Annotated in this window: 445 protein-coding genes, 11 tRNA genes and 1 pseudogene (2 of these 457 only partly in view); 219 read left to right on the forward strand and 238 right to left on the reverse strand. The window is 65.4% G+C overall.

Annotated features, from left to right (window positions below; genetic code table 11):
• Window positions 1-754: the 3' portion of a DUF58 domain-containing protein gene (locus Hhyl2_RS12340; protein ID WP_483551071.1), read on the forward strand. The gene continues 506 nt to the left of window position 1, outside the view; only the last 754 of its 1,260 coding nucleotides appear in the window; its start codon lies beyond the left edge, outside the window; its stop codon occupies window positions 752-754.
• Window positions 751-1,233, forward strand: coding sequence for a DUF7519 family protein (locus Hhyl2_RS12345; protein ID WP_483551072.1), 483 nt, complete (start codon window positions 751-753; stop codon window positions 1,231-1,233). Before Hhyl2_RS12340 ends, Hhyl2_RS12345 begins: the two co-directional genes overlap by 4 nt.
• Before the next feature lie 3 nt (window positions 1,234-1,236).
• On the opposite strand, the gene Hhyl2_RS12350 is transcribed toward Hhyl2_RS12345, so the two are convergent.
• Together Hhyl2_RS12350 and Hhyl2_RS12355 are read right to left on the reverse strand one after the other, a co-directional pair.
• The gene (locus tag Hhyl2_RS12350; RefSeq protein ID WP_483551073.1) at window positions 1,237-2,577 is read right to left on the reverse strand and encodes a PAS domain-containing sensor histidine kinase; all 1,341 of its coding nucleotides are present in this window, start codon (window positions 2,575-2,577) and stop codon (window positions 1,237-1,239) included.
• Window positions 2,577-2,705: a hypothetical protein gene (locus Hhyl2_RS12355; RefSeq protein ID WP_483551074.1), complete on the reverse strand. Its 129-nt coding sequence runs from the start codon at window positions 2,703-2,705 to the stop codon at window positions 2,577-2,579. The genes Hhyl2_RS12350 and Hhyl2_RS12355 overlap by 1 nt, the downstream gene beginning before the upstream one ends.
• 454 nt (window positions 2,706-3,159) lie before the next feature.
• Here Hhyl2_RS12355 and Hhyl2_RS12360 point away from each other — a divergent pair, with 454 nt between their 5' ends.
• From Hhyl2_RS12360 to Hhyl2_RS12380, 5 genes are all read left to right on the forward strand, one after another.
• Window positions 3,160-4,452: an ammonium transporter gene (locus Hhyl2_RS12360; RefSeq protein WP_483551075.1), complete on the forward strand. Its 1,293-nt coding sequence runs from the start codon at window positions 3,160-3,162 to the stop codon at window positions 4,450-4,452.
• Window positions 4,445-4,807 carry a nitrogen regulatory protein GlnK1 gene (gene glnK1, locus Hhyl2_RS12365; protein WP_483551076.1) on the forward strand — a complete coding sequence of 121 codons (363 nt, stop codon included), beginning with the start codon at window positions 4,445-4,447 and terminating at the stop codon, window positions 4,805-4,807. Before Hhyl2_RS12360 ends, glnK1 begins: the two co-directional genes overlap by 8 nt.
• Window positions 4,808-4,816: 9 nt before the next feature.
• Window positions 4,817-5,275: an HTH-type transcriptional regulator Lrp gene (lrp, locus tag Hhyl2_RS12370; RefSeq protein ID WP_483551077.1), complete on the forward strand. Its 459-nt coding sequence runs from the start codon at window positions 4,817-4,819 to the stop codon at window positions 5,273-5,275.
• Window positions 5,276-5,389: 114 nt separating this feature from the next.
• Complete coding sequence (locus Hhyl2_RS12375) at window positions 5,390-6,766, forward strand: ABC transporter substrate-binding protein (RefSeq protein ID WP_483551078.1); 1,377 nt, start codon at window positions 5,390-5,392, stop codon at window positions 6,764-6,766.
• A gap of 31 nt (window positions 6,767-6,797) precedes the next feature.
• Window positions 6,798-7,439: a chemotaxis protein CheC gene (locus Hhyl2_RS12380; protein WP_483551079.1), complete on the forward strand. Its 642-nt coding sequence runs from the start codon at window positions 6,798-6,800 to the stop codon at window positions 7,437-7,439.
• Between the two features lie 311 nt (window positions 7,440-7,750).
• Here Hhyl2_RS12380 and mobA read toward each other — a convergent pair whose 3' ends face one another.
• Entirely contained in the window at window positions 7,751-8,335 is a 585-nt protein-coding gene (gene mobA, locus Hhyl2_RS12385; protein ID WP_483551080.1) for a molybdenum cofactor guanylyltransferase, read from the reverse strand.
• Window positions 8,335-9,657 carry an MFS transporter gene (locus tag Hhyl2_RS12390; protein ID WP_483551081.1) on the reverse strand — a complete coding sequence of 441 codons (1,323 nt, stop codon included), beginning with the start codon at window positions 9,655-9,657 and terminating at the stop codon, window positions 8,335-8,337. The genes mobA and Hhyl2_RS12390 overlap by 1 nt, the downstream gene beginning before the upstream one ends.
• Before the next feature lie 545 nt (window positions 9,658-10,202).
• Here Hhyl2_RS12390 and nasA (Hhyl2_RS12395) point away from each other — a divergent pair.
• Window positions 10,203-12,308 carry an assimilatory nitrate reductase NasA gene (gene nasA, locus Hhyl2_RS12395; protein ID WP_483551082.1) on the forward strand — a complete coding sequence of 702 codons (2,106 nt, stop codon included), beginning with the start codon at window positions 10,203-10,205 and terminating at the stop codon, window positions 12,306-12,308.
• A 35-nt stretch (window positions 12,309-12,343) separates the two neighbouring features.
• Here nasA (Hhyl2_RS12395) and Hhyl2_RS12400 read toward each other — a convergent pair whose 3' ends face one another.
• The 3 genes from Hhyl2_RS12400 to nasA (Hhyl2_RS12410) form a co-directional block, all read right to left on the reverse strand.
• Complete coding sequence (locus Hhyl2_RS12400) at window positions 12,344-12,469, reverse strand: hypothetical protein (protein WP_483551083.1); 126 nt, start codon at window positions 12,467-12,469, stop codon at window positions 12,344-12,346.
• A gap of 2 nt (window positions 12,470-12,471) precedes the next feature.
• Window positions 12,472-14,238, reverse strand: coding sequence for a nitrite/sulfite reductase (locus tag Hhyl2_RS12405; protein WP_483551084.1), 1,767 nt, complete (start codon window positions 14,236-14,238; stop codon window positions 12,472-12,474).
• 316 nt (window positions 14,239-14,554) lie between these two features.
• Entirely contained in the window at window positions 14,555-16,588 is a 2,034-nt protein-coding gene (nasA, locus tag Hhyl2_RS12410) for an assimilatory nitrate reductase NasA (RefSeq protein ID WP_483552027.1), read from the reverse strand.
• A gap of 283 nt (window positions 16,589-16,871) precedes the next feature.
• On the opposite strand from nasA (Hhyl2_RS12410), the gene hemL reads away from it, so the two are divergent.
• The 4 genes from hemL (at window position 16,872) to Hhyl2_RS12430 (ending at window position 21,401) form a co-directional block, all read left to right on the forward strand.
• Complete coding sequence (hemL, locus tag Hhyl2_RS12415) at window positions 16,872-18,209, forward strand: glutamate-1-semialdehyde 2,1-aminomutase (protein ID WP_483551085.1); 1,338 nt, start codon at window positions 16,872-16,874, stop codon at window positions 18,207-18,209.
• A 1-nt stretch (window position 18,210) separates the two neighbouring features.
• The gene (locus Hhyl2_RS12420) at window positions 18,211-19,011 is read left to right on the forward strand and encodes an HVO_0234 family beta-propeller protein (RefSeq protein ID WP_483551086.1); all 801 of its coding nucleotides are present in this window, start codon (window positions 18,211-18,213) and stop codon (window positions 19,009-19,011) included.
• A 327-nt stretch (window positions 19,012-19,338) separates the two neighbouring features.
• Window positions 19,339-20,193: a ribose-phosphate diphosphokinase gene (prs, locus tag Hhyl2_RS12425; protein WP_483551087.1), complete on the forward strand. Its 855-nt coding sequence runs from the start codon at window positions 19,339-19,341 to the stop codon at window positions 20,191-20,193.
• A gap of 80 nt (window positions 20,194-20,273) precedes the next feature.
• The gene (locus tag Hhyl2_RS12430; RefSeq protein ID WP_483551088.1) at window positions 20,274-21,401 is read left to right on the forward strand and encodes an ORC1-type DNA replication protein; all 1,128 of its coding nucleotides are present in this window, start codon (window positions 20,274-20,276) and stop codon (window positions 21,399-21,401) included.
• A 43-nt stretch (window positions 21,402-21,444) separates the two neighbouring features.
• On the opposite strand, the gene Hhyl2_RS12435 is transcribed toward Hhyl2_RS12430, so the two are convergent.
• The 3 genes from Hhyl2_RS12435 to Hhyl2_RS12445 form a co-directional block, all read right to left on the reverse strand.
• Window positions 21,445-21,954 (reverse strand): hypothetical protein, encoded by a 510-nt coding sequence (locus Hhyl2_RS12435; protein ID WP_483551089.1) that lies wholly within the window; start codon window positions 21,952-21,954, stop codon window positions 21,445-21,447.
• Window positions 21,955-22,083: 129 nt separating this feature from the next.
• A complete protein-coding gene (locus tag Hhyl2_RS12440; protein WP_483551090.1) occupies window positions 22,084-22,866 on the reverse strand; it encodes a DUF7089 family protein in 783 nt (260 codons plus the stop codon).
• Window positions 22,867-22,962, reverse strand: a complete 96-nt coding sequence (locus tag Hhyl2_RS12445; RefSeq protein ID WP_419181153.1) for a hypothetical protein — start codon at window positions 22,960-22,962, stop codon at window positions 22,867-22,869.
• Window positions 22,963-23,033: 71 nt separating this feature from the next.
• Here Hhyl2_RS12445 and Hhyl2_RS12450 point away from each other — a divergent pair, with 71 nt between their 5' ends.
• Both Hhyl2_RS12450 and Hhyl2_RS12455 read left to right on the forward strand, forming a co-directional pair.
• Window positions 23,034-23,420, forward strand: a complete 387-nt coding sequence (locus tag Hhyl2_RS12450; RefSeq protein ID WP_483551091.1) for a RidA family protein — start codon at window positions 23,034-23,036, stop codon at window positions 23,418-23,420.
• Window positions 23,421-23,483: 63 nt separating this feature from the next.
• Entirely contained in the window at window positions 23,484-24,791 is a 1,308-nt protein-coding gene (locus Hhyl2_RS12455; protein ID WP_483551092.1) for a hypothetical protein, read from the forward strand.
• Between the two features lie 3 nt (window positions 24,792-24,794).
• On the opposite strand, the gene Hhyl2_RS12460 is transcribed toward Hhyl2_RS12455, so the two are convergent.
• The 3 genes from Hhyl2_RS12460 to Hhyl2_RS12470 form a co-directional block, all read right to left on the reverse strand.
• Window positions 24,795-26,273 carry an MATE family efflux transporter gene (locus tag Hhyl2_RS12460; protein WP_483551093.1) on the reverse strand — a complete coding sequence of 493 codons (1,479 nt, stop codon included), beginning with the start codon at window positions 26,271-26,273 and terminating at the stop codon, window positions 24,795-24,797.
• A 61-nt stretch (window positions 26,274-26,334) separates the two neighbouring features.
• Entirely contained in the window at window positions 26,335-26,577 is a 243-nt protein-coding gene (locus tag Hhyl2_RS12465) for a ferredoxin (protein ID WP_483551094.1), read from the reverse strand.
• A gap of 37 nt (window positions 26,578-26,614) precedes the next feature.
• Window positions 26,615-27,889, reverse strand: a complete 1,275-nt coding sequence (locus Hhyl2_RS12470; protein WP_483551095.1) for a response regulator — start codon at window positions 27,887-27,889, stop codon at window positions 26,615-26,617.
• Between the two features lie 89 nt (window positions 27,890-27,978).
• Between Hhyl2_RS12470 and Hhyl2_RS12475 the strand changes: the two genes are divergently transcribed.
• The 4 genes from Hhyl2_RS12475 (at window position 27,979) to Hhyl2_RS12490 (ending at window position 33,214) form a co-directional block, all read left to right on the forward strand.
• On the forward strand, window positions 27,979-30,387 hold the full coding sequence (locus tag Hhyl2_RS12475) for an ATP-dependent DNA helicase (RefSeq protein WP_483551096.1): 2,409 nt from the start codon (window positions 27,979-27,981) through the stop codon (window positions 30,385-30,387).
• Complete coding sequence (gene cgi121 / locus Hhyl2_RS12480) at window positions 30,387-30,875, forward strand: KEOPS complex subunit Cgi121 (RefSeq protein ID WP_483551097.1); 489 nt, start codon at window positions 30,387-30,389, stop codon at window positions 30,873-30,875. The genes Hhyl2_RS12475 and cgi121 overlap by 1 nt, the downstream gene beginning before the upstream one ends.
• Before the next feature lie 81 nt (window positions 30,876-30,956).
• Window positions 30,957-32,270 (forward strand): oxidoreductase, encoded by a 1,314-nt coding sequence (locus tag Hhyl2_RS12485; RefSeq protein ID WP_483551098.1) that lies wholly within the window; start codon window positions 30,957-30,959, stop codon window positions 32,268-32,270.
• Window positions 32,271-32,371: 101 nt separating this feature from the next.
• On the forward strand, window positions 32,372-33,214 hold the full coding sequence (locus tag Hhyl2_RS12490; RefSeq protein WP_483551099.1) for an alpha/beta fold hydrolase: 843 nt from the start codon (window positions 32,372-32,374) through the stop codon (window positions 33,212-33,214).
• Here the strand turns inward: Hhyl2_RS12490 and Hhyl2_RS12495 are convergent.
• Entirely contained in the window at window positions 33,211-33,756 is a 546-nt protein-coding gene (locus Hhyl2_RS12495; RefSeq protein ID WP_483552028.1) for a MaoC family dehydratase, read from the reverse strand. The genes Hhyl2_RS12490 and Hhyl2_RS12495 overlap by 4 nt on opposite strands.
• Before the next feature lie 298 nt (window positions 33,757-34,054).
• Between Hhyl2_RS12495 and Hhyl2_RS12500 the strand changes: the two genes are divergently transcribed.
• The 5 genes from Hhyl2_RS12500 to Hhyl2_RS12520 are packed head-to-tail and all read left to right on the forward strand — an operon-like array spanning window position 34,055 to window position 37,319.
• Window positions 34,055-34,351, forward strand: coding sequence for an AbrB/MazE/SpoVT family DNA-binding domain-containing protein (locus tag Hhyl2_RS12500; protein ID WP_483551100.1), 297 nt, complete (start codon window positions 34,055-34,057; stop codon window positions 34,349-34,351).
• A 5-nt stretch (window positions 34,352-34,356) separates the two neighbouring features.
• A complete protein-coding gene (locus Hhyl2_RS12505; RefSeq protein ID WP_483551101.1) occupies window positions 34,357-34,908 on the forward strand; it encodes a hypothetical protein in 552 nt (183 codons plus the stop codon).
• 42 nt (window positions 34,909-34,950) lie between these two features.
• Window positions 34,951-35,493: a poly(R)-hydroxyalkanoic acid synthase subunit PhaE gene (locus Hhyl2_RS12510; protein ID WP_483551102.1), complete on the forward strand. Its 543-nt coding sequence runs from the start codon at window positions 34,951-34,953 to the stop codon at window positions 35,491-35,493.
• 3 nt (window positions 35,494-35,496) lie between these two features.
• Window positions 35,497-36,837, forward strand: coding sequence for a poly(3-hydroxyalkanoate) polymerase subunit PhaC (gene phaC, locus Hhyl2_RS12515; RefSeq protein WP_483551104.1), 1,341 nt, complete (start codon window positions 35,497-35,499; stop codon window positions 36,835-36,837).
• Window positions 36,838-36,878: 41 nt separating this feature from the next.
• Window positions 36,879-37,319 carry a TIGR00725 family protein gene (locus tag Hhyl2_RS12520; RefSeq protein ID WP_483551105.1) on the forward strand — a complete coding sequence of 147 codons (441 nt, stop codon included), beginning with the start codon at window positions 36,879-36,881 and terminating at the stop codon, window positions 37,317-37,319.
• Here Hhyl2_RS12520 and Hhyl2_RS12525 read toward each other — a convergent pair.
• A complete protein-coding gene (locus Hhyl2_RS12525; protein ID WP_483551106.1) occupies window positions 37,308-37,532 on the reverse strand; it encodes a hypothetical protein in 225 nt (74 codons plus the stop codon). The genes Hhyl2_RS12520 and Hhyl2_RS12525 overlap by 12 nt on opposite strands.
• Before the next feature lie 53 nt (window positions 37,533-37,585).
• Window positions 37,586-38,494 carry a DUF7351 domain-containing protein gene (locus Hhyl2_RS12530; protein ID WP_483551107.1) on the reverse strand — a complete coding sequence of 303 codons (909 nt, stop codon included), beginning with the start codon at window positions 38,492-38,494 and terminating at the stop codon, window positions 37,586-37,588.
• Window positions 38,495-38,612: 118 nt separating this feature from the next.
• On the opposite strand from Hhyl2_RS12530, the gene Hhyl2_RS12535 reads away from it, so the two are divergent.
• Window positions 38,613-39,191 carry an NADPH-dependent FMN reductase gene (locus Hhyl2_RS12535; protein WP_483551108.1) on the forward strand — a complete coding sequence of 193 codons (579 nt, stop codon included), beginning with the start codon at window positions 38,613-38,615 and terminating at the stop codon, window positions 39,189-39,191.
• On the opposite strand, the gene Hhyl2_RS12540 is transcribed toward Hhyl2_RS12535, so the two are convergent.
• The 3 genes from Hhyl2_RS12540 to Hhyl2_RS12550 form a co-directional block, all read right to left on the reverse strand.
• Complete coding sequence (locus Hhyl2_RS12540; protein WP_483551109.1) at window positions 39,188-40,708, reverse strand: glutamate-cysteine ligase family protein; 1,521 nt, start codon at window positions 40,706-40,708, stop codon at window positions 39,188-39,190. The two genes, Hhyl2_RS12535 and Hhyl2_RS12540, sit on opposite strands and share 4 nt — an antisense overlap.
• 42 nt (window positions 40,709-40,750) lie before the next feature.
• Window positions 40,751-41,323, reverse strand: a complete 573-nt coding sequence (locus tag Hhyl2_RS12545) for a mechanosensitive ion channel family protein (RefSeq protein ID WP_483551110.1) — start codon at window positions 41,321-41,323, stop codon at window positions 40,751-40,753.
• A gap of 191 nt (window positions 41,324-41,514) precedes the next feature.
• A complete protein-coding gene (locus Hhyl2_RS12550; protein WP_483551111.1) occupies window positions 41,515-42,009 on the reverse strand; it encodes a DUF7858 family protein in 495 nt (164 codons plus the stop codon).
• A 174-nt stretch (window positions 42,010-42,183) separates the two neighbouring features.
• Between Hhyl2_RS12550 and Hhyl2_RS12555 the strand changes: the two genes are divergently transcribed.
• A complete protein-coding gene (locus Hhyl2_RS12555) occupies window positions 42,184-43,044 on the forward strand; it encodes a transcription initiation factor IIB (RefSeq protein ID WP_483551112.1) in 861 nt (286 codons plus the stop codon).
• Here Hhyl2_RS12555 and Hhyl2_RS12560 read toward each other — a convergent pair.
• From Hhyl2_RS12560 to Hhyl2_RS12595, 8 genes are all read right to left on the reverse strand, one after another.
• Entirely contained in the window at window positions 43,023-43,688 is a 666-nt protein-coding gene (locus Hhyl2_RS12560; protein ID WP_483551113.1) for a MinD/ParA family ATP-binding protein, read from the reverse strand. The two genes, Hhyl2_RS12555 and Hhyl2_RS12560, sit on opposite strands and share 22 nt — an antisense overlap.
• A complete protein-coding gene (locus tag Hhyl2_RS12565; RefSeq protein ID WP_483551114.1) occupies window positions 43,685-44,404 on the reverse strand; it encodes a DUF7857 domain-containing protein in 720 nt (239 codons plus the stop codon). The genes Hhyl2_RS12560 and Hhyl2_RS12565 overlap by 4 nt, the downstream gene beginning before the upstream one ends.
• A gap of 33 nt (window positions 44,405-44,437) precedes the next feature.
• On the reverse strand, window positions 44,438-45,247 hold the full coding sequence (locus Hhyl2_RS12570; protein WP_483551115.1) for a DUF7856 family protein: 810 nt from the start codon (window positions 45,245-45,247) through the stop codon (window positions 44,438-44,440).
• Complete coding sequence (locus Hhyl2_RS12575) at window positions 45,244-45,579, reverse strand: DUF7855 family protein (protein ID WP_483551116.1); 336 nt, start codon at window positions 45,577-45,579, stop codon at window positions 45,244-45,246. The genes Hhyl2_RS12570 and Hhyl2_RS12575 overlap by 4 nt, the downstream gene beginning before the upstream one ends.
• 42 nt (window positions 45,580-45,621) lie before the next feature.
• The gene (locus Hhyl2_RS12580; protein ID WP_483551117.1) at window positions 45,622-46,212 is read right to left on the reverse strand and encodes a DUF7504 family protein; all 591 of its coding nucleotides are present in this window, start codon (window positions 46,210-46,212) and stop codon (window positions 45,622-45,624) included.
• A 54-nt stretch (window positions 46,213-46,266) separates the two neighbouring features.
• A complete protein-coding gene (locus tag Hhyl2_RS12585) occupies window positions 46,267-46,539 on the reverse strand; it encodes a DUF7854 family protein (RefSeq protein WP_483551118.1) in 273 nt (90 codons plus the stop codon).
• The gene (locus tag Hhyl2_RS12590) at window positions 46,539-49,154 is read right to left on the reverse strand and encodes an ATP-binding protein (RefSeq protein ID WP_483551119.1); all 2,616 of its coding nucleotides are present in this window, start codon (window positions 49,152-49,154) and stop codon (window positions 46,539-46,541) included. The genes Hhyl2_RS12585 and Hhyl2_RS12590 overlap by 1 nt, the downstream gene beginning before the upstream one ends.
• A gap of 138 nt (window positions 49,155-49,292) precedes the next feature.
• A complete protein-coding gene (locus Hhyl2_RS12595) occupies window positions 49,293-50,471 on the reverse strand; it encodes an AGE family epimerase/isomerase (protein ID WP_483551120.1) in 1,179 nt (392 codons plus the stop codon).
• 102 nt (window positions 50,472-50,573) lie between these two features.
• Here Hhyl2_RS12595 and Hhyl2_RS12600 point away from each other — a divergent pair, with 102 nt between their 5' ends.
• Window positions 50,574-51,107 carry a P-loop nucleotide/nucleoside kinase family protein gene (locus tag Hhyl2_RS12600; protein ID WP_483551121.1) on the forward strand — a complete coding sequence of 178 codons (534 nt, stop codon included), beginning with the start codon at window positions 50,574-50,576 and terminating at the stop codon, window positions 51,105-51,107.
• 52 nt (window positions 51,108-51,159) lie between these two features.
• Here the strand turns inward: Hhyl2_RS12600 and Hhyl2_RS12605 are convergent.
• The 4 genes from Hhyl2_RS12605 to Hhyl2_RS12620 form a co-directional block, all read right to left on the reverse strand.
• Window positions 51,160-51,232 (reverse strand) — tRNA-Pro (locus tag Hhyl2_RS12605).
• A gap of 56 nt (window positions 51,233-51,288) precedes the next feature.
• On the reverse strand, window positions 51,289-53,148 hold the full coding sequence (locus Hhyl2_RS12610; protein ID WP_483552029.1) for an SLC13 family permease: 1,860 nt from the start codon (window positions 53,146-53,148) through the stop codon (window positions 51,289-51,291).
• Window positions 53,149-53,214: 66 nt separating this feature from the next.
• Window positions 53,215-54,777, reverse strand: coding sequence for a hypothetical protein (locus tag Hhyl2_RS12615; protein ID WP_483551122.1), 1,563 nt, complete (start codon window positions 54,775-54,777; stop codon window positions 53,215-53,217).
• Between the two features lie 50 nt (window positions 54,778-54,827).
• The gene (locus Hhyl2_RS12620) at window positions 54,828-56,873 is read right to left on the reverse strand and encodes a DEAD/DEAH box helicase (RefSeq protein WP_483551123.1); all 2,046 of its coding nucleotides are present in this window, start codon (window positions 56,871-56,873) and stop codon (window positions 54,828-54,830) included.
• A gap of 91 nt (window positions 56,874-56,964) precedes the next feature.
• On the opposite strand from Hhyl2_RS12620, the gene Hhyl2_RS12625 reads away from it, so the two are divergent.
• Window positions 56,965-58,155 (forward strand): CBS domain-containing protein, encoded by a 1,191-nt coding sequence (locus Hhyl2_RS12625; protein ID WP_483551124.1) that lies wholly within the window; start codon window positions 56,965-56,967, stop codon window positions 58,153-58,155.
• Between the two features lie 7 nt (window positions 58,156-58,162).
• On the opposite strand, the gene Hhyl2_RS12630 is transcribed toward Hhyl2_RS12625, so the two are convergent.
• Window positions 58,163-59,017, reverse strand: coding sequence for an HNH endonuclease (locus Hhyl2_RS12630; protein WP_483551125.1), 855 nt, complete (start codon window positions 59,015-59,017; stop codon window positions 58,163-58,165).
• 278 nt (window positions 59,018-59,295) lie between these two features.
• Here Hhyl2_RS12630 and Hhyl2_RS12635 point away from each other — a divergent pair, with 278 nt between their 5' ends.
• A complete protein-coding gene (locus Hhyl2_RS12635) occupies window positions 59,296-59,748 on the forward strand; it encodes a DUF5814 domain-containing protein (RefSeq protein WP_483551126.1) in 453 nt (150 codons plus the stop codon).
• On the opposite strand, the gene Hhyl2_RS12640 is transcribed toward Hhyl2_RS12635, so the two are convergent.
• Window positions 59,743-60,177: a DUF8146 domain-containing protein gene (locus Hhyl2_RS12640; protein ID WP_483551127.1), complete on the reverse strand. Its 435-nt coding sequence runs from the start codon at window positions 60,175-60,177 to the stop codon at window positions 59,743-59,745. The two genes, Hhyl2_RS12635 and Hhyl2_RS12640, sit on opposite strands and share 6 nt — an antisense overlap.
• Window positions 60,178-60,295: 118 nt before the next feature.
• Here Hhyl2_RS12640 and Hhyl2_RS12645 point away from each other — a divergent pair, with 118 nt between their 5' ends.
• Window positions 60,296-60,712, forward strand: coding sequence for a VOC family protein (locus Hhyl2_RS12645; protein ID WP_483551128.1), 417 nt, complete (start codon window positions 60,296-60,298; stop codon window positions 60,710-60,712).
• A gap of 9 nt (window positions 60,713-60,721) precedes the next feature.
• Here Hhyl2_RS12645 and Hhyl2_RS12650 read toward each other — a convergent pair whose 3' ends face one another.
• Together Hhyl2_RS12650 and Hhyl2_RS12655 are read right to left on the reverse strand one after the other, a co-directional pair.
• Complete coding sequence (locus tag Hhyl2_RS12650; protein ID WP_483551129.1) at window positions 60,722-61,333, reverse strand: RPA family protein; 612 nt, start codon at window positions 61,331-61,333, stop codon at window positions 60,722-60,724.
• Complete coding sequence (locus Hhyl2_RS12655) at window positions 61,334-62,272, reverse strand: replication factor A (protein ID WP_483551130.1); 939 nt, start codon at window positions 62,270-62,272, stop codon at window positions 61,334-61,336.
• 173 nt (window positions 62,273-62,445) lie between these two features.
• On the opposite strand from Hhyl2_RS12655, the gene Hhyl2_RS12660 reads away from it, so the two are divergent.
• From Hhyl2_RS12660 to Hhyl2_RS12670, 3 genes are read left to right on the forward strand one after another with little or no spacing between them, the layout of a single operon-like run.
• Complete coding sequence (locus Hhyl2_RS12660) at window positions 62,446-62,736, forward strand: DUF7091 family protein (protein ID WP_483551131.1); 291 nt, start codon at window positions 62,446-62,448, stop codon at window positions 62,734-62,736.
• A 38-nt stretch (window positions 62,737-62,774) separates the two neighbouring features.
• Window positions 62,775-63,767, forward strand: a complete 993-nt coding sequence (locus Hhyl2_RS12665; RefSeq protein ID WP_483551132.1) for a mannose-1-phosphate guanylyltransferase — start codon at window positions 62,775-62,777, stop codon at window positions 63,765-63,767.
• A 41-nt stretch (window positions 63,768-63,808) separates the two neighbouring features.
• Window positions 63,809-64,036 (forward strand): hypothetical protein, encoded by a 228-nt coding sequence (locus tag Hhyl2_RS12670; protein WP_483551133.1) that lies wholly within the window; start codon window positions 63,809-63,811, stop codon window positions 64,034-64,036.
• Window positions 64,037-64,061: 25 nt separating this feature from the next.
• Here the strand turns inward: Hhyl2_RS12670 and Hhyl2_RS12675 are convergent, their stop codons facing one another.
• The 8 genes from Hhyl2_RS12675 to Hhyl2_RS12710 form a co-directional block, all read right to left on the reverse strand.
• Window positions 64,062-64,844 (reverse strand): SDR family oxidoreductase, encoded by a 783-nt coding sequence (locus Hhyl2_RS12675; protein WP_483551134.1) that lies wholly within the window; start codon window positions 64,842-64,844, stop codon window positions 64,062-64,064.
• A 76-nt stretch (window positions 64,845-64,920) separates the two neighbouring features.
• On the reverse strand, window positions 64,921-65,367 hold the full coding sequence (locus Hhyl2_RS12680) for a TRAM domain-containing protein (protein WP_483551135.1): 447 nt from the start codon (window positions 65,365-65,367) through the stop codon (window positions 64,921-64,923).
• A gap of 73 nt (window positions 65,368-65,440) precedes the next feature.
• A complete protein-coding gene (locus Hhyl2_RS12685; RefSeq protein ID WP_483551136.1) occupies window positions 65,441-66,448 on the reverse strand; it encodes a threonine aldolase family protein in 1,008 nt (335 codons plus the stop codon).
• A gap of 145 nt (window positions 66,449-66,593) precedes the next feature.
• A tRNA-Arg gene (locus Hhyl2_RS12690) sits at window positions 66,594-66,697 on the reverse strand.
• 42 nt (window positions 66,698-66,739) lie between these two features.
• Window positions 66,740-67,036 carry a hypothetical protein gene (locus tag Hhyl2_RS12695; RefSeq protein ID WP_483551137.1) on the reverse strand — a complete coding sequence of 99 codons (297 nt, stop codon included), beginning with the start codon at window positions 67,034-67,036 and terminating at the stop codon, window positions 66,740-66,742.
• Window positions 67,036-68,136 carry a DUF373 family protein gene (locus Hhyl2_RS12700; protein WP_483551138.1) on the reverse strand — a complete coding sequence of 367 codons (1,101 nt, stop codon included), beginning with the start codon at window positions 68,134-68,136 and terminating at the stop codon, window positions 67,036-67,038. The genes Hhyl2_RS12695 and Hhyl2_RS12700 overlap by 1 nt, the downstream gene beginning before the upstream one ends.
• A gap of 23 nt (window positions 68,137-68,159) precedes the next feature.
• Window positions 68,160-68,414 carry a hypothetical protein gene (locus Hhyl2_RS12705; protein ID WP_483551139.1) on the reverse strand — a complete coding sequence of 85 codons (255 nt, stop codon included), beginning with the start codon at window positions 68,412-68,414 and terminating at the stop codon, window positions 68,160-68,162.
• A 37-nt stretch (window positions 68,415-68,451) separates the two neighbouring features.
• The gene (locus Hhyl2_RS12710) at window positions 68,452-69,777 is read right to left on the reverse strand and encodes an MFS transporter (protein ID WP_483551140.1); all 1,326 of its coding nucleotides are present in this window, start codon (window positions 69,775-69,777) and stop codon (window positions 68,452-68,454) included.
• A gap of 112 nt (window positions 69,778-69,889) precedes the next feature.
• On the opposite strand from Hhyl2_RS12710, the gene Hhyl2_RS12715 reads away from it, so the two are divergent.
• Window positions 69,890-70,918 carry a radical SAM protein gene (locus tag Hhyl2_RS12715; RefSeq protein WP_483551141.1) on the forward strand — a complete coding sequence of 343 codons (1,029 nt, stop codon included), beginning with the start codon at window positions 69,890-69,892 and terminating at the stop codon, window positions 70,916-70,918.
• Between the two features lie 255 nt (window positions 70,919-71,173).
• Here Hhyl2_RS12715 and Hhyl2_RS12720 read toward each other — a convergent pair whose 3' ends face one another.
• The 4 genes from Hhyl2_RS12720 to Hhyl2_RS12735 all read right to left on the reverse strand — a co-directional run bounded on the left by Hhyl2_RS12720 (window position 71,174) and on the right by Hhyl2_RS12735 (window position 74,051).
• On the reverse strand, window positions 71,174-72,058 hold the full coding sequence (locus Hhyl2_RS12720; protein ID WP_483551142.1) for an ArsR/SmtB family transcription factor: 885 nt from the start codon (window positions 72,056-72,058) through the stop codon (window positions 71,174-71,176).
• Between the two features lie 40 nt (window positions 72,059-72,098).
• The gene (locus Hhyl2_RS12725; protein ID WP_483551143.1) at window positions 72,099-73,064 is read right to left on the reverse strand and encodes a carbohydrate ABC transporter permease; all 966 of its coding nucleotides are present in this window, start codon (window positions 73,062-73,064) and stop codon (window positions 72,099-72,101) included.
• 143 nt (window positions 73,065-73,207) lie between these two features.
• A complete protein-coding gene (locus tag Hhyl2_RS12730; RefSeq protein WP_483551144.1) occupies window positions 73,208-73,531 on the reverse strand; it encodes a DUF7577 domain-containing protein in 324 nt (107 codons plus the stop codon).
• Between the two features lie 145 nt (window positions 73,532-73,676).
• On the reverse strand, window positions 73,677-74,051 hold the full coding sequence (locus Hhyl2_RS12735) for a YccF domain-containing protein (RefSeq protein ID WP_483551145.1): 375 nt from the start codon (window positions 74,049-74,051) through the stop codon (window positions 73,677-73,679).
• Between the two features lie 132 nt (window positions 74,052-74,183).
• Here Hhyl2_RS12735 and Hhyl2_RS12740 point away from each other — a divergent pair, with 132 nt between their 5' ends.
• Window positions 74,184-74,912 (forward strand): class I SAM-dependent methyltransferase, encoded by a 729-nt coding sequence (locus Hhyl2_RS12740; protein WP_483551146.1) that lies wholly within the window; start codon window positions 74,184-74,186, stop codon window positions 74,910-74,912.
• Between the two features lie 31 nt (window positions 74,913-74,943).
• Here Hhyl2_RS12740 and Hhyl2_RS12745 read toward each other — a convergent pair whose 3' ends face one another.
• Complete coding sequence (locus Hhyl2_RS12745; protein ID WP_483551147.1) at window positions 74,944-76,035, reverse strand: aminopeptidase; 1,092 nt, start codon at window positions 76,033-76,035, stop codon at window positions 74,944-74,946.
• Between the two features lie 108 nt (window positions 76,036-76,143).
• Window positions 76,144-76,269: a DUF7859 family protein gene (locus Hhyl2_RS12750; protein WP_483551148.1), complete on the reverse strand. Its 126-nt coding sequence runs from the start codon at window positions 76,267-76,269 to the stop codon at window positions 76,144-76,146.
• A gap of 160 nt (window positions 76,270-76,429) precedes the next feature.
• On the opposite strand from Hhyl2_RS12750, the gene Hhyl2_RS12755 reads away from it, so the two are divergent.
• On the forward strand, window positions 76,430-77,116 hold the full coding sequence (locus Hhyl2_RS12755; RefSeq protein ID WP_483551149.1) for an ArsR/SmtB family transcription factor: 687 nt from the start codon (window positions 76,430-76,432) through the stop codon (window positions 77,114-77,116).
• Between the two features lie 157 nt (window positions 77,117-77,273).
• Here Hhyl2_RS12755 and Hhyl2_RS12760 read toward each other — a convergent pair whose 3' ends face one another.
• Window positions 77,274-77,783: a metallophosphoesterase gene (locus tag Hhyl2_RS12760; RefSeq protein WP_483551150.1), complete on the reverse strand. Its 510-nt coding sequence runs from the start codon at window positions 77,781-77,783 to the stop codon at window positions 77,274-77,276.
• A 67-nt stretch (window positions 77,784-77,850) separates the two neighbouring features.
• On the opposite strand from Hhyl2_RS12760, the gene Hhyl2_RS12765 reads away from it, so the two are divergent.
• Window positions 77,851-78,837 carry a cation diffusion facilitator family transporter gene (locus Hhyl2_RS12765; protein WP_483551152.1) on the forward strand — a complete coding sequence of 329 codons (987 nt, stop codon included), beginning with the start codon at window positions 77,851-77,853 and terminating at the stop codon, window positions 78,835-78,837.
• A 6-nt stretch (window positions 78,838-78,843) separates the two neighbouring features.
• On the opposite strand, the gene Hhyl2_RS12770 is transcribed toward Hhyl2_RS12765, so the two are convergent.
• Complete coding sequence (locus Hhyl2_RS12770) at window positions 78,844-79,593, reverse strand: hypothetical protein (RefSeq protein ID WP_483551153.1); 750 nt, start codon at window positions 79,591-79,593, stop codon at window positions 78,844-78,846.
• 76 nt (window positions 79,594-79,669) lie between these two features.
• Between Hhyl2_RS12770 and Hhyl2_RS12775 the strand changes: the two genes are divergently transcribed.
• The gene (locus Hhyl2_RS12775; protein ID WP_483551154.1) at window positions 79,670-81,865 is read left to right on the forward strand and encodes an ATP-dependent DNA helicase; all 2,196 of its coding nucleotides are present in this window, start codon (window positions 79,670-79,672) and stop codon (window positions 81,863-81,865) included.
• Window positions 81,866-82,067: 202 nt separating this feature from the next.
• Window positions 82,068-82,700, forward strand: a complete 633-nt coding sequence (locus Hhyl2_RS12780) for an HD domain-containing protein (RefSeq protein ID WP_483551155.1) — start codon at window positions 82,068-82,070, stop codon at window positions 82,698-82,700.
• On the opposite strand, the gene Hhyl2_RS12785 is transcribed toward Hhyl2_RS12780, so the two are convergent.
• The gene (locus tag Hhyl2_RS12785) at window positions 82,697-83,176 is read right to left on the reverse strand and encodes a cupin domain-containing protein (protein ID WP_483551156.1); all 480 of its coding nucleotides are present in this window, start codon (window positions 83,174-83,176) and stop codon (window positions 82,697-82,699) included. The genes Hhyl2_RS12780 and Hhyl2_RS12785 overlap by 4 nt on opposite strands.
• A gap of 105 nt (window positions 83,177-83,281) precedes the next feature.
• On the opposite strand from Hhyl2_RS12785, the gene serB reads away from it, so the two are divergent.
• On the forward strand, window positions 83,282-83,914 hold the full coding sequence (gene serB / locus Hhyl2_RS12790; RefSeq protein WP_483551157.1) for a phosphoserine phosphatase SerB: 633 nt from the start codon (window positions 83,282-83,284) through the stop codon (window positions 83,912-83,914).
• 11 nt (window positions 83,915-83,925) lie between these two features.
• Here the strand turns inward: serB and Hhyl2_RS12795 are convergent, their stop codons facing one another.
• On the reverse strand, window positions 83,926-84,066 hold the full coding sequence (locus Hhyl2_RS12795) for a hypothetical protein (RefSeq protein WP_483551158.1): 141 nt from the start codon (window positions 84,064-84,066) through the stop codon (window positions 83,926-83,928).
• Between the two features lie 217 nt (window positions 84,067-84,283).
• Between Hhyl2_RS12795 and Hhyl2_RS12800 the strand changes: the two genes are divergently transcribed.
• A complete protein-coding gene (locus Hhyl2_RS12800) occupies window positions 84,284-84,754 on the forward strand; it encodes a hypothetical protein (protein WP_483551159.1) in 471 nt (156 codons plus the stop codon).
• Between the two features lie 6 nt (window positions 84,755-84,760).
• On the opposite strand, the gene Hhyl2_RS12805 is transcribed toward Hhyl2_RS12800, so the two are convergent.
• Window positions 84,761-86,059 (reverse strand): O-acetylhomoserine aminocarboxypropyltransferase/cysteine synthase family protein, encoded by a 1,299-nt coding sequence (locus Hhyl2_RS12805; RefSeq protein ID WP_483551160.1) that lies wholly within the window; start codon window positions 86,057-86,059, stop codon window positions 84,761-84,763.
• 148 nt (window positions 86,060-86,207) lie between these two features.
• On the opposite strand from Hhyl2_RS12805, the gene Hhyl2_RS12810 reads away from it, so the two are divergent.
• Window positions 86,208-88,019: a PAS domain-containing sensor histidine kinase gene (locus Hhyl2_RS12810; protein WP_483551161.1), complete on the forward strand. Its 1,812-nt coding sequence runs from the start codon at window positions 86,208-86,210 to the stop codon at window positions 88,017-88,019.
• Here Hhyl2_RS12810 and Hhyl2_RS12815 read toward each other — a convergent pair.
• Together Hhyl2_RS12815 and Hhyl2_RS12820 are read right to left on the reverse strand one after the other, a co-directional pair.
• Window positions 88,005-88,457: a pyridoxamine 5'-phosphate oxidase family protein gene (locus Hhyl2_RS12815; protein ID WP_483551162.1), complete on the reverse strand. Its 453-nt coding sequence runs from the start codon at window positions 88,455-88,457 to the stop codon at window positions 88,005-88,007. The two genes, Hhyl2_RS12810 and Hhyl2_RS12815, sit on opposite strands and share 15 nt — an antisense overlap.
• A 318-nt stretch (window positions 88,458-88,775) precedes the next feature.
• Window positions 88,776-90,344: a DNA-directed DNA polymerase II small subunit gene (locus Hhyl2_RS12820; RefSeq protein WP_483551163.1), complete on the reverse strand. Its 1,569-nt coding sequence runs from the start codon at window positions 90,342-90,344 to the stop codon at window positions 88,776-88,778.
• Window positions 90,345-90,425: 81 nt separating this feature from the next.
• Between Hhyl2_RS12820 and Hhyl2_RS12825 the strand changes: the two genes are divergently transcribed.
• Together Hhyl2_RS12825 and Hhyl2_RS12830 are read left to right on the forward strand one after the other, a co-directional pair.
• On the forward strand, window positions 90,426-91,064 hold the full coding sequence (locus Hhyl2_RS12825; RefSeq protein WP_483551164.1) for a S26 family signal peptidase: 639 nt from the start codon (window positions 90,426-90,428) through the stop codon (window positions 91,062-91,064).
• Between the two features lie 42 nt (window positions 91,065-91,106).
• A complete protein-coding gene (locus tag Hhyl2_RS12830; RefSeq protein WP_483551165.1) occupies window positions 91,107-91,838 on the forward strand; it encodes a S24/S26 family peptidase in 732 nt (243 codons plus the stop codon).
• Here Hhyl2_RS12830 and Hhyl2_RS12835 read toward each other — a convergent pair.
• Complete coding sequence (locus Hhyl2_RS12835) at window positions 91,835-93,391, reverse strand: Cdc6/Cdc18 family protein (protein WP_483551166.1); 1,557 nt, start codon at window positions 93,389-93,391, stop codon at window positions 91,835-91,837. The genes Hhyl2_RS12830 and Hhyl2_RS12835 overlap by 4 nt on opposite strands.
• Before the next feature lie 922 nt (window positions 93,392-94,313).
• Between Hhyl2_RS12835 and Hhyl2_RS12840 the strand changes: the two genes are divergently transcribed.
• From Hhyl2_RS12840 to Hhyl2_RS12855, 4 genes are all read left to right on the forward strand, one after another.
• Window positions 94,314-94,955 carry an Era-like GTP-binding protein gene (locus tag Hhyl2_RS12840; protein WP_284006638.1) on the forward strand — a complete coding sequence of 214 codons (642 nt, stop codon included), beginning with the start codon at window positions 94,314-94,316 and terminating at the stop codon, window positions 94,953-94,955.
• Between the two features lie 4 nt (window positions 94,956-94,959).
• Window positions 94,960-95,343: a DUF2073 domain-containing protein gene (locus Hhyl2_RS12845; protein ID WP_483551167.1), complete on the forward strand. Its 384-nt coding sequence runs from the start codon at window positions 94,960-94,962 to the stop codon at window positions 95,341-95,343.
• Window positions 95,343-96,065 (forward strand): OapC/ArvC family zinc-ribbon domain-containing protein, encoded by a 723-nt coding sequence (locus Hhyl2_RS12850; protein WP_483551168.1) that lies wholly within the window; start codon window positions 95,343-95,345, stop codon window positions 96,063-96,065. The genes Hhyl2_RS12845 and Hhyl2_RS12850 overlap by 1 nt, the downstream gene beginning before the upstream one ends.
• Window positions 96,066-96,193: 128 nt before the next feature.
• A complete protein-coding gene (locus Hhyl2_RS12855) occupies window positions 96,194-96,334 on the forward strand; it encodes a hypothetical protein (RefSeq protein WP_483551169.1) in 141 nt (46 codons plus the stop codon).
• Between the two features lie 85 nt (window positions 96,335-96,419).
• Here Hhyl2_RS12855 and mdh read toward each other — a convergent pair whose 3' ends face one another.
• A complete protein-coding gene (gene mdh / locus Hhyl2_RS12860; protein ID WP_483551170.1) occupies window positions 96,420-97,334 on the reverse strand; it encodes a malate dehydrogenase in 915 nt (304 codons plus the stop codon).
• Between the two features lie 118 nt (window positions 97,335-97,452).
• Here mdh and Hhyl2_RS12865 point away from each other — a divergent pair, with 118 nt between their 5' ends.
• On the forward strand, window positions 97,453-98,244 hold the full coding sequence (locus tag Hhyl2_RS12865; protein ID WP_483551171.1) for an Sjogren's syndrome/scleroderma autoantigen 1 family protein: 792 nt from the start codon (window positions 97,453-97,455) through the stop codon (window positions 98,242-98,244).
• 242 nt (window positions 98,245-98,486) lie between these two features.
• Here the strand turns inward: Hhyl2_RS12865 and Hhyl2_RS12870 are convergent, their stop codons facing one another.
• The 6 genes from Hhyl2_RS12870 to Hhyl2_RS12895 all read right to left on the reverse strand — a co-directional run bounded on the left by Hhyl2_RS12870 (window position 98,487) and on the right by Hhyl2_RS12895 (window position 105,598).
• The gene (locus tag Hhyl2_RS12870) at window positions 98,487-99,065 is read right to left on the reverse strand and encodes a redoxin domain-containing protein (RefSeq protein ID WP_483551172.1); all 579 of its coding nucleotides are present in this window, start codon (window positions 99,063-99,065) and stop codon (window positions 98,487-98,489) included.
• 148 nt (window positions 99,066-99,213) lie between these two features.
• Window positions 99,214-101,703, reverse strand: coding sequence for a DEAD/DEAH box helicase (locus Hhyl2_RS12875; protein ID WP_483551173.1), 2,490 nt, complete (start codon window positions 101,701-101,703; stop codon window positions 99,214-99,216).
• A gap of 94 nt (window positions 101,704-101,797) precedes the next feature.
• Complete coding sequence (locus Hhyl2_RS12880; RefSeq protein WP_483551174.1) at window positions 101,798-102,391, reverse strand: dolichol kinase; 594 nt, start codon at window positions 102,389-102,391, stop codon at window positions 101,798-101,800.
• Between the two features lies 1 nt (window position 102,392).
• Window positions 102,393-104,177: a glycine--tRNA ligase gene (glyS, locus tag Hhyl2_RS12885; RefSeq protein WP_483551175.1), complete on the reverse strand. Its 1,785-nt coding sequence runs from the start codon at window positions 104,175-104,177 to the stop codon at window positions 102,393-102,395.
• Entirely contained in the window at window positions 104,174-105,019 is an 846-nt protein-coding gene (locus tag Hhyl2_RS12890; RefSeq protein WP_483551176.1) for a CBS domain-containing protein, read from the reverse strand. Before Hhyl2_RS12890 ends, glyS begins: the two co-directional genes overlap by 4 nt.
• Before the next feature lie 129 nt (window positions 105,020-105,148).
• Entirely contained in the window at window positions 105,149-105,598 is a 450-nt protein-coding gene (locus tag Hhyl2_RS12895; protein ID WP_483551177.1) for a universal stress protein, read from the reverse strand.
• 334 nt (window positions 105,599-105,932) lie between these two features.
• Between Hhyl2_RS12895 and Hhyl2_RS12900 the strand changes: the two genes are divergently transcribed.
• On the forward strand, window positions 105,933-106,100 hold the full coding sequence (locus tag Hhyl2_RS12900; protein WP_483551178.1) for a DUF7556 family protein: 168 nt from the start codon (window positions 105,933-105,935) through the stop codon (window positions 106,098-106,100).
• A 72-nt stretch (window positions 106,101-106,172) separates the two neighbouring features.
• Here the strand turns inward: Hhyl2_RS12900 and Hhyl2_RS12905 are convergent, their stop codons facing one another.
• Window positions 106,173-107,033 (reverse strand): HFX_2341 family transcriptional regulator domain-containing protein, encoded by an 861-nt coding sequence (locus Hhyl2_RS12905; protein ID WP_483551179.1) that lies wholly within the window; start codon window positions 107,031-107,033, stop codon window positions 106,173-106,175.
• Between the two features lie 134 nt (window positions 107,034-107,167).
• Between Hhyl2_RS12905 and Hhyl2_RS12910 the strand changes: the two genes are divergently transcribed.
• Entirely contained in the window at window positions 107,168-107,746 is a 579-nt protein-coding gene (locus Hhyl2_RS12910; protein ID WP_483551180.1) for a hypothetical protein, read from the forward strand.
• A 1-nt stretch (window position 107,747) separates the two neighbouring features.
• Here Hhyl2_RS12910 and Hhyl2_RS12915 read toward each other — a convergent pair whose 3' ends face one another.
• On the reverse strand, window positions 107,748-111,068 hold the full coding sequence (locus tag Hhyl2_RS12915; RefSeq protein WP_483551181.1) for an alpha-amylase family glycosyl hydrolase: 3,321 nt from the start codon (window positions 111,066-111,068) through the stop codon (window positions 107,748-107,750).
• 142 nt (window positions 111,069-111,210) lie between these two features.
• On the opposite strand from Hhyl2_RS12915, the gene serA reads away from it, so the two are divergent.
• The 3 genes from serA to Hhyl2_RS12930 all read left to right on the forward strand — a co-directional run bounded on the left by serA (window position 111,211) and on the right by Hhyl2_RS12930 (window position 116,577).
• The gene (serA, locus tag Hhyl2_RS12920) at window positions 111,211-112,797 is read left to right on the forward strand and encodes a phosphoglycerate dehydrogenase (RefSeq protein WP_483551182.1); all 1,587 of its coding nucleotides are present in this window, start codon (window positions 111,211-111,213) and stop codon (window positions 112,795-112,797) included.
• A gap of 79 nt (window positions 112,798-112,876) precedes the next feature.
• Entirely contained in the window at window positions 112,877-114,730 is a 1,854-nt protein-coding gene (locus Hhyl2_RS12925; RefSeq protein ID WP_483551183.1) for a PAS domain S-box protein, read from the forward strand.
• On the forward strand, window positions 114,727-116,577 hold the full coding sequence (locus Hhyl2_RS12930) for a PAS domain-containing sensor histidine kinase (RefSeq protein WP_483551184.1): 1,851 nt from the start codon (window positions 114,727-114,729) through the stop codon (window positions 116,575-116,577). Before Hhyl2_RS12925 ends, Hhyl2_RS12930 begins: the two co-directional genes overlap by 4 nt.
• Here Hhyl2_RS12930 and Hhyl2_RS12935 read toward each other — a convergent pair.
• The 3 genes from Hhyl2_RS12935 to Hhyl2_RS12945 form a co-directional block, all read right to left on the reverse strand.
• Window positions 116,574-116,762, reverse strand: a complete 189-nt coding sequence (locus tag Hhyl2_RS12935; RefSeq protein WP_483551185.1) for a hypothetical protein — start codon at window positions 116,760-116,762, stop codon at window positions 116,574-116,576. The two genes, Hhyl2_RS12930 and Hhyl2_RS12935, sit on opposite strands and share 4 nt — an antisense overlap.
• A gap of 76 nt (window positions 116,763-116,838) precedes the next feature.
• Window positions 116,839-121,008 carry a DNA-directed DNA polymerase II large subunit gene (locus Hhyl2_RS12940; RefSeq protein ID WP_483551186.1) on the reverse strand — a complete coding sequence of 1,390 codons (4,170 nt, stop codon included), beginning with the start codon at window positions 121,006-121,008 and terminating at the stop codon, window positions 116,839-116,841.
• Window position 121,009: 1 nt separating this feature from the next.
• On the reverse strand, window positions 121,010-121,432 hold the full coding sequence (locus tag Hhyl2_RS12945; protein WP_483551187.1) for a PPC domain-containing DNA-binding protein: 423 nt from the start codon (window positions 121,430-121,432) through the stop codon (window positions 121,010-121,012).
• A gap of 127 nt (window positions 121,433-121,559) precedes the next feature.
• On the opposite strand from Hhyl2_RS12945, the gene Hhyl2_RS12950 reads away from it, so the two are divergent.
• Window positions 121,560-123,023 (forward strand): amidohydrolase family protein, encoded by a 1,464-nt coding sequence (locus tag Hhyl2_RS12950; RefSeq protein ID WP_483551188.1) that lies wholly within the window; start codon window positions 121,560-121,562, stop codon window positions 123,021-123,023.
• 15 nt (window positions 123,024-123,038) lie between these two features.
• Here Hhyl2_RS12950 and Hhyl2_RS12955 read toward each other — a convergent pair whose 3' ends face one another.
• Together Hhyl2_RS12955 and Hhyl2_RS12960 are read right to left on the reverse strand one after the other, a co-directional pair.
• Entirely contained in the window at window positions 123,039-123,548 is a 510-nt protein-coding gene (locus Hhyl2_RS12955) for a 2'-5' RNA ligase family protein (RefSeq protein WP_483551189.1), read from the reverse strand.
• A gap of 38 nt (window positions 123,549-123,586) precedes the next feature.
• Complete coding sequence (locus Hhyl2_RS12960; protein WP_483551190.1) at window positions 123,587-123,775, reverse strand: DUF7554 family protein; 189 nt, start codon at window positions 123,773-123,775, stop codon at window positions 123,587-123,589.
• A 325-nt stretch (window positions 123,776-124,100) separates the two neighbouring features.
• Here Hhyl2_RS12960 and Hhyl2_RS12965 point away from each other — a divergent pair, with 325 nt between their 5' ends.
• The 9 genes from Hhyl2_RS12965 (at window position 124,101) to argF (ending at window position 133,120) form a co-directional block, all read left to right on the forward strand.
• Entirely contained in the window at window positions 124,101-125,375 is a 1,275-nt protein-coding gene (locus Hhyl2_RS12965) for an argininosuccinate synthase (protein ID WP_483551191.1), read from the forward strand.
• Between the two features lie 4 nt (window positions 125,376-125,379).
• Complete coding sequence (argH, locus tag Hhyl2_RS12970) at window positions 125,380-126,870, forward strand: argininosuccinate lyase (protein ID WP_483551192.1); 1,491 nt, start codon at window positions 125,380-125,382, stop codon at window positions 126,868-126,870.
• A 160-nt stretch (window positions 126,871-127,030) separates the two neighbouring features.
• Window positions 127,031-127,195 (forward strand): lysine biosynthesis protein LysW, encoded by a 165-nt coding sequence (gene lysW, locus Hhyl2_RS12975; RefSeq protein ID WP_483551193.1) that lies wholly within the window; start codon window positions 127,031-127,033, stop codon window positions 127,193-127,195.
• A 73-nt stretch (window positions 127,196-127,268) separates the two neighbouring features.
• Window positions 127,269-128,156, forward strand: a complete 888-nt coding sequence (lysX, locus tag Hhyl2_RS12980) for a lysine biosynthesis protein LysX (RefSeq protein WP_483551194.1) — start codon at window positions 127,269-127,271, stop codon at window positions 128,154-128,156.
• Window positions 128,153-129,190: an N-acetyl-gamma-glutamyl-phosphate reductase gene (gene argC, locus Hhyl2_RS12985; RefSeq protein WP_483551195.1), complete on the forward strand. Its 1,038-nt coding sequence runs from the start codon at window positions 128,153-128,155 to the stop codon at window positions 129,188-129,190. Before lysX ends, argC begins: the two co-directional genes overlap by 4 nt.
• Before the next feature lie 18 nt (window positions 129,191-129,208).
• Window positions 129,209-130,054, forward strand: coding sequence for an acetylglutamate/acetylaminoadipate kinase (locus tag Hhyl2_RS12990; protein WP_483551196.1), 846 nt, complete (start codon window positions 129,209-129,211; stop codon window positions 130,052-130,054).
• Window positions 130,051-131,178, forward strand: a complete 1,128-nt coding sequence (locus Hhyl2_RS12995) for an aspartate aminotransferase family protein (RefSeq protein WP_483551197.1) — start codon at window positions 130,051-130,053, stop codon at window positions 131,176-131,178. Before Hhyl2_RS12990 ends, Hhyl2_RS12995 begins: the two co-directional genes overlap by 4 nt.
• Window positions 131,175-132,230, forward strand: coding sequence for a [LysW]-lysine hydrolase (locus tag Hhyl2_RS13000; protein ID WP_483551198.1), 1,056 nt, complete (start codon window positions 131,175-131,177; stop codon window positions 132,228-132,230). The genes Hhyl2_RS12995 and Hhyl2_RS13000 overlap by 4 nt, the downstream gene beginning before the upstream one ends.
• 2 nt (window positions 132,231-132,232) lie before the next feature.
• Window positions 132,233-133,120, forward strand: coding sequence for an ornithine carbamoyltransferase (gene argF / locus Hhyl2_RS13005; RefSeq protein ID WP_483551199.1), 888 nt, complete (start codon window positions 132,233-132,235; stop codon window positions 133,118-133,120).
• Window positions 133,121-133,341: 221 nt separating this feature from the next.
• On the opposite strand, the gene Hhyl2_RS13010 is transcribed toward argF, so the two are convergent.
• The gene (locus Hhyl2_RS13010) at window positions 133,342-134,520 is read right to left on the reverse strand and encodes an MFS transporter (protein ID WP_483551200.1); all 1,179 of its coding nucleotides are present in this window, start codon (window positions 134,518-134,520) and stop codon (window positions 133,342-133,344) included.
• A 133-nt stretch (window positions 134,521-134,653) separates the two neighbouring features.
• Here Hhyl2_RS13010 and Hhyl2_RS13015 point away from each other — a divergent pair, with 133 nt between their 5' ends.
• From Hhyl2_RS13015 to Hhyl2_RS13035, 5 genes are all read left to right on the forward strand, one after another.
• Window positions 134,654-135,637 carry an NAD-dependent epimerase/dehydratase family protein gene (locus Hhyl2_RS13015; RefSeq protein WP_483551202.1) on the forward strand — a complete coding sequence of 328 codons (984 nt, stop codon included), beginning with the start codon at window positions 134,654-134,656 and terminating at the stop codon, window positions 135,635-135,637.
• Window positions 135,638-135,819: 182 nt separating this feature from the next.
• Entirely contained in the window at window positions 135,820-136,050 is a 231-nt protein-coding gene (locus Hhyl2_RS13020; protein WP_483551203.1) for a DUF8001 family protein, read from the forward strand.
• Between the two features lie 78 nt (window positions 136,051-136,128).
• Window positions 136,129-136,515 carry a helix-turn-helix domain-containing protein gene (locus Hhyl2_RS13025; protein WP_483551204.1) on the forward strand — a complete coding sequence of 129 codons (387 nt, stop codon included), beginning with the start codon at window positions 136,129-136,131 and terminating at the stop codon, window positions 136,513-136,515.
• A 50-nt stretch (window positions 136,516-136,565) separates the two neighbouring features.
• Window positions 136,566-137,948, forward strand: coding sequence for a threonine synthase (gene thrC / locus Hhyl2_RS13030; protein WP_483551205.1), 1,383 nt, complete (start codon window positions 136,566-136,568; stop codon window positions 137,946-137,948).
• Between the two features lie 155 nt (window positions 137,949-138,103).
• The gene (locus tag Hhyl2_RS13035; protein ID WP_483551206.1) at window positions 138,104-138,544 is read left to right on the forward strand and encodes a hypothetical protein; all 441 of its coding nucleotides are present in this window, start codon (window positions 138,104-138,106) and stop codon (window positions 138,542-138,544) included.
• Window positions 138,545-138,577: 33 nt separating this feature from the next.
• Here the strand turns inward: Hhyl2_RS13035 and Hhyl2_RS13040 are convergent, their stop codons facing one another.
• Window positions 138,578-138,976: a hypothetical protein gene (locus Hhyl2_RS13040; RefSeq protein ID WP_483551207.1), complete on the reverse strand. Its 399-nt coding sequence runs from the start codon at window positions 138,974-138,976 to the stop codon at window positions 138,578-138,580.
• A gap of 132 nt (window positions 138,977-139,108) precedes the next feature.
• On the opposite strand from Hhyl2_RS13040, the gene Hhyl2_RS13045 reads away from it, so the two are divergent.
• Window positions 139,109-140,284, forward strand: a complete 1,176-nt coding sequence (locus Hhyl2_RS13045) for an aspartate kinase (RefSeq protein ID WP_483551208.1) — start codon at window positions 139,109-139,111, stop codon at window positions 140,282-140,284.
• Here the strand turns inward: Hhyl2_RS13045 and fer (Hhyl2_RS13050) are convergent.
• The 3 genes from fer (Hhyl2_RS13050) to Hhyl2_RS13060 form a co-directional block, all read right to left on the reverse strand.
• A complete protein-coding gene (gene fer / locus Hhyl2_RS13050; RefSeq protein ID WP_483551209.1) occupies window positions 140,281-140,922 on the reverse strand; it encodes a ferredoxin Fer in 642 nt (213 codons plus the stop codon). The genes Hhyl2_RS13045 and fer (Hhyl2_RS13050) overlap by 4 nt on opposite strands.
• Window positions 140,923-140,973: 51 nt before the next feature.
• Window positions 140,974-141,660, reverse strand: coding sequence for a metallophosphoesterase family protein (locus Hhyl2_RS13055; protein WP_483551210.1), 687 nt, complete (start codon window positions 141,658-141,660; stop codon window positions 140,974-140,976).
• Between the two features lie 65 nt (window positions 141,661-141,725).
• Window positions 141,726-142,334, reverse strand: a complete 609-nt coding sequence (locus tag Hhyl2_RS13060) for an IMP cyclohydrolase (protein WP_483551211.1) — start codon at window positions 142,332-142,334, stop codon at window positions 141,726-141,728.
• Between the two features lie 97 nt (window positions 142,335-142,431).
• Between Hhyl2_RS13060 and Hhyl2_RS13065 the strand changes: the two genes are divergently transcribed.
• Window positions 142,432-142,914 (forward strand): N-acetyltransferase family protein, encoded by a 483-nt coding sequence (locus Hhyl2_RS13065; protein ID WP_483551212.1) that lies wholly within the window; start codon window positions 142,432-142,434, stop codon window positions 142,912-142,914.
• 78 nt (window positions 142,915-142,992) lie between these two features.
• Window positions 142,993-143,065, forward strand: a tRNA-Gln gene (locus Hhyl2_RS13070).
• A gap of 69 nt (window positions 143,066-143,134) precedes the next feature.
• Here the strand turns inward: Hhyl2_RS13070 and Hhyl2_RS13075 are convergent.
• The 3 genes from Hhyl2_RS13075 to Hhyl2_RS13085 all read right to left on the reverse strand — a co-directional run bounded on the left by Hhyl2_RS13075 (window position 143,135) and on the right by Hhyl2_RS13085 (window position 145,903).
• The gene (locus Hhyl2_RS13075) at window positions 143,135-144,085 is read right to left on the reverse strand and encodes a DUF4352 domain-containing protein (protein WP_483551213.1); all 951 of its coding nucleotides are present in this window, start codon (window positions 144,083-144,085) and stop codon (window positions 143,135-143,137) included.
• Between the two features lie 192 nt (window positions 144,086-144,277).
• Window positions 144,278-145,198: a TIGR03571 family LLM class oxidoreductase gene (locus Hhyl2_RS13080; RefSeq protein WP_483551214.1), complete on the reverse strand. Its 921-nt coding sequence runs from the start codon at window positions 145,196-145,198 to the stop codon at window positions 144,278-144,280.
• A gap of 48 nt (window positions 145,199-145,246) precedes the next feature.
• Window positions 145,247-145,903, reverse strand: a complete 657-nt coding sequence (locus tag Hhyl2_RS13085) for a lactate utilization protein (protein ID WP_483551215.1) — start codon at window positions 145,901-145,903, stop codon at window positions 145,247-145,249.
• 132 nt (window positions 145,904-146,035) lie between these two features.
• On the opposite strand from Hhyl2_RS13085, the gene Hhyl2_RS13090 reads away from it, so the two are divergent.
• From Hhyl2_RS13090 to Hhyl2_RS13115, 6 genes are all read left to right on the forward strand, one after another.
• The gene (locus Hhyl2_RS13090) at window positions 146,036-146,821 is read left to right on the forward strand and encodes a GTP cyclohydrolase IIa (RefSeq protein ID WP_483551216.1); all 786 of its coding nucleotides are present in this window, start codon (window positions 146,036-146,038) and stop codon (window positions 146,819-146,821) included.
• A gap of 205 nt (window positions 146,822-147,026) precedes the next feature.
• Window positions 147,027-149,672 carry a leucine--tRNA ligase gene (gene leuS, locus Hhyl2_RS13095; RefSeq protein ID WP_483551217.1) on the forward strand — a complete coding sequence of 882 codons (2,646 nt, stop codon included), beginning with the start codon at window positions 147,027-147,029 and terminating at the stop codon, window positions 149,670-149,672.
• Window positions 149,673-149,758: 86 nt separating this feature from the next.
• Window positions 149,759-150,451 (forward strand): hypothetical protein, encoded by a 693-nt coding sequence (locus Hhyl2_RS13100; protein ID WP_483551218.1) that lies wholly within the window; start codon window positions 149,759-149,761, stop codon window positions 150,449-150,451.
• An 82-nt stretch (window positions 150,452-150,533) separates the two neighbouring features.
• The gene (locus tag Hhyl2_RS13105; protein ID WP_483551219.1) at window positions 150,534-151,736 is read left to right on the forward strand and encodes an anion permease; all 1,203 of its coding nucleotides are present in this window, start codon (window positions 150,534-150,536) and stop codon (window positions 151,734-151,736) included.
• A 71-nt stretch (window positions 151,737-151,807) separates the two neighbouring features.
• A complete protein-coding gene (fer, locus tag Hhyl2_RS13110; RefSeq protein WP_483551220.1) occupies window positions 151,808-152,197 on the forward strand; it encodes a ferredoxin Fer in 390 nt (129 codons plus the stop codon).
• A 95-nt stretch (window positions 152,198-152,292) separates the two neighbouring features.
• Entirely contained in the window at window positions 152,293-153,288 is a 996-nt protein-coding gene (locus tag Hhyl2_RS13115; protein ID WP_483551221.1) for an A24 family peptidase, read from the forward strand.
• Here the strand turns inward: Hhyl2_RS13115 and Hhyl2_RS13120 are convergent, their stop codons facing one another.
• Window positions 153,289-154,986, reverse strand: coding sequence for a glycoside hydrolase family 13 protein (locus Hhyl2_RS13120; protein WP_483551222.1), 1,698 nt, complete (start codon window positions 154,984-154,986; stop codon window positions 153,289-153,291).
• Window positions 154,987-155,054: 68 nt separating this feature from the next.
• Entirely contained in the window at window positions 155,055-155,579 is a 525-nt protein-coding gene (locus Hhyl2_RS13125) for a hypothetical protein (protein ID WP_483551223.1), read from the reverse strand.
• Between the two features lie 184 nt (window positions 155,580-155,763).
• On the opposite strand from Hhyl2_RS13125, the gene Hhyl2_RS13130 reads away from it, so the two are divergent.
• A complete protein-coding gene (locus tag Hhyl2_RS13130) occupies window positions 155,764-155,958 on the forward strand; it encodes a cold-shock protein (protein WP_276276288.1) in 195 nt (64 codons plus the stop codon).
• Between the two features lie 63 nt (window positions 155,959-156,021).
• Here Hhyl2_RS13130 and Hhyl2_RS13135 read toward each other — a convergent pair whose 3' ends face one another.
• From Hhyl2_RS13135 to Hhyl2_RS13150, 4 genes are all read right to left on the reverse strand, one after another.
• Window positions 156,022-156,774 carry a DUF429 domain-containing protein gene (locus Hhyl2_RS13135; protein ID WP_483551224.1) on the reverse strand — a complete coding sequence of 251 codons (753 nt, stop codon included), beginning with the start codon at window positions 156,772-156,774 and terminating at the stop codon, window positions 156,022-156,024.
• A gap of 111 nt (window positions 156,775-156,885) precedes the next feature.
• The gene (locus tag Hhyl2_RS13140; RefSeq protein ID WP_483551225.1) at window positions 156,886-157,749 is read right to left on the reverse strand and encodes a WD40 repeat domain-containing protein; all 864 of its coding nucleotides are present in this window, start codon (window positions 157,747-157,749) and stop codon (window positions 156,886-156,888) included.
• A 308-nt stretch (window positions 157,750-158,057) separates the two neighbouring features.
• A tRNA-Thr gene (locus Hhyl2_RS13145) sits at window positions 158,058-158,129 on the reverse strand.
• 67 nt (window positions 158,130-158,196) lie between these two features.
• On the reverse strand, window positions 158,197-158,853 hold the full coding sequence (locus tag Hhyl2_RS13150; RefSeq protein ID WP_483551226.1) for a DUF7114 family protein: 657 nt from the start codon (window positions 158,851-158,853) through the stop codon (window positions 158,197-158,199).
• A gap of 60 nt (window positions 158,854-158,913) precedes the next feature.
• Between Hhyl2_RS13150 and Hhyl2_RS13155 the strand changes: the two genes are divergently transcribed.
• Window positions 158,914-159,591: an enoyl-CoA hydratase/isomerase family protein gene (locus Hhyl2_RS13155; RefSeq protein ID WP_483551227.1), complete on the forward strand. Its 678-nt coding sequence runs from the start codon at window positions 158,914-158,916 to the stop codon at window positions 159,589-159,591.
• Here the strand turns inward: Hhyl2_RS13155 and Hhyl2_RS13160 are convergent, their stop codons facing one another.
• Window positions 159,592-160,425 (reverse strand): NAD+ synthase, encoded by an 834-nt coding sequence (locus Hhyl2_RS13160; protein ID WP_483551228.1) that lies wholly within the window; start codon window positions 160,423-160,425, stop codon window positions 159,592-159,594. It abuts the gene before it with no gap.
• A gap of 207 nt (window positions 160,426-160,632) precedes the next feature.
• On the opposite strand from Hhyl2_RS13160, the gene Hhyl2_RS13165 reads away from it, so the two are divergent.
• From Hhyl2_RS13165 to Hhyl2_RS13175, 3 genes are all read left to right on the forward strand, one after another.
• Window positions 160,633-160,703: transfer RNA gene (locus Hhyl2_RS13165), tRNA-Gly, on the forward strand.
• A 354-nt stretch (window positions 160,704-161,057) separates the two neighbouring features.
• Window positions 161,058-163,448 carry a bacterio-opsin activator domain-containing protein gene (locus Hhyl2_RS13170; RefSeq protein ID WP_483551229.1) on the forward strand — a complete coding sequence of 797 codons (2,391 nt, stop codon included), beginning with the start codon at window positions 161,058-161,060 and terminating at the stop codon, window positions 163,446-163,448.
• A gap of 453 nt (window positions 163,449-163,901) precedes the next feature.
• A complete protein-coding gene (locus Hhyl2_RS13175) occupies window positions 163,902-164,912 on the forward strand; it encodes an AAA family ATPase (protein WP_483551230.1) in 1,011 nt (336 codons plus the stop codon).
• On the opposite strand, the gene Hhyl2_RS13180 is transcribed toward Hhyl2_RS13175, so the two are convergent.
• Together Hhyl2_RS13180 and Hhyl2_RS13185 are read right to left on the reverse strand one after the other, a co-directional pair.
• The gene (locus Hhyl2_RS13180) at window positions 164,900-166,786 is read right to left on the reverse strand and encodes a PAS domain S-box protein (RefSeq protein WP_483551231.1); all 1,887 of its coding nucleotides are present in this window, start codon (window positions 166,784-166,786) and stop codon (window positions 164,900-164,902) included. The genes Hhyl2_RS13175 and Hhyl2_RS13180 overlap by 13 nt on opposite strands.
• Window positions 166,786-168,246 carry a DUF7125 family protein gene (locus Hhyl2_RS13185; RefSeq protein ID WP_483551232.1) on the reverse strand — a complete coding sequence of 487 codons (1,461 nt, stop codon included), beginning with the start codon at window positions 168,244-168,246 and terminating at the stop codon, window positions 166,786-166,788. Before Hhyl2_RS13185 ends, Hhyl2_RS13180 begins: the two co-directional genes overlap by 1 nt.
• Window positions 168,247-168,432: 186 nt before the next feature.
• Here Hhyl2_RS13185 and Hhyl2_RS13190 point away from each other — a divergent pair, with 186 nt between their 5' ends.
• From Hhyl2_RS13190 to Hhyl2_RS13215, 6 genes are all read left to right on the forward strand, one after another.
• Window positions 168,433-168,738 carry a 30S ribosomal protein S24e gene (locus Hhyl2_RS13190; RefSeq protein ID WP_483551233.1) on the forward strand — a complete coding sequence of 102 codons (306 nt, stop codon included), beginning with the start codon at window positions 168,433-168,435 and terminating at the stop codon, window positions 168,736-168,738.
• The gene (locus Hhyl2_RS13195; RefSeq protein ID WP_483551234.1) at window positions 168,738-168,869 is read left to right on the forward strand and encodes a 30S ribosomal protein S27ae; all 132 of its coding nucleotides are present in this window, start codon (window positions 168,738-168,740) and stop codon (window positions 168,867-168,869) included. Before Hhyl2_RS13190 ends, Hhyl2_RS13195 begins: the two co-directional genes overlap by 1 nt.
• A gap of 8 nt (window positions 168,870-168,877) precedes the next feature.
• A complete protein-coding gene (locus tag Hhyl2_RS13200) occupies window positions 168,878-170,536 on the forward strand; it encodes a bifunctional N(6)-L-threonylcarbamoyladenine synthase/serine/threonine protein kinase (RefSeq protein ID WP_483551235.1) in 1,659 nt (552 codons plus the stop codon).
• Window positions 170,537-170,618: 82 nt separating this feature from the next.
• The gene (locus Hhyl2_RS13205; protein WP_483551236.1) at window positions 170,619-170,894 is read left to right on the forward strand and encodes a DUF5808 domain-containing protein; all 276 of its coding nucleotides are present in this window, start codon (window positions 170,619-170,621) and stop codon (window positions 170,892-170,894) included.
• A gap of 87 nt (window positions 170,895-170,981) precedes the next feature.
• Window positions 170,982-171,557 (forward strand): RdgB/HAM1 family non-canonical purine NTP pyrophosphatase, encoded by a 576-nt coding sequence (gene rdgB, locus Hhyl2_RS13210; RefSeq protein WP_483551237.1) that lies wholly within the window; start codon window positions 170,982-170,984, stop codon window positions 171,555-171,557.
• Window positions 171,554-172,363 carry an SDR family NAD(P)-dependent oxidoreductase gene (locus Hhyl2_RS13215; RefSeq protein ID WP_483551238.1) on the forward strand — a complete coding sequence of 270 codons (810 nt, stop codon included), beginning with the start codon at window positions 171,554-171,556 and terminating at the stop codon, window positions 172,361-172,363. The genes rdgB and Hhyl2_RS13215 overlap by 4 nt, the downstream gene beginning before the upstream one ends.
• Here Hhyl2_RS13215 and Hhyl2_RS13220 read toward each other — a convergent pair.
• From Hhyl2_RS13220 to Hhyl2_RS13235, 4 genes are all read right to left on the reverse strand, one after another.
• Window positions 172,360-173,172, reverse strand: coding sequence for a DUF8054 domain-containing protein (locus tag Hhyl2_RS13220; protein ID WP_483551239.1), 813 nt, complete (start codon window positions 173,170-173,172; stop codon window positions 172,360-172,362). The genes Hhyl2_RS13215 and Hhyl2_RS13220 overlap by 4 nt on opposite strands.
• Before the next feature lie 61 nt (window positions 173,173-173,233).
• On the reverse strand, window positions 173,234-173,707 hold the full coding sequence (locus tag Hhyl2_RS13225; protein WP_483551240.1) for a DUF7384 family protein: 474 nt from the start codon (window positions 173,705-173,707) through the stop codon (window positions 173,234-173,236).
• A gap of 254 nt (window positions 173,708-173,961) precedes the next feature.
• Window positions 173,962-174,627, reverse strand: a complete 666-nt coding sequence (locus Hhyl2_RS13230) for a potassium channel family protein (protein ID WP_483551241.1) — start codon at window positions 174,625-174,627, stop codon at window positions 173,962-173,964.
• 50 nt (window positions 174,628-174,677) lie between these two features.
• A complete protein-coding gene (locus Hhyl2_RS13235) occupies window positions 174,678-176,255 on the reverse strand; it encodes a DUF7282 domain-containing protein (protein ID WP_483551242.1) in 1,578 nt (525 codons plus the stop codon).
• A 303-nt stretch (window positions 176,256-176,558) separates the two neighbouring features.
• Between Hhyl2_RS13235 and rnz the strand changes: the two genes are divergently transcribed.
• Together rnz and Hhyl2_RS13245 are read left to right on the forward strand one after the other, a co-directional pair.
• Entirely contained in the window at window positions 176,559-177,482 is a 924-nt protein-coding gene (gene rnz / locus Hhyl2_RS13240; protein ID WP_483551243.1) for a ribonuclease Z, read from the forward strand.
• A gap of 34 nt (window positions 177,483-177,516) precedes the next feature.
• Entirely contained in the window at window positions 177,517-178,584 is a 1,068-nt protein-coding gene (locus tag Hhyl2_RS13245; protein ID WP_483551244.1) for a Gfo/Idh/MocA family protein, read from the forward strand.
• Window positions 178,585-178,608: 24 nt separating this feature from the next.
• Here the strand turns inward: Hhyl2_RS13245 and Hhyl2_RS13250 are convergent, their stop codons facing one another.
• The 3 genes from Hhyl2_RS13250 to Hhyl2_RS13260 form a co-directional block, all read right to left on the reverse strand.
• Window positions 178,609-178,800 carry a helix-turn-helix transcriptional regulator gene (locus Hhyl2_RS13250; protein ID WP_483551245.1) on the reverse strand — a complete coding sequence of 64 codons (192 nt, stop codon included), beginning with the start codon at window positions 178,798-178,800 and terminating at the stop codon, window positions 178,609-178,611.
• Window positions 178,797-179,186 (reverse strand): DUF2178 domain-containing protein, encoded by a 390-nt coding sequence (locus tag Hhyl2_RS13255; RefSeq protein WP_483551246.1) that lies wholly within the window; start codon window positions 179,184-179,186, stop codon window positions 178,797-178,799. The genes Hhyl2_RS13250 and Hhyl2_RS13255 overlap by 4 nt, the downstream gene beginning before the upstream one ends.
• 74 nt (window positions 179,187-179,260) lie before the next feature.
• The gene (locus Hhyl2_RS13260) at window positions 179,261-179,881 is read right to left on the reverse strand and encodes a DJ-1/PfpI family protein (RefSeq protein WP_483551247.1); all 621 of its coding nucleotides are present in this window, start codon (window positions 179,879-179,881) and stop codon (window positions 179,261-179,263) included.
• Between the two features lie 84 nt (window positions 179,882-179,965).
• Between Hhyl2_RS13260 and Hhyl2_RS13265 the strand changes: the two genes are divergently transcribed.
• Both Hhyl2_RS13265 and Hhyl2_RS13270 read left to right on the forward strand, forming a co-directional pair.
• A complete protein-coding gene (locus Hhyl2_RS13265) occupies window positions 179,966-180,844 on the forward strand; it encodes a PhzF family phenazine biosynthesis protein (RefSeq protein ID WP_483551248.1) in 879 nt (292 codons plus the stop codon).
• A 67-nt stretch (window positions 180,845-180,911) separates the two neighbouring features.
• On the forward strand, window positions 180,912-181,112 hold the full coding sequence (locus Hhyl2_RS13270) for a hypothetical protein (RefSeq protein ID WP_483551249.1): 201 nt from the start codon (window positions 180,912-180,914) through the stop codon (window positions 181,110-181,112).
• A gap of 218 nt (window positions 181,113-181,330) precedes the next feature.
• On the opposite strand, the gene Hhyl2_RS13275 is transcribed toward Hhyl2_RS13270, so the two are convergent.
• Window positions 181,331-182,305 carry an aldo/keto reductase gene (locus tag Hhyl2_RS13275; protein WP_483551250.1) on the reverse strand — a complete coding sequence of 325 codons (975 nt, stop codon included), beginning with the start codon at window positions 182,303-182,305 and terminating at the stop codon, window positions 181,331-181,333.
• Between the two features lie 45 nt (window positions 182,306-182,350).
• Window positions 182,351-183,742, reverse strand: coding sequence for a PAS domain S-box protein (locus Hhyl2_RS13280; RefSeq protein WP_483551251.1), 1,392 nt, complete (start codon window positions 183,740-183,742; stop codon window positions 182,351-182,353).
• Window positions 183,743-183,838: 96 nt separating this feature from the next.
• Between Hhyl2_RS13280 and Hhyl2_RS13285 the strand changes: the two genes are divergently transcribed.
• Together Hhyl2_RS13285 and Hhyl2_RS13290 are read left to right on the forward strand one after the other, a co-directional pair.
• Complete coding sequence (locus tag Hhyl2_RS13285; RefSeq protein ID WP_483551252.1) at window positions 183,839-184,213, forward strand: VOC family protein; 375 nt, start codon at window positions 183,839-183,841, stop codon at window positions 184,211-184,213.
• Window positions 184,214-184,249: 36 nt separating this feature from the next.
• Entirely contained in the window at window positions 184,250-184,486 is a 237-nt protein-coding gene (locus Hhyl2_RS13290) for a DUF7577 domain-containing protein (protein ID WP_483551253.1), read from the forward strand.
• Between the two features lie 100 nt (window positions 184,487-184,586).
• Here the strand turns inward: Hhyl2_RS13290 and Hhyl2_RS13295 are convergent.
• From Hhyl2_RS13295 to ilvA, 4 genes are all read right to left on the reverse strand, one after another.
• Window positions 184,587-184,670 (reverse strand) — tRNA-Ser (locus Hhyl2_RS13295).
• Window positions 184,671-184,698: 28 nt separating this feature from the next.
• Window positions 184,699-184,902, reverse strand: coding sequence for a DUF7981 family protein (locus Hhyl2_RS13300; protein WP_483551254.1), 204 nt, complete (start codon window positions 184,900-184,902; stop codon window positions 184,699-184,701).
• Window positions 184,902-185,279, reverse strand: a complete 378-nt coding sequence (locus Hhyl2_RS13305) for a Rid family detoxifying hydrolase (protein ID WP_483551255.1) — start codon at window positions 185,277-185,279, stop codon at window positions 184,902-184,904. The genes Hhyl2_RS13300 and Hhyl2_RS13305 overlap by 1 nt, the downstream gene beginning before the upstream one ends.
• Before the next feature lie 38 nt (window positions 185,280-185,317).
• Entirely contained in the window at window positions 185,318-186,529 is a 1,212-nt protein-coding gene (gene ilvA, locus Hhyl2_RS13310; protein WP_483551256.1) for a threonine ammonia-lyase, read from the reverse strand.
• A gap of 272 nt (window positions 186,530-186,801) precedes the next feature.
• Between ilvA and Hhyl2_RS13315 the strand changes: the two genes are divergently transcribed.
• Together Hhyl2_RS13315 and Hhyl2_RS13320 are read left to right on the forward strand one after the other, a co-directional pair.
• Window positions 186,802-188,436: a potassium channel family protein gene (locus tag Hhyl2_RS13315; RefSeq protein WP_483551257.1), complete on the forward strand. Its 1,635-nt coding sequence runs from the start codon at window positions 186,802-186,804 to the stop codon at window positions 188,434-188,436.
• Between the two features lie 431 nt (window positions 188,437-188,867).
• Window positions 188,868-188,941: transfer RNA gene (locus tag Hhyl2_RS13320), tRNA-Phe, on the forward strand.
• Between the two features lie 578 nt (window positions 188,942-189,519).
• Here the strand turns inward: Hhyl2_RS13320 and Hhyl2_RS13325 are convergent.
• From Hhyl2_RS13325 to Hhyl2_RS13370, 10 genes are all read right to left on the reverse strand, one after another.
• Window positions 189,520-190,077 carry a hypothetical protein gene (locus Hhyl2_RS13325; protein WP_483551258.1) on the reverse strand — a complete coding sequence of 186 codons (558 nt, stop codon included), beginning with the start codon at window positions 190,075-190,077 and terminating at the stop codon, window positions 189,520-189,522.
• Window positions 190,078-190,279: 202 nt separating this feature from the next.
• Window positions 190,280-190,981, reverse strand: coding sequence for a GIY-YIG domain-containing protein (locus tag Hhyl2_RS13330; RefSeq protein WP_483551259.1), 702 nt, complete (start codon window positions 190,979-190,981; stop codon window positions 190,280-190,282).
• Complete coding sequence (locus tag Hhyl2_RS13335; protein WP_483551260.1) at window positions 190,978-191,403, reverse strand: DUF6884 domain-containing protein; 426 nt, start codon at window positions 191,401-191,403, stop codon at window positions 190,978-190,980. The genes Hhyl2_RS13330 and Hhyl2_RS13335 overlap by 4 nt, the downstream gene beginning before the upstream one ends.
• A complete protein-coding gene (locus tag Hhyl2_RS13340) occupies window positions 191,396-192,289 on the reverse strand; it encodes an HNH endonuclease (protein ID WP_483551261.1) in 894 nt (297 codons plus the stop codon). The genes Hhyl2_RS13335 and Hhyl2_RS13340 overlap by 8 nt, the downstream gene beginning before the upstream one ends.
• 29 nt (window positions 192,290-192,318) lie before the next feature.
• Entirely contained in the window at window positions 192,319-192,927 is a 609-nt protein-coding gene (locus Hhyl2_RS13345; protein WP_483551262.1) for a transcriptional regulator, read from the reverse strand.
• Window positions 192,928-193,034: 107 nt separating this feature from the next.
• Window positions 193,035-194,036, reverse strand: coding sequence for a hypothetical protein (locus Hhyl2_RS13350; protein ID WP_483551263.1), 1,002 nt, complete (start codon window positions 194,034-194,036; stop codon window positions 193,035-193,037).
• 91 nt (window positions 194,037-194,127) lie between these two features.
• Entirely contained in the window at window positions 194,128-195,357 is a 1,230-nt protein-coding gene (locus tag Hhyl2_RS13355) for a hypothetical protein (protein WP_483551264.1), read from the reverse strand.
• On the reverse strand, window positions 195,344-196,198 hold the full coding sequence (locus Hhyl2_RS13360) for a hypothetical protein (protein ID WP_483551265.1): 855 nt from the start codon (window positions 196,196-196,198) through the stop codon (window positions 195,344-195,346). The genes Hhyl2_RS13355 and Hhyl2_RS13360 overlap by 14 nt, the downstream gene beginning before the upstream one ends.
• A complete protein-coding gene (locus Hhyl2_RS13365) occupies window positions 196,191-196,901 on the reverse strand; it encodes a hypothetical protein (RefSeq protein WP_483551266.1) in 711 nt (236 codons plus the stop codon). Before Hhyl2_RS13365 ends, Hhyl2_RS13360 begins: the two co-directional genes overlap by 8 nt.
• The gene (locus tag Hhyl2_RS13370; RefSeq protein ID WP_483551267.1) at window positions 196,894-197,265 is read right to left on the reverse strand and encodes a hypothetical protein; all 372 of its coding nucleotides are present in this window, start codon (window positions 197,263-197,265) and stop codon (window positions 196,894-196,896) included. Before Hhyl2_RS13370 ends, Hhyl2_RS13365 begins: the two co-directional genes overlap by 8 nt.
• 391 nt (window positions 197,266-197,656) lie before the next feature.
• Here Hhyl2_RS13370 and Hhyl2_RS13375 point away from each other — a divergent pair, with 391 nt between their 5' ends.
• Together Hhyl2_RS13375 and Hhyl2_RS13380 are read left to right on the forward strand one after the other, a co-directional pair.
• Entirely contained in the window at window positions 197,657-197,791 is a 135-nt protein-coding gene (locus tag Hhyl2_RS13375; protein ID WP_483551268.1) for a hypothetical protein, read from the forward strand.
• Window positions 197,788-198,063: a hypothetical protein gene (locus Hhyl2_RS13380; RefSeq protein WP_483551269.1), complete on the forward strand. Its 276-nt coding sequence runs from the start codon at window positions 197,788-197,790 to the stop codon at window positions 198,061-198,063. The genes Hhyl2_RS13375 and Hhyl2_RS13380 overlap by 4 nt, the downstream gene beginning before the upstream one ends.
• On the opposite strand, the gene Hhyl2_RS13385 is transcribed toward Hhyl2_RS13380, so the two are convergent.
• Complete coding sequence (locus Hhyl2_RS13385) at window positions 198,060-198,341, reverse strand: DUF8081 domain-containing protein (protein WP_483551270.1); 282 nt, start codon at window positions 198,339-198,341, stop codon at window positions 198,060-198,062. The genes Hhyl2_RS13380 and Hhyl2_RS13385 overlap by 4 nt on opposite strands.
• 76 nt (window positions 198,342-198,417) lie before the next feature.
• Between Hhyl2_RS13385 and Hhyl2_RS13390 the strand changes: the two genes are divergently transcribed.
• The 3 genes from Hhyl2_RS13390 to Hhyl2_RS13400 all read left to right on the forward strand — a co-directional run bounded on the left by Hhyl2_RS13390 (window position 198,418) and on the right by Hhyl2_RS13400 (window position 199,860).
• Window positions 198,418-198,936, forward strand: coding sequence for a hypothetical protein (locus Hhyl2_RS13390; RefSeq protein WP_483551271.1), 519 nt, complete (start codon window positions 198,418-198,420; stop codon window positions 198,934-198,936).
• A 188-nt stretch (window positions 198,937-199,124) separates the two neighbouring features.
• The gene (locus Hhyl2_RS13395) at window positions 199,125-199,460 is read left to right on the forward strand and encodes a hypothetical protein (protein ID WP_483551272.1); all 336 of its coding nucleotides are present in this window, start codon (window positions 199,125-199,127) and stop codon (window positions 199,458-199,460) included.
• Window positions 199,453-199,860, forward strand: coding sequence for a hypothetical protein (locus tag Hhyl2_RS13400; protein ID WP_483551273.1), 408 nt, complete (start codon window positions 199,453-199,455; stop codon window positions 199,858-199,860). Before Hhyl2_RS13395 ends, Hhyl2_RS13400 begins: the two co-directional genes overlap by 8 nt.
• A gap of 606 nt (window positions 199,861-200,466) precedes the next feature.
• Here Hhyl2_RS13400 and Hhyl2_RS13405 read toward each other — a convergent pair.
• Complete coding sequence (locus tag Hhyl2_RS13405; RefSeq protein WP_483551274.1) at window positions 200,467-201,480, reverse strand: tyrosine-type recombinase/integrase; 1,014 nt, start codon at window positions 201,478-201,480, stop codon at window positions 200,467-200,469.
• A gap of 243 nt (window positions 201,481-201,723) precedes the next feature.
• On the reverse strand, window positions 201,724-202,263 hold the full coding sequence (locus Hhyl2_RS13410; protein ID WP_483551275.1) for a Rieske (2Fe-2S) protein: 540 nt from the start codon (window positions 202,261-202,263) through the stop codon (window positions 201,724-201,726).
• 98 nt (window positions 202,264-202,361) lie between these two features.
• Here Hhyl2_RS13410 and Hhyl2_RS13415 point away from each other — a divergent pair, with 98 nt between their 5' ends.
• The 3 genes from Hhyl2_RS13415 (at window position 202,362) to Hhyl2_RS13425 (ending at window position 204,097) form a co-directional block, all read left to right on the forward strand.
• Window positions 202,362-202,529 (forward strand): hypothetical protein, encoded by a 168-nt coding sequence (locus Hhyl2_RS13415; RefSeq protein WP_483551276.1) that lies wholly within the window; start codon window positions 202,362-202,364, stop codon window positions 202,527-202,529.
• Between the two features lie 81 nt (window positions 202,530-202,610).
• Window positions 202,611-202,973: a phosphoribosyl-AMP cyclohydrolase gene (gene hisI / locus Hhyl2_RS13420; protein WP_483551277.1), complete on the forward strand. Its 363-nt coding sequence runs from the start codon at window positions 202,611-202,613 to the stop codon at window positions 202,971-202,973.
• Window positions 202,973-204,097, forward strand: a complete 1,125-nt coding sequence (locus Hhyl2_RS13425) for a DUF7118 family protein (RefSeq protein ID WP_483551278.1) — start codon at window positions 202,973-202,975, stop codon at window positions 204,095-204,097. The genes hisI and Hhyl2_RS13425 overlap by 1 nt, the downstream gene beginning before the upstream one ends.
• Here the strand turns inward: Hhyl2_RS13425 and glmM are convergent, their stop codons facing one another.
• Window positions 204,098-205,456 carry a phosphoglucosamine mutase gene (gene glmM, locus Hhyl2_RS13430; RefSeq protein ID WP_483551279.1) on the reverse strand — a complete coding sequence of 453 codons (1,359 nt, stop codon included), beginning with the start codon at window positions 205,454-205,456 and terminating at the stop codon, window positions 204,098-204,100.
• Between the two features lie 93 nt (window positions 205,457-205,549).
• Between glmM and pyrE the strand changes: the two genes are divergently transcribed.
• The 3 genes from pyrE (at window position 205,550) to Hhyl2_RS13445 (ending at window position 207,935) form a co-directional block, all read left to right on the forward strand.
• The gene (gene pyrE, locus Hhyl2_RS13435) at window positions 205,550-206,095 is read left to right on the forward strand and encodes an orotate phosphoribosyltransferase (RefSeq protein ID WP_483551280.1); all 546 of its coding nucleotides are present in this window, start codon (window positions 205,550-205,552) and stop codon (window positions 206,093-206,095) included.
• An 81-nt stretch (window positions 206,096-206,176) separates the two neighbouring features.
• Entirely contained in the window at window positions 206,177-207,610 is a 1,434-nt protein-coding gene (locus Hhyl2_RS13440; RefSeq protein ID WP_483551281.1) for an NCS2 family permease, read from the forward strand.
• Between the two features lie 67 nt (window positions 207,611-207,677).
• A complete protein-coding gene (locus Hhyl2_RS13445) occupies window positions 207,678-207,935 on the forward strand; it encodes a glutathione S-transferase N-terminal domain-containing protein (RefSeq protein WP_483551282.1) in 258 nt (85 codons plus the stop codon).
• A gap of 270 nt (window positions 207,936-208,205) precedes the next feature.
• On the opposite strand, the gene Hhyl2_RS13450 is transcribed toward Hhyl2_RS13445, so the two are convergent.
• Complete coding sequence (locus tag Hhyl2_RS13450; protein ID WP_483551283.1) at window positions 208,206-209,174, reverse strand: transcriptional regulator; 969 nt, start codon at window positions 209,172-209,174, stop codon at window positions 208,206-208,208.
• Window positions 209,175-209,299: 125 nt separating this feature from the next.
• Between Hhyl2_RS13450 and Hhyl2_RS13455 the strand changes: the two genes are divergently transcribed.
• The 3 genes from Hhyl2_RS13455 (at window position 209,300) to Hhyl2_RS13465 (ending at window position 211,387) form a co-directional block, all read left to right on the forward strand.
• Window positions 209,300-210,565, forward strand: a complete 1,266-nt coding sequence (locus tag Hhyl2_RS13455) for an exodeoxyribonuclease VII large subunit (RefSeq protein ID WP_483552030.1) — start codon at window positions 209,300-209,302, stop codon at window positions 210,563-210,565.
• Between the two features lie 347 nt (window positions 210,566-210,912).
• A complete protein-coding gene (locus Hhyl2_RS13460; RefSeq protein WP_483551284.1) occupies window positions 210,913-211,128 on the forward strand; it encodes a hypothetical protein in 216 nt (71 codons plus the stop codon).
• A gap of 58 nt (window positions 211,129-211,186) precedes the next feature.
• A complete protein-coding gene (locus Hhyl2_RS13465) occupies window positions 211,187-211,387 on the forward strand; it encodes a hypothetical protein (protein ID WP_483551285.1) in 201 nt (66 codons plus the stop codon).
• Here the strand turns inward: Hhyl2_RS13465 and Hhyl2_RS13470 are convergent, their stop codons facing one another.
• Together Hhyl2_RS13470 and Hhyl2_RS13475 are read right to left on the reverse strand one after the other, a co-directional pair.
• Window positions 211,388-212,452 (reverse strand): threonine synthase, encoded by a 1,065-nt coding sequence (locus Hhyl2_RS13470; RefSeq protein WP_483551286.1) that lies wholly within the window; start codon window positions 212,450-212,452, stop codon window positions 211,388-211,390. It lies immediately after the preceding gene.
• Window positions 212,453-212,851: 399 nt separating this feature from the next.
• Window positions 212,852-213,808 carry a succinylglutamate desuccinylase/aspartoacylase family protein gene (locus tag Hhyl2_RS13475; protein WP_483551287.1) on the reverse strand — a complete coding sequence of 319 codons (957 nt, stop codon included), beginning with the start codon at window positions 213,806-213,808 and terminating at the stop codon, window positions 212,852-212,854.
• 93 nt (window positions 213,809-213,901) lie between these two features.
• Between Hhyl2_RS13475 and Hhyl2_RS13480 the strand changes: the two genes are divergently transcribed.
• Window positions 213,902-214,165 carry a DUF7536 family protein gene (locus Hhyl2_RS13480; protein WP_483551288.1) on the forward strand — a complete coding sequence of 88 codons (264 nt, stop codon included), beginning with the start codon at window positions 213,902-213,904 and terminating at the stop codon, window positions 214,163-214,165.
• 167 nt (window positions 214,166-214,332) lie between these two features.
• On the opposite strand, the gene Hhyl2_RS13485 is transcribed toward Hhyl2_RS13480, so the two are convergent.
• Window positions 214,333-215,553 (reverse strand): potassium channel family protein, encoded by a 1,221-nt coding sequence (locus Hhyl2_RS13485; RefSeq protein ID WP_483551289.1) that lies wholly within the window; start codon window positions 215,551-215,553, stop codon window positions 214,333-214,335.
• Between the two features lie 216 nt (window positions 215,554-215,769).
• Here Hhyl2_RS13485 and citZ point away from each other — a divergent pair, with 216 nt between their 5' ends.
• A complete protein-coding gene (gene citZ / locus Hhyl2_RS13490; RefSeq protein WP_483551290.1) occupies window positions 215,770-216,915 on the forward strand; it encodes a citrate synthase in 1,146 nt (381 codons plus the stop codon).
• A 367-nt stretch (window positions 216,916-217,282) separates the two neighbouring features.
• Here citZ and Hhyl2_RS13495 read toward each other — a convergent pair.
• Window positions 217,283-217,356 (reverse strand) — tRNA-Val (locus Hhyl2_RS13495).
• Between the two features lie 84 nt (window positions 217,357-217,440).
• Here Hhyl2_RS13495 and Hhyl2_RS13500 point away from each other — a divergent pair.
• The 4 genes from Hhyl2_RS13500 to Hhyl2_RS13515 all read left to right on the forward strand — a co-directional run bounded on the left by Hhyl2_RS13500 (window position 217,441) and on the right by Hhyl2_RS13515 (window position 221,110).
• The gene (locus Hhyl2_RS13500; protein ID WP_483551291.1) at window positions 217,441-218,019 is read left to right on the forward strand and encodes a DUF192 domain-containing protein; all 579 of its coding nucleotides are present in this window, start codon (window positions 217,441-217,443) and stop codon (window positions 218,017-218,019) included.
• A gap of 40 nt (window positions 218,020-218,059) precedes the next feature.
• On the forward strand, window positions 218,060-219,982 hold the full coding sequence (locus Hhyl2_RS13505) for an ABC transporter ATP-binding protein (RefSeq protein ID WP_483551292.1): 1,923 nt from the start codon (window positions 218,060-218,062) through the stop codon (window positions 219,980-219,982).
• A 48-nt stretch (window positions 219,983-220,030) separates the two neighbouring features.
• Complete coding sequence (locus Hhyl2_RS13510; RefSeq protein ID WP_483551293.1) at window positions 220,031-220,480, forward strand: hypothetical protein; 450 nt, start codon at window positions 220,031-220,033, stop codon at window positions 220,478-220,480.
• Between the two features lie 192 nt (window positions 220,481-220,672).
• The gene (locus Hhyl2_RS13515) at window positions 220,673-221,110 is read left to right on the forward strand and encodes a DUF302 domain-containing protein (RefSeq protein WP_483551294.1); all 438 of its coding nucleotides are present in this window, start codon (window positions 220,673-220,675) and stop codon (window positions 221,108-221,110) included.
• A gap of 13 nt (window positions 221,111-221,123) precedes the next feature.
• Here Hhyl2_RS13515 and Hhyl2_RS13520 read toward each other — a convergent pair whose 3' ends face one another.
• The 3 genes from Hhyl2_RS13520 to coxB are packed head-to-tail and all read right to left on the reverse strand — an operon-like array spanning window position 221,124 to window position 224,711.
• Entirely contained in the window at window positions 221,124-221,390 is a 267-nt protein-coding gene (locus Hhyl2_RS13520; protein ID WP_483551295.1) for a cytochrome C oxidase subunit IV family protein, read from the reverse strand.
• Between the two features lie 4 nt (window positions 221,391-221,394).
• A complete protein-coding gene (locus tag Hhyl2_RS13525; protein ID WP_483551296.1) occupies window positions 221,395-223,938 on the reverse strand; it encodes a cbb3-type cytochrome c oxidase subunit I in 2,544 nt (847 codons plus the stop codon).
• Entirely contained in the window at window positions 223,935-224,711 is a 777-nt protein-coding gene (gene coxB, locus Hhyl2_RS13530) for a cytochrome c oxidase subunit II (RefSeq protein ID WP_483551297.1), read from the reverse strand. Before coxB ends, Hhyl2_RS13525 begins: the two co-directional genes overlap by 4 nt.
• Window positions 224,712-224,829: 118 nt before the next feature.
• Between coxB and Hhyl2_RS13535 the strand changes: the two genes are divergently transcribed.
• Both Hhyl2_RS13535 and Hhyl2_RS13540 read left to right on the forward strand, forming a co-directional pair.
• Complete coding sequence (locus Hhyl2_RS13535) at window positions 224,830-225,354, forward strand: DUF6789 family protein (protein ID WP_483551298.1); 525 nt, start codon at window positions 224,830-224,832, stop codon at window positions 225,352-225,354.
• Between the two features lie 113 nt (window positions 225,355-225,467).
• The gene (locus Hhyl2_RS13540; RefSeq protein ID WP_483551299.1) at window positions 225,468-226,175 is read left to right on the forward strand and encodes a creatininase family protein; all 708 of its coding nucleotides are present in this window, start codon (window positions 225,468-225,470) and stop codon (window positions 226,173-226,175) included.
• Here Hhyl2_RS13540 and Hhyl2_RS13545 read toward each other — a convergent pair.
• The 3 genes from Hhyl2_RS13545 to Hhyl2_RS13555 form a co-directional block, all read right to left on the reverse strand.
• Window positions 226,172-226,618 (reverse strand): DUF5790 family protein, encoded by a 447-nt coding sequence (locus Hhyl2_RS13545; protein WP_483551300.1) that lies wholly within the window; start codon window positions 226,616-226,618, stop codon window positions 226,172-226,174. The two genes, Hhyl2_RS13540 and Hhyl2_RS13545, sit on opposite strands and share 4 nt — an antisense overlap.
• Before the next feature lie 106 nt (window positions 226,619-226,724).
• Window positions 226,725-227,831, reverse strand: a complete 1,107-nt coding sequence (locus tag Hhyl2_RS13550) for a DUF7544 domain-containing protein (RefSeq protein ID WP_483551301.1) — start codon at window positions 227,829-227,831, stop codon at window positions 226,725-226,727.
• A 48-nt stretch (window positions 227,832-227,879) separates the two neighbouring features.
• Window positions 227,880-228,227: a dihydroneopterin aldolase family protein gene (locus tag Hhyl2_RS13555; RefSeq protein WP_483551302.1), complete on the reverse strand. Its 348-nt coding sequence runs from the start codon at window positions 228,225-228,227 to the stop codon at window positions 227,880-227,882.
• A 75-nt stretch (window positions 228,228-228,302) separates the two neighbouring features.
• On the opposite strand from Hhyl2_RS13555, the gene azf reads away from it, so the two are divergent.
• A complete protein-coding gene (azf, locus tag Hhyl2_RS13560) occupies window positions 228,303-229,076 on the forward strand; it encodes an NAD-dependent glucose-6-phosphate dehydrogenase Azf (protein ID WP_483551303.1) in 774 nt (257 codons plus the stop codon).
• Here azf and Hhyl2_RS13565 read toward each other — a convergent pair.
• Together Hhyl2_RS13565 and Hhyl2_RS13570 are read right to left on the reverse strand one after the other, a co-directional pair.
• Window positions 229,073-229,684, reverse strand: a complete 612-nt coding sequence (locus tag Hhyl2_RS13565) for a DUF309 domain-containing protein (protein ID WP_483551304.1) — start codon at window positions 229,682-229,684, stop codon at window positions 229,073-229,075. The genes azf and Hhyl2_RS13565 overlap by 4 nt on opposite strands.
• Before the next feature lie 297 nt (window positions 229,685-229,981).
• Window positions 229,982-230,054 (reverse strand) — tRNA-Arg (locus Hhyl2_RS13570).
• Window positions 230,055-230,188: 134 nt separating this feature from the next.
• Between Hhyl2_RS13570 and Hhyl2_RS13575 the strand changes: the two genes are divergently transcribed.
• The 4 genes from Hhyl2_RS13575 to Hhyl2_RS13590 all read left to right on the forward strand — a co-directional run bounded on the left by Hhyl2_RS13575 (window position 230,189) and on the right by Hhyl2_RS13590 (window position 233,827).
• Complete coding sequence (locus Hhyl2_RS13575) at window positions 230,189-230,668, forward strand: hypothetical protein (RefSeq protein ID WP_483551305.1); 480 nt, start codon at window positions 230,189-230,191, stop codon at window positions 230,666-230,668.
• A 155-nt stretch (window positions 230,669-230,823) separates the two neighbouring features.
• Window positions 230,824-232,254, forward strand: coding sequence for a single-stranded DNA binding protein (locus Hhyl2_RS13580; protein WP_483551306.1), 1,431 nt, complete (start codon window positions 230,824-230,826; stop codon window positions 232,252-232,254).
• A gap of 121 nt (window positions 232,255-232,375) precedes the next feature.
• The gene (locus tag Hhyl2_RS13585; RefSeq protein WP_483551307.1) at window positions 232,376-232,813 is read left to right on the forward strand and encodes a histone; all 438 of its coding nucleotides are present in this window, start codon (window positions 232,376-232,378) and stop codon (window positions 232,811-232,813) included.
• Between the two features lie 6 nt (window positions 232,814-232,819).
• Window positions 232,820-233,827: a histone deacetylase family protein gene (locus Hhyl2_RS13590; RefSeq protein WP_483551308.1), complete on the forward strand. Its 1,008-nt coding sequence runs from the start codon at window positions 232,820-232,822 to the stop codon at window positions 233,825-233,827.
• Here Hhyl2_RS13590 and cca read toward each other — a convergent pair.
• Entirely contained in the window at window positions 233,806-235,158 is a 1,353-nt protein-coding gene (gene cca / locus Hhyl2_RS13595) for a CCA tRNA nucleotidyltransferase (RefSeq protein ID WP_483551309.1), read from the reverse strand. The two genes, Hhyl2_RS13590 and cca, sit on opposite strands and share 22 nt — an antisense overlap.
• A 95-nt stretch (window positions 235,159-235,253) precedes the next feature.
• Between cca and Hhyl2_RS13600 the strand changes: the two genes are divergently transcribed.
• A tRNA-Asn gene (locus tag Hhyl2_RS13600) sits at window positions 235,254-235,326 on the forward strand.
• 276 nt (window positions 235,327-235,602) lie between these two features.
• Complete coding sequence (locus Hhyl2_RS13605; RefSeq protein WP_483551310.1) at window positions 235,603-235,962, forward strand: hypothetical protein; 360 nt, start codon at window positions 235,603-235,605, stop codon at window positions 235,960-235,962.
• 2 nt (window positions 235,963-235,964) lie between these two features.
• Here the strand turns inward: Hhyl2_RS13605 and Hhyl2_RS13610 are convergent, their stop codons facing one another.
• Window positions 235,965-236,288 carry a DUF7521 family protein gene (locus Hhyl2_RS13610; RefSeq protein ID WP_483551311.1) on the reverse strand — a complete coding sequence of 108 codons (324 nt, stop codon included), beginning with the start codon at window positions 236,286-236,288 and terminating at the stop codon, window positions 235,965-235,967.
• A 2-nt stretch (window positions 236,289-236,290) separates the two neighbouring features.
• A complete protein-coding gene (locus Hhyl2_RS13615; protein ID WP_483551312.1) occupies window positions 236,291-236,638 on the reverse strand; it encodes a helix-turn-helix domain-containing protein in 348 nt (115 codons plus the stop codon).
• Window positions 236,639-236,740: 102 nt separating this feature from the next.
• On the opposite strand from Hhyl2_RS13615, the gene Hhyl2_RS13620 reads away from it, so the two are divergent.
• The 5 genes from Hhyl2_RS13620 to Hhyl2_RS13640 all read left to right on the forward strand — a co-directional run bounded on the left by Hhyl2_RS13620 (window position 236,741) and on the right by Hhyl2_RS13640 (window position 240,777).
• Window positions 236,741-237,607, forward strand: a complete 867-nt coding sequence (locus Hhyl2_RS13620; RefSeq protein ID WP_483551313.1) for a lysostaphin resistance A-like protein — start codon at window positions 236,741-236,743, stop codon at window positions 237,605-237,607.
• A 50-nt stretch (window positions 237,608-237,657) separates the two neighbouring features.
• Window positions 237,658-238,341 (forward strand): helix-turn-helix domain-containing protein, encoded by a 684-nt coding sequence (locus Hhyl2_RS13625; protein WP_483551314.1) that lies wholly within the window; start codon window positions 237,658-237,660, stop codon window positions 238,339-238,341.
• 68 nt (window positions 238,342-238,409) lie between these two features.
• On the forward strand, window positions 238,410-239,447 hold the full coding sequence (locus Hhyl2_RS13630; protein ID WP_483551315.1) for an ATP-binding cassette domain-containing protein: 1,038 nt from the start codon (window positions 238,410-238,412) through the stop codon (window positions 239,445-239,447).
• Window positions 239,444-240,355 carry an ABC transporter permease gene (locus Hhyl2_RS13635; RefSeq protein ID WP_483551316.1) on the forward strand — a complete coding sequence of 304 codons (912 nt, stop codon included), beginning with the start codon at window positions 239,444-239,446 and terminating at the stop codon, window positions 240,353-240,355. The genes Hhyl2_RS13630 and Hhyl2_RS13635 overlap by 4 nt, the downstream gene beginning before the upstream one ends.
• Before the next feature lie 230 nt (window positions 240,356-240,585).
• Complete coding sequence (locus Hhyl2_RS13640) at window positions 240,586-240,777, forward strand: hypothetical protein (protein ID WP_483551317.1); 192 nt, start codon at window positions 240,586-240,588, stop codon at window positions 240,775-240,777.
• Between the two features lie 244 nt (window positions 240,778-241,021).
• On the opposite strand, the gene Hhyl2_RS13645 is transcribed toward Hhyl2_RS13640, so the two are convergent.
• Both Hhyl2_RS13645 and Hhyl2_RS13650 read right to left on the reverse strand, forming a co-directional pair.
• A tRNA-Arg gene (locus Hhyl2_RS13645) sits at window positions 241,022-241,094 on the reverse strand.
• 52 nt (window positions 241,095-241,146) lie between these two features.
• A complete protein-coding gene (locus tag Hhyl2_RS13650; RefSeq protein ID WP_483551318.1) occupies window positions 241,147-241,725 on the reverse strand; it encodes a 2Fe-2S iron-sulfur cluster-binding protein in 579 nt (192 codons plus the stop codon).
• A 136-nt stretch (window positions 241,726-241,861) separates the two neighbouring features.
• Here Hhyl2_RS13650 and Hhyl2_RS13655 point away from each other — a divergent pair, with 136 nt between their 5' ends.
• Window positions 241,862-242,305 (forward strand): type IV pilin domain-containing protein, encoded by a 444-nt coding sequence (locus Hhyl2_RS13655; RefSeq protein WP_483551320.1) that lies wholly within the window; start codon window positions 241,862-241,864, stop codon window positions 242,303-242,305.
• 168 nt (window positions 242,306-242,473) lie between these two features.
• On the opposite strand, the gene gnd is transcribed toward Hhyl2_RS13655, so the two are convergent.
• Window positions 242,474-243,370: a phosphogluconate dehydrogenase (NAD(+)-dependent, decarboxylating) gene (gene gnd, locus Hhyl2_RS13660; protein WP_483551321.1), complete on the reverse strand. Its 897-nt coding sequence runs from the start codon at window positions 243,368-243,370 to the stop codon at window positions 242,474-242,476.
• Window positions 243,371-243,473: 103 nt separating this feature from the next.
• On the opposite strand from gnd, the gene Hhyl2_RS13665 reads away from it, so the two are divergent.
• Complete coding sequence (locus tag Hhyl2_RS13665; RefSeq protein ID WP_483551322.1) at window positions 243,474-243,791, forward strand: SHOCT domain-containing protein; 318 nt, start codon at window positions 243,474-243,476, stop codon at window positions 243,789-243,791.
• Window positions 243,792-243,837: 46 nt separating this feature from the next.
• Window positions 243,838-244,935, forward strand: coding sequence for an aminopeptidase (locus tag Hhyl2_RS13670; protein ID WP_483551323.1), 1,098 nt, complete (start codon window positions 243,838-243,840; stop codon window positions 244,933-244,935).
• A 12-nt stretch (window positions 244,936-244,947) separates the two neighbouring features.
• Here the strand turns inward: Hhyl2_RS13670 and flaJ are convergent, their stop codons facing one another.
• The 18 genes from flaJ to Hhyl2_RS13760 form a co-directional block, all read right to left on the reverse strand.
• Window positions 244,948-246,693, reverse strand: a complete 1,746-nt coding sequence (flaJ, locus tag Hhyl2_RS13675; RefSeq protein WP_483551324.1) for an archaellar assembly protein FlaJ — start codon at window positions 246,691-246,693, stop codon at window positions 244,948-244,950.
• A 1-nt stretch (window position 246,694) separates the two neighbouring features.
• On the reverse strand, window positions 246,695-248,368 hold the full coding sequence (locus Hhyl2_RS13680; RefSeq protein WP_483551325.1) for a type II/IV secretion system ATPase subunit: 1,674 nt from the start codon (window positions 248,366-248,368) through the stop codon (window positions 246,695-246,697).
• 2 nt (window positions 248,369-248,370) lie between these two features.
• The gene (gene arlH / locus Hhyl2_RS13685; RefSeq protein ID WP_483551326.1) at window positions 248,371-249,135 is read right to left on the reverse strand and encodes an archaellum protein ArlH; all 765 of its coding nucleotides are present in this window, start codon (window positions 249,133-249,135) and stop codon (window positions 248,371-248,373) included.
• The gene (gene arlG / locus Hhyl2_RS13690) at window positions 249,132-249,602 is read right to left on the reverse strand and encodes an archaellum stator protein ArlG (RefSeq protein WP_483551327.1); all 471 of its coding nucleotides are present in this window, start codon (window positions 249,600-249,602) and stop codon (window positions 249,132-249,134) included. Before arlG ends, arlH begins: the two co-directional genes overlap by 4 nt.
• Window position 249,603: 1 nt before the next feature.
• Window positions 249,604-250,047, reverse strand: a complete 444-nt coding sequence (gene arlF / locus Hhyl2_RS13695) for an archaellum stator protein ArlF (protein ID WP_483551328.1) — start codon at window positions 250,045-250,047, stop codon at window positions 249,604-249,606.
• Window positions 250,031-251,689 (reverse strand): FlaD/FlaE family flagellar protein, encoded by a 1,659-nt coding sequence (locus Hhyl2_RS13700; RefSeq protein WP_483551329.1) that lies wholly within the window; start codon window positions 251,687-251,689, stop codon window positions 250,031-250,033. The genes arlF and Hhyl2_RS13700 overlap by 17 nt, the downstream gene beginning before the upstream one ends.
• Before the next feature lie 266 nt (window positions 251,690-251,955).
• Complete coding sequence (locus tag Hhyl2_RS13705) at window positions 251,956-252,477, reverse strand: chemotaxis protein CheD (RefSeq protein ID WP_483551330.1); 522 nt, start codon at window positions 252,475-252,477, stop codon at window positions 251,956-251,958.
• Window positions 252,477-253,694, reverse strand: coding sequence for a chemotaxis protein CheC (locus Hhyl2_RS13710; protein ID WP_483551331.1), 1,218 nt, complete (start codon window positions 253,692-253,694; stop codon window positions 252,477-252,479). Before Hhyl2_RS13710 ends, Hhyl2_RS13705 begins: the two co-directional genes overlap by 1 nt.
• Window positions 253,695-254,054, reverse strand: a complete 360-nt coding sequence (cheY, locus tag Hhyl2_RS13715; RefSeq protein WP_012807767.1) for a chemotaxis protein CheY — start codon at window positions 254,052-254,054, stop codon at window positions 253,695-253,697.
• A gap of 95 nt (window positions 254,055-254,149) precedes the next feature.
• Window positions 254,150-256,156 carry a hypothetical protein gene (locus tag Hhyl2_RS13720; RefSeq protein ID WP_483551332.1) on the reverse strand — a complete coding sequence of 669 codons (2,007 nt, stop codon included), beginning with the start codon at window positions 256,154-256,156 and terminating at the stop codon, window positions 254,150-254,152.
• Window positions 256,153-256,632, reverse strand: coding sequence for a hypothetical protein (locus tag Hhyl2_RS13725; protein ID WP_483551333.1), 480 nt, complete (start codon window positions 256,630-256,632; stop codon window positions 256,153-256,155). Before Hhyl2_RS13725 ends, Hhyl2_RS13720 begins: the two co-directional genes overlap by 4 nt.
• A gap of 46 nt (window positions 256,633-256,678) precedes the next feature.
• Complete coding sequence (locus tag Hhyl2_RS13730; protein WP_483551334.1) at window positions 256,679-257,245, reverse strand: DUF7500 family protein; 567 nt, start codon at window positions 257,243-257,245, stop codon at window positions 256,679-256,681.
• Window positions 257,246-257,314: 69 nt separating this feature from the next.
• Entirely contained in the window at window positions 257,315-257,959 is a 645-nt protein-coding gene (locus Hhyl2_RS13735) for an archaellin/type IV pilin N-terminal domain-containing protein (protein ID WP_483551335.1), read from the reverse strand.
• A gap of 208 nt (window positions 257,960-258,167) precedes the next feature.
• On the reverse strand, window positions 258,168-258,794 hold the full coding sequence (locus tag Hhyl2_RS13740) for an archaellin/type IV pilin N-terminal domain-containing protein (RefSeq protein WP_483551336.1): 627 nt from the start codon (window positions 258,792-258,794) through the stop codon (window positions 258,168-258,170).
• 279 nt (window positions 258,795-259,073) lie between these two features.
• A complete protein-coding gene (locus Hhyl2_RS13745; protein WP_276223260.1) occupies window positions 259,074-259,349 on the reverse strand; it encodes a DUF7521 family protein in 276 nt (91 codons plus the stop codon).
• A 93-nt stretch (window positions 259,350-259,442) separates the two neighbouring features.
• Window positions 259,443-259,778 (reverse strand): helix-turn-helix domain-containing protein, encoded by a 336-nt coding sequence (locus Hhyl2_RS13750; RefSeq protein WP_483551337.1) that lies wholly within the window; start codon window positions 259,776-259,778, stop codon window positions 259,443-259,445.
• 155 nt (window positions 259,779-259,933) lie between these two features.
• Window positions 259,934-260,659 (reverse strand): RAD55 family ATPase, encoded by a 726-nt coding sequence (locus tag Hhyl2_RS13755; protein WP_483551338.1) that lies wholly within the window; start codon window positions 260,657-260,659, stop codon window positions 259,934-259,936.
• Window positions 260,660-260,747: 88 nt separating this feature from the next.
• Window positions 260,748-261,182, reverse strand: coding sequence for a chemotaxis protein CheW (locus Hhyl2_RS13760; RefSeq protein ID WP_483551339.1), 435 nt, complete (start codon window positions 261,180-261,182; stop codon window positions 260,748-260,750).
• A 171-nt stretch (window positions 261,183-261,353) separates the two neighbouring features.
• Between Hhyl2_RS13760 and Hhyl2_RS13765 the strand changes: the two genes are divergently transcribed.
• Genes Hhyl2_RS13765 through Hhyl2_RS13785 form a run of 5 tightly spaced genes read left to right on the forward strand, consistent with a single transcriptional unit; the run spans window position 261,354 to window position 267,342 of the window.
• Window positions 261,354-262,433, forward strand: coding sequence for a protein-glutamate methylesterase/protein-glutamine glutaminase (locus tag Hhyl2_RS13765; protein ID WP_483552031.1), 1,080 nt, complete (start codon window positions 261,354-261,356; stop codon window positions 262,431-262,433).
• Window positions 262,434-262,435: 2 nt separating this feature from the next.
• Complete coding sequence (gene cheA / locus Hhyl2_RS13770; protein ID WP_483551340.1) at window positions 262,436-264,388, forward strand: chemotaxis protein CheA; 1,953 nt, start codon at window positions 262,436-262,438, stop codon at window positions 264,386-264,388.
• Window positions 264,385-265,194, forward strand: a complete 810-nt coding sequence (locus Hhyl2_RS13775) for a CheR family methyltransferase (RefSeq protein ID WP_483551341.1) — start codon at window positions 264,385-264,387, stop codon at window positions 265,192-265,194. The genes cheA and Hhyl2_RS13775 overlap by 4 nt, the downstream gene beginning before the upstream one ends.
• Window positions 265,191-266,423 (forward strand): HEAT repeat domain-containing protein, encoded by a 1,233-nt coding sequence (locus Hhyl2_RS13780; RefSeq protein ID WP_483551342.1) that lies wholly within the window; start codon window positions 265,191-265,193, stop codon window positions 266,421-266,423. The genes Hhyl2_RS13775 and Hhyl2_RS13780 overlap by 4 nt, the downstream gene beginning before the upstream one ends.
• A 58-nt stretch (window positions 266,424-266,481) precedes the next feature.
• A complete protein-coding gene (locus Hhyl2_RS13785) occupies window positions 266,482-267,342 on the forward strand; it encodes a CheF family chemotaxis protein (RefSeq protein WP_483551343.1) in 861 nt (286 codons plus the stop codon).
• Here the strand turns inward: Hhyl2_RS13785 and Hhyl2_RS13790 are convergent, their stop codons facing one another.
• Together Hhyl2_RS13790 and Hhyl2_RS13795 are read right to left on the reverse strand one after the other, a co-directional pair.
• Window positions 267,343-269,319, reverse strand: coding sequence for a hypothetical protein (locus Hhyl2_RS13790; protein ID WP_483551344.1), 1,977 nt, complete (start codon window positions 269,317-269,319; stop codon window positions 267,343-267,345).
• Entirely contained in the window at window positions 269,316-269,798 is a 483-nt protein-coding gene (locus tag Hhyl2_RS13795) for a hypothetical protein (RefSeq protein WP_483551345.1), read from the reverse strand. Before Hhyl2_RS13795 ends, Hhyl2_RS13790 begins: the two co-directional genes overlap by 4 nt.
• A gap of 108 nt (window positions 269,799-269,906) precedes the next feature.
• Between Hhyl2_RS13795 and Hhyl2_RS13800 the strand changes: the two genes are divergently transcribed.
• The 4 genes from Hhyl2_RS13800 to Hhyl2_RS13815 all read left to right on the forward strand — a co-directional run bounded on the left by Hhyl2_RS13800 (window position 269,907) and on the right by Hhyl2_RS13815 (window position 272,613).
• Window positions 269,907-270,746 carry an aldo/keto reductase gene (locus Hhyl2_RS13800; protein ID WP_483551346.1) on the forward strand — a complete coding sequence of 280 codons (840 nt, stop codon included), beginning with the start codon at window positions 269,907-269,909 and terminating at the stop codon, window positions 270,744-270,746.
• A 91-nt stretch (window positions 270,747-270,837) separates the two neighbouring features.
• Window positions 270,838-271,653, forward strand: coding sequence for a prephenate dehydratase (gene pheA, locus Hhyl2_RS13805; RefSeq protein WP_483551347.1), 816 nt, complete (start codon window positions 270,838-270,840; stop codon window positions 271,651-271,653).
• Between the two features lie 97 nt (window positions 271,654-271,750).
• Window positions 271,751-272,155: an Hsp20/alpha crystallin family protein gene (locus tag Hhyl2_RS13810; RefSeq protein ID WP_483551348.1), complete on the forward strand. Its 405-nt coding sequence runs from the start codon at window positions 271,751-271,753 to the stop codon at window positions 272,153-272,155.
• Window positions 272,156-272,157: 2 nt separating this feature from the next.
• The gene (locus Hhyl2_RS13815) at window positions 272,158-272,613 is read left to right on the forward strand and encodes a peroxiredoxin (protein ID WP_483551349.1); all 456 of its coding nucleotides are present in this window, start codon (window positions 272,158-272,160) and stop codon (window positions 272,611-272,613) included.
• Here Hhyl2_RS13815 and Hhyl2_RS13820 read toward each other — a convergent pair.
• Window positions 272,610-273,506 (reverse strand): type IV pilin domain-containing protein, encoded by an 897-nt coding sequence (locus Hhyl2_RS13820; RefSeq protein ID WP_483551350.1) that lies wholly within the window; start codon window positions 273,504-273,506, stop codon window positions 272,610-272,612. The two genes, Hhyl2_RS13815 and Hhyl2_RS13820, sit on opposite strands and share 4 nt — an antisense overlap.
• Window positions 273,507-273,568: 62 nt before the next feature.
• Entirely contained in the window at window positions 273,569-276,241 is a 2,673-nt protein-coding gene (gene leuS, locus Hhyl2_RS13825; protein ID WP_483551351.1) for a leucine--tRNA ligase, read from the reverse strand.
• A gap of 125 nt (window positions 276,242-276,366) precedes the next feature.
• On the opposite strand from leuS (Hhyl2_RS13825), the gene Hhyl2_RS13830 reads away from it, so the two are divergent.
• Window positions 276,367-276,588, forward strand: a complete 222-nt coding sequence (locus Hhyl2_RS13830) for a DUF7535 family protein (protein WP_483551352.1) — start codon at window positions 276,367-276,369, stop codon at window positions 276,586-276,588.
• On the opposite strand, the gene Hhyl2_RS13835 is transcribed toward Hhyl2_RS13830, so the two are convergent.
• A complete protein-coding gene (locus tag Hhyl2_RS13835) occupies window positions 276,585-277,580 on the reverse strand; it encodes an ornithine cyclodeaminase family protein (RefSeq protein ID WP_483551353.1) in 996 nt (331 codons plus the stop codon). The two genes, Hhyl2_RS13830 and Hhyl2_RS13835, sit on opposite strands and share 4 nt — an antisense overlap.
• A 105-nt stretch (window positions 277,581-277,685) precedes the next feature.
• On the opposite strand from Hhyl2_RS13835, the gene Hhyl2_RS13840 reads away from it, so the two are divergent.
• Window positions 277,686-278,510: a hypothetical protein gene (locus Hhyl2_RS13840; protein ID WP_483551354.1), complete on the forward strand. Its 825-nt coding sequence runs from the start codon at window positions 277,686-277,688 to the stop codon at window positions 278,508-278,510.
• Between the two features lie 361 nt (window positions 278,511-278,871).
• Here Hhyl2_RS13840 and thsB read toward each other — a convergent pair whose 3' ends face one another.
• On the reverse strand, window positions 278,872-280,548 hold the full coding sequence (thsB, locus tag Hhyl2_RS13845) for a thermosome subunit beta (RefSeq protein WP_483551355.1): 1,677 nt from the start codon (window positions 280,546-280,548) through the stop codon (window positions 278,872-278,874).
• A 173-nt stretch (window positions 280,549-280,721) separates the two neighbouring features.
• Window positions 280,722-281,111, reverse strand: a complete 390-nt coding sequence (locus Hhyl2_RS13850; RefSeq protein ID WP_483551356.1) for a DUF7383 domain-containing protein — start codon at window positions 281,109-281,111, stop codon at window positions 280,722-280,724.
• Between the two features lie 86 nt (window positions 281,112-281,197).
• Between Hhyl2_RS13850 and Hhyl2_RS13855 the strand changes: the two genes are divergently transcribed.
• Both Hhyl2_RS13855 and Hhyl2_RS13860 read left to right on the forward strand, forming a co-directional pair.
• Entirely contained in the window at window positions 281,198-283,171 is a 1,974-nt protein-coding gene (locus tag Hhyl2_RS13855) for a DUF460 domain-containing protein (RefSeq protein WP_483551357.1), read from the forward strand.
• Window positions 283,172-283,264: 93 nt separating this feature from the next.
• Window positions 283,265-284,401, forward strand: coding sequence for an ATP-binding protein (locus Hhyl2_RS13860; protein ID WP_483551358.1), 1,137 nt, complete (start codon window positions 283,265-283,267; stop codon window positions 284,399-284,401).
• Here Hhyl2_RS13860 and Hhyl2_RS13865 read toward each other — a convergent pair.
• Together Hhyl2_RS13865 and Hhyl2_RS13870 are read right to left on the reverse strand one after the other, a co-directional pair.
• Entirely contained in the window at window positions 284,306-284,506 is a 201-nt protein-coding gene (locus tag Hhyl2_RS13865; RefSeq protein ID WP_483551359.1) for a DUF7470 family protein, read from the reverse strand. The two genes, Hhyl2_RS13860 and Hhyl2_RS13865, sit on opposite strands and share 96 nt — an antisense overlap.
• A gap of 38 nt (window positions 284,507-284,544) precedes the next feature.
• Window positions 284,545-284,955 carry an SCP2 sterol-binding domain-containing protein gene (locus Hhyl2_RS13870; RefSeq protein WP_483551360.1) on the reverse strand — a complete coding sequence of 137 codons (411 nt, stop codon included), beginning with the start codon at window positions 284,953-284,955 and terminating at the stop codon, window positions 284,545-284,547.
• A gap of 81 nt (window positions 284,956-285,036) precedes the next feature.
• Between Hhyl2_RS13870 and eif1A the strand changes: the two genes are divergently transcribed.
• The 4 genes from eif1A to Hhyl2_RS13890 all read left to right on the forward strand — a co-directional run bounded on the left by eif1A (window position 285,037) and on the right by Hhyl2_RS13890 (window position 288,521).
• Window positions 285,037-285,381: a translation initiation factor eIF-1A gene (gene eif1A, locus Hhyl2_RS13875; protein WP_483551361.1), complete on the forward strand. Its 345-nt coding sequence runs from the start codon at window positions 285,037-285,039 to the stop codon at window positions 285,379-285,381.
• Between the two features lie 33 nt (window positions 285,382-285,414).
• On the forward strand, window positions 285,415-286,341 hold the full coding sequence (rio1, locus tag Hhyl2_RS13880; RefSeq protein ID WP_483551362.1) for a serine/threonine-protein kinase Rio1: 927 nt from the start codon (window positions 285,415-285,417) through the stop codon (window positions 286,339-286,341).
• Between the two features lie 58 nt (window positions 286,342-286,399).
• Window positions 286,400-287,902, forward strand: a complete 1,503-nt coding sequence (locus Hhyl2_RS13885; protein ID WP_483551363.1) for an HTTM domain-containing protein — start codon at window positions 286,400-286,402, stop codon at window positions 287,900-287,902.
• 70 nt (window positions 287,903-287,972) lie between these two features.
• Complete coding sequence (locus Hhyl2_RS13890) at window positions 287,973-288,521, forward strand: KH domain-containing protein (protein ID WP_483551364.1); 549 nt, start codon at window positions 287,973-287,975, stop codon at window positions 288,519-288,521.
• A 1-nt stretch (window position 288,522) separates the two neighbouring features.
• Here Hhyl2_RS13890 and Hhyl2_RS13895 read toward each other — a convergent pair whose 3' ends face one another.
• Window positions 288,523-289,761 (reverse strand): outer membrane protein assembly factor BamB family protein, encoded by a 1,239-nt coding sequence (locus Hhyl2_RS13895; RefSeq protein ID WP_483551365.1) that lies wholly within the window; start codon window positions 289,759-289,761, stop codon window positions 288,523-288,525.
• Window positions 289,758-291,071, reverse strand: coding sequence for an outer membrane protein assembly factor BamB family protein (locus Hhyl2_RS13900; protein ID WP_483551366.1), 1,314 nt, complete (start codon window positions 291,069-291,071; stop codon window positions 289,758-289,760). The genes Hhyl2_RS13895 and Hhyl2_RS13900 overlap by 4 nt, the downstream gene beginning before the upstream one ends.
• Before the next feature lie 253 nt (window positions 291,072-291,324).
• Between Hhyl2_RS13900 and Hhyl2_RS13905 the strand changes: the two genes are divergently transcribed.
• From Hhyl2_RS13905 to Hhyl2_RS13920, 4 genes are all read left to right on the forward strand, one after another.
• On the forward strand, window positions 291,325-292,299 hold the full coding sequence (locus Hhyl2_RS13905; protein WP_483552032.1) for an AAA family ATPase: 975 nt from the start codon (window positions 291,325-291,327) through the stop codon (window positions 292,297-292,299).
• 45 nt (window positions 292,300-292,344) lie between these two features.
• A complete protein-coding gene (locus Hhyl2_RS13910; RefSeq protein WP_483551367.1) occupies window positions 292,345-293,271 on the forward strand; it encodes a DUF7351 domain-containing protein in 927 nt (308 codons plus the stop codon).
• A gap of 155 nt (window positions 293,272-293,426) precedes the next feature.
• Window positions 293,427-295,112 (forward strand): thermosome subunit alpha, encoded by a 1,686-nt coding sequence (gene thsA, locus Hhyl2_RS13915; RefSeq protein WP_483552033.1) that lies wholly within the window; start codon window positions 293,427-293,429, stop codon window positions 295,110-295,112.
• A gap of 455 nt (window positions 295,113-295,567) precedes the next feature.
• Window positions 295,568-296,503 carry a lysostaphin resistance A-like protein gene (locus Hhyl2_RS13920; protein WP_483551368.1) on the forward strand — a complete coding sequence of 312 codons (936 nt, stop codon included), beginning with the start codon at window positions 295,568-295,570 and terminating at the stop codon, window positions 296,501-296,503.
• 299 nt (window positions 296,504-296,802) lie between these two features.
• Here Hhyl2_RS13920 and Hhyl2_RS13925 read toward each other — a convergent pair whose 3' ends face one another.
• From Hhyl2_RS13925 to Hhyl2_RS13935, 3 genes are read right to left on the reverse strand one after another with little or no spacing between them, the layout of a single operon-like run.
• The gene (locus Hhyl2_RS13925) at window positions 296,803-298,053 is read right to left on the reverse strand and encodes an ABC transporter ATP-binding protein (protein WP_483551369.1); all 1,251 of its coding nucleotides are present in this window, start codon (window positions 298,051-298,053) and stop codon (window positions 296,803-296,805) included.
• Entirely contained in the window at window positions 298,046-299,089 is a 1,044-nt protein-coding gene (locus tag Hhyl2_RS13930) for an ABC transporter ATP-binding protein (protein ID WP_483551370.1), read from the reverse strand. Before Hhyl2_RS13930 ends, Hhyl2_RS13925 begins: the two co-directional genes overlap by 8 nt.
• A complete protein-coding gene (locus Hhyl2_RS13935) occupies window positions 299,086-300,270 on the reverse strand; it encodes an ABC transporter permease (protein WP_483551371.1) in 1,185 nt (394 codons plus the stop codon). The genes Hhyl2_RS13930 and Hhyl2_RS13935 overlap by 4 nt, the downstream gene beginning before the upstream one ends.
• Before the next feature lie 200 nt (window positions 300,271-300,470).
• On the opposite strand from Hhyl2_RS13935, the gene Hhyl2_RS13940 reads away from it, so the two are divergent.
• The 3 genes from Hhyl2_RS13940 (at window position 300,471) to Hhyl2_RS13950 (ending at window position 303,115) form a co-directional block, all read left to right on the forward strand.
• Window positions 300,471-301,415 (forward strand): ABC transporter permease, encoded by a 945-nt coding sequence (locus Hhyl2_RS13940; protein WP_483551372.1) that lies wholly within the window; start codon window positions 300,471-300,473, stop codon window positions 301,413-301,415.
• A 162-nt stretch (window positions 301,416-301,577) separates the two neighbouring features.
• Entirely contained in the window at window positions 301,578-302,102 is a 525-nt protein-coding gene (locus Hhyl2_RS13945) for an ester cyclase (RefSeq protein WP_483551373.1), read from the forward strand.
• Between the two features lie 50 nt (window positions 302,103-302,152).
• Complete coding sequence (locus Hhyl2_RS13950; RefSeq protein ID WP_483551374.1) at window positions 302,153-303,115, forward strand: AEC family transporter; 963 nt, start codon at window positions 302,153-302,155, stop codon at window positions 303,113-303,115.
• Here Hhyl2_RS13950 and Hhyl2_RS13955 read toward each other — a convergent pair.
• From Hhyl2_RS13955 to lrp (Hhyl2_RS13970), 4 genes are all read right to left on the reverse strand, one after another.
• Entirely contained in the window at window positions 303,107-304,498 is a 1,392-nt protein-coding gene (locus tag Hhyl2_RS13955; RefSeq protein ID WP_483551375.1) for a protein kinase domain-containing protein, read from the reverse strand. The two genes, Hhyl2_RS13950 and Hhyl2_RS13955, sit on opposite strands and share 9 nt — an antisense overlap.
• Window positions 304,499-304,581: 83 nt before the next feature.
• Window positions 304,582-306,069 carry an MATE family efflux transporter gene (locus tag Hhyl2_RS13960; protein ID WP_483551376.1) on the reverse strand — a complete coding sequence of 496 codons (1,488 nt, stop codon included), beginning with the start codon at window positions 306,067-306,069 and terminating at the stop codon, window positions 304,582-304,584.
• Window positions 306,066-306,662, reverse strand: coding sequence for a TetR/AcrR family transcriptional regulator (locus Hhyl2_RS13965; RefSeq protein WP_483551377.1), 597 nt, complete (start codon window positions 306,660-306,662; stop codon window positions 306,066-306,068). Before Hhyl2_RS13965 ends, Hhyl2_RS13960 begins: the two co-directional genes overlap by 4 nt.
• Before the next feature lie 113 nt (window positions 306,663-306,775).
• Window positions 306,776-307,237 (reverse strand): HTH-type transcriptional regulator Lrp, encoded by a 462-nt coding sequence (gene lrp / locus Hhyl2_RS13970; protein WP_483551378.1) that lies wholly within the window; start codon window positions 307,235-307,237, stop codon window positions 306,776-306,778.
• A 126-nt stretch (window positions 307,238-307,363) separates the two neighbouring features.
• Between lrp (Hhyl2_RS13970) and glnA the strand changes: the two genes are divergently transcribed.
• Window positions 307,364-308,722 (forward strand): type I glutamate--ammonia ligase, encoded by a 1,359-nt coding sequence (gene glnA, locus Hhyl2_RS13975; RefSeq protein ID WP_483551379.1) that lies wholly within the window; start codon window positions 307,364-307,366, stop codon window positions 308,720-308,722.
• Window positions 308,723-308,735: 13 nt separating this feature from the next.
• Here the strand turns inward: glnA and Hhyl2_RS13980 are convergent, their stop codons facing one another.
• The 4 genes from Hhyl2_RS13980 to Hhyl2_RS13995 all read right to left on the reverse strand — a co-directional run bounded on the left by Hhyl2_RS13980 (window position 308,736) and on the right by Hhyl2_RS13995 (window position 312,446).
• Window positions 308,736-309,626, reverse strand: a complete 891-nt coding sequence (locus Hhyl2_RS13980) for a phosphatase PAP2 family protein (RefSeq protein WP_483551381.1) — start codon at window positions 309,624-309,626, stop codon at window positions 308,736-308,738.
• Window positions 309,623-310,873, reverse strand: coding sequence for a YihY/virulence factor BrkB family protein (locus tag Hhyl2_RS13985; protein WP_483551382.1), 1,251 nt, complete (start codon window positions 310,871-310,873; stop codon window positions 309,623-309,625). The genes Hhyl2_RS13980 and Hhyl2_RS13985 overlap by 4 nt, the downstream gene beginning before the upstream one ends.
• A gap of 71 nt (window positions 310,874-310,944) precedes the next feature.
• Window positions 310,945-311,820 (reverse strand): SDR family oxidoreductase, encoded by an 876-nt coding sequence (locus Hhyl2_RS13990; RefSeq protein ID WP_483551383.1) that lies wholly within the window; start codon window positions 311,818-311,820, stop codon window positions 310,945-310,947.
• A complete protein-coding gene (locus tag Hhyl2_RS13995) occupies window positions 311,817-312,446 on the reverse strand; it encodes an NAD(P)-dependent oxidoreductase (protein ID WP_483551384.1) in 630 nt (209 codons plus the stop codon). Before Hhyl2_RS13995 ends, Hhyl2_RS13990 begins: the two co-directional genes overlap by 4 nt.
• A 122-nt stretch (window positions 312,447-312,568) precedes the next feature.
• On the opposite strand from Hhyl2_RS13995, the gene Hhyl2_RS14000 reads away from it, so the two are divergent.
• Together Hhyl2_RS14000 and Hhyl2_RS14005 are read left to right on the forward strand one after the other, a co-directional pair.
• Window positions 312,569-312,967 carry a winged helix-turn-helix transcriptional regulator gene (locus Hhyl2_RS14000; RefSeq protein ID WP_483551385.1) on the forward strand — a complete coding sequence of 133 codons (399 nt, stop codon included), beginning with the start codon at window positions 312,569-312,571 and terminating at the stop codon, window positions 312,965-312,967.
• Window positions 312,968-313,074: 107 nt separating this feature from the next.
• Complete coding sequence (locus Hhyl2_RS14005; protein ID WP_483551386.1) at window positions 313,075-313,476, forward strand: hypothetical protein; 402 nt, start codon at window positions 313,075-313,077, stop codon at window positions 313,474-313,476.
• 24 nt (window positions 313,477-313,500) lie between these two features.
• On the opposite strand, the gene Hhyl2_RS14010 is transcribed toward Hhyl2_RS14005, so the two are convergent.
• Window positions 313,501-314,976 carry an MATE family efflux transporter gene (locus Hhyl2_RS14010; protein ID WP_483551387.1) on the reverse strand — a complete coding sequence of 492 codons (1,476 nt, stop codon included), beginning with the start codon at window positions 314,974-314,976 and terminating at the stop codon, window positions 313,501-313,503.
• Window positions 314,977-315,029: 53 nt separating this feature from the next.
• On the opposite strand from Hhyl2_RS14010, the gene Hhyl2_RS14015 reads away from it, so the two are divergent.
• Window positions 315,030-315,440, forward strand: a complete 411-nt coding sequence (locus Hhyl2_RS14015) for a hypothetical protein (protein ID WP_483551388.1) — start codon at window positions 315,030-315,032, stop codon at window positions 315,438-315,440.
• A gap of 36 nt (window positions 315,441-315,476) precedes the next feature.
• On the opposite strand, the gene Hhyl2_RS14020 is transcribed toward Hhyl2_RS14015, so the two are convergent.
• Together Hhyl2_RS14020 and Hhyl2_RS14025 are read right to left on the reverse strand one after the other, a co-directional pair.
• Complete coding sequence (locus Hhyl2_RS14020) at window positions 315,477-316,580, reverse strand: tRNA (guanine(26)-N(2))-dimethyltransferase (RefSeq protein WP_483551389.1); 1,104 nt, start codon at window positions 316,578-316,580, stop codon at window positions 315,477-315,479.
• 52 nt (window positions 316,581-316,632) lie between these two features.
• Window positions 316,633-318,294: a histidine kinase N-terminal 7TM domain-containing protein gene (locus Hhyl2_RS14025; protein ID WP_483551390.1), complete on the reverse strand. Its 1,662-nt coding sequence runs from the start codon at window positions 318,292-318,294 to the stop codon at window positions 316,633-316,635.
• Between the two features lie 81 nt (window positions 318,295-318,375).
• Between Hhyl2_RS14025 and Hhyl2_RS14030 the strand changes: the two genes are divergently transcribed.
• Complete coding sequence (locus Hhyl2_RS14030; RefSeq protein WP_483551391.1) at window positions 318,376-318,723, forward strand: hypothetical protein; 348 nt, start codon at window positions 318,376-318,378, stop codon at window positions 318,721-318,723.
• Window positions 318,724-319,015: 292 nt separating this feature from the next.
• Here the strand turns inward: Hhyl2_RS14030 and hisH are convergent, their stop codons facing one another.
• Window positions 319,016-319,666, reverse strand: a complete 651-nt coding sequence (hisH, locus tag Hhyl2_RS14035; RefSeq protein ID WP_483551392.1) for an imidazole glycerol phosphate synthase subunit HisH — start codon at window positions 319,664-319,666, stop codon at window positions 319,016-319,018.
• Window positions 319,667-319,715: 49 nt separating this feature from the next.
• Window positions 319,716-320,519, reverse strand: a complete 804-nt coding sequence (locus tag Hhyl2_RS14040; protein WP_483551393.1) for an inositol monophosphatase family protein — start codon at window positions 320,517-320,519, stop codon at window positions 319,716-319,718.
• Between the two features lie 238 nt (window positions 320,520-320,757).
• Between Hhyl2_RS14040 and phnD the strand changes: the two genes are divergently transcribed.
• The 3 genes from phnD to Hhyl2_RS14055 are packed head-to-tail and all read left to right on the forward strand — an operon-like array spanning window position 320,758 to window position 323,663.
• On the forward strand, window positions 320,758-321,828 hold the full coding sequence (gene phnD, locus Hhyl2_RS14045; protein ID WP_483551394.1) for a phosphate/phosphite/phosphonate ABC transporter substrate-binding protein: 1,071 nt from the start codon (window positions 320,758-320,760) through the stop codon (window positions 321,826-321,828).
• Window positions 321,829-321,867: 39 nt separating this feature from the next.
• The gene (gene phnC / locus Hhyl2_RS14050) at window positions 321,868-322,674 is read left to right on the forward strand and encodes a phosphonate ABC transporter ATP-binding protein (RefSeq protein WP_483551395.1); all 807 of its coding nucleotides are present in this window, start codon (window positions 321,868-321,870) and stop codon (window positions 322,672-322,674) included.
• On the forward strand, window positions 322,671-323,663 hold the full coding sequence (locus Hhyl2_RS14055; protein ID WP_483551396.1) for a PhnE/PtxC family ABC transporter permease: 993 nt from the start codon (window positions 322,671-322,673) through the stop codon (window positions 323,661-323,663). The genes phnC and Hhyl2_RS14055 overlap by 4 nt, the downstream gene beginning before the upstream one ends.
• Here the strand turns inward: Hhyl2_RS14055 and Hhyl2_RS14060 are convergent.
• The 4 genes from Hhyl2_RS14060 to Hhyl2_RS14075 all read right to left on the reverse strand — a co-directional run bounded on the left by Hhyl2_RS14060 (window position 323,660) and on the right by Hhyl2_RS14075 (window position 325,898).
• Window positions 323,660-324,247: a uracil-DNA glycosylase gene (locus tag Hhyl2_RS14060; protein WP_483551397.1), complete on the reverse strand. Its 588-nt coding sequence runs from the start codon at window positions 324,245-324,247 to the stop codon at window positions 323,660-323,662. The genes Hhyl2_RS14055 and Hhyl2_RS14060 overlap by 4 nt on opposite strands.
• Window positions 324,248-324,291: 44 nt before the next feature.
• Complete coding sequence (locus Hhyl2_RS14065) at window positions 324,292-324,843, reverse strand: endonuclease dU (RefSeq protein ID WP_483551398.1); 552 nt, start codon at window positions 324,841-324,843, stop codon at window positions 324,292-324,294.
• Entirely contained in the window at window positions 324,840-325,028 is a 189-nt protein-coding gene (locus tag Hhyl2_RS14070) for a DUF5786 family protein (RefSeq protein ID WP_483551399.1), read from the reverse strand. Before Hhyl2_RS14070 ends, Hhyl2_RS14065 begins: the two co-directional genes overlap by 4 nt.
• Before the next feature lie 150 nt (window positions 325,029-325,178).
• The gene (locus Hhyl2_RS14075; RefSeq protein WP_483551400.1) at window positions 325,179-325,898 is read right to left on the reverse strand and encodes a ThuA domain-containing protein; all 720 of its coding nucleotides are present in this window, start codon (window positions 325,896-325,898) and stop codon (window positions 325,179-325,181) included.
• 87 nt (window positions 325,899-325,985) lie between these two features.
• On the opposite strand from Hhyl2_RS14075, the gene Hhyl2_RS14080 reads away from it, so the two are divergent.
• Window positions 325,986-327,503 carry an extracellular solute-binding protein gene (locus Hhyl2_RS14080; protein ID WP_483551401.1) on the forward strand — a complete coding sequence of 506 codons (1,518 nt, stop codon included), beginning with the start codon at window positions 325,986-325,988 and terminating at the stop codon, window positions 327,501-327,503.
• 38 nt (window positions 327,504-327,541) lie between these two features.
• Window positions 327,542-328,153 carry an MBL fold metallo-hydrolase gene (locus tag Hhyl2_RS14085; protein ID WP_483551402.1) on the forward strand — a complete coding sequence of 204 codons (612 nt, stop codon included), beginning with the start codon at window positions 327,542-327,544 and terminating at the stop codon, window positions 328,151-328,153.
• Window positions 328,154-328,201: 48 nt separating this feature from the next.
• Here the strand turns inward: Hhyl2_RS14085 and Hhyl2_RS14090 are convergent, their stop codons facing one another.
• Window positions 328,202-328,351: a 50S ribosomal protein L40e gene (locus Hhyl2_RS14090; RefSeq protein WP_276178089.1), complete on the reverse strand. Its 150-nt coding sequence runs from the start codon at window positions 328,349-328,351 to the stop codon at window positions 328,202-328,204.
• Window positions 328,352-328,435: 84 nt separating this feature from the next.
• Here Hhyl2_RS14090 and Hhyl2_RS14095 point away from each other — a divergent pair, with 84 nt between their 5' ends.
• A complete protein-coding gene (locus tag Hhyl2_RS14095; RefSeq protein WP_483551404.1) occupies window positions 328,436-328,870 on the forward strand; it encodes an acyl-CoA thioesterase in 435 nt (144 codons plus the stop codon).
• Between the two features lie 44 nt (window positions 328,871-328,914).
• On the opposite strand, the gene Hhyl2_RS14100 is transcribed toward Hhyl2_RS14095, so the two are convergent.
• A complete protein-coding gene (locus tag Hhyl2_RS14100) occupies window positions 328,915-329,376 on the reverse strand; it encodes a deoxyuridine 5'-triphosphate nucleotidohydrolase (protein WP_483551405.1) in 462 nt (153 codons plus the stop codon).
• A gap of 138 nt (window positions 329,377-329,514) precedes the next feature.
• On the opposite strand from Hhyl2_RS14100, the gene Hhyl2_RS14105 reads away from it, so the two are divergent.
• The 8 genes from Hhyl2_RS14105 (at window position 329,515) to Hhyl2_RS14140 (ending at window position 335,169) form a co-directional block, all read left to right on the forward strand.
• The gene (locus tag Hhyl2_RS14105; RefSeq protein ID WP_483551406.1) at window positions 329,515-331,488 is read left to right on the forward strand and encodes an aconitate hydratase; all 1,974 of its coding nucleotides are present in this window, start codon (window positions 329,515-329,517) and stop codon (window positions 331,486-331,488) included.
• A gap of 334 nt (window positions 331,489-331,822) precedes the next feature.
• A complete protein-coding gene (locus tag Hhyl2_RS14110) occupies window positions 331,823-332,320 on the forward strand; it encodes a GNAT family N-acetyltransferase (protein WP_483551407.1) in 498 nt (165 codons plus the stop codon).
• A gap of 63 nt (window positions 332,321-332,383) precedes the next feature.
• Complete coding sequence (locus tag Hhyl2_RS14115) at window positions 332,384-332,833, forward strand: DUF5810 domain-containing protein (RefSeq protein ID WP_483551408.1); 450 nt, start codon at window positions 332,384-332,386, stop codon at window positions 332,831-332,833.
• Between the two features lie 24 nt (window positions 332,834-332,857).
• Window positions 332,858-333,271 carry a DUF5809 family protein gene (locus Hhyl2_RS14120; protein WP_483551409.1) on the forward strand — a complete coding sequence of 138 codons (414 nt, stop codon included), beginning with the start codon at window positions 332,858-332,860 and terminating at the stop codon, window positions 333,269-333,271.
• A complete protein-coding gene (locus Hhyl2_RS14125) occupies window positions 333,271-333,684 on the forward strand; it encodes a hypothetical protein (RefSeq protein ID WP_483551410.1) in 414 nt (137 codons plus the stop codon). Before Hhyl2_RS14120 ends, Hhyl2_RS14125 begins: the two co-directional genes overlap by 1 nt.
• On the forward strand, window positions 333,681-334,223 hold the full coding sequence (locus tag Hhyl2_RS14130) for an NUDIX hydrolase (RefSeq protein ID WP_483551411.1): 543 nt from the start codon (window positions 333,681-333,683) through the stop codon (window positions 334,221-334,223). The genes Hhyl2_RS14125 and Hhyl2_RS14130 overlap by 4 nt, the downstream gene beginning before the upstream one ends.
• Window positions 334,220-334,780 (forward strand): NUDIX hydrolase, encoded by a 561-nt coding sequence (locus tag Hhyl2_RS14135; protein ID WP_483551412.1) that lies wholly within the window; start codon window positions 334,220-334,222, stop codon window positions 334,778-334,780. The genes Hhyl2_RS14130 and Hhyl2_RS14135 overlap by 4 nt, the downstream gene beginning before the upstream one ends.
• Before the next feature lie 38 nt (window positions 334,781-334,818).
• Window positions 334,819-335,169 (forward strand): rhodanese-like domain-containing protein, encoded by a 351-nt coding sequence (locus Hhyl2_RS14140; RefSeq protein ID WP_483551413.1) that lies wholly within the window; start codon window positions 334,819-334,821, stop codon window positions 335,167-335,169.
• Between the two features lie 208 nt (window positions 335,170-335,377).
• Here Hhyl2_RS14140 and Hhyl2_RS14145 read toward each other — a convergent pair whose 3' ends face one another.
• The 5 genes and pseudogenes from Hhyl2_RS14145 to Hhyl2_RS14165 all read right to left on the reverse strand — a co-directional run bounded on the left by Hhyl2_RS14145 (window position 335,378) and on the right by Hhyl2_RS14165 (window position 339,526).
• Window positions 335,378-335,803 (reverse strand): HVO_A0114 family putative DNA-binding protein, encoded by a 426-nt coding sequence (locus tag Hhyl2_RS14145; protein ID WP_483551414.1) that lies wholly within the window; start codon window positions 335,801-335,803, stop codon window positions 335,378-335,380.
• Window positions 335,800-336,080: pseudogene (locus tag Hhyl2_RS14150) on the reverse strand (toxin-antitoxin system TumE family protein). The gene Hhyl2_RS14145 and the pseudogene Hhyl2_RS14150 overlap by 4 nt, the downstream one beginning before the upstream one ends.
• Before the next feature lie 188 nt (window positions 336,081-336,268).
• Window positions 336,269-337,135: a carbohydrate ABC transporter permease gene (locus Hhyl2_RS14155; protein ID WP_483551415.1), complete on the reverse strand. Its 867-nt coding sequence runs from the start codon at window positions 337,133-337,135 to the stop codon at window positions 336,269-336,271.
• The gene (locus Hhyl2_RS14160; RefSeq protein WP_483551416.1) at window positions 337,135-338,151 is read right to left on the reverse strand and encodes a carbohydrate ABC transporter permease; all 1,017 of its coding nucleotides are present in this window, start codon (window positions 338,149-338,151) and stop codon (window positions 337,135-337,137) included. Before Hhyl2_RS14160 ends, Hhyl2_RS14155 begins: the two co-directional genes overlap by 1 nt.
• 7 nt (window positions 338,152-338,158) lie before the next feature.
• A complete protein-coding gene (locus Hhyl2_RS14165) occupies window positions 338,159-339,526 on the reverse strand; it encodes an ABC transporter substrate-binding protein (protein ID WP_483551417.1) in 1,368 nt (455 codons plus the stop codon).
• A 112-nt stretch (window positions 339,527-339,638) separates the two neighbouring features.
• Here Hhyl2_RS14165 and Hhyl2_RS14170 point away from each other — a divergent pair, with 112 nt between their 5' ends.
• From Hhyl2_RS14170 to rdfA (Hhyl2_RS14190), 5 genes are all read left to right on the forward strand, one after another.
• Window positions 339,639-341,570: an MGH1-like glycoside hydrolase domain-containing protein gene (locus Hhyl2_RS14170; RefSeq protein WP_483551418.1), complete on the forward strand. Its 1,932-nt coding sequence runs from the start codon at window positions 339,639-339,641 to the stop codon at window positions 341,568-341,570.
• An 18-nt stretch (window positions 341,571-341,588) separates the two neighbouring features.
• The gene (locus Hhyl2_RS14175) at window positions 341,589-342,281 is read left to right on the forward strand and encodes a YesL family protein (RefSeq protein WP_483551419.1); all 693 of its coding nucleotides are present in this window, start codon (window positions 341,589-341,591) and stop codon (window positions 342,279-342,281) included.
• A gap of 508 nt (window positions 342,282-342,789) precedes the next feature.
• A complete protein-coding gene (locus Hhyl2_RS14180) occupies window positions 342,790-343,950 on the forward strand; it encodes an ABC transporter ATP-binding protein (protein ID WP_483551420.1) in 1,161 nt (386 codons plus the stop codon).
• A 25-nt stretch (window positions 343,951-343,975) separates the two neighbouring features.
• Window positions 343,976-345,031, forward strand: coding sequence for a TrmB family transcriptional regulator (locus Hhyl2_RS14185; protein WP_483551421.1), 1,056 nt, complete (start codon window positions 343,976-343,978; stop codon window positions 345,029-345,031).
• Between the two features lie 350 nt (window positions 345,032-345,381).
• Window positions 345,382-346,020, forward strand: a complete 639-nt coding sequence (gene rdfA / locus Hhyl2_RS14190; protein ID WP_483551422.1) for a rod-determining factor RdfA — start codon at window positions 345,382-345,384, stop codon at window positions 346,018-346,020.
• Window positions 346,021-346,254: 234 nt separating this feature from the next.
• On the opposite strand, the gene ppsA is transcribed toward rdfA (Hhyl2_RS14190), so the two are convergent.
• Entirely contained in the window at window positions 346,255-348,522 is a 2,268-nt protein-coding gene (gene ppsA, locus Hhyl2_RS14195; protein WP_483551423.1) for a phosphoenolpyruvate synthase, read from the reverse strand.
• A 590-nt stretch (window positions 348,523-349,112) separates the two neighbouring features.
• Between ppsA and Hhyl2_RS14200 the strand changes: the two genes are divergently transcribed.
• Entirely contained in the window at window positions 349,113-350,330 is a 1,218-nt protein-coding gene (locus tag Hhyl2_RS14200; protein ID WP_483551424.1) for an MFS transporter, read from the forward strand.
• Window positions 350,331-350,509: 179 nt separating this feature from the next.
• Here Hhyl2_RS14200 and gdhB read toward each other — a convergent pair whose 3' ends face one another.
• From gdhB to solA, 5 genes are all read right to left on the reverse strand, one after another.
• Window positions 350,510-351,799 (reverse strand): glutamate dehydrogenase GdhB, encoded by a 1,290-nt coding sequence (gdhB, locus tag Hhyl2_RS14205; protein ID WP_483552034.1) that lies wholly within the window; start codon window positions 351,797-351,799, stop codon window positions 350,510-350,512.
• Window positions 351,800-351,925: 126 nt separating this feature from the next.
• Window positions 351,926-353,401, reverse strand: a complete 1,476-nt coding sequence (locus tag Hhyl2_RS14210) for an aldehyde dehydrogenase family protein (RefSeq protein ID WP_483551425.1) — start codon at window positions 353,399-353,401, stop codon at window positions 351,926-351,928.
• A gap of 110 nt (window positions 353,402-353,511) precedes the next feature.
• Window positions 353,512-354,033, reverse strand: coding sequence for a VOC family protein (locus Hhyl2_RS14215; protein WP_483551426.1), 522 nt, complete (start codon window positions 354,031-354,033; stop codon window positions 353,512-353,514).
• A gap of 307 nt (window positions 354,034-354,340) precedes the next feature.
• Window positions 354,341-355,111, reverse strand: a complete 771-nt coding sequence (locus tag Hhyl2_RS14220; protein WP_483551427.1) for an IclR family transcriptional regulator — start codon at window positions 355,109-355,111, stop codon at window positions 354,341-354,343.
• Between the two features lie 760 nt (window positions 355,112-355,871).
• Complete coding sequence (solA, locus tag Hhyl2_RS14225; RefSeq protein ID WP_483551428.1) at window positions 355,872-357,035, reverse strand: N-methyl-L-tryptophan oxidase; 1,164 nt, start codon at window positions 357,033-357,035, stop codon at window positions 355,872-355,874.
• 127 nt (window positions 357,036-357,162) lie between these two features.
• On the opposite strand from solA, the gene Hhyl2_RS14230 reads away from it, so the two are divergent.
• The 4 genes from Hhyl2_RS14230 to Hhyl2_RS14245 all read left to right on the forward strand — a co-directional run bounded on the left by Hhyl2_RS14230 (window position 357,163) and on the right by Hhyl2_RS14245 (window position 361,996).
• The gene (locus Hhyl2_RS14230; protein WP_483551429.1) at window positions 357,163-358,485 is read left to right on the forward strand and encodes an aminotransferase family protein; all 1,323 of its coding nucleotides are present in this window, start codon (window positions 357,163-357,165) and stop codon (window positions 358,483-358,485) included.
• Between the two features lie 657 nt (window positions 358,486-359,142).
• Entirely contained in the window at window positions 359,143-360,093 is a 951-nt protein-coding gene (locus tag Hhyl2_RS14235; protein WP_483551430.1) for a TRAP transporter substrate-binding protein, read from the forward strand.
• 62 nt (window positions 360,094-360,155) lie between these two features.
• Window positions 360,156-360,668 carry a TRAP transporter small permease gene (locus tag Hhyl2_RS14240; RefSeq protein ID WP_483551431.1) on the forward strand — a complete coding sequence of 171 codons (513 nt, stop codon included), beginning with the start codon at window positions 360,156-360,158 and terminating at the stop codon, window positions 360,666-360,668.
• A 2-nt stretch (window positions 360,669-360,670) separates the two neighbouring features.
• A complete protein-coding gene (locus Hhyl2_RS14245) occupies window positions 360,671-361,996 on the forward strand; it encodes a TRAP transporter large permease (protein ID WP_483551432.1) in 1,326 nt (441 codons plus the stop codon).
• Window positions 361,997-362,536: 540 nt separating this feature from the next.
• Here the strand turns inward: Hhyl2_RS14245 and Hhyl2_RS14250 are convergent.
• Window positions 362,537-363,709, reverse strand: coding sequence for a UxaA family hydrolase (locus Hhyl2_RS14250; RefSeq protein ID WP_483551433.1), 1,173 nt, complete (start codon window positions 363,707-363,709; stop codon window positions 362,537-362,539).
• 17 nt (window positions 363,710-363,726) lie between these two features.
• Entirely contained in the window at window positions 363,727-364,050 is a 324-nt protein-coding gene (locus Hhyl2_RS14255) for a UxaA family hydrolase (protein WP_483551434.1), read from the reverse strand.
• A gap of 267 nt (window positions 364,051-364,317) precedes the next feature.
• Between Hhyl2_RS14255 and Hhyl2_RS14260 the strand changes: the two genes are divergently transcribed.
• Window positions 364,318-365,316, forward strand: coding sequence for a YeiH family protein (locus Hhyl2_RS14260; protein WP_483551435.1), 999 nt, complete (start codon window positions 364,318-364,320; stop codon window positions 365,314-365,316).
• Between the two features lie 225 nt (window positions 365,317-365,541).
• Here Hhyl2_RS14260 and pdxS read toward each other — a convergent pair whose 3' ends face one another.
• Complete coding sequence (gene pdxS, locus Hhyl2_RS14265; RefSeq protein ID WP_483551436.1) at window positions 365,542-366,447, reverse strand: pyridoxal 5'-phosphate synthase lyase subunit PdxS; 906 nt, start codon at window positions 366,445-366,447, stop codon at window positions 365,542-365,544.
• Between the two features lie 197 nt (window positions 366,448-366,644).
• Here pdxS and Hhyl2_RS14270 point away from each other — a divergent pair, with 197 nt between their 5' ends.
• Both Hhyl2_RS14270 and hisD read left to right on the forward strand, forming a co-directional pair.
• Complete coding sequence (locus Hhyl2_RS14270) at window positions 366,645-367,070, forward strand: universal stress protein (protein ID WP_483551437.1); 426 nt, start codon at window positions 366,645-366,647, stop codon at window positions 367,068-367,070.
• 134 nt (window positions 367,071-367,204) lie between these two features.
• The gene (gene hisD, locus Hhyl2_RS14275) at window positions 367,205-368,485 is read left to right on the forward strand and encodes a histidinol dehydrogenase (protein WP_483551438.1); all 1,281 of its coding nucleotides are present in this window, start codon (window positions 367,205-367,207) and stop codon (window positions 368,483-368,485) included.
• Window positions 368,486-368,665: 180 nt separating this feature from the next.
• On the opposite strand, the gene Hhyl2_RS14280 is transcribed toward hisD, so the two are convergent.
• Complete coding sequence (locus Hhyl2_RS14280) at window positions 368,666-369,037, reverse strand: enolase C-terminal domain-like protein (RefSeq protein ID WP_483552035.1); 372 nt, start codon at window positions 369,035-369,037, stop codon at window positions 368,666-368,668.
• Window positions 369,038-369,691: 654 nt separating this feature from the next.
• On the opposite strand from Hhyl2_RS14280, the gene Hhyl2_RS14285 reads away from it, so the two are divergent.
• From Hhyl2_RS14285 to Hhyl2_RS14310, 6 genes are all read left to right on the forward strand, one after another.
• Complete coding sequence (locus Hhyl2_RS14285) at window positions 369,692-370,609, forward strand: winged helix-turn-helix domain-containing protein (protein ID WP_483551439.1); 918 nt, start codon at window positions 369,692-369,694, stop codon at window positions 370,607-370,609.
• Window positions 370,610-371,004: 395 nt separating this feature from the next.
• Window positions 371,005-372,936 carry a COG1361 S-layer family protein gene (locus Hhyl2_RS14290; protein ID WP_483551440.1) on the forward strand — a complete coding sequence of 644 codons (1,932 nt, stop codon included), beginning with the start codon at window positions 371,005-371,007 and terminating at the stop codon, window positions 372,934-372,936.
• 1 nt (window position 372,937) lies between these two features.
• Entirely contained in the window at window positions 372,938-375,448 is a 2,511-nt protein-coding gene (locus Hhyl2_RS14295) for an efflux RND transporter permease subunit (RefSeq protein ID WP_483551441.1), read from the forward strand.
• A 288-nt stretch (window positions 375,449-375,736) separates the two neighbouring features.
• Complete coding sequence (locus Hhyl2_RS14300) at window positions 375,737-377,488, forward strand: S9 family peptidase (RefSeq protein WP_483551442.1); 1,752 nt, start codon at window positions 375,737-375,739, stop codon at window positions 377,486-377,488.
• 12 nt (window positions 377,489-377,500) lie between these two features.
• The gene (locus Hhyl2_RS14305) at window positions 377,501-378,211 is read left to right on the forward strand and encodes a class I SAM-dependent methyltransferase (RefSeq protein WP_483551443.1); all 711 of its coding nucleotides are present in this window, start codon (window positions 377,501-377,503) and stop codon (window positions 378,209-378,211) included.
• Complete coding sequence (locus Hhyl2_RS14310) at window positions 378,205-378,525, forward strand: DUF3784 domain-containing protein (RefSeq protein ID WP_284010890.1); 321 nt, start codon at window positions 378,205-378,207, stop codon at window positions 378,523-378,525. Before Hhyl2_RS14305 ends, Hhyl2_RS14310 begins: the two co-directional genes overlap by 7 nt.
• A 10-nt stretch (window positions 378,526-378,535) precedes the next feature.
• Here Hhyl2_RS14310 and Hhyl2_RS14315 read toward each other — a convergent pair whose 3' ends face one another.
• Both Hhyl2_RS14315 and Hhyl2_RS14320 read right to left on the reverse strand, forming a co-directional pair.
• Window positions 378,536-379,429, reverse strand: coding sequence for an alpha/beta fold hydrolase (locus Hhyl2_RS14315; RefSeq protein ID WP_483551444.1), 894 nt, complete (start codon window positions 379,427-379,429; stop codon window positions 378,536-378,538).
• Window positions 379,430-379,687: 258 nt separating this feature from the next.
• Window positions 379,688-380,344 carry a helix-turn-helix domain-containing protein gene (locus tag Hhyl2_RS14320; RefSeq protein WP_483551445.1) on the reverse strand — a complete coding sequence of 219 codons (657 nt, stop codon included), beginning with the start codon at window positions 380,342-380,344 and terminating at the stop codon, window positions 379,688-379,690.
• 115 nt (window positions 380,345-380,459) lie between these two features.
• Here Hhyl2_RS14320 and Hhyl2_RS14325 point away from each other — a divergent pair, with 115 nt between their 5' ends.
• Together Hhyl2_RS14325 and Hhyl2_RS14330 are read left to right on the forward strand one after the other, a co-directional pair.
• On the forward strand, window positions 380,460-382,103 hold the full coding sequence (locus Hhyl2_RS14325; protein ID WP_483551446.1) for an NADH-quinone oxidoreductase subunit D: 1,644 nt from the start codon (window positions 380,460-380,462) through the stop codon (window positions 382,101-382,103).
• 143 nt (window positions 382,104-382,246) lie between these two features.
• Window positions 382,247-382,654 (forward strand): ArsR/SmtB family transcription factor, encoded by a 408-nt coding sequence (locus Hhyl2_RS14330; protein WP_483551447.1) that lies wholly within the window; start codon window positions 382,247-382,249, stop codon window positions 382,652-382,654.
• An 82-nt stretch (window positions 382,655-382,736) separates the two neighbouring features.
• On the opposite strand, the gene Hhyl2_RS14335 is transcribed toward Hhyl2_RS14330, so the two are convergent.
• A complete protein-coding gene (locus Hhyl2_RS14335; protein ID WP_483551448.1) occupies window positions 382,737-383,120 on the reverse strand; it encodes an ArsR/SmtB family transcription factor in 384 nt (127 codons plus the stop codon).
• Window positions 383,121-383,454: 334 nt separating this feature from the next.
• Here Hhyl2_RS14335 and Hhyl2_RS14340 point away from each other — a divergent pair, with 334 nt between their 5' ends.
• The gene (locus Hhyl2_RS14340) at window positions 383,455-384,771 is read left to right on the forward strand and encodes an FAD-dependent oxidoreductase (RefSeq protein WP_483551449.1); all 1,317 of its coding nucleotides are present in this window, start codon (window positions 383,455-383,457) and stop codon (window positions 384,769-384,771) included.
• On the opposite strand, the gene Hhyl2_RS14345 is transcribed toward Hhyl2_RS14340, so the two are convergent.
• From Hhyl2_RS14345 to Hhyl2_RS14365, 5 genes are all read right to left on the reverse strand, one after another.
• Entirely contained in the window at window positions 384,772-389,970 is a 5,199-nt protein-coding gene (locus tag Hhyl2_RS14345; RefSeq protein WP_483551450.1) for a PAS domain S-box protein, read from the reverse strand. It abuts the gene before it with no gap.
• A 103-nt stretch (window positions 389,971-390,073) separates the two neighbouring features.
• Window positions 390,074-390,871, reverse strand: a complete 798-nt coding sequence (locus Hhyl2_RS14350; RefSeq protein WP_483551451.1) for an ABC transporter permease subunit — start codon at window positions 390,869-390,871, stop codon at window positions 390,074-390,076.
• Window positions 390,868-391,845: an ABC transporter ATP-binding protein gene (locus Hhyl2_RS14355; protein ID WP_483551452.1), complete on the reverse strand. Its 978-nt coding sequence runs from the start codon at window positions 391,843-391,845 to the stop codon at window positions 390,868-390,870. The genes Hhyl2_RS14350 and Hhyl2_RS14355 overlap by 4 nt, the downstream gene beginning before the upstream one ends.
• 161 nt (window positions 391,846-392,006) lie before the next feature.
• Window positions 392,007-392,222 (reverse strand): DUF7511 domain-containing protein, encoded by a 216-nt coding sequence (locus tag Hhyl2_RS14360; protein ID WP_483551453.1) that lies wholly within the window; start codon window positions 392,220-392,222, stop codon window positions 392,007-392,009.
• 642 nt (window positions 392,223-392,864) lie between these two features.
• The gene (locus Hhyl2_RS14365) at window positions 392,865-393,890 is read right to left on the reverse strand and encodes an amidohydrolase family protein (protein WP_483551454.1); all 1,026 of its coding nucleotides are present in this window, start codon (window positions 393,888-393,890) and stop codon (window positions 392,865-392,867) included.
• A 1,030-nt stretch (window positions 393,891-394,920) separates the two neighbouring features.
• Between Hhyl2_RS14365 and Hhyl2_RS14370 the strand changes: the two genes are divergently transcribed.
• The gene (locus tag Hhyl2_RS14370; RefSeq protein WP_483551455.1) at window positions 394,921-395,787 is read left to right on the forward strand and encodes a HEAT repeat domain-containing protein; all 867 of its coding nucleotides are present in this window, start codon (window positions 394,921-394,923) and stop codon (window positions 395,785-395,787) included.
• 5 nt (window positions 395,788-395,792) lie between these two features.
• Here the strand turns inward: Hhyl2_RS14370 and Hhyl2_RS14375 are convergent, their stop codons facing one another.
• On the reverse strand, window positions 395,793-396,026 hold the full coding sequence (locus Hhyl2_RS14375; protein WP_483551456.1) for a hypothetical protein: 234 nt from the start codon (window positions 396,024-396,026) through the stop codon (window positions 395,793-395,795).
• A gap of 122 nt (window positions 396,027-396,148) precedes the next feature.
• Here Hhyl2_RS14375 and Hhyl2_RS14380 point away from each other — a divergent pair, with 122 nt between their 5' ends.
• Window positions 396,149-396,607: a universal stress protein gene (locus Hhyl2_RS14380; RefSeq protein WP_483551457.1), complete on the forward strand. Its 459-nt coding sequence runs from the start codon at window positions 396,149-396,151 to the stop codon at window positions 396,605-396,607.
• 57 nt (window positions 396,608-396,664) lie between these two features.
• On the opposite strand, the gene Hhyl2_RS14385 is transcribed toward Hhyl2_RS14380, so the two are convergent.
• Window positions 396,665-397,669 (reverse strand): NAD-dependent epimerase/dehydratase family protein, encoded by a 1,005-nt coding sequence (locus Hhyl2_RS14385; protein ID WP_483551458.1) that lies wholly within the window; start codon window positions 397,667-397,669, stop codon window positions 396,665-396,667.
• A gap of 82 nt (window positions 397,670-397,751) precedes the next feature.
• Here Hhyl2_RS14385 and Hhyl2_RS14390 point away from each other — a divergent pair, with 82 nt between their 5' ends.
• Window positions 397,752-398,216, forward strand: a complete 465-nt coding sequence (locus Hhyl2_RS14390) for a DUF5518 domain-containing protein (RefSeq protein WP_483551459.1) — start codon at window positions 397,752-397,754, stop codon at window positions 398,214-398,216.
• A 39-nt stretch (window positions 398,217-398,255) separates the two neighbouring features.
• Here Hhyl2_RS14390 and Hhyl2_RS14395 read toward each other — a convergent pair whose 3' ends face one another.
• The 5 genes from Hhyl2_RS14395 to Hhyl2_RS14415 are packed head-to-tail and all read right to left on the reverse strand — an operon-like array spanning window position 398,256 to window position 404,292.
• The gene (locus Hhyl2_RS14395) at window positions 398,256-399,359 is read right to left on the reverse strand and encodes an oligopeptide/dipeptide ABC transporter ATP-binding protein (protein WP_483551460.1); all 1,104 of its coding nucleotides are present in this window, start codon (window positions 399,357-399,359) and stop codon (window positions 398,256-398,258) included.
• Window positions 399,356-400,447: an ABC transporter ATP-binding protein gene (locus tag Hhyl2_RS14400; protein ID WP_483551461.1), complete on the reverse strand. Its 1,092-nt coding sequence runs from the start codon at window positions 400,445-400,447 to the stop codon at window positions 399,356-399,358. The genes Hhyl2_RS14395 and Hhyl2_RS14400 overlap by 4 nt, the downstream gene beginning before the upstream one ends.
• 1 nt (window position 400,448) lies before the next feature.
• The gene (locus Hhyl2_RS14405; protein WP_483551462.1) at window positions 400,449-401,462 is read right to left on the reverse strand and encodes an ABC transporter permease; all 1,014 of its coding nucleotides are present in this window, start codon (window positions 401,460-401,462) and stop codon (window positions 400,449-400,451) included.
• Window positions 401,449-402,453, reverse strand: coding sequence for an ABC transporter permease (locus Hhyl2_RS14410; protein ID WP_483551463.1), 1,005 nt, complete (start codon window positions 402,451-402,453; stop codon window positions 401,449-401,451). The genes Hhyl2_RS14405 and Hhyl2_RS14410 overlap by 14 nt, the downstream gene beginning before the upstream one ends.
• Before the next feature lie 21 nt (window positions 402,454-402,474).
• Complete coding sequence (locus Hhyl2_RS14415) at window positions 402,475-404,292, reverse strand: ABC transporter substrate-binding protein (RefSeq protein ID WP_483551464.1); 1,818 nt, start codon at window positions 404,290-404,292, stop codon at window positions 402,475-402,477.
• Window positions 404,293-404,466: 174 nt separating this feature from the next.
• Between Hhyl2_RS14415 and Hhyl2_RS14420 the strand changes: the two genes are divergently transcribed.
• From Hhyl2_RS14420 to Hhyl2_RS14430, 3 genes are all read left to right on the forward strand, one after another.
• On the forward strand, window positions 404,467-405,780 hold the full coding sequence (locus Hhyl2_RS14420; protein ID WP_483551465.1) for a DUF7405 family protein: 1,314 nt from the start codon (window positions 404,467-404,469) through the stop codon (window positions 405,778-405,780).
• A gap of 2 nt (window positions 405,781-405,782) precedes the next feature.
• Window positions 405,783-407,438, forward strand: coding sequence for a CRTAC1 family protein (locus Hhyl2_RS14425; RefSeq protein ID WP_483551466.1), 1,656 nt, complete (start codon window positions 405,783-405,785; stop codon window positions 407,436-407,438).
• Between the two features lie 63 nt (window positions 407,439-407,501).
• Window positions 407,502-409,733, forward strand: coding sequence for a glycoside hydrolase family 3 N-terminal domain-containing protein (locus Hhyl2_RS14430; RefSeq protein WP_483551467.1), 2,232 nt, complete (start codon window positions 407,502-407,504; stop codon window positions 409,731-409,733).
• On the opposite strand, the gene Hhyl2_RS14435 is transcribed toward Hhyl2_RS14430, so the two are convergent.
• The 4 genes from Hhyl2_RS14435 to Hhyl2_RS14450 all read right to left on the reverse strand — a co-directional run bounded on the left by Hhyl2_RS14435 (window position 409,724) and on the right by Hhyl2_RS14450 (window position 414,871).
• Window positions 409,724-410,806: a TrmB family transcriptional regulator gene (locus Hhyl2_RS14435; RefSeq protein ID WP_483551468.1), complete on the reverse strand. Its 1,083-nt coding sequence runs from the start codon at window positions 410,804-410,806 to the stop codon at window positions 409,724-409,726. The genes Hhyl2_RS14430 and Hhyl2_RS14435 overlap by 10 nt on opposite strands.
• Before the next feature lie 709 nt (window positions 410,807-411,515).
• Window positions 411,516-413,696 carry an amino acid permease gene (locus Hhyl2_RS14440; protein ID WP_483551469.1) on the reverse strand — a complete coding sequence of 727 codons (2,181 nt, stop codon included), beginning with the start codon at window positions 413,694-413,696 and terminating at the stop codon, window positions 411,516-411,518.
• Window positions 413,697-413,727: 31 nt separating this feature from the next.
• Window positions 413,728-414,435, reverse strand: coding sequence for a hypothetical protein (locus tag Hhyl2_RS14445; RefSeq protein WP_483551470.1), 708 nt, complete (start codon window positions 414,433-414,435; stop codon window positions 413,728-413,730).
• 232 nt (window positions 414,436-414,667) lie between these two features.
• The gene (locus tag Hhyl2_RS14450) at window positions 414,668-414,871 is read right to left on the reverse strand and encodes a hypothetical protein (RefSeq protein WP_483551471.1); all 204 of its coding nucleotides are present in this window, start codon (window positions 414,869-414,871) and stop codon (window positions 414,668-414,670) included.
• 142 nt (window positions 414,872-415,013) lie between these two features.
• Between Hhyl2_RS14450 and Hhyl2_RS14455 the strand changes: the two genes are divergently transcribed.
• From Hhyl2_RS14455 to Hhyl2_RS14490, 8 genes are all read left to right on the forward strand, one after another.
• Window positions 415,014-416,198 (forward strand): PstS family phosphate ABC transporter substrate-binding protein, encoded by a 1,185-nt coding sequence (locus Hhyl2_RS14455; RefSeq protein WP_483551472.1) that lies wholly within the window; start codon window positions 415,014-415,016, stop codon window positions 416,196-416,198.
• An 81-nt stretch (window positions 416,199-416,279) separates the two neighbouring features.
• The gene (gene pstC, locus Hhyl2_RS14460; RefSeq protein WP_483551473.1) at window positions 416,280-417,401 is read left to right on the forward strand and encodes a phosphate ABC transporter permease subunit PstC; all 1,122 of its coding nucleotides are present in this window, start codon (window positions 416,280-416,282) and stop codon (window positions 417,399-417,401) included.
• Window positions 417,398-420,049, forward strand: a complete 2,652-nt coding sequence (gene pstA, locus Hhyl2_RS14465) for a phosphate ABC transporter permease PstA (RefSeq protein ID WP_483551474.1) — start codon at window positions 417,398-417,400, stop codon at window positions 420,047-420,049. The genes pstC and pstA overlap by 4 nt, the downstream gene beginning before the upstream one ends.
• Complete coding sequence (gene pstB / locus Hhyl2_RS14470; protein ID WP_483551475.1) at window positions 420,042-420,950, forward strand: phosphate ABC transporter ATP-binding protein PstB; 909 nt, start codon at window positions 420,042-420,044, stop codon at window positions 420,948-420,950. The genes pstA and pstB overlap by 8 nt, the downstream gene beginning before the upstream one ends.
• 2 nt (window positions 420,951-420,952) lie before the next feature.
• On the forward strand, window positions 420,953-421,630 hold the full coding sequence (phoU, locus tag Hhyl2_RS14475; protein WP_483551476.1) for a phosphate signaling complex protein PhoU: 678 nt from the start codon (window positions 420,953-420,955) through the stop codon (window positions 421,628-421,630).
• A 1-nt stretch (window position 421,631) separates the two neighbouring features.
• Window positions 421,632-422,663, forward strand: a complete 1,032-nt coding sequence (locus tag Hhyl2_RS14480) for a PhoU domain-containing protein (protein WP_483551477.1) — start codon at window positions 421,632-421,634, stop codon at window positions 422,661-422,663.
• A gap of 54 nt (window positions 422,664-422,717) precedes the next feature.
• Complete coding sequence (locus Hhyl2_RS14485; RefSeq protein ID WP_483551478.1) at window positions 422,718-423,464, forward strand: MBL fold metallo-hydrolase; 747 nt, start codon at window positions 422,718-422,720, stop codon at window positions 423,462-423,464.
• A gap of 37 nt (window positions 423,465-423,501) precedes the next feature.
• A complete protein-coding gene (locus Hhyl2_RS14490) occupies window positions 423,502-424,140 on the forward strand; it encodes a cyclase family protein (RefSeq protein WP_483551479.1) in 639 nt (212 codons plus the stop codon).
• 31 nt (window positions 424,141-424,171) lie between these two features.
• Here the strand turns inward: Hhyl2_RS14490 and Hhyl2_RS14495 are convergent, their stop codons facing one another.
• The 5 genes from Hhyl2_RS14495 to Hhyl2_RS14515 all read right to left on the reverse strand — a co-directional run bounded on the left by Hhyl2_RS14495 (window position 424,172) and on the right by Hhyl2_RS14515 (window position 428,562).
• The gene (locus tag Hhyl2_RS14495; protein ID WP_483551480.1) at window positions 424,172-425,479 is read right to left on the reverse strand and encodes an eIF2B alpha/beta/delta subunit family protein; all 1,308 of its coding nucleotides are present in this window, start codon (window positions 425,477-425,479) and stop codon (window positions 424,172-424,174) included.
• Window positions 425,480-425,517: 38 nt separating this feature from the next.
• On the reverse strand, window positions 425,518-426,624 hold the full coding sequence (locus tag Hhyl2_RS14500; protein WP_483551481.1) for an aminotransferase class V-fold PLP-dependent enzyme: 1,107 nt from the start codon (window positions 426,622-426,624) through the stop codon (window positions 425,518-425,520).
• A 119-nt stretch (window positions 426,625-426,743) separates the two neighbouring features.
• Window positions 426,744-427,088, reverse strand: a complete 345-nt coding sequence (locus Hhyl2_RS14505) for a fluoride efflux transporter FluC (RefSeq protein WP_483551482.1) — start codon at window positions 427,086-427,088, stop codon at window positions 426,744-426,746.
• Window positions 427,085-427,477 carry a fluoride efflux transporter FluC gene (locus Hhyl2_RS14510; protein ID WP_483551483.1) on the reverse strand — a complete coding sequence of 131 codons (393 nt, stop codon included), beginning with the start codon at window positions 427,475-427,477 and terminating at the stop codon, window positions 427,085-427,087. The genes Hhyl2_RS14505 and Hhyl2_RS14510 overlap by 4 nt, the downstream gene beginning before the upstream one ends.
• 17 nt (window positions 427,478-427,494) lie before the next feature.
• Window positions 427,495-428,562 carry an ATP-binding protein gene (locus tag Hhyl2_RS14515; RefSeq protein WP_483551484.1) on the reverse strand — a complete coding sequence of 356 codons (1,068 nt, stop codon included), beginning with the start codon at window positions 428,560-428,562 and terminating at the stop codon, window positions 427,495-427,497.
• Window positions 428,563-428,637: 75 nt separating this feature from the next.
• Between Hhyl2_RS14515 and Hhyl2_RS14520 the strand changes: the two genes are divergently transcribed.
• Window positions 428,638-429,081: an Ig-like domain-containing protein gene (locus Hhyl2_RS14520; protein ID WP_483551485.1), complete on the forward strand. Its 444-nt coding sequence runs from the start codon at window positions 428,638-428,640 to the stop codon at window positions 429,079-429,081.
• Here Hhyl2_RS14520 and Hhyl2_RS14525 read toward each other — a convergent pair.
• Complete coding sequence (locus Hhyl2_RS14525) at window positions 429,078-429,806, reverse strand: protein-L-isoaspartate O-methyltransferase family protein (protein WP_483551486.1); 729 nt, start codon at window positions 429,804-429,806, stop codon at window positions 429,078-429,080. The two genes, Hhyl2_RS14520 and Hhyl2_RS14525, sit on opposite strands and share 4 nt — an antisense overlap.
• 87 nt (window positions 429,807-429,893) lie before the next feature.
• Here Hhyl2_RS14525 and Hhyl2_RS14530 point away from each other — a divergent pair, with 87 nt between their 5' ends.
• Window positions 429,894-430,391: a hypothetical protein gene (locus tag Hhyl2_RS14530; RefSeq protein ID WP_483551487.1), complete on the forward strand. Its 498-nt coding sequence runs from the start codon at window positions 429,894-429,896 to the stop codon at window positions 430,389-430,391.
• Here the strand turns inward: Hhyl2_RS14530 and Hhyl2_RS14535 are convergent, their stop codons facing one another.
• Both Hhyl2_RS14535 and Hhyl2_RS14540 read right to left on the reverse strand, forming a co-directional pair.
• Window positions 430,392-431,021 (reverse strand): protein-L-isoaspartate(D-aspartate) O-methyltransferase, encoded by a 630-nt coding sequence (locus Hhyl2_RS14535; RefSeq protein ID WP_483551488.1) that lies wholly within the window; start codon window positions 431,019-431,021, stop codon window positions 430,392-430,394.
• A gap of 1 nt (window position 431,022) precedes the next feature.
• Window positions 431,023-431,676, reverse strand: coding sequence for an HVO_0476 family zinc finger protein (locus Hhyl2_RS14540; protein ID WP_483551489.1), 654 nt, complete (start codon window positions 431,674-431,676; stop codon window positions 431,023-431,025).
• 178 nt (window positions 431,677-431,854) lie between these two features.
• Here Hhyl2_RS14540 and Hhyl2_RS14545 point away from each other — a divergent pair, with 178 nt between their 5' ends.
• Entirely contained in the window at window positions 431,855-432,274 is a 420-nt protein-coding gene (locus tag Hhyl2_RS14545) for a DUF1648 domain-containing protein (RefSeq protein ID WP_483551490.1), read from the forward strand.
• A 4-nt stretch (window positions 432,275-432,278) separates the two neighbouring features.
• Here the strand turns inward: Hhyl2_RS14545 and Hhyl2_RS14550 are convergent, their stop codons facing one another.
• Window positions 432,279-433,232, reverse strand: coding sequence for an aminopeptidase (locus tag Hhyl2_RS14550; protein WP_483551491.1), 954 nt, complete (start codon window positions 433,230-433,232; stop codon window positions 432,279-432,281).
• A gap of 171 nt (window positions 433,233-433,403) precedes the next feature.
• Here Hhyl2_RS14550 and Hhyl2_RS14555 point away from each other — a divergent pair, with 171 nt between their 5' ends.
• Window positions 433,404-434,468: a type II glyceraldehyde-3-phosphate dehydrogenase gene (locus tag Hhyl2_RS14555; RefSeq protein ID WP_483551492.1), complete on the forward strand. Its 1,065-nt coding sequence runs from the start codon at window positions 433,404-433,406 to the stop codon at window positions 434,466-434,468.
• 29 nt (window positions 434,469-434,497) lie between these two features.
• Here the strand turns inward: Hhyl2_RS14555 and Hhyl2_RS14560 are convergent, their stop codons facing one another.
• Complete coding sequence (locus Hhyl2_RS14560) at window positions 434,498-436,762, reverse strand: alpha-amylase family glycosyl hydrolase (protein ID WP_483551493.1); 2,265 nt, start codon at window positions 436,760-436,762, stop codon at window positions 434,498-434,500.
• 123 nt (window positions 436,763-436,885) lie between these two features.
• Entirely contained in the window at window positions 436,886-437,377 is a 492-nt protein-coding gene (locus Hhyl2_RS14565) for a metallophosphoesterase (protein WP_483551494.1), read from the reverse strand.
• A 96-nt stretch (window positions 437,378-437,473) separates the two neighbouring features.
• Here Hhyl2_RS14565 and Hhyl2_RS14570 point away from each other — a divergent pair, with 96 nt between their 5' ends.
• The gene (locus Hhyl2_RS14570; RefSeq protein WP_483551495.1) at window positions 437,474-437,722 is read left to right on the forward strand and encodes a DUF7533 family protein; all 249 of its coding nucleotides are present in this window, start codon (window positions 437,474-437,476) and stop codon (window positions 437,720-437,722) included.
• A 3-nt stretch (window positions 437,723-437,725) separates the two neighbouring features.
• Here Hhyl2_RS14570 and Hhyl2_RS14575 read toward each other — a convergent pair whose 3' ends face one another.
• From Hhyl2_RS14575 to Hhyl2_RS14595, 5 genes are all read right to left on the reverse strand, one after another.
• Complete coding sequence (locus Hhyl2_RS14575) at window positions 437,726-438,400, reverse strand: RNA ligase partner protein (RefSeq protein ID WP_483551496.1); 675 nt, start codon at window positions 438,398-438,400, stop codon at window positions 437,726-437,728.
• 177 nt (window positions 438,401-438,577) lie between these two features.
• Entirely contained in the window at window positions 438,578-439,558 is a 981-nt protein-coding gene (locus Hhyl2_RS14580; RefSeq protein WP_483551497.1) for a hypothetical protein, read from the reverse strand.
• A 169-nt stretch (window positions 439,559-439,727) separates the two neighbouring features.
• Window positions 439,728-441,569, reverse strand: coding sequence for a UvrD-helicase domain-containing protein (locus Hhyl2_RS14585; RefSeq protein ID WP_483551498.1), 1,842 nt, complete (start codon window positions 441,567-441,569; stop codon window positions 439,728-439,730).
• Between the two features lie 88 nt (window positions 441,570-441,657).
• A complete protein-coding gene (locus Hhyl2_RS14590; RefSeq protein WP_483551499.1) occupies window positions 441,658-441,957 on the reverse strand; it encodes a DUF7521 family protein in 300 nt (99 codons plus the stop codon).
• A 48-nt stretch (window positions 441,958-442,005) separates the two neighbouring features.
• Window positions 442,006-442,356: an ArsR/SmtB family transcription factor gene (locus Hhyl2_RS14595; RefSeq protein WP_483551500.1), complete on the reverse strand. Its 351-nt coding sequence runs from the start codon at window positions 442,354-442,356 to the stop codon at window positions 442,006-442,008.
• Between the two features lie 156 nt (window positions 442,357-442,512).
• On the opposite strand from Hhyl2_RS14595, the gene Hhyl2_RS14600 reads away from it, so the two are divergent.
• Window positions 442,513-442,986, forward strand: a complete 474-nt coding sequence (locus Hhyl2_RS14600) for a PadR family transcriptional regulator (protein ID WP_483551501.1) — start codon at window positions 442,513-442,515, stop codon at window positions 442,984-442,986.
• A gap of 202 nt (window positions 442,987-443,188) precedes the next feature.
• On the opposite strand, the gene Hhyl2_RS14605 is transcribed toward Hhyl2_RS14600, so the two are convergent.
• Window positions 443,189-443,368, reverse strand: coding sequence for an HVO_0416 family zinc finger protein (locus Hhyl2_RS14605; protein ID WP_483551502.1), 180 nt, complete (start codon window positions 443,366-443,368; stop codon window positions 443,189-443,191).
• A 130-nt stretch (window positions 443,369-443,498) separates the two neighbouring features.
• On the opposite strand from Hhyl2_RS14605, the gene Hhyl2_RS14610 reads away from it, so the two are divergent.
• A complete protein-coding gene (locus tag Hhyl2_RS14610; RefSeq protein ID WP_483551503.1) occupies window positions 443,499-444,746 on the forward strand; it encodes an outer membrane protein assembly factor BamB family protein in 1,248 nt (415 codons plus the stop codon).
• A gap of 3 nt (window positions 444,747-444,749) precedes the next feature.
• Here the strand turns inward: Hhyl2_RS14610 and Hhyl2_RS14615 are convergent, their stop codons facing one another.
• Window positions 444,750-445,079, reverse strand: a complete 330-nt coding sequence (locus Hhyl2_RS14615; protein WP_483551504.1) for a hypothetical protein — start codon at window positions 445,077-445,079, stop codon at window positions 444,750-444,752.
• 149 nt (window positions 445,080-445,228) lie between these two features.
• Window positions 445,229-445,531 carry the 3' portion of a rod-determining factor RdfA gene (gene rdfA / locus Hhyl2_RS14620; protein WP_483551505.1) on the reverse strand. The gene runs 315 nt beyond the window's last position, so the window shows 303 of its 618 coding nt (coding positions 316-618); its start codon lies off the right edge, out of view; the stop codon is at window positions 445,229-445,231.

The following is a 445,531-nucleotide window of genomic DNA, read 5'->3' on the forward strand; positions in this document are numbered from 1 at the left end:
GAAAGCCATGCTGGCGCTGATCCCCGCAGTCTATCGCCGGCCGGGACAGGTCCCGGTCGACGACGGCGGGTCGGGCCAGTCCTTCTACGCGGTCCGCGAGCGGCGCCCGAACGATCCGCTCTCGCGGGTGGACTGGAACCGCTACGCCCGGACCGGTGAGCTGACGACCGTCGAGTTCCAGCGCGAGCAGGCGGCGACGGTCGTCGTCCTGGTCGACACCCGGCAGGCCGCGGCCGTCGCGCCGGACGAGACGGCCCAGACCGCCGTCGAGCGCTCGACGACCGCCGCGCTCGCGCTCGTGGAGGGGCTGCCCGAGGACGGCCACGCGGTCGGGCTGGCCGCCCTCTCACCGCAGGAGAGCTGGCTCCCGCCGGGCCAGAGCGCCGCCCACCGCCAGCAGGCACGGGACCGCATCCGCGAAGACCGCGCGTTCGCGGCGACGCCGGTGACCGAGTCGCCGGACGTCGAGCGCCTGTTCGCACAGCTCCCGAAAGCAGCCAACGTCATCTTCCTGAGCCCGCTGTGTGACGACGAGAGCGCCAGCGTCGCCCGTCGACTCGCCGCACGCGGCCACCCGGTGACCGTCGTCAGTCCCGACGCGACGGCGACGAACACGGCCGGTCACCGACTGGCCCACCTCGAACGGGCCGACCGCCTGCGAGCGCTTCGTGCGGCCGGCGTCGAGGTGTACGACTGGGGGGCCGACGAATCACTCCAGGGCCTGCTCGGGCGGGCCGGGAGGGACGGCGGATGACGCCAACGACCGGCCAGGGCTGTGCGCTGGCTGCGGGGCTGGCGACCGTCGGGACGCTGTTCGTCGCCGGTATCGGCCCGCTGGCGACGGCCGCCGGCGTCGCGGCGCTCCTCGCGCTGGTTGGGAGCCAGCTGACCGACAGCGGACTGCTGGCGAACGTCGTCGGCGTGGCGCTGTTCGGCCAACTGCTGGTCGCCGGCGTCCAGGGCGCCGGGACGACGACGATACTCGCGGCCGGCGTCGGAACGGTGCTGGCCTGGACGTTCGCCCACTCGGCGGTCGAACTCCGGGACGACCTTGGCGAGGCACGGAGTCTGGGGCTGGAACTGAGCCACACCGCCGGGACGACGGGGCTCGTGACGGGGGCGGCGCTGGTCGCGGCGGTGCTGTTCCGGACGAGTTCCTTCCGGTTACCGCCCCTGGCCCTGGCAGCGCTCGTCCTGGGCGGCGTGGCGCTGACCGCGGCGCTCCGGCGGTGAGCGTCAGTCCGACGGCGTCCCCGATTCGGCCGCGTCCAGGTCCAGAACATCACTCCCGTCGGCTGCCACGGTCGGAAGCCGGAGCGTCACGACCGTCCAGCCTGCCGCCCGGTCGTATCTGACGTCGCCGCCGGCCGACTCGGCGACCCACCGGGCGAGCCAGATACCGAGTCCACTGCCGTGCTGGAGCGTCGTGATGGTTTCACCCTCGAAGACCGCCGCACGTTCGATATCGGGGATTCCAGGCCCGTCGTCGGCGACCCGCAGGAGCGCCTCGTCGCCGTCCTCCTCGACGACGATCCGCACCGTCGTCCCGTCGGGGGTGTGCTCGACGGCGTTCTCGACGAGGTTGTCCAGCGCGTCGTACAGCCCCGGTCCACCGGGGACCGCCACCGAGGACCGTATCGACGGGTCGACGCTGACCGACTCCTCGTAGGTCCGTGCAACGCCCCGGGCCAGCGTGACGGGATCGACCGGTCGGTCGGTGGTGTTGGCCAGCGCCGACTCGACCTCCTTTGCCTGCTGGCTGACCGCATCGAGTCGCCCGGCCGCATCGAGGATTCGGTCCGTGATCGCGACCGTCTCCCCGTCGGTCGTGTCATCCCGGAGGTGCTGTGCGGCCCCGATGACCACGGAGAGATCGTTCCGAAGGTTGTGGCGCAATACGCGGTGGAGGACACGGAGTCGCTGTCGGCGCCGGCGGTCCTCGGTGACGTCGGAGTAGATGGCGAAGCCGTACCGTCGGCCGTCCTCTGCCTCGTAGGGGACGCTGTGGTAGTCGAACTCCCGGCGCCCGTCGACCGTCTGCCGGGCGACGATAGCGTGGTTCGGCTTCCCCTCGGCCGTGCGCTGGTCGTAGTCGGTCGCCTCGTCGCCTTTCCCCTCGGGGACGATGAAGTCGTTGAGCGACTCGCCGACGATGTCGGCGGGGTCGTAGCCGAAGGTGTCCACGAACGTCGAATTGACCGCCCGTACGACCGGCGTCCCCGCGACCATCTCGAACGCCACTGCGGCGTCGTCGATGAGATCGAACAGGTGGTCGAACCGGTCGTGGACGCTCGTCGACCGGTGGACCGAACAGACGACGCTCCCGTCGACGGCCGTCACCTCGACGGTCGCCGGGACGTGGCGGTCGCCGAGATCGAACGTGACCTGGCACCGGCGGGTCCGCCGGTCGTCGCCGGAACGGACCGCCCGCACGGCACGGCGGACCGCGTCGGCGTCGTCGCCAGCGAGGAGCGACGAGAGCGAACGCCCCCGAAGTGTCGCCGCATCCGCCGAGAGCAGCGTCGCGAACTCCGCAGTCACGAACGAGAGCCGGCCGTTCCCGTCGACACCGAACATCAATCGGCGCTCCCCTCGCTGTCAGTAGCTGCTGTAGCGACAGTCTCGCTGGCGGAAAGCATGTCCCGTGCGGTCACGATGGGGTAGCCGTTCGGTTCCTCCCAGACTCGTGGTCGAGTAGTGGTCATGTGTATGCTTCTGTGTCGATAGAATGTCGAAATGATCTCAGAGATATCGTAGACTGCTACATAAATACAGTTCTTACAGATCAGTCCGTACGTTTGTTTTGAATCATATAACGCTGACGCCGCTGGCAACACCCGCCACAGCGGGGCGCGCGCAAGCAAATCAGGCCCATCTCGGCCCGAACGGCCGCTCTAGCGGTCGACGTTCGTCCAAAACACCCGCAGACAAACGCTGTATTTCTTGACGGAGAACAACCTTATATCCATAATACTGTACTATAATCTGGACAGTCGTCTACCGTAGAGTGCCTCATTCCCACTTTCATAAAGCAAACCCTTATGTATACCTCTGACAAGAGACTTCTCCGTGAACGAACTGCCGAAAGTTGGAGCAGATGGCGATAGAGTTGGACGTTCAAACTAAACTACGAAGCAAACTGAAACAGGTGAACACAAAATGGTACTTGCACCACTCCAGGTAACCGCGGACGCACTCAACTACACGTGGGTGCTGATGGTATCGTTCCTGATCTTCTTCATGCACGCCGGCTTCGCCATGCTCGAGGCGGGGCAGGTGCGCTCGAAGAACGTCGCGAACCAGCTGACGAAGAACCTCCTGACCTGGTCGGTCGGGGTGACGGTGTTCTTCCTCATCGGCGCGGGCATCTCGTCACTGGTCGGCGGTGGCGGGTTCGCCTCCGCCGCGATGACCAGCGGCACGGGCTGGATCGACTGGCTCTACGGCGCCGTCTTCGCGATGACGGCAGCGACCATCGTCTCCGGGGCGGTGGCCGGTCGCGCGAAACTCCGCGCGTACATCACGTACACGTTCCTGCTGGCGGCGGTCATCTACCCGGTCGTCACCGGCATCACGTGGGCAGGCGCCTACATCAGCTTCGGTGGCGCCGGCTTCACTGACTTCGCGGGCGGCATGATCGTCCACGGCATGGGCGGTATCGCCGGCCTCACCGCAGCCTACGTCCTGGGCCCACGTATGGGTCGGTACAACGAGGACGGTTCCGCGAACGTCATCCCCGGTCACTCGCTGACCTTCGCCGTCCTGGGGACGCTGATCCTGGCCTTTGGCTGGTACGGCTTCAACGTCGGGACCTCCGCCATCATCGGCGAGGGCTTCCTCGGTGACCAGCTCGGCCGCGTCGCCATGACGACCACGATCGCGATGGCCTGCGGTGCGATGGGTGCCGGGCTCGTCGCCTGGATGCGCACCGGCAAGGTCGACACGCTGTACGTCGCCAACGGCCTGCTGGCCGGTCTGGTCGGCATCACGGCGATCCCGCACACCACCTCGTGGTGGGGTGCCTTCGTCGTCGGCGGCCTCGCTGGTGTCCAGCTCCCGCTGGTCTTCGAGTTCGTCGAGAAGAAGCTGAAGATCGACGACGTCTGTGCGGTCTTCCCCGTCCACGGCAGCGCTGGTGTGCTGGGGACGCTCATGTACCCGTTCGTCGCGGCCTCGGCCCCTGCGGGCGGCATCGTGAACGCGTTCATCGCACAGCTCATCGGCGTCGTCGCCATCGGCGGCTGGACGATCGTCGCGACGGGTGTGATCTGGTACGCGCTGAAGGCCGTCGGGCAGGCACGCGTCACGCCCGAACACGAGCAGGAAGGCCTGGACGTCAGCGAACACGGCGTCGAGACCTACCCCGAATTCGGAACCGGTGACAGCGTCGTCGCCGACGGTGGTATGACCACGGAGAACGTCCGCACTGACGGAGGTGTCAACGATGAGTGAAACTGACGACCGCGAAATCAAGATGATCATCGCGATGGTACGGCCCGACAAACTCGGTGACGTCAAGAAGGCGCTGGCGGAGGTCGGGGCGCCTTCCCTGACAGTCACGAACGTCTCCGGCCGCGGCTCACAGCCCGCCAAGAAAGGGCAGTGGCGCGGCGAGGAGTACGTCGTCGATCTCCACCAGAAGGTCAAGATCGAGTGTGTCGTCGCAGACACGCCGGTCGAGGACGTCGTCGGCGCCATCAAGGACGGCGCCCACACCGGCGAGAAGGGCGACGGAAAGATCTTCGTCCTCCCGGTCGAGGACGCCTACCAGGTCCGGACAGGAGAGAGCGGCCCGGACGCCGTCTGAGCGTCGGGGATGGTCGACGAGATCGACAGGGCGGTCGTGAACGCGCTGTTGCGGGACGGCCGAGCCAGCGCGCGCGACGTCGCGACCGAGACGGGTGTCGCGGCGACGACCGTCTCACGGCGGATGGACGAACTGGAGTCGGCCGGCATCATCGAGGAGTACACCGCCCGCGTCGACTACGGTGCGCTGGGCTACGACGTCACGGCGGTGTTCCAGCTCTCGGTCGACGGCGACGGTCTCGTCGACGTCACCGAGTCGCTGCGCGAACAGCACAACCTGCTGGCCGTCTACGAGGTCACCGGCAGCCACGACATCATCGCGATCGGGAAGTTCCAGGACACGGACGAGATGAACGCCTACATCAAACGGCTCGTGACCGACGAGTACGTCCGCTCGGTGTCGACTGCCATCGTCCTGAACGCGGTCCGCGAACACGAGCAGTTCCCGGTCGACGAAGGCGACCGATAACTGCCCCCTCGACGACCGGTTTTTGACTCGCTGTATCGACGGACGGAGCCGGTCCGGTGACGTGATTGATAGCAGCGGGAGTAGTATTATATAAGACGAAACGAATTCTCGTGCATGACCGATGATGGACAACAGACGCGGCGGTCGGTCCTGCGGGCCGTCGGGGCTGGGACGGCGACTGTGGGGATCGCCGGCTGTATGGGTGGTGGCGGTGGCGGGGGAGGCACACCGACAGCGAGCAAGTACGCGAACCAACCCGTCGGTGAGGACACCGTCACCTTCGGGTTCCCGGTCGCGCTATCGGGCCCGTTCGGGTCCGACGGCGAACGACAGGAACGGGGCTTCGAACTAGCCGTCAAACACCTCAACGAGGGTGGCGGCTGGGTCGATAGTGGGAAGTTCCCGGCACTGAGTGGGGACGGAGTACTCGGACGGACCGTCGAGATGGCGACGGCCAATACGGAGTCGTCCCCCGACACCGCTGTCAGCGTCGTCAGGGATCTCATCGAGCGGGAGGGGGCGGTGATGATCGCCGGCGGCTCTTCGGCGAACACCGCCGTCAAGCTGTTCGACGTCTGTCACCCGCGAGGCGTCGTCCACATGATCGGCTTCGCACCCGGGACGAACGTCACCGGCGCGGACTGTTCGCGCTACGCGTTCCAGGAGATGTTCAACCCGAAGATGGCTGCCCAGGCGCTCGTGCCGGTGTTGCTGGATCGGTTCGGCGACCGGGCCAGCGTCTTCGGCCTGCACGCCAACTCCGACTTCGGGTTCACCCAGGCCAACGAGTTACGGCGACTGCTGCTCGACAACAACTGGGACTACCAGGGGGACGTCCAGACGACCGTCGGGACCTCCGAGTACGGCCCGCAACTAGAGGAGGCCAAGGCCGCGAACCCGGACGTACTCGCGCTGTCCTATCGTGGTATCGACGGGGCGAACGCGATTCGCCAGGCCAGGGAGGTATTCGAGGACGACATCGACATCGTCGCACCGCTGCTGAGTCGGACCACGGCGACGCTGGCCGGCGAGGCCATCGAGGGGGTCATCGGAACTATCTCGTGGGACCCGAGTATCAAGACGCCGCTGTCGAAGACGTTCCGGGACGCGTTCCAGCAGGAGTTCGGGAACCCCTCCGAACGGCCGAACTGGCGCCTCCCCTCGGATCAGGCCCACCTCGCCTACGCCCAGACGCTCCAGTACGCGTCGGCCGTCGAGCGGGCCGAGACCTTCGAGCCGCCGACGGTCATCAAGGAACTGGAGGGCCACAGTTACGCGTTCGGGATGGGGCAAGAGACGCTCCGGGCCTGCGATCACCAGGCCATCCGGCCGGTCCCGGTCGTCGAGGGACTGCCAGCGGCCGACCAGGCCGAGAGCCTCTTCTACGACTTCGTCACGATCACCCGGGACGTCGGCTACGGCTGTGACGAGGACCCGGCCGACGACTGCCGGGAGATGGGGCCGTACGAACCGACGACGGAGACCGGATAATGCGGGAACCGAGTCAGCCGACCGCGCTACCATGAGTCTGCAAGTCGACGTCAGGAAGCTGGATCTGTTCAACCAGATGGCAAAGGAGGGGTCGAGTACCGTCGCGGATCACCTCGGACAGTTGACCGGGCTCGACGCCGGCGTCCAGACCTCACAGATCAACTTCCTCGACATCGAGGACGTCAAGACACACATCGGGAACGAGCAGCGCGTCGGTATCTACGTGACCCTGAACGAGGCACCCCACGGCTACGTCCTGTTCATGCTGGAACCGGCCGACAGCAAGCGCCTGGCCGGCGCGATGATGGGTGGGATGGGCGAGCCCAGCGACGACGACGGGTTCAGCGAGATGGAGCGGTCGGCGATGCAGGAGATCGGCAACATCATGACCTCCGGCTTCATCGACGGCTGGGCCAACGTCCTCCGGACGACCATCGACATGGGGACGCCGAACTTCGTCTTCGGCCCGGCCGCCGGGATCGTCGACGAGATGGGCGGGTGGCCCGACTCCGAACTCGTCTTCGTCATCAACTCCCGGATCACGGTCGAGGGCGGCGACCTCGGGATGACCGTCTACACCTTCCCGGAACTGGCGGCGCTGGTCGACCTCATCCAGAACATCGACCTCGACACCGACGTCGCCGCGGACACCGACGCCGGCGACGTGATCTGAGCCACGACGGACACTTCTCACAGCGTCTTCGGTGGCTTCGTAGTGACGGCGAGCAGCCGGACCGGTCCCGCGCTCGTCGGGAAAAGGCGTGTCCGACGGGGCTCTGGACACGAAACCGTCCCCGTCGGGGCGCGGTTGGATATCGGGGGCCGCGGACCCCCGTCGTCGACGGCGGTAGACCGCCGTCCGCTGTGATTATCGACCCGCGCCGAACACCCCCCGGACGTCGTCGGGCGCGTCGGTCGTGCCGACTCCCGGCCTGGCCGGGCCCCTCGTGTCCGAAACGGGGTGCGCGACAGTGTCGAGCATCGTCAGGTCGACCGCGAGCACAGCGACTTGAGCGTCGCCTGCGTGTCGATATCCGCGACGGTCTCGGGTGGCGCGGGGTCGACGACCTCGGCCGGCGAGAGCCGGTCGAGGAAGTCGGTGGCCGCCCGCGACCCCATCCCGAGTGTGGTCTCGCAGGCGTCGACGGCCGCGTCGGTGTCGTAGACGGCCGCGAGCGGGCGGAGCCGACCGGCGATCCGCGGGACCGCGCCGTCGCCGGCACACCGGTCGAACAGCGTCTCGACCAGCGACGACTTCAGGAAGGGCGTATCACAAGCCGTCACGAACGTCCACTCGCTGCGGGCGACCCGACAGCCGGTCCGGATACCGGCGACCGGGCCGCCGTCTGGCACGGGGTCGACCGCGTAGCGGACGTCGCGCCCGCCGATAGCTTCGGCGATGGCGGGGCGTTGCTCGTCCCGGCAGTTGATCACGACCTCGTCGACCGCGGACTCGACGCCGTCGACCACTCGGCGGATCAGCGGCTCGCCGTCGAGTTCGGCGACCGCCTTGTCCTGCCGTCCGAACCGGGTCGAGTAGCCGCCGGCCAGGACCACTGCCGACTGCATCAGTCGTCCCCGGAGACCGCCGCCTCCGTCTGTCCGTTGCTCCCGACGAACCCGGCCGTGTTGGCGACTTTCGCGACCTCCGGACGGAACACCCACGCCGACAGCAACACGATGGGGATCATGGATGCGGCCACGATGGAGTAGCCCAGATGGAGGTTCGCCAGCCACGGTGCGGAGTAGATCAGCGGGTAGATGATGCCGCCGACGGTGCCGATGCCGCCGACGACGCCCGCGACCGCGCCGGAGCTGTTGGGGAACATCGAGGGGACCATCGCGAAGATGGAGCCCTCGGCGAACGCACAGGCCGTCCCGACGAGGAAGCCCACGACGACGGCGCCCATCAGGACACCGGAGAGGCCCGCCAGCGTCATCGCGAACATGGTCACGACGACGAAACACAGCGTGACGAACGTCCACTGTTCGCGGTACCGCCCGGTGAAGAACGGCAGGATGTCCTGTTCCTTGCGCGCGAGGACGTCACTGACGTAGCCGCCGATGGGCCGGAGCAGGCCCGCGGCGACGGAGAACGTCGCGGCGAAGGTGCTGGCGACGACGAGGTTGTCCTGGTTGAACGCCTCGCGGTAGTAGGTCGCGAGCCAGCCGTTCATCGACAGTTCGAGGCCGAAAGTCATCACGTACGCGAGTGCGAGGACGACCGTTCCGTAGCGGGTGGCGGTGTGGAGCCAGTCTTTGAAGCTCGCGTTGTCCTTGGTCGCCTGGCGCTTCTCCTCGCTCTTTGCAGCCTCGCCCAGCGTATAGTACGCGACCGCGAGGAATATCGAGACGATGCCGGTGTAGAAGAAGGCGGCCCGCCAGTTCGTCGAGAACAGCGGTCCGCTCCATCCGCTGCCAAAGACACGCGGGAGGACGAGCGCCCCACCGGCCGCACCGGCGTTGCCGACGCCGGCGTAGATGCCCTCTGCCAGCCCGAGGTTCTCCTCCTCGAACCACTCGGCGACGTGCTGGATGCCGATGACGAACGTGATGCCGGCCGTCGCGACGATGAGCCGGGTCACGAAGAACAGCGAGTAGTCCTGAACGAACGCGCTCGCCATCGAGAACACGCCGACGTAGGCCAGTACGATGGCGAAGATGGTCGGCGCGCCGAACTTATCGGAGAGCCAGCCGGTCAGCATCCGGCCGAACGGAGCCATCCAGATAGCGGAACTCGCGAGGATCCCGATCTCGGCCGTCGAGAGGCCGAACTCCTCGGCCATCGGTCCCGTGAACGGGGCGAAGGAGAACCAGATCAGGAACGAGAAGTTGAACCCGATCGTCGCGAGCAGCAGCGTCCGGTACTTCGTCATCCTGATCAGACCCATGCTACCACCGCCACGGGCGTGGACGGGCGTGCAGCCCCGGACGAATTGAATTGTACTTCACGAAACTTATTCGGTTTTTCTACTACGTTCGAACACATTATAGCTGATTCAGGCAATGATTCAGTACCTCATAACGGTATCCGTTTACAAACACGGAATTAATCTTCCATTGTCGAACGACCCACAAACCTCGGGGGCCGCTGGTCCGGTTCTGCCGGCGGGATTTCCCAACGTCAAATAGTCGGTGGGGTATCTCCGGAATCGTCAATCGGTCGTGACCGGCCGTCGGGAGACAGCCATATCGGCGACGACGGGTTCGGTGTGACTCCAGGCGGAATATCTGTGTTAATCATTTGTGTCTTATTGGGAGATATTTTCGCTCATCGAAAGTATTATTCGCGAGTTTAGCCAACAATACCCCGAGTATAAACCGTACAAATGTACGATCATCAGCCGAATCTCGTTCGGTGCTGCTCGGTCCTGTGCCGTGACCGGACGGGGTTCGAGAGCGAGCGCGGAGCGCGGCGGACGCCGGGGGGCCATCGATGACCCAGTGGAAACCGACGACGTGTATGCGGTGTGCGGTCGGCTGCGGGCAACTCCAGCGCGGTGTCGACGAGGGGTACGGCGTCGACGAGGTCCAGGGCGACCACAGACATCCCACTTCGAACGGGCTCGCCTGCGAGCGGGGTATCCGGGAGACGAAGAACCCAGACGGGGAGTGGCTGACAGAACCACTGATCCGCCGGGGCGATACGCTCCGACCCACGACCTGGGACACGGCCCTGGGGACCGTCGCCGCGGAGTTCCTCCAGACGATCGGCGAGGACCGCGACAGGATCGCCGTCCTGGGCAGCGGGCAACAGACCAACGAGGCCGCCTACGCGCTGGGGAAACTGGCGCGAGGCGGGATCGGGACCCGGTACTTCGACGCGAACACGACGCTGTGTATGGCTAGCGCGGTCACCGCCTACTACGACGCCTTCGGCAGCGACGCGCCGCCCTGTACGTACGACGATATCCCGGCGGCCGATACCCACGTCGTCTGGGGCGCGAATCCGGCGGTCGCCCACCCAGTACTGTACCGCTGGCTCCTCGACAGCGCGAGCGAGTCGGAGAGTCGGCTGATCGTCGTCGACCCGGTCGCGAGCGAGACCGCCGCCGACGCCGACCGGCACGTCGCTCCCGAACCGGGCACTGACCTCGTGCTCGCACGCGCGATCCTAGCTCGCCTGATCGACACCGACAGCATCGACCGTGAGTTCGTCGACGCTAACACCGAAGGGTTCGACCAGGTCGTCGCCGCCCTTCCGGACGTCGAGGCGGCTGCCGAGACCGCTGGCGTCTCGACGGAGACGGTCGCGAAACTGGCCGAATCCTTCGCAGACCCGACTCTCCTGTACTGGGGGATGGGCGTCAATCAGAGCACCCACGGGACCGCCGCCGCCCGGATGCTCATCAACCTCTGTCTGGCCACCGGGAACATGGGACCGGGCAGCGGCCCGTTCTCGCTGACGGGACAGGCGAACTCCATGGGCACCCGGGTCTGCTCCTCGAAGGGGACCTGGCCGGGCCACCAGGCATTCGACGACCCCGATCACAGGCAGACGGTCGCCGAGACGTGGGACGTGCCCGTCGACCGACTCCCCGACGACCCTGGCCCGGGTCCGGTCGGCATCGTCGACAGGATCAACCGAGGTCACATCGACACGTGCTGGGTGGTCGCGACGAACCCGGCGGCCGGGATGCCCCACGCGACCAACGTCAAGCGCGCGCTCGACGACGTCTTCCTGGTCGTCCAGGACGCCTTCCGCTCGGAGACGGTCGAACACGCCGACGTAGTGCTGCCGGCGGCGACCTGGGGCGAGAGCGAGGGCACCGTGATGAACATGGAGCGGCGCGTCGCCAGAGTCACCGCCGTGAGCGACGTGATCGACACGGTCCGGCACGACCTCGACATCATCGCCGCCATCGGGAACCGGCTCGACGCGGCCCTGTTCGAGACGGCCTCGCCGGATCCCGAGTCGGTCTTCGGCGAGATCCGTGACCTCACTGCCGGCACGCCCGCCGATTGCTCGGGAATCAGCTACGACCGCCTGGAGAGTGAACTGGCCGTCCGCTGGCCGGCACCCGACACGGAGAGCGAGGGGAGCTACCGGTATCACGACGACGGCGACTGGCAGTTCCCGACGGAGAGCGGGCTGGCGCGGTTCTCGGCGACGACCGAGTACCGCGGGGTCCCCGAACCGACCGGCCCCGAGTACCCGCTCGTGCTGACGACCGGTCGCCGCGCCGGCGCGTACAACACCGGTGTCCGAAACCGGGAGACGGCCGACGACGTGCCGCGCGCCCGCATCCACCCCGAGACGGCCGGCCAGTACGTCGAACTGCTCGACCGTGGTCGCACAGTCGTCGAGTCCCGCCGGGCCAGCGTCGACGTGACGCTCGTCCCCGACGACAGCATCCCGACGGGCGCTATCTGGATGGACGTCCACCACCCGTCGGTCAACGACCTGACGCTCCCGGAGATCGACCCAGAGTCGAACGAGCCCAACTACAAGCAGTGTGCGGTCCGGTTGGCGGCGCCCGACAGGTCCCCGCCGGTCAGGCGTGACGGTGTCGTCCACACGAGCCCCGGCGTCACGCGCTGAGAGCGTACCCAGCGTTCGATAGAAGCAGTCGTCTCCTACTCCAGCAGTTCAGGTGCGACGTCGTAGGCGACGACCTGGCTGTCGGCCGTCGACAGCGGTCCCGCGCCGGACCCAGGCTCGTCGGGGCCGCAGCCGTCGGAGACCGCCTGGTTCTCGTGCATAGTCAATCGTCCGCGGAGAGTGGCTGGCCGCTGGCGTCGGTCGGTGCGGGGCTGTCGCCGTCGTCGAAGGGATACCACGACTGCTTGCCGTCGGCCAGGCAGGGGTCCGTGTACCCCTCGACCTCCTCGGGTTCGGCGAGTTCGACGATGGTCTCGTGGCCCGTCGCGTCGACCCACTCGCGGAACGTCTGTCCCTCCTCACGGAGCGCGGCGTAGGCCTCGATTATGTTGGCGATCATCCCCGGCACCTCGTCGGCGGGGACGCGCTGGCGGACCCACTCGATGAAGGTCGGGTCCTCGCCCATACCGCCGCCGACGCCGACGTCCATGGCCTCGACCATCTGGCCGTCCTTGCGGGCACGCATCCCCTGGAGGCCGATGTCGGCGGTCATCGCCTGGCCGCAGTCGGCCGTACAGCCCGAGAAGTGCAGCTTGATGCGGTCGACGTCGTCCGGGACGTCGACGTTGTCCCCGAGCCACCGGAGCAGGCGGGCCATCCGGGCTTTCGTCTCCGTGAGCGCGAGCGAGCAGAACTCGGTGCCGGTACAGGCCATCGCGCCCTGGACGAACGGGTTCGGCTCCGGCGAGTGCTTGGACAGGAGCGGTTCGCCCAGCAGTTCGTCGACCTTCCCGTCGGGGACGTCCATGAGCAGCGGGTTCTGCCGGCGGGTCAGCCTGACCTCGCCGGAGCCGTACTCTTCGGCCAGATCGGCCAGTTCGATTGCCTCGGCGGCCGGTAAGCGGCCCACGGGGACCGAGAGCCCGACGTAGTTCTGCCCGTCTGCCTGATCGTAGACGCCGACGTGGTCGTGGGCGCCGCGCTCGCCGGGCTTGCCGGCGTTGTAGGTGTAGCCACCGCGGAAGTCCGTCCCGGCCGACTCGAACTCGAAGTCGAGGCGCTCGTCCAGTTCCTCGCGGATGGCGTCGGTGCCGTGCTCGTCGACGAAGAAGCGGGCCCGGTTCTTCGAGCGGTTCTGGCGGTTGCCGTCCTCGTGGTAGTACTCGACGAACGCACGCACCGTCTCGACGGCGTGTTCGGGCCGGACGAACAGATCCAGCGGGCGGGCCTCACGTGGCTGGCGGCCACCGAGACCGCCGCCGACGCGGACGTTGAACCCCTCGACCTCCTCTCCTGCGATGAACTTGTGGGCCGGCTCCAGCCCGATGTCGTTGATCGCGTCCTGGGCACACCCCTGTTTGCACCCCGACACCGAGATGTTGAACTTCCGGGGCATGTTCGAGAGGTCGTCGTCCTCGCGGATCGTCTCCTGGATCTCGTCTAAGATCGGGCGGGAGTCGACGTACTCCTCGGCCTTGCCGGCGACCGGACAGCCCGAGATGTTGCGCATCGTGTCACCGCCGGCCGAACGCGAGGAGACGCCGACTGCTTCGAGTTTCTCCCAGATCTCTGGGATATCCTCCAGTTTGAGCCAGTGCAGTTGGATGGACTGGCGGGTCGTGAAGTCGATCCAGCCGTTGCCGAACTCGGGGTTCTCGGCGGGCCCCTGGGCGTACTCGCGGGCAACCTCGCCGATCGCACGCAGTTGCCCGGGTTCGAGGATGCCCCCGCAGTTGGTCAGCCGCATCATGAAGTACGACTCCTGGCCGCCCCGGTGGTGGAATACGCCCCAGAACTTGAACCGGGAGAACCACTCCTCGCGTTCGTCCTCGGGGATCGAGTCCCAGCCGCGCTCTGCGAACGCCTCGATTTTCTCTCTGACCGCGTCGCCGTACAGCTCGTCCTTGATGTCCTCTTTCTTATGCGCCATGGCTGTCGAGTTTAGAATGTACTTTTTGTTTGGTTTTCAGTCTATTATCTGAATTCATGTTTGGTATTTCTCGTATCTACGCACTATTCCATTCCCCAATAAGCCTATTCGTTAAAAAACACCCATACAAAACACACCAGACTAGCATTCGGTCGGTACGGTCTCTGACAGGGAGGCGATCCGACCGCGACTTCGGGTTCGTCCAACAATCGGTCGGCTGGGAAACGTTCGTCCACCGGGGTGGTTCGCTCGCGAGCAGCAGGCTCACGGGCAGGAGAGAGCAGACACACGGCGGTGAGAACGAAGGGTCCGGGTCTCAGTCGGCGGTCGCCGGCGGCAGGTCTGCCTCGGGACTGGCCAGTTTGACCGCACACTGTTTGAAGTGCGGTTCCTTGGACTGGGGGTCCCGGTCCGAGAGGGTCAGTCGGTTGGTCGCTGGGTGGTGGATGGGGAGCCAGACCATCCCCTGGGGGACGCCCTCATCACGGTCGATGCGTGCGGTGACGGCCCCCCGGCGGGAGGTGATCTCGATGCGGTCGTCGACGACACGATCGCTATGCGCGTCGACGGTGTCGGGATGAATACGGGCGACGAGATCGCCGGCAGCGCCACCACGTGAGCGGACCCCCGTGTTGTAGCCGTCGGCTTCGCGAGCGGTCGTCAGCGTCAGCGGGTACTCCTCGCCGGTGGGTTCGGGGAGCGACTGCTGGCGACCGGTCGAGAACTGGGCGCGGCCCGACGCCGTCGGGAACTGCCAGGACTCGTCGTCGTGGTACCGGTAGCCGCCCGAGCTGTCTGCATCTGGTGCCGGCCAGCGGACGGCGTGTTCGGCTTCCAGGCGGTCGTAGGTGATCCCCGAGCAGTCGGCGACGGTCCCCTCGGTGAGTCCGGTGAACTCCGCGAAGACAGTCTCGGGGTCGGGCGACGTCGAGTCGAACAGGCCGGGGAACAGCCGGGAGCCGATGGTGGCGATGATGCCCAGGTCCGGCCGGACGCCGCTCGGGATCTCCGTCGCGGCTCGAACGCGAGAGATGGTCCGTTCCATGTTGGTCGTCGTCCCCTCGCTCTCGCCCCAGGTCGCCGCCGGCAGGACCACGTCGGCGACGGCGGTCGTCTCGGTGTGGAAGGCGTCCTGGGCGACGACGAAGGCGTCTTCCAGCGCCTCGCGGGCGCTGTCGGCCTCGGGCATTCCGGCGACGGGGTTGGTCGCGACCGTCCAGACGGCCTCGGGGCCGGCTTCGAGCATCCCGACAGGGCCGGGACCGGGGTCGTCGGGCAGGCGGTCGACCGGCACGTCCCACTCCTCGGCGACGAGACGGCGATGGTCAGGGTCCTCGAAGGCCCGCTGGCCGGGCCAGGACCCCTTCGAGGAGCAGATTCGGGTGCCCATCGAGTTGGCCTGCCCCGTCAGCGAGAACGGGCCGCCGCCGGGCCGGAGGTTGCCCGTCGCCAGCGTCAGGTCGATCAGTGCACGCGCGGTCTCGGTCCCCTGGACGTGCTGATTGACGCCCATCCCCCAGTAGAGCAACGCCCGCTGGTCGAGGGCGTCGGCGACCATGTCGACCGCGTCCATCTCGACGCCGGCGGCGGCGGCCGCTCTCTCGGCATCGGGAAGCGACGACCGCAGATCGTCGAACCCCTCGGTCGCGGTCTCGACGAAGACGGTGTCGACGCGGTCGGTCTCGACGATGCGGGCCAGGACCGCGCGTGCGAACGCCAGGTCCTTGCCGGGGTCGGGCGCGACGTGGCGCTCGGCGTTCTCGGCGGTCTCCGAGCGGATCGGGTCGACGACGACGATCTCGACGCCGTCCTCGTCCGCCGCCTGGCGGATCCAGCGGAACATCACGGGGTGGGCGACCGCCGGATTGGCCCCCCAGATCACGTGCCGGTCCGCGTCCTCGATGTCGGCGTAGGTGCAGGGCGGCGCGTCGCTCCCGAAGGCCTGGTAGTAGGCCGTGACGGCGCTGGCCATACACAGCGTCGTGTTCGCGTCGTAGTTGCGCGTGGCGAAGCCACCGCGGGCGACCTTCCCCAGCGCGTAGGCGGCCTCGTTGGTCTGTTGCCCGCTGCCCAGGACCGCCACGGAATCGGGGTCGATCTCGTGAGCCTCGCGGAGTCCCTCGATGGCCCGCGCGATAGCCACGTCCCAGGTCGTCTGGCGGAGTTCGCCGTCGCTGCGGACCAAGGGCCGGGAGAGCCAGTCGCCGTCGGGGTCCTTGCTCTCGCGGATGCCCCGCGCACACGCCAGCCCCTGGTTGACCGGGTGTGCCGCGTCGCCGCGGGCGACGTCGATACCGTAGCCCACGTCCGCACCGCGGTGCATATGGCCACAGCCGACCGCACACCGCATACACGTCGTCGGGATCCAGTCGCTCACACCGCACCACGCGCCGAGCGGGCGCCCGTCCGTCCACTCGAACTGACAGTAATGAGGGGTTCCAGTTGCATTCCAGTGTATAACCACAGGAACAGGCACTGTAAAACAGTATCTCTTTACGAAACTTCCCCAGAACCCATTCTAAAGATACATTCGTACAGCCGAGCGGCGCGGCGGAGCGCCAGCGGCGGCCGGTGACCGTTCGTCCACCGCCGGGAGCAACAGCTTCTTTCTGCGAGCAGTCGAACCCGGGGGTATGAACCACGAGCAGTCGCGAGCGCTGTACGACCGTGCGCTGTCGGTCATGCCAGGCGGTGTCAACTCCTCCGTGCGGGCGATCCGCCCCTACCCGTTCTTCGTCCAGAAGGGCGACGGCGGCCACGTCGTCGACGCCGACGGGAACCGCTACATCGATTTCGTGATGGGCTACGGGCCGCTCCTGCTGGGCCACGACCTGCCCGACCAGGTCCAGTCGGCCGTCCAGCAGGCTGCCGCAGAGGGGCCGATGTACGGCGCCCCGACGGAGGTCGAGGTCGAACTGGCCGAGTTCGTCACCCGGCACGTCCCTAGCGTCGAGATGGTCCGGTTCGTCAACAGCGGGACCGAGGCGACGGTGTCGGCGGTCCGTCTGGCCCGCGGCTACACCGGCCGCGATAAGATCCTCGTGATGCAGGGCGGCTACCACGGCGCCCAGGAGTCGACGCTGGTCGAGGGTGAAGGCGACCACACCGCTCCCTCCAGTCCCGGCATCCCCGAGAGCTTCGCCGAACACACGCTGACCGTGCCGTTCAACGACGCCGAAGCCGCCCGCGAGGTGTTCGCCGAGCACGGCGAGGAGATCGCCGCCGTCCTCACGGAACCGATCCTGGGCAACTACGGCATCGTCCAGCCTGTCGAGGGGTACCACGAGACGCTGCGGGAGCTGTGTGACGACCACGGCTCGCTGCTGATCTTCGACGAGGTTATCACGGGCTTCCGCGTCGGCGGGCTCCAGTGCGCACAGGGGAAGTTCGGTATCGACCCGGACATAACCACGTTCGGGAAGATCGTCGGCGGCGGCTTCCCGGTGGGCGCTATCGGCGGGAAGAGCGAGATCATCGAGCAGTTCACCCCCGCCGGCGACGTCTTCCAGTCGGGTACCTTCTCGGGCCACCCGGTGACGATGGCCGCCGGGCTGGAGACGCTGCGCTACGCCGCCGAGCACGACGTCTACGACCACGTCAACGGCCTCGGCGAGCGGCTGCGCTCGGGCCTCCAGGACATCCTCGAAGACCGCGCCCCCGAGTACACCGTCGTCGGCACCGACTCGATGTTCAAGGTCGTGTTCACGCGCGATGCACCCGATTCCTTCGAAGGTCACTGCGAGGCGGGCTGCCAGCAGCGCGAGGACTGCCCCCGCTTCGAGCACTGTCCGAAGAACGGCCACGACATCACACAGGCCGAGACCGAGCGCTGGGAGCGGCTGTTCTGGCCCGCGATGAAAGAGCAGGGTGTGTTCCTGACGGCGAACCAGTTCGAGTCACAGTTCATCTGTGATGCGCACACAGACGAAGACATAGACGATGCCCTCGAAGCGTACAAAGAGGCGATATGACGTGTCCGACGACGATATCGCCCTCTCGGAGAAGCGGATGTACGGCGAGAAGCGCCCGGAGACCCACGCCTACGTCGCCTCCGGGCTGGGCGTGACGCGTGTCGAGACCGCCGGTGGCCAGATCGGCCGGTTCAGCCTGGCCGAGCGCTGTACCGCCCGAGATGTAGCCGGGTCGGACGGCGAGATAGCCGTCGCGACCGAGGAGTCGGTCCTCGTGCTGACCGACGACGGCTTCGCGGCCACCGGCTTCGGTCCGGCGACGGCCGTCGGCTACGACAGCGACGGCCTGCTCGCGGCCGGCGACGGCCGCGTCGCGCGGTACGTCGACGGCGCCTGGGAGTCCCTGGGGGAGGTCGCCGACGTCCGAGCCATCGAAGATGGCCTGCTGGCGGCCGCCGACGGGGTCTACGCGCTCCCGGATCTGCAGCGGCTCGGTCTCGCGGACGTCACCGACGTCGCGCCCGGCTACGCGGCGACCGCCGACGGCCTCTACGAACGGGGAGAAGCGGACTGGAGCGAGGTGCGTTCGGGCGGTCACCAGGCCGTCGCCAGCGACGGCGAGCGCGTGCACGCGGCGGCCGCCGATGGGCTCTTCGAACGCGACGGCGACCGCTGGGAACGCTGCGGGCTCCCGGTCGACGAACGCGTCGTCGACGTGACCTACGGCGACGAAACCTACGCCATCACCGACGCCGGGACCTTCCTCGTCGACACCGCCGACGAAGCTACCGCCGACGGCCAGGGGGGGTGGCGCCAGCGCTCGCTGGGCGTGCCCGAGGTTGTCGGTGTGGCCGTGGCCTGACCGCGGCCACGATGTGTTCGCCCGGTGATACAGCCGCCAGGGTACTGCTGGTGAGACGACCGCCGAGAGCCTGCCGGTGAGACAACCGGCATCCAGCACCCGGTGACACGACCGAGGGGGTGGGACTGAAAGGGGCGACACGCTCGCCGAACCCCGACCCGACAAGCACCGAGCGGAGCGAGGCGCGCAGTCGCGGTCGCGGGAGGCGAGCGTGTCGGGGCTTTCGGACGGTACAGCGGTACGACTGGCCCTTCGGCCGGAGGAAACCCAACGACACAGAGCGCTAGAATCGAAACAGGGTTTAGCCCGGCCAGCCACGCCCCACACATGATTATCCCCGGGGAAGCCACACAGTCGTTCGCCGCGGCGCTGGCCGACGCCACCGGCGACCGACTGGGGCGTGTCGAGTACGAACAGTTCGCCGACGGGGAACACGTCGTCCGCGTTCCCGAGGCTGTCGCCGGCGAGCGGGCGGTCGTCGTCGCCTCGACGGTCGACAGCGACGCCCACGTCCAGGTGCTCCAGCTACAGGACGCCGCTCGCGAGGCCGGCGCCAGTGAGGTCGTCACCGTCCTGCCGTACATGGGCTACGCCCGCCAGGACGAGGCGTTCAAGCCCGGCGAGCCGGTCTCCTCGCGGGCGATGGCGCGGGCTATCTCCAGTGGGACCGACCGCGTGGTGACTGTCAACCCCCACGAACCGAGCGTCTGTGCGTTCTTCGACGTCCCGGCCATCGACGTCGACGCCGCGGGCGTGCTGGCCGACCCGCTCCCAGACGACCTCGCGGACCCACTGTTCCTCTCGCCCGACGAGGGCGCCATCGACCTCGCCGTGACCGCGCGCGACGCCTACGGTGCCGGCGACACCGACTACTTCGAGAAGGATCGGGACTACGACAGCGGCGAGATCACGATCACACCCAGCGACGCCGCCGTCGAGGGACGGGACGTCGTGCTGGTCGACGACATCATCGCTACGGGGTCGACGATGAGCGAATCGGTGGCAGTGCTGGACGAACGGGCTGCCAGCCGCGTCTTCGTCACCTGCGTCCACCCGATGCTCGCGGGCAACGCGCTGACGAAACTGTCGACGGCCGGCGTCGAAGCCGTCTACGGTACCGACACGCTCGAACGGGCCGTCAGCGAGGTCAGCGCGGCACCGGTCGTGGCCGAAGAACTCTGAGCCGGCGGTAGCAGCTGTCTCCGTCCGATCTCCACCTGCGTGGCAAATGGTTAAGTGGTCCGGGAAGCTCGGTGAAAGTGATGGACGACGACCCCGACGAGGGGATGCTCGGCTGGGACGAATCCGTGTTCCACGACGAGCACGTCTTCGAGATCGACTGGCTCCCCGAGACGTTCAAACACCGCGAGAGCCAGATGGAGAGTCTGAAGTACTCGCTGCGGCCCGCGGTGCGTGGCTCCCGGCCGCTGAACGTCATCGCTCGTGGCCCGCCGGGGACCGGGAAGACCACCGCAGTCCAGATCCTCTTCGACGAACTCACCGCCCAGACGGACGTCCAGGCGGTCCGGGTCAACTGCCAGGTCGACTCGACGCGCTATGCGGTCTTCTCCCGGCTGTTCGCCGAGACGTTCGACTACGAACCGCCCTCTTCGGGCATCTCGTTCAAGAAGTTGTTCTCCCAGATCACCGACCGCCTCGTCGAGAACGACCAGGTGCTCGTGGTCGCACTGGACGACGTGAACTACCTCTTCTACGAGAACGAGGCCAGCGACACGCTGTACTCGCTGTTGCGCGCCCACGAGGCCCACTCGGGCGCCAAGATCGGCGTCACCTGCATCTCCTCGGACCTCGATCTGGACGTCATCGAGGCGCTGGACACCCGCGTCCAGTCGGTGTTCCGCCCCGAGGAGGTCTACTTCAACAAGTACGGGCAAAGCGAGATCGTCGATATCCTCGACGAGCGTGTCGAACGGGGCTTCCACGACGACGCCGTCGGCCCCGGCGTACTCGACCGCGTGGCCGAACTCACCGAGGAGCAGGGCGGTGACCTCCGGGTCGGCATCGACCTGCTGCGGCGGGCCGGCCTCAACGCCGAGATGCGCGCCTCCCGCGTCGTCGAACGCCAGGACGTCGAGGAGGCCTACGACAAATCGAAGTACGTCCACCTCTCGCGGCGACTGCGGGGCCTCTCGGATTCGGAGGCCGCCCTCGTGGAGGTCATCGCCGAGGGGGCCAGCGGGACCGCCGGCGACGTCTACGAGGCGTTCCACGAGAAGACCGACCTGGGCTATACGCGCTACTCGGAGATCATCAACAAACTCGACCAACTGGGGCTCATCGACGCCGAGTACACGAACGTCGACGGCCGCGGGCGCTCGCGGGACCTGACGCTGAACTACGAGGCCGACGCCGTGCTGGAGCGGCTGTGAGCCGGGGGCGAGCCCGGCAGCCGCCGACCGGGTGACTGGCGGGTCAGGCTCGGCCGTTCAGCGGGCAGATGAAGAACGCCGGCGGTGCGCCCGCGATGGCCGGCGGACCCTTCGTGATCGTGAGTTTGCCGGCCGCCTCGGCGGCTAGCACCTGCGCTTCGGAGGTCAGCGGGTCGTCCAGGGTGACGCCGGGGGCCAGTCGGGCACTGTAGTGAACCCACTTGCCGCCGTTCCAGTCCTGGTCGCCCGGTGCCGACTCGGAGACGAACGGCGAGCCGCCGCCGTTGACGCCGCCGTTTCCGGGGAGGGAGGCCGTCGTCCCGTCGTTGATGAAGTAGATGTCGTCGCTGCGGTTGGGCTCGTCGTCGAGTACTTTCACGACGTTCGTTCGGTAGAGGACCTCGTTGGCCCAGACACGGCCGAACTGCTTGCCCCTGTCGTTGCCGGCACCGGCCGCGGCGGTCCCGGCGAACCCGAGGCCGGCAGCGGTCGCGCCGACCGCCGCGCCGGCCCGGAGTACGTCTCGTCTGGTTGGTGTGGTGTGGTCGTCCATCGGTATCCGGAGGCAGTTGCCTCCAGTCGCGGCGACGACCGGACTATTGAAAGCCGTTCTTCGAACTCCGGGTCGAGTCCGACCGGATTTCGTGTGAAACCTCTAACAATTCTGTTCCAATTTCGGCGGTCAGCCGTCCTCGCCAACGACCTTGCGGGCCCACTTGATTGCGTACGCGGCGCCGTGGTCGCGGTAGGCGTCGGTGGCGAGTGCGTCGAACGGCGCCGGGAGGTCGAGATCGTGTTTGACGGCGCTACAGGCCAGTTCCGCGGCCGCGGGGAACGCCGTCTGGCCACGGGCGACCTCGGCCGGCAGATCGGCCAGCCGGGGTTCGAGCCGCTCGCCAGCGTCGACCCAGGCGGCGTAGAGGTCGGGGTAATCGTCTGCCCAGTCGGCGAACACCGGGCCGGTCTGCAGGCCCAGGTAGGCGTCGTACAGCGCCGCTGCCAGCTGGTAGGTGTCGGCCCCGCCCAGGTCGTCGACCGCCGCGGCGAACGCGGGGTACTCCTCGCCGAAGAAGCCCAGGAACTGCTCGGGTTCGTCCAAGCTCACTTCGACGAGCGCCTCGGCGATCAGGAAGTCGACGAACGCCTCGGGCGAGCCAGCCAGACGCGGCTTGACGAAGACGCAGGGCGGGTCGGTCTGGCGCGTCCAGGCGACCCCACCGTCGCCGGGCATCCCGACGGTCAGTTCGTCGCCGGCGAACCGGGCCAGCAGTTCGGGCGCGTCCGGTGGGAGCCACGCCGCGGGAAAGGAGAGCGGGTCGACGCTGTCGGTCACCAGCAGGAGTTCCTCGGCGACCGCCGGGTCAAGCAGCTCGAAGTCCTCCTCGCAGTCCAGCACGAGCGTGCCCGGTGCGAGGTCGTCCCGCAGCGTCGCCAGTTCGCCCGCTAGCTCGCGCTCGGTGAACATCTACGCCGAGAAGAGGATGAGGTTCGCGATGATGAGCAACGACAGCAGTGTCGATGCACCGATAGTCCCCAGGACGACCTTCGTTTCCGTGCTCATACGTCACCGTATCGCAGGGGCCGCATTAAACCTTGAGAAACGACTATCCCTTCGCCGGCACCCGGGTCGGTATGGACCGACAGCGCGTCTCGACGGGCACCGACTGGGAATCCGACGTGGGCTACTCGCGGGCCATCCGCGCCGGCGACACCGTCCACGTCTCGGGGACCATCGCTACCGACGACGATGGCGAGGTGGTCGCGCCGGGCGACCCCGAGGAACAGACCCGCCACGCACTCTCGATCGTCGCCGACGCGCTCGCAGAGGTGGGTGCAGGCGTCGACGACGTCGTCCGGACCCGCATGTACGTCACCGACATTGACGACATGGACGCCGTCGGCCGCGCTCACGGCGAAGTGTTCGGCGAGGTGCGGCCGGCGGCGACGATGGTCGAGGTGTCGGGGCTGGCCCCCGAGGGGGCGGTCGTCGAGATCGAGGTCGAGGCCGTCGTCGGGTAGAATCCACCGACGGCGCACAGGTCATCCAGAAGACATTTGTCGGGGGACAGTGTGGCGTTCGCCGTGTCGACTGCTCGCCCTGTCGCCCTCCTCGTCCTCGCGGTACTGGCTCTGACAGCGGTCGGAACGGCGAGTCCGCAACCGGATGCCACCTGTGGCTCCTGTGGCATCGTGTTCGAACGCGTCGCCGAGAATCGGGGACTGGACGTGAACGTGACCCGGAGCGAAGCGACGATCCGGGTCCACGAGAACGAGTCGGCGACGTGGACGGTGACGAATACGCTCGCCGCGAACGGGTCCCAGCCTACAGAGAGCGAACTGGCCGCGACGGCCCGGGCGACGGTGACCGACGGCTGGGGCGTCCCGAACAGTGGCGACGTCACAGTGACCGACGTTCGTGTCGATAACCGGACGGTCGTCCTCCGATTTCGTGACACCGACGGTGCCCAGCGTCGGGCCGGCCTGCTCGTCGTCGACTACTTCCAGACCGCCCACCGGGGCGGATGGCGAATGACCGCAGACACCATCCGGGTGGTCGGTGCCGAAGGGACGACAGCGGTGAACGACCCCGACGCACCGTCCAGCACCGGGGTCACCCTCGAAACCGGTCGGGCACTCACACTCGAAGGTGATGCCGCCCATCCGGGCTGGTTCTCCGAAGACTTCTACGTCGTGTTCGGCGACGACCCAGCACAGTGGCGTGTCGGTGCGGCAGTCGCGCTCGCGACAGCACCGATCTGGGTCGACAACGTGACGAGCTACGTCCTCCCCGGGCTGGTCGGCTACGCGATGCTGTTGGCCTTCGCCACGGCGCTCACGAAGACTCTCGGTACGACCGCTCGGTCCCCTGATCGGCTCGCACTCGGCGTCGGGCTCCTCGGATGGCTCGGGACGGCCAGCAGCCTGCTATCGCCTCGCCCACAGTGGTACCTGAGCTTCGCGGTGGTCTTCGCTATCGTCGGGTCGGTGGCCGCGGTCCGTCCGTCCGCGTTCCGTTCCCGGGGCCGAGCCGTCGCGCTCGGTGTCGCCACAACGCTGGTGGCGGCCGCTGCCGGCCTGTCGAGCGGAATCGGGACCCACTGGGCCACGGTCGCGGCGACGCTCCCCGTCGCACTCGGTCCCGCGTACGGCCTCGCCGTCGCACGGGCGTCGACGACAGATCGTGGGCTCGCTATCCCGTTCACCGGGATGGTGGTCACTGCAGGTGTGACTGGCAGCGTCCTGGTCCCGCCGAGTTCGCGCCCGTCGACGTTCTTCCTGGGGTTCGTCGTGTTCGGTGTACTCTGGGTCACGCTGTGTACCCTGCCGCTTGCCGCAGTCGGATTCCGAGCGTACGCCCAGCTCCGTGGAAGTCCCGGGCAGCCGGGGTAGGTTTCAGTCCCCCGCCGCACCCACGCCCGCGTTCCGAGCGACCTCGCGCCACTTGCCCGTCCAGAAGCGGCCGGTGTTGACGGCGGCTTTCACGTAGAAGTCCCCGACGAGCGCGACGAAGATGGCCGGGAGCCCCAGCCCGAGGCCGGGCGAGACGGTGAGGCCGACCAGTGGCACTGTCAGCGCGTAGGTCGTCGGGAGCGCCAGGAACGCGACCGGGAGCCGGAAGCCGTACGACCCCAGTATCGTCCCGTAGAGCGGCCAGCGCGTGTCGCCGGCGCCCCGCAGGCTCCCGCGCATCGTCCGCGAGACGGAGAAGCCGGCCACGAGCAGGCCGAACACGCGGACGAACTGCGCGGCCAGTTCGGGGTGAGCGGTACCGAACAGACCGACGATGGGACGAGCGAACAGGACCAGCACCGCGCCGACGGCCAACTGGACCGCGAGCGCGACCCGCAGCGTCTGCCAGCCGTAGGCGGTGGCGGCGGCCTCGTCGCCCGACCCGAGGTGCTGGCCGACCAGCGTCGAGGCGGCCGTCGCGTACCCCCAGGCGGGCATCAGCGCCAGCAGCATGACCCGTCGACCGATCGCGTAGGCCGCGACGACCGGCAGCCCCAGCGTCGTCGAGAGCACGCCCAGGACGAACAGGAACGGGAACCGCGCGAACGTCTGGAGCAGGCGCATCCCCGTCAGGGGCAGCGCGACCCGGATTATCTCGGTCAGCAGGCCGAGGTCGAACTGCGGGCCACGTACCGGGAGCCGGACGGCGTACCGGCCCGAGAGCAACAGGCCGAGGAAGATCGTCGCGGCGAGCGTGTTGGCGGCGGCGGTCCCCCAGGCGGCGCCGGCGATGCCGAGTTCGGGGAACGGCCCCAGCCCGAAGATGAGGAGGGCGTTGAGCACGACGTTGATCGGCAGGGAGAACAGGCGGACGTACATCGGCGTCTTCGTGTCGGCACTGCCAGCGAGCGACCGGGAGGCGACCATGCTCCAGAACCGCGGCGCCATCGAGAGCATCACGATCGAGAGGTACGTCGCACCGTACTGGACGGTGAGCGGGTCGTCGATGAGCACGCCGACCAGCACGTCCGGATAGCGCCAGGAGACGACCGTCAACGGCGCCGACAGGAGCAGCGCCAGCCACAACGACTGTTTGACCGCCAGATTCGCGCGGTCTGGCTGGTCGCTACCCTGGAGCCGGGAGACGACACTGATCGTCCCGGAGGAGACCGCAAGCGAGAGCCCGAAACCGACGAAGTAGTACTGGAAGCCCAGTTCCAGGCCCGCGATGGCGGCGTCACCCAGCGCGATGCCGACCATCAGGAAGTCCGCCAGCCGAAGGAGGATCCGCAGGCCGCCGGTGACCATCACCGGCGCGGCCAGATCGGTCGCTTCGGTGGCCTTCTCGCGGTCGACGAGGCCGGCACGTGCCAGGAGGGCGGGGACGGCTTCGACGAGGCGACGGAGGACGTCACGGACCATCTACTGGCACTGGGGACGGCACACCCCTGTCGTTTTCGCTCCGACTGGAACGCGGTCCGGCTCAGACGAGCTGTTCGCCGTCGTCGTCGTAGACCGCGATGGCGTCGACCGGACAGGCCCGCGCGGCGAACTTCGCGTCGAACTCGGCGTCCTCGGGTATCTCCCGGACGAAGATGTCGTCCTCGCGCTCCTCGCTGTCGGCCAGGACGGCCTTCCCGGCGTCCTCGTCTCGCTCGAAGGCGTCCCACTCTGCGACACACTGGAACATCCCGATACAGGTGTCCCGGTCGTACTCGATGCGCATACCCGGCCTTGGCCGGTGACGGGCAAAGGCGTTCCCCTCACGCCCCGACGCGGTCGAACGCGACCACGACCGAGCGAGCGAGGATCCCCAGCAGGTCGCGTTCGGCGTCGTCGAAGGTGCGTGGCTCGACGGAGGCGATACTCAGCAGGCCGTGGTTGTCGAGTGGCACCATGAACACCGTCTCGAAGGTCCCGGTCATCGCGTCCTCGTGGTCGGCGTAGTCCTCGACGACGCGTGGCTCGCCGGCCTCGAACACCTGCATCTCCAGATCGGTCCCCGAGGGACGGACCCTGCCGCTCTCGTCGGCTGCGTCACGTGCCTGCTGGGCTGCGGCTTCGGTCACAGCCAGTGTCGCCAGTTCTCCGGTGTCGGGCCGGTAGGCCCAGATGGCGGCGAAGGGTTCGTCGAACACCTCTTCGACGACACCGAGCGCGATCCGGGCGATCGACTCGTGGTCGTCGGCGGTCAGCAGTTCGCGTGTCGCGTCGTTGAGTGCCTCCAGACGGCGTTCGCGCTCCCGTCGGTCGGTCATATCCCGCATGACGACCTGGACGGCCGGCTGGCCGTCGTAGGAGACGGGCGCGCCGCGGCTCTCGACGTGCCTGACCTCGCCGTCCGTACGGAGGACCGTCCAGGACGCCCAGTCGGCCTTCTCGCCGTCCTCGAACGTGCGCCGCATCCGTTCCCGGATGAAGTCGCGGTCGTCGGGGTGGACGTACGAGAGCGGGTCGGTCCCGTATATCTCGGTCCGCTCCTCGATGTCGAGGAGGTCGACGACGCTATCGTTCGCGTAGAGGATGTTCGGCCCGCGGTGGACGAAGATGGCGTGTGGCGAGGCCTCGACCAGGTTCCGGTACCGGAGTTCGGTCTCCTGACGGGCCCGTTCCGAGCGGTGGCGGGCGACGGCGTTCTCGATGCGGTTGGCCAGTACGTCGTACTGGTCGCTGGTCGCCCGCTTCTGGAGGTAGTCCGTGACGCCCGCCGAGATGGCCTCGCTGGCGATCTCCTCGCTCCCGCGACCGGTATAGAGGATGAACGGGACCGACTCGTCGCGCTGCTGGATCTCCCGCAACAGGTCCAGCCCGTCCATCCCCGGCATCTCGTAGTCGCTGACGACACAGTCGATGGCGGCCTCCTCGAACGTCGAGAGGGCCGCCTTGCCGCCAAGTTCCGTGGTCACGGTGAACGACGCCCGGCGCTGTTCGAGATGTAACGAAACGACGTCGGCGAGATCGGGTTCGTCGTCGACCAGCAACACGTGTACCTCGTCGACAGTCTCCCTGTTCCCGTCGGGTTCGCCAGCGCCTCGCATGTAGCGCCACGTTTACCCGCCGGGAGTATAGCGGTTTGGTCCGTATCAGTGCGACACTTTAAATCGGAGCAGGGCCGAACCGGAGGGTAATGGACGTCGCGGATCTGCCGGGCGTGCCCGACTGGCTGCCCGACCACCTGCGTGCCGACGGTATCGAGGAGCTGTATCCACCCCAGGCCGAGGCCGTCGAGGCCGGCGTCACGCGGGGCCGGAACCTCGTGGCCGCGATCCCGACCGCGAGCGGGAAGACCCTCGTGGCGGAACTGGCGATGCTGTCGTCGGTCGCCCGTGGTGGGACGGCACTCTACATCGTCCCGCTACGAGCGCTCGCCAGCGAGAAACGCGCCGAGTTCGAGCAGTTCGAGCAGTACGGCCTCGACGTGGGCGTTTCGACCGGGAACTACGAGTCCGACGGCGGCTGGCTGGCCGACAAGGACATCGTCGTCGCGACGAGCGAGAAGGTCGATTCCCTCGTGCGCAACGACGCGCCCTGGATCTCGGACCTGACCTGTGTCGTCAGCGACGAGGTCCACCTCGTCGACGACGGGAATCGGGGGCCGACCCTGGAGGTGACGCTGGCGAAGCTCCGCCGGCTGAATCCCGACCTGCAGACGGTGGCGCTGTCGGCGACCATCGGGAACGCCGACGAACTGGCCGGCTGGCTGGACGCCGAACTCGTGGATTCTGACTGGCGACCGATCGAGCTCCAGAAGGGGGTCCACTACGGGCAGGCGCTCCACCTCGAGGACGGGAGCCAGCAGCGCCTGGCGGTCCGGAACAACGAGAAGCCGACCGCGGCCATCGTCAGAGATACGCTGACGGACGATACCGACGACGACGGCGAGGTGGTCGAGGAGGGCGGGTCGACGCTCGTGTTCGTCAACTCCCGGCGTAACGCCGAGGCCGCGGCCGGTCGGCTCGGGAGTACGGTCCGGCCCCACCTCACGGACGACGAACGCGACCAGTTGACCGACGTGGCCGCCGAGATCCGGGACGTGAGCGACACCGAAACCAGCGACGACCTGGCCGACGCCGTCGCCGACGGGGCCGCCTTCCACCACGCTGGCCTGGCACGGGGCCACCGCGAACTCGTCGAAGAGGCGTTCCGGGACCGGCTCGTGAAAGTCGTCTGTGCGACGCCGACGCTGGCGGCCGGCGTGAACACGCCCTCCCGGCGCGTCGTCGTCCGGGACTGGCGCCGCTACGACGGCGAGGCCGGCGGGATGCAACCACTCTCCGTGCTGGAGGTCCACCAGATGATGGGCCGTGCCGGCCGTCCCGGCCTGGACCCCTACGGCGAGGCGGCGTTGATCGCCAACAGCCACGACGAACTCGACGAACTGTTCGAGCGGTACGTCTGGGCGGACCCCGAGCCGGTCCGGTCGAAACTCGCCGCGGAGCCGGCACTGCGGACCCACATCCTCGCGACGGTCGCCTCCGGGTTCGCCCGCTCGCGTGGCGGTCTGCTGGAGTTCCTCGAACAGACGCTGTACGCCAGCCAGACCGACGAGGGCGGGCGCCTCGAACGGGTCGTCGACGACGTGCTCACCTACCTGGAACGGAACGGCTTCGTCGAACGGGACGGGGACGAACTCGACGCGACCTCGCTCGGCCACACGGTCTCGCGGCTCTATCTGGACCCGATGAGCGCCGCCGAGATCGTCGACGGGCTGGAACACTGGGAACGCCACGCGGCCGACGCGACGACCGCCGAACCCGACGGTGCCGGGCCGTCGGCCGAGGACGGCTTCACGACGGCGGGCGAACTCGCCGAGCGCGAGCAGTCGGCCGGCGGCGACGCCGACCCCGGCGACATCTCGGCGCTGGGCCTCTTCCACCTCGTCTCGCGCACACCGGACATGTACGAACTGTACCTCCGGTCGGGCGACCGCGAGGAGTACGAGATGGAACTGTACGAGCGGGAGGGGGAACTGCTGGGCCCCACCCCCTCGGAGTTCGAGGACGAGCGCTTCGAGGACTGGCTGGCCGCGCTCAAGACCGGCCGACTGCTCGAAGACTGGGCCTCCGAGATCGACGAGGAGACGATCACCGAACGCTACGGCGTCGGCCCCGGCGACATCCGCGGGAAGGTCGAGACCGCCCAGTGGCTGCTGGGGGCCGCCGAGTCCCTGGCCAGCGAGGTCGGCCTCGACGCCGCGCCGGCTATCAGCGAGGCCCGCCGCCGGGTCGAACACGGCGTCGGCGAGGAACTCATCGACCTCGCGGGCGTCCGTGGCGTCGGCCGCAAGCGCGCCCGACGGCTCTACGACGCCGGCATCACCGACCGGGCCGAGTTGCGGGACGCGGCCAAACCGGTCGTCCTGGCGGCGCTCAAGGGCCGTCGCAAGACCGCCGAGAACGTCCTGGCGAACGCCGGGCACCGCGATCCGTCGATGGAGGGCATCGACCCCGACCCGGACGTGGAGGTCGCGGCCGACGACGAGGACGCGACGGCCGACGAGACCGCCGAAGACCAGTCCAGCCTGGGTGATTTCTGATGGAGGTGATCGAAGGCACCACGACAGTCGACGACGTCGGGGCGTTCGTCGCCCGATTGGACGACATCGGGGATCGACACGACGCGACGATCCAGGCGTTCGACGCCCGCTACGTGGTCGACCGCGCGCACCTGCAGCGGGCCGTCGACCTGGCCACGCGCGCACACGAACGCGGGGAGGGTATCGCGGAGGATTTCGGCGTCGAGATACTGCTGTACGCGGCGGGCCGGCGCCAGATCAATCAGGCGCTGACGATGGGCGTCAGCGAGGGCGACTGTCCCGTGGTCGTGGTCGTGGTCGGCGGCGACGAAACCGCAGCCGCGACCGATCTGACCGACCTGCTCGACCCTGCCGAGACACTCGGCGAGTACGACCCCGACCGCGTCCGCTCGTTCTTCGACGTGACCGAGGCGGAACTGGCTGCGACCGAAGGGACGCTCGCCGACGCTGTCCGCGAGCGGGTCGCACTCCTGCCGGTCGAGAAGTAGCGACAGGGTTTTTCGGCGGTGTGTGTTAGCTCAGGACATGGACGTACAGCGAACCGCGCGGCAGCGACCTGACGGACGGCCGTGAGCGCGCTGACCGAGCCCATCGACATCGGTGGGATCACAGTTCCGAACCGGCTCTACCGGGCGCCAGTCCTGGAGTGTGCCGGCAACGGTCCGGACGCGGTCGAGACGCTGATCGGCGAACTCGAACCGACGGCACAGTCCGGCGTGGGGCTGCTGTTCCAGGGTGCGAGTATCGTCACCGACAGGGGTGGGTGTGCCGCCCCGAACATGACCCGCGTCCACGACCCGTCGTTCGTCGCGGGGCTGGAACGCTTGACCGACGCCGTCCACGCGCACGGTGGCCGGATCTTCCTCCAACTGGCCCACGGCGGTCTCCGGAGTATGTCGACCTGGCACGCCGGCTACCGGGAGCGCCACCCCGACCAGCGACAGCTCGCCGTCTCCGACCCACCCTGGCAGCTACGGGTGCTGGACCGCGCCGGACTGGTCTCGCTCGAACCGGACGTCCTCACGACCGACGATGTGTGGGAGCTGGCCGAACAGTTCGGCCGCTGTGCCGGCTACGCCGCCGACGCCGGCTACGACGGTATCCACCTCTCGGCAGCGAACATGAGCCTCGTCCAGCAGTTCCTCTCACCGTTCTACAACCGCCGGGACGACGCGTTCGCCGACGGTGCCCGCTTCCTGGAAGCCATCCACGACGCCGTCCGCGAGCACGCGGGCGACATCCCGCTGGTGACGAAGGTACCGGCGGAGACTGTCGCGCCAAAATTCGTTCGAAGGTATCTTTCGAGAGCCGACGGCGTGGCCCTCGCCGAACGGCTCGCCGAGTACGGCTACGACGGCCTCGTTCCGGTCGAGGTCTCGACCTTCTGGGACATGAGTATCGTCCGCGGCGCGTTCCCGGACCGGGCGTGGGCGGCCAGCGACCTGCAGGACGACTACGCATCCGTGTTCGGGAGCCGCTGGCGCGCACGGGGTGTCGAACTGCTCAACCGACTCCAGGCGCGGCGGTTCGATCACGAACCGGGCTGGAACGCCGACTTCTGTCGTGCCGTCCGCGAACGCGTCGACGTTCCGGTACTGCTGGAGGGAGGACTGCGGACGCGGAGGGACTGCGATCGGTATCTGGGCGTCGACGGTTCGTCGCCCGCCGCCGACATGGTCGGGATGGCCCGCCCCTTCTACGCGGAACCGCGTCTGGGCGCCCGCCTGCTGGCCGGCGAGGACGCGCTGTGTGCCAGTTGCAACAACTGTACGATCCCGCAGGTGACCGGCGAGCCCGGCCGCTGTCGAACGCCGTCGGTGGTCCGCGAACAGGGTCGGCTGGCGAAAGAGGGTGCCTACGAGCGAAATAGCCGCCGCGAGTGATCGGCAGGCACCGTCATAAACGTAGCCTATCTTACACTTATATTTTGTCGTGACGGGCGCTGAGAGAAAGCCTCATGCACTTCCAACACTGATGACCGCCGATGACCCCCGAGATCACGTCGGAATCCGTCGAGCTATCGGTCGACGGGGACGACGTCGACGTACACTACCGGACCGGTGGCAGCGGCCCGCCGATGCTCTTTCTCCACGGGATCGGACTCGACGCCGCCACGGTCTCCTGGCGGCACGCCCTGCCGGAACTGGCCGACAAACGGACCGTCTACGCCCCGGACCTGCCGGGGCACGGACGAAGCGACAAACCCGACCGCGCGTACACGACGGAGTACTATCTGGCGACCGTCGCGGCGTTCCTCGACGCCGTCGACGTCGACGAACCGGCCGTCGCCGGCCTCTCGATGGGTGGGGCGCTGGCGCTGGGCCACGCACTCGACGGGGGCAACGTCGAGCGGCTCGTCCTCGTCGACAGCTACGGGCTGGGGGCGGACGCGTACTGGCGGGTCGCGGCCAGCAGCGTCCTGCAGACGCCAGTCGTCGGGAACATGCTCTGGCAGGGCGTCAGCACCTCCAAACCGGCGATCAGGGCCGGCCTGCGGAGTGTGGGCGCGACCGAACCGCCACAGGAACTGGTCGAGCAGGTGGCCGACGTCGTCGATCACCGGACCGTCCGGGCGATGCGGCGCTGGCAACGCAGCGAGTTCAGAGCCTGCGGCTTCAAGACCGACTACTCCGGGCGACTCTCGGAACTGGACGTGCCGACGCTACTGGTCCACGGCGCTGCGGACCCACTCCTGCCGAAATCGTGGGCGGAACGGGCGGCGGCGTCGCTCGTGGACAGCGAACTAGAGATACTACAGGAGTGCGGCCACTGTCCGCCGTGGGAACGGCCAGAGCGGTTCAACCGGGCAGTGCGGGCGTTCTGTTAGTTCGGGAGGTCGTCGATCAGGACGACGGCCTCGCCGTCGATGACGACCTCGCCCTCGTCGATGACACGGGTGGTCAGCCGGAACTGGTCGTCGCCCAGGTCCTCGACGATCTCGCATTCGGCGGTGAGTCGGTCGCCGATCCGGACGGGATTGTGGAACTCCAGGTCCTGCGAGAGGTAGATCGTCAGCCCGGGCAGCCGTGCCAGCGCGGCGCTGATGAGACTGCCGACCAGTGTCCCGTGGGCGATGCGCCCGCGGAAGCGTGTCTTCTCCGCGAACTCGTCGTCGAGGTGGAGCGGGTTCGTGTCGCCGCTCGCGGCGGCGAACTGTCGGACGTCGTCGTCGGAGATAGTCTTCGTGAACTCCGCGCGGTCGCCGACACCCAGATAGTCGGGATGGTCCTCGGAGAGAGAGACGTGCCACTCCGGGAGGTCCTCGTTCGGTTCGATACGTTCTACGGGTTCAGCTGTCTCCTCCTCGTCCTGCTGGACGCCGAAGGCGGCGAAAGCTGCCCGGTTGGCCGCGACAACGCTGTTGAACATGTGTGAAGAGGTCTCGGTCCACGTGTCCAACAGCGGGTTCCGGTGCGATTCAGAACTCATCGATGCTGATATTTAGCCGTCCGGCTATTAAACCTTGGCGTTGTTTCGGCTTCTACGGCCCCGAGAAACCGTCTACTGCCCGTCAACGCCGTTTCACCGTCCACCTGAACGACATGAATCGCCAGACAGGAGCGGTGTGGTCGGCCGAACGCCCCGCTACCACTCGCTACCATTCAATGGTATCAGATGGTATTCAGCGGAAGTTTTATGTCATTGAAGGGTGTAGATGGAGGTACCGATGGCCGACGAGGACGATGGCCTGCTGTGGCCCCCGATGTTCAAAGGGATGCAACAGGCGAGCGAGAACGCGATGCAACAACAGCAGGAGATGATGAAACAGCTGTTCGCCGCTGGCGGCATGCCGAGCATGGATATGAACCAGCTCGGTGCGATGAGCCAGATGGCGACGTTCAAGACCCGCGTGCAAAGCGGGGGTCGCATCAGCATCCCCGATGCCGAGCGCGAAGCGCTCGACATCGAAGAAGGGGACATCGTCCAGGCAGTCGTCCTCCCGGTCAGTAAAAATTCAGAGTGATCACAATGGTAGACTACACAACCCCCGTCACGACCGCTTTCGAGATGCAGCGCGCGTCGATCGAACAGAGCCAGAAGGCCCTCGAACAGAGCTTCGAGTTCCAGAAGAACGTCAACGAAGCCGTCATCGACAGCCTCGACACCCAGGAGTCGGCCCAGCGCCGCGGTGTCGAGCTCTCGAAGACCGCCTTCCACAGCTACCTCGACGCGATCGAGTCGACCGTCCCCGGCGTCGCCGGTAGCGTCGACGAGGTCCGCCAGGCAGTCGACGATCAGTACGACTTCCTGCTCGAGAACCACGCCGAGCTCTTCGACAACGTCGAGAGCGAGATGGTCGAAGGCGCCGAGTCCTACGACGAGATGACCCAGGAGTACCTGGACGCCGTCACCGAGCAGGTCGAGATGCTCGTCGAGGCCCACGAGGAACTGGAATCCCAGTCCGTCGAGGCCGCCGAGCAGTTCGGCGACCAGCTCGACGAGGTCCAGGAGCAGGTCGAGGAGATGCAGGCCCAGGTCGAGGAAGTCCAGGCGAAGGCCGCCGACGCCGTCGAGGCGTAACGAACCAGCCGTTTTTTGTGCGCGAACGCGCGAGCTACTACTATGAGCAACAACGAGATGCAACAGGAATGGGCGGAGATGGTCGAAGAGATGAACACAGCGATGGCTGACTCCATGGAACAGAACATGAAGGCCCAGGCGGCCTTCGTCGAATCGTGGGCCGACGCCGTCGAGGACTCGTTCCCCAGCCAGGACGAGATGAGCGAGGGAATGGACGGCTACAGCCAGGCCTACGAGGAGTGGATCGACGCCGCAGAGCGGATGATGGAACGGTCGGCCGACGCCGCCCAGGGCGAGGACGTCGATCCCGCGGAGTTCCGCGACATCTGGCTCCAGTCGGCCAACGAGGCATTCAAGCACGTGATGAGCACGTCCGCGTTCGCCGCCGCGAACGGACAGCTCGTCGAGTCGATGATGGAGATGCAACAGGAAGCCGACGAGATGAGCCAGGACGCCATCGCCCAGATGGGCTTCCCGACGCGTGACGACATGGACGAGGTCGGCGAGCGCCTGCTCGAAGTCGAACGGCGCCAGCACGCCGTCGAACAGAAGCTCGACCGGGTCCTCGAACACCTCGAGGAGTAAGCCATGTCCAGTAACCCCTTCAACCCCTTCGCGGCGGCGCTGAACTTCCAGACCGAGACCCTGGAGTCGCTGAGCGAGGCCGCCGAGACGAGCCAGATCGCCGACGAGCGACTGGAGCTGATGGAGTCGGTCGAGGTCGGCCAGACGCCCTCGGAGGTCGTCTACGAGGAGAACAAGCTGGAACTGCTCCACTACGACGCCGAGGCGGCCGGCATCGAGGTTGCCGAGGAGGACAAAGAGTCCGTTCCGATCCTCATCACGTACGCGCTGATCAACCGGCCGTACATCCTGGACCTCCAGGAGGAGCGCTCCGTCGTCCGACGCCTACTCGAAGCGGGCCACGACGTCTACCTCATCGACTGGAACGAGCCCTCGCGGCTCGACCAGCACCTGACGCTGGACGATTACGTCAACCGCTACATGGACAACTGCGTCGACGTCGTCCGCGAGCGCTCGGGCCAGGACGCCATCAACATCCTCGGCTACTGCATGGGCGGCACCATGTCGGTGATGTACGCCGCGCTACACCCCGAGAAGGTCAACGCGCTCGGCCTGATGGCCGCGGGCCTGTGTTTCGACCACACCGGCGGCGTCCTCGAAGAGTGGGGCTCGGAGGAGTACTACTCCCCCGAGGACGTCACCGAGACCTTCGGCAACGTCCCGGCGGACATGCTCGACGTCGGCTTCGCGCTGATGGACCCCGTCGAGAACTACGTCTCGAAGTACATCCGCCTGGCCGAGAACCTGGAGAGCGAGGGCTTCGTCGAGAACTTCGGCCGGATGGAGAAGTGGCTCGGCGACGGCATCGACGTCGCCGGCGAGGCGTACGTCCAGTTCCTCGAAGACGTCTACCAGGACAACAAGCTCTACAGGAACGAACTGGAGCTGAACGGCAAGCACGTCGACCTGGACAACATCGACATGCCGGTCCTCCAGCTGATGGGCGAGTACGACCACCTCATCCCGCCGGAGGCCTCCAAGCCGTTCAACGACGTCATCGCGAGCGAGGACACGCGGACCATCGAGTTCTCGACCGGCCACATCGGCCTGTCGGTCTCGTCCTCGACCCACGCGGACCTCTGGCCCGAGGTCGCCGAGTGGTACAGCGAGCGCAACCGCGGCGACGAGGTCGACATCGAGGTCGAGTCGCCGAGCGAGAGCGACGAAGACGCCGGCGACGAGGACGTCGAGACCGTCTCCGGCATCGGGCCGACCTACGCCGACCGCCTCCGCGCCGCCGGCGTCGAGACTGTCGCTGACCTCGGCGACTACGACGCCGCCGAGTTGGCCGAGCTCGCCGAGACCACCGAGTCCCGCGCCCAGGACTGGCTCGACCAGCTATAACCGACTGCGCCCTTTTTGTCTCTGCCAGCCGACCGACAGCCATGCGCATCTCCGTCATCGGCGGCTCGACGGTCACCGAGGAACAGTACGAGCAGGCCCACGAGGTCGGGCGGCTGCTGGGCAACCGCGGTCACGAGGTCGTCTGTGGCGGGCTCACGGGCGTCATGGAAGCCGTCTGCAAGGGCGCCAGCGAGGCCGGCGGCCACACAATCGGTATCGTCCCGGGCGAGCGCCGGGCAGCGGCCAACGACTACGTCGACACCGTCATCGCGACTGGGATGGGAAGTGCTCGGAACGTCCTCGTGGTCATGAACGGCGTCGGGACCATCGCTATCGACGGCAACACCGGGACGCTCTCGGAACTGGGCCACGCGCTGGACATGGACCGGCCGGTGGCGGGACTGGAGACCCACGAGGTCGACGGCGTCGAACATGTCGCGGACCCACTCGCGGCCGTCGAGTACGTCGAGTCAGCGGTGTAGCCGTCTGAGCACTGCCGACACCGCCAGCAACGCCATCCCGACGACTCGGACCCGGCGTCTGGCACCGTCGCGTGGTCGGAACTCCACGGCGAGCACTCGGTGATACCCCCAGCTGGCGGTCCGTAACAGCAGTCCGGGGACCAGAAGGTGGACGAGGCCGGCCAGTGCCGTCCCGAGCGAGAGGAGTCGACGCTCGGTCCGCGAGAGACGCATACCCGAGCCAAGGGACTGGAACAGCAAAAACGGTCGACCGGGTGAAATCGAGTTCACAGACGGTCGTCTGGACCGCCGGGCCGGCGTTCGATGCCAGTGACCCGTGCGTGCTCGTCCAGGTCGACTGCCAGGCGTTCACCACCCGCGTCGAGCGTGACCGTGACGGCTATCGGGTCCGTCTCCCGGACCGCGGTCCGCTCGGGGTCGGCGACGCAGTCGAACGCCCAGGCCGGGGTCGCCCGCGGGTCGACGCCGTGGTCGAAGAGCCAGCCGGCGACGGCGGGGTGATAGAGCACGGCGACCCCGGCCGGCGGGTAGTTGTAGAAGCTACACTGCCGACAGTCGATCCCCAGGACAGCGTGGTGATCGTCGGCGTAGTGGCTGTCCAGTTCCGGACCTGCGCCGGGAGCCAATCCGACGTCGATCACGCCCGCACAGACCGGACAGACGCCAGCGAGGGCGAACCGCCAGAACAGTCGCGTCCGGCGGTCGAACGCGGTTGCGATCTCGGGCGCAGATCGGCCCCGGATCCCCCCGGGGTCGAAGGGGAACGAGAGGACGAGCGAGCGACAGTCCAGACAGCCGACACGGCCCAGGAACTCGTCGTAGGTGAACACCATCGGTTCACCACAGTCCGGGCAGGTGGCGTCCAGCGTCACCGGGTCGACGTCCTCGGCCTGCTGGAGGAACCCACTCCGGATGGCGTCGATGACCCGATGACCGGGATAGCGGAGTTCGTACTCCTCGCCCGCTTTCCCGACGAACTGATCGGTGACCTGCGAGAGGTGGTAGTTGAACTTCCCGCTATCGCGCTCGCCGACACGATCCTGCAGTTCCGAGTACGTGAGCGAGTGGCCGTCGGCGTCCCACAGCGCGAACAGGATTTCGACGCGGAGTTCGTGGCTGAACAGCGCGAACGCCTCGTCGGGCGTCCGCCGCTGCTCGCCGTCGTCGTCGGCCATACCGAGCGGTTCGACCGGTTCCTACTAAACGGCTGTGTCGCCGACGACGTATCAACACGGCTACTGAAACGGAGTTCTCAGAGTTTTTACAGTATCGGCGGACCCACACTGTACTACGATGACAGCAACAGACCACGTCGTCGGACTCTGCGGGAGTCTGGGCGACGACAGCGGGACGAGAATCGCCGTCGAACGAGCGCTGGCCGCCGCCGAAACGAACGGTGCGACGACCGAACTGATCGACCTCCGGGAGTGGGACCTCCCGCTGTTCGATCCGGACGCCGACGACGCGGGCGACGGGGCCGAACTGGCAGCGCGAGTCCGCGAGGCCGACGGCCTCGTCGTCGGGACGCCGATGTACCACGGCTCGTACGCCTCCCCGCTGAAGACGGCGCTGGACTACTGTAGCATCGACGACGTCGAGGGGACGACCGTCGGTCTCCTCGCGGTGGCCGGCGGCGGGTTCCCGACCCCGGCACTGGAACACCTGCGCGCCACCTGCCGGGAACTGAAGGCCTGGCCACTGCCGACACAGGTCGCCATCCCGGACTCCTGGCAGGCCTTCGAAGACGGCTCGCTCGTCGACGAAGACATCGCAGAGCGCGTCGACGACCTCGGCGCGGAGGTGGCGGCCTACGCCGGCGTCGAAAACTACCCCGACGCCGTCGACCGGCCGGAACTGACCGCCTGCAACTAGTCGTAGGAGTCGACGAAACTGCCGTCCAGTAGTGCCTCACGCTGTGTGCGGATGTACTGGGCCTGCATCCCCCAGATTGCCTCCGCGAGCGGGACGTTCTCCTCGACGCGCCGGCGGACGAAGTCGTGTTTCCAGCGGGCGGGCGTCAGCCGACGGTCGACGCGCTCGCGGAGCGGCCGGATGTAACTGTGGGCCTCCTCCGTCGAGAGGCCTCGCTGTTCGAGCCCCTCTCTGGCGAGTTCGAACAGTTCGCCGTACAGTTCGTCGGTCACCGTCGTCGTCGTGCCGTCGGCCGTGATCCACTCGATATCTGCCCGGAGGCCGTCCTCGACGGCGGCGTAGAAGTTCTCCTTCGCCGTCTCCCACGCCAGGGACTGGATGGGATGTTCGAGTCGCGGCAGACTCTCCATCAGGCCGGCGAAGACCGCCTCGAACCCGATGGCATCCGTGAGCGTCGGTTGTGCGGGCAGCGGTCGGAACTCGATACGGGCGTTGGCCGCCGAGCGGGTCGGTCCCTCGAAGACCGGGCGGACCCACCGCCAGTACGACCCGTGCTTGTGGCGGACGTGGACGAACTGGTCGTCGAATCGACCGCCCGGCTGGAGGTCCATCGGGACGATGGTGTCGTCTTCGACGATGTCGTCGATAGCTTCCTCGACGGTCTCGAAGTCCGGTGGGAAACACACCTTCGGCGGCGTCGGATCGCCCGCTGGCGGGTTGAGGACCGACTCGAAGACGCCGATCCGGTTCTCCATGTGTGCGTCCTCGACGATCTCGGCGTCCGGCGCGTCGTCGTAGAGATCCGGCGGGAAGAATGGCGAGTTGACGCCCAGCGCCAACAGCGGCGCCGCTACACGGAGCGCGTAGCTGAAGTACTCCGGGAGGTCCGGCGCGTGGGGAATCTGGTAGTGGGGCTGGATAGAGGTGATGAGCGCCTCGGGCATCACGGTCGGCGCTGTCAGCGAGACGTGGGGCGCGTCGAGTTCGAATGCCGAGGGATAGTCGGTGTTGGCCATCGTGTGGTACCGGACCGAATCGGACATGTTGGTCCCGATACGCACGCCGTCGTGCTCGACGGCGTCACAGAGATAGCCGCCGGCGGTCTCGCCGTTGGGCGGGACGGTCCACATCCCGTCCGAGACCAGTCTGATCCCCTCGTTGCCCAGTCGCTGCTGGGCCGGCATCAGCGACGCCTTCAGTTCGTTGCGCTGGGCCGCCAGCCCGTGGGAGTTCAGCGGCTGGGGACTGGTCTGCATCTCCGCGTTGTGCAGCCCCAGTTCCTTCTCGAACCCGATGAGCTCCAGCAACTGGCGCGGGACCCGACGGAGCGCGTCCGTTCGGTCGTCGACGGCGTACAGTTCCAGTTCCATCCCCACGATAGCCTCCGTGTTGTCGAAGGTCCCCGAGCGAACCGCCTCCTTGAGCTGTTCGGCTTCCTCGCGGGCCCGCTGGTTGAACTCGTCGCCGTCGACATCCAGCGCCTCTCTGACCATCGCCGCCAGTTCCGAAGCCGACATACAACGGGGTTGTCCGGGCGCCCTCTTAAGGATGGTCCAGTGTCAGCCCGACGGCTCACCACCGCGGCTCGACTCCTCCAGCCGCCAGCGCTTCTCGACCTCCCGGTTCGCCAGTACCACCAGCGACCCGTCGTCGACCCGGAGCCTCGTCTTCCGGAGCCCGATCGAGGTGATAGTGCCGGTCACCGAGGCCGTATCGACGCGGTACCCCTCGTTGAAATCCGGGTCCCGGAGCAGGTAGACCCCGGCGACAGTGTCCGCGATCATGTCCTGCAGTGCGAAGGCGACGCCGAGCCCGATGAACCCGCTGGCGGTCCCCAGGCTGGCCGCGACGTCGCCGAGTCCGACGATATTCAGCAAGACGAGTGCCGCCCCGAACCACAGGAAGATGCCGATCACCGTCACTGCCAGGTCGACGACGAGTCGCTGACTCTCGGGATAGACCCGCTCGAACACCGAGCGAGCGATCGCGAGGACGATCTTGATTCCGACGTAGGCAATAGCGAGGAACAGCGTCCCGAGTATTATCTTCGGGATCGCCGCGACGATGCCGTCGATCAGTTCGGTCCCGACGGACGACAGTTGCTCACGAAACGACGTCGTCTGAATCAGCATATCCGGCTCCTTGACAGCCGAATCAGTTAGTAGCACATGTCGAGCGACCTCGCCGAGAGCGTCTCCCACAGGACTACAACAGCTCGCCGACGTCGCTCACTCCCGACCTCGCCGAGAATGTCTCCCACAGGACTACAACAGCTCGCCGACGTCGCTCACTCCCGACCTCGCCGAGAATGTCTCCCACAGGACTACAACAGCTCGCCGACGTCGCTCATCGTCTCCCCCAACGGATCGTCACACCGTGTCGAGAGTGCGCCCTCGACGGCGTCGCGGGCCGCCGGCAGCGGGTCGTGGGTCTCACAGTAGACCGCCAGCGAGAACTCCCGGTCACCCACGCCCGCGAGCGCCACCGCGTCCTCGCGAGCAAGCTCGCCAGCCAGCCAGTCCCGGACGATCTCCCGGCCGCGGGGACCGATCGGGGAAACCTGTTCGCCGAGGAGATGGAGCGTCTTGGCCGCGGTGACCGGTGGAACGCCGGCAGCGTGACCGCTGGCCCCGACGCTCTTCCCGGTAGCGTACGCGTCGACGACCGTCGCCGCCTCGTCCGGGGTACACGGGAGCAAATCCGCGACGGGTTCGAGGCGCTCGGCCAGCGGCGTGTCGGTGTCGTCGACGGCGGCGACACCCTGGTCACGCTGGCGCTCGGTGACCTCGATACCCGCAGCGATGTCCGACAACCCCATTTGTCTCACCTTCACTTCCCGGTAATTTAGGTCTGGCGACTCTCCCGAGGACCGGGGGTCACCAACGGGGGAACTACCTACCGGTTACCGGTCGGTAGTTTCTCCCAAGCGGGTCGGAAATCCGGGGATCGGATCGGTTTTTTAACCCCTGTCTCGGCCGTAGGAAACGATACGATGAGTACGACAGCATCGAGTTGTCCGGAGTGTGAGGGGACAGTCGAGCGAAACGGTGCCGAGACGGTGTGTGCCCGCTGTGGGCTCGTGGTCGGCGAGGACGCGATCGACCGCGGCCCCGAGTGGCGGTCCTTCGACGACGACGAGACGGAACGTGCTCGGACCGGCGCGCCGCTGACCCGGTCGCGTCACGACCGCGGCCTCTCGACCGAGATCGGCCGGTCGACGCGGCTCAAAGGTCGGAAGCGGCGACAGCTGGCACGGCTCCGCCGTGAGCACACCCGCGCGCAGGTCAGTTCGAAACGCGAGCGCAACCAGGTGTACTCGTTCACCGAAATCAGACGGATCGTCGGCGCGCTCGGCCTCTCGGACGCGCTGCGGGACCGAGCGTGCGTGCTGTTCGAGTCGGCCCAGCAGGCCGACCTGCTACAGGGGCGGTCGCTGGAGGGGTTCGCCGCCGCGGCCGTCTACGCGACCTGCCGGACAGAGGGTGTCGCCCGGACCGTCGAAGAACTGTGTGCGGTCGCGAAAGCCGATCCGAACGAACTGCGGGCGGCCTACGACGCGCTGAACCGTGATCTGGGACTGCCGACCGGCCCCATCGATCCGCGAGAGTACGTCCCTCGGTTCGCGACGGAACTGGACCTGTCCAGTGGGGTTCGCCAGCGCGCGGAAGCACTGGTCGACGAGGCACACGAGCAGGGTATCGTCAGTGGGCGGAACCCGGCGGGAGTCGCAGCGGGCTGTCTGTACACCGCTGCACAGGAACAGGACGTCGAACTGACCCAGGCCGAGGCGGCCGAGGTGGCCGACGTGACGCCGGTGACGCTCCGTGGGACCTACAGCGAGTTACAGCCGTAGGCCGCGTCCGCCAACGTTTCAAACGAGTCGGCCGCACCGGACGCGGGCGCGACCTGGTGGACTGGCTGGCCGTGTCGCTGTGCGGTCGCGAGGTGGTCGCTCTCGGGAACGGTGACGACCGGCGCGCCGAACTGGTCGGCCAGTTCGTCGATCCGTGGGAGCTCTGTGACGCGATTGAGGACGACACGACAGAGCCCGGTGTCGAGTTCGCGAGCCAGTGCCCGGACCCTGAGGGCGTCGACCAGTGCCGCTCGCTCGGGCACGGTTACCAAGACGGCCGCGTCGGCGACCGAGAGCGGCAGGCCGACGTCGGCCTGGAGTCCGGCCGGCGAGTCGACCACCACCCAGCGGTAGGCCCGGTCGAGCGCGGTCAGTACGTCGGTGAGTGCGGCCGGGTCGGCCGCGCGCGCCCCGGCGAGCGTTCGCCCGCACGGGAGCAGCGTCACCGGGCCGCTCTCGTCGACGGCCGCGAGTGGGTCCGCCCGGCCGGCCAGGACATCGTGGAGGTCCGGGCCACGCCGGTCCGGGAGGTCGGCCATCGCGAGGTCGCCGTCGACGACGACGCCGTCGAGTGTCGCGGCGAGGTTGTACGCGACCGTCGACTTCCCGACGCCGCCCTTCCCGCCAGTGACGGTGAGTATCATACCAGTCGTGCCAGCGTCTCGGTCGGGACCGTCGCCGCCGCGCGCCGATCGGCAAGCCGTTCGGCACGGTCGGCGATCGCTCGCAACGCTCGCTCGTCGGCGGCCCCACTGTCGGCGATGGCTCTGACACCCGAGAGTCCGCCCGCGTCCCTGACGGCTGTCGTCGCCGCCGACAGCGATTCCGTGTCCGCGAGCCGTTCGGCGTGCTCGACGCGTCGCTCCACGTCGTCGAGCCAGGCTGTGACGGCTTCGGGAACGGCAACCGAGGTATCGGACGACCCGTCAGGAGTCGGCGACTCGGCGGCTGGATGCTCGTCGGTGTGATCGTCGTCGCTCTCGATTCCGGCGTCGATGTCGGGAACTGCGTCGGCGGGCGGCGACGGATCGCCGAGGTCCTGGAGGATCGCGGTCGGTGTCGTCGCCGCACCGACGGGTTCCGAACCGGCTGGCGGCACCGACGTTTCGAGGGTGGCCAGCGGGTCGGCCGGCGACGCCTCGACGGCGTAGCCCAGCGCGTGACGACCCGGTTCGAGGACGCCTTCGAATCCGGCCGTACTCCAGCCGGCCTCGGGGCGGCCCTCGCGACGGGGCGGCAAGACCGGGCCGTCGAGACGGTTCCGAACGGTGACGTAGAGCGGATCCTCGGGGACGACGACGCTGGCAGTGACCAGCGTCACCCCCTCGCGGTGCGTACACGAGCAATCGAGCGAGACCATGTCCGGTCCTGGTCCCGGCTTCGCTTCTAAACGTTAGCACCGGACGACGGGAGCTTCGAGCCAGGTCGCCGCCGCCCCGGGTGTCCGGAACCGGTCGACCGCGAGCACGACCGGCGCCGGTGTCCGGGCGACCCGGAGGACGGCGAGCGCGGCGGTGACCGGGTCGGCCTCGAACGGGTCGTCCGGTGTCGGGCCGGGCGCTTTGGCGACGGCCCGTTCGAACTCCCCGCTGAGTCGCTCGACCAGCGTGGCTCTGGCCGCCCGCTCGCGGTTGGCGAGACGGTCTTCGAGCCGTCGTCGCTCGGCCAGTCGGTCGCGATACTCGCGGAGTTCGTCCCGGCGGCGCTGCCGGCTCTGCTCGGCGGCGGTCCGGGCGGTCCGCCGCTCGGCGAGCGTCGTCGCCGCGTCTCTGAGATCGGCCTGCGCGTCGGCCGTGTCTGCATCGAGCGCCTCGCGGGCCTGCAAACGGCCACGGTGGACGCCGACGGCCTCCTGCAGGGAGGCGAGTTCCCGGTCGGGCGGCCCCTCGGCGAGCGTCGTCCGACTCGGGGTGGCCGGCTCCAGTTCAGCGAGTCGCTCCCGGATAGCTGCGATGTCGTCGTCCACCGACGTCTGCTCGCCACGCGAGCGGGCAGCAGCCGCGAGCGCGGTCCGGGTTCGAAGGCCGACCTCGAGGTGGACGTGGCCGACGTACTCGTAGACGGCGGTCGGTTCGGGTGCCTCGATCGCTGGTTGACACCGTTGCCCGCGGACTGCCGCCGCAACGGTGTCGCCGGCCACCGGCCACGCCCGGAGGTCGACGGCCCGTCCCGCGAACGTCGTCGGCCCGACGCGGAGTTTCACAGCGGTTCCTCCCGCATCGACTCGGGGGCCGGTAGGTCCCGGCCCGCCGCGAACCGCTCGTACGGCGTCGACGGTTCCGAGCGGTCCTCGTAGTCCCGCGCCGCCGTCCGGACGTGGTCCGGCACGTCCGGCGTCTCGAACGGGACGACCCGTTCGAGCTGGACGTCCAGGCTGTGTTTGTGCTGGAGACGGAGTGCCTGGAAGGCGCCGAACTCGGTGGCCGACAGCAGCGCCGCCCGACCGAAGTGTCGGACGACACAGTCCTCGTGGGCCCGGCAGACGTTGCGAAGGTCCCGACGGGCCGCGCGTGAGTGGGTGACGACCAGCAGCATCACCGACGGCTTGTGCCGGGTGGTACTAAAAATTCCGCGGTTCTACGCTCGTAACAATTCACGGGCCCGGACGTGCTGTTCGCCGTCGCGGACGCTGACGACGGCGTCGAACAGAGACGCCAGCGCGTCGACCGTCTGGCGTTCGTGTGCGGTCGGGTCCAGGTGGAAGTGTGCCCGCGCGTCGGCCGCGTGCAGCTGCCCGGTGACCGTATGGAGGAACTCGTAGCTCGTCTCGACCTCGACGTACTGGAGCATCGCCGTCAGGGAGTCGAAACAGACGGCGACGTCCTCGTGGTCCGACAGCGTCTGGCTGAGTGTGATCCCCAGCCCGGTCAGGTCACTCGGCGTCGAGATGCTATCGACGGTGACCGACGAGCGTGACGTGTCCTCGGCAGTGGGCGTCTCGCCGACTGCGATGACCGACAGCGCACCGACGTCGGCCGACGACGAGCGGACCGCCTCCACGCAGGCCGACGGCGACCGTGTGTAAGTGACCCACAGGACGTCGGGCGTAGTGTCGCCGGCGTGGAGCAACTCCGTACAGCCCTCCCCGCCACCGGCGTGGCCGCTCATCGACGGCGCACAGATCAGGGTATTTGTCGCCGCCGTGAGCGGGCCGGACAGGTCACGCATCGGTGTGGAGACGCATACACGCTCCTACTGTAAAACGACTTCCACTAGGTCGTCTCACTCGACAACGACGACGTCGAACGTGCCGGGATCGTCGACGAGCGCCCGAACGCGGTCGCGGGCCGCCGCCGAACTCGGTGCGAGCACGACCAGGCCGTCGACCGACGACTCACCCTCGGCCCGGTAGGCCTGCAGGTCGCCCTCGAAGTCCGTCGCGTAGGTCCGCAGGACCCCACGTACCTCCCGTTCGAGGTCCGCGAGCGAGCACTCGCCGTCCTCGAAGGTCGCCAGCGCCTCCTCGACGTTCCGGAGTGCGGAGATGCGGTCCATTATGTCGTCCGGAGGTGGTCGGTACGGGGTTCGTACACCTCGCCTTTCTGTTTGAGCTTCTCGATCTCGTGTTCGGCCTTGGACTCGTCGATACCGACCTCCTCGGCGCGCTCGACCACCACGTCGACCGGCGCCCCCTCGTCGTACTCGTCCTCGATGTCGGCGATGATCCCGCGGATGTTCTGGATGCGGTCCCGCTGGCTCTTGGAGGTGCCCGTCTCGACGACGTCGGCGTCGAACTCGCCGGTCTCTGGGTCGACACCGATCTCCTTGAGACAGTAGTGGGCGATCTCGACGGCCCGGTCGGCGTCCTCCTCCTCGACGGTATCAGAGAGCCGGATGCGGGCCGAGGCTTCGGCCAGTCGGACCAGCGCCTCCAGTTTCCGGGCGGTCACGGGAACGGGGGCGTCCTCGTCCTGCCCCTTCAGTCGTAGATCGACGTAGAACTCCTCGATGACGGTCTTTGCCTCCTCGGTCATCGTCGGGAAGCAGTTCCGTTTGGCGTAGGCGATGTACTTCCGCAGCAGGTCCGGTTCGATGGTCGGCGCGACCTCGTCGGTGACGGTCTCGACCTCCTCGGCGGAGTAGTTCGAGGTCGAAGTCTCGACCCGGTGGGTGTTCAACTCGCCGGCGTAGTTGGTCTGGATGATGTGCTGGGCGAGGTTGCGGTCCTCCTCCTCGTCGGGCTGGTCGGTGACCGTGAAGATCAGGTCGAACCGGGAGATCAGCGCCGGCTCCAGGTCGATCTGCTCGCCGATCGGCTCGTACTGGTCGAAGCGGCCGTACTTGGGGTTGGCCGCGCCCAGCAGCGAGCAGCGAGATTTCAGTGTGGCGTTGATGCCGGCTTTCGAGACGCTGATACGTTGCTGTTCCAATGCTTCGTGCATCGCGCTACGATCTTCCGAGCTCATCTTATCCAGTTCGTCGACAGCGGCGATGCCTTGGTCGGCCAGAACGAGCGCGCCAGCCTCTAACGTCCACTGTTGGCCGTCGCCGAAGTCGTCTCTCACAGCCGCCGCAGTAAGGCCGGCGCTGGAGCTCCCTTTCCCAGAAGTGTAGACAGACCGAGGGGCAATTTCTCGGATATATGATAACATCTGGGAGTTGTGCGAGACGATTCCGTTCGAGATGTAGCTATGCGTCCCCTCGACTTCGAGGTCGTAAACCCAGTCTTCGTCGGGTTCGACGGGAGTTATCGACGCTATCGTGTCGGTGTCGATACGGGCGCGTCCGCCGTCTGTTGTTGCGACAGGTGCGGTACTGCTGTCAGCGATACTGGAGTCACATGCAATCAGCATGCCCGACTCAAGTTCCTCTGCACGAACCGGACCAAGGGAATTCCCGGATTGGACGAACAACGGATGTGACGGGGTTACTTCGATTTCGCGCCCGGTCGCCGTTCGAATCCGGTACAGATGCTCCGGCATCTCTCGCTTCCAGACCTTCGTTACCTGCTGTGCCGCTATCGTCCCGTCGTCCTGGAGCGAAGGGACTTCGAAATCTGCTGTGTCCCACACACCGTCGTCGACTGGCTTGGGATCGTCGAGGTTCGATTCTACGATTTTTCGTATGGGGACCTCTTGTCCATCCTCAAGCGTGATTTTCGTGTCTCCTCGAACACACTTCCCCGTCCCGGGGTCACCGATCAGGAGCATGTGCAGGTCACCCCGGATGCGCGAGCCGTCGGGGAGTTCCTTGGTGACCCCCGAGAAGAGCTGGAGCATCATCGCGAGCTTCTCCTTCTCGTAGCCGTAGATGGAGGGAGCGATGGCGCCGACCATCTGGTCGTAGATGTCGGGCTCGTTCGAGAGCTCGACGATGTCTTTCTTGTCGGCGTCGGTGATGTCCATGTCCTCGAACTGCTCGTCCTCGATGACGACGCTGACGCCGTCCATGTAGATGTCGAACATCGGGGACTTGTCCTGGTCCGACCCCTGCTGGTCGAGTTTGAGGACGCCGGTCACGCGGACGTGGTCACCGGCGGTGACGGTGCCGGTGATGTCGTCCTCGACGTTGATATCGATGGACTGGGGTGTCTCGCCGCCGCGCAGGCCCTCGGGGGACTCCTGGACGCGGATCTTCTGGGCGTCGATGAACTGGGACTGTTCGGTGTTGAGCCGGAACGGACCCTGCCGTTCACAGCCCTGGCATTCGTGGGGTTCCTGGAAGTCGCCGGTGTTCTGGGGGATGCGGGTGAGGGTGCCACAGCGCTGGCACTCGAAGGCGGCCTCGATCACCTTCGGGCGGACGTCGGTCGCCTTGCGGACGATGCCCTGGACGGCGATGAGGTTGCCGTGGTGTTCGTGGCGGATCTCGCGGATGTCCTCGGACTCGGGGAGGTTCTGGAGGCGGACGTGGGCCTGGCCGAGCGAGACGTCCACGGGGAGGTCGTACAGCCGGAGTGCCTCCTCGGCGTACTCCTGGATCTGTTCGGGCTTGGTGCGATAGTCGTCGGCCAGGTCGGGGTCGAAGCGGTAGAGGTCCTGCCAGTCGATGTACAGCGACTTCTGGTCGTTGGGGTACTTCTGGGCGAGCTCACCGATCTCGTTGCGGTAGTAGTTGCGGTAGAACTCCTCGAACCGGTCGATGAGCTCGGTGTTGTCGGCGGTCGCCATCTGGTTAGGCAACGATTGCGCCCGACGGGCTAAGAACCTTCGCCAACCGCGGTGGAAGTGGGTCGGGGTCGGCCGCGACCGGGAGACAGCGACACGACCGATTCGAAGTGAAGGGGTGGGTCCCGGAGTCAGGACGGGCTACTCGGCGACGCTGCGCAGGCTCTCGTAGCAGGCGCCGATGGGGTGATAGCCCGGTTCGACCGCCGGCCCTTCGCCGGTGGGATACGGTTCGTTAGCCGGGGAGACACGTTCGTACCAGTTGCCGCTGGGCGCGACCATCGTGTCCAGCGCGTAGTCCCAGCAGCGCTCGTACCACTCCCGATAGCGGTCGTCGTCGGTTCGTTCGAGGAGTGCGGCGGCGGCGCCGATGGCCTCGGCGACCTCCCAGCCGTACTTGTCGTCGACCACGGGGTCGCCGTCCCGGTCCAGCGAGTAGTAGAAGCCCCCGCGCTCGTCGTCCCAGCCATCGGTCGCAGCGTCGAACAGTTCCCTGGCACGCGCCAGCAGCCAGTCAGCGTCGGCGTGCCGATCCAGGATACAGAGGAGTTTCGCCCATTCGGCGTGGTGGCCGGGCTGGAACCCCCAGGGCCGGAACTGGTGGGCGGGGTCCTCGCGGTTGTACGCGAAGTCGTGCTCCCAGTCGGCGGTGTAGTGCTCCCAGATGCGCCCGTCGGTCTCGGCGGCGAGGTCGACACAGAGCCGTTCGGCGACGGTCAGCGCGCGGTCGAGATAGCGCTGCTCGCCGGTGACTTCGTAGGCGACGATGTTCGCCTCGCAGGCGTGCATGTTGGCGTTCTGCCCGCGGTAGGGCTCGGGTGACCGCCACTCGGCGTCGAAGACGCTCCGATAGAGCCCCTGGTCGGGATCGTAAAACCGGTCGTCGAGGAGGTCCCACGTCTCGCGGAGGTACGCGTCGGCGTCGGGGACGCCGGCGGCCGTCGCCCGGGCGTACGCGAGGACGACGAACGCGTGGCCGTAACAGACCCGCCGGGAGTCGGTCGGCGTCGTCCCCGAGAGCAGCCAGTGGTAGCCGCCGTACTCGGCGTCACGGAACTGGTCGTGGAGGAACTCGGCACCACGATGGGTGGCCCGTTCCCAGGGATCGGGCCCGAACAGGTCGGTCGCCAGCCCGAAGTTCCGGGTGAACCGCGCTGCAGCGACGAGATGCTTGCTGTCGGGATCGTAGATCTCGCCGGTCTCGGTGTCCAACTGGGCGACGAACCCACCGTGTCGCTCGTCGACACAGGCCGGGTAGTAGAACTGGAGTACGTCCGCGATATGTGCCCGGAGCCAGTCCGGGTCGGTGTACTCGCCCATAGCGGACCGAGGACCGGTCTGTGCATCAAGGTTCTGTCGTCAGCGAACCGTCACGAACGACGGAATCGTGTGAATTAAACCGCGACTCTGTGAACGGCCGGCGTGGACAGCCCAGCACTCATCGTCTTCTGTGGTCTTCCAGGGGTGGGCAAGTCGACGGCCTCGGCGTACGCCGCCGAACAGTGCGGGGCCACCCGCTACCGGAGCGACGAGGTCCGCAAGTCGCTGTTCGACGATCCGTCCTACACCGACGCGGAGATCCGTCGGACCTACGAGGAACTCCTCTCGCGGGCGCAGGCCGACCTGGAACACGGCGAAAGCGTCGTGGCCGACGCGACGTTCAACCGCAGGGCCTACCGCGATCTGGCCGACGAGACGGCGGCCGAGGTCGGCGCCGACGTGGTGTTCGTCCGGGTGACCTGTTCGCCTGATACCGTTCGCGAGCGGATCGCCGCTCGCGAGGACGCGGTCAGCGACGCCGACTTCGAGGTCTACCGGGAACTGCGCGCCGAGTTCGAACCGTTCGAGCGCGACCACGCCGTCGTCGACAACTCCGGGTCGGTCGAAGCGACCAACGAACAGGTCGACGCGGTGCTGGCGGAGCAGGTGTGTGACTCCGGGCCGGTGAAACAGTAAGCCGCTGGATGGCAGCGTCGCTCGGCAGTGTGTACGCCCGGAGAGAGTGAAGTGGGATCGCCCAGATTTGAACTAGGGGCACGGGCACCCAAGGCCCGAAGGTTACCAAGCTACCCCACGATCCCGCACCAGAACGTGTGTCGGTCACCGAGTAAAGGGTTTCGTTGCCGGTGCGCCCGTGTCACGGTGGCGCGAGGCCCCAGAAGAACGCGATGCCCAGCGTGGTGACGACGGTAAAGAGCGCCTGAAGTGGCGCCCCGACCTTCAGGTAGTCGGTAAAGCGGTAGCCACCGGGTCCGTAGACGATGAGGTTCGTCTGGTACCCCACCGGCGTCATGAACGCCGTCGACGCCGCGAAGGTGACCGCGAGGACGAACGCGAACGGATAGGCGCCCAGCTGACGGGCGGCTTCGACTGCAACGGGGATCATCAGGACGACCGAGGCGTTGTTCGAGATGATGTTCGTCAGGACTGCCGTCACCAGATACATCAGGCCGAGGACGATGATTGCGGGCAGTCCGGGTGCGGCCATGACGAACAGATCTGCAAGGAGGTCCGCACCGCCGGTCTCCTGGAGCGCGATCCCCAGCGGGATGACGCCGGCCAGCAGGAAGATGACGTCCCACTGGACGGCGTCGTACAGCTCCTGGGGACGCAGACAGCCGGTCAGCACCATCGCCACCGCGCCGGCCAGTGACGAGGCGACGATGTGGATCGGCGTCAGTGCGGCGATCCCGACGACCGCGGCGACGATGCCGACGGCGACGGGGATCTTCGACCGGCGGAAGTCGGGCCGTTCGACCTCCTGGGCGACGATGAAGTCGTTGTTGACGTTGAGGCGGTCGATGCTCTCCGGGGTCGCCTGGACCAGCAGCGTGTCACCGACCTTGAGCCGGACCCGGTCCATCCGCTGGCGGAACAGCTCCTGGCCGCGCCGCAGTGCCAGCACCGTCGCGTCGTAGCGCTGGCGGAAGTTCGAGGAGGCCAGCGTCTCGCCGATCAACGACGACCCCGGCCCGACGACCACCTCGACGAGGTTCGTCCGTTCGTCGGCCATCTCGAGTTCGGCGTCGTCGACCTCGACCTCGGGTATCAGGTCGAGGCCGTCGGCGTCGAGCAGTTCCACGAGCGTGTCCCGGTCGGTCCGGACCGCGAAGACGTCCCCGGCCATGATCACCTTCGGACCGAGCGGTTCGAGGAACGTCTGCTCGCCGCGGGCGAGCTGGACGACGTCGACGTCGAGGTCGGTCTCTGCGAGCGCCGACCGGACCGTCTGGCCGATGATGGGCGAGTCCTCGCGGACGACGACCTCGGTGAGGTACTCGCCCATCTCGAACTCGTCGGTGAGGTCCTCGCGGGCCTCGATGCGGCCCGGGACGAGCCACCGGCCGACGGTGAGCAGGTAGACGGTGCCGACGACGGTGACGATCAGCCCGAGCTGTGTGAACTCGAACATCCCGAACGGGTGGTCCAGCAACTCCGCCGAGAGCTGTGAGGCGAGGATGTTCGTCGACGTCCCGATGAGGGTCAACATTCCGCCGAACATCGAGGCATACGAGAGCGGCAAGAGGAGTTTCGACGGTGAGATCTTTCCCTCGTGGGCGATATCGGTGACCATCGGCAGGAGGATGGCGACGGCGGCGGTGTTGTTGATGAACCCCGAGATGGGTGCGACCAGCCCGACGGTGGCGCCGAGTTGCCGGGACTCGCTGTCGCCGGTCAGCGACGCGAGTTTCGCGCCAAGTAGCTGGACGATACCCGTCCGCTGGACGCCATCCGAGAGGATGAACATCGCCAGCACGGTGATCGTCGCCGTCGAGGCAAAGCCCGAGAGCCCGGCTGTCAGGGCCGAGCCGTCGTCACCGGGCTGGTGCAGCACGAACACGGGTTCTGCGAGCAGGCCGGCGTCCGCGGCGACCATCGTCACCGGTTCGACGAGCATCAGCGCGACCATGACGCTGATCGCGGTCACGTCGACGGGGAGTGCCTCCGTCGCGAACAGGACGAGCGCGAGCACGATGAGTCCAAAGACGAACGCCATCCCCGGCGTGATTGCCGACAACACACCCTGACTGCGGGAGCGGTGGGCAAAAAGCGTGTGGAGTCGCTACTCCTCGCCGGCCGAGAGATCCGCAAGCAGTGCCCGATAACTCCGGTCGAACGCCGCGGCCCCCCCAAGTGACGTGATCGCCACCTGATAGACGGGGACGGCGAGGCGCCCGTCGGTCCCCGTCACGACGACGGCCGCCTCGTGATCGGTGTCCTCGGTCCACTCGCCGTCCAGATTACGGACGAGCACCTCGCCGAAGTAGCTGCCGAGTTCGCCGACGAGGTTGGTGAACGACTGGTCCTCGAAGCGCTCGGTCTCGCCGAACGTGGCGTCGGCGAACCGTTCCTCGTCCCACTCGGCGTCGACGAGCGCGTCGAGGCGTTCCAGCGAAGCCGGCGTGAAGTCGAGATCGTGCTCGCCCCAGAACGCCGCGAACTCCGTCGCCGTCTGGGCCTGCTCCGCCCGGAGACCGTCGCCGACAGTCGGGTCGTCGTCCGGCGACGCGGTCGGTTCCTGCTCGGCCTCTGGGTCCGGTGGCCAGGCGCTCTCGGTCTCGTCGTCTGCGGCCAGCGACCAGGCGTCCGTGTCGTCCGTCTCGCCGTCGTCCGCGGTCTCGAGCGTCCCGTCGGTTTCCGGGTCCGGCGACTCGTCCACCGCGCCGGTCTCGGGTGCCGTCTCGGTATCCCCGATCCCCGTCCCGGTGTCGTCACTCTCCGTTTGCGAATCGTCCGCCGACGCATCCACGCTTGCTCCGCCGGACTGCTCGCTCCCGGCCGCGTCCGCGCTGTCCCCGCCAGCCGCGACACCGCCCTCCGCGTCGGGGATGACGAACCCGTCGTCGTCCGCGTCGTCGGCTGCCGTCGTATCTGCGGTGTCGGGCGTGTCCGCGACGGAACCGAGGTCCGACAGGCCGGTCTCTCCGTCCGTGTCGCTGCCGGCTTTCTCGGTCGCTGGCTGCCAGTCGTCGGCAACCTCACCCCAGCCTCCGTCGTCGCTCTCCCGCGTGTCGTCGGTCGTTTCGGCCGTCTGGTCGGTCGTTGCGTTCGTGTCGTCTGTCGCATCCGCCGTCCCATCGAGCGACTGCTCGTCCTCGGCGTCGCTGCCGTCGGCCGCGTCCGCCGCGTCGGTGTCGAGAGCGAGTTCCGCCTCCAGGCGGTCCACGACGGCAGCGAAGACGGGTTCGTCGGCGAACGAGCGAGCGGCCACGTCGAAGACGGCGACGGTGAGTTCGCCGTCCCGGCCGGCGACGGTGACACCCCAGCCGTCGTCGCGGACCCACCGACCGTCCAGATCACGGACGAGCACCTCGCCCAGATAGCTCCCGAACCGGACGGTGTTGGTCGTGTAGGCCGTGTCGCTCTCCCCGTCGGTGACCGTCTCGCCGTCGTACTGCTCGGCGACGGCCCTGTCGAGTCGGGCAAGCGATTCGACGGAGAAGTCGAGTTCGTCGGCCCGGCCAGCGACGCCCTCGGCCCGCTGGCGAAAGTCAGTCGGCGAGAGCGCGGTGCTGTCGGTCACCGCCGGGCCGTCGCCGGTCGACGATTCCCCGGTCGAGGACTCCGCTGTCGAGGAGTCGTCGCCGCCGCCGAGCGTCCGGCGGATGCTGTCGAACAGCCCCATAGACACCGGATGGAGGGCGCCCTACAAGAATGTACGCTCCGCGGGAACAGCTAGTGCTCGTCGCGCAGTTCCATCTCCGCGACGATATCGTACGGGTCGTGACCCTTGCGGATGCCGTCGAGCAACTGGAAGGACTCGTCTGGCGCCAGGAAGTGCCGGGTGACCGCCCGGCCCAGCGGCGTCGGCGAGAGCCCGTCGATGAACTCGTACTCCAGAAGCTTCCCGAGGGCGTGTTTCGTCGGGACCTCGCCGATCATCCGGTCGTTGAGCGCCTTCGCGCGCTTGCCGGCGACAGTGACGTTCGCCAGCGTCTCCTCGACGGCCGCACCCTCGTCGTAGCGGGTGATCACCGGCTCCATCTCACCCTTGAGGAGCTTGAACGCCACCTCGTCCTCGGTCATCTCCATGCTGTTGTGGTAGGTGCAGTCCGGTTCGACCAGGAGATAGACCGTCCCCTTGTCGTGGTAGTCGGGCCGGCCAGCACGGCCCAGCATCTGGCTGAACTCCTGGACGGTGAGCCACTCGATCCCCATCGCCAGCGAGTCGAAGATGACCTGTGAGGCGGGGAAGTCGACCCCGGCCGCCAGCGCCGCAGTGGTCACGACCGCCGCGAGGTCCTGATCGGCGAACTGCCGTTCGACTCGCTGGCGGCGCCTGTTGTCCAGCCCGGCGTGGTAGGGCGCCGAGTCGTAGTGGAGCTTCCGCGAAATCTCGTGACAGCGCCGCCGGGAGTTGGTGAAGATGATCGTCTGGCCGCGGTACCCCTTGCTCGATTTCGTGTCGAAGGCCCGCTTGACCAGCTTCTTCTCGGTCTCGATCTTCTCGCGGCCGTCGGCGAACGTGACGTGGCGCTCGATGGGGACCGGACGCTCCTCGAACTCGATGAGCTGGGCGCGTAGCTTCTCGGCCAGCTGACCGGGGTTGCCGACCGTCGCCGAGAGGTAGATCCACTGTGTGGCCCCCGAGTCCGGCGATCCCCCAGTTTCACAGTAGTGTTTGAGCCGGGAGATCAGCCCGTCGAGGCGGTGGCCCCGTTCGTCCTCGCCCAGCGTGTGGACCTCGTCGATGACGACGGTCCCGATGGTCCCCAGATCCTTACCTGTCCGCAGGGCGTGGTCGATCCCCTCGTAGGTGCCGACGATGACGTCCGCGCTCGGGTCGAACTGGCCGCCCTCGCCGGCGATCCGGCTGGCACCCACTCGCAACGAGACGTCGACCATGTCGCCGTACCGCTCCTGGAACTTCTCGTATTTCTGATTCGCGAGTGCGACCAGCGGGACCAGGAACAGCATCTTCCCCTTGTTGTTGAGTACGCGATCCAGCCCGGCCATCTCGCCGACGAGCGTCTTCCCCGTCGCGGTCGCCGAGACGATGAGCTGGTCCTGTCCATCGGTCGCGCCGTGCTCGACGGCGAGACTCTGGACGGGCAACAGCGTGTCGAACCGCGATTCCAGGTGGTCCTGGATGCCCGGGTGCAACGACAGGGAGTCCGTGGGGACCAGATCGACGTCGTCGACCGTCGCCGAGATCTCGTCGAACTTCGTGAGGTCGGGGTCCAGTTGCCCCGACAGCAGGTTCGAGATTCGATCGAGGTCCTGGACCTCGAGCATGAGCTCTTCGAGGCGTTCGCGGGCCTCGCCGGTGATTGTACCCTCGAAAGCGAGTTCTCGGTCGAGTTCCTCGCGAGCGCAGTCGGGACAGATCGTCTCGCCGTCCGTGTGGATCTCCGTCTCGCTCGTGATCGGCGAGTAGCGGCCGGCGTTCGCACAGAACCGACAGGTCCTGACAGCCTTGGCCGCTAGCTGGTAGGCATCGAACATCTCGCGCGCCCGGTCGCGTGCTCGCTTCGAGGTCTGCTCGGAGATGCGCAGTCGCGCTGCCCGGCGAGCCAGTTCGACGAACTGGTCGGGCGAGCGGAGGTCCTCGTCGGTTCCGTCCTTGATACGGAGACGGCGGGGCCGCGGTCCGGCATCGGTCTCTTTCAGTTCCAGAACCCCGTGGAACAGCCGCTCGCCGTCCCGGTGGGCGGCGACCACGTACTCCTCGCCCCGCTCGTGGAGGAACAGGGTGTCGACCTGCGCAGCCTGCTGTGACACGGGCGTATCTACGACGCGGGGCCTACTTCAGTCACTCGACACGGTGTGCGCCCACGGCGGGCTTAAGTCGGTGCCCCGACAACAGTTTCACATGCGCCGATTCCGCATCGGCAGCGCGTTCGGCATCCCCATCCAGCTCGATCTGACCTTCCTGCTGGTCCTGCCGCTGTTCGCCTGGATCATCGGGACCCAGGTCGAGCAGACCGCCGGCTTCCTGAACGAGGCCTTCGGGGCCGGGCTCGATCCGGCTGTCCTCACCGTCGGGTCGCTCGTCTGGGTGCTGGGTGTCGCTGCCGCCGTCGGGCTGTTCGCTGGTGTCGTCCTGCACGAACTGGGCCACTCGCTCGTGGCGATGCGGTATGGCTTCCCCATCGACTCGATCACGCTCTGGCTCTTCGGCGGCATCGCTCAGCTCACCGAGATGCCCGACGACTGGAAACAGGAACTCGCGATCGCCGTCGCCGGACCGATCGTCAGTATCCTGCTGGGCGTCCTCTCGTATCTCGCGTTCGCCGTCCTGCCGGCGACCGACTCGACGATCCTCCAGTCGGCCCGCTTCGTCCTTGCCTACCTCGCGGTGATGAACCTCGCGCTCGCGGCGTTCAACATGCTGCCAGGGTTCCCGATGGACGGGGGTCGGGTCCTGCGAGCCCTGCTGGCTCGGACCCGTCCCTACGCCCGGGCGACCGAGATCGCCGCCGAGGTCGGGAAGATCTTCGCCATCTTCCTGGGTCTGTTCGGCCTGTTCGTGGTCGGCAACATCTTCCTGGCCGGGCTCGCCTTCTTCATCTACATCGGCGCCGCCGGCGAAGCCCGCCAGACCTCGATGGCCGCCGCCTTCGAGGGTGTCACCGTCGGCGACGTGATGACCCCCGCCGACCGCGTGACGACCGTCACGCCGGACCAATCGGTCCGGGAACTCATCCAGACGATGTTCGCCGAGCGCCACACCGGCTACCCCGTCGAGACGGACGGCGAGGTCGTCGGCCTGGTTGCCCTGGAGGACGCCCGCGCCGTCCGGGAGGTCGAACGCGACGCCTACACCGTCGGCGACGTGATGACGACCGACCTCGTCACCGTCTCCCCCGAGACCGACGTGATGGAGGCACTGACCCAACTCCAGCAGCACTCCGTCGGCCGCCTGCTCGTCACCGACGAGGACGGCGCCTTCCATGGGTTGTTGACCCGGTCGGACATCATGACCGCCCTCTCGATCATCAAATCCAGCGACGACTTCGGCCCCACGGCGAGTGAACAGAGCGCCCTGGAACCGCGGCCCTAAAAGTCGCTCACGCCGGCCGTGAGACGTACGGGCCAGCCGCCTGCCGGGGCTGCACGGCGATACCGGCCCGCCACCGTAACTCCGTCCGCGAGAGGTGCCCGAACTCCGCGCGCCGGTGACAGCCCGGACACAGCGAGACGACGTTATCGAGGGTGTGTGCGTCCGGTACGGTCAGGAGCGGTGACGCCGCGAACAGCCTGACCGGGACCACGTGATGGACGTCCGGGTTCCGACCGATCTCCTCGGCGTCCGTCCCACAGACCACACAGGCGTCCCCGTCGCGTTCGAGCGCACGCTCGCGGACCGCCCGCCAGCCCGGGCCGTAGTCGTCGATCCCGCCACCCCGCCAGTTGGGGTGGCCGTCGCCGGTGAACGCTTCCGAGAGCCACTCGCTATGGCAGTCCCGGCTACAGAGGGTGACTTCGCCCTGGACCTGGCTTGGGTAGCGTTCAACACGGCCACCGCACTGATCGCAGGTGAAGGTGAGTTTCCCACCTTTCCAGTTCGGATTGTCTTCACCCTCAATCTGTCGCTCGTGTCGCCAGTTCGCTGTCTCTAGGCACTCCGAACAGAAACAGCCCGGTTTCGCCGAGGGATAGTACTCGAACCTGTTCCCACAGATATCGCACTCCGTCTCTGTCTTCCCGCCGTCGTAATTCGGATTATTCGCTCCCTCGAAGGATACTGCTTCGTCGTGGCAGGAGTCTGAACAGTAGCGTTTCTCGTATTCGCAGTTGAATCGCTCGCCACAGTGATCACACTCTCGATTCGGGAGTATCTCTTCGTGGACACGGCTGTGGTGCACAGCCAACCCCCGTCGAGAGTCGAACGTCTCTCCACACGTCGGGCACGTATCGACCATGGTTAGACAACACTCGGAAGTGAAATAAACGTCACCCAACCACAGTGAAAGTGAAATCTGACGGCAATATTATTTCGGGTGAGAAATGGTAAAATTTCAGTCCGGGCGCGGGAATCGAACCCGCCTCTTAGCCACCACAAGGCTAAAGGATGCCACTACCCCAGCCCGGACACGCGTGCTGAAGCAAGCATAGGTACTTTGCTGGTACAGAAATACGTTACGACTCTCCGATCGCTTCGAGACGCTTTTACACGGTCGTGGTCTACACACGGGTACGCGTGGCCATCACGGACAAGATCTACGTCAAGAACCACCAGCAACTCGCCTCCCAGCTAGAGACGAGTTTCCCGAAGGGTGCGTTCAGCGGCGCGACGCTGGACATCCTCTTCCAGGGGGAGGGGCTGGCCAAACTCGACGACGCGACCCGCGACCGGGTGCTCGACTTCGCAGAGGACTTCATGGACTGTGAGTGCCAAGCGGCACCTCACTGTGGCTGTCCCGAACGGAAGTTCATCGCGTACCTGCTGGAGTTGCGCGAGCAGGGGATGGGCCCGGACGCCATCGTCGACGTGATGACCGACGACTACATGCTGTACGCCTATCCGGGCGACGTCCTCTCCTTTCTGGACGATTCGGTCAGAACGCTCGAAGCGGTCGAGACGCTGGCGGACGTCGACGGGCAACAGGAGGTCGCCGACGAGGTGCGCGACCGCCGTCGGCGGCTCCTATAGATCCTCGAAACTTCCGATGCGGTAGGAGGCCGCGTCGTCGTCTTCCTCTTCGTCGAGGTCTTCGAGGTGGATGACCTCGTCCTGGTCCATCTGGTCGAGTTGCTGGCGGAGCTTCGTGACGTAGCGTTTGTGCTCTTCGAGCTGTTCGCGGAGGTGTTCGGCCTCCAGTTCGAGCCGTTCGTGTTCGCGGACGAAGCTCTTCGGGACTTCGACCTTCGGCGGGAAGCTCTCGGTACTGGATTCTTCGGCGGCCTCTTCGAGTTCGTGCTCGGGGGCGACCTTGACCTGGCCGTCGTGGGCCACCAGCGTGTCGACGTAGTCCCGGAACACCGCCGAGAGCGAGATATCGCGCTCCTCGGCGATCTCGCGGAGCGTCTCGAACTTGTCCTCGCTCACGCGAAAGGAGATCGTCTTGTTTTTGTTGCCCATCGTTGTGTCCTATTCGTCCGTCCTCGTATTTAATCGTTTGTCAGACGCTCGCACGTCACTGGGTGGTGTGAAAGAAAGCGACCAGAGCCGTTTAGCTTCCCCCGCTCTGCCTGTCGGTATGGACGCGACAGCACACCACTACGCGATCACCGTCAGCGACCTCGAACGAGCCGTCGAGTTCTATCGGGACGTCCTGGGACTGGAGGTCCTGGCGCGGTTCTCTGTCGGGGGCGAGGCCTTCGCCACGGGAGTCGACGTCGAGGGAGCGAGTGCCGACTTCGCACACCTGGACGCCGGCGACGCCCGCGTGGAACTGGTCAGCTACGAGCCAGCGGGCGAGCAACGGCCCGAGCCTCGGCTTAACGAACCGGGGGCGACACACCTGGGACTCGAAGTCGACGACCTCGCTGCGGTCTCCGACGAGCTACCCGACGGCGTCGAGACGCTCAGCGAGCCACAGACGACCGAGAGCGGGACGACCATCCTGTTCGTCGTCGATCCCGAGGGGAACCTCGTCGAGCTACTGGAGACCTGAAGCGAGCGGTCAGTCCGCGCTCGCTTCCGCTTGCTCGTCCTGCATGCTCTCCAGCGCGCCGACGACGGACTGGCGGTACGGCTCGATGTCGTCGCCGTACTCCTCGTGAGCCATCGCGACGTACTCGTCGATACCCGGGTCCTCCGGATCGGCGTCGGTGAACCGCTGGATGCGGTCGATGGTCCGCTCGGCAGTCTCGACGACCCAGCGGTCGCGGGTGGCCTCGTCGACCTCGGAGATGGACTCCGGTCGGACGGAGACGTTCACGTCACCCTCGTCGGTCTCGTAGGTCCGGGGCTTGCCGACGACGGCGACGTACGCGGGCGGTTCCAGTTCGCGCAGCATCGAGGCCGCGTCGGGCTGGTACTGCCCGGCGTACATGAAGAACGTGTCGCCGTTGGGATCGACGACACGCCCCTGCCAGTACTCGCTGTCCTCGCCGACGTCCTCGGTCTCGGTCAGAGTCCCAACCAGGAACACGCGGTTGGCGCGCTCGCCGGTCGGCAAGAGGACGTACACCGGGGCGCGGTCGTCGTCGGACTCCTTGAACGTGTAACTCGAATCGTTGAACTCGCGGGCGAAGACGCGGCGGGCGACTTCGCGGGTGGGTGTACTCGCCATCTAGATCGACCTCGCTTTGATCAGCACCTCGTCTGCATCCACTGGCCCGGTGAGCCGTTCCTGCTCGTCGGCCAGGACGTAGCGGCCGAACGTCGGCCCGGTGACCCGGTAGTAGCGCCCGAGGATGCCGTCACGCATCTCGTCGGCCACGACCGTGGTGTCGAGTGCGTCCATCGCCATCTCCTTGGCCTCCGCCAGGGAGATGCCGGTCAGTTGTTCGGTGGCCTCCTCGTCGAAGATGACCTCGGTGACCTCCTCGCCGTCGTCCAGCACGCCCTTGATCCGGAGGTCGAACTCGCCCTCGACCTCGCCGTGTTCGCTACAGCGGCCGTTCTGGAGGACGCGGGTGCAGTCGTCCTCGGGACAGCGCTTGATGAGCCCGGAGCCCGACTGGATGTCGACCAGCGCGCCCTCGACCTCGACGCTGTCGTCGCCGACCTCGATGGCCTCGTCGAGTTCCTCGATGGTGGTCGTCCGGTTGAGCTTCACCGAGAACCGGCCCTGGTACTCGTCAGTGACGACGTTGCGCAGGGCGTAGGATTTCCCCTCGGAGAGCTCCGGGAGGTCCGATTTCGACCACTTGGTGAACTTGATCGTGCCCGTCTCGTCGCCCAGCAGCCCGACCTGCGCGACGGCGTCGGCGCGGGGTTCCCACAGTTCGACGACGGTGACCCGCATGTCGACCCACTCCTCGGGGGCGTCGACGTCGGACACCTGAACCTGTTCGTTGCCCCCGCCACTGGAGAGCTGGTCGCGCTCCATGCCCGCCTCGTCGAGGTAGGTGTTGACGACGCTCCGGCGGGCCTCGCTGACGGGAACCTGATAGTCGTTGACCAGCGTGTCGAGGCGGTCGACGATGTCCTCGACGTCCAGATCGAGTTGGTCGGCGAACTGCTCGTGTATCTCTTCTGCCTGGGTACGCAAATCTGTTGCAGTCATTGGCGTTCACTGTCTCCGCCTGGTTTTCGATGGGAGACACCTGAGCGTTGGTCGCCTTCGGATATAAACACTCGCCCGGCGGAGTGAAAGTGAAAGCCGGAGACAGCGGTCCCGTATGGCTGGCTCCCGAGCGCGCGAGAAGATTGATTTGTGCCGGGCCACAACCGTCGGGTATGGCCGACGGCAACGACGACCGACTGGCGCGGTTCATCAGCAACACGCTCCGGTCGGCCGGCGAGCAACTCTCGGAGGCCAAACGGGCCTACAGCGACGGCAAGCGGGCCGCGCTGGTGGGCCTGCCACGCGACGAGGACGGCCGCGCACGCGTCGTCTGTCGCCGGCACGCCGACCGCCGGGCCGTCTCGCTGGACGCACAGGCCCGGCCACACTGCTTCGACGCCGACCATCCGGACTGTCAGGGCTGTGTCGAGGACATCCGCGACGGCGCCGTCGAGACGTGGTAACCCCACAGTTTTGAGACGACCGGGCACGACGGAGGGGTATGGATAGACCTCTCGTCGCCCTCGTGCTTGCAGGTGGGACCGGCACCAGACTCTACCCGGCGAGTCGGAGCGACCGGCCCAAGCAGTTCCAGTCGTTCGGCCGCGAACAGTCGTTACTGGCCGAGACGGTCGAGCGAGCGGGCTTCGCAGACGAGATATACGTTCTCACGCGCGAGGACTACGTCGACGGCGTCCGAGAGCGGGCACCGGGCGCTGCCGTACTGACCGAACCGGAACCGAAAGACACTGGTCCGGCGCTGGCCTACGCCGCCCACCGCATCCGCGAGCAGGTCGGCGAGTGCGTGTTGCTGTGTCTCCCCAGCGACCACCACGTCGACGGCGATTTCGAAGCGGTCGGCGAGCGTGCCGCTCGAACTGCAGCGGAAACAGGGGGGCTGGTGACGGTCGGTATCGAGCCCACCAGGGCCGCCACGGAGTACGGCTACATCAAGCCCGGAACCGCCGTCGGCGGCCACTACACAGTCGAGGAATTCCACGAGAAACCCGACGCCGAGACCGCACAGCGCTACGTCGAGGAGGGGTTCTACTGGAACGCCGGGATGTTCGCCTGGACGCCGGCCGCGTTCCTCGACGCGGCACGCGAGACACCGCTTGGGCCGCTCGTCGAGGGCCTCGACGACGACCCGGACGCTGCCTTCGCTGCTGTCGACCCGATCAGCGTCGACTACGCGGTGCTGGAGCGGGCCGAGAACGTCAGCGTCGTCCCCGCCGACGTCGCCTGGGACGATATGGGGTCGTGGGACGCGCTCGAACGGGTCCTCGACGAGACCGACGGGAACGCTGTCCTCGGGGAGGCACTCTCTATCGACGCCGCGGGGAACGTCCTCGCGACCGACGGTCACATCAGCGCCGTCGGTGTCTCGGACCTCGTGATCGCGTCCTTCGACGACCGAACCCTCGTCGTCCCGAAAGCACAGGCCCAGCGAGTGAGAGAGATCGTCGACGCGCTCAGGACCGAGAACGCGTTCTGAGCGCCGAAACAGTCATTGTCACGCGTGATAACTGGGGACGTATGGACGGGGTCGCTCGGCGGTTCTGGATGCTCGTCATCCCCTTTCTCGTGGGGTTCTCGGCCGTCGGGCTGCTCGTGATGGGTGCGCTGTTCCCGGAGCAGATCTTCGAGGTCGGCAGCACGGGCTACATCGCGACGGCGGCGGTCGCCCTGCTGTCGCTGGGGACGCTCGTCTGGCGACTCGCGACCGACAACACCGGGCCGACGGACCGGCTGGATCGGCCCTGACCCAGCGAGTTCAACCCCGACGTCGCTAGCTGCGCATCGAGCCACCGTCGACCGGCAGCGTCGTCCCGGTGACGTACGACGACCGTGCCGACGAGAGGTACGCGACGACGTCACCGAGTTCCTCCGGCTGGCCGACCCGTCCGAGCGGCGCGTCGGACCACTCGGCGAGACCGTCCTCGTAGGAGTCGTACTCGCCACGCTCGACAGCCGCCTCGACGAGTTCCGCGATACGTGGCGTCTCGTGAGCACCCGGGAGGACGGCGTTGACCCTGACCTCGGGGGCGAACTCGCGGGCCTGGGTCTTCACGAGGCCGACGACCGCCCGCCGGACGGCGTTGGACAGCACCAGATCGTCGATGACCTCCTGGACCGACCGCGAGGTGATAGCGACGACGGTCCCGGCATCGGACTCCCTGAGGTATGGGGCGGCAAAGCGGGTCGTCCAGACGTAACTCATCACGAGCAGGTCGTACGCGGTGTACCACTCGCGCTCGGTCGTCTCCAGGAACGGGCCGGGTGCCGGGCCGCCGGCACTCGTGACGACGTGGTCGAGCCCGCCGAGTTCGTCGACCGTCTGCTCGACGAACGCTTCGACGGCGGTCCGGTCGGTAAGATCGGCCTCGACCGCGAGGACATCACCGTCACCGACGGTCCGGAGTTCCTCGCGTGCCCGGTCGACGTGGTCCGGTGTCGTCCCGCAGACGGCGACGTGAGCGCCTTCGCGAGCGAATCGGTGGGCGCTGGCGAGTCCGAGCCCACTGGTCGCTGCAGTACACAGTGCGACGTTGCCTTCGAGTTCGAGGTCCATATCCAGTGCAGCACACGCCAGCAGAAAGAATCCCGCGGTCGGACGGGGTGGATACGTCCGGCGCCGCAGCAGGCGGTCAGCTACCCCAGAAGTTGTCGCGACTGCCGAGTCGGCGGTCGTCGTCTTCCTCGTCGTCGCCCTGGTAGCCACCCTCGTCGGCGTCGTCTGCGTCGTCCTCGTCGTCCTCGTCGAGTTCCAGCCGTTCGAGTTCCTCGGCACGGGCGTGGTTCGACCGGACCTTGGTGACTTTCACTTTCGACTTGGCCGGCGGAAGTACCCCGTCGACCATGATGATGAACCCGTCCTCGGTCCGGCCCACACCGGCACCGCTCTCGTGGATGTCCTCGACGGTCACGACGACCTCCTGGCCCGGCTTCACCGGCTGACTCTTGAGGTCGGAGATGGGCTGGTTGTAGTGGTTACACCATTCGGCGCCACCTCTGTCGCCGTAGTGCGTACAGCCCATCCCCTCGATCCGTTCCGTGAAGCTGGGGCATTCGTCCGCGAGCGGGCAGTCGGCCATGAGCCTGCGTACAGGAGCCGCGGGCAAAACGCTTGCGACCTGTGCGGTCCTGCTCCGTTCCCCGACAGCGCCCTCAGACGGCCCGTTCGACCGCCTCGATGGCGCGGTCGATGTCTGAATCGTCGACGTCCCAGTGCGTACAGAACCGGACGACATGGTCGTCGAACGGTACCCCCTGGAGCCCCTCGGTCTCACATGCGTCGAGGAACGCCTCGGCCGGGCGCTCGGTCTCGACGAGCACGATGTTCGTCTCCGGCGGGTCGGCGGCGAGCCCATCGATCCGGCCCAGCCCCGCCGCCAGCCGCTCGGCGCGACGGTGGTCCTCGGCGAGGCGCTCACGGTTCTCGATTGCTTCCAGTCCCGGCCCGGCGATGATCCCGGCCTGTCGCATCCCGCCACCGAGCAGCTTCCGGACCCGACGGGCGGCCTCGATGAACTCCTCGGAGCCGGCCAGCATCGACCCGACCGGTGCGCCAAGCCCCTTCGAGAGACAGCACATCACCGAATCGACCGGCTGGACGAACTCGGCAGCCGGAACGTCCTGTGCGACGGCGGCGTTGAACAACCGTGCGCCGTCCAGATGGACCGGGACGCCGTGGTCGTGTGCGGCCTCGGCGGCCGCCGCGACGTGCTCCGGAGCGATGGCCGTCCCGCCCTTGCTGTTGTGGGTGTTCTCCAGCGTCAGCAGGCCGGTCCCCGGGCGGTGGCCGTCGGCCTCGACGTAGCCCTCGCGGACCTGCTCGGGCGTGACGACGCCGCGGTCACCCCCGTCGATGGGCCGCGGCTGGAGGGCGGCGTGCTGGACCAGCCCCCCGAGTTCCCACTTGTAGACGTGACTCTCGCGCTCGCAGAGCACCTCCTGACCCCGCTCGGTGTGGGTCCGGGCGGCCGCCTGGTTGCCCATCGTCCCCGACGGGACGAACAGCGCCGCCTCGGTCCCGAGCACGTCGGCGACCCGCTCCTGGAGTTCGGTGACTGTCGGGTCCTCCCGGTAGACGTCATCCCCGACCGCGGCGTCGTGAGCGGCCTCCCGCATCCGCTCGCTCGGCTGTGTGACAGTGTCGCTACGGAGGTCGATCATAGCTGCGCGTAGCGAGCGGGCGGGGAAAAGTCCGCTGGCGCGCTACTCGCTCAGTGCAATTCTCACTCGATGGCGAGACTCACTGCGTTCGTCTCGCGTAGTTCGAATCCCAGCAGCCGCTCCTGCTCACTGCGTTCGCAGAGAGCGGGCACGGTGGGATTCGAACCCACGACCGTCGGATGTCTTCCCCCCTCGCAGTCGCGACGGGGATAGAAGTCCGACGCTCTATCCGGACTGAGCTACGTGCCCTCACCGGGAGGTAGCGGGGCAGTCCCAAAAGCAGTGCGAAAGTCAGTGGTCGAACTCGACGTCCTCGTCGCTGGCGTCCTCGTGGGTGATCGAGATGGCGTCGGTGGTCTGGACGGCGGCCAGTCCGTCGATGCCACAGACCTCGTCGACGGCGGTCTGGGGGACGGTAACGGCCAGGTCGTCGAACTGGAGGTGTCTGTCGACGGTGGCGCCGGCGGCCTCTGCCGCGTCGGCGACGGACTCGGGGTCGGCGTCCGGGGACGTCTCCAGGACCAGGCCGACCGATTCGTCTGCCAGGGGGTCCGAACGGATGCTCTCGACGGCGCGGGAGACGTACATCACTCCGAGGAGGGGCCGCCGGGCCCTTGGTTCACTCGATCGGTCGTCTCCAGGCGGGATTCGGCGACGGCGAACGCGAGCGTGCTCGACAGTCCCAGCAGGGTCCCGCCGGTCAGCACGACAGCGAGGTACTGGAGGTCCTGGAAGCCGAGGAAGAACGCACTCACACCGTGGAGGACGCCGGCGATAGCCAGGACGTAGAACGGGGCGTTGAGGTAGCGCCACTCGAACTCGTCCCGGAGGTACTCGTCGGTGACCCGGCCCAGACTGGAGGTGATGCCGGCGACGGCGAACCACTGGATGGCGCCGTAGACCAGCGACGAGACCACTTCGACGGCCGTCACCGGTTCGGGACGGGATTCGAGCATCTGGACGCCGTTGACGCCGCCGATGAACAGCAACGCGGCGGCGACGACGTAGGTGATGATCGTCACACGGCCGGCGTACAGGCCCGCGGTGGTCTGCTGGACGAGGTCGTCGATCAGCTCCTCGACACCGAGTCCGCGACCTAGCAGATAGAGTCCGAAGAGGCCGGAGATGACGCCGAGTGCGGAGCCCGGCCAGCCGAGGTAGTCCAGCAGGATCGTCAGGGGGTAGATGAGCAACAGGATACCCAGCGGGACGAGAATCGTCCCACGGGTCTCGGGGTCGTCGAGCACCTGCTTGATGGTGTAGTACATCGATTCGAGGTCCTGTGCCTGACGGACGACGACGCGACGGACCCCGTCGATACGGACCCGTGAACGGATGACCGGGACGACCGACTCGTCCTGTGCGCCGTCGGTGACGACCAGCGCGCGGACGTCCTCGCTGGCAGCCAGCGAGGCCAGCACCGTGTCGACCTCCTCGCCGACGGCGCGGTTGGCGGCGACGTCACCCCTGTCGACACCGGTGACTGCGGCGACCGCGACGGGTTCGTCGTCGACCGCGTCGTAGATGTGGATTCCCTCGAAGAGGACGTTGACGTCGGAGTCCTCCGGGTCGGCCTCCGCGAGGGCGACAGCGGCCTCCTCGACGGCGTCGCGACCGACGACGGGCGTCTCCACGTCGGTCTTGCGACCGATGTCGTCGTCGAGGTCGACACACAGCACCAGCAGCATAGTCCGGGCTACGAGACCGGTCGTTAATTGTTTTCTGGCGTGCTATCGGCCGTCCGTATCTGGCGTCCGACGACCAACGGGTCGGTGATGTCGCCCCGGGTCGCGCTCTGGAAGATCTGGAGCCCCAGGTCGAAGGCGCCGATGGCGAAGAGGACCACCAGCACGAGCGCGGCGACGACCTCGACGTAGCGGATGAGCGTCTCGCTGAGTGCGAGGATGCGGTCGTGCGGTGACGTGGCGTCGGTGTGCTCGCTCACCGGACCGGCGTCGTCGGCCATACACGAACATGTCGCCGAGCGTGTAGGAGTGAGGTCCCTATCTGATGTGGCCCGGATCCGCAGGTCGTTCTTTCGGCGGTTCGGAGGGGTCGGTCCGTACGCGCAATCGGAGGACCAGTACAGCGACGGGAAGCAGTAGGAGGCTCCCGACGACGAACGGCGACCAGTAGCCGACGACGGCGTAGAGCCCGCCCATCACCGGCGGGCCGACCGTACGGGCGAGACTGCCAGCGCCCTGTGTGACGCCGAAGGCACTGCCCTGGAGGTCGGCGCTGGCACGCTGTGAAACCAGTGCGGTCAGCGTCACGGAGAGGACGCCGTTGCCCAGCGGCAAGAGTGTCAGCACGGCGAGCAGGCCCAGCAGGTCGGCCGTGAGGAAGGAGACGAAGCCGATCAGCGACGGGAAGACAGTACCGAGTCCCTTCGAGAACGGGAGTGCGCCGATGCCGACGACGAGCAGTCCCGTCCCCGCCAGCGAGAGCGCGATGGGACTGTACCGGGCGGTCAGCGGCCCGACGAGGACGCCCTGGGTCAGGACCGCCAGCACGCCGATGTAGGTCAACAGCAGCGCACTCTGGGCGGCCGTGTAGCCGTAGATGTCGGCGACGTAGGGGACGAACATGATCTGGACGCCCGAGAAGGCAAACGAGACCAGGAAGAACGCGGTCAACAGCTCTCGCAGGCCGGCCGTGCCGACGGCGGTCCGGAGCTGTGCGACCATCGACTCCCGGTCTGTCGTCGGTTCGCCAGGAGAGCGGGATTCGGGGAGGAACAGGAGCGCGACGGCGACCCCACAGAGGCTGGCGAACGCCGCGGCGAAACTCGGCAGCGAGAAGCGCGTGATCGGGACCACCGCGGGAACGGCCGCGTCGACGGCCGCGACGGTCGCGTCGAAACTCAACACGGCCCCGATGCCGGGACCGAAGATGAATCCCAGGCCGAACGCGGCGCCGATGTACCCCAGCGCGGCGGCACGGCGCTCCGGCCGCGTCACGTCGGCGACGTAGGCTTGCGCGGTCGAGATGTTCCCACCCATCGCGCCCGCGAGCATCCGCGAGACGAACAGCAGCCACAGGGCGTCCGCGAGACCGAAGACGGTCCAGGCGACGACGGAGCCACACAGCGAGAGGACCAGCACCGGCCGGCGACCGACCCGGTCCGACAGCGACCCCAGGAACGGTGCGAACGCGAACTGCATCGCCGAGTACGACGCTGCCAGCAGGCCGATGACGAACTCCGTCCCGCCGGGGAACGACCGCGTGTAGAAGGGGAGGATGGGGATGATGATGCCGAAACCCAGCAGGTCCAGGAAGACGACGGCGAAGACGATGGCGAACCCGCGCCGGCGGGCGGTCTCCTGCATGCCGCCCTCTGGGAGCGCCGCCGGGGTAAAGCCATGGGACCAGGCCACACACGCCACGGGCGGAACGATGCGCACGCTTTTTCCCGCTGGACGATGTGTCTCTGGACACGCAATGATCTCCGAGGGCTGCGAACAGTGTGCCAAAGGCGGCAAGATGGTGCTGTTCGTCTACGGCTACTGCGACCAGCGGGACTGTTTCTACTGCCCGCTCGGAGAAAATCGGAAGAACGTCACCCAGATGTACGCCAACGAGCGTCCCGTCGAGTCCGACCAGGACGTCATCGAGGAAGCCAAGCGGATGAGCGCGCTCGGGACCTCCATCACGGGTGGCGAACCACAGGAGGTACTCGACCGGACCTGTCACTACCTCGAACTCCTGAAAGACGAGTTCGGCGAGGACCACCACACCCACCTCTACACCGGTATCACGGGCGGCCGCGAGAACATGCGCCGCCTCTCGGAGGCCGGCCTCGACGAGATCCGCTTTCACCCGCCGCTGGAACTGTGGGGCGATATGCACGGGACCGAGTGGGAGGAGATCCTCTACATCGCTCGGGAGGAGGGGCTGACACCCGCCTTCGAGATCCCCGGGATCCGCGCCGAACCCGAATTTCTGGAGTTCTTGGACGAGGGCGCCGCCGACTTCTGTAACATCAACGAGTTCGAGATGTCCGACGGGAACTACCGCCGGATGCAGGAGGAGGGCTTCGAACTCAAGGACGACCACATGAGCGCCGTCGAGGGGAGCCACGACATCCTCGAACAGATGGGCGACCACGAGAAGGTCTACTTCTGTACGAGCGTCTTCAAGGACGCCGCCCAGCACCGCTCGCGGCTCAAACGCATGGCCCGGAACATCCGGCGACCCTTCGACGAGGTGACCGAGGACGGCACCCTCGTCTACGGGAAGACCTGGGCCAGCGAGCAGCGCTTCGTCGACCTGGGCGTCCCCGAGGAGTTCTACGCCGCCAAATCCGACCACGTCGAACTCGCCTGGTGGCTCCTCGAAGAGATGGTCGAGGACGGCGACGTCGAGAAGGGCGAGATCGTCGAGCAGTATCCGACCTACGACGGGACGGTGGTCGAACGGACGCCCGTCTCGGGCGGTGCGGCGAACGGGCAGGCCGCAGCGGGCGACTGAGCATACGGCGAGCGAAGCGAGCCATTTCCCCGAACGCGAGGCTCTGCCGAGCGTTCGGCCTTTTTCGCCCACGTTTTTGCGGTGAGCGGTGGCCGAACGCAGTGAGGCCACCCGAACCGGAAAAAGGTGGTCGTACAGAATCCGACCTACGACGGGACCGTCGTGGAACGGACGCCGGTCTCGGGCGGTGCGGCGAACGGGCAGGCCGCGGCGGGCGACTGACCGACGGCGGGCAGCTGATTGAGGGCGGTCGTGTCAGTCCACGCGCTCGACGTCGAGGACGTCCAGATCGTCGTCGACGGTCAGCGTCAGCGTCGCGTCGTCGATGGTGTAGCGGACCGTCGCTCGGAGCGGATCGTCCCGGTCGATCCGGGCCAGATCGGTGTTCCAGGCGCTGAACTCCCAGAAGGGGTGCTCCCGGGCGTCGATCCCGTGGTCGTGGTAGAAGGCGACGACGGCGGGGTGATCGACGAGCGCGACCCCGAGGTCGCCGGTGATCTCCGAGCCACAGCGGGTACACTCGTAGCGGACCAGGGGGAGGTCGTCCCGGTCGGTCGGCGTCTCCACCTCGCGCATCTCTCCGACCGTCAGAATCGTCGTCTCGATGGGGCCCTCACAGTCCCAGCAGAAGCCGTTCGAGAGATGGCCGAAGATGGTGCGGAAGTAGCGGCTGGTGACTGCGGGGAACTGCCCGCGGTCGTAAGCGGCGAACACGCCGGGCGGAACCATCGCCGTGGCGACTGACTCGCACTCCTCGCACTCGATGCGGACCCGTTCGTCCTCGTAGCTGAACGTCCGGGAGCGTCCACAGGCCGGACACGGGTCGTCGAGGTCGAACGAGTCGACGGAGCCGTCCATCGTGAACGCGCCGGCGTGGATGGCACCGTTGACGGCGATACCGGCGAGTGTGAGTTCGTAGCCGTCGTCGGTCTTCGTCAGGAAGCGGTCGGTGAGCTTGTCGAGGTGATAGTTGAACTGGCCGGAGTCGGCGACACCGACGGCCTCGCGCAGTTCCGAGAACGTCAGCGTCTCGCCCTGTTCGTCCCACAGCGCACGGAGGATGTCGACGCGGGTGGCATCCGCGAGGGCGGCGAAGGCCTCGTCGGGGTCGGCCGCCTCGATCAGGCCTGGCTCGCTCATGGGTTTGGCATGGACCGACCGGGATTTGAACGTGCCGGCGCTAGCCCGTCGCCGAGCCCCACGCCGACAGCCAGCTATCGAGTTGACCGCTCATGTAGAGGATGACCAGGAACGGCGGAATCAGGCCGATCAGCGAGGCGGCCGCGACCATGTTCGGGTACCCCAGTTGCCACAGCGGCGTCACCAGCTCCTGGAGACGGGACTGGACAGTGTAGCCGATACCCCGCGGCCCGGTCGTCATGAACGTCGTGAAGAAGTACTCCGTGTACGCCTCGATGAACACGAGCGTGGCGACGCTGACGACGCCGGGTCGAGCCAGCGGGAAGATGACCCGGCGGATAGCCTGGAACCGGGTCGCGCCTGCGATACGGGCCGCGTCCTCCAGGTCGTCGGGGACACCCCGGAAGAAGACGGTGAGCAGGCCGATAGCCAGCGGGAGGACGAGCGCGCTCGACGGGAGGACGATGGCGGCGGGCGTATCGAACAGCTCCGGCGGGGACAGGCCGAAAATGTCGGAATAGCCCCTGAAAATCCGATACAGCGGCATCGCGATGGACTGTGGCGGGACGACGGCGACCAGCAGTGTCGCGACGAACAGCGGCCGACGGCCGGGGAACTCCAGCCGCCCGAAGGCGTAGCCGGCCGGCGTCGCCACGACGAGGACGAACACCGTCGTCAGCGTGGCGATGAATACGCTGTTGCCCAGGACGTTCACCCAGTTCGTCGTGTCCAGCGCGAGGACGACGCCCTCCGGCGAGACGGTTTCCGGGACGATGCCGACGGTCTGCCAGACCTGTGGATGGGGTGTGACGGCGACGACTGCGGTCCAGTAGACGGGAAAGAGCGAGATGAGCAGACAGACGCCGAGCGCGAGCCGAAAGCAGAGTCCCTCGAACCGCCGACGATGCGGCCCGGCCAACCTGGCGAGTCTGTCACCCCGACGGCGGTCGGTCTCCGCGCCGTCCTCGGGTTCCCGATCGGCAGACCGAGCGGCTTCAGAGCGCATCGCTCCGGAGGAGAATCGCGCTCGCTCGTTCGCGTTGACGTCGCGTTCGTGGAGACGGTCCGTAGCTGTGTTGCACAGGCAGAACTCGGCCTATCGGGACCTAAACACGCCGTAAGATGAAATCTCGATTTGAATGCGATCGGTCAGTCGTCCGATAGCTCGCTGAGACAGTCCCGGCAGTAGGTCACGTCGTCGCGGTTGTGTGCGCCACAGACGTCACAGGCGACCATCTGGTCGGGGATCGGATCGGCACGTGTGGCCGCGGCCGCCATCGCAGCCGCGTCGACACTCCAGCCGCCGTCGTCGTGCTCCATGGCTCGCGCGCGCTGCTGGGCGCGCTGGACCAGTTCGTCGTCACGCATCGCTTCGAGTCCGCGCCACAACCCCAGGAAGAGAACGGTGGGCGCGAGGATGACGAACAGGCCGGCAGCGACCCGGAACGCGAGTTCTACCTGTCCGATTGCCATAGGGCCCCAAAGGGCTGGATTGACGAGTATCCTTCGCTCTCGCTAACAGTTGTCACGGCGTCTCACACGTACTGCTCGACTTATCTTCCAGTTCGACCGCACGATGTTGGACGGTCGATACGGGAGCGACGGAGAGCGGTCCGTATCAGTACTGGTACAGCGACACCACGAAGGGCAACTGATTGTACATCCAGACCCCGAGTGGGATGCCGACCACGGTCAGCATCAGCGCGTACGAGAGGCCCGTCCAGACGCCGCTGGCCCACCAGCCAACGAAGACGAACCAGACGGCACGGACTGGGAGCGAGTACTGCGTGTGAGCATCCCGCTTCTCGATCGGTGGGTCACGACGCTTGAGCGAGAGGACCAGCGGTACGCGGTTGATCAGTTTGATCCCCAGCGGGATGCCGATGATGGTGACGTTCAACAGCCACGCCACCCAGAGCCAGAGCCCGGTGAGCCACCACCCGACGAAGACGAACCAGACGGCACGGACCACGAGCGGGGGTTGGTCACTCATACTGTCTCTTACCCCGCCAGTCGGGATAAGTGTCCTGTCGGCGCTAGCGCTCGTGGATCGAATCACGCGGTGGTGAACCAACGAGTGTCACACCTGGCGAAGCCTTTTCGGCCCGGTCTTCGACTGCCAGGTATGGACGACCTTCCCGAATCCGACGCCTTCGGCGCGATGTGTCGGGACTACCACGACCACGGCGAGGCATTCGAGGTGATCGAACGGGACGACGGCTTCGTCGACATCCCCGCCGGCCCGGAGATCTACTTCTCGACGCCCGAGGAGTGGGACGACCGCGAGCATACCGCCGTCGAGTGGGCCGAAGGCCACGTCCTCGACGTCGGCTGTGGTCCCGGCCGACACGCGCTGGCGCTCCAGGAACGGGACCACGACGTGACCGGCATCGACCTCTCGCCGGGCGCGATGGCCGTTGCTCGGGACCGCGGCGTCGCGGACGTCCGCCGGTGTGACGTCGCCGACGTCGGCGAACTCGACGAGGGTTTCGACTCGGCGGTCATGCTGGGCAACAACTTCGGCCTCGTCCAGAGCGCCGAGCGAGCGCCCGAAATCCTGGGTGCGCTGGCCGACGCGACGACCGACGACGCCACCCTCGTCGCGGAGAGCCTCGACCCGCTCGATACGGACGATCAGGCGCACCTCGACTACCACGAGCGCAACCGCGAGCGTGGCTGTCTCCCTGGTCGGCTCCGAATCCGGACCAGGTACCGCCGCTACACCGGCGAATGGCACGACTACCTCCACGTCGCCCCCGAGACGATGCGCGAGTTGGTGGCCGATACCGTCTGGACCGTCGCGGAGGTCGAGCGCGAGGGGCCGCTGTACGTGGCGAGACTGGAGAAGGCGTGAACCGCCTCACTCCGTTCGGCGGGTGCTTCCCTTATCCTTCGAATCCGTCCTCGAACACGAACGTCCCGTTCCGCTGGACCACTTCGCCGTCGACCTCGATATACGAGTCCTCGCTCATGTCGACGATCATGTCGACGTGGACCGCGGACTCGTTTTGCTCGTTGTCCTCGCCGACGTTGGCCTCGTAGGCGCGGCCGATGGCCATGTGGACGGTGTCGCCCATCTTCTCGTCGAACAGCATGTTGTAGGTGAACCGGTCGATGTCGCGGTTCATCCCGATACCAAGTTCGCCGAGGTAGCGGGCGCCCTCGTCCGTGTTCAGAACCTCGGTAAGCAGGTCCTCGTTCTTCTCGGCGCCGTGGGAGACGACGGTTCCGTCCTCGAACTGCAGGTGGACGCCGGTGATCTCACGGCCCTGGTGGTAGAGGGGCTTGTCGAACAGCACCTCACCTTCGACGCTGTCGCGGACAGGGGCGGTGAAGACCTCGCCGCCGGGGAGGTTCTTCTCGCCGTAGTCGTTGAGCGTCTCGTTGCCGGCGATGGACATCCGGACGTCGGTGGTGTCCCCGGAGACGATGCGGACTTCGTCGGCTGGGTCGAGGATGTCGACCATCTGGGACTGGTGCTCCCGAACTGCGTCCCAGTCTTTCAGGACGGCGTCCCAGACGAAGTTCTCGTAGCCCTCGGTCGACATCTGGGCCAGTTGGGCGTTGGCCGCGGCGGGGAACTGGGTGAGACACCAGGTCTTCGAGAGCCGTTCGTTCAACAGGGGTTGCTGGGCCTGCTGGTAGGCGCTGGTCGTCTCGGGGTCGACGTCGCTGGTCTCGGTGACGTTGGCGCTCCCGCGGATGGCGATGTAGGCGTCCATCTCCTCGTAGAGGGCCTGGACGTGACTTGGCGTCTCGAACTCGTCGCGGTTCCGGAGGTACGCCCGGCGGAACCGCTCGCCCAGTCGTTCCTGGACGACCAGCGGGTTCGCACCGCGGTCGGCGGCGGCCTCGTGGAGGGCGACAACGAGGTCCTCGGAGACCGGGTGGGCGTCGATGACGATGTCGTCACCGGCACTCAGATCGATCGAGTGGTCGACGATGACGTCTGCGTGTTCGCGGATGCGCGGGTCCATACCGGTACTGCCAGCGACGGCCTCAAACAGTTTTCGTCCCCGACAGCCTCCAACGGCGAGTGACTCGACTGGGGTTTATCGCGTTCCTGCCCTGGTCACCACAGCCGGTCACTTCTTCTTGCTCTGCTGGAACCCCTCTTTGAATCCCATGAAGGTCCGGCGGAGCATGAGGTACATGAAAAAGAAGAACAGCAGGACGGCAGCCAGGATGCCCAGCGTGATGACGTCGACCATACCGGCGTTTGTCAGCGGTGCATCATAGAGGTTTCGCCACCGGCGGTCAGACGCCCCGAGGCGGTCGATTTCCGAGAGTGAAATCCGCGTTTGAGCGATATGTGCAACGAGTGTCTGACCTTGGCAAAGACTCATAACCTCATAGAACATACATTGGCCCATGTCGCTGCTGCCCTCTCGGGACCCGGCAACGCCGGACGCCGAGCCCCGGGTCATCGGCGTAGACAGCGAGGACGCGGACGATGTCCTGTCCGCACTCTCGGCAGAGACCGCTCGGAACCTCCTAGCCGAACTCAACCGCGAACCAGCACCGCCAGGGGAACTCGCGGACCGAGTCGATACCTCACTCCAGAACGCACAGTACCATCTGGACAAACTCGAAAAGGCCGGGGCAGTCGAAGTCGTCGACACCGCATACTCACAGAAAGGCCGCGAGATGGACGTCTTCGCGCCCGCGAACCAGCCGCTGGTCATCTGTGCGGGCGACGAAAAGGAGACCTCCGGGCTGCGGTCGGCGCTGTCGAACCTGCTCGGTGGGCTCGCAATCGTCGCGCTGGCGAGTGCGTTCGTCCAGGAGGCGTTCGGTGGCGGCCTTTCGGCGCTGTTCGGCCCGACAGTCCGCAGTGGCAGTGCCGACACGGCCGATCCTTCGCCCAGTCTCTACGCCGAGAACGGGACCGTCGCCGATGGCGGGTTCACCGACACGGCCGTGGGTGCGATCGACGGGGCAGCACAGGGTGGGGCCGAAGCCGCGGCGATGGTCGCGCCGGGCGTCGCCTTCTTCGCCGGCGGCGCGCTCGTCCTCGCTGCGATGACCGCGTTGTGGTATACGCAGCGCCGCTTTTGAACCGGCTGTCGGACGGTTTCCCGGAGTGTCAAACGGGTATTTGACTCTCCAGTAGCTCCTTTACTCAGGGTGGTATACACTCACGTGCGTCGGCCCGTGGAATCCAGTCTGACACTCCCACACTGGCATTCCACCACCGGCACGACTCCATGTGTCGTCATTGCTCCCACTGGACCGATTCGAGCGTGCTCCCGTCGGGCGAGCGGAGACGGGCCTGGACACGCTCGGCAGTCGCGTCGAGTTCGGCGTGGGCTGCCCGGTACCGCCGCGGGTCGGCGTAACTACCGGGATTGACGAGCAGGTGTTCGTCACGTGCCCGCAACTCCGGCCGATGTGAGTGGCCGACGACCACCACATCGGCTCCCTCCTGTCTCGCGAGCATCGTGAGTGCCGTCTCCGTGTGTTCGTGTCCGTGGACGACCAGTACCGTCAGCCCCTGCCACTCGCAGGTCGCGACGGACGGGAGTCGCTCGCGGACGGCTGCAGCATCGTTGTTGCCGATGACGGCGGTCAACGAGGGTGCCACGTCTTCGATGGCATCCAGAACGGCCGCAGTGGTGAAATCGCCAGCGTGGACGACGTGGTCGGCAGTCCGGACAGCCGCCAACGTCGTACCTGCCAGACGGTGACTATCGGTGCCGTGGGTATCCGAGATAACGGTGAGCATACCGGAGAGACGGATTCCTGGTATAAATCCAGAACCACTTTGGACGAGGGGGGTGAGTGAGCACTTAATGGCTGGAAGCAGATCGGTCGTCCTCGCCGCCCTCGTTGCCAACGGGTCCATCGCGATCCTGAAGTTCTTCGGCTTCCTGCTGACCGGAAGCGCCGCGATGCTGTCGGAGACCTACCACAGTATCTCCGACACCGGGAACCAGGTGTTCCTGCTGATCGGTATCCGGTACAGCGGTCAGGAACGAGACCGGAGACACCCGTTCGGTTACGGCAAGGCACAGTTCTTCTACAGCTTCCTCGTCTCGGTGTTCCTGTTCGGAATCGCGGGGTGGGAGAGCCTGAAACACGGCTACAGTCAACTCACGGCCGGCGGGCACGGTTCGGAGGCCGCGCACGGCGGTATCGACTTCCTGTTCATCCAGTACACGCCGCCGGCGTGGCTGGACCCGCTGTGGGTCAACTACACCGTCCTGCTGGGCGCGTTCGTCTTCGAGACGTGGGCACTGTGGAAGGCCAACGCCGAGATGCAGCGCCAGATCGACGCCAACAACTGGAGCGGCTACAGGGAAGCGTTCCGCAAGACCAGCGACGTCACCACGTTGACCGCGCTGACGGAGGACGCAATCGCGCTGGCCGGTATCGTCATTGCACTCGTGGGGCTGTTCCTCACACAGCAGACTGGCAACCCCGTGTTCGATCGACTGTCGGCAGTGTTCATCGGCATCATGCTGATGGGCTTCGCCCTGGCGCTGGCCTGGGAGAACAAGCGGTTGCTGCTCGGCGAGAGCCTCCCGAAAGAGGGGGAAACGGCGCTGGAAGACGTCGTCCGAGCCAACGAGCACGTGACCGACATCGTCGACTTCCGGACGGTCTACTTCGGGCCGGGTCGGCTGCTGGTCTCGGCCGACGTGGCGTTCGCACCTGAACTCGACACCGCGGGCGTCGATCAGGCCATCAGCGAGATCGAGACCGCTCTCGAAGCCGCCAACGAGAGCGTCCGGAAGGTCTACATCGAACCCGAGACTACCCCGGCGACCGGGCAGTAGCCCGGTTCAGCCGCCGTCGTAGATACCGACGTCTGCCAGCCACCAGGGGACGGCGATACGGTCAGTGCCGGTCGTGACCCGCATCTGGACGGTACTGTTGGCACCGTCGGAGTGTCGCTCGTAGTGATCGACGTAGCGGACGATCCCGCCCCGGTCGACGTAGAGCCGCGACTGGACCGCGACGGTCTGGTCGGGGTCGCCAGCGGTGATCGGGATATCCGTGTCGTTGGTCGCTAACAGCGCCAGCGTCCGGCCATCGCGCCGGACGGTCCCGATGCGCTCGTAGGTGTAGTCCGAGAGGAACACCTCCAGCAGTCGGATACCGGAGAGCGTGCTGACGTACGGGTGCGAGCCGTCGCTCTCGCTCGTGATGTAGTTCCGGTTCGGGTCGTCCGAAACCGCCCGATAGAGGGTCCCGTTGGCGACGACAGCGTCGTCTGCCAACGGCCCGAACGTCCGCCTGACGCGGACGATGTCGGCATCGCGGTCGACCCAGACGTCGCGTGTGTTCCGGGGCCCCTCCCGGACCACGCGGCGGTGGAAGCTCCGCCCCGAGAGCGCCGCATCGTGACGTTCCAGCACCCGCTGGAGGTCGACCGAACCGTTCGCGCGTGGGACCGGAACCGGCTGCTCGGTCGGCGTCTCTGGGACCGGGGCCGGCGTCACTGTCTCCGCCGGTCCCCCAGCGTCGCTCCCGAGAAACCCCGAACAGCCCGCCAGCAGGACGAGGACGACGACGGCGGCCGGGCGCCACATACGGCTACAGAGGGCCGCGCGTCGGAAGTACCTGCCGGGGCGAACCCTTTTGCCCGAGAACGGCCAATCAGGGGGCGTGGCGACGACCGACGACGGCTACCTGCGGTTTTTCCCCTACGAGGAGCCCTACGACCACCAGCAAGAGGCGATGGCCACCATCTACGAGGCGCTGGAGGCGGGTCGGGACGTCCTCTTCGAGGGTGCCTGTGGCACCGGGAAGACGCTGGCCTCGCTGGTCCCGGCGCTGGAACACGCCCGCGAGACCAGCAAGACCGTCGTCATCACGACGAACGTCCACCAACAGATGCGACAGTTCGTCGCCGACGCACGTGCGATCACCGACCAGGAACGGCTGCGAGCCGTCGTGTTCCGCGGGAAAGGGTCGATGTGTCATATCGACGTCGACTACGAGGAGTGCCAGGCGCTGCGGGACACCACCCGCGACCTCGTCGAGACCGAACAGGACATCGCCGACCTCGAACAGCGTGAGGGCGAACTGCTCGAAGCCGGCCAGGAGGGCAGCAGCGAGGCCATGGAGGCCCGCGACGCCGTCGTCGACGAACTCCGGCAGTTACAGGACGACCTGGAGGAACTGGAGGCGGAGCGCTCGACGTGTGACCACTACTACCGCAACCTCACCGCGAACACCGAGGACTTCTACGCCTGGCTCTACGACGACGTTCGTACCCCCGACGACGTCTACGAGTACGCCCACGAGCGGGGGATGTGCGGCTACGAACTCCTGAAAGAGGGGATGGACGGCGTCGACCTGGTGGTCTGTAACTACCACCACCTGCTGGACCCGACCATCCGCGAGCAGTTCTTCCGCTGGCTGGGCCGGGACCCCGAGGACATCATCGCCGTCTTCGACGAGGCCCACAACGTCGAGTCGGCGGCCCGTGACCACGCCAGGCGCACGCTGACCGAGAACACCCTCGATCAGGCCATCGACGAACTCGACGGGGTCGACGACGAGCGGGCCCCGGCGGCCGAGAACGTCCTGGCGACGTTCCGGGACGCGCTGGTCGAGGCCTACGAGGACTCGTTTGGCTTCGGCGAGCGCGAACAGGTCGACGAGCACTGGGCGGATGTCACGGTCGCCAACGACGACCGGAAAGACGACCTCACGCTCGCGTTCCTCCAGGGATACACGGGACCGGGCTTCCACGAGGAACTGGCGACGGCGGTGGAACTGGGCCGTGACCTGGACGCCCGCTACGAGGAGCAGTTCAAGGATGGGCAACTCGACACCCGCAAGGAGTGCCAGACCCTCCAGGCCGCGGCGTTCCTCGATAGCTGGCTCTCCGAGAGCGACGACGCCGGACAGTACCCCGTCGTCAGCGTCCGCCGCGACGAGAGCACCGACGAGGTGTACGGCCGCGCGGAGCTATACACCTGCATTCCCGAAGAGGTGACACGGGACCTCTACGACGAACTGCACGCGTCGGTGCTGATGAGCGCCACGCTGCGGCCCTTCGACGTCACCGAGGACGTCGTGGGGCTGGACGACCCGGTGACGATGGCCTACGGGGCCCAGTTCCCCGAACAGCGGCGCCGAACGTACGCCGTCGACGGGCCAGCCCTCTTTTCGAGCGAACGCGACGACCCCGAGACCCAGCGCACCGTCGCCCGGACACTGGAGGACGTGGTCCGGTTCACGCCGGGCAACACGCTCGTGTTCTGTCCGTCCTACAGCGAGGCCCGACGCTACTACGAGATGGTCGCGGTCAGCGGGACCCGTTACCTGGACGAACCCGGCAAACAGGCACGGGATCTCCGGGAGGCGTTCGTCGACGGCGACGACGGCGTCCTCTTCACCTCGCTGTGGGGGACTCTCGGCGAGGGGGTCAGCTACGACGGCGACGACGCCCGGACCGTCGTCGTGGTCGGCGTCCCGTATCCCCATCTGGACGACCGGATGGAGGCGGTCCAGGAGGCGTACGAGACCGCCTTCGCCGACAACGAAGACGGCACGTCCTCGAACGATGACGCTGGCTGGCGCTACGCCGTCGAGATCCCGACGGTCCGCAAGACCAGACAGGCCCTGGGTCGAGTGGTCCGCTCGCCCGAGGACTTCGGGGCTCGCATCCTGCTGGACAAGCGCTACACCGAAGCCGCAGAGATGGAGATGCACGACTACGCGGTCCGGGGCGCGTTCCCGCCGGAGGAGCGCCGGGAGATGGTCGACATCGACCCGGAGAAACTCAAGTTCGCGATGCTGAACTTCTACCAGGATATGGACGCGTACGACGGGCCGCCACCCAAACCCTGAACACGGGTTCGAGCGAAGCGAGAACCCGCTTTTTCCCCACGTTTTTGCGCAAGTGGTCGGCGGCGTGAACACCGTGAACGAGCCGACCCGCAGCGGAAAAAGTGGCTGCCGGGGCGTACGACGGGCCGCCACCCAAACCCTGAACACGGGTTCGAGTGGCGGTTTCGGTACGTCTTTTGTGGGCCGGTCCGAGGAGAGACCGATGCCAGCCGAGTCCCTCCGAGCGGTCGCACGGTCGTACTTCGAGACGTCGATGAGCCCCGCCCACGACTGGCACCACGTCCAGCGGGTCGAAGCGCTCGCGGATCGCCTGGTCGCCGAGTACTCGGTCGACGAGCGGGCGGTCGAACTCGCGGTGCTGTTCCACGACGTCGGCCGCGCGAAGGAGGACGCCGGCGAGATCGACGACCACGCGTCGTGGGGTGCCAGCGAGACCGAACGCATACTGACCAGCCGCGGGATCGACGCCGACCGTATCGAGACTGTGACCCAGGCCATCCGGGCACACCGGTACTCGAACGCCATCGACCCGGCGAGTCGCGAGGCCGAGGTACTGTGTGACGCCGACAACCTGGACGCGCTGGGTGCCGTCGGTATCGCCCGCTGTTTCACCTACGGCGGCGAACTGGGTGAGGTCATCCACGACAGCGCGGTCCCGCCTGCGGAGGACCAGACCGCGGTCGGCCAGACCCAGTACAACCACCTCCACAAGAAGATCCTCGACCTCCCAGAGCGGATGTACACAGACGCCGGGCGGGCGCTAGCCGAAGACCGGCGGGCGTTCGTCGAGCGGTTCGTCGACCGATTCGACGCCGAGGTCGCCGGGGAGCGCTAGAGGTCCGGTTCCAGTTCCGCATCGCAGTCGGGACAGACGAGCAGGAATCCCCCGTCCGCGGGTGCGAGCGCGAGAACGTCGCTGTCACACTCCGGACAGGGCTGTGCGACACGACCCTCGGTGGTCTCTTTGGGCGCGCCCAACGCCAGCGCGACGACCCGCTCGTCGCTCTCGTTGCGGCCCTGCTGGTAGTCACCGGGCGCGAACCGGACGGCCTCGGCCGGCCCGACGGTGACGGTCTCGCTCTCGCCGGCAGGGTCGGCCCGGTACTCGAAGGTCGCGGTCCCCTCGACGACGTAGAACAGTTCCTCCTGATCGAGGTGGGCGTGGAGCCCACCCGAGAAGGCCTCACCCGGCTCCAGGACGTAGCGGTTGATCGCGACGTCCGTCGCGCCCAGGGGCTCTGCGAGCCCTCGTCGGTCGACATCGCCACCCATCGCCTGCGGTTCGATCTCGTCGGCGGAGACGTGCTCCATGGACGTTCACAGGGCGACGGCACCCAAAAGCGCCGTGCCAAACAGCCGAACCACGACGACCCGAAACCGGATAGTTTGAAGGGCTCCACGCGAAACGGGCGGGTAATGCTAGTCGCGTTCGACTTCGACGGAACGCTCTCGGACTCGGAGATGACGGTCCTGCTCGGTGACCAGAACGGCACCGCACAGGACATGGCCGACATCACGGAGCGGGCGATGAACGACGAGATCGAGTACGCGGAGAGCCTGCGCCAGCGGTGTGCGCTCCTGGACGCCCTGCCCGACGAGCAGGCCCAGGCCGCCTTCGACCAGGTCGAACTCCGCCCCGGCGCGGCCGAGGTCATCGCGGCGCTGCGCGAGGCCGGCGTCTTCGTCGCGATTCTCACCGGTGGGTTCGACCGCGGTGTCGAGGCCGCACTCGCGAAGGAGGGTGTCGAGGTCGACGCCATCGTCGCCAACCGGCTCCCGGTCGTCGACGGGGAACTCACCGGCGAGGTCGAGGGACCGCTCATCGAGGGGACCAAGGACGACGCACTGGAGGTCGCCGCCGCCATCGTCGGCGAGGACATGGCCGACACCGTCGCCGTCGGCGACGGCGCCAACGACCTGCCGATGCTGGAAGTGGCAGGACTGGCCATCGGGTTCGAGCCGAAACCGGCCGTCGAGCCGTCGTGTGACGTCACCGTCTCGACGATGGCCGAACTACAGGACCTGCTGGAAGCCGAAGGCGTCCTGTAGAGCGGTTCGGACTACCGGTCGGGTTCGATCGTACTACACCCACAGGCGGGACAGTTCGTCCGCTGTTTCTCGAACGAGAGGCGACAGAACCGGCAGACGTAGGTGCGACCCTGGCTGCGAACGGTGTTCGTGAGGCGCTGGATGATGGACATGGCTTACTCCGTCGCTGGCACCCTGCTGCCAGCGTACGGTTGACAAAATTGTCGTTCCCCCATAAATTCCTTCGTATCATACACCTAATATCGTTTGAGGACACTATACGGACACAAATAGGGCAATATAATGGACATAGCTGTTCAGGTAGTGAGCTGTCAAGCGGGTGCGCGTGTCGGCGGTAGCCAGAAGTACGCCCAGTCCTGAGCCTCGCGCATGGTCGTCGAACCCGGAGCGTCGATCGGTGTCGCACTGCGAATCGTCCTCGGCGTGGTCGCGGGTGTGGTCGCGACGCTGGGGATGGACATCGTGATGGCACGGCTGCCGGAAGGTGAGACACCGCCGACGGTCGCCGCCGGGGTCCTCACCGAGCAGTCGCCGGATACGGCGCCCGGACGGCTGGCCTCGGCAGTCCACTACGTCGCCGGTGGCGGGACCGGCCCCCTGTTCGTGACGCTGCTGTTTCTGGTGGAGGGACTGCTCGGCGGCGTCTCGACGGTGAGTTATCTCGTGACGACGGTCGTGCTGTTCGCCCTCATGGTGGCGTTCTTCGTCGGTGTCGTGTTGCCCCGACCCGGCCTCGCCCGCCAGCGCGTCACGACGATCGGGCGGGACTGGGCACTGTCGGCGGCAGCGTACCTCGTGGTACTGGTGCCGCTGGTGTGGGTCGGCTCGGGACTCCTGTGACGCTAGCTACTGGGTCGCCTGACCGATAGCCTGGTCGAGGTCGGCTTTGATGTCCGCGACGGACTCGGTCCCGACCGAGAGCCGGACCATGTCGTCGGTGACGCCGGCGGCGGCTTTCTCCTCGTCGGAGAGTTGCTGGTGGGTCGTCGAGGACGGGTGGATGATCAGCGTCTTCGCGTCGCCGACGTTGGCCAGCAGGCTGGCGATCTCGGTCGATTCGACGGTCGAGCGGGCGGCGTCGTAGCCGGCTTCGAGGCCGAACGTGATCATGCCACCGTAGCCGCCGTCGAGGTACTTCGTCGCGAGGTCGTGGGTCTCGTGATCCTCGAGGCCAGGGTATGTGACCCAGGAGACCTCGGGGTGGTCGTCGAGGAACTCCGCGACGGCCATCGCGTTCTCGCAGTGGCGGTCCATCCGCGTCGGCAGCGTCTCCAGACCCTGCATCGTCTGCCAGGCGTCGAAGGGGGACTGCTGGCAGCCCAGGTCCCGCAGACCGCGGGCGATGGCGGCGTAGGTGAACGCGGCGTCGCCGAAGCGGTCACGGAAGTTGACGCCGTGGTAGGCCGGGTTGTCGCCGGCGATCTCGGGGAACTTCTCTTCGTGCTCGTCCCACGGGAACGAGCCGCCGTCGACCAGCACCCCGCCGACGGTCGTCCCGTGGCCGTGGATCCACTTCGTCGTGGAGTTCCAGACCAGGTCGGCGCCGTGTTCGAGCGGGTTACAGAGGTACGGCGTCGCGAACGTGTTGTCCACGAAGAAGGGGACACCGTGGTCGTGGGCGATCTCGGCCAGGCGCTCGAAGTCCGGTGTCACCAGCGCTGGGTTCCCGATGGTCTCGCAGTGGACGTAGGCGGTGTCCTCGTCGATGGCCTCGGCGTAGGCGTCGTAGTCGAGTGTGTCGACGAACCGCGTCTCGACGCCGTTTCGCGGGGCGGTGTGGGTGTAGTAGGTGTAGGTCCCGCCGTACAGCGAGGAGGCGGTGACGACGTTGTCGCCGACATCCGCCAACAGGAAGGTCGCGAGGTTCAGCGAGGCCATCCCGGAGGCGGTCGCGACAGCGCCCACGCCGCCCTCGAGTTTGGCGAGCCGTTCCTGTAACAGTCCGACGGTCGGGTTCATCAGCCGGGAGTAGATGTGTCCTGGCTTCTCCAGTGCGAACTGCTGTGCGGCGTCCTCGGCATCCTCGAAGACGTAGGACGTCGTCTGGTACAGCGGCGGGGCGCGGGACCCTGTCGCCGGGTCCGGGTCCTCCTGGCCCACGTGCAGTGCGTTCGTCTCGAATCCGCGTTCGGTGTCGTCGCTCATACAGCCAGTCAGTCACGCGGCCAGGTCTTAAAGCCCGATTCCTCCGGAGACCCCGGCCACTGCTCCGAGATACCGGCGAATCTTCCGCGGCGGCCCGAACCGGTTCGCTGCTGGAAGAACTATACCCCTGTAGTCCGTTAGCACGCCTATGGAGGTACCGCCGGGGACGAGCGTACTGCTCGTCGTTCCCGAGACATACGCGGCGCTCGGCCAGCCGTTGGAGACGGCTGATGGGGTGACGGTCCGGACTGTCGAACCCGCCGACCTGGATCGTGAACAGCCGGACTCGGGGGTGGACTGCTTCGTCGTCACCGACCACGTCGCGGACGGGCTCGACCGCCTGGTGGCTGCATCCTCGTCGGTCGGTACGGTACTGGTCGCGTTCGACGGGGGCGAGAGCCTCGCCGCCCGCGCGGTCGAGGCCGGTATCGACCAGTACCTCGTCGCCACCAGGATGGAAGAAACGTCCCAGGACGTCGCCGCCGCCGTCGCCGACATCGTGAGGGCCGACCGCTCGGGCTCCGAAGACCACGAGCAACTGGTCGAGTACTCCTCGGACATCATCGCGATCTACGACCGGAACGGGCGGATCACGTACATCAACCGGACCGTCAGAGACGTACTCGGGTACGAGCCCGACGAGGTGATCGGTCTCGACCCGCTCTCGCTGGTCCATCCCGACGACCGAGACGCCGTCGCATCGTTCTTCGCCGCCCTCTGTCGGAACCCCGACGAGGTCCGGCGGCTGACCTACCGGATCCAGACAGCCGACGACGAGTACCGGACGCTGGAGTCGATCGGACGGAACCGACTCGCGGACCCGAAACTGGAGGGTGTCGTCATCAACTCCAGGGACGTCACCGAACGTGAACAGCGCACGGCCGAACTCGAACTCCGGGAGTCGATCATCGAGGTCGCCCCCGTCGGCCTGCACGTCCTCGACGAGGACGGGACGTTCCTGTGGGTCAACGAGACGTTCGCCTCACTGTTCGGCCGCACGCCGACCGAGTTCGTCGGGACCGACTACCGGGACCTCATCGAGGCGGGACACATGCCCCCCGATATCGCGGCCTGGTACGAGGACGCAGTCCGACAGCTCCTCTCCTCGCAGAACGACGTCGAACGCGTCTGGAAGGACGCGACACCCGTCACGACGGCCGACGGCGAGACCCGTCTGTTCGACACACATCTGGCGCTGTTACCGCTCGAAGACGGCGAGTTCGTGGGGACGGTCGCCGCGTTCCGCGAGGTGACCGAACGCAAGCAGTACGAGACGCAACTCGAACGCCAGAACGAACGGCTCGCCGAGTTCGCGAGCGTCGTCAGCCACGACCTCCGGAACCCGCTGTCGGTCGCCAGCGGACAGTTGGCACTCGCCCGCGCGAACGACGGCGACAGCGACCACCTCTCGGCGGTCGCCGACGCACTCGACCGGATGGAAAGCCTCGTCGACAACATCCTCGAACTCGCCCGCGAGGGACAGGTACTCGGCGACCGGGAGTCGGTCGAGTTGGCCGATGCGGCGCGGGCAGCCTGGGAGACCACCGCCACCGAGGACGCCACCCTCTCGGTCGGGGACGACCTCGGCACCGTCACCGCCGATCCGATGCGCCTCCAGCAACTGTTCGAGAACCTCTTTCGCAACGCCGTGGAGCACGGCTCCACGAGCAATCGGACGGAGTCCGCTGACAGCGTCGAACACGGCGGACCGGCCGTCACCGTGACCGTCGGGAGTGTCCGGGACGGCTTCTTCGTCAGCGACGACGGACCTGGGATGCGAGAGGGCGACCGGCGGGGGCTCTTCGAGGGGACCACGGCCGGCGACGGGAGCGGCCTCGGCCTCTCTATCGTCGACACCATCGCTACGGCCCACGGGTGGACTGTCGACGTGATCGAGAGCGAGGCAGGGGGCGCTCGCTTCGAGTTCGCTGGCGTCGAGGACGACTCAGCCGACGAGTGAGCCAGCGTAGGACTGGTCCCTGGCGACGACCGTCTCGGGATCGAACCGGACGAGCGAGTAGCCGTCGCCGTCCAGCCCACGGAACCGCTCGTCCCAGGCCGACCGGTCCGGCCCGAGATACGACGCCAGCAGCCGCTCGGCCCGGTCGGCGTCGTACGGTTCCAGCGTCGCCCGGCCGCGCATCCCGACGTGTTCGACACGCCCCGATTTCGGGTCGAAGTCGACGACTGCGAGCGCCGACTCGGGGAACGCCCGGACTCGGTCGGGATAGGAGCGTGCATCCTCCTGGGCGATGAGCCACACCTGGCCGTCCTCCCAGAGGAACCACAGCGGCGAAACGCGGGGCCCCGACGCCGAGGACTGGGCGAGGAAACAGAACAGCGGGCGGTCGAGGAACGCCTCGACGGGGACTGACAGGGTGTTCTCGACGACGTCCATGGGCAGCGTTCGGGAGCGTGGCGGAAATACGTTGGAGTGGGGACGTCAGGCGGACCCTCCATAGTGGGCGAATACGACGACGTACCCGCCGACTGCACTCGATGATGGTCTGTGGCCAGGCGCGAGTGCTGCGACAGCAGTCGCAGCCAAGCGTGTCGGGGAAAGGCAGGGCTATGCGGGGAGCATACCGCTCGCCAGCGGCGAGCGGTTTCCCCGGAATCGAGGCCGAAGGCCGAGATTCCGGCCTTTTTCCCACGTTTTTGCGCGGGGGTTGAGCGCTCGCCCGTGGCGAGCGTGATGCCCTCGCGTAAAAAGTGGTCAGGCGAACTTCCGAACGGTCATATCCAGCGTGTCCAGATCCAGGATGGGCGCGAACCCGGCATCGGGGTCGATGTTGACGGACTTCTGGAAGTCGGTCTGAGCCTGCCAGCACCCCGAGTTCAGCGCCAGCACGTTGTGGTACTTCCCCCAGCCGAGTTTGTGGACGTGGCCGGTGTGGAAGACGTCGGGGACCTCTTCCATGACCAGGTAGTCGCGGTCCTCGGGGGCCAGGCGGGTGTGGCCGCCGTACTGCGGGGCGACGTGGCGTTTCTTCAGGAGCTGGTACATCGCCTTGTGAGGCTCGTCGTAGCTGGCCTCCTCGTCGGGGAGTTCGGCGATGACCTCGTCCAGCGAGACGCCGTGGTACATGAGGACGGTGACGCCCTCAACCGTCACGAGCGCCGGGTTGGAGTGGACCTGAGCGTCGTGGGCGGTCATGATATCGCGGAGTTCCTCGTCGAAACCGGGCTGGGGCTCGGCCAGACGGACCGCGTCGTGGTTGCCCGGGATCATCCTGATCTCCATGTCGCCGGGGACCTCCTTGAGATACTCCGAAAACCGTTCGTACTGCTCGTAGACGTCGATGATGTCCAGTTCCTCGTCCTGATCCGGGTAGACGCCGACACCCTCGACCATGTCGCCGGCGATCAGCAGGTACTCGACGTGTTCGGCCGCGGGCGTGTGGAGCCAGTCGGTAAAGCGGTGCCAGGCGTCGGCCATGAACTCCTGGCTACCGACGTGGACGTCCGAGATGAGCGCCGCCTGGACGTGCCGGTCGGCTGTCGAGGGGCTGTGGGTCCGGGGGACGTCGGGGAAGTGCAGCGAGTCGACGAAGAGGATGCCGCCGTCGTCGGCCAGGGTCCCCTCGACGGCGATGACCTCGTCGAAAAGGAGTTGCTGGACCAGGTCCGCGATGGGGCGGTCCTTCATCACCAGACACGGGAAGGTCCCTTTGGTGTCCTCCAGTTCGACGAGCCAGTGGCCGCTGGCGGTCGTCCGGATGTCCGAGACCATCCCGATGAGTGCGGCCTCGCTCCCCCCGCCCATCCGCTCGATGGCGTCGGTCGGGCGGTGGTTGACCCGACCGCGGAGGTGCGACGAGAGCTTCTCGTAGCGGTCTCGGAACACCGTCACGAAGTCCTGGTACTCGCCGGTCCCGGTCGAGTGGCCGGTCATGTCGTTGGCGACTTCGATGGACCGCAACGCCAGATCGACGTCGCGCGACCCCTTCGTTTCAGGTGGAACATCGCCACCGGTATCTGTGGATTTTGTCGGTGGGTTTCCAGTCGAAGTAGAGGGGTATTCAGTCGGGGAGTCGGTGTCGTCGGTTCGTGGAGACGAGGGCGCGCGGTCCGTCGCAGTATCGCCCGATTGCTCGCCGTTGCGGACGCTCTCGACGTGGTCGGCAGTGAGCTTCAGCGCGTCCGGGGGCATCGTTTCCAGTGCGCGTGCGAGCGTCGCTTCCGGGTCGGGCGCGTCGGCGATGTGGGTGATCGCCTCGCGCTCGGCGTTGTAGCCGCGACTGGCGAGTTCACTGACGATGCGTGCCGGCGTCTCCAGAGGCACGTTCGACAGTCCGTGTACGAGAGCAAAAGACTGCCGGACCCGACACAACCTTGATTGCGCGGCTCCGAGAACTCCAGACGAATGCCGGCCGACGACGATGACAGCGACGGAGGGGACGGTTCACGGCTGTTGCTCTATCTCCGGGACGTGGTGACCAGCGTCGCCGCCGTCGCACTGGTCGGCCTCTTCGTGTTCGCAGTCAGTGGCCTCTGGCCGCCGCTTGTCGCCATCGAGAGCCCCAGCATGGAGCCCAACATCGAGACGGGCGATATGGTCTTCGTCATGGACGAAGAGCGGTTCCCCGGCGACAGCGCGACCCACGGGATCGTCACAGCCGCGGCGGGCACGGAGACCGACTACATACGGTTCGGTCGTGCCGGCGACGTCATCATCTACGAACCCAACGGGAACGACAGACGGACACCGGTCATCCATCGCGCGATGCTGTGGGTCGACGCCGGCGAGAACTGGTACGACCGCGCCGACGAGGACGCTGTCGGTACCGCCGACAACTGCCGGGAGCTCACCCACTGTCCCGCCCCGCACGGCGGGTTCATCACGAAGGGGGATTTCAACAGCGGCTACGACCAGCTCGGCCGGCAACCGATCAGCGCACCCGTCCGGCCCGAGTGGATCATCGGGACTGCCGAAGCGAGAGCGCCGGGCCTCGGCTGGGTCAGTCTCCGCCGGTCCTCGGCGGTCGAGGCCGCCCGACCCTGACAACGGAAAGTTGATAGCCCGGCTGTGTAAAGGCCGAAACCGATGGACGGCACCGACCGGCATCCGACGCATTCGGAGTCCGAGGACACCGAGGAGCCCGAGACCCTCGCCTACCTCCTCGATATCCTGAGTAGCGTCGGGAGCGTCCTCCTCGTCGGCGCGCTCCTGTTCGCCGTCAGCGGCGTCTGGCCACCGCTCGTCGCCGTCGAATCTTCCAGTATGGAGCCCCACATCGACAAGGGCGATATGGTGTTCGTCATGTCCGAGGAGCGCTTTGCGGGCGAGAACGCGGTCGACGGTGTCGTCACCACCCAACAGGCGGACGGCTACACCCGCTTTTCGAGTGCAGGCGACGTCATCGTCTACAAGCCGGACGGGAGCGACCGCCGGACACCGATCATCCACCGTGCGCGGCTCTGGGTCGATGCCGACGAGAACTGGTACGACCGCGCCGACGAGGACGCGGTCGGCGCCGCGGACAACTGCCAGGAACTCCGGAACTGTCCCGCGCCCCACGCCGGATTCATCACCAAGGGCGACAACGAGTACACCAACGACGCCTACGACCAGGCCAGCGGCATCAGTGGCGTCGTGCGTCCCGAATGGGTCATCGGGACGGCCGAGATGCGCGTGCCGCTACTGGGCGAGATTCGACTCGGCTGGAACCGGGCAGGGAGAACGGTGGCCGTCTCCACCAGCGCGTCCGGCACTGCCGTCCCTACGAACGCGTCCGACACGGCAGTCGCCACCAACTCGTTCGCTCCGGCGGTCTAGTTGTCGAAGCGCGCCTGGACGAACGGCTGAACGTCGTCGATGTCACCCAGCCGCGAGTCCGAGAGGAGGACCGCTTCGGTCTCCTCGGTCGGAACTGACAGGGAGATCTCCTTCGTGCGGCCATAGCGCCCCTTCGAGACGACGACCGCGTTGACGATACCTAACATGTCCAGTTCCGAGATGAGGTCGGTCACGCGCCGCTGTGTCAGCACGTCGGCGTCGATCTCCTCACAGAGGTTCTTGTAGATGTTGAACACCTCGCCGGTGTTGATGCTGTGGACACCGTTCTTCTCCAGGAGGATGATGGCGAAGAGGACGATCTTCGACTGGGTCGGGAGCGTCCGGACCACCTCGACCACCCGGTCGAGTTCGATCTTCTCCTGGGCCTGGCGGACGTGGGCCTCCTCGACCTGGTCGGTCTGGCCCCGCTCCGCGAGTTCGCCGGCCGTCCGGAGCAAGTCGAGCGCCCGTCGTGCGTCGCCGTGTTCCTGTGCGGCGAAGGCCGCACACAGCGGGATGACGTCGTCCGAGAGCGCGTCGCCCTTGAACGCGACATCCGACCGGGCTTGGAGGATGTCCCGGAGCTGATTGGCGTCGTAGGGTGGGAAGACGATTTCTTCCTCGCCGAGGCTGGACTTCACTCGGGGGTCGAGGAAGTCGGTGAACTTCAGGTCGTTCGAGATGCCCATGATCGAGACTCTGGAGTTCTCCAGTTCGGAGTTCATCCGCGAGAGGTTGTAGAGCGTGTCGTCACCGGACTTCTCGACGAGCTTGTCGATCTCGTCGAGCATGATGACGACGACCCGCTCGTGGTAGTCGACGGCGTCGAAGAAGGAGCTGTAGACGCGGTCGGTCGGCCACCCGGTCATCGGGACCTCCTCGAAGCCGGCTTTGTCAGCCTCCAGCGAGTCGATCCGTTCGTCGATAGCCGTGACTGCGTCGAACTCCGTCCCGTCGAGTGCGGTTGGATCCTCGCGTGCGCGAGATCGAAGGTCCTCCAGGTCGGCGACCTGCTCGTCGATGACGTCGGCGTTCTTGTCGATGAACTTGTTGGCCAGCTGGGCCAGCACCCGGTACTGCGTGTCAGTCACCTCGCAGTTGATGTACTCGACCTCACAGGGGACCTCGTACTTCTGGGACGTCGTCTCCAGTTCCTCGCTGACGAACTTCGCGCTGGCGGTCTTGCCCGTCCCCGTCTTCCCGTAGATGAGGATGTTCGAGGGGGTATCACCCCGGAGAGCAGTCACCAGGATGGTCGCCATATTGTTGATCTGTTCCTCCCGGTGGGGGAGCTTGTGGGGGGTGTAAGACGGTCTGAGGACCTCCTTGTTCTCGAAGATGGGTTCACCCTCGAGGAGGTCGTCGAACAATCCTCGCGACGCCTCGTCGGAGTCGTCGGTCCCGGTGTCGAGGTTGTCGAGGACGACGTCGTCGAGGTCTGGGCGACTCGTTGTGCGTTCCTCGCCGTCGTCGTGGGGCATTGGACCGTCTCCGTCGCCCGATTCCCCTGACGAGTTGTGGTCCTCGGCCGGTCGGTCGATTGGATCGGTCATGGTGGATGGGAACCCCCCTGTTTCGGGTGGAAAGCGTAGTACGCACCGAGAAAGCGGGAGATAGCGGTGTCGAAACACCGGTTTTGCCGGGATTCCACACTCTCGGGTGCGTCCAGTTGAACCACCTGAAACCGTGCGTGATTGGATATTAAATATTTCGGTCCAGCGTATCAGTCTGGGAGAGAGTGGACTAGAAACGATGGTGGGGTGGTCGGAAGCGGTAAGCTCGGCCTAGCCTCGACTGATAGCTGGACCGGTTGTCGAATCCGTGGCCGACCGGGATGGAGCCGTTGGATCTGTTCTGGGCATCTGAGTGGACCCGGTGTCGGCAGGAACCTGTGACCCGAACCCCCCCACCCCTTCGTTTCCCGTGGAACGGCGAGAGGGACCGGGGGTGGGGGGAGGGGTTCGAGTGGATACGGCTCTAGACTAGGAAGGATTTATATAGTAGCCATCTAAACCAAAGCCGCACTAGAAAGAAAAGATCTCTTTCTAGATGGTTCTAGTGTTATACTAGTGTTTCAAACTCTCTAGGCCGACTAGAACCTAGTTCGTCTCTATTCGTGTCAGCGCGTCCTAGTGACCAACACCCCCTTCTCTTCCCGTCGAGGCCGGATTCCGCGGATCCCACCCCACGGGGGTGATCGGTTCCACTCGAAACGAAGGGGTGGGGGGCTTCGGTCGATACTCCTCCGAGTTGTCGACGAGCGGACGACGAAAGCTCGAATCCGTGGGAACACCCTCACCGAAGGGGCGTGGACGTATCGTCCAGGAGGGGAACACCTCTTCACCAGTGGGGATGTCACGGCCTGACAAACCTATCCGGATTATTATGTTTGTCTGACGTAGGCTTAAGTAAATTCCACTGTCTTCTACAGCCAGAAGCCGCCATACCGGCACGTCCGGGCGGCGGGAGGATAGGATGGGACTGCTAACAAACCTCAAAGACAGCATCTCACGGGCAGCATCGACACTGTTCTCGGAGGAGGACCCCAAGCGGATCGGTATCTATGGGCCACCGAACGCTGGGAAGACGACACTCGCGAACCGTATCGCTCGGGACTGGACCGGCGACGCCGTCGGGCCGGAGAGTCACGTGCCACACGAGACTCGCCGAGCACGCCGGAAAGAGAACGTCGAGATCGAGCGCGACGGGAAGACCGTCACCATCGACATCGTCGACACACCCGGTGTGACGACGAAGGTCGACTACACGGAGTTTCTCGAACACGACATGGAGAAGGACGACGCGGTCCGTCGTTCCCGGGAAGCCACCGAAGGCGTCGCCGAAGCGATGCACTGGCTCCGGGAGGACGTCGACGGCGTCATCTACGTCCTGGACTCGGCGACCGACCCGTTCACGCAGGTCAACACCATGCTCATCGGCATCATCGAGAGCCAGGACCTCCCAGTCCTGATCCTCGCGAACAAGATCGACCTGGAGGATTCGTCGGTCCAGCGGATCCGGAACGCGTATCCCCAGCACGAGACGATCCCGCTCTCGGCGCTGGAAGGAGACAACATGGACGAAGTGTACGACAAGATCGCGGAGTACTTCGGGTGATCACATGCCTGAAATAAAGGACCCGGACGACGGTGTGCAGATCGACCTCGTCAGCGGTGAGCGCATGGAAGGGCTCACGACGATGGAGAAGATTCGAACGGTCCTCGACGGTGTCCGCGACGGCAACATCGTCATCCTGGAGGAAGGACTCTCGCCCGACGAGGAGTCCCGGCTCATCGAGGTCACCATGACCGAGATCAGCCCAGACGAGTTCAACGGCATCGAGATCGAGACCTACCCCAAATCAGACGCCGAGAGTACGGGGCTGCTCGGTCGGCTGATGGGCAACGAATCGACACAGAAACTCACGGTCATCGGGCCGGCCAACCAGATCGAGACGCTCCACAAGGACGAAAACCTCATCAGCGCACTCGTCTCCCGGAAATAATGCCACACCAGTGTACGAACTGTGGTCGCGCGTTCGAGGACGGCTCCAAGGAGATGCTCTCGGGCTGTCCGGACTGTGGCGGCAACAAGTTCCAGTTCCGACCCGACGGCGTCGACTCCTCGACACCGCCCGAACCCGACGACGAGCCACCCGAACCCCCGGACCCACCCGGCTCGGACAGTACCGTCGCACGGACGGTCGGCAAGACCGCGGCGACAGTTCGTGATTTCGTCGGCGGTAGCCAGGACCGGCCCGCTGACGCCGGTGTCGACCGACAGGACACCAGCAGTTCGACTGGAACCGCCACTCCTACTGAGGTCGAATCACAGGCGGAAGCCGAACCCCAGCCTGCACCCGACCCACAGACCGAGGACGCGGCACAGGCGAGCGCTCGCGGTGACGTCGTCACGCCGGACGAACTCCCGGACGACCCGCCGGAGCCGCCAGCCGACGAGTCCACCGCCGAGGCACCGTCGGCCGGGACCGCGGAAGCGGCGGCCGAGACCGCCGACGCGTCGCCCGAAGCCGACCGGACCGACGACCGACCCGACCTCACGGAACTGCGGGAGGAACTCAACGAACAGTTCGAGTCCATCAAGGTCCTCGAACCGGGCCAGTACGAACTGAACCTGATGGAACTGTACGACCGGGAGGAGTACATCGTCGCGCTAGAAGAGGACGGGCGCTACTCCATTCAGGTTCCCGAGGCGATCCGGGACTAGTTCCCGACTATCGGGACGATTCTGGACGACCGTTCAGCGCCGGTATCCGCGAGCAGACCCAATGAACCCGCTATTCTCTGGGTCTCTCCGGGATAACCATTATACTATCTCCCGGAGTGGATTCTCCCATGTCCTCCGGTGACCACTCGACGACAGACTCACATCTCGAGGAATGGGCTGCCTTGCTCGGGACCGACCTCGACCGGACCGATCCGTCCGAGGAGGCCGACTGGCCGGACGAACAGCGGATCGACGATCAGCGCACCTGAATCAGCGGCGTCCACACTCGGGGGAGTTCACCCGAGACGGGATAGACAGCGCACCAGAAACAGCGGGTGAGGGGTCGAGACGACTCTACGCGATTTTGTCGTACTGCTCGGAGAGCTTGTCGGCGGCGTCCGCCATCAGCTCCTGCTCGTAGTCGTCGAGGTCCCACTCGACGATCTCCTCGACGCCGTTCGAACCGAGTTTGACCGGGACACCGAAGGCGGTATCCTCGTGGCCGAACTCGCCGTCGAGTTTGACCGAAGCGGGCAGTACCTCGCCGGTGTCACGGACGATGGCTTCGACCATGTGCGCGACGCCGCGAGCGGGGCCCCACTCGGTGGCACCCTTGCGTTCGATGACGTCCATCGCGGACTCCTGGAGGTCACCCAGGATGCGCTCGCGCTCGTCGGCGTCGAACTCGGGGTCAGTGCCGTCGACGCGGACCTTCGAGAACATGGGGACCTGTGCGTCACCGTGCTCGCCGAGGATGGTCGCTTCGACGTTCTGGGTCGGTGCGTCGAACTCCTCACTCAGTACGTAGCGGAACCGCGCCGAATCCAGTCGGCCGCCGAAGCCGATGACCTGCTCACGCGAGCGGTCGCCGGCCTCGTAGAGGTGGCGGTTCAGCAGGTCGACGGGGTTCGACGTCGTCAGCGAGATGTAGTCGTCGTTGTGCTCGTCCAGCGAGGACTGGATGTCCTCCATGATCGGTGCGTTGTCGCCGGCCAGGTCGATACGGGTCTGGCCCGGCTGGCGCGGGATACCGGCGGTGATGACGACGACGTCCGAGCCGGCGGTATCCTCGTAGCCACCCTGGCGGACCGTCGTGTTCGAGTCGTACGCGATGCCGTGGTTGGTGTCTGCGGCCTGGCCGACGGTGTCTTCCTCCTTGTCGGGGATGTCGACGAAGACGACCTCGTCGGCGATGTCGCGCAGCGCGATGTTGTACCCTGCCGCGGCGCCGACCGTCCCGGCCGCGCCGACTACGCTTACCTTTGTCATACCATCCGAAACGCCTCCCGCGCGGACGTTAAACGTGTCGAAACCCCCGCTGTCGCCCGCCGAGTTCCGTCTCTCCAGACCCGTAAAGGGTTTTCAGCGCCGTGGCGTTGTGACACCTATGAGCGACTTCGACAAGGAAGCCGAACGCGAGAAACTCCGGGAGAAGTTCGAGAAGGAGGAACAGCAGCGCGAGGCGACCGAACAGATGAGCGAACTGCTGTTGAAGGGGGCGACGATGACCAACGCGCACTGTTCGGAGTGTGGCGATCCGATCTTCCGCTACGACGGCCAGGAGTTCTGTCCGACCTGCCAGAAGCCGATCACACGCGATGCCGGGGGGAGCGACGAGAGCGACGACGAGTCCGGGGACGGCGACCACATCGAGGTCGCCAACCCGAGCGACGAGGCCCGCGTCCAGTTCGGTGGGGACGACGCGGCGGACGGGTCCACGGCGGACGCGGAGGCAGAGTCGCCGGACCAGCCAGCGACCACACAGGCGGACTCGCCAGACCGGTCGACCGCCCGGGCTACCCAGGACGACGCGGCAGCGACCCAGCCCGACAGCGCCGCTGGGGACGCCCCGACTCCAGGCGAAGTGGTGTCCGACCGGGACCAGGCGTCGACTTCGCGACCGGAGCAACCGTCCGGGACCAGCCAGTCCGGGGGCGCTCAGACAGCGGCCGACACCGGGCGCACGCAGCCGGCGACCGACACCGGCGGCGTTTCCACTCGAACCGCCGGCCTCCCGGAGGATGCGGCAGGGGACCTCACGGAAGCGAAGCGACTCCTCGCGGCGACGACCCGCCGGTTCGCACACCGTGCAGCCGAGAGCGAGGACCCCCGTGACGCGCGGGAGCACCTCCAGGCGGCTCGCGAGGCGGCGACTGCGCTGGACGCGACCAACTTCTGAACCCCTCCGTTTCCGGTGGAACAACGTCTGAAAGATCCCTATTTGCACGGTGGGTCGCGTCGGGAGTACCGGGCTGGACAGTCGGACAGCCAGGCGACGACGGACACGAGGATCGAGCCCAGACGGTCACAGGAATTGGGTGGGGATTCGCGGGAACAGAATCGTGTCTGCGGACAGCGCCGTCACCGACACGGCACTGGGACCGACGTCATTTCCGGGGCCGCTCGTGGGACTGTCGGATCTCAGTGACTGTGCTGGTTCGGGGAGACGAGTCCGCCGTCGGTCACCGCACGGCCAGGCTGTTCGGGTAGGTCGCCCTCGCGGTGGCGGTCGACCCGTTCGAGCAGGTCGTCGATGGTCGGGACGTCCTGTGGGTTCGGGCCACCGTGTCGTGAGACGATCCGCAGTCGCTCGTCCTCACATTCGAAGAGGGCCACCCCCGGGAGCCGCGGAATCGTCCGCTGGAACGGTGCAAAGGTGTCGAACTCGTCGGGCGCGCCGTCCTCGTCACCCATGTCGGTCGCCGGGTCGGCGAGCATCGGGAACGGGAGTTCGTATCGTCGGTGCCACAGCAGCGCACGCTCTCTGATGTCCGGCAGGACGGGGACCACGGCCACCCCCCGGGTCGCGAACTCGTTGTACCGGTCGGCCAGATTCCGGACGAGTTCGCGACACAGCGGACAGTAGTGGTTCCGTAACAACACTGCGAGTACGTATTCGTGATCGGCGGCCAGGTCCCGCGAGGCGAGCGCCTCGCTCCCGGCACCGATGTTGTGTAACTCGAACTCGAAATATCGGTCTGCTGATCGCGACTCTGTCACGTCACTCTTTCCCCCCAGTTCCTATATATGTTCCTCTGATATGAACGTTTCCGTCCCAGCGACCAGAACGCTGTCCCGCCTGTTCACGGGCCCCTGTGGCCGGTTGGTACCGGCACCGAATTTGTCACGGCGTCGTCCAAACCGCTGGCTACCGGTCGCCGTAGTCGCTCCCGACGACCTCGCGGATTCGCGCTGCGGTCACCGATCCGACGCCGTCGACGGCCTGGAGATCCTCCTCGCTGGCTGTCATGACCGCGTCGACGCTCCCGAAGTGGGAGAGCAGCGACCGCGCGGTGACGGGGCCGACCTCGCCGATGGACGCGACGACGTATTCCTGCTGTTCGGGGAGTGTCCGGGACTGTTTCTCCCCGTGGACGCTGACCTCGCGGTCGGCCGTCGACTGCTCGCGCTGGGCGATGGTCTCTAGGAGGTCAGCCGTTTCGTCCTCGTCGGCGGTCTGGAGGACGCTCGCGCCGAAATCGACCGAGAGGGACGACAGCGCGCCCTGGATCGCCTTCCGGTGGACGTTCCGGGCGCCGTAGAGGTCACCGCCCTCGATGACGACGACCGGGCGCGCGTAGTGGCGGGTGGCGTCCCCGACCTGCTCGAACATCGAGCGGTCGCCGCCGGTCAGCGTGTCCAGGAAGTCCGAGACGGTCTTGCGCTCGACGACGACCCGGTCCGAGAGGACATAGTCGCCGACCGCCAGGGTCTCCAGTCGCGTCTCGACTCCGTCCCGCGTCGAGAGATCTCTGGCGATGGTCGAGTCCAGTTCCCGCTGATCGGCGACGATTTCGACCGCCTCCTCGTCGCCGTCGGCGGTCGCGACGGTGCCGTCGGGGTCGTCACTGTCGTCATCGTCCGCGGTATCGTCGTCAGCGTCACTGTCGGCGTGTTCCGGCGCGAAGGCGTCGAGACCCGCCTGTCCGCCCCCCTTTGCTTCGCCTGGACTGTCGACATCTTTCCCGCTTTCGTCTTCCGGTTCTCCGTCATTTCCGGTTCCACCCGAAACACTTCCATTCCGGCCAGCCGGCCCCTCGCCGTCGTCATCCTCGTACTCGTCGAGGCCGGTCTGGTCGAGCTGGGCTTCGAGGTCGCCGGCGACGCTCTTGAGGTTCTGGAGCTCCTGTTGCATCCGCTTCTGGTCGTTCCGGGCCTTCCAGAAGTACGCCTCGTCGCGGGTGTCCTCGGCGAGCAACACCGCCACGTGGCCCTCGGCCTGGCGTCCCGTTCGGCCCTTGCGCTGGATGGCGCGGATGGCCGTCGGGACCGGTTCGTAGAACAGCACCAGATCGACTTCGGGGACGTCGAGCCCCTCCTCGGCGACGGAAGTCGAGACGAGTACCTCGAACTCGCCGGCCCGGAACCGGTCGAGGGTCTCCTGTTGTTGGGTCTGGGTCATCCCCTCGCTGCCGTCGGTGTCGCTCTGTCCGACGAACTTCTCGGTCTCGAAGTGGTCCGAGAGGAACTCCACGAGCGTCTCGGCGGTGTCTCTGGACTCCGTGAAGACGATGACGCGCTCGCCGTTCTCGATGCCCAGCGTCTCGGCGAGCAACATCCGGGTCCGCCGGAACTTCGGGTGGAGGTCGTCGTAGTCGCGAGCCTTCCGGATGGCCTCGCGTATCTTGGGTTCGCTGACGAGTCGCTGGTCGGCTTTCGAGGCGCCCGAGGAGCGGGCAGCCTCTTTCAGCCGCTCGAAGTAGCGTCGCAGGGACTCGACGCTCTGGGTCTCGACGTAGGTGACTGCGGTCCGGAGCTTCCTGATCTCGGCCAGGAAGCTCATCCCCTGGTACCCCTCGCTCTGGTCGTTGTCCATCAACTGTCGCAACTCGGCCTGCATCCCCTGGATCTCCCGTTCCGAGAGATCCGGCGAGGTCTTGTTGGTCACGCCCAGTTCCTTCAGCTGTTCGAGGCGGTCGGCGACGACCTCGTTGATAGCGTCGCGGATCTCCAGGACGACGTCGGGGAGTTCGATGCGCTTCCAGTCGACACTCGTGTCGTGGGTGTAGTCGGCGACGTCGGCGTCGTCTTCGGTCATCACCGCGACCTCCGCGAGCCCGAGGTTCTCACAGACGGCCAGGATCGACTCCTCGTCGTCGCCCGGCGACGCGGACATCCCCGTCACCAGGGGGTCGGCGGCGTCGGCGTGGTAGCGTTCCGCGATGTAGTTGTAGGCGTAGTCGCCGGTCGCACGGTGGCACTCGTCGAAGGTACAGTGGGTCACGTCTGCCAGCGAGATCCGGTTGCCCACGAGGTCGTTCTCGACGACCTGTGGCGTCGCGATGACGATACGGGCGTCCTCCCAGAGGGCTGCCCGGTCGTCCGGACTGACCTCCCCGGTAAAGACGACGATCTCGTCGTCGGGGACGGTCAGAGCCTCCCGGTAGAACTCGGCGTGTTGCTGGACCAGCGGCTTCGTCGGCGCCAGCATCAGGGATGTCCCCCCGACACTGTGGAGTCGTTCGGCGGTGACCAGGACCGAGACGGTCGTCTTCCCGAGGCCGGTCGGCAGACAGACCAGCGTGTGGTTCCCGGCAGCGGTCTCGGCCAACTCGACCTGGTACCGACGGTTCTCCAGGAACGCTCCGGTCACCATCGGGTGGTCGATGAACTCCCCACCGCTCTCGACGGTCGCCATTTGTCCGGGATTGGCCCCGACGGTGGTTAAGGGTTCAGGTACCGCGGTGAAAGTGGAACCATGACGGTCGCAGGCGCTACACGCTCGTTGCCGGCTAGACCGCCGGCAGGAACGTCACGCCGACCCACATCGCGACCGCCCCGAAGACGGGGATCGAGAAGTTGTCGTCGACCACGTAGCCGGCGATCCGTGGTTTGACGCCGTCGGCGAACGTCGCGGCAGCGCCGCCCAGGACCGCCGCCACCGTTGGCACGAACGGCGCGGCCAGCAGCGTACAGACGCCGAACATCACCAGCAGGACCCAGGTCTGTTTGACCGTGCTGGCGCTGGCAGAGCCCAGCAGACCGCTGATCGGGTCGCCGATAGCGAGCATCAACATCGCGGGGACCGCGACGGCGGTGGTCATCCCGGCGACACCGACCGCGAAGGCCACGAGTGCCATCCCGACGATGTAGAGCGCGTAGCCGGCGGGGTTGTCCTGTTCGTACTCGCGAGTGAGCCTGTCGTAGATCGCCCAGTCCAGCCCGACCGAGAGCCGCAGGTACTCCAGGACGACGACCACGACCAGACACAGCGCCAGGAACGCCTGGACGACCCGCCACGTGACCAGCTCCGGGACCAGCAGGTGACAGAGCGGCACTGCGGACCCGGTCGCGTGGACGAGCCGTCGGGCGACCTCGTCGGCCATCTTACAGGGCGTCGAAGGTCAGGTCGCCGTCACTCAGTGCCACGAGACGCTCGGTCAGGTCGTCGATGGGGACCCGCTTCTGGGCTGTCGTGTCCCGCTCGCGGACCGTGACTGTCCCCTCTTCTTTGGATTCGTAGTCGACGGTCACGCAGTAGGGGGTCCCGATCTCGTCCTGGCGGCGGTAGCGCCGGCCGATGGCACCCGAGTCGTCGTAGGTGACCGAGAGCCCGGCGCTCCGGAGGTCGCTGGCGATCTCGCGGGCGCGGTCGTCCAGCCCGTCCTTGTCCATCAGCGGGAAGACGCCGACGGTGGTCGGAGCCTGCTCGGCGGGCAACGCCAGGTAGGTCCGCTCCTCCTCGTCGACCTCGTCGGTGCTGTAGGCGTGGGCCAGCACCGTGTAGACGAGGCGTCCGACACCGAACGAGGGCTCGACGACGTGCGGGCGGACGTGTTCGCCGCTCTCGGTGATCTCCTCGATACTGAAGCCGGTCTTCTCGACGGGGACAGTGTAGCTCTCGCCGTCGGCCTCGACGGTCACCTCGCCTTCTCGCGGCTGATCGCCGCTCGAACCGTCCGCGGAGCTCCGCTCCGCGCTGTCGAACGCCTCGGGCTCTCGCTCGGCCAGCGCTTCGAGTGCGTCGGCGACCGCCTGGGCAGCACCGCCGAACTCCGGCCCGAGGTAGCTCATGTCCGGGTCGACCGTCGGCCGCTCGACGGTGATCGGTTCGTCGTACTGCTTGAAGACGGTGTAGTCCTCACCGGAGTGCTCGGCGTGTTTGTCGAGGTCGTAGCTGCCCCGATAGGCGAAGCCGGTGATCTCGATCCAGTCGCCGTCGATCTCGGCCTCGGCGTCCCAGCAGTCGGAGGCGTAGTGGGCCAGTTCGCCGGGGAGATGCTGGCGAAAGCGGAACCGGTCCATGTCGACGCCGATGCGCTCGTACCAGCCCTTGGCAACGCCCAGATAGTAGGCGACCCAGTCGCTCGCGATGACGTCGTCGTCGACGGCCTCGCGGACGGTCATCTCCTGCTGGCCGCCGTCGTCGGCCTGCTGGGCCTCGGCCGAGTACAGCGGCAGTTCCACGTCGGCGACTTCCGCAAGGGGTGGCTCGTCCTCCTCGGGGTCGACGAAGTGTTCCAGTTCGGCCTGCGTGAACTCACGGACCCGCACGAGGGACTTCCGGGGCGAGATCTCGTTACGGTAGGCCTTCCCGATCTGGGCGACGCCGAACGGGAGCTGATTGCGGGCGTACTCGGAGAGTTGCGGGAACTCGACGAAGATACCCTGGGCAGTTTCCGGGCGCAGATAGCCCGGCGAAGAGGAGCCGGGGCCGATGTTCGTCTCGAACATGAGGTTGAAGTTCTCGACGGGTTCGCCGGCCAGGCTGGCGCCACAGGAGGGACACTCGATGTCGTGCTCGGCGATGATCTCCATGACCTCCTCGTTGGGCAGCGATTCGGCCTCCTCGATGTCCGTGGCGTCCTCGACGACGTGGTCGGCCCGGTGGGTCGCACCGCAGTCGGCGCACTCGATGATCATGTCGTCGAAGCCGTCGAGGTGGCCCGACGCCTCGAAGACGGGTTCGGGCATGACGTCCGGGGCCGAGATCTCCTGGTGGCCCTCGCGGAGGACGAACCGGTCGCGCCAGGCGTCCTCGATGTTGTCTTTCAGCGCGGCGCCCTGGGGGCCGTAGGTCCAGAAGCCGGCGGCGCCGCCGTAGGACCCGGCGGCCGGGAAGTAAAAGCCGCGGCGTTTGGCCAGTTCGGTCAGGCGCTCACCCTCGTTCATAGGCCCTCCAGGAGATCGACGTCCCGGACGATGCCCGCGAGTTCGTCGCCGGCGACGAGCGGGATCTGCTCGATGTCGTGTTCGATCATGAGCTGGGCCGCCTCCTGTGCGGTCCGGCGCTTGCTCACCGTGACGAGGTCGGCGGTCATGAACTCACGGACGGGCTCGGCGGGGATCTCGACGTTCCGTGTGGGCATGTAGCGACCGCCGACGGCCTTGATACCCTCCCAGGCCCACTCGTCGTCCTGGTTGGCGATGGAGTCGCCGGTGTCGTCCTCGCCCTCGACGACGCGGGCGACCTCGATGATGTCGACCTCGGTCAACATCCCGGTCATGTCGCCGTCCTCGTCGAGGACGACAGCGTAGGGGACGCCGGCGTAGGAGAGTTCGCGTTCGGCGACGGTCAGGGGCGTCTCGACGTAGACGCTGTTGACCGCCGAGCGAGCGAGGTCGCCGACGCTGGCGCTCCCGTCGACGTCGCCGCTGGCAATGGCGTGGATGACGTCGGTCATCGTGATGATGCCTTCGAGGCCGTCGCCGACCACGGGAACGCGGCGTTCGCTCTCGTCGAGCATCAGCCGGGCGGCCGCCTGGAGGGTCGCGTCGGCGGTGATCGTCGGCACTTCCTCGACGAGCATCGCGAGCTGGTCTTCGTCGGGCCGGTCGATGAGCGCCTCTCTGGAGATAAGTCCGCGGAACTCCTCGCCGTCGTCGGTCGGTTTGATGACCGGGACCGAGGAGAACCCCCTGTCCTGGAGATACTCGAGGACGTCGTCACGGGTGCCCGGAATCTCTACCGTGACGACCTCCGAGCGGGGCGTCATCGCGTCTGCAACGTTCATACTGGCAAAACCTCCTGCCCGCACCTACTAAGTCCTTAACATCCACCGGTTTTCACCCCCATGGTGGGTGGGAACAACCCGGACGGGATCGCAGGCCGGCCGGAGCACCGCTCGTCCTCGTCGCCGCCGCTACTCCTCGACGGCCGTCTTGACCACGGTCGCCGGTCGGCTCGTCAATCGGAGGACCCGGTCGGTCACGCTCCCGAGTAGCGACCGGTACTCGGCCGGGCGACGCTTCGTGCCGAGGACGACGAGGTCGACGTCCTGTTCGTCCCCGTAGGCCACGATGACTGCGGCGGGTTCACCGCGTGCCAGTTCCGTCTCGACGGCGACGCCGGCGTCACTGGCGGCCTCTCGCACCCGCGCGAGCGTCTCCTCGCCGACTTCTTCGAGGCCGTGTTCCGGACCCTCGGCCTCGTCGAGGTACTCGTCACCACTGTAGGCCGAGTAGACGCTCTCGTCGACGACGAAGACGACGGAGAGGGTGGCGTCGTGTGCCGCGGCCAGGTCGATCGCGTGGGACTCGGCGTTCGTCGACGCGACTGTCCCGTCCGTCGCGAGCAAGATGTGATCGTACATACACGATAGCTCACCCGCTGCCGGCTTAAGTCTAGTCGCGGTGCTGTCCGGTGTCGACGACGAGCGGGGCGCCATCCTGCCTGTCGTCGCCCGACGTTCTCCACCAGCCACATGTCTGCTCTAGGATCATACCGACGCGGTAAGCCGGTCGTTCTCACGTTTGAATAGACCTACCGTCACCGAAAACCGAGTGACTGCGCTTCGACCTGACATTCAGATATCTCTCCCGATACTGACAGATATACAATAGATGTCGGACAGAGAAATGACATCGACACCTCTACCCTCCGTGGATTCCGCTACGTTTATATGCAGGTGTTACATATTGTCATGCATGGAGCCGGACACGGTTGCCCCAGTGGAGGTTGCTGAGGACGCAGAAGTCATGGCTTCCGTCGAGGAAGGCACGACGGATACGCTCGTCATCGCGGACATCTCGCAGGACGACGCCTATATGACACTCCCACTGGTAGACGCCGCGTCCCTTCCCGAGTGGCGATAGCTCGGTCCCTCGTTTCTCCGCCGCCGCGCCAGGTCGATCAGTACCTACGTGTGTCGCAATTCGCCCGGCCGGTCAGTGGGTCTGGACCCACAGCCGCCCCATCTTCGTGAGCCGGGTCTCGTAGCTGCCGCCGACGTCGACCCGCCGGAGGAACCCTTTCGCTTCGAGCTGGCGGACGTTGTACTGGACCTTGCTCCGGAGCGACTCGTCGGCCTCCTGGCCGCGTCGCGCGGCCAGTTCTCTGGCCAGAGCCGAGGTCGATTTCGTCGGCCCAGTCTCGCCGAGCACCTCGACGAGCTCTCGCTCGAAGTCCCGCAGTTCCGCCAGCGGTGCCGCGGGTAGCTCGACGTAGCGCTGGCCGTCGATCTCCCTGGCACCGGTCGTGATTCCCCGCTCGCGGACCGTCTCCAGGAGGGCCTCGATCTCGGCGATCCGCTCGTCGGTGTCGCCGCCCTCCCGGAGGAAGGTCAGTTCGGCTTCGAGTTCCCGAAGCAGGCTCGTCGTCAGGTACGCCTCCGGCGGGACGTAGTAGACGTGGACCTGGTCACGTAGCTCGGGGCGCTCGTTGACGAGCGTGTTCGCCGCCGTCGCGAAGCCAAAGGAGACCGTCCGTGGCATCGAGGAGATATTGATCCATACCTCTTTCTCGGGCACGCGCTCGCGGACTGCCCGGTAGGCCGTCTTGTAGGCGTTCCCGTAGTCGTGGACACTGTCGATGAACGCCGTCTCGACGTCGGCGCCCAGCACCCGCTCGAAAGTGTACTCCAGCCGGTGGAACATCCGCTCGGCGAGGTCGGCGACCTCCCGGTCGTCGCTGTGACGGCGCGCCCGGTAGAGGACGACGGCATCCGCCTCCAGTTCGCCCTGCGTGATGGGCAAAAACAGTCGCTCGACGTCGATGCCGACCGGGATGAGATGGACCGTCTCGCTCACTGTTCGGTGGGTGTCGCGCCGACGTGAAAGCGTTTCCCCATCGACGGTCACTCTCGCGATCTGTGCAAATTACTTTGCATACAAGTATATCACGGCCCACAAATTTTAACCACACTGCTACCGATGGAACTGTCATGACCACGAACCCTCGCTCGGAACCGTGCACGGCCGTGATGAACACGGTCAGCGGCCGCGAGTTCAGACCGTTCGATCCACAGCCGGACGATGTCGCCCTCGCCGATATCGCCCACGCGCTCTCGAACATCTGTCGCTGTTCGGGACAGACGCGGGAGTTCTACAGCGTCGGGCTCCACTCGCTGTACGTGAGCCGTGATCTCGCGCACCGCGATGCCGACCCGCGGATCCAGCTCTACGGTCTGCTCCACGACGCTCCCGAGGCCTACGTCTCGGATATCGTCTCGCCGGTCAAGCGCCACCTGGACCGCTACCAGCAGGTCGAAGGCGAGATTCTCGACACCGTCTGGGCGGCGTTCGACCTCGCAGCACCGACCGACGAGGAGTGGGAGCGCGTCCACGAGGCCGACGTCCGGTTGCGCCGTTACGAACTCGATACGCTCCTACCCGAGGTCGTCGAGGGCGAACCGCCGGCGCTTCCCTACGACCTCGGTGCCGACGCGGACCGCGACGTTGCCGCCGCCTACGAGGGGCGAGCGAGCGACCTCGTCGCGGCGACCGACGCGCGACTGCCCTGAATCATTCGTCGACGGTCACGAACGGGAGTGTCGATCGGCCGTCGTCTGCTGCCAGGACGTCTTCCTGTGTCGCTTCGTCCGGGACGAGCATGTCCACGACGTTGGACTGGCCCGCTCGCTCACGACCGCCGAAATCCGTGACGCTGCGCTCGGCCTGGACCTGTGCGACGCCGCCCGGGCCGGTCAGCGAACTGCCGAGGATCAACACAGCCAGCTCTGCTCCCGCCAGTTCTCCGAGCACCGCCCGCGGAGCGCTCACCCACAGTCCCTTCAGTCCATCACGGGTCGTCACCGAGACACCCTCCGAGACCACCGTCCCGTCGGCGGCCTCGACGGCCGCGGTTGCTTTATTGACGACCAGTCGTCGGTGATGTGGCGCCGCCAGCGTCGCCCCGACTCCGGTCCGCGTGGTCGCCGTGCCGCCACTACGCTCGGGGTCACGGAGGTACACCTGGAGGTGCTGTGGGATGCGGCTCCGGTCGACCGCGTCGGGGACCGGTTCCCGGAACCGGAACTGCCAGTGGTACCGCTCGTCCCCGGCGTAGACGGCGACCCGCGTGAGGTCGAGCGTGCCCGGGGTCCACCGGTCGGCCTCGGGGTACGTGACACTCCCCGGCCCGTGGTCGTCGCCGGCTGGGTCGGTCCAGGCGGCCACGAAATCGGCGTCGAGCAGGCGGTTCCGGACACCGGCTGCCAGGGGGACCATCGGCAGCACTGGCTCCTGGGCACTACGGACGGCCCCCTCGTCGTCGCCGGGCCCGACCAGCAGGTCCGCGATGTAGTCGTCGTCGCTCCCTTCACTCCCGTCGCCGTCCGAACCACCCGGAGTGGTCAGCGTGGCGAACTGGAGATCGGTTGGCTCGGATGGGAGTACCTTCGAAGGAATAAGAACTTGGCGCTGTCCGCCGACGGTCTCGACTGGGGGCGCTACCACGGACTCCCCGTCGCTCGTCGTAACTCGCGCGCCGTCCGGCCGAACCACCACCCGGTACTGGACGGGCGCCGAGAGCGTCGCGTCGAGACCCGAGCGTGTCTGGACCGACCCGCCGTCGCGCCCCGGATCGCGGAGGTACACCTCGAACTGCGTCCCGTCGGTCGCGGTCGGTTCGGCGACGCGCCAGGCGAACTGGAGGCCGTCGTCGGTCTCGTAGACGTCGAGGTCGGTGAGGTCGAGGCTCCCTTCGGAGTGTCCCCCTGGCGCCGTCGCGTCGCCGGTCGGATCGTCGAACGTGGCCAGCGGTGCGCCCCGGCCGGCCAGCGCGTCTGCCCGGAGGAGCACGGCATCCTCGACGGTGACGCCCGCCTCCGCTTGCACCCCTACATCGGCCCCCGACAGCAGGTCGGTCCGGCCGACACTGGGATGCTGTGTGACGGTCACCGGGTCGGCCCCGAAGTTCAACAGCACGTGGACGCGCTCGCCGTCGGCCTCCCTCGCGTAGCCCGTGACGCGGTCGTCGCCCGGCGCGACCGACAGCGGGAGCAGGTCCGCGTCGGACTGGAGCGCCCGCTCCTCCTTTCTGCGGTCGGCCAGTGCCCGGTAGAACGACCGTCGGTCGGCGTCGGCGCTATCCCAGTTCATCGCCTCGCGCATCCCGGTCAGCCCGGTCTCCTGGCCGTAGTACAGCAGCGGCGCGCCGGGCAGCGTGAACGTCGCCGCACCGGCGGCCCGTTGACTCTCCGCGCCGGCCGTCGCGAGGTATCGGTCCGTATCGTGGTTCTCGACGTAGTTGAGCATGGTGATGTGCGCGGGATAACCGGCGTCGCGGCGCTCGGCCACGACGTCGTGTAGACTGTCGGCCGGCGCCTCACCCGTCCCGATTGCCCGGAGCGTCTCGAAGAGGCCCTCGCCGTAGTGGAGGCCGAACTCGTTCTCGGCGAAGTCGGCGTGGTCGGCGTCCCAGGGGACGGCCTCGCCGAGCAACAGGAACTCGGGATGGTCGCGTCTGACGCGGGCCCGGACCTCTTTCCAGAGGCTGTGGGGCATCCCCCAGGCGACGTCACACCGGAAGCCGTCGACGACGTCGGCCCACTCCTCGACGACCGCCAGGAACCACGAGCGGACTGCTGGATTGTCGTAGTTCAGGATGGGGATGCCCTGCCAGCCGAAGTAGTACTGGGCCTGTCCCCCGTCCCAGCGGTACCAGTCGGTGAAGCTACTGGCCGCGTCCTGATCGCCGACTGCCGACTTCGCGGCCTGGAAGTAGCGGTGCTCGCGGGCCGTGTGGTTCCCGACGAGGTCGAATATCACCTTGATGCCGTGGTCGTGGCAGGTATCGACGAACGACTGGAAGGCCGCGCGGTCCCCGAGCGCGTCGGCCGTCTGGAAGTAGTCGATCACGTCGTAGCCGTGCGGCCCGCCGGGTTGGGTCTCGTCGCGGTGGCTGTGGGCGTCGAGGATCGGCGTCAGCCACACCGCGTCGGCGCCCATCGAGTCGATGTACTCGACCTTCGATTCGAGGAATTCGAAGTCGACGTCGATGCCGAACCGCCTGACGAAGAGTTCGTAGATCACGGCGTCGGTCGCCCACCCCGGCGGCTCGGTCGGGTGGCGAACGTCCCCGCCAGCAGGGTCGACGACGAGGGTATCGGCGACGCTGCGGCCCGTCTCGCCCGCTGCGGCCGCGTGGACGCGGACGGGACCGTCGAGTTCGTCCAGCTCGAGTCGCGCGGTCTGTCCGTCGACAGCGATATTGCCGTCGAAGGAATCCCTATCGTCGACGAGGAACTCGACGGTCAGGTCGTCGGGATCGGCGTCGCTGTCGGTGGGCGGACGGATGTCCGCGCCGACAATCGCCTCCTCGTCGGTGATCTCACCGGAGAGGGTCAACGTCGGCCGCGGGTCACCGGTCGCCCCCTCGGAGAACGCGTGGATCGTCTGGCGGTGGACGCCGTCCGGCGCGGTCAGCTCCAGGATGTAGGTCCCGGAGACGTCGGGTTCGAACTCGACGACCGGGGATTCACCGACGCCGGCCTCGCTGCCGTCGGGTGCGTCGACCACCGACCAGGCGTAGCCACCCGTCGTGTCGGGGTTCCTGGGTGCGAGGTTGCTCTCGACGCCGGCGAACTCCGGGGCTCTGAACGACTCGCCGACGCTCGTGAATATCGGCGGTCCCGGGGCGTGTGACCCCTCGACTGCCGACTGCGGAACGTCGAACGACTCGGGTGTCGCCGTTTCGACGGGGGTGGGTGTCGCGTTGGACGACGTCCGTGTTACCGCTGGTGTCCCCGAGTCGTCCTGCCGTCCCGGACACCCCGCCAGTCCCGCCATCGCCGTCGAGAGCAGGAACCGCCGTCTGGTCAGCGGTCTGTCGCGGTCTGTCATGACAGGGGCTAGCGTGACTGATCGAATAAATGTTGACTTCTCTCGTCACGATTTCTCCGAGAACCGCACCTCTGGATCGCGATACGCGAGTGCACGCGCCGAGAAAACAAGCGTTATCACCTCCGGGGAAATCCACTCCGACATGAAGGTACTCGTCACGGACCCGATCGACGACGCTGGCCTCGAACGACTCCGAGAGGCCGGTCACGAGGTCGAGACAGCCTACGATGTCGAGGGCGACGCACTGCTCGAAGCGGTGGCCGACGCGAACGCGCTCATCGTCCGCTCCGGCACGGAAGTCACCGAGGAAGTTCTGGCCGCCGCACCGGATCTCATCATCGTCGGCCGCGCCGGCATCGGCGTGGACAACATCGACATCGACGCTGCGACCGACCACGGCGTCATCGTCGCGAACGCGCCCGACGGCAACGTCCGGGCGGCCGCCGAACATTCGGTCGCGATGGCCTTCGCCACTGCGCGTTCGATCCCGCAGGCTCACGACCGCCTGAAGAAGGGCGAGTGGGCCAAAAGCGACTTCCTGGGGACCGAACTCAACAACAAGACGCTGGGCGTCGTCGGTTTCGGCCGCGTCGGCCAGGAGGTCGCCAAGCGCCTCGGTGGTCTGGGGATGGACATCGTCACCTTCGACCCCTACATCAGCCAGGAGCGGGCCGACCAGTTCGGCGCCGAACTCGTCGACGAACTCGAGGAGTGCCTGGAAGCGGCTGACTTCGTCACCATCCACACGCCCCTGACCCCCGAGACCGAGAACATGATCGGCGAGGAGGAACTGGCGCTCATCGACGACGGCTACGTCGTCAACTGTGCCCGCGGTGGCATCATCGACGAACCGGCCCTGGCCGACGCCGTCGAGGACGGCACCCTGAAAGGTGCCGCGCTGGACGTCTTCGGCGAGGAACCGCTCCCGGCCGATAGCCCGCTGCTGGACGTCGACGACATCATCGTCACGCCCCACCTCGGCGCCTCGACCGAGGCCGCCCAGGAGAACGTCGCGACCTCCACGGCCGACCAGGTGGTCGCCGCTTTCAACGAGGAACCGGTCGCCAACGCCCTGAACGCCCCCTCCATCGACGAGACGACGTTCAAGCAGGTCCGTCCGTACCTCGAACTGGCCGAGACCGCCGGCCGCATCGCCGTCCAGCTGTTCGACGGCCACATGTCGGAGGTCCAGGTCACCTACGCCGGCGACATCGCCGACCAGGACGTCGAGTACGTCACAGCCAGCGCGCTGAAGGGCGTCTTCGCCCCCTCGGAACTGCAGGTCAACGCCGTCAACGCCCCGCAGGTCGCCGAGGACCGCGGCATCGACGTCACCGAATCCAAGACGAGTTCCGCCGAGGACTACCAGAGTCTCATCACCGTCACCGTCTCCGACGGCGAGGAGTCCGTCTCCGTCTGTGGGACCCAGTTCGCCGGCGACGAGTCCCGCATCGTCCGCATCGACGGCCACCGTATCGAGGCGGTCCCCCACGGCCACATGCTCGTGGTCCGTAACCGTGACGAACCGGGGACCATCGGCTTCATCGGCACCGTGCTCGGCGAGGCCGACATCAACATCGCCGGCATGTTCAACGGCCGCGAGACCATCGGCGGGGAGGCCCTCTCTGTCTACAACCTCGACGAGAAGCCGACCGCCGAGGTACTGGATCGCCTGAACGGCGACGACCGAATCATCGAGACGACTTACGTCGCCCTGGGCGACGAGTAACGCGTTCGTCGGGCCGTTCTCGCGACTGATTTTCGCGGCGATAACAGTTTATAGGCAGGCGTGTGACCGACGTGGCAGGATGGTTCGGGACGAGATTGTGTCGGTGACAGCGCTCCTGATCGGCGGTGAGGATCGACTGGCGGACCTGGTTGCCCCGCTCGAAGGAAACGGAATCGCCGTCGAAACCGCGAGCGACCTCTCGGACGGGTCGGTCGCCGCCGGCTGTGACCTCGTGGTCGTTCCACACGACGAGACGACGACGCCGACGGTCGATGGCGTCGCGGGCGTCGAACGCGCCGTCGAGACAGTTGATTGCCCGGTCGTGCTGTACGCGGTCGGGTTCCCCGGTGCCGAGGTGGCTATCGAGGCCCTGGAAACGGGAGCAGCCGACGCGATCTACGTCCCGCCGAAACGCGGCGAACTACTCGCCCGCCGACTTGGGTGTGTTGCGACCGACGACGACTGCTTCGCCGACCCCGAACGGCTACTGGAGGGCTTCTTCGAGCACTACACCGAGGACGTCTTCATCAAGGACGACGCCTCGCGTATCGCCGTCGGGAGCCACGGGACGGGCCAGCCACAGGGGTACGACCGCGAGCAACTGCGGGGCCTGACCGACTACGAACTGCTGCCGCCGGATCTGGCCGACGCGCTGTACGAACAGGAAGAACGGATCCGCGAGACGGGTGAGGAGGTACACAACGCCGTCGAGCACTTCGTCCGGGACGGCGAGGACCGCTGGGTCGCGACGACGAAGGTCCCCCGGTGGGAGGACGGTGAGATCACTGGCCTGGTCGGCGGGACCCGCGACGTCACCTACCTCCGGCGCCGGGAACGGCTGGTCGCGCTGCTCAACGAGGCCAGCAGGGACCTCATGCGTGCGGAGACGACGGCGGATGTCTGTCGCGTCACCGCGGATATCGCCGACGACATCGCCTCACTGCCCGCCGTCCAGGTCGTACTGTACGACAATGGGCTGTTGGTTCCGACGGCCGACGGCGCCGACACCCCGTCCGTCTTCGAACACCACGAACGGTGGTTCTGGCGGGCCTTCGAGACCGGCGACCCGCAGTACGTCACGGTCGACGAGTCGGGGGCGTCCACGACAGACGTCGCAGACCCCGCCGCCGTCGACGTCGCCGTCTTCCCGCTCGGCGACCACGGCGCGGTCGGGATGCGCGCCACCGACACGACACTCGACGAGTTCACGCTGGACCTGGCCAACGTCATGGCTGCCACCGTCGAGGCCTCGTTGGATCGGGCCGAGCGCGAGGCCAGACTGCGTGACCACGAACGGGAACTACGCCTCCAGAACGAGCGACTGGAGGAGTTCGCGATGATGGTGAGCCACGATCTCCGGAACCCGCTGCAGGTGGCACTGGGGGCGACGGACATGCTGGAGACGGAGTCGGACCACGCCGACCGTATCGAGGGGGCGCTCGAACAGATGGACCGCCTCGTCGACGAACTGCTCACACTGGCCGACCGGGGCGAGATCGTCGGCGACCGGGTCTCGATCGACACTGCGCGACTGGCGCGGCGGGCCTGGGCGGATATCGAGACCGGTACGGTCACACTCGAGGTCGGAGCGGTCGGGACCGTCCTCGCCGACCGGGAGCGACTCCGACAGCTTCTGGAACACCTGTTCTGGGAACTCGTCCGCGGCCAGGGTGGGAACGGCACGGTCCGCGTCGAGGGCCTCGACACTGGCATCGCAATCGAGTACGCCGGCACGGCGCCCCCCGAGACGCTCGTCGACGGCTCGCTGACGACCAACGCTCGCCCGAGCGACGACCGCCAGAGCGACGACGCGACACCGTACGCACAGTACATCGTCTCGACGATCGCCGAGGCCTACGGCTGGACGGTCACGACTACCGACGGTACCGAGTCGACCCGGTTCGAGATCACCGGCCTGGAGATCGACGGATGAGCGCCGACTCGCTGTCGGTCTGCTGTGTCGACCCCGACGGCCGACTCGGGACCTTCGTCGCGACGCTCCGATCGATCGATGGGATCGAAGTCGCCGTCGTGGATTCGGTAACCGACGTTCGCGACGACCTCGACTCGGCCGACTGCTGTGTGGTCCTGCACGCGCCGGCGACGCCGACACTCGATGCCGTCGACGGTCTCGAACTCCTGCGCGCTATCCGGGAGCTCACTGCATCGCTCCCGGTCGCCGTCTACGGCCACGAGGTCGGCGAGACCGACTACACGAGTCGGACCTTCGCCAAGGCAGTGCTGGACACGGGCGGGATCCCGATGACGATGAACCCCCAGCGGACCGAACTCGTCGCTCGGCGCATCCGGCACGCAGTCGGGGCCGAACGGCACTTCCAGGACGACGCCGACCTGCTGGACTCGTTGCTCGATTACTTCCCACACCACATCTTCATCAAGGACACGACCGGCCGGTTCGCGGAGGCCAGCGCCGTCACGGCCCAGGAGTACGATTTCGAACGCGAGGAACTCCTGGGGCTGACCGACTACGAACTCCTGCCCAGAGCGCACGCCGACGACCTCTACGCCGAGGCCCAGGAGATACTCGAGACGGGCGAGCCGATGCTGAACAAGGTCGAACACTACGTCGACGCGGACGGCCAGAGCCGCTGGGTCAGCACGACGAAGGCGCCACGCTACGACGCCGACGGGACGCCCATCGGAATCGTCGGGAGCACCCGCGAGGTCACCGAGGAGAAGCGCCAGGAGCGGATGGTCCGCGCGATCTACGAGGCCAGTCGGGATCTGGTCCGGGCCAGCGACCGCGCGGAGATCGGCGAGATCACCATCGCTATCGCCGAGGACATCCCGGCGCTCCCGCGTGTCCAGGTCGCGCTCGTCGACCCCTCGACGGGGGACCTCGAACCGGTCGCAACCGGCGAGGCGGTCAGCGGTCTCTTCGAGCAGTACGCGGACCGATACCGGGCGGCGTTCAGGGCCGAGCAGACACAGTACATCCATGCCGACGGCCGCGTCGAGACCGACCGCGGGGCGATCACGGAACCGACGGCTGCCGTCGTCCCGCTCGGCGAACACGGCGCGGTCGGGGTGACGACGGGCGAGGGCGCCGTCGACGAGTTCACGCTGGACCTGGTGACGATCCTCGCGGCCAACGTCGAGGCGGCCCTGGACCGGGCCGAACGCGAGCGCGCGCTCGAACACCAGAACGAACGGTTAGAGGAGTTCGCGAGCATCGTCAGCCACGACCTCCGGAACCCGCTGTCGGTCGCCAGCGCCTACGTCGACATCGCCAGGGACGACCCGGACGAGGAGTACTTCGACAAGGTCGACGCCGCCCTAGAGCGGATGGGACGACTGACCGACGAACTGCTCACGCTGGCGAAGAACGGCCAGACGGTCGGCGAGACCGAACCGGTCGACCTCGACGACGTGGTGACCGACGCCTGGGCCACGGTGAGCACCTCACGGGCCAGTGTCGAGACCGACTCGCTCGGCGTGGTGCGGGCCGACCGGTCCCGGCTGGTGGAACTGCTGGAGAACCTCTTCCGTAATGCGGTCGAACACGGGACTGCCGACGACGACCACGTCAACATCACCGTCGGGATGTTCCCCGACGACGAGGGGTTCTACGTCGCCGACGACGGCCCGGGGATCGAAGCGAGCGAACGGGACCAGATCTTCGAGATGGGCTATACCGACGCGGAGGACGGCACCGGCTACGGGCTCTACATCGTCAAGACGATCGCCGAGGCCCACGGGTGGTCGGTGTCCGCGACCGAGAGCGCCGACGGGGGCGCACGCTTCGAGTTTGCGCTTTAGCGGTCCTGGAGGAGTCGTTCGTACCGGTCCACGACGGCCTGGCGCTGTTCGCGTTCGGCTTCGACCGCCGACTCTAGCTGTGCGATCCGCTGGCGCAGGAGGGCGATCTCCAGTTCGTAGCGGGCGTTCGAGGGCCGGTCGTCGGCGACCGTGGGCGTCGCCACTGCCGTGTCACGTGCTTGCATACCTCGTTGGTGGGAGTCAGGGCTGAAAAACACCCATCGGACGGGCGTCTGCGGGCCGTCTGCCAGCCGTCACACGCTACATGAAGTCGGCGATACCGGACTGCTTGTTGTGGTCGTTCTCGAAGACAGACTCGATAGAGCGTTCGAGGATCTTGAGCCGCTGTTTCGTGTAGTCGCGGGCGCCGAACTCGTCGGCGACTCTGAGCGCGGTGTCGATGTACTTGTTGACCGACCCCTCGTGGACGGTGAGGTTGACCCGGCCGCCACACTCCCGGCAGTCGCCGGTCAGCGGGACCCGCCGGTAGGACTCCCCACAGTCCAGACAGCGCGTCTCCTGGCGGGAGAACGCTCGCAGGTTCCCGATGAGGTCCGGCAGGAAGTGGTACTCGATGATCCGCTCGGCGACGTCGCTCTCGACGACCGACCGCAGCTTCCGTGAGATCGCCAGCTGGGCGTCCATCTTGTCCTCCATCGAGCCCAGCGTCTTGTACGCCGAGAGGTCCGGTCCGGCGGCGATGTTGGAGGTGTCGTGGGTGTGCCGGAACTCCGTGTACTCCCGGTCGGTCCCCAGGGTCTCCTCGGCGATGGTCATGATCTCCTCGACCTCTTCGGGGGGTGTCAGCTCCCGTGTGGCCTCGTAGAACTCGCGCGGGTACGAGTCCATGATGTCCATGTTGTGGGCCTCGTCGTCGATCTCGCTGGGGTCGATCCGGGAGGACATCACCAGCGGGGCGTCCATTCTGCCGCCCCGCTGGTTCGGCAGGTACTTTCGCGAGAAGTTCAGCAGGCCGTCCATCAGCAGCATCACACAGTCTTCGTCGCCGTCGCACTGGGCTACGTATGTTCCTTCGACGGCAACTCGGTGCGTGTCGGCGACCGTGAGACAGTAGACGTGTTCGACGTCGCTCTCGACGTAGCTCACGCCGGTCACTGTGTCGGTCGGGACGGTGCTCCCGCCGTCGGCCGCCGCTGTTTCGCCGGTCATCGTCGTCTCGCCGCCGTCGTAGGCCGGCAGCGCGTCGCCGGCCTCGATCTCGGATGCACGCACCTCCTCGATGCCCTCGTCGCCGACACGGAGCATCGTGTGATCGGGTGTGACTCGCAGCGTCCGCTCGCCGACCGCGATGTGGACGAGGTGGTCCGGGGCGGGGTGTTTGGAGACGGCTTCGACCTGCTTGCGACAGGGACCCTCGGGGCCCAGCGAGGGAACCGTCAGATCGGCCTCGACATCGGAGACGAGCGTTCCGAAGTCGTCCTCGCGGGGGTCGTCGAGGTGATCTTCGACGAAATCGGCGATGGTTCCGTACGACCAGTCACCGCCCTCTCCGTGCCACAGGCGGGTCTCCGGGTGGAAGCAGTTCCGCCGCTTGGCGGCGTGAAAGTACGGGTGCGCGTAGCCGACCGCCGCCGAGGTGAACCCGACAACCCGGCCCACGGTCGCCGCGCTGGTGTGGGGCGCCATCCCGAAGACCAGTTCCCCGACGAGGTCCTCGCGGTCGTCGAACTCGTAGTACCGTTCGAGCCCGTAGTACTGTTCGAGGAGGTCGTCGACGAACCGGGCGGTCTTGAGCATGTGCTCGGCCGCGCCGTCCGAGAGGACGATGTCCTGGACCTTCAGCTCGACCAGCTGGTCGTCGTGGGTCAGGGGGTCGCCGTGGATGTCCGTCTCGTAGCCCAGATGCCGCAGGCGGTCGGCCTCGACGTCGAGTTCGGACGGTCGGACGGCGGTCACCGGCAGGTCGGTCATGTCGTACCGGACGGTGCCGTCCTTGAACGCCGAGACGTCGTGTTTCGCCCGGAGGATACCCTTCTCCATCGGTTCGGGCAGTTTCTCCGCGGAGGTGAGCCCTTTGACCCCCTTCAGCGTGCCGAAGGCGGTCTCGCGCTCGCCGACGGACCGCAGGGCGTCGTGATACCCCTCGCTCAGATCCAGTACCGTGTACTGCGTGGGCGAGGCCAGGGTCTCACACCGGTGACACTCCGCCCGGCCGGACTCGTCGGGCTCGACTTCGGCCTCGCAGTCGGGACAGACGTACACCGTCTCGGCGAGGGTCCCACAGTCGGGACAGCGGGCCTCGTGGGTCTCCGTGCCACAGTCGGGACAGCGCCGGCGTGCGACCTCCACCTCGACGTGGCCGGGCGTGTCGCTCATCGAGTCGGCGTGCTTGGTGGCCTTGGCCACGTCACGCTGTGAGCCGCCGGCCTCGCCGATGGGAAAGAGCGTGTGGACCGCGGGCGAGAGGTCCCGCCGCTCGGATTTCTCGGGGCGTCCCATCCGGTTGCCGATGCGTGTCGGCGCCCGCTCGCGGACGGTGAAGGGCGCGACCTCGGTGACGGCCTCGATGGCGTTCTGGCCGCCCTCCCGGTCCGTGGACTCGTCGTAGCCGATGGCGTCGACTGACTCCGGTTCGCCGTACTCCCGGGCGTGCTCGGAGATATCGTCGAGCGTCCAGTCCCGTTCGAGCGACCGCGAGAACCCGAGCGTTCGGACCAGCGGGACCCAGTCGTCGACCAGCAGCGAGTCCTCGGTCTGGGTGTGCTCGACGAGCAGGTGTTCTAGCGTCTGCTGGACCGTCTCGGTCCGCGGGATGACGAGGTCGCCGTCGGTCGCTCCGGCACCACGTTCGGCGACGGCCCCGTCGGTCTGGACGACCTCGGCGTCGTCGATGGCGTCGGCCAGCGCGCCGACGTGTTTGACGCTCACGTCGTGCCAGAGGTAGGTGTAAGCCGGGTGTAGCGGGGCGTCGTACTCGGTCGCCCAGTCCAGTGCTTCCTCGGCGCTCGGGTCGGCGAGGTCGACTGTGGGGTCGTCACGCATCGCCTGGACGTCGGCGCCGGCCGCCGCGAGGTCCTGTTCCCACCACTCGACGGTGTAGGAGGCCGGCGCGAGCGGGTGGTTGTTCTCGACGAACTCGCCGTAGTTGACCAGGTACTCTCCCAGGTCGAGTATCTTCTCGACGCCGTTGCGCACTTCCAGGGCCTCCTCGGCGTCGTCGATGCGCCGGACGTCGCCGTTGGCCAGGCGGACGGTCGGCCCCTCGATGGTGTCGACCGGGACGACGCCGGCGGCCTTCCCCGGTCGCTCGGTCTTGATCTGGGTCCCCGTCGCCAGGAAATCGTCGACCAGATGCATCGTCGCCGGGTGGACGCCGGCGGTCGCGAACCCGTGGTTGCGCGCCCGGCCGTAGCGCAGGCGGAAGCCGCCGGGTTTCGAGGGGTGTGAGAAGACCGGGCGGCCGGCGATGAGGTCCCGGAGATACTTCTTGGCGGGGTCGACCCGCGGCGGGCCGGCCGGTTCGTCGTCGGTCTCCTCGCTCCCCTCGCCGTCCGCATCCTCGCTCTCGTCGTCGTCCGCGGCGTCGTCCTCTTCCCCGTCGTCCCCCTCTGTATCGCTCCCTTCGTCTTTGCCGATAGTGCCGTCGATGAGGTCCTGGAGCCACGGCCAGTCGACCTCGTCCAGATTACGGGTGTAGCGCTGGATCTTCGGGGCCTTCAGCGCGATGCCCTCGGCCAGCACCAGACACATCCCGCCCCGCGGGGAGTTCGAGTCGACACGTTCCAGGTCCCGGTAGCCCGAGACCTCCTCGTCGCCGGTGGCCTCCCCGTCGAGCATGATCGGCATGTGCTCGGCGATGAACTTCGTCTCCTTCTCCTTGGGCGAGTACTGGAGGCCGGTGTCCTTGTCGTAGAGGTCGATCTCCTCGGCGTAGCGGCCGATCTCCTCGTCGCGGGCCTTGTACTGGTCGATGTCCAGCAACGCCCGCGCGTAGTCGGCGACAAGCACAGACAGCGCCTGGGCGGTCCCGCCCGCAGAGCGGATCGGGCCGGCGTAGTAGACGTTGATGAACTCCGTCCCGTCGTCGTTCTCCAGGAGTTCCACGCGGTCGATCCCCTCGATGGGGGCGGCGACGACACCTTCGGTCAGCAGGGCGACCGCGGTCCGGACCGCGCCCTCGACTTTCCCCTCGCGGGTGTCGTAGTCGCCGACGGTGCCCTCGACGAAGTCCTCGACGAGTTCCAGGGCGGCCTCCTCGCGGGACATCTCTCCTTCGAGTTCCCGGACCCGTTCGGCGACGCCGTCGATGCCGAGGATGTTCTCGACGCGGTCGGCCATGTCCCGCGCGGTCGGGATCTCGACCTCGGGTTTCGGGTCGCCGCCGCGCTCGCGGGCCCGCTGGGCGACGTCCATCGCCCGGTCGAGTTCGCTCTCTAACGTCTCGAAGTACTGTTCGTCGGCCTCCCGCATCTCAGAGCTCCCACAGATCGAGGTCGGTCGGCTCGTCGTGGCTCCGTTCGAGGTGGGTGTCGAACGCCCGGACGTACAGTTCGCCGGCCCAGACGGTGGCGCTGTTGAGATGGCCGGCCAGCGCCTCCCCGTCGGGCCGGGAGAGCACGGCGTGGGTGTGGGCGAACCGCTCGCCGTCAAGATGGGAGATGTTCCCCATGCAGGCGGCGACCTCCAGCGGTTCGGGGAAGGTGACTGCGTCGTACTCCTGGCGCTCCTGGTCGTAGAACCAGACTTCGGCGTCCTGCACCGCGCCCAGTCCGTAGAAGAAGCCGGCGTCGATCCCCTGGGCGTCGGCGAAGGCCTCGATCTCGCCGCGCCAGTCCGCACCGTGATCCAGTCGGCAGACGTACTCGGACGTGCTGTCGACTTCCCGATAATCCATACACGAACGGGACGGTTGGCGACGGCAAAAACGTTGCCACCCGGAGCGACTTCGCCGAGTGTGAACGGCGACACAACATTTACTACGCCATCGCAGCACTGTCGGCCATGGATACCGGTGATCGTGCGTGACTGATCTCCTGCTCCACGACGCCGTCGTCCTCCCGGTCGACGGCCAACGGCGGATCTTCGAACGCGGGACCGTCACCGTCGAAGACGGCCGGATCCGCGAGGTGCGGCCGACACGCGAGGGCGACGCCGACGCCGACGCGGACCGGGTCATCGACGGCGCGGGCTCGCTCGTGCTGCCTGGCCTGGTCAACAGCCACGCCCACCTGGAACTGACCGCGCTCTCGGGCGTCTGGAGCGACAGCCAGGTCGGCGACCTGCTGGCGGAGATGACCGCGCTCTACGAGCAACTCGCCGAGGGCGAGTACGAGTACCTCGTCGACGCCGGCTACGAACACGCCGCCCTGCTGTTCCTCCACGGTGGCATCACGACGACGAACTCGATGGACCTGCGGCCCGGGCGCGGCGCCCCCGTGTTCGGCGAGGCCGGCCTCCGCGGTGTCTTCGGTGCCGCTCTCTCGGATCTGTTTCTGGACGTCCCTGTCGACGAGCAGTTCGAGCGAGCGCGGGATTTCGTCGAGACGTACCACGACAGCTACGACGGCCGTATCCGCGCAGCGGTCTGCCCCCACGACGACTGGTCGTGTAGTCGGGCGCTCTGGGAGCGGGCCGCCGAGTTCGGCGCCGAGTATCCCGACCTACCGGTCCACACGCACCTGCTGGAGGTCGACGAGAGCAACACGATGGCCCGCTCGAACGGCGCGCCCGACTCGCTGGCGCTGCTCGACGAGGTGGGTCTGCTCGACGAGCGCCTCGTGGCCGCGCACTTCCGGGTCGCGGACGACCACGACGTCGAACGGGTCGCCGAGGCCGACGCGAGCGTCGCGCACTGCCCGTCGGTGTTCTGCTACTGGAACCCCGACGCCGACGTTCCGTGGACGCCGGTCCGAGAGCTGCTCGACGCCGGCGCGACGGTCGGCCTGGGACTGGACGACCACTACTGGCACGACTCGGCGAACCTCTTCGGCGAAGCCAGACAGGCGCGTCTGGCCGCGAACCTCTCGAACGGCGCCAATCAGTTCTCCTCGATGGAGTTGTTGCGGATGCTCACCATCGAGGGTGCTCGTGCGATCGGGCTAGGTGACGAGATCGGCAGTCTCGAACCGGGCAAGCGGGCCGATCTGGTCGTCCTGGACGTCTCGGGGCCGCAGTTCACGCCGCTGACGAACGCGCCGGCCCACGTCACCAACACAGCGACGCCGGCCGACGTCGAGACGGTCGTCGTCGACGGCGAGGTGGTCCTCGATTCGGGTGAACCGGTCCGGGTGGACGAGGGAGCCATCCTCGACCGCGTCCGGACGGCGACCGACCGGTTCGCCGACGAATCGGACTGGGAACTGGGCCTCGGTGGCAGCGAGTCGCCGGGTACGCTCTCGACGGTGCGGGACCTCCCGAAACGCGGACCGGCGCAGTTGCTGGGCCGCATCGCAGTCCAGTCGGTACGGGACGTCTTCGGGGAGTGACGACGCCGGGCCACCTCAGGCCGGCAGCGACAGCGAACTCGCGGACTGGCCCCGCTCGGCGTCGTAGAAGGTCAGGCTCTCGACGGACCACTCGACGGGATCGACGGCTCGCTCGGTCAGCCGTCGGGCCGTCTCGGAGTCGCCACCGCGGGCGACCGTGACGTGGGGCACGTAGTCCGCCCCCTCGACGCCGTCGACCGGGTCGAAGGTCTCACAGAGGCGTTCGTGGAGCGCGACCAGGCCGGGGCTCTCGACGGCGAGGTAGACGACGGGAGAGGGACCGGTCGCGGCCGTCTCGAACTGCGCGACACCCGTGATTCGGGCCTCGAACGCTGGCTGTCCGCGGAGCGTCTCGCGTGCCTGCGACTCCAGTCGGGCGTACGCCGCGTGGTCGCCCTCGCCCAGTCGCTTGGCGACGAGCGTGTGCTCGCCCCGCGGTCGCGCCCGCGCTCTCGGCAGGTCTCGGGCCAGTTGGCCGGCGAGCGCGGTGACTGCCGAGGGCAGCGGGACGTTGAGACTGTACACGCCCGGAGCGACGGCTGCCGGCGACAAAAGGGCCGCGTTCAGAGCCGGTCGGTCAGATAGAGGACGATGAGGACGACGACGATCAGTCCCAGCAACGGCTGGAGCGGCCCCAGCAGCCAGCCGAGCAGTCCGAACACTGCCTCGACCACCTCCAGGCCGACCCAGACGATGACGAGGACGAGCAGGACTCGCAACAGGGTATCGACGTCGAGGGATGCGCGGTTCATAGATGGCCGTTCCCGAGCGTGGACAAACCCCTTGTGGCCGATCCTGTCACCGACTCGCGTGACACGAACTCACGCACACGGCGCGGACACGGAAGCTATTAGTACCAGACTTACAGTACCATCACGTACATGACTCGGACCACCGCCGCTGGGATGCTCGCTGGCGCCAGCGAGGGGTCCGACTCTTTCTCGCAGCGACGCCGACGACGACGGGGCCGTCTCTAGGCCCACTACTATCTTCCACTCACACGGTTCGTCTCGTCGCTGATTCCCGCCGTCGACTGTCCGGCCGGTACCCGAAATCGACAGTCACACCACCAAACCAATGTCCGAAGGAAACGGAACCGTCGCGCTCGCCTTCTCCGGTGGGCTCGACACGACAGTCTGTGTATCGCTGCTCAAAGAGGAGTACGGCTACGACGAGGTCATCGGCGTCACCGTCGACGTCGGCCAGCCCGACTACGAGTTCGAGGAGGCCGAAGAGACCGCCGAGGCGCTGGGCGTCGAGCAGTACGTCGTCGACGCCCGCGAGGAGTTCGCCGACCTCTGTCTCCAGGCCGTCAAGGCCAACGCCGACTACCAGGGCTATCCGCTCGGGACCGCGCTCGCCCGCCCGGTCATCGCGAAGGCCATCCTCTCGGTCGCCCAGCAGGAGGGCTGTGACGGTATCGCCCACGGCTGTACCGGCAAGGGCAACGACCAGCTCCGGTTCGAGGCCATCTGGCGCGACTCGGATCTGGAGGTCATCGCGCCGGTCCGCGAACTCGGCCTGACCCGCGAGTGGGAGAACGAGTACGCCGCCGAGAAGGGCCTGCCCGTCGAGGGCGGGGACGGCGGCCGCTACTCCATCGACACGAACATCTGGAGCCGCTCCATCGAGGGCTCGGAACTGGAGGACCCCTCGACCATCCCGGCCGACGACATCTACAAGTGGACCGACAACCCCTCGGGCAAGGAGTCCGAACTCGTCGAGATCTCCTTCGAGGAGGGCGTCCCGGTCGCGGTCGACGGCGAGGAACTGGGCTCGGTCGAACTCATCGAACAGCTCAACGAGCAGGCTGGCGCCCACGGCATCGGCCGCACCGACATGATGGAGGACCGCATGCTCGGGCTCAAGGTCCGCGAGAACTACGAGCATCCCGCGGCGACGGTGCTGCTGACGGCCCACGAGGCGCTGGAAGGCCTCGTCCTGACCCAGGAGGAGCGCCAGTTCAAGGCCCAGGTCGACCAGGAGTGGTCCCAGAAGGCCTACCAGGGTCTCGTCGACGCACCCCTGACCGGCGCGCTGGAGGCGTTCATCGAGGACACCAACGAGCGTGTCTCGGGCACCGTCACGATCAAGCTCGAAGGCGGTCACTGCCGCCCGGTCTCCCGCGAGTCCGACTACGCCGTCTACAGCGAGTCGGCGGCCTCCTTCGACGAGGAGGACGTCACCGGCGGCATCACCCAGCAGGACGCCACTGGCGTCGCGAAGTACCACGGCTTCCAGTCGCGTCTGACCAACAAGATCCTCGAAGACGCAAAGCAGGGCGCCGCGGTGGCCGATGGAGGGAGCGAGGCCGACAGCGGGGCGGCGGTAAGCGAGGACACGGAGGAATAGAGCGATGAGCGGGGAGGGCGAGGCCGACGCCGACGCCGACGAGGAGACGGTCGTCCGCCGCGACCGCTTCGCGGGCGGGCCCGCACGGTCGTTCCTCTCCTCGCTCGCCGACGACGAGCGCATCTTCGCGGCGGATCTAGCCGTGGACCGCGCTCACGTCGTGATGCTCGCCGAGCAGGGGATCGTCGACCGCGAGACGGCCGGCGAGATCCTGACCGCGCTGGCCGACGTCGAGTCTGCGGGTCACGCCGACCTGCCGGACGGCGAGGACGTCCACGAGGCCATCGAGAGCGCGGTCATCGACCACGTCGGGCCCGACGGCGGGAAGATGCATACCGCCCGCTCGCGCAACGACGAGGTGGCCGCCTGCATCCGCTACCGACTGCGCGAGGACGTCCTGGAACTGCTCTCGGCGGTCGTCGGCGCCCGCGAGCAACTGCTCGATGTCGCCCGTGACCACGACGGGACGGTGATGCCGGGCTACACGCATCTCCAGCCCGCCCAGCCGACGACGGTCGCCCACTGGGTGCTGTCCTACGAGCAGGCGCTCCAGCGTGACACCGGACGGCTGCTCGACGCGTACGCACGCGTGAACCAGAATCCGTTGGGGGCCGCCGCGTTCGCCGGCACACCCTTCGACGTCGATCGGACCCGCACCGCGGAACTGCTCGGTTTCGACGACGTCGTCGAGAACTCGATGGACGCTGCCTCGGCGCGGGACTGCCTCGTCGAGACAACCAGCGCGGTCGCCGGCCTGGCGACGACGCTCTCACAGCTCGCCGAGGACGTCGTCGTGATGGCCAGCAAGGGCCACGTCGAACTCGACGACGACTACGCCTCGACGAGTTCGATCATGCCCCAGAAGAAGAACCCGGACACGCTGGAACTGGTCCGGGGGCGTACCGGCGACGCCGTTGCGGGACTGAACGGCCTGTTGACCAACCTCAAGGGCCAGCCCCGCGCGTACAACCGCGACCTCCAGCGGGCGGGTCGGCACGCCTGGGACGCCATCGACAGCGTCACCGAGAGCGTCGAGGTCGCGGCGGGCGCGGTCGCCACGGCCGAGTGGCCGGCAGACACGCTGGAAGCGGCGGCGATGGCAGGCTTCGCGACGGCGACCGGCGTCGCGGACCTGCTGGCGATGGCCGGTGTGCCGTTCCGGACCGCCCACGAGGTGGTCGCGGAGGTCGCGGCCGGCCTCGGGCCGGACGAGGACGCACCCGACTACGACGCCATCGCCGCTGTCGCCGAGGACGTCCTCGACGCACCACTCTCGGAGTTCGTCGACCGCGAGGCCGTCGAGGCGGCGCTGGACCCCACAGAGAGCGTCGCGATGCGTGACTCCCGCGGCGGCCCCGCGCCCGCTGCGGTCGCCGGCCAGCTCTCGACGGCCGAGGACCAGCTCGCCGTCGATACCGAAGCGCTCGACGACCGCCGGACGACAGTCGAACAGGCGACCGATCGCCTGGCCACGGAGGTCGACCGCTATGTCTGAACGACGACCCCCGACGGGGGATTAGTACCATACTTCTGATACTGGTTTCGGACACGCTGCGAAAATTCGATTCATACACCGTTAGAACGCACTGCAGTTACTATTCTTAGCTGACAAGTTCGAAGTGCTTAAGTGGGTCGCTGTCCGAGAGTGAGCTACAATGGCAGACTGCATCGAGTGCGGGGCGGAGGTCTCCCTGCACGACACCCTCGAAGTCGGAGAGATCGTCGACTGTGCCACCTGTGGTGCCGAGCTCGAAGTCATCGACACGGACCCGGTCGAACTCGACAGCGCACCCGAACTCGAAGAGGACTGGGGCGAGTGATGGTCGTCGCGGCGACGGCAGGGTTCGCGACGCCGGCCGACGCCGCGACCCGCGAACACACCGAGGACACACAATGAAGGTCGGACTCCTCTACTCGCGTATCCGCCGGGACGAGAAGCTCCTGCTCTCGGAACTGCGCGAACGCGACCACGACATCGAGAAGATAGACGTCCGCAAACAGCAGTTCAACATCTCTGAGGCCCCGGAAGCCTTCGAGGATCTGGACATCGTCGTCGACCGCTGTCTGGCGACCTCCCGGAGCGTCTACGCGACGAAGTTCGCCGAGGCCTACGACGTCCCGGTCGTCAACGGCCCCGACGTCGCCGAGGTCTGTGCAGACAAGGTCAAGAACAGCCTCGCGCTCGTCGAGGCCGGCGTCCCGACGCCGGACACCGACGTGGCGTTCACCAAGGACGCCGCGCTGGAGTCTATCGAGGACTTCGGCTACCCCTGCGTGCTCAAGCCCGTCGTCGGCTCCTGGGGACGCCTGATGGCCAAGATCGACTCCCGGTCGGCCGCCGAGGCCATCCTCGAACACAAGGAGACGCTGGGCCACTACGAGCACAAGATCTTCTACGTCCAGGAGTTCGTCGAGAAGCCCGGCCGTGACATCCGCGTGCTGGCCACCGACGGCGAACCCGTCGCGGCGATGGTCCGTTCCTCGGACCACTGGCTCACCAACGCCGCCAAAGGAGCCGAGACCGACACCTTCGAACTCGACGACCGCGCGCTGGAACTCGTCGAGAAGGCGAGCGACGCTGTCGGCGGCGGCCTGCTCGGGATCGACCTGATGGAGGTCGGTGTCGACGACGGTGGCGAACCCGACGACTACACCGTCCACGAGGTCAACCACACCGTCGAGTTCAAGGCGCTGAACGAGGTCAGTGACGTCGACGTGCCTTCGAAGGTAGTCGACTGGCTGGAGGCGACAGCCGAGCAGGAGTCGGAGGTGACCGCATGAGCTACACCGCGAGCGTCGTCGGTGGCTCGGGCTTCACCGGCGGGGAACTGCTCCGCCTGCTGGACGGCCACCCCGAGTTCGAACTGGCCCAGGCGACCAGTCGCTCGAAGGAGAACAAGACCATCGGTCACCAGCACCCGAACCTCCGGCACTCGGACCTGCGGTTCTCCTCGCCGGAGGACCTGGAGTCGGTCGACGTGCTGTTCGCCGCGACGCCACACGGCGTCTCGATGGAGCAGATCGACCAGTTCCAGGACGCGGCCGATACCGTCGTCGACCTCTCGGCGGACTTCCGGCTGGAGACCGAGGCCCAGTACGACGAGTGGTACGACGGGCACACGCGCCCGGACCTCCTGGCCGACAGCGAGTACGCGCTCCCGGAACTCAACCGCGAGAACCTCGAAGGGGCCGACCTGATCGCCTCCGGCGGCTGTAACGCCACGGCGACGATACTCGGTCTGCTCCCGCTGTTCGAGCACGGCGTCCTCTCGGGCGACGAGCAGATCGTCGTCGACGTGAAGGTCGGCTCCAGCGAGGGCGGCGCCGGCGGCGGCGAGGCGTCCTCCCACCCCGAGCGCAGCGGCGTCGTCCGCCCGTACGCGCCGACTGGCCACCGCCACGAGGCCGAGATCCAGCAGTTCCTCGGCGTCGACGTCTCCTTCACCGTTCACGCCGTGGACATGGTTCGTGGCGCGAGCGCGACCTGCCACGTCTTCCCGGACGGCCCCGTTTCCAAGGGCGACCTCTGGGGTGCCTACCGTGGCGAGTACGAGGACGAACCGTTCGTCGAACTCGTCGCCGGCGGTGGCGGCGTCTACCGCTACCCCGAACCGAAGGCCGTCGCGGGGACGAACAAAGCGGAGGTCGGCTTCGAACTCGACCCCGGAAACAAGCGGCTGGTGGTCTTCTCGGCCATCGACAACATGATGAAGGGATCGGCCGGCCAGGCCGTCCACGCCGCCAACGTCGCACTCGGCATCGAAGAGACGGCGGGCCTGGAGTTCCAGGGACTCCACCCCGTCGGCGCACCGTAACACCTGGAGTGATTTTCCATGACTGTCGTTATCAAAGTCGGTGGCGCTCGCGCGGTCGACCCCGCGGGAGCGCTCGCGGACGTCGCAACACTCGTTTCGAACGGAGAGCAGGTCGTCGTCGTCCACGGCGGCTCAACCAAGGTCGACGAGACCCTCGAACGACTCGGCATCGACCCCGAGTACGTCGAGACGCCCGGTGGCGTCGTCGGCCGGTTCACCGACGAGACGACGATGGAGGTCTTCGAGATGGCCTTCGGCCACCTCAACACCCAACTGGTCGCCGGCCTCCAGAGCGAGGGCGTCGACGCGGTCGGCCTGAACGGGGTGGACGGGAAGCTCCTCTACGGTCCACGCAAATCCGCGGTCCGGGTCGTCGAGGACGGCAAAAAGAAGATCAAGCGCGGCGACCACTCCGGGACGATCAAGCAGGTCAACGGCGACCTGCTCGAATCGCTGCTCTCGGACGGCTACACGCCCGTGGCGGCACCGCCGATGGCCGGAAAAGACGACGAGGAGATCGTTCCCGTCAACACCGACGCCGACCGCTCGGCGGCCGCCATCGCCGCCGAACTCGACGCGACGCTGGTCCTACTGACGGACGTCGAAGGCGTCTACGCGGACCCCGACGACCCCGAGACGCTGATCGAGTCCGTCGAGACCGGCGACGAGTGGGCGGCTCTGGCGGCGGCCGCCGAGGGGTTCATGGGCCGGAAAGTGATGGCCGCCGAGGAGGCGCTCGACGGCGGCGCACCCGAGGTCGTGGTCGCGGACGCCAACGCGGACGCACCGATCACGTCTGCCCTCGAAGGCAGCGGGACGCATCTCCACGCGAGCGCACTCGACACAGCGGAGGAACACCAATGAGCGGATTCGTCTTCAACGAGAAACCGATCCAGATCGAACGTGGCGACGGCGCGTACGTCTACGACGACGACGGCACAGAGTACCTCGACATGGGGGCCTCGTACGCCTGTGTCCCGCTGGGACACGGCCACCCTGCAGTCCACGAGGCCGTCACCGAGCAGTTCGAGAAGCTGACCTACGTCCAGGCGTCGTACCCGAACGCCCAGCGGACGGCGCTGTACGAACTGCTGGCCGACACCGCGCCAGACCCCATCGACAAGACGTGGCTCTGTAACTCCGGGACGGAGGCCAACGAAGCAGCCCTGAAGTTCGCCCGGTCGGCGACCGGCGAGTCGAAGGTCGTCGCCACCATGCAGGGGTTCCACGGCCGGACGATGGGGTCGCTCGCAACCACGTGGAAGAGCAAGTACAAGAAGCCCTACGAGCCGCTGATGGGCGACGTGGAGTTCGTCCCCTACGACGACAGCGAGGCACTCGCCGAGGCCGTCGACGACGAGACGGCGGCGTTCATCGTCGAACCCGTCCAGGGCGAGGGCGGCATCAACCCTGCCTCGACGGCGTATCTGGAAGCGGCTCGCGAGATCACCGCCGAGACGAACACGGCGCTCATCTTCGACGAGGTCCAGACCGGGATGGGTCGGACCGGCGCGCTGTGGAACTCCCAGCGTGCCGCCGTCACGCCCGACATGATCACCTCGGCGAAGGGGCTGGGCAACGGCTTCCCTGTCGGCGCGACGCTCTGTCGGGACTGGATCGCCGAGGACTACGGCTCGCACGCCTCGACGTTCTCCGGCGGGCCGGTCATCTCCGCGGCGGCCGGCGCGACCGTTTCGACCATCGTCGAGGAGTCCGTCCCCGAGCACGCGGCGGCGATGGGCGACTACCTCCAGACCGAACTGGAAGCCGCCATCGGCGACGAGGTCCGTGACATCCGCGGCGAGGGACTGATGATCGGCGTCGAGGTCGGCCGCGGGGCCAACAAGGCGCTGAAACAGCTGGCGCTGCACCACCAGGTGCTCGCGTTGCCTGCCGGCCGCACCGTCGTCCGTCTGCTCCCGCCGCTGACAATCGACGAGGACCACGCCGACGCCGTCGTCGAGGCCATGGCGGAGGTGGTCGGATGAGCGAAGTGGCCACACGCGAGGTCGACACGGAGGCCCGCGAGTTGCTCGAAGACGTCGTCCGCATCCCGTCGGTCTCCCGGAACGAACGCGATGCTGCCGAGCGTCTGGTCGAGTTCTTCGAGGGCCACGACCGCGAGGTCTGGATCGACGACGTCGGCAACGTCCGTGCGCCGGCCGACGACGGCGTCCTGTTGACCTCCCACATCGACACGGTGCCCGGCGACATCCCGGTCCGCGTCGAGGAGACCGGCGAGGGCGACGTCCTCTGGGGCCGTGGCAGCGTCGACGCCAAGGGCCCGCTCTGTGCGATGGCGATCACGGCCGTCCGCACCGGGGCCTCCTTCGTCGGCGTCGTCATGGAGGAGGTCGACTCGACGGGTGGCCGCCACCTCGTCGAGGACCGCGAGTCGGCCCCCGACGCCGTCATCAACGGCGAACCCTCCGGTTGGGAGGGCATCACGCTAGGTTACCGCGGTCTCCTGGGTGGTACCTACGTCGCCACCAGCGAGTCCGGCCACTCCTCGCGGCCCGAGAACAACGCCATCCAGGACGCGATGGACTGGTGGTCGGCGGTCGACGACGAGTTCGCCAAGGACGAGTGGCACCCGGTCTTCGAGCGGGTCACCTGCAAGCCGGTCGACTTCGACGGCGGCATCTCCGCCGACGGCCTCTCCGTCGAGGCGACCATGCAGGTCCAGTTGCGTGTCCCGCCCGAATACAGCACCGACGAGATCCGCGAGATAGCGGACGGCTATCTGGCGAACGGCACGGTCAACTGGGACGACTGGGTCGAGCCGGTGATGGAGAGCCCCCGGACCAGCGTCGCCCGGGCGTTCCGGGCCGCCATCCGACAGCACGACGGCGAACCCCATCTGCTGCGAAAGACCGGCACCAGCGACATGAACATCTACGCCCAGGCCTGGGACTGCCCGATGGTCACCTACGGCCCCGGCGACTCGGACCTGGATCACGCGCCGAACGAACACATCCACCTCGCGGAGTACGACCGCTCGGTCGCCGTCCTCGAGGACGTGACCGAACGCCTGCTGTAACCATGCCCACGCACCTGCTCGACGTCGACGACCTGACGACCGAGGAACTGACCGCGGTGCTCGACCGCGCCGCCGAGATCAAAGCCGACGGGGCCGACGACCCCCTCAACCAGCAGACGCTGGGGATGATCTTCGAGAAACCCTCGACGCGGACACGGGTCTCCTTCGAGACCGGGATGACCCAGCTCGGCGGGCACGCCGTCTTCCTCGGCCCGGACGACATCCATCTGGGCCACGGCGAACCGGTCAAGGACACCTCACGGGCGCTCTCGCGGTACGTCGACTTCGTGATGGCTCGTGTCTTCGACCACGCGGACGTCGAGGAACTGGCCGCGTACGCCGACGTGCCCGTGATCAACGCCCTGACCGACGACGCCCACCCCTGCCAGACGCTCGCCGACCTGCTGACCATCCGCGAGCAGTTCGGCGACTTCGACGTCTCGGTCGCCTGGGTCGGCGACGGCAACAACGTCTGCCAGTCGTTCGTGCTGGGCGCGGCGATGACCGGCATCGACCTCACGGTCGCCACCCCCGAGGGCTACGAGGTGGCCGACGAGGTGCTGGACCGTGCCGCCGCCTTCGACAACGCCCCCGAGACCACCCACGACCCGGCGGCGGCCGTCGCGGACGCCGACGTCGTCTACACGGACGTCTTCGTCAGCATGGGCCAGGAGGACCGCCGCGAGGAGAAACTCGCCGAGTTCGACGGCTTCCAGGTCACGACGGATCTGCTGGGCGACCGGACGCTCATGCACTGCCTGCCCGCCCACCGCGGCGAGGAGGTCACCGACGAGGTCATCGAGTCCGACAACGCAATCGTCTGGGACCAGGCGGAGAACCGGTTGCATGCCCAGAACGGGCTGTTGGTGTGGTTGTCGGAACAAGATTGAGGGCCGGGCTGACCGGAGGGAAGCGCGGTTTTTCCCCACGTTTTTGCGCGAGCGGTGGTGAGCGAAGCGAACCACCCGACGCGGAAAAAGTGGGTGCCGGACCAGGCGGAGAACCGGTTGCACGCCCAGAACGGGCTGTTGGTGTGGTTGTCGGAACAAGATTGAGGGCCGGGCTGACCGGAGGGAAGCGCGGTTTTTCCCCACGTTTTTGCGCGACCCGCCTACCGCGTCAGCACGGCGACGACTGCCGCGAACGCGAGCGCACCGAGGCCCGCGAGCAACAGGAGGACGCGGTAGCCGCTGTCGACGGCCAGCGCCGCGAAGAGGAACGGCCCGGCCGCCCGGCCGACGGAACTGGCGCTGTTGCGCAGGCTCACCGCGCCGGCCCGGAGCCCTGCGGGCGTCCGGTCGCCGATCCCGGCGTCGATAGACGGGAGGACGACGCCCCAGCCGGCGCCGTAGCCGAGGGTCGCGACGGCGATCAGGAACGGCGACCCCGCGAGCCAGGCTCCGAACAGGCCAACGCCGGTCGCCAGGAACCCGGCGGTGATGAGGCCAGTCGGCGAAAGATACTGCGAGAGGCGGCCGGTCTGGGTCGCGGCGACGGTCGCGGCCACCTCGCCGGTGGTCAGTATCAGGCCGATGAAGACGGGTGTGAGAGCGTAGCGCCGCGACAGGAGGAAGGGCAGCGCGGTGAAGACGGCCCCGAACAGCAGGAAGTCGATGGCGAACGCAGCACCGTAGAGGACCGTGGCGTCCCGCACCGAGAGCGACCCGACCGCGCGGCGGAGGTAGATCACGCTACGGGACTCACGCTCGCCAGGTGGTTCGTCGAGCACGCGGGCCGCGAACAACGCTACCGGAATCCCGAGCAGGTACATGGCGAACGGCGCGGACCACGTGACGGCGACGAGCGCGCCGCCCAGCAACGGGAACGCGGCGGCGCCGGCCGAGAGCACCGCGGCGTTGACCCCCAGCACCGAATTCCGCTGGACGCCCTCGAAGACGTCGGTGATGAGCGTGATCGTCGCGATCCCCATCCCGGCCAGTGCCGTCCCCTGGACGAGTCTGAGCCCGATGACGGCGGCGAAGGGTGGTCGCAGGACGATGGCGCCGCCGGCGAGGCTCCACCCCAGGAGGCTGGCGATGAGGACCCGCCGTCGTCCGATCCGGTCCGCGAGCAGCCCCAGTACCGGCGAGACGACGACGCCCGGAACCAGTATCGCGGTCAGCAGCAGGCTGACGTTCGCGTCCGACGTCCCGAACGCGCTCTTGAACACCGGCAACCCCGGGCTGATGAGCGCGACGCTGAACGGGGTCAACAGGGTGCTCAACAGGACGACGCGGACGGTCGCGGACCGCCACGGGATCGTCTGCGATCGGGTCGTGTCGTCGGTCATCTGGATGGATCGATTGTCTGCCGGTCGTCAGAAACTTCGACGAGCCGACAGAAAGTGGTATCGGCTACACCGGAACGCTCACGACGCGACCACGGGCAGGCCGCTATTTACGCACTCCCGACCAACGGGTGGTATGCGCTATTTCCTCACCGGGGGCACCGGCTTCGTCGGCGGTCACGTCGCCAGGCAACTGCTCGACGACGGTCACGAGGTCGTTGCACTCGCCCGGAATCCCTCGAAGGCAACTGACCTGAAAGAAGCCGGCGCCGAAGTCGTCGAGGGTGATATCCTCGACCCGGAGACGATGCGGGAACCGATGGCGGGTGTCGACGGTGTCTTCCACGTCGCCGGCTGGTACGACGTCGGCGCCGACGACTCGACGCTGGGCGACCGCATCAACGTCGAGGGGACCCGCAACGTCCTGGAGCTGCTGGGCGAACTCGACGTTCCGAAGGGCGTCTACACGAGCACGCTGGCGGTCAACTCCGACACCGACGGGCAGGTCGTCGACGAGAGCTACCGCTTTGCCGGCCAACACCTGACAGAATACGACCGGACGAAGTGGGAGGCTCACTACGAGGTGGCCGAGCCGATGGTCGAGGACGGGCTCCCGCTGGTGACGGTCATGCCCGGACTGATCTACGGCCCCGGCGACACCAGCGTCTTCGGCGACGCGTTGCGGGACTACCTTCGCGGTGATCTCCCGATGATCCCTCGCGAGGTCGCGTACTCGCCCGGCCACGTCGAGGACATCGCCAGGGCGCACATCCAGGCGATGGAGGACGGAGAACCCGGCGAGAGCTACCACATCTGTGGCGAGCCGGCGACACTCGTCGACCTGTTCGACATCGTCGCCGAGGTGAGCGGCCGGGAGCCGCCACGCGCCGTCTCGCCGGCGCTGTTCCGGGCGCTCGCCCCAGTCGCTGGTCTCCTCGAACGCGCCGTGACGCTGCCCAAAGACTACCGTGCGGAGAGCCTGCGGGTCCTCGGTGGCGTCACCTACCTGGGCGACAACAGCAAGGCGACCGCGGAACTCGGGCTGGAACACCGACCGCTACCGGAGGGGCTCCGTGAGACGGTCGAACACGAGATTGAACAACTGGCCCCGCGGGCGTAGTTCCACCCGAAACACCACCCTTTTCGATACGTTTGCGAACAGTTGGCACCCGAAATCGGCGGTGTTCTCCACCCGAAACACCACCCTTTTCGATACGTTTGGCAACTGTTGACAGCACAGCTGCTCGCTCGGAACTCGTCCAGAGCCAACACTGATAGGGTGGACGGGCGAACGTCACGACGATGGAGCCACTCGTCGTCGAGGCGGGCGAGAGTTCGGTCGAGGAGCTCCTCGACGCACTGGAGGACGGGCGCCGCGTCGTCGTCCGCACGGAGTTCCTCGGCTCGGCCCACGAGGTGACACTGCGCTACGACGACGTCTGGTACTGCGATACGCCGACCCGGTTGCACAAACACGAGAGCCGCGCGGAGATGCGGACCTGTCTGGAACGCCAGGGCTACGCGCAGGAGTGAGCCGGTGACACCGGCTACACCGGGTGAGCTACAGGTAACGACCTCGTTTATGCAACTCGCGGTTCTACGAGCGTCCACATGGCAGTCAACCCCTCCCCCAACCAGGTCCGCGAGCTGATGGTCGATGCCGAGCCCGACTTTGCGGAGGTGCTGGCCTGCGTCTTCGGCGTCCAGGAACACGAGGTCCGGACCTACCGGGCGCTGCTGGAGACGCCCGCCAGCACCGTCGAGGAACTCGCCACCGATCTGGACCGTGACCGCTCGAACGTCAACCGATCGCTGTCGACGCTGCGGGAGAAGGGTCTGGCGAGTCGCGAACGGCGCCTGCTCGACGGTGGTGGGCACATCTACCAGTACACGGCGACGCCGCTGACCGAGGCCCGCGAGCTGCTGCACGAGACGCTCGACCAGTGGACCGCGGCCGTCCACGACCGCATCGACGAGTTCGACGCCGGCGCGGAGTGAGCAGCGGCCAACCGTCCGACTTTTGACCGCAGAGTTCGTCCGCCCCGGTAATGGCCGACCTGCAACTCACCGACAGCGTCCCTTCGGTGGCCGACGACGGCGTCTGGCTCGCCTGTATCGAGTGTGGCGAGTCGTTCGCCCCCTTCGACGAGATTCGCTACACCTGCGATCACTGCGACGGACTCCTCGAAGCCCGCTACGCCGACCTTCCGACCTGGGAGGACTTCGAGGACGAGGGCCGTGGCGTCTGGCGCTACCACGAGGCCCTGCCCTTCGAGGAGGGTGTCACCCTGCCGGAGGGCGACACGCAACTGCACACCGCCCCCCGGCTGCGAGACGACATCGGCGTCGCCAACCTCCGGATCAAACACGAGGGGATGAACCCCACCGGCTCGTTCAAGGACCGCGGGATGACCGTCGGGGTCCGGGTCGCCCAGGAGGTCGGCGTCGACCGACTGGCGTGTGCCTCGACGGGCAACACGTCGGCGGCGCTCGCCGCCTATGGCGCCCGTGCCGGACTGGAGACGCTCGTCCTGCTGCCCGCGGGGAAGGTCGCGGCCGGCAAGATCGCACAGGCCGCGCTCCACGACGCCCGTATCCTCGAGGTCGACGGCAACTTCGACCAGTGTCTCGACATCGTCCAGGACCTGGCCGCCCGTGGGGAGGTCTACCTCCTGAACTCGTTGAACCCCTTCCGCCTGGAGGGGCAGAAGACCATCGGCCTGGAGATCATGGAGGAACACTACGCGGACCACGGCGAGTACCCCGACCGGATCGTCCTCCCCGTGGGCAACGCCGGCAACACCGCGGCGCTGTACAAGTGTTTCCGTGAACTCGTCAAGGTGGGGGCCATCACCGAGGACCAGGTCCCCAAACTCACCGGCGTCCAGGCAGAGGGCGCGGCGCCGATGGTCGAGGCAATCCAGGAGGGGGCCGCGGAGACCCGTCGCTGGGACGACGTCGAGACCATCGCGACGGCCATCCGCATCGGCAACCCGGTCAACGCGCCGAAGGCGCTGCCCGGCATCCGCGAGACCGGCGGGACCGCCGTCGCCGTCTCCGACGAGGAGATCACCGCGGCCCAGCGAGACGTCGCCCGCCAGGGCATCGGCGTCGAGCCCGCGTCGGCCGCGTCGGTCGCCGGCCTGCGGAAACTCCGCCGGCAGGGCGAGATCGACGCCGACGAGTCGGTCGTCTGCCTGACCACCGGCCATCTCCTCAAAGACCCCGACGCCGCCGCCGCGGCCGGTGCCGAACCCGAACCGGTGCCCAACGACACCGACGCGGTCTTAGAGCACATCGACGAGGGCTCGTCGGTCGTCGAGACGGTCCGGCGCCAGGCGTCGAAGGCCGCCGACTCGCCGCTGCCGGCACTGATCGCCGGCGGCCTCGGTGCCGCGTATCTCTACCGGAAGCTCCGCTCGAAGGAGTAACGCCGGCGGACAGGCCAGAACGGCGGTACCGACACCGGGGTCGTGCTGGCCCATCCCGGCGCCAACCGACTCTGCGGACCGATCGGTTCTCCTGACCACCGCTCGGAGAGATATGTATATAGTATCACACGACGTACGCTAGCAGTGGTGACACCATGTCGTACCCACCATCGACCGAACTGGCAGACGACCGGTCGGGTTGGCACCAGTACCTCCGTGCGTTCCTCGGCGGACTCGTGGTCGCCAGCGCCATGTTCTTCGTCGTCGCCGCGGTCCAGACGCCCGAACTGGACCCGCCACCCGAGACTGTCGCCGTCTTCCTCGTCGCGGCGACGGCCGGGACGGTGAGCTACCTGTTGCTAGAACACCGGCCCGCGGCCGGCTACGCCGCGGCGGCGCTCACCGGTGGGTTCGTCCTGCTCGAAGTCGTGCTCGTGGTCGCCGGCGTCTACGGGCCGGCGGGCCCGGAGACCAACCCGTTGGGGCCGATCAGTTACGTCGTCCTGGCCGTCGCCGTCGTGCTCACGGCGGTGCTGTCCTGGCGCGGTCGCGAGCGGACCGACGCACCGCTGGAGACGTCCTCGCGCGTCGGCTGAGTCGCCCTACGACCCCGTCGTGACGGCACAGGCTCACTGCTCGGCTCGGCCCGGTTCGAGCCGGTACCGGGTCGTCGGCTGTCCCTCGAACTGTGGTCCGGAGCCGGTGTCGGCGAAGCCGCTTGCCTCGACGGCCGTCTGGACGGCGGGTTCGTCGTCGGGGACGAGCAGTTCGACGGTCATGTGCTCGCGTTCCGCGAACTCGATCGGCTCGGCCAACAGACGTTCACAGACGTCGGTGGCCCCCGCCAGTTGCGTGACGTGGACGGTGCCCCGCTCGGCGTCGTAGCTGACGAAGCCAACGATCTCCTCTGCGTCCTCGGCCACGTGGACCGTCCGGTCGTGGACGAGGTTCCGCATCACGTCCGGCGGCCCCGTCGCGAGGTCTGCGAGGGCTTCGGCGTCAGCCTCGACAGCGTCACGTACCTCCATAGCCCTGTGTGTGTTCCCCACGCAGATAAACCGTGTGTCGGTTCGTGCCCCTTCACGGAGATGAAAGCAGTTATCCCGGGTGACGGCCAAGCCGACGGCAATGATTCACGCACACGCTGAGCAGGTGATGCCATGCGCGTAGTCGCGAAGTTCGGCGGGACGAGCCTCGGGAACGGCGACCGGATCAACCGTGCCGCAGACTCCATCGCGGCCGCGATCAATCAGGGCCACGAGGTCGCCGTCGTCGCGAGCGCGATGGGCAACACCACCGACGAACTGCTCGACGGCATCGAGTACGACGCCGCCGACGAGGACCGTGCCGAGATCGTCTCGATGGGCGAGCGGACCTCCGTCCGGATGCTCAAGGGGGCACTGGCTGCCCGCGGCATCGAGGCGGTCTTCCTCGAACCTGGCAGCGAGGACTGGCCGATCATCACCGACGAGTACGGCGAGGTCGACGTCGAGGAGACCCAGAAGCGCGCCCACGCGCTTGCCGGCCAGCTCAAGGACGTCGTCCCCGTGATGACCGGCTTCCTGGCGGAGGACCACCAGGGCAACGTGACGACGCTGGGTCGTGGCGGCTCTGACACCTCGGCGGTCATGATGGGCAACTACATGGACGCCGACGAGGTCGTCATCGTCACCGACGTCGAGGGCGTCATGACCGGTGACCCGCGCGTCGTCGAGGGCGCGCGCAACGTCGGCGAGATCACGGTCGACGAACTGCGCTCGCTGTCGTTCCGCGGCGCGGAGGTCGTCGCCCCCTCGGCGCTGTCGTACAAGGATGCCGCACTCGGAGTCCGGGTCGTCCACTACCAGCACGGCGACCTGCTGACCGGCGGCACCTCCATCGAGGGCGAGTTCCAGAACCTCATCGACCTCCAGGAGAACCCCGTGGCCTGTGTCACCGTCGCCGGGCGTGCCATCCGGAACAGTCCGGGTATCCTCGCGGAACTGTCGAGCGCCATCGCGAAGGAGGACATCAACATCGAAGCCAACTCCTCGGGGATGGACTCGCTGACGTTCTACGTCGACGCCGACGACGCGGACGACGCCGAGGCGCTGCTGCACGACAAGGTCGTCGACGACGAGACGCTCTCGTCGGTCACCGTCGAGGACGAGATCGCTGTCATCCGCGTCACTGGCGGCGACCCGAACCAGCCCGACCTGGCCCGACGGGTCATCGAACCGGTCTCTGACGCTCACATCCATCTCTACGACGTCGTCACGTCGGCCACGTCGGTCTCGGTGTTCGTCCCCTGGGACGACCGCGAGCAAGCCCTCGAACTCATCCAGGGCGTCTTCTAGTCGGTCGAGGCCTGCTCGAACCGACTCGCCGGCAGCAACAGGTCGCTGACCTCGGGCATGTGCTTGACGTTGTAGACGATCTTGGTGTCGGTCGTCGGCGCGGTGAGACAGGACAGACGGATCCCCCGGTCCAGCAGGTCCGGCGGGAGGACGTGGCTCTTCGGTGATGGCATCTCGCCCTCGACGACCGCGACCGCACAGTTCGTACAGGCGCCGCCACGACAGGCGAACGGCCAGGCATACCCCCGGTCCTCGGCGGCCTCCAGCAGCGACTCGCTCCCGTCGGGCTCCAGTTCGAACTCGCCGTAGTCGGCCCGCGAGAGGTTCAGCCCGGCGGCCTTCTCGAAGAGGTCGTCGTCCTCGAGCGACCAGCCGTAGTCCTCGATCACCTCGTAGTTGAGGTACTCGATAGTGGGGCCGACGGGTTCGGGCTCTGGCTCCGGCTTCGGCGCCGGGACGGGCTCGCCGGGTTCCCAGCCGTTCTGGATCTGCTCGTAGGCGGTCTTGACTTCCTGGAACGCCTCGGCAGAGCCACCCTGGTCCGGGTGCACCTCCTTGACCCGGCGCCGATACGCGTCCACGATCGCCCGCTCGTCGGCGTCCTCGTCGAGACCCAGGACGTCGTATGGGGACTCCACGCCCCTACTAGCGACGAGGGACATATATTCGCTCCTATCGCTGCAGCACTGTCACCGACCCTGTGTCAGGCGGAACCCGATCTCTCGCGGGAGACCGGCGTCTGTGACGGCGTGGATGACGGCGTCGGTGTCGTAGGCAACCCGATGCTCGTCGACCGAGAGCGTCTCCAGGTCGAGGACGGCGTATGCGGCCCGGTGGTCGCCGTCGCGGGGCTGGCCGACGCTGCCGGGGTTCAACACGACGCCCTCCTCGTAGCGCTCGTGGTACTGCCGGTGGGTGTGGCCCATGATCAGGACGTCTTCGTCGCCCAGCAGGTCTGGCCCGAACTCGTCGGGGTAGGTGTAGTGATCGGGGTCGTCGGGGTGGCCGTGGACGAGTTTCACGCGGCCATCACAGACCCGTCGCTCGTCGGGGAGCGCCGCGAGCCAGTCGAGTTGCTCCTCACCGAGTTGCTCCGTGGCGTGTTCGACGCCGGCCTTGGCCATGCCGTTGAACGCGAACGGTGTCGTGTCCGCGACGGCCCGGTCGTGGTTACCCATCACCGTCGGGACTTCCTCGTCGGGATATCCGGCGTGGTCGCCGACTCCGCGCATCGCGTCCACACAGTCGGCGTGCCACGGGTTGTATCCCACCACGTCGCCGGCACAGACGAGCATATCGACCGCGGGCATGTCCGCGAGTACCGCCCGGAGTGCCACGCGGTTGCCGTGGAGATCGGAGATGACGCCGAGTTTCATTGTGTCGGTATTATCACCGGGGGAACTTGAGTGTCGTCACTGTCTGTCACACAACCCCAGGAAACCTATTCGCCGTTGTAGACGGCCACGTCGAAGGCACCGGCCGTGCCGGCGACGCCGGCCGCACAGACCGCGTGCTCGAACTCGTGGTCGTACACCTCGCGCGCCGCGGCCTCGGCGTCGGTCGCGGTGAGGTCGAACGGTGTCGGACTGTCCTCTTCGTAGGTAGCCACGAGCGTCGGTTCGGTGACCTCCTCGACGAGCAGGGCGTCCCGGCGGACGGTCCCGATGACGGCACCGGGGCCGTCGCCCGCCGTCGTCGGGTCGTCGCCGTCGACGCCGACGATCCCGGCGATGCGAGGGGTGTCGTAGTCGTCTTTCTCGAAGTCCAGCGCCAGCAGCGGTTCAGCCAGGGCGTCCCGTGCCGGGTAGCCCAGGGCGAGTTTCTCGGCGATGGGGTCGACATGGGAGCCGTTGCCGACGACGGCGCCGCGCTCGGTCACACGGACCCCGTTGTAGGAGATGTAGGGGTTGTCCGTCTCCGGTGCGTCCGGTGTCGGTTCGACGGTGACGGTGCTGTCGCGCTGTACTGCCTGGCGGTTCGGGAACGACCGCGAGGAGACGCGATAGGCGCCACACTCGGGGCCGACGACGACGAAGCGTCCGACGTACATACCCCAGCGTGGCGCGGGGCCGGGCAAAGCGGTGTCGATGTCGCCTGCGGAGGCCAGCGTTGCCGATATCACCCCCGTTCAATCGGACGACGGCCGAATGCCCATCGTGTCCGACCTGATACTCCGCCGCTATCGCCCCGGCGACGCGGACGTCGTCTGGGACCTCTACGAGCGTGCGCTGCGGGCCGCAGGGGCGTTCGACCCCGAGTACGCCCACCTGGATGCCGACCTGCGAGCCATCGCCGACGAGTACCTCGACGACGGCGAGTTCCTCGTGGGCGTGACCGACGGCGACCTCGTCGCCATGGGCGGGTTCCAAGCCCACCCCGACGACGCCGCGGTCGTCCTCCGACGGATGCGCGTCGACACCGACTATCAGCGACGTGGCTTCGGGACCCGTCTCCTCCACGAACTGGAGGCTCGGGCTCGGAAACGTGGCTTCGACCGTGCCGAACTGGAGACCTCGGCGGCCCAGACCGCGGCCGTCGCCTTCTACGAGCACCACGGCTACGAACTGCTCGGCCGCGAACCCATCGACGCGGCCGACACCACGATGCTGTGCTTCGAGAACTCTCTCTAGGGCTGTGCTGACGTCTCACACGCCCGACCGTATCGCGCAACGCTTACAAGGGACCACCCAGTAGAGTCGGATGCACTCAGTCCATTGGGGTAGTGGCCAATCCTGAAGCCTTCTGGGGGCTTCGACCCTGGTTCGAATCCAGGATGGACTATTTCTGTGGCGAGCAATATCGCGAGCCACGACATCGTAATTATTGGATTCGACGTGATCTCCTGTCCCGCTACAGTTCGACGTAGTGAGCGTCGGCTCCCGAGAACACGCCAGCAGGCCGGATCTGCAGGCGACGGCCGCGCTGGTCCGGCGGGACGTCGAAGACGATGGTCCCTTCCTTCTGAACGCCGGGGTCGAGCTGTTCGTAGATGACGTTGTTCTCTATCGCGAACACGGCGTCGGAGTCGGTCTCGTACTCCCGACCCTGGCCGTCGATGAGTCGGAACACGGACGAACTCAACTGGAGCGACTCCGAGCCGGTGTTCGTCATCGCCAGGTCGATCACCACGAACTGTCCGTCGGCATCTTCCTGTGTGAAACCATCCCCGACTGTCTGCTGTGTCGTCACACGCGTCACCGTATACTGAATTTGCTTCTCGCCGCTTCCGACGGTGAACGTCTCACCTGGTGTATGGACGAGGGGGGCTGCGGTCGTCGGTTTGGTGGTCGGGGTAGTCACATCTGGCCCCGCTGACTGCACTCCCTCCTCGCCGGTGTCGGTATTCACATCCTCTTCTGGGGGGACTGCCAGGCCGACGAGTACGATTCCCGTCACGACCCCCAGCGTGACGATGACGACGACCAGTACACGCGAGAAGGATACCCCCGCTCTGTTGGACACCCTCGCCCGTGGATATGGCATCGCGAAGAGTCCGACGAGGAGCAACACCATGCCGCCTGCAACGGAGAGGAAGAGGCTGACGAGACCCAGTAGTACGGTCACTGCCCCGACCAGATATCCGACGATCCAGCCGACGGTGATGTTGCGTCTGCTGTCCTCGGAGCTCCCTTCTGACTCCTGGATGTCGGTCGTCGACCCTGCCGGCGGTCCCCCTGACCTGGACTCCCCTGCGTCCGTTCCCTGGGGAGCGACCCCTGACTCGATATTGGTCCCACAGTCCATGCAGAACGAGGCGTCGTCGGGGGCCTCACTCCCGCAGGAGGGGCAATATTTCACCATGCCTATCGTCCGCGATACTCCGTGATAAAAATAGTATCAAATGTGTAGGGGGTACGAAACCGGTATACGACTTCGTCTCCCCGGCTCTCGTTCCGCCGCGACCCATCGACTATTATGGTACAGACACAAACGAACCCCTCTCGATCCAACGCTGTGCCACTCGCTGGACGGGTCTGGCGACGCCCTTTGTCCCTACACCCGTTCGATGACCTGCTCGGCGAACGCCGTCAGTTCTCGCTCGGGCTCCTCGCCCGGCGTCGAGACGACGAGGTGATCGACCCCCAGATCGGCCAGCTTCCGGAGGTACTCGACGAACCACTCGCTGCCGGCCCGGTACCCTTGGTGGACTGGCTCGGGGTCGGCGGTCGGGTCCTCGGTCAGGGACACCTGCATCGCCATCGCGTAGGGTTTCGCGCCGGCTACCGCGCGCCAGTCGTCGAGATACGACTCCAGGGTGTCCATCGGGAGGTGGTAGAACAGCCAGCCGTCGCCATGCTCGCCGAGCCACTCGACCGATTGGCGGGCGTTGCCGGTCGGGAGCAGCGGGACGGTCCCGGTCGTCGGGTCCGGGACGACGTCGAGCTCGCCCTCCAGACGGCCCCACGCCCCCTCGACCTCGGGGAACTCCTCGCGCCAGCACGCTCGTAGCGCGTGGACGTGCTCGCGGAACAGGGCGCCCCGGTCCTCGTGGGCGACGTCGAAGGCGGGAAACTCCGGGTCGCGGTCGCCGGTCGCGATGCCCATGACGAACCGGCCGCCCGAAAGCCGGTCCAGCGACGCGGCCTGTTTGGCGACGTGCAGCGGATGCCGGAGCGGCAGGACGACGCTCGCCGTCCCGAGCGCAATGTCGGCGCTGTGGGCCGTGGCGTGGCTCAGCCAGGTCCACGGGTCGAACGTCTGGCCGGCGTCGCCGAACTTCGGCCAGTACAGCGGGACGTCACGCGCCCACAGGCCGGCGTAACCCAGCGACTCGGCGTGTCCGACGAGTTCCATCTCGCGCTCGACCGACGGTCGGGATTCGCTCTCGCCGGTCAGTGGAAAGCCAGTGCCGACGGTGAGGCCGTCGCCGTCGAACAGCCGTCGAAAGCCCGCGTTCTCGTGATCGGCGGTCACACACTCACTCGGGGCCGCGGCGGTTTCCGTGCTCCGGTCGCTGGGCCGTCAGTAGCCCAGCGACTCGCGGACCAGCACCAGCGTCGTCCGGCCCTCCTCGGTCTCGTGGCGGTAGAGCAGCTGTTTCGCGATGAGGCTGCCCTGGCCGTAGGCGTCCTGTGCACGGGCGTCCTCGAGCGGGTAGGCGACCTCCTCCAGACGGTCGAGGGCGGCGTCGAGGTCGTCGACGACCTTGTTGACCCCGGCGACCAGCAGCAGATTCTCGGCGGCGAAGGGGTAGGCGCCGATCCGGCTGCCGGAGGCGTCGGCGGCGACGAGTTCGCCCGATTGGGCGATAGCGTTGACGCTGCCGACGAAGTAGTCGCTGGCCTGGGCCTCGCGGCGGGCGCGCAGGCGGTCGGCGTCGTCCTCGATGCCGTAGACCTCGGCGTGGCGGTTCTCCCAGTCGTGGTCGCCCTCCATGAGGTGATCCATGAACCCGATCTGTTCCAGCGTCGTCGAGTGGCCGTCCATCACCGACGCGCCGGCCGGGATCTGGTCCTGCAGTTCCGCGAGGGCTGCCGCGTCGTCCTCGACCACGACGACGTCGAAGCCGCGGTCTTCGAGGTTCGCGACCGTCGCGTCGAGTTCCTCGTCCGTGGGATGGTCGTCCAGCGATTCGTCGTAGGATACCTGCTCGGCGTAGCCGTCCTTGTTCTGGGACACGTCTGAGGACAGGGACCTGATGGGCAAAAGCGCTCGCGGACACCGCTGTCACCCGGTAACGGCGGTGTCACCGCTCGCCACCGACCGAAGTCCCAACAGTCATAGCGCTCGGGACCCAACCGTCGGTCGACTGTGAACGCGGATTCGGCGGTCCAGTTCTCGCTGGTCCAACTCGACGACTACGGCCCATGGACGGTGACGCCCGAGCCCCGCCGCGAGACGTCGTTACAGGCCCTGCAAGCCCGTCTGTACGCCGACCTCGCGGATTTCGTGGGCGACAGGGACGGCTACGTCTTCCCCGGCCGCTTCGACAACATGGTCGCGGCGACTAACGGTATCGACCCGGCCGCCCACCGGCGGTTCCAGGAGCGGGTTCGGAACCACTACCCGGTGACCGCCAGCGTCGGCGTCGGGACGGGCGAGACGCCGGCGGCCGCACTCGGTGCGGCCAGCGAACAGCTCCAGGCGACCGGCAGCGCGCAGGACGCCGACCGGACGGAACGACTGGCCGCCGCCCACGACCGCGCCCCGACCGGGCGACTCTCGGTGGCCCACTTCGACGTCGTCGACGCGACCGGCCAGTACACCGACCGGGTCAACGCCGTCGACGCCGAACTGGTCGTCCGGCGGGCGACGACCACCCTCGCGGAGTACATGCGCGCGGAACACGACGCCGTGACGAGTTTCGTCGGCGGCGACAACGTCATCGCGCTCTGCCCGGTGTTGCCAGACCGGGCCTACGACGCCGCCGTCGACCACGTCCGGGAGCACACCGACGTCGACCTCCGGGTCGGCGTCGGCACCGCCCGCTCGCCCTACGAGGCCGGCCAGGACGCCAAACACGCCCTGGAGGCCGGCCGCGAGACGGGGCTGCGGGTCACGACGCCCGCCGCCGAGACGGTCAACGCGGACGACTGAGTCGGTTTTCCCGCTGTCGTTGGTCGCTTTCCGCTATCAGCCGAGCGGTCTACGAACGCGGGACCTTTCGGTCCTGCCCGTAGCCGGTTAGCCATTCCGCGGTGGGTGGGACTTTCTGGCTTTCTGAATTCGTGGCTGCTACCTTCACTCCCACATCTGCCGGCCGAACACTCATGTGGACGGCCGGCCCAGGCTACGGTATCGAATGTCTCGTCGCTACGACCACACGCGGGTCCAGGAGTACTGGCAGCACGTCTGGGAGCGCGAGGACGTCTACGACTGCCCCGACGACGCGGCCGACCCGACCTACGTCCTGGGGATGTTCCCGTACACGTCGGGGTCGCTCCACATGGGCCACATCCGCAACTATGCCATCACCGACGCCCACGCACGGTACCGGCGGATGGCCGGCGACGACGTGCTCCACCCGATGGGGTGGGACGCGTTCGGGTTGCCGGCCGAGAACGCCGCCTACGAGCGCGACACCGACCCAGAGTCCTGGACGCGGTCGTGTATCGACCGGATGCGCGACGACCTCCGGGAGATGGGCTTTGGCTACGACTGGTCCCGCGAGATCACGACCTGCGACCCCGAGTACTACCAGTGGAACCAGTGGCTGTTCACCCGGTTCTACGACGAGGGGCTCGTCGAGTACGACGCCGCGACGGTCAACTGGTGTCCGGACTGCGAGACGGTGCTGGCCGACGCACAGGTCGAACACCCCGAGAGCGTCGAGACCCACCACGCCGGCCACGGCACCGAACAGGGCGTCTGCTGGCGCTGTGGCACCGCAGTCGGCCAGCGCGACCTGGACCAGTGGTTCTTCACGATCACCGATTACGCCGAGGAACTGTACGAGGGCCTGGACGACCTGGAGGGCTGGCCCGAGGGCGTCCGTGACAGCCAGCGCAACTGGATCGGTCGCCAGTCGGGCGCCCGGGTCGCCTTCGAGACCGACGCCGGCACCGTCGAGGCGTTCACGACGCGACTGGACACCGTCTACGGCGCGACGTATCTGGCGCTCTCGCCGGGCCACGACCTCGCACGCGAGTTGGCCGCCGAGGACGAGGCCGTCGCAGAGTACGTCGAGTCGGTCGCCGGTGCCGACGACGCCGGCCTGAGCGGCGTCGAGACCGACGTGACCGCGACCCACCCCTACACCGGCGCGGAACTGCCGGTCTACGTCGCGGCGTACGTGCTGGACGACGTCGGGACCGGCGCGGTCATGGGCGTCCCGGCCCACAACGAGCAGGACCACGCCTTCGCCAGCGAGCACGACCTCCCCGTCGAGCAGGTCGTCGAACCCGTCGACGGCACCGAGACGAACCTGCCGGGCGCCCCCTACACCGAGGACGGGATGCTCACCGACAGCGGCGAGTACGACGGCCTGGCGAGTACGGCCGCACGCGACCGCCTGCTGGCCCACGACGCCGTCGAGTCAGCGACCACCTACCGTCTGCGCGACTGGCTCATCTCCCGCCAGCGCTACTGGGGGACGCCCATCCCAATCGTCCACTGTGACGACTGCGGGCACGTCCCGGTCCCCGACGAGGACCTGCCGGTGGAACTGCCCGAGTACGTCCAGACGACCGGCAATCCCCTCGACGCGGCCGAGGAGTGGAAACAGACCACCTGTCCGGACTGTGGGGCCGACGCCGTCCGGGAGACCGACACGATGGACACGTTCGTCGACTCCTCGTGGTACTTCCTGCGCTACCTCTCGCCACACTACGACGAGGCCCCCTTCGACCAGGCGACGGCCGACGAGTGGCTCCCGGTCGACGTCTACGTCGGCGGCGAGGAACACGCCGTCCTCCACCTGCTGTACATCCGATTCTTCACGCGGGCGCTTGCGGACCTGGGACTGCTGGACCGCCGGGAACCGGTCGAGCGACTCATCAACCAGGGGACGGTGCTCCACAGCGGCGAGAAGATGTCCAAGTCGAAGGGCAACGACATCGCGCCCCACGAATACGGTGCCGAGACGACGCGGCTGTTCGTCCTCTCGGCGGCTCACCCCGCCCAGGACTTCGAGTGGACCGTCAAGGATGTCTCAGCGTCGTACGACTTCCAGCAGACCCTCTACGAGATGACCGCCGACTTCGCTGAGGGGATGGGTCGGACCGACAGCGCCGACCACGACGCCTACCTCGAACACGAGATCGACCGCACCATCGCCGCGGTCACCGAGGAGTACGAGCGATTCCGGTTCCACCGCGTGGTCAGCGAACTCCAGCGGTTCGCCCGCCTGCTGCGGCGCTACGCCAGCTACGACGAGCCCTACCGATTCGCCTACGGCCGCGGGCTGCGGGTCCTGACGAAACTGGTCGCGCCCATCGCGCCCTACCTGGCCGAGGAGATGTGGCTCATGCTCGACGAGGACGGGCCGGTGGCCGACGCCGACTGGCCCGAACCACTGCGTGACGTCGAGCACTACCGTATCGAGCGCCAGCTCGTCCGGACGACGCTCGCGGACGTCCGGGACATCACCGAGGTCGTCGACATCGCGGACCCCGAGGCGATCGAACTCGTCGTCGCCCCGGACTGGAAGTACGACGCCTACGAGATCGCCCGCGCGGCCGACCCCGACGACGCCATCGTCGGCGCGATCATGGACGACGAGACCATCAGAGAGCACGGCGACGCGGCTGCCGACTACGCCGCGGACCTGGCCGACCAGGGTGCCGGCCTCGAACCCATCGTCTCCGGCGAGCGCGAACAGTCGGTGCTCGAACAGGCCCGCTGGCTGTTCGAGGACGAGTTCGGTGCCGACGTGACCGTCCGACGGGGCGGTGACGACGACCTCGCCCGGAAGGCCCGTCCGAACAAGCCCGCCATCCACATCTCCTGACCACCAGTCGCGGCGTTCGTCGACGACGTCGTCGGAACCGCGGAGCGGGTCCCCCATTTTTACCGCTGTACGTGAAACACACAGCCATGTCTGGTGGGATCCCTCTGCTCACACCGCTGGCCCGGCACCTCGAAGCCGTGATGTTCGGTCGGTACGAGGAGCAGTACCGGCTGTTCGCCCAGGCCGTCCTGATCGTCGCCGTCGCGCTGTCGCTGGCGTGGGCTGTGGCGGCTGTGGGCCTCGTCGACGCCGGACCGGGCTGGTCGCAGGTTCTCGCGACGGCCGCGAGCATCGCCGTCTCCGCGTTCGTCGTGGTCGGCCTCCTCCAGTTCCTCGTCATGGCGAACGTCCTCGAACGGACCAACGAGGACGTCGCCACGCAGGCGGCCGAACTCGAACAGGCCGCAGAGCAACTGGAACAGACCGCCGAGGAACTGGAGACGACGGCCGATTCCGTCGAGCACGCCGCCGAGACCGTCGACGAAGCCGCCGACGAGGTCGAGCAGACCGCAGACGAGGTCGAACAGACTGCGACCGAGACTGACGACGCCGACGTCGCCGAGACGGCGACCGAGGTCAAGGACAAGGCATCCGACGCACACGAAAAGACCACCGAGGCCAAAGAGACCGCCAAGTCCGTCACCGAGGAGGTCGAGGCAGCGAAAGAGACCGCGACCGAGGTCGAGGAGACGGCCGCCGAGAAACGACAGCGGCTCGCGGACGCCGAGGCGGATGCCGAGGAAGGCGACGAGGACGACACGGCCGCCGACGGTTCCTGAGGCGGCCGACACACGTCCGGGCTCCCAGCGTGGCAGCCCGCAAGACGGTACCCTTTAGCGACGCGGGCCTCTGGCACACGGTATGGTCGAGGTTCTCTTTGTGCTCGGACTCGTCGTCGCCGTCTTCGTCGGATTCAACATCGGTGGATCCTCGACGGGGGTCGCGTTCGGTCCCGCGGTGGGGTCGAACACCCTCACCAAACTGTCGGCGGCGGCGCTGATGACCGTGTTCGCGCTCGCTGGCGGCCTGCTCGTCGGGCCGGCAGTCGTCAAGAGCCTGGGCAGTGATCTCGTGGCGACGCAGTTCTCGCCGCTGATCAGCATCGTCGTCCTCTTTTTCATCGGGACGGCGCTGTTCCTCTCGAACGTCGCCGGCGTCCCAGCGTCGACCTCGATGACGGCAGTCGGCGCCATCGCCGGGCTGGGACTCGCACGGAACACGCTGAACTCGGGGCTGATGCTCGAGATCGTCTCGTGGTGGCTCGTCTCGCCCATCATCGCCTTCTGGGTCAGCGGCGTCATCGGCCGGTACTTCTACCCGTCGCTCGTCGAGTGGTTCGCCGTCTCCCAGAGCGAGGGGTCGCTCGTCGACATCGATAGCTCGGCTGGTTTCCCCTGGGTCCGACTGGGCGAGAACACGACGCCACGCGAGTTCGTCGGGACCGCCGTCGTCATCGGCATCGGCTGTTATATGGCGTTCTCGGCGGGGGCCTCGAACGTCGCCAACGCGGTCGCGCCGCTGGTGGGCAACGGCTCGCTCGATCTGTATCCCGCAATCTTGCTGGGCGGCGGTGCGATCGGGCTGGGTGCGTTCACCATCGCTCGCCGGACGATGGACACGGTCGGGAACGACCTCACCGACCTCCCGCTGGTGGCGGCTATCGTCGTCGCCGCGGTCGCATCGACCATCGTCACGTTCCTCTCAGCGCTGGGGATCCCGGCGAGTTTCGTCATCATCGCGACGATGAGCATCGTCGGGCTGGGTTGGGGCCGTGCGACGCGGACGACGCGGCTCTCCGAGACGGTCCAGGGACAGGCCCCGGACGTCTCGGTCGGTGCGTTGACCGCCGACGCCGAGGACGCTCCCACGGTCGGTGGCCAGAAGGGGACCCCCGAGCCAAAGAACCACGAACCGATCGGCGAGGAATCCGGCGAGGACCTCCCGAAGGCTTCGGACCTGTTCGAACCCGCGACCACGGCCCGGGTCATCTTCCTGCAGAATATCGTCCCCTCCATCGCGACTGTCGCCGCCTACCTCGTCTTTCGATTTCTCCCGGTCGCGTAACCCTCACGATTGTTCGTATCGCCGTACTGAAGGGCAAAGTCTAACAAGTCGGGGTTCGAACCCGACAGGTGATGCCCACGGTAGAGTACCTTAATTACGAAGTAGTGGACGATCAGGGCTGGGACATTTACGACGACGACCTCTTCGAGAAGGCCGGCGACGCCGGCCTGGGCGAGGAGGACCACGGCACCATCGACGTTAACGAGGGCGAGTACATCCTCGAAGCCGCCGAGGCACAGGGCTACGACTGGCCCTTCTCGTGCCGCGCGGGTGCCTGTGCGAACTGCGCTGCCATCGTCGTCGAGGGCGACATCGACATGGACATGCAGCAGATCCTCAGCGACGAGGAGGTCGAGGAGAAGAACGTCCGCCTGACCTGCATCGGCAGCCCCGACGCCGACGAGGTCAAGATCGTCTACAACGCGAAGCATCTCGACTACCTGCAGAACCGCGTCATCTGATCTGACGCTACCTGCAGTTCTCACCGTCTTCCCGTCCGGTAGCAGCGGCTCCCCTGACCGGAACCATTAGGGCCTCACACTCAGTGGTGACAGTCGTGCTCGGGTCGATACCGGACCTGTTGCGACTGGTGGCCGTCCCGGTCTTCGGGTGGGCGGCCTACCGTGACGTGAAGACGCGTCGTATCCCGAACCAGATCTGGGGGCCGCTGGCCCTCTTCGCGGTCGCGCTGTTGCTCTGGGACGCGTACTCAGTGGTGACCGGCCCGGCCGGGGCGACCGAACCCGGACTGTTCCTCCTGCGGGTCGCTATCAGTCTCGGATTCGTCCTCCCGCTGTCGTACGCCTTCTGGCGCATCGGTGGATTCGGCGGGGCCGACGCCAAGGCGTTCATGCTGATCGCCATCCTCTTTCCGGTCTATCCGGTCTACTACCTCCCGACGGTGGCGCTGCCGCTGGAACCGACGCTGTTGGGCGTGTTCTCGCTGACCATCCTCTCGAACACCGTGCTGGCGGGCGTGGTCTACCCGCTCGGCGTGGCCGCGAGCAACGTCGCACGTGGCCGGTTCGATCTGGCGATGTTCATCGGCAAGCCGGTCGGTGTCGGCGAGATCACCGACGAGTACGGCCGGATGCTCGAATCGCCCGACGGCTTCACCCGGCGGGGGCTCGATCTGGACGCGCTCCGGATGTACCTGCAGTACCGCGGGCTCACGCTGGCCGACGTTCGGGCCGACCCCGAGCGGTACCGTGACCCGGCGTCGCTCCCCGCCGAACCGAATCCGCCCGGTGACGGCTCGCTGGCGACCGACGGCGGCGAACCCGCCGCCACGGCGGTCGCGGAGGGTGAGACGGACGAAGCCACGGACGACGACGCCTGGGGTGCCCAGCAGTTCCTTGACGACATCGACCACTCGGCCTACGGCGCGACGCCCGAACAGCTCCGGGAGGGACTGGACGTGCTCGTCGCGCAGGAGGAAGTGTGGATCTCACCGGGCATCCCGTTCATCGTCCCGATGTTCGCCGGCCTCGTCGTCTCCCTGATCTACGGCGACGTCCTCTACGCGGTCATGCAGGCGGTTGGCCTTGCCTGATCAGTACCGGTAGATACGCGCCTCGTAGGGCGCCAGCGAGAGCGTCCGGGAGGTCGGCGTTCCGTCCTCGTAGTTCCCGATCAACAGTTCCAGGTCCTCGGGTTCGGCGTCGGCCGGCAGGTCGACGGTCGTCGGTTCGTCGGCCCAGTTGAGGACGACGAGTGCCGACTCCCCGTCCAGGGTCCGCCGGTAGGCCCACACCTGCGGGTCGTCCTCGGTCAGGAGTTCGTAGTGGCCATAGACCAGCAGGTCGCTGTCGCTGCGCAGGTCGATGAGGTCCCTGTAGTAGTGCCAGACGGAATCCGGGTCCTCGCGTGCGGCTTCGACGTTGATCTCGTCGTGGTTCGGGTTGACGTTGATCCAGGGTTCGCCGTCGGTGAAGCCGCCGTTCTCGGAGTCGTCCCACTGCATCGGCGTCCGGGCGTTGTCCCGACAGCGGTAGCGGATCAGGTCCTGAACCTCTTCGAAGTCCTCGATGTCGCCGTCCTCGATGGCCATCTCGATGCGGTTGGAGGCGTCGGCGTCCCGTATCTCGTCGAGGCTCGACCACGGGTAGTTGGTCATCCCGATCTCGTCCCCCTGGAGGATGAAGGGGGTCCCCTGCATCGAGAACAGGAAGGTGGCCAGCAGTTTCGCCGACTCCCGGCGGTACTCCCCGTCGTCACCCCACCGCGAGACGATGCGTGGCCAGTCGTGGGTCCCGAGGAAGATGGTGTTCCAGGCGTCGTCCTCGTCGAGTTCGTGCTGCCACTTCGAGAGGATCTCCCGCAGGTCGTCCAGTTCCCAGGGGTCGACCTTCCACCACCCCTCCTCCTCGTCGAAGTCCAGCAGGACGTGCTCGTAGTGGTAGATCATGTTCAGCCCGTCGCCGCTGGGTCCGCAGTACCGCTTTGCCTCGTCGACGTCGGCGTTGATGCCCTCGCCGACGGTCATCACGTCGAAGTTACTGAACGTCTCCTCGACCATCTCGGCGACGTAGTCGTGGGCCTTGGGGCCGTTGGCGAACAGTTCCGAGCCGACCCACCCCTCCTCCTCGTCGCCGTCGGGGAGGTCCGGCGGCTTCGAGACGAGGTTGAACACGTCCATCCGGAAGCCATCGATGCCCTTCTCCAGCCACCAGTTGATCATCTCGTAGATCTCCTCGCGGACGTCGGCGTTCTCCCAGTTGAGATCGGGCTGTTTCTCGTCGAAGAGGTGGAGGTAGTACTGTTCGCGAACGTCGTCGTACTCCCAGGCAGACCCGCCAAAGCCGGAGGTCCAGTTGTTGGGCGGGTCCTCGCCGTCGCCGTCGCGCCACCAGTAGTAGTCGGTGTAGGGTGCTTCCTCCTCGCGGGACTGCTGGAACCAGACGTGCTCGTCGGACGTGTGGTTGACGACCAGGTCCATGATGAGCCGCATGTCCCTTGCGTGCATCTCCTCGAGCAACTCCTCGAAGTCGCTCATCGTCCCGTACTCGGCCAGTATCGAGCGGTAGTCACGGATGTCGTAGCCGTTGTCGACGTGGGGCGAGTCGTACAGCGGGTTCACCCAGACGATCTCGACGCCCAGATCGTCGAGGTAGTCCAGGCGGTCGATGATCCCCTGGATGTCACCGGTACCGTCGCCGTCGCTGTCGTTGAAGCTCTGGGGATAGATCTGATAGACGAACGATTCCTTCCACCACGCTCGGTCGATGTCGACGGGCTCGTCTGCGCTCACGGATGGCTCTGGCAGTGTGAATCGGTAGCTGCGGTCTTAAATCCACCCCGCTGCTCGGGAACCGATCCTCAGTACTGGGTGACGGCGGCGACGATGCCGGCGGTCTGGCCCAGCCCCGTCAGTCCGAGACCGCTCCCGATCAGTCCGGGTTCGAGGCCGCTCGTCGGGCCGACAGCGATACCGGCCACGTAGACGACGGCGCCGAGGATGCTGAACGCCCCGCCGACGGTGTACACCGACGCCAGCGCGTCGACGTGCCGACCCGTGTAGAACAGGCCAGCCGCCGGGATGAGCATCCAGCCGACGACCGTAGCAGTGAGGATCGGCCGAAACGGCGGCGTAGCGAGCAGTCCCGCCGTCCCGGCCAGCGTCACGACGAGTCCGGCGAGCAGGACCAGTTTCCAGGCCCGTAGTACCCCGCTTGTCATGTCCCGCCAGGAGAGGACGGTGAACGCGACGATGACGGTGTCCATCACCAGATGGGCGATGAGAACCGTCCGGAGCGACAGCGCACCCACGTGTGCCGCCAGTGCGAACGTCCAGGCGAGCGGGACCAGGACGACCGGCCCGTTCTCGCGAAGCCGTCGAAGCATACTTCGGTGGTAGACGGCGACGACTAAAGAGGCTGTGTCGGAGCTGACGGGAAGCTGACTAGTCCGTTCGCATTGTACGCTGGTACCACGCACCATCCGACTGCAGTCCGGCGGTTCGGAGTATCACAGCCCGGGTACACGTACCGGAACTGTTATCCGTGGTCTCGGCATCTCTTCGGGTGCAATGGCGAAAGGAACGGTTGATTTCTTCAACGACACTGGCGGTTACGGTTTCATCGAGACTGAGGACGCGGACGAGGACGTTTTCTTCCACATGGAAGACGTTGGCGGCCCGGACCTCGAAGAGGGACAGGAACTCGAATTCGACATCGAACAGGCTGACAAGGGTCCGCGCGCGACCAACGTCACCCGGCTGTAAGGCGGTCTGCAGCCAGTTTTACTATCGACTTACTCCGACCAGCGACGCATCTCTCCCAGCCGATCACTCGCCCGCCAACGGCGACGCCGCCCGGTAGACCAGTTCCATCGGCAGCCCCTTCGTGTCGGTCGGTGGCTCGGTCGGGAGCGTCCGCAGCGATCCGTCGCCCGGCGCTGCGGTGTACGCGAGCACGACGGCGTCCAGGACGTCGGCGACACTGACCGTGTGACCCGCAGTCTCGTCAGCCGCCCGCTGGACGGTCGGCGCCGCGTCCCGGTCGTAGTGGGCCAGGACCCGCATCCGCTCGGCGTAGCCCGATGCGGTGCTCCGTGGCTGTTCGAGCACCTCGCCCGCCAGCGCTCGGTAGCACAGCTCCGGATGCGACGACCGGATCACGGCGGCCGCCTCGGGGACCTCCTGGAGGAGTTCGTCCAGCATCGCGATACCCTCCCGTGCTTCGAAGGCCGCTTCCGAGAGGGACTCGCCGCTCTTGCGTTCGTGGACCCGGTTGGCCGTCGAGTAGCGCCGCTTGCGCGTCGCCTCCCGGACTGGCGGCGTGTAGACGGTCCCCGATTGCGGGCCCAGCACGCGGCGGGCGAGTTCGTCACACTCTCTGGTCGGGTCGCCCGACTCGACGAGCCCCACGGGCAGGTCGACCAGCAGCCGGCGACCCGTCTCCTCGTAGCGGGCCCAGCAGTCGCCGATGCCGGCACAGACGGTCACGTGGTCGAACCCCGACTCCGAGAACGCCACCGCCAGCCACGACTCGCCACACCAGGTGATCCCGACGTACTCGTCGGCCTCTGCGTCGGCCATTATAGACTATCGTCGGTCCTGCAAGAAAAAACTGACCCGGCTGTGTCCGTCGATTGGCTGTGAGCGCGTGGCGGTCAGTCGCCGAGTCCGCACGCCAGTTGTCCTCGGCGATCACGGATACAGCCTGACGGTCCCGTCTGCGCCGCCCACCGCGAGCCACTCCCCGTCGGGGGACCAGCACGGGGCGGTGATGCCCTTGATCTCTGTTTGGTGGTCCGCGAGCACCGCCCCGCTGGCGTCGCAGACCAGCGTGCCGCCGGCCTTCGAGATGGCGACCTGATCGTCGTCCGGACCGACAGCGAGTCCGCTCGGTTCCGTCCCGTCCGGAAGATCGAACGTCGACACTGCCGTCCAGTCGGCCGTCGACCACCGAAAGACGGTCCCGTTATTACCGACCGACCAGATCGCGTTCTCGCCGACCGCGACGCCCGCGACGGCGACACCGTGGTCACCTACTTCGGCGACCGCCGTCCCGTCTTCGCATGTCCAGACGTGGAGCGCGCCACCGATGCCACCCGACACGAGTAGGTCGCCGGCACCGACGAACGCGACGTTGGTCACGTTCCCGTCGTGACCCTCGAAGATCGCCGTCGTCGCGCCGTCGCGATTCCAGACTCGGGCTGTCGTGTCGTAGGACGCCGACGCGACGATCTCGTCGGTCGGGTGGGCTGCGACACCGGCCACTGTCTTCCGATGCCCCTCGAAGATACCGACCGACGCCTCGCGGTCGACGTCCCACAGCCGCACGCTCGTATCTGTCGAGCCAGTCACGAGCAGCCCTGCGCTGGTGATCGCCCCGTCGTTCACGCTCTGTTCGTGGCCGTCCAGCTGTACTGCCGGCTGCCACTCCCCGACTGCCCACCCCGTGACGGTCCCGTCGAACCCACCCGTGAACAGCACCTCGCAGTCGTGTGTGAACCCCAGCGGTACCGCGTATTTCTCGTGTGCGTCGAGACGGACCGTCGGTTCGGCCATAGCGGTTCTTGGTATCGAATTGATATATGTGTTGTCGGACGCCGTTCGGTCTTTCGGTGTCCCATCCTAGCCGGAATTTGAACCGGAGGAAGACTCGCTGCGCTCGGCTTCCAGGGATTCAAATCCCGGAACGCCTTCTCCGACCACAGCAGTCGCTCGGCGACGGAGCGCCTCGCAGGATTGTGGTCGGAAGAAGCCTAGGCCGGAATTTGAATCCGGAATCAGACGTGCTCGCTTCGCTGCGCGCGACTGATAGGGATTCAAATTCCGGAGACTGCTTTCGCTCCTCACGTCCGCTCGTCGCAGAAAGCCTAGGCCGGAATTTGAATCCGGGGTCTCGTCCTTACCAAGGACGCGCTTTACCGCTAAGCTACCCAGGCACGCATCTCCTTCTTCCCCGCAATTGTCTTTAGGCGTTTCGATTCGGGCCGGGTATGGCGGTCGTTCTCAGTGGTCGGCCGCCGCCTCTGTCCCGTCCGTGGCCGGGGGGTCGACCCCGACGTGGGTCGCCAGCCTCGTCCGGACCTCCTCGCCCAGCAGGGCGCCGTTCTCGGGGAAGCCGCTCCTGGCGAGGTCGGCCGCATACTCACGTAGCCCCGGCGTCGGGGCGACACCGGCAGCGGTCACGCCGGCGACGGCGGCCAGTTCGAGGACGTCGGGCTCCAGGTTGGCGTCCAGGCTCTCGTCGCCGGTGGTCCGCAGGACCGTCTGGTCGGAGCCGAACGACTGGACGACCGTGACGGCGTCCTCGGCGGCCTCCGTCCGGGCAAGCAGATAGAATCCTCGCGAGACGAGGATGTCCGCGATGAGGATATCGAGGTCACCGGCGTCGCGGTCGCCGTGCTCCCAGGGGTTGTCGTGTGCGAGCGTCCGCGTGAGCGCGAGCCCCTCGTAGATGAGCTGGACGCCCGCCGCCCGTTCGGCGAGGCCGTCGCTGGGCTCGGCCGATCTGTCGCGGGCAGCGCTAGCACTGGCCAGTGTCAGGACGCCGGGGGCGAACGCGGCGTCGTCGAGGCGCGACGAAATCCGGTCTTGGAGATGTCCGGGCTCGATATCGTCGACCGCTGCCAACGCGGCTCGGCGGACCGCCGCCACTTCCTCCATTGGCAAAACCTAGCGGCGCGAAGGGCAAAGACCTTTGGAAACACCGGAGTCAGGGAGGACATGGTGCGGACGACGGTCGACGGCGACGTCTGTGAGATCCGCCTGGACAGGCCCGAGAAACGCAACGCACTGACCGATGCCGACCTGCGTGATCTGGAGCGTGCCGTCACGAGCGCGACTGCGCCCGTCGTCGTCCTCTGTGGCGCCGGCGAGGCGTTCTGTGCTGGAGCCGATCTGGACGTGATCGCTGCCCTCGACGACGAGTCGGCGGCCGAGTTCGCCGCGCTGGGACAGCGGGTCGCACGGAGGCTGGAGGGTTACGACGGCGCGGTCGTGGCCGAGGTCGACGGGGCCGCCAGGGGTGGCGGTGTCGAACTGGCGCTAGCCTGTGATCTCAGAGTCGCGACGCCGACAGCGACGTTCGCCGAGACGGGAGTCACACTGGGGCTGTTCGGCGCCTGGGGCGGGACGGTCAGGCTGCCACGCGTCGTCGGCGAGAGCGCGGCCCTTGACCTGGCCCTGACCGGCCGGACCGTCGACGCCGAGACGGCGCTTCGGATCGGCCTGGTCTCGCGGGTGACCGACGAGCCACGACAGGTCGCCGGAGAGCTCGCCGACGTCGACCACGGTGCGCTCAGGCGGCTGAAACCGTTGCTCCGGGACGACGACGACCGAGAAACGCGCGAAGAACGCGAGCAGCGGGCGTTCGCAGCCCTGATCGCTGCCAGAGACGGGTAGTCAGTACAGCGGCTCGGGACCCGGCGGCATCGCACGCTTGTGAGCGCTGCGCTCGTGCATCTCGCGGACCTGCTCGACGGCGGCTTCGGGGACGCCGAGGTGGTTGGCGGTGGCAGCCTTCGGGACGCCGCCGTCGACGTGGAGTGCCAGGATCGAGTCCAGGGTGTCGTAGTCCATCCCCATCTCCTGGGCGTCGGTCTGGCCGGTCCACATCTCGGCGCTGGCGGTCTTCTCCGCGAGGTCGTCCGGGACGCCGACGTGTTTCGCCAGTTGCCGGACCTGCTGTTTGTACAGCGGCGCGATGGGATGGCAGTCGACGGCGCCGTCGCCGTACTTCGTGTAGTAGCCGACCAGGGCCTCGCTTCGGTTCCCGGTCCCCAGCACGAGCGCGCTCTCGTGGTTGGCGACCAGATAGTTCAGGACGGCCCGACAGCGCACCCGGAGGTTCCCGACGGCGAGTTGGTCGCCCTCGGCGGCCGGGACCGCGTCCAGGAACGCGTCCACGAGCGGGTTGATCTCGACGACGTCGTACTCGATACCCAGCAGTTCGTCGGCGACGCGCTCGGCGTCGCTCATGTTCTCCGCGCGGTTGACCTCGCTGGGCATGACGAGCCCGTGGACGGCGTCGGCACCCAGCGCCTCGACGGCCAGATGCGAGGTCAGCGTGCTGTCGATGCCTCCGGAGAGACCGATGACGGCCCGCTCGACGCCGGCGGCGTCGAGTTGGGTCCGGATGAACTCGGTACAGTGCTCCCGGTGCGCTTCGAGTTCTGTCGTGGAGAACGTCAGATTCAGCGGATTCTCGGCCCGGACGATCGCATCGGCTTCGGCCATACCGAAACGTAGACCGGACACGACAAATACCCACCCATCGCCGCGGGATTTCCGGACGCGTGTCCACTCAGCCCCACTCGCTGGGATGGCGCCGAAACGCTACGTTCAAGTGCCACGACTGTTCACTCTCGACTGCGAGTAGTCGTCCGCGCTTCGCGCGGAGTGATGGCTTGTCGTGCGTCGGGCTCTCCCGACGCTCTATCGTGCGCGCCGGTGGTCCAGTGGTAGGACATTGGCTTCCCAAGCCAATAGCCCGGGTTCAATTCCCGGCCGGCGCACTCCCTGCGGTCGTGCGCCGCCCGACGTTCACCTCGCGGTGCTCGGTGAACTCCCGGCCGGCGCATTTTGCGACGAACGGACGTGAGGAGCAAATGCAACTCAGGCGGAATTGAATCACGGAAATCCGAGCGGTAGCGAGGATTTGCATCGGGTTCAATCACCGACGGACTGCGTCCGTCGTGGCTCGCGAACGCTGCGCGTTCGCTCACTCACCGGCCGGCGCATTCTGATTCGAACTTCTCGTGAGCGCCGGATGCGGAACCGAGGGAAGTGAAGTACGGACGTCCCAGCGCGAGCGACCGCTTCCGCTCCGACCACTACTTTGTTATACTGTGGTGGCTAACCAGTTAGGTATGGTTAGCGGAGTCAACGTCCTCGTCTGTGGCGGAGACGAGACCGTCGTCGCCGAGGTGGCGGCGGCACTGGAAGACCGTGGCGGGATGACCGTCCAGACAGCGACGGAGGCAGTGGGTGCGGATGCAGTCGGGACGATCGACTGCGTCGTGAGCGTGACGGCCGAGTTACCGGCTCTCGTCGGTGGGCTACGCGAGCAGTCGCCGTCGCTGCCGGTCGTCGTCTTCGCCAGCGGTGGCCCCGAAACTGTACAGGGCGCGCTCGACCGCGGGGCGACGGACTACGTCCAGCGGGGGACCGACGAGCAGTACGCCGTGCTGGCACACCGTGTCCAGCGGGCCGCCGACGCGTACACGAGCTACGACGCCGACAGCGATTTCGACCGCTACGAGGAGGTCATCAGCGCGCTCGACGACGGCGTCTACGCGCTCGACGACGAGGGGCAATTCGTCTTCGTCAACGAGGCGATGGCGGACCTGACGGGCTACCCGACAGAGGAACTGCTCGGTGAGCACACGGCGGTGATCAAGGACCGCGGGACCGTCGAACTGGCCGAGTCGAAGCTCGCGTCGTTGCTGTCGAGTTCGGGCTCGGAGGACGTCGAGACGACCTTCGAACTGGAGATTCGACCGAAAGACGGCGAGCCGTTCCCATGCGAGGACCACATGACGGTACTCTACGGGCCCAACGGCCGGTTCCGCGGGACGGCAGGGGTTATCCGGGACATCACAGAACGAAAGCGCCGCGAACGGATGCTCTCGGAGCTCCAGGAGACGTCACGGGCGCTGATGCAGGCACCGAGCCGCGAGGCCGTGGCCGATATCGTCTCCGGAGCCGCCGAGACGGTTCTGGGGATGGACCTGAACGTTGTCCGGCTGTACGATGCCGACTCGCAGACGCTGTGGCCGGCGGCGACGTCAGGTCGGACCGACGCCCTTCTCGGGGACCGCCCGGTCTACGGTATCGACGAGGGCCGTCCCGGCGAGGTGTTCGCCTCCGGTGAGCCGGCTATCTACGACGACATCGAGGAGGACGACACCGGGTTCCGGTCGGCGATGTACTTCCCCATCGGCGTCCACGGGACCCTGAGTGTCATGTCGACCGAACCCGACGCCTTCGGCGACATCGACCACATGGTCGTCGATCTGCTGACGACCAACGCCGCCGCGGCGTGCAACCGGGCGAAACGCGAACAGGAGGTCCGCGAGACCCGCGAGCGCATCGCGGCCATCCTCGAACGCATCAACGGCCTCGTCGAGGACACCATCGAGGTGCTCGTCGAGGCGACGACCCGCGAGGAGGTCGAGGCCGGCGTCTGCGAACAGGTCGCAGCCACCGAACCGTACGTCTTCGCCTGGATCGCCCGGCCGAACGTCCGCAACGACGAACTGGAGGCACGCGCCTGGGCTGGCGATTCGGCTATCGAGGTCGACGACGTCTCTGTGGCGATGAACGTCGACGAACCCGGTGTGCGAGCGCTGGCGTCCCACGAACCCGAGATCGTCACCGACCTGGAGACGGTCGACGCCGAGTGGGGGCCACGAGCCCGCGCGGCCGGTGTCGCGTCGGTGATGGCGATCCCGCTGTCGTACACGGATTCGACCTACGGTGTCCTCTACGTCTGTGCGGACCAGGCCGACGCCTTCGACGAGCGCGAACGCGTCGTGCTGGAGGCACTCGGCCAGGCCGTCGCCAACGCCATCAACGCCATCGAGAGCGGGAAGATCCTCTCGGCCGACCGGGTCGTCGAGATGGAGTTCACCGTCGACGACCGGGCCCTGCTGTTGAGTCGCCTCTCGGCCTCGACGGGGGCCGAGCTCACTTCCGAGGGAACTGTCATCAACGACGACGGCTCGCTCAGGATGTACCTGACCGCCGAGGGGGCCGACACCGACGCGGTACTGGACGCCCTGGAGACCGACGATGCCGTCCTGAGCGTCAGGCGCATCGTCGAACACGAGGGTGACGCGCTGTTCGACGTTACCGTCGGCGAGTCCCTGGTCGCCCGCCTGGCCGACCACGGAGCGGTCACGACCGGGGTGACCGCCGCCGACGGCGTGGCCCGCTATACGATCGAACTCCCCTACGAGACCGAGGCTCGCGAGGTGTTCGCCCTGGTCGACGACAACTACGACGGGACCGACCTGGTCGGCTACCACGAGCACGAACGGCCAGTCCAGACCCGCCAGGAGTTCCGTGCCTCGCTGTCCGATCGGTTCACCGACCGCCAGGAGACAGCGCTACGGACTGCCTATCTCGGCGGGTTCTTCAAGTGGCCCCGCGAGATTGACGGCGACGAACTCGCGACCGCGATGGACATCTCGCGGCCGACCTACCACCAGCATCTCCGGGCCGCACAGCAGAAGGTGTTCGAGGAGTTGTTCGAGTAGCGCGAGGGACCGACCGGCGGGAGATTCCTCGGCGGAACGGCGACAGCGAGGGGCGCGAACGCAGTGAGCGGCCCTCGAGAGCGAACGGCGACGGCAGGAGCCGTGAGCGAAGCGAGCCGTGGAGCAGCGAGGGCCTGAGCGAAGCGAAGGGCCTCGAAGTGCGAGCGGGGAGGAACGACCCGCGAGCAGAGCGAGAGACCGACCGCAGGGAGGTCTCTCGGCGGAACGGCGAGCGAAGCGAGCCGTGGAGCAGCGGGGGCCTGAGCGGAGCGAAGCGCCTCGAAGAGCGGGCGGCGCCTCGCGTCATTCTGCGGTTCGATAATTTCACTGTTCCCTCGCTGCTCGCGGCTCACTGCTTTCGCCGCTGCGCGGTAACGAGGCCCCTCCCGTCGGTCGGCGCCTCGCTTCGACCGCGGGATACTTGACCCGCCCACGCCAACCGACAGTCGACAGATGGACGCGCCGCTGTGGACCGAGACATACGCCCCGTCGCTCGACGAGATCCCCCAGCCACAGGCCCGCGAGCACCTGCAGGGGGCCGTCGAGGAGCCGATGAACCTGCTCGTCCACGGCCCGAAAGGGAGCGGCAAGACGGCTGCCGTGCGGGCGTTCGCCCGTGAGGTCCACGACAACCCGGACGCGGACTTCACCGAACTCAACGTCGCCGACGTCTTCGACATGACGAAGAAGGAGGTCGCCAACGACCCCCGGTTCTCGTCGTTCATCGACAGCAAGCGTCGCCGGGAGTCATCGAAGGCCGACCTCATCAACCACGTGCTCAAGGAGTCGGCCAGCTACGCGCCGGTCTCTGGGACGTACAAGACGATCCTGCTGGACAACGCCGAGGGGATGCGTGAGGACTTCCAGCAGGCGTTGCGCCGCGTGATGGAGCAGTACTACGAGGCCACGCAGTTCGTCATCGCCACCCGCCAGCCCTCGGCGCTCATCCCGCCGATCCGCTCGCGCTGTTTCCCGGTGGTGATGCGGGCGCCGACACACGAGGAGACGGTGTCGGTGCTGGAAGGCGTGGCGACGGCCGCCGGCGCCGACTACGACGCCGACGGCCTGGAGTACGTCGCAGGCTACGCCGACGGCGACCTGCGGACGGCCATCCTGGCGGCCCAGACCATCTACGAGGCCACCGGCGAGGTGACGATGGACACCGCCTACGAGACGCTCAACGACCTCGAAGCCGACGACGAGGTCGAGTCGATGGTCGTCGCCGCCGAGGAGGGTCGCTTCACCGACGCTCGCTCGACGCTGGACGACCTGCTGGTCGACGAGGGCTACGGCGCGGGGGACGTCATCGACGACCTCCTGTCGGTCGCTCGCTCGCGGTACTCCGGCCAGCGGCTCGCGGAGGTCCACCGACTCGCCGGCGAGACCGACATGGCGCTGACCGAGGCCGCCAACGAGCGCATCCACCTCTCGCACCTGTTGGCCCAGCTCGATCAGTCGTCGTAGGTCTCGACGCCGACGACCTCGAACCGGGCGCCGCCGGCCTCGCCGTCGGTGACAGAGACCGCCCAGCCGTGGGCAGCGACGATGTCGGCGACGATGTTCAGGCCGAAGCCCGTGCCGTTGGCCTGCGTGGAGTAGCCCTGCTCGAAGACGCGGTCCCACTGGTCTTCCGGGATGCCGGGGCCGTCGTCGGCGACGTAGAAGCCCCGGTCGAGCGCGCCGACAGTGATGGTCGTGTCGACTTGGCCGTGTTCGACGCTGTCACCGGACTCCGTCCGGTTGCTCGTGGAACCATGCTCCACGCTGTTCCGATAGAGGTTCTCGAAGAGCTGTCGGAGCCGGTCGGCGTCGGCCTCGATGACGATGTCGCTCTCGATCGTCAGCGTCGCCTCGGGCGCGTCGATGCTCTTCCAGGCGAGTTCGGCGACCGCCGCGAGTTCGACTGTCTCGACGTCCGAGACCGTCTCGCCCTGCCGAGCCAGCGAGAGCAGATCGTCGATGAGCCGCTGCATTCGGCTGGTCGCACGCTCGATGGCCGCGACGTGATCGTCGTTGCCGTTGTCCAGCATCTCCAGCCGGGCGTCGATGACCTGCAGCGGGTTCCGAAGGTCGTGACTGACGATGCCGGCGAACTCGTCGAGACGCTCGTTCTGTCGTTCGAGGGCGTGTTCACGGCGCTTCCGCTCGGTTATGTCGTCCAGGAGGCCGACGATACGGGTCTGGCCGCTCTCTGGGACCGAAATCGGGTAGGCGCTCGTCTCGACCCAGCGGACGGTCCCGTCGTCGTCGACCAGACGGTACTCGAAGTGGTACTCCTCGGCGGGGTCGTCCATCTCCGCGAACATCGACTCCATCGCGTCGGCGACGCGCTCCTCGTCTTCGGGATGGATGTGGTCCAGTGCTCGCTCCAGCGGGTCGTCGTGGAGTCCGTCGACCGGCCGGCCGGTCAGGCGTTCGTAGCCGGAGCTGATGTACAGTAGCTCTCCCGTCTCGTCGACCATCCAGATGACCTCGTTGAGGTGGGTCGCGATCCGTCGGAACCGCTGTTCGCTCTCTGCGAGCCGTTCGGTCTGGCGGACCCGTTCGGTGACGTCACGCAGGACGACGGTGACGAACTCGTCGTCGTCGATGGCGGTCGCCGTGGCGTTGAGTTCGAGGTGCCGCCGGTCGCCGTCCGGTGTCGTGAACGTGATCTGGTCGGCGGCCAGCGCGTCGTCGTCGGTGGCCCGAGCGATACACTGCTGGAGTGTCGCCGCGGCGTCGTCGTCGAGACAGTCGAGTGCGGCGAACCGTTTGCCAACGGCGTATTCCCGGCCGATCCCACAGGCAGTACAGAACCCGTCGTTGACGAACAACAGGGTGCCGTCGGGATCGGTGACCAGCGCCGGATCCGGCAGCGTCGCGAACAGCGAGGCGAACCGTTCCTCGCTCCGGCGGTACTTGCTGTCGAGTCGTTTCGAGAGCGTCCGCCGTTCCAGGAGGTTCGCGAGGCGTCGGTGGAGGACCGGCTTCTCGATGGGCGTCGCGATGACGTCGTCGACGATGTAGAGCCCGTCGATGGTCCGCCACTCGCCGGGGTCGAACTGGTCGCCTACGGGTTCGTCGCTGACGAGCAACACCGGTGCGAACACCGGATCCGCGGCCCGTTTCCACGCCCGCAGGGCCGTCTCGTGGCGGGCGAACGCGCCGACATCGACGAGACAGAGGTCGACCGATTCGTCGAGGCCCGGTTCGGCGGTCGTCTCGACGTCGAAACTCTCGCCGAGCCACTCCGCGAGGAGTTCGCCGTTGCGGTCGTGGTCGAACAGGATCTCGATCCGGTCGGTCGACTGGGCGAACAGCGCGCTCCCGTCGACCGGCCGTTGCTCGTCGTTCATCAGCTGTCCGGTGACTCGGTAACGTCGGGGGTTCCTTCGAGCAAGCCACTGGCGTCGCTGAGTGGTTCGCCGACGACGATGCCATCACTCGTTATCTCGAACTCGCGGAGCGTTCGCTCGAAGGTACTGACACGTTTCTTGAGCACGCCGACGACCTTCCGGAGTTCCCCCTGCAGTTCGACGTGGCGCAGGAAGAGGACGTTGTCCGCGAGGTAGCTGATCCCGGCGTTGGTCGCCTCGAACTGGCCGGTGACCGTCGTCACCTCGTCGACGAGGATGACCGTCACGCCCATGTTCTTCAGGTACCGGCCGAGCGCGTGGAGTTTGCTCACCAGCGCGTCTTCCTGCCCCCGTAGCGAGAGCTTGTAGCCGTTGATGCCGTCGAGCATGACGACGCTGACACCGCGCGCTTCGACCTGTTCGCGGACGTGGGCGGCGAACTGCTCAGCCGAGTAGTCGAGTGCCTCGACTGCCTCGACGGAGAGTGTGCCGCTGGTTTCCAGGTCGGAGACGGGGATACCGATCGACTCACAGCGGTGTCGGAACGTCCGCGGTGACTCCTCGAAGTGGTAGATGACCGAGCGCTCGCCCTCGCTGGCGGCCGCCTGCACGAACTGGGTACCCGTCGTCGTCTTTCCGGCGCCGGTCGGCCCGCTGATGACGGTGATCGTTCCACGTTCGATGCCGCCCCCCAGCAGCGAATCCAGTTTCGGAACACCCGAAGCGATCGGGGCCGTGTCGAACTCGGCGGCGTGCTCGCCGGGTTCCAGGATCGGATAGACCGAGAGCCCTCCCTGGCCGACCGTCATCGAGTGGGTCCCGCTCTGGCGGTCGGAGCCGCGGAACTTCGGGACCGAGAGGGTGCGACCGCTCTCGGCACGCCCGAGTTCCACGACGCCGTCCGCGAGGAACTGGAGGTCGTCGTCGGGTGCCTGTTCGGACTGCTGGGAAGTGAACAACACCGTCGCGTCGGCTTCCTTGAGATATCGCATGAACGAGATGACCTCCTTGCGGAACTGGAAGTCGTCACTGGAGAGATAGCGGAACTGTGTCACCGGGTCGACGAACACCCGGTCGGGGTTCAGTTCGTCGACACGCTCGCGGATACGGCGCTGGATCGGGTCGCGGTCTACCTCCTCGGCCTCGAAGATACTGTAGGACTGGTCCTCGGCGAAGAACGCCGAGGAGGGGCTCAGATCGAGAAAGTCGACCCCGGAGAGGTCGAACCCGAGCGACGTCGCGTTCTCGCGGATGTCCTCGGTCGCTTCCTCGAGGTTGATATACAGGACCGTCTCGCCGGTACTGGCGCCGCTCGTCAGGAAGTGGAGGCCGAGTATCGTCTTCCCGGTCCCGGGAGCGCCCCGGACGAGATAACTCCGACCCGAGAGCAAGCCACCGTCGAGGACCGCATCCAGTCCGTCGACGCCGGTGGACAGACGGTCGGTCGTGCCCGTAGCCATACCGGCCCTTCGGCGACCAGGTACAAGGGTTTCACCCTCCAATTTTCAATTTTGGTATAATGTGTTTACGAGTGTCATTTCTCCCCGTCACAACAATAACACCTGCTTCCCCGGGAGTGCTGTTCGCGGATTCAACCGCTTCGAAATCCTTTTACACGTTTCGGGGGGAAGTAGAGCCAACGAACTATGGACATCGATATCATCGACGAAGACGACAATCCGATGTTGCACAGGACGGACGTCCGGTTCGAGGTCGTCCACGACGAGGCCACGCCCTCCCGACTCTCCGTGCGAGACTCCCTGGCCGCCATGCTGAACAAGGACGCCGACGAGGTCGTCATCCACGAACTCGACACGAAGTTCGGCATGCGCAAGACGGTCGGCTACGCGAAGGTCTACGAGAGCCCCGAGTACGCCCGCGACGTCGAGCAGGACTACATGCTCGAACGCAACAAGATCGTCGCCGACGGCGAGGAGGGTGAGGAGGCATAATGGCCCGTAACGAGTACTACAGCGACGGCGAACTCGACCGCGAACTGTGCCCGCGCTGCGGTGATACGGTGCTGGCCGAGCACGAGGACCGCCAGCACTGCGGGAAGTGCGGCTACACCGAGTGGAAGTAACGGGCCGTATGCGCGTTCTCGGTATCGAGGGGACCGCGTGGGCAGCCAGTGCTTCGGTCTTCGAGACCGAGGACCCGGATACGCCGGCGACGCCCGGCGACGACCACGTTTTCATCGAGACCGACGCCTACCAGCCCGAGAGCGGCGGCATCCACCCGCGCGAGGCCGCCGAACACATGGGTGGGGCGATTCCCCAGGTCGTCGAGATGGCGCTCGATCACGCTCGCGAGCGGGCCGCCGCTGCCGGGGAAGAGGGTTCCCCGGTCGACGCCGTCGCCTTCTCCCGCGGTCCCGGCCTGGGACCGTGTCTGCGCATCGTCGCGACGGCGGCACGGGCCGTCGCCCAGCGCCTGGACGTCCCAATCGTGGGCGTCAATCACATGGTCGCTCACCTGGAGGTCGGCCGCTACCGCTCGGGTTTCGCCTCGCCGGTCTGTCTGAACGCCTCCGGGGCGAACGCCCACGTCCTGGGCTACCGGGGCGGGTGCTACAGGGTGCTCGGCGAGACGATGGACACCGGCGTCGGCAACGCCATCGACAAGTTCACCCGCCACGTCGGCTGGCAACACCCCGGCGGGCCGAAGGTCGAGCGCCGGGCCCGCGAGGGCGAATACCACCCGTTCCCCTACGTCGTCAAGGGGATGGACTTCTCCTTTTCCGGGATCATGTCCGCCGCCAAGCAGGCCGTCGACGACGGTACTCCGGTCGAGAACGTCTGCCGGGGTCTGGAGGAGACGATCTTCGCCATGCTCACGGAGGTCGCCGAGCGAGCGCTATCGTTGACCGGCGCCGACGAACTCGTCCTCGGCGGCGGCGTCGGCCAGAACGAACGGCTCCAGGGGATGCTCCGCGAGATGTGCGAACAGCGCGGCGCTGACTTCTACGCCCCCGAGAACCGCTTCCTGCGAGACAACGCCGGCATGATCGCCATGCTCGGTGCGCGCATGTACGCCGCCGGCGACACGCTCTCTATCGAGGACTCACGCATCGACTCGAACTTCCGGCCCGACGAGGTGCCGGTGACCTGGCGGACGGACGAGGCAGTCGGCGAGAACCGTCCACAGGTCGGCGACACCGGCGCGGAGACGGTCACCGGCGCGGAGGCCACCGTCAGCATCGAGGCCGACCACGTCGTCAAGGACCGGATCCCGCGGAGCTACCGGCACTCGACGCTCGACGAGCGCCTGCGGACCGAGCGTACCCGCCAGGAGGTCCGCCTGACCAGCGACGCTCGCCGCCACGGCGTGCCCACGCCGCTGGTCCGTGACGTGGACCTCCGGGACTCCCGGATCGTCTTCCAGCGGGTCGGCGACGACGACCTACGAGGGGCACTGACCGACGCTCACGTCCGTGACGTCGGCCGCTGGCTGGCCCGCATCCACGACGCCGGCTTCGTCCACGGGGACCCCACGACCCGGAACGTCCGCGTGCGGGCCGACGACGACCGCCGGACCTATCTCATCGACTTCGGCCTGGGCTACTACACCGACGAACCCGAGGACTACGCGATGGACCTGCACGTCTTCGCCCAGTCACTGGCGGGGACCGCCGACGACCCCGAGACGCTGTTCGAGGCGGCGCTGTCGGCCTACCGTGACGAGGCGGCCGACGCCGGCCCCGTGCTGGCGTCACTCTCGGACATCGAGGGTCGCGGCCGCTACCAGTGAGCCGGTAGGGTCGACGTACCGGTCCGCCGTCATCGCTGCCGAGGTGACAAATGACTTAACGCCCGGGGCAGTACCAGAGAGTATGGACGACAAGCCACAGTCCGGGACCCTCTTTGGCGTGCCGTACAACTTCGAGCGACCGAGCCTCAAGCGCCTCGTGTCCTCGTACTGGAAGCCCGGCGAGGGGATGCTCGTCGAGAAGCCCTTCGGCATCGGCTACACGCTGAACCTCGCGAACTGGCGCGCGTGGGTCGTGCTGCTGGTCGCCGGTGTGATGCTGTACCTCGAACGCGGCGGCGACGAGGAGGCCTTCGACGATGAGGGCGAGGACGAACCCGTCGAAGTCGTCGTCGACTGACGCCGACACGCGCTGTTCTCCGACTGTTTCCGGGCCGGTAGTGGCGGCTTTCGACGGCTCTTTCCCCGTCGGGCGCCCTCCGTCGGTATGCTCAACTTCGTGACGACCAACCCTGGGAAGGTCAGGGAGGCGACGACGTACCTGGACGACAACGTCGAGCAGTTCGACTTCGACTACCCCGAGGTCCAGGCCGACGACCTCGCGACCGTGGCCGCACACGGCGCACGATCGGCCTACTGGGCCGCAGAGGGGCCGGTCGTCGTCGACGACGCGGGCCTGTTCGTCGACGCCTTCGACGGCTTCCCCGGCCCGTACTCCTCGTACGTCGAGGACACCGTCGGCGTCGAACGGCTCTGGCGCATGACCGAACCCGAGGCCGACCGCTCGGCGGCGTTCAAGACCGTCATCGCGTACTGCGACGGCGACCCCGTCGTTGCCGAGCGGGTCCACGAGGGGGACGACGACGAACCGCCCGTCGCGCTGTTCGAGGGTCGTGTCGACGGAGTCATCGTCGCCCCGCGGGGTGACGGCGGCTTCGGCTTCGACCCCATCTTCGAGCACGACGGGACCACCTTCGCCGAGATGAGCACCGGCGAGAAGAACGCTGTCTCCCACCGCGGCCGTGCGCTGGAAGCGTTCGCCGCCTGGTACGCCGACCGATGACCGTCGCCGGGACGGCGCTGATCACGGGCGCGTCGGCGGGTATCGGCGCCGCACTCGCTCGCGAGTTCGCCGCCAACGGCCACGACGTCGTGCTCGTCGCTCGCCGCGAGGACCGACTCCGCTCGCTGGCGGCCGCCATCGAGCGCGACCACGGCGTCACTGCGACGCCCATCGTGATGGATCTGGACGACACGCGGGCAGCACTGGACCTCTACGAGCGGATCACCGACCGTGGCCTGGATATCGGTGTCCTCGTCAACAACGTCGGCGTCGGCACGTACGGCCGCTTCGCGGAGGCGGACCTCGACGCCGAGCGGACGCAGTTGCGACTCAACGTCGTCCTCCCGGTCGAGTTGACGCGGCTCTTCCTCGACGAGTTCGGCGACGGCGGCGCGGTGCTGTCGGTCGGGTCGATGGCCGGTTTCCAGCCCGGCCCGTTCCTGCCCGGCTACTACGCCAGCAAAGCCTACGTCAACAGCTTCTCGCAGGCCATCGCCGAGGAACTGCGCGGGACGCCGGTCGACGTGACGGTGGTCTGTCCCGGCCCCGTCGAGACGGAGTTCCAGGACCGCGCGGGGATGGGTGATTCGACGGTCGGGTCGGTGACGACGAACTCCCCGGACGCGGTCGCCGAGGCGGCTTACGACGGCCTGGTCGCTGGCGAGACCGTCGTCATCCCGAGTCGGCTGATGCGCGCCGTCGACCTCCTCGGGCGGGTCGCGCCCCGGTCGGTGACCCGGCGGGTCGCGCGACTGGTAAACGAGGGTCGAGACGGTGACCGGTCCGAGAAGGGAGCGGGCCGCTAGCTCACCGGTTGTTCCAGGAGCCGATCGCCGTTGCCCTCGCAGACGACGGTGACGACCTCGTAGCTCGAACAGCAGGATTCGACGGTGTCAGTCGTGAACGTCGCCGAACTGCCGTCGGGACACTCCCGGACGAACACGCGCAGGCCCGCCAGCACCTCGCCGCGGGCGCCCGGCGACAGTTTCGGCCACTCGTCGGTCCAGTCCGCGAACGCCCGGGCAGCGGCGACGTCGACCCGCAGTGCCGTGTTCGAGGGCCACTGGCCCAGTTGCTCGCCCTCGCGAGTGATGACAACCGCGTCGTCGAAGGTCTGGACGCCGATGTCGACCGCTTCCAGGCCGAGCAGTTCGACCAACCGGTCGGCGTCGACGGTCTCGGGGACCCGCTGGAGTTCGCGGGCCCAGACCTCGTCGAAGGTATCGGTCAGACAGAGGTCGTCGACCTCCGCACAGGGTTCGAGCACGTCGAGTTCCAGCAGCATCGTCTCCAGGTCGACGTCCTCGGCCTCGAAGTGGCTGGTGCCGGCCTGCGGGGCCGGTTCCTTGCCGAACCAGGCGAGCAGCCAGGGCGGCATGTACTGTTTGGTCAGTTCCGGCGTCCCCGGCACCAGATAGCCGCGCAGCCAGATTGCGAGCGCCGAGAGGCCCAGGACGGCCCCGGCGGCGGCCCCAGCGAGCGCCACAGTCGTGACGGCGGCCGCTCCGGCACCGACCGCTGCAGCGAGCACGACCGCGATGACGCTGTTGACTGCCGTACAGGGGAGACAGCGGTTCTCTCCCGTGTACTCGGGGTTGCGGAGTTGGGCCAGCATATCGGTACGACGATGGTTCGTCCCTCGCGGGCAAAAATTCGACGGCTCCCGCCGCGAAAGCTCACGCCCGCGGGTCCCGATCGGGGCCGGAGTACTCGCCGCCCTCGACGGCGAGATACAGCGATTCGGGGTCGAACAGGCGGGCGAAGGCGTCGGGCGGCCGGACGCTCAGTTGCATGTGGGACTGCAGCGCGGCGCCGGTCTGTGCGCTGGCCAGCTCCTCGTCGTAGGACAGCAGGTGTGCGGCCCCGCCGCGGTAGGCCGACGCCAGCGCCGGATGGTCGCCGTCGGGATGGTCGACGGCCTCGCGCTCGCGTTCGACCCGCTCGCGCCAGTCGGCCGCCAGTGACGGCTCGCTCACCGCGGCGACCACCGCCTCGGCGTCCTCGAGGAGCGGGTCGCTGGCGACGAGTGTCATCCAGGAGTGACGGCGCACGTGGTCCAGGGCCTCGCGGGCCGGGCCGTCGCCACACAGGAGGTCGGCCGCGAGGACGTCCGCATCGGCGACGACGCGGGCCGGCGACGCCTCAGACATCGCCACGTCGCTCCGAGAGCGTCTCACGGACGTGCTCGACGGTCGTCTCGTACTCGCTGGCGCGCTCGAAGAGGTCGGCCCAGGTCATATCTGTCCCTCGGCTGGCGCGCAGAAAGCCGTACCGTCTGCCGTGCGTCTGACGGGTGTTTATTTCCCGAGGAACCCTCGACCGAAACGGGCGCGCACCGGCGACCAATCCTATCCTATCCTCCCACAGCGCGCCCGGATACCCCATACCCCTCTCCGTTCCGGTCTCAGGCAGAGGCTTCGCCGCGGAACGCCGCTCGCACGGCGTCGAGTCCGTCCGGGGCGGCCATGACGGCGACGCTGTCACCCGCTTCGATCTCGGTCTGGGGGAGCGGGATAGTCATCGACTCGTGAGCGCGACCGTGGGCGTAGACGCGCGCGTCGCCGGGCAGTTCCAGTTCGACGACGCGCTTCCCGATGACCGGCGAGTCCTCGGGGATGCGGACGCTGGCGATGGAGAGTTTCTCCGTGAGGTCCGCGAAGACGTTGAAGTCCCCGCCCAGTAGCGCCGTCTTCGCGCCGGCAGCACCGAGGCGCTCGGGATAGATGATCTCGTCGACGTCGGCGGCGTACTTCTCGTAGATCTCCTCGCGGTAGTCGGCGTCGATGCGCAGGACGGTCCGACAGCCGTACTCCTTGCCGACCATGCAGGCAGTGAAATTGGTGTTGAGGTCGCCGGTCAGCCCGCCGATTGCGTCCGCGTCCTCGATGCCGGCCTCTTCGAGGACGCCCTCCTCGGTGCCGTCGCCCTCGACGACGGGGAATCCCGCGTCTCTGGCTCGATCTGCCTTCTCGAGGTCGGTCTCGACGATGCTGACGTCGTGGCCTTCACTCTGGAGGATGCGCGCGGTCCGCGAGCCAACACGACCGTAGCCGACGATGACGAACTTCATAGGGGGCGATACGACAGCCTCCGGTATAAATGTGAACGGGTGACAGGGTGTCAGCCCGAGGCGGTCGGCGACGATTCGTTGGTGGTGTCGTTACCGGGGAACGGCGACGGCGGGCCCTCGCCGTTGTCGTCATCGTCGCTCACGGTGACGTTCGCGCTGTCGGTGACTGCCGAACCGTTGTCTGTGTAGGGGCCGTCGGCACTGCCGCCGGTGGCGACGAAGTCGTATATCTGGTTGCCGTTGGTGTCGAGGTGGGGCATGGCGATGAGCGTCTGGTTCGCGTCGAGTTCGTCGTCGTCGAAGACCGCGCCGGGGACGTCGAACAGCGTGACCGTGACGTTTTCGTGGACCCCCGGCGTCAGATACTCCGAGACGCCGATGACGCTACCGACGGCGTCACCGGCCAGGAGGCTGTCGTTGTGGATGGCGACGAACCCGCCCTCCGAGACGTTCACCGAGTCGACCGTGACGGTCTCCCCGTCGGTCGACTGGTCCGAGAACGAGACCGTCGCCGACTCGTTGGTTGTCGGTGGTGCTGTCGGGTCCGTGAGCGTGATCAGTGCCGACTGCCCCCGGGCCTCGGTGAACACGCTGTGGATGTAGGTCCCGGCGGGGATAGCCGTCGTGTCGGCGCTGAAGGTGACCTCCGTGGAGTCGTTCGCGGGCAGTGTGACGTTCTGTGTCGCGAGCTGGTCACCGCTGAACCGGAACTCGACGGACTGGGTGAGCGCGAACGGGTTCGGGTTGGTGATCGTCGCGTTCACCGCGATCGTGTCACCGACGGTCGCTGTCGCGGGCGCCGAGAGGCTCGTGACGCCGAAGGATTCGATCTCGTCGACGATTCCGACCTGTGCGGGCTGGCCGCGTGTCCGGGTGTAGACGCCCAGGAAGTACGTCCCCTCGGCGACGGTGGTGTTGAGCGGGAACGAGACCGTCGTCGACTCGCCGGGACCGAGTGTCACCTCGTCACTCGCCACGAGGTCGCCATCGAACCGGAAGCTTACGGCCTGTGTCTCCGTGACGTCGTTGGGGTTGGTCACCGTCGCGGTGACGCTCTGGTTGGTCCCGCGCTGGACGACGGACGGGACCGAGAGCGCGCTCACTGCGAACGACTCGCCGGTGGTCTCCTGGACCAGGGTGACGTTCGCGCTGTCGGTGACGGCCTGTCCGTTGTCGAGGTAGGGACCGTCGGCGGTCCCACCAGTGGCGACGAAGTCGTAGGTCTCGTTGCCGTTGGTGTCGAGGTGAGGCATCGCGATGAGCGTCTGGTTCGCGTCGAGTTCGTCGTCGTCGAAGGACGCACCGGGGACGTCGAACAGCGTGACCGTGACGTTCTCGTGGACGCCTGGTCCGAGGTACTCCGAGACACCGATGACGCTGCCGACGGCGTCACCGGCCAGGAGGCTGTCGTTGTGGATGGCGACGAACCCGCCCTCCGAGAGGTTCACCGAGTCGACCGTGACCGCCGTTCCGTCGGTCGACTGGTCGGAAAAGGAGACGGACGCGTTGCCCGCTGCGTTCCCTGCCTGTGCGGCGCCCGGACCGACAAACGCGACGACTGTCAGCGTCGACACGACCAGCAGGACGACCATCGTCAGCGATGTCAACTTCTCTGTGACTGTGTCCATAGCCAGTCCAACTGACCCGCGAGTCGCGGATAAATCGGTATAATTGTTCACATTTGAACAGTATCGGTTCCCGAGGATTACCCTGGGAAACGGACTCCTATAGCGGCACAAGGCCGGGCGTTTGTGGCCTACCGACGGTGATATGGCGGACTTACGGTACCTGAGGTGGGCCCGTCGCTCTCTCCCACTCAGCCGAGAAATGATATATTTACTGACTGTTGTCGCGGTCCCGCACCCGGACGGTCCCGAGAGTCAGGGACTTTCGACACGCGTTTACCCGTCGACGGCCGACGACGGGACGAGATGCGAGTGACGTTCCTCGGGACGAGTGGGGCCGTGCCGACGACCCAGCGCAACACCAGCGGGCTGTTCGTCAACAAGGACGGTGACTACCTCCTGTTCGACTGTGGCGAGGGAACCCAGCGCCAGATGATGCGATACGGAACCGGATTCGCCGTCGATCACCTGTTCGTGACCCACCTCCACGGTGACCACGTCCTGGGGATTCCGGGGTTGCTCCAGACGTTCGATTTCAACGACCGCGAGGAGCCCATCGCCGTCCACACGCCCGCCGGCACCCGTGGAAACCTCCGCCAGCTCATCGAGGCCAACGGGACGAAACCATCCTTCCCGGTCCGTATCAACGAGGTATCCGCCGGCGATGTCGCGCTGGACGGGGCGGACTACGCGGTCCGGGCCATCGAGACGACCCATCGCTGTGCGTCGGTCGGCTACGTCCTCGCCGAGGCCGACCGCAAGGGACGGTTCGACCGCCAGAAGGCCGAGGAGGAACTTGGTATCCCGCCGGGCCCGAAGTACTCGAAGCTCCACCGCGGCGAACCGGTCGAACACGACGGGCGGACCATCCAGCCCGAGGAAGTCGTCGGCCCGGCCCGCCCCGGCCGGACGTTCGTCTACACCGGCGACACCCGGCCGACCGACAGCGTCGTCGCGGCCAGCGAGGACGCCGATCTGCTCGTCCACGACGCCACCTTCGCCCAGGACCGGGCCGACCGCGCCCGGGCGACGGCCCACTCGACCGCTCGCGAGGCCGGACAGATCGCCTCGCGGGCCGGCGTCCGCGCGCTGGCACTGACACACATCTCGACGCGCTACGCCGGCCAGACCGACCGGCTGGCCACGGAGGCCGCCGAGGTCTTCGACGGCGAGGTGTTCGTCCCCGACGACGGGCTCGAACGGGAGATATCGTTCCCCGACGCCGAATAGTTGTACCTTTACCCCTGGCCACGGTATCCCGGATATGACCTACCGGATGGTACACGTCGGCCTCGGTGGTCGCGGGCACCACTGGGTCGAACAGTCGATTCCCCCCAACGTCGCGGCCGACCGCATCGAAGTGGTCGCCGCCGTCGACACCGACCCGGACCGACTCACGCTGGCACGTAACCAACTGAATCTCGACGCCGAGCGCTGTTACACCGACCTGGAGACGGCACTGAGCGAACGCGAGGCTGATTTCGTCTCCGTGGTGACGCCGCCGGCCGCCCACGAACCGGTCGTCGACATCGCGCTGGCACACGACTGTCACATCCTCTCGGAGAAACCCATCGCGGACACGCTGGAGGGCTCCGTGCGAATCGCCAAGAAAGTCCGCCAGGCGGACAAGAAGATGGGCATCACGATGAGCCATCGCTTCGACCAGGACAAGACGACGTTCCGCCGCGCGGTCCGTGAGGCCAGTCCCGTCGACTACCTCTCGGCCCGCTACACGGGGAACGTCCGTGAGCGGGGACTCTACTCCGACTACGTCCACGACATGGACGACCTGCTGTTGCTCGACGGCGCCGTCCACCACCTGGACATCCTCGCGTCGCTCGTCGACGCGCCCTGCGAGGAGGTCTACGCCGACACGTGGGTCCCCGACGCCGCCGACTACGAGGGCGACTGTACCGGCCTCGTGACGATGTACTTCGCCGACGGGACCCGCGTCCAGTACGAGGGCAGCTACGCCAACGCGGCGGCGCTGAACGGCTGGGGCCACGAGCAGTTCCGCGCGGAGTGCCGTGACGAGACCATCGTGCTGGACCACCGCGAACTGACGCGGTACCCGTTCAAACCCGAGGCGGTCGGTGACTGGGCGAAGAAACCCGAGGGCGAACCGATCCCGCTCGACGAGCGCCCCTCCTGGGAGAACACGTGGCTCATCGAGCAGTTCTGCGAGTGGCTCGACGGCGACGAGCGGATGCAGACCAACGTCGACGCCGTCCTCGAATCCATGGCTATCGTCTTCGCGGCCATCGAGAGCGCCGAGCGCGGCGAGCCGGTCAACGTTCAGGACCTGCTCAACGAGGCCCACGCGAACGCGTAGGGAGCCGGTCCGGGGGGTCCGGCGCTACTCGGGCGAGAAGATGTCCTCTATCGCGCAGTCGTAGTGGTCGGCCAGCTTGAACGCCAGGTCGAGCGACGGGTCGTAGCGGTCGCGCTCGACGGCGTTGATGGTCTGGCGGGTCACCTCGACGGCGGCGGCCAGGTCGGCCTGGCTCTCGCCGTGTTCCTCGCGGAGCTCCGGGAGCGAGTTCCTCATCGTTTCGCCCGTGCGACGCCGACCAGCAGGGCCCACAGCGCGAACAGGCCGGTGACGAACCACGCGAGGTGGACGAACCAGAGCGGCCACTCGACCATGCCCAGCGCTCGGAGGGCCGTCATCGTCGGGAAGACCATCGCCGAACTCATCCCGACGGCGGCGATGGTGTTGGCGCCGGCCTCCTGGAACACCGTCGTGTCCCGCTCGTCGAACATGACTGGCGTGCGGTACTGGAGGGCCGTGGCGGCGACGGCCGCCAGCGCGAAGCCGGCGACGCCGGCTAGCGGGTTGCCAGCGGCGATCAGCAGCGCCAGCGCGAGGCCACCTCCGGCCCAGAGTCCGAAATACGTGCGTCGGTACGTCGTGGGGTTGGTTACAGTCGTCATCGGGAACCACGTAAAGCGCGCTTGTCGTAAAGGTCGCTTTACGTGTAAAGCATGCTTTACACAGCAGTATAAAACTACCGCTCCGACTCCCTGTTCGGCCGGTAGACACGCCCGCGTCGTTCGTACTCCATCTCCCGGGCGACCTGTCCGGCCACGTCGGCGCCCCACTCGCGTTCGACGACGTGGAACGCGAGGTCCAACCCGGACGTGACGCCACCGGCGGTCAGCACGTCGCCGTCGTCGACGACGCGGGCGTCGACCACCTCGGCGTCGGTCGCCTGGAGGTCCTCGATAGCGCCCTGGTGGGTGACCGCCGGTCGGCCGTCGAGGATGCCCGCTCGTGCCAGCACCATCCCACCGGTACAGACGCCCGCCACCGTCGCGCCACGCTCGTGGGCTGTCGAGATCTGCTTCGGCAGGACCCCGCGCTCGGCTTCCGCCCACGCGCCCTGCTCACCCTGTGCGTTCCACCCGCCGCCGGCGACGACCAGCAGGTCCGGGTCGACGGCTTCGAGCGGGCCGTCCGGTTCGACACGGAGGCCGTGGCTGGCGGTCACCGTCTCGCTAGGCTCGACCGAGCGGAGGCTCACGTCCCACGTCGCGCCGGCACGCGCCGCGTTCTCGAAGACCTCGTAGGGCCCGATGGCGTCCAGTTCGTCGAATCCGTCGTAGCAGACGACCGCGACAGTGTCCATACCGGGTCGGCGGCCGCCACGACCAAAGCGGTGTGGTACCACGGCTCCCTCAGGCTCTTTGTCGATGCTCGCCTGGCCTGCCGTATGTCCCGCCCGTTCCACATCGTCGACGTGTTCGCCCGCCAGCGCTACGCCGGCAACCAGCTCGCGGTCGTTCAGGACGCCGGCGACCTCGCGACCGCCGAGATGCAGGCCATCGCCGCGGAGATGGGCTTCTCCGAGACGACGTTCGTCACCGGCCCGCCCACAGATGAGGCGTGGCCGGTCCGCATCTTCACGCCCGCCGCGGAGGTCCCCTTCGCCGGCCACCCGACGCTCGGGACCGCCCAGGTGATCCGCGAGCACCTCGCCGACGGCCGCCCGGCGACGGTGACACTAGATCTCCAGGTCGGCGCGGTCCCCGTCGAGACACGATCCGACGGCGATCGCGAGTCCCTGTGGATGACCCAGCAGCCCCCCACGTTCGGCGACACGCTCGCCAACGCGGACCTCGCCGAAGTGCTGGGCCTGTCCGTCGACGCGCTCGACACCGACTGGCCTGTCCAGATTGTCTCGACGGGCCTGCCGACTATCGTCGTCCCGCTGGTCGACCGCGACGCGCTGACGAGCATCGACCTCGACCGAGCAGCCTACGACCGGGTGACCGGCGACCGCGAGGCCAAGAACGTCCTGGCGTTCTGTCCGGACCCCAGAGACGACGCCAACGACCTCGCAGACCGCGTGTTCGCGCCGTTCTACGACGTCCCCGAGGACCCGGCGACCGGTTCCTCGAACGGCTGTCTCGCGGCGTATCTGGCCCGCCACGAGTACTTCGGCGACGACACCGTCGACGTCCGCGTCGAACAGGGCTACGAGCTGGGGCGCCCGTCGCTGCTGGAACTCGCTGCAGATGCGAGCGGCGAGACGATCACCGTCGAGGTCGGCGGCAGCGTCGTCCCGGTGGCCGAGGGAGAACTGCTGTAACACCGGCCGCGCCGGTCCCGCCGGTCGCGGGATAACGCCCTTTGGCGCCCCGTCCACAGACCTGGCTATGGAGACCGTCCACTGCCCCGACTGCGACGTCGCGATGGAGTCCGTCGAGTTCAGGATGTACGACGCCTCGAACCCGAAGATCAAGACCGGCGACGAGAAGGCCGGGGTGCTGGGGAAACTGGGCCTGACCGAGTCCAAGCCGGTACAGACCGTCGCGTGCCCCGACTGTGGCCTCCTCCGGTTCTACGCGGACCTGTGAGGCGTCGGGGGACGCCCGGTCAGTTCTTTCGCGCCCTCTCGCTGTGCTCGGAATCCGCTACTCCACGGCTCCCGCTGGTCGCCGTTCCGTCGAGACCCCTCGCTGTGCTCGGAGTCTCGCTACTCGCGGGTCACTACGTTCCCCGTTCACAGACAAGGCGCCTCGCGCCTCGCATTCCCCGCTCGTTGTCGGGATTCCTCACTCCGTTCGGAATCCCGCTACTCGTGCCCGTACACCGCCACCGGCTCGTAGGGCTCCTCCAGATACGCCACGTCCGACGCCGAGAGGTCGATCTCCAGCGCCTCGACGGCCTCCTCCAGGTGCTCGATACTGGAGGTCCCCAGGATCGGCGCGGTCGTGTTGTCGTTCTCGAAGTGCCAGGCCAGCGCGATCTGGGCCATCGTCACGCCGTGGTCGGCGGCCAGTTCCTGAACGCGCTCGTTGATCTCCTTGCTCCCCGGACCCTCGTCGTAGGGGACCTCGGCGTTCTCGTTCTCGTGGACGCCCCGTGTCGTGGCCGTGAACTCCTCGTGGGGGCGAGCCAGGTAGCCCGCACCGAGCGGGCTCCACGGGATGACGCCGACGTCCTCGCGGTCACACAGCGGCAGCATCTCGCGCTCCTCCTCGCGGTAGGTCAGGTGATAGAGGTCCTGCATCGTCTCGAAGCGAGCCAGTCCCTCGCGGTCGCTGATCTGGAGTGCGCGCTGGAACTGGTGGGCCCACATCGAGGAGGAACCGATGTGGCGCACCTGGCCACGCCGGACAGTGTCGTCCAGCGCCCGGAGCGTCGTCTCGATGGGCGTGTCGTCGTCCCAGCGGTGGATCTGGTAGAGGTCGACGGTGTCCATTCCCAGCCGGTCCAGGGAGTTGGCCAGTTCCTGCTCGATGGTCTTCCGGGAGAGGCCGCGCGCGTTGCGGTGGTCGTCGGCACCGGGGAAGCGGACCTTCGTGGCGACGACCTGCTCGTCGCGGTCGTAGTCGGCCAGCACGTCGCCGAGGATCTCCTCGCTCTCGCCCGCCGAGTAGACGTTGGCGGTGTCGAAGAAGTTCACGCCGAGTTCGATGGCGCGCTCGACGAGTTCGCGGCCCTCCTCCCGGTCGAGCATCCACTCGCGGTCGCTCCCGAAGCTCATACAGCCCAGACAGATCTTGCTGACTTCCATCCCGGTCGAACCGAGTGTGGTGTACTCCATGGCCGGGCAAGGGACGGCCGACCTAAATGTGGCTCGCCTGGGCGATCAGCTGGCCGTGGAGAGCGACAGCGTGACCGTGTTCCCGACGTCGTCGACGTCGTGGCTGATCGATCCGTTCGCGAGGTCGACGGTCCAGTAGACGAGCCAGAGGCCACAGCCACGGCTGTGGTTGACCGCCGACATCTCGTGGTCGCCCAGCAGGACGTTGCGGTCGTACTCCGGGATCGGTGCCGCGCTGTCGCTGACGGCGACCTCGACCTGGTCCCCGTCCTGCTCGACGGTGATCCGGACCCACGGTGTGCCAGTCTGGTTGTGCCGGATCGCGTTCTCGACGAGTTCCGCCACGGCACACTCCAGTTCGCCGGGGCCGTCGACGACCGCCGTCTCCGGGAGGTCGGTCTCGATGTCCACGTCGGGATACTGCTCGCGGAGCGTCGCGACCGACCGCCGGACAGCATCGGCGATGTCCGTCGTCGCCGTCCGCGGCTGCTCGGTCAGTATGTCGACGATGTCGCGCTGTTTCTCGGCCGTCTCCAGCAGCGCCTCGCCCGCACGGCGGATCATCGTCGCCTGGAGTTCGACGTTCCCCGTTGGATCGTGTTCGAGGGTCTCCGCCCCGCCGATGACCACGTTCAACTGGTTCCGGATGTTGTGTCGCAGGAAGTTGTCGAGTACTGCGAGCTGTCGTTCCCGACGCCGTCGGTGGGTGACGTCCCGGCTGAACCCCGCGATCCGGACGACCTCGTCGTCCTCGACGATCGGTTCGCCCTGCACCCAGACCCAGCGGTTGTACTCGGTCTTCGGGTTCACTCGGTACTCTATATCGACCGATTCACCGTTCGAGAGCCGTTCGAGTCCCGCCTCGACGGCCTCGCGATCTGGCGGGTAGACACAGTCCAGAAAGCTCTGAGGGTCCCCTTCGAGAGCCTCGACGGGTCGGCCGTACACCCCCTCGTAGGCGGGATTGACGAACAGCACTTCCTCCCAGTTCGCGTCGAATACCCAGAGGACATCGTCGGTCGCGTCGGCCAGTTCCGCGAGCCGTTCCTGGGTCTCGCGGCGCTCGCGCTCGGCTTCGATCCGGTCGGTGACGGGACGTGAACTCACGACGTAGCCGTCGATACCGCTGTCTGTCACGTTCGACATCCGACTCTCCAGCCAGACCCACTCGCCGTCGCTGGCTCGATACCGGTACGTGGACGTATCGGCGGCGTAGCCGTCGGCCTCGACCACCTGCTCGAAGCCCGTCCGGAGTTCCTCGCGGTCCTCGGGATGGACGTACTCGAAGGCGTTCGTCCCCTCTAGGGCCGCCGGTTCGTACCCCAGTATCGGCTCGGCAGCCGCGTTGACGTAGGTGTAGGTCCCCGACGCATCGAGGACCGCGATCTTGTCCTGCGTGTAGTCGAGCAGGAGTGTCGTGGGTTCCGACGCGCCCATCTCGTCGTCAATTGTGTCTGGAGGGTGAAAGTACCGGCGACGGTGAGAGTCACCACACCGGTACAGTCATCCCGGGGGGTCCCGAACCGCTCGGCTATGGATCTCGCACACGTCGCACTCTGTGTCTCCGATCTCGATCGCGCGATGGCGTTCTACGACGCGCTCGGGTTCGAGGAGACCAACCGGTTCACGCTGAACGGCGTCGAGAACGTCTACCTCGGTCGATCCGGCGGCGACGGCGATCTACAGTTGCGGTACGACCCCGACCGGACGACACCCATCGCGCCCGGTCGAGCGGACGTCGACCACGTCGCGTTCACCGTCGACGACGTCGACACACAGTTCCAGGCGGCCATCGAGGCCGGCGGCGCGGCCGTGTTGGAGCCGACCTCGATCCCGGAGGCCGGAGCGTACGCGGCCTTCGTCGAGGACCCGGAGGGGTACACCATCGAACTGTTCGCCTGGGAGTGACCGAGGAGCTACGGCCGTCGAGCGCGTAGTCCGGTCGTGCTCGATCCCGGCCAACTGTACCTGCTCGTCGTCACGGTACTGCTGCTGGCTGCGCTCGCAGCGGCCGTGCCGGTCCTCGTCGGCATCGTCCGCGAGGGCCGCGAGCGACAGCGCCGGGGTGCGCCACACCCGCCCGCTGCGGACGAGGCATCGGACGGCCGCACGTGCCAGCACTGCGGGACCGTCAACGACACCGCGTTCACGTACTGCCGGGACTGTCTGGAACGGCTGTAGGCCGACCCTGGCCGTCCAGAGCCGCTGTGTTGTACCCACGGAGACACGTGGTGGTGGACCTGTCCCTCACACTACCCGGGAGTCGGTCGGTGAAGAACCACGCCAGAGCTGGGATTTGAACCCAGAATCCCGAATGGGAACACGCTTTCCAGGCGTGCGCCTTACCAGGTTCGGCCACTCTGGCTCGCAATTGAGGGTGTGCGGGCCGTCGGTTAAGGGCTTTCGTTTCGCGGCAGACGCCCGCGGGCGGCGTGAGTCAGGGCGGTCGCGCCGACGCCGACGGCCAGCGCCACGCCGACCTTGACCGCTGCGGAGATGGGTTGGCTCGCGAGTAGTTCGTACCCCTGGACGAGCACCAGGAACGAGAGCGCGCCCACGACACCCCACAGCAGACTGGATTTCGTCGCCGGTTCCATCACTTCGCGGCGATGGCCTCGATCTCGACGGCGGCGCCCTTCGGAAGGTCGGCGACCGCGACGGCCGACCGCGCCGGCGGTTCGTCGTCGAAGAACGTCTCGTAGGTGTCGTTCATCGCGTCGAAGTCCTCGATGTCGTCGAGGTACACCGTCACCTTCAGGACGTCGTCCATCGTGGTGCCGGCCTCCTCGAGGATCGCCTGGAGGTTCTCCAGTGCCTGCTCGGTCTGGACGTCGACGGCGGCGCCGTCGAGCAGGTCTCCCTCGGGGGTCAGCGGGATCTGGCCGGCGGTGAACACGAGGTCGTCGGTGGTCGTCGCCTGGCTGTACGCGCCGACGGCGGCCGGTGCGTCGTCGGTGTGGACCGTCTCTTTCATACCGGGTGCGCGACCGCCAGCGGCTTAAAACTCCTCGCTCAGACGAGGACGTCGACGGGATACCCTTCCTCGCGCAGCGCCGCGAGGACCGACTCGACGTGGTCGTGGCCTCGCGTTTCGAGGTCCAGTTCCACCTCGGCGTCGTCCATGGCCACGTCACGGCTGGTACGGTCGTGCTCGATGCCGTAGATGTTGACCTGCTCGGCCGAGAGCACGGCGACGAGTCGTTCCAGTGCGCCGGGATGGTCGGTCAGGACCGTCCGGATCTTGATGTACCGTCCGGTCTCGACCAGGCCGCGCATGATGACGTTCGTCAGGGTGTTGAGATCGATGTTTCCGCCACATAGCGCCGGGACGATGGTCTCGCCCTCGGCGTAGTCGAAGCGGTCTTCGAGGACGGCCGCCAGTGCGACGGCGCCGGCACCTTCGGTCATGATCTTCGACCGTTCCAGCAGTGTCGTCAGCGCGACGGCGATCTCGGAGTCGTCGACGGTCACCACCTCGTCGACGCGCTCTTTGATCACCTCGAAGGTCCGGTCGCCGATCGTCCGCGTGGCGATGCCGTCGGCGATCGTCCGCACCTCGTCGCGGACGACCCGCTCGCCCTTCTCCAGGGACTCGGCGACGCTGGCGGCGCCTTCGGCCTGGACGCCGACGACACGGATATCCGAATTCTTTCCCTTGAGGGCAGTAGCGATGCCGCTGATGAGGCCGCCCCCACCGATCGGGACGACGACCGTCTCGACGCCGGGGAGGTCCTCGTAGATCTCCAGACCGACGGTCCCCTGGCCGGCCATCACCATCTCGTCGTCGAAGGCGTGGATGTAGGTCCGCCCCTCCTCGCGTTCGATCTCGTGAGCGCGTTCGGCCGCCTCGTCGTAGTCACGGCCCGAGAGGACGACCTCGCCGCCGTAGTTCCGGGTCGCCTCGACCTTCGAGATGGGGGCGTGCTCGGGCATGACGATCTTCGAGTCCACGCCCGCGCGTGTCGCCGCCAGCGCGACGCCCTGTGCGTGGTTGCCCGCACTCGCGGTCACCACGCCGGCGTCCTGTTCGGCCTGTGACAGCGTCGCGATGCGGTTGGTGGCCCCGCGGATCTTGAACGCCCCGGTGCGCTGGAACAGTTCGAGTTTGAGGTGTACGTTCGCCCCAGTCATCGACGAGAAGGTATGCGAGTAATCCAGTGGCGTGTGTCGGGAGGTCTCTGCGACCCGGTCCCGTGCAGCCAGCACGTCGTCCAGCGAGAGCATGGCGCGGCCTACTCGCTGTGGGGTGTTCAACCTGCGGGAGAACCAAATGTTAGGGGGGAGCGTGTGACTGCATCCGGAGTATGCACCCCCGATGATATAAAACCAGTCGAACCGCGGCGAAAGTGAAAGTGTGGGACGGAGGCGGTATACGGAACACGTCTGCCCGGTGTCGGCCGCTCGTCTGACTGCCAATCTGTCACAAATGTCACCTGTCTGTCTGACCGTCGCTCGGTACCAACACTGGTATGGCTCGACCCAGTAACAAGGGGTAGATGGACACCTGGCAACGTCGGACGCTGTTGTACGTCGTGGGGCTCGTCGGTGTCATCCTCGCGTACACGCTGGCCTACGACTACGGGATGACTGCCTTCGAGAACCGGCCCCGTGAGTTCCTCCACTCGTTGCAGGTCGTCGTCGAAACGTTCACGACGACTGGCTACGGCTCCGACGCACCGTGGGACACCGACGTGATGCGCGTGTTCGTCATCCTGATGGACGTCACCGGTGTCGTCCTCATCTTCCTGGCGCTGCCGGTCCTGCTCTTTCCGCTGTTCGAGGAGGCGATGGCGACGAAGGCCCCGGTCGCCGTCGAGTCCGACATCGAGAACCACATCGTCATCTGTACGTTCACCCCGCGCGGGGAGACACTGGTCACGGAACTGGAGACGTGGGACGTCGACTACGTGATCGTCGAACCCGACCGCGAGACGGCCAACGACCTCTACGACGAGGGCTACCACGTCATCCACGCCGATCCACAGTCCGTCGAGGGCCTGGAGAACGCCCGGCTCTCCGCGGCCCGCGCGCTCGTCGCCGACGACTCCGATCAGGTCAACACCAGTATCGTCCTCACCGCCCGCGAGGTCGACGAGGACGTCCGGACCATCAGCGTCGTCGAAGAACCGGACCGCGAGCGCTACCACGAACTGGCGGGCGCCGACGTCGTCCTCTCGCCACGTGGCATCCTCGGTCGCAGTCTGGCCGGCAAGGTGACAACCGGTGTCTCGGCGACGCTCGGCGACTCCATCGAACTCGGTGAGGACTTCGACATCGCCGAACTCCCGGTCCATCGCGGGAGCGACCTCGTCGGGACCACGCTGGCCGACAGTGGCATCCGCGAGGAGACCGGTGTCAACGTCATCGGCGCGTGGTTCCACGGCCAGTTCGAGAGCCCGCCCTCTCCCGACGCCGAACTCGACGGGAGCACCGTTCTGCTGGTCTCTGGCACCGAGACACAGCTCGAAGCCCTCAAGAAGATGACCCTCTCGAACGTCCGGGAGTACCGCTCGGGCGAGACTGTCGTCGTCGGCTACGGCGAGGTGGGCCAGACGATCTGTCGGGAGTTCGCCGCTGCCGGCGTCCCCTACACGGTGCTCGACCGCGACGACATGCAGTCCGTCGATGTCGTCGGTGACGCGACCGAACCCGCGGACCTCGAGCGGGCCGGTGTCGACGAGGCACAGACGGTGATCCTTGCGCTCTCGAAGGACACCGACACCGAGTTCGCGACGCTGGTCGTCCGGGATCTGAACCCGCAGGTCGAGGTTATCGCCCGCGCCGAGGGAACCGAGAACGTCCAGAAGATCTACCGCGCCGGCGCCGACTACGTCCTCTCGCTGGCGACGGTCAGCGGCCGGATGCTCGCCTCGACGATCCTCCGGGAGGAGGACGTCATCTCGATGGACCAGCAGGTCGAGGTCGTCCGGACGACCGCCGACGGCCTCGCCGGGACGACGCTGGGCGAGGCCGACATCCGCTCGCGGACCGGCTGTACCGTCATCGCGGTCGAGCGCAACGGCGACGTCCTCACGGAACTGGGCCCCGACGTCGACATCCGCCGGGGCGACGAACTCGTCGTCGCCGGCTCCGACGAGGGTGTGACGCGGTTCCGGGAGCTCTTCGACTGACCTCACTTTGACTGTCTGTCGAGAGATGTCGACAGGACAGAACCGAATCGCCAGCGGCGCCGTGGACCGACGTGGACGAGATGTCCATCGTGACACACGGTCGGGGTGATCACCGTCCAGTCTCGGGATAGACGCGACCGTCCCCGGCGTCGACAGATCTACTCCTCTCGCGCAGGACGCGCCGACTACCCGTGCTGTTGCCCCGGCAACACGTGGCGAAAGCCATTTATCCCGGTCTGTGGTACCGCGAGACATGATCGACGGCTCGACGTGTCCCCAGTGCAAGGGCCACGTCTCGACGACCGACGGCACGGAGTACGAGTGCGACGACTGCGGGGAGCGCTACGACAGTGCGGACCTGTTCCTTCCCTGAGTAGGACCGCCCGCTTTCGAAATCCTTTTTTATACACTGGCCATCGGTCGAAGTGCGCGCCGCCTTAGCTCAGACTGGGAGAGCACTCGACTGAAGATCGAGCTGTCCCCGGTTCAAATCCGGGAGGCGGCATCCACGTACCGGTTGAATAATATTCGACAGCAGCTTCGCAGTCCTGCGATTCCGGAATCCCTTGTGCGATTTCAACCGGTCACTGGGCGCACCCGACAGCGTGTTGCGTTCTGCAATGTTTGATAAGGTCGGGGGCAACTTAATTCCTTGGTAGAGTCCATATACGGTCGTTCTATAGCCGAATTGGGATGTGGACAAGAGAGATAGTGGACGTCGTTTTGAGTCAGGATTTTCTACTTGTCCAAGCCAATACAGATTTGACTATGTCGATTTTCCGAACCAGTCACGGAGCTCGTCCTCATACTTCTCCCCGATTCGAAACTCTGCGTGCGTGCGAGAATCATCCTCCCACCGACCGGGGATAAGGTCCCTCCGGAACTCTTCAGAATACCACTGTACCCAATGGCTGAGATGTATATTTAGCGCCCCCGTGTCATGAGGGACGGAAAGACCATGGTCGTCCCGCATCCGCTGACGGATATCGACACCACGCACCCACTTTCCTTCGGCATCCAGCAATACCTTCAGTAATGCATTTTTCTTTGGCGACAATCTCTCGAAAAAGTCACTCGGTAAGGTCATTGTTCTTCCAACCCCTTCCTAATCTCTTCTTTGTACTTGTCACCGATTCTGTGCTCAGAGTTTTGTTGAGTCTCGTCCGCCCAACGTCCCTCGATTACATCCCGTCGTAGGTCCTCACCGTACTTCCGCGTGAGTCCTGCGATGATACCCGCCGATGCACGTCCACTTTGCCCCACATCTGCGCCGTAGTCTTCTCTCATCCTCCGTCGAATCTCCTTTCCCTTCAGCCACTCTCCATCAGCATCCAGTAGGACCTTCAACATGATTCGCTGCCTATTCGATAGCCTATCAATGAAGTCATCGGGGAGCCCCTCGCTGTCGTTTTCTTCCTCACCCAGAGTATGTGCTCCCTCGTGAACAGCCACGTCCATTAATCCGACACCAGTGGTCTCGGACACCTCTTTGTCGAATCCGATACCCTCCCCGCTGAGGGAGACGCTAATTAATCCTTGGTCAGATTCTACGTCATCACCTAACGCGATTTCCATTATTTTGAGGGCGGTACTCTCTGAGACCTCGCGCTTGAACGTGAGGCCCTCGCCAGTTGCTTCCATTGTCACGGTCATCCTCCACACTGACAGTACTGCCCATATTGTATTAAAACTTGCCCATCTGTTAGTGTGGTCAGTAAGGACAGTTCTGTGTTGTGCAGAGGACTCACCGATGACAATCACGGCTACCTCTGGCAACAAAACTGTCATACGCCGCTTTCTCACGACCGCTACGAGCCATAGAAACACACGTTAGAAAGCAGGTTCAGGCCGACGACGTCTGCTGTATTTGTTCCTGCAGCACATCGAGAAACGCGGGGTCGTACTCCTCATCGACATGGTCCACATTCCACAACCCCGACTCACGGATTTTCGCGCTCCGGCTGTACTGCCCTAACCAATCCTGGCGCGGGTCAACCGTCTCTCGTTCGTAATTGCTAACGAGTGCAATCGCATTCTGTTCGAGGTAGGCGCGGTCACTTCCCGGCCCTGGTTCGTCATCAACATTGACCCACAGGAATGGTAAGTTTCGAATGTAGTCACTCACAGCCCGCTCCAGCTCTAACTCTGTAACGCGCTGCTCCCGTCCTGCGCTTGACCCCACTCCCCATTCAGGATACTCGTCGTGGAAATCGTCGCGCTCAATAATTGCCTCGCCGACGCGCTTCCGGAATACTGAGCCGCGATGATTTCCACCTCCCTCATACGTCCCACGCTTTGCCCCTCGATGAGTTCGAAGTCTGTCCCACAATGATGTCGAACTACCAGAGGATACGGCATGGGTTCCTACCCGAGTCAATCGAAGTTGTTCACCTCGATACTCATCCGAGGCGAAGAAGAAGTAGATTCCCCGGTCGGGCCAGTCCATGTAGCCAGTACACTCCCCGAGTTTCTGCTTGCCACCGACTACCTCTTCGAGTTCGGTGAGATAGCTGTAGAATCGGTCGATATCTTTTTCTCTCGTCATAGTCGTTCCTTGTACCACGCCTGCTTCTCCCCGATTGCTAAACCTTCAGTGGGAATCTCGATGGCAACCCCTGAGTCTTCGATGAGCGGGAGCAATTCGCCATAGTAGTCCTTGCCCGCGTGGAACGCAAGTGTCACATCACCTGAGAGTAAGCCTTGCTCGTCCATCTCGTCGGCTACCTTCTCCGACCACTCTCGCTTTTTTGCCACTCTTGCGCCACTGAGTGTTTCGTTGTATGGTTCGATAGGGTCGCCGTCTGGGTCAAGGAGACCGTGCTTGGCCGAGAGTATCCACCAATCGTCGTGGTACTGTTCGGCGTAGGAGCGCATCTTCTCGAAGTAGGAAGAGGTGTAGAGTTCTTTCGGAGTATGCGGTTTGTCGCGTTTGGTCTTGACGCAACTGACAAGGCCGATTTCAGTCATTGTTGAATCCGTGAAGTTCCCGGTGTTCTTCGAGAAACATCGGGTGAGGCTGAGCTTCCGCCTCGTCGGGGAGTCGTACCTGCCTGCCTTCGAGTTGCTTGAACTCGTGATAGCCGTTCCTCTCGGGAGCTTCGTGTATCAAAATTTCGTGGTCGTCGGCAAGAGACAACCATCCCGAATCGAAGGCCCAGTGGTGGAGTTTGCAGAGCGCAATCCCATTTCTCACGTCATCACTGCCACCTCTACGTTTCGGATAGATATGTGCCGCCTCAACTTCGGGATTCCCGTCGGGCGATTCTCGTGCGCTTCCACAGATAGCACACTGCTCATCGTAAGCGTCTCTGACTAATCGTGCGAAGGCTGTATCCCTCGCCCGCCGGCGGCTTTCTGTGTACTGCTCTTCATCGTTTGTAAGCTGAGGTTCCGATTCAGTGGCTTGCTGTAGTTGGGTCTGTTCCTCTTTTATCTCCTCTTCTGATGGTTCCGTTCTATCTGGCTGCTCCCGATGCTCAAGCGTGAAGACCAGAACCTCTCTCCCGTCCTGCTCTTGGAACTCGTAATCAACTACCTCAACAAGTCCTTGAAACTCCCAACCTGTCTCTTCGGTTCCCTTATAGAAGAAGTAAATCGGGGTGTCTGAAGTTCGTGCGTCAATGAGCGCAGAGTTTCCCGGTGAACTTTCGCTTTGGTCTCCGCTGAGTCCTTCACCGATATACTCGAATCGGCCTTGCGTCACCGAGTCACCGTAGGGTCCGTCCTCATTGGCGAAGAGGAGAATATACCGTCGGTCGTGGTCGTCACGTCGTGGGTTGATTCCTGAGATACGATAGCCGAAGCCAGTGTTGTACGCATCTTCGATTTCGTCTTGAGTGAGGGAATCACCCACTACGATACCTTCTGGTGGTGTCCGCATTGCTATGTTGAGTCAATGATTTCCCACGTAATAATAGCACCCTGCTGATGGATGGGATGACGCAACCCCTCGAAGTGTGCCACTTTCCTTGTCTCTACATCAAAGTCGTACCAGTAGTCTACGTCGAGAGCGAACTTCTCTGCGACAGCTTCGGGAGTCATTCGCTCGTAGGACTCATCAACCGGCTCGTAGTAGAGGCCCAGCAAGCCACCACTCTCCTTGAAGCCCGCCTCGTGGAGCTTCAGAGCATCCGTGAGAAGCGTCGAGGTCGTCCGTTCGGGAAAGGGGCTGAAGACCTTCGCAAAGCTGTTCGGGTCGATATTCCCGTTGTCATAGCGAAAGCGGAGGAGCTTCGCCTCAACCGGAATCTGCGTGTCCTTACTCTCGATTAAGACGTCTACCCGTTGCCCTCCATCGAGATATGGCACTTCAGTCTCGATGGAGTAGCTGGTGGCTCCGTCGACTGCTTCCCGGAGCATCTCGACTTGTCGTTCTTCCTCGAAGGGCCCGATACCCGCCTTCCATCGGTCATGTTCGGCTCTCAAGTCAACAGAAGGAACTACCGTAGCGAAATCATCAGCCAGTTGTTCCAGTATATGAGAAGTATCCATACCAGTAGCCAACAGACTGGTGGTTAAAATTCCTTGACCCACGATTGCTCTCTCAATGGAGCTGTGTTACTACCAATTCTCAAATTGCAGGGGGCCTTCCCACGGATTCAGACATAGGGGTAGACTCCTGTTCGGTATACTTTTTCTCTATCACGGAAAGGCATGCGAGAGGAGAAAACGCCTCGGCCATTCGATTTCTCAAACAATTCTGCAAGCGACGTTCCATCCCGGATATCCACCCAACTACTCACGAGAGGTTCATCCGCAACCTCTTCGTCAAACACGTCTTGATATGAGATATTCAGTCCGACGCCGATGGTCTCTATCCCTTCTTCCTGCAACGCCTCAATTCCGTCGCTGAAAGATAGCCTACCTGGATTCTCCGGATTTCCACCAGGGTCCACAAACCTCTCAAAATATACAGAAAATTCAAGCATATCACTGTCTTTCTCTCGTAATATTTCCTCCGTTCGAACCTGGATTGCATTCCCGTTTTTAGAAGGCCTACGAGGCTTTGAAGCGCCCCCATTGTAGTACGCGATTTGCTCAAGTTCTCCGTAGTTTGGAACGTGTGAGGTATGACTAAACGATGTATCAGAGAGCCGTTCTAATTCTACGCCTTGGTCATACTCTGCTGGGTCGTCCATTGAATCACGGCTTACAAAGAACTCAACATCTACTTCAAAATGCTTCGCCAACCCTGTACCATTATTTGTGCACTGAATTTTGACCGTGTCTTCCTCAATTTCGTCAACTTCTATACCCACCTCTGGAATATACTCTGCCTCCATAATCTTCCGCTGCCGGTCCTGAATCGTGGTTTGTTCATTACTGATATTTTTTTGCTCACGAAGTACGCCAGTCTGTCTAACATAAATATAGATAAGTCCAGCAGAAAATCCTAAATTGACTATAACCGCAATAAGAGAAGCAGTTAGCTTACCGATTTCAATTGCGTCAGCTGCCGGAAATAGTGAGCTCACAATTGATTGAGTTATAATCGCCCAGAATGCAAGCGTGGCAAGTACGGCAACTAAACTAAAAGTCGCAAAAAACATCGACCACAAAGGAGCCAATTCCAAGTCACGGTCGAGAATATCAAGGTCCATAGTGTCCTATAAATCCCCTTCAGTGGAAACAAATTGAAAGCTGTTCTCTGGTATCCTACTCATCCATAACGTAGTCTCTGAGTCACGTTTATTAATTAGGTTGGTCGTCTGGCGTTTCCACGCTCCAATCAAAACGATACTCCCAAAATAGGGAGAGAGCAGCGAGTACAGCTATGAAGATAATTGCGGCTATTGCTATTGCGAGAAATGAGTAGCTCAAACCCTTTGAGATGGGTGTTCCACCGAATATATCAGTTAAAAAGCTTGCAAACTGGCTAATGTTATTGAAGAGAGATAGAATAGCTGCAACCGCAGCAACCCCTGTGGACAGACTCACAAATGTCTGGATATCATTAATACGCTTCGTAAGAGCTGCTCTCTGTGTCGCTTTCGTGCGCATCTCGCTTATTAAATGACTCAATTCATCAACTCCATCTGCACCTGAAGCGGACGCTAATTGATTATCTGAGAATCTGTGTAGGTGATAGTCATTTACAACATCACACTCACAGGCTACTACTTTCTCGGTGTCTGACTCAATGGCTACAAAATCACCATGCGCAGAAACGTCCAACTCGTATCTCCTGGCTTCAGGACAATTAGCACCTACGTTATTCTCAATCCGAGAATAGCCGATAGCAGAAAAATATTCTCGTAAGCTGTCTTCAATAAGGGGCTTGCTGGTTTGGAAGTCTTCTGTAGAGAGAAGTCTATCACCGAAACTCCCAAACAATTCCTCGCGGGTCTGTCTGAAATCCTGAGGGAATCCCTCACGCAACACTTCGGACCATGAATACGTCCTGTCAGAGTTAGTTGATTGTTCGACGAGACCGGGGTTCAGAAATGCTACTCCGAACTCAGGAGTGTCCCGGTCAAAATTGAACGAGTCCAATTCCGGTTTACTAAAAAATATATGGAACCGGACAGGCCCAGACTCAAATGTGCCAGTGATTTTCCACCGAGCATTATCTAACTGTTCGGGTTCGCTGATTGATTGGAATATGCCTTCGCCTCGGACCCAATCAATCCACCTCTGCACCGTGTTTTCAGGATGAATCTGCCAATACTCTCGTTCCTCAAAATCTGCTCCAGAGTGCTCTTGGCAGTATTTAGCGAGTTGTTCGGGCTCGCATCGAGTACAAACGGTCTCCTGTTGAACGGAAAAATCCCTCTTTAGTCCTCGAAGGACGTCAGGGTCACCAAACTTATCCTCTCCACATTCTTGCAAGTCTTCTAAGTAAAAACGCTCCTCCATGGGCTCAGGCCCACTCTCATGGAAGACGCACTCGACTAGCGCCTCCGCCTCTTCATTCAATGCCATAGCGTTCAGTGACTTCAGAGATTACGCTCAACGGTTTCTTCCAAGTAGTGTATTCTCCCTCGTGGTCAGGGTCTAAATCTTTCCTGATTTCCAAAATCGGTCTCAAATGGTCTACAAACTTCTCGTAATCAAGCGATTGGTTATCCAGTCCATGGTCTGCATAATTGATAAAGAATTCACGAATACCATTCTCAACGGGGGCATCCGGGTCAAGAGCTTCTATCTCGGTTTCGCATATACCCTCAACCTCGTCAATATCGGGTAATCCATTTCGAATGATAGAGATGCCAAGATTTGCAATTATCGACCGGAAAACTCGCATTTCTGCATCGGAATATTCAGAAGTATCAAAGTGCACGTCCAGTACCCGGTCAAAAGATTGAACCATCTGTTGACGGATGCGTTGGCGTCTGTCTGTGGATTCTGTTCGATATGCATCCCTCATAAATTCGTCCTGAAGTTCATCCAGAGTTTGTAGATAGTCACGGTAACCTCGAAGTCGCTCGATGTGTGACTCAATATCATCGAACAAGTCAGAGCGAACGGGCTGTGAAACAGTGATGTGTCCGTCGTCATAAACACGAACCTGAACATATCGGTCCTCGTCCAAGAACTCTTCAGGGTACTCTACCCAAAATAGAATCTTTCGAAGTTCCCCTTGTTCTTCGAGAACACTGACAGCCCGGTTCGTCATAAATTGACTGTCGGGGTCGCCTCGAACGTTCGCACGTTCTAAATCGGACCTGAATTTATAACCAACCTCAGAAGTACTACCTTCCATTTCCCACTTCAATAATAAAAGCTCAGTCCCATTCAGTTCTAACCGAGATGAGCTACTCATTGTTCTCAGCCTCCTGCGTCCTGCCTATTGAACCAATTATCTCAACAATATCAGTTTGGTCACCGTCCTTTACTGAAGAAAAGTTTGAGACTGCAATCAGGCCCGCATCTACGTAGACTCTTGCTTCGATTCTATACGTCGCGGGAGCCATTACTTCATAATCGGGGTCAGAATACTCTTGTACTTGTTCACCACCTCGGTAGACAATAATTGGTAAATCATCGGTGGGATTTATCCACTCTTCTGATTCAATTGTCTGGAAAGAAAAATCAACGCGCTTCTCTTCTTCATTTGTGTTGACCTTTTGAAGAGCGAGGGGAACGTCTCGCAGGTCGGAAAACTCGTCAGCCACATCAGTCCCTTCTAATGATTGGGCTTGTTCAGATAACTCCCCAAATGAGATGGAGCCACCTTTTAACTCGAATAGCTGAATATTGAATTTGTCACCTCTTTTTCCGTACTCCTGAAACAGGTTAGTAATATATTCCTCATATCGCTCTCGGGAGCGTTCCTCTCGAACAAGGTCAAGATGAGGGTTCTTATTTAAGCTCGAAACCTCGCTTGGCACCTCATTCAATTCTTCAAGCATCTCCATCACCTCGGGAGTTTCCGGAGTAATTCTTCCTGCGGGGATTCGATTCCGCATTTCTTCAATGGTGTAGTCATCATCACCGCCACGGAAAAAGAAGATATTACTACTCATCGTCCTCGTCCTCGTCAGGAATACTGGCGTATATTGGTGATTGTTCGGCTAAAGAATCTAAATCACGCGCCATATCGCGCATATCATCGGCTGAGTTCTTCAATAAGTCATGCGGGTGTCGCAACTCATCATACGCTGTCTGTACATCATCTTCTTGAACACGAACACGTCCATCTTCAATCACATGTCGACTCGCTTGTATCCAAATCTGCTTCCCAAGGAATTCCAACTGGTCAATTAATAGCTCCACGCCTTCTTCGCTTGTTTGGCACTCTTCAACAGTCTCTTTCACCATCTCTCGCATAGGCGAGTATTTTATTGGATTATTATCCCCATCATTTTCTTCTTCATTCTCGTCAGACATTGTTACTTGATAAGACGCCTTAGCGAGAGAAGATAAAATTTGCCTGCCACAAGTCTCATCACAACCGTGCCTTGGTTTTTTATATACACAGAAATCTGACCCAGCACGAGCAATGCCCACAAGGGTCCAAAAATATGGGCAGCTGAGACCAGGCAAATGGCGAAATCAGGTTATATCGAAATATCCTGTCGAATTGCTTATACCCTTGATTTTGGGCTTCATTGACTCTTATTCCACTGATTTCAAGATGAGGTAGCAGATTATGTACTGAAGATATGTCAAATAACCGAAACTTTTAAGTAGCTGGAACACGTAGTTAAGTACGCAGGTAGTCCTGTAGTGTTTCTTTCTCAGTTTACATATGAATCGAACTAACGAAACTTATGTCATCATGCATAGAGACGAAAAGAACCTACTAAAAGAAGCTCTCAAACAAGATTTCAGTGAAGAGGGACGTATCTCGCTTGGAGCATATGCCCGGACCCTGGCGGAACGAAGACTCGCTGAATTGGGAGAAGGAGAATGACCGTCGAATATTCTGTTCAGGTCAGCGATAAAACTGCAGAAGAATTAGAACAAATCCGGGACGAAGAGATTGAAACAGCCCTCGTGCAGACGCTTGAGGGCCTGGCTGACCGAGACGAAAAAATCCAGCAACAGCAAGATGAATTGCACGATAGGATGGGAATTAGCTCTGAGATGGGTGAGAGCAAAGAACTCTCGGAAAGGGAATTGAAGCACGAAATTCAACGATTTCTTCGAGGAGAGAGGAAGACTGACCCCCGGCTCGATAATTAGGACCGTGGTTTGAACATGAGGTATGCGTCAACCTCTGAGCTATCGGCTTGATGTGCTGATTGTAGATGGAGACGGCCTATCCGATGTGTGTAAATATCTGCTTCAAGCGAGTTGACCCACTCTTCTGCACCTTCTCGGGAACGGAAAGCCATCGTAAGCCGGTCGTCAAACTGGTCTGCCTCTGTAGATAGATTGCTGATTTGGTCGAAGTCACTCGGTGTCAAAGTGGTCTCGCTGAATACGGAGGGCTTGACTTCCACCAGATACGAATTTCCCATAGTAACCCGTTGAGGGTAGGCCCTTAGAGTGGTTTGGGTGGCCGGAGCTTATCCTAATTCACTGTGAACCGTGAATATGGCAGTACAACCGAAAGCGGGAGAGATGTTGGTCGGGTCGTACTTGAAGTTGGTAGAGGAGTGTGAGATAGTCGCCTACGGACAGCATTCCCCGATTGAAGGTGACCAAATGGAGGTCGATGTGATTGGGATTCAACCACAGGGTGAGCAAGAGATAATCGCCTGTGAAGTATCAACCCACATACGCGGCTTGGGCTATGGGAATGCCGAAACCAACCGAGACAGGATTCAATCAAAATTCCAAAATGCTGAGAACTATGTCAACCAGGCGTTTGGTGATTCGGCCTCTCACCGGTTCCAATTCTGGAGTCCTAATGTTCCGAATGCCTCAGAAACAAAGTTGCAAGAGGTCGCTGAGAAGTTCGAAGAGCGAACCGACAACCCACTTGAGCTGGTGACGAATGAGAAGTACACGAGAAAAATCGAAGAACTTCGGGATGTTGCCGGGTCAACAACCGCTCAGCGGAATGAACTCGCGTTTCGCTTCCTCCAGATTCTCGAACATCTCAAAGAGTGAGATGATTTGGTCCTCTGAGGCCTGTCTGTATTTCAAGGAATGAGAAATATTCAACAGAACTGGCCCGTTAGATACATTTATAGCACACATATTCTGTTAGAACTTCCGAATCTAATTCAGAATGCGATTTTGCACCAATGGGGAGATGGCGCTTAAGTATCAATCGCCCCTGTATGTAAATGCGTCCGGTGATAGATAGCCCGGACGTTCGAGCAATCATGAATACGAAAAAATCGCACGAACAGCGACAGGTAAAGCGTCCGGCAAACAGCGAAGTTGAGCACCAAGAGAGCGGCGAAGGACACCACTATATAAAGAATCACGGCTACAGCGTCGAGGAGTTTGCGGATGAAGGAGAACTAACCCAATTCCAGGGAATCCGAGTTATCGACCCAGACGACTACGAGAATTGGGCAGAGTTTGAGGGCTTCACTCAACTAAACCAGAGCGATTGGGTAATCAACCCGGTGAGTGTTGCACGGCTCGTTGATGGCACCATTCTCTATGAGGGCACCAATGAGTGAACATCCACTCGCAGGAGGGACGGTCACCCTGTTGATTGACGGTGAAGAGGAAGAGTACCAACTTGAAGATGGTATCTCAGAACAGGAGGGAGAAGCATTCATCAATTCCATGTTAGGTGTTGATGCATCTGAGCCCCCTACGGAGGTGGACCACCCCGAGCTTGAATTCGCAGATTCGCCTACCCGCGAAGAGAAGTTAGTAGGATTTCGAACTATCTGCCGACTCGACTGCTGTAATAAGACGGAGGTATTCGATAGTATGCAGGCTATCAAAGATAGCGAGTGGACTGAACTGGAATGGGGAATCGGCGTCCTCACAGATATGACAGACCTTCACCACGGCTACTGTCCAAACCACTCACTCGGTGAGACCACTGACAACGGCGAGGGACACTCCTAATCCAAGACTCTGCTTCAACATGATAAACAAGAATATGAACGAAGTTAGACTGGTCAGATGACCGAAAGTTTTAAGTGGCTGGAGTGCGTATGTACTACTGTAGAGTTGAACGTGGGAGTTCGGTTCTACAGGTGACTGAGGTGACGCCTGATGCACTGTCAGGCTGTTGACTTCTTGTGGCAAGTACGCTCGATTGGTCAAGGCCAACATCCTATGATTTAGCGTAGGGTGGGACGCTCGCTTGAACCGTGTATAGGGATTTCATCTGGAATCAGGGTCCGACTGCGAACGCATACCCTCGTTGGATGCACGGAGTAGAGCACTGTATCGAGAAGGTAAAATCAACCATTGGCCGTCTCTGTCAATTGGAATCTAAGTATTGTAAGAGGAGTAGTCTTGGCTGAAAGTTTCCTTACCTTCGGGCATTATCCTAAGACTCGGTGACTGAGGTTCAGCCCTCTCTCTGTCAGGCTGTTTTCCGCATTTGAACGGTTTCGATATCACAAGTCATCAAATGCGGTCGGATAGTCTGACAGGGTGATGGTTGAGCCTCAGTCACCAAGGTGGGTTGAATTCCCAGAGGCTAACTCTCACCTGTGGTGTTGATTAGATGCTATCCAAATGTTCTCGCCTCTGCTCCATCTTTTCCTCTTCGGTCAATTGTGAATAGTGCTTTTCCAAGGTTTCCGGTGAGGAATTCACACGGTCAGAAACGACTTGTTTTGGAACTTCATTCCGCAGAAGATGTGTGATTGCTCCTCGTCGAATGTCGTGAGGCGACACATTAGAGGGACACTTGCTTGCCTGTGAATACTGCATAGCCTCACAGGAATCAGGGTCCCGATTATGAGGACACGGTTCATCGTAGAAACACGGGCGAGTAGCGGCGTACACCATCTGCCGAATCTTCGAGCGGTGCATCCGACCGTACTGGGTAGTGAACAATGGGTTTCGACCGTGTTCATCGGTCACTTCATCCCTCGTCACATTGATGTAATCTTGCAGAATGGAGCAGACCTTCTCCGAAAGAGCACAGATGCGCTCACCTGACTGCTTGTTCTTCAGGTTCGTTTCCGTCTCTGGTCGGTGCCTGATTTCAAGGGACTGTTCATCGGGGTCGAAGTCACCGACATCAAGGGAGTGAGCGGCACCCATCCTACAGCCTGTGTGCCATAGCACAGTGATGAGTGCGTGGCGCTTTGAGGCGTACTCATACTTGTCGAGGAAGTCGAGGACCATCTCTGCCTTGTCAGCTTCGAGAATACTGGAACTGACGGCTTCTTCGTCATCGACAGAGGGAATGAGAATTTGGTCGTGCAAACCCTTCTCGACTCCATCAATAGATTCGCAGAATTTGATGAAGACTCGGAGAGTCGAGAGTTGGCCTTTCAGGGTCACTGTCTTCAGATTGCCATCCTTCTTTCTCCAGAGGCGGTATTCGTGCAATGACCGGGCAGTGAGGTCGTTGAGATTCGTTATCTCTTCTTGCTCACACCACTGCACAAACGGTTTGAGACGGTAGTGGTAGATTTGGTGCGTCTTTTCTGCGACTTCGTCTTCTCGTTGTGCGAGGAACATTTCCTTCGCTTTGGCGGGACTGAGGTGTTCGAGTTCTGCCATTGTTGGATTCTCCGCAGAACGGGTCCACGCCAATCGGGGAATGCGCTCAAGCCCTGAGCGGCGTCTGAGCGGAAGCCGTCCGGCGCTTGAGGTCAGCCAGCCGGCGTCTGAGGCACCGCGTTCAAATCCGGGAGGCGGCATGTTCCTGCGGACGAAGTGAGCAGTGAAGACGCTACCGAGCGGATTCTGAACCCTGGAAGACACGCACAACGAGCGAAGCGAGTGGGCCCGACTGCCTCCGGTTCAAATCCGGGTGCAGGCCTCGAACCGCTCGTCGGCGAGGTAGACGTCGCCGTCGCGGATGTCGAGTACGATCTCGTCGAGCGTCTCCCCCTGGCAGGGGCCATACGTGCAGAAGCCGTCGTCACACTCGAACCGGGCGCCGTGCTCGTGACAGACGATCTGGTCGCCGCTGACGATGGCGCCGCGGCCCGGATCGAGCGGGACCTCCGGCTTGTGGGGACAGGAGTTGCGCCAGGCGAAGACGTCGTCGTCCTCGCGACGGAGGATGATCCCGACGCCGTATCCGTCCTGCAGTGCCTCACATCGGAGGGTGCTATCTGTCGGAATCTCGGCGACGGGTGCGATATGACGGGCGTCGGCCTCGCCATCGGTATCGTCTTCGTGGTCGTCTGCCGCCGGCTCGGTGTGGTCGGCGTCCGCACCGTCGACACGGAAGCGGAACGTCGCGTCGCCGGCGGTCACCTCGCCAGCGTCGTCGTGCACGCGGGCCGACGTGGTCTCCTGGCCTGCCTCGACGGTGACTCGAATCGCGTCGCGCATCTACCCCTCTATTTTGGCCAGCCTAAAAAATACCTTCCGGAACCGAGCACGTCGACGGGACCCGATGTCGTTATAGCACTACTCCCGCTAGCCCGGCTATGACGGAGACGAACGTCAACGTCGACCTCGAAGTGGAGGTCGAGATCGAACCGGACGAACTCGAACTCGAAGTGGGCGACCGGCGCGAAGTCGAGGGCCAACTGGACGCCGACGGCATCACGATCGAGATCGAGGCCGAGATCGACGTCGAAGGCGAAGAACGATAGACGGTCGGCCTGATAGCGAGCCACGGGTGACAGGCTGCCCACGACACAAGACCTATCTTCCGCACAGACTTCCGCCAGAGTATGACAGCCGTCGACCTCGCGTTCGACGAGCAGGAGTACATCCCCGCCGTCGCCCAGGACGCCGAGTCGGGTGACGTACTCATGCTCGCGTACGTCACCGAGGAAGCACTCGAACGGACTCGCGAGACCGGGTACGCCCACTACTACTCGCGCAGTCGGGACGAACTCTGGAAGAAGGGGGGCACGAGCGGGCACACGCAAGCGATCGAGGAGATCCGGGTCGACTGTGACGGCGACGCCCTGCTGTACCTGATCGACCAGAACGGGGGTGCCTGCCACACGGGCTACGAGTCCTGCTTCCACCGCACGGTCGAGGGAGACGTGGTGGGTGAGAAAGTGTTCGACCCCGACGACGTCTACTGATGTCCGAGGTCGTCGACCAGCTGGAGCAGGCAGCACGCGAGCGCGAGCGTGCCCGACAGCGCGTCGAGGACGTGGGTGCCGACCGGCTGCGGACCTGTCGGGACGCCTACCGGGAGCTCGTGCGCCTGCTCGATGACTACGACGGCCGGGCGACCGGCAGCGGCGATTTCAAGGCCTACACCCAGTTCGAGGGTGCCGTCGCGACACTGGTCGAGAATCTCGACGAGGACGTCCCCGAGTACGAGACCTTCGAGGCAGTCGACGACAGCCTCCAGAAACGGCGGCTCACCGAGTCGGACTTCGAGCGGGCACGCGAGCGACTCGAACCGGTCGGCGACCTCGTCGGCCGGCTGGACGAACTCGAAACCGCCCGCGAAGCCTACGTCCAGGCCCGTCGGGACGCACGCCGCCGGCTCGACGAACTCGACGAGCACATCGCGGCCCTCGAACGGCTCCAGCGCCTCGGTGACGCCGACCTGGAGGCACCCGTCGAGCGACTGCGCGACCCCATCGACACCTACGACGAGGCAGTCAGGGAGGCGTTCGGCGAGTTCCGTGGCGACGCACCCGCCCGCGAGGTGCTCGACCTGGTCGCGCGGGCCGACGCCTTCCCGCTGGTCGAGTTCCGGACGCCGCCGCCGGAACTGCTGACGTACGTCCGTGAGCACGAGACCGGCACCGAGCCGGTCCCGACGCTGCTGGAGTACGCCGACTACTCCGGATCGAAACTCGACCACTACGTCGACGACCCGGCGGCGCTCCGGAGCGCGGTCGCGACCCGCCGGACCTATCTCCGAGGGCTCGACGCCGAACCGCTCACCGTCGGCTGGCCGCCGCCGCCCGCCGCGGAACTGCCCTGGCTGTGTCAGGAGTACCGATCGGTCGTCGCCGGATTCGCCGACGAGACGGTCGTCGCCCGACTCCGGGAGGTGCGTGCTCTCGCACGGCGGGACGACTACGAGCGGTTACGCGAGAGCGCTGTCGCTCGCGCCGAACTCACCGCCGAGGAGCGCGAGCGGGTCGCCAGCGGCGCCGTCGCGGCCGACCTGGCTGCCGCTCGCGAGGAGTCCGAGGCCATCCAGGACGCACTGGAGACACACGGCGAACTGCCGAGCCCGCCCTGATCAGCTGTCGTCCGCGGCCGTGACCATCGCCTCTGCCAGTTCCGTCGCCCGGTCGAGACTGCGGGCCTCGGCGTAGACGCGGACGACCGGCTCCGTGCCGGACGGGCGGGCCAGCACCCAGGCGTCGCCGTAGTCCAGCCGCCAGCCGTCGGTCCGGTCGACGGTCGCGTCGGCGCGTTCGGCGTACCGTTCGACGCCGTCGAGCATCGCCGCTCGCTCCTCGGTATCGTCGTACCGGAGGTTTCGCCGGACGTTCTCGTAGCCGTCGTAGGCCCCGACCAGTTCGCTGGCCGGCGTCTCTGCGACGAGTTCGCAGAACCGCGCGGCGGTGTAGGCGCCGTCGCGAGCGACGCGGTAGTCCGGGAAGATGATACCGCCGTTGCCCTCGCCGGCGATGGCGACGTGGTCACCGTCGGCCCGTCGCTCGGCGATGCGACTGACGATGTACGTCGAGCCGATGGGCGTCAGCGAGAGGTCCGCGCCGGCCTCGGCGACCACGTCGACGAGGCGCTGTGAAGCGTTGACCGCCGAGACGACGCCGTCGCCGGCTTCGAGTTCGGCCGCCGCCAGTGCCGCCAGCGCGGCGTCGCCCTCGACGTGGTCGCCGTGTTCGTCGACGAAGATGGCCCGGTCACCGTCGCCGTCGTGCGCGATACCCAGGTCGGCGTCGGTCGCACGGACGTAGGCCCGCAGGTCTCTGAGGTTGGCCGCGACGGGTTCGGGGTCACGACCGGGGAAGTGGCCGTCGGGCTGGGCGTTGATCGTGTGGACCGTACAGCCCAGTTCCCGGAACAGGTCCGGGCTGGTCAGCGACCCGGCGCCGTGGCCGGGGTCGATCACGACGGTCAGATCGGCCGCCGCGATGCGCTCGCGGTCGACGGCGTCCAGTACTTGCTCCCGGTAGTCACGGCGTGCGGTCTCGATACAGCGGTCGGTGCCGACACGGTCCCAGCCGACCAGTTCCGGGTCGTCTGCCTCGACGGCGGCGGCGATATCGTCGAGGGTCTCCCGGCGGAGTTCGACGCCGTCGCCGCCGATCAGTTTGACGCCGTTGTACGCCGGCGGGTTGTGGCTGGCCGTGATCATCACGCCCGGCACGCCCTCGCGCTCGCAGTACGCCTGCAACCCCGGTGTCGGAACGATACCCAGGCGGTCGACGTCGAGCCCGAGCCCCGTCAGCCCGCTGGCCGCGGCGTTGGCGAACGTCCGACCGGTCGTCCGTGTATCCCGTGCGACGGCGACCCGGCGGTGGACGTCGGTCCAGACGCTCCCGGCGGCCTCGGCAACCTGGAGGACGTACCGCGGTGTCAGCCCCTCGCCAGCGACATCCCGGACGCCACTCGACCCGAACACTTGCATTCGAGCCAATCTGTGTCACCGAGTGGCTTAGGAATGTCGACGTTACCCGGCCGATTCCAACAGCCATTAGCACCCTGCCAGCAGAGAGCCTGTATGGCCAACCAGGAACTCATCGACGCGCTGCGGGACGCTGACGCGGTCAAGTACGGCGAGTTCGAACTCTCACACGGCGGGACGTCGAACTACTACGTCGACAAGTACGTCTTCGAGACGAATCCGCGCTGTCTGGAACTGATCGCTACTGCCTTCGCCGAGCGCGTGACGGACACGAAACTGGCCGGGGTCGCCCTGGGTGGGGTCCCGATGGTCGCGGTGACGAGCGTCGAAACCGGTCTCCCGTACGTCATCGCCCGCAAGCAGGCCAAAGAGTACGGCACGGGCAACCGCATCGAGGGCGAACTCGACGCGGGCGAGGAGGTCGTCATCATCGAGGACATCGCCACGACCGGCCAGAGCGCCATCGACGCCGCCGAGGCGCTGCGCGAGGCCGGCGCCGTCGTCGAGCGCGTCCTCGTCGTCGTCGACCGCGAGGAGGGTGCCCGCGAGAACCTCGCCGAGCACGACCTGGAACTGGAGGCGCTGGTGACCGCCTCGGACCTGCTGGCCGACGCCCCCGACGACCTCGACGTCGAAGCGTAACCGTCCCGGAGCTTTCGTCCGGACTACCAATTTTGGCCGTTCTCGCCACGCTTATGCCCGTCTATACTGAGACTGGCACCAATGGGTACGCTGGAGCAGTTGTTCGAACTCGATGCACACGACACTACCGTCCGGACCGAGTTGGTCGCGGGGTTGACGACGTTCCTGACGATGAGCTACATCGTCGTCCTCAACCCGGCGATCCTCACGGCCTTCCCGGACAACGGGACACCGGGCGGCATCGCCATCGACGGGTACAGCCCGCCGGAAGTACTGCAGATGCTCGCGGTCGTCACGATCCTCTCGTCGGTCGTGGCGATGCTAGTGATGGCGTTCTACGCCAACAGACCGTTCGGGCTCGCACCCGGACTCGGCCTCAACGCCTTCTTCTCGATCACCGTCGTCGGTGTTCTGGGTGTCCCCTGGCAGACGGCACTCGCCGCCATCGTCGTCGAGGGGATCATCTTCATCATCCTCACCGCAGTGGGGGCCAGAGAGTACATCATCAAACTGTTCCCCGAGCCCGTGAAGTTCGCCGTGGGGGCCGGGATCGGCCTGTTCCTGGCGGTCATCGGCCTGCAAGCCATGGGTATCGTCGTCGACGACCCGGCGACGCTGGTCGGGCTGGGGAGTATCGCTAGCGATCCCGTCGCGATCCTGTCGGTCGCCGGCCTGTTCCTGACCTTCGTCCTCTATGCGGCTGGCTTCCGTGGGGCGATCATCGCTGGCATCGTCCTGACGACGCTTGCCGGTGCCGTCGGGACCTTCCTCGGACTGGCCGAACCCGGCGTGCTCGCGACCGAAGCAGTTCGGAACGGCGGCTTCGACGCCGCACAGCTCTCCTCTGCACAGTACGATATCACGCCGCTCGCAGGCGCGTTCATCGCTGGCCTCCAGAACGTCGAGGCCTTCGCGTTCGCGTTGATCGTGTTCACGTTCTTCTTCGTGGACTTCTTCGACACCGCCGGGACGCTCGTCGGTGTCGGGCAGGCCGGCGGCTTCCTCGACGAGAACGGTGACTTCCCCGACATCGACAAGCCGCTGATGGCCGACGCTGTCGGGACGACCGTCGGCGGAATGCTGGGCACCTCGACGGTGACGACGTTCATCGAGTCCGCGACCGGTGTCGAGGAGGGTGGCCGGACCGGGCTGACGGCACTCGTCGTCGCCGGCCTGTTCCTGGCGTCGCTCGTCGTCGTCCCGCTGGCGACGGCGATCCCCCTCTATGCCTCCCACATCGCACTGGTCGTCGTCGCCGTGTTGATGATGCGCAACGTCGTCGACATCCAGTGGGACGACTTCTCGCATGCGGTCCCGGCCGGCCTGACGATCATGGTGATGCCGTTCACCTACTCGATCGCCTACGGTATCGCCGCCGGCATCGTCTCCTACCCCATCGTCAAGACCGCGCAGGGCGAGTTCGACGACGTCCTGATCGGCCAGTGGGTGCTGGCGCTCGCGTTCGTCCTCTACTTCGTCGTCCGGACCGGCGGCATCCTCTCCAGCGCGGTCTGACGGGCCTGCGCGGGGCCTACACACCACCGATGTCCTCTTGTCGCTGGCGTCCATACCGATAGCCGCAATGGCCAACCTGGAACTCTACGAACTGGAGGGCTGTCCGTACTGTGCGAAGGTCATCACGAAACTCGACGAACTCGGCCTGGAGTACGACTCTCACATGGTCCCGCGCTCCCACAGCGAGCGCACCGAAGTGAAGGAGGTCTCGGGCCAGACCGGTGTCCCGGTACTTGTCGACAAGGAACACGGTATCGAGGGGATGCCCGAGTCCGACGACATCGTCGAGTATCTCGAAGAGACCTACGGTAGCGGCGCGGCGTAACACTGCGAGCGGTGCGCGATCGCTTGCGACCGCGAAAGATGAGCGGCTTTTTGCGGTCGTAGATGCGATGGCCGTGAGCGAGTGCTGCGACTGCCGTCGCAGCCGAGCGAAGACGGGGAAGGGCAGGGCTGCCTGAGAGCATACGGCGAGCGGAGCGAGCCGTTTCACTTCACGCGACCGGAGGGAGCGTGAAGGGTGTTTTTACGAGGAGTGGTGTCCACAGCGAGCGGCGCAGCCGCTCGCGAGGACACCCGACGAAGTAAAAAGTGGTCAAGCAGTCTCCTCGTGGTCCTCACCGCGTTCCATGATGAGATCGCGCAGGTCGACGGCGTCCTCGATCTCTTCCATCTCGTCTTCCTCGATGATGGCGGTACCGTCGACGGACTCGCGTTTGAGTTCGTCGACGACGTAGACCGAGCGGGTCCGTGTGACCTCGCCGACCGAGGACATGATTCGGGCGCGCTTCTCGGCGGCCTCGGTAAATGGCGAGTGGCCGGTCAGGACCTGCTCGCGGCGGCGGCCGTTCTCGTTGACCGCCTTGAACGGTGCCCGGTCGGTAGGGTGGACCTCGAAGCCGATGCGGGTGAACACCGTCACGATGGGTTCGTCCTCGGGGTCGGCGTCGGGGTCCTCCGGCGTCGGTTCGTCGTCCCGGACCTCCTCGGCGCCGTCGAGGACGTTGACAGGCGCAGTTAGCGGTGCGTCGAAGAGGTCTTCGAGTTCCGCTGCGACCTCGACGGAGGCGTCCATGCCGTCCTCGTACTTCGAGACGGTCCGCCGGGAGACGCCCAGTTCCGAGGCCAGGCGCCCCAGCGACCACTCCCTGTCTTCGCGGGCGTCCGCCAGCACTTCCGAGTCGATGTTGACATAGAGGCCGCCCGGCGCCGCGTAGATGAGCGGCGGGACCTCCTCGACGAACAGGTCCATCGCCGTGTCCGGCGACAGTACCGGGACGCCGTGCCGGAAGTAGACGACGCCCGGTTTCAGGTCCTCGTCGCGGGTCCGCAGGCCGACGACGATGGGCGTCGCGTTCAGGTAGGTCCCCAGGCGGCGCATCTCAGCGCCCGTGACGCCGTCGAAGGCGTCGATGTTGCCCAGGATCTTCACGAGCAGGACGTCCTCACCACGCCGGGCTGCGATGTCGAAGCTCTTTGGCCGTATGGCACACCGGTCGCTGACGAGAAAGCCCGCGTCCTCAAGCATCGCCATGACGTTGCCGACCAGTGCCGACCGTGACATAGTACTCCGTACCTCTATTAGGGATAGCCAATCGCCGTATATATGATTTGTGGCGCCGTTCCGGTCTCGTCGGGTACTCTCGGGGCGACGAAAGGGGTTTGAGCGCGACCGACCAACGGGGGCGCGTGACCATCGTCGGACTCGACGACACGGACTCCCGGACCGGCGGGATGTGTACGACCTACGCCGCCAGGCAGTTGGCCGACGACATCCGCGAGGCAGGCGGGCACGTCGAGCGCCTGCTGCTGGTCCGGCTGAATCCCGCCGTCGAGCACAAGACCCGCGGGAACGCGGCGCTGGCGATCCACACGGACCTCGACGCGGACCGCGCCGCCAGTCTGGTCCGGGAGACGCTCGCGCTGGCCGAGACCGACGACCCACAGACCAACCCCGGCGCCGTCGTCGCCGACTGCGATCCAGACGCCGTCCCCCCGTCGGTCGCCGAGTTCACGCTGGCGGCCATCCAGGCGATCCAGGACCGCGTCGCGGCGACGACACTGATAGATATGGCTGGCTTTGCACGGTTCGAACGCGGGAACGGACGCGGCGTCGTCGGGGCGCTGGCGGCCGTCGGCGCGTGGACGGCCCTGGACGAGTGGACCTACGAGCACATCGCCTACCGCGAGCGCGAGCGGTGGGGGACCGACCGCACTGTCGACACCGAGAGCGTCTTCGCAGCGGCCGAGGATCACTATCCAGCCGTCTGGGATACCGTCGATCACGCGTCGGCGTACCCCGTCTGTGTCCCACGGACGCCCTGCCCGGTGCTGTACGGCATCCGTGGCGACGATCCCGAAGTGTGTCGCACGGTCGCCGACGCCATCGAGAGCGAACCGGTCGCCGAGCGCGCGACGTTCCACACGAACCAGGGGACCGACGTCCACCTCCAGGACGCCGCGCTGGCGGCCGTCGCGGACGACAGCGCCTACCGGGTGACTGGCGAGGTCGTCGACGCACCCGAGACGCGGGCAGGCGGCCACGTGTTCCTGACGCTAGCCGACGACGGGATGACCCTCCAGTGTGCTGCCTTCGAGCCGACGAAACAGTTCCGCGACCGGGTGCGGGCGCTCCGTGTCGGCGACCGTGTGACCGCCTGTGGCGAGGTCAGCGACGGGACGCTCAAACTGGAGAAGTTCCGGGTCGAGGACCTGGTCGAGACCGAACTGACGACGCCGGACTGTCCCGACTGCGGCCGGTCGATGTCCTCGGCCGGACGGAACCAGGGCTACCGCTGTCGGGACTGCGGGACGAGTGCCGACGGGAAGGTCGAGGAGCAGGTCGACCGTGATCTCGAACCGGGCTGGTACGAGGTCCCACCCGTTGCGCGACGACACGTGGCGAAACCACTAGTTCGAGGGGGTTTCGAGGGACCGACACATCCTCAACGATAGGGACCGGCCACGAGCGTCGCGAGTGGCCGTTTTTTCGCCACCGAAAGACTCGCTCCGCTCGTCCTTCGAGCTGCCCGGAAATCTTCGATCTCCGGCATGAGCGCGGGACTCGCAGAGTCGCGCGAACCTGCAAACGGGCCTTCGGCCCGTGAGCAGATGACGAGACGGCGAGGCCGTCTCGAACCATCTCGTTCGCTTCGCTCACGAGAACCACGTTTTTGCCGCGAGTGGTGCTCGCAGCGAACGGAATGAACGAGGACACCCGACGCCGAAAACGGTGGTTGCGGAGCCGCGTGTCGCAGATTAGGAGGGCGATAACAAGGAATATGCAGATGCTAGCACAGATTATGAGCACCGAAAGCAGCCCCGGGCCAGACGGCGACAGCGTGGCGCTCCCGCAGGACGATTTCAGCGAGACGCTGTTGATCGCCGAACTGGAGCCATCCAGGAACGGCGACGAGCGGGCGATCCTCTATCCGAAAGACCGGCCGGCAAAGGAGATCGCGACACGGTGGGTGGCTGCATCGGCCGACGTGTTGATCTCGCTGGAGCGCGTTCGGTGACCCCTTCCGTCGCCTAGTTTGTTGGTAACAATAGACATAGTGGTCGACTCATCCCAGCATGGGAACCGAACACGTCTCACCGACCGGGGGGACCCCGTCGCCGGATCCCGACGAGGGAGTGTACCCGGCAGTGGTGCGGACGCGGTCCGACGGGAGCGAACGGTACATCTGCTACGACGGCGATGCAGCGGACTCGGTAGATACACAGTGGGTGTCTGTCGACGCCGACACGCCCGTCTCCCTGCTGCTGTGGCGGTAATCAGGCGTTCCGGCCGGTCAGCGCGACCACGACGTCGTCGGTCCGGTCGAGGACGCCGCGCTCGCGGAACGTCCTGAGCGCTGCCGTCGCCGTCGCACAGGTCGGTTCGACGTGGAACCCCGCAGCGGCGAGTCGGTTGTACTCCCGCGCGGTCGCCCGCTCGGTGACCGCCGCGACGTCCCCGTCGGTCGCGTCGATGGCGTCCTGGATCTGGTCGCCGCGTGCCGGCTCTCGGATCTGGATGCCGTCCGCCATGTCGTTGGGATCGTCGCCGTCACTCGGGCCGTGGCGGGCGTCCGCGATGGGGCTCGCGCCGGCCGCCTGCGCACCCAGCAACCGCGGGACGTCGTCGATCCAGCCGGCCCGTTCCAGCGCCCAGAAGCCGCGGTAGGCGCCGAGAAACAGCGTTCCGTGGCCCAGCGGCGTGACGACGGCGTCGGGGACCGACCAGTCGCGCTGGGCGGCCAGTTCGTAGGCGACGGTGGCAGTGCCCGCGAAGAACGCCGGGTTCCAGGCGTGACTGGCGTAGTAGCCCTCGCCGGCCTCGACGGCCTCGATGCAGGCGTCGGTGACCGCCTGGCGGTCGCCCTCGACGGCGACCACGTCGGCACCGGTCCGCTCGATGCGTCGGCGTTTCTCGGCTTTCGCGTCGGCAGGGACGTAGATCTCGGCGTCGATGCCCGCGCGGGCGGCGTAGCTGGCGACCGCAAGCCCGGCGTTGCCCGAGGAGTCCTCCAGTACGCGGTCGGCGCCGACGGCCCGTGCCTCGGCGATCACCGTCGCCGCGCCGCGGTCCTTGAAACTCCCCGTCGGGTGGAGGAACTCCAGTTTGAACGTCGCGTCCCACTCGGGGGCCGCGACCAGCGGCGTCCACCCCTCGCCAAGCGTCACCGGCTCGTCCATCGGCAGGAACGCCTCGAACGCCCAGATGCCCGCTTCGCGGTCGAACGCGGGCGGTTCGCCGTCGGGCACCGACGGGTCGGCGTCGTCCAGCGCGTGGCCACAGTCACAGCGCCACGGCCGGTCGCGGGGATACTCGCGGCCGCAGGCCTCGCAGTGTCGCATGGCGGCACTGGGTCGGGGAGCCATCAAAAAGTGATGGTCGGAAACCGTCGGCGGTGCGGTGGCCGTGAGCGAGTGGCGCGACTGCTGTCGCGCCCGAGCGAAGACGGGGAAGGGCAGGGCTGTGCCGGGAGCATACCGCGAGCGGAGCGAGCGGTTTCACGGGACCGAGCGAAGCGATGGTCCCGTTTTTTCCCCACGTTTTTGCGCGAGCGGTGGCCGAGCGCAGCGAGGCCACCCGAAGCGGAAAAAGTGGTTGCCGGCAGGGCTGTGCCGGGAGCATACCGCGAGCGGAGCGAGCGGTTTCACTCGACCGAACGGAGTGAGGTCGAGCAGTTTTTCCCCACGTTTTTACGAGGAGTGGTGAGCGCGAAGCGCTCACCCGACGAAGTAAAAAGTGGTCTAGTAGGTATCGATATCAGTCCCGACCGAGCAGACGTACTCGCCGGTCGCGACCTGCGGGAGGCGACGGGAACGCCAGAAGATGCCCGACGAGTCGGCGGTGATGGTCTCTTTTGCCTGGCCGAAGACGTCGGTGATACGGAACAGCGTCTCGCCACGGGAGACGCGGTCGCCCAGGTCGGCCTCGAAGTCCACCAGCCCGCCGGCGGGGGCGCCGTACTGCTCGAAGCCGCTGGCGCGGGTCTGTGGCGTGGGGCTGTAGTGGCCGTCGAGGAAACCGTAGTAGGTGAGGACGTTGAAGACGCCGTCGACGCCTTTCTGGATGGAGTCCTCGTCCCAGCCGACACAGCCGCCGAGTTCGGGGTCGATGGTGGGGACGCCCTCGTCGGGGGCCGCACGAGCGAGTTGCCCGTCGGGGCCCTTCTGGTCGAGGATGTGACCACAGCCAAAGACCTTCGCGAGTTCGAGACACTCGCTGTGGAGGCGGTGGCGGGTCCCACAGCGGACGCGACACTCCTCGATCATCCGGGAGGTCGAGCCCTGGTGGAGGTCCAGCACGAGGTCGGCGCTGACCGCGGCGTCGAAGGTCGCCGCGGCGATGCGCTCGCTGGAGGTCCCCGTGTCGTCGCCGGGGTAGGCCCGGTTCATCTTCGTGTCGTCGATGGGGTTGCGGTGCTCGGCGACCTGAAACGCGTGGTAGTTGACGATGCCACAGACGATGATCGTGCCGGCGATCTCCGAGGGGTCGAGCCGCGGGAGGACGCGCTGGACGACACCGACGCCGTTGAGTTCGTCGCCGTCGCTGGCGGCCTGGATGTACAGTGTCTTCCCGTCGGCGGCGCCGTTGACCACGGCCACGGGGAGTCCGACGTCGCTCCCGTCGCGGGCCTCACCCACCGGCAACCGTCCCGTATCCATCTCACCGGGGACGGCAGTCGCCGTACCGAAACGTACCATTGTCCCACCCGTTCGGCCTGTGTGCCTTTACTGGTTCGGATTCCGGCGGCGTGGACCGACGCCGTCTTGAACGGACGGGTCCTACCGGCAGGTGTGTCAGAGTCCGAGCAACCAGGCGGCCGGGCCGCGATGGTGCAGGCGCTGAACGTCCCGCGGAACGCGAAGCTCGGGTTCGGCTTCGCGCTCGTGGTGACCGGCCTCGTGTTCGCGACGTTCGTCCTGCCGGGGACCGGCCGGTCACCGTACCTCTATCTCGCGCTGGCGTTCGTGCTGGCGGCCTCGCTGGGCGGGCTGACGACGGCGCTGCTGACCGTCGCTTCGGCCGTGCGACTGGCCCGCCAGGACAGCTCGGAGTGAGTCAGGCGGATTCGTTATCACCCTGCTGGCGATCGGGGATGCCGCCGGCAACAGCACGGCCGCCTCTGCACCGGTCGTCGCGGCGTTCGGCATCCTGGGGTTCCTGTACACGCTGGGCGCCGTCGTGGCCGCCGAACCCGATGTGACAGAGACGCCGACCTGATCGGTCACCGCTCGGCCAGTTCGGTGAACCGTTCGGCACCCGAGCGGGTCCCCTTCGCGATGACGACGTCCCCGGCCTGCAGCGGCGTCTCCGGCCCCGGCGAGACCACCCAGTCGCCGCCCTCGCGCCCGGTCCGGTCGCTCAGGTTGCCCGGCCGCCGGATGGCGATGATGCGCATCCCCGTGGCGGTCTTGATCTCCTGCTCGCCGATGGTGCTGCCGGCGAGGTCACTCGCCGCGGCGATGGTCGCTTGCGTGAGGATCTCGTCGGACTCCTGGACGGCCTCGGCGACGACGGGATGTGTCGAGAGCCCTCGCAGGACGCCCTCGCTCATCTCCAGGGCGGCGTCGGAGATGACCTCCGTCGAACGGGCGAGGTGGACCAGGCCGCGCAACGAGACGGGGTCGTCGCTGTCGCCGGCCGCCCGGAGCACCCAGGCCTCGAAGCGGGACTGGAGGGCGTCGACCTCGGCTTCGAGTTCGACGACCTCCTCGGCGACGGCCTCGCTGTCGAACAGTACCGCACCGTAGGCCAGGTCGACGGCCAGTTCGGCCATATCCTTCATCAGGACGATGGAGGTCACCGCGCGGTCGAGGTCCTGGGCAGCATCGTCGGGTGGTTCGGGCGGTTCGTAGTCGGTGCCGGTCGCGTCGCGGTACACCTCGCTGACACCCGATTCGGGCCCGCGCAACAGCACGACGTCGTCGGCCTGCAGCGCCGTCTCGCGGTCCGGGTTGAGCAGCCAGTCGCCCTGGCGCCGAATCGCGAGCGCCCGGACACCCGTCTCGGTCTCCAGGTTCAACGCGCCGAGCGTCTGGCCGGCCAGTGGTGAGTCGGCGGTCACCGTCGCACGGACGAGCGTCTCCAGGGCCTCGGGCAGTGCCGTCCGCATCGTGTCCGGGAGGCCGATGTCCTCCAGCACGATCTTCGCGATGTCGCCGGCGGCGTCGCTGATCTTCTCGGCGGCGCCGACCATCCCCAGGACCGGCGCCAGCGCCTCGGCGTCGTCCGTCGAGCGACAGGCCATCAGCAGGCTCATCCGGGCGCGCAACTGGAGGACGTCCATCTTCTCTTCGAGTTCCAGCACCTCCGCGGCGACGTCGTCGCTCCCGAGCAGGACCGCCGAGTACGAGAGATCGATGAGCAGCTCCGCGGTGTCTTTCATCTCGGCCAGCACCGCCTTCACGCTGACCGGTTCGTACTCGACCGACACTGTCGGGTCCATACGCCGCGGTTCGGCGCCGCCGTGCAAAAGCGTTGACCCTGTCAGACGGTGTCGCGCACCGTCGTGGCCGCTCGGACAGTTCCGGACGAGTTCGATACATTAGTTAAAACAATATCCTCGCTCACCGACCGTTCGTCCATTCCTATTCCCCCGGCTCTGTGACAGCGGCAGCCGGAAAGAAAATGTTTTTCCCGGCACGTCGGGAACCCTCACGGTATGTCTGACGACCTCAAGAAGGGGCTCGAAGGTGTCCTCGTCGCCGAGTCCAGTCTCAGCATGATCGACGGCGACGTCGGTAGACTCGTCTACCGTGGCTACACCATCGAGGACCTCGCGAACGGCGCCAGTTACGAAGAGGTGCTGTACCTGCTCTGGCACGGTCACCTCCCGAACGCCGAGGACCTCGCGGCCTTCGAGGACGCGATGGCGGGCGAGCGCGGGGTCGACGACGACGTCATCGACACCGTCCGCCAGCTGGCCGAGGCCGACGAGAACCCGATGGCCGCACTCCGGACCGCCGTCTCGATGCTGTCGGCGTACGATCCGGCGGACGAGGACGCCGACCCCACAGACGAGGCGGTCAATCTCGCGAAGGGCCGACGGATTACGGCCAAGATTCCGACGATCATCGCAGCCTTCACCCGCATCCGTAACGGCGAGGACCCGGTCGAACCCCGCCAGGACCTGGACCACGCGGCGAACTTCCTGTACATGCTCAACGGCGAGGAACCAGACGACGTGCTCGCGGACGTCTTCGATCAGGCACTCGTCCTCCACGCCGACCACGGCATCAACGCCTCGACGTTCTCGGCGATGGTCACCGCCTCGACGCTCTCGGACGTCCATAGCTCGGTCACCTCGGCCATCGGGACGCTGAAGGGTCCGCTCCACGGCGGCGCCAACCAGGACGTCATGGAGATGCTCAAGGAGGTCGACGACGCCGATCAGGACCCCCTGGACTGGGTCAAGAGCGCACTCGACGAGGGCCGTCGCGTCTCCGGGTTCGGCCACCGTGTCTACAACGTCAAGGACCCGCGCGCGAAGATCCTCGGCGAGCGCTCGAAGGAACTCGGCGAGGCTGCGGGCTCCCTGAAGTGGTACGAGATGTCCACGACAATCGAGGACTACCTCATGGAGGAGAAGGGCCTGGCCCCGAACGTCGACTTCTACTCGGCCTCGACGTACTACCAGATGGGTATCCCCATCGACATCTACACCCCTATCTTCGCGATGTCCCGCGTGGGCGGCTGGGTCGCCCACGTCCTGGAGTACATCGAGGACAACCGCCTCATCCGGCCGCGCGCTCGGTACACCGGCGCCGATCCCGACGAGACCGAGTTCGTCCCCATCGACGAGCGGTAGGCGGCTCCGGGTTCTCCCGTTTTCCGCGCAGTAGCAGCTTCTGCTTCGGCATCTCGGAGGACAACGAACCCTCGTGAGGGGTCCCCCGGCGGTGTTGTGGCCGTGAGCGAGTGGCGCGACGGCAGTCGCGCCCGAGCGAAGACGGGGAAAGGCAGGGCTGTACTTCGGGCAGCTGCGAGCGGTGCCCGGTCGTATGGGCACGCGGACTACCCATTGCGCTCGGCTTGTGCGCGATAGCGCAAGGGATCGCCGGAACGGCGCTCTCCCGGCGGATTCGAATCAGGGAACGGAGTACCACGGAGTGACCGTGGTTCGAATCCGCCCGGAAGAGAGGTTCATCGCTCACGAGCCGTTCGCGGAGAATCTATGGGTCCGGGCGGATTCGAACCACCGACCTCGGCCTTGTAAAGGCCACGTCATAACCAACTAGACCACGGACCCTCGTTCCATCGTTCCCCATCGGCAGGAATAACGCTTTCTCTCTCGGTCGGAACCCTTACCGTCGCGCTGGCCCTCTCGACCGGTATGGAGCGACGGGCCGGTATCGCCATCCTCGGTACGGTCGCCCTGCTGGTCGGGGGGGCACTCCTCCTACAGACGGGCGCGTGGGTCGACCTGATCGGGACCGGCGACTACGAGCGTGGGACGGTCACCGTCCGCGAGGGGGAGACGACCGCCGCACCCGACTCGACGGCGACGGGGACGGCCACCGCAACGCCCGGAACCACAGTCGCGGTCAAGGGTGACGGCGCGACGCTGGCGACAGTCGAGGTCCGAATCGCGGACACGGGGACGAAACGGTACGTCGGGTTGAGCGAGACGGATTCACTGGGGCCCGACGAGGGGATGTTGTTCGTCCACGACGAAGTGGGGGCCCACGCCTACGTCATGCGGAACATGTCGTTCCCGCTGGATATCATCTTCGTCGACGCCGACGGCACCATCACGACTATCCACCACGCGTCGCTGCCCGATCCCGGCGACGAGACGCTGCATCGCTATCGGGGCCGTGGGAAGTACGTCCTCGAAGTGAACCGCGGGTGGGCCAACCGGACCGGCGTCGCGGTGGGCGACCGGGTCGAACTCCCGGCGGGCGTCGCGTAGCCCGACGGTCTTTTGCGCGTCCGGGCCATCACGTCGGGTAATGGATATCGACGCGGCATCGGACGACGACGCGTTCGAGGACGCCCGCGAGCGGGTCGAGCGGCCGATGTGGCGGCTGTTCACCGAGTACGGGCGTGGCCAGCGACTGGCCTTCGTCGCCGGTCTCATCAGCTCTATCGCCGCCCGGATGCTCGACCTGTTGCCCCCGATCTTGCTCGCGCTGGCTATCGACGCCGTCATCCAGCAGACCGACACCACCTACGGCCTGCTGTTCGTCCCCGACGCCTGGATTCCGCCGGGACAGACCGGACAGCTGTGGCTGACTGCGGGGCTGATCGCGGCCTCGTTCGGCTTCGGCGCTGTCTTCCACTATTCGCGGAACTGGGGGTGGAACAAGTTCGCCCAGCACGTCCAGCACGCGGTGCGGACCGACACCTACGAGACGATGCAGCGGCTGAACATGGATTTCTTCGCCGACAAGCAGACCGGCGAGATGATGTCGGTCCTCTCGAACGACGTCAATCGCCTGGAGAAGTTCCTCAACGACGGACTGAACTCCTCCTCGCGACTGATCATCATGGTCGTCGGTATCGCCGCCTATCTGTTCTACATGAACTGGCAACTGGCGCTGGTCGCGCTGTTGCCGGTGCCGCTCATCGCGGTGTTCACCAAACGGTTCATCGAGACCATCCAGCCCAAGTACGCCGACGTGCGCTCCTCGGTCGGGAAGCTCAACTCCCGGCTGGAGAACAACTTAAGCGGCATCCAGATTATCAAGACGGCCAACACCGAGGAGTACGAGTCCGACCGCGTCGAGGACAGTTCCCAGGAGTATCTCGACGCCAACTGGGACGCCATCGAGACGCGTATCACCTTCTTCCCGGGGTTGCGCCTGGTCTCGGGCATCGGCTTCGTCGTCACGTTCGTCGTCGGCGGCCTGATGGTCATCGGTCAGCCACCGGGGCCGCTGACCGCCTCGCTCTCCCCCGGGGAGTTCGTCGCCTTCATCATCTACACCCAGCGGTTCGTCTGGCCGATGGCCCAGTTCGGGCAGATCATCAACATGTACCAGCGGGCCTACGCCTCCGCCGAGCGGGTCTTCGGGCTGATGGAGACGCCAGGGCGCCTCGAAGAACGCGAGGACGCCCCGCCGCTGTCGGTGACCGAGGGAGCCGTCGAGTACGACGACGTCACCTTCGGCTACGGTGGGGACGATCCGGTCCTCTCGGACGTCTCGTTCACCGTCGACGGTGGGGAGACGGTCGCGCTGGTCGGGCCGACCGGCGCCGGCAAGTCGACCGTCATGAAACTGCTCTTGCGGATGTACGACGTCGACGAGGGTGCCGTCCGCATCGACGGTCAGGACCTCCGGGACGTCCAGATCCCGAGTATCCGGCAGGCCATCGGCTACGTCAGCCAGGAGACGTTCCTCTTCTACGGGACGGTCCGTGACAACATCGCCTACGGCACCTTCGACGCCAGCGACGAGGCGATCCGCGAGGCCGCGAAGGCCGCCGAGGCCCACCAGTTCATCCAGAACCTTCCCGACGGCTACGACACGATGGTGGGCGAGCGCGGTGTCAAACTCTCCGGCGGGCAGCGCCAGCGGATCGCCATCGCTCGCGCGATGCTCAAAGACCCCGACATCCTCGTGTTGGACGAGGCCACGAGCGACGTCGACACGGAGACGGAGATGCTCATCCAGCGCTCGCTGGACGAACTGACCGCCGACCGCACGACCTTCGCTATCGCCCACCGGCTCTCGACGATCAAGGACGCCGACACGATCGTCGTCCTCGAAGACGGGGAGATCGTCGAACGTGGGACCCACGACGACCTGCTGGCCGCTGACGGCCTCTACGCCAACCTCTGGGCGGTCCAGGCCGGCGAGATCGACGAACTGCCCGAGGAGTTCGTCCAGCGTGCGGTCCGCCGGCGTGCCCGCACCGACGCCGACGACTGATAGCTCTCGGGTAAACTGTTATTACGGAGTGCCATGTAACCACTTGGCATGGCGACCGCATACCTCGTGAGTACGGCGTTGATGGCGGTACTCGCGGTCGCGGTGGTGGCATGGATGATGAACGGGCGGAAGTGGTATCACTACTCGCCGCCGGCAGAGGGTGCCGCCGCGCTACCGAGCACCCAGGAGAGTGGCTCGGGTGGGCCGATCGGCCAACTCGCCAGCCAACCCGCGGTCCAACTCGCTGCCTTCGTGGGACTGGTCGTCGCGGCGCTGGTGGTCCCCATCGTCTACATCTCGGCACCGGCAGAGAGCCAGGGGATGGCCGGGATGGCCGTCGCTCTCGGGGGCGGCGTGCTGGTGGTCGGGTACCTGCTCTACGGCGTCTACGTGGCCGCGACGGGTCGTGGCCACCCTCGTTCGCTGGCGGTCGCCGAGTCCGCGACCGTCGCTGCCACTCTCTTTCTGGTCGCGATCGCGGCGCGACTGATGATGTAGCGGCCCGCTGGTCGGGTCGATACCGCCGCCGTAACGCTCTCTTGCTGTCACCACTCGTCCACCGTTGCAACCCCGATTTTTCTCACAGATAACTATAAGCTCTCGCCACGCGACGAGTCGGCCATGTGTCTCTCACCATCTGGAGTGCCGACAGACGGACGTCTGCCCCGCCACAGGACCGGCTGAGCGGGCATGCACCACTGTATCAAGCGGACAGTCACTGGGGGCGTGGACGACGTCGTCACGCGGGTACGTGGACGACTGGAGAAAGACGGGTTCGACGTGGTGTGTGATATCGACGTCCCGACAACCCTGGCGGAGGGGTTCGACGAGGAGCGCCGCTACCGCCTCCTCGGGGTGAGCAACCCGTCGCTGGCGGCCGGACTGTCCGCGGATCCGGACCTGGGTGTCCTGTTGCCCTGCACCATCGCCGTCTACGAGAATTCGGAGGGGGAGACCGTCGTCAGTGCCGTCAATCCGCGTGCGATGTTTTCGGTCGTGGGAGACGTGACACTCGACGGACTCGCGACCGAGATGAGCGTCACGTTCGACCGATTGCTCGGGGATATCGCCTCGGCCGACGTCGGCACGGACGCACAGGCCGAGACGGGACCGCCGGCCTCGAACTAGCTGGCGGCCGGGTCTAGATGATCGAGTAGGCAGCAGCAGCGGTCAGTGCCAGTGCAGCGATCGTCCCGCCGGCGACGAGGTACGTCACAGACCTGGGCTCCCAGCGCAAGTGCTGGTAGTAGGCGGCGACGCCGACAGCCTTGACGATCGACAGCACCATGATGAGGCCGAACGCCAGCCAGTAGGCGCTGTCGACGAGGCCGGCGAACTCGACGACGGCCTGGGCGGTCGCGAAGACGAACAGTACGACGTATATCAGGGTGTATCCTTTCCAGTCCATGGTTTTAGAGGATGTAGAACAGCGGGAACAGGAACAGCCACACGATGTCGACGAAGTGCCAGTACAGGCCGAAGTACTCGATTGGCTTGTCGTCGCCCTGGTAGGCCCCGTTCCAGGCCCGAATCGCCATGTAGGCACAGATTATCAGCCCGATGACGACGTGGGCGCCGTGTAACCCCGTCGTCAGGTAGAACGTCGACGACCCGATGTTCGTCGAGAGGTTCCATCCGTTGGGGAACGCCTCGCTGTGGATGTGGAACAGGTGTTGCCATTCGATCCCCTTGTTGATGAGGAAGCCGACCCCGAGCGCGAAGGTACCGACCAGTGCAGCGACGGTGCCGCGGCGACTCTCCCGTTCGGCGGCGACCATCGCGATGACGACGAGGAAACTCGACGTCAGCAACAGGTAGGTGTTGATCAGTCCCGGCATCGTGACGTGGGCCGCCGGGATGAGGTCGTGGTGCCAGTCCTGCCAGCCGTAGGCGACCCGGACGAAACAGTACGAGCCGATGAACGCGCCGAAGAGGACGATGTCGCTGGCCAGGAACGTCCACATCCCGAGTTTCATCTTCTCGACGCCCTCGAAGGGCCACCGCTCGGCGATAGCCATCTCGGGCGCGTGGAACGACTCACGAGTCATCCCGAACAGCGAGGCGAACGTCGCCAGGCCGCCGGTCAGCGCCATCCCGACGTAGACGACACTGCCGGTCCTCACCCCCGAGAGGCCCAGGAACAGCACGAATCCGCCGAGGCTGATGAGGAACGGCCAGAAACTCGCATGACTGGCGTGTTCCTCACCGCCGGTCTCCTGGGCGGTCCCCATCGCCGTCGCTTGTGTCGCGGTCACGGGCGTCGCGGTCCCGCCGTCGGTGGCGGTCCCCCCGTCCGCGGCGACACCGTCGGTCCGCTGGGCGACCTCCTCGTCCGAGAGGAAGGACAGCGAGCCGTCGGCGTAACTGGGGAGGCCGGGGAAGTTCTCCAGCGGCGGCGGCGAGGAGACGGCCCACTCGGCGGTGGTGGCGTACTCCCAGGGGTTGTCCCCCGCGTCCGCGCCCCGCCACAGCGAGACGAACAGGTTGTAGAACATGATGAGGAAACTCGCGCCGAGGATGAACCCGCCGACGGTGGCCATCGAATGCCAGATCTGGAGGTCCTGGGAGTACTCGAAGACGCGCCGGGGCGTCTCCCAGGCGACGAACATCGGGAAGTACAGCAGGTTGAATCCGACGAAGTACACCGCGAAGTGGAGTTTCCCGAGGAACTCGTCGTACATCTTCCCGGTGATCTTCGGGTACCAGTAGTAGAGCCCGCCAAACAGCGCGGTCGCGCCCGAGACCATCACGTAGTGGAAGTGCGCGACCACCCAGTAGGTCCCGCGGAACTGGTAGTCCAGCACGATGGCGCCCAGGAAGACGCCGGTGATGCCGCCGACGATGAAGAGGATGAGCGCGCCCAGCGAGAACAGGAAGGGTGTGGTGAAGCGGACGCGACCCTTCGCCATCGTGTAGATCAGCGAGAAGACCATCAGGTCGAAGGGTAAGGAGATGCCGATGGTCGTCGCCATGAAGACGGTCTTGATGGGGAGGTTGATGCCGGTCAGGAACATGTGGTGCATCCAGACGACGAAGCTCTGGATGGCCACCAGCACCATCGCGATAATGAACCACTTCCGGCCGACGAGTCGGCGCCCGGTGAAGGTCTGGAAGCACTCGGCCATGACGCCAAGCGCCGGGAAGAAGACGATATACACCTCCGGATGGCCGAAGAACCAGAACAGATGGGCCCACAGGAGCGACGCGCCGGGGTTCTCGGCGCTGGTTCCCAGCGTCGACCCGTCGTTGGCGAACTGGAAGTAGGTCGTCCCGATGATGTGATCAGACGCGAGGATCATCAGCGCCGCCAGCAGCGCCGCGAACGCGAAGAGCATCATCCAGACGGTGAGGTTGATCGTCAGCGAGAAGACGGGGATGTCCCGCATCCGGAGCCCTTCCGCGCGCATCCGGTACATGGTCGTCAGGAAGTTGACCGACCCCATCGTGACCGCGGCGGTGAACATGATGAGCGCGAGCACGACCGAGGTGGCGCCCAGTCCCTCGCCGGGGATGTAGGCGGGCGTGTTCAACGGCGCGTACATCGTCCATCCGCCCGCGAACGTCGTCCCCTGGAAGAAGGAGACGCCCATCAGGATACCGGAGAACAGATAGAGCCAGTACGACAGGGCGTTCAGCCGCGGGAACGCGAGGTCGTCGGCACCGATCTGGAGCGGGACGACGTAGTTGGCGAAGCCGAAGGCAAAGGGCGAGATGAACCAGAACACCATCAGCAGGCCGTGGGTCGAGACCGCCTGGTTGTACCCCATCGACCCGAGCAGGTCCGCGCCGGGGTTGATCAGTTCCAGGCGGAACAGCAGCGCGAGCATCCCGCCGAAGACCAGGAAGAACAGCGCGGTGATGAGATAGAGGATGCCAATGTCCTTGTGGTTGGTCGTGAGGAACCACCGACTCACCGAGGACTTGGGCGGGAGGCCGTGTTCGTGGTCGTGGCTCATGCCGGCACCTCCTGTGGTGCGCTCACGCTGGCGGGCGTCGCCGGGGCCACGCTCGCGTTCTCGTCAGGTGCGGACGTGTTCGCGTACCAGTCGTCGTACTCCTGCTCTGGCATGACGTGGACGGGTGCGGTCATCACCGAGTGGCCGCTCCCACAGAGTTCGTAGCACTTGGCCTGGTAGTCGGCAACCTCCGGGGCGGTGAACCACGCGGAGGTGGTCTGGCCGGGGAGGGCGTCGGTCTTCACCCGCAACTCCGGTATCCCGAAGTTGTGGAACACGTCCCGCGATGTCACGTTCAACTTGACCACCCTGTCTTTGGGGACCCGGAGCGTCGAGCTCTCGTGGCCGTTCGGATACCGGAACGTCCAGCCGAACCGGTAGCCCTCGACGTCGATCTCCAGTGCGTCGATGTTGTCGCCCTCCGGCGCGGTCTCGACGTACAGCAGCGTCGTGTACGTCCAGGCGATCAGCGAGATGACGATGACCGCGCTGATACCGAACGAGTAGAACACTTTCCGACCGCCCTTGCCGCCGGTCGGTAACTCCCCCATCGAGGGGCGTTCGACCTTGTCGGCGTATGGATCTTCTTCCTCCCCGGAATCACGGTACTTGAGCGCGTGGTACATCGTGTAGACGACCACGACGATACCTACGGCCGTGCCGAGGACGAGGAACACCTCGAAGATGCTGTTGAAGACGTCGCTTGGCGCCCTGACGCTCCCACCGTGCAACGGTATCCCAACCACGGCGTGTGGTATCACATATCCCGCCATTTCGTTGATGATATTCCGCACCGTGTATTAGGCATTATGGACAGCAATATTACACAAGTCCCTCCTTCGCCGCACATGTGCGGGAACCTTTTTACCCGTTGGTATGTTACACCACACCATGAACGATACGACGCCAGGCCTCGACGATCCGATGGCCGAGGAGTCGGTGACCGACAACGAGGAGTTCGACAGCCTCGTCGGGATCATCGCCGACGGCATCGTCGGCGCCGCCGGCGGACTCGTGGGCACTGCCATGATGACTGTCGTCTTCCTCATCGCACAGTCGCTCGGGGCGTTCAGCCTCACGGACTTCGCGATACTGACCGAACTCGTCGGCCTGACCGGCTACGTGCCGGAGGTCCTGTTCGGCTTCTTCATCTTCCTGGGCGGCGGGATGTTCCCGTGGCCGCTGCTGTTCGCGTCACTGAAGGCCTATCTGCCCGGCCAGTCGTCGGACGCCGTCAGCGGGGCCTTCTTCGGCGCCGCGATGTGGACGGGGTTCGTCCTGGCCTTCTACACCGGGCAGAGTGGCATCGAACTCGTGCTGTACGTCGTCCTGACGCTGCTCGCCCACGTCGTCTACGGCGTCGGCCTCGGGATGGTCTTCGAGTACTTCGCCTCGCGACCGGACTCGATCGTCTGAGACTGCGCTATCCCGGGGCCTCCCTCGGCCCCGGTTTTCTCGATCCCTTCCTGAGATCCCTTTCTTTGCTGAGACCCCCCTTCTTTGTAGTCTCCCCACGCACACGTGCTCGTATGCACCTGCGCGAGACGACGTGGACCGACGCCGACGACGTAGCGACCGACTTGGCGGTGCTCCCGGTCGGGAGCACGGAACAGCACGGCCCCCACGCGCCGCTGGGGACCGACGTCTTGACGGCCGAGGCGGTCGCCGAGGCGGGCGTCGACGCGTACGATGGTGAGGTGGTCGTCGCGCCGGCGATTCCCGTTGGCGTCGCGGAGGAACACCGTCGCTTCGCGGGGACGCTGTGGGTCAGTGAGGACACCTTCCGCCAGTACGTCCGCGAGACTGTCGGTAGTCTGGCCCACCACGGCTGGGACCGCGTGGTGGTCGTCAACGGCCACGGCGGCAACGTCGGGCCGCTCCGAGAGGTCTGTGGCCGGGTGACCAGACACGACGACGCCTACACGGTGCCGTTCACGTGGTTCGACGCCGTCGACGCGCCCGATATGGGTCACGGCGGGCCGGTCGAGACGAGTCTCCTCCAGCACGTCCGGCCCGACCTGGTCCACGAGGACCGACTCGACGACGCGGCCGCCGACGGAGCCGACGGCTGGGGCGAGTGGGTCGACGGCGTGAACCTGGCCTACGACACCGACGAGTTCAGCGAGAACGGGACGGTCGGGGACCCACGCGAGGGTGGCCCCGACCGCGGCGAGGCACTGCTCGACGCGGCCAGCGAGGCGCTGGCGACGCTACTCGACCGCGTGGCGACGCGTTAGGCCTCTGCTTCCTCTGTGTCGCCGTCCGCGTCGGCTTCTGGTCCGTCGTCACCCTCGTCGAACGACTCGAGCGTGCTCCGGAGCTGTGGAATCGTCGCGGTGAGGTCGCCGACCTGTTCGCGGGCCTCCTCGACGTCCTCGATGAGGTCCTCGACGTCCTCGATGGCGTCGGCGAGGTCGTCGGCGTCCTCGAACGCGTCGGCGCGTTCGCCCATCGTGTACCACTTCTTGGCGTCCCGGAGGTGGTCCTCGGCGTCGCCGACGTCCAGCGCGCCCTTCAGTGCGTTGAGCACGCCCAGCGTGTTGTCGGCCTCGACATCCCAGATGGCGTCGGCGTCGGGGAGCGCCTGGCGTGCCTCCGCCAGTGACGCCTCCACGTCCGAGCGCATCTCGCTTGCGGCCTCGCCGAACAGTTCGTCGTCGTCAAGACTTGTCTGTCCCATACCTCCCCGTTCGAGCGGTGGGGGATTAAAAGCCAGCCTGAAAGTGAAAGTGTAACCGCACGACAGCGAACGGCCGCCACGGCGGAAACCGAAAACTGGGTCGGACTCAGGCGTTCTCCTCGCTGCGGAGGTCTGCCCGGACCGCTGGCAGCGGGTCCATGGTCTCGTCGATGTCGCCCAGCACGAGCATCGCGTAGTACCGCAGGAACGACTGCAGGGGCGCTTTGATGAGGTTCGCGACCACGAGCAACACGAGCAGGTACAGGAGGAAGACGATGCCGGCGCCGATCCAGCCGGCGGCCTGACTGACAGTGAACAGCCCGAACCCGACGATGGCGCCGACGATACCGAACGGGATGGCGACGACGAGGGCGGCGACGACCCCGGCGATGGTCCCGATGATGCCCACACCGATTGCCAACACTACCGAGAAGAAGACGTAGGCCAGGTACTGCTTCGGTTCGGCGGCCAGCGAGCCCCACAGCTGTTTCCAGCCGTCGACCAGCCCGCGTTCCTGGCTGACCATCATGGGCACGACGAAGACGTTGGTGAAGCCGTTGACGAGGCCGTAGACGACGGCGATACCGATAGCGCCGACGATGAGCAGGCCGAGCGACCCCGCGAAGGCGGTGGCGTTCGGATCTTGGAGGCTCCCACCGAGCAAGAGGATGTAGACGACCGCGAGTCCGATCCCCGCGATCACCAGCATGAGGAACCCGAGGACGATCCGGAAGCCGAATAGTCTGAGCCCGTTGCCCGCGTACCGGCCGAGATAGCGACGGACGTGCACCTCCTTGCTGATCAGCGACTGCGCGAACGCGAACTCCATGACGGCGCCGAGATAACTGAACAGGAGTGCGACGACGACGAGGGTGACGACGGCCGCCACGAGGACGGCGGTGCCGATCTCGTTCGCGAGGTTGCTCGGGTCGGCGGGCACTGGTGCGCCGACCTGGAACAGGCGTCCAGGGACCGCGGGGACCGTCTCCAGGGGGGCGGTCAGCGAGAACTCCCCGGCCGATGGTCCGCCCGTGCCGTCGCCGCCAGCGTTGCTGAACTGGCCGATGTTCTGTACGCCGCTGGTACCACCACCGCCACCGATGAAGAACACGACGAGAGCCATCCGGAGCCACTGGCGAAGGTCGAACGGGAGCAGGAAGGCCTTCGTGGCGTCGATGGCCTCGTCGATGTCGTCTACTGCGTGGAGGGTCATTTCGTTCGACGGTGCGCAAGCATCGACAGTAAAACGTTTGGACCTGTTTCAGTCTCTGACATCGTCGACCTGCATCAACGGGTACGCTCCCTCCATCGCCATGCTCGTCTCGACGGCGACGCCCTCGTAGTCGACGAGCATCGACACTTCGAGGAACCGCCCGGTCAGTTCGGTGTAGTCGGCGTCGGCGACCTCGATGGCGTCCCGTAGCGCGTCGGTCCGCACCGAGACGGTGACCGACTCACAGTAGGGTTGGTTCTCGATCGCTTCCTCCATCGCGGTGGCCAGCGAGTCGGCGCTCTCGGGGCTGACCGGCGTCCCGGCGAACTGGTGGTACAGCGAGCCGAACTTGATGCCGGCCTCGAAACACGCGACCTCCGATGACGTCGGATCCATGGGGAACTGTTCACTCGCCCGGCACATAACCGAACCGCAAGCTACCTATTCGGTGGTACCTATTCCTCCGATAACATGGAGGAGACGGTTCTGCTCACGGGCGCCGGCGGGGCTGTAGGGGAGGCCATCCTCGAGGGCATCGGGGATGCCTACGAGTGGCGACTCCTGTTCCACAACCCACCGGCCGAGGAGCCCGACCACGAGTACCTCATCGGCGACGTCGACAACGCCGACGATGTCGCGGAAGCGATGGAGGGCATCGGCGCGGTCATCCACCTCGCGGGCGACCCGCGCCCCGAGGCTCCCTGGCCGTCGGTCCTGACCAACAACATCGACGGCACCCAGAAGATGTACGAGGCCGCCGTCGCCGAGGGCGTCGAGAAGTTCGTCTTCGCGTCCTCGAACCACGCGGTCGGCGCCTTCGAGACCGACCAGCGCACGCCGGAGATGTACCGTCCCGACGACGAGTTCCTGCTCGACGGGAGCGAGTTCCCACGTCCGGGCAACCTCTACGGCGTCTCGAAGGCCACCGGCGAGGTGCTGGGTCGCTACTATCACGACGAGTACGGAATCGACGTCTGTAACATCCGCATCGGCAACCTCACGCGGGGCCACCCCCCGCTGGACTACGAGCGTGGCCAGGCGATGTGGCTCTCCTACCGGGACTGTGCGCACATCCACGACTGTGCGCTCCGGGCCGACTACGACTTCGAGATCGTCTACGGTATCTCCGACAACGACCGCAAGTACTACTCCATCGAGCGCGCGAAGGAAGTGCTCGGTTACGAGCCACGGGACAACTCCGCGCACTTCGAGGGCGAAGAGCGGGTCGTCGAACCCGATATCTAGTCGAACAGTCCGGCGACGTCGTCGTCTTTCTGCTGTTCGCGGCTCACGTGCTCCGAGAGCCGCTGGTAGACCACTGGGCGCTGATCCGCCTCGCGGACGAACGAGAACACGAGGCCGACGAACCGGCCGTCTTCGCGGTCGTTCAGTTCCGCTCGCGCGTACTCGATGGCCTGTTCGACGACGCGCTCGTCGTAGCTATCGGCCTCGGCGAGAACGTCGGCGACGACCGCTGTCGCGTCGAAGTCCAGGTCCTCGTAGCCTATGACCTCGCCGTCGTGCGTGAGTGCCGGTGGGTCCGTCCAGTCGATCCCTCGTGGATCCGCGGCGACCCGTGCGAGGAACGGCCTGACGACACCGAGGTCGACACCCCGGTACTCCGCCGGCAGATCCGCTAAGTACTCGTCGGCGCTCTCGGCCAGTCCCTGCGCGCCCGACCAGTTCTCGTGACGGCCGTGGTGGACGACCGCGGTGAACTGGATGAGGCCGTGGAGGAACCGCTCGTCGGGACCGTCGTCCAGCGCCAGCCAGCGGTCCTCCCAGGCGTCGTGGGCGGCGTGGTACCGGCCGGCGTTGTAGACCGCGATGCCGGCTCTGAGGTGGGGGCGCATGACGGTTGTTGTACGAGTACGGGCAAAAACGTCCGGACGGAGTTCCACGCGAGCGAAGCGAGCGTGGAGCACGGCCGGTCGTGAACAGCGCGGGAGCGGCGCTCCCGCGAGCACCCGGCGACACCTCACCGGTGACGAAGTGAACGTCCGGACGGAGATTTGAACACGCCGAGAAATGCTCGCTCACTCCGTTCGCTGCGCGTTCCTCGTCTGCTCAAATCTCCGCTGGCCGACATCTCTCTTCGCAGTGGCGAGCACACGCTACGCGGTGCTCGCCGACTTGCTTCGAGAGAATGACGTCCGGACGGAGATTTGAACTCCGGTCCCTGGCTCCGCAAGCCAAGAGGATAGTCCACTACCCTACCCGGACTCGTATTAGCGGAGGGTGGTGGTACTCAAAAGGGTGACGGTTCGCTCACCGGCACGCGAGAGATGTGCACACTCGCTGAAACGGTCGCTTGACCGAACACAAGGGCCTTCATTTCGGGTGCGCTCAGTGGCCATATGAACCGTCGAACGTTGCTGCAGTGTGCTGGGGCTGCTGGCCTGACAGCTGTCAGTGGCTGTCTGGCCGGCGGCGACGGGGACGGCGATCCGGACGACAGCCCCACGGAGACGACGGCCCAACAGCCAGTCGTGGCTGGAGTCGACTTCGAGGTCCGGAACCGAACGTCCGGACAGCAACGCGACGAGGCGACCGCCTCCATCGACGAAACGAGCGTCACGGTCGTCGGGACCATCTGGGGCAGCAACGGCTGCAAGACGGCCGAACCAGCGTCGGTCACCTACGACTCCGACGCGGACGAACTGACCGTCGCTGTCCGGACCGTCGACAGGGAGAGCGGCGAGGGGGTCGGCTGTACCCAGGCCATCGTCGAGATCGAGTACCGGGCCGTCGTCTCGATGGAGAACGGCGTCCCGGGGACGGTCATCGTCACCCACGATCGTGGCGACGCACCGACGGAAGTGACACGGACCCAGTAGCGATCCGACACCGCCCCGTCCGTTCCGAGCTTTTATATGGGGTGGCGGGCCCAGACCCACCGATGCGTTCCAGACCCGGCGAACCGACGGACGAGGACGGGGTAATCAGCCAACGACAACGCTTAAGCGCGGTCCATCCCTGCGTCCCATAGATAATGGGCTCCATAGAGGATATCTACGCGGATGTCGAGGCCGACGTCTCCGAGGAGGAGTTCCGCGAGGCCGTCGAGCAGAAGGTCGAGCAGATGGGGGGGCTCGCCGACGAGGAGACGGCCGCGATGCTCATCGCCCACGAACTCAGCGAGGGCGAGGTCAACGCCATCGCCGACATCGAGGCGGGGATGGACGAGGTGAAGTTCCTCGCGAAGGTCATGTCCGTCGGCGAGTTACGCACGTTCGAGCGGGACGGCGACGACGAGGACGGCCGGGTCGTCAACGTCGACGTCGCCGACGAGACCGGGACGGTTCGTCTGGCGTTCTGGGACGAGCAGGCGGTCTCCATCGACGAGGGACAACTGGACGTCGGTGACGTCCTCCGCATCAAGGGCCGACCGAAGGACGGCTACAACGGGCTGGAGGTCTCCGTCGACAAGGCCGAACCGGACGACGAGGCCACCATCGACGTCGACCCGGCCGGTGGGTCGACCATCGACTCGCTGACGATGGGCCAGGGCGACGTCACGCTCCGCGGACTCGTGCTGGACACCGACTCGATCCGAACGTTCGACCGCGACGACGGCAGCGAGGGCCGCGTGGCGAACCTCACGCTGGGCGACGAGACGGGTCGCGTCCGCGTGACGCTGTGGGACGACCGCGCGGACCGCGCCGAGGAACTGTCGGCCGGCACCGCTGTCGAGGTGGTCGACGGCTACGTCCGCGAGCGGGACGGCTCGCTGGAACTGCACGTCGGCGACGGTGGTGCCGTCGACGAGATCGACGAGTCCGTCGCCTTCGAGCCCGAGGCCGACGACATCGCCAGTGTGGAGATCGGCGACACAGTCGACGTCGCCGGCGTCGTCCGCTCGGCGGACCCGAAACGGACCTTCGAACGGGACGACGGCGGCGAGGGCCAGGTCCGGAACATCCGTGTCCAGGACGCCACCGGCGACATCCGCATCGCACTGTGGGGCGACAAGGCGGACAAGGATATCGGCCCCGGCGACGAGGTGCTCGCGGCCGACGTCGAGATCCAGGACGGCTGGCAGGACGACAAGGAAGCCTCGGCCAACTGGGCGTCGACGGTGGTCGTCCTGGAGGACAGCGTGGACACGATGGCGCCCGGCGAGGGCGGCGACGACCAGAACGCCGGCCTCGGGGAGTTCGGAAGCGACGGTGACGACAGTGCGCAGTCGACCACCTCGGCGTCCGACTCCGCCACCGACGGGTCGGCCGGCGGCGGTGCCGTCGCAGAGACCCAGGTCGAGTTCACCGGGACGGTCGTCCAGACCGGCAACCCGGCGATCCTCGACGACGGGACCGAGACCCGCACCGTCGAGACCGACGAGCGCCTGCAACTCGGACAGGAGGTCACGGTCCGGGGGACACCGACCGACGAGGACCGCATCGACGCCGACGACGTGTTCTGACCCACCGATCGATTCGCCGGACTGCGTTCGGATGGGAGGGGCGGCTGGCACGTTCGAGCCCTCTGCATGGAGCAACACCGCTACGGAAACTCTTAAGACCGCAACACCCCCGATTGTGGGTATGAGTGTCGAGTTACCGTTCGCGCCGGTCGACGCCGTCATCCGGCGGAACGCGGACGGGCTGCGGGTGAGCGCCGAGGCAGCCGAGGAACTGGCGCGCCGGATCCAGACACAGGGGTCGTCGCTGGCGGTCGAGGCCGCCGCCGAGGCGACAGCCGACGGGCGGAAGACGCTGATGCCGTCGGACTTCGGGGTCGAACACGTCCCCGACAAGGACAGGCTCGAACTGCCGGTCGCGCCGGTCGACCGCATCGCACGGCTGGACATCGACGACGACTACCGCGTGTCGATGGACGCACGCGTCGCCCTGGCGGACATCCTGGAAGCGTTCGCCGACGACACGGCGACCGCCGCGGCGACGCTCGCTCGACACGCCGGCCGACGGACGATCAAGGCCGAGGACATCGAGGCGTACTTCGAACTCGCGCAGTACTACTGACTCTGAATGAACTTCGGCTACCGCGAGGTCTGTCTCGACCACGACACCGGGCCGCGCCATCCCGAGAGTCCCGACCGCCTCCGGGCAGTCCGCCGTGCGCTCAAGGAACGCCACGGCGTCGAGTACGTCGCGGCGGGCGACGCCGACACGGACCTCGTCCGGCGGGTCCACGAGAGCGACTACATCGACGAGTTCCGCACGTTCTGCGACGACGGCGGCGGCAACTGGGACGCGGACACCGTCGCCGTCGAGGAGACCTGGGACGCTGCACTGGCATCGGCCGGTGTGTCGGTGTGGGCCGCCGAAGCCGCCCTCGACGGACTGGACGGACGTAACACCCCGTTCGGACTCGGCCGGCCACCGGGCCACCACGCCGTCGAGGACGACGCCATGGGCTTTTGTTTCATCAACAACGTCGCCGTCGCGGCACAGGCCGCCCTCGAACGCGAGGCCGACCGCGTCGCGGTCTTCGACTGGGACGTCCATCACGGCAACGGGACACAGGACATCTTCTACGACCGCGGCGACGTCTTCTACGCCTCGATCCACGAGGACGGTCTCTTCCCGGGGACCGGCGAGATCGACGAGACGGGCACCGGCGACGGCGAAGGGACGACGCTGAACATCAAGTACGAACCCGGTTCGGATACGGTCGACTACCTCGCGGCCATCGACGACTGTCTCGCACCCGCTATCGCGGAGTACGACCCGGACCTGTTGCTCATCAGCGCCGGTTTCGACGCCCACGAGCACGACCCCATCTCACGGATGCGGGTCTCCACGGAGGGGTACGGCGTGATGACCCAGCGGATGCGGTCGCTGGCCGAGGACTGCGGGGCCGGCCTCGGGTTCGTCCTGGAGGGCGGCTACGGGCTGGACACGCTGGCGGACTCCATCTCGATGGTCCACGAGGTCTTCGACGGCTACGACCCGGTCGCACCCGACGGTGAGGTCGCCAGCGAGGCCCGCGAGGTGCTGGACGACCTGGCCGATCAGGGCTTTGGCTCGAAGTAACGCGCCAGGTCGACCCCGAACGTGGGGGTGAGCGTTGCGAGCTCCGTCCCGACCAGACAGTCGTAGCCGGCGTCGAGTGCCGACTCGACGTGTGGCCCCAGGCGGACGTCGAAGACGGCGTCGCTCTCCAGCAGGGCAGCGGCCGTCGTGAACTCCCGGTCGCGCTCGACGACGTAGCGGTCGCCGTCGACGAACGGGCCGGCCACGTCGGCGTCGGCGTAGGACTCGTAGAACCCCGTCGCGTGGTCACGGACGTGGACGGGCGGCCCCTCGTGGCGCTCGACGGCCGGTCGCTCGGCGACGGCCAGTTCGGCCAGCAACACCGACTGCTCGTCGGCGAAGGCGGCCGACCGGAGGACGTCGAATCCCCGACGGTCGAGTTCGTCGGTCAGCCCCCCCAGTGACTTCTCCAGCTGGGGCCAGAGCTGATCCTCGACGACGTCGGGCGTCTCGAAGCGCAGCGCGACCGGCGTCGTCCCGCGGCGCTCGATGGCCGCCCGGACGTCCTCGGCGTCGTAGGGGGCGGGTTCGCTGGGCGTGAACAGTTCCTCGCGGGGATCAGCGAGCAGATCCCTGGCGTAGTGCTGGAGGCGGGCGACGTTCCGGGCCGAACAGACTGCGGCCACGTTGCGCTCGGGGTCGGTCGGATCGATGACCACGAGCGCGTCGTCGAAGCGTGCCGCGGCGTGGTCCTCGGGGTCGAACTCGACCGGTGGGTGCCAGTCGGCGGCGGCCTCGACGAACGCACGGAAGCTCCCGTACTCGACGACGAGCAGTTCCGTCAGATATCCCGAGAACCCCTGCGTTCGGAGGTCGCTCCCGTAGACGCCGATACCCTTCAGGAACTGCTTGGTGACCCGGACCTCGCCGGCGAGGGTGTCGTCCAGCCGCGCCTCCAGATAGCGGGTGTGGAAGGGCGTCCGGTCGACCGCCGACTGGATGGCGGTCGCGTCGGCCACGTCGTAGCAGGGGACCAGGTCCACGGCGTACCCCTCGACCTCGCCGACGACGTAGGGGTGTTCGGCGTACTCCTCGCGACCTTCGGGCAACACCGTGTGGCCGACCTCCAGGCCGTACGACTCCAGTGTCTCGCGGTCAAGCTCCGGCGGGAAACAGACGAACACGTCGATGTCCCGGTCGCCCGCCGTCCAGGTCCCGCGAGCGGTCGACCCGACCTGGACGACCTCGGCGGCGACCGGCAGCTCCTCGATGGCCGTTTCGGCCCGCTCTCGCACCTCGCTGGCGACCCGCTGGAGTCGCTCGCGCTCCTCGGCGTCGGGCGAGACCCGCTCTCGGACCCGCTCGACGACGGCATCGAACTCGTCGCTCATGTCCCGCGCTACTCATAGAGTGCGTGAAAGCGTGTCGATGCCGAACGGAAACGAAAGCCCTAATTACCAACTCCAGCAATCGTTGAGTGCGAAGAGCCGCCGTAGCTCAGCTGGTAGAGCACCTGGTTGTTACCCAGGTTGTCCCAGGTTCGAGCCCTGGCGGCGGCGCTTTCTGTTGCGACGATATATCGAGCGACAGCGCGGTGTCCGCGAGCGACGAAAACGAGACCCTGCCAGGGGTCGAGCACGCGAGTCGCAGCGGCCGAGCGGAGCGAGTCGACGTCGGACCGTTCATCTGTCGGTGGACGACTTCAGCATCTGAAGCGCTGCTCGGCGCTCTATTGTGACCGGGTCCGTAACACGAGTCGTGATGCACCCGAACTGCACGGCACACTGTCGTGACGCACAGCTAGTGAACTCGACTTCCCACGCGGAGGGACACAGATGAGCGCCGCAGTCGGCAGACGCGCCCGCCCCAGCGACGGTATCGCGTTCGCACTGCTCGTCGGCACCGTCGCGGTCGGCGCGCTCGCCTACGACGCGGTCCCTGCCGAGATGGTCGTCCACTACACGCCGCCGGGGGGCGTCTACTACGGCCCCGAGACGGTCGCGAAGGCAGTCGGCCTCAGTATCGTCCCGGCCGTGAGCACGGTGACGTTCGCTGTCGTGCGTGGCCTCCCCTTGCTCGACGACCTGGCCGACCGACTCGCGCCGGTCAGGCCCTACTACCAGGCGTGTCTCGTCGCCGTGCTGGCGCTGCTCTGTGGCACCCAACTGCTGCTCGTCGCGCTGAACGTCGCCTGAGATCAGACCCGGAGGCCGTAGATGATACAGAGCAGCCCGGCGATCTCGCTGGTCTGACTGAGGACCTGGACGGCGACCTGGCCGCCGGGGATCGGCAGCGCGAGGTAGACGAGCGTCAGCGCCAGGGGGACGCCCAGCGCGAGGACGAACCCCAGCGAGAGGAACAGCATCGGACGGCTGTCGTTGCGGCGGTACCCCTGGTAGGCCAGATAGGCGATGCACAGGCCCAGGACGGCACCGACCAGTTCGTACGAGAGCAGGCCGATGCGGACCAGTTCGGAGGGCTGGCCCGCGGACTGTAACGCGACGGGAAGGGGTCCGATCATGGTCACATCTCCTCGACGAGTCTGGTGAACCGGTCGGCCATCGACTCGTCGCGCTCGATACTGACCGAGAGCGTCCCCGCTTCGAGTGCGACGACGATGCGGTCGAGGTTCGGCGCGTAGACGTTCCGGTGGTGGCCGCCCTCGGGGTCGGGGCGCGTCTGTTCGACGACGAAATCGGCCTCGCGCAGGCGTTCGAGCCGGCGGTAGATGGTCGGTCCTGACGCCTCGCAGCGCTCTTTCAGACGTGTCGCTGACATGGGTTCCTGACTGGTCTCGATGAGTATCTCCCGGGCCGTCTGGTCTTCGAGTATCCCGCCGACGGTCTCGGGGTCCGGCGCGTCGTTACTCATCAGTACGTCGTTCGGCGAACCCGATGAAAGATGTACCGCCGCTTCACGGACTGAAGCCGTGGCTTCCGGTCTTTGCCCCCGGAACTCCCATCTTCGACTGTGATGACGACACACCGATTCGCACCCCCGCCTCGGCTCGTAGCGCTCGCAGACGACCATCCTGTGGCAGCATTCTACGCGCTCACGCTCGCGTTCTCCTGGTCGCTGTGGCTTCCCCTGTTCGCGACTGTCGACCGGGTGACGCAACTGTACGTGATACCGGGGGCGTTCGGGCCGGCGGTCGCGGCGGCACTGCTGGTCTGGCTCCGCGGTGGCTCGGTCCGCGCCTGGCTCCGTGACGGCTTCGACTGGCGGGTCGGACGGCGGTGGTACGCGGTTGCGGTTGGCCTCCCGGTCGTACTCGGCGCTGCGATGGGTCTGCTGCTGGCGGCTGTCGCTGGCGAGTTCACGACCGCTCGACTCGACCGCGTCGTGCTGGGCTATCCTCTCGTCCTGCTGTTCACGACGCTGCTCGGCGGTGGCCAGGAGGAGTTCGGTTGGCGTGGGTTCGCGCTACCCGCACTCCAGCGGCGGTTCGACGCACTGACAGCGAGCGTCGCTGTCGGCGTCGGCTGGGCGGTCTGGCACCTCCCGCTGTTTGTCTTCGACATCGGATACGGTTCGTTCTCGTTCCCGCTGTATGCCGTCTTGCTCGTCGGCTTTGCTATCATTTTCACCTGGCTGTACAACAGCAGTGGCGGGAACGTCCTTCTCGCGATGGGACTCCACGGTGGTATCAACACGGCGTCGAGCCTCGGCGGCGCCGTCGTCTCCGATCCGGCAGGGGTCGCCATCCCCACGCTGCTCGCGTACGTCGCCCCCGTCTGGGTGGTCGCTGCGGGACTCCTGCTCCGGTACGGCCGCGCGACGCTCGCGGCCGGGACGGCCGTCCCACCGTCGACTGCGACCGACAGCCGGAGCCCTGCCTGACTCTCGACCGGAGTGAGAACTGCTATTTCGGTGGGGGTTCGCTTGCCAGTATGGCGCTGCTCGCCGAGTTCGACATCCCTTGTGACCGGCTCCCGCTCGTCGGTGTCGCGGCGGCTGTCCCGTCGGCGACACTGGTCCTGCAGTTGCAGTTCAATCACGGCCGGCGACCGCTGTTCGTCCTGACGGTGACCGATGGGTCGCCAGCAATCGGGACCGCACTCGACGACGCTGTCGACGTCGACGAGTGGACGCTGATCGGCGAGGCCGGCGACACGCGGCGGTACCAGGCCGTCCCGGCCTTCTCGCTTTCCGAACAGCTCGGTGACGTCCTCGACGACCTCGACGGACTCAGAGCCCTCGCAACGGCCGACGCGGTCGTCCACCGCATCGAGGTGCTACCGACGGGCTGGCGACAGTCAGGCTGGTTCGCCGACCGGACGACCTTCGACGAATTTCGGCGTTTCTGGCAACGTAACGTCGGATTCGAACTCCACCGCCTCACCCATCCGGACGCCCCTGAACCGCCCGGCGACGGCCTGACCGACAGCCAGCGCGAGGCGCTCCGGACGGCCTACGAGATGGGTTACTTCCACATCCCTCGGGCGGCGTCGCTGGGGGACGTGGCTGCGGAACTGGGGATCACCGCCTCCTCGTTGTCCGAGCGCCTCCGGCGCGCGCAGACTCAGTTGATCGAGGAGACCGTCGCGACGACGTGGCCGCCGCTGCCCGACTGAGGGGACTTAAACGGCCGGACCAATTCGAGACGGACCTTCCCGGGCGGTCGGCGAACGTCACTGACGCTATGGCAGTCCAACAGTCACGCGACCGGACCGAACAGGAGACAACCCCGCCGGACACGGACCTCGCGATCGACGCGACGGACGTCCAGGTGACCTACGCCGACGGCACCGAGGCGGTCCGTGGGGTCTCACTCGCCGTCGCCGAGGGAGAGTTCTTCGGCTTCCTCGGTCCCAACGGCGCCGGCAAGACGACCACCGTCAGGACACTCGTCACGCTGTTACACCCGACAGCGGGGACCGTCCAGATCAACGGCTACGACACCGTCGACGAGTCACGGGCGGTCCGGGAGTCGGTCGGCTACATGGCACAGGAGACCAGCATCGACCGCGAACTCACCGCTCGCGAGAACCTCCGTGTGGCCTGTGAGATATACGGCGTCCCACGGGTCGAGCGCAGCGAGCGGATCGAGGACCTGCTCGAACTCGTCGGATTGCAGGACGTGGCCGACGACCGGGCCGAGACGTTCTCGGGCGGGATGCAGAAGCGACTCGACACCGCGACGGTGCTCGTCCATCGGCCCCCGGTCGTCTTCCTCGACGAACCGACGACCGGGCTCGACCCCGAGGCACGCCGCCGCGTCTGGGAGCACGTCGAGCGGATCAACGACCGCGGGACGACGGTCTTCCTGACGACCCAGTACCTCGAACAGGCCGACCGGCTCTGTGACCGACTGGCGATCCTCGAAGACGGGCGTGTGACCGCGACGGGATCGCCCGACTCGCTGAAGGCCGCGGTCGGGACGGAGACGCTCTCGGTGACGCTTGCGACACCGTCCGACCGGCAGTGCCGTCGTGCCGTCGACGCGGCACGCACCGCGCTCGAAACGGCGACCGTCGAGCCGACCGTCGACGGGCTGGTCCTCGAAGCCGACGACGTGCGCCAGGTCGCGGGCGACCTGTTCGCTGCGCTCGCCCAGGCCGGCGTCGCCGTCCAGTCGTTCGACGTCGACTCGCCCACGCTCGACGACGTCTTCCTCGCGTTGACGGGCGGGGACGAGCATGCCGACAGCGACGCGACCGCCAGTGGGGTGGACCGATGAGCGGGACGACGGATGGTGCCGACACGTCAGGGACCGCGGAGCGAGCGGCCGGGAACGGTCCGCTGATGGACGTTCGTGTCAGCTTCACGCGCTGGCTGGTCAAGTCCTCCCGGAACCCGTTCGTCACGTTCACCTCGTTGGTCCAGCCCATCGTCTTCTTCGTCCTGATGGCGGCCGTCCTGGGCGCCGTCGTCGAGGGCGTCCTGGCCCAGTCGCTCGGCCCCGCCGTCTCCTACGTAACCTTCCTCACGCCGGCGATCGTGGTCCAGTCGGCCCTGGCCGCTGCGGCCGTCTCGGGGATCGGCCTGGTCGACGACATGGAGACGGGGATGTTCGACAAGACGCTCATCTCGCCGATGCATCGGAGCGCGATGTTCCTGGGCAAAGCGCTCTCCGAAGTCGTCCGCATCACCGTCCAGACGGCCATCATCCTCGTGCTGGGGTACGCGATGCTGGCGCTCGAACGCGGCGCGAGTCCCGCCCAGTACCTCCAGACCGGCGCCGTCGGCGCCGTCGGCATCCTTACGGTCACCGTCCTCTTCGGCGGCGTGTTCATGGCTTACTCGACCGTCGTCGCGCTCGTGACTCGCGACCGCGACGCGACGGTCATGCTCTCGAACCTCCTCACGTTCCCCCTGCTGTTCGTCTCCAGTGCGTTCGTCCCGCTGGACGCACTGCCCGGCTGGATTCGGGCCGTCGCCGTCGTCAACCCGGTCACCTACGGTGTCGACGGTATCCGGGCGCTCATGCTCGGCCGGGACGTCATGACCGTCCTCGACGTCTCGATGTTCGGTGGCCTCTGGAACACGCTCGTCCCTGCTGTCGCGGTCCTTCTGGGATTCAATCTCGTGATCGGTGCCCTCGCGGTCCGACTGCTCGCCCGCGCGGCGAGTGCCGAGGTACAGTAGTCGGTGGTCACCGGGAACTGCCCGTCGTCGGAACTACTACGCTGTGGGGGCCCGGGACACCGGCCGACGTGGTGGCGACATCGTATCGATCTCCGAAGTGATCGTGTCGGCCTGACTCGACGTGGCCCTCTCGACACTCCGTTCGTACTCTGTCGGTGAACCTTCTCTCGGGGAAACATAATTACCACTCCCGATCAAACTGCCGCGATATGGTGTACTAGTGAGACTGCATGGATCGATCACGATACCGACCGCTCTACCTCGGTGCGCTCGCACTTGGCATCTCGTTAATCAGCGCCGGCAGTCTCCTGGCCACTGGCAGTCTCGTCGACTTCTTTCCCGCTCCCATCGCCCTCGGTGCGCTGCTGGTCTTCCTGACGGCACTCGTCGCCGGTCCGGTTGTCTACAGCGTCGTCGATTGACTGGACGTGGCCTAGCACGGGGCGAGGGAATTGAACCCGATGCGAGACTCCTCTGTTCGTCTCGCGTGATTCAAACCCCGCCGCGGTGCTATTCGCCCCGCACGTCCGTTCGTCGCAGAATAGCGGGCGGCGAGGGATTTGAACCGAAGCCAGACGTGCTCGCTTCGCTGCGCGCGACTGGCAGGGTTCAGAATCCCTCGCGTAGCGCATTTGCTGCTCGCGGATTGCTCGCAGCAAAATACTACGGGCGGCGAGGGATTTGAACCCCCGACCATCTGGTCCGGAACCAGGCGTTCTGTCCGCTGAACTAGCCGCCCTCGATAAATCGTACTGGATAGCCCGTCTTAACGGTTGTGAACAAGCGACCGGTCAGGGCGACTCGCCGGTCTCGATGCTGAACTCCGCGACCGGGTAGGCGACACAGGTCAGGCAGTAGCCCTCCTCCATGTCGTCGTCCATCAGCGAGTCGTTCTGACTGTGGCGGATGTACTCCTCGGCGGGGCCGTCCTGGATGTGACCCGCGCAGGAGATACACTGCCCCTGTCGGCAGGCGTAGGGCAGGTCCCAGCCCTCGTCCTCGCCGGCGTCGAGGATGGTCTCGTTGTTGGCAACCTCGATAGTCTCGCCCTCCTTCTCGAACTCGATCTCGTAGTACTCGATCTCGTCGTCGGCGATGTCGTCCGGGTCGAAGCCGGCCTCTTCCTCCTCTTCCTCGCCCTCACCGAGTTCGCCGGCCTCGCCAGCCGGGATCGCTGCGGCACCGCCGCCGCCGATCGACCGGTTGTACGGTTCGGGGAAGTCCGTCTCCGGAACGGTGGCGGCGCGCTGTTCGAGGACCTCCTGGGAGATGTCCTCCGGGGCATCCCAGCCAGTCCCTTTCGCGTAGTGGAGCGCCACCACGATCAGCGTCAGCAGCGCCCCCGCGCCGATACCTACGAGTTCAACCATGTGCGCGCCTATGGAGTACTGATTTAATTAGCTGTTGTTTCAGACACAGCGGGCGTCCCGTCGAACTGGGGGCTGTCGTATCACGTTCCATTCTATCGACCGGAACTACTTTTGATACAACAGTCAGATACAGCGTATGGAGCTGCGTGAACGGTGGAACGACCTCGACACGGGCGTGAAGATACTGGTCGGCTTGGGTGTGGGGTTTGCCGCGCTGTTGATCCTGATTCCGATCGTGGTCATCCTCTCGGCGGTCGTCGCTTCGTTCGTCCTGGGTGTGGGAGACGCACCCGATGGACCGCAACCGCCCCAGATGGCGACTGCCTTCGACTACGAGTCGACGGCCAACGGAACGACGGCGACGATCACCCACGACGGCGGTGACACGGCCAACGCGACGTATCTGACCGTCCATGCCGGCGACCGGGTCGTCGACTGGACCGACGACGACGGCAGACTGTCTGCGGGCGACGCCATCGAACTAACTGTCGAACCGGGCACGACACTCCGGGTCGTCTGGGACGGCCCGGACTCCTCGGCGACACTCGCCCGCAGTACCGTTCCCGAAGCGACGTACTGATCGCGGGACGCCCAACGCGCCTGCCTCTCCTACCGATACGGGACATCGTGACGACCGAACCCGTACCGACCACCGTTTTTCCGTCGGGTGGCCTCGCAGTGCTCGGCCATCACTCGGGAAAAACGTGGGCGAAAAAGCCCGACTCGCAGCGCGAGTCGCGTACCACTCTTACCGCCGCGGGACCTCGTGACGCCCGAACCCGTACCGAAGCCGACTGGCCAGCCGCCGGGAGAACCGCCCGTCGTCGGCCCGCGAGCCGAACCGCTCGGCCAGGGACTGGTAGATCAGTGGCACCGGAACCTCCTGTTCGAGGGCCTCCTGGACGGTCCAGGTACCGGTCGAGCCACCCTCGACGCGGTCGGCGACGTCGCCGAGGTCGTTGCCCTCCTCGCGGAACGCTTCCTCGCAGAGTTCGAGCAGCCACGAGCGGATGACGGCACCGTTGTTCCAGGTGCGGGCCACCGCTTCCAGATCGAGGTCGTAGCGGCCGTTCGCGAGCAGTTCGAACCCCTCGCCGTAGGCCTGCATCAGCGCGTACTCGACGCCGTTGTGGACCATCTTGACGTAGTGGCCCGAGCCTGCGGGACCCATGCGGTCGTGGCCATCCGGCCCGGTGGCGACGGCGTCGAAGACCGGCGTGAGCGCCTCGTAGGCCCACTCGGGGCCGCCGACCATCAGGGAAAAGCCCAGTTCGGCGCCAGCGGGGCCACCGGAGGTGCCACAGTCCAGGTAGGCTGCGTCGGTCGAGTCGGCCCGGCGGACCGAGTCCTCGAAGTAGGAGTTCCCGCCGTCGACGACGACGTCGTCCGCGTCGACTAGCCCCTCCAGTTCGTCGAGTGCGGCGTCGACCGGGTCCCCGGCCGGCACCATCAGCCAGATACGTTTCTCTTCGCCCAGTTTCCCGGCGAGGTCCTCGATCCCGTCGGCCGGTCGTGCGCCGGCATCGGCGGCGTCGGCCACCGCGTCCTCGTCGATGTCGAAGACGACCACGTCGTGGCCGTCGTCGAGGACGCGGTCGACGACGATACGGCCCATCCGTCCGAGTCCGATGACGCCAAGTTCCATACCGGCAGGTCTGTGAGCGGGCAGGTAGGGGTTCCGGTTCGAGCCCCGGACTTCTAAGTAAGCACTCACTCAAATTTATTACTCTCCGGATACAACTGCCTGTATGGACACTGATTACGACACCGCGACATACGGACTTGTGACTGGAGTACTCTCTCTGGCGATTCTGCTGGCCGGCCTCGGCGGCCTCGCGCTCGGGATTTCCTGGGCGTGGGTCGCGTTCCCGGTCGGCTACGGCGGCGTGTTGCCGCTGACGCTCGGGTGGCTGCGATGGCGGTCGCAGGCATCCGAGGGCTCGTCTACGGCGTCCGGTGTCGCCGACGCTTCGGTCACGACCCTGCGTGAGCGCTACGCTCGCGGGGATATCGACGAACAGGAGTTCGAACGCCGGGTAGAGCGCCTGCTGGAGACCGATTCGTGATCGAGCGGGCGGTACGTTTTCACCGGTGGCCCCCCTCGCCGTGGGCATGGACGACCGCATCCGCGACCACGCACGCACGCTCGTGGACTGGAGTGCTCGCATCGAGGCCGGCGACGACGTCGTCGTCCGGGTCGAGGAGGGCGCCCACGACCTGGCCGTCGCCGTCGCCGAAGTACTGGGCGAGCGCGGCGCGAACCTGCTCGCCGTCTACGACAGTGACGAGATCACCCGCGCGTACCTGCGGGCACACGAGGAGGACTTCGCGGACGACCCCGACTACGAACTGGCGCTGTACGAGCGGGCCGACAGTGTCCTCGCGCTCTATGGCTCGCATAATACCGCCGGGAGCGCCGACGTTCCTGGCGAGCGCCGCCGGGCCTACGCGACCGCCCGCGAGGGGATCCGGGAGGCTCGACTGGACACCGACTGGGTCTCGACACAGCATCCGACGCGGGCGATGGCCCAGCAGGCCGGGATGGCCTACGAGGCCTACCGGGACTTCGTCTACGACGCGACGCTCCGGGACTGGGAGGGCCTGGCCGAGGAACAGGCCCGCCTGAAGGAGATTCTCGACGGGGGCAGCGAGGTCCACATCGTCGCCGACGGCACCGACCTCACCATGTCCATCGAGGGACGAATCGCAGTCAACTCCGCGGCCAGCGTCGCCTACGACTCTCACAATCTCCCCTCGGGCGAGGTGTTCACTGCCCCCGAAGCGACCGAGGGGGTCGTCACCTTCGACGTCCCGATGACCGTCCAGGGTCGCCGTATCCAGGACGTCGAACTGACCTTCGCGGACGGCGTCGTCGTCGACTGGACGGCCGGCCAGGGGGCGGACGTGATCGCCGATATCCTGGAGACCGACGAGGGTGCCCGCCGCCTGGGCGAACTCGGCATCGGGATGAACCGCGGCGTCGACCGGATCACCGACAACATCCTCTTCGACGAGAAGATGGGCGGGACGGTCCACCTCGCGCTCGGCCGCGCCTACGACGCGTGTCTCCCCGCGGGCGAGTCCGGCAACGAGAGCGCCGTTCACGAGGACCTCATCACGACGATGGACGATGGATCGCGCCTCGAAGTCGACGACGAGGTGATCCAGCGCGACGGCCTGTTCCGGTGGGAGGACGGGTTCGAGGCGTAACCCGGCATCGGCTCATATCTGGAGGAACTGGGTCACCAGCCACTTCGTGAACGTCCCCGTACTGGCGCCGATCCAGGTGAGGATGACGAAGTGCATGTAGGTGTTGGCCTTGTGGCCCCCGTCGACGGTCCGGATCATCAGGCTGGACAGCATCGCCGAGAACATGATGATGATGACCAGCAGGAACTCGATGAGCGGGATGTTGTAGACGCCGGTGTTGATCAGCGAGTTGACGTCCAGCCGGCTCCCGGCGTTGAGGTCCAGGGACATCTGTGCGAGGATGTTGACGACCTGGAGGCCGATGAAGAACGCGAACGTCGAGGCCGCGGTGATACCGTAGAGTAGCCCGATCAGCGTCGTCGCGGCCTGCTTTCGCTTCTGGCGCAACTGGAGCACTTCGTTCATGTTCGAGGCAATCAGTTCGCCCAGTTGCTTCGGCGAACCACCCATCTCCCGGCCGATGAGGTACATCTCCGAGAACGTCTGGATGAGGTACGACCGGCAGTCGGCGGTGAAGTACCGCCAGGCCGCGGTCGGCTCGATGCGCATGTTCAGGCGCTTGTAGAGGTCGTTGATGTTCGGCGTCAGCGGCCCGAAGTCCTTCTTCCGCAGCGTCCGCAACACCTGCCCGGTCGTCGACTGCTTGGCGCCCTCGGTCGCCCCCAGCGCCCGGATGAAACTGGGGAACTCCTGATCGCGGGCCTTGATCTTCTGTTCCTCCTGCCGGAAGACGATACCGGGGATGAGCATCGGCGTGACGGGCACGGCCGCGTAGAACGGCAGTGGCACCCCGTCGAACATGAACAGGAGGTCGTCGAGCCCGATGGGTGAGATGCCCGACATCCCGCCCAGCGAGAGCGCAAACAGCAGGACAGAGAGGCTCACCCCGGCGTACATCGACCGGTCGAGTTTCTGCTCGATGGGCGAGGGGTACTCGACGGGGTGGAACCACACGGGGTCGTACGGGGCCATCGACCGGATGGCGAGGAAGAACCCGGACTGGACGAAGACGAACATCACGATGACGGCGCTGACGGTCATCGTCGGGTTCGTCCCCGTCAGCACCGGCAGGACGACCGCGAAGACGAGTGCGAACGTCATCGAGAGGATCATCGACAGGTAGAGGTCCTTCATCACTTCGAGGCTGTCGAGCGAACTCCGGTAGACCGTGGTGTAGTGCTGGATGATCTGTTCCTGTTCGGAGATCAGGTAGTCCTCCAGGGACTGGCCGGCCCCGAGCGTGTAGGCGAGTCGGTCCAGAAAGTCCGAGACGGCGTCGCTGGGGACCTGTTTGGCCCGCCGCCGGCAGGCGTCGTCGAGGCTCTGGTTCCAGGTGTCGACGAGCTGGACGATACGGTGCATCTCCATGGCGAGTTCGCCGTACTCGTCCTCTTTCGCGAGCGTCCGGAACACCTCCATCCGGTCGATCTTCGTCGTCGCCAGCACCGTCATGTGTGTGATCATCAGGTGAAAGCGGTTGTTGAGCTCGCTCTTGCGCTGGGAGAGCAGGATCTTCGGGTAGAACACCGCCGACGCCATCACGAGCAGCCCCAGCAGCGGGATGGGTGCCCGGATGGTGAGGGGAAACGGCAGCAGGAGGCCGGCCCCGACCGTGATGAAGAAGAAGACGACGGCCGGCGCCAGGATGTAGGTGAGATACCGCTCGATGGGGATCTCCATCTGGCGGTAGGACTCGACCAGTCCCTGGATGGTCTCGGAGATCGTGAGATCGAGTCCCTCGGCTTCGCTCTGGGCCATGTTAGTCGGGTCGGGTCATGCTGAAGGGGATGCCCTCGATACCGTCACGCTGGAAGTCGCTGATGAAGTCGTTGACCTCGTGGTAGCCGGTGATCCCCTCCTGGATCGCTCGCCTGATGATGTTCGCCCGGAATTCCAGGTCGTCGTAGATGTCGCGGGTGTCCTCGTAGCCCAGCAGGGTCGCGATCTGTTCTTCGAGCACGAAGGAGTTGTTCATCCCCTGGAAGACGATCTCGTCCTCGACGGGGTCCCAGTTGAACACCTGCCGGGTGACGACACCGTCCATCTCCTTGGAGTACCCCTCGATCTCCTGGACGGAGGTGACACGGCGCAGGACCTGATCGCCCTGCTTGACGCGGTTCTGGAACAGCGCCACGTCGGCGACGTCCATGAACGTCTCGGGGACGTTGATCGGTTCGCCGGTAAAGCGCTGGATCATCGAGACGATGTCGCTCGCGTGGAAGGTCAGCATGACCGGGTGGCCGGTCTGTGCGGCCTGGAAGGCCATCCGCCCCTCTTCCCCACGAACCTCGCCCACGATGATGTAGTCGGGGCGGGACCGCAGTGCCGCGGCGACCAGGTCGAACATGTCGATACTGGTCCCCTCGTCCTCACCCTCACGGGTCAGGAGTTGCTGCCAGGTGTTGTGCGGCGGCAACACCTCGGCGGTGTCCTCCGCGGTGTAGATCTTCGCGTCGTCGGGGATGAACGAGGTGATAGCGTTCAGCGTCGTCGTCTTCCCGGACGCCGTCTCCCCGACCACGAACACCGTCTGTTCGTTCTCCAGACAGAGCCAGAGATACGCCGCTAGCTCCGGCGAGAGGGTCATCCACTTCGTGATCTGGAAGATCGACAGCGGCACCTCGTCGCCCTGCCGGATGGTCAGCGAGGGCCCCTTCAGCGAGACGTCGTCGGAGTAGATGAGGTTCAGGCGCGAGCCGTCGGGCAGCGTCGAGTCGACGATGGGATCGGAGTCGCTGACGGGGTCGCCCATCCGCTCGCCCATGTTCCTGAGCCACTGGTCGAACGCCTCCTCGCTTTCCCACTCGACGGTCGTCTCCAGCATGCCGTAGACGCCGTGGTCGACGTGGCACTCGCTGCGGCCGATGACGTGGATGTCCTCGTTGGCCGGGTCCCGCATCACCGGTTCCAGCGGCCCCAGTCCGACGATATCGCGGTTGAGCCGGTAGAGGATGTTCTCGTAGGTCGACTGGGTGACTTCGACGTTGCCGACGCTCGTAAGGTTCGAGAGCCGCGTGAGCACGCCGTCGTTGCCGTCCTCGTCTTTGACTTTCGTCGTCTCCTGGAGCAGTTCCTCGATGCGGTCGTCGTACTGGGCCTCGCTCTCGGGAGCGGGCTTGTTGACGCTCTTCTCCAGCAGCCGGTTGCGGACCTTCCCGAAGACGACCTGCTCGTCCTCGTCGAGTTCCGGCTCGATGGCGTAGTACTTCATGTCCTGCCCGACGTCGCCGTAGATGTGACAGAAGATGGGGCCACCGACCGGGTAGAGGACGTTCGGCCGGTCGGACTCGTAGTCGCCGTCGGCCTCGTCGATCAGCATGGGGAACTCCCCGGTGATCTGCTTGAACTTCTTCAAGTGGTCACGCAGGTGTGGTCGTCGCGCGGCCATCTGTCGCAGTTCGTCCGAGGGTTTGGCGCGTCCGTGGTCTGTCATTGTTAGGCAACACTCCTGGATTCGATGACGATGCCGGTCCCCGAGCGCACCGAGAACCCGATGGTGTCACCCACCTGTTCGCCCATCCCCGCAAAGCGGAGGACGTTGATCTGGCGCCGGACGTCGTTGCCGACCTCGATCATCTCCAGTTCGATGAACACGTCCGCGATAGCTCGGAACGGACCGATGGCCTCCTCGTCCAGCGTCGAGGGGTCGACGGTCAACATCACGCACTTGCCCTGGGAGATGACGTCACGGAAGTACGAGATGACCTCCAGGGCGGCCTGGCGTTCCTCGTTCTGGCGGACCAGCGCCTCGAACTTGGGGTCGTTCCGGAGGATGGCGTCGAACGTGTCGATGATGACGACGTCGCTGTTCCACATCACGTCCGCCTCCATCAGGCGCTTGAGCAGGTCTTTGCGCTCCTCCTCCTCGTCGTTGTTGCCGGTCAGGGCGTTCGATTCCCCGATATCGGCGTGGAGGAACAGGACGTTCTCGTCGAGGATGTGATCGACCATGTCGTAGGATAGCGAGTGCATCTGGTCGAGGAAGCTCCCGACGGTCAGTTCCGTCGAGAGGTAGGTGACGTCGATACCCTCCTCACAGAGGCCGTAGGCGAACCGCTGGCTCATCGCGGACTTGCCGGCCCCGTAGTCACCCTCGACGAGGATGATACTGCCCGGCGGGATGCCGCCGCCCAGTTCCTTGTTCAGTCGGTCGTGATCGTCCAGTCCGAGCGAGAACAGATCGTTGCTTGCGATACTCATGTGCGGAACTCGAACACCTCCTCGTCACCGTTGGCGATGACCTTGACACGGTGATCACCGCTGGCCTGCCAGTTCGATAGCGCCCCCGTCGATATCTCCAGACGGACCACGTCGCCGGGGTCCCAGGATAGGCCGCCGTTGGGCATCAGCGTCACCGTGTAGCCGGTCGCGAACTCGCCGTCGACGAACACGTCCAGTTCCCCGGCCTCGGCGGCTAACTGCTCCGAGCCGGTGTTTTTCACGTGGAGCGTGATGTTCTGGTTCCCACTGCTGTCGTAGATCGCGCTGGAGCCGCTATCGGAGATGATCTCGATATCGGTGCGGACGTCGCTGCTGACGTCCAGCCCCTGCTCGGAGACGGCACTACTCAACTGCCCGACGGTGTCGGTGAACACGCCGGCGACGCTGGCGGCGATCATCATCGACGCGATGAAGATGATCAGATGGGAGACCGAGACACTCGCCACGTTAGCTCACCACCGTCGTCTGTTCGGTCGCGGCAACGCCGGGACCGGTGACGAGCTTGGCCCGGCCGGGATCACTGGTGATGCCGGTCGCGGTGATCGTCAACTGTTCGGTCGGGAGCCAGAGGTCGGTGCTCGTCGAGCCGTCGACTGCCGTCTGGTAGCCGCTGAGGTACTGGTCGTTCGTGAGCAGGTCGACCTCGCTGACTTCGAGTTCGGTCGAGCCTGTGTTGTCGACGGTGATCTCCAGCGAGTCGGCCGTGCTGTTGTAGACGATGCTCTGGATCTCGATTGCGGTGTTTTGCTGTTCGAGCGTCGCGTCGGCACTGGCCTCCCGTGCGTCGTTGACGTTCTCGAAACTGTTGGCTGCCGAGGTGTAGAACATCCCGAAACCGATGAACGCGGCGACGAAGATGAGCGCCGCCGACCCGCTAACGCTGAAGCCCATCGGAACCACCTCCACGCACGAGTTTCGAGAGCGCGACGCCCTCCGCCCCGCTGTCCTCGTCGAGCTGGGAGATGTAGGTCAGGCTCTCCGTGTGGTGGTCGATTGTCAGCGCCTCGCCGCTGTCGTCGACGTTGTCGAACCCACGGAGGTACGCCCGGAGGTCCGCCGCGACGGCGGCGTCGATCCAGTCGATGGTCTCGTAGTAGTCGATGGCTTTGATCGCTTCGTGGTACCCCGACTCGCTCACCAGGAACTCCAGCCACTCGACGACGATCAGCTCCGCGCCGAAACCGTCGGGTAGCGTCGCCAGGTACGGCTTACCGTCGTCGTCCGCGCTTGCCGCCGTCTCCGAATCGGTCTCGGCCGCGGCGTCAGCATCAGCGTCGCCCGTCGCTGCTGCATCCGTCTCGGCGGATGCCGCTGTCTCCGTCTCGTCGGTGTCGTCGTCTGGTTCGGTCTCCGTGACCGGCTCGGTGTCCGTGTCGGCTTCCGGTTCGGGATCGGCCGCACCACCCTCGTCCGCATCGATGACTTCGTCGAAGAGCTCGTCGTCTTCGAGGCTGTCCTCCATGCCGTCGTCGAGCATGTCGTCGTCCATGCCTGCGTCGTCTGCCAGCATCTCCTCGCCCATGTCGTCGTCCGCTTCGAGCATGTCGCCGTCCATCGCACCCTCGTCGCCATCGTCGTCGAACAGATCGTCGTCCTCGTCGGCTGGCTCCTCGCCTTCCGCCCAGTCGGCGTCGCCCGACTCGTACTCGTCTTTCAGTTCGGCGAACGATTTGCCGCCCTCACCGTCACCGCCATCGTCGGTGCTGTCACCGTCGTCCATGTCCATGCCATCGTCCATGCTCATTCCGTCGTCCATCTCCATGCCGTCGTCGAAATCCTCGTCGAAGGTACCGCCGTCGTCCTCGAAGCCACCGCCCCCGTCGTCGCCCTCGTCGGGGAACATGTCGTCGACCTCGCCACCGCCACCCATCTCCATGCCGCCGGCGTCGTCCTCGACGAGGTCCTCGTCGAAGAAGCCCTCGGCGTCGGCGTTGGCGATGTCGTCGTCGAGGTCCTCCTCGTCGTCGCCACCGTCGTCGTCGTCGAACAGCCCGAAGGACCCACCGCCATCCATCCCGCCGCCCATGCCGGCGTCGACGTCGTCCGCGAACGGGTTGACCCCGCGCGTGACCATCTCGTAGATGTCGAGCAGTTTCCGGACGTTCTCCTCGACCTCCTCGACCGATTCGGAGATGCTCTCGTTCTCCGTCCGGACCGTGTTGACCGTCGAGGAGAGACTCCCGACCTCGTTCTCCAACTCGTCGAGGCGGTGTTCGAGCTCGTCCGTGTCCGGGCCCGTGGCGTCCTCCATGTCGCCGAACTCGTCGTCGCCGAACCCGCCCATCTCGTCGTCACCCTCGTCGTCGAACCCACCCAACCCACCGAGATCGTCGTCGCCACCGCCCTCCTCTGCCATCAGGCCGCCGCCGTCGGCCATCCCGTCGCCGTCTTCGTCGTCCTCGTCCTCGTCGTCCGACAGGATCGAGTCGAACATGTTCTTGATGCTCATGCCGACGAGACCGCCGGACAGGAGCACTATCAGCGCTGGCGCGGCCGCGTCCGCGAGCGCTGTGACGAGATCGGGACTGTTCATTCTCTCTGAAAGATGGCCTCAGATACCCTTCAATATTCCGTCTAGCGTATCACAAGTGATAACTATCGAGTTCGTAGCAGAGAATCCAGGTAAATTCAATACGTCAGGTATAGAATTAATACTTCAACCTCCGTTTCTGCTGGAAATTTCGCTCTATCGACCCTCTATCGTCGATTTGTGGGTGCGCGCCCGTCTGCCAGACGGCTGCCGTCTGTCAGACAGAAATCCGAATCGGATACCCTATCGTGTCCGTCGGTTCTCACAAATCAAAGCGTCGTCGACTCGGTGTTGGCACTCTTGACGACCAGGTCGCCGCTGTCGGCTTTCAGCTGGATCGAACGGCCGTGGTCGCCGCCGACGTCCTCCCCTGCGATCGGGATGTCGAACTCCGCCAGGGTCGCCCGGACCTGTTTCGCGTTCCGTGACCCGATCGAGGAGCCGTTTTCCGAGAAGTCGAGCATATCGCTCCCGCCGGCCATCTTCGCCTGCAGCGAGCCCGTATCGGCGCCCTTGCTCTCGAGCGCGTCGACGAGGGCCTCGACGCCAGTGTCGGCGAACTTCGCCCGGTTGCCCCCCTCGACGTCCTCCGCAGTCGGCAACATGACGTGGACGAGCCCGGCTGCACCAGAGTTCTCGTCGTACAGCGCCACGCCGATACACGACCCGAGTCCGCTCGTCGTCAGCACCGCCGACTCTGTCGTCACTTTGTACTCGGCGATGCCCACCTTGATCCGCTCGGGCGAGCTGTCCTGCGTCCCGTTCGTCCGGCTCCCGTCGTAGACTTTCATTATTCGAAGATCTGTTCCACGCTCGCCTCGGTTTTATCGGCCCTATCGACGTCGAGGTCGTCCAGCGCGGCCCGCAGTTCCTTCTCGTTGGGGAGCGCGTGGATCTCCGCACTGAAGTCGATATCGGGCGTGTGCATCTCCGAATCGATGATGAACGCGTGCTCCTGGTGCTGGCCGACCTGTGCTGCCAGCGGATCGACGATGGCTCGCCCCATGTCGTGGACGAGACGCGGTGGCGTGTGGTCCACGGAGGTCTGGAGGACGTTCGCCCAGCCGTCGACGAACCCGCTTGTCATGATGTTACCCAACTCCTCGATCGCCGCCTTGTGCTGGTCCGTCAACTCGTCGCTGTCCATCTCGACCGGCATCATCGCCTCAGCGACGGTGACCGCCGACGCCTCGTCGAACAGCACGAGCAGGTAGCCACTGGGAACGCCCGTGAACTCGACGACCGTCCCGACGAAGGTCTCGGTCCCGATCTGTTTCGGTACGTCGGTGATCGGGGCGAAACTGATCTGGGTGACCTCGGCCTCGGTGTCGATGCCGGTCATCATCTCGACGTTGCTGGCGGCCTGCTCGGTCCCGCTCTCGGTCATCTCGTTGAACGTCTCGAGCTTGTCGATGGGGACGGCGTCGCCGTCGGTGTCGGCGTGGGACATCATCGTCTCCGTGAGCGACTCGTACTCGGGGAGCATGTAGATGTAGAAGCTCACCGACTCGCCGACCCACTCGATCTCCGATTTGAAGACGAAGACCTGGTCGTGGGCGTCGTGCTCGGGTGCCTCCGGCAACACGTCGGCCCCGGACTTCTCGATGTAGACGGGTGGCGAGTGGTCGATCGTCGCCCCGAGGTAGTCCGCCCACCCGTCGATGAACCCGCTCATCATGATGTTCCCGATCTCCTCGACGCCGCTCTGTGCCATCGCGTCGTCGTCGGCACCACCCGGAACCATCGCCTCGACCATGGTATCGGCGGAGTCCTCGTCGAAGACTAGCACGGTCTCCCCGTCCATCACGCCCTCGAAGTCGAACTGGACGCCGACGAAGTCCCTGCCAGTCAGTTCTTCCCCGACGTCCGCCCGCGGGACGAGCGTGATCTTGGTCACGTCGACCGTCGCGTCGATACCCGTCATCTGGGCCATCGACGCCGTCGCCTGCTGGGCCCCCTCGTGTGCGAGTTGGTTGAACGTACCGAGCGACTGGATATCGACGTTCATCTATGACGGGACGACGTCCTCGATCGCCTCCATCACGCTCGGTTTCTGGAACGGTTTGGTGATGTAGCCGTCGGCGCCAGCCTTGACGGCCTCTTTCATCTTCTCCTCTTGTCCGACGCTGGTACACATGATGACGTTGGCATCGGGGTTCGAGGTCTTGATCTCGTCGGTCGCTTCGATGCCGTCCCGGATGGGCATGACGATGTCCATCATTACGAGATCCGGCGTCTGTTCTTTGTACACTTCGACGGCTTCGACACCGTTCTCGACCTCGCCAACGATGTTGTGGTCCTCCTCCAGAATCTCACGCAGGAGGTTGCGCATAAACTCCGAGTCGTCGGCTATCAGTACGTCTGGCATGACTTATCGAACCGTAGATACCGGAATGAGCTAAATAAAGGTGTCCCGTAAATTATCGCGTCTGATACCGCACTACTGCACCGGGATCCGTGCGCCTACAGCGACGGGAGTCCGGCCGCGATAGCCTGGACGACGGCGAGGGCGTAGCTTCCGTATCGGAAGTACACCAGCGCGCCCAGCACCACGTACGCCGTCCCGACACCGACCGTGAGTGAACCGCTGGCCGTGACGAGCCAGGTCGGGACGTGCCCCGGTCTGACCGTTCGGCCCAGGACGACGCCGGCCCAGACAGTCGCGCCCACCAAGGCAACTGTGGCGTGCAACTGCACCGCTTCGCCGACTGCCAGGTCCAGCGCGGTGATCGCCCACAGCATCCCGAGTGTCACCACGCCGACCCAGCCGGTTGCGGCCCCTGCCTGTCGCCGCCAGTGACCGTCGAGTCCGTCTCGAACCGCCGGTATCCGAACGAGGCCGTAGACCGCCAGCGGTATCACGGGATGGAGATACCGGACCGTGAGCTGGCTGAACAGCGGGAGCAGCGGGAGATAGACGACGGTCAGCACGACCGCTAGCGAGCACACGAGCAGGTCCGTCTGCCGTGCTGGCGAGAGCGACCGGCGCCCGGTCGTGGCTCGCTCGACACGCGCTCGCCCCCGCTGGATCGCGAGTACCGGCAACGCGGCCAGCGCTCCAGCGACCGGCAGTGCCTCCAGCAATGCGAGTTCCACGACCTCGTACTCGTTGAGGTCGTAGCGCACCCCCGAGATGTGACCACTCTGGAGGAAGATATCGGCCAGCCGACCCGGCTGGCCGAGAACGCCGATACCGTCGACGACCGACCGACCGGCGAACTCGAAGACGAACCCGAACACGGTCAGTAGCGGCGCGAACAGGCCGTCCAGTACCGACCCGCTCCCTGATTCGCCGTCGCCGCTGCCCGGTGTGGGAGTTACACCGGGGGGCCCGTCGGGCGTCGGTTCACCGTCCCCGCTGCCCGCAGCCCCCCCGTCCGCGGTCCCGTTCGGCGTCGCCGCCGCGGTGCCGTCCGGCGTCGTCTCCGCGCCACTGTTCGGCGTCCACCCGGTCTCGACACCGGGCAACACCCGCGGTGGCTCGGCCGGATTCCCCGAGATCGCGTAGTTCGTCGCGAACATCGGTGTCAGTGCGACCAGCAGGACGAGTCCGAGCGCCAGCAGTTGTCGTGGCTGCCGCGAGCGTGCCGTCACGAGGTCGACGACGCCGAGGACCACGACCAGGAAGAACCCCTCGAAGGCGTGGGTCCACGTGACGAGACCGGCCAGTGCGTACGCACCCATCCTCGCACGCATCGCCGGTCGACCGTCCCGATACCGGCTCACGGCGAACGCGTACACCACGCCGACGGTCAGCGCCGCGACGAGCGTGTGCCGTTTCGGGATGGTCGCCCAGAACCCGACTGGCGTGGCCAGCCCAGTCACGAGCCCGGCGGCCAGTCCGACCCGCCGGTCGTGGACGAGCCGCCCCAGTCGATACAACAGGAGACAGAGCGTCGCCGCTGCCAGCAGCGTCGAGAGCTGATATGCGACCAGCGCCAGCCGATCCGGATCCAGGTCGGTCGCCGTCCGCAGCGTCGCGACGAAGACTGCTGCCACGAACGCCGTCCCCAGGAGTTCCACCCGCCGGCGGTCGACTCCCGGGAACCGACCGACGGTGTGGACGAACGCGAGCGCACCGAGTGTCCAGAGGCCGTCGATCAGCAGGCCTGGGTCGACGATGGCTGTTGCTCCCTCTAACAGCCACACCAGCGGCACCGCGAGCGCCAGTTGGCCGTAGTTCCGGCCGTACAGTCGCCCGCCGACCTCGTGGAGGCCGGGGAGCGAGCCAAGCGAGAGCGAGTAGCGCACCTCGATGACGTGGAGCCGTCCGTCAGCGAGTGCGACGAGCGTGTTCGCCGTCGCGTACGTGTCCTGGATGAAGAAGCCGACCCGCCAGGTCACTGCGAACGCGAGCGCCAGTCCCAACCAGAGTGCGAGGCCGTATCGATCGCCGAACAGCCATCGTCCGGCCGCACGGAGGCGCTGTCGGGTCCGCTCGACCACTTCGCGTTGCACGTCACTGGTCACGTCGCCACCTCCACGGTGACGTTCCTGGTCGTGATCGTCCTGTCGGCGGTGAAACTCTGGACGCGGACGGTCAGCGCCCCCTCGTAGGTCCCGTTCGTCGCACGGCCGCGTTCGATGCCCTGATCGCCGGGTGTCAGTTCGTATGTCCGCGGGGCGCCGGTGACGAGTGTCGTCGTCACGATGTCGACGTCCAGCGCGGGGACGCTGACGAGGTAGAGCAGTCGCGGCCGGCCAGTCGCGGCGTCGACGGTCACGCTCGCCGCGGGAATCCGAACGTACTCGACACCCGTCCCGAACCTGCCTGTGGTGACCCGGAACTCGTCGTGCTGGATCTCGACGGCCGACACCGTCGCGGTCCCCTCACCGAAGGCAGTCGCCGACTGTCGTGTCACGTCGACGCCGATCAGTGGTCCCATGACCACCAGTGAGACACAGACGAGGACGGCAACACCTGCTGGAACCTGCCGAAGGGTCATCGCCTGGCGTGACAACGGTCGGCACGTAGGATAAATCCCTCGCCGTTCAGAGCTCGATCCCGTCGTCGTCGACCGCTTCGATGAGGTCGGCGATGGTGTCGTCCGGGGAGAGCTGTGTCGACCGGAGCAGCGTCTTGATACTCTCGGGCGGATAGCGGACGGGGACGTTCGACTCCGAGAGGAGGATTCCCAGGACGTCCTCGACGGGGGTCGACCCGTCCATCTGGCGTCCGTACCAGAGCATGAAGCTCTCGAAGACAGTGACGATGTCGTTCGAGACGAGCTTTTGCTGATCGACCTCGCCGTCGAATTTCGCGGTCACGTCGAAGCCGTACCGGGCGTTCGAGGCATCCATCTGTTCGGCCAGCCACTCGTGGACGTTCGCGTCGGTGAACTCGGGTTCGGGTTCGGGGTCCGGCTGTGGCTCAGGCTTCGGTTGGGGGTCAGGCGTGTTCGTGACGTTCCCGTGTTTCTCGTCGGTTCGGACGTCCGAGGAGACGACGTACCGTCCCTCGTCGATCTGTGTCACGTGCTCGTCGTCCGCGATGTCGAGCTCCTCGGGGGAGAGAATCTTCCCGTCTTCAGGGTTCGTGTCGTCTGACCCCTGTGCCATACGAACTAGTGTGTCAGGGACTGGTATAACTCCGTCGGCGAGAACGAGACAGAAAGAGCGGCGCGCAGATTACAGGGTGACCGCAGAGTTGCCAGACAGGGTCTCCGGGACGACCAAGCGGACGGTCGAGGTCCCACCGGACTGGGTGTTCAGTTGAACCGTTGCCGTCTCACCCTCGCCGAGGCCGTTGCCATCGTAACTGTCGTCGTCAGTGTCGGTGCGGATGTCGTCCACGTCGAAGCTGAGCGTGGCCCGGTCAGCGGGGTCGTTGAGGACCTGACTATCCGAAATCGAAGAGTCGTCGTCCTGTACGGTGTCGACAGCGAAGGCGGTCGAGTTCGGTGCGTCACCGCTGGCCGAACCGCCTCCGTACGTGAGGTCGTAGCTACCGGTAGTGTCGACCCACTGGGCGATGGTGCTACCCATGTCGATGTTGGCCGCACCTGGTGCCTTCTTGACGGTTATTTCGACCAGGTCGACGGTCTTCGCACCGCTGTTGATTTTATCCCCAACGGTATTGACGACTTCGAGCCGGTTGGTGACTTGGTCGCTACTCTGCTGTCCGGTTTCCTCGGCACTGCTCTGGAGGAAGCCGGCCGTGTTGATGAGGACGCCTGCGGCGATCGCGGCGACGAGCACCATCGCGATGAACACGATGAGGGTGCCGATCCCGACCTGCCCGCGGTCGTCATCATCTGGAGTTTCCATGAACATTGGTTGGTCCGGGTCTGCCTGACCCTACTAACGCGATTTTTCTCACTGGTAATAATACCTCTCCTGCAAATATATTTCCTGATAACAGTGGTTTTAGAGGATAACTGGCTGGACTCCGGTATCGGTACCCAATCTGGATGTATCAACGCAGCGATCTCGTTATGTGGGTAACGTGTCGAAGACAGAAACAGGAAGAGCGGCGCGCAGATTACAGGGTGACCGCAGAGTTGCCAGACAGAGTCTCCGGTGCGACGAGACGGACGGTCGAGGTCCCGCCGGACTGGGTGTTCAGCTGGATCGTGGCAGTCTCACCTTCTCCCAGGCCGTCGCTGTCCGTCACGGAGTTGCCCTGTCCAGCACGGATCTGCTGGGCGTCGAACACGAGCGTCGCCCGGTCGGCCGGGTCGTTCAACACCTGGCTGCTAGTAATGGAGTCGTCGTCGTCCTGCACCGTATTGATACTGAAGCTGGTGGCATCCGCGGATGACGCGTACGTGAGGTCGTAGGAGCCAGTCGTATCGACCCACTGGGCGATGGTGCTACCCATGTCGATGTTGGCCGCACCTGGTGCCTTCTTGACCGTCACCTCGACCGTGTGGATCTTCTTTTCGTCCTGATCGATGTTGTCGCCGACGGTGTTGACGACTTCGAGCCGATTCGTCACTTGATCGCTACTCTGCTGTCCGGTTTCCTCGGCACTGCTCTGGAGGAAGCCGGCCGTGTTGATGAGGACGCCTGCGGCGATCGCGGCGACGAGCACCATCGCGATGAACACGATGAGGGTACCGATCCCGACCTGCCCGCGGTCGTCGTCATCTGGGGTTTCCATGAACATTGGTTGGTCCGGGTCTGTCTGACCCTACATGCACTCTCTGTATCGTCGGTAATAATACCTCTCCCGGAAATATCTATGCTGATAATGGGTGTTTGAGGCCGGTGAAATGTGAAAATTCGACACGAATAGGTGTTGAAAAACGTCCGTTTCATTTCGAGGTCGGGGTGTCGACGACCCGCGAACATTCAGTGCTGAAAACGCAGTCGACAGGTGGTCTCCGTAGTGGACTCGACTGACGGACCGATAGGGGCCGATGAGAAGCCGATCGCGCGCGTGTGATTACTCGTAGGTGACGAGACTGTACATCACGAACAGGTACCCGAACGTCGTCAACCCGCTGTTGACCAACAGCAGTGATTTGACGCCGGTGAAATCGTTGACGAAGGCACTGATCATCGTCGCAGCTGCGCCGGCGACAGCCAGCGAGAATCCGACCGAGAGGTGCAACATCGCTCGGCGTGAGGTCTGAACGTACGCGCGCATCGCCATCCCGACCATGGTGAGGCCCGCGACGACGAACACCAGAGTCGAGACCGTGTAGAGGAGCTCTATCATCGGCATTATGGTCTCCTAGCATAGAACCACGCATAAATCCACCCTCTAAAATATCTCTACTGATAACGCCGAAAACTCGCGAGAATGTCGGGGTCAGCCTTCCGAGAGCGTCCGCCAGGCTTCGTCGAGTTTGTTCGTGACTTCCGAGCGTTCTTCGATGTGGATCGTCAGCTCGTCCTCGAAGTCGACACGCAACTCGTCGACGTTCCGACGGTAGACTTTGATACGGCGCCTGTCGTCAGAGAGGATGTTGTCGTGGAGTTCCAGCAGGTCGTGTTCGGTCAGTTCGTCGATCCGTCGATAACACGTCGCGATCGGGATCCCGAGTTCGTCGCTCAGGTCCTGTGCCGACACGGGTTCGTCGGTCGCGTCGAGAATCTCGGCGCTGTATTTGTTCCCCAGCGTCTGTAGGATCTCCGCCGAAACCATCGTTATCAGAATATAAATTCAGTCTTGCATAAAGCTACCGCCTATGATAGTGACTGAGTCGGTGAGCGTAGACGGCAAAGAGCCAAATCGTGGAATCGGATGCTTTGGGGCCTGCTATCCCCGTTCTCTCCGATAATAATCGGAATATGGTCCGCTTAGAGCGGGGAATCCTGTTCGCTCATCATCGAGAACGCGCTCGCGTTCTCGTGGACCTGGATGCCCCCCCACTCGATCTCCATCGGATAGATATCGGTCTCGATATCCTGCTTCCGCATCTTCGCGACCCACACGTATCGGCTGACGCCGGAGTCCGTCGGCGTCTGGATGAGATAGATGTTCCCGTCGGTGAGGTAGTTCTCCAGGCCGATGTCCGTATCGGGGAAGACCGCGCCCTGTTCGTTGGTCATCAACGTGGTGAGGCCGTTACTCCGCAGGATGTCGGTGAACTTCAGCAGGTAGGTCCGTTTCTCGGTCTCGGTCTCGAAAAAGAGGTTGAACATCGCCAGCGAGTCCAGCACCAGCCGGTCGTACTCCTCGTCTTCGAGGTCGTCCAGCAGGAGATCCAGGGACGACGAAAAGTCGTTCTCGCGGAGCAGGACCTGTTTGTCGTACACTTTGATGTCGCCGTTCTCGACGAACTCGGGCCACTTGTCGAAGCCGATCGATTCGGCGGCCTCCCGCAGGTCCGCTTCGTTCTCCTCGAAGGAGAGGTAGATCCCCTTCTCGTCGAACATCTCGACGCCGTTGTAGATGTACTGGAGACAGAGGATGGACTTCCCGGCGCCTGGGTTGCCGCTTACGAGTGTCGTCGAGTTCGTGACGATACCGCCGTTCAGAATCGAATCGAGCCCGTCGATGCCTGTTTTCGTGATTTCTATCATTTTTCGTGTGTTTATTCCGGGGAAGTTAGGTACTCCTGTGTTACGGGTGGTGAAAAGTCTTGTTCACGAATCGCCAGGAGAAACCCAGTCAGCCGGCAGCGTGGACGACTGCGGGATCGACCCAGATGACGAACTCGTCGTCGCGTTTCACCACGCCACGGATAGAGCCGTTGTCGTTGGCCGGTGACTGATCGACCTGCTCCGGCGAGACCTGGACGACCTGGTAGACCTCGTCGACGAGCCAGCCGGCCGCACTCTGGGTCTGGACGATCTCCGGGTCGTAGACGATGATCCGTTTCTCGGCCCCGTCCTCGTCGATGCCGAACACCGCCTTCGGATTCACGATGGAGGTGGTCCGGCCACGGAGGTCCATGACGCCCTCGACGTGGGGTGGGGCGTTCGGTACCTTCGTCAACTCGCCGACGTCGACGATCTCTGTCACGTAGTCGATGCTCACACAGTAGGTCTCGTCTCCAAGCTTGAACTCGAGCACTTGGCCGGTCGTGGCTGACTGGGCTGACATAACTGTTCCTGGGACTACCAGAAGGTAGGTCGGTAGCCAGGTATAAAGCTGCCTGCTGGACTATCAACTTTGATTACACGGGCGGAGTCTTTATTTCGGGGCCGAACCCGATTACGGGGTAGGTATGATGTGTCGCTCGCGAACGACCCGGTTACGGGAGCCACCGTGACGATGGCGGGTCGAACACCACGCGCGGTCGTGGCTGACGACTCCCATTTCATGCGGAGTGTCATCTCCGATATCCTGGAAGAGGGGGGTATCGAAGTCGTTGCACAGGCACGCAACGGCGTCGAAGCGGTCGAACTGGTCCAGGAACACGGGCCGGACGTCGTGACGATGGACGTGGAGATGCCCGAGATGAACGGTATCGACGCGACCGAACGGATCATGGACGTCCGCCCGACGCCGGTGTTGATGCTCTCGGCCCACACCGACGAGAACGCGGACGTCACCTTCGAGGCGCTCGATAAGGGCGCCGTCGACTTCTTCACCAAGCCCGGCGGCGAGGTGTCGATGGAGATGTCCCGGCTGAAAGACCAGCTGGTCGAGATGGTGACCTCCGTCGCCGAGGTCGACGTCGCCGATGGTGGTCGCGGGTCGGTCGACCGGGCCAGTTCCAGTGGCCAACGCACCACTAGCGCCACGGGTGACGGGCGGGCGTACGTCGACAATCCGACGCTCGTCATCGGCTCCTCGACGGGCGGCCCGAAGATGGTCGAGAAGGTGCTCGCGAACCTCCCCCTGGCAGCGGACCTCCGCGTGCTGGTCATCCAGCACATGCCCGAGGGATTCACCGGCCGGTTCGCAGAGCGTATCGACGCCCGCAGCGACTACGAGGTCAGCGAGGCGACGGACGGCGGGCGGCTCGGCGGTGGCGAAGCGATGGTCGCCGCCGGCGATCGGCACATGGTCGTCAAGAACTACCGGAACGGCCGCCTTCGGGTGAAGCTGAACCAGGATCCGCCGGTCAACAGCGTCCGACCGGCAGTCGACGTGACCATGGAATCGGCCGCGTCGACCATCGACGACCCGCTCGTCGGCGTCATCCTCACTGGCATGGGCGAGGACGGCGCCGAGGGAATCCGGACGATCAAGGGCGTCGGCGGGGACACGATCGCACAGGACGAGGCGACGTCGGCGGTCTACGGCATGCCCAAGCGGGCCGTCGAGACCGGCTGTGTCGACGCAGTCCTGCCGATCGACGACATCGCGAGCGGCATTCTCGACACGATAACGACTGAGGTGACCTGACAATGGACGACCAGTATCTCGACGCGTTCATCCGCGAGAGCGAGGAGGCGATAACCGAACTCAACAACTCGCTGCTCGATCTAGAATCGGACCCCTCGGACACCGAGGCGATGGACTCTATCTTCCGGACGGCTCACACGCTGAAGGGCAACTTCGGCGCGATGGGGTTCGACGACGCCGCGAACCTCGCTCACGCCGTCGAGGACCTCCTCGACGAGATGCGCCAGGGCGAGATGGAGGTCACACCGGCAGTGATGGACCTCGTGTTCGCCGGCGTCGATCAGATCGAGGTGATCGTCAACGAGATCGAGGCCGAGGGCGAATCACAGACGGAGACCGACGAGATGGTCGACGAACTTCGGACCGTCCTCGAAGAGGGGGCCGACGCCGCCGGCGACGTCGGTGGCGGCGACACCGGTGGCGATGACGAGTCGGGCGCCGATAGCCTGGACGTCGACGCCGACGTCGATCCGGCCCAAGCGGACGAGCGGATCGTCCAGGTCGAGGTCGATGTCGGCGAGTCGGACATGCTCGGGGTCGACTCGATGCTCGCACTGGAGGCCGTCGAGGACGTCTTCGACATCCTGGCGATGGAACCCGACCGGGCCGACATCGAGGACGGCGAGTTCGAGGACACGTTCGTCGTATACCTCGACGCCTCGGACGCGGCGACAGTCGACGCGGAACTGGGCTCGGTCGGCAAGATCGAGTCGTTCGCCGCGAGCGACGTGACCGACGAGCTGACCGGTGGAGCGACCGGGTCCAGTTCGATGACCGCCGGAGCGACAGAGACCGACGATTCGGAGGAACACAGCGTCGACGAGATCAAGTCCGTCCGGGTCGACGTCGACCAGCTCGACGACCTCCACGGGCTCGTCGAGCAACTGGTCACCAGCCGGATCAAACTGCGACGCTCGGTCGAACAGGACGATCTGGACTCGGCCGGCGAGACGCTGAACGAACTCGACAAGATCACCGCGAACCTCCAGAACACGGTGATGGACATGCGGCTCATCCCGCTGAAGAAGGTCGTCGGGAAGTTCCCGCGACTGGTTCGTGACCTCGCGCGCGAGCTCGACAAGGACGTCGAGTTCACCATCGAGGGCGAGGACATCGAACTCGACCGGACGATCCTCACCGAGATCTCGGACCCGCTGATGCACATCCTCCGGAACTCGGTCGACCACGGGATCGAATCGCCCGACGAACGGGAGCAGGCGGGCAAGCCCCGGACCGGACACATCGAACTGCGGGCCTCCCGCGAACGGGACCACGTCATCATCACCGTCGAGGACGACGGTGCCGGACTGGACGTCCAGGGCATCAAACAGAAGGCCATCGAGAAGGGCGTCCGCTCGCCCGAGGAACTGGAGGCGATGGACGACTCCTCGATCTACGACTTGATCTTCCACCCTGGGTTCTCGACGGCCGACGAGGTCACCGACACCAGCGGCCGCGGGGTCGGGATGGACGTCGTCCACGACACCGTCACCCAACTGGACGGCTCGGTCAGCGTCGAATCCGACGTTGGTGAGGGGACGACCGTCTCGCTGCGCCTGCCGGTGACGATGGCCATCGTGAAGGTGCTGTTCGTCGAGGTCGGCGACGAGGAGTACGGCGTCCCGATCAAGAACGTCGACGAGATCACCGCCACCGACGCCGTCAAGCAGGTCAACGGGACCGAGGTCATCAAGCACAACGACGACATCTACCCGGTCATCCACCTGGCGGACACTTTCGACGTCGACAACGCCCACACCAACGGCGACGGGATGCTCGTTCGCATCCGCGAATCCGAGCGCCAGGTCGCGCTCTACTGTGACTCGGTCAACAGTCAGGAGGAGGTCGTCGTCAAACCGCTGGAGGGGATCCTCTCCGGGACGCCCGGACTCTCCGGGACCGCGGTGCTGGGCGACGGGAACATCGTCCACATACTCGACGTGGTGACGCTATGAACAAAGGAAGCGACAGACAGTTCACCCAGTTGCTGGAGTTCATCGGCGACGAGATGGACTTCGAATCGGGCTTCTACAACGACGCGTATCTCGACCGACGGATCACCGCCCGGATGCGCCGGACCGACACCGAGACCTACCGGGCGTACAGGCAGTTGCTCCAGCGCGACGACGAGGAGCGCGAGCACCTACTGGACTCCCTGTCGATCAACGTCACCGGGTTCTTCCGGAACCCGGAGGCCTGGGAGGCGCTGCGGCCGGTCCTGCGGGAACTGACCGCGGACAACCGGCGGGTACGGCTGTGGTCCGCCCCCAGTGCCGACGGTCGGGAGCCGTACTCAGCGGCGATGCTGGCGCTGGACGACCCCGAGATCGAGGCCCGCCGGATCGAGATCACGGGGACGGACATCAACGCCGACATCCTCCGTGAAGCGCGCCGGGCGACCTACGAGACTTCCCAGACGACCGACATCGCGGAGGAACTGGAACCGCTGGACGACTACTCGAAGTACATCGAGCAGGACGGCGATACCTTCCAGGTCAAAGACAGGGTCACGAAGATGGTGACCTTCGAGCAACACGATCTCATCCGCGGTGACCCTAAGCGGGATTTCGACCTGGTGTTCTGTCGGAACCTGCTCATCTACATCGACTCCGAGTTCAAGGTCCCAATCTTCGAGACGATCCGTGGCTCGCTTCGCGAGGGCGGCTACCTGATGATCGGGATGACCGAGACGCTGCCGACGGAGTGTCGGGACTCGTTCGAACCGGTCGACAAGCAACACCGTATCTACCGACGGGTATGAGCCTCTACCAACTCGAACGGGACGGCGAGGTACAGGAGCTCATCCGGGTCCTCCGGGAGAGCGACAACGAGCGCGTCCAGACGCGGGCCGCGGAACTGCTCGGCAACTTCGCCGACCACGACGACCGGCGTGACGTCGTCAACGCCCTCGTCAAAGCCGCCCAGCGGGACAGCGACAGGGTCACCGCGATGGCCATCGACTCGCTGGACGAACTCGGGGGGGACGCAATCGAACAGCTCATCGGCACGATGGCAGGCGTCGACCTCGACGACGATTCGGCCGACTGGGTGAAAGCCAAGGCCTACACACAGGCACTCGATGCCGACGTCCCGGAACTGCGGATGGCCGCGGCCAACGCGCTCGGCGGACTGGACCAGGCCGACGCCGTCCCGAAACTCGCGAACCGATTCGACGACCCCGACCCGCGGGTCCGGGCGCGTGCGGCCCGCTCGGCCGGCAAGATCGGGGACTCGCGGGCGACGAACCCGCTGGAGTCACTGCTGACCGATTCGAAGTCGGCGGTCCGCCGCGAGGCTGCCCAGGCGCTAGGAAACATCGGCAACCGGCAAGCGCTGCAGGCCCTGCTCCCGCTGTACGAGGACGACCACGAGGAGGTCCGCCGCATCGCCGTCGGCGCCTTTGGCAACTTCAACAACGATCAGCCGGTCGACTACCTCATCGAGGCGCTGGGCGACGACGCCGCGGGGGTCAGACGGACGGCCGTCTACTCGCTGATCGAACTGTTGGCGAACGTCCCGACCGACCAGAGCCACGAGATCCGCGAGACCGTCGTCGAGAAGCTCTCGAACACCGACGACCGGAGCGTCGTCGTCCCGCTCGTCGAGATTTTAGAGGAGAGCACCCAGTCCGCACAGCGGCGCAACACCGCCTGGCTGCTGGGTCGCGTGACGAGCCAGGAGGAACGCGACCGGGTCATCGAGGCGCTTGTCGACGCACTGGAAGACGACGGGCAGATGATCCGCCAGTTCGCCGCGACGAGTCTGGCCGAACTGGGCGGCGACGACAACATGGTCGAGCGCCGCCTGCTCTCGATCGTCGAGGACACGAGCGTCGACCCGCAGGTCCGGGGCCAGGCCATCTTCACGCTGGGGAAGGTCGGCGGTGAGCGGTCCCGCAAGACCCTGGACCAACTCATCGACGAGACCGAGAACGAGACCGTCCGGAAGAAGGCCTTCTCGGCCATCTCGAAGCTGGGTGGTCGGGGATGACGCAGGCCGGTCGGCTCAAGTACCGCCCGTCCGTACCGGCGGGTGACCGACCAGAGCGATGAGCGACGGAGAGCGCAAACTCGTCGACACGAAGGGCAAGTTCGTCCAGGTAGTGTCCGATGGGCGAAAGCGCAACGACATCGAATGGATCCCCGGCCGTATCCTGCTGTCGAACAAGCGGCTGGTGTTGGCGACCAACGAGGGCAAACGGACGATCCCGCTGTCCTCGCTGACCAGCGTGACGGCCAGTCAGATGAACCAGCCGCTGGCACAGGTCGACGGCTACGTCAAACTCCAGTCGGGTGGCGACGTGACACTCGTCGCGCCGAAGGCCGACGAGTTCGAAGAGCACCTCTACAGTTCGCTGCTGGACCAGATCGTCGTGCTGGCCAAACACCCGGCGCTCAAGGGCGGCGTCGTCCAGGACACCGGCTGGGAGAAGGCCCGACTCAAACTCGATGGCGACTGCATCAACCTGGCCATCGCGACGGGGACGTTCGTCGAACTCGACATCGACGACGTCGGGACCGTCGAGGCAAAGGAGAAACAGATCAGGGGCGACGAGCGGCCGATGCTCGAGGTCGAACATACCGTCGAGGGCACCAGTGTCGAGACACACATCTCGGGAAATCCCCGCCACGTCTCACTGCTGGAGGGGCTCGTCCGGCAGGGCGAACAGCGCAACGTCGCCGACGACGTCGAACTCACGGACGAGGAGACCCAGGTCCTGATGGCGCTGTACTCTGGCATCTCGCCGTTCAAGATCCCCGACTTCGTCGACATGGAGATCGACCAGGTCGAGGCGGTGTACGACCGACTGCTGGAGGCCGACATCCTCGAACCGGTCCGGACCCGTCGCGAGGTCCAACTGGAGGCGCGGGGGCGCTCCATCGCCAGCGAGGCGATGTCCGATCAGTAGTCAGAACGGCGGCGAACTCCCGTAGAGGCGCGTGTAGTGGACGGCGTCGCTGACGGCCCGTCCGACCGGGAGCACGAACTCGCCAGTGATCGGGAACAGTGAGAGACCACTGACCAGCAGGTACGCTGCCATCGACCCAGCGGCCACACCGAGGACGACTGCCCCAGCCCGCTCGCCGCCGTCGCGGGTCGTCGCGACCAGTGTCCAGATGGCGACGACGAGGGCCACCGCCAGCGCCCACAGCGCGTAGAGTTGGACGGACTCGCCGAGGACGAGGTCACCGACGGCGATCACACAGAGGTATGCGAGACTGCCGAGGACGCCCGTCGCTGCCGTCGTCACGGCCAGCAGTCTTGGCTGGGTGTCGACGACGCCGCGGACTACCGGGAGCCGTGCGAGCCAGTAGACGCCGACGGCGTACAGGGGGTGGAGGTACCGGACGGTGAACATGTGGTGGGTCGGGAGGCTCCCGAGGAAGACCCCGAACAGCAACACGACGTACGCGAGCGTGAACGCATCGAGGACACGGATCGGGGACCACTCGCTCGGGGGTGTCGCCGTCAGCCGTCGTCTCGCTAAGACCGGGACCGCCGTCAGCGTCCCTAGCAACGGCATCGAGGCCAGCACACTCAGATTGATCGCAGCGTCCTGCGACGCCGTGATACTCTCCAGATACCCGGTCCGAACGAAGATAGTCAGTGTCCGTTCCGGGTCGGTGACCAGTTGTCCGTAGGAGTCTCCGAGCAGGCCGAGCAGGCGCTGCCCGACGAGAGCTACAGCACCCGAGACAGCCGCGACCGCTCCCCAGCCACCAGTGGCACTGTCACTCTCGCCCTGGGTCTGGGCAGCCTCCGCCCCCGTCTGTGACTCGCTACCGTCCGCCTGTGGCGTGTTGCCACCCGTACCGTCCTGCGTGGCCTCCGGTGCTTCGGCACTGAGCACGTCGCCGTTGTAGTTCGACAGCAGTCGGGGGGGTTCCAGCGGGTTCCCAGCGATCAGCCAGTTGGTCACGAAGAAGGGGAGCAGCGAGACGAACAGCGCCGCCCCGACGAGCGCCAGGTCCCGCGGTCCGTTCGAGCGGGCCGTCGGCAGGTCGACGGCCGCGACGGCGAGCAGGAGGATGAACCCCTCGGCGGCGTGGACCCAGGCGGCGAGGCCGACCCAGACGTAGGTCAGCGCCCGGAACCGAGTCGCGCTCCGCCGCGTGTCCGCGGCACGGCTCCGGTACAGCGTGTACATCGCCAGGACGACCAGCAACACGGTGACACTGTGGCGTTTCGGGAGCGTGGCCCAGAACCCGACAGGCGTCCCAACAGCCGTGACGCCACCCATCGCCACGCCGACGCGGCGCGAGTAGAGTCGACTCCCGAGTCGGTAGCTGACGACTGCTGTGAACGCAGCGGCCAGTGCAGTCGTCGTCTGGAGTGCCAGCACCGGTAGCCACCGCGGTGACAGTGGCGTGGCGCCCAGTAGATTCCACAGGAACAGCGCGGCGCCGACCCCGCTCCCGGCCAGGAGGGCGGTGCGGCCGCGGTCGAGCCAGCGGCCGACACCCCAGCAGACCACCGCGAGGGCGACCGACCACAGGCCCACGAGGACGACCCGGAGATCAGCGAGCAGCGAGAGGAGGCGCAACAGGACCAGCCAGACGGCAGACACGAGGACGATGCCGTAGTTCCGGCCGTAGACGCGCCCGTCGACCAGATACGTCCCCGGCGTCGACCCCGACGGCGGTCCGTAGACGACGGTCTCGATGGAGAGGTGGCCGTCGAGGACGCCGACGAGCGTGTTCGCGAAGGTGTACTGATCGCTCGAAAAGAACCCGAGTTCCCAGGTCAGCCCGAACCAGGTCAGCGCGGCCAGTCCCACCACCGCACCGGTCCGGTCGCCGAAGATTGCCCCGAACACGGCCCTTCGTAACGCTGCCACCGAGACGGTCTCGCCCGCGAGCAACCGGTCGAGGACGCGTTCGCTCATCGTTCGACCTCGATGGTGATCCGACGCTGGACCAGGTCCCGTTCGCGGTCGCCGGTCCGGAGCCAGACGGCAACGGTGGCGTTGTAGCTGTCCCGGTCGAGCCGTTTGGGGCTGATGCCCAGCGGGTTCGGCCTGAGCCGGAGACGGTCGCCCGCACGCCCGTCGAGCTCGTACCGACTGGTCGCCGTCGTCCACAGCGTCGGGATGTCGATGGTGTACCTGACGACTGGGTTCCCTTCGACGGAATCGACGGTCACGACACCTGGCGGCGCCGAGAGGTGGTACCGGCCGGCGCCGAACCGGCTGCGTTCGAGTGTGATGTCGTCGGCTGGCACCGACTCGACGGTTACTGTCGCCTCGCCTGCGCCGGCCGGTGCCGTCGCGTGCGTGAGGTCGACGCCCCCGACGAGTGGCCCCGACGCGAGCGCGAGCACCGCGATGGCCAGCGCCAGTGCGGCCAGCGGCCGGGGCAGCGACATGTTGTCGGGCGTTTGCCGTCGGCGTATATGACTCTACTGGGGCGATTATCGGAACGGAGAACTGCCGGGGACCGGCGGTATTTACGTTCGCCCCTCGAAACGGTCACAATGGTCACCAACGAGAGCGGGACGTTCGACATCGGCGAAGAACTGACAGTCAAACGGCTCGGGTTTGGCGCGATGCGTATCACGGGCGACCGGATCATCGGCGAGCCCGACGACGCCGAGAACGCCCGTGCGGTCCTCGAACGGGCGGTCGAACTCGGCGTCGACTTCATCGACACGGCCGACTCGTACGGTCCCGGTGTCTCCGAGCGGCTCATCGGCGAGACGCTCGATACCGAACGTGAGGACCTCGTCGTCGCGACGAAGGGTGGACTCCTCCGCAACACCGACGCCGAGTGGCTCGCCCACGGCGACCCGGATTACCTCCGGAACGCCCAGTTGTGCTCGCGGGACCGCCTCCGGATGGATCCCATCGACCTCTACCAGTTCCATCGGCCAGATCCGGACACACCCTTCGAGGACTCCGTCCAGGTGCTCGGCGAACTGAAAGACGAGGGGCTGGTCCGGGAGGTCGGACTCTCGAACGTCTCTGTCGATCAGCTCGACCGTGCCCGTGACGTTGTCGACGTCGCGACCGTCCAGAACCAGTACAACGTCGCCAACCGCGACGCCGAGGCCGTTCTGGAGGCGTGTGAGAACTACGATATCGGCTTCATCCCGTGGTACCCGCTGGGGGCCGGCGACCTCGACGGCGTCGAGGGCATCGACGAGGTCGCACAGCGCCACGACGCGACCCCCCACCAGATCGCGCTGGCGTGGCTCCTGGCGCACTCCGACGTGACGCTCCCGATCCCGGGGACGTCCAGCATCGAGCACCTCGAACAGAACGTCGCGGCCAGCGCGATCGACCTCTCCGACGACGAGGTCGAACGCCTGTCCTGACCGGTCAGTGTCGCGGCTGCTTCCTGCCTGGTGACGTTCGCGGACCGCCGACACCGGGGCGTTTTTCAGGGCTTGCGGTGTATCCGCAGCCATGACGACCATCACGCTCGGCCCGTCGGGGACCTACTCCCACCGGGCCGCCCAGGCGGTCGCCGGCGACGACATCACGTTCTCCGAGTCGGTCACCGCCATCGTCGAGGCTGTCGCCGAGGGCGAGGCCGACCGCGGCGTCGTCCCGGTCGAGAACAGCATCGAGGGGTCGGTGACCGAATCGCTGGACGCCTTCAGCACGTACGACGTGGCCGTCGTCCGCGAGATCATCACCCCCATCCGGCACGCCCTGCTGGCCCAGGGCGGGGCGTTCGACCTCGTCGCCAGCCACGCACAGGCGCTCGCCCAGTGTCGGGGCTGGCTCGACGAACATTACCCCGGTATCGCCGTCGAGGCGGTCACCTCGACGGCCCGCGGCGTCGAGCGCGCCCGTGAAGACCCGTCTATCGCTGCGATCGGCCATCCCGCCAACGCCACCAACGGCACCGAACTGGAAGTCCTGGCCGAGGACATCCAGGACCGCTCCTCGAACGCCACCCGCTTCGTCGTCGTCGCGCCGGCCGACGAACGCAGCGACGCCGGCAGCAAGACCTCCTTCATCGTCTACCCGAACGCCGACTACCCCGGCCTCCTGCTTGAACTCCTCCAGCCCTTCGCCGACCGGGACATCAACCTCACCCGCGTCGAGTCCCGTCCCAGCGGCGAGCGACTGGGCGACTACGTCTTCCACATCGACATCGCCGCCGGCCTCTACGAGGAGCGCACCCAGGCCGCCCTCGAAGACATCGAGGCCATCGCCGAGAACGGCTGGGTCCGCCGACTCGGATCCTACGACTCCGAGACGGTCATCAACTGAGTGCCGGTTCGGGGTGACAGGGGCCCGCTGTGCCCCGGTCGCGCCTGCGCCGACCTGTCATGGGAAAGTTAAGTCCCGGGGCCGCGTAGGGACGACTATGACAGATAGCGACCCGTTCGGTGAGATCGAGCGCGCGTTCGACGTGCTGACAGACCAGTTCGGGACGAACCTCGGCGCGGTCCCGACCGACGTCATCGAGGCCGAGGACGCCTTCGTGATCCACATGGACCTGCCGGGCTTCGACAGCGACGACATCGAGGTCAAACTCGTCGACGAGCGCAAACTCTCGGTCACCGCCGAGCGCGACGAGTCGTCCGAATCCGTCGACGGGCAGTACCTCACACGAGAGCGACGCAAGCAGTCGCTGGCCCGGTCGGTCCGACTGCCCGCCGACGTCGAGGAGGACGCCTCGGCGAACTACGAGGACGGCGTCCTGACCGTCCGCCTGGCGAAGGCCGTCACGGAGGACGAGGACGAGGGGACCGACATCCCGGTGAACTGACGATGGTCCTCGAACCGGGTTCGGCGGCGCCGGAGATCAGCGCGCACAACCAGTGGGACGAGCGCGTCAGTCCGGACTTCGAGACGCCGACGGTGCTGTACTTCTACCCGCGTGACGACACGCCGGGCTGTACGACCGAGGCCAGGGAGTTCAACGACCGTTACGAGCAGTACCACGACGCCGGCGTCGAGGTCTATGGCGTCTCGACCGACGACGTCGACAGCCACTGCGAGTTCGCGGAGGAACACGACCTCTCCTTCGACCTGCTGGCCGACCCCGACGGCGCTCTCGCGGAGGCGTTCGACGTCGAGATCCGCGAGCGCGACCGGGCAAGTCGGACGACGTTCGTCATCGCCCAGGGACAGGTCGTCGGCGTCTACGAGGGCGTCCGCCCCGAGGGCCACGCCGCGGAGGTCCTGCGGGACCTGATGGAGGCCGGCCTCGTCGCGATGGACTAGTCGACCGTCGCCGACAGCCGCGTGAACTCGCCGCTGTCGAGGTAGGTGCCGGCGACGTTCTCCATGTCGACGAGGACGTAGAACTGCTCGAAGCTGGCGTCGCCGGTCGTGGTCACCGTCTCGGTGCCGTCCCAGGTGAATGACGACCGGTCGCCCGAGGAACTCGGGCACCTGATCTCGACGTCAGATCCGAAAGCGTTGCTGCTCTCGTCACAGCGAATGACGTACTCGGTCCCCGTCGAGTCGACCGCGACGAGTTTGATCCCCGAGTCCTCGAAGGAGACGGCTTCGAACCCGAAATCGACGGTCAAGCGGCCATCGTTCGCCGGGAGCGTCGTCCGGTAGCGTCCGTAGGAGGCGCCGTCGGCCGCCTGCGAGACGTTGAGGCTCCCGACGTCCTCGGTCAGCTGGAGACCGGTCGTCTGATCGTCGAACGCACGCTGGAACGCGGCGCGGCTGTCGCCGTCGGTCCCACGGTCCCAGTAGGCAGCGGTCACCGCTCCGGACTGGGGCGGGACGGTGTAAGTCTCGAAGGTCTTCGTCATGTCTTGCTTTCGCCAGCCGACCCTGACCTCGTCACCGGGAAGCGCCTGGAACCGGACACTGTCGCCGGCTGCGAGCGTCCTGTCCGGCCAGTCCGTTCGGGTACCGTCCTCGCCGGACACCCTGAGATGTTGTGTCTCGATCGGCTGGCCCTGTGCCAGCGTGACGACTGCCTCGCCGGTGTCGGTGTCGTAGTCGAAGTCGAACGACGCCGTCGGCGCGTCCGAGAGCAGCCCACCTGCCAGTCCGAACGCTACCGTCGCCAGCACCATCGCCGTGATGACCGCGACGACGACGAGCAACAGGACACCGATCGTACTCGTCTGGCCGCGGCGTGTCTCCCCCACCATAGCCGGAGATGGTCAGTCGACGAACAAAAACCCCGCGGGGATGTCGCGGGCCGAACCGGTCCCTACGCCTCGATGTCGATGGCCGGGCGGCCCGGTTCGGCGTTCCGGACCAGGCTGTCGTCGGCCTCGTCGGGCGACTGGACGACGACCTCGGCGCCGAACTCGCGTTCGATCAGCCACGCGGCCCGGCGGAGTGCCTCGACCTCCTGTTCGGGGGCGAGCAGGTCGGGGAACGTCGCGCGGCCAGCCAGGTCCTTCGCGAAGTCCGCGGCGGCCTCGCCGTACTGCTGGAGCTCCTCGTTTTGCATCACTGCGGGGACCACGTTGTCGGCCTCGCGGGCGATGTCGACGATCTCGTGTTTCCACTCGGGTGCGACCGCCAGCGTGATGCGCTGTGGGTCCTCGATGCCGACGGTCTCGACGATGTCCCGGACGTCCTCGCGGGTGTCCTCGACCAGACGGCGCTCGATCTCGTAGTCTGCGGGGGCCTCGCCGGCCGGCCAGTCGGCCTGGGCGAGTAGCCCCTCGTTGTCCAGTTCCCCCCAGATCTCCTCGGCGACGTGGGGCGCGACCGGTGCCAGCAGTTTCGTCACCGTCACCAGCCCGCGCTCGAAGGTCTTGGGGGCGGGCTCGGTCGCCTCCTCGTAGCGGCGGAGCAGCGAGACCAGTTCCCGGACCGCCTGCAGGGCGTGGTTGAACCGGAACTGCTCGTACTCGGTCGTCGCTTTGGCGGCCGTCGCGTCGATCTCGCGGGCGACGTACTCGGCGATGTCGTCGCGCTCGCCGGTCTCGATCTCGTCGGCCACGTAGTCGGTCGTCAGTTCGTAGACGTTCTGGAGGAAGCTGTGGGCCGACTGGACGCCCTCGGCGCTCCAGGCGAACTCCTTCTCGGGCTGGGCGGCCTCCATGATGAACAGCCGGGCCGTGTCGGCGCCGTACTCCTCGATGATGCGCTGGGGCGAGACGCCGTTACCCAGGCTCTTGGACATCTTGTTGCCGTCCGCGCCCAGGACCATCCCCTGGTTCGTGAGGTTCGTAAAGGGCTCGCGGACGTCGCCGGAGAGCAGATCGATGTCGTCGAGCACCTTCGTGAAGAAGCGGGCGTACAGCAGGTGCATCACGGCGTGTTCGATGCCGCCGACGTACTGGTCGACGGGCATCCAGTCGCTCGCCCGCTCGGTGTCGAAGGGTGCGTCGTCGAGGTCGGGCGAGGTGTACCGCAGGAAGTACCACGAGGAGTCGACGAAGGTGTCCATCGTGTCGGTCTCCCGCACGGCGTCGCCACCACACTCCGGACAGTCGACGTGTTTCCACTCCTCGGCCGCATCCAGCGGGTTCCCGGTGGTGTGGACGAACTCCGGCAGTTCGACCGGCAGGTCCTCGTCGGGGACCGGGACGTAGCCACAGTCGTCGCACTCGATCATCGGGATCGGTGTGCCCCAGTAGCGCTGTCTGGAGATGCCCCAGTCCCGGAGGTTGTACTCCGTGCGGTGCTCGCCGTCGAACACCTCGACGAACTCCTCGCGGGCCTGTTCGCTCGTGAGCCCGTCGTACCCGCCGCTGTCGACGAGGACGCCGTCCTCGGTGTAGGCCTGTTCCTGCACGTCGATCTCGTCGGGATCGACCTCGGCATCGTCGGTCGGCTCGATCACCTGCGTGATCGGGATGTCGTGGGCCTCGGCGAACTCGTGGTCGCGGTCGTCGTGGGCCGGCACGGCGTACAGCGCGCCGGTCCCCACGTCGGTCAGGACGTAGTCGGCCACGTAGACGGGGATCTCCTCGCCCGTCGCGGGGTTCGTGGCGTACTCGCCGGTGAAGACGCCACTGGTCACTTCGAGGTCGTCCTCGTCGGCCTGTTCGGCCATCTCGATGTACTCCGCGACCTCGTCGTTGTTCTCGGCGATTTCCTGGGCGACCTCGTGGCCCGGCGCCAGCGAGAAGTAGGTCGCGCCGTAGATCGTATCGAGTCGCGTCGTGAAGATGTCGACCGCGCCGTAGTCGCCGACCTCGAAAGCGACGCTGGCGCCCTCCTGCTTGCCGATCCAGTTGCGCTGCATCTCCTGGACGTTGTTGGGCCACCCGTCCAACTCCTCCAGTGCCTCCAGCAGTTCCTCGGCGTAGTCGGTGATCGTCAGGAACCACTGGTCCATCTCCCGGTGCTCGATGGGCGTATCACACCGCCAGCACAGCTCGGCTTCGCCTTCCACTTGCTCGTCGGCCAGCACCGTCTCACAGGAGGGACACCAGTTCAGTTCGGCGCCCTGGCGTTCGACCAGCCCCGCGTCGTCGAAGCGCTTGAACAGCCACTGGTTCCACTTGTAGTAGTCCGGGTCACAGGTGGCGATTTCGCGTTCCCAGTCGTAACCAAAGCCCATCTCCGTGAGCTGTTCTTTCATCGAGTCGATACAGTTCAGCGTCCAGTCCCGTGGGTTGGTGTCCCGTTCCTCGGCGGCGTTCTCGGCCGGTAGGCCGAAGGAGTCCCACCCCATCGGGTGCAGGACGTGCTCGCCGCGCATCCGCTCGAAACGGGCGAAGGCGTCCGTGATAGTGTAGTTCCGGACGTGGCCCATGTGGAGGCTCCCGGAGGTGTAGGGGAACATCGCCAGGACGTACTCGGGGTCCGTGGCGTCGTCCTCGATGCGGAACACGTCCGCCTCGTCCCACGCCTCCTGCCAGTGGGGTTCGATCGCCGTGTGGTCGAACCCGCGCTCGCGTTCGTCACCGGTCGTGGTCATAGATACGGAAACGTCGGACACCGACGTTGCTATAGCTTTCCCTTCAGTGGGCCGAATCGACAGTGTGGGCGACGATGACACGGTCGTGGCATAGGCTTATTGCCATTTCCGGCGAATATCGAAGTATGGCAGACGATACACCCACTGACGAGGAGTCGACAGACTCGATCCTCCCCGAACCGCTCCGGACCGTGACGCCGCTCTCGCGGAACCGCCCCGATCAGGAGATGGACGTCTTCGGTTGGGGGATGTTCCTGACCATCGTGATCCTGCTGGTCCCGCTGCTCCCGTTCATCGTCATCGTCTGGCTGATCTCGAAGGTGACGGAGTCGCTGGCACCGAACTAGGTCGTCTCGGTCCCGACGAGTTCGAACTCGGTGCCGTCGCCGGCGTCACGGGCGTTCGTGTAGGCGACGTGGGCGGCGGCCACGTCCTGGATCGCCAACCCCGTCGAGTCGAACAGCGTGATGCCGTCGCCGCTCTCGCGACCAGCGATGTCGCCGGCGACGATCGAGCCGAGTTCGCCGTAGATGTCCTCGTCGTCCAGCACGCCCTCGCTCCAGGGGACGTTGATCTCGCCGGAGTGGGTACACTGCTCGTAGTCGTCGATGACGAGTTTGGCGTCCAGCAGCGTCCGGTCGTCGTGTTCGTGTTTGCCGGCGGCGTCAGCACCGATGGCGTTGACGTGGGTCCGCTCGCCCAGCCACTCGCGCTCGACGATGGGCGACTCGACGGGGGTGATCGTCGAGAGGACGTCACAACCCGCGGCGGCCTCGATGCTGCCCGGCCGGACGTCGAAGCGGTCGCCGAAGTGGTCGGCGAAGGCCCGCTGGCGCTCCTCGTTGCGGTCGGCGATGACCACCGTCTCGATGTCCCGCACCGTGGCGATGGCTTCCAGTTGCGTATACGCCTGGGTGCCGGCACCGACCAGGCCCAGCGAGCGGGCGTCCGGAACCGCCAGGTGATCGGTCGCGACGGCGGCCGCGGCGCCGGTCCGGAGGCGCGTCAGGACAGTGCCGTCCATCACCGCGAGCGGGAACGCCGTCTCCGGGTCGGAGTAGATGAGCGTCCCCAGCACCGTCGGCAGGTCGTGGTCGCTCGGATTGTCCGGGTGGACGTTGACCCACTTGACCGCCGCGGCGTCCCAGTCGCCGGCGTGGACGTAGGCCGGCATCGACCGGAAGTCGCCGTTGTATTCCGGTAAGTCGATGTAGGACTTGGCGGGCATGATGGTGGTCCCGCGTGCGTCGGCGGCGAACGCGGACGCGACGGCGTCGACGACCGCGGGCAGGTCGGCGTGTGTCTCGACTGCGTCGGGACCGAGCAACAGGGTCTGCATGTCGGATGCTGGCACCCGATGGCACTTATCTGTCTCCCCTGGGATCCTTCGAAGGAACGAAATATCGGGCGAGCCGTTATGCGTCTGGACGCCCCAGCGTCGGGTATGGACGATGGGCGCCGCGTCGTTCTCCTCGCGCTCTGTCTCGCCCTCGCGGGGTGTGGCGGGCTCGTCGGTGATTCGGGGCCGCCGGAGACGGTCACGCCGGCACCGGTCCCGACCGACGACCCCGAACCGGTCGTCCTCGCGCCGGGGCTCACCGAGGCCGGTGTCACCGACTCCAACGCGCTGGCGCGGGCCCACGTCGTCTCCCTCTCGAACCGCTCGTACACGGTCGAACACCGGCGGCTGGTCGAGACCACGAACGGGACGGTCCGGTTACGCCAACGGACACGGGCCGAGATCGCCACGGGATACGACACCTACCGGGCGATCCGGACCGTCACGGGTGTGGCTGTCCCCGACCGCATGATCAGGACGCGGTGGGCGGACGGTCGTGCGGTCCAGTGGACGACCGAGAACGGGACGACCGACCGCCGGATCGTCGCCGACAGCCGCGGTATCGGCGGTCCGCCGCTTCCGCCCCGTGACGCACTGTTCTTCGATCCGACGTACAACCAGCGCATCCGACTGCTGTTCTCGGGCGTCCACGTCATCGACGTCTCCCCGACCAGCGAGGAGGTGATGCAGATCCAGCAGGCGCCGCTGTACCGGATCGCGACCGACGGCGCGACCGACCGCGAACAGATCCCGGTCGTCGGTGCCGAGCGCGTCGGCGGGGTGGGCTTCACCGCGACGGTGACTCCCACCGGGATGGTCCGCTCGTACGCCGTCCAGTACACCGTCATCCGTGACGGCGTCCAGTTGCGGGTGACCGAATCAGTGCGCTACACCGATGTCGGGACGACGACGGTTCCGACCGAGAAGTAGTTCCGTCGTAGGAAATCAGTAATACGTCGCGTAGTATCCCCGTTCGAGCCGGAAGATCTGGTCCCTGTAGCTGAGATACCAGTCCCCGGGGCCGTCGTACATGTCCGGACCTGCCGTGCCTGCTCGTCGCTCATGGTTCGGGTGGACGCAGCGATCGCCGGGCGAGTCAAAACAGAGAGAAGTCGGTCTGTGAGCGGTGCGGAGGCGGTGGGGAGGCCAAGCATCCGCGGCCGAAGGCCGCGGTTCTCGGAATCGCAAGCGAACGGCGATGCCGTGAGCGCTGCGATTCCGCCTTTTTCCCCAAGTTTTTACGCGGGGGTCGAGCGCTCGCGAGTGCGAGGCCCTCGCGTAAAAAGTGGTCTTACATCATGCCGCCCATACCGCCGCCCATGCCGCCCATGCCGCCGGGGGCGCCACCGGGCGCGCCGCCCTCGTCCCCGTCACCGGAGGTCGAGAGGTCGCCAGCGGCGATGATGTCGTCGATCTTGAGCACAAGGTTCGCGGCCTCGACCGCAGAGGAGAGCGCCTGGCGCTTGGCGTGGGCCGGCTCGACGACGCCGGTCTCCAGCGTGTCCTCGACGTCGCCGGTGAAGACGTTCAGGCCGGCGCTGACATCGCCGTCCTCGTGAGCGGAGCGCAGGTCGACCAGCGTGTCGATGGAGTCCAGACCAGCGTTCTCGGCGAGGGTGCGCGGGATGATCTCCAGCGCGTCGGCGAAGGCCTCGACGGCGAGTTGCTCGCGACCCTCGACGGAGTCGGCGTAGTCACGCAGGCGTGCAGCGACCTCGACCTCGGGGGCGCCGCCGCCGCCCAGGACCGTGCCGTTGGCGACGGTGCTGGCGACGACGTCAAGTGCGTCGGTGACGCCGCGTTCGAGCTCGTCGACGACGTGGTCGGTCGAGCCACGGAGCAACAGGGTGACACCGTGGGCGTCGTCACCGCTGCCCTCGACGTAGAACAGGCCCTCGGCCTCGTCGCGCCGGATCGAGCCCTGGCCGACGTCGTCCTCGCTGGCGGAGTCCAGGTCGGAGACGATGCGAGCGCCCAGGACCTCCTTCAGGAACTCGATGTCGGACTTCTTGGCCCGCTCGACGGCGAGGATGCCCTGCTGTGCGAGGTAGTGCTGGGCCATGTCGTCGATACCCTTCTGACAGAAGAGGACGTTCGCGCCGGTCGCGGCGACTTTGTCGACCATCTCCTTGAGCTGTTCTTCCTCCTTGTCGAGGAAGGTCTGGAGCTGGCTCGGGTCGTCGACCGAGAGCTGGGCGTCGACGTCGGTCTCGTCCAGTTCGATGGCCGTATCGACCAGCAGGACGTCGGCGTCGTCGACGTTCGTCGGCATCTCCTCGTGGACGGCGTCCTTGTCGACGACGGCGCCTTCGAGCAGTTCGGAGTTGCCGGCGGAGCTGCCGGTCTGGGTCTCGATGTTGAGGTACTCCAGGTCGGCGACGATGGAGCCGTCCTCGGCCTCGACGGTGACGGCGTTGACCGCGTCGACGATGAGCTGGGCGAGCAGCTCCTTGTTGAGCTCGGCGCCCTTGCCGGTCATCGAGGTCTCGGCGACCTTGCGGAGCAGTTCCTCGTCGTCGGGGTCGACGTCGGTCGAGATGTCGGCGATGATGTCCTTGGACTCGCTCGCGGCGAGGTCGAAGCCCTTGATGATCGCCGACGGATGGATGTCCTGTTCGAGCAGGTCCTGTGCATTCTTCAGGAGTTCACCGGCGATGGCGACGGCGGAGGTGGTACCGTCACCGGCCTCGTCCTCCTGGGTCTCGGCGACCTCGACGATCATCGAGGCCGTCGGGTTGTCGATGTCCATCTCCTGGAGGATCGTTACCCCGTCGTTCGTGACGGTGACATCGCCCATCGAGGAGACGAGCATCTTGTCCATCCCTTTCGGACCGAGTGTCGATCGAACGGACTCGGCGACCGCGCGAGCCGCAGAGATGTTGTGTTCCTGTGCAGATTTGTCCTTCATCCGCTGGGAGTCCTCTCCCAGGATGATCATCGGCTGTCCCTGCATTTGACGCTGGCTCATAATCAGACGGAGATTGTATGTGGTTCTATATAAAAGTAGGTGTTCTGGCCGGGCACGACGACGACCGGCGCTGTACTACAGACTCCAGAAACCACGGTACTACGGTGGTTTCACGCTCGAATCGTGCCATCCCATCACACGCATTCGGCTGGCACAGAACTGGCGTTTAAATACTATTCCACGGGCTCTTTCCAGTGGACGATGGCCGTCCCGACGACGAAGGCATCCGTGCCGTCGGCGTTCCGGCGGAACTGGAGCGTGTTCTCGCCCTCGTGGAGGCGGGCGGGGACGACGGTGTCCATCCAGTACTGCCAGCCGGTGCCGGTCGCGATGTCGAACCCGGAGAGGGCCTCGCCGTTGACGAGCATCTCGTGGTCGTAGTCACTGACGTCGTAGACCTGCATCTCGACGTAGGGGTCGACCGGCTCGGCGACCGGAACCTCGAAGGTCAGCTTGTCGGTGCGGTCGCCGACGAACTCCGCCCAGGGGACGTCGAGCGAGTCGGCGGACGGACCGAGGTGTTGCTGGAACGTACAGGTCGCGTAGTTCGCGCGGTGGGCCATACGCGGGACGTGGGGCGGGACCCTCAAAAAGGGACACCGAAGCCCCGCGGAACGGATTTATGGTCTCTGACCGCCTACGGCCCCCCGTGAATCGCACGGCAGCCCTGGACGCGGTGGTCTTCGGGGTCGACATCCAGAGTGGCGACGTGCGCGGGGACGCCCCCTCCTACGCGCTGGTGGTCTTCGACGGCGAGTCCGTCGAGCGGGACGTGGTCTCGCGACGGAAGCTCCGTCGCCGGATCGACGACGAGGCGCCGGCGATGGTCGCCACGGACAACATGTACGAACTGGCCGCCGACAAGGACCAGCTCGTCCACTTCCTGGGCCAGTTGCCCGACGGGACGCGGCTGGTCCAGGTGACCGGCGACGAGCGTCCGGAACCGCTCTCGCGGGTCGCCAAGCGCCACGGCGTCCCCTACGGGAAGGAGCCGATGCAGGAGGCCGAGGCTGCCGCCAGACTCGCGGCCGCGAACGTCGGCCAGGAGGTCTCGGCCTTTACCGACACCACGGAGGTGAAGGTCGCCCGCGGCCGCTCGACCGGCAAGGGCGGCTGGTCGGAGGACCGCTACACGCGGCGCATCCACGGCTCGGTCAAGACCCGCGCTCGCGAGGTGGAGTCGGCACTCGACGAGGCCGGCCTGGCGTACGACCGCGACGTCACCGAGAAGTACGGCGGCTTCTCGAACGCCGTCTTCGAGGTCCAGGCACGGCCGCAGGACATCCCGGTCTCCCGGAACCGGTCGGGCGACACCCGCGTCGAGATCGAGCGCGTTCGCCGGGACGGCATCGAGTTCCGGCCGCTCGCGAAGCGGCGGGACCACGTCGTCGTCGGCGTCGACCCGGGGACGACGACGGCCGTCGCCATCGTCGGACTCGACGGCGAGGTACTGGACGTCTACTCCTCGCGGACCGACGATACCGCCGCGACGACCGAGTGGATCATCGAACGGGGCCGGCCTGTCGTCGTCGCCGCCGACGTGACGCCGATGCCCAACACCGTCGAGAAGCTCCGCCGGTCGTTCAACGCCGCCGGCTGGGAACCTGACCGGGACCTCCCGGTCGACGAGAAGAAACACCGGACCCGAGAGACGGCCTACGACAACGACCACGAGCGGGACGCGATGGCGGCCGCGCTGTACGCCTACGACAGCCACGAGGATCAGTTCGACCGCATCGCCAGCAAGGTCCCGCCACAGCACGAGGTCGGCCCGGTCGTCGCCCGCGTCGTGGCCGGCGAGGAGTCCGTCGAAGCCGTCCTCTCGGACATCGAGGGTGACGACGAGGACGACGAGGAGACGACCAGCCACGAACCGCGCGAACTGAGCGAGGAGGAACAGGAGATTCGGCGACTCCAGTCCCGCATCGACCGGCTGGAGTCCCACGTCGAGGACCTCAAAGGGACCATCCAGCGCAAGGACGACCAGCTCTCCGAGAAGGACAAACAGCTGGAGAAGGCCCGCAGCGAAGGTCGCCGGGAGGTCCGCAAGGACCGCGAGGTCACCCGTCTCCAGCGGCGCAACGAGGCCCTGGAACGGGACCTGGCCGAAGAGCAGGAGAAGCGCGAGGAACTGGCCGACAAGCTCGACCGGCTGAAGGCACTCTGGAAGCTCGATCACTCGAACTTCGCCGACGTCTCGGAGAAACAGGAGGGGCTGGTGCCGGTCAAGGTCGTCGCACAGTTCACGCGGGCCGACATCGAGGACGCCGACGAGCGGTTCGGGCTCGTCGAGGACGACGTCGTCATGTTCCGGGACGCCTCCGGTGCCGGCCGCTCGACGGCGGAACTCCTTGCCGATATCGGCCCCCGGATCGTCCTCCGGGCGGGGAACCTCTCGGACGCCGCCGACGAGGTGCTGTTCGAGCACCGCATCCCCGTCGCGCCGGCCTCGATGGTGACGGTCCAGGAGGTCGACGAACTCGCCGTGGCCCGTGAACACGAGGTCGAGGCGGCCATCGACGACTGGGAGGACCGAGCCGAGGACCGCAAGCGCGAACAGAACGCCGAGATGGTCGACCAGATCATCAGTGAACACCGCGCGGATCGGCCCGTCGACGATTGAGTCCCGTCAACCGGAGTTTCGAGGGCTGTCGACGGTGTTTCGTGGTCTCTGCCGTAGGTAACGGTTATATCTGCCGTCTCCGTACCGGACAGTATGACGGGGGACCCAGCCTGGCTCTCGCGAGCCCTGGATACGCTGGACGACGTCTTCTACGTCTACGACGCGACCGACGGACTCGTCCACTGGAACCGTCGGCTCGAAGAGCTGTTCGACCTCTCCCCCGAGCAACTGGACGGCAAGGACCCGACAGAGTTCTTCGTCCCCGAGGACCGTGACTCGGTCGCTGCGGCCGTCGCCGACCTCTACGAGACCGGCGAGACCGTGGTCGAGGCCATCGCCGAGACGACGGAGGGACGGATCCGGTTCGAACTGTCCGGGCGGCTGTTGACCGACGACGACGGGACAGTCCTGGGGTTCGCCGGCGTCGGGCGGGACGTCACCGACCGGCGCGACGAGACCTGGCAACTGGCCCGCGAGAACGAACGGCTCGCGGAGTTCGCCGACGTCCTGGCACACGACCTCCGGAACCCCCTGTCTGTCGCGAACGGCCACCTGGCGCTGGCTCGCGCAGACGTCGACGATACGAGCGTCGACGCCCACTTCGACCGGCTCGCCAGCGCCCACGACCGCATCGAGGCTATCATTGCCGACATCCGACGCGCCGCCCGTGAGGGGGAACTGGCCACCGACCCACGGCCGGTCGAGCTGGCGACCGCCGCCCGGCGGGCCTGGGAGACGGTCCAGGCGCCCGACACCACGTTCGAATGTCTCGCGTCCGGCAGTGTCCATGCCGACGCACAGCGACTCCAGCGGTTACTGGAGAACCTGTTTCGAAACAGCGTCGAGCACAGCTCTCCGGGCACTCGGACGGAGTCCGGTGACAGCGCTGAACACGCCGCCGGAACGGTCCGACTCGCCGACACTGACACCGGGTTCGCCGTCGAGGACGACGGGGTGGGGGTTCCCGCCGCCGAGCGCGACCGGGTGTTCGAACCGGGCGTCAGTCTCGCCGACGGAACCGGTTTCGGGCTCTACATCGTCCGCTCTATCGCCCGCGCGCACGGCTGGTCGGTTGTCCTGACCGAGAGCGACACCGGTGGCGCGCGGTTCGAATTCGACTGTCGAGGTGGCGAGTCAGGAGAACCCGCCCATCCCACCGCCCATCCCGAAGGCGGCTACGAGGCTGGAGACGAGGCCGTAGACGACCAGCGAGAGGCCACTGACGACTAGTGCCAGTCCGGCGGCGACGAGGGGTGCCTGCGAGGCGACGAGTCCGATGCCACCGAGGGCGACGACGATACCGGCGATACCGACCGCGCCGAGCTTGTCGAGCATACCCCCACTCGGCGGGCGGGCGGAGAAAAGACCGTCGGTCAGTACTCGAAGGTCGTCTCGATGGCCTGTGCGGCGGCGACCATCTCGGCGATGGCGTCCTGACGGCGCAACAGCGTCATCGTGTTCCCCTCGACGTCGAAGGTCCCGTTCATCACCGACTCCGAGACGTCGAGGTTCCCCTGTAACAGTTCCTTCCAGGCGGCGTAGGGGCCGCGCAGCGCGAAGTCGTAGTCGTCGATTTCACCGACTGCGGCGTCGATACAGTCCCCGTCGTCGACGTCGACGACGAACGAGACGGGGTCGCCCCCGTAGGTGTCGTCGGCCCGGATCTCGAACTGGAAGGTCGCGACGAACTCCTCGGCGGCGGTCTCGAACCCGTCCCGTTCGCTGATTCGCTCGCGCCAGGCTGTGGCCCACTCGGGAGCGTCCTCGGGTAGTGTCACACTCATCGGTCGTCACCGTAGTCGTGACCCTCACTCATACTGTCAGAACAGTTCGGAGTAATCCGAATAAGAATTGTGATTGCCGGTTTGACCGCTACAGCGAAGTCGCCAGAAGTTAAACCTCCCCGGAACGAACGTGCGCGTATGAGCGACAACGACAGCCGAAAGGACCTGAGGATGCCCGAGGACAGCGAGGTGTTCGCGATCGTCACAGACATGCTGGGAGCGAATCGCGTCAAGGTACGCTGCATGGACGGGGTCGAACGCACAGCCCGGATTCCGGGCAAGATGCAGAAACGGATCTGGATCCGGGAGGACGACGTCGTGCTCGTCGAACCGTGGGACTGGCAGGACGAGAAGGCCGACATCACCTGGCGCTACGAGAAGCAGGACGCGGACCAGCTCCGCGAGGAGGGACACATCCAGGAGTAGCGACCGTATGACTCGACCAACGAGGGCCGACACGTGACAGAGGCGGAGTTCGGACTCCTCGACACCGACGAGGCCGAGACGCCGGGCGACGAGTGGGAGGAACTCGACGTCTCGGACACCGAGGCCGACCGCATCGCCCGCAAGCGGGACCGCGAGTTCAGCGAGTTCCGCAAGCGCATCAAGGACGCAGACCAGTTCAAGGTCGAGGCCAGCGTCTTCGACGACGCCACCTACGGCGCGCTCTACAAACTCGTCCAGGACGGCTACATCGACGCCTTCGGCGGCCCCATCTCCACGGGCAAGGAGGCCAACGTCTACACCGCGCTGTCGGGCGATCACGAGGTCGCCGTCAAGGTCTACCGCATCAACGCCTCCGACTTCACGGACATGCGGGGCTATCTCGACGGCGACCCCCGCTTCGAGGGGATCGGCTCGGACAAGAAGAAGGTCGTCACCGCCTGGGTCCGCAAGGAGTCCTCGAATCTCACGCGGGCCCGCCGGGCCGGCGTCCGCACGCCGAAACCGATCGCCGTCGAACGGAACGTCCTGGTCATGGAGTATCTGGGGACCGAAGAAGGGCGGGCTCGTAGGCTCAGCGAGGTCCACATCGAGAACCCCCAGATGGCTTTCGACGTCGTCAAGGAGTACATGCGACGGCTCTACGACGCCGGCCTGGTCCACGGCGACCTCTCTGAGTACAACGTCGTCTTCCACGAGGGCCAACTGTACATCATCGACCTCGGGCAGGCGGTCACCGTCTACCACCCCAACGCCGAGGAGTTCCTCGAACGGGACTGTCGCAACGTCGCGAACTTCTTCGCCCGGCAGGGCGTCGACGCCGACCCCGACGACCTGCTCGCGTACGTCCGGGAACACGCCACCCCGCGGGACGACGACGACACCGAGCGCGGCGCCGACGACGACGCGGTCGCGGCGGAGGACGACGCCGACGAGGAGTAACTCAAACTCCTCTCTGGGTCAGGCAAAACGCTAAGGGAGACACCTGTCGACTGGACGTATGAGCACCTGGCGCGACCGACTCCCCGACCGGCTGTGGGCTGGCGTCCGTCAGCGTGTCGCTATCGACACGCGGGCGCTGGCCGCCTTCCGCATCTCGCTGGGCGTGCTGTTGCTGCTGGATCTGCTGTTGCGGGCCCGAGACCTCCGGGCACATTACAGCGACCGCGGGGTCTTCCCCAGGTCGGCGGCCATCGAGCTCTACGACCCGCTGTCGATTCACCTGGCTGTCGGTGACGTCCCGCAACTCGCGGCGCTGTTCGCCCTGCAGGGACTGGTCGCGCTCGCCTTCCTCGTCGGCTACCGGACCCGACTGGCGACGCTGCTGACGTGGCTGCTGTGGTTCTCCCTGCACGCACGGTTCCCCATGGCGCTCAACGGCGGCGACACGCTGTTGCGCCTGTCGCTGTTCTGGTCGCTGTTCGTCCCGCTGGGACACCGGTTCTCCGTCGACGCGCTCCACCGCGAGGACCCGCCCGACCGGATCGCTTCGCTCGGGACCGCGGCGTTGCTCGCCCAGGTCGTGTTCATGTACGGGACCAACGCCGCGCTCAAGCACATGGGGACGGTCTGGCGGTCCGGCGACGGCCTGACCTACACGCTCCGACTCGGCCACTTCACGACGGCCTTCGGCGAGTTCCTCGGGACGCTCCCGCTCGTGACGACGGCGCTGGGATACACGGTGTTCGTCCTGTGGACGCTCTCGCCCGGCCTGCTCCTCCTGACCGGGTGGAAGCGTGCGCTGCTTGCCACTCTGTTCATGAGCATGCACGCGGGGATGGCCCTCTCGATGCATATCGGCCTGTTCCCGTTCATCGTCATCGCGGCGCTGCTGTTGTTCCTTCCCACGCCGGTGTGGGACCGATTACTGCCGACCGACCGGATCGACCGGCTCCGCCGAACTGGCGTCGAAGACCTGTTCCGCGCGCTCTATCCCACGTTCTCGACGCCCCACCGACTCGCCCGACTGCGAGCGCACCTCCGGGTCGTCGCCGTCGTCGTCATCCTCGTCTCGGTGCTGTTCGTCGGCGCGTTCAACGCCGAACGGCTGACGAACCGCTCGGACGTCGGCCCACAGGACACGACGCCCGAACCGCTGGAGAGCTACGGCGAGACGATGTATCTCACCCAGTACTGGAACATGTTCGCGCCCGACCCGCTCCGGAAGACGGGGTGGTACCGGCTGCCGGGGACCCTGGACAACGGGACCACCATCGACGTCGCCCGTGGCGGTCCGGTCACCGAGGAGCGACCGCCGGGGCTCGACGACCTCGCGACACAGTACCCGAACCAGCGCTGGCGCAAGTACATGAGCAACCTCCGGCAGTTCGGGTACGCCGACGAGCGCGAACTGTTCCTGCAGTATCACTGCGAGCGGTGGAACCGCACCCACGACGTCCCGCTCCGGGAGATCGAGTTCGAGTACGTCACGCTGTGGGTGACCGACGACGGGACCGTCCCCCAGGGGACCGACCACCTCGCGAGTCACACCTGCGGGGCCTGAGAACCGCTCGCAGGACGGTACTGACGCCGAAGTTTTAAACAGTCTGACCCTCTTACGGAAGCATATACTTATGCAACACGTGAAGATTCCGCAGGACCGGATCGGTGTTCTCATCGGCGAAGGTGGTGAGACGATGCGCGAGATCGAAGAGCGTGCGGAGGTCCGTCTCGACATCGACTCGGAGGACGGGTCTGTCAAGGTCGAGACCGTCGGCGACCCCGTCACGGCGCTGAAGGGGCCCGACATCGTGAAGGCCATCGGCCGCGGGTTCGCGCCCGAGGACGCCATGGCGCTGCTGGACGACGACATGATGATGTTCGAACTCATCGATATCGAGGCCGCCTCCCGCAACAAGAACGACTTCCGGCGCCAGAAGGGTCGACTCATCGGCGAGGGCGGCCGGACCCGCGAACTCATGCAGGAACTGTCCGGGGCCGCGGTCGTCATCTACGGCTCGACGCTGGGGATCATCGGCGGGCCCGAACAGGTCGACGCGGTGCGGGAGGCAGCCGAGATGCTGCTGGACGGCGCCCCCCACGGCTCGGTGTACTCGTTCCTCGAACGCAAGCACAACGAGATGAAACACAAGGGTCTGGAGTACCACCAGTTCACGGGCTGAACTACTGTTCTCCGAGGATCTGGACCGAGCCGCCGGTCGCGTAGAGACGTCCGCCCGACAGCGCTAGTTCCGGTGGAATCCGCCGTTGCTCGGTCGTCCACAGCTCGCTCCCGTCGGCTGCCGACCGCGCGGTGAGGCGGCCCTGAACGTTCACGTAGACGGTCGATCCTGCGGCGACCGGTGGGGAGGTGATCCCGTCGGGGGACCACGTCCACTGCTGACTCCCGTCGGCCATATCCAGGCCGACGAAGGTCACATCGTCGCGCTCGATGCCTGCGCCCGTGACGAGGGTCGACCCCGCGACGGCGGGCCAGTACGGCAGTGCGTTCCGCCCCTCGGACAGTTCGATGACCGTCGCCGCCCACCGCTGTTCTCCGGTGTCGAGGTGGATCGCGTGGACCACCCCGTTGCTGGCGGCGACGTACGCCGTCCTGGCGACGACCACGACCCGGCGCAGGACCCGAGCGACGCTGGCGAACCGGAACCGGCGACGACCCGTCGCGCGGTCGAACCCGACGAGTGTCCCCTCGGCGGTCGGGACGACGGCGGTCTCTCCTGCGACGGCGGGCGTCCCGGTTGACCGATCGAACCGGTGGCGCCACTGGACAGCTCCCGAGTCGAGATCGAGTGCCGCGATCGTCTCCCGGCCGGCGTAGACGGTCCCGTCGGCGATGATCGGGGACGACGTGACGCGCTCGCCGACCGACCACGACCAGCGCTCGGCACCCGTTTCGGCGTCCAGCGCCCTGACACCGTCGTTGCCAGCCCCGACGACGACAGTGCCGTCCGCAACGGCCGGGGTGCCGAAGATCGCGTCCACTCCCGGTGTGTGCCACTGCCGACGCCCGGATCTACTATCGAAGGCATGGACGCCGCCGTTATCGTCTGGGGCGTAGACGATCCCGTCGACGATTGCGGCGCTCCCGAGTTCCCCTTCACTGGCGCTGAGCCGTCCGACGACCGTCGGTTTCGACTGCGGTCCGGCCGTCTCGGGGACGCTGGCGCTGTTGCGCGATCCACGCCGGTGGCTCGGCCAGTCGGTTCCCGCCGGACTGGTCGACGCCGTCGGTGTCTCGGTGGCTGTCGGCCGCTCGCGTGTCGCCACCGGCGTCCGTCCCTCGGTGTTCGTCGTTGTTCTCTCCTCCGGCGACTGTAAGTCCAGACAGCCACCGACCGACCCGACGATACCGGCCGAGAGCGCCGTGAGGAACCGCCGTCGGCCGGCGTCGCCGTCCGTCATGCCGGCGGCTCCTCCGTCTGGACCGCGACCAACTGCCCGCGGACGGTGTAGAGGAGCGTCCCGCCGGCGACGACGGACTGGTGTGTGCTCTGGCCGGGTCCGACCGGTCCCCGAACAGTGCCGTCGGCGAGATCGATCCGGTAGTTACCGACGTACACGGCCTCGGGTGTCACCGTGGGATGGCCCCGGACAAGTCGTCCGATGTCGATCGTCCGACTCCAGCGGACCGTTCCATCCGACGGTGCCAGGAGCCGGACCGTCCCGTCCTGATCGGCGACGATCACGCCGGCCGGTGACCGGGCCGGACCGGCCGGAATCTCCGTGTCGACCGAGCGCTGCCACTGTGGGCTGCCGCCGTCACGGTCGAACGCCAGCATATTGCCGTTCCCGGTGGTGGCGTAGACTCGATCGTCGGCGACCGTCGCTGTCCGATAGCGACCGCCGTTGCCGGTACTGGTCCAGCGTTCCCGCCCGGTCGCGGCGTCGAGCGCGTACATCGTGTCGCCGGAGCCGACGTAGACGGTCCCGTCGGCGACTGCCGGCGTGGCAGCCATCTGTGTCCCTGTGTCGACGCGCCACCGGCGGCGACCGGTCGCCAGGTCGACCGCGACGACGGCTCCCTCGGTGTAGCCGTACTCGACGACGGCGTAGACGGTGTCGTCGACGATCGTCACCGGAACGTTCGGCGGATAGCCGATCTCGTGGGTCCACTGCTCGCTCCCGTCGCGCACCGAGACGGCGTGGATCTTTCCGTCGACCGAGCCGAACACGGCGGTCCCGTCGGCGACCGCCGGCGTCGCGTACACGTCGTCACCGACCGAGGCGCGCCACTGTTCGCTCCCGTCACGCCCGTCAAACGCGAGCAGTGCCCCTCCGTAGACGCCCATGAGGACGGTGTTGTCGACTACCGCCGGGCCGGCCTCGGGGAAGATGTTCGCGTCGATCTCGGCCCGCCACTTCGTCTCGGCGTCGGCCCCTGGTCCGGTCGCGTCGGCCGCGTAGGCGGTGTTCCCTGCGTCGTAGTACGCGGTCGGCCACTCGCCGACGATCTCACGGTTCGGTTCCGGCGTCGCGAACGGTGTGCGCGTCTCGGTCGGGTCCTGTGGGGCCGCTGTCTCGGACCGAACGCCCGGTGTTGGTGTCGGGGCTGGCGTGTCCCGTCGACTCGTCGGTGTTGCGGTCGTTCCCTGGACATCGCTCCGTAGACACCCGCCGATCCCCGTCGTCCCCAGTGTGGCCGCAACCGAGGACAGGAGCCGCCGCCGCGATATGCGCCGTGACTCGTCGTCCCCCTCACTGCTCGAACCCATGTTCCAACAATCTCACACCACGACTTCAGGGTTGGGTCGTGTGACGGCTACACGACCCGTCGACGGGGGGCGGATCACTGCTCGCCGGCCACCCGCTCTCGCTCTGACCACCAGGCGTAACATATAATTCTTTAGCCGAGAAAGGACCTCAAAGAACATCGTGCCAAACGATACCAGCACGCCCGGCGGCGGCACCGACACCGACACCGACAGTGGCCGGACCGTCTCGGAGGTCGTCGACAAACTCGAACGGATCCGGACCGACGCCGAGTCGGACACGTCGGTCACTGACGGGGTCCTGCTGGACCAACTGGCGGAGGTCGAGCAGCGACTCCTCTCGTTCGGGGAGGCACTGGGGGGTGCAGCAGAGGACGTGACCGACCTGCCGTTCACCGAGGAGGCGGGCTTAGACCACATGCCGGAACCGCTGTACGTCCGGCACGATACGGAGATGCTGAATCAGGTCACCTCCTGGCTGTTGCAGGACCAGCACATCGGGCTCGTCAGCCCGTACGGTAGCGGGAAGTCGGCGTTCCGCGAGATCGTCCTACGGGACCTGGGGAAACACGAGCGGTTCGTCGTCACCCATCTGGACAACCCCGGCGAGACCACGGCACGCAAGCTCTACCAGACCATCCTCACGGCGGGCTACTCGGCGGGTTACTCCGTCGACTTCGGCAACTACTCGCAGGTCCGCAACGGCATCCCCTGGGCGACCGCCGACGCCAAGCAGGCGGTCCGTGAGATCGTCCGGCGGGTCCGGGAGGACGACCGGACGCTGTTGCTCGTCGTCGACGAGATCGAGGTACTCGACGCCGACTTGCTCTCGCCGCTACAGGTGGCCGGTGACGCCGGCGTCCGCCTGTTCCTCTCGGGGACTCCCGAAGGCAAGCGCCGTGTCGCGGAGATCCGCGGAACGCTGGACTCACGGCTACGCTACTACGAGGGGATCGACCCCTTCTCGCCCAGCGACATCGCCGAGTACGTGGCCCGGTCGATGGCGTACTTCCGGGACGAGCCGTACGAGGGGCAGGCGCCGGACCTGTTCACCCGGCAGGCCATCGAGGACATCCACGAGCGCACCGAGGGCAACCCCCGCGAGGTCCGCATGGAGTGTCGGGAACTGTTCACGCGCGCGGCGTTCGTCTGGTACCGGACCGGCCAGGACATCGACCGTATCCAGATCACGCCCGAACTGCGCCACCGGCGGTTCGGGATGAGCCAGTGAGCGCGGCGAGACAATTTTGTCGCTGGCACGTGACCGTCTGAGCGGATGGTCGAGGGCCCGGATTGGCAGACGGCGACCGACGCGTTCTCGCGGCTCTCCAGCGAGCAGCGCGTCCGTATCGTCGAGGCGCTCGGGGCGGCCGCAGTCGAGACGCCGCCCGAGGACATCGTCTACGGGACAATCGACGGTTCGCCGGTCGGGCTCACGTACTCGGAGTTGCAGTCCGCGGTCGGCATCCGTGACAACGGCCGGTTCAACTACCACCTCGACGAACTGCGGGACACCTTCGTCGAGAAGCAGGGCGACACGTATCGGCTGACCTGGGTCGGACAGTACGCTTTCGACATGATCGCCCGGTGGTCCGCGGATACTGCCGACAGCGCGGTCCGCTCGTTTTCGAGCGCGTCGGCCTGTCTCGACTGTGGGACCGCGCTGGACGTCCGCTACACGACCGAGCAGTTGCTCTATATCGCCTGCCCGGACTGTGAGATCGGCTACAAGATGATGGGTATCCCGCCGCGTGCCATCGCGACGCGCTCGCCCGACCAGATCCTGGACATCGCCGACGCCTACGCACGCGGCTACGCCACGACTATCGCCCGGCGCGTCTGTGACACCTGTGGGGGTGACCTCGACTTCGGCCTGATGGGCGGCGAGGACTACGAGCAGGCGGCCAGCGACCGCCCACAGCCGGTCGCCGCCTGTCGCTGTCGGGTCTGTGGCCAGACCGGCTTCCCCACCGTGGGTGAACTGCTCGTCCCACATCCCGCGTACGTCGCGTTCTCCCAGGCCCACGACCGGGACCCCAGAGAGACGTACATCTGGGAACTCCCGGTCGCCGCCACGGGCGAGGCCGTCACCGTCTACCCCGAGACACCGCTCCGGGTCGAGGTGGTCGCCGAACTGGACGGCGACCGCCTGACGTTCACGCTGGACGGGGAGATGGCCGTCTGTGACGTGTGTGAGTCGTGACCGGCGTACCGGGTCCGTGGCCCGTATATAAACGGGTGCGTGTCATCGACTAACACATACGTCACCGCCCGACTGCGGTGCCCCAGCGACACCGGCACCAGTGGTTTTATATAGAAGGACAATCAATCATCGTCCTGACTATGGCTCAACAGCAGATGGGCAACCAGCCCCTCATCGTACTCTCCGAGGAGTCCCAGCGGACATCCGGCAAAGACGCGCAGTCGATGAACATCACGGCCGGCAAGGCCGTCGCCGAGTCCGTTCGGACCACACTGGGTCCGAAGGGGATGGACAAGATGCTCGTCGACAACTCCGGGTCCGTCGTCGTCACGAACGACGGCGTCACCATCCTCGACGAGATGGACATCGAGCACCCGGCCGCGAACATGATCGTCGAGGTCGCCCAGACCCAGGAGGACGAGGTCGGGGACGGCACGACGACGGCCGTCGTCATCGCCGGCGAACTGCTCTCGAAGGCCGAGGAACTGCTGGACCAGGACATCCACGCCACCATCCTGGCCCAGGGGTACCGTCAGGCCGCCGAGAAGGCAAAGGAAATCCTCGAGGAGAACGCTATCGACGTCGACGCCGACGACACCGAGACCCTCGAGAAGGTCGCCGGCACGGCCATGACCGGCAAGGGCGCCGAATCCTCCAAGGACGTTCTGGCCGAACTCGTCGTCCGCGCCGTCCAGTCCGTCGCCGAGGACGACGGCACGGTCGACACCGACAACATCCAGATCGAGACGGTCGTCGGCGGCGCCACGGACGAGTCCGAACTCGTCGAGGGCGTCATCGTCGACAAGGAGCGTGTCCACGACAACATGCCCTTCGCCGTCGAGGACGCCGACATCGCGCTGCTCGACACGGCCATCGAGGTCCCCGAGACCGAGCTGGACACCGAGGTCAACGTCACCGACCCCGATCAGCTCCAGCAGTTCCTCGATCAGGAAGAGGCCCAGCTCAAGGAGTACGTCGACAAGCTCGCCGAGGTCGGCGCCGACGTCGTCTTCTGCCAGAAGGGCATCGACGACATGGCCCAGCACTACCTCGCCCAGGAGGGCATCCTGGCGGTCCGCCGCGCCAAGAAGTCCGACATCGACGCGCTCTCGCGCTCGACGGGCGCCCGCATCGTCTCGAACATCGACGACATCACCGAGGACGACCTCGGCTTCGCGGGCTCGGTCGCCCAGAAGGACATCGCCGGCGACGAGCGCATCTTCGTCGAGGACGTCGAGGACGCCAAGGCCGTCACGATGATCCTGCGCGGTGGCACCGAACACGTCGTCGACGAGGTCGAGCGCGCCATCGAGGACTCGCTCGGCGTCGTCGCCGCCACGCTGGAGGACGGCAAGGTCCTGCCCGGCGGCGGTGCCCCCGAGACCGAACTCGCGCTCGGCCTGCGTGACTACGCCGACTCCGTCGGGGGCCGCGAGCAGCTCGCCGTCGAGGCCTTCGCCGACGCCATCGACGTCATCCCGCGCACCCTCGCCGAGAACGCCGGTCACGACCCGATCGACTCCCTGGTCGATCTCCGCAGCAAGCACGACGGCGGCGACGTCGCCGCCGGCCTGGACGCCTACACCGGCGAGATCGTCGACATGGAGGAGGACGGCGTCGTCGAGCCCCTCCGCGTGAAGACCCAGGCAATCGAATCCGCAACCGAAGCCGCAGTGATGATCCTGCGCATCGACGACGTCATCGCCGCTGGCGACCTCAAGGGTGGCCAGGGCGACGACGACGACGAGGAAGGCGGCCCAGGCGGCCCCGGCGGCGCACCCGGCGCCGGCGGCATGGGCGGCATGGGCGGCATGGGTGGCGGCATGGGCGGCATGATGTAAACCCACTTTTTGCAACTCCTTCGGGCGCTTCGCGCCCTCAGTCGTGCAAAAACCTGGGGAAAAATCGCGACTGCGCTCCCGTCGCGCGCCTCCGGCGCGCGGTGGTCGCTTGTCGCGGTCGAACCGGCGCGCTGCGCGCGCCGGATGCTCATCCCTGCTACCGCTCCGCATCGCTCGCTGACTTCTCTCCGTTTTCGCGCCGATAGTGGCTGGTACGGATTACTGGCCCAGTTGAAACCCTATTAATTGGACACTTCTGACGCTGAAACAGCCGTTAGGTTGGTGTGCGTATTGACCACCAGAACCTATGAACGTATTAGTATTTTTTCCGATCACCGTGCAAGATGCAGGGCGCATATCGTACGTTGGCATTTTGTGGGAATCCCAGTAACTGGTGTTTCCGGTTCTGAAACACAGGCTCTTGCTTTATTATAATAGATTGATACCCTATCCGTATGAAAAGTCGATTGAGAGCCGCAGGTAACCGGATATTCCGTGGAACCACCGATAGCCGTTTGCGTGCTTCTTGGCGAATCATCATCGCAGTTGGTCTGACATTTGTCGGTGCTCTGGGCGGCGTACTCGTGGTTCAGCAAGTGGCAATACAAGACCTGTTCGTCCCCCTTTTCGCACACCTGTTTGCCGTTATTGCTGTTCTCGCTACAGCCGGGCTTCTGGCTCGTTACATCGATCACCGACGATTCTCAGACTATGGATTTGCCCTCTCTTTCAGTTGGGGGCTTGAAGCAGTCGTTGGTGCTGTCATCGGCATTGGGCTTGTTGGTCTCGCTTTCGGCTTCGCTCACCAGCTTGGCGTGGTAACTACAGTGGAAACATTCTCAGCAGGAGACGCAGAAACGCTCATGACTGGGTTCGGAGTCGTCCTGCTCGGCTGGGTATTCGTCGGGTTGTGGGAAGAGACGTTGTTTCGCGGCCTCTTTCTCAAGAACGCTGCGGAAGGGCTGTCTGTTCGAGACCTGTCTCCAACGACGGCAGCACTCGGCGCGTGGCTGAGCAGTTCGCTCGTCTATGGATTCCTTCACGGCCCACTGGGATCGAATCCAGAAGAGATTTCGTTATTGTACGCGCTGGTCATGACATCTGTCATGGGCGGCCTTTTCGGACTGGCCTACCTTCTCTCGAACGAGCTCGCACTCCCGATCGGTTTGCACACGGGCATCAACTTCGCGGAGCAAAATCTCTTCTTTGGCCCGCCCGGAGCGGTTGGTCCGGCGATCTTGCGCACGGAGCACACTGTTTCCGGGGCTAGGCTTCAATTCCAGTCGCTTGACCCAGTCATCATCGTTCCAGTTTTCATCTGTGGCTATCTCCTCGTCGCCGGTTGGGCATATTTGCGGGATGGGACAATCTCGATCAAGCAGGGGAAGTAGTGACTGACGTCTATTCTAGCACGTAGATGTTTATTGTAGTTCCCTGTCGAAACCCCCCGGTCGGTGACTGAGCTTCACAAATCGTCCTGAATAGATTCTCTATATTTTGCAGGGCCTTTCTACTAAACTCCTGAGAGGTGATCACTGGGCGCGGTCAGTGAGTACCCTGTATTGACCACAACCGGGTACTGACTTGTCTCCTACTGAGGGTTTCCACAGAGTCGGAGTCCTGTCGTTTCGTCCCGGTATCGCCGACTGACGCACGGTCGAGCACCGGGACACAGCGCCAGGACTTAGTATCAGTCCTCGACGAGTGGATCGCCAGGCTCCGAGTCGTCGTAGCGGTGGCACTGGACCGCACAGCCGTCGACGGACGCCGTCTCGGGTGGTTCGCTGGCACAGACCGTCGGCGTCGCCGTCGCCAGCCGCTCGCGGGCGCGGTCACGGTCACCATCGACGAGAGCCGCCGCCGCGTCCGCGACCGCACGTTCGATTCCTTCGTGGGCAATACCGTCCGGCAGGTCGAACGCGTCGCGGACGGCGTCGGTGTCGTCGAGGCCGTCCGGGAGTGCGCCGGATTCGAGGGTGAAGCGGAACGCCGCGACGGCCTGCCAGGTCTCCGTCGGGAGGTCGACATCCTCTGGCTGGATCACGGCAGGACAGCGCGGGTGGAACCGACAGCCGCTCGGAGGGGCTGCCGGATCGGGCACGGTGTCGGTCAGCGGCCTGGCCAGTCCCCGCTCGGTGGGGTCCAGACTCGGCACGGAGTCGAGCAGGAGTCGCGTGTACGGGTGTGCCGGGTTCGACAGGACCGTGTCGGTCGGGCCGGTCTCGACGAGTTCGCCCAGGTACATCACGGCCACTCGATCACAGAACCGCCGGACGACGTCGATGTCGTGGCTGATGAACAGGATCGAGACGTCGAACGACTCACGGACGTCGGCCAGCAGGCCAAGTATCTCGGACTCGACGCGGGCGTCCAGCGCGCTCGTGGGTTCGTCGGCGACCAGCAGGTCGGGGTCGACGACGAGCGCGCGGGCGATAGCCAGGCGCTGTTTCTCGCCGTCGGAGAACTCGTGGGGGTACCGGTCCCAGTCCGACGCCGCCAGCCCGACCCGTTCGAGCAGGTCCGTGACGATGGCTCGGCGGCGCTCCGGCTCCGAGAGGCCGTGGAGGCCCAACGGTTCGGCGACGGCCTCGCCGACGGTCGTCCGGGGGTTGAACGCCTCGCTTGGGTCCTGGACCACGAGCTGGACGCGGCGCTGGAACGCGGACTCGGCGGTACCCGAGAGCGAACTCACGGGGTCGCTGTCGAACCGGACCTCCCCGCCGGTCGGGGATTCGAGGCCCAGGACCGTCCGGGCGGTCGTGGTCTTCCCGCTGCCGGACTCGCCGACCAGGCCGAGCGTCTCACCGCGCTGGACGTCGAAGCTCACGCCGTCCACGGCCCGGACGCGACCGACCTCCCGCCGGAGCAGTCCCTCGGTGACCGGGTAGTGTTTCTCCAGATCCCGGACCGCGAGCAGTGGCTCGCTGTCGCCCTCAGTCATCGGTCGCCTCCGACGGTGTCTGCTCCGCGGGCTCGTCGAGCCGTTCCCGGTCGCCGTCGGGCCCGTAGTGGACACAGGCGGCGACGTGCCCGTCGTCGCTGTCGGGGGTGACGGGATAGGCCGGAGTCTGGTCGCCGTCGGCACAGGCGTCGACGGCGTGGGGGCACTCCGCCCGGAACCGACAGCCGTCGGTCGGGAGGTCGTCGCGAGCGGGGCGGTCCGTCCGGCGCTCGAACTCCTCGTAGCTGTCCAGCAGCGTCCGGGTGTAGGGGTGTCCGGGCCGCTCGAAGACGGCTTCGACGGGGCCGCGCTCGACGATGGTCCCGCCGAACATCACGAGCACGCGGTCGGCCACCTCGGCGACCACCCGCAGGTCGTGGGTCACGAGCAAGAGCCCCATCCCGTCGTCGAGCAGTCCACGCAGGAGATCGAGTAGCCGGGCCTGGACGGTCACGTCGACGGCCGTCGTCGGTTCGTCGGCGATCAGGAGGTCCGGATCGGCCGCTAGTGCCGTCGCGATGGCGACCCGCTGGCACATCCCACCGGAGAACTCGTGGGGGTAGTCGTCGACGCGCGTCTCGGCGTCCGGGATGCCGACACGCCGGAGCAGGTCGACAGCCCGCTCGCGGGCCCGGTCGGCCGACACCGTTTCGTGGGCGGTGATCGCCTCGCGCAACTGTGCGCCGACGGTGTAGACGGGGTCCAGCGCGTGCTGTGGGTTCTGGAAGACGTGACCGATACGGTCCCCGCGGAGTGCTCGCTGGGCGCGCGCGGCGTCGACCGTCTCGCCGTCGAACCGGACGGTCCCCGAGACGCGCTCGGCCGGGGGACTGGGGACGAGCCCTGTCAGGGACTCGCAGGTGACGCTCTTGCCGCTGCCGGACTCGCCGACGACACAGACTGCCTCGCCGCGATCGACGGTGAAACTCACGCCGTCGACCGCACGGACGGTCCCGCGGTCGGCGTGGACGTACGTTCTGAGGTCCGTTACGTCGAGGAGGGGGTCGTCGGGCCGTGGTGGGGGGGAAGCAGTCATCGGTCAGGACTCCGTCGTGGGTCGAGTATGTCGCGGAGGCCGTCGCCGACGAGTTTGAACGCGACGACGAGCAGGGTCAGTGCGAGCGCCGGCAGCGTCGTGATCCACCAGACCTCGTGGGGGTGCATGTCCTCGGTGTGCAACCCCTCGGCGATGGTCGACCCCCACGAGTACAGCTCTACGTCGCTGAACCCGAGGAAGGCGACGCCGGCCTCTGCCAGTACCAGGATCGCGAAGAGGTGGAAGACGGCGGGGACGAGCGTGTTGGTCACGTTCGGGAGGACGTGACGCCGGGCGAGATACCGCATCGACGCGCCCTGGCTGCGTGCCAGGAGGACGTGGCCGGCCTCTCGGCGCTGGAGTACCTCGCTACGGACCAGCCGCGCGATACCACCCCAGCTCAACAGCCCGAACGTGAGCAACAACAGGAGCAGCGACGGGCCGTAGTACATGTAGCCGATGAAGTAGACGAACAGTGCCGGGATCGAGAGCTGGACGTCCACGTAGCCCATCAGGAGGTCGTCCAGCCGGCCGCCACGGAGGCCGGCGGCGACCCCGACGGCCGTCGCCAGCGGGACGATGAACGCGGCGGCGAAGACGACGACGTATGCCGCCGTCCGGGCGCCGTAGACGACCATGTACTCCATCGGGTGGCCACGGTGGTTGGTGCCGTAGGGGTAGTACGTCGAGCCGTGACAGTAGCGTGTGATGCCCTCGCCGACGGTCGTCTCGCCGTAACAGGCCGGACCGAACCGCTCGGCAGTGAAGCCGAGCGGGGGCTGGAAGGCGTCGACGAAGTTGAGTTCGGGCCGGCCGATCACCAGCGGGACGACCACGCCGAGCACGGCGAAGACCGCCAGCAGTGTCGTCCCGACGAGCAGGCGGGGCCGGGCCCGCACCGCACCGAGGAATCGGCCGATGATCTGCGGGCGCCGCCAGAGGGGGACGACGCCGTAGGCACCGAGCACCACGAGGCCGACCATCGCCGCCCAGTCGACGGGCAACACCTCCCAGGTCCCCACGAGGTAGACGTGTGCGACGTAGTGGTCGTAGAGGAAGAGGCTACCCACTGCGAGCAGGCCGACGAGCGCGACGGCGCGCTCGGCGGTGACTGAGCCGGTGCTGTCGTCGATCGTCTCCCAGTCGACACGCTGGAAGCGGGGACCGTCGGGCTCGGCCATGGAGGGTATGCCAACGCGTTGCACGGAGCAGTATAAAAGTACCTGTTCGGCCCGCCGTGGGCTTTTTCAGGGGCGTCGACGCAAAGCCGAGTGACGATGCCGCCCGCCTGTTTGCCCCCTCGCTCCGCCCCCGTGGAGCGGTTCGATCCCCGACGACAGCCCTCGTGTCCTTGCCGACACCCCCGTCCGAGGTGGGGCCGGTGAAGTTCCTCCGGCTCCTCGCCTGGCGACTCGCGCTCGGGCTCGGTGCCGCCTGGGTCGTCCTGACGTCGGTGTTCGCGCTGTTCACGCTCACTGAGGACTGGGTGCTCAACCAGCGTCTGGGCGCGCTCAAATGGGCCGGCACCGAGGAGGCCGTCCTCGACAGGGTTCGCAACCAGTATCTCGCCGCTCGTGGGCTCGACCGACCCATCTGGGTCCAGTACGGCGACTGGCTCTGGAACATGGTGACCCTCGACTGGGGCACCTCGTTCCGGGTCGGCGAGCCCGTACTCGGGTTGGTCGTCGGTGCCGTCGGCCGGACGGCGCTGTACGTCCTCCCGGCGCTCGTCCTCGCGGTCGGCGCCGGCATCGGACTGGGGCTGTACGCGGCGCTGTCCCCCGACAGTCGCCTGGCCGGACTAGGGCTGACCGGGAGCTACCTCGCGTTCGCCGTGCCGAACTTCTGGATCGGCGGCATGGCGCGCTCGCTCGCGGCCGGTGGCGTCATCGACCCACCGGCGGCCCTGTTCCAGCACGTCTTCCCCGTCGTCCTGACCGCGACGACGCTGCTGGGGGCCGTCGTGAGCTACGCGCGGGCCCACTCGCTGGAGTACGCTACCTCCGACGTCGTCCGACTGGTCCGGGCGAAAGGGGTCGGCAGCAGACGCGTCGCCGCCCACGTCCTCCGGAACGCCGCCATCCCCATCTTCTCGCTGGTGTTCACCGAGGCACTCGCGCTGCTGGTCCTGGCCGTCTTCGTCGTCGAAGTACTCTTCGGCATCGAGGGGTTCGGACTGCTGTTGTTCCGGTCGGTCCAGCAGCGGGACCTGCCGGTGTTGCTCGGCGGGACGCTGGTCATCATCGCGGTCGGCGTGCTGGGCAACGTCGTCCAGGACCTCTCGTATGGCGTGCTGGACCCGCGGGTCGACACCGGCGACCGCTGACCGACGGCCCGCTTGCCGCTCGGACTCCCGGATACTACAGACCGGATCTGTCCCAGTTGCTACCAGCCGACTCGCCAGTTTCTCACAGTCGCGGCGCGACTACTGTCGACCGACGATAGAGCTATGCTACCAAACAGCATATATCTACGGTGGTGACTCACCATGGCAGCGGCAGACAGCGGCTCAGCGGTATCAGCGTCCGACGAGCGTCTCGTCGAAGCGTTCCTGGCGGCGTTCGTCGGCGGTGACGCCGACGGTATCGCCGACCTCGTGACCGACGACTGTCTCCTGCATCAGCCCCGCTGGCCGCTCGACACCGAGGGGAGGGACGCCATCGTCGAGGCGACGCGGACCAACGAGGACACGTTCGTCGACGTCGAGATGACCGTCGAGCGGTCGGTCACGAACGGTGACGAGATCGCGGCGTACGTGACCGCGAGCGGGCGAAACGTCGGTCCCGTCCGTATCGAGGACCGCGAGATCGCGCCGACGGGCCAGTCCTTCGAGATCCCGCAATTCGGCTACTACCGGATCGAAGACGGGCGAATAGCGGAGGCGTGGATCCTCGCCGACGCGCTCGGTCTCGTCGAACAACTGGACAACTTCCCGAAGGGGCCGGGGAAACTCCTCGGAATCGCCGCCCGGCAACTCCGCTGGCGACTCGGGGGGCGCAAGCGCCTCGACTGATCGCGTAGCGAGTCGAAAACGTTCTATCCGTCGGTGCGCGAGCCCAGAGCGTGTCGCTACTCGGCATCTTCGCGTCCGCGATCCTCCCGGTCGTGGGTGTCGCCGTCGTCGGGTTCGCGCTGGGCCGGTACGAGGGGGTCGATCCGGACCCGCTCAACACCATCACGGTCTACGTCCTCGCGCCGGCGCTGGTCGTCCACAGCCTGACGACCTCGCAGTTGGCCGGTGAGACCATCGCCGCGGTCGTCGTCGCCGTCGGGGGCTTCACCGCCGCGATGTTGGCCGTCGCCGAGGGTGTCGGTCGCCTCTGGGGCCAGACCGAACCGTTCCTCGGCGCGTTCGTCCTCGTGAGCGTCTTCCCGAACACGGGCAACTACGGCATCCCGCTGGCCGACTTCGCGTTTGGCGCGACGGGACGGAGTGTCGCGGTCCTCGTGACGGCACTCCAGGGGGTGTTGCTCTACACCGTCGGCATCTACGTGGCAGCCAGAGGCAGCGGGAGCAGCCCACTGGCGGACATGCGGCGGGTCTTCGGCGTCCCGCTGGTCTACGCCGTCGTGGTCGCCCTGGCGGTCCGCTGGCTCGGTGTCGTCCCGCCGGTCGAGTCGACGCTCATGCAGACCATGGAACTGCTGGGGAACGCCTCCATCCCGGTGATGTTGCTCATCCTTGGCATCCAGCTCTCGTCGGTCGATTCGACAGAGACGTTGTGGCCGGTGGGCGTCGCCAGCGGGCTGAAACTCCTGCTCGCCCCCCTCGTGGCCGTCGGGGCGGTACTCGCGACAGCCACGCTCATCGGCTTCGGGAACACGACGGCTGCCCGCGTGGTCGTGCTCCTGCTGGCGACGCCGACGGGCGTGACGACGCTCATCCTCGTGGGCGCGTTCAGCGCCGGCACGGGGGAGCGCTCGCCCGGCGAGTTCGTCAGCGCGACCGTGTTCGTGACGACGGTCGCGAGCGTGCTCACGGTGACGCTGCTGGTCGCAGCGTTGCGGTCCGGGCTCCTATTCTGAGTCCAGCGACTGTACCAGCCGCCAGCAGTCCCGCCTGACGGCCGCGGCGGTCTCGTAGCGACCGAGTTTCCGCTTGGCGGTGGCCTTCCTGACGATGGCGTCGACGGCCTCGGGGAGCCCTGGCCGCTGGCCGCTCGGCGCCGGGACCCGGCCGTCGACGACGCCACGGCGGACGTCGGCGTAGTCGCCCGAGAACGGCGGCCGACCGGTCACCAGTCGGTAGCAGATGGCCCCCAGCGCGTAGACGTCGGTCGCGGCGTCGACGGCGCCGAACGACCGCTCGAAGTACTCCGGGGCGGCGTACCGGGGGTCGAGGTAGTTCGCGGGTTCGACGTGGTCGCGGGTGGCCGCCAGCACGCCGACGTTGTCGAGACGCGGCGCCGGCAGACCGTCGAGTTCGCTGGACGGGTAGACAACCGTCTTCGGGTCGAGGCCGCCGTGGACGACGCCGTTGTTGTGACAGTGGGCGACGGCGCTGGCGAGGTGGGCGACCTCGCGCAGTGTGCGTTCGACGCTGGCCCGGCCCCGGTCGGCGAGCGTCCCGTCGAGAAAGGGCGTCGCGACCCACGGTCGGGGGTAGTCGCCCCAGTCGTGGACCGTCGCGACCCCGTCGTGGACGGCCAGGCCGTCCCACTGTGCGAGTGCTTCGGCGACGGCGGCGCCGAACGCCTTCTGTTGCTCGCCGTCGTCCGGCGGGTCGAACAGCCGGAGTGCGACGCCGTGTTCTTCGCCGGCGATGGTCGCACGCGTCCGCAGCACCGAGCCGTACCGCACGGACTGTTCCGGTTCGATGACGGTGATGTCCTCGAAGGCGCCCAGCAGACTGATCGCACGGAACGCTTCGGACTCCTCCGCGCGGGCGATGCGCTCACGGCGGGCGACCGCGGCCGGGTCGCCGCGGTGTTCCCGTTCGGCGGCCCGGTCGGCGTCGGCGGCTCTCCCACTGGTGTCGGGTCGGCGTTCGACGACACCGGGACCGGGCGATTCCGCCCGCTCGGCGTCGACGGCCTGGCGGACCGCGCCGAGGACGTCGGTCCCGCCGTCGGCCGCCCGGTCGAACTCCCACCCCTCGGCGCGGGCGATTGCGTTCCCGAGACGGTCGGCGTGGTCGCGGCCGGCGACGGTTCGGCGGACGGCGTCGGTGTGGTCGGCCGCTAGCGTCGCGAGCGTCCGGACGAGTGCCTGCTGGTCGTCGGCGTCCGGGAGTCGGTCGAGCAGCCGGTCGGTCAGGGCGGGGACCACGGTGGCGTCGGCGTCGGCGAGCAGACAGAGCGCGCGTGCGGCCTCCCTGTCGGCGTCGCTCTCCAGCGCGGACACCAGGGGCGCACCGAACACCGACAGCAGGCCGTCGGCGTCGTCACGTCTCTCGGCCCCGGAACTCATGTGTGGCTGGTTGGCACGCCAGCACATCAAACTCAGTCAGACGGCCGTCACACGACGGTTTCGCGTCGGCGACTGGCCCCGGTTCAGTCGTCGGCCGTCGCCGGGCCGCTCGCTGCACGCGGGTCGGCGTCCCGCCAGGTGCCCCGGAGGAACCAGACAGTCGCGATACCCGCTGCGAGGACGTTCGAGACGCCGAAGGCGAGCCAGATACCCTGCTCGGCCAGCGACTGGGCGAACAGGTCGACGAGCGTCGGGCCGAACCACGCCGGTACCGCGACCGGGCGGGACGCCACCCAGGCGACCGGTAGGCGGATGATCCCCAGCATCGTCACCGCCAGCGCGGCCGCGGTGAGCGTCTTGCCGGCACCCCGGAACCCGCCGGAGTACGCCCGAACGATGCCGATGAAGCCGAACGTGGGGGCGACCCACTGGAGGAAGTCGGCGCCGATCCGGACAACCTCGGGGTCGTCGCTGAACACGCTGACGACCGTCGGTGCGGCGAAGATGGTGACCGCACCGAGGACGGTGAGGATGACGAACGACACCTTCGCGGCGAAGTGGTTCGCCGTCGCGGCCCGGTCGGGGCGCTCGGCCCCGAGGTTCTGGCCAGTCATCGTCTCGACACCCCGGTCCATCGCGATAGCGGGCATGAACACGAGCGAGAACACGCGGATCCCGACGCCGAAGGCGGCGACGACGGTCACCGAAAACGTTCCGACGATGAACAGCATCATGTTGACCGACAGCGCCCGGCCGGTCCCCTCGATGGAAGCGGGGACGCCCAGGCGGAGGAGTTTCCCCAGGTACGAGAGGTCGGGAACCATATCCCGGAGGTGGATCTGGATACCACGGGTCCCGCGCAGCATGATCGCGATGCCGACGGCGAACGCCAGGCCGCGCGAGAAGATGGTCGCCACCGCCGCGCCGACGACGCCCAGTTCCGGGAACGGGCCCCACCCGAAGATGAGGAACGGGTCCAGCGCGATGTTCAGGACGACCGTCCCGAACATCACGAGCATCGGCGTGATGGTGTCGCCGGCCCCGCGCATCAGCGAGATGAACACGAAGAAGCCGAACATCGTCGACAGGCCCAGCGAGACGACCTGGAGGTAGCCGGTCGCACCGGGCAGGACCTGCTGGGAGGCCCCCAGCAGCGCCAGGAAGTCCTCGACGAAGAAGAAGCCGATCGCGCCAAGCACGAACGAGGCGCCGACGGCGAAGGTCAGCGTCTGCGAGGCGGCGTACTCGGCCTTTTCGGGCTCTTCGGCGCCGGTGTGCTGGGCGACCAGCACGCTCCCGGCCACCGAGAGGCCCATTCCCAGCGAGATCAGCAGGAAGATCATCGGGAAGGCAAAGGAGATCGCCGCCAGCGCCGTCGTCGAGTACTGGCCGAGCCAGAACGTGTCCGCGAGGTTGTAGGCGACCTGCAGGAGGTTCGTGATGACGATGGGAAAGGAGAGATACAGCAGTGGCTTACCGATCTCGCCGCTCGTGAGATCGAGTTCGTCCTGGCCCTTGAAGAGGCCGCCGACCCGATCTGCGATACGTTCTGCGACCTCGCGCGGGCTCACGCTTCGACCTCCCGCGGATCGGCCAGCAGGTGCGTCTCGACGTACTCGGTGAGCATCTGCTTGGTACACTCGACCGGCCGGCCGGCGGTGACCCGTTCGGTCGCCGCGCCGGTCAGCACCGTGACGATGAACATCGCCGTGTCCTCGGGGTCCATATCGGGGTCGAACGTCCCGTGCGCGATGCCGTCCTCGAGGATCGCTGTCAGCTCGCCGACGAGGTAGTCGTCGAACCGGGTCAGTCGTTCACGGAAGCCGGGTTCGTAGGGTGCCTGGGCCCGGATCTCCAGGATCGCCGTCCCGAACTCCTCGTCCTCGTCGTCGGGTTTGTCCAGCACCGCGTCGATCAGTTCCAGCAGGCGCATCGTGTGGTCGTCGCCGCCGGGATCCTGGACACGCTCGACGAAGCCGTCGTAGAGGTACTCCAGGAACGCACACAGCAACTCGTGTTTGCTGTCGTAGTGGTAGTGGAGGGCCGCTTTGCTCTTGTCGGACTCGTCGGCGATGTCCTGCATCGTCAGATCGGCGTACCCGTGGGTACAGAGCGCACGATAGGTCGCGCTCATGATGTCGTCTGCAGTGTCGCCGTCACTCATTACCAGTAACTAACTGACTGGTCAGTCAAGAATCCGTCGGTCGGCCGATACGAGGTGACGTGTCAGCACGGCGCAGCCGCTGGAAAACTGGCGGACGGCAGAACGGCGGTCGCTTACTCGTCGTCGAGATCCAGGTCGAACTGTTCGTTCTCGCTCGCGGCGTTGAGGACGACGGAGGTGTTGGACTCCTTGATGTCGGGGTCGGTCAACAGCTCCTTGATTTGGGCGTTCATCCCGTCGGTGTCGGTGAACTTCCCGATAGCGATGATGTCGTAGTCGCCGGTGACCTCGTAGACGGAGATCATCTGCTTGTGGTGTTTGAGGTCCTCGGTGACGTCCGGTAGCGACGACCCCTCCACCTTCAGCTGGATGATCGCGGTGACGTCGTACCCCAGTGCCCCGTAGTCGACCTTGGGTGTGTACCCGTTGATGATACCCTCGTCCTCGAGCGTCGAGAGGTGGTTCGAGACCGTCGTCACCGAGACGTCGAGGTCCTCGCCGAGGCTACGGAGACTGGCGCGTCCGTCCCCCAGCAGGGCATTCACCAACTTGCGGTCGAGATTTTCGTACGTCATTACATCCATTCACGCCCCGTGGGCATTAGAATTTTACGAATGTCCAGATGGCGCCGGCGAGTTCGGAATCTTTGCGCAAAACGGCAGGGTTTTAGTAGTGCCAGTGTTCCTATCGGGTGTTCAAAGATGACAAGCGAACTCTCCGACGAGGCACAGGCGGTACTCGATGAGATCGAAGAGAACAACGTCGACTTCCTTCGACTTCAGTTCACAGATATCCTCGGCACGGTGAAGAACGTCTCCGTCCCGGCCGAGCAGGCCGAGAAGGCGTTCTCCGAGGGCATCTACTTCGACGGGTCGTCCATCGACGGCTTCGTCCGTATCCAGGAGTCGGACATGCGCCTGGTCCCGGACCCGTCGACGTTCGCCCTGCTCCCGTGGCGGAGCCGCGACGACATCGAGGGCGGCGCCAGCGCCCGCCTCATCTGTGACGTCCACGACACCTCGACGGATGCGCCGTTCGCCGGCGACCCGCGTGGTGTCCTCCAGGACGCGCTCGACCGCGCCGAGGAGATGGGCTACACCGTCAACGCGGCCCCCGAGCCGGAGTTCTTCCTCTTCGAGGAGGACGAGAACGGCCGCGCGACGACGAAGACCAACGACGCCGGTGGTTACTTCGACCTCGCGCCCAAGGACCTCGCCAGCGACGTTCGCCGTGACATCATCTACGGCCTCGAGGACATGGGCTTCGACATCGAAGCGTCCCACCACGAGGTCGCTCAGGGCCAGCACGAGATCAACTTCGAGTACGACGACGCGCTCTCGACGGCGGACAACGTCGGGACCTTCCGGTCGGTCGTCCGCGCCATCGCGGCCGAACACGACCTGCACGCGACGTTCATGCCCAAGCCCATCCCGCGCATCAACGGTTCCGGGATGCACACGCACATCTCGCTGTTCGACGACAGTGGGAACGCGTTCCACGACGACGACGACGAGTTCAACCTCTCGGAGACGGCAAAGCAGTTCACCGCCGGTATCCTCGAACACGCTCCGGCACTCGCCGCCGTCACGAACCCGACGGTCAACAGCTACAAGCGGCTCGTCCCCGGCTACGAGGCACCCGTCTACGTCGCCTGGTCGGACCGCAACCGCTCGGCCCTGATCCGCAAGCCGGCCGCACGCGTCCCGGCCGCCTCGCGTATCGAGGCCCGCTTCCCCGACCCGTCGTGTAACCCGTACCTCGCCTTCGCCGCGCTCATCCACGCCGGGCTGGACGGCATCGAGAAGGAACTCGACTGCCCGGACCCGGTGCGGGAGAACATCTACGAGTTCGACGAGGAGAAGCGCGAGGAGTACGGCATCGAGACCCTGCCGACGAACCTCGGCGAGGCCGTCGACGCGCTCGAAGAGGACGAGGTCGTCCTCGACGCGCTCGGCCCGCACATCTCCGAGAAGTTCGTCGAGGCCAAGCGCGAGGAGTTCAAGGACTACCTGGTCGACGTCTCCCAGTGGGAACTCGACCGGTACCTCGAGACCTTCTAAGCGCCGACACCGCTCATTTTTTCGCGAGTCGCTCGCCCGCCAGTGGCGTCGCCAGCACGAGTGCGGTCCCGACGCCGGCACCCAGACCGGTCAACAACGGCGTCGGATCGGTCAGTACCGCGACGGCCACGCCGAGGACGAACGCCCCCAGCCCGAGTCCCGTCGTCAGGGTAGCGCCCCGGCGGGTCCCGGCCGGCAGTCGATCCCCGAGCAGTCGCCAGGTGACGGCACCGACGGCGGCGATCGCCACTGCGCCAGCCGTTTCGACGGTGGGGCCGGCCACGAGGAGGCCACCGACTGCGACGACTGCGGCCAGGCCGAACACGCGGTCGGGCGTCCGCAGGCGGGTGACCGCGAGCCAGAGGGCGGTCCCGGCGACGGCAAAGCCAGCGAGGATATCCACGAGATAGTGGACGCCGAGCACGAGCCGTGAGAGGCCGACGAGCAGCGTGACGCCGCCGGCGACCGCCACCCGCTGTCGTCGGGTTCCCGCCCGGACCGCCCACGCGAGGCCGCCCCAGACCAAAAGCGACGTCGTGGCGTGGCCGCTGGGGAAGCCGTACCTGTCGCCGGTCGCCATCGACGCGTAGACGTCTTTGAACGCCGCCGGCACGAGCTCCGCGTGTGGCGGCACGCCAGCACCGACCGGCCGCGGCAGGCCGAAGACGGCCTTCAGCGTGACGGTCAGCGCGACCGCGCTCGCCAGCAGGGCCAGCACCATCGCCCCGCGCTCGCGGGTGAGGCCCCGGCCGAGACGGGGTGCGTACGGACCGAGCCAGTAGCAGAGTGCAGACAGCGACAGCGTCAGCCAGAAGTCACCGAGTTGCGTCAGCAGCGCGAACAGGACCACCACCACGCCCGGCAGCGCCGACAGCAGGTCGGTGACGCCGACGGCCCGGATCACTGGCGCCAGTCACGGACCCGGTCGACCGCACGCCGCGGGAGGCCCGTCACCCGGAAGGTGACCCCGACCACGAGCATCACGACGTACAGGCCGAGCGTCGACAGCCAGATGACGAGCATCGAGGCCACTGCCCACGGCCCGTTCAGGTAGTAGAACGCGCCCAGCGTCATCACCGTCCCGTACAGCAGGACGACGTAGGGGCCCCACCCGCGGGCGTGTCCCCGTCGCATCCGCCGCCGGACGTACTGTTTGAGGTCGGCCTCGACGTCCTCGCGGTGGAGCGTGCGGGACTCGACGTCCTCACGGAACTCCTCGAACTCCTCGCGTAGCGCTTCGAGCTCCTCGTCTGACAGGTCGTCGACGGCCCGCCCGTCTCCCCCCTCACCGCTGGGCGGCGGCGTCTCGCCGGTGTGTGCGTCGGCGTCCTCGCTCATCGCTTTGCCGGACCCTCGAAGCGCGTCCTGTTGTAGTTGCCGGTCCGTGCCGCCGGCCAGCGTCGCGTTCAGCGCCGCCCCGACCAGCAGTATCTGGCCGGCGAAGTAGAACCACGTCACGAGCAACAGGACGCCGCCGACGACGCCGTAGAGCTGGTACGTGTCGGCCTGGGCGGCGTAGACGTTGAACGCCGTCCCCAGGACCGCCCAGCCGACGGCCGCGAGCGCGGCGCCGGGCACGGCCTCCCGGACCGTCATCGCCTCGTCGGGGAAGACGTAGTACAGCGGCAGGAAGGCGACCGTCAGGATGGGGACGAGCGCGAGGCCGCCGAGTGCGACCTGGACGCCAAGCACCGTCCCGAGCGCGCCGACGACGCCCAGGCCGACGATGGCGAGGCCGATACCGGCCAGTGCCGACAGCGCGTCGACGACCTGCGCGACGAACGACTTCGGGTCGTGGGCGCCGTAGACCTGTGAGAAGGCCAGATCGAGCCCGCGGAACACCTTCAGTGCGCCCCAGAGCATCACTGCGATCCCCAGCACGGTGGCCCCGCCCCGGCCGGCGGCGCTGGTCAGTGCGTCCTCCAGCAACGCAGAGGCCGCCGGCGACAGCGCCGACCCGACGGCCGCGACGACCTGCTCGGCGAAGGCCTCGCCGCCAAGCAGCGAGCCGACGACCAGCGCCAGCAACAACAGCGGCAGCACCGAGACGAACATGTAGTAGGCGATGCCCGCCGCCAGGAACGACACTTGCTCCTCGCGGACCGTCCCGACGAGGGCACGGCCGATTCCGATGGCTCGATTCCGGTTCACGCACAGAAATCGGAGCGCGAGCACAAATATGCTGGCCAGCGGCCGATGACGGTCTGGCCCAGGAGGGGCTGCTACGGCGCGGTCCGGGTGGGGTTCCGGACCGCCCCGAACTCGGCGGCGTAGTCGCTGACGTACTCGCTGATCGTCCGTGGGTCCCGTCCGAGCAGCCGTGCCAGGTCGTCGGTGACCCGCCCGGCCAGGCCGACTCTGGCGGTCGTGTAGATGCCCACCAGCAGCAGGACGTAGCCCAGCGGCTCGCCGCGGGCGCGCCAGCGGCGGACGAATGCCGGGATGGAGGGGGCGGGGTAGCCGATCTTGCGGCCCAGTACGTCGCTGAGCACGGACGCGACGGTCGCGTAGTCGAGTGCCTCCGACCCGGTCAGGTCGTAGCTCTCGGCTGCGTCGGTGGGGTCGGCGAGCAGTGTGGCCGCGGCCGCTCCGACGTCCCGTGCGTCGACGAAACTCGTCTCGCCGTCCCCGGCCGGGACGAACACCTCGTCGTGGCCCCGGATATCCTCGCCGTGGACCTCGTGGAGGTTCTGCATGAAGAACGAGGCCCGCAGGAAGGTGTGGACCATCCCGGTCCGCCGGAGGTGCCGTTCGATCCGGTGATGGGGGATGAGCGGGTTCTTCTCGGCACCGAGCGCCGAGAGGTAGACGACGTGGGAAACGCCGACCCGAGCGGCCGCGTCGGCGACGGCGGTCGTCTCGTCGACGCCGACACCTGGGACCCGAACCAGGAACAGGCGGTCGACGTCGGCCAGCGCCTGCCCCCACGTTTCGGGTCGAACGAAGTCGAACTCGACGAACTCGTCGGCGTCGAGGCGGTCGCTCGCCGCCGCCAGGTTCCGCGTGCCGGCCCGAACGGTCACGTCGCTGGCTGCCAGTTCCGCGACGACGTGGCGACCCACCGTGCCCGTCGCCGCCGTCACGAGCACGCGGGTCATGTCGGCCCCACCTTCGGCATCGCGCCGACGTACTGCTCGTCCCCGATGCAGTCGAGGATGAATCGGGCAACGTCGGGTCGCGCGACGGCCTCGAACCCGAGGTCGATGTCGCCCGCGCGGTAGTCGCCGTCACCCTCGGCGTCGGTCAGCCTGGGTGCGCGGACGACCGTGTAGTCGAGGTCGGTCGCACGGACCCGCCGGACGTGTTCCTCGGCGTCCTCCAGCGCACTTCGAGCGAGGACCTTCAGCAGCGTCCCCATGACCTTCCCCGAGAGCGTGACCGACTCGCCCTCCTCGCGGACGCCGGCGCCGACGAGTGTGACGAATCGGGTGACACCGGCGTCGCCCATCGCGTCGAGGATATGGTCGCCGGCGACGGTCAGCAGGTCGGCGGGGCCGTCACCGGTCTGGCCCAGGACGGAGACGACCGCGTCGGCACCGTCGACGGCCTCGGCGACACCCTCGCCGGTGTAGGCGTCTCCCTCGACGACGGTCAGATCGTCGTCCTCGACGTCGAGTTTCGACGCCGAGCGGACGAACGCGACGACCTCGTGGCCGCGGTCGAGTGCCTGTTCGACGAGCGGGCGGCCGGTGCGTCCGGACGCTCCGAATACTGTGAGTCGCATACCCCGAATAGGGCCGCAGAGAGCTTATACTTGCAACTTCGTAGCTTCGAAGTATTGGGTGCTACAGCGATTCTGGGCCGAAGATACGAGAGTACAAGTCTGCTGAGAGCGAAGGGATGGGCATGACCGATCCACCCGAGATTCCCGATCTGAGTGCCGGCCTGTCCCGCGAGCAGGCCATCGCGTTGCGGGAGTCGTTCGAGGACGCCGAACAGGAACGTATCCAGACGACGGTGGCGGACCTGCTGGACCTCCTGGGGAAGGCCCACGCGATGGCGGTGCTGTCGGCGTTCGCGTTCGCGGAGGGACCGCTCCGGTTCAGCGATCTGGAGGACCGACTCGATATCGTGCCGAACACGCTGTCGGCGCGCCTTTCGGATCTCACTGCGGCCGGCCTACTCGACCGGACGGCCTACGACGAGATCCCGCCACGCGTGGAGTACACACCGACCGAGAAGGCCGAGTCGCTGTTTCCGGTGTTCGCCCACCTCCACCACTGGGCCATCGAGTACGACCTCTGACGCCGGGCTTCGACGGACTCTGGATGATCTCTCGACAGCGGTGTGTTCTGGGGCCTTACCAGTTAGGTACTACTTCCAGCACGCGCGACGTTCACGTCCGAAGTACAATGTCCGTCACATCCAAGTCCGGCGCGAAACCGGACGCGAGCTACGAGATCCGACCCGACGTCGCCGCGAACACGCTGTACCTGGAGTTCAGCGGGACGCTCACCGCCGAGGAGATGGACGTCGCCGCCGAGGAGACCATCGACGCGGCCGAGCAACTCCGCGAGGGCTTCGCCATCGTCAACGACATCTCGACGTTCACCCCACCCTCGCCCGAGGCGGCAAAGCCCATCCAGGAGGCACAGATCGAACTGAAGGAGATGGGCGTCGGCGACGTCGTCCGCGTCGTCGCCGAGGAGACCAGCACTGTCACCGAGAACGCGTTCCAGCGCCGCTCGCGGAAGGCCGGCTACGACGGCAAGACCGCTCACTCCGTCTCGGCCGCCGAACAGAAACTGGAGTAACTCCCCGTCTCTTTTGCTGTCTCCTCAGTCGTCCAGCGCCGCGTCCGGCCGGTAAGACCGGCTCACGACCCGCCAGGTCCCCGAGCGGAACCGGTAGTAGGTGATCGCCGCTGGAACGGCCGTCTCGACGAGCAGGGAGGCGTAGAGTGCGGTGACGCCGATCGCCGGCACGAGGATGCCCAGATACGCGACCGGGAGTGCGAAGAGGTACATCCCCGCCAGTTGCGAGTACAGCGGCCAGCGGGTGTCACCACTGGCTCGGAGCGGTCCGGTCGCGCCGCCGTCGACGCCGCGGAAGACCACGCTCACACACGCGACGGCGACGAAGACGGTCACCAGCGGCAACAGCGTGGCGTCCTCGACGAACAGCCGGCCGATCTGCCGCGAGAACGGCGCCAGTGCCACGGCCACGACGACGTAGACGCCGATACCCAGGCGCAGGACCGTCCGCGCCCACGCGGTCGCGTCGCGTTCGTCGTCCTCACCCAGGGCCTGCCCGACCAGGCTGCTGGAGGCCAGACTCAGCCCCCAGTTCGGCGTGTCCAGCAGCGCCCGGACCCGGAGTGCGACGACGTACGCCGAGACGACGTTCGGACCGAACAGTCCGACGATGAACAGCCGCGGGAACTGCGCGCCCGTCCGGGCGAGGTTCGTCCCGACCAGCGGCGCACCCATCTCGACGAGGTCACGGGCCAGCGTGCGGTCGAGGAACGGTCGCGCGATGGGAATCCGCACCGGGAAGGAAACGCCCGGGAGCTCGCCGCGGGCTAGCCCAACGACCAGCGCGGCGGTGACCAGGACGTTCGCGACGACGGTCCCGACGGCCGCACCGACGACGCCCATCCCCAGTCCGAAGATGAGCACGGCGTTGAGCGCGACGTTGACGACGGCCCCGCCGGCCCGGACGACCATCGCCGACCAGGCGTCGTCGGCACCCACGAGGGTGCGGCTGCCGACGAGGTTCAGCCCGGCGAAGGGGACCCCGAGCGCGACGATACCGAGGTACGACTCGCCGTAGGCGACGGCCCGCGGGCCGGAGCCGACGAGGTCGACCAGCGGCCCGGGGACGACCCAGTACAGTGCCGCAACCGGGACGGTGATCGCCACCACGACGACGGCGCTGGTTGTCACCGAGAGCCCGAGTTCCTCGCGAGCGTCGGCGCCGTACCGTTGGGAGACCATGCTGATGGTCGCGCCGGCGACACCGCCACCCAGGGCGAACGACAGTCCCCAGAACGGCGTCGCGTAGCCCACGCCGGCGATGGCGGTGGGACCGATAGCCAGCCCGACCATCGCCACGTCGGCGGTCGATTTCGACATCCGAGCCAGGCCGGTGACGATACGGGGCCAGGAGAGCGCCGTCGCCCGTGCGATACGGTCACGCTCGACGAGGCCGGCCCGCGCCAGCAGGCGCCCGACGAGCAGGAGGACACCGCGGACGGGATTGTAGCGGGAGCCAGACACCGTCCGTGGTTCGGCGCCGACGGTGAAAGGCGTCACGAACCGTCCCGTGGGTAGCAGTTTTTATACGCGATCCCACCCTCCGGACGGATATGATGTCCCCAGTGGCCATCCGGGACGGCACGCTCCAGGTGACGATCGTCCTGCTCGTCGCCGGATTGCTGCTCGTCGGGGTGAGCCTCCTCGGTGTCGGTGCGTCCCTCTTCCTGGTCGCCGGGCTTGCGGTTCTGGGCGCCGGGCTCTTTCTCACACGCCCGGACGACCTCGTGGGTCGTGTCGTCGGCGTCGACGTCGACATGATCCTCCGGTGGCTCTGGCTGGCACCACCGGTCGCGGCCGTCTCACTGCTGGTCAGGCTCTCGGCGACGCCCGGCGAGGTCCAGGCCATCGGCGGTCTCCTCGGACTGGCTGGGATGGCCAACTACTTCCTGCGGCCGCTGTACCTCCTGGGCTACGATATTGCTCGGAAACTCGCCGCCGTCGGCGGGGTCGGCAGTCGCTGAGGCAGGTCGCTTCACGACGACGAAACAGCGAGCCGACTACGCCTCGACAGCCTTGCGCATCTGGGCCACGTCGGCGTCGGTCTTGAACGTCGTTCCGCCGAAGTGGGTCCGGGTCGCCTCGTAGCCCGCCTCGCGCAGCGTCGCGAGGAACTCGTCCATCGCGTCCGCGCCACGACCCCAGCGCTTGCAGAGGCGATGCTGGTCGTAGTGGGTCGGGGTGTCCAGTTCCGTCGCCAGCGTCGCCAGTAGTTCGCGAGCCTCGTCGGCGGTCCCCATGTCGTCGCTGACGTAGTCGGCGACGGACTGGGTGAACGCGGGGTCGCAGGTCCGGCCCAGCCAGATGGGGCCGGCCGTCTGGAGGTGCTCGCCACACTCCGGACACTCCGCGGGTGGGTCGGCGATCAGCCCGCGGGCGTGGTCGCGCCAGAGACACTGCTGGCAGTGGTGGACGTGGCCCAGTTCGTCGATGCAGTCGTTGGCGACTTTCGCGCCGCGGTCGAACGCCAGGTAGGTCCGGGCGTAGTGGCGCGTCGCGTGGCTCAGGATGGGCCGGGCGGCCACGTCGTAGCGGGCGGCGGTCCGGACCATCGCCGACAGCAGGACCCGCAGCCCCATCTCGGCGTGGTACTCGGTGTTGCGCGGGACGGTGCTGTAGGTCCGGACGCCGCTCTCGAAGTGGGCGCCACACAGCGGCGCGGTGTCGGTCGCAGTCACACAGAGCAGGTTCCGGGTGCCCTTGATGGCCGCGTCGGCGAAGGGCATCGGCGTCCCGAACGGGTCGATGTCGACGACGTCGAAGGTGTCGGTGTGCATGAGGACGCTGGCGTCGGCCTGCCGGACCGACGCCGCCAGGTCGTTTCGTTCGAGGTTCTCCTCGCAGAGGGTGACGGCCTCGTCGTCGATATCACACAGTGTCGTCTCCCACCCGTCGGCGGCGGCCCGCACCCCGCGAACCCCGCTCGCCGCGGTGGCGTCCAGATACGACTCGGCGCGCTCCTCGCGCTCCCGGTAGGCCCGCAGGGTCGCCACCGTCAGGTCCCGATTGAGCTCCTGGACGGGGTTGAAGAAGACGTTCTCGCCCTTCCCGGCGTCGGCCTGTTCGGGCACCGTCACTGTCACCTGCCCCTCGCTGACGCGCATACCCGACGATACCCGCCGAACGCGTTAAGGGATTCGACACGCCGTGGCCCAGTCAGGCAGCCGTCTCCGGCGGGAACCGGACCGTGACGGTGGTACCCGACTCGGCCGTGAAGCCGAGTTCGGCGCCCAGCGTCGTCGCCACCCACCGCACCAGCCACAGACCGATGCCGCTGCCGTGGTCCAGGTCGGTCTCCCGGCCGTTGTCAAGCACCGCCAGTTCGTGCTCGGGGACCCCCGGCCCGTCGTCGGCGACCGACAGCACGACCGCGCCGTCCTCGGTCGTGGCCGCCACCCGCACGTCCGGATCGTCGGTGTGCTCGATGGCATTCTCGACGAGGTTTCGGACGAGGACCTCCAGCAACACGGGCTGGGTCCGTAGCGCCACCCCCTCGTCGACCGCGACCGTCACCCGGCCGTCGTACGCCGGGTCCAGTCCCTCGACCACGTCGGTGAGGAAGGCGGCGACGTCGACGTCTTCGAACCCCTCGCCGGTGGTCGAGACCTCAGACAGCGTCCGGGCCTTCTCGCCGGACTCGACGAGTCGGCCGACCGCCGACTCGATGGTCTCGGCGTGGGTCGCCTGCTCGCCGTCCAGGTCGGCCGCCAGCAGTTCCGCCCGGCCTCTGATGACGACACTCTCGTTGCGGACGTTGTGCCGCAGAAAGCGGTTGAGCACCTCCAGCCGCCGCTCGCGCCGGATCTCGTCGGTGATGTCCTGGAAGACGACCGTGTAGCCGAGGTGGGTCCCGGCGTCGTCGTGCAACTCGGTCTGCTGGGTTTTGAACTCGCGGCGCTGGGTTCCGGTCTCGACACCGAGTCGCCCGCCCTCGCCGTCGACGGTGACGGTGTCGCCCTCCAGCACCTCGTCCAGTGGCCGCGTCAGGACCGCTGCCGTCTCGACACTGAAGGTGTCCTCTGCGGCCGGGTTGAGCGTGACGATGCGCCCGTCGACGTCGACGATGGCAACCGGCGTGGCGATGTCGTCGATGGCCGCCCGTTCGCCCACCCGCCGGGTCGCCGGGTGGAACTCGAACATCCCGCCTCGGACGAACGCGTACGCGTCGAGCACGAGATGGGGGAGGAACAGGACCGTCGTCAGGTTCACCGCCGGCCCGAGCCCGAGCGCCCACAGCAACGCACCGATCCCCGGCGGAATCGGACTCGCGCCGACCGCCAGCGCCTCCCGCCGATACAGCGGCCCGTAGCTCACGACCGTATCGAACAGCAACACCGTCCCGACGCTGACGAACAGCATCATCCCGATGACCGCGACGTACCCCAGTGGCAGGAACGCGTACTCGGCGCCGGTCACCCCCCACACGCGGACGGTCTCGTAGCCACCCCACAGCAGCGGGACCTGCGTGTTCGCGACCGCAAGCACCGACGTCGCTACCGGGACGACGGCGACGCCCCGGTACCACCTGCTCGTGAGGATGCTCGTCCGGCCCGTGTAGCCCAGCGCGAACGAGAGGAAGAAGAAGCCGATCCAGCCCGCACAGATCCACGAGAAGACCTCCGCTGCCAGCCGGATCGGCGGCCCGACCAGTAGCGCGACTCCGTAGCTGCCACACCAGGCCGTGATGGTGGCGATGGTGGCGACGAACCACTTCGCGCCCGGCCGCTCCCAGTAGATGCGTAGCTGTGCGAGCAGATACAGCGAGCCGACCCCCGAAGCGAGTGCCCCGACTGCTGGCCAGGGGAGATCGGCGACCATGCCCCACCCTTGGACTGTACCCTGTTGACCTTTCCGCCCGTCAGGCGACGCTGTTTTGTCACGCCTCGCCGTAGCCGGCATGTGACAGCGGTCGACGACTGGGTGGCCGACCTCGACGCTGCGGGCGAACTCTCCCCCGAGATAGTGTCCCGTATCGTCGCTGCCCACGGCGACCGCGGCCAGCAGGCCATCGAAGCCGTCGGCGAGAGCCGCGTGAAACGCTACCGGGACTTCGTCGTCGTCGTCGGCCACCAGGACGAGTACATCGTCGAGGACGACGGCTGTACCTGTGCCGACGCCGAGTACAACCTCGATCCCGACGACCCCGAGCAACTGTGCTGGCACGCCCTGGCGGTCCGCATCGCCGAGGCCATCGACGCCGTCGACGACCACGACATGTGGTACTCGGACGTTCGGGATTTCCTCTAAGGGACCCACTTTTTACGCGGGGGGTTCGGCGAGCGCGCCGCGCTCGCCTCAACCCCCGCGCAAAAACTTGGGGAAAAACACCCTTCACGCTCCCTACGGTCGCGTGAAGTGAAACGGCTCGCTCCGCTCGCCGTATGCTCTCAGGCAGGCCTGCCCTTCCCCGTCCTCGCTCGGCCGCGACTGCCGTCGCGGCATTCGCTCCCGGCCACCGCGACGGCAGCACAGCGACAGCAGAACGTCCACAGCAACCGCGACAGTAGCAACACAACAGGACAACAGAAACAGCAACCGCCTACCGCTGTTCGGCGCAGTAGTCGACGAAGTTCCGGAGGATCTGGAGCCCGGTCTCGCCGGACTTCTCGGGGTGGAACTGGGTCCCGAAGACGTTGCCGGCCTCGTTGGCGACGATCGAGGCGAAGTCGGTGCCGTAGTCGGTCGTGGCGACGACGGCGTCCTCGTCGTCGGGGACCGCGTAGTAGGAGTGGACGAAGTAGGCGTACTCCCCGTCGACTCCGTCGACGAGCGGGTGGTCGCGCTGGACGTCCAGTTGGTTCCAGCCCATGTGGGGGACCGTCTGGTCGCGGCTGAAGCGGACGTTCTTGCCGGGGATCAGGTCCAGGCCCTCGACGTCGCCCTCGCCTGCGTGGTCGGCCTCCTCGCTGGTGGTCAGGAGCATCTGCATCCCGAGGCAGATACCGAAGAGCGGCTTGCCTGCGTCGGCCTGTTCGACGAGCGATTCGCGGAACGGACCGGCGTTGTCCATCCCCTCGGAGAACGCACCGACGCCGGGGAGGACGATGCCGTCGGCGGCGTCGAACGACGCGGGGTCCTCGGTGAGGGTCACGTCCGCGCCCGCCCGTTCGAGGCCGCGGGTGACACTCCGGAGGTTCCCCAGTCCGTAGTCGACGACCACCACCTCCGCGGCGGTCTGTCTGACACTCATACGAACCGGTAGGCCCACCCCCGGTAAGTGCGTTCCTGTTCGGGCAGCACTACCGGTCGGCCGCGGCAGCGATGTCTTGAGCGGCATCGAGCACTGTCTCGTGTGCACGGCCGTTCGAGGCGACGAGGCCGACGCTGTCGTGGCGCCAGGGGTCGCCGTCGAGGTCGGTGACGGTGCCGCCGGCCCACTCGACCATGGCCGCGCCGGCGATGGAGTCCCAGGGGTTGACCGCGATGTTCGTCACGACCCCCTCGACGCCGCCGGCCGCACACAGCGAGAGGACGCTCTGTGCCGACCCGGCCCGCCGGAGGTCACCGAAGCGGTCGATGATCCCGGTCGCGGCCGCGGCATACTCCGCGCGGCGGTCGAACCCCCACCAGACGGTCGGGACGACCATGAACGTCTCCGGGTCGGTCCGGTCGCTGACCGCGACCGGGTCCCCGTTGCGGGTGACGCCGTCGGGCGTCCCGACGTAGGTGTCCCCGAGTGCCGGCAGGACGTTGACGGCAGCCAGCGGCGTCCCGCTCTCGACGACGGCGACGCTCGTGGTCCAGCGCCGGTTCCCGCGGACGAAGTTGTTCGTCCCGTCGATGGGGTCGACTATCCACGCGACGCCGTCCTCGGGGACCGCCCGATCGGCACCGTCCTCCTCGCCGACGACGGTCTCGTCCGGGAACGACTCGTGGATTCGCTCGACGACGGTCGCCTGTGTCTCCCGGTCGGCCCGTGTCACCACGTCCGTCTTCCCGTCTTTCGTCTCGACGGGCAGGGACTCCCGGAACAGGTCGGCCGCTACCTCTCCCCCGGCGTGGGCCGCCTCGCGGGCGACCACAGCACGCTCTCCCAGATCCATATCCGGGTTCCGGCGCGTCGCCGATTAACGCTGGCGGTCCAGTGACATTTCCCCCTGATGGCACCGCTCACGGTACTGAGATTGTAAATCTTCGGACGGGATCAGTGGCAGAGTGTTAATCCGACGTGACGTGCACGAAAAATTGGAAGATACTGACTATATATATCCACTCGAATTTACATACTTATATATAAAAAACATATGAACGTTTTATTAGCGCTAATTTGTAGCGTTGCCTATGCGAAAGCGGAGAAACTTCCTGAAAGGTATCGGGGCGATCGGGGCGGCTGGCGTCATCGCCGGCTGTTCGGGTGACAGTTCGGGCGACGGCGGGTCCGGCAGCAGCGACGGGAGCTCCTCGGATGGCTCCTCCGACGGCGAGAGTTCGAGTACCGACACGGCCACGAGCACGCCCTCTGGGCCCGAGGTCACGTTCGGCGGCAACGAGGAACTCAACTTCAACCTCTCGCCGAGCGTCCCCCAGGAGGACCTCTACGTCCAGTACGCCCCCCTCCGGGACTATCTGGAGCAGTACATCTCCGGGAACTACGACGTTCCGGCGGCGCTCGACGCGAAGATGAACGTCGGGAGCAACTACAGCGCCGTCATCCAGGCCCTGGGCCAGGGGACGGCCAACCTCGCCGAGACCGGGCCGTTCGCGGCCGCGGTCGGCCACCAGACCGGCAACTCCGAGGTTATCGTCCAGCGCTTTGGCTACGGCGGCTGGACCTACAAGAGCATCATCGCGACGCCCAACGACAGTTCGATCAGCGGTCTGTCGGACCTCTCGGGCAAGCGCGTCGCCTTCAGCGACCCGCTGTCGACCAGCGGGTTCCTCTTCCCGACGGCAGCGATGAAAGAGGCCGGCGTCGACGTCGGCAACCTCCCCGAAGGCAACGGCTCGCAGGCCGGCTTCGAACCGGTCTTCGCCGGCGGCCACGTCCAGTCGTACACCCTGCTGGTCAAGGGCCAGGTCGACGCCGCGGCGATGGGCGGGTTCGTCCGTGACACCAAGACGGGTCCGACGCCCGAGGAGTGGCAGAGCAACGCGACGACCCTCCACGAGGACACCGGGCTTCCGCGGGCCCCCATCGTCGTCAGCAGTGCGCTCGACGACAACGCCAAGAACGCGATCAAGCAGGCGTTCCTCGAAGCACCCGCGAAGACGTTCGACGGGGCCGATGGCGAGGACGGCACCGACGACGACCTCTGGTTCAGCAAGGTCCGCGAGGCGACCATCGACGACTACCAGATCGTGATCGACAAGGCCGAGACGCTGGGTGTCGGCGCGGACTTCTTCAGCGGCTAATCATCACGGTTTAACACCCACGGATCTCTCAACAGAATCATGCCCGCAGTTACCTTCGACGACGTGACGAAGATCTACGGCGAGGACACGGTCGCCCTCAAGGACGTCGACATCGAGATCGAGGAGGGTGAGTTCGTCATCCTGCTCGGCCCGTCCGGTGCGGGGAAGTCGACGTTCCTGCGCGTGCTGAACGGGCTGACGCGACCGACCGAGGGGGAGGTCACGATCAACGGCCAGCTGGCCACGAGCGCACGCGAGGACGTCGGGATGGTGTTCCAGGAGCACTACCTCATCGAGAGCATGAGTGCCTTCCAGAACGCCCTGACTGGCGCCCTCTCGCGCAACGGGCTCCTCCGGAGCTTCCTCACCTGGCACAGTGACGCTGACAAACGCACGGCCCTGGAGGCGCTGGATACGGTGGGGCTGCTCCACGAGTCCGGCCAGCGCGCCGGATCGATGAGCGGTGGCCAGAAACAGCGCGTCGGGATCGCCCGCGCGCTGGTCCAGCAGCCCAACCTCCTGTTGGCGGACGAACCGGTCGCCAGCCTCGACCCGAAGGCCGCCCGGAACGTCATGGACTACATGAAACAGGCCGCCAGCGAGCGGGATCTGACGGCCATCACGAGCCTCCACCAGGTCAACATCGCCCGCGAGTTCGGTGACACGTTCCTCGGTGTCCGGGACGGCGAGGTCGTCTTCCAGGGCTCCCGCGAGGATCTGACGATGGACGTCGTCGACGAGATCTACTACGGCGAGGACGCCTCCGGCGAACTCGCCGACGAGAGCGACGACCCGACCGGGACCGGCGCGACCCGCTCTGCCGTCGAGGGGGGTGAGTCCGCGTGAGCACCGAACCGATCACGGCACAGCTCAACTCCCTGCGGCGTTCGCGGCGCATCAAGCAGGGCTCGACGCTCGCGCTCGTCCTGGGGATCGTCGCGGTGACGTACTTCGGGCTGGGATTCGTCGAGTTCGACCTCGACGAGATCGCCCGTGGTGTACCCGGCTTCATCGAGTTCATCTTCGCGTTCTTCCCGCCGAACTTCGAGGCGCTGACGCTGTTCACGAAGAACAACGGTATCACCGGACTGCAGGCTGTCGCCGCGAGCCTCACCAACCCCGGCAGTATCGTCGAGAGCCTCGGCTCGCCGCGGCTGACGCTCGTGAAAGCCAGTATCGTGACGCTGCTGCTGGGCTTCCTCGGAACGGTGCTGGGCTTCCTGCCCGCGCTCCTGTTCGGCGTGCTGGGCAGCGAGCAGGTGACGCCGTTCCCGTTCAACTTCATCTTCCGCGGGACGATGAGCGCCATCCGCGCCATCCCCGCTATCGTCTGGATCTTCCTCTTTATCCCCTTCGGTCCGCCGAGTCAGGCGACCGCCGTGCTGGCGATCGCCACCGACACCATCGGCAACCTCGGCCGCCTGTTCACCGACGAACTCGAGGAGGTCGAGGAGGGTCCCATCGAGGCCATCGAGTCGACCGGCGCCTCGCGTACCCAGACCGTCGGCTTCGGAATGTTGAGCCAGGTGTCTCGCTCCTTCATCGCCTGGACACTGTACATCCTGGAGATCAACACCCGCATCGCCATCTCGCTGGGTGTCGTCGGCGCCGGCGGTCTGGGCCTGTACATCCGGAACCAGCAGGACCTCCTGCAGTTCCAGAACACCGCCGCGGGCATCGTCATGGTCTTCATCGTCGTCCTCTCGATCGAACTGCTCTCCTCGCGGATTCGGGCGCGTCTGCGCCCCGGCGAACACGAGAGCAAGGGCTTCGTCGAGGGACTGCGAGATCTGCTGAACGCCGAGAAGTGGGTCGGCCGGACCGAGAAGAACTAGAACTCCCCTAACCGCTTCTGCCCGCTCTCGCCGTCCGTGAACTCGGCGGCTTTCTCCAGTGTCGACGCGAACGTCTCTTTCTGACTCGGATCGTACAGCGTCGCTGCCGGGTGGACACAGACGAGTACACGCTGTGGCGCCCCCTCGATCGGCACGTCGAAAACGTCGCCGGCCTCGCTCGTGACCGCGACGTCGCGCTGGAGGAGGTGCTCTGCGGGCACCTTCCCCAGCGTGACGACGACCTCGGGGGTGATGGCGTCGATCTCGTGTTCCAGGAACTCCCGGCAGTTCTCCCGCTCCTCGACGCGGGGGTCGCGGTTGTCCGGCGGGCGACAGCGCACGCAGTTGGTGATGCGCACGTCGGCCCGGTCGAGGCCGACCTCGCGCAGCGTCTCGTCTAACACGTCGCCGCTGCGGCCGACGAACGGTTCGCCCTGTTCGTCCTCGTTGGCGCCGGGGGCCTCGCCGACGAACAGGAGATCCGCGTCCGCCGGGCCGACGCCGTTGACGATGCGCGAGCGCGACTCGCACAGTTCCGGACAGCGTTCGCAGGCGACGACGTCGAGTCCGTCCATCTGTTCCATACCGGGCGTTGGCGCCCGGCCGGTATCAAGGGCAGCGGTCCGCGTCAGTCGGCATCGACGAGGGCCCGCGCCGCCAGCCTGGCGACCCGGAGCGGTTCCGGACGGCCACCCTCGGGCGTGAACGCCCGCACGACGTCGTCGGCCTCGTGGGCGGGGCAGCCGACACTACGGGCGTACACCGTCTGATCGTTGACCGTGACCGGCCGGCGGTCGGGCTGGGCGCGATACGTCGCCAGGCGGTCCGCGACCACGTCGGGGTCGTCGAAGGCCTCGCGGATTGCGGTCTCCAGTCCGGGTGACGCTTCGAACGTGATCGAGACGGTGGGCAGCCCGGTCCGCTCGTGGAGCCGCTGGAGGTCGAGGATGTTGAACCACGCCGGTGCGATGCCGGCCACGAGGAGGTAGCGGACGTCCGCCCGAGCGAGTCGCTCGACCATCGCACAGATCGTCGCGGTCGCGTCGCTCCCCCCGACGGTACACGTTCCGAAAACGAACCCGTCCGCGACCCGGCTGGCGCGGACGACAGCCCCTGCGAGATAACTGGTCGATTCCCGGTACGACTCCGCGACCCCGAGGGCTCGGACCCCCGATTTCACGTGTTCTTCTCGGTCTCCTTGATGTCCTTGAGACGGTCTAGTAGTTCGTCGTTCGACGCGGTGAACTCGTACTCGACGTCACCCTCGTGGGTGTTGTCCTCCGTATCGAGTCCGTCCTCGTCGTCGAAGTCTGTGTCGTACTCCTGGTTGTCTTGTTCTGATTCGTCGTAGCTCCCGAACCCCATGGTACGTGTACACCTACGCTATTCCCACCAATAAATCACTCGCCGAGCTCAGTGTCAGCGATTCCCGTCAGCGCGCGCGTGGGCGCGTCTGTCGTACCATTTCGACCAGTGTCGAAGGACACGTCGTCGCCATCCGGCGGTTCGACCGACTCAGAGCGACTCGCGTGGCTCGACGTTCCGGTTGCCGGCGTGGGCGTCGGCGCCCTCGGTCGGTGCGGCCCACTCGACGGCGTTCGCGAGCACGCGCTGGATGTCGTCGCGGTGGTAGATGGGGTAGGTCTCGTGGCCCGGCCGGAAGTAGAAGAGCCGGCCTCGCCCGCGGCGGTAGCAACAGCCGCTACGGAACACCTCGCCGCCCTCGAACCAGGAGGTAAAGACCAGTCGATCCGGCGCTGGGACACCGAAGGGTTCGCCGTACATCTCGGCCTCCTCGATGACGATGGAGTCGTCCAGCCCGTCGGTGATGGGGTGGCCGGGGTCGACGACCCAGCACCGTTCGCGCTCGCCGGCCTCCCGCCAGGTCAGGTCACAGGGCGTCCCGAGCAGGCGCTTGAACGGCTTCGAGGCGTGTGCGGAGTGCAGGACGAGCAGTCCCATCCCGTCCTGGACGCGGGCGGCGACCCGTTCGACGATCTCGTCGTCGACCTCGTCGTGGGCGGCGTGGCCCCACCACGTCAGCACCTCGGTCTCGTCGAGGACGGCCTCGGTGAGGCCGTGTTCGGGCTCCTGCAACGTCGCCGTTCGTGTCTCGTGGCCCCGTTCGGCCAGCGCGTCGGCGATGGTCGTGTGGATGCCGTCGGGGTACACTTCGGCGACCTCGTCGTCCTCCTGTTCGTGGACGAATTCGTTCCAGACAGTGACGGATACCATACGCCGACTGTGTGTGCGGCGGGGCAAAACTGCTCGCATCGGGCAGGCCACGAGACTTATTGACATGGCGGCGGAAGATAGCGGCCGATGTGCGACGATTCGCCCTCCCGAACCGGCGTCGACCGCCGGACGTTCGTCGCGGCACTGGGTGCAGCGACCGCCGGCTGTGGCCGGTTCGGCCTCGGGAGTGGGGACCGGTCGACGCCGACCGACGCGCCCCAGTCGACATCGATCGACACGCCCCAGTCGACGCCGACCGGCACGACCGTCGGGACCGCGACCCCCGACGACCGGACGGTCGTCTGGAACGTGGCGGGCCATCTCGACGACGGGCAGCCAGCCGCGATACGGGACGCGCTCCACGAGCAGGGGGAGCTCCCGGCGGACGTCACGGTCCGGATCACCGAGCCCAGCTACGAGACGGTGACCCGTCTCTCACAGATCCAGCAGCGTCTCGCCGCCGGCGAGTCCCGGCCGGACCTGTTCACCGTCGACTACCGCATCCTCCCGGTATTGCGCGATCTCGGCTATCTCCGGCCGGTCTCTGAACTGGCACCCGACACAGTCGCCCGCGCGGCCGACCGGTACCTGGGCCCTATCGTCAGGGCCGGGAGCGCGGTCGACGGCAGTGCCCGCTATGGCCTCCCGCTGTTCGTCGACCTGCCGACGATGCTGTACCGTCGGGACCTCGCCGAGGCCGCCGGCTACAGTCCCGGAACCGACGACTGGGCGACGACAGTGATGCCGTGGGCCGAATGGTCACAGATCGTCGCGGACGTCCAGGACCACGCGGGCGTGGACTACGGCTTCACGACCCAGTGGGACCACTACATCGGGACCGCGTGCTGTTCGTTCCACGAGGTGCTCTCCTCCTGGGGCGGCGCGTACTTCGGCGGGCGCGAGCACCTCTTCGGCCCCGTCGGCGAGCGGCCGGTCACCGTCGACGAACGGCCGGTCGTCCGGAGCCTGGGGATGATGCGGCGGTTCGTCGAGGGATCGTCCGGCGAGGGCTTCTCGGCGTACGCCGCCGATATCGCGCCCCGCGAGATACTCGACTGGACTGAGGAACCCTCGCGTGAGCCCGTCGCTGCCGGGCGCGTCGTCGCCCACCGGAACTGGCCCTACGCGCTCCGCCGGATGGGCGGTCCCGAGGGCTCGCTCGGCGAGGATCTGGGGGCGATGCCGATCCCGTACGCTCGCACATCCAGCGAGGCGACGGCACCCGGTACCGGCGGGACGACCGCGGCGCTGGGGGGATTCGTGGTGATCGCCAACCGCCACAGCGAGCGGTCCGACGCTGTCGGTGCGGTCCTCGAGGCGACGACGGAGCCAGCGTTCCTGCGGTTCTACGCCGACTTCGTCGACGCCTTCCCGCCGGCCCTGTCGCTGTGGGACGACGACCTGGGGGCCGTTTCCGACCGGTATCTCCCGACGTTGCGCGTGGCCGCCGAGAACGCGATACCACAGCCGGCGACACGGGTCTGGCGCGACCAGACCGGACCCATCGCCGAACGGGCGAACGCCGCCGTCGCCGGGGAGCAGTCCCCCGCGGCAGCGATGGAGGATCTGGCCGAGACGCTCGACGAGATCGAAGCGGAGGCCTGACCACGACACTCAAGCGCGTCGCGGTCGACCACCCCGCTATGGAGGTCCATACCGTCACCGCCGACGCCGAGACGTTCACCTGCAACGCCTATCTCGCGACCGGCGAGCGACCCACACTGGTCGACGCCGGCGCCTACGACGGCGTCGTCGAGGCCGTCCGGGAACACACCGACACGCTCGATGCCGTCGTCCTGACCCACCAGCACGGCGACCACGTCGAGCAACTCGACGCCGTCCTCGACGCCTTCGACGCCGACCTGTACGCCTACGGCGACCACGCCCGCCGTGACCACGCGCTCGCGGACGGCGATACGGTCCTGATCGGCGACGAGGACTGCGAGGTGGTCTACACGCCGGGCCACGCCGACGACCACGTCTCGCTGGTCTCTGACGCCTCGCTGTTCTCGGGGGACGTGGTCGTCCACGACGACGGCGCCTTCGAGGGTGGCTCGTTCGGCCGGACCGACTACCCCGGCCAGTCACGCGAGCGACTCATCGAGAGCATCCGGGACCTGCTCGACCGGATGCCCGACGGCGTCGAGCACATGTACTCCGGTCACGGAAGCGTCTTCCACGGCGACGTCCGGAGTATCGTCGAGCGCGCGCTGGAACGGGCCGAACGGCGCGAACCCAAGTATCCGGACGAGTGATAGTGCGGCCGCTGGGCCGGCGCGAGGGAGACTGAGAAAGCGACTCGGTTATGCGGATCGCGGTTCCTTGGCCTTCGGGCGCAGCTTGCCGTAGCCGCACTTCCGGCACTGCTGTGCTCGCTGGGGGTTCCGGGCGTTACAGCGCATGCAGATCTGCTTGTTGAGGAGTCGCTCTGACGCTTCTTCGAAGCTAGCCATGCGCGTCCGTTGCCAGTGGGGCCGTTTAAGCTTTGAGTTTCGGTGCGAGCACACCGTTTTCACGGGCGCCGCCCAAGCGGGGGTATGCCCACCATCGAGGAGACGCACATCGTCAACCGCGAACGGGTCCAGCCCGGCGACGCGAACAACTACGAGAGTGCCCACGGGGGCATCGTGATGAAGTGGATGGACGAGTTCGGGGCGATGTCGGCGATGCGGGCCGCACGGCAATCCTGTGTCACCGCCCAGATGTCCCGCGTGGACTTCGAGCGGCCGATCCCCATCGGGGACAACGCCCGTATCGAGTCCTACGCGTACGCGACCGGCCGGACCAGCGTCCGGGTCCACATCGAAGTGTCACGCGAGAACCCCCACACCGGCGAGACCGAGCGGACGACCAGCGCCTACGCGACGTTCGTCGCCATCGAGGACGGGAAGCCGACGCCGGTGCCGGAACTCACGGCGGAGAGCGAGCGCTGCAGGGAACTGCGCGAGCAGGCGCTCGCGGACGAACCGTAGTCGCGAGCACACTGGAGTCGCGCCGACTCCGTCGTGACAGCGACTTAGAGATTCTCGCGCTGGTAGCTCCCCTCGTAGGTCCCCTCGTGGGCCGCCTCCGCGAGGACGAGCTGTGCGATGCGGGCACCTTCTTCCAGTTCGATAGGGTGGTGGACCTCCAGCAGCCCCTCGCCCTTGCCCTCGTAGCCGGCGTCCCAGACTGCCGTATCCAGCATGCAGGAGTTACGCAGCAGCGACGACCGGGGATACAGAAAGCCGACGTGGCCCTCCGGGATGACGACGCGGTCGCCGTACTGGACGATGTAGCCACCGGGGTCGAGGTAGTAGACGCCGTCCTCCGCGTCGAGTTCCCGGCGCTCGCCGACGGTCTTGCCCTCGCGGCCGACGTGGCCGGACTCGACCTGCTCGTAGACGGTTCCCAGCGTGAGGTCGACGCCGTTGGGCTGGACCTGTTCGGGACGGAGGTCGTCCAGCTTCTCGGCGACGAAACGGCCGCTCTTGAACATGGACGCGACTGGGAGCGCGTGCGCGAAAGTACTGCCGCTTCTGGGCAGCGTTAGCCCCACGCCAGGCGGTTCCGAAAGATGAAAAATAGGGCAGGATACGCGGGATTTATACGCGCGCGCCGTCGACGTTCGGACGTTATGGGACAGACGCTTACGGAAAAGATTCTCGACGACCATCTCGTCGAAGGGGAGCTGACACCCGGCGAAGAGATCGGTATCGAGATCGACCAGGTGCTCACACAGGACACGACCGGCACGCTCGTCTGGCTCCAGTTCGAAGCGCTGGGCCTCGAAGAGGTCCAGACGGAACTGGCCGCCCAGTACTGTGACCACCAGACCTATCAGTTCGACTTCAAGAACACGGACGACCACCGCTTCCTCCGGTCGGCCGCGGGGACCTTCGGTGCGCACTTCTCGCGCCCGGGCAACGGTATCTGTCACAACGTCCACAAGGAGAACTTCGCCGCACCCGGCAAGACGATGCTGGGTTCGGACTCGCACACGCCGACCCCCGGTGGCCTCGGTGAACTCGCCATCGGTTCCGGTGGCCTCGACGTCGCCGTCGCCATGGGTGGCGGTGCCTACTACATCGACATGCCCGAGGTCGTCAACGTCCGCCTCGAGGGCGAGCTGCCCGAGTGGGCGACCGCCAAGGACGTCATCCTCGAGCTGCTCCGTCGCCTCTCCGTGAAGGGCGGCGTCGGCAAGGTCCTGGAGTACACCGGCCCCGGTGTCGAGACCCTCTCCGTTCCGGAGCGGACGACGATCACCAACATGGGGACGGAACTCGGTGCGACCTCCTCGATCTTCCCGACCGACGAGAACACCAAGGATTACCTCGAACGTCTCGGCCGCGAGGACGTCCACGAGGAGCTCCAGCCCGACGACGACGCCGAGTACGACGACGAGATCGTCGTCGACCTCTCGGACCTGGAGCCGCTCATCGCCGAGCCGTCGATGCCCGACAACGTCGTGCCGGTGCGAGAAGTCGAAGGTACGGACGTCGAACAGGTCATCATCGGCTCCTGTACGAACGGCGCCTACGAGGACATCCTCCCGAGCGCGAAGATGCTCGAAGGGCGCAACATCGACAAGAAGACCGAGATGATCGTCGCACCCGGCTCCAAGCAGGCCTCCGAGATGCTGGCCCGCGAGGGCTGGACCGCGGAGATGATGGCGGCCGGCGTCAACTTCTCCGAGGCGACGTGTGGTGCCTGTATCGGCATCGGCCACGTCCCCGCCAGCGACTCGGTCTCGCTGCGGACCTTCAACCGCAACTTCGAGGGTCGGTCGGGAATCGAGGACGACAACGTCTACCTCTGTTCGCCCGAGGTCGCCACCGCGGCGGCCATCGCCGGCGAGATCGTCGACCCGCGCGACCTGGCCGACGACCTCGGCGACCTGGAGGCACCCGGCCTGGAGATGCCCGACGAGTACATCGGCAACTCCGAATCGGACCTCATCGCGCCCGACGAGGCCGTCGACGACGAACTCATCAAGGGGCCCAACATCGGCGACGTGCCGCTGAAAGACCCCCTCGAGAGCGAGGTCGGCGGTGAGGCCCTCCTGAAGATGGAGGACAACATCACCACGGACCACATCATCCCGGCCACGCAGGACATCCTGATGTACCGGTCGAACGTCCCGAAGCTCTCGGAGTTCACCCTCTCGCGCGTCGACGATACCTTCGCCCAGCGCTCGCTCGACGCCGACGGCGGCGTCCTCGTTGCGGGGGAGAACTACGGCCAGGGCTCCTCGCGTGAGCACGCGGCCCTCTGTCCGATGTACCTCGGTATCGAGGCCGTCTTCGCACAGAGCTTCGCCCGCATCCACAAGGCGAACCTCTTCAACTTCGGCATCGTCCCGCTGGAGATCGACGAGGAGACCTACACGAACATCGAGCAGGGCGACGACATCGAGATCGTCGACGACGTCGCCGAGGCCGTCCGTTCGGGCCAGGCGGAGTTCACCATCCGGATCAACGACGACTGGGAGGCCACGGCCACGCTGGACGCCTCCGCGCGCGAACGCGAGATCCTCGCCGACGGTGGCAAGCTGCCCCACACGAAGATGCAACACGACGAGGGCGGCGCCGCACCCGCGGACGACTGAGTCGACTCCGACCACCGCATTTTTTTAGCGACGACACATCGGCAAGCGACAGCGTTGCCGGTCACGATACGCTCTGCCGTTCGAGACGTGCTCGACGGGCGAAAACACGGCCGCTGACGGAACTGTCACGGCGCGACCGCTGAGAGGAGTGTGGAAAGTGGAAAGAGGGGGTGGGTGGTGGGGGGTGGTGGCACCCAAATTGGGTGCACCTAAGGGTTAGTCGCTGATGGATATGAACCTTGTGGCCGTCGTGTCGCCGTGCGAGACGTTCACGCGGGGGCCGGACCGTGTCCTGGCGACAACGCCTTTGTACTCGCCAGCCGTATCCCGGGTCGTGACGACGGTGTCCCCCGACGGGCCGACGACGTCGGACCCGCCGGTCATCCGTCCGGCCGAGCGGGCGGACCTGCTGGAGGTCCACCGCATCGAGCAGACGGTGTTCCCACAGCCCTGGCCGTTCTCCGCACTGGAGAGCTATCTCGGCGAGGAGGGGTTTCTGGTCGCCGAGACCGACGACCCCACGACCGCGCCGACCGTCGCCGGCTACGTCATCGCCGACACGGTCCCGAACCACGGGACACCGCTGGGCCACGTCAAGGACCTGGCTGTTCGCCCCGACCACCGCCGCCAGGGGGTCGCGACTGCGCTGCTGTCACGGGCACTCGGCGTCCTGGCGGCCACCGGCGCACGCTCGGTCAAACTAGAGGTCCGGGCCGACAACGACGGCGCGATGCGCCTCTATCGGGCGTTCGACTTCGAACACCGAAAGACCATCCCCAACTACTACAGCAACGGGGCCAACGCCCACGTGATGGTCCGGTTGCTGGAGTAACCGAGATCGGCGGCACGACGAGACCCGACAGTTGATAGGTCTCGACGGCCTGACGTTCTGGCAATGGGCTACGCCTGTCCCGTCTGTACCGACCCACAGACCGACGCTCGCCACCTCGCGAACCATCTGGCCTTCACGGCGATCACCGGCGACGACGCCCACGAGGCCTGGCTCGACGAGCACGTTCCCGACTGGGGGTCGATGGGCGAATCGGAGTTGGCCGAGGTCGTCGTCGACCACGCCGACGAGGCTGACTATCCGCAGGTCTTCGAGGACACGACCGATCACGGCCACTCGCGCGACCACGACCACTCGCACGCGCAGGGTGGTGACCTCCCGGCCGGGAGCGACGCCCACCGCGGCAGCCGGTCGCTCAGCGACGCCGACCGCGAGGTCCTGGCCGAAGCGAGAGACCTCACCCGCGAGATGCTCGACGAGGACACAGTCGAGGATGTAGACGAGGATAGCGAGGCAACCGACGCGGACGACGCGTCCGGAGACGAAACCCAGTAGTCCCGTGGTCGCCTAACCCCGGGCATGGAGACCGAGGGGCAGTTCTCGCCGTCGACAGTCGCCGAGGCTCGCGACCGCTACGACGCGGTCGGACCGACAGCACAGGTCGTCGTCAAGGAGGTCGCGAAGGCGATGGGACTGGACGCCGAGGCGTACGAACAGCGGGTCACGAGCGACGTCGTCGAGACGGCCCGAGACGTCATCTTCGCCGAGTCGCTCGCGGTCACCGTCGGTACCCGCGCGGAGTTCGACGACTGGCGGGCCGAAACTGACCACGCGGTCACCGTCGTCGGCTCGGAGAACGTCGACAACGTCGTCTGGCACGCCCCGACCTTCGCCGACGAGGCGGTCGCAGCGACCTTCCAGGACGAGCGCCGGGCGGCGGTCGGCACCCTCCGGCGGCAGGCGTTCGGTCGCCTCTACCGCGAGGTCGTCTGATGCGGCCGGTCACACGCAACACGCTTCTGGGCATCCTCGCCGTGGTCGTCCTCCTGCTGGCGCTGGGAGCGCTCCCGTCGCTGCTCAAGAGCGGCGACCCCTACTACCTCACCGCGACACCGGTCGAGGGGACCTACAGCGTCGAGAACGGGACGGCGGTCAACGCCAGCGCGCTCTCGGAGCTCCGGTACCCGTTCACGACGGCCGCGCTCGGCAACGCCACGGCCGACAGCGAGGGCCGTTCCGATCCGTACTGGCGCGGCCCCGTCGGACTGAAGGGGGCGTTCACCCACTCGCCGTTCGACGAGCGCGACGCGCTGGTCCAGCAGTACGACGACGCGGCCGCCGGGGACGGCGTCGTCGTCGGCCACAACGGCACGTTTTACCGCCTCGCGGTCACACAGCAGGTATGACCGACGCCCAGGACTGGGACTGGCCCGTCGTCGACTCGGCCGCCGAGTACGAGACCGGCTGGTACACCGGCGGCTACGACCGCGTGCGACAACCGGACGGCTCCGAGAAGGACTACTACTGGGCCGAACTCCCCGACGCCGTCGTCGTCGTGGCCACCACCGGCGACGAACTCGTCATGGTCGACCAGTTCCGGCCGACCATCCGCGAGCAGTGTCTGGAACTCCCTGCCGGCATCGTCGAGGACGGCGAGTCCTACACGACCGCCGGCGAGCGCGAACTCCGCGAGGAGACCGGCTTCGCGGCCGGCGGCCTCTCGCTGCTGGAGGCGTTCTGGTGTTCGACCGGCGTTCTTCGACACCGCCGGGGCATCGTCTTCGCCGAAGGGCTGGAGCCCGTCGAGAGTGACCTGGACGACAACGAGTTCCTCTCGGTGACGACCGTCCCCGTCGAAGACGCGCTCGACGTCGCCCGCCAGGAACCCGCCAACGACGCGACCATCGAGGGCATCCTCCTGGCGCAGGCCGAGGGGCTACTGTGACCGAGGGACCCGACTGGCTCCCTGCCGACCCCGAGTGGCGCGTGCGAGACACGGCCGTCACGTGGTCGAACCCTTTCTTCGACGCCGGGTCGGACACGGTCGAACGCCCCGACGGGGCGCAGGCAGCGTACTACTGGATCGATCCCGCCGACGCGGCGACGGTCGTCGCCGTCGACGACGGTGCCGTCGTCTTCGTCGAGCAGTACCGGCCCCGCCTGCGCCAGCAGACGCTCGAACTCCCGACCGGCGGTGTCGATCCCGGTGAGACGCCGCGTGAGACGGCCGTTCGCGAACTCCGGGAAGAGACTGGCTACCGCGCCGCCGACGTCACCCACGTCGAGACGTACGTTCCGAACGGCTGGGTCCGGGCCCGGCGCCACGTCTTCGTCGCCGACGGTCTCACCGCAGGCGACCCCGACCTGGAGGATGGCGAGGAGATCGAGACACGCCACGTGCCTGTCGACGATGCTGTTGCGACGGTGCGCACGGACGCCTCGATCACGACCGAGTGGGCCGTCACGCCGCTGTTGCTCGCCCGCGAGGACGGCCTGCTGTAGTCCGGTGCACGTTTAGGGCTCGCCCGCTAGCGCCCGGTATGGACGGCGAAATCGGGATCGACGAACTGGAGTTGCGACTCGAAGACGACGACGCGAGCGTCGTCGACATCCGCTCGCCCGGGGCCTTCGACAGGGGCCACATCCCCGGCAGCGAGAACGTCCCGCTGGGACGACTCGTCGACGAGGTCGAACAGTTCGCAGACGAAGCCCGTGTCGTCACCGTCTGCCCACACGGCAAATCCAGCGTCCAGGCCGCACGGCTCATCGCCTCCTACGAGGGGTTCGACGGCACCGTCGAGAGCTTTGCGCCGGGACTGGACGGCTGGGACGGCCCGCTCCAGAGTGCTGAATCCGACGAGGCCGACGAAGGGCCGGCAGCGCCGTTCTGACACTGCCGTCCGGGTATCGATGTCGCTCGTCGGTAACGAGTGGTGGCTCGGGTGAAGCTATCGTCACAAGGGGCTCAGCGGGGGTAACGGTTCGTCATCGCCACCATCGGGTGGTATATCGCCCCACCGGAAAAACTCGTCTATCGACTCTCGGGGCGCTCACTCGTGTTCGAGCTTGCCGTATCTCCGCGTGTTCCTCGGGATCCTGTCACACGGAGGCACCCGGATGCTCACCGACCGAACCGCGCTCGATGCTGAACGAGAAGTCGATGGTTTCGGCACCGCCTCGAAGCACCGGCTTCTTGCTCGCGCCGTCCTGTTCGAACTCGATGACTCCCAGCGACTCTAGTTCTTCGAGGTTCCGATGGACCTCCTTGTAGTCCCGGTCGACAGCCGCAGCTGTCTGTCGGATGCTCTCGGGTCGCTCGTTCACGATCGCTTCGAGCAGGGTGAGGTTCGACGTCCGCATCAGTTTCTCGACCTCGGCGAACTCCTCGAAGTTCAGGACGAACCGCGCGTCCTGCTCGATCTCGTCCCCGCGGTCGCCGGCTTCGGCTCGCCGGAGGCGCTCCCGCGCTGCCGCTCGCTGGTCGTCGGCCTGTCCGAACGTAATTTTGAGTGTGTTGGTGGTCATGGTAACGCCTCGACCTCGGTGACGAATCGGTCCCGGAGCGCCAGCATCCCCGGAAACTCGATCGGTTCGACCCCGTCGGTCGTGTGCTTCTCGTGCCGCCCTGGTGTCTCGTTCTCGTTGTCGTAACGAAGGATGGTGCCACGAGCGTCGGTGTACCCGTAGTGGAGCGCGTATCGGTCGCACTCGGATACTGCGAATCGTCCGTCCGGTATATCTTCCGCCGGACGACCCGCCTGCCGTCACGAGTTTCGACGTCTTCGATGACCTCGTGGCCCATCTCGGACTATGGTCTGTCCCCCATCACTATATCATCTGGTTCTAACCCCATAGGTGACGAATCCGTCTCGGAAAGTCAATCAGTGACATTTTCGGAGCCGACTGTCCAACGGCATTCAAACTGTTTTATCAGGCAGTCCAACAGATCAAATCTGGAGTAGTAGCAATGACATACGACGATATATCTGGTCAGCCTTTCATCCCGGAAAGGCTCATGCCACGGATGAAGTAGTTCTGTGCGGCGAGGAAGGCCACGATGACCGGAGCGACGATGATCAGTGCCGCAGCCATCATCAGTCCCCATTCGGCGAAGTACTGGTTCCGGACAGCGAACAGCGCCACGGGAAGCGTGTACATGTTCGTGTCGTTGGCGATGATCAGGGGCCACTGGAAGTTGTTCCAGGCACCCATGAACGTGAAGATCCCGAGTGTCGCCAGTGCGGGCTTCGCCAGCGGGAGATAGATCTTGTAGAAGGTCTGGAACTCGTTACACCCGTCGATCTTGGCCGCGTCTCCCAGTGCCGAGGGAAGCGACTTGAAGTGCTGGCGCAACAGGAAGATCCCCAGTGGGTTCGCCACGAGCGGGGCAATCAGTCCCTGGTACGTGTTGATCCACCCGAGTTGGGTGAGGATCAGGTACACGGGGATCAGCGTCACCATCGCTGGGATCATCATCGTCGAAATGAACCCCAGGAACAGCTTGTCACGCCCCCAGAAGTCGATCTTCGCCAGCGAGTAGCCTGCCAGCGAGTCGAAGATCAGGTTGAACGTGGTTACCGCACCGGCAAAGATGACTGTATTGATGAACCACCGGACGAGCGGAATGTCGGGTCGCTCCCAGAGGGTGATGAAGTTCTCAAGTGTCGGTGCGGCAGGGATGAACGACACCGACGACGCTGTCGGGGTCGCAGAAAGCGACGTGGTGAGCGTCCACCAGAACGGCAGAGTCATCCAGAGAGCTCCGGCAGTGACAGCTGCATAGAGCAGCGTCGTCTTCGACCAGTAGCCGACGCCCGTTCGATCGTAGCCGGGATACTCGTAGTCGGACCGAGCCATCAGTAATCCACCTCCGCTTGGTCACGGTAGCGGTACTGATAGTAGCTGAAGGTGAAGATGATCAGGAAGAGGACGAACGCCATCGCGGCCCCCTCACCGAACGCCCCTTCTTCGAAGGCACGCTGGTAGATGAGCAGGACGGATGTCGTCGTCGAGTATACCGGCCCCCCCTCGGAGAACACCAGCGCGATGCCGAACACCTGAAACGCAGAGATGATCGCCATCACGAAGACGAAGAAGTTCGTGTTCCCGAGGTTCGGCCACGTGACGTGGCGGAACCGGTGCCAGCGACTCGCCCCGTCGATACGGGCTGCTTCGTACAGTTCTTCGGGGATGTTCTGCAACCCCGCGAGAAAGAAGATCATGTTCGAGCCGATACCGCCCCAGATAGCCATCAACATAACCCCACCCAGCGCGGTCCCGGGGTCACCGGCCCAGTTGTGTTCGAGGAACGTCGGCAAGAGCCCGTTGATGACGCCGTCTCCAGCGAGGAACCACCGCCACATCACGGCCGAGGCGGCCCCCGAGAGCATCACGGGCATGAAGTAGGCGGCGCGATAGGCCTTCTTGAACCGGACGCGTTTGTCGAGCATCAGTGCGACAGCGAGTCCGCCAAAGATCTGCAGTGGCACGGTTCCGATGGCGTAGACGAAGGTGTTCTTCAGCGAATACCACCACAGGCTCGTCGCGGGATCGGTGAACACTTTCGGGTTCCAGCTCAGCCCGCCGTTCTCGACGGTGAGGGGGAGTGGCTGCAGTACCGTCACGTAGTTGGTGAGTCCGACCCACTGGCCCGAGCCAGCCAGGATACTCCACTCCTGGAAGGAGATGTAGAACGCGTAGAGGACAGGTCCCAGCAAGAACGCCGAGAACACGATGATGTTAGGCGCGACGAAGGCGGCCCCCATCAGATTGTTCTGGTCCTCGGTGATTCCGACGGACCGCTTGAGTTTCGTCAGGGCGTGTCGCACTCTCGTGACGGCGTCGGTAACTGATCGCTGGCTCTCGGTGGCCATTGGTATCTCAGAAGACCTCGCTGTTGATCTTCGTCTGTGCCGTCTCCAGTGCGTCGGACGGCGATTTCTCGCCCAGCATCGCTGCCTCTAGCTGTGGACGCACACGGTTGACGATCGATTCGCTATTGGGACCGAACGAGAAGGGGTGCGACCACGCACCGGCATCGAGCAGCGTCTTCCGGCGCGGGTGGTTCTGGTAGTAGTCCAGGTCCGAATGGGACTGCCGAGCGGAGAGGGCGAGTCCTTTGCGTGCCCACCGTGACATCCCTTCGTCGCCAGTGAGACTGCGGATCAGCTCTCGCGCGGCCGCAGGACTGTCAGTGTTTGCCGAAGCGCTGTAGGAGACCGTGTAGGCGATCGTCGCTTTCTGTCCATCGCTCGGCGTCGGAAGATGTGCAACGTCGACCTGGTCGTTGATATCCGGATTGTCCTCGTATCCTTCGAGGAACGGGAGGCCCCACGGGCCCAGAACGGCAGTCGCGACCTCCTGGCTCGCGAGCGCGGCCCCGTGCCAGCCAGACCCGAGGTCGGTCGGCAACGCCAGAAGGCCATCCTCTCTGAGTCCGACGAGATACTCGAGTGCTTCGACACCGGCGTCACTCGCGAACACTACCTCGCTGCCATCCTCCGAGAGGACCTGACCGCCGTTCTGGAACAGGAATGCCCACCAGGACCGAGCGTTCGCATACTCGATCATCGGGGCCTTGAAATTCTCGTTGGAGACGTTGTCCTTGAGCGCCGAGAGTGTGTCTTCCAGAGCTGACCACGTCTCCGGCGGTTCGACACTGGCCTCTTCGAGCATCGCGGTGTTGTGGAACAGCCCCAGCGTCGAGAAGTCCTTCGGGACCCCGTACAATGTCCCGTCGAACCGGAACGCTTCCAGCAGTGGCTGGAAGAAGTCGTCGGTATTGTACTCCTCGGACGCTTCGAGTTCGTCCATGGAGAGCAACACATCGGCCGACGCGAACGATGGGAAGTACGACGAGTCGACGTAGAATGCGTCGGGTGCGTTGCCTGCCCCCAGTTGTGTCTTGATCTTCTGTTTGTACTTGGACTGGATGGGGTTGTAATCCACCGAAATTCCGCTATGCGATTCCTCGAAACTGGCCACGAGTTCCTTGACCAGCGCGGACTCTTCGTTGTTTGCCGCCCACCCGGAGAGGGTGATATCCGCGTTCATCGGCGTCGCGGTCTGGTCTCCTGACGTGGTCGTGGATCCGTCACCACTGCCACTGGACCCATCTGCAGTGTTCTGCCTGCTTCCACCATCACTGCCGCCGAGACAACCGGCGACAGTGGCCGTAAGTCCAGCGATACTTGCACTCTGAACGAACCGCCGGCGGGAAATGGAGTTCCCGTTGGCACGGTCTGACATGTATGTTCGTGCAGAACGAATAACTAAGAGTATAAAATACTTTTGCTGTCTTCACTACTCCAGTAGTGACAAGCCGGGCATTTATTACCCCACCTACGCAAATCGGAGTACGATGAAGACCGATAGCACAGTAATCATGGGTTCGACCTTCCTCGTGACAGACTCGGAAGGCCGGCCGACCAGGGATCACGACGGCTTCTACTATCGGGACGTTCGGCATCTGGACGACTACAGGCTCTCGGTAGACGAGGAACTGAACTCACTCGAAGTTGTAGATGTTCACCCAGGTGAGCGGTTGTTACACCTCGGAACGCCGCTTGAGAAGGGGTCCCGGAAGCTTCACGTCAGCCGCCGGCAGTTCGTTGCCGACGGTCTCTTCGAAGATCTCACTGTCTCGAACCTGTCCGGAGAGCGAATCGAGACCTCGCTCTCTCTGGCTCTTGGCTCCCAGTTCGACGACCTCTTCGAGGTCCGTGGAATGGTCGCTGATCTCGACCGAACGATTGAGGTCGATCGTCACGAGATGGGACTTACGTTTCGGTACTCTCCCGACGATATGGCTTTCTCGCGGTCTGTCTCGATCACTCTGGATCAGGCCGAGGACGTCTCGATCGATGTGGTGTCAGGGGAGGATCGAATCGATGGGACGATCGAAGCGGATCTCTCACTCGCCCCCAGCGAGTCCAGGTCTGTCCCGGTAGCGGTGACCGTCGACGGCCCGGAAGTACCGGGGAAGCAACTGGCGATAGCCCGAGAGACTGTTCGAGAACGAGCGGAGACGTGGACCGAGACCGCCACGCTCCCCGACCACGATCACTCGTGGACACCAGTTCTCCAAGAGAGTCACGAGAATCTGCTCGAACTCCAACTCCCGACCGAACACGGGCCAGTACCGGCTGCCGGTGTGCCATGGTTCGCAACGGCGTTCGGTCGGGACTCGATCATCACTGCCTTCCAGTCACTGGGAGTGAGCACGGACCTCGCGAAAGGGACCTGCCGGTATCTGGGCGCACACCAGGCCGAGAGCTACGACGTGGACCGGGACGCACAACCGGGGAAGATACTTCACGAGATCCGACACGGCGAGTTGACGGCCCGCGGACTCGTGCCACATCGCCCGTACTATGGGACCGTCGACGCGACACCACTGTTCGTTGTCTTGGTCCACGAGACGTGGCGACGCACCGGCGACGACGACTTCCTCGCCGAACTCTGGCCCAACGTGCGGCGTGCACTGGCGTGGCTCGACGATCATGCACGACGAACCGACGGTGGGCTACTGGCGTACGGGCTCGATGGGGCGGGATCCGGCCAACTCCGCCACCAGGGATGGAAAGACAGCAGTGACGGTATCGTCTACCCGGACGGGAGCTACCCCAGCGGCTCCCTTGCGGTCGCGGAGGTGCAGGGCTACGAATATGACGCGAAACGACGAGGAGCGGAACTGGCCAGCGAGATGGAGAAGCAACAGTACGCGAGAACTCTCGAAACGGACGCCGAACGTGTCAAACAGCGCTTCGACGAGGCGTTCTGGCTCTCAGACGAGGAGTTCTACGCGGTAGCAGTCGAGGAAGGCGGTGACCCAGTCCCGTCGATCACCACGAATCCTGGTCACTGTCTCTGGAGCGGTATCGTTCCTGAGACCCGGGCGGACGCCGTGATCGACCGACTACTCGCACCCGATATGTTCACGGGGTGGGGGATCAGGACACTGTCTGCGAACCACCAGGCGTACAACCCGCAGAGTTATCACCTCGGCAGCGTCTGGCCCCACGACAACTCGATCGTCGCTCTCGGGATGGCCCGCTATGGACGACAGGACGCTGCCAGCCGAGTCGCTGACGGGCTAATCGAAGCTGCTCGCGCTCGTGGCAACGACAGACTGCCCGAGCTGTTCGCTGGCTTCGACCGGAGCGAAACCGACGTTCCAGTCACGTACGGTGAAGCCTGTGAACCACAGGCTTGGGCAGCCGCTGCGCCACTGGCGTGTCTGCAGGCAATCCAGGGTACCTCCGTCGAACCACCCCGTGAAATCCGACAGTGAACGACCGAGTACGATGCTATGACTGACCGGCCCAGACTGGATCCGACTGGCACGTTGGCGGCATTCGGGAGAGTGGCGTATTCGGACCTGACTAGCGTCGTCGTACTGAGTCTTGCTTTCTCCATCGTGGCGCTCCCGGTCGTCACCGTTGGGCCGGCTATTCTCGCGCTCGTCGCGGCGCAGACGGCCGGTGTGACAGGTGAATCAGCGGGAGAAAAAGTCACCGAACGGGATCGTCTCAGCCGGTTCAAAACAACCTTCGTCGACCAGTTTCGACCGGGGCTCGTCCTCGGCCTGCCGCTGATTGCAGTGGCTGTCTCGACGGGCTTGTACGCCAGTCTCGCCATCGCCAATCAGAGCGGGACGCTACTTATCGGAACCATCATCGGGCTCTACGCGACCGTCGTTACACTCGTTGGTGTGTTCAGAGCGGCATCACTCGTCGCCAGAACGGGGGCTACAGCCCCCAAACAGGCGCTCTGGGACAGCGGTCGTCTGCTCATCGAAACACCGTCGTTTACCGTGTTACACGTCCTCTTTGCGGCCCTACTACTACTGCTCTGCTTCGGATTGGGCGTGGCTGTCGTGGTCTTGCTGCCCGGTTTGTTGGGCGTGCTCGAAGTGGTTACGTACGAGGAAACCACCGGTGAGGGTGCACTCAGAGTCGTCCGCGCCTACCAAGGACAACTCAGGGTCGGTGAGCAGGGATGACCCGACGTGAGATTCACGTGGCCAGTGCGGTTCCAGTCGCATTTCTTGCTGTCGTCATCGGACATCACCCACTAGTCGCTGTGCCATTGGTCACTGGGACAGTCCTCCCGGAACTGGATGCGCTCCGGGAACATGTCCACCGTTCGTGGGCGCTCCATACGTTCCTGTTGCCAGCAGTCGTGTATGCTGGTCTAGAGTCCGTCGGCCTGCTTTCGCCCGTGGCCGCGACCACGATACACTTCATCACGCTCGGAATGGCACTGCACTTCGTGGCGGATTACGTCTATCCACGCGGGATGACACATCCAGGGGCACGCTGGCCTGTCCGGCCGGTCATCGTCTCCGCACCCTGGGGACTGCTATGGCTCGGAGTATCCTGGACAGTGCAGTGGTTTCTGTATCTGGCCTCGGATTTCATACCGTGGTTGGTCGGTTTGAGCACTTGAACAGCCATCACTACTCCAGTAGTAACAATTATGGGGCCTCGGTATGACAGTCATGATAGAACATGGCGAGTGCTGAACAGCGACAACTACCGGCCGTCGAGTACGACGGCGTCACGAAAGTGTTCGACTCCGACGACGGTGACGTCGTCGCAGTCGACGACCTCGACATCTCCGTTCGCGAGGGAGAATTCCTCGTATTAGTTGGTCCATCGGGCTGCGGAAAATCGACCACACTCCGACTGCTCGCCGGTCTCGAAGAGATCAGCGATGGTGAGATCAGTGTCGGTGGGACGGTCGTCAACGACAAGAAGCCCAAAGACAGGAACATCGCGATGGTGTTCCAGAACTACGCGTTGTACCCGCACAAGACTGTCCGGGAGAATATGCGCTTCGGACTGGAGATGACAACGGAACTCGAAGACGCCGAGATCGATAGTCGGGTCTCCGAGACTGCCGAGATGCTGAGTATCTCAGAACTGCTCGAACGCCGACCCGGCGCGCTCTCGGGCGGACAAAAACAACGCGTCGCGCTCGGGCGGGCCATCGTCCGCGAGCCGCAGGTGTTCCTGATGGACGAGCCCCTCTCGAACCTCGACGCCAAGCTCCGCACGGAAATGCGAACGGAGCTTCAGCAACTCCACGAGCAGCTCGGTGTCGCCACAGTCTACGTGACTCACGACCAGACCGAAGCGATGACCATGGGGGATCGTATTGCCGTCCTCAACGACGGGCAGCTCCAGCAACTGGGGACACCGCTAGAGTGTTACCACGAACCCGCCAATCGGTTCGTCGCAGGATTCATCGGCTCACCTAGCATGAATTTCCTGGACCTGGCATACGATACTGCAAACGATATCGGAACCGGCGATGGAGTCGAATATGGATTCGCTGACGAGCAGGCAGAACAAATCGGTCGTGTGTCGTCAGTCACGTTGGGGATCCGTCCCGAAGATATCGAACTGGCGAGTTCATCGGGACCAGCTACTGTTCCTGCTACTGTCGAGGTTGTCGAACCGATGGGCCGGGAAAACCTCCTGCACGTCCGTGTCGGCAGAACAGAGATGGTTGCCTCTGTCGACGGATCCTATAACATTTCCCTGGGGCAGGATGTTCGCCTCCGGTTCCCACACGACCGAATCCACGCCTTCGAGACGGACTCGGGAACGACTATTTTCAACCGTGCCGTCGAGACTGAATCACTCCCCGAAGGCGTCACAATTTAACCACGGCGTTGACCAATTGCAGGTCATGGATACGGAGACGCTCCGATCGACACTCGAAGATGTTGGTCTCACACAATATGAAGCCGAGGCTTATATTACCGTACTTGAGTTGGGGAGCGCATCGGCGACGGAGATTGCCAACGCCAGCGGTGTGCCACAGGCTCGTATCTACGATGTACTCCGGAATCTGGAAGCGAGTGGGTACGTCGAGACCTACGAAGAAGACAGTATGCGAGCACGTGCCCGGGATCCCACCGAGATCGTCGAAAAACTCGACACATACGCCGAAACTGTCGCCGATGCAGGGTCGGAACTAGAGGACCGTTGGGAGGAGCCGACAGTCGAAAACCACCAAGTCAGCGTCATTCGACCCGCTGACTCTGTGTTCGACCGGGCCGCAGAGAAGATCGAGGATGCGAAAAACGAGATTCAGATTGCACTAACACCGGACCAATACCAAACACTCAAATCGGCACTCGTCAGTGCACACGACCGTGGTGTCGTCATCAAGGCGACTATCACCGGTGTGGAGGAACCACCGGACTTCGATTTCGAGGGCGTTGTGACCGAAGTGAGGCACCGTCGCCTTCCGACTCCGTTCTTGGTACTGGTCGATCGTTTATCAGCCTGCTTCACGCCGGCCGAATCGGTTCACCCGGCACAGCGGTACGGACTTCTCATCAACGACTATTCTCTCTCTCATATGGTTGACTGGTATTTCCAGACGGCGTTCTGGGAGCCGTGGCCGACGATCTATTCCGGGCGTGAAACTGGAACGCCGCGGGTTTACACCAACATCCGTGAATGTATCAGGGATATCTACACAGCGTTCGATGCTGGGAAGAAGATCATACTCACGGTACATGGGCAACTCCAGACTGAAGCAGTGGAGAAACGACTCACAGGCACCGTCGTCGATATCACGTATACTCCCGGAGAAAACGGACCGGCACTGGCTACGTTTACTGAAGAAGCATCCATCAAAATGGAGACTGCCGAAGGGACGTTCAATATTGGTGGCTGGGGGGCTATGTTAGAAGACATTGAAGGAAGGCGGTTCGTTGTGGAGTCGATTGCTTGAGGTAAGAATCGGTATTACGGATTAATCGAGGCGTGGTCGAGATTGGTTCTGAGACCTGAAGCACGTTTTGATCGCTTCGGCATATCGTAGCCATTGAAAGTCAATGCACACCCGATCGCACGACGGCAGTGCGATCGGTGTGTACATCGTTTCAATTGTTACTATAGCTGGCACACACGGTTGCGAACGATTCGGACGACGACAAGTACAACGAGTACGATTCCGCAGGATGGGCCAGCCCGGATTGTTCCGGTGCTTTCGTCGAAAGATGGCGTATACGTCACAGTAGCAGGTCAATACGGGAGCGGTACGTCAATAAATTATAAACGGACTAAGTGTATATATCATACATGAACCAAACGAGCGAAGAAACGGATGACACTCTGCGCAGCCCGACCGATTTCAAAGTCGGTCGAGTAATCGATGAGTACGGATTGAGTGGGCTGGACGAGGAACTCAAGGCACGCTGGACTGGCACCGGGGGCGAACGAACGAGTCTCCGCGATCTCGCAGATATCATCAACAAACGTATCTTGGCTGAAGAATTGAGCGAAAGTGGATTAAATCCTATTCAGAGCGAAATAGAGAAGAAATACCGGGCGTTGAGGGATGACGTTAGTGCCGGTGTAAAAACAGACGTAGAAAACGAATTAAAACACAACGATATCGACGTGGATCAGTTGACATCGAATTTTGTCACTCACCAGGCTGTTCACACATATCTTACTGAATACCACAAAACAGAGTTTGAAAGGCCAGATGAGGCAGAGAAGGTCGAAAATGCAATCGAAACAGTCCAGCGCCTCCAGAGCCGTACACTCGCCGTCACGGAAAATACGGTCTCACGTCTCCGTAAAACGGATCAGCTATCGACGGGTGATCTAGAGGTATTCGTAGATGTTAGTGTAATGTGTACAGATTGTGGGAAACAATACGATATCGGACAGCTCCTTTCGGAAGGGAAGTGCGATTGTCCAGACCAAAAATAATATCATGTTATCTATTTATATGGACAAATGGGTCAAGTTATAATTTAAAATCCGAATAATATATTCAAACCGCCATATATGGGTCTATAGAGGATAGATCTATCTATACTGGGGATATCTGTTTAACTGTGGGGTGAAAGATTGACAACAGCGACACTTTGGGGGCATGCTGAAGCGAGAAAATCAAACCTGGTATTTGATTCGGAGTCGTACGCCATTCCGTGTTTGTCTCACTCACTGCCGGACAGATTCTAAGATGAGTTGTTGTTCGACACGCTTGACTTCGCGCTGTGTATCCCTAACAGCGTCAACGTTTACACTGATCGAGGAGACGCCTGTCTCGACAAGTTCTCGAACCATCCGAGGGTTGGAGGCGGCCTGTCCACAGATGCTAGTCTCCACATCGTACGTTTGGCAGGTGTCGATCACGTCACTCATCAACTGAAGCACTGCTGGATGGAGTTCGTCGTACCGGTCAGCGACAGTCCCGTTGTTCCTGTCGACAGCCAATGTGTACTGGGTCAGATCGTTGGTTCCGAACGAGACAAAATCGACACCGCAATCGCAGATATCCTCGATGCACAGCGCACTTGCGGGAGTTTCGATCATCACCCCCCAGGAGCGTTTCTCGGGTTCGAACCCGCCCGATTCCATGATCTTCCGTGCTCGGACCACGTCTTCGGCGTCAGTTACGAGTGGGAGCATCAGTTCGACACTATCGTAGCCCATCTCGTAGAGCTGCTGGAACGCTTGTAGCTGAAGTTTGAACGTCTCGTCTTCAGCTAGTGATCTTCGGATGCCCCGGTAGCCGAGCATCGGGTTGTGCTCCTCGTGTTCGTTTTCACCGCCCTCTAATTGGCGAAACTCGTCGGTTGGGGCGTCAAGCGTTCGGATGCGGACTGGTAGCGGATAAAATTCTTCGGCCACGGTTCGCATCGATTCAGTGAGCGTATTGACGAACGCCTCGGTACCGTGATCGGCCACGTACTGCTGCGGTGTCTTCCCGGTCGACAACACCATGTGTTCCATCCGAAGCAGTCCGACACCGTCCGCACCGGTTGCAGCTGCTCGTTCGGCAGCCTCCGGGATGGAGACGTTTATCTTGATATCGGTCGCGGTCATCGGCTTGCTGTTGATACGATGGCCTGCTTCTGTACCCGTTTCAGTCTGGCTCACCTCGTCGTTGTCGGGTGGCCGATGGCCATCGGCTACGATTCCTCTATCGCCGTCGATCGATACCATCTGGTCATCTGTCAGCGTCTCTGTCGCTGTCTCTGTCCCAATAACGGCTGGCACTCCTAGCTCCCGAGAGACGATGGCTGCATGGCTGGTCATCCCGCCTTCGTCGGTCACCAGTGCATCGGCTCGTTTCATTGCCGGAACCATGTCTGGCGTAGTCATCTCAGCCACGATGATGTCCCCCTGGTTTACCTTATCGAGTTGGTCCAAAGTACCGACAATACGGACTGCACCCGTTGCCCGCCCAGGACTCGCAGCCAACCCATCAACAAGAACATCTCCGTTTCCTTCGTGCTCAGTCGAGTCCGTCGTCTGCTCGGATTGTTCGATGGTCGTGATCGGTCGGGACTGCAATAGATAGACAGTTCCCTCGTCGATCGCCCACTCCACGTCTTGCGGTTGTCCATAATGATCCTCGACCATCTCACCGATTCGGTGGAGTTCAGCCAGTTCTTCCTTGTCGAGTACACGTTCAGTCTGTCGCTCTTCCGGGACAGACTGTTTGATAGTTTCGCCGGTTTCGTCGTCTCGACGGTGCATTATCTTTTTTGTCGCGACAGTCACCGAATCAACCGATTCACTCTCTCTATCGTAGGTATAGTTGTCTGGCGAGACAGCGCCGGAGACGACGGCCTCACCGAGGCCCCATGCAGCCTCGACAGTAATTTCGGATGCACCCGTAGAAGGATGGCTCGTGAACATGACTCCAGATTTCTCAGCATCTACCATCCGCTGAACGACGACCGCGATGTCCACGTTGGAATGGGAAAACCCCTGTTCGTCGCGATAGTAGATCGCTCGCTGGGTAAACAAGGATGCCCAGCACCGTTTGATCGAGTCGATTAGATCTGATTGGTCGATATTGAGAAACGTCTCTTGTTGGCCAGCGAATGACGCATCGGGCAGGTCCTCAGCAGTCGCTGAAGAACGAACTGCGACGAAGGGATCCCCATCAAAACTGTCGTATGCTGCGTGGATATCAGATGCAACATGATCTGGGAGGTCCGCGTCGACGATGAGCTTCCGGGCGTGCTGTGCCGCCTCAGCCAGCGCTGCGGAGTCCTCTCGGTCAACGTCTACGGTTTTGAAAAGTTCCGCAGCTATATTAGCATCTTCGATGAAGGTCCGATACGTCTCGGCTGTGACGACGAATGCGGGTGGTACGGGGAGTCCCGCGGTCCGTAATTCACCGAGCGAGGCTCCTTTCCCGCCCACGGTGTCGACGTCATCTCGGCTAATGGTACTTAGCCATGCGACTGGCATGTACCTCTACCAATTCGATTCTACTACTTAAATTATTGGGGTAGGCCGGATGCTCCTGAGTTATTTTAGCCGCACGTTGAAGTACTGATATTATACTAGAACTGATGGCGAAGAAAGGGTACACGAACGGCCCTTACATTCGCCATCGAACATATGGTTGGGCTGATGAGCGTAACCTCGGGGTCGGGTTGATACCATCTGCTCTGGACTGGGGCCGGAGTATGCCTTATCTCATCAGCCACCTGTCCAGAAACTACGAGGTTACTTAATACATTCGGTATGAAACCACAGTACTTCGCCAAACCACCTCAGGGCGGTAGTAGCGTACGGGAGTCGAACGTCACACGGTGAACGATTTGATCTGTCGCTTCGGTTCGGGAAGCTCCCCGACCAGATCCCGTACCGATTAGCCCCAGAGATCGTCTCCTAGTCGATCTAGACGTCCACAACAGACCGGAGATCGTTATCGCGGAGATCGACGAGTTGTCAGACGACTCTTTGACGATGGTGCCGCAGTAATCGCACTCCGAACGCGGCAATCGGACCTTGTTACGAAAAAACACATATGGTAAGCTAGTGAGCTTCCTGTAATGACTGACTCGACGGGAGACAAGTCTCAACAGACCGTACAGGACACGTATGTTCGATCCCTACTCGTCGCTGGAATGTGCCTAATTTCGTTCTCGCTGGGTGCATACGAGATATCGCCGGCAAGCGTGACGCCGATAATTCGAACCTCCATGGGAATCAGTTCGACCGATGCCGGCCTTCTGGTGAGCGTCATGTTTGGCACTGCGGTGGTTGCGAGTCTCCCTGTTGGTGCGATACTGGACCGGACAAACTCACGGACGGCTATTGTAGTCGCAGTGGGGGCTCTGGTCGTCGCTGGACTGTGGGGGTGGATCGCTGCCGACAATGGGGAGTATTATTCTCTGTTGGCGTCGCGAATTGTCGGCGGTATCACGTACGTCATCGTGTGGAACGCTGGTATCGATATCGTGAAGGAAGCCGTCACTCAGTCCCAGCGTGCTACCGTAGTCGGGGTGTTCACCGCGAGTGGTCCATTGGGGTTCGTTCTCGGACAGGGTGCTAGTCCAGCGATTGCGAATCGGTTTGGTTGGCCGATCATCTTTATTGCGTACAGCAGCCTCTCCCTGGTGGGACTGGTATTATTCCTACCGAGTAGCCGTGGATTCGGAACGACGGGCACTGCACCGCCCACAATCAGTGAGTTTGCTGGGGTCCTTCGGGATCGTAACGTCTGGCTCGTCGGGGGACTCGGGTTTATCGGCTACTCGTTATATCTGTTCGTCAATAGCTGGGCGCCCTCGTATATCAACGAGATCGTCGGATTGCCCCTCGGTGTGAGCGGTATACTTGTCGCGCTGTTCCCTGCGATCGGGGCACTCTCACGGACTAGTGGGGGCGTCCTCTCCGACAGGCTGTTCCATGGTAACCGACGGCCTGTCATGCTCTTCTCGTTCTGTGCCTCTGCACCGTTGGTTATCGGATTCACTCAGTTCGATTCTGTGGCTGCACTCGTTGGTGTGTTACTCGGGGTTGGGTTTGCTGTGCAGTTGGCACTCGGAATCTCTTTCACGTACGTCGGGGAATTAGTCTCGTCCCGCGTTACGGCGACAGCAGTAGCATTCCAGACCAGTGTCAGTTTCGCCGGGGGATTCGTTGCTCCGATTGCCGGGGGCGCAATTATCGAAACCCACGGGTATGCTGTTGCCTTTGCGGTTGCTGGGATACTCGCAGTTGTCGGCATCACATTCGCATGGGTTGCTCCCGAGACAGCGACCTGATACGGGACAGTACGAGAGCAACTCTCTTCTGGAGTCACTGCTTCCCGAGCGTGCGTATCCGGTCCCAACAGCATCATCAATCTGCCGCGGTACTAGCCACGACAGTCCACAGAAATACGAAACCGTCGTCTCGGTATACGACCCTTTCGGACTATTCTGGGACGTGGGACCGTCTCAATCTAGGGCCAGAGCCCTCTCGCTTCTTTGGCCTCTCCGATTCTCTCCAGTGCAACGATGTATGCGGCACCTCGCCACGTGATATCCGCTTTCTCGTACTCCTCGATCATCTCTTCCCAGGCTGTGACCATCTTGGACTCGAGTTCCTCGTTGACCCGTTCTTCTGACCATCTTCGGCGGTTGATGTCTTGCAACCACTCGAAATACGAGACGGTTACACCACCGGCATTAGCGAGGATGTCGGGAATCACGGTCACTCCTCGTTCTCGGAGTGTTGCGTCCGCCCCGGATGTTATCGGACCGTTCGCACCCTCGACGATGAGATCTGCCTGTATCCGGTCGGCATTCTCGTTCGTGATCACGTTACCGATGGCGGCAGGAATCAGCACGTCCACGTCGAGCTCGAGGAGTTCCTCGTTCGTCACGGTACTCGCAGCGTCGTACTTTTTGACGGCTTCTGGCTCCTCTTGGTGTGACGGAATCGCGTCCGTATCCAACCCGCCCGGTTCGTAGATCCCGCCGTTCACATCGCTGACAGCCACGACGTCTGCACCCCATTCATCGAGGAGCTGTGCGGCGTTTGCGCCAACGCTCCCGAATCCCTGGACAGCTACCGTCTGGTCTTGAATATCCCGTTCGTAGTATTCGACCGCCTCCCGGGTGACGATTGCGACGCTCCGACCTGGTGCGGCCTCTCGGCCATAACTTCCACCGATTACAGGTGGTTTCCCGGTGACGACACCTGGGATCGTTTCGCCCTCCTGCATGCTGTATGCGTCCATAAACCAGGCCATCGTCTTCCCGTCTGTCCCCATGTCTGGTGCAGGGATATCCCGACTGGGGCCAATTTCGTCACGTATCTCCTCTGCGAACCGCCGAGTGAGCCGCTCGGTCTCGTCCTCACTGAGGTCTTTGGGGTTGACGACGATACCACCTTTTGCGCCCCCGAACGGGATATCCATGACGGCACATTTCCACGTCATCCACATCGCCAATCCCACACACTCTTCGGCAGTAACATCTGGATGATATCTGAGCCCACCTTTGTACGGGCCCCTGACGTCGTCATGTTGTGCGCGATAGCCAGTGAAGACCTCGACACTACCATCGTCACGCTCTAACGGGACAGTCACCTCGACGACCCGGGTCGGATGTCTGAGTCGTTCGATCACACCGGGATTGACGTCGGTGTGAGTCGCCGCTTCGCGTAACTGACGACGTGCTGTTTCCAGGGCGGATTCGTGCTCGGGCTCTTCGGTTGTCTCGGTATCGGCGGTTTGTTTTGAGGCCATGATTGGTTGAACCGTATCTCGTTTGTAGTGGTTGTCACGATCTCGAACAACTGTCATGCACCGTGCACGAGCAGTTGTCCAGAGTGACCCGTGTTCAGGGGTACTGTTGGGGGTACGCTCGGCTGATCAAGCGTTGAACCCTTGATGGAAGCCGACGAGCTTCTCTCGCGAGAAGTGCTCGATAGCGTATTTGATTCCCTCTTTACCGACGCCGGAGTCTTTGAACCCACCGTAGGGCATGTGGTCTGCTCGGAAGCCACTGACCGTATTGATGTTGACTCCACCAGCATCGATCGCATCTGCCGCACGTTTTGCGCGGTCGATATCCTGCGTGAACAGACCTGCTTCGAGGCCGTACTCCGTATTGTTCGCTTCCTCGAGTGCCTCCTCGAAACTGGAGACGGTGATCACAGGAACGAGCGGGCCGAACGTCTCTTCCTTTGCAGCCGGCATATCCGGGGTGACGTCTGTGAGGACGGTGGGCTCGAAGGCTCGCCCCGCGGGACCGAGACCGAACTCGCCGCCGCATTCGACAGTGGCACCTGCCTCGACGGTGGCCTCGAATATCTCGACTACTTCGTCGAACTGCTCGTCGTCGATCATCGCCCCGATATCCGTTTCGTCATCGAAGGGATCGCCGACAGTAAGCGAATTCGCCTGTTCGACGAGCGCAGCGACGACTTCCGCTTCGATGTGCTCAGGGATGATGACGCGTTCGACGCTGTTGCAGACCTGTCCCGCGTTCGCACAGGCTCCACCGATGACCTGCGACGCCGCCTGCTCGATATCGGTATCGTCCCAGATGATCGTCGGGTCGTTCCCGCCGAGTTCTAGCGTCATCTCTCGCATGCCGCTATTTTCGGCGAGGTATTTCCCCACCGCAGTCGACCCGGTGAAGGAGATGGCCTCGACCGCATCGTGTTCCAGGAAGACATCGCCCGTCGTGCTCCCGCTCCCGGTCACGATGTTGACGAGTCCGTCGGGAGCCCCGACTTCCTGACAGGCTTCTTCGAGACACTCGAACAGTTTGACCGACGATAGCGGCGTGTTCGAAGCGGGTTTCCCGACAACGGAATTCCCCGCTGCGAGAGCGGGTCCGATCTTGTGGACCATCAGGTTCAGCGGGAAATTGAACGGGGTGATCGCCGCCACAACGCCGAGCGGTTCCCGCTTCGTGAAGCAGTGGTCTTGTGCGAACCCCTTCTGTGCGTCCATCGGCACGTACTCTCCGAACTGCCGTTTTGCCTGCTCTCCGGCGAGTTTCAACGTCTGAACTGCACGGTCTACCTCGGTCCGTGCTTCAGTGAGCGGTTTCCCCTGCTCACTTGTGATGATGCGTGCAGTCTCGGCTGCGTCTGCGTCGAGTTTTTCTGCCGTTGCGTACAGCAGTTCGTACCGTTCGTACGCCGATAGGGACGACTCCTGATAGGCTCGCTCGGCGGCGTCGACCGCTTCGACTACCTGCGCACGGGTCGCTACAGGGACCGATCCCACGTAGTCGTCGTCGTACGGATGCACGACGTCGATTCGCTCGTCGCTGTCAGTCCACGCTCCGTCGATGAGCATATCTAACTCATGCTTGCTGGATTGGTCTAGACTCATACCAACGTTCTCCGAATATCGGACAACCCTGATAAATGTTTTGGCGATTGTCTAGTCTCTGCTGTGTACAGTTAAAAAAGCAGAACGAAGGGCGCGAGCAGCGGGTGAACTCACTCGGGGTACGTGTACTCGGCAGTGCGCGCCTCCTCGACAGGTTTGTGCCGAACAGCGGTCTCGAAGTAGAGGCCGTCTAGTTCGTCAGCCGTATCGAAGTACCAGAAGTCAGCACCACCGTAGTTGGCTTTTTGAATGACTGGCATCCCAGCGTCCTCTAGCTGATCGATAATATCGTACGTCGTTTCTTCGTCCCAGGAGAAGTTACCGATGTGGTGGATGCCATCACCGTGTTCGTCCAGGAAGTCTTGGTAGATCGTCGGCCCCTCCAGTGGCTCGATAATCTCGAACATCATGTCGTCGGCATAGCCATGTGCGAGATACATCGAGAACTCTGCGGGTTCCCCGCGGTACGTCCCCTCTGTCAGCTTCGGGGGTTCGGCTCTGAAGACCTCCCATGGCTCGATCCCAAAGAGATTCGACAGCCGTTCCATCCAGTCGTCGACGTCGTTCACGACGAATGCGATCTGATCCACACCGTGCATCTCTACGTCCAGTTGGGGCACATCGAAACCCATGTCCATCGTGTGATGTTGATAATATATATATCTTTTGTTGGTCCATATTTCATGAAGGGGTCAATCGACAACTGTCCTCGCCTCACCCTCCACTACCCTATCGTGATACTATCCCGAAAGCGGTCTCTTGCTGTCCCGATATTCCACCCTATCGTAGCCATTGAAAGTCACTGCACACCCGACCGCACGACGGCAGTGCGATCGGTGTGTAGATCGTTTCAATTGTTACTATCGGTCATCTATCCGTATCGACCGTATATCCACACGAGGAGAGTGAAGCGGAGAGACACGATAGGGCTGCTCTCTGTTACCGATCGTACTCTATCTTCAGTTCTGTCTCGTCGGTCAGTTCCAGAAGGATATTCGGGATCTCGTCCTCGGCTCGCTCGCCCTGCATCCGCCGCTTGGATCCCGTCACGCTGAATGCCCCGATCGGACGATCGTTGAAAACGACGGGGCACCCGACGGAGTAGAGCCCATTCACACGCTCTTCCCGGTTGTACGATATCTTCGACTCACGGATCTCGGCAAGTTCTTCGAACAGGTCGTCCCTCTCGGTGATGGTATTTTCAGTATATCCGGGCATCCCATGTCGATCAAGGATGCTCTGTACTTCCTCTTCTGGAAGATACGCGAGTATGGCCTTACCACCCGATGTCGCGTGAAGGGGAACTATCTTCCCCACTCTAACATCTGCCGAGATACCGTGCTGTCCACTTTCGGTATACAGGTGTACGCTCTTCCCGTGTTCTTCGACGAAGAACTGCGCTCGCTCACCTGTCAGGTCGGCTAACTCGGACGTTTTCTCTTTGATAAACTCAGAGTGGTTGTACTGTCTCCTCGCGTACGCTCCGTAGTTCAGGAACTGAAGACTCGGCCGATATGTCCCGCCCTCGTTCACGACGAACCGACCGTGATCGAGCGTTGCGAGGTACCGATACGTTGTGCTTTTGGGCATGTCGAGGTGGTTTGCCAATTCGGTCACGCGTGCGCCGTCTAACTCCCGAAGCGCTTCCAAGATATCGAACGCCTTCTCAAGCGATTGTATCGGTCGTTTATTCGTATCAGTTGTGTCCATGTGCTACGCTCACTTCCGTCTCGGATACTTATAAAGTCTACTATTATGAGAAAGCCACTCGTCTTCGGATTCACCGATCTCGTGTCTGTTCTCCCTCTCTCTCGTGGAATCAACCGCTCGACTAATTTTTCGAACGGGCGAGCTGGGAGTATCAACCGTAGACTGGTGGGGCCTGTGGTCACAGAGAGGACACCTCAATATCTGGGGTTGGCGTTTACTATCGTGGGAACAGCTCATCAACTGATCACTAATAGATAGCTGTTCACGATGGTGTGAAAGAGTGACAACGCAATTCAATTCCCTTCGTTGGACGGGGGAGTTCTGTCTCGATCTTCTCAGCGACCTGTCTCCTACATCCCATTCCCTTACACACATAGTGTTGTAATGCCTCTTTGCGGTCCCTTATTTGCACTAGTATGGTATCTGTGGAGGACACGGTTTCGCTCCCGAGTAGACAGCCGACAAGGAGTCGGATTCGAGTTAATATTCCCTGTAGAACTGCTGTATCAATGGTTCCGCAGGAGTGGACACCCTCATTCGATCGTCGTTATCTGGGACCTCCTGTCTCAGACACTGACAACCGTGCTGGCAAGAATCCATTACAAGCATAGTTTTGTAATGGATGGGCGGTTTGACTCTTTCACGATGCGGGATTTTATATACTAACGGGAGTAGCCCGCCTATCGAATCGTACATGATTGATCGAAATATTCCTCTCTGGGGGCTCTGGTGCCTACTTAGTCAAAGTGGCAGACGCTCTTTATCGATCAGACAGCCCGACCGTACTACCCGATTCGAGATCGCTGTCCAGCGCAAACAGTTCTATATCGTGGGAAGTGTCAGCATTCATCACTAGGTCGGCGACGATCTCACCGACCGCAGGACAGAATTTGAAACCGTGTCCGGAAAAGCCGCCGGCGAGGACGACGTTACCGTGATCTGGATGGAAATCGATGATGAAGTCCTCAGACGGTGTGTTCGTGTAGAGACACGTTTCGAGACGTAGCGTCTCGAGAGAACCAGCAGCGAAGTACTTCTCGACGAACTGGCGAAGCAGGCGTTCGTCCTCGGGTGTTGGGTCCGCCATGTTCGATGGATCGACGTGCTCTCGAAGGTGGTGGTGTAGACCGATCTTGATGCCGGGGAGTTGGAATTTGGGGAAGCCGTAGTAATGCTCGTCGTCAGTCACCTGAAAGACTGGGAGGTTCTCTCGAGCGAAGCGGGAAGACGAATCGTTGTCCGGCATGAACCAACCCAGTACCTGGCGCTCGGGACGAAGTCGGGAGGTGGCTATGTCCGTGAGGTCGGAGAAAAATGCTCCAGCGGAGATCACGAGGCTCTCTGTGAGGTACTCCGTACTGTCGGTCCGGACGACGATCCCGTCGTTCGTCTGTCTCCACTCTGTTACTGGTTCCCGGAAACGGAATTCTGCGCCCAGCTCAGCCGCCGCCTCGACGTGGGCAACGATCGAGCGGTCGGGCCAGATGAAACCACCATCTGGTTGGTAGACGGCCTCGTATCCGTCCGGGATTTGGAAAGCCGGGTAACGACCGGAAACCTCCCCTCCAGTCAATTTGTCATATGCTATTCCCTGCCGGATACACGCGTTCTCGATTTCTGCCACGAACTCACCGTCAGATGGGCCTACATGGACCGACCCTGTCGTGTACAGGAGTTGCTGGCGGTCTTTCTCTAGTTGTCTCCAAAGCTCGTATGATCGCTCGAGTAAGGGGACGTACGCTGGATGTTTCGGATACGGCCGTCGGATCATGCGACTCGCGCCGTGTGAGGATCCCTGACTGTGGAGGAGATCGTGTTTCTCGATGCCAAGCACGTCTTGCCCTCGTTCAGCCAGTTTGTGGACAACTGAACTACCCATTCCACCGACGCCAACGACAATCGAATCGTACACCTCTCGAACCATATACCAGAGTTTAATGCAGGCTACATATCCTTTTCTCCCGATCCTATGTCTTACCGGAATGTACTCTTCCTGCCCCAGATGACCGAAGGTTTAATTATGGTTGTCTCAAAACGAGTCTACGAGACCCATGCCAGCAAGTGCCGAAGAAGAAGACATAGAGCAATTAGACCAGAATTACGTTATGAACACCTGGTCGTACCAGAACGACGCGGAGCCGATCGAAATCGTCGATGCGACTGGCCACCGATTTACCGACACGGACGGGAACACCTATCTCGATTTCTCGAGCCAACTTGTCTGTTCGAATTTCGGTTACTCGGCCGATTCTATCGTCGATGCCGTCGCTGACCAGCTGGAAACAACGCCATTCGTCTCTCCGAAGAAATTCACCACTGACAAGCGCGCGAAGCTCGGCGAAAAACTGGCAGAGGTGACGCCGGATGGCCTCTCCAAGACGATGTTCTCGATGAGTGGGGCGGGAGCGAACGAGGCCGCAATCAAGATCGCTCGGTGGTACACCGGGAACAAGAAGATCGCGTCTCGGTATCGGTCCTATCACGGTGCAACACACGGAGCACTCAGCATCACTGGGGACCCACGACGCCACTACGCAGAAGCGATGCCGGGGACCATTCGGCTACCCGATCCATACGAGTACGGGTCGGACATCGACCCGATGGAGACCCTCACGTACATCGACGAAGCGCTGACCCTAGAGGACGGAACAGTTGCTGCTGTTATCGTCGAACCCATCGTCGGCGGAAACGGCGTGATCATGCCGCCGGATGGGTATCTGTCGGCCTTGAAAGAGATCGTCCACGACCACGGCGCGTTGCTGATCTTCGACGAGGTCATGACTGGATTCGGCCGGACCGGTGAGTGGTTCGCGGCAGATCTGTTCGACGTGACCCCAGACATCATGACGCTGGCTAAGGGGATGTCGGGGGGGTATGCGCCACTGGGTGGGACCATCGTCTCCGACGAGGTCGCCTCGCACTTCGACGACAATCTCTTCTGTCACGGACATTCGTACGCCGGTCATCCGCTCAACTGCGCAGCGGGACTAGCCGCTATCGAAAAATACCAAGACGACAATCTCGTCGAACGCTCTCGGAATCTGGGACCGTACCTCCGCAACAAGGTCGAGGAACTTGCGGAGGCCCATCCAAGCGTCGGTGATGTTCGCGGCGTTGGACTCATGCAGGGAATCGAACTCACGCAGACGGAAGATGAACGCAGCCCGTTCGCCACTCGGGAGGATCTGTTCACCAGGGAAAGCAGCGTGGTAGACAAACTGGCGAAGCAGGCGTTCGAAGATGGCCTGTACGTTTACTCGCGGCTCAGCTGCCTCGTTATGGCTCCGCCGCTCACGATCACTGAAGAGGAGATCGATGAGGCGATCGATATCCTCGACGACGCACTGACGATCACCGATGAAGCAATGCACTGATAACTGGGGTGTGGGACACAACTGTAGTCGTCGACAAACGACCTCGTGGATGCTACAGCACAGAGAATGACTTGACAGATTATCGCTGCCAGGACAGTTGGCGGTATCACGCCGTGTGTCCGCGGCTCCCAGTCACGTAGCACCTCGAATGATACTACTTTAGGAGCACGTCCACTAGGTAATTCAACACACTACTCCGAGGAGCGCCAACTTCCTGTAGCTGGCCGTTGTTGATAGCGGAGGAATGGCTCGACGGGAGCGGGAGTGCCAGATCGGTGAGATTGACACAGACCGGGGTGGATGCTAGAGTTTTTATTCGATTTTGAATATTTGATCTCGATAAGCAGTAGTATGTGGGAGTAGATCGCTACAGATCCATACATTTGAACAGGTTGCTGAGTCCCTCTCCGGAAGCTATATATAGGTGGGTACTGCATGGTTAGGTGGCCCATGTCAGACCAAAGCGATACGCAGTACCGACGAAGAGATGCGCTAAAAACAATTTCAGCGATTAGCGTTGCCGGGCTGGCTGGATGTGGCGGCTCGGGGAGTGGTGGAGGTGGCTCATCGGGTGGCTCATCGGGTGGCTCGTCGTCACAGACCGATGGATCGACCCAGTCAGGTTCCTCGAACAGTGATACAGAGATCTCCCTGCGGATGGGGACGACCGCAACGCAGGGCAACGCCATGTACCGCGCAGCGGACTGGCTGAGTGACAAACTTGCGGAGCGGACCGACGACCGGATTCAACTGGATGCCCTCTGTTGTGGAAAGGTGGGTGGGGACACGCAGATGGCCAAAGGGATCCAATCCGGCACGCTGGATATGGCGCTTGTCGGAACGAACAACATCGCCTCGTTGACGCAGGCGTGGTACTTCGCCCAGCTACCGTATCTCTGGGAGAGTGCGGAATCCTCGATGGAGAACTTCTGGCGCACAGACAAGGCCGAGAGTGTCACCAAACAGGCTGAAGACGATCTCGGTCTCAAAGTGGCGGCCTACTGGAGCCCTGGCGGAGGGAGCTACCGCCACATGATGGTGACCGACGCCGATAAAGCAATGAAGGTCCCCTCCGGTGCCAACGGGCTCAAGATCAGGGTTACTGAATCGCCGGTCGAGAAGTCAGTCGCCGATGCCTGGGGCTTTAGTCCGACAGCGATCCCGTGGACCGATACCTACCAGGCGATGCAACAGGGGGTCGTGAAGGGGATCCACCTCCACTACTACTGGGCGCTTCAGGCAGGGATGTTCGAGGTGCTCGACTACATCGCGGAGATCCAGTCACTCTACAGTCCGAACGCGGTGATCATGTCCCCCGACAAGTACGACCAGATTCCGGACGATCTCAAGGACGTCTTCGACGAGACGCTCCGGGAGGCCTCGGAGCAAGAATTCAAGTTCGATCAGGAGCAGGGTGCCAAGGCAAAGCAGGCTGCCAAGGACAAGGGTGTCGAAATCTATACGCCGACGGATTCTGAACTGGAAGAATGGCAGGCGGCCTCGCTTCCCGTCTACGAACAGTGGCTGCAGGAGGACAGCATCTCGCGAGAAACGGTGAAGACTGCACTGGACGCACAGGATCACAGTATCCCCGGCCTTGAACTGTAAGCCGACTTATTGACCCTGTGATTATCCGAAACAACTATTAATAATCGTATGGATTTCCACGCATGAGCGCACCAAATTTCGATATTCAACCCAAAATCGCGTCGCTCGAAGTAGGTGTTCGGACAATACTGAAATGGATCACCATCGCAGTGGTTTTCCTCATGGTCGGTGTGATTAACCTCCAGATCTTCTTCAGGTACGTCCTCGGAAATGCCCTTCCGTGGCCTGAAGGCTTTGCTGTCTTGCTCAATATCTGGCTCACCTACCTCGGCGGCGCAATCGCCTATTACGAAGGGGACCACGTCAGCGTGGGATACCTACACAAGAAGATGCCTCGCAAGTTGGCTCGGATAGTCACCGTGTTCACCAACATGGTTATCATCGTCCTGGCGGCGGCGATGGTATACTATGGGTCACAACTCGCGATCTCCCAGGCCGATGGCGAGACGATCTATCTGGGTATCTCGTTGTTCTGGAGTCGGATCCCTCTCGCAATCGGCGGGTTCTACCTGCTTATCGAAGCGTCGAGACGGATCTCCGATGCGATTACCGATTCGGATGAGGGGGATGTCTGACGATGGCGTTCACTGAACTCTTCGTCCTCTTTGGGCTCCTCCTCTTTCTCATCCTCATGGACGAGCCTATCGCGTTCGCCATGGCCTCCAGTGCGCTCCTCTTCCTTCTCGTGATCCCACTGGATATCGCGGTCCTGAAGCCGGTGTTGGTCGTCCAGCAGATGAGCCAGGGTGTCGCCTCGTTCCCCCTGCTTGCAATCATCTTCTTCATATACGCAGGCCAGTTGATGATGGTCTCTGGACTCACTGACAGGCTCGTCGATTTCTCGAAGTTGCTCGTCGGACGGTTCAAGGCAGGCCTTGCGCAGGTGAACGTCGTCTCGAGTATGCTCTTTGCAGGGATCTCGGGATCAGCAGTCGCGGACACTGCTGCAATCGGATCGCTGATGATGCCTGCGATGGAGGAAGAGGGCTATGATGTCGGTCTATCTGGAGCTATCACCTGTTCGTCATCAGTTATTGGACCGATTATTCCACCCAGTATCATCATGATCATCTATGCGACTGCGGTGACCGACGTCACCGTCGCCGGGTTGTTCGCAGCTGGCGTGATTCCCGGAGTCCTGTTTGGTGGTGGTCTGATGGGGGTCATCATCCTTATCGGGTATCTCAGCGATTGGAAAAAGTATCCAGCAACGGAGCAGCGGGAAACGTACGACATGGGGGAGTCACTCAAGATTATAAAAGACTCACTGCTCGCCCTCATGATGCCGATGATCATTCTTGGCGGTATCATACTCGGCATATTCACCGCAACTGAAGCGGGGGCCGTTGCAGTGCTCTACGCATTGATTATTGGCGGCGTAGTCTATCGAACGATCTCTGTCTCCGATCTCATCCACTCGACGTATCGTGCTGCAACTATCACCGGCGTGACTCTGTTCATCGTCGGGGCTGCGAAACCCCTGACGTACGTCCTCTCGATTCGGAGAGTCCCGGACCTGGTCTCCTCGACTCTCCTCGCAACGACGCAGAACGAACTTGCAGTCCTGCTTTTGCTTGCTGGGATCCTTTCGTTCATGGCGCTGTTCATCGAGTCCGCCGCGAACATCCTGCTCTGGGGACCTGTTCTGGCGCCGACTGCTGTCCAGGCTGGCGCTCATCCCCTTCACTTCGCGCTCATGATGATCGTCACGCTTGCTATTGGTATGATCACCCCGCCTCTGGGCGTGACGCTATTCGTCGCAGCACCAATCGGGAATACGACACTCGAAAACGTAGCCAAGAACGTTCTACCGTTCTTGGCATTCGAAATAGCAATATTACTTCTAATAATATTCGTTCCAGAGATCTCCCTGTTCATCCCTCGGTTACTGGGTCTAGCATAGGATAGCAGACCTCTTCGAGCGCTTTCTCACCAGACGTTCTATACGGGTGCTTCACTGCTGTAATACCCCGGATGTAACCGGGATTTGAGAGCGACCGTGAATTGCTTCCGCTGGACAGTATATCACTGACAGCGGAGAGCAACTCGAAACTATCTGGTTGGCGGGAGTCCGTACTATGGGTGTCACTCTCACGGACTGCCGCGTGCTTCCTGACGGACTATAGTAGCCATTGAAAGTCACTGCACACCCGATCGCACGATGGCAGTGCGATCGGTGTGTAAATCGTTTCAATTGTTACTATAGCTGTTGTGCATCGGCCGCGTGCCAATCGTCTCCACCACTCACTGCTGAGGAGCGTTGTCCGTCCGTAAGTACTGTCGTGTCGCCGATGACTCTCAGTGATTCCTGCTCGACTGTGGTCTCGTCCCGTCGTCGCTTCACAAAGTAGCGCTCTGGTACCGCTGAAACGCAGGACGGGGCAGAACCGCTGTCTGTTTCTCGTTCTTCCGCAAAATAAAAACAGGTCCCAGTCGATGCGCGCTACGTCGAGGGGCCGATCCGGTGGATAGCGAACTGCGACTCGCCCATCGTCTCCGAGAGCGTGTACTTCCCGTTGACGACGTCCAGAATCTCGTCCCAGAGCTGGTCTCCCGCCCAGTCGAACGTCTCGTCGCCGACCAGTGCCTCGCTAACGTCGATATCGGTCTGTTCGGGCACTCGTTCAGCGCTCCCCGGGTTACCGGTGATCTTGAGCGTTGGCATAACCGCGTTCGAGAGGGTGTGGCCCTGTCCCGTCGAGATGACCATGAAGTGTGCACCGCCCGCACCGATACCGGTCACCGATTCGGCACCGTGACCAGGGGTGTCCATGATGTACATCCCGGACTCATCGGGGATCTTCGAACCGTAATCGATGATGTCCTGGATGGGACCGTCACCCGATTTCACGAGCGCACCGAGGGACTTCTCCTCGATAGTCGTGAGTCCGCCATCCATGTTGTCCGGGGTCGGCTGGGCACCACGCACGTCGTAGCCGGTCGCCTGGAGACGCTTGTCCCAGTTTTCGACGCGGTCGAGGATCTCCTGTTTGACGTCGTCGTTGATCGCACGGTCGGACAGTTCGTGTTCGCCGCCGAAGAACTCCGGCGTCTCTGCGAAGCAGCCTCGACCACCGTGTTCGTCAATGAGCCGCCAGACTGCCTTTGCGGTGGCCTTGTGCTGACACAGACCGGACGTCGTGTCGGACGTCGCACAGTTGATCCCGAACGTGAGCTTCGACATGTCGTGTGGACTGCGCGTCTGTGCGCTAGCGTCCTGGACCATCTCCGTCGTGGCGTCGACAGCTCTGTCGAGAGCGTTCATGACACCCTTCTCGCGGTGGATGTTCACACTCTCACTCGGACGCCCGGTTTCAGCGATGTCGTCTGCCAGTTCGTCCCCATCGACGATCTCGCCCGCGTGGGCGACGACAACGGCCCCGTACGTGTTCGGATGCGTCGCGTAGCCCAGCAGCGTCCGGTACGTCTGGAAGACGTCAGGTTTGGTCTGGCATCGACCAAGCGGATGTGTGATCGGAATCGCGTCGTCGACGATCTCAGCCGTCCGTTTGACGGTGTCGTTTGCGTACGGTGCTGTCGAGACGACGAGTACATGATTTCGAATACCGACACTGCCGTCGTCCCGTTCGTAGCCGAGGAATTCTGAATTAGACATTGTTGTATCTGAGTTGGTTACTCACTGACCGCTTCTGCCTCTGCACTGTTCTCTAGGTCACCGCGACCGTAGTTCGACTCGACGTTGTGGACGTGAACCCATTCGCCGGGTTCGATGTCCTCGCTCGCGTCACCGATGCTCTTCCCGTATTTATACACCGTGTCGCCAGCCGTGATGGGCTCGAGCGCGACCTTGTGACCGAACTCGATGTCCTCTTCGAGTGTCACTTCGACGATGCCATCGGTCGTGTCTATTTCCAGCTCTTCTCCGTCTTCCGCGTCACGAAGAAGGGTTCCAACGTTGTCCGTGGTACTAACCACAGCTATATACCTCTCTGACATTGCAGTTTGCTGCTTTAAATTCTCAGTATATATAATTTCCGCTCGACCAACTACCCGTGCTCGGTTGCTCTACAGGGGCGTGATCAAATACCGGTATTTATATATGTTGGAAGGTTGGAATGCGAAAATACAGTGATTCGAGTTAAGAAGTTACCGGAAGGTCTCGTGAGTTGGTGGATCGATCTTGAAACCGACTGGCAGGCTGTCGGTCTCGGGTTCTTTATCTGTCTTCTCGTTACCCTCGGCCTGTCTATTCCGTGGTGACCGATGAGGCAGACATACCTTCCCGGGATCGGCCTCCTTCTCGTGATTGGAGTGGTAGCTCGTCTCCTCACCATGGTCATTCCTGGCGTGAACTATCTCATCGTCACGATCATTCTTGGACTGTTGATCGGAAACACCTACGGGATTCCTGACTGGGCACGTACTGGCGTCGGGACTCACAAGGTCTGGTTGGAGGCAGGAATCGTCGTGATGGGTGCAAGCGTCGCGCTTGATCGTGTGATCGAGGCCGGCCCGAAGATCCTCCTCATCGTTGTCGTATCCGTGTTGCTGACGATCGTTCTCGTAGAGACGCTGGCCAGGTTCATCTTCTCCATCGACGAGAAGACGGGGTCGCTCCTTGCGGCAGGATCGAGTATCTGTGGTGTTTCTGCCGTTGTTGCTATCGCCGAGAGTATCTCGGTCGACGAGACACGTATCGCGTACGCAGCTGCGACCGTGCTTCTATTCGATACTGTGACCCTGTTCACGTACCCTGTCATCGGCGGGGTGCTTGATTTATCTAGTAAAGTGTTTGGAATCTGGGCTGGGTTGACTATGTTCAGTACAGGCCCTGTGACAGCTGCCGGGTTCGCGTTCTCGAAGTCGGCCGGGCAGTGGGCACTTTTAGTGAAACTCACTCGGAACTCGATGATCGGCCTTGCTGCGATTTCGTACGCAATGTACTATGCCCACCGGACCACGACCGAAACCACCGGAAATGTCTCCAGGGGCTGGCGGTTCCTCTGGGACACGTTCCCGAAATTCATCGTCGGATTCCTCGGGATGGTCCTCATCGCAAACCTTGGCGTTCTGTCAGAATGGCAGATAACGTCGCTCTCGAACGCCTCTGACTGGGCGTTTCTACTCGCGTTCGCAGGCCTCGGACTCGAGATTCAACTGTCCGAGTTTCGTTCGACCGGCCTCCGACCAATCCTCACCGTGCTTACTGCACTCGGAACTATCGCTACAATACTACTCTTCGTTGTCAGAGCTCTCTTCTAACAGTAACTTGGGTGTGCCCGTTCACGCGAAGACCTTCGGTACTTGTCGATCTTTCCTGCGATTTCACTTCTCCGACACAGAGTTCGTCCCGAAGGTGGCCTTACTCATATCTCGGAGGTCGTCCGATTGTCCGACATACACAGAAGGTGTCGACGATGCCGGTAGTCGACCCTCTGAAAACGCAGTCTGATCCACTAACGATCGACAGTATGTGAGCAGTGAGCGTTAGACGCCGCGACCCTGGAGCTTCTCCTCTTCGGGGAGGTCGGCGTTGGCGTCGCCCTTCATGCCCTTGCCGATGTTCTTGCTGATCTCGGTCAGCGCTTCGGGGTCGTCCCAGTTGTTGACCGCCTCGACGATGGCGGTGCCCATCGCTTCGGGGTCCTCGGCGCCGAAGATACCCGAGCCGACGAAGATGCCGTCACAGCCGTGGTGCATCATCAAGGCAGCGTCGGCGGGTGTCGCGATGCCGCCGGCCGCGAAGTTGACGACCGGGAGTCGCCCCATCTCGGCGGTCTCGTGGACCAGGTCGGCGGGCGCCTCGTGTTCGCGGGCCCACTTTTCGCGTTCCTCGTGGCTCATCCCTTCGAGCTTACGGATGGCGCCCAGAATGTTGCGCTGGTGGTGGACGGCCTGGTTGACGTCGCCGGTGCCGGCCTCGCCTTTCGTGCGGATCATCGCCGCGCCCTCGTCGATACGGCGCAGGGCCTCCTGCAGGTTCCGGGCGCCACAGACGAACGGCGCCGTGAAGTCGCGCTTGTCGATGTGGTAGCGGTCGTCGGCCGGTGTGAGCACCTCGCTCTCGTCGACCATGTCGGCGCCGGCCGCTTCGAGGACCTGTGCTTCGGTCGTGTGGCCGATCCGGGCCTTGCCCATCACCGGAATCGACACCTCGTCGATGATCGCTTCCAGCGAGGCCGGGTCGGCCATCCGCGCGACGCCGCCCCGCTTGCGGATATCGGCCGGGACAGCCTCCAGGTTCATCACAGCCACGGCGCCGACATCTTCGGCGATACGGGCCTGCTCACGGTCGACGACGTCCATGATGACGCCGCCCTTCTGCATCTTCGCGAAGCCGCGCTTGACGAGATCGGTGCCGCGGCGGAGCTCTTCGAGAGCCGGATTCTCCATATCTGGCTATTTGACACGTCGAATTTAGTCTTATCGGTACAGCGCAAGCGGGTTGTTTAGCCTTTCGAGCCCAAGCACGACTGTCCCGGCAGAGACACCAAACTGTGGTGAGTCCTACACAATCGAGCTGACACAGCTGATGGTAGTAATACAGTGAATTAGAAGAATTTTAGTAACCTATTATCGTACATACTGTTATGTTTCAGGTAGTACTACCAGTTGATGCTGAAGATGAACGGGCGCTTCAAGCAGCGGAGGTCGTTACGACGCTGCCACAGGCTGCTGAAAACGTTCGGGTAACGATACTGAATGTTCAAAGAGAAGTTGAGGTAGCCGATGAGAGCGGGCGCGCGAGTTCAGAAGAGTGGTACGACGAGACAGATATCCCACCGAGCGCGGAAAAGGTCCAAGAGTATTTAGAGGATGCCGGTATCTCCACCGAGATACGACGGGAACACGCAGACCCGGCAACCGCTATCAATGAAGTCGCCAACGAGATCGCTGCAGATCGGATTGTTATGTCGGGACGTAAACGTTCACCAACAGGAAAGGTGATATTCGGGAGTGTAACGCAATCTGTGTTACTTGATTCCGATGTACCAGTGACTGCAGTATTAAACTAATTTTTCGCAATCAAGCGTGCGCTCGGCAGCGCCGAACAGCGCATGGCACCCCTTCGACGAAAGCCCACAGCATACCTGTATGATTATTTAAATAATTGCGATCATTTATCACCGGCCAGTAATTGATGGCGAGCATGGGGACTAGTAGAGACTACCTCAAAGATGCACCAGAGCAGTCCACCGAGATCTCTAACGAGGTCCGTGACAGCGTCTACGACATCCTGTCGCAGGTCCGTGAAGAACAAGACGACGCCGTTCAGAAACTGACCCGGAAATTCGATGGCGTGGAGCTCGACGAATTCCGTGTCACCGACGACGAGATCCAGTCGGCGAGGGAGCGACTCTCCGACGAGGAAAAAGAACGGATCGATTATAGCATCGAGCGTGTCCGCGACTTCGCGCAGGCCCAGAAGGAGTCGATAGACAACGACTTCGAGCGTGAGTTCGGTGACGGTATCGTCTGTGGCCAGCGGACACTCCCAGTCGAAGCGGCCGGGACCTACGTTCCTGGCGGCCACTTCACCCACATCGCTACAGCACCGATGTCGATCGTTCCCGCACGCGTGGCAGGGGTCGACCGGGTTATTACGTGTACCCCACCCCAGGAGGACGGGTCGGTACATCCCTACCAGTTGTACGCAATGGACCAATCGGGTGCCGACGAGATCTACAAGATCGGCGGAGCCCAAGCGATTGGGGCGATGGCCTATGGTACCGAGACTATCGATTCGGTCGACGTCGTCACCGGCCCGGGTAACGTCTTCGTCTTCGAGGCAAAGCGACAGGTATTCGGTGAGGTCGACCTCGACCTGCTCCCTGGACCGACGGAGGTCCTGATCATCGCAGACGAGACTGCCGACCCGGAGGTCGTCGCGCTCGACCTCCTCTCCCAGGCAGAACACACGGAGACGTCACAGCCTGTCTTGGTCACGACCGACCGTGAGTTGGGTGAACAGACTCTCGAAGAGATTGAATCGTGGCTACCACAACTCGACACCGAAGACACGGCCCGCAAGTGCTGGAAGCAGAACGGACAGATCGTACTTGCCGAGGACGATGTGGAGGCGGCCACAATCGCCGACGAATACGCGATCGAACACGTCCAGATTATGACAGAGTCTCCCCGTGCCATTCTTGAGCGGATGAGTAATTACGGAGGGGCATTCCTCGGTGAGAACGCGCCAGTAACCTTCGGTGATAAGGTCACTGGCCCCAACCATATTCTTCCAACACACGGAACAGCACGCTTCAACGGCGGGTGCTGGATCAGTTCGTACATGAAGACGGTCACGCATCAGGAGTTGACAGCGAGCGGTGCTGCACACCTGTCAGAGTACGCGGCGCGTATCTCGGAGATGGAAGGGATGCACGGACATCAACTCTCGGCAGGGATACGACCGGTAACTGATGACTGACATCGACCGGGACCGACTACGACTATCTATCTCGGCTGCCACATAGCACTCCCGAATCGGCTCGCCGTAGTGCGCTATTTCACACATATACTTCGAAAACCAGGATATTGATACCGTCCCGTAACCACTGTTGTGCGGAAAGATCTCCGTGAGCTGGTCGGCCCATCCGGAACCGCTCCGTCACCACTCAGAAACAGAACCGTCGTTGTGTCTCCAAACCGGCGTGTTCCAGGTGCTGGAGAAGCTCGATTTCTCTTCTACTTTGTCGATATTCACGTTTATTCCGAGGCCACTACCGGATGATATGTCGAAGTACCCATCTTTTACATCTAAAGCACCCGAATTTGTTACGTACGTGTCGATATTCCGGTGTCGATTGGCTGGTTGGAGGAACGCTGTCCGCGTACTCGCACATATCTGTAGACACGCGGCGAGTGCGATCGGTCCGACCGAACAGGTGAGTACCGTTCCCATGTCGTATGTCGCGGCCGAATCGGCGATCCGTTTGCATTCGGATATTCCACCAGCATGCGAGATATCCGGCTGGACGATGTCGACGCCGTCGGGCCGAAAATGAGATTCGTTGTAACACTATACACCCACAAGGATAAAACACTCCTCTTTTATCTCCGAGTTAACTGCAGACGTGTGATGTATTCCGACAACGACACGGGCTCCAAGTTACAGTTGATTGGACCGCACGCGTCCGACCATCCGAGACTTGGTTAGCGCCGTGGCCCACTCGAAGGGTCGGTAGATCTTGATCCAGAGTAATTCCAGCAGAAAAATCTATATGATTATAAATACGATTATATTTTTACCATATAACTCAGATATAACCTTAACAACTCAACTATGGTGCGATATTATCCGAATATAAGATTATATACTGGGAAATATGGGATATAATCCGGGAAGAGCCAGTGTCATGGGTGCATAGACAGGTATCGATACCTCTCTCATCGGGTACTCCTGGCTATATAGCCGGACGGTAGGGATCGGAGGCGGCCAGTCGAGGATCAATTTATCGCCAATCCTCTCGGCTGGCCTGCCGGTTCACTGACTCTGATAGAGAGTATACAATATCGGTTGCGAAGAGCCAGCGCTCCCGACCGGAGTTTCCCGCTGGGTGTACAATCGACAGGTCACCGTCCGTAACGGTTCGAAAGGCCGTAAATTCAATATCGTTGTCGTTCATCGACATCTATGGGGAGCGAACAGACAGCCGACGAGATCTTCCAGCTTCTATCCGACGAAATCAGACTCGACGTACTCCGGACAGTGGCGATCGCGCAGAACGAGAACAAACAGCGGGGTGTCGCTTCGCTCTCGTTCTCCGAGATCTACGACCGGGTCGACGTCGACGATACGTCGAAGTTGTCGTACCATCTCGGCGAACTGACCGGTACGTTTCTCAGGAAACACGACGAGAACGATAGCTATGCGTTCACACACGCCGGGGAGCAACTGGTCCGGTTCGTCATGGCCGAGAACTACCGCCAGCCCGATTCAGTCGGTCCGATCGAGACGGAGGGTGGGTGTCAGTGGTGCGGAGAACAGACACTGGAAGCGGTACTCGAGGACCAGTACTTCATGATGTACTGTACCGCCTGTGAACGAGGTGCGACGGCGTATCGTGTTCGGCCCGCACAGGTTCGCAACCGAACGGGTGAGGACCTTATCGACGCGGTTGTCCGAGAACAGGTCGGGGATCTGCTCAAGACACGGCGCGGCGTCTGCCCGGATTGCGCAGGTCGCATCGAGACCGAGGTCTGGAACACCGAGGGTGTCCCGTTTCCCGGCGAGCCGCCCGTCTCGTTTATCACCGCCAGCGAATGTCAGTCGTGTCTTCGGTTTCTGAGCCTGCCACTCCCGGTGGCTGCTGCCTACCATCCGGAGTCGATATCGTTCCACTGGGAGCACGGACTCGACGTCCTCGACTCCGGTGTGTGGAACTTTAACCGCTTCATCTACGACGACCAGTGGACAGCAGAGCGCATCGCGACGGACCCGGCCGAATACCGTGTCGAGTTACGTCGTGGGGGGGCCACCCTTCGACTGTTCCTCGACGAGACTGCCACGGTCACACACACCGAGCGCGTGCAACGCAGAGGCCAGCGATAGCGACGATACTGATAGAATTATTTCAAAACCCTCGTTGAGCGATCCGGACGGTTTTCGGACCATTCTCCTGAATAGCTTTTCTATACCTCTCGAGCGACTCGAATCGCTTAAACTCGGTTTTGAAACGATCGAGATAATATATCAATTCTTCGATAATTCTTATAGGTGGCTAGTGTGACGTCCCGACTGTCGACAACGATGATCGAACCGATCTTGCCGGCCGAGACTCCCTCGGCGGCACGACCTGTCGTACAGCCCACCGGACGCCTACAGTATCCAGTCGGTCTCGGCGACGTCTCCGGAGAGCGAGACGCCAGTCGGGATAGCCGGCAGTCAGTGATACTCTCCCGCTGTTCAGCCACTCTCCCGTCTGTCCGAACGGAGGTGCGGGCTGAATGATAGCACGTCGACTTACGCCCATCCTGGTGGCAGTCGTCCTCCTGACCGCGTCCGGGACCTCACTGGCTGCAGTCACCGGAAGCCCCGACATCACGGCCTCGCTCTCGGACTCGACGGTCGTCCCCGGGGAGGAGACGACGTTCGAGGTCGTTCTGACCAACACCGGATCGCTCGACACTGCGTCCTCGCGGAACCCGGGGTTCAACAGCGAAGTGACGACTGCCCGTGGACTACGGGTCGACATCAAGGACGGTGATGGACCGTTCACGATCACGACCGACGAGCAGGTGTACGGATCGTTCCCACAGGGGACGGCCGAGCCACTCTCGTTCGACGTTGTCGTCGACGAGAACGCCGACCCGGGCACCTATCGAGTCCCGGTGGTCCTCGAGTACAAGTACACCGAATTCATCTCCGAGACCAGCGGAGACAGGGACGAAGCCACCGAGACGACCCGGGAGATGGTCACCGTGACAGTCGCCGACCGGCCGACGTTCGCTGTTACCGACGTCGACTCGAACGCCCGGGTAGACTCGACGGGGACGGTCGAGGTCACTGTCGAGAACACCGGGGACGAAACCGCATACGACGCGGCGATCGGGTTCGAGTCCAGTAGCCCCGACCTCTCGGTCAGTGGACAACAGGCCAGTTCCCGGTATGTTTCGGCGTGGGGGCCCGGAGAGGCCCGGACGTTCCAGTACCGCGTCGGTTCCGCACCGAACGCCAACGCCGACACGTACGAGTTCGGAGTGGCGGTCGACTTCGAAGATACGAACGGCGTGCGCCGACAGTCCGTCGAGCGGTCGGTCGGTGTCCCAGTCGCTGCAGCGCAGTCCTTCAGTGTCGTCGACACCGAGAGCGACGTCACCATCGGTGACGATGGCTCGTACGACGTCACGCTCCGTAACGAGGGGCCAGTAGCGGTCACCGACGCGACGGTCCAGATCAACTCCCGGAGTAGCGATATCTCGTTCAATGGCGCCACGTCGACGACACAGTACGTCGGCGCCTGGCAGCCCGGTGAGACGCGGACCGTAAGCGTCCAGGCAACGGCAGGCTCGAATTCCGACCGACAGTCGTACGCGCTTTCGGCACAGGTCAGGTACGAAGATCCGGAGGGCGACAGTTCGCAGACCGACCCCCTGTCTATCGGGCTGACGCCACAGCAGGAGCAGTCGTTCGAACTCGACGGCATCGACGGCACGTTGCGTACCGGTGACGACGGCCGAGTGAACGCCACACTCACGAACACCGGCGACCGTGCCGTCGAGAATCTCGTGGTGAACTGGCAGAGCGACCACAGCAACATCTCGCCACAGGAGACCCAGTTCGCGGTCGGTGACCTCGCTGCGGGCGAGTCGGCGACGGTCACGTTCGGCGTCGACGTCTCCGACAGTGCGGACGCCGGACCCCGGCAGTTCGAATTCGTCGCTGTCTACCGTGACGACGACGGCGACCGCCACGAGAGCGACAGTCTGGTAGGGCAGGCTACTGTTGCCGACGCGACCGACGAATTCGACGTGTCCGTGGACAACGGGACCGTCACCGCTGGTGGGTCCTCGACCATCGACGTTATCGTCACCAACACTGGTGACGAACAGGTGACCGACGTCTCCGCCAAACTGTTTGCCGACGCTCCCATCTCGGTGTCTGACGACGAGGCGTTCGTCTCCTCGCTCGCTCCCGGCGAGTCCACCACGCTCAGGTTCAGCGTCAGCACGAGCGGTGGCGCACTCACGAAGGCATACCCGCTCTCGCTGGACTTCCGCTACGAGGAACCGGACGGCGACACGCCGGTGTCGGATACCTATCGAGTGCCGATTCAGGTGTCCTCAGAGCGCGGCGGCAGCGGTGTCCCGCTGACTGCCGTCGGCGGCCTCGTGATCGTCGGACTCCTCGCAGTGGGCGGCTACAGCAGGTACCAGTGAGATGAACTACCAGGCGCTCATCGACCGGATCGACGACCGCATCGTCGACGACTCGCGGCGGGTCGTTGCTACCTTCCTGGTAGTGACGCTGCTGTTCACTGCGGGCCTGGGGAACGTCTCGACGAACTCTGGGACCTCCCAGTTCACGAGCGGCCTGCCCGCCGAGCAGGCCTTCGAGCGAGTCAACGAGGAGTTCTCGCCGACGTTCACGGCGGATACCGGGAGTGCGCAACTCGTCCAGCGTGGTGAGAACGTCCTCTCGAAAGAGGGGTTGTTGCGGATGCTGCGGGTCCAGCAGCGTCTCTCCGCGGACGACGACCTACGTGTCCAGAGTACATCCAGTGCAGCGCAGTTGGTGGCCCAGCGGCTCGACCCGTCGGCGACCACGCTTGGGGCACAGATTCGGACCGTCGAACGGGCCTCCGAGAGCGACGTTGACCGTGCAGTCCGTGACGTCGCAGCGACGAACCCCCGGTTCGGTTCGCTGGTGAGTACAGATTTCAACCGGGAGGCCGCGACAGCCTCCGCGACCGTCGGCATCGTCACCCACGAGGTTCCAGCGGGGCTCTCCTCGGGGACGGGACAGAGCGGGTCCAGCCCGCTGACGAGTATCCAGCAGCGGGCGCAGTTCACCGTGCAGTCGGCTGCCGGTGGCTCGATGACCGTCTTCGGGACCGGTATCGTGGCCAGCGAGAACGCCAGCGTGCTGGTCGATTCGATCCTCATCGTCGTCCCTGCCGCGGTGCTGTTCATCCTCCTCTTCCTCGTGGTCGCCTACCGGGACCTGGCGGACCTGCTGCTCGGGACCCTCTCGCTGTTCATGGCGATCGTGTGGACGTTCGGCTTCATGGGGTTGGCGGGTATCCCGTTCTCGACGCTCCTGATCGCCGTTCCCCCGCTGTTGCTCGCAGTGGGGATCGACTTCGGGATCCACGCCGTGAACCGGTATCGAGAGGAGCGGGCAGACGGTACTGGCATCGCCGACTCGATGCGGGTCACGACCGATCAGCTCCTGGTCGCCTTCTTCATCGTGACTGGGACGACTGTGATCGGGTTCGGAGCGAATCTCACCAGCTCGCTGCCTCCGATCAGGGACTTCGGTGCGGTGGCCGCTATCGGAATGACGTTCACGTTCCTCATCTTCGGTGTGTTCCTGCCGGCTGCCAAAGTAGAGCTCGACCGGCTCCGAGAGCGATACCCGATCCCGACGCTCAGCCGCCGGCCGCTCGGGTCCGACGGGTCAGCGCTGGCACGAGTCCTCGGGGGCGGCGTGTACGTCGCGAACCGCGCGCCTGTCCTGTTCGTCGGCCTGCTCCTCCTCACGAGCGCTGGTTCCGGGGTGTACGCGACGGACGTCTCGACCAGTTTCGAGCGGACTGACTTCCTCCCCCCGGAAGAGAACCCCGACTTCCTGATGCAGCTCCCGGAACCGTTCCGGCCTGGAACCTACACCGTCACCGAGCAGATCAACTTCCTGGACGACACCTTTGACGCCCGGCAGAGCGACACGACCACGATATACCTGGAACGGCCGATGCGACAGGACGACGCGCTGGAGTCGATCTACCGGACCAACAGGGACCCACCCGACTCGTTCGTTCGCGAGAACGGCCGGGCCGACGCGACGTCCATCCTGACCGTGATCCAGGACAGAGCAGCACGTGACCCCGATTTCCGGCGGCTCGTCCAGCGCAACGATCACAACGACAACGGGGTTCCCGACGACAACCTCGGCAAGGTGTACGACTACCTGCTGGACTCCTCGTCTAGGGACCGAGCGCTCCGGTACATCGGCGAGGACTATCGGAACGCCCGCATCGTCTACATGGTGCAAGCCGACGCCAGCAACGACGACGTGGCGGCGGACACCCGCCAGGTCGCCGCCGACTTCCGGTACACTGCCATCGCCACCGGAAACACCGTGGTGTTACAAGCAGTGACCGACCTCGTCCTGGAATCGGCGGTGCAATCGCTCGTGGTGGCACTCGCCGGAACCGCGCTGTTCTTGATGGCTGCCTATCGGGTTCTGGAAGGTCAGGCGTCCCTCGGCATCGCGAACCTCGTGCCCATCGTCGTCACCGTCAGTGCCATCGCCGGGACGATGCGACTGCTCGGCATTCCGTTCAACGCCATCACGGCGACGATTCTCGCGGTCACGATCGGGCTCGGCGTGGACTACACTGTTCACGTCACCCACCGGTTCGCCGACGAGATACAGGAACAACCGCTCCAGGCGGCACTGGACGCGACTGTCAGCGGAACCGGCGGTGCATTGCTGGGCAGCATGTTGACGACGACGGCAGGCATCGGCGTCCTCGCCCTGGCGATCTCCCCGGCGCTGGGCCAGTTCGGCGTTCTCACCGCGATCTCCATCGTCTACGCGTTCCTCACCTCGGTGTTTGTGCTGCCATCCGTCCTGGTTATCTGGTGGCGAGTTACCCAGCGCGAATGGTCTGTCACGCCGCGCCCCTCGCTCGGAGAGACGGATCTTCCGATCCCGGGCGACGACTGATCTCGTCTCCGACGTACTCTCGATCCGTTATAGACCTCCTTCTTGTTGTGCGCGTACGAGACCAGCATCCTCCCTGACGACAAGTATGAAAGAATAGTTTCAAAAGCACGTTTTACTGAATCGATACGGCACACGGCAGCTCTCTTGCATTGTAATTAAACCCGTTCTCGGTCCCACGAAACCGCTTAAATCTGATTTTGAAACACTCTCGATAATATATCAAATATTCTATAGTACTTATGTGTGGTCGAATCGTCGTTTCGGGTGTGAATCGAGGCAGACACCGATATGACGACGACTGACACCACCACAGCGAACCGATCGACCGAACAGTTCGAAGCGTATCTGGACCAACTCGCACGATCACACGGGGTCTCCGGGTACACGATGACGCCCGAGGGCACACTCGTCTACGCCGCATACGATGGCGGCGAGTACGATCTGCAGACGCCAAACGGCTCACTCACCGACGCCGATGGCGACCTCACGAACCCCACCTGGCTCCGGGACCGTGGCACACTCCTCGCATACCGCGACCAGGGTGGCACAGAGCAGTACGACCTCCTGGAAGTCGATCCCGAGAGCGGGTCGACGACGCCCGTCCTCAACGATGGGTTCCGAAATTTCCGTGCCCGTCAGCATCCGACGGTGTCGGATCAGGTCTCGTTCGTCTCGAACCGGAACCGCTCGCTGGACCTGTACACGGTCACGCTCGACGACGGCACCGTCACCAGACTCTCCGAGAGCGACGCGCCGGTGATGGGATACGCGTGGTCGCCCGACGGCACGCGGATCGTCTATCAGGCAGGCACCGTCGACGACGCCTGCCTCCGTGTCGTCGACCGTCGTACCGGACGAGACGACGTGTTCGTCGACGAACCCGACTCGGAACAGTCGTTCGCGTTCACCGACGACGGCCGCGGTGCTTGGGGGACAGATGGAGTCGTGTTCACGACTAACCACCAGACCGGCTACCGTGAACTCGCGGTCGCCGAACCCGACGGTGACTACACCCTCCGGTACGTGAACAACCGCGACAAGTACGACCCCCAGTGGACCGAGGGCGGTGATATCGTCTTCCTCGAAGCCAGCCGAGGCGATTGGAAACTGCGTCGACTCACCGAGGGCGCAGTCACGACCGTCGAGTCGTCCGGGATGAACGTGGACGTCAAGACCATCGACGGTGACGTCTATTACAGGCATTCGAACTCTGCGACCGACGGCGACCTCCACCGAGACGGTGACCCCGTGGTCACGGTGGGTCAGGTCGACGGTCCGACAGTCTCGCCCGAAGACGTCACCTACGAGTCGTTCGACGGCACCGAGATAGCAGCCCGGCTCTACATGCCCGACTGCGCTCCGGTCGGGGGAATCGTCAAAGCCCACGGCGGGCCGGAAGCACAGGCCTACAACCCCCTCGACCTCACCACACAGGCGCTCGCCCACGCCGGCTTCGAAGTCCTAGCCCCGGACGTCCGGGGGAGCCTCGGTTACGGTCGAGCGTTCCGGACGGCCAGCGACGAGGACCTCGGTGGCGACGATCTCACGGACGTGGTCGCAGCCGCAAGTTACCTCCGGGAGCGGGGGCGAGAGACCGTCGGCATCGTCGGGACCGCCTACGGCGGCTCCATGGCACTGCTGGGCGTCGGTGCGACCGACGCGTTCGACGCTGGCGCGAGTATCTGTGGTGTCGTCGACTGGGAGACTGCCGTCGAGAACACCAGGGGGGACACCGCCGATATGCTGCTCCGGAAGTTCTGTGGGGTCCCAGCGGAGAAACCGGATCTGTACGCCGATCGGTCGCCGATTACGTACGTCGACGACATCGACGTTCCGGTACTGATCGTCCAGGGTGGGAACGACCCCCGGGTTCCCCAGAGCGAGGTCGATCGACTCGTTGCGTCACTGCAGGAGCGCGACGTCGAACACGAGTACCTGCTGTTCGACGACGAGGACCACGACGTCGAGCGAACGGCGAACCGCGTCGAATACGTCACACGGACTGTCGAGTTCTTCGGCAGCACCCTCTGCGAGAACTAGCGACCGACTACAATGACTCCCACAGATCATACCGACGGCACTCACGATCATCGAACGGCACAGCCGACCGACACCGATCCAGTCTCACACCAGTCGATGTCGGTCTCCGAGATCAAATCCTGGTACGCGGACCACGCCGACTGGATGCACCGGTTCGAACGCGTCGACCGACTCCTCACGGGACGCTATCGCCGCCACCGGTTCGGCGACGTCGACGGGCGGGTGCTCGACGTCGCCTGTGGAACCGGGGCGAACTTCCGGTATCTACCCGAGTCGGCCGACCTCATCGGGATCGACATCAGTCCGGCGATGCTGGACAGGGCCAGCGACCAGCTCGCGGCGCTCGGCCGCGACGGGACACTCCAGGAGATGGACGCGCAGGCGCTCGACTTCGCCGACGACAGCTTCGATGCAGTGATCTCGGCGATGTCGACGTGCACTTTCCCGGACCCCGTCGCCGCGCTCCGGGAGATGGAACGGGTCTGTCGACCGGACGGTACGATCCGTCTCGTCGAACACGGTCGGAGTGACGTGGCACCCATCGCCCGCTGGCAGGACTGGCGGGCCGACGCCCACTACGAGAAGAGCGGCTGTCGCATGACCCAGAATCCACGCGAGGTGGTCGAGGCTGCGGGCCTGTCGATCCAGGACACCACGACAGGTCTGTTCGGGATACTCACGACCTTCGAGGTGGCACCCGACGGGAGTGACGAGAGATGCTAGCGCTCTCTGCCGACGCACTGGAGTGGATCGCCGTCGGGGCCCTCGTCACTGTCGCGGGCGCACTGATCAAGTTCCGCGGGTGGACGTTTCTCCTGGCCGGGTACGACGAGAGCGTCCCCGTGTCGGAGGACACGGTACAGAACGTGGCGGGGAACACTGTCCTCCGCGTCGGCATCGCCGTCTTCGCGTTCGGTGTCCTCCGAGCGGCACTGACTCTCCCGTCGTACCTGGGTGCGTTGATCGGGGCTGCAATCGTCCTGGAGGTGGCCCGAATGGTGTACCGGGTGAACGCCCAGCGCCCGGCCGCAACGTGAGGGCCACGGATCAGGAGAGATGGTCGAGGAGTGCGTCGGTCACCGCATCCCGTTCGTGGTGGACCCAGTGGGACGCATCGGGAAAGGTCCGTACCCGACCGGTAGCACAGTACTCCATACTTCGCTCGGCCATCGAGGAAACGAGCGCGACGTCGTCCTCGCCCCAACAGAGCAGCGTGGGCTGGGTGACGCTGGTACGGGGTGGCCGTTCCGATCTGCGGAACCCACGGTACCAGTGGATCCGTGGTCGAATACCGGTGTGCTCCCAGGCCGCTCTGTAGCGGTCGATCGTCCCCTGGTCGAACGTCCCGGGATTCGACGTCAGTTCGAGCGAGTCGACCATGTTGTCCATTCCGTTCCGGGCCAACAGCCACTCGGGCAGTTTCGGCAGTTGGTAGAACCAGACGTACCAGCTCCGGAGGAGCTGTCGGGGACTGGACCGAAGCGTCTCTCGATACACTGTCGGGTGGGGGACGTTGAGAATACCGAGTCGGTCGACGAGCGACGGGCGCCGGAGTGCGAGGTTCCAGGCGACGAACCCGCCGAAGTCGTGCCCGACGACGTGAGCCGACTCTCGGCCCTCGCTGTCGATCAGGTCGGCGACATCCGCGACGAGTTCCGAGAGCCGATAGGCGTCGATTCCGTCGGGGGCGTCGCTCAGATTGCACCCCCGCTGGTCCGGGACGACCACGCGGAACCCCGCGTCGACGAGGGGACGGATCTGGTCACGCCAGCCGTACCAGAAGTCGGGGTGCCCGTGCAGTAAGACGACCAGTGGCGCGTCCGGATCGCCAGCAGTGACGACGTGTAACTCGACGTCGTTTACCACCCGAGAGGAGGATTCGATCTCTATGTCGGCCACTAACGACGCGTCAGTATCGGGACGTGATCTCGTGACCGACATCAGTATCGACTCGAAGCCGCGACCGTGGTTGGATGCTGTCTATCGAACATCGTTGTCTCCTGTCGTAGACGAACATACGGTGCCGGGTTCCGTACGCCGATTGCCCCATCCATGGGGCTACTTATGTTCCGACAGCTCGGTTCCGACCGCAGCCTGCAGGAATTCGTCGGAAAGGTCGATAGACTCAGGTTGGTTCAGCCCGATTCACTGCTGTTTGGAACTGCACGGTGATCTGTTTTGTATACTAGCGAGACCGCGTCACTGGACGATTTCGCTGAATACCCGATGTTCGGCTTTGCGAAGGTGTTCGCCGACGGTTCCGGGCCTGATTCCGACGACGTCGCTGATATCCTCCAGTGATGCCTGGCGGGGCTCGTCGTAGTAGCCCAGCTCAACTGCGGTCTCCAGAACCTCTTCCTGTCGATCGGTGATCGTCCTGCTGAACGTCGACCGGTCGGATTCGTACTCACCTGTCTGGAGCACGTCGACGTCCATGTAGTCGACACGCTCGACGTAGTCGTACAGATCGCTGAACACCTCGTCGGTCCCGAGGTACGTGACCTTGAGCGCATCGTCGGCGGTGAACCGGATCGGGGTATCGAGTACCAGCGGCGACTCACGTTGGAGCTGCAACGACTTGCGAACCACCGCTGTCGGTTCGAACTGACTGACAGCCATCCAGGGGTCCTCTCCGGCAGTGAGATAGCTGCTGACGTGTGGGGAGCTCTCCATGATCTCGCTGTACTGTTCCTGATCGCCGCTCGCCTCAGCTAACAACAGGACAGTATCGTCGGTGAGCAACTCCACGTGATGGATCGCCCGGCGTTCGATGGACTGTGCGGCCGTCAACTCCTCGCCGAGCGGGTGGAATGCGCTCTCTCCCTTCGGCCTAACTAACAGGGTGAGATATCGCATACACCGCCTTCGACGGGCTGTAAGTAAACCACTGTGGAGAGCGATTACTTATATCCCACCACTGGTGAGGCAGTTCAGCTACTCGACCGAGCCGTGAACTGCAACCAGACGGGCGATGCAACAGCAACACCGTTCACCCGAAGATCAGTTCGTAGACAGTGTCGTCACAGCACTCGACGACGACGGGCTCGTCGGCCGGGAGTCACACGAGAACGCTCCAGCAGTCGTGGTCCGGGCCGACAGTGTCGAGAGCGTCCTCTCGACGCTTCGCTCCGAGGGAGGGCTCGACCACTGCTCGTGTGTGACTGCCCAGGAGTACGACGACCGCTTCGAGACGATCTATCACCTCACCAGCTACGATGATCGGACACGGGAGCTGTCGGTCGTCGTCCCGACGCCGAAAGACGAGCCGGTCAGTGAGTCCGCCACGTCGGTCTACCGAACGGCCGAATGGCACGAACGAGAAGCCTACGACCTCCTGGGGATCGAGTACGAGGACCATCCGGACTTGCGTCGCATCCTCTTACCGGAGACGTGGCAGGGGCATCCACTGTCTGACGACTACGACCAGACACAACCGCAGATCGTTCCCCTTCGCGAGAACGCGAACCCACTTGCCGAGGACCGCCGTGACGGGCCCGACACGATGCATCTCAACGTCGGGCCCCATCATCCCTCGACCCACGGGGTCCTCCACCTGAACGTGACGCTGGACGGTGAGACGGTCGCTGCTGTCGAGCCGGATATCGGCTACATCCACCGCTGTGAGGAGCAGATGTGCGAGAAGGGGACCTACCGTCACCAGATCATGCCCTATCCCGACCGCTGGGACTGGGGCGGTGCAGGGCTCCTCAACGAGTGGGCCTACGCCCGCACGATCGAGGATCTGGCCGACATCGACGTCCCCGAGTACGCACAGGTGATCCGGACGATGAGCGCCGAACTGTCGCGTATCCTCTCGCATTTCCTGTTCACTGCCATGTACGCACTGGACGTCAGCGGCGAGTTCACGGCGACGTTCATGTACGGCTTCCGGGACCGGGAGGTCGTCGAAGACCTGCTGGAGGACCTCACCGGCCAGCGCATGATGTTCAACTACTTCCGGGTCGGTGGTGTCGCGTGGGACGTTCCCGAACCCCGCGAGGAGTTCTTCGATGCCGTCCGTGCCTTCGTCGACGCCCTCCCAGCGAAACTCGGTGAGTACCACGACCTGCTGACGAGCAACGAGACGTTCCAGCTCCGCTGTGTCGGCACCGGCGAACTCCCGCCGGCGGTCGCAAAGCAGTACGGCGTCACCGGTCCAGTCGCTCGTGGGTCCGGCATCGACTACGACCTTCGTCGGGACGATCCGTACGGATACTACGACAACCTCGAGTGGAACGTCGTCACCGAGGCGGACTGTGATAATTTCTCTCGTGTCCTCGTCCGGTTACGAGAGATCGAGGAATCTGCAGCGATCGTCGAGCAGTGCGTCGACCTCCTCGAAGACTGGCCCCAGGACGAGCGTACTCTCCAGGCCAACGTTCCGCGGACGCTGAAGCCCTCGGGTGACTGCTACAGGGCCGTCGAGGGTGCGAAGGGTGAACTGGGGATCTACATCCGTGCAGACGGGACCGAGACACCTGCACGGTTCAAGATCCGCGGGCCGTCGTTCTCGAACTTGTCGGCGCTCTCCGCGATGGCCAAGGGGGAGTCCGTTGCCGACCTCGTCGCGACGCTGGGGAGCCTCGACACCATCATGGGGGAGGTGGATCGGTGACGATGTCGCCCTCGCTACGCACAGCCGTCGCTCGCTCGACCAGCCGATGTCCACGGGAGAGGCTAGTAGTATAGCCCCCTCCATCAGCGGTATCGACAGATGTAGTGGAATCGTTTCAGTGGGGGTGTACCCAACACAGGTGTATGAGTCACCTGCTCCCACAGAAACCACACGTGGACCGTCAAGAACCGGATTCCCGGATCGTCACTCTCGACGACGAGGATGCAGACGACGTATTTGCCACGCTCGGATCAGATATCAGCCGAGCCGTGCTGGCAGAACTGTATCGGAACCCAGCGACGCAATCAGAACTTGCTGAACGGGTCGACACCTCCATCCAGAACGTCGGCTATCACGTCGAGAAACTTCTCGAGGCGAACCTCGTAACCGTCGTCGAGCAGTGGTATTCGCAAAACGGTGTCGAGATGGACGTCTTCGCTCCGGCTGGAGCCCCGCTGGTCCTCGTCGCCGGCGGGCACGAACGGAGCGTAACGGTCGAGAACAACACGGTTTCTCCCACGGTAGACAGGTTGGCGAACGGTGACGACTGACGCCGCGTCAGGTGGTGACAGAGCAGGACGCCAGCAACCCGCCTCCATTCTCTCGACCACTGCAACCACTACAGTGACAACTTCAGTCACCAGCGGCCGATCGCCGCGCCCCGATCGAGGGGTGGTCTGTCCCTCTCACAGTCACCGCGAGTCCGTCGTCCGTCATCTCCAGGGCAAGCGATTCGAAGTTCGTTTCGAAGACGGTCCGATGATGACCATCGCCATCGTACTGCATCGCTGTCTCGACGAGCCCTGCCTCCTGGAGGGCATTCAACCGTCGATACACCGTCGCCCGGGATGCGCCACATTCGACCGCGATGTCACGGGCGGGCTTGGCCTCTGTGCTGATCGCTTCCAAGATCTGCTGTGCGTATGCTGCGTTGAGTCGTGTGAGGATCTCTCCCGACGGGAGCGTGTTGGCTTTCCCCTCTGAGTCCTCGGTAGGTGTCGTTCGGGTGACTGACATTGCCGTGCTCTGCGTAAGACTGTACCACGACAGCATCCCAAGCCTACTGTCAACTGACGTTGTCTCGTCAGGGGCCCCCTGGCTAGTAGTATTGCCTTGTGGCTCTGTGACATGGATGGAGATAGCTGTCACTACTACTGCCTGGTGTTGCGGTCGGTGAAACACGGAGTGGGGACTTAGATGCGATGCGAACCGACCAGAACAACTGTATGCGGATTTGTCGGCCCTCCGAACGACGTCGCCACCCCGCACCTCACCTAGACGCATCGCCCTCCGGCAACGCACGTCACCACCGTCTCAACTACCGTCCGGGTAGCCGAGGGAGGCCAGCGAGATGACTTCCGGCCAGTGTCCGGACTCGACAGCCACTCCCGCAACTGACGGCGGAACCGAGTCAGCTACCAAGCGGGAGGAACACACCCCCGACAGCGTCGCAGAACAGAACTGGTTACTGGAAACCGACGCCAGCGACCCCCGTCGCGATAGACAGGTGCTCGTCGTGGGAGATACCGTCGTCGGGCTCACACTCACCCGCTTGCTCCATCGGCAGGGCTACGATCCACTACTCGTGCGCCAGTCCAGTGGTTCTATCGCGTCGCGAGCGACGTTCCTCTCGCAGTCAGCGTGCAGTGTCATGGACTCGCTCGCGATCGACACAGCCTCGTCCGACCACGGGGTTCCAGTCCAACGGATCTCGTTCGAACAGGCCAGCATCTCGGCGGAGCCGTCGTCTGTCAGCTCGGTGTCCAACAGACCGAGTGATCCGGGGGCAGCTGTCGTGGATACGCAGTGGCTCACAGAGACCCTCGAAGCGACGCTTCCGGATCGACAGCGCAGTACTGATCGCGCTCTTGCCACGCTCTCGGCACGGGACGATGGCCTGGAAGTCGCGTTCGAGGACGGCATCACCGAGTGGTTCGACGTGCTCGTCGATGCCACTCTCGACGGCGTGGCTCGTCGTCTGGCACGCACGAAGGAGCCAGATACAGCGACGCTGGTACAGTACGAAGCGGTGGCCGACACGCAGCCAGTCGACTCGCTACCGGTTCGGGAAGTCTGGTATCCGAACGCGGTCGTGCAACGACTCCCCGTCGCTGGCGGCGAGGCAACGCTCGTCCGTCTCACGATCCCGCAGTTAGCAGTTGCTTCGGCCTCACCCAGCGACGTTTTCCACGCCCTGACCGACGAGAGCGCCCCTGAGATGGGGATCAGCCCCCCTCCTGGAGATGAGTGGGGGTCGACCAGTGTTCGTCAGTGCGTCAACTGTGGAGGGAGCGACCGGACACGGTGGGGAACCGATCGGGTAGTGTCCTGTGGCACAGCGGCCTATCCGACGGCGCCAGCGACCGGGTTTTCGATCTGGTTCGGCATCGAGAGTGGTCTCAGATTTCTCTCCGAACTGACGCGCGAGAACCGCTCGGTGTCGGAGGTGATCGATGCGTACACGCGCCAGCGCTACCAGCGGCTTCGCACGCTCCGAGAGACGGTACGTGAAACGAGAGACGACCACGCGTACCCGGCCCTGAAATCGGCCCCGGCAGTACTGGAGCGGGTCGCTGAACTCCGACAACTGACGCTGGGGTCGTTCCTCGATAGTCGGCTCCAGGCGGTCCGGTCGGCGGGCGCCAGCCCCGCTGACTGGTCCCGGTAGTCAGTCGGCCTCGCCGAACAGCAGTTCGAACGTCTGCTGCTCCGCGAGTCGGAGGTGTTTGTTGAACGTCGGCTGTGTGATATCCAGCCGAGTAGCGACCTCGCTCCCGTCGTGTTCACGGGGCCACTCGAAGTACCCCGCAGTGAGTGCTGTTCGGACCACCTCGAGTTGCCGGTCGGTGAGCGCTGCCCGGACCTGCTCGCTCAGTTCGGATGGTGTCCGGTCCTGGCGCTGGTGCTGACGCTGGGCGGTGAGTGCAAGCGACGGGGCAACGTCCCGAATCCGTTCGACGAACGAGCGGACATCTGCTTCTCGCGGGACCTCGACGAGGATGGTCGTCTCGCTGGGGTCTGCGACAGCCTCCCGGAGAATCCCCCCGTATTCGGCGATCGGGGAGCCGAACCAGTCAGTCGCATGCGCCTCGACCAGGGTCGATGCCGGCCCGTCAGTGACGATGTCGACTGCCCCGGGGAGGCGCTGTTCGGCGATCTCGACCACGTCGGTCGGTGCATCGCCTTCGAAACTGAAATAGAGGCTCGTGGAGCCCGCCTGTCCAGCAGCGGTTCGTTCGAGCCTGACGCGACAGTCCGCTTCGGTCGCCGCCTGCGCGAACGGGAGTGCCTCGCCGTCACCGCAGAACTCTAGTTCGACTGTCTCGTCGGATTCGAGGGCTCGGCGGCGCTCGATTGCCGCCAACGCGTTTGCGATGGTGGCGCCAAGTTGGGAGAGGACGTCGCGTTCGCGCTCGCCGAACTCGTTGGGTGATTCGGAGCCCACGGTCAACACGCCACGCGTGATGTCGTCGTAGGTCAGCGGGACCGCACAGAGGGACTGGTGTCCTTCGGAGAGACCGAGGCGCCGCCAGTCGTCCGCTGGGCCGTCGCCGACGAGCGAGTCCTCGACCTGCAGTTGGTCGCTCGTCCAGGCCTCGACTGCGGGGTGTGGATCCACAGTCTCACCTGCCGTCGTCAGATCCATTGATTCGACGTGTTGAGCCGTCGCCCCGACGATAGCGCGGGGGACGAGACGGTCGGATCCGGCGTCGACGCCGCCGATCCACGCCAGATCGTACGGACCCGTATCGACGAGGCGTTCACAGACTGCCTGTTCCACGTCGGCACTGCTCGAGGCCTCGGTGATCGCGGCCTCGACCCGCTGTGTGAGGCGGGCGATACGGTCCAGCCGCTCCGCTCGCTCTGTCTGTGTCCGAAGTTCCTCCTCTCGAGCGGCGAGTCGTCGCTGGCCTTCGAGATGGTTGAGTGCTGCCTCCAGCGTCGCAGCGAGCACGTGGGCGGCCTGCACCGACTCCGCACCCAACGACCCGTCGAGAGTGCCCACGAGGAGAGTGCCGTGGCTTCCGAGCGAGAGCGCGCGCCAGGCCGAGAGGCCCGCCAGTCCTGTCGTGGATCCGAACTCGGATTGCCCGCTACGAGAGCCCCGTATCTGTTCGCCTCCGTCGGATGTGACGCTCGTGCCAGCCGCGAACCCCTCCCAGAGTGGGCCCCCACCCGGACCGACGGGCTCGTCCCCCACATCCGAGGGGAGTTGACCGGCCAGCACCTCAGGTCTGAGGACGCCCTCGTCGTCGTCGTACAGGAAGGCCCCAACGGCAGGAAGATTGAGGGTCTCGGCAGCCGCCTCGACGGCTATCCGCGTCGCCGCTTCGGGCGTGTCCGCCGTGGCGAGGTCGTCGGTCGCGTCGTCGAACGAGGCGATGCGCCGCTCTCGCTGTTTCCGCTCGGTGACGTCTCGGCTGACGATCACGAGCCGTGTCTGGCCATCGTCCCACTCGGTCGGATAGTAGTCCGACTTGACCCAGCGGGTCGCTCCATCGTATCGACTGATTCGATACTCTCGGGAGTACCTGTCCGCCGCCGTTCCCGCTCGAACATCCGCGACGATGTCCTCGACGAACTGCCGATAGGCGTCTGCGTCCTGCGGATGGAGCGTGCTGAAAAACCCCTCGTCGTAGGCCTCGCTGAGTTCTTCGAGAGACTGCCCCCAGATATCCTCGTAGCCGGAACTCACGTACTCGGGGGCCTGTGATCCGGAGGTGATCGCCTCGGCACGCGTGATGAGGATCGCCTCGTCGATCCGGTCGAGGACCGCACGGAGTCGCCGTTCGCTCCGGCGTCGGTCCGTGACGTCCCGGTTGAGTGAGACGTACCGCTGTTCCCCACTGAGTTCGATACTCGTCCCTTTCACCTCCAGCCAGCGGATCTCCCCGTCGCTGGTCTCGACGGCCCACTCTGTCTGTCTAGGTCCGTCGGCGTCGAGGACCGTCTCGATGAACTCCTTCGCGCGGTCCATCGTATAGCCCTGGTCGGCCGGGCTGAATCCAGTGAGTCCCATCTCCAGTATCTCCTGGCGGTCGTAGCCCAGCATGTCACAGAACGTCTCGTTGACATCGACGAGTGCTGCCGTTTCAGGATCGTGGACCGTGATCGAATCGGTGACACCGTCGAAGATCTGTTCGTACTCCCGCTCACGGCGCTTGCGTTCGGTGATGTCGTACAGGAGTGCGACGATGCGTTGCTCGCCCGCGATCTCACCCGGCTCGTGTCTGGCTCGGACCCATACCGTCTCACCGTCGGCTGTCTCGAGAGCCCATTCGAACTCTTGTCCGCCTTCACGGGCGGACTCCTGGATCAAGCGTCTGGCTTCCTCAGCCGTGGCACCCTCGTCCGTGGCCTGGAACTCCGATAACGGTCGCTCGATGAACGCCTCGCGGTCGTAGCCGAGCAGGTCTGCCACCTGTCTGTTGGCGGTGACCACGTCACCGCTCTCCGGGTCGTGGACGACGATTCCGTCGCCGGCCATCTCGAAGATCTGTTCGTACTCGTGCTCGCGGCGCTTTCGCTCGGTGATGTCCTCGACGCGGCCGACGACGCGGTCGACGTCGCCACGTTCGTTTGTGATCGGGAATCGGGTGACGGTGACCCACCGCGTCTCACCGTCCCGGTCGATGCGATACTGGCCGTCGTACGTGTCCTGTGGCTCGCCGGCAGCCACCTCGTCGATCAGTCGCTGGACGTCGGCCTCGTATCTCGCACGGTCGTCCGGGTGAGCGACGTCGATGAACGACGTCGGTTCCTCGTAGATCTCCTCGACAGGCCGCCCGTAGATGTCCTCGTACGCCGGGTTGATGTACAGCATCTCGGAGAAGTCGGCCGTCGTGAGATAGACGATCTCGTCGATGTGCTCGGCGATGAGACGGAACCGACGTTCACTTTCGCGGCGTTCCCGAGCCTGCTGGACTCGATCGAGTGCCGTCGTCGCGTGTCGGGCGAGGATCCGTGCGGCATCGAGCGTGACTGCGTCGATTTGCCTGGGTCCCGGCGCTGCTGCGGCGACTAGACCGTGGCCGTCGAGCGGGATGAGTACGGTCTCTGCGGATTGCTTCTCCCGGGGCCCCGTTCCAGGGTCGATTACGCGTAGCTCCTCCGCTTGGTACGCATCGTACGGCACCGAACCAGGTTCGATCACATCTGATTCGGCTGATACTGCTGTGTGACCAGGCCCCGAACCGCTGTGTACAACCGGGGCCAGTTCCGGGCCGTCGTCCGTCGCACGCCAGCAGGTCGGCGCTGTCAGGTCGAGAACTTCCCTGACGGCATCCGTGACGGCCTCGTAGACGGCCTGTGCCGTCTCGGCAGTCTGGACGGCTTCGGTCGACTCGTGGAGGGAGCGGACCATTCGCTCACGCTGCTTTCGTTCCGTGACGTCGGTGTACCAGACGTACGCATCGGCGACGCCGTTCTCGGCCTCTCCAGCGTCGAAGTGGATTACGTTGAACAGAAACTCGCGGGTTCCACTCGCTGTCTGCCGTGGTGCGGTCGCGTTGACGCGGTCACCGCTCGCTGCTTGCCGTCGGAAGCGGTCGAAGTCGTCGTGTTCGTCCTCCGGAACGAGCATCTCGGCGACAGTCGCCCCGACGACCTCCTCGGCAGCGAACCCGAAGACCGCCTCGAATGCGGGGTTGACCTCTCTGATGATCGGTTCGTCGTCCTCGTCGAATCGAACCCGGACGACTGGGTCGGGGTTGTTCTCGAACAGTATCGACCGGCGGTCCCGTTCCTGTTCGAGCCGTCGCTCGTACTCGGTTCGTGCGGTCACATCCCGGGACAGGGCGAGGACACGGTCCTCCCCCGCAATGGTAGCTGGCGCCAGATTCGTCTCTAACCGTCGCTGCTCCCCGGCAGCAGTTTCGATCGTCCACTCGACGGTCTCGGCTTCCCCTGTCGCTGCGACACGCTGCTGTCGTTCGTAGGGTGTTCCCGACCCGAAACCGGCATCGGACACACTGAGTCCGCTGATACCCATCTCCAGCAGCGTCGCGCGATTGTATCCCGTCAACTCGGTCATCGTCTGGTTGACGTCGACGATCCGTTCGTTCCAGGGGTCGTGGACGGAGATGACGTCGCTGACGTTGTCGAACACCTGCTGGTACTTCCGTTCCTCTCGGCGGTGCTCAGTGATATCCACCGACGTGGTTAGCACTACCTCACGGCCACCGACGTGGACTGTTCGCAGGCGCGCTTCTGTCCACCGAACCCCGTCCTCGGCTGTCTGGAGTGGCCACTCGATCTCGATTTCCCCATCTTGCTCTGTCACACTCGAGACAACCTGCGTTATCCACTCGTGGTCGTATCCGGGGAGATCGGCAGTGAACTCGCCGATCCCCATCGACTCTACCCCCGCCCTGTCCTGGCCGAGTAGTTCACAGAGTGTCTCGTTGGCGTGAATCATCTCACCCGTCTCCGGATCGTGGAGAATGGCGACGCCCCCGACGTTATCGAATATCTCGCGCGCACTCCGCTGTGCGTGCTTCCGTTCGACCGCTGTCCGCAGGCGGTCTCCCAGTACACTCGGTGCTGTCTCGGCCAGCCCGCGCGGAAGCCACTCTGTCGCGCCCACCGACAGTACGTCCCCGATGTGTTCCTCGTCGTCGCCGTCCCCTATGACGACAACCGGTGTGTTCGGCCGTTCGGCCGTCCATTGGTGCACGATGTCGGCGGTATCGTCCTCTCCCGGGCCACTGCTCACGAGCAGGCAATCGGTCTCCGAAGTCGCGTCCGTCCAATGAGTCTCGGCCTCGACCGAGAGCCCGGCCCCCTGTTCCAATGCCGACCGAAGCGCCCCGTCCGGATCTTCCCCCACAAGCAGGAACGAAAACGAACGAGAGCTGCCTGCAAACATAGCTCCTACCTGAAGCTCGACACCTGTAAATCGTTGGTAAGATACCACCAGAGCGCTCAGACTACACAGCAGCCGTGGGAGTGGTGCCGTCGCACAGTACAACTCAGAGGGTCGTGCCGGAGAAGCGCCGATAGCTCACGAGCAGCGGGAGTACAGCCCAGGCGACGAGTACTGCCGCCATCGCTCCGGATCCGAGCAGTGGCGTCGTCGGTGCGACGCCGTAGATCGCCCCGGCGTCACTGATGACCTGGCTATAGGCACCGAACGGGCTGAGTCGGCCAACAATGTCGAACGTGGTCTCGGACAACGAACGGCCCGTGACTCCGGTCAGGACCGTATGGAGTATGCCCGCGATTCGCGGCCAGAACAGCGTCGCCGCAAATACGCCGAGAGCCGATCCAACTGCCCGTGTCTGTGAGTTCGTCATCGTCGATATCGCCACACCGAGCGAGACGTACGTCGCGGCGAGGAGGAGTGTGAATCCGACGAAGCCGGCGAGCGCCCCGGGAGAGACTGGCAGCGAGAGTGCGAGGAGGACGCCGATTGCACAGGCGAAACCAAGTAGCAACGCGCCCTCGACGACGAGAAGGCGGCTACAGAGCGTGCCAGCGACCAGTGTCTGGCGATCTATCGGCGACGTGAACAATATCCTGAGGCGGCCGGACTCACGGCTCGCGGCGATAGTTGGCGCTGTGGTCAGGAGCGAAACGAGTGGAACGGTGCCGCTGACGACGAGCCACATCGACAACAGCAGAAAGCGCGGCGTCAGGTCGTCTGACAGCACGAAGCCGACGGCGATACCGACGACGGGTGCCGTTCCTAGAACTAACAGAACGGTCTTGAGCAGCAGCGACCGACGAACCGTCAGCAAGTCGTGTCGCGCTACGTCTGAGATGCTCACGGTGATGTCCCTCTGTGCTGTCGGGGCGAATCGCGGTTGTGGCCGTCACCGGTCTCATTCGGATCCGAACCAGTGTAGGCGTCGAAGAGCTCTTCCAGCGAGGTTGTCTCTACAGAGAAGTCAGCGACGGTGGCGTTGCGGTTGGCCGTCGCGATAACCCGAGCTTTGGCACCCGGTTTGCCACAGCGGACGGTCATCTGTGTGTCTCTCGCGCTCGCTTCGACGACGCCGTCGAGTGCCCGGATCTGCGCAAGCGTTTCAGTGGTCGGGTCCGCATGAAGATCCATCCGGAGTCGTTCGGTGCCGCCGATCCGTTCGCGGAGCCCGTCGATAGTATCAACCGCCGTAAGCTGACCGTCGTCGAGGATGCCGAGACGGTCACAGACTGCCTCCACCTGGGAGAGGTGGTGGCTCGAGAAGAAGACCGTCGTCCCGCTGGCTGCGACGTCACGGACGAGAGCGCGTACGTTGGCCATTCCAGCTGGGTCCAGGCCCGACGACGGCTCGTCGAGGATCAGGAGATCCGGATCGCCGATCAGCGCGATGGCCAGCACCAACCGCTGTCGCATCCCTTTCGAGAAGGTCCCCGTCGGCCGGTTGCGGTCCCCCGGGTCGAGGCCGACGATATCGAGCAGCCGTTCCGGGTCGTCCTCGACGTCGTTCAGACGGATCAGCGACTGTAGGTGATCCCTGGCTGTCAGTGTCTCGTAGAGCGCGTAGTCCTCGGGAAGGACGCCGATGTCGCGACGGACGGCTGTTCGATCATCCGTCACGCTCTGCCCGAGGACCTCCGCGTGTCCGGCTGACGGTGGCGTGAATCCGAGTAGGAGGTCGATCGTCGTCGACTTCCCGGCACCGTTCGGCCCGAGAAAGCCGAAGATCTCGCCAGTCTCGACCGTGAGATCGAGACCATCGACAGCGACGATATCGTCTCCGTACCGTTTCGTGAGACCATGCGTCTCGATGGAGGGCATCGTATTTCTGACCTGATATCTCGGTGGCAATAAAGTGATTGTCTCTGGGTCCGGTAGATCTGTTCGGGTCTGTCACGGAACTCTCGCGACTCTACTTCGACGAGGGAACGGACACTGGAGCGCCAGAGATCACCGAACGAGGCCCCATCGAGAGCGTGCCCTCACTGCATTTCGGACACGTCTACGAGCACCTCGACGTCGGCAGTGATCCACGCAGTTGTCGTGTCAGCCTCAGTGCGATTCGAAACGAAGGTGGCACGGTTGGATTTGGGGTCTAGAACCACATCGAACCGGGACGGTGCTGGTTCCTCCTCGGGCCGCTGGGTCTGCTCCTCGACCCAGGACACAGTTCCATCTCGGACATCGAAGTCGGTCATATCTGGAACAACGGGTGCCAGGATACTAAGACGGGGAGCAGCGTTTCGGGAACTGAGACAGACGTCTCTCTCCAGTTGTCCCACCGACAGAAAACAACTCCAGTGTTTCAGCGTCTGAGACACGCTGGGGGGGTTGATTACCTCCCGGCAAGTACGTGCAGGTAGCCGCCAGTCGGAGGCGGTCCCCGAAAAATATCCGACATGCTTGCCCCCTCCCCCGATCACCCACTGGCGGCAGCCGAGGTGGAGTCAATTGCCCTCTGACGCCCTCCACCTGGCTGCTTCGTGCTCTCCCCTCCCCACCTCCGTCCTCTCGATAATTTTTGACATCGCCCCGCTGCGCGGTGAGCCGCCGTCGTAAGACTCGTTCTGGTGTCGAGACACTTTCGGAAGTGCTGTTCGCTGTGTCGCTGTCGACACTGCTGAACGATTGAGGTTACTCTTCGGGATTATCGTAGCCGACCGGAGGAATCGAGCCCTCCGGTCCGGTGTCGGAATTCGATTTCAGGGGAGACATCTCTGGACTGCTACGATAATCCCTCTCTGTCCTCGTTAGACTCCATCCCTAGGAGGACAGGAATCGTGTCGCGGCTGTCCATCGAGAACCAGGGTATGAACAGTCCGACAGGCCCAGCAGTCCGTTCAGCAGACGACCCGCTCGATGTCCAGCGCACCTGCCCGCCGGACCACCGCATCGGCCGGGTCTGCGGTGGCAGCGAGGTTGTCCGAATCGCCGTCGAGCACCAGCAACGCGGCCCTGCGGCCAGGTTCGATCACGCCACAGTCTAGCCCCACAGCCTCGGCGCCAGCGGTCGTCGCCATCCGCAGCACCGTCCGCGAAGGGAGGTCAAATGTCTTCGCGGTGTATTCCATCTCGCGGAACATCGAGGGGGCGTTCAACATCACGTTGTCAGTCCCGAGCGCGACGTCGGTGTACTCAAGCAGTGTCTCGATCGGCGGCCGGCCGACGTCGAGGACGCGGTTCGCACGCGGACAGACCGCGATCGGGACGTCCTGGTCGGCCACCCGTTCGAGGTGGTCGGCCTCGGCGTGGACCATGTGGATCAGCAAGTCCGGGTCCAGGTCCAGTGCCGGGTGGATGTCGCTGGCGTTCGGCTCGCCAGCGTGGATGGCGAACGGCGCGCCGCGTTCCCTGACGGCCGCCCGTCGGGCAGTGAAATCCTCGTCGGTGGCGCCGCTGGCACCGAATCCGTCGGCAACGTCGAGGACCGCGGGGTCGTCGCTCCCGAACACGAAGGCGTCGATACCGAGTCCCTCGGCCGCCTCGCGCAGCGTCCGGGCGCCCTCGATACCGAACTCGCGGAAGTCGAGGAACGCTGCGGTACCGGTCCGCTCCATGAACCGGAGCGTGCGGTGCATCTCCGTAACCTGCGTCTCGCGGTCGGCGGCCGCCAGCCGGCGGTGTTTCAGGCTGTCTGGGGGTACCACCGCCCTCTCTAGACCCAGTCCCACGGCTGCCTCCTTGGCGACCGAGTCGCCGACGTGGGTGTGTGCATTCACGAACGCTGGCAGGACGATACGGTCCGTCTCGCTGTCGCGCTCGGGTGTCTCCTCGACGGCCGTGATACGGCCGTGTTCGACGACGACGCGGCCGTGGATCGGCTCGAACGACCGCCCGGCGAGGATCGTTCCCTCGATCTCTTCCATACGACGACGAGGGAAGCGAGGTATATGTGTCCCGTGACGACCGACCGGACGAAACGAACCACGTACCGACCCAGACTGGAGACACTGATCACTACGGGATAATACAGTACTGGCTTGGGGTTGATAGTCATTCACCAGATCTGTAGAACTAAATCGGCGCTCTATAGGAGACTACAACTATCGATTGGAAAATATAGGTAGGAAAATGCGTATAATATAGAGGAATTGGAGAAAAATAGGTATAAATATATTCGGGTGAAACTAGACACGATATTTGAAAACAGAAAATCCTGATGTCGGTTATTTTGTCTGTATCTGTCCGAAAATAGCAATTCAATTCCTGCTCCAGAGGCGATTCCTCGTCTCTCGGGGGTCCGATTCACCAGCGCCATTCACTGGACCGGCAGGTCCCGTAGGATAACATGCGTACTTGTGTTATGATAGCCGTCGGTGTGGAATCCGGCTGGCGGTGAACCGGGGACGAGTATTGTTACGAATTGTTTTAGTTCACTGAATACATGACATAATACTGGCTAAATAGCACCTTCTCAGTACTGCCTTTGCAGAAATACCAATCTGAAATGAAGTACTGACAGACTTCGTAGGTTAGCAGTAAACGACCCTCTGTCGGTGGGTGGCGGGCGTGAGCGGTGCTGCTCGCCGTCGCTGCCACCGGCGATAAGCGGAAGTCGCTCCGGGTGACACCGGGGGCGTGGGGGCTGCCGTCTAAACAACTACTTTTATATGAGGGCGTGACAATGTCACGAATGGAGTACCGTTGCTCCAGTCGCATGCTCTCGCAGTCCAGCGAGAGCTGTGTCAGTCACAGGGTCGACAGCCCGGTTGCACCACCACCACCACCACCACTGTGTCATCTTCGGGAGGTCACGCAGCCACCGCGTGATCTCCACTTCCCCATCCACCCGCGTAGCGACACCTGGAAACAGTTCACGCACCGGTACGTATTTCACGGTCCGCACGGAAACAGGTGTATATGTCCGGTACTAGCCACTCTCCTCTCCGAGAGGTAGTGCTGCACGACGTCACGCCCGAGTCGGTCGACTCGTCGGCCGTGCTGGCTGCGCTCGATGCCGACCGTGCATCCGTCCGTCAGCGCGGGGCGCGTGTCTGTGAAACGCTTGCGGCCGACGACGTCGACGCCGTTCGCCCGTTCGTGGACGCACTCGGGCGTGCGTTGCACGACGACGACCCCGGCGTGGTCCAGACCGCCGCCGCGGCGCTCACCGAGGTTACGACGACCGACCCCGACGCTGTCACAGGTGTCCTCGACGACGCTGCGACGCTGGCCGACGCGACACTCGGGGGCGTTCAGGTCGCGGGTGCGCAACTGCTCGCGGCTGTCGCTCGGCAGCGGCCGAGTCATTGTACACCAATCGTCGGGACGCTGCTGGAGCGACTCGCCAGCCCACCAGCCACCGACGACGGACAGTCGGTCGCGGCGTGTGTCGACGACCGCGTCACGCAGCGAACGATACGGCAGCACGAACAGGAGGAACGCAAGCACGAACGGGTCGCCAGGCAGGTCTTCGCCAACGTCGTCGTGGCGGCAGCCGAAGCGGATCCGTCGGCACTGACCGAGCACGTCGAGACCGTCGCCGAGCTCACGACCGCCGACGACGCGGTCGTGTGCGGGGCAGCACTGGACGTCCTCGCGGCGATCGGGCAGGCATCGCCCGGCGCCGTCGACTCGGTCGCGGACGCAGTGGTCGCGTGTCTCGACACCGACGAACGTGTGGTACGTGCCCGTGCTGTCCAGACACTCGGACACCTTCAGGACGAGCGCCACGCCGACGTCCTCCGGGAGGTCGCCGAGACGGACCCCGACGACGATGTCGCAGCACTCGCCGACGAGACAGCCGCTTTCCTCGACGCCTGACCCGGTCAGTCGTCCATCGCTCGCTTCGTACAGTACCAGTAGGTCCCGCCGAACGCGACGAGACAGCCAGCGACCAGGAGCAGGTCGACGAGTGCGATGACGTAGGCGGCGGTCCCCGGCTGCAGGAACAGGAACGAGAACGCCAGCAGGAACCCCATCACGAGGACGACCGCGAGCATGAGCGGGATCTGATTGCGCTGCTCGCAGGTCGCGTCGAGGATGTACTTCGCGAATGTCATAGGTTCACGTCCGTCCCTATCCACATTAACGTCCCGGTCGAAATGGGCCGACGCCGGCGACGCACCTGGGCGACCCCCGCTGCCCGGTAGTTTTATACACTGCAAGCTGGAATCCCGGCTGTATGAGACGCGGTCTGGTAAGCCTTCGAGAGACGGAGATGCATCGCGAACTACTGGCGGAAGCCATGGACTGTGCCGCGGGGACCGACGCCGAACTCGTGGTCCTGTGGCACCTCGACGAAGCCGACTACGACGCGGACGTCGACACCCTCGAATCGGTCGGCCGCGTCGAGAACGTCGCCTACGACCACTCGGCGGTCATCGAGGGTGCCGCGGCGGACGCAGCGGCGTTCGTGGAGTCTGTCGCGGGCGAACGCGACGTCGACAGCACGATCACCGTCGCCGTCGACTCGGAGACCGACCGCGCCCAGCACATCCTCGACGCTGCCGCGGACCGGGAGTGCGACCACGTGTTCGTCGTCGGCCAGTCCCGGTCACCGACCGGCAAGGCCGTGTTCGGTGACGTCGCACAGCGGGTCGTCCTCAACTTCGACGGCTACACGACGCTGGTCACCGAGTGAGCCGACGGCCGATAGCCGTGCTGTGTCGTCTGTCGCCGAAGCGTGCTCCTGGCTGGTCTACTCGAACGCGGCGGCGAACCCCGCCGTCGCGTCGCGCCACGCCGAGACGACGGCGTCGTACTCCGGGTCGCTGTCCCAGGCGTCGACCGCGTCGTCGGCTTCCAGGCGGGCGACCGTGCGTTCGACCCCGTCCTCCCAGGAGACGGTCTGCCGGAACCCCAGATCCCGTGCTGCCTTCGTCGTGTCGAACACCGTCGAGAACTGGAAGTGGTCGCACAGCGGGCCGACACGGTCGGGGACCGCCCGGCGCAGCGCGTCGGTCGGGATATGGATCAGTTCCGGCTCTGGTGCGTCCAGGGCGGCCGCTGCCCGCCGGTGGTACTGGTTCCAGGTCATCGGCTCGGTCGCGGTCGTGTGGTAGGCCTCGCCGATGGCCTCCTGGTTCCCGATGGCGGCGACGAACGCCGCGGCCACGTCGTCGCGATGACACGGCGCCCACACCGAGGTCCCGTCGCCGTGGACGACGATCGGCTTCCCGCACCGGAGCCGGTCGACGTAGGCGTCACTGGAGAGCGTGTCGATGAGGTCGCCGCCCTCGCCGTAGGTGTGCCACGGTCGGATAATCGTCGCCGGAAAGCCGTCGGTCCGGGAGGCGTCGAACAGCCGGTCCTCGCAGGCGGCCTTGTTCGCCCCGTACTCGCTGACCGGTGGTTCGCGAGCGGCCCGCTCCCGGATCGGCATCGTCGCGACCGGCCGGTGGTAGACGTCGACGGTACTGCAGAAGACGTACTGGTCGACGCCGCCGAAGACGTCGATGGCCGTCTCCACCTCGGCTGGCTCGAAGCCCACCATGTCGATCACACACTCGGGGTCGACCGTGTCACGCGCTCGTTCGAGGGCCGCTCGCTCGGTCCGGTCGCCCGTGACGTGGTCGACGGCGTCAGGCAGGTCGGCGTCGGTCTCCCCGCGCGTGAACACCGTCACGTCGTGGCCGGCGGCGTCCGCCTGGCGCGTGATTCCCGTGCTGATCAGCCCCGTGCCGCCGATGATGAGTACGTCCATGACGGACGGACGGCCGTGGCCCTGATAACGCTGTGGTCCGCCTCGCCCAAAGTTATTTACAGCACTGTGCCGACGCACCGATATGCGTTCGAGCTACGTTCACAGACAGTACGTCGCGCAGTTGCTCGGCCGTCCCTGGTGGGTGACCGCGTTCGGGACGATGACTGTCGTCCTGTACGTCCTCGTGGCGTACCTCCTCACCGGATGGGGGACCGCGTTCATGTACGGCGGCGGGATCGTCGGCGGCCTCGCTGCTGGATTCGCGCTCGGGACCAACAGCTACGACGGGATGGTCGCGGGCCTGCGAGCCGGCGCGTTCGGCGTGGTCGTGATCGCTGTCCTGGCCGCCATCACGTTCGGCGTGCTCTGGCACGCCAAGTCTGGACAGTTGTTCCTCTACTGGGCGCCGTTCTACGGCAGCGTCGGCGTCATCCTGTTCGTCCCGATCTACGGCTTCGCCGGGCTCGTCGGAGGCGCCGTCGGCGTCCTCGGTCGGCGCTGGCTCGTCCCGGATCATCTCAACCCGCACCCGTACAGACGGTCGTAGCGAGCGCACGGATCGGCGAGAGAGAAGAGTGACCGCGGCTCAGTCTTCGAGCGGTGCGCTGTCCCAGTAGTCGTGGTCGGGTTGCGACCGGAAACACGCGGTGCGGTGCTCGCCCGTCTCGCCCGTCAGGGACGGACAGGACTCCCGACACACCTCCCGTGCTTCCGGGCAGCGCGTGTGGAACCGGCACCCGCTGGGCGGGTTCACCGGGTCCGGGATGTCGATCTTGCGCATCGGCGGCTCGCTCGCGCCGGCCGAGTTCAGCGAGAGGTCCGGCGTCGCCCACCGGAGGACGTTCGTGTACGGGTGGCCGGGATCCTCGATGAGTTGCTCCGCGGGACCGACCTCGACCAGTTCCCCGAGGTACATCACGCCGATACGACCGTCGCCGTGTTCGGCGAAGTACCGCGCGTTCGAGAGGTCGTGGGAGATGAACACGAACGACGTGTCGAAGTCGTCCTGCAGATCCAGCATGAGGTCCATCATCTCGACGCGCAGGGAGACGTCCAGCGCGCTGATGGCCTCGTCGGCGAGGATGAGGTCCGGGTTCATCAGGAGCGCCCGTGAGAGCGCGACACGCTGTTGTTCGCCGCCGCTGAGCTGGTGGGGGTAGCGGTCGGCGAAGTCCGCGGCCGGGTTCATCCCGACGCGTTCGAGCAGCGAGTAGATTCGCTCGCGGCGCTCGCTGGCGCCGACCTCCGGGTGGGTCAGCTTGATCGGCTGGGCGAGGATGTCGACGATCCGCTGGTTCGGGTTCAGCGAACTGCCGGGGTCCTGGTGGATGATCTGGAGCGACGACCGGATCTCCTCGAACGGGATGTCGACGTCACCGTGGCCGTCGTTGGCCGCCCAGACGTCCTGGCCGCGGTAGCGGACGGTCCCGCTGGTGGGTCGCTGGAGCCCGATACAGGTCTTGCCCAGCGTCGACTTCCCACAGCCACTCTCGCCGACGAGCGCGAGGACGTCGTTCTCCTCGATGTCCAGCGAGATGCCGTCGACGGCCCTGACGACGTCCGGTTCCTCGAAGAACTCGAACAGTCCCTGATCTTTCTCGAAGTGGACTTCGACGTCCTCCAGCGAGACGAGCGGTGCGTCGGCGTCGGTCCGCGTGGTCGTATCCGCGGTGTGGTCGGGTGTACTCATGAGCGCTCCCCCGAATCGTCGACGATATCGCCGGCGTCGAACGACTCGAAGTTCAGTTCGATCGACCACCGGGCCTCCTCCCAGTGGTGACAGGCCGTGCTGTGGCCGTCCCCCGTGTCGTAGAACTCGGGATCGGTCTCGCGACACTCCTCGGTCGCCAGCGGACAGCGTGGGGCGTACGAACAGCCCGACGGTACGTTGATCGGCGCCGGACTCTGCCCCTCGATGGCTGTCATCTCTTCGAGTGGTGCGTCGAGGTTCGGCGTGGAGTTGAGCAGCGCACGCGTGTACGGGTGCCCGGAGTTACCGATGAGCTGGTCCCGGGGCGCGACCTCGATGAGGTCGAAGGCGTACATCACGGCCATCCGGTCGGCCAGCGCGGCCACCAGTGGCAGGTCGTGGGTGATGAACACCATCGTCAGGTCGTACTTCTCCTGGAGTTCCTGCAGGAGCATCAGGATCGACCGCTGCATCAGCAGGTCCAGCGCGGCCGTCGGTTCGTCCATCACCAGGACGTTCGGTTCCAGGACGAGCGAGAGCGCGATGAGCGCCCGCTGTTGCATCCCGCCGCTCAGTTCGTGTGGGTACGAGTCCAGCACCCGCTCGGGGTCGAGATACAGGTCCGAGAGGAGCTGGCGTGCGAACTCCATGCCCTCGCTTACGTGTGCGTCGTGGGCCTTCAGCGTCTCCTTGAAGTGGCCGCCGACCTTCATCGTCGGGTTGAACGAACTCATCGCGCCCTGGAACACCATCGAGACCTCCTCCCAGCGGAACTGGCGGAGCTCCTCGTCGCTGAGTTCCAGGATGTCGATGGTCGTCCCGTCGGCCTTGTGATAGAGGATCTCGCCGGAGAGTCGGCCGGGATCGGGGATCGCGTCGAGCATCGCCGACGCGAACATCGACTTCCCGCTCCCGCTCTCGCCGACCACGCCCAGCACCTCGCCGCGCTCGACGGCCATACTCACGTCGTCCAGGACGAACGTCTCGCCGTCGTCGTAGGTGACCGCGGCGTTTCGCATCTCGATGATGGGGTCGGTCGCCGCTGCCGGGTCGCCGGGTCGCTGTTGTGTTGTCGTCTCCGGTGGCATCTCAGAGCACCTCCGTCACGCCGCTGTCCTCGTCGTCGGTCGCCGTCGACTTCGATTCGCCGGCCATCCGGGTCCGGACACGGGGGTTGAACACGCGGTCCATCCCCTGGCCCAGGAGGATCAGCCCGAGCGAGAGGCCCATGATGGCGACCATCGGGGCCAGCAGCCAGTGGGCCGCACTCCAGGAGAACAGCGCCCCGCCGCTGTAGGCGAAGTTCAGCGTCACGCCCCAGTTCTGGGTGGAGTAGGGCAACACGCCGAGGAAGTAGAGCCCGACCGAGGCGAACATGACGTAGCGTGCGGCGAACACGAAGTTGACGGTCACGTACGGCATCAGGTTCGGGATGATGTCCTTGGCGATGATCCGGGGCGTGCTGACGCCCATCGTCCGCGAGGCCTCGACGTAGTCGTTCTCGCGGATAGTCAGCACCTGCGAGCGCAGCGACCGGCCCAGGCCGGCCCAGTAGCTGATGTTGATGATGATCCCCAGCAGGATGGGGTTCTCGGGGTTGAGCGTCACCGCGAGGATGATGACCAGCGGCAGCCCCGGAATCGCCATCACGAGGTCCGAGAAGGACATCAGCGTCCGGTCGACGCGGCCGCCCTTGTAGCCGGCCAGCGTCCCGATGGCGACGGCGACGCCGGTCGCCCAGACGGCGCCCGCCGTGATCATCAACAGGATGGCCGGCGTCGAGTGGATGATCAGCGCCGCCAGATCGGTCCCCGAGGCGGTCGTCCCGAGGGGGTATTTCATGTTCTCGAACAGCATCAGGTACCGCGGCGCCTGGCTGGTCGACGGTTCCCGCCAGAGCCCCAGCACCGCGACGAGCGCCAGCAGCAGGTAGCCGCCGAGGATGAGAAAGCCAAGTCGGGTCCGCCAGTCGGCCCAGGCGACCAGCAGCGGCGTCCGGATCCGCTCCTCGTACACCTCTCTGGCCCGCTCGCCGGTCGTCATCTCGGGGGCCGACGAACTCTCGCTTCGCCAGTCGACGCTGTCGGATTCAGTATGCTTCATCTGACTCACCTGCGCTGATCCGCGGATCGATCTTGCTGTAGGTCAGGTCGGCGACGTAGACGCCCAGCACGAGCGCCACGGTGATGACGAGGAAGGTCCCCATCATCAGCGGGTAGTCGTTGGCGTTCAGCGCCGAGATCATGTAGTAGCCCAGGCCGGTGTAGGAGAATATCTGCTCTAGGATGACGGTCCCGCCCAGGCGGAAGCCGAGCAGGAGCAGGAACCCCGTGTACATCGGCAGGATGGCGTTCCGGGCGACGTACCGCGTCGCGATACGGCGGTCCGACAGCCCTCGGAGCCGCGCGACCTGCACGTAGTCGTTGCCCAGCACCTGGATACTGTTACCCCGCATCGCGAGCGCCTGGCCGCCGGCGGCACCCAGGGTGTACGAGAGGATCGGCAGCACGCTGTGTTTCAGGGCGCTGAGGACGAACGGGACGCCCAGTTCCCGTTCGACGCCGTTGGCGACCGTCCCGGCCGTCGGGAGCCAACCGAACTGGTAGGCGAAGATGTACAGCATGATGACGGCGACGACGTAGAACGGCACCGACATCAGCGAGATCGAGACACCCGAGACCAGCTGGTCGAACCGGGTCCCCTCCCAGTAGGCCTGCAGCGAGCCCAGGAAGATGCCGACGACGAAGACGAGTATCGTCGAGACGAGCACGACGAAGATCGTCCACGGCGCCGCACTGGCCAGAACCGACGTCACGGGTTCGCTGAGCGAGATGGACTCGCCGAGATTTCCCTGGACGAGCGCGGCCATGTAGTCGAGGTACTGGCGCCACAGCGGCGCGTCGGGCCTGATGTTCTGTAGGTTCGCGATCCTGGCGTCGACCTCCTCGGCCGGCACGCCCTGGCGCAGCAGTTGTGCGCGCAACAGCGTGAACGGACCGCCAGGGAGCAACCGGACCAGCCCGAAGGTCAGCGACGCCACGAGGTAGATCGTGACGAACACTCTGGCGGTCCGTCGCACGTAGTAGTTGACCATTGCGTCTGTCTCCTCGTGGTGTTACTTCGTCGCGCTCAGCTTGCCCTGCTTGGGCAGCCAGTGGGACGGCCACTTGACGCCCCGGGCGTCGTCGTCCTCCGAGACGACGTTCCACTCGGCGTCGGTGAGCCACGACTGGTCGAACTTGCCGACCAGTCCCAGCATCGGGAGGTTCTGGTTGTGGTGCCACGCGACGCGGGTGACCGTCTCGGAGACCTTCGCCTGGTCCTGCATCGTCGCGACCTGCTGGATCTCCTCCATCGGGTTCAGCGTCGTCTCGCCCGAGCCGTCCATCGACGGGACGGTGTGTTCGCCCTCGGGGAAGTTGTGTCCGCGGTCGATGTCGGGGTTGGCCATCTGCCAGCGCAGCGGGAAGTACGGGAACGACGAGCGGGCGCCGCCGGGGAGCCAGTAGAAGGCGCCCATCTTGAAGTTGGACTCGATGTACGCGCCGAAGTAGTCCCCACCGGGCAGCGAGTTGATCTCGAAGTCGAACCCGAAGGCGTTCAGCTGGTCGACGACGGTGTTGGTCGCGGTCGTCCAGTCGGTCCAGCCGGCCGGCGTGACGTAGCTCCCGCCGAGGGTGTTGCCGTCGCCGTCGCGCCACTTCCCGTTGGACTTCGAGTAGCCGGCCTCGCGCAGCAGGGTCGCGGCTTTCTTCGACTGCGTGGCGTCCATGCCGTAGCCCTCGAAGTTCCCGAAGGCGTCGCCGAGCCACGACTTCTGGTCGGCCGGCGCGATGCCGGTGACCTTCGGCGCGGGGTTTTTGGTCCGCGGGCCGGCGTTGTCGGCGACCTGCTGGCGGTTGACGACGTGTGCGACCGCCTGACGGACCTTCCGTTTACCGAAGTCCTCGTCGTCGTGGTTGAACATGACCCCGTAGCCCCACTTCGCGGGGAGAGAGACCTCTTCGACGCGGTCCGGGAAGTTCGCGACGATCTTCGGCGGGGCGAACAGGCTCGTGACGACGTCGAGGCCGCCGCCCATCAGGCCCTGCTGGAGGGCGGTGTTGTCCTGGCGGTTCAGGAGCTCGTATCCAGTGAAATTGATCTTGTCGGCGTCGTAGAAACTGTCGTTACGCGAGAGGGTCCATGCCTGGTCGTTCTTGGACTCGAAACTGAACGGCCCGTTGCCGTGGATGTCCTCCTCCCAGGCGAACTGCTGGATCGCTGCGGCGTCCTTGTCGAGGAACTGTTCGAAGACGGGCTGGTAGCCGTGGATGCGCAGGTCCCCGTTCGCCAGCGTGTGTTTGATGATCAGCGGGTTCGACGGCTGCTTGAGGTTGATGACCACCGTCTTGTCGTCCTCGCCCTGTTCGACGCTCTCGGCGAAGTCCCACAGCGTTGCTCCGGTCTTTTTCATCAGCTTGAACTGCAGGATGACGTCGCCGGCCGTCACGTCGTCGCCGGTGTCCCACTTGAGGTCGTCCCGGAGTGAGAGTGTGACCGTCTTGCCCTCGAACGACCAGTCCGAGAGGCCGGCCAGTTCGAACTCCTGTGTGCTGAAGTTGTAGGCGGCGAACCGCTCGAAGAGGTGGTTGCCGGCGATCCAGTCGTAGTTCTGTGTCGCCATCGGGTTCACGTGGAGGTTCGACGGGACGCCGTTGTTCGTCGCCCCGGTGAGGGTGGCGTCGATGACACCCGACCCGCCCTGACTGTCGGTCGAGGACGAGTCTCCGGAGCTCCCATCGGAGCTACCGTCACCGCTGCTCTCCGTCGCGCCACCGTCGTCGCTGGAACCGCCACAGCCGGCCAGCGCCGCCGCGCCGGAGACTCCTGTCAGTTGAACGAACTTCCGTCGGCTAATCAGGTCGCTATAGTCGTCAGTCGCGTTGGACATGCGTACAGTCAGACGAGTCCGCTAACCTGCATTAAATGTTTTGGTCAATCATCGACAACGGGTCCAGTGGTACCGACGACCAGTGAGTTCGGTCGGGGCGACCGTCGGTCTCGCGTGGCCGGCCAGAGTCCGCACAGCGAAAGAATTAACACGTGTCATTCGGTACCACAGCCAATGCGCCCAGACGAGTCACGGGGCCTCTCTCGCCGGAGCTTCGTCCAAGCGGCGGTGGCTATCGGCGGGACGAGCGCCCTCTCGGCGTGCCTCGACAGCGAGCAGTCTAAACTCGACGTCGAGACCGAATCGACACAGACCGACACCGAACCGACGTTCCCACGGGGCGACCCTGACGCAGTTCCCGACGGGCAGCACCGCTGGGGCGAGTTCCTGGTGCGTGATGCCCACGGGAACACCGTCCCCCCACAGCAACTCGTCGTGGTCGGCCTCTCCTACGAGGGGTCGGCGCCGCCGACAGCGGCCGAACGGACCCAGGTCGCCGACACCCTCGCGCTGCTCGACCACGCCTTCCAGTGGGGGACGGGCGGCAACGCCGGGGCAGCGTTCAACCGCGGCCTCCTGTTCATGCTCGGCTACGCGCCGGGGTACTTCGACCAGGTCGGGGACGTCCCCGAGGCCGTGACGACGCCCGAGTCGGTCCTCGAAGCGGTCGGTGAGGACCCCGCCAGGGCCGACGCCTACGACGCAGTCATGGTGTTGACGAGCGACGTCGGGTCGGTCGTCCTCGAAGCGGAGGCGGCGTTGTTCGGCGAGGTCGAGACCATCAACGGTCTCGCCGTCGAGTCGACGTTCGAGGGCGTCTTCTCGAAGGCCGGGCGCCACACCGGCTACATCGGCAAGGGCCTGCCGGCCGACAAACTCGACAACGACGACATCCCCGAGGACGCCCCCCTGTCGATGGGGTTCAAGTCCGGCTTCCGGGACAACCTCCCCAGCGAGGACCGCGTCACCATCGACGACGGCCCCCTCGCCGGCGGGACGACGCTGGCGTCCTCGACGCTCCGGATCGACCTCGACCGCTGGTACGACCAGCGCCACGAAGAACGGACCGCCGAGATGTTCTGCCCGGCCCACAGTTCCGACGACGTCGGCCCCATCGGCGAGAAACTCGGTAGCGACAGCGACATCACCGAAGCCGACGTCGAGAACCTCGACGCCCACGCCGAGGAACGCGGCCGGGTCGGCCACTCCCAGAAACTGGCCCGTGCCCGTGACGACGACTTCGAGACGCGCATCCTCCGTCGGACCGAGGGCGTCGCGACGACCGTCCACGACGGTGCCGGGTTCCAGTTCAACTCCGTGCAGGCGACGATGGCCGACTTCGTCGAGACCCGGCGGGCGATGAACGTCGACGAGTACGACTTCGACGTGCCCGCCGAGGACCACGGCATCGTCGACTACCTGGAGACGCTCCGGCGGGGCAGCTACCTCGTCCCACCGCGCGATTCCTGGGCGCTCCCGGTGGTCTGACGATGCGGAGAGGTGTTTCGGCGGTCGTGTTGTCGGTGCTGCTCGTTCTGGCCGGGTGTGCTGGTGCCGGGGGGTTCGGATCGGGCGACCCGGACCCGGAGGAACCGCGACTGGAGTTCGAGAACGTGACGGCCTCGTCGGGCCTCCAGTACGAGGCGACCGGCAGCGGCGTCGGCAGCGGCAACTCCGGGGTCTATACGGCCGACGTTGACAACGACTCCTGGACCGACGTCCTCGCCATCGGGGGGGACGGCCCGACGCTGTTCGAGAACCGCGAGGGGACGTTCGTCCGGAGCGACGCGCTGCCGTCGGTCGAGGGCCAGATCAAGAGCGCGGCCTTCGTCGATGTCGAGCGCGACGGGTGGCCCGACCTGCTCCTGTTCGCTCGCGACGGGACGGTCCACGCGTTCGACAACGACCGGGGGACCTTCGAACCGACCGACTACGGCCTCGGGAACCTCACCTACCCGCTCGGTGCGACGGCGTCGGACTACGACGGCGACGGGGACACGGACCTGTTCGTCTACCAGTCCGGATCCTGGCGCGACCGGAAGCCGGCGGGCTACTTCAACCTGGAGACGACCATCGCCGAGGACAACGGCAACCCCAACTACCTCTACGAGAACGTCGGCGGCGAGTTCCGGCGCGTCGAGACCGACACCGTCGGGGGGAACCACTGGAGTCTGGCCGCGAGTTTCGTCGACCTCACCGGCGACGGCCGGCCGGACATCCACGTCGCCAACGACTACAACAACGACACACTGTACGTCAACCGCGGCGACGGCACCTTCGAGCACCGCTCGCTGGGCGGCGCGACGGCCCGGAACGGGATGGCCTCCGAGGTCGCGGACGTGACCGGTGACGGCCGTCCCGACGTCTTCGTCTCGAACATCTGGTTCCCCGACCTAGAGAAGAACATGGACGAGGAACGGTACGACCGGCTGAAACGACTGCTGGAGTTCGTCATCCACTCCAGTCGGACGAAGGGCAACACGCTCCTGGTCGCGGACGGCGACGGCGGGTTCCGTGACCGTGCCGACGACCTCGGCGTCCGCCACGGCGGGTGGGGGTGGGCCGCGAGCGCGACGGACTTCGACAACGACGGCGACCGCGACCTCGTCCACACGACCCAGCACGTCGTCAGGATAAACCGTAGCGACCCGGTCTACACGTATCCGATGGTGTTCCAGTCGACCGATGGCGAGGGGTTCACCCGCGTGAACAAGACCGCCAACGGCATGCGAGAGACCGACGGCCGGGGGCTGGCGACGCTGGACTACGACCACGACGGCGCCCAGGAACTCGTCGTCGCGACCTACGACAGTCGGTTCGTCGTCTACGACAACACGGCTGCCGCCGACCGGCACAGCCTCCAGTTCCGTGCGGTCGACGAGCAGGGAGCGACGGCGCTGGGTGCCGTCGTCACTGTCACCGCCGGCGACACCGAACAGACAGTCCGGCAGACGGCCAACGTCGACTACCTCTCGCAGGATTCGCGGGTCGAACACGTCGGTCTCGGGGACCACGAGACGGCGACGGTCCACGTCCGCTGGCCCGACGGGACCGAACGGCGGTTCGAGGGCGTCGCCGCCGACCAGCGACTCCGGTTGACGAAATCCGGCGTCGTCGTCACGGCACGGACCGCCTCCGGCGGATAGCGGCCCGTCAGCGCGCTTCTGCCATCCAAAATTATAAATGCACGTGGTAGAATCGTTCTCACTATGCAGTCAACAGGCGAGCAGCCCCTGTACAGAGACGAGACCGTCTCGACGACGAAACGTGTCGACGATCTGCTCGAACGGATGACCCTCGAAGAGAAGGTCGGCCAGCTCGTGGGGACCTGGGCGGGCCACCTCGACGAGTTCAAGGACGCCGACGACGTCGCCGACGAGATCAGGGACCACGCCGTCGGTGCCGTCGCGTCGTTCGGATGGGGCGGGGCGGTAGACAAACGCCTCGACGACGTGGTCGAGACCGTCAATCGTCTCCAGGAGGTCGCACTCTCCGAGACCCGACTCGGGATTCCGCTGCTGTTCAACGTCGACGCGGTCCACGGTCACGCCTACGTTGCCGAGGGGACGGCCTTCCCCAACGGACTGGGGGCTGGGGCGACCTGGGACGTCGACGCCGTCGAGCGAGCCGCGAGCATCACGGCGACCGAGGTCCGACGGAGCGGCGCCCACCAGAACTACTCGCCGACCTGTGACGTCGCCCGTGACCCGCGCTGGGGACGCACGTTCGAGACCTTCGGCGAGAGCCCGTATCTCTGTGCGAAACTGGCGGCCGCGAAGGTCCGTGGCTACCAGGGCGACGGTATCGAGGACCCCTCCTCGGTCGTCGCGACGGCGAAACATTTCCCGGCCTACAGCCAGCCCGAACGGGGCGAGGACGCCGCCCCGGTCGAGGTCTCGGAGTACCTGCTGCGGAACGTCTTCCTCCCGTCGTTCCTGGACGTCCTGGAAGCCGACGTCGAGTCGGTGATGCCCTCCTACAACGCTATCGACGGCGAGCCGTCACACGGCTCACGACGCTACCTGACGGACCTGCTCCGGGGGACGCTTGGCTTCGACGGCACCGTCGTCTCGGACTGGGGCGGCGTCAAGATGCTCGACGAGGATCACCGGATCACCGCCGACCATCGCGGATCGGTCCGCCAGACGCGCGACGCCGGCCTCGATATCGCCTCCGTCGACGCCATCGACCACGCCGAACACCTCGTCTCCCTGGTCGAGGACGGCGAGGTTGCCGAGGCCGTCCTCGACGACAGTGTCGAGCGCGTCCTCGAACAGAAGTTCCGGCTCGGCCTCTTCGAGGACGCCTTCGTCGACCCGAACGAGGCACGGGACGTGATCGGCGCCGACGCCCACCGCGAGGCGTCCCTCGACGCGGCTCGGGACTCGATGACACTCCTGCAGAACGACGGCCTCCTCCCGCTCGACGACGACGCCGACGTCCTCGTCGCCGGGCCGAACGCCGACGACGTGGTCCACCAGCTCGGTGGCTGGAGCGTCCCCGACCCCGAGGGGACCGACGTCGTGACGATCCGCGAGGGAGTCGAGGCTGCCACGTCCGGCGACGTCGTCTACGAACAGGGGGCGACGATCAACGACAGTCTCGACGTCGACGCAGCCGTCGCGGCCGCCGAAGCCGCCGACGTCGCAGTCGTGGCCGTCGGTGAGCCGTGGTACCTCCACGAGTTCGGGCCGAGCGCCGACACCGGGACCGAGCCGGACGAGTTCCCGAACCGCCAGACACTCCACCTCCCCGACGCACAGCGCGACCTCGTCGAAGCGATCCACGAGACGGGGACGCCCGTCGTCGGCGTTCTGGTCACGGGTCGCCCGCTCGTCGTCGATTGGATGGCCGAGCACGTCCCCAGCCTCCTCATGGCGTACTACCCGGGAACGATGGGCGGGCAGGCAGTCGCCGAGACGCTCTTCGGCGAGAACGAACCCAGCGGGCGACTACCGATCACCATCCCCCGCTCCGAGGGTCACCTCCAGTCGCGGTTCAACCACTTCCCCCACCCCACGCCGATCGGCCAGGCGGAACACCCCTCCTCGTACGATCCGCTGTTCGAGTTCGGTCACGGCTGTAGCTACACCGAGTTCGCGTTCGGTGACGTGGCGCTGTCGGCGTCGACAATCGGGCCACACGAGACGACGACCGTCCGGGTCCCCGTCGAGAACGTCGGCGACCGTGCCGGGACCGAAGTGGTTCAGGTGTACGTCACCGACCACGCCAGCGACCGGGTCACACCGGTCCGGGAACTCCGTGGGTTCGAGCGTGTCGAACTGGCGGCGGGCGAGGCGACGACCGTCGAGATTCCGCTGGACGCGACCGAACTCGGCCGGGTCGACACGGACGGCGAGCGACAGGCCGAACCCGGGACCTACGCGGTCCAGGTCGGCGAGCAGTCCCTCGAACTGACGATCGAGACGACCTACGCCTGAACGGCGTTCTCGAACGAGATCCCGTCGAGTGTGATCTTCTGGGCCTCGAAATCCTCGAACACCGCTCCCCAGCCGCCGACCGATACTTCCTCCGACCCCGTCTCGACCCAGATGATCGAGTACGTCGAGAGTCGTTCGAGCGACGGCGAGTCGTTGACGAAGACGTTGGGGTAGTAGATGTCCGTGACCGTCCCGGTGATCTCGCTGGACTCGCGCGTCTCGGTGTCGATGCCCGAGACGGTGACCGTGACCGTCGCGCCGTCGGCGTAGATCGGGGAGATGTCCCTGATGAACTCTTTGAGACTGATGTAGGTCTTCGGTGCCTGCTGGCTCGGCGTCAGCGGGTCCCAGGAGTACCAGAGACAGGTCTGGAAGTACCAGTGGTTGATAAAGGAGAGGATGTTGTCGTTGATCAGGATCCCGTAGTCCTCCTTGGCTCTGGAGTTCGGCGCGAAGAAGGTCTGTGTCCGGTCGAGTACCGCCAGGAACGGCCCCGGGATCTTCACGACGTGCACCTCGATCCCGGACGCACCGAGGTCCCAGTCCGCACAGCGGTCCGCCAGGTCGGGTTCGTAGTAGACGGCGACGTGGACGACGACGCCCCGGGCCGCCGCCTCGGTGAGTTCCGCCCGCAGGGACTCGAACTGGTCCGCCGTCAGTGCGACCTCGATACCGATCTCGGCCTCTCGGATCCGGTTCCGGGTGTGTTCCAGCACCGTGTCGGCGTGCTTGACGACGCCGACCCGATGGTCGCTGAGATCCGGTTGCTCCCAGCGGTCCTCCAGTTCTTCGGCGGCGTTGGTGAACAGTTCCCCCCGCTCTCGGAGATGTGTGAGAATGTCGACGGGGTCGGAGGGTTCGGCATGGAGCCGGTCGTGGTCGATGGTCTCGACGAACCCTTTCGACTCCAGTGACCGGAGTGTGTCGTACACCTGGGACGTCGGGATGTCGGACTTCTTGGCGACATCGACTGCCGGGAGCCGTCCGTAGTCGACGAGCGTCAGGTACGCCTCTGCCTCGTAGTTGGTGAGGTCGGCGTTTTCCAGCGCTCGTTTCAGCGTATCGCGGTCCATGTCCACTCTCTCGAACCCAGGGTATGAATGTCTGACGCACGGTTCTGTGAGAAAAATATGATATATGATATGAATAGGATGGTTTTGTAGGTGGTGAAAACATAACTGTAGCAACGATACTGCCCTGTTCGATAGAATGTCTTTAATAGCCGAACTGAAAGCTAAAGTGCCATTCTAGAAATCGAGTTTGATACATAAGTATGTGATCTGACATACTATCTATTGGTGGCTACCCGCCGGACTAATATTTTTCCATACAGGAAAGCAGTTCTCGGTCGGTTAGCGGGTCGCCCCCTCGCCCGACAGCCGGTTGCAGCGGCGTGATAACGAGTGTACCTGTGTTATGTCGCCGCGCCTGAGCGGACGCCGTACGTTCGGGGCCGATGATGGGTTCTCTGGTGTCGATTCCCGTCGGATACATACCGAAACCGTGTACTGACAGCCGATAATCGACAACAACACGTCGAAACCAGATTTTATCTCTCTAGATATGGCAAATATGGGTATATTGTGAGTGTATATTCGGATATGGGTGCGTATTGGTCCGCTCTCTCTTTTTCTACTTCTATATTTGGGATATACGGTTCCACTATCTCGAATACTGGGTCTATTTTGTCGATGAGGATGTCAGGGCGGCGGAATCCAGTCTACCGTGTGGAACTGGGAGAGGCGTTCGGCGTCGACGAGTACGCCACCCCGTTCGCGCACTTTAGGAACCACGGATCAGAGCGACGTTGGCCCGGCTCTCGTCGACGATCCGCTCGGTAACCGTTCCGAACTGTATCCGGGACGCGTCGGTCCGTCCCGAGAGGCCGACGCAGACGGTCTCGTACTGCGTGATGGCCTCGACGATCGCCCTTCCGGGGTCGTCGGCGATCACGACGCGAACGTCGTACTGATCGGGTTCGAGTCCCGCTGTCTCGGCGGCGTCGACGACGACCGACCGGCCGCGTGCCTCGGCGTCGGCGGCCTGGCCACGCGGAGCCTGGACGTTCAGCAGAGTCGGGACGGTACCGTCGACAGTCGCGAACTCGACGGCCTGGTGGGCGACGACCGGTGCGTTCGGGCCGGGGGCGACCAATGCCACCGGCGGCCCGACGGTGTCCGTTCTGAGGTCGACTATGGAGACGTCACACTGGGCGTCTCGAACGACCGGATCGACGGTCGCACCGAGGACGTGACCGTCGCGGTTCAGGGACCCGTCCCAGCCGAGGAGTACCTCGTCGGCGGCTTCCTCGTCGAGCACGTCGAGGATCGCCGTCCCGACGTCCGCGGCGACCACCGCTCTGGTCCGGAGACTGACGTCCATCTCGGCCGCGATGTCGTGGGCGTTCGCGAGGAGGTCGCGCTGGTGCTCGGCACGGTCGGCCTCGACGTTCTGGAGCGGGGAAGGGTGTGCGACGGGCGTGACGTTGACTGCGACGAGTTCGGCCGCTCCCCGTTCCGCGTTCGCGTGAGCGCTGGCCGCGGCAAGACGGAGGAGGCCGTGCTGTGTCGCCGGGTTCGCGACCGGGACGACCACGCGATACGGTTCGGCCGGTGACCCGCGGATCGCCTCGCCGAGTAACCCCTCGCTGACGACGCGCCCGCGGGTGTAGGTCGCGTACCACAGGACGCCGAAGGCGACGATACCGGAGCCGATGACGACGACGACCGTCGCCATCTGGGAGACGACCACGAGCGACAGCACCACGCCCAGGAGCGGGACGGCCGGGTAGAGCGGTCGCGGGAGCGCGAACGAGGGGTTGTAGTCCTCCGGGTCGGCGCGCCGGAAGACGACGAGCGAGACGTGGACCAGCGAGTAGGCGACGAGAAAGCTGAAGCTGGCAGCCTCCGCCAGCAGCGCGATGATCGTCTCCACTTCGAGGCCCAGCAGGATCAACAGCGTCGTCACGACGCCAGTGGCCGCGATGGCTCGATGAGGCGTGTAGAACCGGGGATGAGAGACGTTGAACCAGTCTGTCACGACTCCGTCCCTGCCCATCGCGTAGATGACCCGGGAGGCCGCAAGGATCGAGGAGTTCGAACTCGATATCGCCGCGATGATGGCCGCGAAGACGATGGCGACCACGCCCGCCGGGCCGAGATAGACGACAGCAACGTCCGAGACCGGGATCGGTGACTCCCCGAGCGACTCGAAGGGGATGACGCCGGTGCTGACGAGCATGACGAGGACGTAGAGGATCGTCACCAGCACCACCGAGAGGATCATCGACAGCGGGATGATCCGCCCGGGGTTCTTGATCTCGCCCGCGACGGTCGCGATGATCTCGAAACCGAGAAACGAGATGAAGACGATACCCGTCGTGGCGACGACACCGCGGGACCCGAAGGGGGCGAACGGTTCGAGGTTCTCGGGGACGATGAAGAAGACGCCGACAGCGACGAAGACGAGGATGATGGCCGTCTCCGTGCCGATGGTGACGTTCTGGAAGGCGCTGGACTCCTCGGTGCCGTAGTAGTTGACCCCGAGGAGGAGCGCCAGGCCCGCCAGTCCGAGCCCGACGACGAAGGTCCGCCCGTCGAGGAACGGGATCGGTTCGACGAGGTACTGACCGAACCCGATCATGTAGAACGCGCTCGCGAACATCAGTCCCGTCCACATCCCCCAGCCGACGACGGCGCCGAAGAGGCCACCCAGCGCACGGTTGACGTAGTGGTAGCTCCCGCCGGCGATGGGCATCCCGGTCGCCAGTTCGGAGAGCGAGAGGGCCGCGAGCAGCGCGACGAAGCCGGCGATAGCGTAGGAGATCGCACTCGCGGGCCCGGCGGTCTCGGCGGCGATGCCGGGCAGGATGAAGATGCCTGCGCCGATCATCGTCCCGCCGCCGAGCGTCATCGCCTCGAGAAATCCCAGCGTCCGTTCGAGTTCGCCGCCTTCGCTACTCATCGCACCCGCTCCGATGTCGTCGGCTGCGGGTTCACTCGATATCCCTCACGATGAGCGCCGGCACGTCGAGTGTATCGACGACCTCCGAGAGGACGTCACCGATGATACGCTCGCGCAGCGAGGGCTCCGTCTCGCCGAGGACGACCAGGTCGTAGTCCGCGCCGACGGCGACGATGTCGGTGCCCGGCTCGCCCCCCTCCGAGAGTCGCCAGTCGAGGCGGTCGCGGTCGACCCCGTACGCTTCGAGACGGTCGATAGCGCCCATGAGCAGCAGTTCTCCCTGACTCGGGTCGCCGTCGTCGCCGACCGAGTGGAACAGTGTGGCCGTCTCCTCGCCCGCCAGCAACAGGTCGGCGACGACTGTGAGGATCCGGTCGAGGTTCACGTCCCCGCGGAGCGGGACGAGGATGCGATCGACGACTGCCGAACGGCCGCTGGTCAGTACCGCGTCACAGTCGTACTCGTCCGCGATGCGGTCGATGGTCGCCTCGCGGTCGTGCGTGAACACGAGGACGGTTGGGGGGTCGCCGTGTTCGGCGGCGATCCCGTCGAGCCGGGTCTCGGCCTCGGCGTGGTGCTGGTCTCTGATCAGCGCCGGTTCGGCCTGATCCGGGACCGGGAAGTACCCGAGGAGGACCACCTCGACGGTACCGAGCTGATCGAGGGTGTCGAGGCCTGGCGGCTCGGTGTCCGAGATATCGACCGGGATCAGGACCGTCAGGTCGCCGAGAGGGGTCATCGTGACCCACGCCCCCCCGTCTGGATCGGTTCGATCTCTCGCGGTATGTCTCTGTTCCCTGATGTTTGCATCGGTGGGCTCTCCGAACGCGCTCTAGTCGCCGTGGACGGGCCCGCCGGCCAGTGCGGTGACGAACACGTGTTCGAGTTCGTGAACTATCTGATTAAGTGTTACCACGGCACAGTTGCGTCACTCGCTCGCTCCGCCCCTGGAGAGAAGGGTCCGCGCCGGGCTACGCGTCGTCTTCGTCGAGAACGACCGGTTGCGTCCAGGCCCCTGCGCCGTCAGCCCGCTCCTTTGGCCCGGATGACCGGTCGGCCGACGTCTCGCTGGTCGTCCTGGTTCTCGTGGGTGTGTCTCCGGATTCAGGACTGGCGACGGATCGCGTCCGCTTCGGGCCGAGTACTGCGATCCCCTGGCTCTCACCGGTCACCATGACACAACTCCACACATAGCTCTCGGTGCCGGTATATAGCGATACGTACCGGTCGTACGCGGCTATAGGGGCACTGTCGACTCATACTCGAAAGTACCCCTATTATAAACGAGTTTAATAATCCTTCCCCCTGTCTCAGGTGATGGCGCACGATTCAGACCGGCTGTCAGACCGGATCTCGCGGCGGAAGTTCATCGCAACGACAGGTGCAACCGGTATCGCGGCTGTGGCCGGTTGTTCGAGTGGCTCCAGTTCCAGCGACGGTGGCTCGGGCTCGGACGGCGAAAGTTCCGATGGCTCCAGCTCCGACGGCTCCAGCTCCGAGGACACCCCGACGGAGACCGAGGCCCAGGAGAACGAACAGAGCATGAGCGGCGGCGTCTCGCCGCTGACGTCCGGTGGCTCCTCGACGGTCTACCCCGTCTCCAACACCGCGTCCTCGTACTGGAACGCCAACCGGCCGGCCTCCGACAGCGAGTACTGGCCGTACGCGGAGTACGGTATCGAGACGGACAAGGCCCTCGCCGACTACTGGGCGGGCCTCTACGGCTTCGAGGCCGGCGAGAACGGCAACCCGCCGTACAACGTGACCGTCGCGCTGTCCCACTCCGGGACCGGCGTCGAGAAGGTCATGAACGGCCAGCACGACATCGGTAACTCCTCCGGGAACGTCGAGGACGAACTCCCGGACCGCGACTCCTACGAGAGCTTCGTCGACCACGTCGTCGCAGTCGACGGCCAGCCGCTGGTCGTCTCCCAGGAGATCGCCGACGCCGGCCTCGAGCAGATCACCGGCCAGCAGCTGAAGGACCTCTACAAGGGCCGCATCAGCAACTGGCAGGAGATCGACAGCAGCCTGCCGGACAAGGAGGTCCAGGTCCTGGGTCGTGTCAAGGGCTCCGGTACCCGCACCTCCTTCGTGTCCAACGTCTTCGGCAACCCCGAGGAGGACACCACGGTCGCCAACCGCTTCGGTCAGAACCAGCGCCTCGCACAGGCGATTGCGCAGGCCGACAACGCGATCAGCTACCTCGCGCTCGCGTTCATCAACACGGACGGCCTCTCTCCCGTCGCCCTCGAATGGGAGGGGACGACCTACGCCTACCAGGACGACCAGAACGGGCTGGACTCCAAGGCCTACCCGCTCTCGCGTGACCTGCACATGTACACGTGGGACGGCACCTCGAAGAAGGAGGCCGCCTTCATCAACATGATGCTGCACGACTTCGGGCAGGATCTGTTCGTCGCGCCGAACAACTACTTCATGCTCGGCGAGCGGCGCCGGAAAGAGCAGCGGGGTAAGCTCCCCGACCAGACGCCGGTCTAAGCGGCTCGCCGTTTTCGACCGCGAGCAGGTGTTTGAAACTTCGATACACGACGTTCACAGGACGCTTTTCGTACAACCACAATGTTAGAAGACGCACAGGTCGACGCGCGCGAACTACTCCTGGGTGGGGACGCCACAGAGGGATCGCTGCTTGCGGTCGGGTCCTCGGCCGCGATGCTGGTCGCGACCATCCTCGTGTTCCTGTTCAGGCCCGCACTCGCGCTGCCGGTGTTGACGGCGTTCGTCATCGTGACGGCCATCGGCTGGGTGACGTATCAGGCGGAAATCGCACGGATGCTGACGCTGATCGCGACGGTGCTGACGGTGTTGACGGTGACGTTCATCACCATCTTCCTGTTCGCGACGGCGATGCCCGCGTTCCTCGAACACGGGCTGGGACTGCTCCTTGTCCCGATCCAGGAGGGCGAGGTCCGCTGGTTCTTCGGCCTCCAGCGGGTCCTGCCGGCCGACGCGACGTTCTGGAACCCGCTCAGCGGGGCCTACTCGCTGATCCCGGCTATCTGGGGGACTGTCATCGTCACGCTCATCGCGGGCGCCATCGCCGGCCCGCTCGGACTGTTCGGCGCGCTGTTCATCGCCGAAGTCGCGAGTGACGGCCTCCGGGAGGTCATCAAACCCGGTGTCGAGGTGCTGGCTGGTATCCCCTCGATCGTCTACGGGTTCATCGGCTTCCAGGTGCTCAACGGCTTCGTCCAGACGTCGTTCCTGGACGACGGGGCGAGCTTCCTCATCGCGGGCGTGGTCGTCGGCGTGATGGCGCTGCCGACGGTCGTCTCGGTCGGCGAGGACGCCCTCTCGTCGGTGCCGGACTCGATGGGTGACGGCTCTATCGCGATGGGGGCGACGAAGTGGCAGACGATGAAGTCCATCTCGATCCCCGCCGCGTTCTCGGGCATCTCGGCGGGGGTCATCCTCGGACTCGGGCGTGCGATCGGCGAGACGATGGCCGTGGCGGCGATCATGGCCGCCGGTGTCGGACTGGCCGACCCGCTGTTCGACGTCTTCGACGCCAGCGCGACGCTGACGAGTCTGATCGCGGTCAACTACGGCAGCGCGTCGGAGAGTACCGTCGACGTCCTGTTCGTCGCCGGCGTGATGCTGTTCGTCATCGTCGCCGGGATGAGCGTCGTCTCGCAGTACATCGAGCGGCGGATGCAGGAGAAACTCAGGGGGCAACAATGAGCGACGCATACGCGAGCGAGAACAGACTGGTCAGTGCGGAGTCGAACTACTACGACCGCGGGCTCGATACCGTCATCGCGACCAGCGTGGTGGCGTTCGCGGTCGCGATGATCACCCTGATCGACCTCGTTCCCCTCGACGCCAGCGGTGCGGCACTGGGCGAGTTCGTCGGCCTCCTGCTGGCGGTCGTCGTCGGCGGCGTCGGGCTGGCAGGAGTCGCCTCCTGGACGAACGTCGTCCCCGTGACCTCCCGACGGGTCCGGGGTATCGCGCTCGGACTCGTGGTGAGCACGCTGGGACTGACCGTCGTCGCGTACGCGGTCCCGGTCTCGCTGGCGACGCTGCTGGGCGGCGTGCTCGTCCTCGAAGCGGTGGCCATCGCGGCCGCCGGCGTCGTCTCCCGGATGGCGCTCGTCGACACGGAACCGAACATGAGCGCCGGCCTCCTCGCCGGGGGCGCGTTCGGGAGCATCGGCCTCGCTATCGGAGCGGTGCTTGGCGGGACACTGGTCGGCTTCGACTCGCTGGCCTGGCTGGTCGTCGCAGTCGTCGCGGGCGGCCTGCTGACTGCACTCACGATCCTCCCACGCGAGGACCTCGGGTCGACTGTCCCGACGGCGGTCGTCGTCGGCACACTCGGACTCACCATCGCGACGGCCGCCATCGGCGTCGGCTGGCAGTGGAACCCCGAGTCCCTCTCGGGTGGGTTCACCGGCGGTGCCGTCATCCCCGTCTTCGTCCTCTTTGGCTCGATTCTCTCGGCGTGGGCGGCCGCGAAGTGTCGCGCGGGCTTCGGTGCCCGCGGCCGGGAGTACGGCGCCTTCCTCGTCATCAACCTCAACGCCTTCCTGATGGTCGCCGTGATGGTGACCATCGTCGTCTTCGTGACGCTCAAGGGCGTCGCGTACGCGCTCCACGGGTTCACGATCGGCGCGCTGGCGGCGCTGGTCGCGATCACGCCGCTCGTCGTCCTGGCGCTCGCCGTCTCGCGGACGCCCGCCGGGACGAGTGACTGGCACGGCGGCGCCCGCCAGTTCGTCCGACTGCTTCCGATCGGTGCGGTCGGCTCACTGGTCGCGGTGCTGGGAACCGTGGCGCTGACCGGCAACGCGCTGACGCTCCCCTTCAGTTATACCGTCCTGGTCAACCGCCAGGAACGGCCACTGGAGACGGCCATCTCGGTGACGTCCGAACCAGTTGTCGGTGCCCTCGTGCTCGTCGCGCCGGCGCTGCTCCTGTTCGTCTACTTCTTCCGGCAGTTCGGGAACCTCCGGAACGTCGGCACGACGGTCACTGCCGTCGAGCAGGTCCGTCAGGCCCTCCCGCTGGCCGTGGCGGGCGTCCTCGGACTCCTCGTCCTGTTCGTCGTCGGTGGCCCGTCGCCACTGGGCCTCCCGCTTGGCGGGACGGTCGGACTCGCGGTCGTCTTCCTGGGTGCGCTCGCAACCGGGGCGCTCGCTTTGGCACCCCTCGTGGGGAGCATCCGGGGCGCGGGTTCGCTGGCCGACCGGGCCATCGACAGCGCGCCGCTGTTCACCGTCGGCGTCTTCGGCAGTCTGGCGCTCCTGACGGTGGTCCTGTTCCTCCAGCCCGCCGCCACCATCGCACCGAGCGTCGGCCCCGCCAACGTCGTCCCCGCAATCGCGTTGCTGGGCGTCGTCGTCTCGTTGGCGGCCGCGGCGCTGACGGCGTACGCCCGCCGCACCACCGACGACCCCCTCCAGCAGCGACTGCTGGCCGAGGAGACGACCCTCGGACTGACCGCGGCGGCTGGCCACGCTGCCCTGCTCGGACTGCACGTCGCCGCGACCGGTATCCCGTTCACCGTGCTCGGGCTCTCTGTCGCCAACGCCGGGTCGCTGTCGTTCCCGATGGCGATGCAGGCGTATATCCCACTCGGCGCCGAGCCGGGTGGGATCTTCCCGGCCATCGTCGGCACGGTGTGGCTCGTCGTCGGCGCGACCCTGTTCGCGGTTCCGCTGGGCGTCGGCGCCGCCGTCTTCCTCACCGAGTACGCCGAACAGGGGACGTTCACCGCCGTCGTCGAGGTCGCGACGAATGCCCTCTGGAGCACGCCCAGCATCGTCTTCGGGCTGTTCGGAGCCGCGTTCCTCATCCCGCGGCTGGGTGGCGACGAGTCGCTGCTGGCCGGGATGCTCGTGCTCGGGTTCATGCTCCTCCCGCTGGTGTTGATCACCTCGCGGGAGGCCATCAAGGCCGTCCCGACCGAGTACCGCGACGCCAGCGCGGCGCTGGGGGTCACCCGCTGGGAGACCATCCGAAGTGTGGTCCTCCCGGCCGCGATGCCCGGCGTCATCACCGGGGTCATCCTCGGTGTCGGCCGCATCGCCGGCGAGACCGCCCCGCTGATCCTGGTGCTGGGCTCGACGCTCAACGCGACCGAGGCCGTCAGCGTGCTGGAGGGCTTCCGCTTCGTCGCCCAGCCGCCGTTCGTGGTCAACGATCAACTGATGTCGGCGTCGGCGTCCCTGCCGACCCAGGTCTGGGCAGTCATCGCCGCCGGCGTCAGTGGCTCCCCCTCGATGGGGTGGGCGACCGCGTTCATCCTGCTGATGGTCGTCCTGACGTTCTACGCCGTCGGAATCACCGCGCGAACCTACTTCCGGAGGAAACTGAACTATGAGTAACTCAGCTACCGACACACAGCGTACCGACACCGAGACAGCTACCACGACGACCGCCGGCGAGAGCCAGGAGGAGATCCGCCCCGAGTGGACCGACTACCAGTTCGAGGGCCGATCGAAGCTCTCGGTGGAGAACCTCGACGTCTGGTACGGCGACGACCACGCCCTGAAGGACGTCTCGATGGAGATCCCCGAGAACAGCGTCACGGCGCTGATCGGCCCCTCCGGCTGTGGGAAGTCGACGTATCTGCGGTGTCTCAACCGTATGAACGACCGCATCAAGGCCGCCCGCATCGATGGGTCGGTCGAACTGGAGGGTACGGAGATCTACGATCCCAACGCGAACCTCGTCGAACTGCGCAAACGCATCGGGATGGTCTTCCAGTCACCAAACCCCTTCCCGAAGTCGATCCGGGAGAACATCTCGTACGGCCCGCGCAAGCACGGCGACATCAACAAGGGGCTGCTGGCCCGCCTGTTCGGCCGTGACGACACCGAGCAGGAGGCCGAACTCGTCGAGCGCTCGCTGCGCCAGGCGGCCCTCTGGGAGGAGGTTTCGGACCGACTGGACGACAACGCGCTGGGGCTCTCGGGTGGCCAGCAACAGCGGCTCTGTATCGCCCGCTGTCTGGCCGTCGACCCCGAGGTCATCCTGATGGACGAGCCCGCCTCCGCACTCGACCCCATCGCGACCTCCAAGATCGAGGATCTGGTCGAGGAGCTCTCGAAGGAGTACACCGTCGTCATCGTTACCCACAACATGCAGCAGGCGGCCCGCATCTCCGACCAGACGGCGGTGTTCCTCACCGGCGGCGAACTCGTCGAGTACGACGACACGGACAAGATCTTCGAGAACCCCGAGAGCCAGCGCGTGGAGGACTACATCACCGGGAAGTTCGGCTGAGGATGTCTAGGGAGTCGTACCAGGAGCTCCTCGCAGAGCTCAGGGAGGCAGTGGTCGAGATGGGCGAGCTGGTCGTCGAGCGTCTCGAGATGGCGCTCCGGAGTCTCCGCACCGGCGACGCGGAGCTGGCCCACACAGTCGTCGACGGTGACAGCGAGATCAACCAGCGCTATCTGTCCCTCGAAGAGGACTGTATCGACCTCTTCGCCCTCCAGCAGCCCGTCGCGAGCGACCTCCGGTTCGTGGCGACCTCGTTCAAGGTTATCACCGACCTCGAACGGATCGGCGACCTGGCGACGAACCTCGCCAACTACGGGCTGGCGGCGACGGCCGAGGTGGTACCCGAGGTCGCTATCGACGATATCGGCCGGGACACGACGGCGCTCGTCGAACGGGCCCTGGACGCGTACCGGACCGACGACGTCGACGCCTGTCGGGCAATCGCGGCCGACGACGACGACATCGACGCGCTCTGTCAACACGCCAGCGAGACGGTCGTCCGCGACCTCATCGAACGGGAGGCCCGCGAGGACGACCCCTGGTCTACCGAGCAGGTGCTGGACGATGTCTCGCGGGTGTTACTGACCATCCGGGACCTCGAACGGATCGGCGACCACGCGGTCAACATCGCCGCACGGACGCTGTACATGGTCGATTCCAGCACGGAACTCATCTACTGACATGGAGACACGCAAGATACAGCAGGTCGGTGGCGGAACGTACACCGTGTCGCTCCCGAAGGAGTGGGCCGACCAGGCCGACGTCTCGGCCGGTACCGTCGTAGACCTCCACACGCACATCGACGGCCTGCTCGTCATCCAGGCCGGTGACTGCGAGCACGACGCGACCGGGCCTATCGAGATCAAGATCCCGCCCGCGGACGGCGACGCGGTCGAACAGACCCTCCGAGCAGCCTACGCCGCCGGCGCCCAGGAGATCTGTCTCACGGCCTCTCAGGGTTTCTCCGACGAGCAGCGGCGTGTCGTCGACAGGGTAGCACGGAACCTGACCGGCGTCGCCGTCGCCGAGGAGACGGCCACGGAGATGACCGTCCGGACGATGCTCGACGCGTCGGAGGTCTCCATCGCCCAGTCGGTCCGACAGCTCCAGTTCGTGGCGCTGTCGATGCACCGTGACGCGGGCGCCGCATTGACTGGCACCGGCGGGGTCGACCAGCCCGCCGACCGCGACGATCAGGCCGACCGGCTCTACGCGATGATCGAGCGCCACTTCGAGCGCGGGCTCTCCCGGCTCGACGAGGTGGACGCGCTCGGGCTCACCCGACCCGAACTGTTCCAGCTGTGGGCGACGGCCCGCGAACTCGAACGCGTGGCGGACCACGCCGAACGCATCGCTCGGGTGGCCGCACGGCTCGAAGCGCCCGTCTCCGGGGACCTCGCCGACGACCTCGACGACATCGCACACACCGCACAGACAGTCGTCGAGGACGCGGTCCGCGTGGTCATCGACGACGCCGGTGTCGACACGGCCCGACAGGTGCTGACCGCCCGCGACCGGGTCCGCAGCGACGTGGCCGATCTCGACCGCCGCCTGTTCGAGGCCCCCGAGAGCGACTATCGGCTCACTCACGTCCTCGATAGCCTCAAGCGCACCGCCGAACACGGTGGCAACGTCGCCGAACTGGGCCTCAGGATGGCGGTCCGGGAGGGGACGCTCGCGCCCGCGGCCGACCCCGCTGACGCCAGTGGCTGATCTGTCGCCGCTCGCACGTAGCCGATTTATGTCTGCGGTCGCCTACGAGTGACAATGACCGTCCGACACGACGGCCTCACCGTCGAGTGGCTGGGGTACGCGACGATCCGCCTGGCCGGGGACGACACCGTCGTCTACATGGATCCGGGCCGCTACGGCGTCCTGACGGGTGACTGGGAGCCCTTCGAGGAGGGTGTCGGCCACCCGCCGGCACAGGACTACCAGGCCCAGGACGGCGACATCGTCTGTGTCACACACGTCCACCACTACGACCCCGAGGCCATCGAGCGGGTCGCGGCCGACGACGCGACTATCGTCGCCTTCGAAGGTATCGAAGGTCGTGACGTCGAGCGGGACCTGCAACCACTGGCGGACCTGCCCTACGAGGTCCGCGAGGTCGGGATGACCGACCAGCTCGCCGTCGGCGAGACGGACATCTGGACGACGCCCGCGTACAACGAACCGGACGGCCCGCACACGCGTCCGGACGGGACGCCCTACCACCCCGAGGGCTTCGGCTGTGGCTTCCTGGCCGTCGTCGAAGGAACTCACTGCTTCTGGCCGGGTGACACCGACGTGCTCCCGGGCCACCGGACCGTCGAGACATCGCTGTTCTGTCCGCCCATCGGCCAGCGGTTCACGATGGACCGGACGGAGGCTGCCGCACTCGCCGCGACCATCGACCCTGACCTCGTGCTGCCGGTCCACTACAACACCTTCTCGACGCTTTCGGCGGATTCGCGGGCCTTCGCGGCCGACGTGGCGGCCGCCGGCGTCCCGGTCGTCCTCGACGAACAGTGAACCCAAACCGTTTGCCGCCGGCTCGTCCACATCCGGTGTGCCCTACGTCGACCTCACACAGCCGATCGAGACCGGCATGCCGACCTACCCTGGCGACCCGCCGGTGAGCGTGACGGCCCACGCGACACACGATGCCGACGGCTACCGCGTCAGTGCGCTCTCGTGTGGGAGCCACACCGGCACGCACGTCGACGCCCCAAGCCACACCGAGCCCGACGGCCGGACGCTCGACGGGTTCGACGTCGACCGGTTCGTCTTCGACGCCGTCGTCACGGACTGTCGCGGGCGCGCGCCCCGGAGCGCCATCGGTCCCGACACGCTGCCGGCGACCGACGCCGACCTCCTGGTCGTCCGGACCGGCTGGGACCGGTACTGGGGCGAGTCCGAGTACGTCGAGCATCCGTATCTCACGCCCGCCGCCGCCGCGTTCTGTCGCGAGCAGGGGTACGACCTCGCGGTCGACGCGCTCAACCCCGATCCGACGCCGACCGACCAGGCCGGCCCAGACGAACCCGAGGGTGTCCCCGTCCACCACACGCTGCTGGGTGCCGGGCACGTCATCGTCGAGAACCTCACGAACCTCGACGAGGTGCCCGAGCGGTTCGAGTTGCACGCCCAGCCGCTGAAACTCGACGGCGACGGCGCACCGGTCCGTGCGGTCGCCCGGTACGAGTGACCCTCTCTCCTCGGACCGAGCCCGCCACCTTCTACGACTCTTCGTCCCACTCGCGCCACTCTCTGTGGGCGGCGGCGACCGCCCCGACTTCGGCGGTGTCCAGCCGTCCCTGTTCGGTCAGGACGGCCGTCACCGCGCCGGCCGGCGTCACGTCGAAGGTCGGGTTGGCGATGGCGACGCTCGCGGCGCCGTCGTAGACCTCCGCGGCGTCTCTGGGTTCCAGGTCGTAGTCGGCCGTCGCCGCGACCTTGTCGCTGGCGGCGACGACGAACACCTCGCAGTCGGCGGCGGCCGCCGCCAGCGCCGCCCCACGGGTCCCGACCTTGTTGACGACGCGCCCGTCGGGCAGGATTCGGTCGGCGCCGACGACCACCGCCTCGGCGTCCCAGTCGTCGAGTTCGAACGCCAGCGCGGCATCTGTGGTCAGCGTCACGTCCGTCACGGCTGCCAGTGCCTCCGCCACGTCGATCCCCTCCCGCCCCGGTCGAGATTCGGCGATCAGAACCGCTTCGGGGGCTGCCTCGTGGACGACCTCGCTGACGGTTCCCGACCGCGAGAGCGTCGCGATCCGGTCGGGCAGCGTCTCGGCGGCCGCGCTAGCTGCGTCCCGGTCGACGGCACAGCCCTGCTCGACGGCTCGCCTCGCTGCCGACTCGACGGTCTGTGGGGTGTGGCCGTCGCTCGCGGCCAGCATCGTTCGGTTGACCCGGTTCGCGACGACGGCCATCGACGGGCGAGCGTCCCGGAGCGACCTGGCCAGGGCCGCGAGACCCTCCCAGTCGTCGCTCGCGCGCTCGGCCCGCTCGTCGGCCCCGCGGCGCCCCTCGACGACCAGCGCGGCCTCGTCACGCAGCACCTCCAGCGCGCGCAGCGAGAGCCACGACGAGCCGTGTGTGCGGTCCGCTTCGACCGTCGCCACACGCGGACGCACCCGGTCGTAGGCGGTCCACAACCGTGGGACCGTCTCCCGGCGGAGGATCTCCGGCGGGTGGACCCACGCCGTCCCGGTCGTCTCCGCGTTGGCGCTGACCGCCCGTGACTCGCAGTCGAACAGGAACGGGTGGACCAGCCAGTCGCCCTCGTCGTCTGTCACCTGGAACGGGTCGCCGGACCGGACCAGCGTGACTGCCCGATCGAGCCCGGTCTCCTCGGCGATCTCCTCGCGTGCGGCCGTCTCGGGGTCTCGCTCGGGGTCGATCGGCTCTTCGTCGTCGGCAGCGACGTGGCCGGCGACCCCGCCCCACCGGCCGGTGTAGGAACCGACCGCGTCGCTCCGGCGCAACAGGAGTACCTCGCCGTCGTTGCGGAGGAAGACGGTGACGACCGGACGCGTTGGCATACCGGGGCCGACGGCCGCGCGGACAATGAGCCTGGGGGCTACAGCGCGTCGAGCAGTCGGTCGACGTCGTTGGCGGTGTTGAACGTGTGGACGGAGGCCCGGACCGCGTTCTCGGGGTGGGGAAGCGACCGGACGACGACGCCTGCCTCGCGCAGTCGCTGGACGGTCGCATCCGGGTCTTCGGCGGTGAACGTCACCAGTCCCGATTCGTAGCGTTCGGGGCTCAACAGCCGGTCGCCTAGGCCGGCCTTCAGACGGTCGGTCAGGCGCTCGACGCGACTCTCGACGGTCCCGTAGCCGATGTCCTCGATGGTCTCGATGGCTTCGGCCAGCGCGACGTAGGGCGCGGGCGTGGTCGTCCCGACCTCGAACCGCCGGGCGCCCTCGTGGTACCGGTACTCGCTGGCGGCCGGGTCCTCGACGCTCCGGTAGCCGATGCGGGTCTGGCGCAGACGGTCGTGAGCGTCGGGGTGGACGTACAGCATTCCGGCGCCCCAGATGCCCAGCAACCACTTGTGGCCCGCCGCCGCGACGAAGTCCGCGCCCCACTCGGTGACGTCGACGGGGTGCTGGCCGACGGACTGGACCGCGTCGACGAGCACCTGTGCGCCGGCGTCGTGGGCGATATCTGTGACCTCCGCGACCGGCAATCGCGTCCCGTGGGTCCAGGTGAGCGAACTGAGGACGACCAGCCGCGCATCCTCGACGGCGTCTTTCAGGGCGTCCATCTCGATTCGTCCCTGGTTCGTGGGGACGACCCGGACCTCGACGTCGTGGGTGTCGGCCAGGCGGTCCCACGGGAGCGTCCCCGCTGGATGTTCGAGGTCGGTCCGGACGACGACGTCACCCGGCTGGAAGTCGATGGCGCCGGCGACGAGGTTGATTCCGTCGGCGGTGCTGCGTGTGAACGCGACGTCCTCTGGTGGGGCTCCCAGCAACCTCGCCGCCACCTCGCGGGCGGCGTCGATGGCGCCGAAGCCGACCTCGTAGGGGCCCTCGCCACCGTGGGCCTGGAAGGCGTGGCGTTCCAGGAACTCGGTCGCCGCCGCGACGACGTGGCGCGGGCTCGGACCGCTCGCGCCCGTGTTGAAGTACGTACACTGCTCCAGCGCGGGGATCGACGCGCGAAGCTCGGCAGGATCCATATTCGATCCACGAGCGCCGGCGTCTTGATACTGCAGGCTATCCCTTCGTGACGGATGTTACCACCTCGGGGTGGCAACAATCGTCACGTGCGTATCGCCGGTAGTATGAATCCTGCGTGCTACAGCACGCTCCCGACGGCGCCGCCGACCAGCACGCCGGCCAGTGCGACCGCGAGCATCCCGCCGGCGTATAGCGCTGCGGCCCTGGGCTCGCCGTTCTCGGCAAGCTGGACCGTCTCGACGGCGAACGACGAGAACGTGGTGAACGCGCCACAGAACCCAGTCCCGGCGGCCACCACTGTCGCATCGTCGACCGGCGCGGTCACGAGCAGGCCCAGGAGGACGCTGCCCAGGACGTTCACGGTGAGCGTGTCGACCAGATCGCGTTCCAGCGTTCGCGTGAGTGTGTAGCGGGCCAGCGCTCCCGTTGCCCCGCCGACCCCGATCAGGAGGAATGGATTCACGACACCCTCCCTGCGAGCGACTGCCCGCCGACGACCGCGAGGAATCCGAGTCCGTAGTTGGCGGCGACGTTCAGCAGTGCGATCTCCGGGCCCAGCCCGCTCGTCTGGACGGCGAACGTGCTGTAGGTGGTCAGCGACGACAGGAACCCCGTACTGACCAGCAGGCGGACACGGGTCGTCAGCACCCGCCGGGCGCCCGCGTCGTAGACGACTGCCCCGAGCAGGAAGCTCCCGACGACGTTCGCGACGAGTGTCCCGGTGACCGGGTCGCTCAGGACGGCGACGCCCGGCGTCGCCACAGTGATGCCGTGCCGGAGCGCGGCGCCGAGGAACCCCCCCGTAGCGACGAGCGCGAGCGGCCCGGCCCACTCGTCGCGGAACTCGCTCATTGCCGGGGAGAACCGGTCTATCTACTCGTGCGTTGCGGTTCGTGTTCGGCATCCCCTCTTAGCCGCCCGTCGGCCGACACACGGGGCGTCGCTCCGCCGTGTGGCGTCCGGCGCTCGCGTATCCGGACGTGGTGGACCGACTCGGTGGTGTCGTCGACGACGAGGGCTTCGCCGGGGGCGCCGGGAAGCCGGGACGCGAGTTCGCCGTCGAGGTAGGTCGGCCGGGCCGCGGCCAGCGCGTCGATGTCCGCCCGGCAGGTCAGTCGGTGTGTCAGGTGCAGATCCGCCTGCGAGACGGCCGCGTCGGGGAGCGCGCTCGGGCGTTGGGTCGCCAGTACCAGACTCACGCCCGGCTGTCGGCCGCGGGTGACGAGTCGCCGGAGCGGCCCGCTGGCCACGCCGTCGACGAACGCGTGTGCCTCGTCGACCAGTAGCCAGGGGAACCGACCGGTCCGCTCGGCGAGTCGGTTCTCGTACAGCACTGTCGCGACGGCAGCGAGGACGGCACCGGCCGGCCGTTGATCGAGACCGGCGAGGTCGAGGATAGTTACCGAGCCACGGCAGAGTTTCGCCCCGTCGAGCCCGTCCGGGTCGAAGATATCCCAGTCGGCGGCGAGTGCGAGGTGGTTCGCCGCCGCGCGACGCGTCTCGCGGTCCGCGTCGGCGTCCTCGACCCACAGCCGCATCGCCGCGAGCGTCTCCTGCTCGGCGGCGGCCTGCCAGACGAGCGCTCCTGGCCCGCAATCGGGCGTGACACCGAGCAGCGTACACCACTCGCGCGGGCCGAGCGCCGCCGCGCGAACCTGTGGTTCGACGACCGTCGCGTCGATGTCGGCGCCGTCCAATCCGGTGAACGCGTCCATCGGGTCGGCGACGACCGGTGCGAGGCCGTCGGCGCTGGCCAGCGCCTCGGTCAGGACGCCGAGCGTGTACGTCTTGCCCGTCCCGCGCTTGCCGACGACCAGCCCGACGTGTGGCCCGTCGAGATCCAGTTCTACGGGCGCACCGCGGCTCCCGTCGCGTGCCCGGTAGTGACCCAGTTGCGCTGTCGGCCCGCCCCCGCCGTCGCGTCCGATGACGACCATACCGGGCCTGGATCCGCCTTCGTTCTTGAACCTTCGTGCCAGGGTTCAAGTACCAATCCGGGACCAGGCCGGCCCATGTTCGAAGCCCTGTGGCAGGACGAACGTGGTATCGAAGGATTGCCGATCCGACTGGTCATCGCGCTGGTCGTCGGCGTCGCCTGTATGAGCGTCATGATGAGTACGATCTCCGGCATCGAGACGCTTCAGGTGACCGAGGTCGACGTCCAGCCGGCGCCGGAGGTCACGACGCCCGGGAGCAACACCGTCTCGGTGACGGTCGTCGACCCCGAGGGGTCGCCGGTCGCCAACGCGACGGTCGTCGCCAAGAGCGGGACGGCGACCCTCTCGTCGGTCCAGACCGCACAGACGAACGCGAGCGGGGTGGCGTCACTGTCTCTGTCGCCGTCGCTCGGGCCGAACCAGGACGAGGGGACGGTGGTATTCGACGTGAAACCGCCCGCAGGAAGCAGCTATCAGGACAACCGGGCCAACACGGATCTGCTGGTAGTCCGGTCCTAGTCCCAGTCGATCCATTCGTGTTCCCAGCCAGGACGGGTCTCGGCGGCCTTCCGGGCCCGCTCGCGGTCCTCCCGCTGGGTGCGGTTGCGCTCGACGGTGTCGGCCTGTTCGCCCTCGACGAGCATCGGGCGGAACGCGACGCTACCGAGCCGTTCGCTCTCGCCGTCCGCGTCGACGGTCGCCAGCGTCTGCTCGCCGGCGCCCAGCGGCATCACGAGTTTCCCGTCGGGGGCGAGTTGCTCGACCAGCGCGCGTGGTGGCCTCACTGCGGCCGCTTCGAGGAGGATCCGGTCGTAGGGGGCGTACTCCGGGAGGCCGTCGGCGCCGTTCCGGCGGTCGACGAGTACGGCGTCGTAGCCCGCCGTCCGGAGGTTCGACCGCGCCTCGATGACCAGTCGCCGGGTGATGTCGACCGCTTGCACGTTCGCGGCGCCGACGTGCTCGGCCAGCACCGCAGCGGTGTAGCCGATGCCGGCGCCGACGACGAGGACGTCGTCGTCGGTGTCTGGAGCGAGCGCCTCCAGCAGGCGGGCAGCGGTGCTGGGCGAGAGCACGCGGGTCCCCATGACCTCGAACGGCCGGTCGGAATAGGCCTGCTCCTCGGGGACGAACGCCTCGCGCGGGACAGCCCGCATCGCCGTCGACAGCCACGCGCTCTGGACGACACCCTTGCTGTCGTGTTGGAGGCTGTCGACCATGTCGTCCCGCAGCACCGCGGTGTCCATATCTGTGGGTTCGCGTGGAGCTATATGAATGACGCGGCCCCGGCCACTGGGACAAGAGTAACCTCACAGTGGGCCGAACGGACGGGCATGCCCGGCACCGCGGACCCGGCACTTGGCAGTGAGGTGCTAACCAGAGGACTCTCACTCGTCGCGTCGGCGCTCGTCCTCGCAGTCCCGTTCGTCCTCGGTGACCGGTGGCCGCCGGCACAGTTCGCGCTCGGCAGCGGGACCGTCTACGCTGGCGGCTGCCTGTGTTGCTGGTTCGGTGCGCGACTGCTGACCGACACGTTTCCCAGTGGACTGGCCGAGCGACCGGGGGCGGCTGCCCTCCTCGTCCTCGGTAGTGTCGTGGTCCTCGGTGCACAGGTCGCCGTCCCGGTCTACGGCTACGTCCGATACGGCGCCGTGGTGCCGCTGCTCGCGACTGCTATCGTGGCGAACCTCGTCGTCTACACGTTCCTGCTGGTTCGTGGCGAGACCGACCCGCTCGGGCTGTATACGATCTTCTTTGGCCCGGTGCTGGTCGTCGTCCTGACGGTGCTCGTCGGTGCGGAAGTCGGCGTCCGTCGGTTGCTCCTCGGGTGACTACTGCAGGGGGACGAACCGGACACCGCCGTGGGTCTCCCGGTCGAGCGAGCCGTCGGCACGCCGGCGGGCGCGAACGAGACGTTGCCGGCGGTTCCCGATCGGTGCGAGTAACAGCCCGCCCGGGCGGGTCTGCTCGACGACCGGCCGCGGGAGCTCTGGGGCGGCACACGTCAGGTACACCCGGTCGTAGGGGGCGTGGTCGGCCCAGCCCCGTTTGCCGTCGCCAGCGCGCACGGAGACGTCGCCGTAGCCGGTCGCCGCCAACCGCTCACGCGCAGACCGGGCCAGTGACTCGTGGTACTCGACGCTGTAGACGTGCTTGGCCCCGACCAGTTCGGCGGTAACGGCGGCGTGGTATCCACAGCCGGTCCCGATCTCCAGCACACGGTCTCCGGGCCGGAGGTCAAGCAGCGTCGCCATGATCGCGACCATGTGCGGTGCGGAGATGGTCTGGCCCTCGCCGATGGGGAGCGGGCTGTCGGCGTAGGCGCGGTGGCGACGGCCTTCCGGGACGAACTCGTGTCTGGGGACCGTTTCGAGTGCAGCGAGAACCTGCTCGTCGTCGAGTCGTTCCTGGCGCCGGAGGCGGTCGACCAGCGCCGCGCGGTCGCGGGCCGGGTCGCTCATCCTACCAGGCCGACCAGGCAGTCGTCGACTCGTCGCGCACGTACAGCCGGTTGATGTCCTTCGCGACGGCGCTGTCGCCCTCGTAGTCCAGCTTGTCGAAGTCGTAGCCGTGGGCGTCGTCGCGGATGTGGATGCCTTCGACGGTAAACTCCTCGTCGCCGAACGATTCGGTCTCGCCGACACGGAACTCGTAGTCGCCGGGGACCTGGAGCTTGAAGCTCTCTGTCTCGTCGTGGCGCCCGTCTTTCGGGTGCATCGTGACGTTGACGGCGACGTTCCCGACGGCGCGCGACCAGATGGTCTCGATGTCGGTGGCCGGCGACTCCTCCTCGCGGCCCTCGTCGGTCTCCAGGCTCGTGATCCGGGCGGTCATGACGGCTTCCTCGGTCTCTAAGAGAAACTCCTCGCCGACGGCGAGCTGTTCGTCCTCGGGGACGTCGACCTGTGCGGTGAACGACTCGCCGTCCTGGGAGACGACGACGTCACGGGGGACGGTCGTCTCCTCGGGGAGCTGTTCCTTGTGGACGTGGTCACACTCCGTACAGCGGACGGTGACCTGCCCACCGCCTTTCAGGATCTCGTGGACCGTCTCCAGATCCGGTGAACAGGCGGGACAGGGGAGTCCGATCCGTTCGCCGGGTGATGCGGTAGTCATACCTCGGCGTTGACGGGCCGGGCGTAAATGGTCGTCGGCACGCAGGGGCTCGTGGGCCCCGCTCGCACGGTCTGGCTGCTCGACCGACGACCGGGTGGCGCTTCGGGTCGTGTGGTCGGCGTGCTCACGACCGCTCGAACCGAAAAAATTTCCACAGTGGTGATGGGAATTAAATTCGATGTTCCGACATCGGTCCCCCGCCGACGCGCTTACCGTCGGCATCATCTTCCTGACTGCGCTGCTGGGAGTGGTTCTCTGGCCGCGACTCCCTGCGGAGGTGGCGATCCACTTCTCCGCGTCCGGAACACCCGACAACTACGTCCCGAAGGCCGTCGGCATCGCGTTGCTCCCGGCGCTCATGCTCGCGACGCTCCTGTTCATGAAGTGGCGCTTGCGTCTCGACCCGCCGACCGATCCCCGTGTCCCGACGGTCGTCACTCTCGCGACGATGGGGTTCATGGGCGCGCTCCACGTGCTCGTCCTGGCCTGGAACGCCGGCTACGCCGTCTCGATGGACTACGTGCTGGTCGGCACCTTCGTGTGGGCCGTGTCGCTGTGTGGCTACGTCTTCGCTCGCGAAGGCATCTCGCTGACCTGACCGGTCACTCGGCCTGGGGCAGGTCGATCGCCTCGCCGTCAGCGTACACCGTCGGTTCGGTGAGGATGCCGTCCAGGTGGATCGGTGCGTGCGTGTCGCCGCCGATGGCGTGGTCGTCGCCGACGGCGATGTGGACGGTCCCGCCGGCCTTCTCGTCCAGCAGGACAGAGCCGACCAGTTCCGTGACGGCGACGTTGGTCCCGATGCCCAGTTCCGCGAGGTTGTAAGCGTCTTGGCCGACCTCCTCGGCGGCCGTCTCCAGTTCTTCACGGATGTCGGGATCGTCCAGATCCGTGACGTAGCCGTCCTCGACCTCGAAGGTGAGCAGTTTCCCGTCGAGTTTCCCGTGGGGGCGCATCGTCCCGTCGACGACGAAGGTGCCGTCGGCGGTCTCGGGCGAGAGGAACACTTCCCCGGCCGGGAGGTTCGACATCTCGCCGGGTTCGTGGACGATGCCGGTGTCGAGCTGCCACTCGCGTGTCCCGACGCCGAACGTGATGTCGGTCCCCTGGGGGGAGGTGACCCGGATCTCGCTGGCGTCCCGGACCTGCGCGAGGACGTCCTGGCAGTGGTCCTGGATGGCGTCGTAGTCGGCGTCTAACCCCATCAGGAACACACCCTCGGTGATGCCCGGCAGCGTCGCCACCCGCGCGCCGGCGGCGTTGGCCTCGCTGCGGGCCTCGGTGTGGCTCAGGCTCTTGGTCGTGGGCGCCAGCACCACGTCCGCGCTCCGCATCGCGCCGGCGACCGGGGCAGGCGGTTCCTCGCCGTGCTGGTCGCCCGGCGGATAGCGGACGAAGACGGTATCCTCCGAGATTTCGGCCGCGACACGGTAGAGGGCTTCCCCGATAGCCTTGCGTTTGTCGTCGGTGACGACCGCACAGGATTCCCGTGGTCTGAGATTCATACACTGCTTGACGGCGGTCTCGGCCGGCCGTCTGAGCGAGGAGTTGTCCATACCGACGGGTCGGCCGGGAGGGGATTAACTCTTGGTGCGCGCGGGAATCTGACGACTGGCCGCCGCCGGCCCGTGTGGGGTGGTAACAGTGTCCGATAGTACAACGATCCGAGTTAATTTCTATTATTATTAACCGCAAAGAATATCTCCCCCTCCCGAGAATCACCAGACATGCTCCACGTGGGCATCAACGGCTTTGGTACGATCGGCAAGCGAGTCGCCGACGCGGTGCGTGCCCAGCCCGATATGACCGTCGCCGGTGTCTCGAAACGCTCTCCGAACTTCGAGGCGACTATCGCACACGACCGTGGTTACGACCTCTACGCGGCGAGTGAGGACGGCCGGACGCCGTTCGACGCCGCCGGCCTCCACACCGAGGGGACGGTACACGACCTCGTCGCCGCGAGCGACGTCGTCGTGGACACCACCCCTGGTGGCGTCGGTGCCGAGAACGCCGCTATCTACGAGGAACACGACACGCCGGCCATCTTCCAGGGCGGCGAGGACCCCGACGTGGCCGAGATGAGCTTCAACGCCCGCGCCAACTACGAGGCGGCACTCGGTGCCGACACCGCTCGCGTGGTCTCGTGTAACACGACCGGGCTCTCACGGCTCTTTGCTCCGCTCCGGGAGCGCTACGGCATCGAGAAGGCCCGCGTGACCTTGGTCCGCCGCGGCGGCGACCCCGGTCAGACCAGTCGCGGCCCGATCAACGACACGCTTCCCGACCCCGTCGAGATCCCCTCCCACCACGGCCCCGACGTCCAGACTGTCTTCCCCGACGTCGACATCGACACGATGGGGATGAAGGTCCCGACGACCCAGATGCACACCCACAGCGTCAACGTCACGCTCGAATCGGATCCCTCGGCAGCGGAGGTCCGGGACCTGCTGGCCGACGAGCGGCGCCTGTTCCTCATCCCCGAGACGCTGGGTATCGACGGCGCCGGCAAACTCAAAGAGTACACCCGTGACGCCGGCCGACCGCGCGGTGACGTCTGGGAGAACTGTATCTGGGCCGAGTCGGTCACCGTCGAGGACAACGACCTCTACCTCTTCCAGGCCATCCACCAGGAGGCCGACGTGGTCCCCGAGAATATCGACGCCATCCGGGCGCTCTCGGAACGTACACCCGACGCCGCACGCAGCATCCGCCGGACCGACGAGGCCCTGGGGATCGGCCGCGGCCTCGTCCAGCACGAGGGCAGTACCGCCCGGCGGACCGCCGACGACTGAGACGGTCGTTCGTTCTGGTCCGCGTCCGCTTACTCCAACCGCCAGACCGTGTCCGACCCGGCGACCGTCCCGTAGCGGTGGCCCGACCAGGCGACTGGCTCGCCGTCACGTTTCTTGAGCCACTCGAACTCGACGGCGACGCCTGCCGGGAGGGCCAGTTCGCCGGTCCAGGTCGGGTAGTCGGTGGCCGACAGCGGGACGGCCGCCTCGACGTCCCAGTTCCCCAGCGCGTCGTGGTCGCCGGTGACGACCAGCTGTTCGCCCCACTCGGTCTCGACGTCGACCTCGACGGTCGTCGCTACCGGCTCGCCGGGTGTCGCGTCCGGGGCCGGCTGGAGCCACCGGTAGTCGTACGGGCCCAGCAGGAGCCGACCGTCCGGGAACAGCAATCGTTCGTCGTCGAGTACGTCGGTGTAGCGACCGCTCGCCCACGCGCCGGGCAGGTCCTCGATGGAGACCGCCTGTGGCTCGCCGGCGAAGTTCGAGACCGCCAGCAGCCGCTCACCGTTTCGGGTACGCTCGACGACGAACACGCTGTCGTTGCGGCTCTCGATCACGCGCTCGTCGGCCCGCCGGTGTAACACGTCCAGATCCGCTCTGGTCTCGGCGAGTCGGCTGATGCCGTCGAAGAGGCGCTGCTCGACGGTACCGTCCTCGTGGCGACGGCTCGCGCTCTCCCAGTCCATCTCGGGGCGGTGGACCCAGCGATTGTCGTCGGCCTTGTGGGGGTCCCGCAGGTACGAGAAGTCGTTGGACTGGCCGATCTCCGAGCCGCTGTACAGCAGGGGCAGCCCCGCCATCGCGAAGACGGCGTTGTGCAACAGCAACGCCTTCCGGAGCGCCCGGTCGACGTCGTCCTCGTCACCCTCCACGCGGGCGTTCTGGAGGCCGGTCAGCGCCGACAGCGTCCCCGAGGTGCGGGCTTCGCCGGTGGCCTCCTCGACCTGGAACCGGTATCCCTCGGCGTCGCTCTCGGGGTGGTCGCCGGCGTAGTAGTCCGCACAGAAGCGCCGCGTGTCGACCGGGTCCTGCCCGACCGCGCGGACGTCCTCGTCGGCCAGGCCCCACCCGATGTCGTCGTGACACCGGACGTAGTTGATCCAGGCCGCCGCGTCGGGCGGTTCGGGCAGGCCGGTCAGCGTCTGATTCAACAGTTGTGTGTTCTCGCTGGCCAGCGCGTGCCAGAGGTGGGCCATCAGCGGCGCGTTGTACGCCAGGTCACACTCCTCGCCCTCGTGGCCGCCCGTACCGAGATATTTGACCGTCTCCTCCGGTGCGACGATGGCTTCGGACTTGAACAGCACGCCCGGCGCGGCGATACGGAGCAGCGCCCGATACGCCCGCAGGATAGCGTGGGCCTCGTCCGCGTTCCGGCAGTTCGTCCCGAGTTCTTTCCAGAGGAAGGGGACGGCGTCTAGGCGCAACACGTCGGTCCCGAGGTTCGTGATGAACAGCAACTCACGGAACATCTGGACGAAGACGTCCGGATTGCCGTAGTCCAGGTCCCACTGGAAGTCGTAGAAACTCGTCCAGACCCACCGGTCCATCGCGTCGACGTAGGTGAAGTTGCCCGGCGCGAAGTCGGGGAACACCTCCGGGACCGTCTCCTCGTACTGGTCCGGGAGCGTCCGGTCCTCGTAGGTGAGATAGAACGCCTCGAAGCGCTCCTCGCCCGCTCGTGCGGCCTCGGCCCACTCGTGTTCGCGGGCGGTGTGGTTCATCACGAAGTCCAGTGCCAGCACGATGCCGGCGTCGTGGAGATCCGCGGCGAGGTCGCGTAGCTCCTCGATCGACCCGAGTCGCGGGTCGACGCTCCGGTAGTCCTCGACGGCGTAGCCGCCGTCGTTGGGTGGGTCGCGTGGCTCCAGCAGCGGCATCAGGTGGAGATAGGTCACGCCCAGTTCTTCCAGATAGGGGATCCTCTCGCGGACGCTCGACAGCGAGCCCGCGAACTGGTCGACGTAGCACATGTAGCCCAGCTGTTCCGAGCCCTGGAACCAGTCGTCGGTCCCCGCCCGCTCGCGGTCGAGTTCCCGCAGGGGCTCGCGGCGGTCGGTGAACCCCTCGACGGCCGCGTCGACGGCTTCGATCGCCCACGCGCGCTGTGTGGCACCGTCGCCGTAGACGGACTGGAAGGCTGTCCAGAGCCGCGGCACCTGGGTCCGGATACGCGCCTGCAGTCGATCGGCGTCGGGATGGTCGGCGTAGCGCTCGACCAGCAGGTCGACCAGGGCGTCGGTCGAATCGAGGTCCGAGAGCGTCTCCTCGGAGAGGTCTGTATCGGGCCGTCGCATCGTCACGCTCCCGTCGATACCGCCCGCTGGCTCGTCGCTCCACGACGGATTCTCCCGTCGCGCTCGATCGTGGTCATACTTGCTGGTCCGTGGCGCTCCTCATAACCCTGATGAACGCGCCGGCTACCCGAGTTCGTGGACGGTCAGGTCGCCGCTCGCGGTGTCTAGCGTGGCTACGGAGAACGCTTCGGGGGCCGGCGGGATCGAGATGCCGCCGGGGTTGACACGCACCGTCCCCTCGTACTCCTCGGTCCCGCGCTCGTGGGTGTGACCGTGGAAGACGTAGTCGTAGTTGCCACACTCGACCAGCGCGTCGACGATGGCACCGCTGGTTCCGTGGTAGACGGCGACCTCGTTCCCGTCGAGGTTCACCTCGCCCATCTCTCCGAGGTACGTCCCGAACTCCTCGACGGTCGACTGGACGGCCCACTCGCCGTCGTTGTTGCCCCGCGCGGCGTAGAACGTCCAGTCACCATCGAAGGGCGTCACCGAGAACGGCGCGACGAAGTCGCCACAGTGGACGACCGCGTCGACGCCCACCTCGTTGAAGCTCTCGACTGCGGTCTCGACCGCGTCCAGGTTGTCGTGTGTATCGGAGACGATGCCGACGTGCATGCCCACCCGTTTCGTCCCCGACGACAAGAACGTACTCCCCGCACGGTCGATCGCCATCCCAGGGAGCTTTTATCCCGCTGGCGCCAACCCCGCCCAATGGCACAGGGGATCCTCGACACGATCGGCCTGCTGACCGTCGTCGTCTTCGCCATCCCGGTCGCGCTGTTCGGTGCCGAACACCTCCTTCGGGGCGAGGTCGTCGCCGGCGTCGGCTTCCTGGCGATCGCCGCCGGGATGATCGCCATCGAGCGGTACCTCGTGACTCCGACCGACGTGCCGGCGATGGCCGCCGAGAAGACCGTCGGGGCCGTCGCCAAGACCGAGGACCCCGACGAAGACGAGTAGCGCTTAGGACTCGTCGCGCCAGCGGTCCGGGTCGTCGGCCGCGAGATACTCTTCGAGCAGTGACGGGAAGTTCCGGCCTTTGAGATACCGCAGTCCGAAGTCCTCCGCCCAGTTGATGATCCCCGTGTCCTCTGTGACGACGCCGGCGTCGAGTTCGCGAGCCAGGATGAGCAGGTCGAAGTCCTCACGGGAGTCCAGCACCCCCTGCCGGAGTGTCTGTCGGTACTCGTCACGCAGGTCCGAGATGACCTGATCGACCTGGGTCATGTGATCGTGTTCGTCGATGGTCTCCGCGCGTGACTCTTCGGCCTTGCGGACGGCCTTCTCGGAGACGCGCAGCCCACGGTCGACCCGCTCTGACATCTCGTCGATGAAGGTGTAGACGAGTTCGGCCGGGATCATCACCTCGTAGTGGGCCGGCGACTTCGTGATGACCCACGTGTCCAGTTTCGTCAGCACCTCGTCGCTGATCGACCGGTCTTCGAGCATCGTCGTCAGTTCGTCCTTGATCGATGGCGGCATGTAACAGGAGATGTTGTGGATCTGTTTCGCCGCCGCGATCAGTTCCAGTAGGTCTCGACACGCCGTCTCGAGGTCCTCGTCCGGTCCCCGTATCTCTGTCGTGAGAAACAGCGACGTGTCGAGCACGAACCGTTGTTTGAGCGGACGATCAGCCATGCGTCGGATACAGCGTCGACGACCAAAGGCTCTCTGGGGCCACAGGCACCGTATCGCCGATCGGACGACGATCTCTCATCGGGAGTATCGTAGCCGACCGGAGGAATCGAGCCCTCCGGTCCGGTGTCGGAATTCGATCTCACGGGAGCAATCTCTGGACTGCGACGATAATCCCTTTCAGGTGCGGTTGTATGCAGCGATCGCGATCTGTGCGTCTGTTGCAGTCACTCGCTGCCCATCGATATGCCCCCCAGCGTTGAACAGCGCGATCACTCGCTGGACGTCGCTTGCGCCCACCTCACCATCAGCGTTCAGATCATACCGGCTGGTGTCGACGCCGTCCGGTCTCGAAACTGTGCCTAGTGGCCCGGTAACCGATCGGGCATCCGCCACGTTCAGGTAGCGTAGCTCGACGATTACGTCCCCAAACCCGTCGCTCTCGTCCTCGTAGATACTGATTCGGAACCGCCTGTCGACATCGAGTGGAGTGTCGACGAGAGAGATGAAGAAGTAGTCCTGGTCGGGTGAATTGTCTATCTCCCGCACCCAGTAGTTCCCGTCCTCGTCGCTCTGTTCCACCTGGACGTACCAATCCTCCTGAACACCTGGATCACGAGGAACGGCCACAGCTGTCGAATTGACTTCCATGGACTTGCTCTCGTCCCGTGGGGGACTCGCAAAGTCGTAGCCCACTCCATGCACTTTCGGCTCGGTAGCTGTGATTACTGTCCCATCTGTGTCCAGTAGTTCGACGGTATATGGAGCGAACGTAGCACCTGCGAAGACGCCGCTGTCTCCCGTGATCTGGATGTCTATCTCGTCGCTCGCGACGGTATTCGGATTCGAGACGAAAATATTCGGCGTCGAATCGGCCCCCAGCTCCGGTCTGATCGCTGCGGGATCGATATAGATACGGGTGACCGGTTGCGTCGTCTCGTTGTCTCCTGGTCTGAGAGTCATCTGCTGACCAGTCGTCGTCTTCGTCACGCGGAGACCCGTGGCCGGCCCGAAGGTGAACGAGTCGTCCCCGTCCGGTTCGATCACCAGGGCTTCAGTGAACGGTGGCCCCCCGCTCATCGAGCCATACTTCTCGCTGTACGTGATGTTCATCGCTGATGCAGACACCTGTGATCCAGCAGCTGCTCTGGCCTCCTGCAAAAGTGTAGCATCGCCACACAGATATCCCGGGGCTCACGGCTCGTCGGACGCTGTCTCATGTACCTGCAACCGTCCCGCCGAAGGGCATAATATTATGCTGCCTACCGCGGGCAGCGCAGTATTCTGTTCACCGTAGGGTGTTCTTACTCGTATACCGAGTGGCGGCCGATCAATCGGCCGCGAGCGGCTCGCTGGCCTCGTCGAGCAGTTCCTCGATGGAGCGCTCGCTGGGTTCGTTCTCCAGCAGGACGTCGATGGGCAGCGTCGGCGCACCGTCGACGAGGTTCTCCAGGAGGACCAGGCGTTCACGCGCCCGTGACATCCCGACGTAGAAGACACGCCGTTCGTTGTCGGTCAGCGTCGGAACAGGGCTGGTGTGTTTGGTGAACTCGTCGACCTCGGGGACGTCGATGCCCTTCTGTTCGACGGTCGCTGCCATCTGCTCGACGACCTTCTCGGTGAGATCGGTGGCGACGAAGACGTGGTCGGCCTCGCGACCCTTCGCGGAGTGGATCGTCCCGACACGCACCCGGTCGGCGTCCATCCCACGGTAGTCGCCTGTGAAGTAGGCGTCGACAGTCCGTTCCTGGAAGTTGGTCACCTTCCGGAGCATGTCGCCAGCCGAGGCGGCGTCCGGGACGAACGGCACGTGATCCGTGACGACATCCGGTGCGATTTCGATCTCGGCGATGTCGTCCTTGACGTGGTTCTCTTCGATCTCCTCCAGTTCGTCGAAGAAGTCGTCACGCTCGCCCGTGCCGAATGCCGAGTCGGCCAGCATGTCGGCCAGTCGGCGGGCCTCCAGTACCGAGAGGTGCTCGTCGTTCTCGACGGCCTCGACCCCGCGGACGTACTGTGTCAGCCGGTCGGTCCACATCCGCTGGTCGGTCAGACAGGAGAAGGGGATCCCCTCGTCGATGAACTCGTCGATGAACTGGAACATCTGGTAGCGCGCCCGGAACAGGACCATCACGGTATCGTCGGACTCGGTGACGGTGGCCTTGACGTTGCGAGCCAGGTCGAACATCGAGGGATTGGGGACCGCCTCGACGCGGCCGCCCTCCTTGCGCGGGTTGAGATCCTTCTCCTGGCGCTTCTCGATGTGGCGGACCTCGCGGTTGACAACGTTGAGGATCCGGGAGGGGAGCCGGTAGGAGTTGGGGAGGATCTCGTCTTCCGTGACGTTCTCTTCGAGGAGCAGGTCGGGGTCGGCACCCTGCCAGGCGTAGACGACCTGGTCGTCGTCGCCGGCGATCAGCACCCGCTTCATGTGGGGCTTCCACTCCTGGTAGACATCGTACTGCAGTGTCGTGATGTCCTGGAACTCGTCGATGATGAGGTAGTCGACGTTGGGAAGTAGCGAGCGCTGGGCGACCCGTTCGAGCATGTCCGCGAAGCCGATGACGTCGTTGTCGCCCTTGTAGGTGCGCCAGCCGCGGATGGCCTCGGGGACGTCGACCCGGTCGTCGTCGGTCGGCCACGTCGGCGTGTACTTGTTGCCCGTCTGGGCGTTGTCGTCGATCTCGGGTGGGAGACGGACCTCCTCCTCGTCCCACTTGAACGGGACGTCGTACCAGTCGGCCACGTCACGCCGGGTCCGCTGGAGCCACTGGCTCGTCGCGATGATCTTGTTCCCCAGCGTCGTCGAGCGGGCCGACCGCCGCCGGGACCCCTCGTACTCGTCCTCGTAGTCGAGGCCGAACTGTTCGCAGAACTCCTCTTTGTCGTCCTCGCCGACGACGTCGCCACGAGAGAGGTTCAGCAGTTCGTAGGCCTTCGCGTGCATCGTACAGACGTTGCCCCGGAGTGCCCGCGGTGTCACGTCGAGCCGTTCTGCCAGTCGCTCGCGGACCTCTGCCGCCGCCGCACGCGTGTAGGATACAACGAGTACGTCACGGAAATCGACGTCGTCGTCTTCCAGCAGCTCGTCGACACGGTCGAGGAGGGCCGTCGTCTTCCCGCTGCCGGGCCCACCGAACAAGCGGACGACCTCGGTGGTCGGTTCAGTCATTGCACCGATAATAGGGGCGCGTACGGATAAACGACGTGCTTTCGGGAGCGGGGGCAGAGCAGGGGTGAAGCGTACTTCCGGACGGTGATCAGCGGTACAGCGAGACGTACAGCATCGCGAAGCCGATGATGAACGGCACCGTCTCGGCCATCTGGAAGAACACCCGGATCATGGGGTCGACGCCGCCCGCGCCCAGTTGGGTGATGACACTGGAGACGGCGACGCCCATACTGATGAACGCGAACCCGACGAACGCGTACTGGAGCCGCTCGGACGGTCGCTTCCGGTACGCCTGGAAACTGATGAGAGTGATCCCCAGCGTCAGTCCGAACACCACCATCCGCATCAGGACGAGCACTCCCCTCGCGATTGCGACACCGTCGGCCATCTTGTCACCCCTGTTTGCCCACCGTGGTGGTAAACATTCGCCCCCGAGTCATTCGGGGTTGAGTTCGTCCCAGAGCTGGCTGAACCGATCGGGGAGGTTCTCCTCCCGGTAGATGCGCACTTTGTACTCCTCGTCCTCGAGTGAGATGACGGTCGACTCGAAGTTCGACTGGTACACCTTGTAGTGGTTGCCGTCCTCTGCGACGAGCGTCTGGTCCTTTATCAGGTCGTACTCGTCGAGCATCTCGATGCGGCGGTACACCGTCGGTAGCGAGAGGTCACACTCCTCGGCGAGTTCCTTGGCCGACTGTGGCTCCCGACTGATTGCGGCCAGCACGCGGCGAGCGTGCTGGTCGCCGATAGTGTCGAGAATCTCCTCGATGCTCTTGTCTTCCGGCACTACCTTGCAATTCTCCCCGGACAGTAAAAGGGTTTCCGAGCGCCGGGGTCACTTCACGCTCAGAAAACACTGCCAGATATATATGGAACTGGGGGTGGTAGCCGCAGGTGCGGATCCCGTTCAGGTGAGACGATGTCCGGAGAAAACCTCCGTCGCATGACGACGGACAAGACGATGGGCGAGACACCCGACGAGCAACTGACCCCTCTCGGCGGGACGGACCGCCCGAGAATCGACAGTGGTGCCGACAGTGCAGCGATTCCGGAACCACTGTTGACTTCGGTCATCGACGACGTCGCCGACGGTGAACTCACCGTCGACGACGGGATCGTGACCCAGAGCCTGGATGAGATCCTGATCGCGCTGATCGCGCTGGCCGACGACGAGACACACGGCACCGGACTCATGGAGGAACTCTCGCGGCTCTTCGGTGCGGACCTGAGTCCGGGGACGGTGTATCCGCGTCTGCACGACCTCGAGGCCAACGGCCAACTCCAGATGCACGAGCTGGTGCAGACCAAGCAGTACTCGATCGACGACACCGAATCTGCGGAGTCGAAGATCGAGGACGCGATGTATCAACATCTCGCGATCGGACTGTTCCTCCACGCGTCACTCGACGCGGTCTAATCCAACGCTCTCTCCCCGAGGTCGGCCCGGCGACTCCTGACCCCGGTCGCCGGGTTCGACCCACGCTCTTTCATAGTCGAGCGATAGCGCTCGTCTACGTGCTGTCCTCACGAGACACCGTGGCCCGGCCGACAGCGACGGCTACGCGGTCGGCCGATCGGAAAAGGACGCGGTGGTGTTGTCCAGAACGACTCGATTCCCGTCAGTTTACGGGTGTCCACCCGCACACCGAGCACTCTGTCGCCGCTGATTCGTGGAGACCGCCACAGTCCGGACACTGTTTCTTGTTGTAGCTCTCCTCCCAGTTGGCCGTCTCGACGTCGTGGCCCCGCTGGGAGAGGAACTGGTCAAACATATCGTCGCTGCTCGGTGCGGACGCCATACGTGATATGCTATACCACACCACCATATAGGTCTATCGGAACCCGGAAAGTTTCGCCTGTGACGGCGCAGCACAAGTTACGTCATAGATTTCAACAGTTATATTATGGACACTGGTCGTGAATTAGCCGATGCGCGAGATGCTTCGACGCCGGACGTTCCTGACCGCCGTCTCGACGGCGGCCGTGGGACTGGCCGGCTGTGGGGGGGATAGTGGTGACGAGGAACCGACAGATACGGAGACGGCGACCGCGACGGTCGAGTCGACGGCGACCGTGACGGCCGAGCCAACAGCGACCGCGACGGAGACGGCGACACCGGCGCCATCGGTGGACGCCGACTGGCCGACATACCACTACTCGGCCGGCAACCGCGGTGTCCACCCGGACGCGACTGGGCTCTCGGGGTCGCCCTCGACGGTCTGGACGTACGACCTCGGGACGCCGACACAGGGATCGCTGGGACTGGTCGACGGCACGCTGTTCGTCGGGGCCGGCAGCACCAAGAGTAGCGACGACGACGGTGCAATCCACGCTATCGACGCCATCTCTGGCGACAGGGTCTGGAAGACCGGGACCGACGGGCCGGTCCACGCTACGCCGGTGATCGAAGACGGCCTCGTCTTCGCTGGCAGCGACACCGGGACGATGTACGCACTTAGTACCGCCAGTGGCGACGATTTCTGGACATACAGCGTCTCGTCGAACGCCGGCTTCGGTACCGCACACGTCGCCGACGGGAACGTTCTCGCGGCGACCAAGGGCGGCCGCTTTCTCAGGATTCTGGCGAACTCGGGTGGCCGCACGGGCGTGGAGGACGTGGCGTCGCCGGTCAGAACTGCGATCGCCCGCGCTCGAGGCGTCACGTACCTCGGAACCAACAGCGGGAGCGTCCTCGCGCTCGCCGGTTCCGAGGCCGAATCCTGGGAGTACGACGAGGGACGTGGGATCGGTGGTGTCGCGACGAACGGACGCGCTATCTACGCGACGAGCCGCGGCGGGAATATGTTCGCGCTCAACACCAACGGCCGTCTCCTCTGGGAGTTCGGGACCAGAACCGCTGTCCGGCACAACCCGGTCATCGACGGGGAATGGACCTTCTTCGGGACCGACGGCGGCGAGATCTACGGCCTCAAGGACGGGCTCGAAGCCTGGAAGACCGAGGTCGAGCCGAACATCTCGAACGCGCCGGTACTCGTCGAGCAGACGCTCTACTTCGTCGGCGACGACGGGACTGTCTTCGCGCTCGACCGCGCGACCGGCGAGACCAAGTGGACCCACTCGCTCGCTGCCCCGGTCCAACACAGTACGCCGATCGTCAGCGGCGGGTACCTGTGGGTTCCGTCGCTCGACGGGACCCTCTACGCACTCCAGGGATAGCTGCTACTCCTGGAGTTTCGGGCCCGGTTTCCAGGTGTTGCCCTCGAGGACGACCAGTTCGTAGCGCTCCAGTACCTGCAGCGTATCGACGACCGCCTGTGCGTCGAACGTGACGGCCATCTCACCGGGGAGTTGCTGGGCGATGGCACTCCGCGTCCCGCCGTCCATCTGGACGATCGTCTCCAGTAGTATCTCCAGATCCCCGAGCAACGGATCGAGATCCGTTCGGCCGCTGTCCCCAGACTGGAGCTTCGACATGACCTCCTCGTAGTCACCGGTGATCTCCATCGATACGGACACTTCCTTCTCGTCTGTCTCCGATTCTTCACTCATTATCGGCATTTTGGGCCCACCCCCTCAAAACAATTACCATCAGCCGGGCATCTACCACCGCGGCCGGACGATACGTCCGCCGAAGCGTCGGTTATACGACCATTCGACGGAGAATGCAGTCAAACTACACAGCGTAGCTTCCGGGGCGGTCACTCTTGCTGGCAGGTACAGCCACCCTGCTCGAAGAACTCGGCGACGGCGTACTGGGAGCCACACTCCTGACAGAGCACCTGTGCGTCCAGGAACACCTCGAAGGTGTCGATGTCTATCCGACCGGTGTCCCGGAGTTTCTCGATGCGCTCTTCGGTCACCGAGAGCGTCCGAGTCATGAGCCGCTGGATACTCTCGAGGTCCTTCTCGATCTTCTCCGCGTCGCTGAGTCCCTTGTACTCGGCACCGCGCCACTCCTTGAGATACGATCTGATCGCCTGGTAGGTGACGAAGTCGTTCTC

Source organism: Haloarcula sp. H-hyl2 (assembly GCF_056934385.1).

Coding starts and splice junctions, on each gene's coding strand:
- Hhyl2_RS14405 (WP_483551462.1), bottom strand. CDS start 401,462: ATGAAGCATACTGAATCCGACAGCGTCGACTGGCGAAGCGAGAGTTCG.
- Hhyl2_RS13610 (WP_483551311.1), bottom strand. CDS start 236,288: ATGATCGGACCCCTTCCCGTCGCGTTACAGTCCGCGGGCCAGCCCTCC.
- Hhyl2_RS13755 (WP_483551338.1), bottom strand. CDS start 260,659: ATGATAGAAATCACGAAAACAGGCATCGACGGGCTCGATTCGATTCTG.
- pstC (WP_483551473.1), top strand. CDS start 416,280: ATGTTAGAAGACGCACAGGTCGACGCGCGCGAACTACTCCTGGGTGGG.
- Hhyl2_RS13390 (WP_483551271.1), top strand. CDS start 198,418: ATGGCAGTACAACCGAAAGCGGGAGAGATGTTGGTCGGGTCGTACTTG.
- flaJ (WP_483551324.1), bottom strand. CDS start 246,693: ATGGCCCAGAGCGAAGCCGAGGGACTCGATCTCACGATCTCCGAGACC.
- Hhyl2_RS12585 (WP_483551118.1), bottom strand. CDS start 46,539: ATGGACCGCATCTCCGCACTCCGGAACGTCGAGGAGGCGCTGGCGACC.
- lysX (WP_483551194.1), top strand. CDS start 127,269: ATGAAGGTCGGACTCCTCTACTCGCGTATCCGCCGGGACGAGAAGCTC.
- Hhyl2_RS13215 (WP_483551238.1), top strand. CDS start 171,554: ATGACCGTCGCCGGGACGGCGCTGATCACGGGCGCGTCGGCGGGTATC.
- citZ (WP_483551290.1), top strand. CDS start 215,770: ATGTCTGACGACCTCAAGAAGGGGCTCGAAGGTGTCCTCGTCGCCGAG.
- Hhyl2_RS13205 (WP_483551236.1), top strand. CDS start 170,619: ATGGACGACAAGCCACAGTCCGGGACCCTCTTTGGCGTGCCGTACAAC.
- Hhyl2_RS13330 (WP_483551259.1), bottom strand. CDS start 190,981: ATGACGAGAGAAAAAGATATCGACCGATTCTACAGCTATCTCACCGAA.
- argF (WP_483551199.1), top strand. CDS start 132,233: ATGCCCACGCACCTGCTCGACGTCGACGACCTGACGACCGAGGAACTG.
- Hhyl2_RS12850 (WP_483551168.1), top strand. CDS start 95,343: ATGCCACACCAGTGTACGAACTGTGGTCGCGCGTTCGAGGACGGCTCC.
- Hhyl2_RS13305 (WP_483551255.1), bottom strand. CDS start 185,279: ATGAAAGAGACGGTCCACACCGACGACGCACCGGCCGCCGTCGGCGCG.
- Hhyl2_RS12750 (WP_483551148.1), bottom strand. CDS start 76,269: ATGGTCGACGTCATCACGCTGGGCATCCTGGCTGCCGTCCTGCTGTTC.
- Hhyl2_RS12735 (WP_483551145.1), bottom strand. CDS start 74,051: ATGAGTGACCAACCCCCGCTCGTGGTCCGTGCCGTCTGGTTCGTCTTC.
- Hhyl2_RS13350 (WP_483551263.1), bottom strand. CDS start 194,036: ATGGACCTTGATATTCTCGACCGTGACTTGGAATTGGCTCCTTTGTGG.
- Hhyl2_RS14575 (WP_483551496.1), bottom strand. CDS start 438,400: ATGGCTGATCGTCCGCTCAAACAACGGTTCGTGCTCGACACGTCGCTG.
- gdhB (WP_483552034.1), bottom strand. CDS start 351,799: ATGGCCTCAAAACAAACCGCCGATACCGAGACAACCGAAGAGCCCGAG.
- Hhyl2_RS13835 (WP_483551353.1), bottom strand. CDS start 277,580: ATGCAGACCCTGTTGCTCGGTCCCGACGCAGTCGAGACACACGCCGAC.
- Hhyl2_RS12810 (WP_483551161.1), top strand. CDS start 86,208: ATGGAGGTACCGCCGGGGACGAGCGTACTGCTCGTCGTTCCCGAGACA.
- Hhyl2_RS14410 (WP_483551463.1), bottom strand. CDS start 402,453: ATGGTCAACTACTACGTGCGACGGACCGCCAGAGTGTTCGTCACGATC.
- Hhyl2_RS12390 (WP_483551081.1), bottom strand. CDS start 9,657: ATGGGTCTGATCAGGATGACGAAGTACCGGACGCTGCTGCTCGCGACG.
- Hhyl2_RS12880 (WP_483551174.1), bottom strand. CDS start 102,391: ATGGCCGACGAGGTCGCCCGACGGCTCGTCCACGCGACCGGGTCCGCA.
- Hhyl2_RS12645 (WP_483551128.1), top strand. CDS start 60,296: ATGGACGCGACAGCACACCACTACGCGATCACCGTCAGCGACCTCGAA.
- Hhyl2_RS12400 (WP_483551083.1), bottom strand. CDS start 12,469: ATGCACGAGAACCAGGCGGTCTCCGACGGCTGCGGCCCCGACGAGCCT.
- Hhyl2_RS14115 (WP_483551408.1), top strand. CDS start 332,384: ATGGGCTACGCCTGTCCCGTCTGTACCGACCCACAGACCGACGCTCGC.
- Hhyl2_RS12460 (WP_483551093.1), bottom strand. CDS start 26,273: ATGGTCCGTGACGTCCTCCGTCGCCTCGTCGAAGCCGTCCCCGCCCTC.
- Hhyl2_RS14250 (WP_483551433.1), bottom strand. CDS start 363,709: ATGTCTAATTCAGAATTCCTCGGCTACGAACGGGACGACGGCAGTGTC.
- Hhyl2_RS12795 (WP_483551158.1), bottom strand. CDS start 84,066: ATGTCCATCATCCAGCGCCTCACGAACACCGTTCGCAGCCAGGGTCGC.
- Hhyl2_RS13440 (WP_483551281.1), top strand. CDS start 206,177: ATGGGTACGCTGGAGCAGTTGTTCGAACTCGATGCACACGACACTACC.
- Hhyl2_RS13910 (WP_483551367.1), top strand. CDS start 292,345: ATGGTCGAGGGCCCGGATTGGCAGACGGCGACCGACGCGTTCTCGCGG.
- Hhyl2_RS13300 (WP_483551254.1), bottom strand. CDS start 184,902: ATGGAACCGGCGACGAAATCCAGTCTGCTGTGGGGTGTCGTGGGCGCG.
- Hhyl2_RS13775 (WP_483551341.1), top strand. CDS start 264,385: ATGAACAAAGGAAGCGACAGACAGTTCACCCAGTTGCTGGAGTTCATC.
- Hhyl2_RS13400 (WP_483551273.1), top strand. CDS start 199,453: ATGAGTGAACATCCACTCGCAGGAGGGACGGTCACCCTGTTGATTGAC.
- Hhyl2_RS14085 (WP_483551402.1), top strand. CDS start 327,542: ATGGAGGTCCATACCGTCACCGCCGACGCCGAGACGTTCACCTGCAAC.
- phnD (WP_483551394.1), top strand. CDS start 320,758: ATGCGAAAGCGGAGAAACTTCCTGAAAGGTATCGGGGCGATCGGGGCG.
- Hhyl2_RS12910 (WP_483551180.1), top strand. CDS start 107,168: ATGACCACGAACCCTCGCTCGGAACCGTGCACGGCCGTGATGAACACG.
- Hhyl2_RS12760 (WP_483551150.1), bottom strand. CDS start 77,783: ATGCTCACCGTTATCTCGGATACCCACGGCACCGATAGTCACCGTCTG.
- Hhyl2_RS12965 (WP_483551191.1), top strand. CDS start 124,101: ATGTCCGAAGGAAACGGAACCGTCGCGCTCGCCTTCTCCGGTGGGCTC.
- rnz (WP_483551243.1), top strand. CDS start 176,559: ATGCGAGTGACGTTCCTCGGGACGAGTGGGGCCGTGCCGACGACCCAG.
- Hhyl2_RS14020 (WP_483551389.1), bottom strand. CDS start 316,580: ATGCGCGTCAGCGAGGGGCAGGTGACAGTGACGGTGCCCGAACAGGCC.
- Hhyl2_RS14170 (WP_483551418.1), top strand. CDS start 339,639: ATGAAGACCGATAGCACAGTAATCATGGGTTCGACCTTCCTCGTGACA.
- Hhyl2_RS13885 (WP_483551363.1), top strand. CDS start 286,400: ATGAGCACCTGGCGCGACCGACTCCCCGACCGGCTGTGGGCTGGCGTC.
- Hhyl2_RS13920 (WP_483551368.1), top strand. CDS start 295,568: ATGAAAAGTCGATTGAGAGCCGCAGGTAACCGGATATTCCGTGGAACC.
- Hhyl2_RS13925 (WP_483551369.1), bottom strand. CDS start 298,053: ATGACTGAGGGCGACAGCGAGCCACTGCTCGCGGTCCGGGATCTGGAG.
- Hhyl2_RS13025 (WP_483551204.1), top strand. CDS start 136,129: ATGGCAGTCAACCCCTCCCCCAACCAGGTCCGCGAGCTGATGGTCGAT.
- Hhyl2_RS13105 (WP_483551219.1), top strand. CDS start 150,534: ATGGTCGAGGTTCTCTTTGTGCTCGGACTCGTCGTCGCCGTCTTCGTC.
- Hhyl2_RS13780 (WP_483551342.1), top strand. CDS start 265,191: ATGAGCCTCTACCAACTCGAACGGGACGGCGAGGTACAGGAGCTCATC.
- Hhyl2_RS14160 (WP_483551416.1), bottom strand. CDS start 338,151: ATGGCCACCGAGAGCCAGCGATCAGTTACCGACGCCGTCACGAGAGTG.
- Hhyl2_RS14165 (WP_483551417.1), bottom strand. CDS start 339,526: ATGTCAGACCGTGCCAACGGGAACTCCATTTCCCGCCGGCGGTTCGTT.
- rdgB (WP_483551237.1), top strand. CDS start 170,982: ATGCTCAACTTCGTGACGACCAACCCTGGGAAGGTCAGGGAGGCGACG.
- Hhyl2_RS13830 (WP_483551352.1), top strand. CDS start 276,367: ATGGCAGACGATACACCCACTGACGAGGAGTCGACAGACTCGATCCTC.
- Hhyl2_RS13345 (WP_483551262.1), bottom strand. CDS start 192,927: ATGGATACTTCTCATATACTGGAACAACTGGCTGATGATTTCGCTACG.
- Hhyl2_RS14155 (WP_483551415.1), bottom strand. CDS start 337,135: ATGGCTCGGTCCGACTACGAGTATCCCGGCTACGATCGAACGGGCGTC.
- Hhyl2_RS12940 (WP_483551186.1), bottom strand. CDS start 121,008: ATGCGGGAGGCCGACGAACAGTACTTCGAGACGTTAGAGAGCGAACTC.
- Hhyl2_RS13730 (WP_483551334.1), bottom strand. CDS start 257,245: ATGGCACAGGGGTCAGACGACACGAACCCTGAAGACGGGAAGATTCTC.
- Hhyl2_RS13785 (WP_483551343.1), top strand. CDS start 266,482: ATGAGCGACGGAGAGCGCAAACTCGTCGACACGAAGGGCAAGTTCGTC.
- Hhyl2_RS12935 (WP_483551185.1), bottom strand. CDS start 116,762: ATGCAAGCACGTGACACGGCAGTGGCGACGCCCACGGTCGCCGACGAC.
- Hhyl2_RS12535 (WP_483551108.1), top strand. CDS start 38,613: ATGACAGCAACAGACCACGTCGTCGGACTCTGCGGGAGTCTGGGCGAC.
- Hhyl2_RS13270 (WP_483551249.1), top strand. CDS start 180,912: ATGGAGACCGTCCACTGCCCCGACTGCGACGTCGCGATGGAGTCCGTC.
- Hhyl2_RS13635 (WP_483551316.1), top strand. CDS start 239,444: ATGAGCGGGACGACGGATGGTGCCGACACGTCAGGGACCGCGGAGCGA.
- ilvA (WP_483551256.1), bottom strand. CDS start 186,529: ATGCTCTCGCTGGACGACGTGCTGGCTGCACGGGACCGGGTCGCAGAG.
- fer (WP_483551220.1), top strand. CDS start 151,808: ATGCCCACGGTAGAGTACCTTAATTACGAAGTAGTGGACGATCAGGGC.
- Hhyl2_RS12345 (WP_483551072.1), top strand. CDS start 751: ATGACGCCAACGACCGGCCAGGGCTGTGCGCTGGCTGCGGGGCTGGCG.
- Hhyl2_RS14285 (WP_483551439.1), top strand. CDS start 369,692: ATGGGGAGCGAACAGACAGCCGACGAGATCTTCCAGCTTCTATCCGAC.
- ppsA (WP_483551423.1), bottom strand. CDS start 348,522: ATGCCAGTCGCATGGCTAAGTACCATTAGCCGAGATGACGTCGACACC.
- Hhyl2_RS13865 (WP_483551359.1), bottom strand. CDS start 284,506: ATGCTCGACAAGCTCGGCGCGGTCGGTATCGCCGGTATCGTCGTCGCC.
- Hhyl2_RS14140 (WP_483551413.1), top strand. CDS start 334,819: ATGGACGGCGAAATCGGGATCGACGAACTGGAGTTGCGACTCGAAGAC.
- Hhyl2_RS13890 (WP_483551364.1), top strand. CDS start 287,973: ATGCAACACGTGAAGATTCCGCAGGACCGGATCGGTGTTCTCATCGGC.
- Hhyl2_RS13590 (WP_483551308.1), top strand. CDS start 232,820: ATGAACTTCGGCTACCGCGAGGTCTGTCTCGACCACGACACCGGGCCG.
- serA (WP_483551182.1), top strand. CDS start 111,211: ATGAAGGTACTCGTCACGGACCCGATCGACGACGCTGGCCTCGAACGA.
- Hhyl2_RS12890 (WP_483551176.1), bottom strand. CDS start 105,019: ATGAACGTTGCAGACGCGATGACGCCCCGCTCGGAGGTCGTCACGGTA.
- Hhyl2_RS12835 (WP_483551166.1), bottom strand. CDS start 93,391: ATGACCGATCCAATCGACCGACCGGCCGAGGACCACAACTCGTCAGGG.
- Hhyl2_RS14325 (WP_483551446.1), top strand. CDS start 380,460: ATGCAACAGCAACACCGTTCACCCGAAGATCAGTTCGTAGACAGTGTC.
- cheY (WP_012807767.1), bottom strand. CDS start 254,054: ATGCCAGACGTACTGATAGCCGACGACTCGGAGTTTATGCGCAACCTC.
- Hhyl2_RS12500 (WP_483551100.1), top strand. CDS start 34,055: ATGGCCGACGAGGACGATGGCCTGCTGTGGCCCCCGATGTTCAAAGGG.
- Hhyl2_RS14260 (WP_483551435.1), top strand. CDS start 364,318: ATGAGGCAGACATACCTTCCCGGGATCGGCCTCCTTCTCGTGATTGGA.
- Hhyl2_RS13655 (WP_483551320.1), top strand. CDS start 241,862: ATGGAGCTGCGTGAACGGTGGAACGACCTCGACACGGGCGTGAAGATA.
- thsA (WP_483552033.1), top strand. CDS start 293,427: ATGGGCAACCAGCCCCTCATCGTACTCTCCGAGGAGTCCCAGCGGACA.
- mobA (WP_483551080.1), bottom strand. CDS start 8,335: ATGCAGTCGGCAGTGGTCCTGGCCGGCGGCTACTCGACCCGGTTCGGA.
- Hhyl2_RS13335 (WP_483551260.1), bottom strand. CDS start 191,403: ATGACTGAAATCGGCCTTGTCAGTTGCGTCAAGACCAAACGCGACAAA.
- lysW (WP_483551193.1), top strand. CDS start 127,031: ATGGCAGACTGCATCGAGTGCGGGGCGGAGGTCTCCCTGCACGACACC.
- Hhyl2_RS13220 (WP_483551239.1), bottom strand. CDS start 173,172: ATGCTGGCCCAACTCCGCAACCCCGAGTACACGGGAGAGAACCGCTGT.
- Hhyl2_RS14520 (WP_483551485.1), top strand. CDS start 428,638: ATGTTCGAAGCCCTGTGGCAGGACGAACGTGGTATCGAAGGATTGCCG.
- Hhyl2_RS14395 (WP_483551460.1), bottom strand. CDS start 399,359: ATGAGTACACCCGACCACACCGCGGATACGACCACGCGGACCGACGCC.
- Hhyl2_RS13515 (WP_483551294.1), top strand. CDS start 220,673: ATGCACCACTGTATCAAGCGGACAGTCACTGGGGGCGTGGACGACGTC.
- phaC (WP_483551104.1), top strand. CDS start 35,497: ATGTCCAGTAACCCCTTCAACCCCTTCGCGGCGGCGCTGAACTTCCAG.
- Hhyl2_RS13505 (WP_483551292.1), top strand. CDS start 218,060: ATGGATATCGACGCGGCATCGGACGACGACGCGTTCGAGGACGCCCGC.
- Hhyl2_RS12580 (WP_483551117.1), bottom strand. CDS start 46,212: ATGCGTGACCTGTCCGGCCCGCTCACGGCGGCGACAAATACCCTGATC.
- Hhyl2_RS13410 (WP_483551275.1), bottom strand. CDS start 202,263: ATGCGCGACGCGATTCGAGTCACCGTCGAGGCAGGCCAGGAGACCACG.
- Hhyl2_RS13555 (WP_483551302.1), bottom strand. CDS start 228,227: ATGGATCCGACGTCATCGGAGGTCGCGTGTTTCGAGGCCGGCATCAAG.
- Hhyl2_RS12350 (WP_483551073.1), bottom strand. CDS start 2,577: ATGTTCGGTGTCGACGGGAACGGCCGGCTCTCGTTCGTGACTGCGGAG.
- arlF (WP_483551328.1), bottom strand. CDS start 250,047: ATGGGCTTCAGCGTTAGCGGGTCGGCGGCGCTCATCTTCGTCGCCGCG.
- Hhyl2_RS12720 (WP_483551142.1), bottom strand. CDS start 72,058: ATGAGCGAGCCAGGCCTGATCGAGGCGGCCGACCCCGACGAGGCCTTC.
- Hhyl2_RS12475 (WP_483551096.1), top strand. CDS start 27,979: ATGGACGTCGCGGATCTGCCGGGCGTGCCCGACTGGCTGCCCGACCAC.
- Hhyl2_RS14545 (WP_483551490.1), top strand. CDS start 431,855: ATGTTCCGACATCGGTCCCCCGCCGACGCGCTTACCGTCGGCATCATC.
- Hhyl2_RS13760 (WP_483551339.1), bottom strand. CDS start 261,182: ATGTCAGCCCAGTCAGCCACGACCGGCCAAGTGCTCGAGTTCAAGCTT.
- pdxS (WP_483551436.1), bottom strand. CDS start 366,447: ATGGAGAATCCGGCTCTCGAAGAGCTCCGCCGCGGCACCGATCTCGTC.
- Hhyl2_RS13155 (WP_483551227.1), top strand. CDS start 158,914: ATGGTGCGGACGACGGTCGACGGCGACGTCTGTGAGATCCGCCTGGAC.
- Hhyl2_RS13130 (WP_276276288.1), top strand. CDS start 155,764: ATGGCGAAAGGAACGGTTGATTTCTTCAACGACACTGGCGGTTACGGT.
- Hhyl2_RS14175 (WP_483551419.1), top strand. CDS start 341,589: ATGACTGACCGGCCCAGACTGGATCCGACTGGCACGTTGGCGGCATTC.
- Hhyl2_RS14090 (WP_276178089.1), bottom strand. CDS start 328,351: ATGGCTAGCTTCGAAGAAGCGTCAGAGCGACTCCTCAACAAGCAGATC.
- Hhyl2_RS14185 (WP_483551421.1), top strand. CDS start 343,976: ATGGATACGGAGACGCTCCGATCGACACTCGAAGATGTTGGTCTCACA.
- Hhyl2_RS14295 (WP_483551441.1), top strand. CDS start 372,938: ATGAACTACCAGGCGCTCATCGACCGGATCGACGACCGCATCGTCGAC.
- Hhyl2_RS14355 (WP_483551452.1), bottom strand. CDS start 391,845: ATGCCCTCCATCGAGACGCATGGTCTCACGAAACGGTACGGAGACGAT.
- Hhyl2_RS13625 (WP_483551314.1), top strand. CDS start 237,658: ATGGCGCTGCTCGCCGAGTTCGACATCCCTTGTGACCGGCTCCCGCTC.
- Hhyl2_RS13460 (WP_483551284.1), top strand. CDS start 210,913: ATGAGCACCGAAAGCAGCCCCGGGCCAGACGGCGACAGCGTGGCGCTC.
- Hhyl2_RS12450 (WP_483551091.1), top strand. CDS start 23,034: ATGGACCGACAGCGCGTCTCGACGGGCACCGACTGGGAATCCGACGTG.
- Hhyl2_RS12360 (WP_483551075.1), top strand. CDS start 3,160: ATGGTACTTGCACCACTCCAGGTAACCGCGGACGCACTCAACTACACG.
- Hhyl2_RS14535 (WP_483551488.1), bottom strand. CDS start 431,021: ATGAGCGACCCGGCCCGCGACCGCGCGGCGCTGGTCGACCGCCTCCGG.
- Hhyl2_RS13580 (WP_483551306.1), top strand. CDS start 230,824: ATGGGCTCCATAGAGGATATCTACGCGGATGTCGAGGCCGACGTCTCC.
- prs (WP_483551087.1), top strand. CDS start 19,339: ATGATTATCCCCGGGGAAGCCACACAGTCGTTCGCCGCGGCGCTGGCC.
- Hhyl2_RS13605 (WP_483551310.1), top strand. CDS start 235,603: ATGAGCGCCGCAGTCGGCAGACGCGCCCGCCCCAGCGACGGTATCGCG.
- Hhyl2_RS12740 (WP_483551146.1), top strand. CDS start 74,184: ATGGACGACCTTCCCGAATCCGACGCCTTCGGCGCGATGTGTCGGGAC.
- Hhyl2_RS14080 (WP_483551401.1), top strand. CDS start 325,986: ATGTGCGACGATTCGCCCTCCCGAACCGGCGTCGACCGCCGGACGTTC.
- Hhyl2_RS13725 (WP_483551333.1), bottom strand. CDS start 256,632: ATGACCCTTCGGCAGGTTCCAGCAGGTGTTGCCGTCCTCGTCTGTGTC.
- Hhyl2_RS12780 (WP_483551155.1), top strand. CDS start 82,068: ATGCCAGCCGAGTCCCTCCGAGCGGTCGCACGGTCGTACTTCGAGACG.
- Hhyl2_RS12405 (WP_483551084.1), bottom strand. CDS start 14,238: ATGGCGCATAAGAAAGAGGACATCAAGGACGAGCTGTACGGCGACGCG.
- Hhyl2_RS14335 (WP_483551448.1), bottom strand. CDS start 383,120: ATGTCAGTCACCCGAACGACACCTACCGAGGACTCAGAGGGGAAAGCC.
- Hhyl2_RS13740 (WP_483551336.1), bottom strand. CDS start 258,794: ATGTTCATGGAAACCCCAGATGACGACGACCGCGGGCAGGTCGGGATC.
- phnC (WP_483551395.1), top strand. CDS start 321,868: ATGCCCGCAGTTACCTTCGACGACGTGACGAAGATCTACGGCGAGGAC.
- Hhyl2_RS13710 (WP_483551331.1), bottom strand. CDS start 253,694: ATGAACGTCGATATCCAGTCGCTCGGTACGTTCAACCAACTCGCACAC.
- Hhyl2_RS13475 (WP_483551287.1), bottom strand. CDS start 213,808: ATGGTACGTTTCGGTACGGCGACTGCCGTCCCCGGTGAGATGGATACG.
- hemL (WP_483551085.1), top strand. CDS start 16,872: ATGAACCACGAGCAGTCGCGAGCGCTGTACGACCGTGCGCTGTCGGTC.
- Hhyl2_RS12930 (WP_483551184.1), top strand. CDS start 114,727: ATGAGCGCCGACTCGCTGTCGGTCTGCTGTGTCGACCCCGACGGCCGA.
- Hhyl2_RS12730 (WP_483551144.1), bottom strand. CDS start 73,531: ATGGCAATCGGACAGGTAGAACTCGCGTTCCGGGTCGCTGCCGGCCTG.
- thsB (WP_483551355.1), bottom strand. CDS start 280,548: ATGAGCCAGCGTCAAATGCAGGGACAGCCGATGATCATCCTGGGAGAG.
- Hhyl2_RS13055 (WP_483551210.1), bottom strand. CDS start 141,660: ATGAAACTCGGCGTCATCTCCGATCTCCACGGCAACCGCGTGGCACTC.
- Hhyl2_RS12680 (WP_483551135.1), bottom strand. CDS start 65,367: ATGGCCGACTGCCCGCTCGCGGACGAATGCCCCAGCTTCACGGAACGG.
- Hhyl2_RS12575 (WP_483551116.1), bottom strand. CDS start 45,579: ATGCTGCTGGTCGTCACCCACTCACGCGCGGCCCGTCGGGACCTTCGC.
- Hhyl2_RS12595 (WP_483551120.1), bottom strand. CDS start 50,471: ATGGGCGAGTACACCGACCCGGACTGGCTCCGGGCACATATCGCGGAC.
- argC (WP_483551195.1), top strand. CDS start 128,153: ATGAGCTACACCGCGAGCGTCGTCGGTGGCTCGGGCTTCACCGGCGGG.
- Hhyl2_RS13355 (WP_483551264.1), bottom strand. CDS start 195,357: ATGGCATTGAATGAAGAGGCGGAGGCGCTAGTCGAGTGCGTCTTCCAT.
- Hhyl2_RS14300 (WP_483551442.1), top strand. CDS start 375,737: ATGACGACGACTGACACCACCACAGCGAACCGATCGACCGAACAGTTC.
- Hhyl2_RS14540 (WP_483551489.1), bottom strand. CDS start 431,676: ATGACTACCGCATCACCCGGCGAACGGATCGGACTCCCCTGTCCCGCC.
- Hhyl2_RS13995 (WP_483551384.1), bottom strand. CDS start 312,446: ATGCGACTCACAGTATTCGGAGCGTCCGGACGCACCGGCCGCCCGCTC.
- Hhyl2_RS13255 (WP_483551246.1), bottom strand. CDS start 179,186: ATGACGACTGTAACCAACCCCACGACGTACCGACGCACGTATTTCGGA.
- Hhyl2_RS13415 (WP_483551276.1), top strand. CDS start 202,362: ATGACGGAGACGAACGTCAACGTCGACCTCGAAGTGGAGGTCGAGATC.
- arlH (WP_483551326.1), bottom strand. CDS start 249,135: ATGAGTATCGCAAGCAACGATCTGTTCTCGCTCGGACTGGACGATCAC.
- argH (WP_483551192.1), top strand. CDS start 125,380: ATGAGCGGGGAGGGCGAGGCCGACGCCGACGCCGACGAGGAGACGGTC.
- Hhyl2_RS13820 (WP_483551350.1), bottom strand. CDS start 273,506: ATGGTGGGGGAGACACGCCGCGGCCAGACGAGTACGATCGGTGTCCTG.
- Hhyl2_RS14040 (WP_483551393.1), bottom strand. CDS start 320,519: ATGGATCTGGGAGAGCGTGCTGTGGTCGCCCGCGAGGCGGCCCACGCC.
- Hhyl2_RS13525 (WP_483551296.1), bottom strand. CDS start 223,938: ATGAGCCACGACCACGAACACGGCCTCCCGCCCAAGTCCTCGGTGAGT.
- thrC (WP_483551205.1), top strand. CDS start 136,566: ATGGCCGACCTGCAACTCACCGACAGCGTCCCTTCGGTGGCCGACGAC.
- Hhyl2_RS12660 (WP_483551131.1), top strand. CDS start 62,446: ATGGCCGACGGCAACGACGACCGACTGGCGCGGTTCATCAGCAACACG.
- Hhyl2_RS13325 (WP_483551258.1), bottom strand. CDS start 190,077: ATGGAAGCAACTGGCGAGGGCCTCACGTTCAAGCGCGAGGTCTCAGAG.
- Hhyl2_RS13800 (WP_483551346.1), top strand. CDS start 269,907: ATGGTCACCAACGAGAGCGGGACGTTCGACATCGGCGAAGAACTGACA.
- Hhyl2_RS14025 (WP_483551390.1), bottom strand. CDS start 318,294: ATGGTCGCCGATCTCCCCTGGCCAGCAGTCGGGGCACTCGCTTCGGGG.
- Hhyl2_RS12995 (WP_483551197.1), top strand. CDS start 130,051: ATGAGCGGATTCGTCTTCAACGAGAAACCGATCCAGATCGAACGTGGC.
- Hhyl2_RS12865 (WP_483551171.1), top strand. CDS start 97,453: ATGAGCGACTTCGACAAGGAAGCCGAACGCGAGAAACTCCGGGAGAAG.
- Hhyl2_RS13380 (WP_483551269.1), top strand. CDS start 197,788: ATGACCGTCGAATATTCTGTTCAGGTCAGCGATAAAACTGCAGAAGAA.
- Hhyl2_RS14550 (WP_483551491.1), bottom strand. CDS start 433,232: ATGGACAACTCCTCGCTCAGACGGCCGGCCGAGACCGCCGTCAAGCAG.
- Hhyl2_RS12545 (WP_483551110.1), bottom strand. CDS start 41,323: ATGCTGATTCAGACGACGTCGTTTCGTGAGCAACTGTCGTCCGTCGGG.
- Hhyl2_RS12915 (WP_483551181.1), bottom strand. CDS start 111,068: ATGACAGACCGCGACAGACCGCTGACCAGACGGCGGTTCCTGCTCTCG.
- Hhyl2_RS12655 (WP_483551130.1), bottom strand. CDS start 62,272: ATGACTGCAACAGATTTGCGTACCCAGGCAGAAGAGATACACGAGCAG.
- Hhyl2_RS12825 (WP_483551164.1), top strand. CDS start 90,426: ATGCCGGCCGACGACGATGACAGCGACGGAGGGGACGGTTCACGGCTG.
- Hhyl2_RS12960 (WP_483551190.1), bottom strand. CDS start 123,775: ATGAACCGCGCATCCCTCGACGTCGATACCCTGTTGCGAGTCCTGCTC.
- Hhyl2_RS14220 (WP_483551427.1), bottom strand. CDS start 355,111: ATGGACACAACTGATACGAATAAACGACCGATACAATCGCTTGAGAAG.
- Hhyl2_RS13895 (WP_483551365.1), bottom strand. CDS start 289,761: ATGACGGACGGCGACGCCGGCCGACGGCGGTTCCTCACGGCGCTCTCG.
- Hhyl2_RS14100 (WP_483551405.1), bottom strand. CDS start 329,376: ATGTTCAAGAGCGGCCGTTTCGTCGCCGAGAAGCTGGACGACCTCCGT.
- Hhyl2_RS13040 (WP_483551207.1), bottom strand. CDS start 138,976: ATGGAGGTACGTGACGCTGTCGAGGCTGACGCCGAAGCCCTCGCAGAC.
- Hhyl2_RS13575 (WP_483551305.1), top strand. CDS start 230,189: ATGAACCGTCGAACGTTGCTGCAGTGTGCTGGGGCTGCTGGCCTGACA.
- Hhyl2_RS14510 (WP_483551483.1), bottom strand. CDS start 427,477: ATGAGCGAGTTCCGCGACGAGTGGGCCGGGCCGCTCGCGCTCGTCGCT.
- Hhyl2_RS12615 (WP_483551122.1), bottom strand. CDS start 54,777: ATGGGGCTGTTCGACAGCATCCGCCGGACGCTCGGCGGCGGCGACGAC.
- Hhyl2_RS12510 (WP_483551102.1), top strand. CDS start 34,951: ATGAGCAACAACGAGATGCAACAGGAATGGGCGGAGATGGTCGAAGAG.
- Hhyl2_RS12610 (WP_483552029.1), bottom strand. CDS start 53,148: ATGGCGTTCGTCTTTGGACTCATCGTGCTCGCGCTCGTCCTGTTCGCG.
- Hhyl2_RS14210 (WP_483551425.1), bottom strand. CDS start 353,401: ATGAGTCTAGACCAATCCAGCAAGCATGAGTTAGATATGCTCATCGAC.
- Hhyl2_RS12530 (WP_483551107.1), bottom strand. CDS start 38,494: ATGGCCGACGACGACGGCGAGCAGCGGCGGACGCCCGACGAGGCGTTC.
- azf (WP_483551303.1), top strand. CDS start 228,303: ATGGAGGAGACGGTTCTGCTCACGGGCGCCGGCGGGGCTGTAGGGGAG.
- Hhyl2_RS12490 (WP_483551099.1), top strand. CDS start 32,372: ATGACCCCCGAGATCACGTCGGAATCCGTCGAGCTATCGGTCGACGGG.
- Hhyl2_RS12945 (WP_483551187.1), bottom strand. CDS start 121,432: ATGGATTATCGGGAAGTCGACAGCACGTCCGAGTACGTCTGCCGACTG.
- Hhyl2_RS14385 (WP_483551458.1), bottom strand. CDS start 397,669: ATGGACGTACTCATCATCGGCGGCACGGGGCTGATCAGCACGGGAATC.
- Hhyl2_RS14015 (WP_483551388.1), top strand. CDS start 315,030: ATGATGTCCCCAGTGGCCATCCGGGACGGCACGCTCCAGGTGACGATC.
- Hhyl2_RS13790 (WP_483551344.1), bottom strand. CDS start 269,319: ATGAGCGAACGCGTCCTCGACCGGTTGCTCGCGGGCGAGACCGTCTCG.
- Hhyl2_RS13535 (WP_483551298.1), top strand. CDS start 224,830: ATGAACGATACGACGCCAGGCCTCGACGATCCGATGGCCGAGGAGTCG.
- Hhyl2_RS13450 (WP_483551283.1), bottom strand. CDS start 209,174: ATGTCACGGTCGGCACTGGTCGGCAACGTCATGGCGATGCTTGAGGAC.
- Hhyl2_RS13445 (WP_483551282.1), top strand. CDS start 207,678: ATGGCCAACCTGGAACTCTACGAACTGGAGGGCTGTCCGTACTGTGCG.
- glnA (WP_483551379.1), top strand. CDS start 307,364: ATGACAAGCGAACTCTCCGACGAGGCACAGGCGGTACTCGATGAGATC.
- Hhyl2_RS13170 (WP_483551229.1), top strand. CDS start 161,058: ATGGTTAGCGGAGTCAACGTCCTCGTCTGTGGCGGAGACGAGACCGTC.
- Hhyl2_RS13360 (WP_483551265.1), bottom strand. CDS start 196,198: ATGAGTAGCTCATCTCGGTTAGAACTGAATGGGACTGAGCTTTTATTA.
- Hhyl2_RS14480 (WP_483551477.1), top strand. CDS start 421,632: ATGGAGACACGCAAGATACAGCAGGTCGGTGGCGGAACGTACACCGTG.
- Hhyl2_RS13060 (WP_483551211.1), bottom strand. CDS start 142,334: ATGTACGTCGGACGCTTCGTCGTCGTCGGCCCCGAGTGTGGCGCCTAT.
- Hhyl2_RS12525 (WP_483551106.1), bottom strand. CDS start 37,532: ATGCGTCTCTCGCGGACCGAGCGTCGACTCCTCTCGCTCGGGACGGCA.
- Hhyl2_RS14430 (WP_483551467.1), top strand. CDS start 407,502: ATGCAGTCAACAGGCGAGCAGCCCCTGTACAGAGACGAGACCGTCTCG.
- Hhyl2_RS12925 (WP_483551183.1), top strand. CDS start 112,877: ATGGTTCGGGACGAGATTGTGTCGGTGACAGCGCTCCTGATCGGCGGT.
- Hhyl2_RS13615 (WP_483551312.1), bottom strand. CDS start 236,638: ATGAGTAACGACGCGCCGGACCCCGAGACCGTCGGCGGGATACTCGAA.
- pheA (WP_483551347.1), top strand. CDS start 270,838: ATGACGACCATCACGCTCGGCCCGTCGGGGACCTACTCCCACCGGGCC.
- Hhyl2_RS14610 (WP_483551503.1), top strand. CDS start 443,499: ATGCGCGAGATGCTTCGACGCCGGACGTTCCTGACCGCCGTCTCGACG.
- Hhyl2_RS13545 (WP_483551300.1), bottom strand. CDS start 226,618: ATGGGACAGACAAGTCTTGACGACGACGAACTGTTCGGCGAGGCCGCA.
- Hhyl2_RS14560 (WP_483551493.1), bottom strand. CDS start 436,762: ATGCGACGGCCCGATACAGACCTCTCCGAGGAGACGCTCTCGGACCTC.
- Hhyl2_RS13620 (WP_483551313.1), top strand. CDS start 236,741: ATGACGACACACCGATTCGCACCCCCGCCTCGGCTCGTAGCGCTCGCA.
- Hhyl2_RS13990 (WP_483551383.1), bottom strand. CDS start 311,820: ATGACCCGCGTGCTCGTGACGGCGGCGACGGGCACGGTGGGTCGCCAC.
- Hhyl2_RS13035 (WP_483551206.1), top strand. CDS start 138,104: ATGTCGTACCCACCATCGACCGAACTGGCAGACGACCGGTCGGGTTGG.
- Hhyl2_RS12650 (WP_483551129.1), bottom strand. CDS start 61,333: ATGGCGAGTACACCCACCCGCGAAGTCGCCCGCCGCGTCTTCGCCCGC.
- Hhyl2_RS13550 (WP_483551301.1), bottom strand. CDS start 227,831: ATGACCCTCCACGCAGTAGACGACATCGACGAGGCCATCGACGCCACG.
- Hhyl2_RS14310 (WP_284010890.1), top strand. CDS start 378,205: ATGCTAGCGCTCTCTGCCGACGCACTGGAGTGGATCGCCGTCGGGGCC.
- Hhyl2_RS14290 (WP_483551440.1), top strand. CDS start 371,005: ATGATAGCACGTCGACTTACGCCCATCCTGGTGGCAGTCGTCCTCCTG.
- Hhyl2_RS13045 (WP_483551208.1), top strand. CDS start 139,109: ATGCGCGTAGTCGCGAAGTTCGGCGGGACGAGCCTCGGGAACGGCGAC.
- glyS (WP_483551175.1), bottom strand. CDS start 104,177: ATGAACGAGGGTGAGCGCCTGACCGAACTGGCCAAACGCCGCGGCTTT.
- Hhyl2_RS13235 (WP_483551242.1), bottom strand. CDS start 176,255: ATGGACACAGTCACAGAGAAGTTGACATCGCTGACGATGGTCGTCCTG.
- Hhyl2_RS13405 (WP_483551274.1), bottom strand. CDS start 201,480: ATGGCAGAACTCGAACACCTCAGTCCCGCCAAAGCGAAGGAAATGTTC.
- Hhyl2_RS14320 (WP_483551445.1), bottom strand. CDS start 380,344: ATGCGATATCTCACCCTGTTAGTTAGGCCGAAGGGAGAGAGCGCATTC.
- Hhyl2_RS13735 (WP_483551335.1), bottom strand. CDS start 257,959: ATGTTCATGGAAACTCCAGATGATGACGACCGCGGGCAGGTCGGGATC.
- Hhyl2_RS12540 (WP_483551109.1), bottom strand. CDS start 40,708: ATGTCGGCTTCGGAACTGGCGGCGATGGTCAGAGAGGCGCTGGATGTC.
- Hhyl2_RS12845 (WP_483551167.1), top strand. CDS start 94,960: ATGCCTGAAATAAAGGACCCGGACGACGGTGTGCAGATCGACCTCGTC.
- Hhyl2_RS13200 (WP_483551235.1), top strand. CDS start 168,878: ATGCGCGTTCTCGGTATCGAGGGGACCGCGTGGGCAGCCAGTGCTTCG.
- Hhyl2_RS12520 (WP_483551105.1), top strand. CDS start 36,879: ATGCGCATCTCCGTCATCGGCGGCTCGACGGTCACCGAGGAACAGTAC.
- Hhyl2_RS14425 (WP_483551466.1), top strand. CDS start 405,783: ATGCGGAGAGGTGTTTCGGCGGTCGTGTTGTCGGTGCTGCTCGTTCTG.
- Hhyl2_RS13745 (WP_276223260.1), bottom strand. CDS start 259,349: ATGATAGAGCTCCTCTACACGGTCTCGACTCTGGTGTTCGTCGTCGCG.
- Hhyl2_RS13470 (WP_483551286.1), bottom strand. CDS start 212,452: ATGCGACACTGCGAGGCCTGCGGCCGCGAGTATCCCCGCGACCGGCCG.
- Hhyl2_RS12745 (WP_483551147.1), bottom strand. CDS start 76,035: ATGGACCCGCGCATCCGCGAACACGCAGACGTCATCGTCGACCACTCG.
- Hhyl2_RS14415 (WP_483551464.1), bottom strand. CDS start 404,292: ATGTCCAACGCGACTGACGACTATAGCGACCTGATTAGCCGACGGAAG.
- Hhyl2_RS13930 (WP_483551370.1), bottom strand. CDS start 299,089: ATGACTGCTTCCCCCCCACCACGGCCCGACGACCCCCTCCTCGACGTA.
- Hhyl2_RS12800 (WP_483551159.1), top strand. CDS start 84,284: ATGGTCGTCGAACCCGGAGCGTCGATCGGTGTCGCACTGCGAATCGTC.
- Hhyl2_RS13385 (WP_483551270.1), bottom strand. CDS start 198,341: ATGGGAAATTCGTATCTGGTGGAAGTCAAGCCCTCCGTATTCAGCGAG.
- Hhyl2_RS13275 (WP_483551250.1), bottom strand. CDS start 182,305: ATGGAGTACACCACACTCGGTTCGACCGGGATGGAAGTCAGCAAGATC.
- cheA (WP_483551340.1), top strand. CDS start 262,436: ATGGACGACCAGTATCTCGACGCGTTCATCCGCGAGAGCGAGGAGGCG.
- Hhyl2_RS13185 (WP_483551232.1), bottom strand. CDS start 168,246: ATGGCTACGGGCACGACCGACCGTCTGTCCACCGGCGTCGACGGACTG.
- Hhyl2_RS14255 (WP_483551434.1), bottom strand. CDS start 364,050: ATGTCAGAGAGGTATATAGCTGTGGTTAGTACCACGGACAACGTTGGA.
- cca (WP_483551309.1), bottom strand. CDS start 235,158: ATGAGCGACGAGTTCGATGCCGTCGTCGAGCGGGTCCGAGAGCGGGTC.
- Hhyl2_RS13850 (WP_483551356.1), bottom strand. CDS start 281,111: ATGGCCCACCGCGCGAACTACGCGACCTGTACGTTCCAGCAACACCTC.
- Hhyl2_RS12380 (WP_483551079.1), top strand. CDS start 6,798: ATGAGTCTGCAAGTCGACGTCAGGAAGCTGGATCTGTTCAACCAGATG.
- Hhyl2_RS14245 (WP_483551432.1), top strand. CDS start 360,671: ATGGCGTTCACTGAACTCTTCGTCCTCTTTGGGCTCCTCCTCTTTCTC.
- Hhyl2_RS13750 (WP_483551337.1), bottom strand. CDS start 259,778: ATGGTTTCGGCGGAGATCCTACAGACGCTGGGGAACAAATACAGCGCC.
- cgi121 (WP_483551097.1), top strand. CDS start 30,387: ATGGAGGTGATCGAAGGCACCACGACAGTCGACGACGTCGGGGCGTTC.
- Hhyl2_RS12715 (WP_483551141.1), top strand. CDS start 69,890: ATGATCTCCGAGGGCTGCGAACAGTGTGCCAAAGGCGGCAAGATGGTG.
- Hhyl2_RS12665 (WP_483551132.1), top strand. CDS start 62,775: ATGGATAGACCTCTCGTCGCCCTCGTGCTTGCAGGTGGGACCGGCACC.
- Hhyl2_RS14585 (WP_483551498.1), bottom strand. CDS start 441,569: ATGACTGAACCGACCACCGAGGTCGTCCGCTTGTTCGGTGGGCCCGGC.
- Hhyl2_RS14180 (WP_483551420.1), top strand. CDS start 342,790: ATGGCGAGTGCTGAACAGCGACAACTACCGGCCGTCGAGTACGACGGC.
- Hhyl2_RS12435 (WP_483551089.1), bottom strand. CDS start 21,954: ATGGACGACCACACCACACCAACCAGACGAGACGTACTCCGGGCCGGC.
- pstB (WP_483551475.1), top strand. CDS start 420,042: ATGAGTAACTCAGCTACCGACACACAGCGTACCGACACCGAGACAGCT.
- nasA (WP_483551082.1), top strand. CDS start 10,203: ATGACCCAGTGGAAACCGACGACGTGTATGCGGTGTGCGGTCGGCTGC.
- Hhyl2_RS13180 (WP_483551231.1), bottom strand. CDS start 166,786: ATGAACGACGAGCAACGGCCGGTCGACGGGAGCGCGCTGTTCGCCCAG.
- Hhyl2_RS13665 (WP_483551322.1), top strand. CDS start 243,474: ATGGACACTGATTACGACACCGCGACATACGGACTTGTGACTGGAGTA.
- Hhyl2_RS13150 (WP_483551226.1), bottom strand. CDS start 158,853: ATGGAGGAAGTGGCGGCGGTCCGCCGAGCCGCGTTGGCAGCGGTCGAC.
- Hhyl2_RS12505 (WP_483551101.1), top strand. CDS start 34,357: ATGGTAGACTACACAACCCCCGTCACGACCGCTTTCGAGATGCAGCGC.
- Hhyl2_RS14340 (WP_483551449.1), top strand. CDS start 383,455: ATGACTTCCGGCCAGTGTCCGGACTCGACAGCCACTCCCGCAACTGAC.
- Hhyl2_RS13700 (WP_483551329.1), bottom strand. CDS start 251,689: ATGAACAGTCCCGATCTCGTCACAGCGCTCGCGGACGCGGCCGCGCCA.
- Hhyl2_RS13955 (WP_483551375.1), bottom strand. CDS start 304,498: ATGAGTTCCGGGGCCGAGAGACGTGACGACGCCGACGGCCTGCTGTCG.
- serB (WP_483551157.1), top strand. CDS start 83,282: ATGCTAGTCGCGTTCGACTTCGACGGAACGCTCTCGGACTCGGAGATG.
- Hhyl2_RS14450 (WP_483551471.1), bottom strand. CDS start 414,871: ATGGTGACCGGTGAGAGCCAGGGGATCGCAGTACTCGGCCCGAAGCGG.
- Hhyl2_RS13510 (WP_483551293.1), top strand. CDS start 220,031: ATGGCGACCGCATACCTCGTGAGTACGGCGTTGATGGCGGTACTCGCG.
- Hhyl2_RS13285 (WP_483551252.1), top strand. CDS start 183,839: ATGGATCTCGCACACGTCGCACTCTGTGTCTCCGATCTCGATCGCGCG.
- hisD (WP_483551438.1), top strand. CDS start 367,205: ATGGGGACTAGTAGAGACTACCTCAAAGATGCACCAGAGCAGTCCACC.
- gnd (WP_483551321.1), bottom strand. CDS start 243,370: ATGGAACTTGGCGTCATCGGACTCGGACGGATGGGCCGTATCGTCGTC.
- Hhyl2_RS13260 (WP_483551247.1), bottom strand. CDS start 179,881: ATGGACACTGTCGCGGTCGTCTGCTACGACGGATTCGACGAACTGGAC.
- Hhyl2_RS12815 (WP_483551162.1), bottom strand. CDS start 88,457: ATGGACGTCGTCGAGAACACCCTGTCAGTCCCCGTCGAGGCGTTCCTC.
- Hhyl2_RS13015 (WP_483551202.1), top strand. CDS start 134,654: ATGCGCTATTTCCTCACCGGGGGCACCGGCTTCGTCGGCGGTCACGTC.
- Hhyl2_RS13670 (WP_483551323.1), top strand. CDS start 243,838: ATGGACGACCGCATCCGCGACCACGCACGCACGCTCGTGGACTGGAGT.
- Hhyl2_RS14555 (WP_483551492.1), top strand. CDS start 433,404: ATGCTCCACGTGGGCATCAACGGCTTTGGTACGATCGGCAAGCGAGTC.
- Hhyl2_RS14305 (WP_483551443.1), top strand. CDS start 377,501: ATGACTCCCACAGATCATACCGACGGCACTCACGATCATCGAACGGCA.
- Hhyl2_RS13520 (WP_483551295.1), bottom strand. CDS start 221,390: ATGGACTGGAAAGGATACACCCTGATATACGTCGTACTGTTCGTCTTC.
- Hhyl2_RS14530 (WP_483551487.1), top strand. CDS start 429,894: ATGCCCGGCACCGCGGACCCGGCACTTGGCAGTGAGGTGCTAACCAGA.
- Hhyl2_RS12785 (WP_483551156.1), bottom strand. CDS start 83,176: ATGGAGCACGTCTCCGCCGACGAGATCGAACCGCAGGCGATGGGTGGC.
- Hhyl2_RS13810 (WP_483551348.1), top strand. CDS start 271,751: ATGACAGATAGCGACCCGTTCGGTGAGATCGAGCGCGCGTTCGACGTG.
- pstA (WP_483551474.1), top strand. CDS start 417,398: ATGAGCGACGCATACGCGAGCGAGAACAGACTGGTCAGTGCGGAGTCG.
- Hhyl2_RS14125 (WP_483551410.1), top strand. CDS start 333,271: ATGCGGCCGGTCACACGCAACACGCTTCTGGGCATCCTCGCCGTGGTC.
- Hhyl2_RS14145 (WP_483551414.1), bottom strand. CDS start 335,803: ATGACCACCAACACACTCAAAATTACGTTCGGACAGGCCGACGACCAG.
- Hhyl2_RS14095 (WP_483551404.1), top strand. CDS start 328,436: ATGCCCACCATCGAGGAGACGCACATCGTCAACCGCGAACGGGTCCAG.
- Hhyl2_RS12465 (WP_483551094.1), bottom strand. CDS start 26,577: ATGCGCATCGAGTACGACCGGGACACCTGTATCGGGATGTTCCAGTGT.
- Hhyl2_RS13540 (WP_483551299.1), top strand. CDS start 225,468: ATGCACCTGCGCGAGACGACGTGGACCGACGCCGACGACGTAGCGACC.
- Hhyl2_RS12590 (WP_483551119.1), bottom strand. CDS start 49,154: ATGGCGACCGCCGACAACACCGAGCTCATCGACCGGTTCGAGGAGTTC.
- Hhyl2_RS12700 (WP_483551138.1), bottom strand. CDS start 68,136: ATGCTGCTGGTGCTGTGTGTCGACCTCGACGACGACATCGGTCGCAAG.
- glmM (WP_483551279.1), bottom strand. CDS start 205,456: ATGCAAGTGTTCGGGTCGAGTGGCGTCCGGGATGTCGCTGGCGAGGGG.
- Hhyl2_RS12830 (WP_483551165.1), top strand. CDS start 91,107: ATGGACGGCACCGACCGGCATCCGACGCATTCGGAGTCCGAGGACACC.
- Hhyl2_RS14525 (WP_483551486.1), bottom strand. CDS start 429,806: ATGGACACCGCGGTGCTGCGGGACGACATGGTCGACAGCCTCCAACAC.
- Hhyl2_RS13840 (WP_483551354.1), top strand. CDS start 277,686: ATGGACGATGGGCGCCGCGTCGTTCTCCTCGCGCTCTGTCTCGCCCTC.
- Hhyl2_RS12355 (WP_483551074.1), bottom strand. CDS start 2,705: ATGACCACTACTCGACCACGAGTCTGGGAGGAACCGAACGGCTACCCC.
- Hhyl2_RS13375 (WP_483551268.1), top strand. CDS start 197,657: ATGCATAGAGACGAAAAGAACCTACTAAAAGAAGCTCTCAAACAAGAT.
- Hhyl2_RS13640 (WP_483551317.1), top strand. CDS start 240,586: ATGGATCGATCACGATACCGACCGCTCTACCTCGGTGCGCTCGCACTT.
- coxB (WP_483551297.1), bottom strand. CDS start 224,711: ATGGCGGGATATGTGATACCACACGCCGTGGTTGGGATACCGTTGCAC.
- Hhyl2_RS12840 (WP_284006638.1), top strand. CDS start 94,314: ATGGGACTGCTAACAAACCTCAAAGACAGCATCTCACGGGCAGCATCG.
- Hhyl2_RS12855 (WP_483551169.1), top strand. CDS start 96,194: ATGTCCTCCGGTGACCACTCGACGACAGACTCACATCTCGAGGAATGG.
- Hhyl2_RS13630 (WP_483551315.1), top strand. CDS start 238,410: ATGGCAGTCCAACAGTCACGCGACCGGACCGAACAGGAGACAACCCCG.
- Hhyl2_RS14605 (WP_483551502.1), bottom strand. CDS start 443,368: ATGGCGTCCGCACCGAGCAGCGACGATATGTTTGACCAGTTCCTCTCC.
- Hhyl2_RS14485 (WP_483551478.1), top strand. CDS start 422,718: ATGACCGTCCGACACGACGGCCTCACCGTCGAGTGGCTGGGGTACGCG.
- Hhyl2_RS14390 (WP_483551459.1), top strand. CDS start 397,752: ATGCGTTCGAGCTACGTTCACAGACAGTACGTCGCGCAGTTGCTCGGC.
- Hhyl2_RS12550 (WP_483551111.1), bottom strand. CDS start 42,009: ATGGGGTTGTCGGACATCGCTGCGGGTATCGAGGTCACCGAGCGCCAG.
- Hhyl2_RS14215 (WP_483551426.1), bottom strand. CDS start 354,033: ATGGGTTTCGATGTGCCCCAACTGGACGTAGAGATGCACGGTGTGGAT.
- Hhyl2_RS13020 (WP_483551203.1), top strand. CDS start 135,820: ATGGAGCCACTCGTCGTCGAGGCGGGCGAGAGTTCGGTCGAGGAGCTC.
- Hhyl2_RS14240 (WP_483551431.1), top strand. CDS start 360,156: ATGAGCGCACCAAATTTCGATATTCAACCCAAAATCGCGTCGCTCGAA.
- Hhyl2_RS14365 (WP_483551454.1), bottom strand. CDS start 393,890: ATGGAAGAGATCGAGGGAACGATCCTCGCCGGGCGGTCGTTCGAGCCG.
- Hhyl2_RS12765 (WP_483551152.1), top strand. CDS start 77,851: ATGGCTGGAAGCAGATCGGTCGTCCTCGCCGCCCTCGTTGCCAACGGG.
- Hhyl2_RS13900 (WP_483551366.1), bottom strand. CDS start 291,071: ATGGGTTCGAGCAGTGAGGGGGACGACGAGTCACGGCGCATATCGCGG.
- Hhyl2_RS14105 (WP_483551406.1), top strand. CDS start 329,515: ATGGGACAGACGCTTACGGAAAAGATTCTCGACGACCATCTCGTCGAA.
- nasA (WP_483552027.1), bottom strand. CDS start 16,588: ATGCGGTGTGCGGTCGGCTGTGGCCATATGCACCGCGGTGCGGACGTG.
- Hhyl2_RS12695 (WP_483551137.1), bottom strand. CDS start 67,036: ATGTACGTCTCCCGCGCCGTCGAGAGCATCCGTTCGGACCCCCTGGCA.
- Hhyl2_RS13500 (WP_483551291.1), top strand. CDS start 217,441: ATGGAGCGACGGGCCGGTATCGCCATCCTCGGTACGGTCGCCCTGCTG.
- Hhyl2_RS12495 (WP_483552028.1), bottom strand. CDS start 33,756: ATGTTCAACAGCGTTGTCGCGGCCAACCGGGCAGCTTTCGCCGCCTTC.
- Hhyl2_RS13425 (WP_483551278.1), top strand. CDS start 202,973: ATGTCCGAGGTCGTCGACCAGCTGGAGCAGGCAGCACGCGAGCGCGAG.
- Hhyl2_RS14420 (WP_483551465.1), top strand. CDS start 404,467: ATGCGCCCAGACGAGTCACGGGGCCTCTCTCGCCGGAGCTTCGTCCAA.
- Hhyl2_RS14230 (WP_483551429.1), top strand. CDS start 357,163: ATGCCAGCAAGTGCCGAAGAAGAAGACATAGAGCAATTAGACCAGAAT.
- Hhyl2_RS14360 (WP_483551453.1), bottom strand. CDS start 392,222: ATGACCGACTTCGATGTCCGAGATGGAACTGTGTCCTGGGTCGAGGAG.
- Hhyl2_RS13365 (WP_483551266.1), bottom strand. CDS start 196,901: ATGAGTAGTAATATCTTCTTTTTCCGTGGCGGTGATGATGACTACACC.
- leuS (WP_483551351.1), bottom strand. CDS start 276,241: ATGACCACGACCGGTGACGAACGCGAGCGCGGGTTCGACCACACGGCG.
- Hhyl2_RS13000 (WP_483551198.1), top strand. CDS start 131,175: ATGAGCGAAGTGGCCACACGCGAGGTCGACACGGAGGCCCGCGAGTTG.
- leuS (WP_483551217.1), top strand. CDS start 147,027: ATGTCTCGTCGCTACGACCACACGCGGGTCCAGGAGTACTGGCAGCAC.
- Hhyl2_RS12430 (WP_483551088.1), top strand. CDS start 20,274: ATGGACGACGACCCCGACGAGGGGATGCTCGGCTGGGACGAATCCGTG.
- Hhyl2_RS14400 (WP_483551461.1), bottom strand. CDS start 400,447: ATGCCACCGGAGACGACAACACAACAGCGACCCGGCGACCCGGCAGCG.
- Hhyl2_RS14120 (WP_483551409.1), top strand. CDS start 332,858: ATGGAGACCGAGGGGCAGTTCTCGCCGTCGACAGTCGCCGAGGCTCGC.
- Hhyl2_RS12470 (WP_483551095.1), bottom strand. CDS start 27,889: ATGCGAGGCGCTGGCGAACCCGACGGGAACAGGGAGACTGTCGACGAG.
- Hhyl2_RS13135 (WP_483551224.1), bottom strand. CDS start 156,774: ATGGCCGACGCAGAGGCCGACGAGTACGTCGGGATCACCTGGTGTGGC.
- Hhyl2_RS13065 (WP_483551212.1), top strand. CDS start 142,432: ATGCCCATCGTGTCCGACCTGATACTCCGCCGCTATCGCCCCGGCGAC.
- phoU (WP_483551476.1), top strand. CDS start 420,953: ATGTCTAGGGAGTCGTACCAGGAGCTCCTCGCAGAGCTCAGGGAGGCA.
- Hhyl2_RS13125 (WP_483551223.1), bottom strand. CDS start 155,579: ATGCTTCGACGGCTTCGCGAGAACGGGCCGGTCGTCCTGGTCCCGCTC.
- Hhyl2_RS12770 (WP_483551153.1), bottom strand. CDS start 79,593: ATGTGGCGCCCGGCCGCCGTCGTCGTCCTCGTCCTGCTGGCGGGCTGT.
- Hhyl2_RS14435 (WP_483551468.1), bottom strand. CDS start 410,806: ATGGACCGCGATACGCTGAAACGAGCGCTGGAAAACGCCGACCTCACC.
- hisH (WP_483551392.1), bottom strand. CDS start 319,666: ATGAGTGTCAGACAGACCGCCGCGGAGGTGGTGGTCGTCGACTACGGA.
- Hhyl2_RS14380 (WP_483551457.1), top strand. CDS start 396,149: ATGAGACGCGGTCTGGTAAGCCTTCGAGAGACGGAGATGCATCGCGAA.
- Hhyl2_RS13585 (WP_483551307.1), top strand. CDS start 232,376: ATGAGTGTCGAGTTACCGTTCGCGCCGGTCGACGCCGTCATCCGGCGG.
- lrp (WP_483551077.1), top strand. CDS start 4,817: ATGGTCGACGAGATCGACAGGGCGGTCGTGAACGCGCTGTTGCGGGAC.
- Hhyl2_RS13075 (WP_483551213.1), bottom strand. CDS start 144,085: ATGGTGAAATATTGCCCCTCCTGCGGGAGTGAGGCCCCCGACGACGCC.
- Hhyl2_RS13565 (WP_483551304.1), bottom strand. CDS start 229,684: ATGCGCCCCCACCTCAGAGCCGGCATCGCGGTCTACAACGCCGGCCGG.
- Hhyl2_RS14590 (WP_483551499.1), bottom strand. CDS start 441,957: ATGGCCGACGGTGTCGCAATCGCGAGGGGAGTGCTCGTCCTGATGCGG.
- Hhyl2_RS12805 (WP_483551160.1), bottom strand. CDS start 86,059: ATGAGCGACGACACCGAACGCGGATTCGAGACGAACGCACTGCACGTG.
- Hhyl2_RS13870 (WP_483551360.1), bottom strand. CDS start 284,955: ATGAGTGTGACACTACCCGAGGACGCTCCCGAGTGGGCCACAGCCTGG.
- Hhyl2_RS13795 (WP_483551345.1), bottom strand. CDS start 269,798: ATGTCGCTGCCCCGGCCGCTGGCCGCACTGGCGCTGGCCATCGCGGTG.
- Hhyl2_RS14455 (WP_483551472.1), top strand. CDS start 415,014: ATGGCGCACGATTCAGACCGGCTGTCAGACCGGATCTCGCGGCGGAAG.
- Hhyl2_RS14445 (WP_483551470.1), bottom strand. CDS start 414,435: ATGACCCCTCTCGGCGACCTGACGGTCCTGATCCCGGTCGATATCTCG.
- Hhyl2_RS13195 (WP_483551234.1), top strand. CDS start 168,738: ATGGCCCGTAACGAGTACTACAGCGACGGCGAACTCGACCGCGAACTG.
- Hhyl2_RS14500 (WP_483551481.1), bottom strand. CDS start 426,624: ATGGATCCTGCCGAGCTTCGCGCGTCGATCCCCGCGCTGGAGCAGTGT.
- Hhyl2_RS14075 (WP_483551400.1), bottom strand. CDS start 325,898: ATGGTATCCGTCACTGTCTGGAACGAATTCGTCCACGAACAGGAGGAC.
- lrp (WP_483551378.1), bottom strand. CDS start 307,237: ATGACGTACGAAAATCTCGACCGCAAGTTGGTGAATGCCCTGCTGGGG.
- Hhyl2_RS12725 (WP_483551143.1), bottom strand. CDS start 73,064: ATGCGCTCTGAAGCCGCTCGGTCTGCCGATCGGGAACCCGAGGACGGC.
- Hhyl2_RS13175 (WP_483551230.1), top strand. CDS start 163,902: ATGGACGCGCCGCTGTGGACCGAGACATACGCCCCGTCGCTCGACGAG.
- Hhyl2_RS13010 (WP_483551200.1), bottom strand. CDS start 134,520: ATGACCGACGACACGACCCGATCGCAGACGATCCCGTGGCGGTCCGCG.
- Hhyl2_RS13965 (WP_483551377.1), bottom strand. CDS start 306,662: ATGAGTGACGGCGACACTGCAGACGACATCATGAGCGCGACCTATCGT.
- Hhyl2_RS13650 (WP_483551318.1), bottom strand. CDS start 241,725: ATGGTTGAACTCGTAGGTATCGGCGCGGGGGCGCTGCTGACGCTGATC.
- Hhyl2_RS13160 (WP_483551228.1), bottom strand. CDS start 160,425: ATGGCCGAAGCCGATGCGATCGTCCGGGCCGAGAATCCGCTGAATCTG.
- Hhyl2_RS13190 (WP_483551233.1), top strand. CDS start 168,433: ATGGACATCGATATCATCGACGAAGACGACAATCCGATGTTGCACAGG.
- Hhyl2_RS13765 (WP_483552031.1), top strand. CDS start 261,354: ATGGCGGGTCGAACACCACGCGCGGTCGTGGCTGACGACTCCCATTTC.
- Hhyl2_RS12990 (WP_483551196.1), top strand. CDS start 129,209: ATGACTGTCGTTATCAAAGTCGGTGGCGCTCGCGCGGTCGACCCCGCG.
- Hhyl2_RS13935 (WP_483551371.1), bottom strand. CDS start 300,270: ATGGCCGAGCCCGACGGTCCCCGCTTCCAGCGTGTCGACTGGGAGACG.
- Hhyl2_RS13250 (WP_483551245.1), bottom strand. CDS start 178,800: ATGAGGAACTCGCTCCCGGAGCTCCGCGAGGAACACGGCGAGAGCCAG.
- solA (WP_483551428.1), bottom strand. CDS start 357,035: ATGGTTCGAGAGGTGTACGATTCGATTGTCGTTGGCGTCGGTGGAATG.
- Hhyl2_RS13680 (WP_483551325.1), bottom strand. CDS start 248,368: ATGACAGACCACGGACGCGCCAAACCCTCGGACGAACTGCGACAGATG.
- Hhyl2_RS14005 (WP_483551386.1), top strand. CDS start 313,075: ATGTCCGTCACATCCAAGTCCGGCGCGAAACCGGACGCGAGCTACGAG.
- Hhyl2_RS13280 (WP_483551251.1), bottom strand. CDS start 183,742: ATGGGCGCGTCGGAACCCACGACACTCCTGCTCGACTACACGCAGGAC.
- Hhyl2_RS12625 (WP_483551124.1), top strand. CDS start 56,965: ATGCGCCGATTCCGCATCGGCAGCGCGTTCGGCATCCCCATCCAGCTC.
- Hhyl2_RS14315 (WP_483551444.1), bottom strand. CDS start 379,429: ATGTCGGTCACGAGATCACGTCCCGATACTGACGCGTCGTTAGTGGCC.
- Hhyl2_RS14375 (WP_483551456.1), bottom strand. CDS start 396,026: ATGACATTCGCGAAGTACATCCTCGACGCGACCTGCGAGCAGCGCAAT.
- Hhyl2_RS13860 (WP_483551358.1), top strand. CDS start 283,265: ATGACGGGGGACCCAGCCTGGCTCTCGCGAGCCCTGGATACGCTGGAC.
- Hhyl2_RS14130 (WP_483551411.1), top strand. CDS start 333,681: ATGACCGACGCCCAGGACTGGGACTGGCCCGTCGTCGACTCGGCCGCC.
- hisI (WP_483551277.1), top strand. CDS start 202,611: ATGACAGCCGTCGACCTCGCGTTCGACGAGCAGGAGTACATCCCCGCC.
- Hhyl2_RS12875 (WP_483551173.1), bottom strand. CDS start 101,703: ATGGCGACCGTCGAGAGCGGTGGGGAGTTCATCGACCACCCGATGGTG.
- Hhyl2_RS14330 (WP_483551447.1), top strand. CDS start 382,247: ATGAGTCACCTGCTCCCACAGAAACCACACGTGGACCGTCAAGAACCG.
- Hhyl2_RS14345 (WP_483551450.1), bottom strand. CDS start 389,970: ATGTTTGCAGGCAGCTCTCGTTCGTTTTCGTTCCTGCTTGTGGGGGAA.
- Hhyl2_RS13465 (WP_483551285.1), top strand. CDS start 211,187: ATGGGAACCGAACACGTCTCACCGACCGGGGGGACCCCGTCGCCGGAT.
- Hhyl2_RS12685 (WP_483551136.1), bottom strand. CDS start 66,448: ATGATCGACCTCCGTAGCGACACTGTCACACAGCCGAGCGAGCGGATG.
- Hhyl2_RS14235 (WP_483551430.1), top strand. CDS start 359,143: ATGGGGACGACCGCAACGCAGGGCAACGCCATGTACCGCGCAGCGGAC.
- Hhyl2_RS14070 (WP_483551399.1), bottom strand. CDS start 325,028: ATGGGGTTCGGGAGCTACGACGAATCAGAACAAGACAACCAGGAGTAC.
- Hhyl2_RS14200 (WP_483551424.1), top strand. CDS start 349,113: ATGACTGACTCGACGGGAGACAAGTCTCAACAGACCGTACAGGACACG.
- Hhyl2_RS13315 (WP_483551257.1), top strand. CDS start 186,802: ATGGACACCTGGCAACGTCGGACGCTGTTGTACGTCGTGGGGCTCGTC.
- Hhyl2_RS14570 (WP_483551495.1), top strand. CDS start 437,474: ATGGCACAGGGGATCCTCGACACGATCGGCCTGCTGACCGTCGTCGTC.
- Hhyl2_RS14270 (WP_483551437.1), top strand. CDS start 366,645: ATGTTTCAGGTAGTACTACCAGTTGATGCTGAAGATGAACGGGCGCTT.
- Hhyl2_RS14515 (WP_483551484.1), bottom strand. CDS start 428,562: ATGGTCGTCATCGGACGCGACGGCGGGGGCGGGCCGACAGCGCAACTG.
- Hhyl2_RS13705 (WP_483551330.1), bottom strand. CDS start 252,477: ATGAAAGTCTACGACGGGAGCCGGACGAACGGGACGCAGGACAGCTCG.
- glnK1 (WP_483551076.1), top strand. CDS start 4,445: ATGAGTGAAACTGACGACCGCGAAATCAAGATGATCATCGCGATGGTA.
- Hhyl2_RS12705 (WP_483551139.1), bottom strand. CDS start 68,414: ATGGCCGACGACGCCGGTCCGGTGAGCGAGCACACCGACGCCACGTCA.
- Hhyl2_RS12670 (WP_483551133.1), top strand. CDS start 63,809: ATGGACGGGGTCGCTCGGCGGTTCTGGATGCTCGTCATCCCCTTTCTC.
- Hhyl2_RS12555 (WP_483551112.1), top strand. CDS start 42,184: ATGAGTACGACAGCATCGAGTTGTCCGGAGTGTGAGGGGACAGTCGAG.
- Hhyl2_RS12440 (WP_483551090.1), bottom strand. CDS start 22,866: ATGTTCACCGAGCGCGAGCTAGCGGGCGAACTGGCGACGCTGCGGGAC.
- Hhyl2_RS13945 (WP_483551373.1), top strand. CDS start 301,578: ATGGCAGCGGCAGACAGCGGCTCAGCGGTATCAGCGTCCGACGAGCGT.
- Hhyl2_RS12560 (WP_483551113.1), bottom strand. CDS start 43,688: ATGATACTCACCGTCACTGGCGGGAAGGGCGGCGTCGGGAAGTCGACG.
- Hhyl2_RS13245 (WP_483551244.1), top strand. CDS start 177,517: ATGACCTACCGGATGGTACACGTCGGCCTCGGTGGTCGCGGGCACCAC.
- Hhyl2_RS12710 (WP_483551140.1), bottom strand. CDS start 69,777: ATGCAGGAGACCGCCCGCCGGCGCGGGTTCGCCATCGTCTTCGCCGTC.
- Hhyl2_RS13225 (WP_483551240.1), bottom strand. CDS start 173,707: ATGTCTGAGGCGTCGCCGGCCCGCGTCGTCGCCGATGCGGACGTCCTC.
- Hhyl2_RS12900 (WP_483551178.1), top strand. CDS start 105,933: ATGGAGCCGGACACGGTTGCCCCAGTGGAGGTTGCTGAGGACGCAGAA.
- Hhyl2_RS12675 (WP_483551134.1), bottom strand. CDS start 64,844: ATGGACCTCGAACTCGAAGGCAACGTCGCACTGTGTACTGCAGCGACC.
- Hhyl2_RS14000 (WP_483551385.1), top strand. CDS start 312,569: ATGACCGATCCACCCGAGATTCCCGATCTGAGTGCCGGCCTGTCCCGC.
- Hhyl2_RS12895 (WP_483551177.1), bottom strand. CDS start 105,598: ATGTACGATCACATCTTGCTCGCGACGGACGGGACAGTCGCGTCGACG.
- Hhyl2_RS13230 (WP_483551241.1), bottom strand. CDS start 174,627: ATGAAGTTCGTCATCGTCGGCTACGGTCGTGTTGGCTCGCGGACCGCG.
- Hhyl2_RS13140 (WP_483551225.1), bottom strand. CDS start 157,749: ATGGCCGAACCGACGGTCCGTCTCGACGCACACGAGAAATACGCGGTA.
- Hhyl2_RS12630 (WP_483551125.1), bottom strand. CDS start 59,017: ATGGTCGATACGTGCCCGACGTGTGGAGAGACGTTCGACTCTCGACGG.
- Hhyl2_RS13100 (WP_483551218.1), top strand. CDS start 149,759: ATGTCTGGTGGGATCCCTCTGCTCACACCGCTGGCCCGGCACCTCGAA.
- Hhyl2_RS13815 (WP_483551349.1), top strand. CDS start 272,158: ATGGTCCTCGAACCGGGTTCGGCGGCGCCGGAGATCAGCGCGCACAAC.
- Hhyl2_RS12565 (WP_483551114.1), bottom strand. CDS start 44,404: ATGGTCTCGCTCGATTGCTCGTGTACGCACCGCGAGGGGGTGACGCTG.
- Hhyl2_RS12375 (WP_483551078.1), top strand. CDS start 5,390: ATGACCGATGATGGACAACAGACGCGGCGGTCGGTCCTGCGGGCCGTC.
- Hhyl2_RS12640 (WP_483551127.1), bottom strand. CDS start 60,177: ATGGGCAACAAAAACAAGACGATCTCCTTTCGCGTGAGCGAGGACAAG.
- Hhyl2_RS14440 (WP_483551469.1), bottom strand. CDS start 413,696: ATGAGTAGCGAAGGCGGCGAACTCGAACGGACGCTGGGATTTCTCGAG.
- rdfA (WP_483551422.1), top strand. CDS start 345,382: ATGAACCAAACGAGCGAAGAAACGGATGACACTCTGCGCAGCCCGACC.
- Hhyl2_RS14495 (WP_483551480.1), bottom strand. CDS start 425,479: ATGCCAACGCGTCCGGTCGTCACCGTCTTCCTCCGCAACGACGGCGAG.
- Hhyl2_RS14615 (WP_483551504.1), bottom strand. CDS start 445,079: ATGAGTGAAGAATCGGAGACAGACGAGAAGGAAGTGTCCGTATCGATG.
- mdh (WP_483551170.1), bottom strand. CDS start 97,334: ATGACAAAGGTAAGCGTAGTCGGCGCGGCCGGGACGGTCGGCGCCGCG.
- Hhyl2_RS13370 (WP_483551267.1), bottom strand. CDS start 197,265: ATGTCTGACGAGAATGAAGAAGAAAATGATGGGGATAATAATCCAATA.
- Hhyl2_RS14600 (WP_483551501.1), top strand. CDS start 442,513: ATGACGACGGACAAGACGATGGGCGAGACACCCGACGAGCAACTGACC.
- pyrE (WP_483551280.1), top strand. CDS start 205,550: ATGGCCAACCAGGAACTCATCGACGCGCTGCGGGACGCTGACGCGGTC.
- Hhyl2_RS14060 (WP_483551397.1), bottom strand. CDS start 324,247: ATGGAACAGATGGACGGACTCGACGTCGTCGCCTGCGAACGCTGTCCG.
- Hhyl2_RS13265 (WP_483551248.1), top strand. CDS start 179,966: ATGTCCCGCCCGTTCCACATCGTCGACGTGTTCGCCCGCCAGCGCTAC.
- Hhyl2_RS12755 (WP_483551149.1), top strand. CDS start 76,430: ATGTCGCTGCTGCCCTCTCGGGACCCGGCAACGCCGGACGCCGAGCCC.
- Hhyl2_RS14565 (WP_483551494.1), bottom strand. CDS start 437,377: ATGCACGTCGGCATCGTCTCCGATACACACGACAACCTGGACGCGGTC.
- Hhyl2_RS13485 (WP_483551289.1), bottom strand. CDS start 215,553: ATGGACCCGACAGTGTCGGTCGAGTACGAACCGGTCAGCGTGAAGGCG.
- Hhyl2_RS12445 (WP_419181153.1), bottom strand. CDS start 22,962: ATGAGCACGGAAACGAAGGTCGTCCTGGGGACTATCGGTGCATCGACA.